Annotated in this window: 350 protein-coding genes, 3 tRNA genes and 1 pseudogene (1 of these 354 only partly in view); 194 read left to right on the top strand and 160 right to left on the bottom strand. The window is 35.0% G+C overall.

The window, feature by feature from the left end; genetic code table 11:
* From ABW637_RS01770 to ABW637_RS01745, 6 genes are all read left to right on the top strand, one after another.
* Positions 1 to 4,931, top strand: partial view of an alpha-2-macroglobulin family protein gene (locus tag ABW637_RS01770; protein WP_367582910.1) — the 3' portion only. Its footprint begins 595 nt before the window's first position; the window shows 4,931 of its 5,526 coding nt (coding positions 596-5,526); the start codon falls outside the window, past its left edge; it ends in the stop codon at positions 4,929 to 4,931.
* 154 nt (positions 4,932 to 5,085) lie between these two features.
* On the top strand, positions 5,086 to 5,472 hold the full coding sequence (locus tag ABW637_RS01765) for a GNAT family N-acetyltransferase (protein ID WP_367582909.1): 387 nt from the start codon (positions 5,086 to 5,088) through the stop codon (positions 5,470 to 5,472).
* 11 nt (positions 5,473 to 5,483) lie between these two features.
* A complete protein-coding gene (locus tag ABW637_RS01760; protein WP_367582908.1) occupies positions 5,484 to 5,771 on the top strand; it encodes an antibiotic biosynthesis monooxygenase family protein in 288 nt (95 codons plus the stop codon).
* A gap of 82 nt (positions 5,772 to 5,853) precedes the next feature.
* Entirely contained in the window at positions 5,854 to 6,342 is a 489-nt protein-coding gene (locus ABW637_RS01755) for a DUF3291 domain-containing protein (protein WP_367582907.1), read from the top strand.
* A gap of 49 nt (positions 6,343 to 6,391) precedes the next feature.
* A complete protein-coding gene (locus ABW637_RS01750) occupies positions 6,392 to 7,279 on the top strand; it encodes an AraC family transcriptional regulator (RefSeq protein ID WP_367582906.1) in 888 nt (295 codons plus the stop codon).
* A 202-nt stretch (positions 7,280 to 7,481) separates the two neighbouring features.
* Positions 7,482 to 8,873 (top strand): cytochrome P450, encoded by a 1,392-nt coding sequence (locus tag ABW637_RS01745; RefSeq protein WP_367582905.1) that lies wholly within the window; start codon positions 7,482 to 7,484, stop codon positions 8,871 to 8,873.
* A 37-nt stretch (positions 8,874 to 8,910) separates the two neighbouring features.
* Here ABW637_RS01745 and ABW637_RS01740 read toward each other — a convergent pair whose 3' ends face one another.
* Complete coding sequence (locus ABW637_RS01740) at positions 8,911 to 11,118, bottom strand: ATP-binding protein (protein ID WP_367582904.1); 2,208 nt, start codon at positions 11,116 to 11,118, stop codon at positions 8,911 to 8,913.
* 275 nt (positions 11,119 to 11,393) lie between these two features.
* On the opposite strand from ABW637_RS01740, the gene pbpC reads away from it, so the two are divergent.
* The 12 genes from pbpC to ABW637_RS01680 all read left to right on the top strand — a co-directional run bounded on the left by pbpC (position 11,394) and on the right by ABW637_RS01680 (position 27,950).
* On the top strand, positions 11,394 to 13,745 hold the full coding sequence (gene pbpC / locus ABW637_RS01735) for a penicillin-binding protein 1C (RefSeq protein WP_367582903.1): 2,352 nt from the start codon (positions 11,394 to 11,396) through the stop codon (positions 13,743 to 13,745).
* Between the two features lie 180 nt (positions 13,746 to 13,925).
* Entirely contained in the window at positions 13,926 to 14,579 is a 654-nt protein-coding gene (locus ABW637_RS01730) for a TetR/AcrR family transcriptional regulator (RefSeq protein WP_367582902.1), read from the top strand.
* A gap of 9 nt (positions 14,580 to 14,588) precedes the next feature.
* On the top strand, positions 14,589 to 16,274 hold the full coding sequence (locus ABW637_RS01725; protein WP_367582901.1) for an AMP-binding protein: 1,686 nt from the start codon (positions 14,589 to 14,591) through the stop codon (positions 16,272 to 16,274).
* Positions 16,265 to 17,062: an SDR family NAD(P)-dependent oxidoreductase gene (locus ABW637_RS01720; protein WP_367582900.1), complete on the top strand. Its 798-nt coding sequence runs from the start codon at positions 16,265 to 16,267 to the stop codon at positions 17,060 to 17,062. Before ABW637_RS01725 ends, ABW637_RS01720 begins: the two co-directional genes overlap by 10 nt.
* A 3-nt stretch (positions 17,063 to 17,065) precedes the next feature.
* Positions 17,066 to 18,667 (top strand): acyl-CoA carboxylase subunit beta, encoded by a 1,602-nt coding sequence (locus ABW637_RS01715; RefSeq protein ID WP_367582899.1) that lies wholly within the window; start codon positions 17,066 to 17,068, stop codon positions 18,665 to 18,667.
* 10 nt (positions 18,668 to 18,677) lie between these two features.
* Positions 18,678 to 20,663 carry an acetyl/propionyl/methylcrotonyl-CoA carboxylase subunit alpha gene (locus ABW637_RS01710; RefSeq protein WP_367582898.1) on the top strand — a complete coding sequence of 662 codons (1,986 nt, stop codon included), beginning with the start codon at positions 18,678 to 18,680 and terminating at the stop codon, positions 20,661 to 20,663.
* Between the two features lies 1 nt (position 20,664).
* The gene (locus ABW637_RS01705; protein WP_367582897.1) at positions 20,665 to 21,483 is read left to right on the top strand and encodes an enoyl-CoA hydratase-related protein; all 819 of its coding nucleotides are present in this window, start codon (positions 20,665 to 20,667) and stop codon (positions 21,481 to 21,483) included.
* A 29-nt stretch (positions 21,484 to 21,512) separates the two neighbouring features.
* The gene (locus ABW637_RS01700; protein ID WP_367582896.1) at positions 21,513 to 22,382 is read left to right on the top strand and encodes a beta-keto acid cleavage family enzyme; all 870 of its coding nucleotides are present in this window, start codon (positions 21,513 to 21,515) and stop codon (positions 22,380 to 22,382) included.
* A 2-nt stretch (positions 22,383 to 22,384) separates the two neighbouring features.
* Positions 22,385 to 23,188, top strand: coding sequence for an SDR family oxidoreductase (locus ABW637_RS01695; protein ID WP_367582895.1), 804 nt, complete (start codon positions 22,385 to 22,387; stop codon positions 23,186 to 23,188).
* A gap of 6 nt (positions 23,189 to 23,194) precedes the next feature.
* On the top strand, positions 23,195 to 24,973 hold the full coding sequence (locus ABW637_RS01690; RefSeq protein ID WP_367582894.1) for an acyl-CoA dehydrogenase FadE: 1,779 nt from the start codon (positions 23,195 to 23,197) through the stop codon (positions 24,971 to 24,973).
* Between the two features lie 11 nt (positions 24,974 to 24,984).
* The gene (locus tag ABW637_RS01685; RefSeq protein ID WP_367582893.1) at positions 24,985 to 26,496 is read left to right on the top strand and encodes an acyl-CoA dehydrogenase family protein; all 1,512 of its coding nucleotides are present in this window, start codon (positions 24,985 to 24,987) and stop codon (positions 26,494 to 26,496) included.
* 32 nt (positions 26,497 to 26,528) lie between these two features.
* Positions 26,529 to 27,950 (top strand): aldehyde dehydrogenase family protein, encoded by a 1,422-nt coding sequence (locus ABW637_RS01680; protein ID WP_367582892.1) that lies wholly within the window; start codon positions 26,529 to 26,531, stop codon positions 27,948 to 27,950.
* Positions 27,951 to 27,963: 13 nt separating this feature from the next.
* Here ABW637_RS01680 and ABW637_RS01675 read toward each other — a convergent pair whose 3' ends face one another.
* From ABW637_RS01675 to ABW637_RS01655, 5 genes are all read right to left on the bottom strand, one after another.
* Positions 27,964 to 28,488, bottom strand: a complete 525-nt coding sequence (locus ABW637_RS01675; RefSeq protein WP_367582891.1) for a YciI family protein — start codon at positions 28,486 to 28,488, stop codon at positions 27,964 to 27,966.
* Positions 28,489 to 28,567: 79 nt separating this feature from the next.
* Positions 28,568 to 29,467, bottom strand: a complete 900-nt coding sequence (locus ABW637_RS01670; protein ID WP_367582890.1) for a hypothetical protein — start codon at positions 29,465 to 29,467, stop codon at positions 28,568 to 28,570.
* A 133-nt stretch (positions 29,468 to 29,600) separates the two neighbouring features.
* A complete protein-coding gene (locus ABW637_RS01665; protein WP_367582889.1) occupies positions 29,601 to 30,065 on the bottom strand; it encodes a CYTH domain-containing protein in 465 nt (154 codons plus the stop codon).
* A 51-nt stretch (positions 30,066 to 30,116) separates the two neighbouring features.
* The gene (locus ABW637_RS01660) at positions 30,117 to 30,644 is read right to left on the bottom strand and encodes a hypothetical protein (protein ID WP_367582888.1); all 528 of its coding nucleotides are present in this window, start codon (positions 30,642 to 30,644) and stop codon (positions 30,117 to 30,119) included.
* A gap of 4 nt (positions 30,645 to 30,648) precedes the next feature.
* Positions 30,649 to 31,308: an NAD-dependent epimerase/dehydratase family protein gene (locus ABW637_RS01655; RefSeq protein ID WP_367582887.1), complete on the bottom strand. Its 660-nt coding sequence runs from the start codon at positions 31,306 to 31,308 to the stop codon at positions 30,649 to 30,651.
* A gap of 87 nt (positions 31,309 to 31,395) precedes the next feature.
* Here ABW637_RS01655 and dinB point away from each other — a divergent pair, with 87 nt between their 5' ends.
* Positions 31,396 to 32,538 carry a DNA polymerase IV gene (gene dinB / locus ABW637_RS01650; protein ID WP_367582886.1) on the top strand — a complete coding sequence of 381 codons (1,143 nt, stop codon included), beginning with the start codon at positions 31,396 to 31,398 and terminating at the stop codon, positions 32,536 to 32,538.
* 71 nt (positions 32,539 to 32,609) lie between these two features.
* Here dinB and ABW637_RS01645 read toward each other — a convergent pair whose 3' ends face one another.
* The gene (locus tag ABW637_RS01645; RefSeq protein WP_367582885.1) at positions 32,610 to 33,755 is read right to left on the bottom strand and encodes a methionine aminotransferase; all 1,146 of its coding nucleotides are present in this window, start codon (positions 33,753 to 33,755) and stop codon (positions 32,610 to 32,612) included.
* 207 nt (positions 33,756 to 33,962) lie between these two features.
* Here ABW637_RS01645 and ABW637_RS01640 point away from each other — a divergent pair, with 207 nt between their 5' ends.
* The 4 genes from ABW637_RS01640 to ABW637_RS01625 all read left to right on the top strand — a co-directional run bounded on the left by ABW637_RS01640 (position 33,963) and on the right by ABW637_RS01625 (position 38,416).
* The gene (locus ABW637_RS01640; protein WP_367582884.1) at positions 33,963 to 34,628 is read left to right on the top strand and encodes a succinate dehydrogenase cytochrome b subunit; all 666 of its coding nucleotides are present in this window, start codon (positions 33,963 to 33,965) and stop codon (positions 34,626 to 34,628) included.
* Positions 34,629 to 34,641: 13 nt separating this feature from the next.
* On the top strand, positions 34,642 to 36,657 hold the full coding sequence (locus ABW637_RS01635) for a fumarate reductase/succinate dehydrogenase flavoprotein subunit (protein ID WP_367582883.1): 2,016 nt from the start codon (positions 34,642 to 34,644) through the stop codon (positions 36,655 to 36,657).
* An 86-nt stretch (positions 36,658 to 36,743) separates the two neighbouring features.
* Positions 36,744 to 37,490 carry a succinate dehydrogenase/fumarate reductase iron-sulfur subunit gene (locus ABW637_RS01630; protein ID WP_367582882.1) on the top strand — a complete coding sequence of 249 codons (747 nt, stop codon included), beginning with the start codon at positions 36,744 to 36,746 and terminating at the stop codon, positions 37,488 to 37,490.
* A 98-nt stretch (positions 37,491 to 37,588) separates the two neighbouring features.
* The gene (locus tag ABW637_RS01625) at positions 37,589 to 38,416 is read left to right on the top strand and encodes a cyclase family protein (RefSeq protein WP_367582881.1); all 828 of its coding nucleotides are present in this window, start codon (positions 37,589 to 37,591) and stop codon (positions 38,414 to 38,416) included.
* Here ABW637_RS01625 and ABW637_RS01620 read toward each other — a convergent pair.
* From ABW637_RS01620 to ABW637_RS01610, 3 genes are read right to left on the bottom strand one after another with little or no spacing between them, the layout of a single operon-like run.
* Positions 38,405 to 39,214, bottom strand: a complete 810-nt coding sequence (locus tag ABW637_RS01620; RefSeq protein WP_367582880.1) for an NAD-dependent epimerase/dehydratase family protein — start codon at positions 39,212 to 39,214, stop codon at positions 38,405 to 38,407. The genes ABW637_RS01625 and ABW637_RS01620 overlap by 12 nt on opposite strands.
* A gap of 9 nt (positions 39,215 to 39,223) precedes the next feature.
* Positions 39,224 to 39,589 (bottom strand): hypothetical protein, encoded by a 366-nt coding sequence (locus ABW637_RS01615; RefSeq protein WP_367582879.1) that lies wholly within the window; start codon positions 39,587 to 39,589, stop codon positions 39,224 to 39,226.
* Complete coding sequence (locus tag ABW637_RS01610) at positions 39,582 to 41,957, bottom strand: M28 family peptidase (protein WP_367582878.1); 2,376 nt, start codon at positions 41,955 to 41,957, stop codon at positions 39,582 to 39,584. The genes ABW637_RS01615 and ABW637_RS01610 overlap by 8 nt, the downstream gene beginning before the upstream one ends.
* 224 nt (positions 41,958 to 42,181) lie before the next feature.
* Between ABW637_RS01610 and ABW637_RS01605 the strand changes: the two genes are divergently transcribed.
* Positions 42,182 to 42,652, top strand: a complete 471-nt coding sequence (locus ABW637_RS01605; RefSeq protein ID WP_367582877.1) for a CBS domain-containing protein — start codon at positions 42,182 to 42,184, stop codon at positions 42,650 to 42,652.
* Between the two features lie 9 nt (positions 42,653 to 42,661).
* On the opposite strand, the gene ABW637_RS01600 is transcribed toward ABW637_RS01605, so the two are convergent.
* The 8 genes from ABW637_RS01600 to ABW637_RS01565 form a co-directional block, all read right to left on the bottom strand.
* Positions 42,662 to 43,243: a hypothetical protein gene (locus ABW637_RS01600; RefSeq protein ID WP_367582876.1), complete on the bottom strand. Its 582-nt coding sequence runs from the start codon at positions 43,241 to 43,243 to the stop codon at positions 42,662 to 42,664.
* Positions 43,244 to 43,337: 94 nt separating this feature from the next.
* Positions 43,338 to 43,688, bottom strand: coding sequence for a DUF2116 family Zn-ribbon domain-containing protein (locus ABW637_RS01595; protein ID WP_367582875.1), 351 nt, complete (start codon positions 43,686 to 43,688; stop codon positions 43,338 to 43,340).
* A 3-nt stretch (positions 43,689 to 43,691) separates the two neighbouring features.
* Positions 43,692 to 44,201, bottom strand: a complete 510-nt coding sequence (locus tag ABW637_RS01590) for a DUF6265 family protein (RefSeq protein ID WP_367582874.1) — start codon at positions 44,199 to 44,201, stop codon at positions 43,692 to 43,694.
* A 66-nt stretch (positions 44,202 to 44,267) separates the two neighbouring features.
* Entirely contained in the window at positions 44,268 to 45,170 is a 903-nt protein-coding gene (locus ABW637_RS01585) for a histone deacetylase family protein (protein WP_367582873.1), read from the bottom strand.
* Positions 45,171 to 45,180: 10 nt separating this feature from the next.
* A complete protein-coding gene (locus ABW637_RS01580; RefSeq protein ID WP_367582872.1) occupies positions 45,181 to 46,662 on the bottom strand; it encodes a hypothetical protein in 1,482 nt (493 codons plus the stop codon).
* Positions 46,663 to 46,735: 73 nt separating this feature from the next.
* Positions 46,736 to 48,790 (bottom strand): methionine--tRNA ligase, encoded by a 2,055-nt coding sequence (gene metG, locus ABW637_RS01575; RefSeq protein ID WP_367582871.1) that lies wholly within the window; start codon positions 48,788 to 48,790, stop codon positions 46,736 to 46,738.
* Between the two features lie 102 nt (positions 48,791 to 48,892).
* On the bottom strand, positions 48,893 to 50,518 hold the full coding sequence (locus ABW637_RS01570) for a DUF1501 domain-containing protein (protein WP_367582870.1): 1,626 nt from the start codon (positions 50,516 to 50,518) through the stop codon (positions 48,893 to 48,895).
* 6 nt (positions 50,519 to 50,524) lie between these two features.
* On the bottom strand, positions 50,525 to 52,039 hold the full coding sequence (locus ABW637_RS01565; protein ID WP_367582869.1) for a DUF1800 domain-containing protein: 1,515 nt from the start codon (positions 52,037 to 52,039) through the stop codon (positions 50,525 to 50,527).
* A 211-nt stretch (positions 52,040 to 52,250) separates the two neighbouring features.
* Between ABW637_RS01565 and ABW637_RS01560 the strand changes: the two genes are divergently transcribed.
* The 7 genes from ABW637_RS01560 (at position 52,251) to ABW637_RS01530 (ending at position 58,284) form a co-directional block, all read left to right on the top strand.
* Entirely contained in the window at positions 52,251 to 53,147 is an 897-nt protein-coding gene (locus tag ABW637_RS01560) for a S66 peptidase family protein (protein WP_367582868.1), read from the top strand.
* Positions 53,148 to 53,149: 2 nt separating this feature from the next.
* Positions 53,150 to 53,509, top strand: a complete 360-nt coding sequence (locus tag ABW637_RS01555; RefSeq protein WP_367582867.1) for a YraN family protein — start codon at positions 53,150 to 53,152, stop codon at positions 53,507 to 53,509.
* Between the two features lie 94 nt (positions 53,510 to 53,603).
* Complete coding sequence (locus ABW637_RS01550) at positions 53,604 to 54,722, top strand: helix-turn-helix domain-containing protein (RefSeq protein WP_367582866.1); 1,119 nt, start codon at positions 53,604 to 53,606, stop codon at positions 54,720 to 54,722.
* A gap of 78 nt (positions 54,723 to 54,800) precedes the next feature.
* Complete coding sequence (locus ABW637_RS01545; RefSeq protein WP_367582865.1) at positions 54,801 to 55,730, top strand: virginiamycin B lyase family protein; 930 nt, start codon at positions 54,801 to 54,803, stop codon at positions 55,728 to 55,730.
* A 186-nt stretch (positions 55,731 to 55,916) separates the two neighbouring features.
* Positions 55,917 to 57,041, top strand: a complete 1,125-nt coding sequence (locus ABW637_RS01540; RefSeq protein ID WP_367582864.1) for a helix-turn-helix domain-containing protein — start codon at positions 55,917 to 55,919, stop codon at positions 57,039 to 57,041.
* An 86-nt stretch (positions 57,042 to 57,127) separates the two neighbouring features.
* Entirely contained in the window at positions 57,128 to 58,030 is a 903-nt protein-coding gene (locus tag ABW637_RS01535) for an NHL repeat-containing protein (RefSeq protein WP_367582863.1), read from the top strand.
* 56 nt (positions 58,031 to 58,086) lie between these two features.
* Positions 58,087 to 58,284: a hypothetical protein gene (locus ABW637_RS01530; RefSeq protein WP_367582862.1), complete on the top strand. Its 198-nt coding sequence runs from the start codon at positions 58,087 to 58,089 to the stop codon at positions 58,282 to 58,284.
* A 372-nt stretch (positions 58,285 to 58,656) separates the two neighbouring features.
* Here the strand turns inward: ABW637_RS01530 and ABW637_RS01525 are convergent, their stop codons facing one another.
* From ABW637_RS01525 to ABW637_RS01510, 4 genes are all read right to left on the bottom strand, one after another.
* A complete protein-coding gene (locus ABW637_RS01525) occupies positions 58,657 to 59,886 on the bottom strand; it encodes a serine hydrolase domain-containing protein (RefSeq protein ID WP_367582861.1) in 1,230 nt (409 codons plus the stop codon).
* 90 nt (positions 59,887 to 59,976) lie between these two features.
* Positions 59,977 to 60,819 (bottom strand): helix-turn-helix domain-containing protein, encoded by an 843-nt coding sequence (locus ABW637_RS01520; protein WP_367582860.1) that lies wholly within the window; start codon positions 60,817 to 60,819, stop codon positions 59,977 to 59,979.
* A 177-nt stretch (positions 60,820 to 60,996) separates the two neighbouring features.
* The gene (gene mfd / locus ABW637_RS01515; protein ID WP_367582859.1) at positions 60,997 to 64,362 is read right to left on the bottom strand and encodes a transcription-repair coupling factor; all 3,366 of its coding nucleotides are present in this window, start codon (positions 64,360 to 64,362) and stop codon (positions 60,997 to 60,999) included.
* Positions 64,363 to 64,821: 459 nt separating this feature from the next.
* Positions 64,822 to 65,964 carry an aminotransferase class V-fold PLP-dependent enzyme gene (locus tag ABW637_RS01510; protein WP_367582858.1) on the bottom strand — a complete coding sequence of 381 codons (1,143 nt, stop codon included), beginning with the start codon at positions 65,962 to 65,964 and terminating at the stop codon, positions 64,822 to 64,824.
* A gap of 151 nt (positions 65,965 to 66,115) precedes the next feature.
* Here ABW637_RS01510 and ABW637_RS01505 point away from each other — a divergent pair, with 151 nt between their 5' ends.
* The 10 genes from ABW637_RS01505 to ABW637_RS01460 all read left to right on the top strand — a co-directional run bounded on the left by ABW637_RS01505 (position 66,116) and on the right by ABW637_RS01460 (position 74,797).
* Positions 66,116 to 67,837: a tetratricopeptide repeat protein gene (locus ABW637_RS01505; protein WP_367582857.1), complete on the top strand. Its 1,722-nt coding sequence runs from the start codon at positions 66,116 to 66,118 to the stop codon at positions 67,835 to 67,837.
* A gap of 94 nt (positions 67,838 to 67,931) precedes the next feature.
* Positions 67,932 to 68,807: a YwqG family protein gene (locus tag ABW637_RS01500; protein ID WP_367582856.1), complete on the top strand. Its 876-nt coding sequence runs from the start codon at positions 67,932 to 67,934 to the stop codon at positions 68,805 to 68,807.
* Between the two features lie 187 nt (positions 68,808 to 68,994).
* Positions 68,995 to 69,690, top strand: coding sequence for a hypothetical protein (locus ABW637_RS01495; RefSeq protein WP_367582855.1), 696 nt, complete (start codon positions 68,995 to 68,997; stop codon positions 69,688 to 69,690).
* A 10-nt stretch (positions 69,691 to 69,700) separates the two neighbouring features.
* Positions 69,701 to 70,234 (top strand): hypothetical protein, encoded by a 534-nt coding sequence (locus ABW637_RS01490; protein ID WP_367582854.1) that lies wholly within the window; start codon positions 69,701 to 69,703, stop codon positions 70,232 to 70,234.
* A 147-nt stretch (positions 70,235 to 70,381) separates the two neighbouring features.
* A complete protein-coding gene (locus ABW637_RS01485; RefSeq protein WP_367582853.1) occupies positions 70,382 to 70,795 on the top strand; it encodes a hypothetical protein in 414 nt (137 codons plus the stop codon).
* A gap of 80 nt (positions 70,796 to 70,875) precedes the next feature.
* Entirely contained in the window at positions 70,876 to 71,409 is a 534-nt protein-coding gene (locus ABW637_RS01480; RefSeq protein WP_367582852.1) for an SMI1/KNR4 family protein, read from the top strand.
* 2 nt (positions 71,410 to 71,411) lie between these two features.
* Positions 71,412 to 72,476, top strand: a complete 1,065-nt coding sequence (locus tag ABW637_RS01475; RefSeq protein ID WP_367582851.1) for a hypothetical protein — start codon at positions 71,412 to 71,414, stop codon at positions 72,474 to 72,476.
* An 88-nt stretch (positions 72,477 to 72,564) separates the two neighbouring features.
* Complete coding sequence (locus tag ABW637_RS01470; protein WP_367582850.1) at positions 72,565 to 73,278, top strand: DUF5071 domain-containing protein; 714 nt, start codon at positions 72,565 to 72,567, stop codon at positions 73,276 to 73,278.
* A 9-nt stretch (positions 73,279 to 73,287) separates the two neighbouring features.
* Positions 73,288 to 74,214 carry a hypothetical protein gene (locus ABW637_RS01465; RefSeq protein ID WP_367582849.1) on the top strand — a complete coding sequence of 309 codons (927 nt, stop codon included), beginning with the start codon at positions 73,288 to 73,290 and terminating at the stop codon, positions 74,212 to 74,214.
* Between the two features lie 22 nt (positions 74,215 to 74,236).
* On the top strand, positions 74,237 to 74,797 hold the full coding sequence (locus tag ABW637_RS01460; RefSeq protein WP_367582848.1) for an ankyrin repeat domain-containing protein: 561 nt from the start codon (positions 74,237 to 74,239) through the stop codon (positions 74,795 to 74,797).
* Positions 74,798 to 74,883: 86 nt separating this feature from the next.
* Here ABW637_RS01460 and ABW637_RS01455 read toward each other — a convergent pair whose 3' ends face one another.
* The 3 genes from ABW637_RS01455 to ABW637_RS01445 form a co-directional block, all read right to left on the bottom strand.
* Positions 74,884 to 75,084, bottom strand: a complete 201-nt coding sequence (locus tag ABW637_RS01455) for a hypothetical protein (protein WP_367582847.1) — start codon at positions 75,082 to 75,084, stop codon at positions 74,884 to 74,886.
* A gap of 248 nt (positions 75,085 to 75,332) precedes the next feature.
* Positions 75,333 to 75,539: a hypothetical protein gene (locus ABW637_RS01450; RefSeq protein ID WP_367582846.1), complete on the bottom strand. Its 207-nt coding sequence runs from the start codon at positions 75,537 to 75,539 to the stop codon at positions 75,333 to 75,335.
* A 192-nt stretch (positions 75,540 to 75,731) separates the two neighbouring features.
* Complete coding sequence (locus ABW637_RS01445) at positions 75,732 to 77,459, bottom strand: helix-turn-helix domain-containing protein (protein ID WP_367582845.1); 1,728 nt, start codon at positions 77,457 to 77,459, stop codon at positions 75,732 to 75,734.
* Between the two features lie 470 nt (positions 77,460 to 77,929).
* Here ABW637_RS01445 and ABW637_RS01440 point away from each other — a divergent pair, with 470 nt between their 5' ends.
* Positions 77,930 to 78,361, top strand: a complete 432-nt coding sequence (locus ABW637_RS01440; RefSeq protein WP_367584442.1) for a TerB family tellurite resistance protein — start codon at positions 77,930 to 77,932, stop codon at positions 78,359 to 78,361.
* Positions 78,362 to 78,392: 31 nt separating this feature from the next.
* On the opposite strand, the gene ABW637_RS01435 is transcribed toward ABW637_RS01440, so the two are convergent.
* The 5 genes from ABW637_RS01435 to fbp all read right to left on the bottom strand — a co-directional run bounded on the left by ABW637_RS01435 (position 78,393) and on the right by fbp (position 82,868).
* A complete protein-coding gene (locus ABW637_RS01435; protein WP_367582844.1) occupies positions 78,393 to 79,940 on the bottom strand; it encodes an ATP-binding response regulator in 1,548 nt (515 codons plus the stop codon).
* 5 nt (positions 79,941 to 79,945) lie between these two features.
* On the bottom strand, positions 79,946 to 80,440 hold the full coding sequence (locus tag ABW637_RS01430) for a Rab family GTPase (RefSeq protein ID WP_367582843.1): 495 nt from the start codon (positions 80,438 to 80,440) through the stop codon (positions 79,946 to 79,948).
* Positions 80,427 to 81,251 carry a cell envelope biogenesis protein OmpA gene (locus tag ABW637_RS01425; RefSeq protein ID WP_367582842.1) on the bottom strand — a complete coding sequence of 275 codons (825 nt, stop codon included), beginning with the start codon at positions 81,249 to 81,251 and terminating at the stop codon, positions 80,427 to 80,429. The genes ABW637_RS01430 and ABW637_RS01425 overlap by 14 nt, the downstream gene beginning before the upstream one ends.
* Before the next feature lie 18 nt (positions 81,252 to 81,269).
* Positions 81,270 to 81,623 carry a fructose 1,6-bisphosphatase gene (locus tag ABW637_RS01420; RefSeq protein WP_367582841.1) on the bottom strand — a complete coding sequence of 118 codons (354 nt, stop codon included), beginning with the start codon at positions 81,621 to 81,623 and terminating at the stop codon, positions 81,270 to 81,272.
* Between the two features lie 246 nt (positions 81,624 to 81,869).
* Positions 81,870 to 82,868 (bottom strand): class 1 fructose-bisphosphatase, encoded by a 999-nt coding sequence (gene fbp, locus ABW637_RS01415; RefSeq protein WP_367582840.1) that lies wholly within the window; start codon positions 82,866 to 82,868, stop codon positions 81,870 to 81,872.
* Between the two features lie 165 nt (positions 82,869 to 83,033).
* On the opposite strand from fbp, the gene ABW637_RS01410 reads away from it, so the two are divergent.
* The 3 genes from ABW637_RS01410 to ABW637_RS01400 are packed head-to-tail and all read left to right on the top strand — an operon-like array spanning position 83,034 to position 86,666.
* Positions 83,034 to 83,513, top strand: coding sequence for a GNAT family N-acetyltransferase (locus ABW637_RS01410; RefSeq protein ID WP_367582839.1), 480 nt, complete (start codon positions 83,034 to 83,036; stop codon positions 83,511 to 83,513).
* A 38-nt stretch (positions 83,514 to 83,551) separates the two neighbouring features.
* The gene (locus ABW637_RS01405; RefSeq protein WP_367582838.1) at positions 83,552 to 84,805 is read left to right on the top strand and encodes an aspartate kinase; all 1,254 of its coding nucleotides are present in this window, start codon (positions 83,552 to 83,554) and stop codon (positions 84,803 to 84,805) included.
* A 52-nt stretch (positions 84,806 to 84,857) separates the two neighbouring features.
* Entirely contained in the window at positions 84,858 to 86,666 is a 1,809-nt protein-coding gene (locus tag ABW637_RS01400; protein WP_367582837.1) for a GNAT family N-acyltransferase, read from the top strand.
* A 25-nt stretch (positions 86,667 to 86,691) separates the two neighbouring features.
* On the opposite strand, the gene ABW637_RS01395 is transcribed toward ABW637_RS01400, so the two are convergent.
* Positions 86,692 to 87,654 carry a nucleoside hydrolase gene (locus ABW637_RS01395; RefSeq protein WP_367582836.1) on the bottom strand — a complete coding sequence of 321 codons (963 nt, stop codon included), beginning with the start codon at positions 87,652 to 87,654 and terminating at the stop codon, positions 86,692 to 86,694.
* A gap of 81 nt (positions 87,655 to 87,735) precedes the next feature.
* Between ABW637_RS01395 and ABW637_RS01390 the strand changes: the two genes are divergently transcribed.
* The gene (locus ABW637_RS01390; RefSeq protein ID WP_367582835.1) at positions 87,736 to 88,305 is read left to right on the top strand and encodes a Crp/Fnr family transcriptional regulator; all 570 of its coding nucleotides are present in this window, start codon (positions 87,736 to 87,738) and stop codon (positions 88,303 to 88,305) included.
* 39 nt (positions 88,306 to 88,344) lie between these two features.
* Here the strand turns inward: ABW637_RS01390 and ABW637_RS01385 are convergent, their stop codons facing one another.
* The 5 genes from ABW637_RS01385 to ABW637_RS01365 form a co-directional block, all read right to left on the bottom strand.
* The gene (locus tag ABW637_RS01385; protein ID WP_367582834.1) at positions 88,345 to 88,773 is read right to left on the bottom strand and encodes an arsenate reductase ArsC; all 429 of its coding nucleotides are present in this window, start codon (positions 88,771 to 88,773) and stop codon (positions 88,345 to 88,347) included.
* Positions 88,774 to 88,793: 20 nt separating this feature from the next.
* The gene (locus ABW637_RS01380; protein WP_367582833.1) at positions 88,794 to 89,291 is read right to left on the bottom strand and encodes a GNAT family N-acetyltransferase; all 498 of its coding nucleotides are present in this window, start codon (positions 89,289 to 89,291) and stop codon (positions 88,794 to 88,796) included.
* A 33-nt stretch (positions 89,292 to 89,324) separates the two neighbouring features.
* On the bottom strand, positions 89,325 to 89,810 hold the full coding sequence (locus ABW637_RS01375) for a DUF6428 family protein (RefSeq protein ID WP_367582832.1): 486 nt from the start codon (positions 89,808 to 89,810) through the stop codon (positions 89,325 to 89,327).
* Positions 89,811 to 89,838: 28 nt separating this feature from the next.
* Positions 89,839 to 90,162 (bottom strand): ArsR/SmtB family transcription factor, encoded by a 324-nt coding sequence (locus tag ABW637_RS01370; RefSeq protein ID WP_367582831.1) that lies wholly within the window; start codon positions 90,160 to 90,162, stop codon positions 89,839 to 89,841.
* Positions 90,163 to 90,243: 81 nt separating this feature from the next.
* The gene (locus ABW637_RS01365) at positions 90,244 to 90,615 is read right to left on the bottom strand and encodes a TM2 domain-containing protein (protein ID WP_367582830.1); all 372 of its coding nucleotides are present in this window, start codon (positions 90,613 to 90,615) and stop codon (positions 90,244 to 90,246) included.
* Positions 90,616 to 90,796: 181 nt separating this feature from the next.
* Here ABW637_RS01365 and ABW637_RS01360 point away from each other — a divergent pair, with 181 nt between their 5' ends.
* Positions 90,797 to 91,132, top strand: coding sequence for a DUF805 domain-containing protein (locus ABW637_RS01360; protein ID WP_367582829.1), 336 nt, complete (start codon positions 90,797 to 90,799; stop codon positions 91,130 to 91,132).
* Between the two features lie 57 nt (positions 91,133 to 91,189).
* Here the strand turns inward: ABW637_RS01360 and ABW637_RS01355 are convergent, their stop codons facing one another.
* The 7 genes from ABW637_RS01355 to ABW637_RS01325 all read right to left on the bottom strand — a co-directional run bounded on the left by ABW637_RS01355 (position 91,190) and on the right by ABW637_RS01325 (position 95,047).
* Positions 91,190 to 91,576, bottom strand: coding sequence for a VOC family protein (locus ABW637_RS01355; RefSeq protein WP_367582828.1), 387 nt, complete (start codon positions 91,574 to 91,576; stop codon positions 91,190 to 91,192).
* A gap of 42 nt (positions 91,577 to 91,618) precedes the next feature.
* Complete coding sequence (locus tag ABW637_RS01350; protein WP_367582827.1) at positions 91,619 to 92,077, bottom strand: DUF1801 domain-containing protein; 459 nt, start codon at positions 92,075 to 92,077, stop codon at positions 91,619 to 91,621.
* Positions 92,078 to 92,090: 13 nt separating this feature from the next.
* Positions 92,091 to 92,612 carry a DUF4199 domain-containing protein gene (locus tag ABW637_RS01345; RefSeq protein ID WP_367582826.1) on the bottom strand — a complete coding sequence of 174 codons (522 nt, stop codon included), beginning with the start codon at positions 92,610 to 92,612 and terminating at the stop codon, positions 92,091 to 92,093.
* 208 nt (positions 92,613 to 92,820) lie between these two features.
* Entirely contained in the window at positions 92,821 to 93,231 is a 411-nt protein-coding gene (locus ABW637_RS01340; protein ID WP_367582825.1) for a response regulator transcription factor, read from the bottom strand.
* Positions 93,232 to 93,256: 25 nt separating this feature from the next.
* Positions 93,257 to 93,877, bottom strand: coding sequence for an HD domain-containing protein (locus ABW637_RS01335; RefSeq protein WP_367582824.1), 621 nt, complete (start codon positions 93,875 to 93,877; stop codon positions 93,257 to 93,259).
* Positions 93,871 to 94,812 carry a 2-hydroxyacid dehydrogenase gene (locus ABW637_RS01330; RefSeq protein ID WP_367582823.1) on the bottom strand — a complete coding sequence of 314 codons (942 nt, stop codon included), beginning with the start codon at positions 94,810 to 94,812 and terminating at the stop codon, positions 93,871 to 93,873. Before ABW637_RS01330 ends, ABW637_RS01335 begins: the two co-directional genes overlap by 7 nt.
* A 103-nt stretch (positions 94,813 to 94,915) precedes the next feature.
* Entirely contained in the window at positions 94,916 to 95,047 is a 132-nt protein-coding gene (locus ABW637_RS01325) for a hypothetical protein (RefSeq protein WP_367582822.1), read from the bottom strand.
* A 73-nt stretch (positions 95,048 to 95,120) separates the two neighbouring features.
* On the opposite strand from ABW637_RS01325, the gene ABW637_RS01320 reads away from it, so the two are divergent.
* The 11 genes from ABW637_RS01320 to ABW637_RS01270 all read left to right on the top strand — a co-directional run bounded on the left by ABW637_RS01320 (position 95,121) and on the right by ABW637_RS01270 (position 116,330).
* Positions 95,121 to 96,806, top strand: a complete 1,686-nt coding sequence (locus ABW637_RS01320; RefSeq protein WP_367582821.1) for a tetratricopeptide repeat protein — start codon at positions 95,121 to 95,123, stop codon at positions 96,804 to 96,806.
* Positions 96,807 to 96,900: 94 nt separating this feature from the next.
* A complete protein-coding gene (locus tag ABW637_RS01315) occupies positions 96,901 to 97,521 on the top strand; it encodes a helix-turn-helix transcriptional regulator (RefSeq protein ID WP_367582820.1) in 621 nt (206 codons plus the stop codon).
* A 304-nt stretch (positions 97,522 to 97,825) separates the two neighbouring features.
* The gene (locus ABW637_RS01310; RefSeq protein WP_367582819.1) at positions 97,826 to 100,096 is read left to right on the top strand and encodes a phage tail-like protein; all 2,271 of its coding nucleotides are present in this window, start codon (positions 97,826 to 97,828) and stop codon (positions 100,094 to 100,096) included.
* A 260-nt stretch (positions 100,097 to 100,356) separates the two neighbouring features.
* Positions 100,357 to 105,441, top strand: a complete 5,085-nt coding sequence (locus tag ABW637_RS01305) for a T9SS type A sorting domain-containing protein (RefSeq protein WP_367582818.1) — start codon at positions 100,357 to 100,359, stop codon at positions 105,439 to 105,441.
* A 13-nt stretch (positions 105,442 to 105,454) separates the two neighbouring features.
* Positions 105,455 to 106,156 carry a glycoside hydrolase family 78 protein gene (locus ABW637_RS01300; protein WP_367582817.1) on the top strand — a complete coding sequence of 234 codons (702 nt, stop codon included), beginning with the start codon at positions 105,455 to 105,457 and terminating at the stop codon, positions 106,154 to 106,156.
* Positions 106,157 to 106,328: 172 nt separating this feature from the next.
* Entirely contained in the window at positions 106,329 to 108,047 is a 1,719-nt protein-coding gene (locus ABW637_RS01295; protein ID WP_367582816.1) for a 7TM diverse intracellular signaling domain-containing protein, read from the top strand.
* Positions 108,048 to 108,122: 75 nt separating this feature from the next.
* Entirely contained in the window at positions 108,123 to 109,805 is a 1,683-nt protein-coding gene (locus tag ABW637_RS01290; protein ID WP_367582815.1) for a tetratricopeptide repeat protein, read from the top strand.
* Positions 109,806 to 110,112: 307 nt separating this feature from the next.
* On the top strand, positions 110,113 to 110,523 hold the full coding sequence (locus tag ABW637_RS01285) for a SpoIIAA family protein (protein ID WP_367582814.1): 411 nt from the start codon (positions 110,113 to 110,115) through the stop codon (positions 110,521 to 110,523).
* Positions 110,516 to 111,370 carry a helix-turn-helix transcriptional regulator gene (locus ABW637_RS01280; protein WP_367582813.1) on the top strand — a complete coding sequence of 285 codons (855 nt, stop codon included), beginning with the start codon at positions 110,516 to 110,518 and terminating at the stop codon, positions 111,368 to 111,370. The genes ABW637_RS01285 and ABW637_RS01280 overlap by 8 nt, the downstream gene beginning before the upstream one ends.
* 402 nt (positions 111,371 to 111,772) lie before the next feature.
* On the top strand, positions 111,773 to 115,630 hold the full coding sequence (locus tag ABW637_RS01275; RefSeq protein WP_367582812.1) for a T9SS type A sorting domain-containing protein: 3,858 nt from the start codon (positions 111,773 to 111,775) through the stop codon (positions 115,628 to 115,630).
* A gap of 4 nt (positions 115,631 to 115,634) precedes the next feature.
* Positions 115,635 to 116,330, top strand: a complete 696-nt coding sequence (locus tag ABW637_RS01270; protein ID WP_367582811.1) for a glycoside hydrolase family 78 protein — start codon at positions 115,635 to 115,637, stop codon at positions 116,328 to 116,330.
* A gap of 137 nt (positions 116,331 to 116,467) precedes the next feature.
* Here ABW637_RS01270 and ABW637_RS01265 read toward each other — a convergent pair whose 3' ends face one another.
* The gene (locus ABW637_RS01265) at positions 116,468 to 118,180 is read right to left on the bottom strand and encodes a 7TM diverse intracellular signaling domain-containing protein (protein ID WP_367582810.1); all 1,713 of its coding nucleotides are present in this window, start codon (positions 118,178 to 118,180) and stop codon (positions 116,468 to 116,470) included.
* A 284-nt stretch (positions 118,181 to 118,464) separates the two neighbouring features.
* On the opposite strand from ABW637_RS01265, the gene ABW637_RS01260 reads away from it, so the two are divergent.
* The 12 genes from ABW637_RS01260 (at position 118,465) to ABW637_RS01205 (ending at position 152,039) form a co-directional block, all read left to right on the top strand.
* Complete coding sequence (locus ABW637_RS01260) at positions 118,465 to 123,105, top strand: T9SS type A sorting domain-containing protein (protein ID WP_367582809.1); 4,641 nt, start codon at positions 118,465 to 118,467, stop codon at positions 123,103 to 123,105.
* A gap of 78 nt (positions 123,106 to 123,183) precedes the next feature.
* Positions 123,184 to 123,873, top strand: coding sequence for a fibronectin type III domain-containing protein (locus tag ABW637_RS01255; protein WP_367582808.1), 690 nt, complete (start codon positions 123,184 to 123,186; stop codon positions 123,871 to 123,873).
* Between the two features lie 206 nt (positions 123,874 to 124,079).
* On the top strand, positions 124,080 to 125,726 hold the full coding sequence (locus tag ABW637_RS01250; protein ID WP_367582807.1) for a tetratricopeptide repeat protein: 1,647 nt from the start codon (positions 124,080 to 124,082) through the stop codon (positions 125,724 to 125,726).
* Between the two features lie 196 nt (positions 125,727 to 125,922).
* A complete protein-coding gene (locus ABW637_RS01245) occupies positions 125,923 to 131,700 on the top strand; it encodes a BspA family leucine-rich repeat surface protein (protein WP_367582806.1) in 5,778 nt (1,925 codons plus the stop codon).
* Positions 131,701 to 131,704: 4 nt separating this feature from the next.
* Entirely contained in the window at positions 131,705 to 132,397 is a 693-nt protein-coding gene (locus ABW637_RS01240; protein ID WP_367582805.1) for a fibronectin type III domain-containing protein, read from the top strand.
* Between the two features lie 242 nt (positions 132,398 to 132,639).
* The gene (locus tag ABW637_RS01235; protein WP_367582804.1) at positions 132,640 to 134,280 is read left to right on the top strand and encodes a tetratricopeptide repeat protein; all 1,641 of its coding nucleotides are present in this window, start codon (positions 132,640 to 132,642) and stop codon (positions 134,278 to 134,280) included.
* Between the two features lie 151 nt (positions 134,281 to 134,431).
* Positions 134,432 to 137,647 (top strand): phage tail-like protein, encoded by a 3,216-nt coding sequence (locus ABW637_RS01230; RefSeq protein ID WP_367582803.1) that lies wholly within the window; start codon positions 134,432 to 134,434, stop codon positions 137,645 to 137,647.
* A gap of 136 nt (positions 137,648 to 137,783) precedes the next feature.
* On the top strand, positions 137,784 to 143,957 hold the full coding sequence (locus ABW637_RS01225) for an immunoglobulin-like domain-containing protein (protein ID WP_367582802.1): 6,174 nt from the start codon (positions 137,784 to 137,786) through the stop codon (positions 143,955 to 143,957).
* A gap of 237 nt (positions 143,958 to 144,194) precedes the next feature.
* Positions 144,195 to 145,664, top strand: a complete 1,470-nt coding sequence (locus ABW637_RS01220; protein WP_367582801.1) for a T9SS type A sorting domain-containing protein — start codon at positions 144,195 to 144,197, stop codon at positions 145,662 to 145,664.
* A gap of 100 nt (positions 145,665 to 145,764) precedes the next feature.
* Entirely contained in the window at positions 145,765 to 147,495 is a 1,731-nt protein-coding gene (locus tag ABW637_RS01215) for a 7TM diverse intracellular signaling domain-containing protein (RefSeq protein WP_367582800.1), read from the top strand.
* A gap of 279 nt (positions 147,496 to 147,774) precedes the next feature.
* Positions 147,775 to 151,347, top strand: coding sequence for a T9SS type A sorting domain-containing protein (locus ABW637_RS01210; protein ID WP_367582799.1), 3,573 nt, complete (start codon positions 147,775 to 147,777; stop codon positions 151,345 to 151,347).
* Complete coding sequence (locus ABW637_RS01205) at positions 151,344 to 152,039, top strand: fibronectin type III domain-containing protein (RefSeq protein ID WP_367582798.1); 696 nt, start codon at positions 151,344 to 151,346, stop codon at positions 152,037 to 152,039. The genes ABW637_RS01210 and ABW637_RS01205 overlap by 4 nt, the downstream gene beginning before the upstream one ends.
* Before the next feature lie 234 nt (positions 152,040 to 152,273).
* Here ABW637_RS01205 and ABW637_RS01200 read toward each other — a convergent pair whose 3' ends face one another.
* From ABW637_RS01200 to ABW637_RS01150, 11 genes are all read right to left on the bottom strand, one after another.
* Positions 152,274 to 152,420: a sigma factor-like helix-turn-helix DNA-binding protein gene (locus ABW637_RS01200; protein WP_367582797.1), complete on the bottom strand. Its 147-nt coding sequence runs from the start codon at positions 152,418 to 152,420 to the stop codon at positions 152,274 to 152,276.
* 19 nt (positions 152,421 to 152,439) lie between these two features.
* The gene (gene preA, locus ABW637_RS01195) at positions 152,440 to 153,780 is read right to left on the bottom strand and encodes an NAD-dependent dihydropyrimidine dehydrogenase subunit PreA (protein ID WP_367582796.1); all 1,341 of its coding nucleotides are present in this window, start codon (positions 153,778 to 153,780) and stop codon (positions 152,440 to 152,442) included.
* Between the two features lie 16 nt (positions 153,781 to 153,796).
* Complete coding sequence (locus ABW637_RS01190) at positions 153,797 to 155,122, bottom strand: NAD(P)-dependent oxidoreductase (protein ID WP_367582795.1); 1,326 nt, start codon at positions 155,120 to 155,122, stop codon at positions 153,797 to 153,799.
* Positions 155,123 to 155,162: 40 nt separating this feature from the next.
* On the bottom strand, positions 155,163 to 155,516 hold the full coding sequence (locus tag ABW637_RS01185) for a four helix bundle protein (protein WP_367582794.1): 354 nt from the start codon (positions 155,514 to 155,516) through the stop codon (positions 155,163 to 155,165).
* Positions 155,517 to 155,544: 28 nt separating this feature from the next.
* A complete protein-coding gene (locus ABW637_RS01180) occupies positions 155,545 to 156,411 on the bottom strand; it encodes a nitrilase-related carbon-nitrogen hydrolase (protein ID WP_367582793.1) in 867 nt (288 codons plus the stop codon).
* A 32-nt stretch (positions 156,412 to 156,443) separates the two neighbouring features.
* Positions 156,444 to 156,836 (bottom strand): four helix bundle protein, encoded by a 393-nt coding sequence (locus tag ABW637_RS01175; RefSeq protein ID WP_367582792.1) that lies wholly within the window; start codon positions 156,834 to 156,836, stop codon positions 156,444 to 156,446.
* A 13-nt stretch (positions 156,837 to 156,849) separates the two neighbouring features.
* Positions 156,850 to 158,232 (bottom strand): dihydropyrimidinase, encoded by a 1,383-nt coding sequence (gene hydA, locus ABW637_RS01170; RefSeq protein ID WP_367582791.1) that lies wholly within the window; start codon positions 158,230 to 158,232, stop codon positions 156,850 to 156,852.
* Positions 158,233 to 158,342: 110 nt separating this feature from the next.
* Entirely contained in the window at positions 158,343 to 159,857 is a 1,515-nt protein-coding gene (locus tag ABW637_RS01165) for a sodium/proline symporter (RefSeq protein ID WP_367582790.1), read from the bottom strand.
* A 3-nt stretch (positions 159,858 to 159,860) separates the two neighbouring features.
* Entirely contained in the window at positions 159,861 to 161,573 is a 1,713-nt protein-coding gene (locus ABW637_RS01160) for an NCS1 family nucleobase:cation symporter-1 (RefSeq protein ID WP_367582789.1), read from the bottom strand.
* A gap of 3 nt (positions 161,574 to 161,576) precedes the next feature.
* Complete coding sequence (locus tag ABW637_RS01155) at positions 161,577 to 162,911, bottom strand: aminotransferase class III-fold pyridoxal phosphate-dependent enzyme (protein ID WP_367582788.1); 1,335 nt, start codon at positions 162,909 to 162,911, stop codon at positions 161,577 to 161,579.
* A 68-nt stretch (positions 162,912 to 162,979) separates the two neighbouring features.
* The gene (locus ABW637_RS01150; protein WP_367582787.1) at positions 162,980 to 164,446 is read right to left on the bottom strand and encodes a CoA-acylating methylmalonate-semialdehyde dehydrogenase; all 1,467 of its coding nucleotides are present in this window, start codon (positions 164,444 to 164,446) and stop codon (positions 162,980 to 162,982) included.
* Between the two features lie 330 nt (positions 164,447 to 164,776).
* Here ABW637_RS01150 and ABW637_RS01145 point away from each other — a divergent pair, with 330 nt between their 5' ends.
* Positions 164,777 to 165,454, top strand: a complete 678-nt coding sequence (locus ABW637_RS01145) for a carboxylesterase family protein (RefSeq protein WP_367582786.1) — start codon at positions 164,777 to 164,779, stop codon at positions 165,452 to 165,454.
* Between the two features lie 31 nt (positions 165,455 to 165,485).
* On the opposite strand, the gene ABW637_RS01140 is transcribed toward ABW637_RS01145, so the two are convergent.
* From ABW637_RS01140 to serS, 11 genes are all read right to left on the bottom strand, one after another.
* Complete coding sequence (locus ABW637_RS01140) at positions 165,486 to 165,971, bottom strand: hypothetical protein (RefSeq protein ID WP_367582785.1); 486 nt, start codon at positions 165,969 to 165,971, stop codon at positions 165,486 to 165,488.
* Between the two features lie 14 nt (positions 165,972 to 165,985).
* The gene (locus ABW637_RS01135) at positions 165,986 to 167,074 is read right to left on the bottom strand and encodes a Gfo/Idh/MocA family protein (protein WP_367582784.1); all 1,089 of its coding nucleotides are present in this window, start codon (positions 167,072 to 167,074) and stop codon (positions 165,986 to 165,988) included.
* Between the two features lie 11 nt (positions 167,075 to 167,085).
* Positions 167,086 to 167,568, bottom strand: coding sequence for a GNAT family N-acetyltransferase (locus tag ABW637_RS01130; protein ID WP_367582783.1), 483 nt, complete (start codon positions 167,566 to 167,568; stop codon positions 167,086 to 167,088).
* A 23-nt stretch (positions 167,569 to 167,591) separates the two neighbouring features.
* On the bottom strand, positions 167,592 to 167,957 hold the full coding sequence (locus ABW637_RS01125) for a cupin domain-containing protein (RefSeq protein ID WP_367582782.1): 366 nt from the start codon (positions 167,955 to 167,957) through the stop codon (positions 167,592 to 167,594).
* An 11-nt stretch (positions 167,958 to 167,968) separates the two neighbouring features.
* Positions 167,969 to 168,364 (bottom strand): acyl-CoA thioesterase, encoded by a 396-nt coding sequence (locus ABW637_RS01120; protein WP_367582781.1) that lies wholly within the window; start codon positions 168,362 to 168,364, stop codon positions 167,969 to 167,971.
* Positions 168,365 to 168,493: 129 nt separating this feature from the next.
* Positions 168,494 to 169,843: a magnesium transporter gene (gene mgtE / locus ABW637_RS01115; protein ID WP_367582780.1), complete on the bottom strand. Its 1,350-nt coding sequence runs from the start codon at positions 169,841 to 169,843 to the stop codon at positions 168,494 to 168,496.
* Between the two features lie 77 nt (positions 169,844 to 169,920).
* Positions 169,921 to 170,796, bottom strand: a complete 876-nt coding sequence (gene rsmA / locus ABW637_RS01110) for a 16S rRNA (adenine(1518)-N(6)/adenine(1519)-N(6))-dimethyltransferase RsmA (protein WP_367582779.1) — start codon at positions 170,794 to 170,796, stop codon at positions 169,921 to 169,923.
* On the bottom strand, positions 170,797 to 171,195 hold the full coding sequence (locus ABW637_RS01105) for a hypothetical protein (protein WP_367582778.1): 399 nt from the start codon (positions 171,193 to 171,195) through the stop codon (positions 170,797 to 170,799).
* Complete coding sequence (locus tag ABW637_RS01100; RefSeq protein ID WP_367582777.1) at positions 171,195 to 171,503, bottom strand: DUF4286 family protein; 309 nt, start codon at positions 171,501 to 171,503, stop codon at positions 171,195 to 171,197. The genes ABW637_RS01105 and ABW637_RS01100 overlap by 1 nt, the downstream gene beginning before the upstream one ends.
* 88 nt (positions 171,504 to 171,591) lie before the next feature.
* Positions 171,592 to 173,379 carry a tetratricopeptide repeat protein gene (locus ABW637_RS01095; protein WP_367582776.1) on the bottom strand — a complete coding sequence of 596 codons (1,788 nt, stop codon included), beginning with the start codon at positions 173,377 to 173,379 and terminating at the stop codon, positions 171,592 to 171,594.
* Between the two features lie 112 nt (positions 173,380 to 173,491).
* Entirely contained in the window at positions 173,492 to 174,763 is a 1,272-nt protein-coding gene (gene serS / locus ABW637_RS01090) for a serine--tRNA ligase (RefSeq protein WP_367582775.1), read from the bottom strand.
* Positions 174,764 to 175,172: 409 nt separating this feature from the next.
* On the opposite strand from serS, the gene ABW637_RS01085 reads away from it, so the two are divergent.
* From ABW637_RS01085 to ABW637_RS01060, 6 genes are all read left to right on the top strand, one after another.
* A complete protein-coding gene (locus tag ABW637_RS01085; protein WP_367582774.1) occupies positions 175,173 to 176,279 on the top strand; it encodes a helix-turn-helix domain-containing protein in 1,107 nt (368 codons plus the stop codon).
* Between the two features lie 184 nt (positions 176,280 to 176,463).
* The gene (locus ABW637_RS01080; protein WP_367582773.1) at positions 176,464 to 177,366 is read left to right on the top strand and encodes a hypothetical protein; all 903 of its coding nucleotides are present in this window, start codon (positions 176,464 to 176,466) and stop codon (positions 177,364 to 177,366) included.
* 1 nt (position 177,367) lies between these two features.
* Positions 177,368 to 178,615, top strand: coding sequence for a hypothetical protein (locus ABW637_RS01075; protein ID WP_367582772.1), 1,248 nt, complete (start codon positions 177,368 to 177,370; stop codon positions 178,613 to 178,615).
* A 31-nt stretch (positions 178,616 to 178,646) separates the two neighbouring features.
* Positions 178,647 to 182,036, top strand: coding sequence for an RHS repeat domain-containing protein (locus ABW637_RS01070; protein WP_367582771.1), 3,390 nt, complete (start codon positions 178,647 to 178,649; stop codon positions 182,034 to 182,036).
* Between the two features lie 10 nt (positions 182,037 to 182,046).
* A complete protein-coding gene (locus ABW637_RS01065; RefSeq protein WP_367582770.1) occupies positions 182,047 to 186,252 on the top strand; it encodes a DUF6443 domain-containing protein in 4,206 nt (1,401 codons plus the stop codon).
* A gap of 725 nt (positions 186,253 to 186,977) precedes the next feature.
* Positions 186,978 to 187,559: a M23 family metallopeptidase gene (locus ABW637_RS01060; RefSeq protein WP_367582769.1), complete on the top strand. Its 582-nt coding sequence runs from the start codon at positions 186,978 to 186,980 to the stop codon at positions 187,557 to 187,559.
* 200 nt (positions 187,560 to 187,759) lie between these two features.
* On the opposite strand, the gene ABW637_RS01055 is transcribed toward ABW637_RS01060, so the two are convergent.
* The 5 genes from ABW637_RS01055 to ABW637_RS01035 all read right to left on the bottom strand — a co-directional run bounded on the left by ABW637_RS01055 (position 187,760) and on the right by ABW637_RS01035 (position 192,616).
* Positions 187,760 to 189,085 carry an HTTM domain-containing protein gene (locus tag ABW637_RS01055; protein WP_367582768.1) on the bottom strand — a complete coding sequence of 442 codons (1,326 nt, stop codon included), beginning with the start codon at positions 189,083 to 189,085 and terminating at the stop codon, positions 187,760 to 187,762.
* Complete coding sequence (locus ABW637_RS01050) at positions 189,082 to 190,014, bottom strand: bifunctional riboflavin kinase/FAD synthetase (protein ID WP_367582767.1); 933 nt, start codon at positions 190,012 to 190,014, stop codon at positions 189,082 to 189,084. Before ABW637_RS01050 ends, ABW637_RS01055 begins: the two co-directional genes overlap by 4 nt.
* Before the next feature lie 146 nt (positions 190,015 to 190,160).
* Positions 190,161 to 190,793, bottom strand: coding sequence for an aminoacyl-tRNA hydrolase (gene pth, locus ABW637_RS01045; RefSeq protein WP_367582766.1), 633 nt, complete (start codon positions 190,791 to 190,793; stop codon positions 190,161 to 190,163).
* Between the two features lie 222 nt (positions 190,794 to 191,015).
* Entirely contained in the window at positions 191,016 to 191,651 is a 636-nt protein-coding gene (locus tag ABW637_RS01040; protein ID WP_367582765.1) for a 50S ribosomal protein L25/general stress protein Ctc, read from the bottom strand.
* A 23-nt stretch (positions 191,652 to 191,674) separates the two neighbouring features.
* Entirely contained in the window at positions 191,675 to 192,616 is a 942-nt protein-coding gene (locus tag ABW637_RS01035; protein WP_367582764.1) for a ribose-phosphate pyrophosphokinase, read from the bottom strand.
* 148 nt (positions 192,617 to 192,764) lie between these two features.
* Here ABW637_RS01035 and ABW637_RS01030 point away from each other — a divergent pair.
* The 23 genes from ABW637_RS01030 (at position 192,765) to ABW637_RS00920 (ending at position 223,971) form a co-directional block, all read left to right on the top strand.
* A tRNA-Leu gene (locus ABW637_RS01030) sits at positions 192,765 to 192,846 on the top strand.
* A 402-nt stretch (positions 192,847 to 193,248) separates the two neighbouring features.
* Positions 193,249 to 193,887, top strand: a complete 639-nt coding sequence (locus tag ABW637_RS01025) for a Pvc16 family protein (protein ID WP_367582763.1) — start codon at positions 193,249 to 193,251, stop codon at positions 193,885 to 193,887.
* A 42-nt stretch (positions 193,888 to 193,929) separates the two neighbouring features.
* On the top strand, positions 193,930 to 194,706 hold the full coding sequence (locus tag ABW637_RS01020) for a hypothetical protein (RefSeq protein ID WP_367582762.1): 777 nt from the start codon (positions 193,930 to 193,932) through the stop codon (positions 194,704 to 194,706).
* Positions 194,707 to 194,776: 70 nt separating this feature from the next.
* A complete protein-coding gene (locus ABW637_RS01015; RefSeq protein WP_367582761.1) occupies positions 194,777 to 196,408 on the top strand; it encodes a phage tail sheath family protein in 1,632 nt (543 codons plus the stop codon).
* A 42-nt stretch (positions 196,409 to 196,450) separates the two neighbouring features.
* A complete protein-coding gene (locus ABW637_RS01010) occupies positions 196,451 to 196,924 on the top strand; it encodes a phage tail protein (RefSeq protein WP_367582760.1) in 474 nt (157 codons plus the stop codon).
* 108 nt (positions 196,925 to 197,032) lie between these two features.
* Positions 197,033 to 197,476, top strand: coding sequence for a phage tail protein (locus tag ABW637_RS01005; protein ID WP_367582759.1), 444 nt, complete (start codon positions 197,033 to 197,035; stop codon positions 197,474 to 197,476).
* Positions 197,477 to 197,486: 10 nt separating this feature from the next.
* Positions 197,487 to 197,975 carry a phage tail protein gene (locus ABW637_RS01000; protein WP_367582758.1) on the top strand — a complete coding sequence of 163 codons (489 nt, stop codon included), beginning with the start codon at positions 197,487 to 197,489 and terminating at the stop codon, positions 197,973 to 197,975.
* Between the two features lie 2 nt (positions 197,976 to 197,977).
* The gene (locus ABW637_RS00995) at positions 197,978 to 198,139 is read left to right on the top strand and encodes a DUF5908 family protein (protein WP_367582757.1); all 162 of its coding nucleotides are present in this window, start codon (positions 197,978 to 197,980) and stop codon (positions 198,137 to 198,139) included.
* 2 nt (positions 198,140 to 198,141) lie between these two features.
* Positions 198,142 to 198,861, top strand: coding sequence for a CIS tube protein (locus ABW637_RS00990; RefSeq protein WP_367582756.1), 720 nt, complete (start codon positions 198,142 to 198,144; stop codon positions 198,859 to 198,861).
* A gap of 3 nt (positions 198,862 to 198,864) precedes the next feature.
* Positions 198,865 to 200,547, top strand: a complete 1,683-nt coding sequence (locus ABW637_RS00985) for a phage baseplate assembly protein V (RefSeq protein WP_367582755.1) — start codon at positions 198,865 to 198,867, stop codon at positions 200,545 to 200,547.
* Between the two features lie 8 nt (positions 200,548 to 200,555).
* Positions 200,556 to 200,759, top strand: a complete 204-nt coding sequence (locus ABW637_RS00980) for a hypothetical protein (protein ID WP_367582754.1) — start codon at positions 200,556 to 200,558, stop codon at positions 200,757 to 200,759.
* Positions 200,752 to 201,168 carry a GPW/gp25 family protein gene (locus ABW637_RS00975; protein WP_367582753.1) on the top strand — a complete coding sequence of 139 codons (417 nt, stop codon included), beginning with the start codon at positions 200,752 to 200,754 and terminating at the stop codon, positions 201,166 to 201,168. The genes ABW637_RS00980 and ABW637_RS00975 overlap by 8 nt, the downstream gene beginning before the upstream one ends.
* 18 nt (positions 201,169 to 201,186) lie before the next feature.
* Positions 201,187 to 201,609: a contractile injection system spike tip protein gene (locus tag ABW637_RS00970; protein ID WP_367582752.1), complete on the top strand. Its 423-nt coding sequence runs from the start codon at positions 201,187 to 201,189 to the stop codon at positions 201,607 to 201,609.
* Positions 201,610 to 201,631: 22 nt separating this feature from the next.
* On the top strand, positions 201,632 to 205,831 hold the full coding sequence (locus ABW637_RS00965; RefSeq protein WP_367582751.1) for a baseplate J/gp47 family protein: 4,200 nt from the start codon (positions 201,632 to 201,634) through the stop codon (positions 205,829 to 205,831).
* Positions 205,832 to 206,010: 179 nt separating this feature from the next.
* Positions 206,011 to 207,096: a phage baseplate protein gene (locus ABW637_RS00960; protein WP_367582750.1), complete on the top strand. Its 1,086-nt coding sequence runs from the start codon at positions 206,011 to 206,013 to the stop codon at positions 207,094 to 207,096.
* Positions 207,097 to 207,162: 66 nt separating this feature from the next.
* Positions 207,163 to 208,830: a C1q-like domain-containing protein gene (locus ABW637_RS00955; protein WP_367582749.1), complete on the top strand. Its 1,668-nt coding sequence runs from the start codon at positions 207,163 to 207,165 to the stop codon at positions 208,828 to 208,830.
* A gap of 23 nt (positions 208,831 to 208,853) precedes the next feature.
* Positions 208,854 to 211,316: a baseplate wedge protein gene (locus ABW637_RS00950; RefSeq protein WP_367582748.1), complete on the top strand. Its 2,463-nt coding sequence runs from the start codon at positions 208,854 to 208,856 to the stop codon at positions 211,314 to 211,316.
* Positions 211,317 to 211,321: 5 nt separating this feature from the next.
* Positions 211,322 to 212,935: a contractile injection system tape measure protein gene (locus ABW637_RS00945; RefSeq protein WP_367582747.1), complete on the top strand. Its 1,614-nt coding sequence runs from the start codon at positions 211,322 to 211,324 to the stop codon at positions 212,933 to 212,935.
* Between the two features lie 234 nt (positions 212,936 to 213,169).
* On the top strand, positions 213,170 to 214,573 hold the full coding sequence (locus tag ABW637_RS00940; protein ID WP_367582746.1) for an ATP-binding protein: 1,404 nt from the start codon (positions 213,170 to 213,172) through the stop codon (positions 214,571 to 214,573).
* A 286-nt stretch (positions 214,574 to 214,859) separates the two neighbouring features.
* Positions 214,860 to 216,104 carry an eCIS core domain-containing protein gene (locus ABW637_RS00935; RefSeq protein ID WP_367582745.1) on the top strand — a complete coding sequence of 415 codons (1,245 nt, stop codon included), beginning with the start codon at positions 214,860 to 214,862 and terminating at the stop codon, positions 216,102 to 216,104.
* Positions 216,105 to 216,176: 72 nt separating this feature from the next.
* Complete coding sequence (locus ABW637_RS00930; protein WP_367582744.1) at positions 216,177 to 219,446, top strand: eCIS core domain-containing protein; 3,270 nt, start codon at positions 216,177 to 216,179, stop codon at positions 219,444 to 219,446.
* 289 nt (positions 219,447 to 219,735) lie between these two features.
* Positions 219,736 to 221,964: an eCIS core domain-containing protein gene (locus tag ABW637_RS00925; protein WP_367582743.1), complete on the top strand. Its 2,229-nt coding sequence runs from the start codon at positions 219,736 to 219,738 to the stop codon at positions 221,962 to 221,964.
* 141 nt (positions 221,965 to 222,105) lie between these two features.
* A complete protein-coding gene (locus tag ABW637_RS00920; RefSeq protein ID WP_367582742.1) occupies positions 222,106 to 223,971 on the top strand; it encodes an eCIS core domain-containing protein in 1,866 nt (621 codons plus the stop codon).
* Positions 223,972 to 224,065: 94 nt separating this feature from the next.
* Here the strand turns inward: ABW637_RS00920 and ABW637_RS00915 are convergent, their stop codons facing one another.
* The gene (locus ABW637_RS00915; protein ID WP_367582741.1) at positions 224,066 to 224,629 is read right to left on the bottom strand and encodes a hypothetical protein; all 564 of its coding nucleotides are present in this window, start codon (positions 224,627 to 224,629) and stop codon (positions 224,066 to 224,068) included.
* Between the two features lie 543 nt (positions 224,630 to 225,172).
* On the opposite strand from ABW637_RS00915, the gene ABW637_RS00910 reads away from it, so the two are divergent.
* From ABW637_RS00910 to ABW637_RS00880, 7 genes are all read left to right on the top strand, one after another.
* The gene (locus ABW637_RS00910) at positions 225,173 to 225,943 is read left to right on the top strand and encodes an N-acetylmuramoyl-L-alanine amidase (RefSeq protein WP_367582740.1); all 771 of its coding nucleotides are present in this window, start codon (positions 225,173 to 225,175) and stop codon (positions 225,941 to 225,943) included.
* A gap of 138 nt (positions 225,944 to 226,081) precedes the next feature.
* Positions 226,082 to 226,753: a hypothetical protein gene (locus tag ABW637_RS00905; RefSeq protein ID WP_367582739.1), complete on the top strand. Its 672-nt coding sequence runs from the start codon at positions 226,082 to 226,084 to the stop codon at positions 226,751 to 226,753.
* A 7-nt stretch (positions 226,754 to 226,760) separates the two neighbouring features.
* The gene (locus ABW637_RS00900; RefSeq protein ID WP_367582738.1) at positions 226,761 to 227,345 is read left to right on the top strand and encodes a hypothetical protein; all 585 of its coding nucleotides are present in this window, start codon (positions 226,761 to 226,763) and stop codon (positions 227,343 to 227,345) included.
* A 117-nt stretch (positions 227,346 to 227,462) separates the two neighbouring features.
* Complete coding sequence (locus ABW637_RS00895) at positions 227,463 to 227,849, top strand: hypothetical protein (protein WP_367582737.1); 387 nt, start codon at positions 227,463 to 227,465, stop codon at positions 227,847 to 227,849.
* A gap of 35 nt (positions 227,850 to 227,884) precedes the next feature.
* The gene (locus ABW637_RS00890; RefSeq protein WP_367582736.1) at positions 227,885 to 228,430 is read left to right on the top strand and encodes a hypothetical protein; all 546 of its coding nucleotides are present in this window, start codon (positions 227,885 to 227,887) and stop codon (positions 228,428 to 228,430) included.
* A 344-nt stretch (positions 228,431 to 228,774) separates the two neighbouring features.
* Complete coding sequence (locus ABW637_RS00885) at positions 228,775 to 230,445, top strand: tetratricopeptide repeat protein (protein ID WP_367582735.1); 1,671 nt, start codon at positions 228,775 to 228,777, stop codon at positions 230,443 to 230,445.
* Between the two features lie 319 nt (positions 230,446 to 230,764).
* On the top strand, positions 230,765 to 232,420 hold the full coding sequence (locus tag ABW637_RS00880; protein WP_367582734.1) for an alpha/beta fold hydrolase: 1,656 nt from the start codon (positions 230,765 to 230,767) through the stop codon (positions 232,418 to 232,420).
* A gap of 118 nt (positions 232,421 to 232,538) precedes the next feature.
* Here ABW637_RS00880 and ABW637_RS00875 read toward each other — a convergent pair whose 3' ends face one another.
* Together ABW637_RS00875 and ABW637_RS00870 are read right to left on the bottom strand one after the other, a co-directional pair.
* Positions 232,539 to 233,183 (bottom strand): response regulator transcription factor, encoded by a 645-nt coding sequence (locus ABW637_RS00875; RefSeq protein WP_367582733.1) that lies wholly within the window; start codon positions 233,181 to 233,183, stop codon positions 232,539 to 232,541.
* Positions 233,173 to 235,353 carry a tetratricopeptide repeat-containing sensor histidine kinase gene (locus ABW637_RS00870; RefSeq protein WP_367582732.1) on the bottom strand — a complete coding sequence of 727 codons (2,181 nt, stop codon included), beginning with the start codon at positions 235,351 to 235,353 and terminating at the stop codon, positions 233,173 to 233,175. Before ABW637_RS00870 ends, ABW637_RS00875 begins: the two co-directional genes overlap by 11 nt.
* Positions 235,354 to 236,037: 684 nt before the next feature.
* On the opposite strand from ABW637_RS00870, the gene ABW637_RS00865 reads away from it, so the two are divergent.
* The 27 genes from ABW637_RS00865 to ABW637_RS00735 all read left to right on the top strand — a co-directional run bounded on the left by ABW637_RS00865 (position 236,038) and on the right by ABW637_RS00735 (position 277,811).
* On the top strand, positions 236,038 to 236,727 hold the full coding sequence (locus ABW637_RS00865) for a response regulator transcription factor (RefSeq protein ID WP_367582731.1): 690 nt from the start codon (positions 236,038 to 236,040) through the stop codon (positions 236,725 to 236,727).
* Positions 236,728 to 236,953: 226 nt separating this feature from the next.
* Complete coding sequence (locus tag ABW637_RS00860; protein WP_367582730.1) at positions 236,954 to 237,589, top strand: Pvc16 family protein; 636 nt, start codon at positions 236,954 to 236,956, stop codon at positions 237,587 to 237,589.
* Between the two features lies 1 nt (position 237,590).
* Positions 237,591 to 238,925 (top strand): hypothetical protein, encoded by a 1,335-nt coding sequence (locus ABW637_RS00855; RefSeq protein ID WP_367582729.1) that lies wholly within the window; start codon positions 237,591 to 237,593, stop codon positions 238,923 to 238,925.
* 26 nt (positions 238,926 to 238,951) lie between these two features.
* Positions 238,952 to 240,361 carry a phage tail sheath family protein gene (locus tag ABW637_RS00850; RefSeq protein ID WP_367582728.1) on the top strand — a complete coding sequence of 470 codons (1,410 nt, stop codon included), beginning with the start codon at positions 238,952 to 238,954 and terminating at the stop codon, positions 240,359 to 240,361.
* 38 nt (positions 240,362 to 240,399) lie between these two features.
* Complete coding sequence (locus ABW637_RS00845) at positions 240,400 to 241,314, top strand: hypothetical protein (RefSeq protein ID WP_367582727.1); 915 nt, start codon at positions 240,400 to 240,402, stop codon at positions 241,312 to 241,314.
* Between the two features lie 38 nt (positions 241,315 to 241,352).
* Positions 241,353 to 242,273 (top strand): hypothetical protein, encoded by a 921-nt coding sequence (locus ABW637_RS00840; protein ID WP_367582726.1) that lies wholly within the window; start codon positions 241,353 to 241,355, stop codon positions 242,271 to 242,273.
* Positions 242,274 to 242,301: 28 nt separating this feature from the next.
* On the top strand, positions 242,302 to 242,769 hold the full coding sequence (locus tag ABW637_RS00835; protein ID WP_367582725.1) for a phage tail protein: 468 nt from the start codon (positions 242,302 to 242,304) through the stop codon (positions 242,767 to 242,769).
* 11 nt (positions 242,770 to 242,780) lie between these two features.
* On the top strand, positions 242,781 to 243,239 hold the full coding sequence (locus ABW637_RS00830; RefSeq protein WP_367582724.1) for a phage tail protein: 459 nt from the start codon (positions 242,781 to 242,783) through the stop codon (positions 243,237 to 243,239).
* An 11-nt stretch (positions 243,240 to 243,250) separates the two neighbouring features.
* Positions 243,251 to 243,415 carry a DUF5908 family protein gene (locus ABW637_RS00825; RefSeq protein ID WP_367582723.1) on the top strand — a complete coding sequence of 55 codons (165 nt, stop codon included), beginning with the start codon at positions 243,251 to 243,253 and terminating at the stop codon, positions 243,413 to 243,415.
* Entirely contained in the window at positions 243,415 to 244,158 is a 744-nt protein-coding gene (locus tag ABW637_RS00820; protein ID WP_367582722.1) for a CIS tube protein, read from the top strand. The genes ABW637_RS00825 and ABW637_RS00820 overlap by 1 nt, the downstream gene beginning before the upstream one ends.
* A 29-nt stretch (positions 244,159 to 244,187) precedes the next feature.
* Positions 244,188 to 245,975, top strand: a complete 1,788-nt coding sequence (gene vgrG, locus ABW637_RS00815) for a type VI secretion system tip protein VgrG (RefSeq protein ID WP_367582721.1) — start codon at positions 244,188 to 244,190, stop codon at positions 245,973 to 245,975.
* Positions 245,976 to 245,989: 14 nt separating this feature from the next.
* Positions 245,990 to 246,280, top strand: coding sequence for a PAAR domain-containing protein (locus ABW637_RS00810; RefSeq protein WP_367582720.1), 291 nt, complete (start codon positions 245,990 to 245,992; stop codon positions 246,278 to 246,280).
* A 10-nt stretch (positions 246,281 to 246,290) separates the two neighbouring features.
* A complete protein-coding gene (locus ABW637_RS00805) occupies positions 246,291 to 246,713 on the top strand; it encodes a GPW/gp25 family protein (protein WP_367582719.1) in 423 nt (140 codons plus the stop codon).
* Positions 246,714 to 246,731: 18 nt separating this feature from the next.
* The gene (locus tag ABW637_RS00800; RefSeq protein WP_367582718.1) at positions 246,732 to 251,303 is read left to right on the top strand and encodes a baseplate J/gp47 family protein; all 4,572 of its coding nucleotides are present in this window, start codon (positions 246,732 to 246,734) and stop codon (positions 251,301 to 251,303) included.
* 2 nt (positions 251,304 to 251,305) lie between these two features.
* Positions 251,306 to 258,499: a baseplate wedge protein gene (locus ABW637_RS00795; protein WP_367582717.1), complete on the top strand. Its 7,194-nt coding sequence runs from the start codon at positions 251,306 to 251,308 to the stop codon at positions 258,497 to 258,499.
* 3 nt (positions 258,500 to 258,502) lie between these two features.
* Positions 258,503 to 260,119, top strand: coding sequence for a contractile injection system tape measure protein (locus ABW637_RS00790; RefSeq protein ID WP_367582716.1), 1,617 nt, complete (start codon positions 258,503 to 258,505; stop codon positions 260,117 to 260,119).
* A gap of 19 nt (positions 260,120 to 260,138) precedes the next feature.
* A complete protein-coding gene (locus tag ABW637_RS00785; RefSeq protein ID WP_367582715.1) occupies positions 260,139 to 260,816 on the top strand; it encodes a hypothetical protein in 678 nt (225 codons plus the stop codon).
* Between the two features lie 16 nt (positions 260,817 to 260,832).
* On the top strand, positions 260,833 to 263,700 hold the full coding sequence (locus tag ABW637_RS00780; protein ID WP_367582714.1) for an eCIS core domain-containing protein: 2,868 nt from the start codon (positions 260,833 to 260,835) through the stop codon (positions 263,698 to 263,700).
* 34 nt (positions 263,701 to 263,734) lie between these two features.
* A complete protein-coding gene (locus tag ABW637_RS00775; protein WP_367582713.1) occupies positions 263,735 to 264,469 on the top strand; it encodes a hypothetical protein in 735 nt (244 codons plus the stop codon).
* 43 nt (positions 264,470 to 264,512) lie between these two features.
* Complete coding sequence (locus ABW637_RS00770; RefSeq protein ID WP_367582712.1) at positions 264,513 to 270,125, top strand: eCIS core domain-containing protein; 5,613 nt, start codon at positions 264,513 to 264,515, stop codon at positions 270,123 to 270,125.
* A gap of 41 nt (positions 270,126 to 270,166) precedes the next feature.
* Entirely contained in the window at positions 270,167 to 270,859 is a 693-nt protein-coding gene (locus ABW637_RS00765; protein WP_367582711.1) for a hypothetical protein, read from the top strand.
* Between the two features lie 16 nt (positions 270,860 to 270,875).
* Positions 270,876 to 272,045, top strand: coding sequence for a prolipoprotein diacylglyceryl transferase family protein (locus ABW637_RS00760; protein WP_367582710.1), 1,170 nt, complete (start codon positions 270,876 to 270,878; stop codon positions 272,043 to 272,045).
* Positions 272,046 to 272,089: 44 nt separating this feature from the next.
* A complete protein-coding gene (locus ABW637_RS00755; protein ID WP_367582709.1) occupies positions 272,090 to 273,502 on the top strand; it encodes a vanadium-dependent haloperoxidase in 1,413 nt (470 codons plus the stop codon).
* A gap of 116 nt (positions 273,503 to 273,618) precedes the next feature.
* Positions 273,619 to 274,380 carry a ParA family protein gene (locus tag ABW637_RS00750; protein WP_367582708.1) on the top strand — a complete coding sequence of 254 codons (762 nt, stop codon included), beginning with the start codon at positions 273,619 to 273,621 and terminating at the stop codon, positions 274,378 to 274,380.
* A gap of 20 nt (positions 274,381 to 274,400) precedes the next feature.
* Positions 274,401 to 275,222 (top strand): eCIS core domain-containing protein, encoded by an 822-nt coding sequence (locus tag ABW637_RS00745; protein ID WP_367582707.1) that lies wholly within the window; start codon positions 274,401 to 274,403, stop codon positions 275,220 to 275,222.
* Between the two features lie 260 nt (positions 275,223 to 275,482).
* Entirely contained in the window at positions 275,483 to 276,475 is a 993-nt protein-coding gene (locus ABW637_RS00740) for a hypothetical protein (protein WP_367582706.1), read from the top strand.
* A gap of 19 nt (positions 276,476 to 276,494) precedes the next feature.
* A complete protein-coding gene (locus ABW637_RS00735; protein ID WP_367582705.1) occupies positions 276,495 to 277,811 on the top strand; it encodes an ATP-binding protein in 1,317 nt (438 codons plus the stop codon).
* A 24-nt stretch (positions 277,812 to 277,835) separates the two neighbouring features.
* Here ABW637_RS00735 and ABW637_RS00730 read toward each other — a convergent pair whose 3' ends face one another.
* Genes ABW637_RS00730 through ABW637_RS00720 form a run of 3 tightly spaced genes read right to left on the bottom strand, consistent with a single transcriptional unit; the run spans position 277,836 to position 279,276 of the window.
* Positions 277,836 to 278,399 carry a hypothetical protein gene (locus ABW637_RS00730; RefSeq protein WP_367582704.1) on the bottom strand — a complete coding sequence of 188 codons (564 nt, stop codon included), beginning with the start codon at positions 278,397 to 278,399 and terminating at the stop codon, positions 277,836 to 277,838.
* A 44-nt stretch (positions 278,400 to 278,443) separates the two neighbouring features.
* Positions 278,444 to 278,824, bottom strand: coding sequence for a hypothetical protein (locus ABW637_RS00725; RefSeq protein WP_367582703.1), 381 nt, complete (start codon positions 278,822 to 278,824; stop codon positions 278,444 to 278,446).
* 26 nt (positions 278,825 to 278,850) lie between these two features.
* Positions 278,851 to 279,276 (bottom strand): DUF5675 family protein, encoded by a 426-nt coding sequence (locus tag ABW637_RS00720; RefSeq protein WP_367582702.1) that lies wholly within the window; start codon positions 279,274 to 279,276, stop codon positions 278,851 to 278,853.
* A gap of 302 nt (positions 279,277 to 279,578) precedes the next feature.
* On the opposite strand from ABW637_RS00720, the gene ABW637_RS00715 reads away from it, so the two are divergent.
* The 4 genes from ABW637_RS00715 (at position 279,579) to ABW637_RS00700 (ending at position 282,592) form a co-directional block, all read left to right on the top strand.
* Positions 279,579 to 280,163, top strand: coding sequence for a HupE/UreJ family protein (locus tag ABW637_RS00715; protein WP_367582701.1), 585 nt, complete (start codon positions 279,579 to 279,581; stop codon positions 280,161 to 280,163).
* Between the two features lie 87 nt (positions 280,164 to 280,250).
* Positions 280,251 to 280,682, top strand: coding sequence for a deoxycytidylate deaminase (locus ABW637_RS00710; RefSeq protein ID WP_367582700.1), 432 nt, complete (start codon positions 280,251 to 280,253; stop codon positions 280,680 to 280,682).
* On the top strand, positions 280,682 to 282,271 hold the full coding sequence (locus tag ABW637_RS00705) for a S41 family peptidase (RefSeq protein WP_367582699.1): 1,590 nt from the start codon (positions 280,682 to 280,684) through the stop codon (positions 282,269 to 282,271). The genes ABW637_RS00710 and ABW637_RS00705 overlap by 1 nt, the downstream gene beginning before the upstream one ends.
* 15 nt (positions 282,272 to 282,286) lie before the next feature.
* Positions 282,287 to 282,592, top strand: coding sequence for a hypothetical protein (locus tag ABW637_RS00700; RefSeq protein ID WP_367582698.1), 306 nt, complete (start codon positions 282,287 to 282,289; stop codon positions 282,590 to 282,592).
* A 232-nt stretch (positions 282,593 to 282,824) separates the two neighbouring features.
* On the opposite strand, the gene ABW637_RS00695 is transcribed toward ABW637_RS00700, so the two are convergent.
* A complete protein-coding gene (locus ABW637_RS00695) occupies positions 282,825 to 283,397 on the bottom strand; it encodes a MarC family protein (RefSeq protein WP_367582697.1) in 573 nt (190 codons plus the stop codon).
* Between the two features lie 113 nt (positions 283,398 to 283,510).
* Here ABW637_RS00695 and ABW637_RS00690 point away from each other — a divergent pair, with 113 nt between their 5' ends.
* The 4 genes from ABW637_RS00690 (at position 283,511) to ABW637_RS00675 (ending at position 289,667) form a co-directional block, all read left to right on the top strand.
* Complete coding sequence (locus tag ABW637_RS00690; protein WP_367582696.1) at positions 283,511 to 284,080, top strand: DUF3109 family protein; 570 nt, start codon at positions 283,511 to 283,513, stop codon at positions 284,078 to 284,080.
* A 391-nt stretch (positions 284,081 to 284,471) separates the two neighbouring features.
* Positions 284,472 to 285,449: a ribonucleotide-diphosphate reductase subunit beta gene (locus ABW637_RS00685; protein ID WP_367582695.1), complete on the top strand. Its 978-nt coding sequence runs from the start codon at positions 284,472 to 284,474 to the stop codon at positions 285,447 to 285,449.
* Between the two features lie 327 nt (positions 285,450 to 285,776).
* Complete coding sequence (locus tag ABW637_RS00680) at positions 285,777 to 288,239, top strand: ribonucleoside-diphosphate reductase subunit alpha (protein ID WP_367582694.1); 2,463 nt, start codon at positions 285,777 to 285,779, stop codon at positions 288,237 to 288,239.
* An 84-nt stretch (positions 288,240 to 288,323) separates the two neighbouring features.
* Positions 288,324 to 289,667, top strand: coding sequence for a deoxyguanosinetriphosphate triphosphohydrolase (locus ABW637_RS00675; RefSeq protein ID WP_367584441.1), 1,344 nt, complete (start codon positions 288,324 to 288,326; stop codon positions 289,665 to 289,667).
* Between the two features lie 46 nt (positions 289,668 to 289,713).
* On the opposite strand, the gene ABW637_RS00670 is transcribed toward ABW637_RS00675, so the two are convergent.
* The 6 genes from ABW637_RS00670 to ABW637_RS00645 form a co-directional block, all read right to left on the bottom strand.
* Positions 289,714 to 290,304, bottom strand: coding sequence for a hypothetical protein (locus tag ABW637_RS00670; protein WP_367582693.1), 591 nt, complete (start codon positions 290,302 to 290,304; stop codon positions 289,714 to 289,716).
* The gene (locus tag ABW637_RS00665) at positions 290,297 to 290,728 is read right to left on the bottom strand and encodes a hypothetical protein (RefSeq protein WP_367582692.1); all 432 of its coding nucleotides are present in this window, start codon (positions 290,726 to 290,728) and stop codon (positions 290,297 to 290,299) included. Before ABW637_RS00665 ends, ABW637_RS00670 begins: the two co-directional genes overlap by 8 nt.
* 85 nt (positions 290,729 to 290,813) lie before the next feature.
* On the bottom strand, positions 290,814 to 291,641 hold the full coding sequence (locus tag ABW637_RS00660; RefSeq protein ID WP_367582691.1) for a lipocalin-like domain-containing protein: 828 nt from the start codon (positions 291,639 to 291,641) through the stop codon (positions 290,814 to 290,816).
* 267 nt (positions 291,642 to 291,908) lie between these two features.
* Entirely contained in the window at positions 291,909 to 292,328 is a 420-nt protein-coding gene (locus tag ABW637_RS00655; RefSeq protein WP_367582690.1) for a lipocalin-like domain-containing protein, read from the bottom strand.
* Between the two features lie 198 nt (positions 292,329 to 292,526).
* The gene (locus ABW637_RS00650) at positions 292,527 to 292,958 is read right to left on the bottom strand and encodes a lipocalin-like domain-containing protein (RefSeq protein WP_367582689.1); all 432 of its coding nucleotides are present in this window, start codon (positions 292,956 to 292,958) and stop codon (positions 292,527 to 292,529) included.
* Positions 292,959 to 293,225: 267 nt separating this feature from the next.
* Positions 293,226 to 294,992 (bottom strand): 1-deoxy-D-xylulose-5-phosphate synthase, encoded by a 1,767-nt coding sequence (locus ABW637_RS00645; RefSeq protein ID WP_367582688.1) that lies wholly within the window; start codon positions 294,990 to 294,992, stop codon positions 293,226 to 293,228.
* Positions 294,993 to 295,090: 98 nt separating this feature from the next.
* Here ABW637_RS00645 and ABW637_RS00640 point away from each other — a divergent pair, with 98 nt between their 5' ends.
* From ABW637_RS00640 to ABW637_RS00625, 4 genes are read left to right on the top strand one after another with little or no spacing between them, the layout of a single operon-like run.
* A complete protein-coding gene (locus tag ABW637_RS00640; protein ID WP_367582687.1) occupies positions 295,091 to 295,540 on the top strand; it encodes a nucleoside deaminase in 450 nt (149 codons plus the stop codon).
* A gap of 18 nt (positions 295,541 to 295,558) precedes the next feature.
* On the top strand, positions 295,559 to 297,478 hold the full coding sequence (locus ABW637_RS00635) for a DUF294 nucleotidyltransferase-like domain-containing protein (protein ID WP_367582686.1): 1,920 nt from the start codon (positions 295,559 to 295,561) through the stop codon (positions 297,476 to 297,478).
* 12 nt (positions 297,479 to 297,490) lie between these two features.
* Positions 297,491 to 298,156: a 3'-5' exonuclease gene (locus ABW637_RS00630; protein ID WP_367582685.1), complete on the top strand. Its 666-nt coding sequence runs from the start codon at positions 297,491 to 297,493 to the stop codon at positions 298,154 to 298,156.
* A gap of 52 nt (positions 298,157 to 298,208) precedes the next feature.
* Positions 298,209 to 298,979, top strand: a complete 771-nt coding sequence (locus ABW637_RS00625) for a BamP family beta-assembly machinery protein (protein WP_367582684.1) — start codon at positions 298,209 to 298,211, stop codon at positions 298,977 to 298,979.
* 54 nt (positions 298,980 to 299,033) lie between these two features.
* Here ABW637_RS00625 and ABW637_RS00620 read toward each other — a convergent pair whose 3' ends face one another.
* From ABW637_RS00620 to aspS, 4 genes are all read right to left on the bottom strand, one after another.
* Entirely contained in the window at positions 299,034 to 299,231 is a 198-nt protein-coding gene (locus ABW637_RS00620) for a cold-shock protein (protein WP_091408123.1), read from the bottom strand.
* Positions 299,232 to 299,319: 88 nt separating this feature from the next.
* The gene (locus tag ABW637_RS00615; protein ID WP_367582683.1) at positions 299,320 to 299,577 is read right to left on the bottom strand and encodes a hypothetical protein; all 258 of its coding nucleotides are present in this window, start codon (positions 299,575 to 299,577) and stop codon (positions 299,320 to 299,322) included.
* Between the two features lie 11 nt (positions 299,578 to 299,588).
* Positions 299,589 to 301,376 (bottom strand): chloride channel protein, encoded by a 1,788-nt coding sequence (locus ABW637_RS00610; protein ID WP_367582682.1) that lies wholly within the window; start codon positions 301,374 to 301,376, stop codon positions 299,589 to 299,591.
* A gap of 99 nt (positions 301,377 to 301,475) precedes the next feature.
* A complete protein-coding gene (gene aspS, locus ABW637_RS00605) occupies positions 301,476 to 303,224 on the bottom strand; it encodes an aspartate--tRNA ligase (protein ID WP_367582681.1) in 1,749 nt (582 codons plus the stop codon).
* A 253-nt stretch (positions 303,225 to 303,477) separates the two neighbouring features.
* On the opposite strand from aspS, the gene ABW637_RS00600 reads away from it, so the two are divergent.
* The 3 genes from ABW637_RS00600 (at position 303,478) to ABW637_RS00590 (ending at position 308,088) form a co-directional block, all read left to right on the top strand.
* On the top strand, positions 303,478 to 306,465 hold the full coding sequence (locus ABW637_RS00600) for a SusC/RagA family TonB-linked outer membrane protein (protein WP_367582680.1): 2,988 nt from the start codon (positions 303,478 to 303,480) through the stop codon (positions 306,463 to 306,465).
* 18 nt (positions 306,466 to 306,483) lie between these two features.
* The gene (locus tag ABW637_RS00595; protein ID WP_367582679.1) at positions 306,484 to 307,818 is read left to right on the top strand and encodes a RagB/SusD family nutrient uptake outer membrane protein; all 1,335 of its coding nucleotides are present in this window, start codon (positions 306,484 to 306,486) and stop codon (positions 307,816 to 307,818) included.
* A 78-nt stretch (positions 307,819 to 307,896) separates the two neighbouring features.
* Positions 307,897 to 308,088 (top strand): hypothetical protein, encoded by a 192-nt coding sequence (locus ABW637_RS00590; RefSeq protein ID WP_367582678.1) that lies wholly within the window; start codon positions 307,897 to 307,899, stop codon positions 308,086 to 308,088.
* A 115-nt stretch (positions 308,089 to 308,203) separates the two neighbouring features.
* Here ABW637_RS00590 and ABW637_RS00585 read toward each other — a convergent pair whose 3' ends face one another.
* The 9 genes from ABW637_RS00585 to ABW637_RS00545 all read right to left on the bottom strand — a co-directional run bounded on the left by ABW637_RS00585 (position 308,204) and on the right by ABW637_RS00545 (position 336,583).
* Positions 308,204 to 308,701: a hypothetical protein gene (locus ABW637_RS00585; RefSeq protein WP_367582677.1), complete on the bottom strand. Its 498-nt coding sequence runs from the start codon at positions 308,699 to 308,701 to the stop codon at positions 308,204 to 308,206.
* Positions 308,702 to 308,703: 2 nt separating this feature from the next.
* Positions 308,704 to 314,709, bottom strand: coding sequence for a DUF6443 domain-containing protein (locus ABW637_RS00580; protein ID WP_367582676.1), 6,006 nt, complete (start codon positions 314,707 to 314,709; stop codon positions 308,704 to 308,706).
* Positions 314,710 to 314,718: 9 nt separating this feature from the next.
* A complete protein-coding gene (locus ABW637_RS00575) occupies positions 314,719 to 318,453 on the bottom strand; it encodes an RHS repeat protein (protein WP_367582675.1) in 3,735 nt (1,244 codons plus the stop codon).
* 1,314 nt (positions 318,454 to 319,767) lie between these two features.
* On the bottom strand, positions 319,768 to 326,355 hold the full coding sequence (locus tag ABW637_RS00570; RefSeq protein WP_367582674.1) for a DUF6443 domain-containing protein: 6,588 nt from the start codon (positions 326,353 to 326,355) through the stop codon (positions 319,768 to 319,770).
* A gap of 12 nt (positions 326,356 to 326,367) precedes the next feature.
* Complete coding sequence (locus tag ABW637_RS00565) at positions 326,368 to 329,571, bottom strand: RHS repeat domain-containing protein (RefSeq protein ID WP_367582673.1); 3,204 nt, start codon at positions 329,569 to 329,571, stop codon at positions 326,368 to 326,370.
* Positions 329,572 to 329,953: 382 nt separating this feature from the next.
* On the bottom strand, positions 329,954 to 333,451 hold the full coding sequence (locus ABW637_RS00560) for an efflux RND transporter permease subunit (protein WP_367582672.1): 3,498 nt from the start codon (positions 333,449 to 333,451) through the stop codon (positions 329,954 to 329,956).
* A 6-nt stretch (positions 333,452 to 333,457) separates the two neighbouring features.
* Positions 333,458 to 334,624, bottom strand: a complete 1,167-nt coding sequence (locus tag ABW637_RS00555) for an efflux RND transporter periplasmic adaptor subunit (protein ID WP_367582671.1) — start codon at positions 334,622 to 334,624, stop codon at positions 333,458 to 333,460.
* 7 nt (positions 334,625 to 334,631) lie between these two features.
* The gene (locus tag ABW637_RS00550) at positions 334,632 to 335,981 is read right to left on the bottom strand and encodes a TolC family protein (protein WP_367582670.1); all 1,350 of its coding nucleotides are present in this window, start codon (positions 335,979 to 335,981) and stop codon (positions 334,632 to 334,634) included.
* A complete protein-coding gene (locus ABW637_RS00545) occupies positions 335,978 to 336,583 on the bottom strand; it encodes a TetR/AcrR family transcriptional regulator (protein ID WP_367582669.1) in 606 nt (201 codons plus the stop codon). The genes ABW637_RS00550 and ABW637_RS00545 overlap by 4 nt, the downstream gene beginning before the upstream one ends.
* A 206-nt stretch (positions 336,584 to 336,789) precedes the next feature.
* On the opposite strand from ABW637_RS00545, the gene ABW637_RS00540 reads away from it, so the two are divergent.
* Positions 336,790 to 337,764 (top strand): polyprenyl synthetase family protein, encoded by a 975-nt coding sequence (locus ABW637_RS00540; protein ID WP_367582668.1) that lies wholly within the window; start codon positions 336,790 to 336,792, stop codon positions 337,762 to 337,764.
* Entirely contained in the window at positions 337,757 to 338,122 is a 366-nt protein-coding gene (locus ABW637_RS00535) for a hypothetical protein (protein ID WP_367582667.1), read from the top strand. Before ABW637_RS00540 ends, ABW637_RS00535 begins: the two co-directional genes overlap by 8 nt.
* Before the next feature lie 135 nt (positions 338,123 to 338,257).
* Here the strand turns inward: ABW637_RS00535 and ABW637_RS00530 are convergent, their stop codons facing one another.
* Entirely contained in the window at positions 338,258 to 338,776 is a 519-nt protein-coding gene (locus ABW637_RS00530; protein WP_367582666.1) for an alpha-ketoglutarate decarboxylase, read from the bottom strand.
* A gap of 114 nt (positions 338,777 to 338,890) precedes the next feature.
* Between ABW637_RS00530 and ABW637_RS00525 the strand changes: the two genes are divergently transcribed.
* Both ABW637_RS00525 and odhB read left to right on the top strand, forming a co-directional pair.
* On the top strand, positions 338,891 to 341,665 hold the full coding sequence (locus ABW637_RS00525) for a 2-oxoglutarate dehydrogenase E1 component (protein WP_367582665.1): 2,775 nt from the start codon (positions 338,891 to 338,893) through the stop codon (positions 341,663 to 341,665).
* Positions 341,666 to 341,730: 65 nt separating this feature from the next.
* A complete protein-coding gene (gene odhB / locus ABW637_RS00520) occupies positions 341,731 to 342,960 on the top strand; it encodes a 2-oxoglutarate dehydrogenase complex dihydrolipoyllysine-residue succinyltransferase (RefSeq protein ID WP_367582664.1) in 1,230 nt (409 codons plus the stop codon).
* An 86-nt stretch (positions 342,961 to 343,046) separates the two neighbouring features.
* Here odhB and ABW637_RS00515 read toward each other — a convergent pair whose 3' ends face one another.
* From ABW637_RS00515 to ABW637_RS00445, 15 genes are read right to left on the bottom strand one after another with little or no spacing between them, the layout of a single operon-like run.
* On the bottom strand, positions 343,047 to 343,370 hold the full coding sequence (locus ABW637_RS00515) for a hypothetical protein (RefSeq protein WP_367582663.1): 324 nt from the start codon (positions 343,368 to 343,370) through the stop codon (positions 343,047 to 343,049).
* A 6-nt stretch (positions 343,371 to 343,376) separates the two neighbouring features.
* Complete coding sequence (locus tag ABW637_RS00510) at positions 343,377 to 344,804, bottom strand: NADH-quinone oxidoreductase subunit N (RefSeq protein WP_367582662.1); 1,428 nt, start codon at positions 344,802 to 344,804, stop codon at positions 343,377 to 343,379.
* 48 nt (positions 344,805 to 344,852) lie between these two features.
* Positions 344,853 to 346,340, bottom strand: coding sequence for a complex I subunit 4 family protein (locus ABW637_RS00505; protein ID WP_367582661.1), 1,488 nt, complete (start codon positions 346,338 to 346,340; stop codon positions 344,853 to 344,855).
* Positions 346,341 to 346,349: 9 nt separating this feature from the next.
* Positions 346,350 to 348,269 (bottom strand): NADH-quinone oxidoreductase subunit L, encoded by a 1,920-nt coding sequence (gene nuoL, locus ABW637_RS00500; RefSeq protein ID WP_367582660.1) that lies wholly within the window; start codon positions 348,267 to 348,269, stop codon positions 346,350 to 346,352.
* A gap of 33 nt (positions 348,270 to 348,302) precedes the next feature.
* On the bottom strand, positions 348,303 to 348,671 hold the full coding sequence (locus tag ABW637_RS00495; protein ID WP_367582659.1) for a four helix bundle protein: 369 nt from the start codon (positions 348,669 to 348,671) through the stop codon (positions 348,303 to 348,305).
* A gap of 46 nt (positions 348,672 to 348,717) precedes the next feature.
* On the bottom strand, positions 348,718 to 349,035 hold the full coding sequence (gene nuoK, locus ABW637_RS00490; protein ID WP_367582658.1) for an NADH-quinone oxidoreductase subunit NuoK: 318 nt from the start codon (positions 349,033 to 349,035) through the stop codon (positions 348,718 to 348,720).
* Positions 349,032 to 349,556, bottom strand: a complete 525-nt coding sequence (locus tag ABW637_RS00485; RefSeq protein WP_367582657.1) for an NADH-quinone oxidoreductase subunit J family protein — start codon at positions 349,554 to 349,556, stop codon at positions 349,032 to 349,034. Before ABW637_RS00485 ends, nuoK begins: the two co-directional genes overlap by 4 nt.
* Positions 349,557 to 349,560: 4 nt before the next feature.
* Positions 349,561 to 350,037, bottom strand: coding sequence for a 4Fe-4S binding protein (locus ABW637_RS00480; RefSeq protein WP_367582656.1), 477 nt, complete (start codon positions 350,035 to 350,037; stop codon positions 349,561 to 349,563).
* A gap of 5 nt (positions 350,038 to 350,042) precedes the next feature.
* Positions 350,043 to 351,101, bottom strand: coding sequence for an NADH-quinone oxidoreductase subunit NuoH (gene nuoH, locus ABW637_RS00475; protein ID WP_367582655.1), 1,059 nt, complete (start codon positions 351,099 to 351,101; stop codon positions 350,043 to 350,045).
* A gap of 48 nt (positions 351,102 to 351,149) precedes the next feature.
* Positions 351,150 to 352,271: an NADH-quinone oxidoreductase subunit D gene (locus ABW637_RS00470; protein ID WP_367582654.1), complete on the bottom strand. Its 1,122-nt coding sequence runs from the start codon at positions 352,269 to 352,271 to the stop codon at positions 351,150 to 351,152.
* 6 nt (positions 352,272 to 352,277) lie between these two features.
* Positions 352,278 to 352,739 (bottom strand): NADH-quinone oxidoreductase subunit C, encoded by a 462-nt coding sequence (locus tag ABW637_RS00465; protein WP_367582653.1) that lies wholly within the window; start codon positions 352,737 to 352,739, stop codon positions 352,278 to 352,280.
* Positions 352,740 to 352,750: 11 nt separating this feature from the next.
* Complete coding sequence (locus ABW637_RS00460; RefSeq protein WP_367582652.1) at positions 352,751 to 353,344, bottom strand: NADH-quinone oxidoreductase subunit B; 594 nt, start codon at positions 353,342 to 353,344, stop codon at positions 352,751 to 352,753.
* Positions 353,314 to 353,664: an NADH-quinone oxidoreductase subunit A gene (locus ABW637_RS00455; RefSeq protein ID WP_367582651.1), complete on the bottom strand. Its 351-nt coding sequence runs from the start codon at positions 353,662 to 353,664 to the stop codon at positions 353,314 to 353,316. Before ABW637_RS00455 ends, ABW637_RS00460 begins: the two co-directional genes overlap by 31 nt.
* A gap of 10 nt (positions 353,665 to 353,674) precedes the next feature.
* Positions 353,675 to 354,688, bottom strand: a complete 1,014-nt coding sequence (locus tag ABW637_RS00450; protein WP_367582650.1) for a 2-oxoacid:ferredoxin oxidoreductase subunit beta — start codon at positions 354,686 to 354,688, stop codon at positions 353,675 to 353,677.
* 2 nt (positions 354,689 to 354,690) lie between these two features.
* Positions 354,691 to 356,547, bottom strand: coding sequence for a 2-oxoacid:acceptor oxidoreductase subunit alpha (locus tag ABW637_RS00445; protein ID WP_367582649.1), 1,857 nt, complete (start codon positions 356,545 to 356,547; stop codon positions 354,691 to 354,693).
* A 174-nt stretch (positions 356,548 to 356,721) separates the two neighbouring features.
* On the opposite strand from ABW637_RS00445, the gene ABW637_RS00440 reads away from it, so the two are divergent.
* Entirely contained in the window at positions 356,722 to 357,072 is a 351-nt protein-coding gene (locus tag ABW637_RS00440; protein ID WP_367582648.1) for a 4Fe-4S binding protein, read from the top strand.
* A gap of 60 nt (positions 357,073 to 357,132) precedes the next feature.
* Here the strand turns inward: ABW637_RS00440 and ABW637_RS00435 are convergent, their stop codons facing one another.
* Both ABW637_RS00435 and ABW637_RS00430 read right to left on the bottom strand, forming a co-directional pair.
* Entirely contained in the window at positions 357,133 to 358,080 is a 948-nt protein-coding gene (locus ABW637_RS00435) for a GYDIA family GHMP kinase (protein WP_367582647.1), read from the bottom strand.
* Between the two features lie 204 nt (positions 358,081 to 358,284).
* The gene (locus ABW637_RS00430) at positions 358,285 to 359,649 is read right to left on the bottom strand and encodes a hydroxymethylglutaryl-CoA reductase, degradative (RefSeq protein ID WP_367582646.1); all 1,365 of its coding nucleotides are present in this window, start codon (positions 359,647 to 359,649) and stop codon (positions 358,285 to 358,287) included.
* 178 nt (positions 359,650 to 359,827) lie between these two features.
* Between ABW637_RS00430 and ABW637_RS00425 the strand changes: the two genes are divergently transcribed.
* From ABW637_RS00425 to ABW637_RS00405, 5 genes are all read left to right on the top strand, one after another.
* Entirely contained in the window at positions 359,828 to 361,999 is a 2,172-nt protein-coding gene (locus ABW637_RS00425) for a S9 family peptidase (protein WP_367582645.1), read from the top strand.
* 17 nt (positions 362,000 to 362,016) lie between these two features.
* On the top strand, positions 362,017 to 363,411 hold the full coding sequence (locus ABW637_RS00420) for a peptide MFS transporter (RefSeq protein WP_367582644.1): 1,395 nt from the start codon (positions 362,017 to 362,019) through the stop codon (positions 363,409 to 363,411).
* 9 nt (positions 363,412 to 363,420) lie between these two features.
* The gene (locus tag ABW637_RS00415) at positions 363,421 to 364,989 is read left to right on the top strand and encodes a peptide MFS transporter (RefSeq protein WP_367582643.1); all 1,569 of its coding nucleotides are present in this window, start codon (positions 363,421 to 363,423) and stop codon (positions 364,987 to 364,989) included.
* A gap of 96 nt (positions 364,990 to 365,085) precedes the next feature.
* Entirely contained in the window at positions 365,086 to 365,625 is a 540-nt protein-coding gene (locus ABW637_RS00410) for a thioredoxin family protein (protein ID WP_367582642.1), read from the top strand.
* A 272-nt stretch (positions 365,626 to 365,897) separates the two neighbouring features.
* Positions 365,898 to 367,184 (top strand): serine hydrolase domain-containing protein, encoded by a 1,287-nt coding sequence (locus ABW637_RS00405; RefSeq protein WP_367582641.1) that lies wholly within the window; start codon positions 365,898 to 365,900, stop codon positions 367,182 to 367,184.
* Between the two features lie 14 nt (positions 367,185 to 367,198).
* Here the strand turns inward: ABW637_RS00405 and ABW637_RS00400 are convergent, their stop codons facing one another.
* The 5 genes from ABW637_RS00400 to surE all read right to left on the bottom strand — a co-directional run bounded on the left by ABW637_RS00400 (position 367,199) and on the right by surE (position 372,131).
* Positions 367,199 to 369,250, bottom strand: coding sequence for a ComEC/Rec2 family competence protein (locus ABW637_RS00400; RefSeq protein WP_367582640.1), 2,052 nt, complete (start codon positions 369,248 to 369,250; stop codon positions 367,199 to 367,201).
* A gap of 134 nt (positions 369,251 to 369,384) precedes the next feature.
* Positions 369,385 to 369,888: a C40 family peptidase gene (locus ABW637_RS00395; RefSeq protein WP_367582639.1), complete on the bottom strand. Its 504-nt coding sequence runs from the start codon at positions 369,886 to 369,888 to the stop codon at positions 369,385 to 369,387.
* 16 nt (positions 369,889 to 369,904) lie between these two features.
* Complete coding sequence (gene lpxB, locus ABW637_RS00390; protein ID WP_367582638.1) at positions 369,905 to 371,017, bottom strand: lipid-A-disaccharide synthase; 1,113 nt, start codon at positions 371,015 to 371,017, stop codon at positions 369,905 to 369,907.
* 42 nt (positions 371,018 to 371,059) lie between these two features.
* Entirely contained in the window at positions 371,060 to 371,356 is a 297-nt protein-coding gene (locus ABW637_RS00385) for a hypothetical protein (protein WP_367582637.1), read from the bottom strand.
* Entirely contained in the window at positions 371,349 to 372,131 is a 783-nt protein-coding gene (surE, locus tag ABW637_RS00380) for a 5'/3'-nucleotidase SurE (protein ID WP_367582636.1), read from the bottom strand. The genes ABW637_RS00385 and surE overlap by 8 nt, the downstream gene beginning before the upstream one ends.
* A 173-nt stretch (positions 372,132 to 372,304) precedes the next feature.
* Between surE and ABW637_RS00375 the strand changes: the two genes are divergently transcribed.
* Both ABW637_RS00375 and ABW637_RS00370 read left to right on the top strand, forming a co-directional pair.
* Positions 372,305 to 374,440 carry a carboxy terminal-processing peptidase gene (locus tag ABW637_RS00375; protein WP_367582635.1) on the top strand — a complete coding sequence of 712 codons (2,136 nt, stop codon included), beginning with the start codon at positions 372,305 to 372,307 and terminating at the stop codon, positions 374,438 to 374,440.
* Between the two features lie 7 nt (positions 374,441 to 374,447).
* Entirely contained in the window at positions 374,448 to 375,560 is a 1,113-nt protein-coding gene (locus ABW637_RS00370) for an ABC transporter permease (RefSeq protein ID WP_367582634.1), read from the top strand.
* A 117-nt stretch (positions 375,561 to 375,677) separates the two neighbouring features.
* Here the strand turns inward: ABW637_RS00370 and ABW637_RS00365 are convergent, their stop codons facing one another.
* The 3 genes from ABW637_RS00365 to ABW637_RS00355 form a co-directional block, all read right to left on the bottom strand.
* Positions 375,678 to 378,467 carry a CHAT domain-containing protein gene (locus tag ABW637_RS00365; protein WP_367582633.1) on the bottom strand — a complete coding sequence of 930 codons (2,790 nt, stop codon included), beginning with the start codon at positions 378,465 to 378,467 and terminating at the stop codon, positions 375,678 to 375,680.
* Between the two features lie 148 nt (positions 378,468 to 378,615).
* The gene (locus tag ABW637_RS00360) at positions 378,616 to 379,230 is read right to left on the bottom strand and encodes a hypothetical protein (RefSeq protein ID WP_367582632.1); all 615 of its coding nucleotides are present in this window, start codon (positions 379,228 to 379,230) and stop codon (positions 378,616 to 378,618) included.
* A gap of 150 nt (positions 379,231 to 379,380) precedes the next feature.
* Positions 379,381 to 379,893 carry a hypothetical protein gene (locus tag ABW637_RS00355; RefSeq protein WP_367582631.1) on the bottom strand — a complete coding sequence of 171 codons (513 nt, stop codon included), beginning with the start codon at positions 379,891 to 379,893 and terminating at the stop codon, positions 379,381 to 379,383.
* A 314-nt stretch (positions 379,894 to 380,207) separates the two neighbouring features.
* Between ABW637_RS00355 and ABW637_RS00350 the strand changes: the two genes are divergently transcribed.
* From ABW637_RS00350 to ABW637_RS00340, 3 genes are read left to right on the top strand one after another with little or no spacing between them, the layout of a single operon-like run.
* Entirely contained in the window at positions 380,208 to 380,771 is a 564-nt protein-coding gene (locus tag ABW637_RS00350; protein ID WP_367582630.1) for an RNA polymerase sigma factor, read from the top strand.
* A gap of 2 nt (positions 380,772 to 380,773) precedes the next feature.
* Positions 380,774 to 381,574: a tetratricopeptide repeat protein gene (locus ABW637_RS00345; protein WP_367582629.1), complete on the top strand. Its 801-nt coding sequence runs from the start codon at positions 380,774 to 380,776 to the stop codon at positions 381,572 to 381,574.
* 60 nt (positions 381,575 to 381,634) lie between these two features.
* The gene (locus tag ABW637_RS00340; protein WP_367582628.1) at positions 381,635 to 382,438 is read left to right on the top strand and encodes a DNA/RNA non-specific endonuclease; all 804 of its coding nucleotides are present in this window, start codon (positions 381,635 to 381,637) and stop codon (positions 382,436 to 382,438) included.
* An 11-nt stretch (positions 382,439 to 382,449) separates the two neighbouring features.
* Here the strand turns inward: ABW637_RS00340 and rodA are convergent, their stop codons facing one another.
* The 7 genes from rodA to ABW637_RS00305 form a co-directional block, all read right to left on the bottom strand.
* On the bottom strand, positions 382,450 to 383,703 hold the full coding sequence (gene rodA, locus ABW637_RS00335; RefSeq protein ID WP_367582627.1) for a rod shape-determining protein RodA: 1,254 nt from the start codon (positions 383,701 to 383,703) through the stop codon (positions 382,450 to 382,452).
* Positions 383,703 to 385,574, bottom strand: a complete 1,872-nt coding sequence (gene mrdA / locus ABW637_RS00330; RefSeq protein WP_367582626.1) for a penicillin-binding protein 2 — start codon at positions 385,572 to 385,574, stop codon at positions 383,703 to 383,705. The genes rodA and mrdA overlap by 1 nt, the downstream gene beginning before the upstream one ends.
* Entirely contained in the window at positions 385,571 to 386,077 is a 507-nt protein-coding gene (gene mreD / locus ABW637_RS00325; RefSeq protein ID WP_367582625.1) for a rod shape-determining protein MreD, read from the bottom strand. The genes mrdA and mreD overlap by 4 nt, the downstream gene beginning before the upstream one ends.
* Complete coding sequence (gene mreC / locus ABW637_RS00320) at positions 386,070 to 386,894, bottom strand: rod shape-determining protein MreC (protein WP_367582624.1); 825 nt, start codon at positions 386,892 to 386,894, stop codon at positions 386,070 to 386,072. The genes mreD and mreC overlap by 8 nt, the downstream gene beginning before the upstream one ends.
* 134 nt (positions 386,895 to 387,028) lie before the next feature.
* Positions 387,029 to 388,057, bottom strand: coding sequence for a rod shape-determining protein (locus ABW637_RS00315; RefSeq protein ID WP_367582623.1), 1,029 nt, complete (start codon positions 388,055 to 388,057; stop codon positions 387,029 to 387,031).
* 44 nt (positions 388,058 to 388,101) lie between these two features.
* Positions 388,102 to 389,634, bottom strand: coding sequence for a bifunctional phosphoribosylaminoimidazolecarboxamide formyltransferase/IMP cyclohydrolase (purH, locus tag ABW637_RS00310; RefSeq protein WP_367582622.1), 1,533 nt, complete (start codon positions 389,632 to 389,634; stop codon positions 388,102 to 388,104).
* Between the two features lie 213 nt (positions 389,635 to 389,847).
* Positions 389,848 to 390,297 (bottom strand): retropepsin-like aspartic protease family protein, encoded by a 450-nt coding sequence (locus ABW637_RS00305; RefSeq protein ID WP_367582621.1) that lies wholly within the window; start codon positions 390,295 to 390,297, stop codon positions 389,848 to 389,850.
* Between the two features lie 196 nt (positions 390,298 to 390,493).
* On the opposite strand from ABW637_RS00305, the gene ABW637_RS00300 reads away from it, so the two are divergent.
* The 10 genes from ABW637_RS00300 (at position 390,494) to ABW637_RS00255 (ending at position 397,221) form a co-directional block, all read left to right on the top strand.
* On the top strand, positions 390,494 to 390,781 hold the full coding sequence (locus ABW637_RS00300; RefSeq protein WP_367582620.1) for a hypothetical protein: 288 nt from the start codon (positions 390,494 to 390,496) through the stop codon (positions 390,779 to 390,781).
* 74 nt (positions 390,782 to 390,855) lie between these two features.
* Complete coding sequence (locus ABW637_RS00295) at positions 390,856 to 391,644, top strand: TatD family hydrolase (RefSeq protein ID WP_367582619.1); 789 nt, start codon at positions 390,856 to 390,858, stop codon at positions 391,642 to 391,644.
* A 39-nt stretch (positions 391,645 to 391,683) separates the two neighbouring features.
* The gene (locus ABW637_RS00290; protein WP_367582618.1) at positions 391,684 to 392,718 is read left to right on the top strand and encodes an asparaginase; all 1,035 of its coding nucleotides are present in this window, start codon (positions 391,684 to 391,686) and stop codon (positions 392,716 to 392,718) included.
* A 68-nt stretch (positions 392,719 to 392,786) separates the two neighbouring features.
* A tRNA-Ser gene (locus ABW637_RS00285) sits at positions 392,787 to 392,874 on the top strand.
* 82 nt (positions 392,875 to 392,956) lie between these two features.
* Positions 392,957 to 393,757, top strand: a complete 801-nt coding sequence (locus tag ABW637_RS00280) for a MotA/TolQ/ExbB proton channel family protein (RefSeq protein WP_367582617.1) — start codon at positions 392,957 to 392,959, stop codon at positions 393,755 to 393,757.
* A 106-nt stretch (positions 393,758 to 393,863) separates the two neighbouring features.
* Entirely contained in the window at positions 393,864 to 394,337 is a 474-nt protein-coding gene (locus ABW637_RS00275; RefSeq protein ID WP_367582616.1) for a hypothetical protein, read from the top strand.
* Positions 394,338 to 394,339: 2 nt separating this feature from the next.
* Positions 394,340 to 394,948, top strand: a complete 609-nt coding sequence (locus tag ABW637_RS00270) for an ExbD/TolR family protein (RefSeq protein WP_367582615.1) — start codon at positions 394,340 to 394,342, stop codon at positions 394,946 to 394,948.
* A 23-nt stretch (positions 394,949 to 394,971) separates the two neighbouring features.
* The gene (locus tag ABW637_RS00265) at positions 394,972 to 395,454 is read left to right on the top strand and encodes an ExbD/TolR family protein (protein ID WP_367582614.1); all 483 of its coding nucleotides are present in this window, start codon (positions 394,972 to 394,974) and stop codon (positions 395,452 to 395,454) included.
* Between the two features lie 321 nt (positions 395,455 to 395,775).
* Positions 395,776 to 396,393 carry an ExbD/TolR family protein gene (locus ABW637_RS00260; protein ID WP_367582613.1) on the top strand — a complete coding sequence of 206 codons (618 nt, stop codon included), beginning with the start codon at positions 395,776 to 395,778 and terminating at the stop codon, positions 396,391 to 396,393.
* A gap of 120 nt (positions 396,394 to 396,513) precedes the next feature.
* Positions 396,514 to 397,221 (top strand): porin family protein, encoded by a 708-nt coding sequence (locus tag ABW637_RS00255; RefSeq protein ID WP_367582612.1) that lies wholly within the window; start codon positions 396,514 to 396,516, stop codon positions 397,219 to 397,221.
* Here ABW637_RS00255 and ABW637_RS00250 read toward each other — a convergent pair.
* From ABW637_RS00250 to ABW637_RS00220, 7 genes are all read right to left on the bottom strand, one after another.
* Positions 397,216 to 397,773, bottom strand: coding sequence for a hypothetical protein (locus ABW637_RS00250; protein ID WP_367582611.1), 558 nt, complete (start codon positions 397,771 to 397,773; stop codon positions 397,216 to 397,218). The two genes, ABW637_RS00255 and ABW637_RS00250, sit on opposite strands and share 6 nt — an antisense overlap.
* A 47-nt stretch (positions 397,774 to 397,820) precedes the next feature.
* Positions 397,821 to 399,281: an RNA polymerase factor sigma-54 gene (gene rpoN, locus ABW637_RS00245; RefSeq protein WP_367582610.1), complete on the bottom strand. Its 1,461-nt coding sequence runs from the start codon at positions 399,279 to 399,281 to the stop codon at positions 397,821 to 397,823.
* A gap of 177 nt (positions 399,282 to 399,458) precedes the next feature.
* On the bottom strand, positions 399,459 to 400,097 hold the full coding sequence (locus ABW637_RS00240) for a response regulator (protein ID WP_367582609.1): 639 nt from the start codon (positions 400,095 to 400,097) through the stop codon (positions 399,459 to 399,461).
* Between the two features lie 67 nt (positions 400,098 to 400,164).
* The gene (locus ABW637_RS00235) at positions 400,165 to 400,959 is read right to left on the bottom strand and encodes a sensor histidine kinase (RefSeq protein WP_367582608.1); all 795 of its coding nucleotides are present in this window, start codon (positions 400,957 to 400,959) and stop codon (positions 400,165 to 400,167) included.
* Between the two features lie 650 nt (positions 400,960 to 401,609).
* Entirely contained in the window at positions 401,610 to 402,338 is a 729-nt protein-coding gene (locus tag ABW637_RS00230; RefSeq protein WP_367582607.1) for a hypothetical protein, read from the bottom strand.
* Between the two features lie 329 nt (positions 402,339 to 402,667).
* Positions 402,668 to 403,366 (bottom strand): hypothetical protein, encoded by a 699-nt coding sequence (locus ABW637_RS00225; protein ID WP_367582606.1) that lies wholly within the window; start codon positions 403,364 to 403,366, stop codon positions 402,668 to 402,670.
* Entirely contained in the window at positions 403,356 to 404,081 is a 726-nt protein-coding gene (locus tag ABW637_RS00220; RefSeq protein ID WP_367582605.1) for a hypothetical protein, read from the bottom strand. Before ABW637_RS00220 ends, ABW637_RS00225 begins: the two co-directional genes overlap by 11 nt.
* Before the next feature lie 599 nt (positions 404,082 to 404,680).
* Between ABW637_RS00220 and ABW637_RS00215 the strand changes: the two genes are divergently transcribed.
* The 3 genes from ABW637_RS00215 to ABW637_RS00205 all read left to right on the top strand — a co-directional run bounded on the left by ABW637_RS00215 (position 404,681) and on the right by ABW637_RS00205 (position 407,491).
* Positions 404,681 to 405,487, top strand: coding sequence for a hypothetical protein (locus ABW637_RS00215; RefSeq protein ID WP_367582604.1), 807 nt, complete (start codon positions 404,681 to 404,683; stop codon positions 405,485 to 405,487).
* Between the two features lie 281 nt (positions 405,488 to 405,768).
* Positions 405,769 to 406,623: a hypothetical protein gene (locus tag ABW637_RS00210; RefSeq protein WP_367582603.1), complete on the top strand. Its 855-nt coding sequence runs from the start codon at positions 405,769 to 405,771 to the stop codon at positions 406,621 to 406,623.
* A gap of 25 nt (positions 406,624 to 406,648) precedes the next feature.
* Positions 406,649 to 407,491 (top strand): hypothetical protein, encoded by an 843-nt coding sequence (locus tag ABW637_RS00205; protein ID WP_367582602.1) that lies wholly within the window; start codon positions 406,649 to 406,651, stop codon positions 407,489 to 407,491.
* Positions 407,492 to 407,562: 71 nt separating this feature from the next.
* Here ABW637_RS00205 and ABW637_RS00200 read toward each other — a convergent pair whose 3' ends face one another.
* The 9 genes from ABW637_RS00200 to ABW637_RS00160 all read right to left on the bottom strand — a co-directional run bounded on the left by ABW637_RS00200 (position 407,563) and on the right by ABW637_RS00160 (position 418,438).
* Positions 407,563 to 408,036 carry a GNAT family N-acetyltransferase gene (locus ABW637_RS00200; protein ID WP_367582601.1) on the bottom strand — a complete coding sequence of 158 codons (474 nt, stop codon included), beginning with the start codon at positions 408,034 to 408,036 and terminating at the stop codon, positions 407,563 to 407,565.
* Positions 408,033 to 408,515 carry a MarR family winged helix-turn-helix transcriptional regulator gene (locus tag ABW637_RS00195; protein WP_367582600.1) on the bottom strand — a complete coding sequence of 161 codons (483 nt, stop codon included), beginning with the start codon at positions 408,513 to 408,515 and terminating at the stop codon, positions 408,033 to 408,035. Before ABW637_RS00195 ends, ABW637_RS00200 begins: the two co-directional genes overlap by 4 nt.
* 121 nt (positions 408,516 to 408,636) lie before the next feature.
* A complete protein-coding gene (locus ABW637_RS00190; RefSeq protein ID WP_367582599.1) occupies positions 408,637 to 413,586 on the bottom strand; it encodes a DNA repair ATPase in 4,950 nt (1,649 codons plus the stop codon).
* Positions 413,587 to 413,633: 47 nt separating this feature from the next.
* Complete coding sequence (locus tag ABW637_RS00185) at positions 413,634 to 413,996, bottom strand: DUF3592 domain-containing protein (RefSeq protein WP_367582598.1); 363 nt, start codon at positions 413,994 to 413,996, stop codon at positions 413,634 to 413,636.
* Between the two features lie 17 nt (positions 413,997 to 414,013).
* Positions 414,014 to 414,274, bottom strand: coding sequence for a hypothetical protein (locus ABW637_RS00180; RefSeq protein WP_367582597.1), 261 nt, complete (start codon positions 414,272 to 414,274; stop codon positions 414,014 to 414,016).
* Between the two features lie 218 nt (positions 414,275 to 414,492).
* On the bottom strand, positions 414,493 to 416,550 hold the full coding sequence (locus ABW637_RS00175) for a flotillin family protein (protein ID WP_367582596.1): 2,058 nt from the start codon (positions 416,548 to 416,550) through the stop codon (positions 414,493 to 414,495).
* Between the two features lie 26 nt (positions 416,551 to 416,576).
* Positions 416,577 to 417,275: a hypothetical protein gene (locus ABW637_RS00170; RefSeq protein ID WP_367582595.1), complete on the bottom strand. Its 699-nt coding sequence runs from the start codon at positions 417,273 to 417,275 to the stop codon at positions 416,577 to 416,579.
* A 49-nt stretch (positions 417,276 to 417,324) separates the two neighbouring features.
* Positions 417,325 to 418,038, bottom strand: coding sequence for a PspA/IM30 family protein (locus ABW637_RS00165; RefSeq protein WP_367582594.1), 714 nt, complete (start codon positions 418,036 to 418,038; stop codon positions 417,325 to 417,327).
* 4 nt (positions 418,039 to 418,042) lie between these two features.
* Positions 418,043 to 418,438 (bottom strand): type III secretion system chaperone family protein, encoded by a 396-nt coding sequence (locus ABW637_RS00160; RefSeq protein WP_367582593.1) that lies wholly within the window; start codon positions 418,436 to 418,438, stop codon positions 418,043 to 418,045.
* 333 nt (positions 418,439 to 418,771) lie between these two features.
* Here ABW637_RS00160 and ABW637_RS00155 point away from each other — a divergent pair, with 333 nt between their 5' ends.
* The 8 genes from ABW637_RS00155 to ABW637_RS00120 all read left to right on the top strand — a co-directional run bounded on the left by ABW637_RS00155 (position 418,772) and on the right by ABW637_RS00120 (position 428,842).
* A complete protein-coding gene (locus tag ABW637_RS00155) occupies positions 418,772 to 419,530 on the top strand; it encodes a helix-turn-helix domain-containing protein (RefSeq protein ID WP_367582592.1) in 759 nt (252 codons plus the stop codon).
* A gap of 182 nt (positions 419,531 to 419,712) precedes the next feature.
* On the top strand, positions 419,713 to 422,079 hold the full coding sequence (locus ABW637_RS00150) for an outer membrane beta-barrel protein (RefSeq protein ID WP_367582591.1): 2,367 nt from the start codon (positions 419,713 to 419,715) through the stop codon (positions 422,077 to 422,079).
* Between the two features lie 12 nt (positions 422,080 to 422,091).
* Positions 422,092 to 423,309 (top strand): serine hydrolase domain-containing protein, encoded by a 1,218-nt coding sequence (locus tag ABW637_RS00145; RefSeq protein WP_367582590.1) that lies wholly within the window; start codon positions 422,092 to 422,094, stop codon positions 423,307 to 423,309.
* A complete protein-coding gene (locus ABW637_RS00140) occupies positions 423,306 to 424,319 on the top strand; it encodes a sensor histidine kinase (protein ID WP_367582589.1) in 1,014 nt (337 codons plus the stop codon). The genes ABW637_RS00145 and ABW637_RS00140 overlap by 4 nt, the downstream gene beginning before the upstream one ends.
* 4 nt (positions 424,320 to 424,323) lie before the next feature.
* Positions 424,324 to 425,088, top strand: coding sequence for a LytR/AlgR family response regulator transcription factor (locus ABW637_RS00135; protein WP_367582588.1), 765 nt, complete (start codon positions 424,324 to 424,326; stop codon positions 425,086 to 425,088).
* A gap of 268 nt (positions 425,089 to 425,356) precedes the next feature.
* A complete protein-coding gene (katG, locus tag ABW637_RS00130) occupies positions 425,357 to 427,606 on the top strand; it encodes a catalase/peroxidase HPI (protein ID WP_367582587.1) in 2,250 nt (749 codons plus the stop codon).
* 190 nt (positions 427,607 to 427,796) lie between these two features.
* Positions 427,797 to 428,264 (top strand): ankyrin repeat domain-containing protein, encoded by a 468-nt coding sequence (locus ABW637_RS00125; protein ID WP_367582586.1) that lies wholly within the window; start codon positions 427,797 to 427,799, stop codon positions 428,262 to 428,264.
* On the top strand, positions 428,261 to 428,842 hold the full coding sequence (locus ABW637_RS00120; RefSeq protein ID WP_367582585.1) for a hypothetical protein: 582 nt from the start codon (positions 428,261 to 428,263) through the stop codon (positions 428,840 to 428,842). Before ABW637_RS00125 ends, ABW637_RS00120 begins: the two co-directional genes overlap by 4 nt.
* 84 nt (positions 428,843 to 428,926) lie before the next feature.
* On the opposite strand, the gene asnS is transcribed toward ABW637_RS00120, so the two are convergent.
* From asnS to rplM, 9 genes are all read right to left on the bottom strand, one after another.
* Positions 428,927 to 430,369: an asparagine--tRNA ligase gene (gene asnS, locus ABW637_RS00115; RefSeq protein WP_367582584.1), complete on the bottom strand. Its 1,443-nt coding sequence runs from the start codon at positions 430,367 to 430,369 to the stop codon at positions 428,927 to 428,929.
* 578 nt (positions 430,370 to 430,947) lie between these two features.
* Positions 430,948 to 433,341, bottom strand: coding sequence for an efflux RND transporter permease subunit (locus ABW637_RS00110; protein WP_367582583.1), 2,394 nt, complete (start codon positions 433,339 to 433,341; stop codon positions 430,948 to 430,950).
* 87 nt (positions 433,342 to 433,428) lie between these two features.
* Positions 433,429 to 435,870: a DUF5686 family protein gene (locus tag ABW637_RS00105; protein ID WP_367582582.1), complete on the bottom strand. Its 2,442-nt coding sequence runs from the start codon at positions 435,868 to 435,870 to the stop codon at positions 433,429 to 433,431.
* An 89-nt stretch (positions 435,871 to 435,959) separates the two neighbouring features.
* Complete coding sequence (frr, locus tag ABW637_RS00100; protein WP_367582581.1) at positions 435,960 to 436,523, bottom strand: ribosome recycling factor; 564 nt, start codon at positions 436,521 to 436,523, stop codon at positions 435,960 to 435,962.
* A gap of 71 nt (positions 436,524 to 436,594) precedes the next feature.
* Positions 436,595 to 437,302 carry a UMP kinase gene (gene pyrH, locus ABW637_RS00095; RefSeq protein WP_367582580.1) on the bottom strand — a complete coding sequence of 236 codons (708 nt, stop codon included), beginning with the start codon at positions 437,300 to 437,302 and terminating at the stop codon, positions 436,595 to 436,597.
* 420 nt (positions 437,303 to 437,722) lie between these two features.
* Entirely contained in the window at positions 437,723 to 438,688 is a 966-nt protein-coding gene (gene tsf, locus ABW637_RS00090; protein ID WP_367582579.1) for a translation elongation factor Ts, read from the bottom strand.
* A gap of 174 nt (positions 438,689 to 438,862) precedes the next feature.
* On the bottom strand, positions 438,863 to 439,708 hold the full coding sequence (gene rpsB, locus ABW637_RS00085; RefSeq protein ID WP_367582578.1) for a 30S ribosomal protein S2: 846 nt from the start codon (positions 439,706 to 439,708) through the stop codon (positions 438,863 to 438,865).
* A gap of 130 nt (positions 439,709 to 439,838) precedes the next feature.
* A complete protein-coding gene (gene rpsI, locus ABW637_RS00080; protein ID WP_367582577.1) occupies positions 439,839 to 440,225 on the bottom strand; it encodes a 30S ribosomal protein S9 in 387 nt (128 codons plus the stop codon).
* A complete protein-coding gene (rplM, locus tag ABW637_RS00075) occupies positions 440,225 to 440,680 on the bottom strand; it encodes a 50S ribosomal protein L13 (protein ID WP_367582576.1) in 456 nt (151 codons plus the stop codon). The genes rpsI and rplM overlap by 1 nt, the downstream gene beginning before the upstream one ends.
* A 279-nt stretch (positions 440,681 to 440,959) precedes the next feature.
* Here rplM and ABW637_RS00070 point away from each other — a divergent pair, with 279 nt between their 5' ends.
* Positions 440,960 to 443,653 (top strand): DUF5916 domain-containing protein, encoded by a 2,694-nt coding sequence (locus tag ABW637_RS00070; protein ID WP_367582575.1) that lies wholly within the window; start codon positions 440,960 to 440,962, stop codon positions 443,651 to 443,653.
* Positions 443,654 to 443,758: 105 nt separating this feature from the next.
* Entirely contained in the window at positions 443,759 to 444,949 is a 1,191-nt protein-coding gene (locus ABW637_RS00065) for a serine hydrolase domain-containing protein (RefSeq protein WP_367582574.1), read from the top strand.
* A gap of 60 nt (positions 444,950 to 445,009) precedes the next feature.
* Here ABW637_RS00065 and ABW637_RS00060 read toward each other — a convergent pair whose 3' ends face one another.
* Positions 445,010 to 445,711: a hypothetical protein gene (locus tag ABW637_RS00060; protein WP_367582573.1), complete on the bottom strand. Its 702-nt coding sequence runs from the start codon at positions 445,709 to 445,711 to the stop codon at positions 445,010 to 445,012.
* A 298-nt stretch (positions 445,712 to 446,009) separates the two neighbouring features.
* Positions 446,010 to 448,835 (bottom strand): DNA polymerase I, encoded by a 2,826-nt coding sequence (polA, locus tag ABW637_RS00055; RefSeq protein WP_367582572.1) that lies wholly within the window; start codon positions 448,833 to 448,835, stop codon positions 446,010 to 446,012.
* Between the two features lie 394 nt (positions 448,836 to 449,229).
* Between polA and ABW637_RS00050 the strand changes: the two genes are divergently transcribed.
* Positions 449,230 to 450,468 carry a metallophosphoesterase gene (locus ABW637_RS00050; protein WP_367582571.1) on the top strand — a complete coding sequence of 413 codons (1,239 nt, stop codon included), beginning with the start codon at positions 449,230 to 449,232 and terminating at the stop codon, positions 450,466 to 450,468.
* 80 nt (positions 450,469 to 450,548) lie between these two features.
* The gene (locus tag ABW637_RS00045) at positions 450,549 to 450,845 is read left to right on the top strand and encodes a thioredoxin family protein (protein ID WP_367582570.1); all 297 of its coding nucleotides are present in this window, start codon (positions 450,549 to 450,551) and stop codon (positions 450,843 to 450,845) included.
* On the opposite strand, the gene ABW637_RS00040 is transcribed toward ABW637_RS00045, so the two are convergent.
* Together ABW637_RS00040 and ABW637_RS00035 are read right to left on the bottom strand one after the other, a co-directional pair.
* On the bottom strand, positions 450,842 to 451,492 hold the full coding sequence (locus tag ABW637_RS00040; protein WP_367582569.1) for a polysaccharide deacetylase family protein: 651 nt from the start codon (positions 451,490 to 451,492) through the stop codon (positions 450,842 to 450,844). The two genes, ABW637_RS00045 and ABW637_RS00040, sit on opposite strands and share 4 nt — an antisense overlap.
* Positions 451,493 to 451,540: 48 nt before the next feature.
* Entirely contained in the window at positions 451,541 to 454,843 is a 3,303-nt protein-coding gene (locus ABW637_RS00035; protein WP_367582568.1) for a glycosyltransferase family 117 protein, read from the bottom strand.
* 209 nt (positions 454,844 to 455,052) lie between these two features.
* Here ABW637_RS00035 and ABW637_RS00030 point away from each other — a divergent pair.
* Positions 455,053 to 455,125, top strand: a tRNA-Gln gene (locus ABW637_RS00030).
* Positions 455,126 to 455,467: 342 nt separating this feature from the next.
* On the opposite strand, the gene ABW637_RS00025 is transcribed toward ABW637_RS00030, so the two are convergent.
* Positions 455,468 to 456,304, bottom strand: a complete 837-nt coding sequence (locus ABW637_RS00025; RefSeq protein WP_367582567.1) for a universal stress protein — start codon at positions 456,302 to 456,304, stop codon at positions 455,468 to 455,470.
* A 224-nt stretch (positions 456,305 to 456,528) separates the two neighbouring features.
* Here ABW637_RS00025 and rimP point away from each other — a divergent pair, with 224 nt between their 5' ends.
* From rimP to ABW637_RS00005, 4 genes and pseudogenes are all read left to right on the top strand, one after another.
* The gene (gene rimP, locus ABW637_RS00020) at positions 456,529 to 457,029 is read left to right on the top strand and encodes a ribosome assembly cofactor RimP (protein ID WP_367582566.1); all 501 of its coding nucleotides are present in this window, start codon (positions 456,529 to 456,531) and stop codon (positions 457,027 to 457,029) included.
* A 13-nt stretch (positions 457,030 to 457,042) separates the two neighbouring features.
* Positions 457,043 to 458,275 carry a transcription termination factor NusA gene (nusA, locus tag ABW637_RS00015; RefSeq protein ID WP_367582565.1) on the top strand — a complete coding sequence of 411 codons (1,233 nt, stop codon included), beginning with the start codon at positions 457,043 to 457,045 and terminating at the stop codon, positions 458,273 to 458,275.
* A gap of 44 nt (positions 458,276 to 458,319) precedes the next feature.
* A complete protein-coding gene (gene infB, locus ABW637_RS00010; RefSeq protein WP_367582564.1) occupies positions 458,320 to 461,127 on the top strand; it encodes a translation initiation factor IF-2 in 2,808 nt (935 codons plus the stop codon).
* A 109-nt stretch (positions 461,128 to 461,236) separates the two neighbouring features.
* Positions 461,237 to 461,373 (top strand): annotated as a pseudogene (locus tag ABW637_RS00005) (IS3 family transposase); the annotation flags it as partial.

The following is a 461,373-nucleotide window of genomic DNA, read 5'->3' as shown; positions in this document are numbered from 1 at the left end:
GTCAGTTTAGTTTTAGAATCGATAGTATTCAGCGTTTCGAAGATGATTCTGAAGTAGAAATCAAGTGGTCAGGCAAAAAATTTGATATCGATACCCAAGGAGAGGATGTTTTATCTATTCCGGGGAAGAATAACTTTTCTGTGATTAGTGTGTCTGTAGCCAATGTTGACAATCAATATGTAGAGATTAATTTTTCTGATCCACTTAAGAAAAACCAGAATTTTAATGGTCTGGTTACCATTTCTGGAGCCAATAATCTAAAATATACGGTAAATGGAAATGTTTTAAAAGTATACCCAAAAACAGAACTTAAAGGAAATTTAGAAGTAACAGTATTTGAAGGAATACGAAGTACAGATAATTATAAATTAAAAAACACCTATTCTGAAACCATATCATTTCAGCAACCAAAACCAGAAATCAGGTTATTACAAAGTGGTGTTATTTTACCAACATCAGATAATCTGAAATTCAATTTTGAATCCATAAACCTGCGTGCCGTAGAAGTACAAGTGGTAAAAGTGTTCGAAAACAATGTGCTTCAGTTTTTGCAGAATAATAATCTAAATGGCTCGAGTAACCTAAGAACAGTAGCTAGGCCAGTAGCCAAAAAGCTGATTAATCTTCAGGAAAACGCTTCATTAAACTTAAGCAAATGGAATGCCTTTTCCATCGACTTAAAAGAGTTGATCAAGCCAGATCCAGGAGCAATTTATCGCATTGAACTCAATTATCGAAAAGCATATTCACTATACAAATGTGAAGGAGAAAAAGGAGATGATACAAAGATTGATGAGCTTGCAGAAAATTATGAGGACGAGGAAGAGGCTAGTTTTTGGGATACTTCGCAATACTATTATGAGGATTACTACGGCTATAATTGGCAAGAAAGAGACAATCCTTGCAGTACTTCTTATTTTAGAGAACGAAAAGTAGCAGCAAATGTACTTGCTTCTAATCTAGGGGTTGTGGTCAAAAAAGGACTTAATCATTCGTATATGATAGCGGTGAACGATATTGTTACTACGAGCCCCGTCTCGAGCGCTAGAATTACTTTTTATAATTATCAACAACAAGAAATGGGGGTGGCCACCACCGATGCAGAAGGAATGACCACTTTTGATGCTGATCGCCCGGCATACTTTGCCATTGTGGCCTCAGGAAAGCAACATACTTATGTAAGGCTTAATGATGGTAATTCGCTTTCTGTAAGCAAGTTTGATGTTTCTGGTGTAAGCCTCCAAAAAGGAATCAAAGGATTTATATATGGAGAACGTGGGGTGTGGCGACCTGGCGATACGTTGTTTTTATCTTTTATGCTTAATGATAATGCCAATAAACTTCCGAAGGGACATCCTGTGAAGTTCGAATTAAGAGATCCTTATGGAAAGGTAATCCACCAGGAAACTAAAACCGAGGGGACTAATAATTTCTACAAATTTGAAGTCAATACTTCAAACGAATCACCTACCGGAAACTGGCAGGCAAAGGTAATTGTTGGGGGAGCTAGTTTTACTAAAACTCTCAAAATAGAAACTATAAAACCAAATCGCCTAAAAATCAAAACTACGTTCGAAGATGGGGTGCTTGGCTCCAATAAGAACATTAAAGGGAATTTAGAAGTATTATGGCTGCATGGTGCAATAGCAAAAAACCTTCAGGCCGATATTAATGTTAGATTTAGTCCAACACAAACTAGTTTTAAAACCTTTCCTGGGTATATTTTTGATGACCCTACTCGCCGTTTTGGTACCGAAGAACAAGAAATATTTACTGGACAAATCTCTGGCGAAGGAAAAGCAAGCTTCAGCTCAACACCAAAGCTGCAAAGTAAAGCTGCAGGGATGCTTAAAGCTTCTTTTATCACCAAAGTGTATGAAAATGGAGGTGATTTTAGTACCGATGTTATCTCAAAAGACTATTCGCCCTATGCAACCTATATTGGGCTCAACGTCCCAAAAGGAGATAAAGCCAGAGGAATGTTGCTTACCGATACAAAACACAATTTTGATATCGTTTCTGTAGACGAAAAAGGAAACCCAAAAGCGGTTAAAGATTTAGAAGTATATGTGTATAAAGTCGATTGGAGATGGTGGTGGGATACTTCAGAAGATAATCTATCATCATACAATCGCGGATCGTATCATAATGAAGTGTATAAAACGAAGGTAACAACGAATAACAATGGTAAGGCTAATTTCAATTTTGAATTAAAATATCCCGAATGGGGAAGATATTTGGTAAGAGTTGTGGATCCTAATGGAGGCCATGCTACCGGAAAAACAATGTATATAGATTGGCCGGGTTGGGCAGGAAAATCACGTAAAAATGATCCATCAGCCGCAACGATGTTGTTATTTTCTACCGATAAAAAAACGTATGATGTTGGCGAAAAAGCAATTGTTACGTTTCCTTCTAGTGAAGGAGGGAGAGCTTTAGTAACCGTAGAGAATGGTACCGAAGTATTATTTTCTCGTTGGGTTACGCCACAAAAAGGAGAAACCAAATTCGAATTGCCGATAGAGGAGTTGTATACGCCTAATATCTATATTCATATTACGCTATTGCAGCCACATAGCTCTACGGCTAATGATTTGCCAATACGGTTATATGGTGTGGTGCCAATTCTGGTAGAGGATTCAAATACGAAGGTGCAACCCAAGCTCACGATGCCCGATGTATTAAGACCAGAAGAGACGATTACCCTAAAAGTTGGAGAAACTAAAGGAAAAGCAATGACCTATTCCATTGCTATTGTAGATGAGGGATTATTGGATCTTACACGGTTCAAAACTCCAAACCCATGGACTAGTTTCTATGCACGTGAGGCTTTGGGGGTAAAAACCTGGGATGTATATGATGAGGTGATTGGCGCCTATGGCGGAAGAATTAATCAGGTATTTAGTATCGGTGGAGATGCCGAAGCAGGAGGTAGCAAATCTAAAAAAGCCAATCGTTTTAAACCCATGGTAGTGTTCAAGGGTCCCTTTGAATTGAAACAAGGAGAAACGCGTTCACATCAAATCAAAATCCCTAAATATGTAGGGTCGGTGCGAACGATGATTGTAGCTTCAGATGCTGATAATGCTGCATACGGTAGTACAGATAAAACCACTCCGGTACGTAAGCCGCTTATGGTGTTAACTTCGATTCCTAGAAAAATTACTCCGGGCGAGAAAGTTACCATTCCGGTTACCATTTTTGCCATGGAAAAAAAGGTGAAAAATGTAAATGTTACTCTAAAACCAAACAAAGGGTTTAGGGTAGTTGGAGAAACTCAAAAAAACCTTTCCTTTTCTCAGCCCGATGAAAAGATGGTTTATTTTGATATTGAGGTGCTTGAAGGTGCGACTATTACCGATATTGAAGTCGTTGCAAGTGGTGGGGGCGAAAAAGCTTCATACAGAGTGCCTATCGATATTATGAACCCAAATCCAATGACTACAGAGGTAACTTCTATTATTATAGAGCCCAATGGTCAGCAAGAAATAGCTTTTTCAAGCTTTGGGATAGAAGGAAGCAATAGTGCAACGATCGAAATGTCATCGCTACCACCCATGAATTTTGAAAGTAGACTGAGTTATTTGATCCGATATCCACATGGATGTGTAGAGCAGACAACTTCAGCTGCGTTCCCACAATTGTATTTAGGAGATATATTCAATTTATCTTCAGAACAACAACATAAAATTCAAAAAAATATTGAAGCCGCTATCTATAAATTAAAACGATATATTCAACCTAATGGCGGATTGTCGTACTGGCCCGGATATAGTAATCCTAATGACTGGGGGACTACCTATGCAGGTCATTTCTTACTCGAAGCAAACAAAAAAGGATATGTATTACCCATTGGTTTTAAAAGCAGTTGGATTAACTACCAGCAGCAGCAAGCAAAAAGATGGCGTAGCGGGGGCAATGATCTTGCTCAGGCGTATCGTTTATATACTTTGGCATTAGCGGGTAGTCCTGATATGGCCTCTATGAATCGTTTACGCGAAACTTCGAATTTATCCAATGATGCCAAATTAAGATTAGCAGTTACTTATGGTTTGATCGGTCAAACTTCTGCTGCTCAAAAATCACTAAATTCTGCTACTATTAATTTTCAACCCAGAAGAAACCATTATTATACCTATGGCTCTGTCAATCGTAATCGGGCTATGGCATTAGAAGCCTTGGTTACATTAGGTCAAAAAGCCAAGGCGCAACAAGTTGCTGTAGATTTAGCCAAAGAATTATCTTCTAGAAGTTGGATGAGTACACAGACTGCTTCGTATGCCTTGATGGCTATGGCAAAATATGCTGTCTATGTAGGTGGAAAAGGAGTGGATGTAAAGTATACCTTAAATGATAGATCTACGAGTACCAAAACCAACAAAACGTTGGCTACTTCGGGAGAATTGGTAATCCTAAAAGACAACAAACTTATTCTTAAAAACAATAAGGATAATACCATTTTTATACAATTGGTCACTAGTGGTATCCTTCCGGTAGGGCAAGAAAAAGTAATTCAAAGCAAATTTAAAGCCATTGTAGATTACAAAAGTCGCGAAGGAAAGGTTATTAATACAGTTCAGTTATCCCAGGGAACCGACTTTGTAGCCGAAGTAACCATTACCAATACGACAAGCAACAAAGTAAAAGATATTGCTCTGACTGAGATTTTTCCATCAGGATGGGAGGTTGTTAATACCCGATTTACCGATTTTGGATCGTTTAAAGCCAATAAAACTAATCATACAGATATTAGAGATGACCGAGTAAATTTCTACTTTGATTTAGAACCTAAAGAAAGTAAAACCATGACCATTTTACTCAATGCATCCTATTTAGGGAAGTATTATCTGCCAGGTATCCAATGTGAAGCCATGTATGATAATGAATATTTGGTGAGAACCAAGGGGAAATGGGTTGAAGTGGTGAAGTAGATTTGAAGTAGTTAGTGGTGAGAGGGTAGTTTTTAGTGAGTAAGTCTTTGAGTAATGGAGAAAATTCCCTCCTTGAGGAGGGTTAGGGAGGTGTTTTTAGAACTATTTGTACTGGATCCATTAGGTAGCGAATAAAAAAGATTAATCAATTTTAATGAAGTATACTGTTATAACCAAACAACTTCCGAATGCTTTAGAACTTCAGAGGCTGTTTCGACAAACCAGTTGGGCCAACGCTAGATCAATTGAAGAAATAGAGCTTCTGTTGCAGAATACAACAACCTATGTTGTAATTAGAGATAATGATCAACTTATTGGTTTTGGTCGTGCCATTTCTGACGGAGTATATCGTGCAATGCTAGATGATATTGTTGTTGATGAAGACTATAGAAAGAAAGGTGTGGGCAAGTTTATTGTTAAGAAATTACTAGACGTACTTGATGGTGTTGAGCAGGTTTTTTTGAATACAAAACCTGATTTAGAATCGTATTACGAGGCTTTAGGTTTCTCAAAAACTAAAGGAGTAACAATGCATTTATAATTTTGAATTTAATGATACTTGAACAAGCAATTTTATATATAAAACCAAGACAGTCAGCTGCTTTTGAAAAAGCATTCGAAAAGGCTCAAAACATAATCTCTTCTATGAACGGATATATCCGTCATGATGTTTTGAAGTGCATAGAAGAAGAAAATAAATATTTACTTCTTGTTGAATGGAAAACGCTTGAAGATCATGAAATTGGTTTTAGAAAGTCTGAGGAATATCAAGAGTGGAAAAAGTTACTGCACCATTTTTACGATCCTTTTCCGGTTGTGCAGCATTATCAAGGCTTATGATACAGTAAAAAGTACAGAAAAGGATGTGATTATGGTGTAAATCTATACCTGTGTTATCTTTAGTTTTGATATCAAAATTTTTATGATGGTATTAAAAAATCAAGACATGAATAAAAAATATATTGCTGAAATCAATCTAGCAAAAATGAAAGCCCCTCTAGACTCCCCAATATTAAAAGAATTTGTTGACTTTCTTGAGCCAATTAATAAACTGGCAGATGAAAGTCTTGGATTTGTTTGGAGATTAAAAGATGATGAAGGCAATTCTTTTGCAAGTACGGCATCTCAATTAGAAGATGACATGATACTTGTGAACATGTCTGTTTGGAAAGATCTCGAAGCACTCAAGAGCTATACTTACGATACAGCCCATAGTTATTTTGTGCGAGCTGGTAGAAAATGGTTTAAAAGAATGAAAAGTCCTCATGTGGCTTTGTGGTGGGTGGATCACGATCAGATACCAACGGTTGAAGAAGCATTGTCGAAAATAAAGTTAATCGAAAAACATGGGCCAACTTCTGAGGCTTTCAATTTCAAGCAAGTATATAATAGCATGGGAGAAGAAATATAAGTTTACTATATTTATGTATAAGTGAACGAACTAATATATCGCCAGGAATATGATATTTAAAAAAGCTGAAGAAAAAATACCAACGTATCATCTATATGGAGATAAGATCGGAAAGAATGTGGCTTCATTTTATAATATCGGGCGGCTTGAAGAACGATCAGAAAAATCAAATGTGCATCACCCACATAGACATCTTAACTTATTTCAAATTATATGGGTAACAGATGGGGTTGGTAATATCATGGTAGATGAAAAAAAATATGAAATGCGAAAGGGGACGCTTTTCTGTATCAGCCCGGGAGTAGTGCATGCATGTGAAAATTCTACTGATTTTAAAGGATTTGTGATTCATTTTTCTCCAGATGTTTTATTGTCACAAAAAGAAACGTTTTCAGGTTTTAAAACTATAGATGGCATAATCCATGACAAATTAGTAGTAGTCAAGGCTAATAAAACTGAACAGAAGAAAATCAATACTATTATCTTAGATATCTGGAGTGAAAGCGATCAAGAGTACATCAAGAAAGACCGTATGATCAGTTCTTATTTGAATATTTTAATGATACAGGTACAACGTCAGCTTCATAGTATACAAGATGTTGGTTTAGATAGATCAAGTACTATTATTGTAAACTCATTTAGAGAGAAAATAGAATTACATTATAAACAAGAAAGAAGTGTGGCATACTATGCTTCTCTGTTGCACATAACTCCAACCTATCTGAATGATACGGTTAAAAAAATAACAGGAAAAACAGCAGGAGAACTGATTAGAGAACGAATTATTCTCGAAGCTAAACGACTTCTTATCTTTAGTACTCTTAGTACTTCTGAGATTGCCTTTGAATTAAGTTTTGAAGATAATGCATATTTCTGGAAATTTTTTAAAAAATACGTTTCCATTTCTCCAAAAAAATTTAGAGATAAAAACATATAATAAGTCAATTATTTTATAAATATAACTCCTACAAACCAAAACTTTTCTTACATTTATAGGGCACACAAAGACCAACTTACTATGAAAACACCCTTCTCTAAAAGGGCGTTTTTTGTCTTCATGTTTTTTACTCATGAATGGCTAAAAACCCTCTCCTCAATTTGGCAATCCAACTATTGTATACCATTAAAAAGAGTAGATTATGACAACATCTAAGGATATTCCGATAGTACGTGGCGGACTTCCTTTTTTAGGTCATGCACTACCTTTTATGAAAGCTCCTATTCCTTTTTTAAAAAAAGGGTATAAAGAGCATGGAAATATATTTTCTATGAAGCTTCCTGGTCAAAATGTTGTTGTGATGCTTGGTCCTGAGCATAATAGCTTTTTTTTTGGTGAAACAGATAAGCTGCTTTCAGTTCGAGGGGCATATCCATTTTTTCAAAGAATGTTTAACAAAGAATTTTTTGCCAATGCAAAATTTGAGGATTATAAGATGCAGCGAGATATTATTTTACCTTGTTTTAAGGCAACAGTAATGCCCAATTATATTGACATCATGGTGCTCGAAACGTTTGCTTTTATGGATAAGTTAGGAGAAAATGGAACATTTGATCTTACTAAAGAGTTTGGCCATTTGGTAATGAATATTGCATCGCATTCCTTTTTTGGAAAGGATTTTAAAGAAAAATTAGGAGATTCTGTTTTTGATGATTTTAGGGACTTTGCAAAAGCAATTGATCCTGTTTTACCTGGATGGTTGCCAATTCCCAAATTTAAAAAAAGTAAAAAAGCAAAACAAAAGCTAGCAAAAAATGTAATTTCATTGATTCAAGATCGAAGAAAAAACCCAATAAGCCCACCAGATTTCTTACAGACATTACTAGAGTCAAAAAATAAAGATGGTAGTCCAGTTTCAGATATACTTCTGAAAGATTTGATTGTATTGCTGGTTTGGGCTGGGCATGAGACGACCAATGGTCATATCAGTTGGGCGCTAATACATTTGCTTCAAAACCAGGAGTATTTACAATCGGTGATCAAAGAACAACAAGAAGTTTTTGGGTCTGCTCCAAAATTCACAATGAATGAAGCAAAAAAATTAAAAAGAATCGAATGGGCTATCAAAGAAACTGAGCGAATGCATCCTGTGATTCTAGCTATTATTAGAAAAGCAAAAGATTCTTTTGAACATGATGGATTTATTATACCAAAAGGGAGTATGGTTTATTTGTCACCGTCAGTATCACATAAATTACCAGATGTTTTTTCAAATCCCGAGCAATACGATCCTTTACGATTTTCTAAAGGAAAACAAATAAAGAATAGTCTTATTGGTTTCGGGGGAGGTATGCATAGATGTACGGGAATTAACTTTGCGTATCTTGAAATGAAAGTAGTTTTAACATTGCTATTGCAACACTATGATTTTGAATTGCTTAATTCAAAACCTAAACCCGTAAAAGGAATTCAGATGAAATGGCCAGAAAGCCCTTGTATGATTCGATATTCTAAAAAGAAAAATGCACCTAAACTTAGTAAAGCAGAATTTATGAAAACCGAATTAGAACAGGTATGCCCGTATCAGCGATAAAGGAGTTGATCTCTTTTATAGTGTTCAATTTTGATCCTTAATGGGCATGATTACCTAGTTTTTTAAGGATGGCAGCCCTAAGGTCAATTTTATTCAGTGGTTTATTAATAAGATCATTCATTCCTGCATGCCTACATTCATCTTCGACTTCACTTAGTTCTGCAGCTGTTAAGGCTATAATTGGAATTTCGATATCAAATTCTCTAATTTTTTTGGTAGCCTTTAAGCCATCCAAAACAGGCATATTTATATCCATAAGTACTAAATCAAATACTTTTTCTTTTAGAATTTCTACTGCTTCCAATCCATTTTCTACTATGGTACAATCACAGCCAATAGTTTTTAGTAAATTTTTGGTAACCAACTGGTTGATTTTATTGTCTTCAGCAACGAGTATAGTGTAATTTAGTAAGTTGTTACTTTCCTGGTTCATAGAAGTATCGCTTTCGTTGTTTAATTGAGCCGAAATCTTTAGTTCTAAATCGAAATAAAAGGTAGTACCAATGTTTTTATTACTTTCGAAGTGAATGGTACCATTCATCATTTGGACTAAGCTTCTCACAATAGACAACCCTAAACCTGTACCTTGCTTATTATCATATACACTGCCTACTTGAGAAAATTCTTCGAATATATATTCTTTTTGATCATCGGGGATACCAATACCAGTATCTTCAACTTCAAACCTGAGACGGACTTTTTTAGAATCGATTGATCGCAATTGAATACGGAGCCAAATTTTTCCGTTTTTGGTAAATTTTATAGCGTTTCCTATTAGATTAATTAAAATCTCTGATATTCGTAATGGATCTATGTCAATTGCCTTAGGAATATTGTGATTATACTCTAATATCAACTCGTTTTCCTTTTCTGCCGATTGATAATCAAAAGATTGCAATATGTTTTTTGATAAAGAAAACAGGTTTGTTGGTGTTATGGTTAGATCGGTTTCTTCAGAGTCTATTTTGCTTATTTTTAATACTTTATTTACCAAATTGAGCAAATAGTCCGCAGAAATTTTTAAAGAGCTTAAGAGTTTTTTATCATTTTCTGAGTGATTACTGTTTTCTAATAAAAGTGCCGAGATTCCTATAACTCCATATAAAGGGGTTCTAAGCTCATGACTAATAGTAGATATAAACTGAGATTTAATTTTACTCAACTTTTCTGCTGCAGACTTCGCTTCGCCTAATTCTATGTTTTTGAGTTGCAAAATTCTACTTGATTTCTTTTTAGATTTATATCCGCGGTAGTAAAAAAAGACAACTCCAATTAATAAAAGAAGTCCCGCCATAGAAATATATATAATCGTTTTATTGTTTTTATCGATATCAAGTAGTAGCTTTTTCTCTCTTTTGGCGGCTTCTAACTCTTTCTCATATTCGTCAACCTTGAATCTTATTTTTGTAATCTCTTGATTTTTTACTCTAGCATTCTCAAATACTTTACGCTCGTTTTTTTGTAATTCTTTAAGATCATTTATGGCATTAGGATAGTCTTTGATATCTTGATACATTTCTGATCTATATTGATAAAAATAGCTTTTGCCTTTTAACCAATATTGTTCTTCTTCTAGTAGTTTAAGTGTTTTTTCAAAATTTTCCTTAGCATCTGCAATCTCACCTTTATGCGCAAAATATCGAGCTCTCAAAAGATATAGAGAACTTCTGCCAAATTGTATGCTATCGGGAATAAGCTTGTCAATACTGTCAGCTTCTTTAAGATAAGGAGCCGCCTCATCAAATTTACCTAAATCCATATAAGTCCAAATCAAATTATTCAGAGGAATTAGATAATTGTTAATATGAACCTTATGTTTTGCTAGTTCTACTCCTTTTTTATAATAAATCAATGCATTTCGATAATCTCCATTATCGTCATAGTATATATTGGCGAGACCCTGTAAAATATAGGGTAATAATTTTTTGGACTCAGTTTTTTCGGAGTATTCCAATGCTTTTAGCATTTGTGCTTTAGCATTTTTATAGTCAATAATTTCATATTGAATGGTTCCCATTGCAAAATAAGCATGAGATAAATAATGATTATGATTAAGTTCTTGAGCATAAGTAACAGCTTTAAACGCGAGTTCTAAAGCTTCGTACATGTTATTTTCTGTTCTTAATTTTTGAGAATTTCTTAATAACATATCCAGGCTATCTATTTTTACATAACCAGGATCATTTTGAGAATAAATGAACGGGCATAAGACAAAGATTGATATGAAAAGAACGATTTTTTTCAACACCCAACAATTTTTAGATAAAAATGCAAATAAAGTCTCTATCATTTAATAATAATAGCCCCAAATTGATAACATTTTTTGTGTTTAGATTCCTTACTTTTTTCAACAGAATAGAGAAAAAAAATTAATCCATTGTTTTTAAGAGTCATATAATTTAACAAAATTTTTAGAATTAATGGTAAAACATTGAAAAAATTATGTTTTACTTCTCCTAAAATGATGTGCTTTTATGATTTACCTTTATCCAGGTATCATCTTATTAATTATAGTTTGTATTGTTTCAAGAATTTAAGAATTATATAAAAAAACATCCAAAGCGTTTCGTTGTTATTGGTATACTAGTGATTTGGTATTTTTTTTCGTTACCCAAACCATTATTTAATGACCCTACGGCAACAATAATAGAAACTAGAAAAGGAGAATTATTGGGAGCTAAAATTGCTAAAGATGGGCAATGGCGTTTTCCCGAAACCGATAGTGTGCCCCATAAATTTAAGCAATGTATTATAGCTTTTGAAGACCAACAGTTTTATCGCCATCCGGGGTTTAATCCAAAGGCAATGATAGAAGCTATTGCACAAAATATTGAAGCAGGCAAGGTTGTACGTGGCGGAAGCACTATCACTCAACAAGTAATCAGACTGGCACGAAAAGGGAAAAAAAGGACATATATTGAGAAGCTAAAAGAATTAATTTTAGCCACACGATTAGAGCTAGGATTTTCAAAAGAGAATATTCTAAAACTATATGCTTCTCATGCACCTTTTGGCGGAAATGTTGTGGGGATCGATATGGCCGCTTGGCGTTACTTTGGTTTGCCGGCATATCAACTCTCCTGGGCAGAAAGTGCTACATTGGCTGTCTTACCGAATGCACCTTCATTAATTTATCCCGGAAAGAATCAAAGTAGATTACTGGAGAAAAGAAATAGAGTACTTCAAATACTTTTAGAACAGCAAACTATCGATTCGTTAACCTATGAATTATCGGTTAGTGAGCGTTTACCACAAAAACCATACTTTTTACCACAAATTTCACCTCATTTTTTAGATAATTTGGCAAGAAAGTACAATGGACAACGAGTACAAACAACTATAGATATAATACTACAGAAGCAAGTTAATCAAATAGTAAAGCAACATTACGAAGTTTTGAAACAAAACGAAGTACATAACATGGCAGTGTTGGTTATTGATGTAGATTCTAGAGAAGTCCTAAGCTATGTCGGTAATACACCAACCGATAAGAATCATCAAAAAGATGTTGATATTGTTTTAGCCAATAGAAGTACGGGTAGCACTCTTAAACCATTGTTGTATGCTGCCATGATGGATAAGGGTGAATTGTTACCAGAGCAATTAGTATCTGATATCCCTACCGTTATTGCCGGATATAATCCAAAGAATTTTGATGAACGTTACAGTGGAGCAGTTCCTGCAAATCGAGCGTTGGCGAGATCTTTAAATGTTCCTGCTGTGCGATTATTACAACAATACGGTTTACAACGATTTAGAGATAAACTCAATGCATTTAACATTAAGGGATTAAAATATAATGCCGATCATTATGGTTTATCATTGATTGTAGGTGGCGCAGAAGGTAGTCTTTGGGATTTGTGTAAGACATATGCTGCATTTGCCGGAACATTAAATCATTATCAAAGCTCATCAAGCGAATATTTTACCAAAGAGTTTGTAGAGCCTATTGTATTGGCAAAAAACCAGGTTGATTTCGGTAAAAAAAGGCCACAAAAACAGGTGTATGGTGCAGGAAGTATCTGGTTAACCTTTGAAGCAATGAAAAAAGTAAACCGCCCAGAGGGTGATGAAGCATGGGAATTTTATGACTCCTCTCGAGAAATAGCCTGGAAAACCGGAACCAGTTTTGGTAATCGGGATGCCTGGGCAATAGGAGTTAGTCAAAAACACGTTGTAGGCGTCTGGATTGGTAACGCCGATGGAGAAGGGCGCCCAGAACTTACAGGATTAAATGCGGCAGCTCCCGTGTTGTTTGATGTATTTAATCTGTTGCCACATGTTACATGGTTTCCTGCTCCCTATGATGATTTGGTAGAAGTGACCACTTGTACTAAAAGTGGTTTTCTTGCAAGCAGTAATTGTCCTTCTAAGCAGATGTATGTTCCCGATTCCGGAAACAGAACAAAACCTTGTATATTTCATCAATTGGTGCATTTGGATTTGGCTCAACAATATCGTGTTAACTCTTCTTGCGAACCAGTGATGGATATTATTCATAAACCATGGTTTGTATTGCCCCCGTTACAGGAGTATTTTTTTAAAACCAATAATGCAGCGTATAGGTCACTACCACCATATCGATCGGATTGTATAATAGAAAACCAAGAAAGGATGGATTTCATATTTCCAAAAGCCAATAGCAGCATGTATTTGCCAAAAGGATTTGATGGTAAGATTAATGAAGTAATCCTAAAAATAGCCCACACTAACCCCGAGACACAGGTATTTTGGTATCTAGATGATGAGTTTATTGGTACCACTAAACAATTTCATGAAATGCCTGTGTTGCCTAAACCCGGTCTACATTTTATTACAGTTCTAGATGAAAAAGGCAATGAATTGAAGCGAAGAATTGAAATAAAGCAATAATTTATGGCACCGGTGGATTATTGTTTGTAAATTAATAAATCAAAAATAATAGTGTAAATAATTGAATAACAATTGGTAAACTCAATTGTACCAATGTCTGCAAATGTTAAATAGTCATAAATGACTAAAAATATTTATATTTATATAAAAAAATAGCTACTTTTATACGAAAAAAGGAAAATGGCTACGAAACAAAGGATACTAGATCAGGCTCTTAAAACCTTTAATAAATCAGGATATGGTGCTGTCAATCTTTTTGAATTGGCAAAATCTCTTGATATGAGTAGGGGTAATATGACCTATCATTTTAAGGATAAAGAAGCGCTTTTAAAAGAGATAACAGATCAATTATGGGATAAGTTGGCAAATGTAAGAGAGGCAAAGAGCATACCTTCTTTTCAGAACTTACATAACGACGCTCAGCTTTACTACGGATTACAAAAAGAATATTCTTTCATTTTTCATGATAACCAAGTATTAAAGCATCCATTGATTGCTTCCAAAATGAAACAACTTTGCGAAAAAATGATTAAAGACATAGAAATCGCAATAGCGTTTTCAATTCAATTAGGAAACATGAAACCTGAACCGGTTCAAGGAGTTTATAAAAATTTAGTACTCACTTCCTGGATGTTAATGTTCTTTTGGCCTTCGCAACAAGCAATTAGAGGAGACAAAACCAAAGATGATGGAGAAAAAGTTATTTGGAGTTTGTTATTACCTCATCTAACAGAAAAAGGCCTCGCGTCCTTTAAAAAATTCTTTGGCGAAGATTATCATGCAAGTATGGGTGAGAAGTTTGATCATAATATGGATTCGTATTTAACTTTTTAATTTTTTAGTATGAGCAACCCGGGTATTCCAAATTATGATTCGCTTCCAGAGTATTTTTATCATTGGGTAAAGAAGAAACCCGACTTTCCTTTTCTAAAACAACCTAAAGGGAATCAATGGAAAATACTAACCTTTTTAGAGGCATACAAAGAGGCTTCTAAAATGACCAGTGCATTACAAAAACTAGGGTTACAACAAGGAGATCATGTTGCCATATATTCTAAAAATTGTTACCATTGGATACTTACAGACTTAGCCATTATGATGGGAGGTTTTGTATCGGTACCTCTATACTATAACCTTTCTGCAACTCAATTAGGCCATGTACTTACTCAATCAGATTCTAAAGTAGTTTTTGTCGGAAAATTAGATAGTTGGTCTGGACACGCTGAAGAAATTGCTGATGACACCCAAATTATACGTTTTTCTCATTATCAAGGAAATGCACAAGTCACCGAAGGGGTACTTTGGGACGACTTAGTTTCAGAAAATGAACCTTTAACTCAGGGTTATATTCCTGATCCTAAAGAAGTATGGACGATTATGTTTACTTCTGGAACCACCGGAACGCCAAAAGGAGTGATGCATACACATCAAACTCCGGTGAGAATTATTAAAGATGATAATGAAAATGATTGGATAGGCATTGCAAATTATCCAGAACCCCAATTGTTGTCATATTTGCCATTAAATCATGTGGCCGAAAAGATAGGTGTATATGCTGTTGCCTTAATGATGGGGGGTACTATTTCTTTTGGAGAGAGTATTGAAACATTTGCTAAAAATTTACAAGACACCCAACCTACAATATTTTTTGCAGTCCCCAGAATATGGACAAAATTCTATTTGGCTGTAGTTCATAAACTATCTCTAAAAAAGCAACAACTATTATTTCGGATCCCCATACTTTCGGGAATAATAAAAAAGAAAATTCGATATGGTTTGGGCATGGCCAATGCAAAAGTGGTGGCTACGGGATCTGCAATTACACCTGCTTATTTGAAAAAATGGTATGCAAGTCTTGGTATTCATCTTATCGAGGCTTATGGTATGACAGAAGTTTGTGGTTCGATAACAAATTCTCCTATGCGAGATGCTCCTAAGGATTCGGTAGGCAAACCAGTCCCGGGTTGTGAAGTAAAAATCGATCCAAAGACAAAAGAAGTACTTATGAAATCCCCCTATATGATGAAGGGGTACTATAAAGATCCGGATTTAACTGCTAAAGTTTTGAAAAATGGCTGGTTGCATAGTGGAGATAAAGGGAGTTTTGATGAAAATGGTTTCCTAAAAATCATTGGGCGTGTCTCTGATGCTTTTAAGACCAGTAAAGGTAAATATATAACTCCTAATCCTTTAGAAGAAAAAATAGAAAAGAATGAGTTGATTGAACAGGTTTGTATTGCAGGACTCGGGATACCCCAGCCCATTGCAATAGTTAACCTTTCAGAAGTAGCACAATCCGTTCCTAAAGAAGAAATAGAGTCATCATTAGACAATACATTGGTTTCTCTTAACGAAGATTTGGCTAATTATACACGTGTGTCTACCATCATTGTAGATTCTAAAATTTGGAATACCGAAAATGCATTACTGACTCCAACACTTAAAATAAGAAGAGGAGAAATAGACAATCAGTTTGGTGAAAATTTTCTGGATTGGCATAATGACAAAAAAAATGTAATATGGATATAGGTAAAACAGCTCTTATAACTGGTGGCTCTAGCGGGATTGGTTTTACTATCTCCAGATATTTTTTGAAAGCGGGATATCGATTATTATGGGTTTCTCTTTCACAAAAAGAAATAGATGCAGCGCAATCCCAATTAAATACAGAAGTTTCTGATAGTGAAATACATTCACTAGAAATTGATCTCTCGTTGTCTGATGCTGCACAAAAAGTATATGAATGGGTAAAAGAAAACAATTGGACTATTGATGTATTGATTAATAATGCAGGTTTTGGCACCTATGGCTTTAGTAATGAGATAGATCTTGATAGAGAGTTAAATATGATTGACCTTAACGTGATCAACGTTTACAAAATGACACGATTTTTCTTAAAAAATATGATAGAAGACAATAAGGGAACCATCATCAATATTAGTTCTAATACTTCTTTTCAGCCCACCCCAAAACTTAGTGCCTATGGAGCAACTAAATCTTTCGTTAAACATTTTAGCAGGAGTATTAATGAAGAATTGAAAATGCTTAATTCGAATGTTAAAGTAATGTGCGTTTGTCCATCGGCTATAAAGGATACTAATTTTAGGAAAGCTGGTAAAATGGATAACTTAAAAACCTTTAGTGGGTTAGCCACAACCACTTCAGAAGAGGTAGCCAAAGATGTATGGAATGGTTTTGTAAAGCAGAAAGACATCGTAATAAGTGGGTGGAAAATGAGGATTCTGCATCGAATATCGGGGATAGTACCTTATGGAATTCAACAGTTTTTGGTCAGAAAAGAAATTAAAGAAATATAGTACATGAGAGCATTAACATCTAATATTAATACAGCAAGCGCTTCTTTTAAAGAAAATAAAGAAGCTATGCTCGAATTGGTAGAAAAACTGAATAAGCATCTCGAAGAAAGTCGCTTTCAAGGAAAAGAAAAATCTATAGATCGTGCGAGAAGTAGAAACAAGTTTTTGGCTCGTGAGCGTATAGAGTTGCTTTTAGATAAAGACAGTCCATTTCTTGAGCTTTTGCCGCTGGCCGGGATGCAAAATAAAGGAGGGTTTGGAGCAGGAGGTACCAGTGTAGCTGGAATAGGATTGGTTGAAGGCAAACTATGCATGATCAATTCTAATGTAGGAACCCGTAAGGGAGGATCGGTAGATTATGCAACCGTTTTTAAGGGCTTTCGAATTGGTCAAATTATCAGAGAGTGTAAACTACCTTCTATAAACTTGGTAGAGAGTGGTGGTGCTAATCTTCCGGATCAAGCTAAAATATTTAATTATGGAGGTGAAGGGTTTAGAGAAATTACCAGAAGATCTGAGATGGGGATTCCTACGATATCGGTTGTTTTTGGGAATGCCACAGCCGGAGGAGCTTATGTGCCTGGGATGTCTGATTACGCCATCTTTCAAAAACAAGCTGCAAAAGTATTTTTGGCTGGCCCTCCGTTGGTAAAAATGGCAACGAATGAAGAATCTACCGATGAAGAGTTGGGCGGAGCAGAAATGCATAGCCGTGTTTCTGGGGTTACAGATTATCTAGCCCAAGATGAGCTCGATGCTATAAGAATTGCAAGAGAGATTATGGAGTTTATCCCCGCATCTACCCCGCATCTTGTACCAGAATTGCCTATAAAAGAACCTCTTTTTTCGAATGATGAAATTCTTGGTGTTGTGCCGGTAGATATCAAAACACCTTTTGATGTGCGAGAATTAATTATGCGCATTACTGATGGTTCAGAGTTTTCAGAGTTTAAATCAGAATACGGAAGCACTATGGTTTGCGGATGGGCTAAAATACATGGGTACCCAGTTGGGATTCTTGGTAATAATGGTGTTATTTTCTCAGAATCAGCTAACAAAGGAGCTCAATTTATACAATTATCCAATCAAAAAAACATTCCGTTATTGTTCTTGCAAAATACTACCGGATATATGGTCGGGAAAGAATACGAAGAAGGTGGTATTATAAAAAATGGAGCAAAGCTTATTAATGCGGTTTCTAATAGTAAGGTACCTTCTATTACATTGATGATAGGTTCCTCTTTTGGCGCAGGTAATTATGGTATGAATGGTAGATCGTATGAACCCAATTTCCTTTTTGCATACCCCAACTCCAAAATTGGAGTGATGGGATCGCAGCAATTGGCTGGGGTGATGAAAATTATACAACAAACTTCGGCTAAGGCAAAAGGGGTTCCGTATGATGAAGAACAAGCCAAAATGATCGAGGGGATGCTTATCGCAGAGGCAGAATCAAAATCCTCGGCTTGGCATTCTACATCAGAGCTTTGGGATGATGGGGTAATCAATCCTAAAGAAACGAGAAACTATTTAGGTTTTTCTTTGGCCGTGTTATACAATCAAAAAATTAAAGGAACTAGTAGTTACGGTGTTTGGAGACACTAGAATTTATGGAATGAATATGCAAAATATAAATACAATACTAATTGCTAATAGGGGAGAGATAGCCTCCAGAATTATACGCACCTGTAAGAAAATGGGGATTACATGTGTAGCAGTATATTCTGAAGCTGATAAAAATGCGCCTTTTGTTAAACAAGCGGATGTAGCGATTCATATTGGTGATCCAGAACCTATAAAATCATATTTGGATCAGGATAAAATTATCGCTGCTGCATTACAATCAGGAGCAGATGCCATACATCCTGGTTATGGGTTTTTATCAGAAAACGCCTCTTTTGCGCAACATTGTGCAGATAAAGGGATCATTTTTATAGGTCCTAAACCACAGGCGATAGCTGCTATGGGTTCTAAATCGCAGGCCAAAGCCATCATGGAAAAATCAGGAGTTCCTGTGATTCCGGGATATAAAGGAAAGGATCAATCTGATGCTACCTTAAAAGCAGAAGCCCTAAAAATTGGATTTCCGCTATTGCTTAAGGCTACCGCCGGCGGTGGAGGAAAAGGAATGAGAATCGTCTATGAAGAAAAGGAGATCCAAAATGCCATTGCTTCAGCAAAACGTGAAGCACAGAGCGCTTTTGGAGATGATGAACTGTTGATCGAAAAATATATAGAATCCGGGAGGCATATTGAGTTTCAGATTTTTGGAGATCAACAAGGTAATGTGATCCACTTGTTAGAAAGAGAATGCTCGATTCAGCGCCGTTATCAAAAGGTGGTCGAAGAAAGTCCTTCTCCAATTATGACCGATGAATTAAGAATAAAAATGGGCGAAGCAGCAGTTTTGGCTGCCAAAGCACTGGATTATGATAATGCCGGGACAGTAGAGTTTATTTTTGACGATACCACAGGAAATTTTTATTTCCTTGAAGTCAATACAAGATTACAGGTCGAGCATCCCGTTACCGAAGCCGTTACCGGACTTGATTTAGTACAAATGCAAATAGAATCGGCTCAGGGCCTTGCGTTACAAATTAAACAAGAAGAGGTGCAAGCAGATGGGTATGCGATCGAAGTAAGGTTGTATGCTGAAGATGCTTCAAATAATTTTGCCCCCGTTACCGGAACCGTGCATAAATTTGATTTCCCAAAGGTTGAAGGGCTTCGGGTAGAATCAGCTATAGCGTCTGGTTCAGAGATTTCTATGTTCTATGATCCTATGATTGCTAAGATCATAGTAAAGGATAAAGACAGGCATACAGCGCATGGAAAACTTAGATACGTGCTTCAGCATTTGATCTGCCAGGGAACTGTAACTAACCAACCTTTATTGCAAACGATTCTTGATCATCAAGAGTTCAATGCAGGAAAATATGACACCCATTTTATTGATAAACAAATCAACCTTTCCAATATAAATGGTCTAACAGAAGAACATGCTGCAGAGATCGCTATTGCGGCTACACTTTTTGGTTGGGATAAAAGAGAGAAATCCAGAAAAATTTTGGGTAGTCTTCCTTCTGGTTGGAGAAACAGCTTTTATGAATACCAAAAAGAAACATTCTTGATCAATGAACAAAAGCTAACCGTTCAATACAAATATGCGGATAAAAATTTCACTTTCCTTATTAATGAAGAAGAGTTTGATGCGGCTATAATTGAAGTAAATGATGAAACAATCCGCCTGAGTATTGATAATGTACAAAAAGACTATTCAATACGTAATGTAACCAACGATTATTTTGTTCATACGGCAACTATCGGAAATGTTCATATGACCAAACAAGATCGTTTTCCGATTAAGGAAAAAGAAAAAATAAACGGAGGATATGAATGCCCGATACCTTCGCAGATTGTTAAAATTCATGTTTCTCCAGGAGATCAAATCAAAGAAGGAGATCCACTTGTTGTTATTTCTTCCATGAAAATGGAAACTCATATAACGGCAGATCAAGAAGGAACAATTGAAGAAATATATGTAGAAGAAGGTAACAATGTAGAGGCCGGATTCTTACTACTTAAAATTAATGAACACTGATATGAATTTTTTTGACGACATACTCATTAAAGATGCTCTTAGCCAAAAATTTGCCTTCATAAAAGTAAGGGTAGAAGATCATGTAATGCATCTCACTTTGAACAGAGCCGAAAAGAAGAATGCCATACACCCACATATGGTGCAGGAAATCGCATTTGCCATGCAATTTGCTAAACAGACTAGTGATATTAGAGCGATTGTTATCGATGCCGCGGGGGATGTCTTTTGTGCAGGAGCGGATTTAAAAGCTTTTATGGGAATGGTAGGAGAATTTGAATCATCGATTCCTGTTGCCAAAGGAGAAGTATTACTCGCAGAGCTTTTTAATAAAGTTCATAAACCTATTATCACAAAAGTAGAAGGCAATGTGTTCGCAGGAGGCTTTTTTTTCCTGGCAGGTGCCAATTATGTGGTATGTACTGAAGGGGTTAAATTAGGATTGCCTGAGGTAAAACGGGGGTTGTTTCCATTTCAGGTAATGGCAGCGCTGCTCGAAATTATGCCAAAACGTATTGTGGTAGACTGGTGTATACGAGGGTATGATTTAGATGTAAAAGATGCCAAAAATTATGGACTTGTTACGCACACGACTACCCAAGAAACCACAGATAAAACCATTGCAAGCTTACTAGGTGAAATCAAGGCAAATTCTCCAACGGCAATTAGGTTAGGTTTAGAAGCACTGGATACTATTAATGAGCAATCGTCTAAACACCAATACCTCATGGAGATGCTACAAAAAACGGTAGGTTCAAAAGATGGGCAAGAAGGTTTACTTGCCTTTAGGCAAAAGAGACAACCTGTTTGGACAGGAGAATGAAGATAACATTATATGAAAATTAAAGAATTATGGCTTTTAAGAAAATGATCCTTTCTGCAGCCCTTACAGGAGCTGCTACTAATAGATCGCATTGTCCGGATATACCTTATACCCCCGAAGAGTTGGGGCTGGAAGCAAAGCGAGCTGTTGATGCCGGCGCATCGATTGTTCATATCCACGCCAGAGAAGATAATGGGATGCCTAGCTGGAGAACCGAGGTATTCGAGCAAATTACAGCAGAAGTACGAAAACACTGTCCCGATGTAATTATTAATTACTCAACAGGAGCCATTGGCCTTTCTATCGAAGATCGATTGAAACATTTACCGGCAACCAAACCCGATATGGCAGCATTCAATATGGGGAGTATGAACTATGCTATTTTTTCTAAAAGCGCGAAACAGTTTATATGGAATGGTGTTTTCGAAAACTCTTTTGATGATATGATTAAGGTGGTAAAAACTATGAACGAAAATAGTATTTGCCCCGAAATGGAATGTTTCGACACAGGTCATATCAGAAATGCAGAACCTTTAAGAGCAATGGGGTTACTGCCAGATAATGCATGTTATAGTTTAGTCATGGGAGTAATGGGTGGGATTCCTGCAACTCCCGAAAATTTAATCCATCAGATAAAACAAGTGCCCGAGGGTGCTTTTTGGCAATCTATAGTGATTAGTCGTAAGCAATGGCAACTCTCTGCAATCGCTGCGGCAATGGGAGGTAACTTTAGAGTAGGATTAGAGGATAACTTCTATCTCCCTAACGGAGAAATGGCAAAATCTAATGGAGAATTGGTTGAAGCAGGGGCATCTCTTGCCAGAATGATCGGCCGGGAAATAGCGACCATAGAAGAAGCCAGAGAAATGCTTAACATACCCACAAAAACAAACGCATAACTATGTTTAAAACAGACACATTTAAGGATCAGGTAGTTCTAGTAACAGGAGGACGATCGGGGATTGGGTTTCAGATCGCTAAAGACTTCTTGCTGTTGGGAGCTAAGGTTATTATTTGTTCTCGTAAAGAAGATCAATTAAAAATTGCTGCTGAGGAATTAGCTGTACATGGAGAACTGTCCTATCAGGCTTGTGATATTCGAAAAGTAGAAGATATTCAGTCGCTAGTCAAAATGATACAAGAAAAATACAAGCGATTAGATATTCTGGTGAATAATGCCGGAGGTCAGTTTCCTGCTTTAGCAGAATATATTAGTGATAAAGGTTGGAACGCAGTTATTAATAATAACCTTAACGGTACTTTCTTAATGATACGCGAGATGGCAAATGCATTTTTTATCCCTCAAAAACATGGAGTCATTGTGAATATTATCGCAGATGTATACCGAGGGTTTCCAGGAATGGCTCATACCGGAGCAGCAAGAGCCGGAGTAGAAAATTTAACCAAAACACTAGCTCAGGAATGGAGTGACTTTAATATTAGAATTAATTGTGTGGCACCAGGAATTATCGAATCCAGCGGACTGGATCAATATCCACAACAAATACAGGATATGTTCGAAGAAGCCGAAAAAGCGATCCCTCTAAAACGATTTGGTAAAGTTGAAGATGTATCAAACGCAGTAACCTTTTTGTCAAGTTCAATGGCAGAATATATCACAGGAATTTCTCTTTATGTAGACGGTGCCCAACATCTGAGTTTTGATAAGATGGGATTAGCTAGAGTACTTAAATCATTTATGTAAGAACTTATGGAATCAAAATTAAAAACAATGAAGGGTGGTGAGTTTTTGATTAAAACCAGTGACCCTAATACTATTTTTACGCCCGAAGATTATACCGAGGAACATCATATGCTTAGAGAAGCTATACGTGATTTCATAAATAAAGAAATCGAACCTCTTAAAGAAGTTTTTGATAGTAAAGAAGGAATTGAAGTAACCCCTAAAATATTAGAAAAACTAGGGGCATTAGGTTTTTTGGCCATCTCTGCTCCCGAAAGTATAGGAGGGATGGGTTGTGATATCAAAACCGATTTGGCTGCTTCCGAAATCATGTCTGAAAGTTTTTCTTTTTCGCAGACTTTAGGTGTTCAAAGAGGGTTGGGAGTCAATACGATACTGTTTTATGGTACCGAAGCGCAAAAAGCAAAATATCTGGATAATATCCTTACCGGAAAATTAAAGTGTTCCTACTGTTTGACAGAACCAGGAGCTGGATCAGATGCAAATTCTGGGAAAACCAAAGCTGTTTTAAGCGAAGATGGGAAACACTACATTTTGAATGGACAAAAAATGTGGATTACCAATGCTGGTTTTGCCGATATATTTTCTGTGTTCTGTAAAATCGAAGGTGATGAAAATTTATCTTGCCTCATTGTAGAAAAAGAATGGGGTGTAAAACTAGGGGTAGAAGAAAATAAATTAGGTATTCATGGATCTTCTACGCGACAAGTGTTTTTTGAAAATGTAAAGGTACCCGTAGAAAATCTATTGGGTGAAAGAAATAAGGGTTTTAAGATTGCAATGAACGCCCTTAATATGGGTCGATTAATGATCGGTATTGCGGGATCGGCCATTGGCAAGAGAACCTTTCGATTGGGAGTACAATATGCCAATCAGAGGATCCAGTTTAAAAAGCCGATTTCATCTTTTGGAGCAATACAGGAAAAGATTGCCAAAATGGCAACCTATATCTACGCTATAGAGTCGGGCTGGAACCGATTGGCAGGAGATATGGATGTTCTTTTTGATGAATTTATTGCAGACGGTTTAGAACCACTTAAAGCCAAGCAACAAGTAGCTCAAGAATTTGCTGCAGAATGCTCTATGATCAAAGTTTTTGGGTCCGAAATAGAACAATTTGTAGTGGATGAAGCCTTACAAATGCATGGAGGAATGGGCTTTTCTGGAGAAAGCGAAATTTCTATTCACTACAGAAACATTAGAGGTAACAGGATTTATGAAGGAACCAATGAAATCAATAGGTTAGTGATACCTGGTACCATCATGAAATATGCGCTTAAAGGAAAATTACCATTAATGCAATCGGCCATGCAGGCCTTTCAAGATTTACAATCCGGAAATTTAAATCCTGCAGACAAGAATAAACCATTTGGTGAATTTGCTTTTGATTTTTTGAATAATTGTAAAAAAGCAGCCCTACTGATTAGTGGACAGGCGATGCAAAAGTTTCAGCAGGATATACAGGAGGAGCAGGAAGTATTATCTCGACTAGCCGATATTATCACACAGCTATATGTATTAGAAGGGGTTATACTAAGAACGTTAAAAAATAAAGAAAAGAATAAAGCCATTCGCGAAGCCATAAGCTCAACCTTTATGCATGAGTCTTCCGACCTTATAAAAGTTGCAGCTAAAGAAATAATTTCTGCGGTTGCTGATGGTGATATGGCGCTAATGACTATTAAGGCTATCAATAAATTAGTACAACTACCAGTTAGTAATATCATTGCTGACCGAAGAACTATTGCGGCCCATTTTATTCAAGAAAATCAATATAAAATTTAAAAAGTAATACAATGAACAGCTATTATTTTGATGAAGGGCATGAATTATTTAGAGAAAGCCTAAGAGCTTTTTTACAAAAAGAAGTAACCCCTAATATAGACCAATGGGAAGAGGATCAGCGTATCCCTAGAGATGTATGGGAAAAGATGGGTAAGATGGGTTTCCTAGGACTTTCGTATCCTGAAGAATTTGGAGGGTCAAACCTTGACTTCTTTTATGACGTTATCTTTTGCGAAGAAATTGCCAAAGTATTTTCTGGTGGATTTGCCATAACGCAAGCTGTAGTTCAATACATGTCTGGACCTTATATTTTAAAATATGGATCGCAACGGCTTAAAGAAAAATACCTGCCAGGAATTATTTCTGGCGAGGCGATTAGTTGTATCGGTATATCAGAACCCACAGCCGGATCTGATGTGGCTAATATAAGAACTACCGCCGTTTTAGAAGGGGATCATTATATTGTTAATGGTTCTAAAACATTTATTACCAATGCGATTTATGGGGATTTTGTAGTATGTGTGGTGAAGACAGATCCAAAAGCAGGTCCTGATGGAGTAAGTTTACTAATCGTAGATCTGGACAAAGAAGGAGTTAGCAAAACAAAATTAAAGAAACTAGGGTGGCATTCATCAGACACGGCTGAGTTGGCTTTTGATAATGTAAAGATCCCCAAAGAGAATCTTATTGGCGAAGAAGGAAAAGGGTTCTATTACCTTATGGGAGGCTTGCAGGTAGAAAGATTAGCCGGAGCTATTATGGGGTATTCGGCTTGTGAGGTTGCAATGGAGTATACATTACAATACATGTCTGAAAGATCGGCTTTTGGAAGACCTATTAATAAGTTTCAGGTATTGAGACACCGAATGGCACAACTGGCTTCCGAAATAGAATCTTGCAAACAATTTGTATTGCATTGCTCTAGGTTAAATGCAGATGGTAAGTATGCCGTTAAAGAATGCTCTATGGCTAAACTATTGGCAACAGAATTGTCGGATAAAACGATGACACAATGTTTACAATCTTTTGGAGGATATGGCTATATTGAAGATTTCAAAATTGCAAGAATGTTTAGAGATAGCAGGATCGGTACGATAGGCGGAGGTACTTCAGAAATAATGAGAGAAATTATAGCCAAAATGGTGATCGATGATGTATCCTATAAACAAGCGAATAATAACAATAATTCAAAAAGTAATAAGAATAATAAAAACGGAAACATTATGAGTAATTTAGAAAGTGTACTAGAAGCGATACAAACAAAAGCCGAACAAGCAGATAGTCTAAACAACACCCTAAAGTTTAACTTTGGTGAAGAACAATTGTATATCGACGGAACAGGAGACAAAAACCAGGTTTCTATAGAGGATAAAGCAGCAGATTGCCAGGTAGATGTGTCTTTTGATGATTTTTTAGCATTAACAAAGGGAGAGCTTAACCCAATGTCAGCTGTAATGGGCGGCAAAATAAAAATCAAAGGTGATATGGGGGTTGCTATGAAATTACAATCCTTATTTTCTTAAACCTGATTTTTAATAACTCTCAAGGATGACTTATGGCTACTGCATTTAATGAAACAGCAATTTCTGTACTAGAGGAAGTGTATGCACTGCAAAATTCGCATTATACTAGTGTAGGAAAGACAAAGGCTTCAGAACGTATTAAGAAGCTGAAGAAATTTCAAAAGGTAATCTTGAAATTCAGAAAAGAACTACAGGAAGCCATGTGGAAGGATTATAGAAAACCGGCAGCCGAAGTTGATCTTACAGAAATTTACCCTGTGCTTCAGGAAATCAGATTTGCTATAAAACATCTAAAGAGTTGGATGAGACCAAAACGTGTTGCAAGACCACTAACCATGATTGGATCAACCTCTTGGGTAACTTATGAACCCAAGGGGATGTGTCTGATTATTGCACCATGGAATTATCCCATGCAACTCCTTTTTGCGCCTCTGGTTTCGGCAATTGCGGCAGGAAATACAGTTATCCTTAAACCTTCAGAGTTTACTACACATACAGTAGAGGTGCTAAAGCGTATTGTTTCCGAAGCATTTGAAGAAAAGGAGATTGCTCTGGTTGAAGGAGGAGTAGACGTTTCTACCTCCTTGCTTAACATGAAATTTAGCCACATATTTTTTACCGGAGCTCCAGAAATTGGGAAAGTGGTCATGTCGGCTGCTTCTAAACATTTGTCTAGTGTAACACTCGAATTAGGAGGAAAGTCACCTACGATTATAGATGAAACCACAAATATTAGCACTGTTGTTCCCAGGATAGCATGGGCCAAATTTGTCAATGCCGGCCAGATATGTATTGCCCCGGATTATGTAATCGTTCATGAAAGCAAAATGGAAGAGTTTGTACAAAAGATGACACAGCAAATAAGGAAGCACTATGGAGAAGATGCTATGAATTCTCCTGACTACCTTAGGGTCATTAGTTCGAAACATTTTTTGCGCTTAAAAGGATATCTGGATAATACAGTGAAGGATGGTGGAAAAGTAATCTACGGCGGGGCAATGAATGAAGCCCAAAATTATATCGAACCCACTTTGGTGATAAACCCTCCAGAGACTTCGGATTTGATGAAACATGAGGTTTTTGGGCCTATTCTACCCATAATTTCTTTTAAGAATAAAGAAGAAGTCATCGAGCTCATTAACTCCAAAGAAAAACCACTGGCGATATACATATATAGTCGTAGTAGAAAAAATATCAAGTATTTCATTGAAAACACGAGTGCCGGGGGTACTTGTATCAATATGTCTGCTGTGCATGTTGGAAACCCTAATTTACCTTTCGGTGGTATAAACAATAGTGGTATCGGTAAATCCAGAGGACATTATGGTTTTATCGAATTTACAAACGAAAGAGCGGTTTTGCATCAAAAACTACCTAGTGCAGTAGAGTTTATGTCCCCACCTTATACCAAATTAAAACAACGATTGATTGATTTAACTCTTAAGTATTTATAGTACCTCTGTTCTTTTATCGTAACGGAAACCCTTTTGCAGCCCACCAAGGATGTATTTCGATGATCAAACGTCCTGCTTTGACCATAGGATCCATATGGGCAAGATTATCTGCCATTTTTTGAGTAGGAGTGTTATAAATAGTGATACCTCTAATATCACCATCATCCCCAAAAGGACCCGAAATATCGGCATATCCTTCTTTATACATTCTTCCTAAATGCTGAAGGTGTAATTTTTGTAAACTATCAGTTTCTTCTTTGTTTTGGGAACGATTGGGTCCACTTTTTAAGAAAGCAATAAAATACTGTTGCATGATCACAGTATCGCCACTTTCTTCATCTATATAATCAAAAGTTTTAAAACCATCTTTTTGTAATTGCTCTTTAATTGCTTTTACTGAAGGGTTTTTGGGCTCTTCGATGATGTCTTTAGTTTCTTTTAATGTATTTTCTTTTGTTAGTTTTTGACAAGAAATAGAGAATAGTATGCTAGAGGTAATACATATTTTAAGCAAGATGGATAAGCGAATGGTATACATGATCTGATGCTTTATAAAATTGAACGCCATCAAATATACCGATTTGATGGCGTTTTTAAGTTGGTTAATGTGTTATGTTCTAATTGGCTTTGTATACTAATCCCACAGAAAAAGAGGATGCTTTATCATAATTTCGGCCTTCCATATTCACAGCGTACCCTGTTGATATTCCAAAGTTGTTTTTGTAAACAGGGACATATAGGTCTAAATTAAGATTGGTATAGTCCACTTCGGTTTCTGGTAATGCGGCAGCACCACCGGCATCTATAAATTCTTGAGAACCAATATCAAATCCACTCAATGAATTTTGTACACCTATTTTTGCATGAGCATAGAACCACTTGTTGTAATATCCAAATTTAGCACTATACATCATCGCGTTAGGAACTTCAAAATCTGAACTGTTTTTTAGGCTGTATACGGCTTGTAGTTCTAAAAACAGGTTTGATGGAGTAGTAAATTGTACAAATCCACAACCATCAAATACAGTGGCACCACTACCTAAAGATAGAATACCAGCGGCTTCATATCCTCCTACAGGTACCGTAACGCCTGTTGCACCTCCTAAAGCTATTTTAGAATCATTTTCGAATTTTTTGTTAAGCACTTTGGCTTTCAGAAAAACATTTAAATCTTGCACGCCTTCTACCTGACTTACCTTTTGTACAGGATCTAAAGCCCCTGTTTCATTCTCGATAGAAATATAGGGTACAGTAGCAGAGGTTGATAGCCAATCTAAAATTCCGTATTCTCCATAAAGACTATAAATAGTTGATGATATTTCTCCCATATTGGCAGGGTTACCAGGAGTGGCCACTTCTCCTCTAAAAAAGTTATTGTAACTTTTTGAAGAATACGATGTAGCAACCGTTAACTCATTTTTTTTTGGAAAAAAACCATTCACTATGGTTTGAGCACTAATTGATGAAATTGATAGCAGACATAGTATCACTATTAATTTCCTTGGGGTAGTTTGCATAGATATAATTTTAAGTTAGTGATATGAAATTATGAATTTCTTATCATTTTAACTAAAATTAACGTTAATTTACTGTTAAAAATAACAAATTAACAGTAATTATTCAATTTTATACGGGAAAACTGTTGTTTCGTTAAGGTGTGCGAGTATTCTTACTTAATTGAGAATTATAATATCTAGAATCACCGGTAACTTCTTTTCCTAACCACCCAGGTTTTAAAAAACTTTCGTTTTCATGACATAATTCAATTTCGGCAATGATTAGTCCTTTATGTTGTCCAGAAAATTCATCTACTTCGATAATATGGCTGCCAGAAGGGATTTCATACCTCATTTTTTCAATAATTCCTTTCTCGCATAAAAGCATTAGTTTTTCGGCATCGGCTAATTCAATTTCTTTTTCCCATTCAAATCGTGAAGTACCCGTTGCATTACCTATTCCTTTTACAGTTAAGAAAGCTTGATCTCCTTTAATTCGTATGCGTACTGTGCGCTCAGGATCGGTGTTTAAAAACCCTTGTACAATACGATAGTTTTTTTGTGCCTCTTTTTTAAAAGCATCAGAAGTTACCAGGAATTTACGTTCTATTTCGATCATGACAATGTGTTGTCATTCCCAATTTCTCGGGAATCTATTTTGGTTCAATTTCTATTTCTGCTCTAACATTACAGATTCATATGGAGAACAATCATCAGTATATTCTCCAATAAATATACCTGCTGTAGCCTTGTTTTTTTCTACAGCATCAATTTTAATGATGATTGTAAAATCGTCTTTTTTATCTTCGTATTTAATGGTTGCATAAGTAACCCCATTGTATTCATCAACTTCAGAACCTGAATTAGAGTTTTTATTAATAGCAGTACCTTTGCATTCTCCAGAGCATAACTGATTTTCATAAAACAACTTATATTCTATTTTGTCTTCGGAGATCCAGTTTACAAATAAAGCCTGGTAGAAACCATCATTGTCATCATCCTGTTGAGCAACGAACATTTTTTTAAATAACTTTTCGTAGATATGTAAACTGTCAGTCTTAAAATAGTATTTTTTTTCAGGTTTTTTCGTTCCTTCAGCCTTTGAGATTTCTGTTTCCTTATCTAAATCAACTTGAGTTTTTTTCTTTTCAAAATTACAAGATGTAAGTAGTATTAATAGTAGTATTAGCTTCTTCATGATATTATATTTTATGAGAAATATCCTTTATCTCATCAGAAAGAACCCTTTTCTTGCCAAAATCATGATTCGCCAACCAAATCATGGCCGAAACGATCGTTTCAGGATCAATTGTTCGGTATTTTTTTAACGAACCGATTAATAAAGGATTAACAACCTTCATGAGCACTTTAAAAAAATACTCGCCTGGTCTTTTTTCGTCTCGTTGCCCACCAATGAGCGAAGGTTGTAAAATATGTGTTTTTGGAATATCAAATTCTAGCACTGCTTCTTCCATTTCACCTTTGGTGCGATTATAGAAAACTCTGCTTTTTGCATCGGCACCCAAGGCGGATATTATGATAAAAGTATCAATGGTATTCGTTTTGCAAAGACGAGCAGCACTTACCGGGATGCCGTAATCAATTTTATGGTACAAATCTTTATCAGAGGTTTTTGAAGCTGTGGTACCAATACAACAAAACACTTCATCTGCAGTAAAATCTTCGGCATAATCTCTTAACTGAAGCATATTGATAAGATGCTCTTCAATTTTTGGATGAGATATACCTGTACTTTTTCTAGAAAAGAGTTTGATTTTGTCATATCGAGCATCATTGATTAGTTGGTGTAACAACATTCCTCCTGTAAGCCCGGTGGCACCCAATATGATTACTGTTTTCATAGAAAAAGAAGCTTTTTCATTCCCGTGAAGACGGGAATCTTATTCATTATTCTGTTTTAACTAAATACAGGATAAAGATATTACAATTTGAATGAGCATATCTATTATTTTTGTAAAGTGGAAGAATTGCAGGCACATAGAAAAATCATACATGTGGATATGGATGCATTCTATGCTTCGGTAGAACAAATGGATAATCCCGAACTTAGAGGAAAACCATTGGCTGTAGGCGGAGGAGGAAAACGTGGCGTAGTAAGTGCGGCTAGTTACGAGGCTCGTGTATTTGGAGTGCGCTCTGCAATGCCTGGTTTTACCGCTAGAAAACTATGTCCTGATCTGATCTTTGTACGTCCTCGATATGATCGATACCAGGAAATTTCGTCTCAAATCCGAAAGATTTTCATTGACTATACCGATTTGGTAGAACCTTTGTCTCTTGATGAAGCCTACCTCGATGTTACCGAAAACAAGAAAGGAAATCCAAGTGCCACTTTAATCGCACAAGAAATAAGGCAACGAATTTTTGATGAAGTGGGATTAACCGCTTCTGCTGGAATATCGGTAAACAAGTTTGTAGCCAAAATCGCTAGTGACTATAACAAACCCAACGGACAAAAAACGGTAAATCCAGAAGACGTGATTGCATTTCTTGAAGATTTAGATGTCAAAAAGTTTTATGGAGTTGGCAAAGTGACCCAGGCCAAGATGTACCAAATGGGGATTTATACTGGGAAAGATTTAAAATCAAAACCCGAAGAGTTTCTTACGCAACATTTCGGAAAATCTGGCGGCCATTATTATCGTATTGTGCGGGGGATACATCGAAGTGAAGTAAAACCAAACCGTGAGCGTAAATCTTTGGCTGCAGAACGTACATTTAGCGAAAACATCTCATCTGAAATCTACATGCTGGAGCGATTAGAAAATATTGCTGAAGAATTACAAAAACGATTAAAACGAAGCAAAGTATCTGGCAGAACAGTAACCCTGAAGATTAAATACAGTGATTTCACACTACAGACCCGAAGTAAAACCTTGCCTTATTTTGTAAATGATGCTACTATTTTGCTGGAGACCTCAAGAGAGTTGTTGTATCAAGAAAAAATGAAGAATTCTGTTCGATTATTAGGAATTTCGCTGTCTAATTTAAATACTGGAAAGAAAAATGACCAGAAAAAGGAGAAAGAGAAAGAAGAAGTAGAAATTATCCAATTACGATTTGATTTTTAGGAAAAAAGCATCAATTTGAGTGTTTTTTGCATTAAAATGAAGAAAAATGTGTTGAAAACAACTTTTTTAGATTAAATATTACACAAAATCTCTGCAGCGCGTTTCAAGGTGTCCTCGGTTTTAGCAAAACAAAATCGCAATACGTGATCATCTTGTTGATGTAGATTAAATACCGAAACCGGAATCGAAGCTAGTTTATGTTCCTTGGTCAGTCTTTCCGCGAAGGCGACATCTCCTTCATCGGTAATGGCAGAATAGTCCAATACCTGAAAATACGTTCCGGCAGCAGGGGAGAAGGTGAATCGAGAATCTTTGATCAATGATAAAAATAGATCCCGTTTCTTCTGATAAAAATCTGGAAGGGATAGATAATTCTCTGGAGTCTTTAAATATTCTGCCAACCCATATTGCATAGGGTGATTACTGCAAAAGACATTAAACTGATGCACTTTTCTGAATTCTATCATTAGCGCTTTGGGAGCAATGCAATATCCCATTTTCCAACCGGTGGTGTGAAATGTTTTCCCAAAAGAAGCGGTAATAAATGCCCGTTCTGCTAATCCCGGAAATAAAGCTGCACTTTGATGTTGTTGACCATCAAAAATAATGTGTTCATACACTTCGTCACTCAGCAAAATGATATCAGTATCTTTTAGTAATTTTTCTAATTGAAGCATATCTTCTTTGGATAAAACACTACCACTTGGATTATGTGGCGAATTGATGATGACCATTTTTGTTTTTGAAGTAATTTTTGAAGCTACTTCTTGCCAATTAACTTTAAAATCAGGCGCTGATAGCTGCACGGGAACGATCGTTCCGCCAAATAATCGAACAGAAGGTTCATAGGAATCATAGGCAGGTTTAAAAATAATCACCTCGTCACCGGGATTTATGAATGCCGAAATAATGGTGAAAATGGCCTGTGTAGCACCCGAGGTTATGGTGACTTCGGTATCGGGGTGATACGTACCACTATATAAGGTATTTGTTTTGTTTGCGATTACTTCTCGTAAAGACATCAAACCGGGCATTGGAGCATATTGATTATATCCTTTTTGCATGCCTTGATGTACCAAATCAATAAGTTTTGGACTAGCGTCAAAGTTGGGAAAGCCCTGAGAGAGGTTAATTGCATCATACTTTGATGCAAGTTGACTCATAACAGTGAAAATTGTGGTATTAACTTCTGGAAGTTTGGAATGTATATGTCGCATGAAGTAAAATTAACATAAATATGAGAGAATACAATTATCAATTGTTTAATGGATGCACTATATTTCAATCGATTTCGTAAATATTATTAGACAAAACATATGGTGTATTTTAAATTCATTATAAATACCATATAAACCAATCAAAATGTTGGTAAAAAGATACGTGAATCCTATTTTTGCTCCACAACTAATTAAACATTTTAAATAATGGGTGGATTGATAAAATCTTCAATAGCTAGAAAAGTTGCCATGGCACTTTCGGGACTTTTCTTAGTTTTTTTCTTATTACAGCACTTTACCATCAATTTTACTTCAATTTTTAGCGCAGATACGTTTAACGAACTTTCTCATTTTATGGGGACCAATCCTTTGGTTCAGTTCGCTTTGCAACCTGTTCTTATTTTTGGAGTAGTTTTTCATTTTGTGATGGGGTTTGTACTAGAGATCAAAAACAGAAACGCGAGAGCGGTTAAATATGCAAAATATGATGGAGGAGCGAATGCTTCATGGATGTCTAGAAATATGATTTATTCTGGAGTTGTGATTCTTGCATTTTTGGGATTACATTTTTATGATTTTTGGGTACCAGAAATGGTACATAAATATGTAGAATTTGCACCAGAAGATCCTACGCGTTACTACCCTGAGTTGCTTCATAAATTTGTTAGTCCGGTACGTACAGGATTATATGCGCTTTCTTTTGTGTTTTTAGCATTACACTTATGGCATGGATTTGCATCTTCGTTTCAATCTGTTGGATTTAATAATAAGTATTCGGTGGCGGCAACCAAGTTTGCTAAAGTTTTTGCTATTGTAATTCCGTTAGGTTTTATCATTATCGCGTTGGTGCTTCACCTTAATCATAATCATTAAAAACACCACTATTATGTCAATTTTAGATTCTAAAATACCTGAAGGTCCACTGGCAGATAAGTGGACAAAACATAAAAATACAATCAATCTTGTAAATCCGGCTAATAAACGTAATATCGATGTTATCGTTGTTGGTACAGGGTTAGCAGGAGGAAGTGCTGCCGCTACACTGGCAGAACTTGGATATAATGTAAAAACATTTTGCTATTCAGATTCACCTCGTAGAGCACACTCAATTGCTGCACAAGGTGGAATTAATGCAGCAAAAAATTATCAAGGCGACGGTGATTCTAACTACCGTTTATTCTATGATACCATAAAAGGAGGAGATTATCGTTCTCGCGAGGCCAATGTATATCGTCTGGCTGAGGTTTCGGGAAATATCATTGACCAATGTGTCGCTCAAGGAGTTCCTTTTGCACGCGAATATGGTGGATTACTTGATAACCGTTCTTTTGGAGGAGTTTTGGTTTCCAGAACATTTTATGCCAAAGGACAAACAGGTCAGCAATTATTGCTAGGAGCATATTCTGCAATGAATCGCCAGATCAATAGAGGAAAAATACAAGCTTTTAACCGTCATGAGATGCTAGATTTGGTAAAGATCGATGGTAAAGCAAGAGGAATTATAGCACGTAACCTGGTTACAGGAGAGATAGAAAGACATTCTGCACATGCGGTAGTATTGGCAACAGGAGGATACGGAAATGTATTCTTTTTAAGTACTAATGCCATGGGAAGTAATGTAATGGCAGCATGGAGAGCGCATCGTAGAGGAGCATTCTTTGCTAACCCATGCTATACTCAGATTCACCCCACATGTATTCCGGTTTCGGGAGATCATCAGTCTAAATTAACGTTAATGTCTGAGTCATTGCGTAATGATGGACGTATATGGGTGCCGAAAAGAATTGAAGATTCTGAAGCGATACGTGCAGGTAAATTAAAGCCTACACAATTAGCCGAAGAAGAAAGAGATTATTACTTAGAGCGTCGTTATCCTGCATTTGGTAACCTGGTACCACGAGATGTGGCGTCCAGAGCTGCAAAAGAACGTTGTGATGCCGGTTTTGGTGTAAATAAAACAGGAGAAGCTGTATACCTTGATTTTGCTTCAGCAATCCAACGATACGGAAAAGAAAAAGCCTTAACCTCTGGAATGCATAATCCTACTGCCGATGAAATTCGCGAATTAGGAGAAAAAGTAATCGAAGACAAGTATGGTAACCTTTTTCAGATGTATGAAAAGATTGTAGATGAGAATCCATATAAAACACCAATGATGATTTACCCGGCGGTACATTATACAATGGGAGGTCTATGGGTAGATTATAACTTACAAACTACAATTCCTGGGTGTTATGCTGCAGGAGAAGCAAATTTCTCTGATCACGGAGCAAACAGGCTGGGAGCATCGGCTTTAATGCAAGGTTTGGCAGACGGATATTTCGTATTACCATATACTATTGGGGATTATTTATCGAATGATATTCGTACCGGAAAAATCCCAACAGATACACCAGAGTTTGATGAAGCAGAAAAGCATGTAAAAGATCGTATCGAGAAATTGATGGGAGGATCAGGACAGCATTCTGTAGATTATTACCATAAAAAATTAGGTAAAATCATGTGGAACAAATGTGGAATGTCTCGTAATGAAAAGGATTTAAAATCTGCGATCGATGAAATTGCTGAATTAAGAGAAGATTTCTGGAAAAATGTAAAAGTGCCTGGAAATGCTAACAGTATGAATCCTGAATTAGAAAAGGCAGGAAGAGTAGCTGATTTCTTAGAATTAGGAGAGGTATTTGCAAAAGATGCATTAGATCGTAATGAATCTTGTGGAGGACACTTTAGAGAAGAATCTGTAGAACAATCAGGAGAGCAAAAAGGGGAAGCACTACGAGACGATAAAAACTTTAAATATGTTTCTGCATGGGAATATAAAGGTGAGCCTAAAGATGCTAAACTACATAAGGAAGATTTGGTCTTCGAAAATATTGAATTAAAAACACGAAGTTATAAATAGTTGATGGTTGATAGTTGTTAGTTTATAGAGACTAAAAATTGGTTTTGAACTAACAACCGACAACTGACAACCAAAAACTAAAATATATGAATCTTACACTAAAAATATGGCGTCAAAAAGACGCTGCCTCAAAAGGAGCGATAGTTGATTATCAAGTGAAAGGAATTGAAGGAGACATGTCTTTTTTAGAAATGTTAGACGTGTTAAATGAACAATTAATCGACAAAGGAGAAGAGCCCGTAGTATTTGATCATGATTGTAGAGAGGGAATCTGTGGTGCGTGTTCATTACAAATCAATGGAGAGCCTCATGGGCCTGATCGCTTGGTTACTACTTGCCAATTGCATATGCGTAAATTTAATGACGGTGATACCATTTATATTGAGCCGTTTAGAGCTAAAGCATTTCCTGTAGTTAAGGATTTAATGGTAGATCGTAGCTCATTTGATAGAATCCAACATGCAGGAGGATATATTTCTGTAAATACTTCGGGTAATACTATTGATGCCAATGCGATTCCTGTGAACAAAGATGATGCAGATGATGCATTTGCAGCGGCTACATGTATTGGTTGTGGGGCATGCGTTGCAGCCTGTAAAAATGCTTCGGCCATGTTATTTACATCTGCCAAAGTTTCGCAATTTGCATTATTACCGCAAGGACAAGTAGAAGCTACCGATCGTGTAATGGCCATGGTAAATCAAATGGACGAAGAAGGATTTGGTAACTGTACCAATACTGGTGCTTGTGAGATTGAATGCCCTAAAGGGATTTCACTAGAAAATATTGCTCGTATGAATCGTGAGTATCTAAAAGCGAGTTTGAAAGGATAATAAATTCTAAACTTAATATTGAAAAACCGAAGTATAATGCTTCGGTTTTTTTATTTTTAATAGAAGATTAAATAGTCGAATGGCTTAAATATAAAATCATGAAATCCATTATCTATATCATTTTAATTAGCCTTACGGTACTTGCAGGATGTAATGGCACTTCCAAATCAGAAGAATTAGGTCCTTCAACTCAAAATAAGTTATCACAACGCCAAATAATTGATTTAACTCATTCATTTTCTAAAGAAACAGTGTATTGGGTTACCTCAAAAGAATTTGAATTGGATACGGTTTATGTTGGTGAAACTGATAAAGGATACTATTACGCTGCATATAATTTTACAACTGCAGAACACGGAGGAACCCATATGGACGCGCCGATTCATTTTTCAAAAAATGGACAAACTGTAGATGAAGTGCCACTTGAAAATTTAATAGGAGATGCCATAAAAATAGATGTTTCTGCAAAGGCGTCCAATAACCCCGATTATCAAATACGTGTTGAAGATCTTACTAATTGGGAAAAAAAAGAAAATACAGAGATTTCTGATGGAAGTATTGTGCTATTGTACACAGGTTTTACAAAATATTACCCGGATAAAATGAAATACCTCGGGACAGACAAACGCGGAGAAGAAGCTATAAAAGATCTTCACTTTCCTGGACTTTCTCCAGAAGCTGCTAAATGGCTGGTTAAGAATCGAAATATACATGCTATAGGAATCGATACGCCAAGTATTGACTATGGTCAATCACAATATTTTGGAAGTCATGTCATACTTTTCAATGAAAATATTCCAGCTTTTGAGAATCTGGCAAATCTGGATAAATTACCAGAAAATGGATTTGAAATTATTGCTTTGCCTATGAAAATTAAAGGAGGCAGCGGTGGACCATTACGAATTATTGCGATTTTAGATAAGTGATTTCTTAAACCTATATCCGAATTTCTTAATAACGCTTTCCGAGTCTATAATCTTCCCCTTAGAGGGTGTCTCCATATCATAATCAGGTTTTGGTAATCCCATTTGTTCACAAACCGTACCGTAATACTCAGCTTTTTCAGGATGATCTGGATACGATGCATTAAATGTTTGACCCCAACTTTCAGTTTCAATAATTCTTTTAATCACCCCAATGCAATCATCAAGATGAATCAGATTTACAGGAGCTTCAGGGTTTTTAATATTGTTTCTGCGAGATAACATATTTGCAGGATGTCTATCTGGACCAAACAAACCAGCAAAACGAAGAATGGTAATTTCGAATTCTTTATGGTTTTGCAGTAGTTGTTCTACTTCAATAAGCTGTTTTCCTGCATTAGAAGATGCGTTAGGCGCTGTTTCTTCAGAAATCAAAGGAAAACCTTCTAAATCTGCAAAAACCGACGTAGAGCTCACAAAAAGCACGTTTTGAATATCTGATTTTTCGATATGTGGAATCAAGTTTCGAATTTTGGCCACAAAATTCATTTCAGGATTTCGTCTTAATCCAGGGGGGATGTTAATAATCAGTATTTCGGTTTCTTTCAGAAAAGAATCTATATCTCCTAAGGGACCTTCTTCATGAAGCGCAATTTGATATACACCAATACCAAAATTTTCTAAAGTTTTAATCTTACTTTCTGAAGTTGTAGAACCTTTTATTGTATACCCCTGTTCGAGTAGAGATTTTGCTAAGGGTAACCCTAGCCAACCTGTACCAAGAATGCTAATTTTTTTCATTTTCTCTTTTTAACCAAAATAATTTTTGAGCATAAATTCAGCCGAAGCGTATTTATTCCTAATTTCTCTAATAATTTCTTTGGCACTATCAACTTTTTGTTTTTCATTATAGTAAGAACCTCCGATTCCTCCAAAAATAATAACTAAAAAACCAAGAATTCCTGATGGTTTTATTTCTTCATACAGATCTAAATCGGGTATTTCAGTAATATAATTAAGTATAAAATTGTCATTTATATTAGCTAGTAGAAAAGCTTTTATCTCGTCTGAATATTGCCCAAACTGCTCTATTTGTTCCAAATCTACTTTTTCTTGTATTAACCGGTCGGCTTGAACTTGTATATCAGTCACCTGTCTTAAAATGTTGTTATTCATTTTTTGGGATTTCAACAGCAGTGATAGTATCTAACTTTTTCTCCTGATATTCTTGCAAAGCAAAACTTTTTTTGATCACTACTGCATCATTGACCAGAAAAGGTTTTGGCATCATTGCTGCACTTCTTGAAGGAATTGAAAAATGCTCATTAGTTAATAGATCATATGAAGATTCGTAGAACACAAACTTTGGTAATGAGTCTTTGTGAAACTGCATTTTAAGCTCTAAGGGTTCATTTTTACTCACATAGTAGGTAAGTAAATGTTGTTTCCATCTTTTAGTGTATGCATTATACTTAGCACCATCTGAGTACTCAAAATCTATAGCCGTTTCTCCGTTTACCAGCAGTGTATCAAAATTGAATACTGTTTCTGTAAATATATCAATTCTATTAATATCACGTTGCGGAGCAATACATAGGTCATAGTATCTCTTTCCTTCTATAATTGTATCCCTGCCGACATCTAGTTTTGGATGGCGTATATTTTTAGTTGTAGCTTGATTCGCATAAACAAATGATCGTCCGTATTTGCTTTGTAATGCATTTTTATTATACGTTTCGGCTATATTTTCGTCTGGATTGATATAATTCTTAGTCCAGGAATCCAACATCCTATCATAAGAAGCCCAAACGGCCTTGTTTTGATCTGCATCTAAAATATAAACCAAGCTATTGGGTTTTTGTCGTTCTTCGGTGAAATCTGATTTTATATGAGCTGCAATAAGAAATATGAGGGCAAATATCAATGCAAAGTTTCCGAATACATGTTTTCTTTTATAAAATCCAACTACAGGAAGCAATACGCCAAATAGCAATGTAGATAATATTGCCGAAACAAAGAGAATTTTAAGACCTAAGGCAACCGGGAATGATACTATAAATGGAAATAAGATAAAGATAGTGGGCAGTGATAACAGAACCATTAGATATGGGTTGGGTTTTTTTTGCCGTATCAAAACGAATAACGAAATCAACCCAAAGAATACAATAATGATAAAATAACTGGCCCCTTTTAGATACAACGCAGCCATTGTTGAGATCACTAACCACATAAACAAGGGGGCAATCATCAAATTTGGTAAATTTTGCGGCTTACCAAATCGTGCATATACCTTAAAACAAATGGCGATGGATAACAGTATGAATACAGTAATATATAAATGCCCATTATACGTAAATCCATGTTGAATTTCTTGATATTGAGGATAGACTAATTTGAACAACTCCCATAATCCAAACGTTAGGAATCCAGCTAAGTTCATAGCGATTAGAAAAACTCCAAAACCTTTTAAAATTTCTTTGAAATCAATTCTGTAAGCAAATTTCCCGTATATAATAAGACCAATGAATAGAATGATTGCAATAATGAGTAGAGCATAAATCCAACTGAAAGGATATTTAATAAGGCTAAAAATTGGGGTGTTGAAATAGATATAATCTTGATCAGATTTTAGAGTATTGATATCAACTTCAGAAAAATAGGAGAGCAGGGGCATTATATAATTCCCTTGATGCTGCAAGGTGGTTAAGTCAAGGTTTTGCCAGGTATCATTTGCGGTATGATAATCAAAATGGTCATCTATAAAAGCAAAGTTAAACCCATCGATATCTCCTTGTTCTCTTAGTACGGTGAGATCGGTGTCATTAGGAAGCATCTTATAGATACTATACGCTAAAGAGTTTGTTGTGGGGTATTGTACACCGGCTTTAGAGAACTCTTCAATCATTTTTCCATTCTTGCTATTGGTTTCCATAAGCATATACGAATCTCCGCCGCTTCCTCTGGCTTCAAAATTGAGAACCAGCCCAACATTTTTAGCCCAGGGATGTTTTTTTACAAAAAGATCAGCTCCATTGAGCCCAAGTTCTTCCCCATCGGTAATACAAATGATGATATCGTTTTTAGGAATTCTATTTGTGGTGATGTACGCCCTTACGGCTTCTAGAATAGTTGCAACGCCACTACCTGCATCACTGGCGCCAAAAGAGGAATGTTGCGAACTATCGTAGTGAGACATTAACAATAGGGATTTTCCGTTAGCGCTACCTTTAATTTTGGCAAGAATGTTTTTTGGTTGGCTACAGTCTCCAGATTTGCCTACAGAAAAACCTTCTTGAATTTCTGGTTGTAAGCCTAGCTTTTTTAATTCATCTACAATATAGTTTTTTACTTCCTCATGTGCATTACTACCAAGATAATGAGGTCTCTTAGCCATGTTTTTAACATGCTCTAAGGCACGAAGGGTAGAAAATTCTTGTGTGGGTGTTTGCAGATCACTAATTCGATGTGATTTGGTACTGTAAGAGGTGTAAAATAAAGAAAAGAGTAAAAGAAGAAACGTAAGCAATGAAGGAAACTTTCGCATGTGGTTGTATTGATTTAGGTTAAAGGTAAGAAATTAGCCACAAATAGTAAACTGATCTCAATTGAAAAGGCAATTATCAACTAAAGCTTTTATAAATCATATAAATAAAAAGAAATAATTATGAGTATGATAAAAATGAAGTTTTGGGCTCTTAAAGTTGTAGGCCTCTTTGAATAAGTTATTGAAAATCACTATATTTAAGATTCACTAAATCACTAAATATTATGGGAATAATCAGTTTTCAAGGAGCGCGCTCTAAGACGAAGAAGCAAGATGAGACTCCAATTAAAGTTTCAGATTATATGACAAGAGATCTGATTACATTCACTCCAAATCAATCGGTAATGGAGGTTATTGAAACATTAGTAAAGCACAAAATTTCTGGAGGGCCGGTTGTAGACGAAAGCAATACGTTATTAGGAATTATTTCTGAAGGAGATTGTATCAAGCAGTTAAATGAGAGTCGTTATTACAACATGCCTATCGATGATGCCAAGGTAGAAAAATTTATGGTAAAAGATGTAGAGACTATCGATGGTAATCTAAATATTTTTGATGCAGCCAATAAGTTTTTACAAACAAAAAGGAGACGTTTTCCAATAATTGAAGACGGTAAATTGATAGGGCAGATCAGCCAGAAAGATGTAATGAAAGCCGCATTGAAATTAAATAGTCAACATTGGAGAGATATGTAAAAATGTTGGTTATTTAGACAGTAAAGCTTTAGGATCGTCAGTAATTAAAAGTTTATTTACATTATCACCTGAAATAAATAGATTATTGGAAGAGTATCGGTCAAATCCATGATCGGACTCCTTCCAATTACCTATACCCATAACCGAGATTTCTTCGCCTATTTCTATACAAGCCTCATCATAGTAAATCGAGTTCATGGTGTTTTTACTAGTTTTTCCATGAGTATTTAAATAGGCTTCTAGATGTTTAGAGGCTTCCATTTTAAAGTTTGATTGGTGCGTTACATCTTCAATTAAATGAACGCATCTATGATTAGAAGTTATAGTGGTTTTAATCATTGCTTTTTCTCTATGAGATTCAATAATAAAATCAACACACTTTTCTTCTTTTACAAGCGTCTCTAATGAGTTTTTCCCCGTCTTTTTTGTTACGTGAACTTGATAGTATACACACTTCTTTTTACCTAAGGGAGAGGTTAAAATGTGATTGTCAATTGCAGATGCTTTACCAATAATTTTGGCATATTCATTTTCTTTAATTAACTGAATTCTTTTTGATGCTAATTTTTTTGATGCCTTACGTATTTTCATTTTAGGGCTCGTATAATGAAGATAAGCGATAAACATGATAAAAAGACCCACCAATACAATGAATATCAAAGGGATGTAAAAATTGAAGTCCATGCTAGCTATTTCTTTTTACCAGTGCATAAAATTCGTTTTCTAGTGGAAGATAGCCTTGGTCATATACAAAATAATACGTGTTTCCGGTTTTGGTAACATAAATACTGGTAAAATGATTAAAATCGAAACCTTTAGCGATTAACTTTGTTTTGGTGGTTTTGGTCTTGTCTTTTGGGTTTAATTCACTCAAAATGCGATAGTTTTTACGCAATAGGTTGTTAATATTACGTACCAAGTTCTTGCTGTCTTTATTAAGTTGATTATTATATGCATTACGACAATAATCACTACAGAATTTTTTATCGGCTCGACCTATAATTTTATCACCACATACGGGACATTCTTTTTGCATTGTTTACTTTCTTTTGTAATTAAATTTAACTTCATCATTCGATCCGTCTTTTTTTCCAATAACGACATAAACATTCATTTCGTTATCACTAATTTTTTCGAAGGTCATTTGATCAAAGAAGACTCTGTTTTTTTCGATTTTTACAAGTTTAAAATCAACAGTTTCTTCTTTTTCTTCCCATCCTTTAAAGTCTCCATGAAAATGTTTTAGTTGTAATAATAAGGTGTTGTTGTTTTCGGTAATTCCTCCAACTTCATAGAATTTAACCGTATTATCAACAACAAGTTTAAACGAAAACATCATAGAATTGCCTAAGGGATCACTCCAGATTTCTTCGGTTATTCCTCCAAACGCTTCACCTCGCCAATACCCACTAATCCATGAAACATCCTGAAGTGTCGCTTTGGGAGTGGTCATATCATCACTAAACTTTATAGTATTTGATGTTTGTTCCTGTGCAATTGTTACCTGAACAGAAATTAAAATTAAAAATAATACCAATCGTTGTCCCATAATTAAACAATTTTGTAATGAGAAAGATACAATAAATATCCGTGTACAAACGATTAAGAAATACTGTTAGAAGAAAATATCCTGAGCTAACCTAAACGTATTGGCATGGGCCTCGACGATGGTTTTGATGTCGGGAGAATATCCACCACCCATAGAACACATGATTGGGATTTCAAGATCTTTGCAGGTTTGTAATACATATCGATCCCGCTCTGCGCAACCAGCAACAGTACATCCTAATTTTCCCAATTTATCGGTTGATAGGATATCTACACCACATAAATAGTACATAAAATCTGGTTTTTGATCTTTTATGAGCTTAGGAAGAGCCTCTTTCAAGGTTTTTAAGTATTCTTCATCATTGATTTGATCGGGAAGTTCGATATCTAAATCAGAGTTCTCCTTTTTAAATGGGTAATTGTTCGCCCCATGCATCGAGAACGTAAATACAGTATCATCATTCTCGAATATTTCTGCGGTGCCATTACCTTGGTGTACATCGAGATCAACGATCAATATCTTTTTTGCCAATCCTTTTTGTAACAAATATCGGGCTCCTATAGCCTGATCGTTGAGTAAACAAAAAGCTTCGCCATGATTGGTATACGCATGATGGGTGCCACCAGCGATATTCATGGCAATACCATGTTCTAAAGCATATTCTGATGCCTTAATCGTACCATCTGCAATGATTACTTCGCGATCTACTAATTCTTTTGATAATGGAAAACCAATTTTTCTGGCAGACTTCGAGTCTAAAGAAAGCTCAATAAGACTATTGTGGTATTCTTTGTTATGAACAGCTAAAATTGGTTCTGAATTCGGAACCTCTGGTTCAAAGAAGTTATCCTCTATACAAGTACCTTCATGTAGTAGTTGTTCGGGAAGCAACTCATACTTGATCATCGGAAATCGATGCCCTTGGGGCAACGGATGTGTATAGATGGGATGATATGCTATTTTGAGCATGAAAGAGGTGCTAATTATCAAACTTTTTCAAGAAATATTTGCGTTGTTTAGGATAATAATACCCATAAATTAGGTGGTTGCCAAATTTGAAAATTGTTTCTGTATTTTCATCCAAAATTTGCTTTTTGGTTTCTTTGATATCATCAAAGCCGTTGGTTGGCATTTCACCGGGGATATGTGTCCAATTTTCATCAAATAAACATTTGATATGGGTAGATTTTGATCCTGCATAACTATAATAAGAGTAAAAAACGGGAGGAGCAAATGTATAAGGAACGCTTGTTGATCCCGGAACAGAGGTAAAACCTACTTGGGTAAAATTATCATAGACTCTAACAGGTGGGTAATCTTTTATGCTTCCTAGCGTTACTTGCACATTACCATTACTATGATAAATTGATACTCCTACAGATCCGAGCGCTAATTTTCTTAAAAATTTTGCTGTTTTTTCCATCTCTCTATAATTATCATAGGTACCTCCTTCTTGTATAATGGGTGTATTTTTAAAAGTAATAGAGTCTTTTTGAGTTATATGTATTTCCTTAATCGATTCCTTTGTTGAAATGTCGGTAACCATAAATTGCATATTTTCCTTAGAGGCTACAAGTTGATATAATTGATTTTTGGATATAAAAGAATTAGTTTTAGTTACACCATAATCAGATAAAATGGCTTTTTTTATGTTATCAATTTTAAAATTAGACGAATTTAGATCTAGAGTTATAATTTGTGAATATAAATTACTTTGATCCAGTAATAGCATAATTTTATCATCCTCAACGAATAATTTACTCTTTTTGGAGGCTTTCTCAATAGAGTTTGGGATGTTCGATTCAATATATTCAAGTTCTAAGTGTTTAGAGCCTATTATATCTGAGAGTCCGGGGTTGATGACATTATTTTCTTTTTGGTAAAGTAAAGCCTCATATAATGAGACTTTTTTACTTTTCTTATCAAAAAACTCTTCGTTGGACAAGTTGTATTTTATTTTTTCTAAAGAGCCGTTAGTGTTAATTTTATGAATATTTAAATTGGACTTATTCTTACCAATGGTCATTACATAAATTTGATTCTTATTCTTGAAAGCCAACAAATATTCATCGTCGTTAAAATTTAAATAATCCTGTATTGATTTGACGTTTTTTTCTTGAGCGTCTATTTTTAATAATTCAAACCTCTTGTTTGAACTATTAGAAAGAAGAAAAATATATTGGTTTTCTGCGCTCCACGCTGCTTCAATAATTTTTTTTAGGTTCGATTTAGGTCTATTAAATGATTGTTCTTCAAGTATTTTAAATTCTTGATCGTATTTTTTTAAAAATATTTTTTTCCTATCTGCAATAAATAAGGATAACTCATTAGATTGATTATTGACAAGAGGTACCGATTCTCTTTTACTTTTTAGCTCAAGATCACTATAAGCTACGGTTTTTTGAGAAATAATAGGTGTTGTATACAGGATAACCAACATCATAAAAAATACATGCTTCATTTCAATTTTTTTAGAATTGTTTAAAAACATTAATGTCTTGTTTACGAAAAATGTTACTATTGGATGTAATCTTTTAACTAACAACCGCTCCTGGATTCACGCCATCCTCATCTGGATTTAGGAATACGATTTTACCTTCAGGGTTTTCGGTCATTAAAATCATGCCTTCGCTCTCTACGCCGCGTAGTTTTCTAGGCGCTAGATTAACTAACACAGTTACTTTTTTACCCACAACTTCTTCTGGTGTAAAATGTTCTGCAATTCCCGAAACGATTGTTCGGGTATTAATGCCAGTATCTACTTTGAGTACCAAAAGTTTCTTTGCTTTTGGCATTTTTTCGGCTTCAATGATAGTACCTACTCTGATATCAAGTTTTGTAAAATCCTCAAAAGTAGCGGTGTCTTTTTGCGGTTCTACAGTTTTGTTTTCGGCCTCGTTGGCTTTTTTAGTGGCTTCCAATTTGTCTAATTGTTTTTGTATCTCGGTATCTTCAATTTTTGAGAATAATAACTCTGCTTTTCCTATTTGATGGTTCGCAGGAAGTAGTATTTCTTCAGAAGATATTTCGGACCAGTTTAATCCAGAATGCTTAAGAATACCTTTTAATTTAGCACTTGTGAATGGTAAAAACGGTTCTGCAAGTGTAGCTAAAGCCGAAGCAATTTGTAAGGCCACATACATCACTGTTTTGGTACGTTCTTCGTCGGTCTTAATCGTTTTCCATGGTTCTTCGTCTGCCAGATACTTGTTTCCTAATCGTGCCACATTCATCAATTCCTGGCTGGCTTCTCTAAATCGATAGCGCTCGATAGAACTTGCGATCACAGCAGGATACGCCTTAAGTTCTGCTAAGGTTTGTTGGTCTATTTCAGAGAATTCTCCCGGCGCAGGGATAACACCATCATAATATTTGTTGGTGAGTACTACAACCCGATTGATAAAGTTTCCGAAAATGGCAACTAATTCATTATTATTTCGTGCCTGATAGTCTTTCCAGGTAAAATCATTGTCTTTAGTCTCTGGAGCATTGGCCGTAAGTGCATATCGAAGTACATCCTGCTTATCAGGAAATTCTTCGAGATACTCATGTAACCATACCGCCCAGTTTTTTGATGTAGAAAGTTTATTTCCCTCTAGATTTAAAAACTCATTAGCAGGTACGTTTTCTGGTAAAATGTAACTTCCTTCTGCCTTAAGCATACTAGGGAAAATAATACAGTGAAAAACGATATTATCTTTTCCTATAAAATGCACTAGTTTCGTGTCTTTGTCTTTCCAATACGGTTCCCAGTCTTTTCCTTCTCGTGCTGCCCATTCTTTGGTAGAGGAAATGTAGCCAATAGGCGCATCAAACCAAACATACAACACTTTTCCTTCTGCACCTTCTACCGGCACCGGAATCCCCCAATCTAAATCTCTGGTTACAGCACGTGGTCGTAACCCATCATCGACCCACGATTTTATTTGGCCATATACATTGGTTTTCCAATCTTTTTTATGCCCTTTGAGTACCCATTCTCTTAAAAAATCTTCATATTGATCCAGTGGTAAAAACCAGTGTTTGGTTTGCTTCAGGACGGGTTCTGCACCCGAAATTGTAGATTTGGGATTAATTAGTTCGGTAGCACTAAGAGTACTACCACAATTTTCGCATTGATCTCCATACGCTTCTTCATTTCCACATTTAGGACAGGTGCCTGTTACAAAACGATCTGCAAGAAATTGTTCGGCTTCTGGGTCATATAATTGTTCAGATGTTTCTTCAATAAATTGACCATTTTCATACATTTTTTTAAAAAACTCTGAAGCTGTTTCATGATGAATAGGAGCAGAGGTTCTGGAGTAGTTATCAAATGAAATTCCGAAGTCAATAAATGACTTTTTGATGATCGAATGGTACTTATCGATAATCACTTGTGGAGAAACTCCTTCCTTTTTTGCACGCATAGGGATGGCAGCGCCATGCTCATCACTACCACAAATAAAAGCAACATCGTTGCCTGTAATTCTAAGGTAGCGTGAATAGATATCTGCAGGTACGTAAACCCCTGCCAAATGACCTATATGGATGGGACCATTAGTGTATGGTAATGCTGCTGTAATCGTATATCTTCCCTCTGTGCTCATAATGCTTAAAAATAAGGGACAAAGGTAATAAAAACAGCTACAAAACATAACCGCCGAGCATCCAATTATTTTGGATGATTACGACGGTTATGTGTATTGGTTTTATGAGATTACAATAGACTTGCTATAATTACCATTATTAGTCTGAATCTGATATACATAGGGTCCCGTACTTAATCGGGTTTTTGCAGATTCTTTTACGTTAATGACAAGGTCAACACCTTCCATTAGCATTTCATTAGCTAAGGTGGCTACTTTTTGACCAATCACATTATACAATGAGACCTCTACGTGAGTAGTTTGCGGAGTAACAATATTTAGAAAAGTTTGATTATCACTATATGAAGGGATATGGGTTATCCCTGCTCCATCGGTAGGGTTAATGCTACTGGATCCACTACAGTTAAATCCTAGATCTAGAGATTCGAAATCGGCACCTAGCAGAGCTCTTCCTACCAAACCTTGATCAATACATAACCAATCTTTCATCACGGTAGCATATACTTGCCTAAAATCTGTAGTGTTCGTTACATTTCCTCCTCTGGTTAAATCGTTTAGATCGGGATGTTCTCCAACAAATCCATTACCATTTAGGGCAGACCCAAAAAACATAGTAGGGGCTGCAGTACCATGATCGGTACCCAGGGAACCATTCTCTCTAAAACGTCTACCAAATTCTGACATCGTCATCGTAAGTACCTTATCATCCCATCCTGCGGCAGTAAGGTCTTTATAGAATGTGCTTACAGCCTCAGAAAAAGAGTTTAAAAGCTGCTGATGTCTTTGGGGTTGATTATTGTGAGTATCAAAACCACCTAAGGTTACTAAATATACTTTGGTACCTAAGTTTCCTTTAATCAATCTGGAAATGATACTAAACTGTCTTCCCAGGCTATCATCAAGGTAGCCTGCAAAATCATTGGGCCCAGATCGCTCATAAGCTGCACTGATCACATCAGCATAATTAAAAGTGGTATTTGTGGCTTCCCTTAGATATCTTACTTTATCATCGTATGTACAATTCTCTAATCCATTAAGATCGTAGAAGGTTTCATTTTCTATAATCTGAAGTAATCTTCTAGGATCAGAAACGGCAAACGAAAAATCGTTTTGAGGTCCTTTAAAAATTAGATTTCCTATACTTCCGATTTGAATAGAAGGTGGACTCGCTGGTGGATTAAAGAAATAATCAGGATAAATTTCCTGAAAATATCGTCCCATATAACCAGTACGGTCATCCTCTACTAAATTGGTATTGGCATAAATATCTGATCCTTTAAAATGAGATAACGAAGAATCTTCGTACCCTACACCATGTACTACACGCATTTGACCATCACCCCAAACACTTTCGAGCTTGTTCATAGGTTTTGGCATTGCAAAATTACCATCGAGATCAATAAATTCACTAGGAGGAATTCTAATCAATGGTCGTGCATTAGCATAAACATCGTAATCGTATACTGGGATGATGGTATTAAATCCATCATTACCTCCACTAAGACGACACAGAATAAGGATATTGTCATTTTCAGATTGACTAAGCGCTATAGATAAAGGAGAAGGTCTGGATGCCGAAATTGGAGTATTGGCAAGCATCATAGAACCACCTCCAGCAATCCCAAGGGCTTGCAAAAAAGATCTTCTATTCCATTTTTTATGATCGTCGGTATTACAAGAACTGTCCTTGTCTACTTTTATATTTTTATTGTGATTTGTTTCGCACATAGCATTTTATTTAAGTTGAAATTCGGGGATATCTACAATGTAATCTAAGAGCGCAGCAAATTGATCTGCTACCTCGTTAAAGCCGAGGTCCCAGGTTGGGCTTCCGCCAATTTCATAGTAGGTAGGAGGGAAAAGATCCTTAAAAACACCTAAAATTTCATTAAAAATAATATCATCTTCAATACCTCTTGGAAAGAAATAATTTACAATAGCTCTCACTACAATTTCAACATCTGGACCGCTAAGAGTAGGCTGTAGATTTCCGTCGGCAGCGGTACCGATGGGTAATCCTACCACAAAATCTCTAAATTGCTGCTGATTGCTTTGCCAGGCTTGGTTTATGATAAATCGGGCACTTTCCCAGCGGCCAATTAAAAAATCGGGACTCACCCAATCTTCATCGCCTTGCCAGCCTTCAACATCTATTGGATTTAAGACATCTTGTCCTAATACTCGAACAGTACCTCGAATAAAATCGTTAACATTTGTAGCACCAAGTGTAAACCCTAATTCGTTATAAAAACAAATCATTAAATCACAAGGGCTTTTGATAATAGCACCAATGGCTTCAATATTAAAAAAGTGTTGACTTTTAAATAATTGACGCAGTACCGGTGCGATTTCAAAATTATTAGAGATAAGAGTTTGAGCCATTTGTGCAACAATGGTTTCGCTGCAGGTAGGGCTTACATAATATGCATAAAGCTTTGTGCAAATAAACGTGGCAACTTGTAATTCCCTTTGTTGAAATAATATGTTTATTACATCATCATAGGTCCAGTTGCCCGTTTGACCAAAAATAGTTTTGGTTTCATTACTAAACTCGCTTGGGTCAAAAAGAATATCTCCCCATGTTATACCATTGGTATCCACATAACCAGTAATACCCTTTGCGGTTTCTTGTATGTCGTCTTCGGTATAGTCATTATCTATACCTAGTGTAAAAAGTTCGTATAATTCTCGGGCATAGTTTTCATTAGGTCTATCTCTTACATTTTCGTCACCATTAAGATATACCAACATGGCATTAGAGATACCAATGTCATATACAAAATCTCTAAAGTTACCTATCGCATGCATTTGCAACAGACTATAATATTGTAATTGATATGCAGGGCTTCTATAGGTGTCGTCTTCGGTCACAAAATGATTACTCCAGAACAAAGTGAGTCGTTCTCTTACTTTATTCTGAATCAAATCACCGATCATTTGATTTTTTCCTTCTTGTCTATAGAAACCTAGATCATTGTCGGGATTAGCATCCTCTGCAGCATCGAATTGATCTCTATTCCACAGGCTCCACGGTAGTGGTGGCGTAGTATTTAAGGCAATAGCTTCATCGATCAATGTATCCACCAATGTACTGGGATTTTGGGATAAAGCAGCTAAAACTTCAGCTTTTGAAGCTCCAAAACCAATTCTGCGATAGAGGTGGTTTACTCGAGTAACATTCCAAGGATTTTCTGCGGAAGGCACATATACATCGAGAGAATCCAGATTACATGACGTATCAGAAATCATAGGCATTAAGATTTAAAAGTAGTATTTGAGGGACAAATTTCATCACAATATAATAGTTTATAACGAAACTCTTTGTTAATTAGTACTTCAAATTTGAAATTTTAAGAAATAAGACTGTTCAAAGAATATTCATATAAATCCAAAAAAATGAATATTCTTTGAAAAAGACGAATTCCATCTGACCGATGTATAAAATAAAAAAACAGATAATATGTTGACCCCTGATTTTATTAGAGAAGGAGATAAAATCGCAATTGTTTCTACCGCGAGAAAGATTGATATAAAAGAGATTGAAGATGCAATGTATATCTTGAAACAGTGGAATTTAGTTCCTGTAGTAGGTTCAACAATCGGTATCGAAAGCAATCAATTTGCAGGTACAGATGAGGATCGAAGGTCTGATTTTCAAAAAATGTTAGACGATAAAGAGATTAAGGCCATATGGTGTGCCAGAGGGGGGTATGGAACGGTTAGAATTATTGATGATATTGATTTTTCTAATTTTCGCACGCATCCAAAATGGATTATAGGATACTCAGATATCACCGTATTACACTCTCATCTTCATAATTTGGGGATCTGTTCGTTACATGCTCCTATGCCCATCGATATTCATAAAGGAACCAAGGAATCTATTGATATCGTTAGAGATATTACTTTTGGAAAAAATATAGAATATAAGATACCTTCTTCTAAGAAAAATATCTTGGGAGATTGTAGAGGGCAGCTAGTAGGTGGAAATTTATCTATGCTCTACTCCTTATGTGGCTCTTCATCTTCTTTGGATACCACTGGTAAAATTTTATGTATTGAAGATTTAGATGAATATTTGTATCATATAGACAGAATGCTTCAAAACCTGAAACGAAATGGGTATTTTGATAACCTATCCGGATTGATTGTTGGCGGGATGACCAAAATGCATGATAATAATATTCCTTTTGGGAAAAAACCTAAACAGATTATTTTGGATATTGTACAAGAGTATGGATTTCCTGTAGCATTTAAATTCCCTATGGGGCATATTGAAGATAATCGTGCTTTGATTTTTGGGGCAAAGGCTTCATTGAAAGTAACTAAAGACGAAGTTAAACTAGTATACGTATAACTATGGCACAACATAATACTTTGGGGGAAAAAGGAGAGCGGTTGGCCGTTGATTTTCTATTAAAGAAAGGATATGATATTTTAGAAAAAAATTATAGGTATTTAAAATCTGAAATTGATATCATTGCAAGGATCAAAGATGTTATTGTGGTTGTAGAGGTCAAAACACGAAGTACCCCAGAGTTTGGTAATCCGCAGGAGTTCGTAAAACCAAAACAAATACAATCGCTGGTCAAAGCAATTGATCATTATATAACCGATCATGACCTCGATGTAGAGGTGCGTTTTGATATTGTTGCGATTATAAAAAATAAACAAGGAACTGCTATAGAACATCTCGAAGATGCTTTTTATCATTTTTAATTAAAAAAATGCGCTTTTAAGAGTAACTTAGTATTTCTTGAGCTAAGAATCATGATCATATAGATCGTTTCACATAAAAAATAATCTTTTCTTAATGCAGTCTTTAGAGTTAATAGATTTCATACTTTTTTTAGGAATAAGTCAGGGTATATTCTTGGCAATCACTATTCAATTTATTAGAAACAAAAATAAGCCTGCTAATCAACTACTTTCTGTTATTTTAGTTTTATCGGTTTTGATGTTGTTCGGAAGGATCATTTTTTTTAGGTTTTTAACCCTACGAATGTTTCAATGGAGTATTCTCATTGATGCCATAATATTTCTATTTGGCCCCTTGTGTTATGTGTATTTTAGGCGGTTGGCATTTTCTGAAAACAATACTTTTAAGCTTTCATGGATTCATTATATTCCCGTTATAATCCATATTTTATTTTCCTTTTATGTGCTATCTCTTGGGGCAGAAGAATTCTCTGAAAAATTGTCAGCGAGATTTTTTAGCATACCTTTTTTAGTTGTTGAAGGAGCAGGAATTATTTCAAATTTTTATTATTGGATATTAAATGTGCGACTTTTAAAAATGTACACCAAAGAAGAGAAAAATACAATCTCGTATAAACAAAGCCTGGTGTCATTTTTAAAGTTTTTTCAAATATCTGTGGGTGTTTTTTTGGCCTTATGGATTACCAGCTTCACCATTTCGCGTTTATTTAGCTACTCTATTGGATTTATCGATTACAATTCGGTATGGGGTGCTATATCCCTATTTATATTTGTTGTGGGTTATTATAGTCTTAAAGAACCAGAACTTTTTAGAGTTTCTTTAAAAAGAGAAAAGACAGAAACGCAACAACGTCTTCCGCAAAGTCAAATAACTTTTTTTGAAAAAGAAATGAAACGCCTTATAGAAGAAGAAAAAATATTCTTGAAACCCGACTTAACACTAAGGGACCTTTCTGAAAAATTAGAAACTTCGACACACAATATATCCTGGTATTTAAACACCATCTCAAAAAGTAATTTTTATGATTACATCAATCATTATAGGATTAAAGAATTCTTAACAAAGATTGAAAATGGTGAGCATCATCGTCATACCATTCTCGCTCTTGCCATGGAGGTAGGCTTTAACTCAAAATCTACATTTAATAAAGCTTTTAAATTAGAGATGAAGGATACTCCTAGTAATTACATCAAAAGGTTAAAAGTTGCCTGAAAGAGGTACGAGTACATCCAAACGGTCGATTTTTAAGTACTCTAGAGATACTTTAGAGGAAACTTAAAAATCATACAAATGAAAAAACGTACAAAAAACACTAAGATTAAAAGACTTACTTTTTTTACCTTATTAATGATATCTGGATTATTAACCTCTTGTCATGGAGATGGTGTTGATCGAGATCCCGTGGTAGAGACAGTGGTCTCAGATTTTGCAGGAAACGATGCTGTTTCTGTGGATCGTAGAGGTAATGTTTATGTATCTGAATTTGGGCGATTTGTTGGCTCTAACGGAAACGGAACCCGAGTTTTTAAGGTGTCTAAAAATGGAGATGTAACCGAGTTTGTTACTGGTTTAACCGGCCCGCTGGGTAATGCAATCGATGCACATGGTAATCTTTATGTTGTTAATGGCAGTGGTAATGGATCAGGAGATATATTAAAAATCACTGCAGATGGTACTCGAACCACATTGGCAACAATTGATGGCTTTCCATCTGGGTTAACATTAGATTCTTATAATAATGTCTATGTTTCAAATTTTGGAACCCCAACGGTACACAGAATTACTCAAGAAGGAGAGGTAACTGTTTATGCATCAGATTCTAGATTAGCAGGTGGTGTAGGAATCGATTTTGACTATAAAGGCAACCTTGTTGTAGGTAATTTTGCCACCGCAGATATTGTATCTATCGACCCAGAAGGAAATGTTTCTCTTATTGCTACAATTCCTAATGCTGTGGTTAATGGTTTTGGTATTGGATATATAACAGTTGCAGGTAATTCGGTTTTTGCCACTGGGATTGGAGTGAACAAAATTTTTAGAGTTACTCTTGATGGCAGGGTAGAAGAATTTGCTGGTACAGGAACTCCTGCCGTTGTCGACGGTCCGGTCGGAGAAGCCTCATTCAATGGCCCTAACGGAATTACGGTTGACAAGTATGCAAAAGCTATTTATATTTCAGAATTTGGAGGTGCAGGAGCGCTAAGAAAAATAAAACTATAGCCACAATTCTATACGTTTTGCAAAATCAAAAGATCATTATGAAGTAGCATAATGATCTTTTGTTATTATTAATGATAAAAGGTCTTCTTAAACTAATCAATCTCATAAAAGAAGTGCAGCTGTATACATTTGGTCGAATTTCATACAATTAGAGCGTAGATTTACGTAAAAAATAAGTAACTGATTATGGAATCTTTTACAATAATTCATTTCATCCTTTTTCTAGGGATAAGTCAAGGGATTTTTTTGGCAATAGCGATTCAGTGTATTCACAATAGAAACCGATTAGCAAACAGGATGTTGTCATTGATTCTTATTATAGCCGCTATTATGCTTACCGGAAGATTTTTCTTCACCATAGAAACCAATACTATTGTTTTTTTTAGGCTAGCTTTATTCGTAGACATCCTGGTATTTGTTTTTGGGCCATTACTATATCTATATTATAGAAGATTAGTGTTTCATGAAAAAGTAAAGTATACCCTTCATTACGTTAACTTCATACCCGCTATGGGCATGCTGGCATATCATATCTGGACCTATCAATATTCGTATGAAGAATTTGTACTTATGGTTCGTAACGGAAGGCTAATGATTCCTTTTTTCATCATAGAAACCGTTGGGATTGTGTTTAATCTTTATTTCTGTTATCGCTGCTTCCTGCTGATCAAAGTATATCAAAAAGAAGAAAAGAAATATTTATCCTATGCTCAAGATCTTGTACCCTATCTAATAGTTATTTTAATGATAGTTCTATTGTTTTTAATACTATGGGTGGTAAGCTATGTCTTATTTTATTTTTTGGGCATATATTCCTCATTCATTAGTTATAATGTCATATGGGTAGCGATTCCTCTATTTGTCTATATTGTTGGGTTTTATAGTCTAAAACAACCTGATATTTTTAGAATGCCTAGGGGCAAAAAGAATGACGCCCAAAATAGAGAGAGAGTAGAGGGGAAAGCACTACAGGATTTGCAAAAAAATCTTGAACACCTTATGGTACATGAAAAAATTTATCTGGATCATAAACTTACCTTAACCAACCTTGCAAAACAATTAAATACCTCTACCAATAATCTTTCTTGGTTGCTTAATAATATTCATGAGAGTAGTTTCTACGATTTTATTAATAAATACCGGGTAGAAGCATTTATAGAAAAAATTGAAAAGGGGGAACACCAAAAACATACCATACTGGCACTTTCATTAGATTCTGGATTTAACTCTAAGTCTACTTTTAATAAAGCGTTTAAAGCGGTGCTAAAGGACACACCTAGCAATTATGTCAAAAAATTGAAAGCTGTGTAAGCAGTAGAAATGGTTCGGCTGTATACAAACGGTCGATTTGTAATGATCGTAGTGATAGTTTTGAGTCGAATTTAAAAATTATCACAATGAAAACACTTTCACTTTTTGTCTTATTAAGCACGCCTTTATTATTGTCGTCTTGCTATGGAGAAGGGGTTGATCCCGATCCAGAAGTAGAAACTTTAATTAGTGATTTTGCAGCAAATGGAGCCGTATCTGTAGATAGAAACGGCAATATCTATGTTTCTGAGTATGGACGCTTTGTTGATACTGGAGGTAGCGGAACCAGAATCTTTAAACTTTCACCAAGAGGAAAAATTTTAGATACTATTCAAGGGTTGTCTGGTCCTATGGGTACTGCCAAAGACACTAATGGAAATCTTTATGTTAACAATGCAAATAATACAGTTAATGGCCAAGTACTAAAAATAGCACCTGATGGTGATAGGACTGTTATTGCAACTATCGATGGATGGCCTAGCAGTATGGCCATAGATCATGAGGATAATTTATATATATCTAATTATACCGCTCCAACGGTTCATAAAATTTCTTCTAATGGAGAAGTAACTGTATATGCAAATGATCCTAGATTATTTGGAGGAGTTGGCATTGATTTGGATAGTAAGGGGAATGTAATAGTTGCCAATTTTTATACAGCCGATATTTATTCTATAGATCAAAATGGTCAGATCTCACTGATTGCTAATATCCCTGATATTGTAGTTCAAAATTTTGGTATTGGATATATTACCGTTATCAATGATGTTATTTATGCTACCGGAATAGCAGTCAATTATATTTTCAAGGTTTCACTAGACGGTACGGTAGAAACAATTGCAGGTAATGGCGAAGCGGCACAAGTTGATGGACCATTACTTGAAGCTTCTTTTAGTAATCCTAACGGAATTGCATTCAATAAATATTTAAGAACTATATACATATCAGAGTATACGGGAGTAGGTGGATTACGAATAATAAAGCTTTAGAAGTGTCAATACGTTATAAAAAGTCGGTATAAACAGTAATCTTAAAAACAATCATTATGGTACAATCAATTTTAAAATTAAACGGAATAAAAGAGTTGAAAAAAGAAATTCAGAAAAGTATTAATGGAGGGGTGCCTACAAATGGTATCTGCCCTAGTGCAGGAGAAAGTTGTTGTTCCAGGTTTATAATTACACCCTGTTTTGGAGGTGTAACACAATTAGCTTGTGTTAATGGTATTTGGGTCGAAGTATAATTGCGTTATAACAAAGAAGCAAAAAAGAGGTTGTATAAAAAAGTAAAAACTAGATTGAATATCGGGAAGTCACTTTTTGGTACAACCTCTTTCTTACTTTTAGACGTATATATCGATTCTTAACCCATTTAGATTCTAAGATAAACCTAAAAGACTCAATTTTGAGTGTTTTATACTCGATTTCGAGTCTTTTTCATTCAATTTTGAGTGTTTTATACTCGATTTCGAGTCTTTTATACTTGATTTTGAATCTTTTTCATTCAATTTCGAATCTTTTATACTCGATTTCGAATCTTTTATACTTGATTTTGAGTCTTTTTCATTCAATTTCGAGTGTTTTATACTCGATTTTGAATCTTTTTCACTCAACGTTTAGTGTTTTTCATTCAAGAATAAATTATTTTCTTTCTTCATTTCAGAGAGAAACAATTTAGCAATATCATACGCATGCTCAAATAATTCTGATGATGACCCGCTTCGATTCATTATGATAGATACCGACAGATGATGTTCTGGGAATAAGATTAATAACGACGTTGATCCCATAGCGGTACCACCATGATGTAAAATTTGTGTTTGTATATTCGTCCCTAGTTTATCATTTACCGTATCATTGCGCCACCCTATAGCATAGTTTTGTTCATTTACTTGCCCGTTTTTTAGCGGTACCGGTTGTAGTAAAGATAACATGGTTTGTTTTGTGAAAAGTTCGTTGCTAAGAAATGCTTTGCCCAGGGTAACAAGACTCGATGGAGTTGCCAGTAGACCACCTCCGGCCCATTTATTACTGTTGTTTACTCTATAAGCTTCTTTAGTTTTAACGCCTTCTACATCATAAAACTTTGAAATAGTCGGCGATGCGATGCTCTCTTTTTCAAATATAATATCAGTTATTTTCAAAGGTTCGAATACTTTTTTAGTCATAAAACTCTCGAAATCGGTTTTTGAAGCTCCTTCTATCATAGCACTTAATACCGTATAATTATAAGAACTATAACTAAAGTCTGTTCCGGGATCGAACAGTAAATCGTCTCCATTAAAAATACCGATACTCTCCTCAACAGTATCATACTCGTCGTTGTTATAATATTCCCATACGGGGAAACAAAAACAAGTACCATAATTACGAATCCCAGAAGTATGCGATGCTAATTCTTTTAAAGTGATGGGTTTTAGAGTATTGCTGGCATAAGGCACAAAATCTTTAACTGTTGAATGTAAACTCAACTTTTCATTTTCGAGTAAAACCCCAACTCCCAAAGAAGTAAGGGCTTTAGAGGTACTCCCAATTCTAAATTTTGTATCTGTTGTTACTGCAATCTTATGTTCTGCATCTTTATACCCAATAGCATTTGACCAAACGATTCCTTTATTAGAGCTTACCGCTACAGATATTGCTGGAGCTTTAAGATTGGTGTATATAGTTTTTAGAAGATGATCTGCTTTTTTTGAAACTGAATCCGTATGTGTTATAACTGGATGTAGTTGCTCTGCTTTAGGAAGATCAAACCAACCTGAGGTGTAGTTAAAAATGGGTTCGAATAAAAAATAGCTTATAAGAAATACAATACTTACAGAACTAATGATATAGATTTTTTTCATAATAATGTGTGTTTAAAATTGGGGTGTATTTTGCCTGTTCACCCAATAGTATTAAGTGATTTTTACGTTTTTTGAAAAGTAAATAAGGAGTTAAGAAACGCTAAATTCTTTTTGTTTAGCTTTTAGCATTTGAGAAACTTTGTATAGTAAAATAATTTCTAAAATGATGGTTGGTGTAAGTAAAACCATACCTACTACCGATAAAAATATAGTGACTAAGCATGCATATGTAATAATTTCAAAAATACCGGTTAGGGTAGCGATGGTTCCCAGGGCATTTTTTAAACGTAATACAGAGATTCCAAACAATATTCCGATCACTCCAAAAGTTACGGCTTCTGCACCTAATATAAATTCTGGATCAATTGTGCCAATATAAAGTGATAAGATATCATATGCGTAAAAAATGCAACTTATAAATACTAAAATGAATGCTGTGATACGTAATAGGTAGTTTTTGAAAATCTTTCCGCTAAGAATAAATCCACGATAAAATAGAATAATCGAGACAAGAATTATAAGTTTAATTGCTGTATAAACGATATTGTTTGTAATCATTTCACCTTGAAAATGCCTGAAAAAATCCATAGCAAATTCTCCAAATCCAAGGACAAAATATACAATACCACTAATCCAGGAGATTGAAAGTTGGCGTGTTAAAAAATCAGCTTCTTTATTGTCATCAACATCAAGTAAAAGTAGTTTTTTAAATTCTTGGGTAACCGAAAAATTTGTTGTTTGAATAGTACTTATATCATACTCTAAAGCCGATAATATCGTCTTAATAGTATAACTTCTGGGAGTAACTTCTCCCGCTTCTATTCTTTGAATAGTTCTAACACTTATATTGCATTGTTCTACTAATTCTTCTTGTGTAAGTCCCTTCGACTTTCTGAGTTCAGATATTTTTAAACCTAAAGCTGGCTGTTTCATAATACGTAAGTTTTTAGTTTGATTCTTGTGATCACTAGAACTTGTTTTCATTTGTTGCAGCAATATTAAATTATAGCATTAGGTTCTCAAATATTTTGCCTTGTCTTTTACCCGTCATTAACCCGTCAATCGATTGACAGCAATGTCTTTTTAGGTTTTTAAGGTTTAAAAGTTTACTTACTTTATAATTTCAGTTTCGGTCCTAACCTTTAATGGTAGCAATACTTTTAAAGCCTTATCGACAGATTTTATATTCTCAAAAGTTAATAATAACCTCAATCCGTTTCTGGTTTGTTTTTCTTTCATTTTACAAACTCTAGGGTTTTGTTGCACAAACTGAAGCACTTTAGAAAATGCAGGACTTTGATAAAACTTGGATTGTTGATCGCTTATGAAATACCCAATTAATTTATCTTGTTTCATGATAATCTTCTCTAGGCCAATAGAAGTAGCGATCCACTTGATTCGAACAGAGTTTAACAAATCTATAGCTTGATCTGGTAGTTCGCCAAAACGATCAATTAAACGATTTTCATACCCTTGTAGACTTTCTTCGTCTTTAATTGCATTAAGTTCGGTATACAAGTTTAATCGCTCGGTAATGTTATTGATATAATCATCAGGAAACAATAACTCGAAATCGGTATCTATTTGGGTGTCTTTAAGGAATACTTTCTCTTTTGATGCATCTTCGTAAAGGTCTGCGAATTCATTTTCCTTGAGTTCTTCGATAGCCTCGTTAAGGATTTTTTGGTAGGTATCAAATCCGATTTCATTTATAAAACCACTTTGTTCGCCGCCTAACAGATCTCCGGCTCCGCGAATCTCTAAATCTTTCATGGCGATGTTAAATCCGCTACCCAGGTCAGAGAATTGCTCAAGTGCAGTAATACGTTTTCGTGCATCATCGGTCATTGCAGAATAGGGCGGAGTAATAAAATAACAAAAAGCTTTTTTATTGCTTCGACCCACACGACCACGCATTTGATGCAAGTCTGAAACACCAAAATTATTCGCATTATTAATAAAAATAGTATTCGCATTGGGGACATCTAATCCACTTTCAACAATGGTAGTAGAAACCAATACATCAAATTCGCCATTCATAAAAGAAAGCATTAGGCCTTCTAGCTTTTTACCTTCCATCTGGCCATGACCTACACCCACTTTGGCATCGGGTACCAGGCGTTGTATCATGCCAGCAACTTCTTTTATATTTTCGATTCGGTTATGAATAAAAAACACCTGTCCGCCGCGTTGTATTTCGTAACTCACAGCATCCCGTATCGTTTCTTCGGCAAATCGTATCACATTGGTCTCGATAGGATATCGATTTGGGGGCGGAGTAGTAATTGTAGATAAATCACGAGCTGCCATTAAACTAAACTGCAACGTTCTTGGGATGGGTGTAGCCGTTAGTGTTAAGGTATCTACATTTTCTTTAATGGTCTTGAGCTTATCTTTTACCGATACTCCAAATTTTTGTTCTTCATCGATAACAAGTAATCCGAGGTCTTTAAATTTTACATTTTTATTGACCAATTGATGTGTACCAATAATAATATCCACTTTACCTGCTGCAAGATCCTCGAGAGTTTCTCTTTTTTGTTTCGCTGTGCGGAAACGGTTTATATAATCTACCACAACGGGAAAATCTTTTAATCGTTCTCTAAATGTTTTGGCATGCTGAAAGGCAAGGATGGTTGTTGGTACCAAAATCGCGACTTGTTTACCATTATCTACTGCCTTAAATGCTGCGCGAATGGCAACTTCGGTTTTACCGAAACCAACGTCACCACATATTAGACGATCCATTGGGCGCTCGCTTTCCATGTCTGCTTTTACAGCTTCGGTGGCCGTACTTTGATCTGGAGTATCTTCGTAGATAAAAGAGGCTTCTAACTCGTGCTGAAGATAACTATCCGGATTGTATTGAAACCCCTTTTGCAACTTTCGCTTTGCGTATAGCTGTATAAGATTAAAAGCAATATGTTTTACTCTGGCTTTGGTTTTTTGCTTTAATGTTTTCCAGGCTTTTGATCCTAGTTTATAGATCTGCGGAGCTTTACCATCTTTGCCATTAAATTTTGAAATTTTATGAAGCGAATGTATGCTTAAATACAGTACATCCCTCTCTCCATAAATTAGCTTGATGGCCTCTTGTTTTTTGCCATCTACATCAATCTTTTGTAATCCACCAAATTTTCCGATCCCATGGTCAATGTGGGTTACATAATCTCCTACTTCGAGATTGGTCAATTCTTTTAGGGTTATGGCCTGTTTTTTAGCATACCCATTCTTGAGATTAAATTTATGGTAGCGCTCAAAGATTTGATGGTCTGTATAGCAGGCAATTTTTTGATCGTGATCAATAAAGCCTTGAAATGCAGAAAAAACAATAGTTTCATATTGTTTTACATCGAGATCGGCATCATCAAAAATATCATGAAAACGCTTAGCTTGCTGTTCGCTTACGCAAAAGATATAATTCTTGTATCCATTTTCATGATTCTCGTTCAGGTTTTGGATTAATAGATCAAATTGTTTGTTGAATGAAGGTTGAGGCTTGGTGTCAAATTTTATAGCATAATCTGCCTTGGTTAAGGGTCGGTTTCCGATTTCGACTAAGGTAAAATCCAAAAGTTGTTTTTTGATTAACTCAGAATCGGCAAAAAGTTCTTCGGGTGTACTGTGTTTAATTTCTTCAGAAAGGGTGCTGAACGCTTCTTTGGCCTTTTCAAAATTTTTATCAATTCGTGCAGAAAGCAGATCGATATCTTTAGCAAAAACTACGGTCTTTGAAGCAATATATTTTAAGAAACTCTCTCGAGTTTCTTGCATAGCTTTGTTTTCTACATTAGGAATGATAGTGATTTTTTTGATTTTTTCGGTAGAGAGTTGCGTTTCTACATCAAAGCATCGAATACTATCTACTTCATCCCCAAAAAACTCGATACGATACGGTTCGTCGTTACTAAATGAAAACACATCTACGATCCCACCACGTACCGAAAACTCACCAGGTTCGGTAACAAAATCTACTCTCTGAAAATGATATTCGAATAATACCTCGTTTACAAAATCAAGAGATAAGGTGTCACCAGTTGCTATTTTTAAGGTGTTTTTCTCCAGTTCTTTTCGGGTAACTACTTTCTCGAATAACGCATCGGGATAGGTAATAATCAATGCGGGTTTTTTTCTAGAGTTTATTCGATTAAGGACCTCGGCTCTTAGCAATACATTGGCATTATCGGTTTCTTCAATTTGGTAGGGCCTGCGATAACTACCGGGATAGAATAGTACATTCTTATCACCCAATAATTGTTCTAGATCATTAAGGTAATACGCAGCTTCTTCTTTATCATTAAAAATGCATAGAAAGGGGGTGTCTGCGGTTTCAAATACATGCTCTATAGCAAATGATAATGACGATCCGATAAGACCCTGAAGGTGTGTTTTTGCTTCAGACTGGGCAATAGCTTTCCCCAGTTTCTGCAATGGCAAAGACTGTAAAAAAGTTTGCGTGATTAGGGTTGTACTCACGTAAGAAGGATTTTAGCGCAAATATAAGTATTGAATTGATGTGGTTAAAATTGTTGAATAAAATGTTTTTAAATTGATGATGGTATTATAAATCCGATAATCACCAACAATAGCGCAAAAATCGTTGTCCACTAGTAAATTTTTAAACCCCTAACCTTAAAAAAGATACTTTGTATACCAGTATTCGGGAGTCAAACTTCAAAAATCATGAGTCCGACCGCAAATCTACCGCATCAACTTACAAACGAAGTGGGTAAACTGACAAAGCTACCGGGCCGACTCGCAAATCTACGGCGACAACTGACGAAGTTACAGGAAACTTTAACAAATGAAGTCCCCCAACGCACAAAATTACCGGGCTCTTTAACAAATGTAGTGGGCAGACCTGGTAACAAAGACCCCCGGGGTACTTCTGAAGTACCCCTATACCTTTCTTTTGATGGTTGAGGGATATGCTTCCTAACCAAATTGAGCGACCAATTTATCAAAATCAGCTTCAGCATTATATAGGTGCGGCGAAACACGCATTGCAATACCGCGAAACGATACTATAATATTTTCTTGTTTCAATTTTGCTTTTAATTTCTCTACATCCATATGTTTTGGCAAATAGATCCCAAAAAGATGATGTGCTCTGTAATCATCTTCCTCGATAAAACACCCTAAATCCCGAAGCTGGTGTACCGTATTCTGAGTGATATTTTTACAATATTCTTGTATTGCAGCTGGAGTCCATTCTATAAGCTGTTCTATGGATCTAATTAGCATGGGCGTGAGTGCAAAATTACTGGATTCTCCTACAGAATATCGCGCGGCTTTTTCCTGGTATCGATCCTCGTACTGGGTGAGGTTGGTAAAATCTTCACTATGATAACGATTCATCCAGCTATGTTCAATAGGTGTTCCTTCATTAAAGGCATCACTGTAATACGCCATCCCTGTAGAATAAGGGCCAAGCATCCATTTATATCCCCCACAAACTAGGGCGTCGGGCTCAATCTCTTTTACAGAAAAAGGTAAAGCACCAATGCTTTGTGTACCATCTATAATGAGCATGGCATTTACCGATTTGGTTTTTTCTCTTATGGCTTTAAGGTCAAACAGCGTTCCGTCGGCCCAATGCACATTGGCCATTGCAATTACTGCAGTTTTTGTAGATATAGCTTCGAGAATACTTTGATTCCAAAGAGCCCCGCGGTTTTCAAAACTATGTGGAGGTTTAATGATTTTTACAACCGCTCCCTTTTTCTTAGCCACTTCTTTCCAGATATACACATTGCTGGGAAACTGTTCGTCTACCAAAAGAATCTCATCACCTTTATTGATCGACGTATTATTAGCGGCATTTGCCAGGCCATAGGATACCGAAGGGATAATGGCCGTATTTTTATAATCCGGAGCTTCTATCAAGGCAGCAAAACGTTGTTTCAGAATTTCGCGTTGGTTGAAGAAATCTTCGGGTAAAATTTCATTAGGTTTGGCTTTTCGGGCAATGGCTTTCAATCCGACCTGCGTTACCGATTTTAATTGGGGAGACATATACGCACAATTTAAATATGTGGTATCATCAGAAAGGTCAAAAAGATGTTTTTGGTGTTGCATGCATTTTAATTTGAAACTAAAATTACTTTTTCCTTGGTGTATCAAAAAGTGTTTAGGAAAATATTAGGAGTTATTTGCCCATGTAAAGTCATATTCGTTCCTATACATTTAGGGGTACTCATCTCATTTATATTTTCACTAATATTGTAGTATGACCCTTTGTATCCTAAAAAAGAATAGCGTTACAAGACCCCTGCAAAGAGGTCTAGTTGTTTTTTTGTGTTTTTTGGTGTGTACCGTATCCTTGTATTCGCAGTCTTTTCAATCTCATGCAGATAGTCTGCAAAAGCTACTTCAGAAACCCATAAGCGATTCATTAAAACTTCAGTATAATATGGATCTGGCTCATATCTACATGGATTTGGATCCTTCAAAAATGATGGGATATGCCGATAACGCTTTGGTTTTGGCAGAAAAATTAAATTCTGAACAGGACAAAGCATTTATTTACAATTATAAAGGAGTTTATCATTGTAAAAAAGGAGAATTTCAATTAGGATTGCAACATTTTCTTTCTGGATTAAAGATTATGGAGAAAACTAATCACACGAGAGGACAAGCAGAGGGCCTGATGAATATCGGAAACCTGTATCTTACTATCGAGAACTATAAAGAATCCGAAAAATACCTGTTTCGAGCACTAGAGATGTCTAAGCTGATCAAAAGTGAAAACAGTATTATGATGATCAATAATAACCTCGGGATCCTTTTTTCGAGACGAGGTGATCTTGATAAGGCACTACAGCATTATGACCGAGCACTAGAAAAAGCAAAAGAACTATCTCACAAAAACCAAATGATCAGCTTATATATTAATACGGCTGATATTTACTTGCAGAAGAAAGACTATAAAAATGGGGAGTCTTATTATGGCGAGGCCATGAAATTAAGTACTGAAGTAGGAAATTTTGTAGCCGAAACTCAAATTAAAATCGCCTTGGGGCAGGTGTATACATTTAGAGGTGATTTCTCACAAGCCACCAAATACCTTGAAGAAGGCCTAAAACAAGCCATTACTATTGAAGCTAATGATCTTGCGTCCAAGGCCTACTATAATTTGTCTGAGATCTATGAACAACAAGGAAATTTTGAAAAGGCACTTAAAATTAAAGAAAAATATAGCCTTACCAAGGATACATTAGGTAGAAATATTATTAAGATGACCAATGTTCTTTCGGCTTACGAAGTGGATAAAAAGGAGGAAGAGATCATCGCAAAAGAGAGTGAGTTGAAAAAGACGACTACTCAAAAGAAAATGATAACCATCATTGGAGTAATTGTGTCTTTAGGCTTGTTATTTTTAGGTGGATTTATGTATTTCAGAAAACAAAGATTGGCCAGGGAGAAGAAGCAAGTCGAATGGGAGAATAACATTTTAGGACAGACTAATGTAGATCTTAAGAAAAGGCTTGAAATGCTATCTGACCAAATTAAAAACAAACCAGAAAAAGTAGACGATCCCGAACAGAAAAATAAAAAATATCGTACCTCTACATTATCAGAAGAAGAAAGAGAAAAATACATGCAACAAATTCTGGATTTTATGGAGACCGAAAAACCATATCTGGATAGCGAATTGACATTAGGAAAATTAGCCGAAGAATTAACGATGGTACCTTATCATCTTTCTGAAGTTCTCAACGAGGCATTAAGAAAGAGTTTTTATGACTTTATTAATATTTATAGAGTAGAGGCTGTAAAACAATTTATGGCAGACCCAAAAACATCGAACCTTACCCTATTAGGGATTGCCTTTGATGCAGGTTTTAATAGTAAAACCGCTTTTAATCGCGCTTTTAAGAAAGCCACAGGTTTATCTCCTTCTAAGTATCGTCAAAAACACATACAAGAAAAACTCTCAAAGGAAGTATAAAAAAAACAGGAAATCCTTTCAATAGGTGCCGCTTAATCGAACGGCACGAAAAAGGGAAATTTAACCTTTAATTTTGAGACATACTTAAAATAGGATGTTTTTACAAGATCAATTGCAAATTGTAGGATTAGAGGGAATATGGAAGAAAATAGAGCCAAATCTGAAGCGTTCTATCAAGTTAAAACCCAAAATTTGTAGTATCAAAAACAGCCTTTCTATTATAGGAGGAACTCCCGTTGCGACTAATGGGTTTAAATGGCCACTCAATCTAGATGGAGAACATTTATCTTTTATTGCACAAATAAACTTAGAGGATATTACACCATTAGACCGACGAGGAGTATTACCTGGCCACGGAATGCTGTATTTCTTTTATGATGCTTTTTACCAGCCTTCAGGATACAAAAATGAGCATCAAAACAGTTGGAAAGTTATTTATGAGGAAATAAAACCGTTAAAAATGGTAAAAACTCCTTATCCACAAGATTTGCTGATACGCAATAATCAGATTACAAGCGTATTCGAAAAATTAATATTTCATGAGTTTGAAATTGACTTTCATTCAGAATATACTGTGCCGCCATATGAATCAGAATTCGTAAAATCTTTGCATCTGGATTTTGATGACCTTTGGAAATATGAACAATTTTATTTTAAACAGGTCAACCAGAAACCACGGTATAGAATGCTGGGATTTCCCGATAGAAAAATGGTGAACACTGATATGATAGCCATTTGTAGACTCACAGGCAATGACATGGATCATTATCCATTGGGGAATAGTGGGTATAATCTTCCAGAACCTATAGACAAAAATGAAGAATGGATATTGCTGCTGCAAATGGACTCGGATCTAGAGGTAGGTATGGCTTGGGGAGGCGAAGAAATGGGAAGAATCTATTTCTGGATTAGAAAACTAGACCTATTGCAGAAGAATTTTGATCGATGTTGGGTTATCTTAGAGGTATAATTATTAAAAATTGTTATGTGCCAAAAAGCGTCAATTCTAGTATTTTGCCGTAATGAAATGAAGACAAAATGTATCGAGAATAGCTTTTTTGGATCCAAAATTTTATTCTCGATAGCCCTGCTAAGCATGTCGAAGTAGTAGAATTTAAAACATAAAAAATATCCAAACACATTGCAGATTTGTTAAAATGAAAAATATCAAAAAGATTTTTATAGCATTAATAGCGATTGGATTTTTCAATCCTTGTTGTGCACAACAAAATAATACTATGCAACAAAAAAAAATAATTAAAGAAGATATTCAGTTTGCTATCGGAGGGCAAAAGTGTTTTCGAGAATCCTTGGATATTCCTCTTACTTGTTCAGAAGAAAAACTGCTGCGATTATTAGATAAAAAAGGGATAGCTCTAAGAGGGGTTATTGGGCGTAACTTAGGTGGAGTTACCAGAATGGATTGCTCTGAAATAAAAACATGGAAATCAATACCCGAGTATTTAGCGACCAGAATATATAAGCTAAGTAAAGAACTTATAGTGGTTTTTAAAGAAGTTGAAGATAGCGAATTGATCCTGGTTACTTTTATGGGGAATAATGATAAAGAAATTGAACGGCTGTTAGAAGAATTAGAACTAAACGTATTAGAGAATTCTGAAGCCGAAAATTTAGAATTATTTGAAGATGAATCTAGAATAACCGAAAGGATACGGCTTATGTTGGGGACTAATATTTTGACTTTCACTCCAAAATACCCCTATCATCATTTTTTTATTGATAATTCTAATGAAAACAATTCCAAAACTGAAGCAACCAAAAGAGCTTTCTTTTTAGACCATAGAAAATATGATTTAGCACTTATATTTGATTTCAAATCATCTTCAAATTAAAACTAAACCTATGAGCATAACCAATTATAAATATCAAAGAAACTTCAATACCGAAGAATATGATAGAGCGCATAATCTTTTCTATCTGTCTATTCACCCAAAGGCCAAAAAACTGATAGGAAATAAAAAGGATGCAGACGATGATTTGACCAAAGTATCCAATATTGTAATCTATGATGTAACCCATAAACGCTCTAAAGTATTATTTGACAATGTAACAGACAAAGAAGTGATTACACATCTGCTTTTCGAGACTGGATATGATGAGAAAATGCAGGAAATTATATTTAATAGACAGAGTAGTAAAATCCAAAATAATCACGCTATTGCACATAGACAAACGTACAATCAGCTACTGATCTGTCAGGAAAACATAGATACGCACGATAAAAAACTATGGATTAGTAAAAAAGATGGAAGCTCCTTAACCTTGTTGGCAGAACTTGATCCTACCACCGAATGGCGACTTGATGTATACAATCGTAAGATTAGAACATTTAGGAGAAGCACAGAAAATCCTTCTATTCAGGATTACGATTGGTGATTCTTTGTTCTCTTGATAAGCCGATTATAATTGGTGTATTCATTGCAATGTATAAAGAGGTTCCGCTTTATTAAGAGGGTCGAAATCCCTGAAATTACGTTTTACTTTCACATCATAATTAATCTTTAATCTTAAAAAACAAAAATTATGAGTTTAGCAGAAAAACGAGCAATGAAAAGTTTCAAAGAAAATATATATCCCGATTTAGAAAAAAAGATTTTGGATGCTGCAGGCTACGATCTAGAGTTAGAAGTTAACTTTGACACATTAGGAAAATATAGTGCCGATGATACTACAGATTATACAAGATTTTATGATAATGATCTCCCTAAGATCTATTTCGAGCCAGTAGCGTTAGCACTAGCAGAAATAACACATGATGAGATAGGCAAGGAAGCATTACAAGAAGCAGTAAAGAAATTGATAATCACTAATACGTACAAAGTGACAGGGGCTACACTTGAGGACGGCGTATTGACTTTTGATTATCGTTTCACCAACGCCAATGAGGTAGATAATCGTAAGCAAATGATTGTCCAGGCGTTGGAAAAAGCTCTTTAATACTATTGGGCTTTGTAATTGACCACCGAACTCAATGGGGAGAGTTCGGTGGTTTTTTTTATATTCGATAAAAAGGAGAAATGAAAAAGAAATGGGATGAAATTATAAAGTACTGGAAAGGCTTTGATACAGTTTCGCTAGATAGTCTAAATTCTGGTGCAAGCCTCGATGAGTTATTACTATTGGAAAGCTATATTGGTCAAACCCTCCCAAAAAAATTTAAAGATTTCTATCAAATACATAATGGATGGAAAGAATCTGTTATTTTACCACACCCCAGTCAGCTTCTTTCGACCGAGGAGATTCTGGATCAATGGAATTTATTAAATAGACTATACAATAATGAAGTATATGAAGAAGACGAATATTACCAAAGTTCTTCGGGTACTAAAGAAGTAAAAAAAGTAAAATGGAATAAAAACTGGATTCCTTATACAAGATGCTCTAGAGGCCGAGATTTTTATTGCCTTGATTTCGACCCTTCAGACCATGGAGTTAAAGGACAAATATTATTTTTTTCTATTGACCTTGGAGATAGAGAGTTTGTTTCTACATCTTTTGAGCAGTGGATTGAAAATTATGTGCATAATCTATTAAAAGAAAGAAAGTCATAAGGATGAACAACAAAGAAAACAATACCATCATTAATGAAGAGCATTACCGTTTAGCTCCATTTTCATATGGTGAGGATTTTAAGCAGGATGATGTCAATGTAACTATGGTCTCTCCTTTGCTTTTGGCCACGGGCGTTGTTCATTTTTTACACACCTGTACTGATTCTCGAAAAAAAGAAGAAATATGTAAACAACTTAAGATTTCTGTAGATGGTTATGTGTCAGACAGGTTTTGTATTTATGTAGAAGATCAAACCGGCCTTTTACCATTGGCCGAATATCTTGAAAAGAAAAAAAGTAAGCTCAATGCACCATTTTATCTCTCAGAATACTTTGATTATGTTTCTGTAAATACTGCCGAAGCTTTTAAATTTAATCCAGCAGAATGTTATAAAAATGTAATCTCCTACTATCACGGAATACCCGGCTGGCCTAATCATAAGTACATTAAAAAAGAATATATGAATTTGCCATCCTGGGAACAAAAAGACCTATGTCATACCTTTATTGACTATTTTTCGACGCACAGGATCGAACCCGATGTGCAAAAGAAACAAAGAGCATATGATTGGTTACTATCTACTAGAAAATACAAGCGACTTCTAGTATTAGGAAAAGTGTTTCCTACTACCCCTAATTCTATGATGTTATATGATAAAAGCGCTAAATCAAGTAAAACGCAGTATGATACTCCCGAGAAAGTAGAAGAAAAGTTAAATTCTCTTCTAGAAGGAATGATAAAATTAATAGAGTCTATTACTTTATTTACTGGCAATGCACCTTATTTTGGGAACTATAATCTTCAATCATTAAAGGATATTTACAACCATCACAAAGGGTTTACATACAATATATATAACCCGATTTTTAAGAAATTATCTTTCAAAGGGACACAGCTTAATCATTTTATGTTTTTAGAAGAATGCCGGCGCTTGGCAGATGTTCATTTGTATCATGAGACTTCGAAGGAAGAGTACACAATTCTTGATAATTTTTCGAGAATGGTTAATACAATATTCAAACAGATACAAGAGATTACCGATCAGGCGATGAGAAGAATGTGGTAAGCCTATATTTCTTAAAACAAAGACCTCTCAATCAAGCGGTACGATATGTTATAAACTTGTACTTATCTTAGTTAAAATTATTAAATATATGAATACAAGTGACCATGTTTATATTCTACAAGCCATGCGTTTTTGGTTGGATGATATGCACAGAAAAAATTATGAGCGAATCGGCATAGATCCAGATGACGAAGAGTTTATGATGCAAGTATCTATGAATTTTGACAAATTGTTTGAGGAGTACCAACAGGCATATGATCCCAATACTAATATGGTGAACCCAGAATTATTAAAATGGGAAGCATGGAAAGTATTACCTCAATGGCCAGAAGATCTTGCTTCGTATTTTCCTGAAGACAAAAGTGCTGTAGAAAAAGCCAGAGCTTTAATGCAACTTCCATTCGAGACTATCGAACCTTGTTTGCCGATTTTACTCACTTGGTTGCAAGACGTAAATTGGCCCATTGCGGCAGCTATTGTAAAACCGCTTAGAATGCTAAAAGAAAAACTGGTTCCTGCATTAAAAGAAGTTGTATTAATGGCGATACAAACCGAAGATCATTTTTGGGCATACAATCTTGTACAGCAATTAATTAATGAGCTTTCTACAGAGGATATTCGCCCTTTAGAAAATGAGTTATGTCGTTTGGTTAATAGTGAAGATGAAGAACTGGGAGTCATGGCATTAATGTTGCTTTCTAGACATAATCTTTGGAATACAGAAATGATACAAAAATGGGCAAAAATAAAGAGAGGAGCGTATGCCGAATGGGTAAAAGAACTAGATCAAATAATTGATTAAATAAAAACAATGAACCTAAGAAATACATCAGACCTAATATCATCAAGAGAAATTAATCCAAGATGGAGTGTGTCTGTCGAAGTCCCTCATAAAACGACAACAACATGTATTGGATTAATTACTCCAAATGTTAGCGAAAGCCGATGTTTTAAACTTAAGGGATTGATTGTTTTGTTAGAAGAAGCATTACAAAAGGATTTGTCTGAAGAATCAGCCTCCTTGCTTACTCGAGTATTTAAGGTACTCACCAATGAACTCTATAAAAAGAATGATTTAAATACCAATAGCGTTAGCACCAAGAAGAAACAATGGATCGTTGCCTTAACAGAAGCAATACATCTTATTTCGGATACAGAGCTTTCTTATGAAATTGAGGATGGTCGTAAGTTATTATGGTTTCTTGATCAACACAAACAATGTTCTGAAAATGTAGCTTTTGAATTAGTATGGGGTAATGTTGAGGACATGTTTCGAATGGGGGGACTACCTTGTACCAACTTTCTTTCAATAAACTCAAAAAGAGAAATTAAAGAAGTATTATGGTTAGAGCATGATTTTACTCATAGTTACGGTATCGACAGACTATGGCTTACCAATGAATGGTTAGAAGATCCTATATTGTTATACATCTGTAAGCAATCGGGTGGCGATGTTACTACCTTCGAACGTTTTTTTTATAGCGCATTAGATCCTTACAAATACCAGAATCTATTGCTAACCGTAGAAGAAGTATTACCCGTTTTTATCAAAATAAGAGATTGGATACAATCACAATCGTATATACATCTTGTAGATCTTTTAGAACAAAAAGGTATGCTTCCTGTATATTTGAGATATTTCAAAAAAAAGGAGTTAGAACAAGACCTGGATACGTTGATAGAAAAATTAAATAGTGTTTCCTTAAAGGACAAAATATTCAAAGAAATCTCTTTTTGAGAATGTTAACATAATTTACTAGATGATGAATATAAGAGAAAAAATAAAAGCATTATTTAAAAATATCGATAGTATAGATATTCATGCAAAAGATGCAATGGGCGAAACCGCGTTAATGCATGCATGTCGCCAAAATCTGGATGCAACTGTAGAATTACTCATAAAAAAAGGTGCTGATGTAAATTATTATAACGAGAAAAGTATTGGTGGGCCAACCACCGCTTTAATGCATGCGGCAGAGACCAATGCCTTAGAAACGGTAAAACTTCTAATAGATAACAATGCAGAGATAGAGGCTCATCATAAAGTAAATGGTATGACCGCCCTTATGTTTTCTGCAAAAAATGACTCAAAGGAGGCAGCAGAATTGTTGCTGCAATCTGGTGCTAAGCTCGAGGCAAAGACTTTTGGGCCAATAGGCGCAGGTAAAACGGCTCTTGTTTTTGCGGCGACAGAGAATCATAGAGAAATTGTAGATCTTCTAATTCAAAAAGGCGCCAAAATTAAGCCATTAAGAGCGATTGATAGGAAAAAAATTCCTGTGGCAATGGTGAAATGGTTAAAAATGAAAGGAGTGCTTTGATTGTTAGAAACCATGAAATATAAAAAGGCCAAAAATCATTGATTTTTGGCCTTTTCAATACATTTTTTAATCAGTATTAAGTAGTCTTATTGTTGACAAATATCTGTTATATCTTCATTATCAGGGTTCGTTTTGGTTTCAGTGGGACATGTCCAATTATCACAAGTATCACCAGTATTAACTGGTAAGACATCAATAAGGCCAGGTATATGACCACCTTTAATATGATGTAAATTGTTGAGTTTGGTAATGGTAATTTTTCTCAGATTTAATTTTTTGTTTTTCATTTTTTTTACTTTTAATGTGAGATTGAATCAGAAATAATAAATTATTATAAAAATCATTTTCAATTCTTTAAAAACAGCAAGAGAATTGCGCTACAGACATTGCGTTTCCCCGATTAAATATCTATGGAAAATTAGTTTATCATTATTACTTCAAATAGGGTTGATAATACAACAACTGCATTATTTTTAATTGCTTCTTACTTTTTACTATGCAGGAAATACAATTTTTTAAACAGTATTGAGTATTCTTAGTCTGGACAAATTTCTGTTAAATCTTCATTGTCAGGGTTTGTTTTGGTGTCATCTGGACATCCAGCTTGGATACAAGTCTGAATGCTAAGGCCGTTGTCAAGAGTAGGTACACCTGTAAAACCAATTTGCCCTCCTCTAATATGATCTAAATTATTGAGTTTAGTAATGGTGATTTTTCCCAGGTTTAATTTTTTGTTTTTCATTTTGTTTACTTTTAATGTGAGTTTGAATTAGAAATAATAAACCCGTCTAAATTATTCTACAGATATTGTATTCCCCAATCGAATATCTTCATAGAATAGGTTTATTAATTTGACTTCAAAGATAGTTGATAATATAACAACTATTTTATTTTTTTATTGCGGCTTGTTATTTTTCTGATAACACTTGCTATTTCAACTTTGACTAATTTCTAGTTGTTTTTCTAATTCTTTTATAAAGTATGAAGGATGAATTCCATTCAGTTTATAAAAAGCTTTCGAAAAAGCATCGGTGGTATTAAAACCAATTTCTTGTGCAATTGCTTTTATCGTATACTTTCTAAATTTAGTATCTGTTTTTAGTTTTACTATAGATTGATCTATTCTTAAATCATTGATATATTGATTAAATGATTTCTTTTTATAGGTGTTGATAATTTTAGAGAGATATTTAGAATTGGTCCCAAATTTCTTTGATAATACATGTATTGATAAATTAGATTCAATAAACCCCAATTCGCTTTCAAAAATGGTTAATTGGTTAAGAATCTCTTTTATACTCTCTTCGGGGATAGCAAGTTTTGTTTTCTCTTTAGGCAGTACTCGCTGTTTTTGATTAGTGTCTTTGTAGTAGAGTTCCTCAAAACGTTGTTTGTATTGCTTTTGTCTTCGTCTATTAATCAACCACAAAGCGAACAATATTAAAGTAGCAGCTGCTAATATACCAATCACCATATAGGATGTTCGTTTTCCGGTTTCTAAGCTATCTATAATTTCTTGTTTTTCTGAAAGTAACCTGGGAGTGTCATAATCCTGTACAACCGTTTTTATGAGATATCGATAATTGGTATGTAGTACGCTATCTACAGTGATTAACCGTTCAATGTATTTTAACTGATTATCCTGATCACCCAGCTTTTTATAGTAATTGATTAAGATTTCATAGTTTTCCCGATTATTAGGCATAATCTCGGATATTTCCTGAAATATATCATCTACCTTAATATGCGCGGTAATGGCTTCTTTTTCTTTTCCTAAGGCTGCTAGTGTTTTACCATAATAAAAATAGGCCATAGAAAGATTAGCTTCATCTCCATTGGTTTTTAATTTTTCAATGGCAATTGATAAACTATCCTTGGCGTTTGTGAAGTTCTTTTTATCAAATAGATTAATGCCTTCGTTTAGGGTGAAATAATACTTAAAATCTTCTTTATTGAATGTTATTGATTCTTTATACCCAAGAGTATTAATAATGGTTGCAGAATCTAGTTTTTTGTTTAAGTTATACGTATCAGATAGTGCAAATAATGTACTTAAATATATACTGGGTTTACTTTTCTTCAGCTTTAAATAATACTTATAACATTCTCGAAGCTCTTCTAATGCCGTTTTATGTTCTCCAATTCTACTTTTTAATACACCAATACTTTTTTTACTAACATAAAAGAGGTTAACGTTGTTAGCTTCTTTTGCTTTTTCATTGGTTTTAAGATGCAGATCAAGGGCTTTTTTAAAGTTTCCTTTATTGTATTCGAGTTTTCCTTTAATAAAATAGGATAGGGCTGGGTAGAATTTGGTATTCAAATTCTTAGAAAATAGAATCATACTATCCACATATTTCTCGGTAAGTACATTATCTTTAATAATACCCGAGTAATAATGAAAACCATTTACTATTTTAATAGTATCGACATCTTTTTTTGCTTTATAAAGATAGGTTTGAGCATACTTAAATGCTTTTGCCGAGTCTCTTGCATTTTGAGACACCATTTTTTTTAGATAGGCATATTCTTTGGTGAGTAAGCTATCAGTAGGAGTTTGAAAGGCAAAAAGATTGACACTGCTACAGGATAGGAATAGTATAAAAAACAGAGGTGTAAAATACATACTTTTTATACGTGATAGCGTAATAGTACACGGCATCTATAGATATTTTGGTTACACAAATTTAAATATTTACGTATAAAAAATGCAATGTTTAGTTTTTATGTTTTTTGATAGTACTAAGCGAATACTTCTTATCGTAAAAATAGATTGCTCTTGATTACTATTTATTAATTTGATTTTCATTGTTTTGTGATTTTTTTAATACCTGCTGATTCCCAGAAAACACAAGATATTTTCCTTGAAAAGAGGTCTACTTCGTTTGTTTAAATAAAACGAGCTTTTCTTAATAAACGTAAAGTATGTATTGAAGTTGCGATTATAATTTACTTATTACAAAAGCAAAGACATATTCTCTCATTCGAAGTAATTTAAAAAATCAACCACCGAGGTCTAAATTTTTACGGTTACCTCTAATTGCATGAGAATATACTGAAAAAAGGATCATTAGAAATTTTAAAAGGAGTAGAGTTTAGTTATATTTGCGGCAAATTAAACAAAAGTACATGATGTCAATATCTGATTTATTTGATAGCGGGTTTCAGAAGCGAAATAAAGATCATTTTGCAGCAATCGTTAAAGTAGCGATGAGTGATGGTGTAATCACAGATGAGGAGAAAGCCTTTTTAGACAGGCTGGCTCGCAGACTGGATATTTCTGAGACTGATTACAAAGAAATTTTAAAAGATTATCAATCTCATCCCATTAACCCTCCGGTAAGTTATGATGTGCGTTTAGAACGTCTGTTTGATTTGTCAAGAATGGTATATGCAGATAGTATTAAAGGCGATGAGCAGGTTGTTTTGTTAGAAAAACTTAGTATAGGATTAGGGTTTAGTTCTGAAAACGCAAAATATGTGGTGGATAAAGCGCTAAACCTTGTAGGTAAAGGTATTGATGTAGATGCCTTTGCCGAAGAAATTAAGAATATGAATAGATAGTCTACCTATTCTACAGATATACAAAGGCTGCCTAATCGGCGGCCTTTTTTGCTATTTGTTTTGTGATTTTATACAATAGATCTTTTTGCTCAAATGGCTTATGAATAAAGTCGTCCATTCCCGATCGAATACATTTATCTTTTGTTGATTCATCGGCCTTTCCCGAAAAACCAATGATGGGAATTTCGGAGATAAATTTATCTCCATAGTTATTTCTAATCATACCGGTGGTTTGAAAACCATCTATTTTAGAAACAGTAAGATCCATCAAAATCAAGTCATATTTACGCCGCTCTATATATTGAATGGCTTCTTGGCCATTTATAGCAATATCAACAAAAAAATTGCCTTGAGAAATCAATATTTTCATGATCAGATATTGTGTGATTTCTTCATCCTCTACAAGAAGTATCCTAAATTTTCCCTTGTTTTCGGGTAGTTTATATTTTTTCTTCTTCCTTTGTTGGAGCGATGCAGCGGTTTTAGTCACCTCAAACTTAAACGGAAGTTTAAGATTAAATGTAGTTCCTTTTTCTGGTTGACTATCTACTTTTATTTCGCCATTAAAAAGGTCGACCAGGTTTTTTACAATGGCAAGCCCTAAACCAGTTCCAGAAATTTGCCTATCCAGATTAAAACGGGTAAAGCGTTCAAAAAGATGAGGTATATTTTCTTCAAGTATACCTATTCCGGTATCCTCAATTTTAAAATTAAGACTTAATTTATTGGTGCGTTGGTAGTTTTTGCTTATCGATAAGGTAACGCTCCCTTCTTCCGTGAATTTGAATGCATTATTCAATAAATTATTTAAAATTTGATAAAGCCGTGTTCTATCTCCGATTATATATTCTTGTATGTTGGGATCGATATTAATATCAAAAGCTAGTTCCTTTTCTTCGGCTATTTTAGAATATGATTCCCTAAATCCATTAATTAGACTTTCGAATGAGAAACGCTCTTCGACAATTTTTAATGTTCCGGATTCGATTTTAGAAATATCAATCATATCATCAACAAGGGCATTAAGGTGATGACTTTCTCTTTTTATGATTCTTGTGAGTTCTTCTTGCTCAAAACTTAAGTTGGTTTTCTCTAAAACCTCTACAAACCCCAAAATACTAGTCAATGGGGTTCTTATTTCATGATTAATGTTGGCAATAAAGCTATTTTTGAACTCTTCTTTTTCTAATAAATATTTATTTTTAAGCTCTAATTCTTTAGAAATTAGAATGGATTCATTTCTTTGTTGTGCGCTCTCGTTAAGTTCTTTATATCTGCGTGTATAATCAAAAAAGGTAAGCACTATTTCTTTTAAATCTAGCCTAATAGATACATCACATATTTTTTCTGATCCATTATTTTCTAAATGAATACATGGAAAACTAAATTCTGTACTAGACGGATCGTAATCTTCAACGAAACTTCTTAGTATTTCAAAGAAAGGATGCGCATCATAGATAGAAGTGCCTTTTTTCCAATCAAATAAAGCACCGTCGGTTTCTATAATAACGCCATCAGAGGAAACCGTGGTAAGTTGAACTTTTTGATCGAACTTCGATTGAGAGTGCTTGCTTTTCATGATCCTTAGGTTGTTATTTCTTCTGCCAGATCTAAAAAGAACTTTTGTACATTTTTATTGGTTTTAGCACTAGTCAAACAATCGAAAGGAACATCAAGTTCTTTGAGTTGTTTAACAATAACCCGTTCACTAACCAAATCTAATTTGTTACCTATTACCTTAGTGGTAACTTTGTTGTAAGTTTTTTTGAGATATTCTAAATCTTGATTCAGATTTTTATAGGTGTCTTCTCTTGTTAGGTCAAAAACATAAATAAAGGCATGTGATCCCAGGAGATATGATTTTCGGGTATCTTCTACACTATCCGAATGCCCTTCGGTATCCCAGATAATCATAGACAACTCTCTGCCATTGGGTAGTTGAACTACCTTCTTTTTTATCTGAACTCCTAAAGTAACTTTATATTCTTCAGAAAATTCGTTATCTATAAAACGCCTGAATAATGACGTTTTTCCAACACCAAAGTATCCTAAAAGCACTACTTTTTTAGACAATTTCATCTGCAAAATGTTTTTTTAATTTTTGTGTAAAAAGTGAACTGTTTTCTAAATCTTTACGTGAAATATGATTTTGGGCAAAATCCAAAATCTGATCTTCTAAAACTTCTTTGAACATCATATTATATGCTCCTGATATTACAGCCGCAATATAATAAGAATAAAAATTTTGAATATGTATGGTGTATAGTTCATATTCTATGGTTTCTAAATTTTGATCTCCGCCTTCAAAGGCATCTTCAACAAAACTTTTAATTGCAGTTAACATTCCGGCAACCATTTCTTTATCTATGGTGCTCTCTGATAATGGACTGTAATCGGCAATTAAGATCCCAGAGTTTTTTTCGATAACAAACATTTGAATAAGCCTGGGCTTTGAGTACTCTGTTAACGCCAAATCTCCTTCAGTAATTCCTTGTGCCTTAGCTCTTGTTTTTCTGAACCAGTTCTTAAAAGAAAACGCTTTTTTAGTCTGCTTGCTTATATTTTCGCTAAGCAGTTTCATTTCATGAGCGATATATTTCTTAATCATCTTACCTATGATGGGGAACAGTGCTTCTACTACAGCGTCTTGGGAGTTTTTAATTTCTTCTTTTAAAGCTTCTGTAATAGTGGGACCCAGGGTTTGGGGGATTTCTTCAACAAATTTATCTAATTTGTCATCGATAATGGGATCGACTTTATGAGAAAGTTCTTGTTTTTGATGAACGATCTTACTTAATTCTTCTACCTTTTCGGCAATGGAGTCGGTATACTCTTTTTCTTCGGTGAGAAGGAGTTCTTTGAGAATTTTAAGTTTATCCTGATCTTCCATAACTCGTGGATAGAAGGATTACTTTTGATTTATTTTTTCACCCATAGCGATAAGCAGATCACCTAATATTTTCTTATCTACTTTTTTAGAATCCAACATGTCCGCTTTATCTGCCAGGTTATCTTCTAATTCTGTAATTCTAATATTGATATCAGTACTTAGGTTATCAATGGCTTGGTGTAATTCTTTGCGAGTATCATCAATAAAATCTTCTAGCTCTTTCTTTTTTGAAGAAATATCCCTTTTTACTTTTTCAAACTCTGAGTTGTATGCGGCGATATTTTCCCCAAATATCAGGTTTTTAATTGCTTCTATTTTTGAAGAAGGATCATCAGATGTTTTTTCTTCAACAGCCTTAGTTTCTTTAGCCATTTTTGGTCGATTTATTAGATTCTTACTTTGAACTTACTTGTAAAATTAACATAAAATATGTTAAAATATAATGATAAATAACCTATAATGTTAATTTTATTATAGTAATGTTCGTTTTTAGTTAAAGATTGTAAACGTTGTTTAAATTTAAAATTGCGGGGTAAGTATCATGAGATGATATAAATATATCAATTATTATTCTTTAAAAAAAGAATAGTGAAATAAAGAGAATATCCAGGATAATAATTACTTCATAAAAGACTCTACTTTATCTACCATGTTTTTACTTCCACATACAAAGGGAGTACGCTCATGTAGTTGAGTAGGTTTTATATCAAGAATTCGTCTATATCCATCACTTGCTTTACCACCAGCCTGCTCTGCAATAAAGGCCATAGGGTTACATTCATATAATAAGCGTAGTTTTCCGTTAGGAGATTTTGAAGTATTTGGATACAAGTACACGCCTCCTTTTATCATATTACGATGGATGTCACTTACTAAAGAACCAATATATCGTGAGGTGTATGGGCGATCTTCTTTTTCTTCTTGACAATATTTTATATAATCTTTAATTCCTTGCGGAAAATGTACGTAGTTACCTTCATTTACCGAATATATATTTCCGTCTTCAGGGAATTTCATGTTAGGGTGTGATAAATAATAGGTTCCTAATGCTGGATTAAGTGTAAATCCATTAACACCATGACCTGTGGTATACACAAGCATGGTAGAGGTCCCATAGATGATGTAACCTGCCGCAACCTGCAAGTTACCAGGCTGTAAAAAATCATCTAAAGTAACCGGGGTTCCTGTTGGCGTAACTCTACGATAGATAGAAAAGATAGTCCCTACAGAAACATTTACATCTATATTAGAACTACCATCCAATGGATCCATGAGTACTATATAATTATTGCGATGATCGTTTTTTTGACCTTTTATAGTAATAAATTCATCATTTTCTTCAGAAGCAATTCCACATACAATTTCTCGATTAGTCAAGGTATTGATAAAAGTTTCATTGGCTAATACATCCAGTTTTTGTTGATCCTCGCCTTGTATATTTGTTTCTCCAGCAGCTCCTGTGATATCTACTAATCCGGCTTTATTCACTTCATGATTCACCATTTTTGCAGCCAGCCTAATAGAATTAATCAAACGGGAGAGTTCCCCACTTGCATACGGAAAGTCTTTTTGGTTTTCAATAATAAATTCTCCTAAGGTTTGATTCTTTCGTGCCATTTATGATGGATTTTATTTGGTGCAAAAGTATTATTTTTTAGATAACTATAACGTTTTCGGAAGTTTAAATTTAAGAATTATAAAAACAGAAATAACCGAAGTATAACATTAGAAAATCTTCTGGTTTCTGAGACATATTTTATAGTTTTGATAAATTTTTCTATCATGAACTACATAATTAGAGACGCCATACCTCAGGATATGGATCAAGTACTGGATTTAATTCGGGAATTAGCTACTTTTGAGAAAGAACCAGATGCTGTAGAGGTTACAGTACAGGAACTTGTGAATGAAGGTTTTGGAGAACATCCGCTTTTTCATTGTTTTGTTGCCGAGGTAGACAATAAAATTGTAGGGATAGCATTAGTCTATTATAGATTTTCTACCTGGAAAGGACGCTCGATCCATTTAGAAGATTTAATTGTTAAAGAATCAATGAGAGGAACCGGGTTAGGGAGTGCTCTGTATGCAGAGGTAATAAAGTACGCCAAATCCAAGGGAGTACGAAGAGTAGAGTGGGTGGTTCTGGATTGGAATAAAAATGCCATTGATTTTTATGAAAAAAGCGGAGCCAAACTTCTTAAAGATTGGTATCTGGTACAAATGGATGAAAATGGTGTAGATAAGTTTATTGCAGAATTATAATTTTTTAACGATACTATATATAATAAACAGTTGATTTAATGAGGGTTTTTAAATTTGGGGGAGCATCGGTAAAAGATGCCAAAGCGGTAAAGAATGTTACAAAAGTACTTCAGAAAACTGGGTTTTCTAATCTTGTTGTTATCGCATCTGCAATGGGAAAAACTACAAATGCTTTAGAGAAAGTAGTTGAATTATATGTTGAGAAAAACCCAAAACTTAAGAATTCGATCGAAGATATATATACCTATCACCGAGAAATTTTAAACGAATTATTTGAAAACAAAGAGCATCCGATTTTTAAAAAAATCATAGGATTATTTCTCGATTTAGAAACCACATTGGATAGAAATAAATCAAAGCAATATGATTTTATTTATGATCAGGTGGTTAGCTATGGAGAGATCATTTCGACGACCATAATAAGTGAGTATCTAAATCATCAAGGATATGAAAATGAGTGGTTAGACGCACGTGATTTTATAAAAACAGATAATGCATATAGAGATGCCGAAGTACATTGGGAAATCACACTACAAAGGATCAAAAATAAGGTAAACAAGAATACACTTAGTGTAACACAGGGGTTTATCGGATCGGATCAAAATAATTTTACAACTACACTAGGTAGAGAAGGAAGTGATTATACCGCAGGGATTTTTGCCTATTGTTTAGGAGCAGATAGTGTAAGTATTTGGAAAGATGTACCAGGCGTACTTAACGGTGATCCCCGAGTATTTAAAAACACACAATTATTATCTCATGTTTCGTATGAAGAAGCTATAGAATTGGCTTTTTACGGAGCGTCGGTTATTCATCCTAAAACTATCCAGCCATTACAACGTAAAGAAATTCCGTTATATGTAAAATCATTTGTCAATCCTTCTGGAAAAGGTACATCTGTAAAAAAAGGCCAACCTCTAGATCCATACTTGCCGTGTTATATTGTAAAGAAAAATCAGATTTTATTATCGCTTTCGTCTCTCGATTTCTCGTTTATTGTCGAAGATAATATTAGCGAAATTTTTAACCTATTTCATCAGTATCACATCAAGGTAGATTTGATTCAAAATTCTGCTATTAGTTTTTCGGTATGCCTTGATGATAGATTTGATCATTTTGATGAGCTTCTCACCAAATTAAAATCAAGATTTAGAGTAACATACAATAAAGAAGTGTCCTTGTACACGGTTAGGCACTTTACAAATGAAGCGATAGCATCATTAGAAAAAAACAGAGATATTTTACTCAAACAGATTACTCGGGAGACCTACCAAATGGTTGTAAAGGACTAGTACATAAAATTCAAGGATTTTGCTATATTTGCAGTTAGCGCAAATTGTATTTATGCCTATAGTCACAGCAAGAGAAGTAGCCACGGGGCTCAAATTAGATAAACTTGGTTTTATAGGCACCTTTATAGGTTGGTTGATCCTGAAAATTACTAGGGTTTCAAAAATAAATCGTCAATACGATAAACTTAATCATTTAGAAGGATTAGAATACATAAGCAATACCCTGGATTTGTATGGGGTGACTTTTGAAATTCCGGATGAAGACTTAAGACGATTACCTAAAGAAGGTGCATTTATTACCTTATCAAATCATCCACTGGGTGGCATTGATGGCGGATTGTTGCTTAAATTAATGTTAGAACATCGTTCTGATTATAAAATTATAGGTAATTTTTTATTACACAGCTTTAAACCTTTAGAGCCTTTTGTAATGCCTGTAAATCCTTTTGAGGATAGAAAAGAAGCTAAATCCAGTCTTAAAGGTCTTAAAAATGCCATTTTACACCTTAAAGAAGGTTATCCGCTTGGTATTTTCCCGGCAGGAGAAGTGTCTACTATAAAAGAAGGAAAGAGCTATATTGACAAGCCTTGGGAACCTAGCATAATGAGATTAGTACAAAAAGCAAAAGTTCCTGTAATCCCAATATATTTTCATGCTCGTAATAGTGCACTTTTTTACCGTCTTGCTTCGATTAGCGATACATTGCGAACCGCTAAATTACCTAGTGAACTTTTCTCTCAGGAAAATAGAGTGATTAAAATACGAATCGGTAACCCTGTTTCAATAAAAGATCAAGAAGAGTATACTAATCTAGAAGATTTTACCAATTTCTTACGTAAGAAAACGTATATGTTGGCGAATCCTTTTGAGAAAAAAACATTAAGAGAATCTATTCCTATAAATTTAAAATTACCAAAGTCACCTAAAGAAATTGCAGGAGAAGGTAATGCGCAGATAATTGAGTCAGAGCTACAATTTTGTCGCGATAACGATAAGAGACTTTTAACGAGTAAGAATTATGAGGTGTTCTTGGCTCAGAAAAAATTTATACCCAATATTCTAAACGAGATAGGAAGATTGCGTGAGATCACCTTTAGAGAAATTGGAGAAGGAACCAATAATTCTATTGATCTTGATGAGTTTGATGATTATTATCATCATATGTTTTTATGGGATATTGGAGCTAAAAAAATTGCAGGAGCTTATCGCATGGGGATGGGGTCTAAAATATACTCAGATTTTGGTATTGATGGTTTTTATCTCCAGGACCTGTTTAGGTTTGAGCCAGAGTTGCACAAGATGATGAGCCAATCTATAGAAATGGGAAGGGCTTTTATCATCAAAGAATACCAACAGCGACCTATGCCATTGTTTTTATTATGGAAAGGCATCGTACATTGTACACTGCGATTCCCAGAACATAAATATCTCATAGGAGGGGTAAGTATAAGTAATAAGTTTAGCAATTTTACCAAGTCTTTGATGATTGAGTTTATGAAATCTCATTATTATGATCCTTATGTCGCCCAATATGTTAGACCTAAGAAAGAGTTTAAGGTAAAACTAAAAGATGCCGACAAAGATTTTGTGTTTGATGAGAGTAAAAGTGATTTAAATAAGTTTGATAAAATTATTGATGAGGTAGAACCAGGAAGTCTTCGCATCCCTGTGTTGATTAAGAAATATATCAAGCAAAATGCTAAAGTAGTTGCGTTTAATGTGGATCCATTATTTAATAATGCGGTAGATGGATTGATGTATATTCGTATTGCCGACTTACCAGATAGTACAGTAAAACCTGTTATGGAAGAATTTCAGGCTGAATTAGAGCAGAAATATTTCAAAAACGGAGATAAATAAATTTTTGAATTTTTTTCATCCTGTATTACGGATTTGTTAACCTGATCTTCAAAAGCTCTATTGCTTTTTGATGATCCACATCAATACAGATAGTTACTTTTGGTCTGTTTTTCCAGGGTTTTAAAGCTATCCTTTCCTCATGATCAGATTCTCCTAAGGAAGGCCAAGTTTTTCCTTTACTCAAACATTCTTGAGTTTCGACCCGAACTGGATAACTAACAGTTTGGTATATATTTTTATTAATTAAATACACAAAAACTGAAGAATCATGCACATAGGTGCCATCAATTTTATTGACTTTGATGAAAAAATCTTGGTAAAATTGATATGCTTCGGCAATATGATTATTTAGGGGAGAGTCAAATTCTGAAATCTCTTCAATAGTTTCTTTTGATAGTATTGTTTTATGAGTCACATCCAATCCAATCATTGTTATTGGCCATTTTGCACCCAGTACAATATCAGCTGCATTGGGATCAGAATACATATTTGCTTCGGCTGCGGGAGTTGCATTTCCGGCACAAAACGCATTGCCTCCCATAAATATAACTTCTTTAACCATCTTCTGTATTTCTGGTTTTTTTGATAATGCCAAAGCTAGGTTAGTTAGGGGACCAAGAGCAGCAATGGTGACTTGTTTCGGAAACTTAAGAACCTGCTCGATGATAAATTCATCTGCAGGTGTATTTATAGGAGATAAGATACTGGGTCGTCGCCATGTATTTCCTTGTCCATCATCTCCATGTACAAAAGGAACACCTCCCATGAATTTACCTTTTAATGGTTTTGAGGCTCCTTTGGCGACTGGAATTTCAGTTCGATTGGCTAATTGCAATAGACGTAAAGTGTTTGTTGTTGCTAGGTCAATATTTACATTTCCAAAAACTGTTGTTAATCCTAGTATTTTGAACTCTTTGGAAGCGAGAGCTAATTGTATTGCCATACTATCATCTACTCCTGGATCGGTATCAATAATTAATTTGTGCATAGGTTGTAATTTTTTTATATTCTAAAACAAACGCAATTTTCTTGTATTACAAAGGACATTTGTCCCAAACAATGATAAAAAATGATAAGAACGAATAATGAGTTACTTGATTATTTTTCGAAGAGTTTCCGGAAGTTTGAATTTGTAAAGCGAAAACAATTTGATCCGGGAGAAAAAATTATTACACAAGGAAGTAGAGGTCAATTTATATATATTCTCGAAGGCGGAATTGCAAAATGTTATATTGAAGAAGAAAATGGTAAAACATTTATTCAGGAGTTTTTTGGTCTAGGAGAAATTGTTGGAGAAATAGAAGTTTTTGGCGGTACACTAAGTTTCAGTAATGTTGAGGCAATGACCAGGGTACCCGCGTATCAAATAGCAAAAGATGATTTCTATAAGGTGTTAAAAAAAGAAAACGAGTTGAATATTGTTTTAATAAAGGCACTTGCAAAAAAATTACGAGATACTGCAGTACGCGCTTCTCGCCAACAATCTTACCCTTTAGAATATAATTTAGAAAAACTCTTACAACTTTCATCAAATGAAATTGAGCATATTTCTAAGAATGATTTGGCAAGTTATTTAGGGATATCACTAAGAAGTTTTAATAGGAAAATGAAAGAAATAGAAAAAAGAAATGATCTGTAGATTCGAAAAATACTACAGATCATTTATAATTCATGTTTTTTATTCGGAAACGGTCTTCAATACTTTTTCTTCAACAAAATCTTTGCAATACTCTTTAATCTGATTTCTTGTTTTTTCAAAAGCGGCATGAATTTCTTCTTCGGTTCCATCAATTTTTGAAGGATCAAAGAAATTGTAATGTAATCGTTCTGCTTTACCAGGAAAAAATGGGCATCTTTCTTTAGCATTATCACATACCGTAAGGATATAATCAAAGTTTATATCTAGATACTCATCCAAATTATTAGAGGTGTGATTAGAGATATCAATTTCATCTTCTTTCATGATCGAAATTGCTCTGGGGTTTACGCCATGAGTTTCTACCCCTGCGCTAAATATGGTTGCATTTTCTTTTGCAAAATGCTTCAAATACCCCTCTGCCATTTGACTACGGCATGAGTTTCCTGTACACAGTACTAAAATATTCATATATGTGGTGTTTTTTGTGGTTATAGTATTGTTTTACTTCTTCGTTCGAGAATCGTATTATTATACCAAATATCGTTTAATTTTCCAACTTTTTCGCGATATCCGATTTCTCTAAATCCTAAAGATTTATGCATGGCAATGCTAGCTATATTATTACTAAAAATACCTGCCTGGAGTGTCCAGAAACCTTCTGCTTCACTTTTTTCAATTAATTTAGACAAAAGTAACTTTCCGATACCTAAATTTCTATATTTTGATGTTATATAAATGCTAACTTCGGCCACACCTTTATACACTTCTCTTTTTGATGTAGGAGATAAGGCAGCCCAGCCCGCAATTTCATCTTTGATTATCGCTTTTAATCTACAAGATTTGATATGTGAGGCATGCCATACTTCCCAGGTAGGTACCTGGGTTTCAAAAGTTGCCATTTGGGTATCCATACCTTCTTTATAAATTGTAGAAATTACTGGCCAATCGGTTTTGGTAAAGGCTGCTATTTGGATGTTGGGTTTCATAATAAAAGATCCTGAAACAAGTTTAGGACAAATTTAGCAACAACCACTACCAGGCGCACAAGATCCGGCTTCTGCGGTAGCTGTTTCAGGAACACCACATGTTTCTTTTGCCTTACAATCGGTTGGTTGTACAGCTAGTTTAAGAATTAATTGTCCTTCTTTGATTTCAAAATCATTGACATGCAACTGTGCTGTATGAAACATTGCATTGCCATATTCGATTCTAACGGGGGCGTCCATTTCATACTCTTTCATGGTGCCTACTTTTCTTAGTATTCCTAAGGCTTTATACACTCCCATATAATCGGGCTTTCCTAATTCACTTGGACTTTCCCATAGCTGGATCACTGTTTCTTTCCAGGAATCTGTATTGCCTCCGCAATCTACAGCATCAATCGAGGTGTGTTTTACCTCGGTAATATGATAGTTTGTTCCTACTAACATACCAGGAGCGTATTCGAACAACAATGATTTTCCTTGATGTTCTGCTAATAATGTAATGAATTCTGATGTAGTCATAATGTATGATTTTTAGATTGCTTTTTGTTTAGCAACAATTTTGTTTGGTGGTATTAAAAAAAGAATTTAGTCGTTGTTGTAGATCATTCCATCGATCAATATCGATACAGTAGCACATGCTTTTACCTTCGATTTCACCTTTCAGTAATCCTATACTTTTTAATTCTTTAAGATGTTGTGAAATAGTAGCCTGTGCTAGGCCAATTTCTTCTACAAGATCGTTACAAATACAAGAATCTTGCGTACTAATATATTGCAAGATCGCAATACGTGCCGGATGCCCTAGTATTTTAAAGAATTGAGCAAGTTCATTTTGCTTTTTATCGAATATTTGAGTCTTGGTAATTCCCATTTCGTATTTATATATCGCAATATTACGATAATAAAATGAAACAAAAAAGCCAGAGATACATTTTCTGACTTTTTCAATATATTAAAACCAAGGTTTGCTACCTTCTTGATAGGTCTGGTAAAATTCTTCGTCAGATTTAGTTAGATACATAATACCTTCAATTATTCCCACTACAGATGAGAGCATAGAGGTAATACCGCAAGTAAAAAATCCAAGAAGTCCGCAAGCAAGTAATATAAATCCTTCTTTCTGGTATCCTAAGATAAATTTATGTACGCCTAGCCAACCTAAAAATATGGCTAAAATACCGGCAAGAACCTTTTTATTGTCTTGAGAACCAATTATTTCTTTGGCTTCTTCGGCAAATTCTTTAGCGCTTTCTTTTACATTTTCTGCAGCTTCTTCTGCACCTTTTTTAATGTCATCCCCTAAGTTGTTGTTTTCTTCACTCATGTTGTTTAAAATGATTTATTAATTTGCAGAAAATTACAAAAATATTACTTAAAAATCTGAAGATCATTAAGAATGTTTAGGGGTCTTAATTTTGGTTATACGCGTTGATTATAGTATCCAATATTTTGATAACTCAAATTTATTGCTATATTTGGTAACACTAACTAATTAAATAAAAATTATGAATTGGTACTTAAAAGCATTAAAAAATTACGTAGGATTTTCAGGAAGAGCAAGACGTAAAGAATATTGGATGTTCTTTTTGTTTAACATTATTATAATGTATGGATTGATTATTCTTGCGGGTGTTTTAGAAATTGGTTTCTTGGCAACGCTTGGAAGTATATATGCATTAGCAACTCTTATACCTAGTATTGCTGTTGCCGTGCGTAGAATGCATGATGTTGATAAAGATTGGTGGTATATGCTGATTCCTATTTATAATCTTATTCTGGCCTTTACCGAAGGTACAAAAGGAGATAATCAATACGGACCTGATCCAAAAGCTGGAGAATAAAAATAGTCTACTATTTGATATATAAAAGAAAAGCCGGCAAATTTGCCGGCTTTTCTTTTATAAAAAAGCTTTGTCTATGGGTTCCCAAAGCTCTATTTTGTTTCCTTCGGGATCTACAATCCAGCCAAATTTTCCGTATTCATATTCTTCGATTTCACCAACCACGGTTACGCCTTCTTCTTTTAAGACTTTAAGTAATTCGACCAGGTTTTCTACCCTAAAATTCATCATAAACTCCTTTTTGCTAGGAGCAAAATAAGTGGTGTCATCTTTAAAAGGACTCCATTGGGTAGAGCAATCATTGCCTTGTTTGTCTTTCCACCAGAATGTACAGCCATAATCATCTACCGGTAATCCCAGATGTTTTCCGTACCATTCTTTTGTTGTTTTTGGATCTTTAGTTTTAAAAAAGAACCCGCCTAATCCTGTTACTCTGTTTTTCATTGATGCTTATTTTTTTATTTCCTTGAAAAAGGAAACGTGTTATTATTTCTTTTTCACATTGGCTTCGTACATATCAATCCATTCTTGTACCGTTATTTTGGATGCTAACTCACCAATCAATTCCATTGGGATTTGATCTATTTTTTTAAATCGAATACAACTTTTACCCATATCTAGTTTGGTAGACAAATATTTAGGATATTCGCTAACAAACCAATCCATGGTTTCTTTATTGGCATAAATCCCACTGTGATATACGGCTATAAAGTTTTTTTGTGATGCAATATTCATAAATGGTAACGGCAATTTAGGATCACAATGATATCCATTGGGATAGATTGAGTGTGGTACAACATACCCAATCATTCCGTAATTAATTTCTTCAGAAAAGCCTTTGGGAAGATTCTTCTTGATTACGTTTCTTAATGCTGTCATTGCTGCTTGCCGTTCTTTGGGAATCGCACTTATATAATCGTCTGGTGTATTTGCTTCATATTTCATGTATATAGTTGTTTTAATTGTTCATTATGGGCTTACGCTGAAGCAGTAATGCCGATAGTAACGAAATGATAAATCCAATGATTAATACCGTAGCAAACATGATAAAGAAGCTCATAAATATGTTCGCAAACAATTCTTTTTGGGCTTCTAATTTCTCAAATTCGATCTTAAATTCTGCTTCAGATAGCGTACTTCTCATTTGTTCAAGATAATGAGTGTAATATTCGGCCATAAAATCAGGATTGATGTATTTGACATAAATAACATCTAAGATGCCGAATGCCAGTGCTGCAATTAAAGAAATCAACACTCCTATGAGCAAAGCTTTTCCGAAGGAAACCATACCATCATTCTCTTTATCCCGATAATGCTTTATTCCAAAATACACAAAGAGTAAGGATACCACCATGCCAGTGTATCCAATGACTTCCTGGATAGAATAATCAAGATTTTTTCCTAGAAACCAACCGGCAAGAGCTAAAACACAAATGGTAATGGCGCTATACACTCCGTAACGTAAAACGGTATTTTTCATTTTGATAGATGTTTAATGATTCGTTTCAAAAGTAGGTTTAGTTGGGTATGTTGTACTCATACTAAAGTATGAATTGTATGGGACTTTAGTAGTATATCCTAAAATAACATCTCCCTTGTCCTCCTCATATAGAGAATATAAATACACAAGCAATTCCCCCTTTGAAGGGGGTTGGGGGGATGTTTTTATACGTTAACATTCTTTCAAATTATATGATCTGTAACTCCTTGGCAATTTGTATGGCTTGTGTGCGACGTTTGGCATCTAGTTTTACAAGAAGATTAGAAACATGGGTTTTTATAGTGCTTTCTGAAACAAAAAGTTTTTCGGCAATCTCTTTATTAGACAGTCCTGAAGCTATTTCACAAAGTACTTCGTACTCCCGTTTACTCAGCCCTAATTGTTGAACCTTTTTGTGATTTATATCTTGAGTAAGGTTTTTTTGTTTATGAAGTACTCTTTTGTTGATAATAACCCCGATTACAAAGAAGATGATTGCAATTATGGCTATTATAATTTCTATAGAAGTGCTTCCCATGAGCACGCTATATTTACTTAGCTGAAAAAGCGTAAGCAATGCTACAACCAGTGCCGCAAAAATGAAAATAGTTTTCCTCACTTTATAAATTTAACAAAACTCTTGGTTACTTAGAAAGTAAATCAATCTCTTGCTGAAGATTTTCTTTTGCCTTAGCTTCATATCTAATTTTGAAATGATGAGTTTTGAAGATTTGCGGCATCTTAACAAAATGCTGAAGCACTTTAGCTCTACCCTTGTTATATACAAAATCGGGATAGTACTTATATTCTTTTCTTACCTTCTTAAAATAGGTCTTATACCCTTCCCAATCACTGCCTAAAATTGAAAGATCGGCATCGGTAAAATAGTTTACATCATTATTTTTTGATGTATTATGCCCTTTTGTCGCTAATATAATTTCATTGCAAAGCTCAATTCTATTTTTGTCTATAGATAATAAATTTAATACTTCTATGGCTTTCTTTGCGCTTTCTTCTTCATTCTCTTGTTTGAGGGTGTTATAGATGTAATCATGATAAAATAAAGCAAACAATACCATATCCCAATCCCTGATCTTGTCTTTCACTTCGTTAAGTTGAGTATAAAGATGTTCGAGATGAGAGAGATTATGATAATATCGGTTTTTTTTAGTATGCTTTTTTTCAATCTCACTCCATAAGGATTCAATATGGTTTGAGTCATCAGAATAGTTTGAAAGTAAGGATGTATAGATTTCTTTTAACAAAACTCTGCTTTGATTTTATCAACTATGGTTTGGGCTAATTTTTCTTTAGATTCAGCAGTCCAACCTGCTACGTGTGGACTTAGGATCACATTATCTATGCTAAGTAGTTCTTTTAGGGCTTCAGGGATCTCGCTTTTTGACGTAAATAAATTCTCGAAAGATGATTTTTCATATTCCAGAACATCTAATCCCGCGCCCAATATCTTACCTTTTTGTAACGCTTCAACCAAATCTGCAGTTACAACACTTTTACCCCGAGCGGTATTGATCAGCCAAAATGGTTTCTTGAACTTATTAATAAATTTGGTATTGATCATACCAATAGTTTTAGGTGTCTGGGGGGTATGAAGGCTTAATACGTCTGTTTTCTCGAAAAGCTCATCAAGCTCTACTTGCATTGCATTGCTGTCCTCAATATCTTCAAGAATATCATAACAGATGACTTCGACATTAAAGCCTCTTAGTTTACGGGCAAAAGCTCTACCCATGTTTCCGTAGCCAATAATACCTACTGTTTTTCCATCCAATTCTATACCTCTATGCTGTTCGCGAAGCCAGTTGCCCTCTCGCACACTTTGATCCCCTTGATTTAGTTTATTAAATAACGATAAAATCATCCCTAGTGCATGTTCTCCCACCGCATTGCGATTACCTTCTGGGGCATTAAACAGTTTGATCCCTAGCTTCTTGGCATAATCGATATCAATGTTCTCTAATCCTGCCCCTACACGACCTATAAATTTTAGATTTTTGGCTTTATCCAGGAATGTTTTGTCTATAGGAAATCTGCTACGAACGATGATCCCATCATATAGTGCAATTTTAGCTTCGATTTCTGCTTTGGTTGAGGTGTAGTCTTCCTCATTTTTAAAACCGGCGACTGTAAGTTGAGTAAGGAGTAGGGGATGATTAGTATCTAGGTGAAGGATTTTCATTTGGTATACTGGTTAATATATCAAAAGTAAGTATTAAAAAAGAGAAAACCACAACCTTTTTAAGTTGTGGTTTTATAATTAATTTTGCTTGTTTGTATTCACTCTAATACTCGTCATCGTCGCCTCCAACTTCGTCTGCGGTTTGTTCTTGTAAAACATTAAGACAATCAGAATTCCCACCATAGATTGTTTTTATATCTATTTCTGAACTTTTAAAATCTTTTAATTTTTTCATGAAATTTGTTTTTGCAATTTTTGGCAAGATAGGAATTAATTTATATTGTATTTTTGAATACTACACGAATAATATGAAGTTGCTATCATCTGTTTTTCTATTGCCCTCAGGAAATAAAGTAATTGTTTTGGCAATATTTATATCATGTATAGTTTTTTGCACCAAAAGCTATTCTCAGATACATAAAGTAGAAGATGATAGTATTCGGGTAGAAGAATTATATGCAAAGGCAATAGAAATAAAGGATTCTGATCTTGTAGAAGCAAAGAAGAATTTTGAAAGCGCCATAGAGATCATTGATAAGAGCTTATTATCCAAAAACGAATTTTTATTAAAAAAAGCGTCTATCTTAGAACAACTTGCCTACTTTTTGAGAAGAGAGAACAAGTTTGGTGCCGCTCTAAAGAACCTTCAGGAAAGCATTGAACTAAAAAGAAAAGTAGGAGAAACATATACTTTGGGATATACCTATTCTCAAACCGCTTGGTTATGGCTCTATCAATCTGAGTTTAAAAAAACCAAAATCAATTTAGATTCGGCCTATGCGCTTAGTAAAAAATACAATAATATACATGAAACGATAAGGACATTGAGTCGATATGGAATTCTTTATCAAAATATAAAAGATAGTATTCGAGCAGAACAACATCATCTTCGAGCGATTAAACTTGCAGATTCTATTAATGAGATAAAATCTATCGCAGCGACCAATGCGAATTATGCGTTCTTTTTAAGACGGCAAAAAAGACATAAAGAAAACGTCCCTTATCTAGAGAGAGCAGTAGAAATGCATCGAAAAGGAAATAATCAAATAGGATTAGAATCGGGATATTTCGCTTTGGGAGTTACCTATAGAGTCTTAGGGATGCCTAACAAAGCAATCCAGTTCTTTAATAAGGCTCTTGCAATGTCTGAAGAACAAAAAAACGAAGCTGTATTGCACTCGAGATATCGAGGGCTTAGTAATAGCTATTCAGATCTTAAGGATTATAAGAATGCATATTTGAATTTCAAAGAATTTCACAAATGGCATGCAAAAGTCAAAAATGAGAAGAACTATCAAAAGATGGTGGATCTGGAGACCAAATATAAGTACGAACAGCAACTGGCAATAGATAGTCTTCGATTTGCACAAGAGAAGAAGGAAGTAGAGCTAGTAGCACAAGCAGAGTCATCAAAAAAAAGCCTATATCTAATATTATTTATAATTTCTCTTGTTGGAGCAGGAGTTATTGGTGTATTACTCAGGCGTAATTATGTACAGAAATCGAAAATGGCCAGATTAGAATTTGAAAATCAAAAAGTAGTATTGGATCAGCAAATTAAGGCTAAAGAAGAAAATATCAGGTATCTTATTGCAGATAATAGCATGCGTTTGGCGTTTAAAGAAGAATTACTTAATAAATTAAAGAATGAATTAATTACAAGTGATCCCGATCAGATAAAACAGTCACTAAATTCATTAACCACGCAATTACAATTACAAATTACTACAGAAGGGAAGCTCTCGGGCTTACAAGAAAAAATAGACGATGTTAATCAAATTTTTGATAGTACGTTAAAAGAATTATATCCAGATTTAACTAAAGGTGAGAGAGAAGTATGTGCTTTGCTTAGACTCAATCTTTCTATCAAAGAGATTATGACCATTCGTAACGTAACTTCAGATTCGGTTAAATCAATGCGACGTCGTATTAGAAAAAAGATGGATATTCCTCAGGATGTCGAATTGGAAAAATTTATTCAGGAATTGGCTTAAAAAAAATCATGACACCTTTTGACACCACCAATTCTTTGGCGGGTCTCATTGTTGTAGGTAATATTGTGTAAACAGAACAATATATCCTTTTACCATGATGAACATGTGGAGCAACGACCTATTGTGGTCTATACTATTTTTAAATGCTTCGGCAATACTGTATGCACTGGTCAGCATTGGCATTATAGTTATTGTGTTTTTCTCATGGAAGAATTTTCAGAATCGCATGCAACTGAATCAAATGGCCCAAGAGAAAAAAACACTAATTGAAAAGTTGAAGGCCAAAGAAGAAGAGGTAAAAAGTTTAATGGCCGATAATAGTATGCGTTTGGCATTCAAAGAAGAATGGTTGGCCAAACTAAAAAATGAAGTTTTGGCCTCGGCCGATACTGCAGAACTAAGACAATCACTTAATTCATTAACTGCTCAATTACGTTTGCAGATCGATACCGAAAATAAATTGGCCGGATTACAAGAAAGAATTGATCATAATGATATTCATTTCGATAGCAAACTTCAGGAATTGTATCCTGATTTAACCAAAGGAGAGCGCGAAGTATGTGCATTACTTCGATTAAATCTAACGATAAAGGAAATCATGATTGTTCGCAATGTCTCTTCAGACTCTGTAAAATCAATGCGTCGTCGTATCCGTAAAAAAATGAATATCCCTTCTGAAATCGAACTCGAAAAGTTTATCCAGGAGTTGGCATAAAAAACCTATCGTCGCATCGAGTGCGGTGAAGTAGGAGCGTGTATCGAAATGTTTTTGAAGTTTGTATTTCATTTCAAGAAGTTCTCGATAGCTCTGCTGAGCTTGCCGAAGTACAATTTTTCTCGACTGCGTTATGAAAAACTACTCGAACCGACGAATCAATATACTTCCATACAAACGAATAGGCAACCTTACTTAGTATTAGTCAAATTACGGCTTTGACACCTTTTGACACCCTTACAATTATCTTTAAATCGGGTATTTAACCTATTTTTGACGATACTATTTTACTAAACCCCAGAATATGAAAAAACTATTACTCTTAATTTTAGTAGTCTTTTTAGTGCCTTTCAATGGCGTTATTGCACAGACAGGAAATCAAACTACTGGATCGGCTATAACTCCAAACCAATCTAATGCAAGCCATACTCCTTTTCCTTATGATGGCTTAGTTACTTTTACACCGGGTGATTTATTGACCACGGGAGATTGGAATCTTTCTATTGGTCCAGGTGCTGGCGCTTCCTTAACCTCTGCTTATACTAATGTACTTGTAGGAGGTATGGCTGGAGCATTATTTGGAGATACAGGTGTTAATGAAAATGTTGTTATAGGAAATTTTGCAGCAGATCAGACATTAATTGCTTCAGATAATGTGTATATTGGGAACTATGTAGCAAGAAATGCTACAAACTCTGATAACGTGATTATAGGTCATCGTGCAGGATTAAATCTAACAAGTGGGAGGGATAATACCATTGTTGGAGAAGAAGCTGGGCGTAACCTCATGGCTGGAGAAGATAATGTACTCATCGGAGAAGATGCTGGTTATGAATTAACTACGGGTGATGATAATTGTTTTGTAGGAAGTAGAGCTGGAGCGAATTCTACTACAGCTAGTGGTAATACTTTTGTTGGTGGAGAAGCTAGAAGTTTCACACCATCAACGCTGGGTAATGGGGTTGATTATGATTTTTCTACAATCGGTGGAGCAGTAGGTGGATCAAATACAGTAGGCGAAGCTAATACTTTTGTAGGTTCTGGTTCCGGTCTGGATAATGTTGATGGTTTTGCAAATACGTTTTTGGGATATGCTACAGGTGCAAATAGCCAACATGCAGATGGTAATACGTTTATAGGATATGGTGCAGGTTGGGATAACAACAGAACTAATAATAGAAATGATGCCAATAGAAACACCTACATGGGCGTACTTACTGGAGGTACCAATAGAGAAGGGTCTGATAATATAGGGATAGGTTGGAAAGCTGATTTTACAGGAAATGGTGTCAATGGACCTTCGGATAATCGAAATCAACGAAATATCTTTTTTGGGAATTCTGTATCGGTTTTTGGAGATGATCAGGTGATTATTGGTCATGCTGCCAGATCTTCAGGAAATCGAGGGTCAATAACCATAGGTTCACAAAGTAGTACAGCCAGTTCATATGCCGCGGCTATTGGATATGATGTAGATGTTGCCCAAGCAAATACAATGGCTTTGGGAGGAAATACGACTACCAACCGAATGAGTGTTGGGATTGGTACGGTAGCGGCAAATCAAAATGCATCATTAGAGCTAGCAGATATCGATAAAGGATTCTTGATCAATAGGGTAACCACAGCGCAGCGTACTGCTATGGAAACCGCGGCAGCGAGTGGTAACCCATTGGCAGCAAATGAAGCTGGGATGATGGTATTTGATACTGATTTGTCGGCTATTTTTCTTTGGAATGGTACGCAATGGGTCAATTCTACAATAGATACGGATACAGACACCGATGATCAAACCATAGATGAGTTTCAGTTAAATGGCGATGATCTCGAACTATCATTATTAGATGATGCTGAAGCCACCAAAACAGTAGATCTTTCAAAATATTTAGACAATACCGATAGTCAGGAACTTTCACTAACGACTAATACGTTAAGTATTTCTGGAGGAACAGCCACGGTTGATCTTTCAGGGTACATGGATAATACAGATGCACAAACCTTAAATTTCAATAATGGAAGTTTAAGCATATCGAACGGTAATACTGTCGATCTTTCTGGATTTACAAATACCGATAGTCAAAACCTTACTTCGGCTACCTTAGCTAATACCGTAGTAACGATCGCTATCGAAAATGGAAGTTCGGTTTCTGTAGATCTTTCGGGGATACTTACACCGTTACAAGATGAAAATACGGCCCAACAGACCGAAATTGATGAACAACAAGCTCAAATCACAGCTCAACAAGTGATCATTGATGATTTGATTGATCGCATTGAAGCGCTCGAAACTAACATTTCAGGTAGTCTTAATAAAAGTAATACACCTATTTTATATCAAAATATTCCTAATCCATTTAATGGAACATCCACCATCAAATATTATTTGCCTTCAGGAATCAATAATGCATCAATTGTATTTAGTAATTCTCTCGGACAAGTAGTGTCTACAATTGCTATCACGCAAAGTGGAGATGGAGAATTGAATATTAATAGCGATGGATTAGCCAGTGGAACGTATTTCTATACTTTATATATAGGTAGCAAAGGTTTCGATTCTAAAAAGATGGTGATTAAATAGGCAACGTATCGTCACATCGAGTGCGTGAGGTACGAGCGTGTATCGAGATGTATTTGTTTAGGAAAAATTCTCGATACAATCCCGATTGACATCGGAATCACTCGAACTGACGAGCAGCCATAAAAATTCACACAACCCCATACGTAACCCTACGTATTTAAAGGAGAAACCGTAAAATGACACCTTTTGACACTGTTAAAAAACTCTTAAAATCAGATATTTATGGTAGTATTGCAACAATTTCTAATAAACCCCTTAATATGAAAATAAGATTACTTCTTTTAAGCATAACGATATTTTCTTTTATTGGTACTACAAACGCTCAGGTCACAATTTCTCAATGTGCGACACCAGGGAGTCTACAGGCGGGTGCAAATTGCCAGGTAGTCTTGCCGGATTTTACTAGCCAGATAATTGCAGATGATCCTACCAATCTAGATCCTATCTCAGTAAATCAGGTGCCGGCACCAGGTACGATGGTAGTTCCAGGTGATATTACCCTAACCTTTAGTGCATTTAGCAATTTTGGTGCTGATACCTGTATAGCTGTATTAATAGTAACGGGTAATCCAACTGCGTGTGGTACCTATGTACCCGACGATAATTTTGAGCAGGCATTGATTGATTTAGGATACGATTCTGGGCCACTTAATAATTATGTACCCACAGAAAATATTATTGGCCTTACCACATTGGATGTGTCTAATAAGAATATTGTAGACCTAACCGGTATTGAAGCTTTTGTAGCATTAACCCAGTTGGATGTTAATGACAATCAATTAAACTGGTTGGATGTTAGTAACAATATCGCTTTACAAACATTGAATTGCCATAATAATACTGCAATCGAGTATTTGGATTTAAAAAACAATACGGTTTTAACCAGTTTACGATGTGATAATGTTGGTTTAAGATCCTTAGATTTTAGAAATGGAAATAATACCAATGTGGTTTCTTTTCAGGCAGATAATAATAATATGAGATGTATAGCGATAGATGACCAATTTGGTGCTTATACAGCGAGTTGGATCAAAGATGGTTCAACGCGTTATTATCGTACGGTTTGTGAGATTTATATACCTGATGATAATTTTGAGCAGGCATTTATAGACTTGAGATTCGATTTTGGGACTCCTGATAATTTTGTAAGTGTATTTCCATTGGATACGCTGAGAAAGTTGAATATGAGTAATAGAAACATAAATGATCTTACAGGTGCTGCTGATTTTGCAAGTATGGAGGATTTCAATATTAGCAATAATAATATTACCGAGTTTGATTTTCGTTATAATACAAAATTAAAGAAGCTTGACGCAAGCTCTAATGCGCTTACTTCGATAAACATTACGGAATCGCCATTGTTGGAAGAGTTATCGGTTGATGATAATCAATTAACAAGCTTAGATATAAGTGCCAATACTGCTTTAACCCAACTATCGGTTAATGATAACCAATTAACAAGTCTGGATGTAAGTAATAATGTGGCTTTGCTTATTATAAACGCTAATAACAACGATATATCCAATATAGATGTAAGCTCAAATAGCAGTCTTGAGATTTTAAACCTCGCACAAAATAATTTAACCAATGCTTCAGATCTTGTTTTGGGAACGAATACCAATTTTAGTGACCTTGATGTAAGCGGCAATAATTTAGAAACCCTAGATGTAAGCGGTGTTCCTAATATGAATGAATTGATCTGTAGCAATAATAATTTAACCGAAATTGATGTAAACGGCTTTCCTCTCTTAGAACTTATATATGCAGAAAATAACAATTTAACAGAGCTTGATGTTTCAACCAATCCGGTTTTAGACCTTTTAAGGGTTCAGAATAACGATTTAACTTATTTAAATACTAAAAATGGATCTATCGACTTTAGAGTTTTTAACGCAACTGGAAATCCAAATTTAATTTGTATTGAAGTTGACGATGCTACCGCAGCAAATGCGGGTACAGGAAGATATACGAATTGGCAAAAAGATGCCATAGCTACATATTCAGCATCATGTCGAACCTACGTACCCGATGATAATTTCGAGCAAGCATTAATCGATTTAGGATATGATTCGGGGGTTTTAGATGATTATGTACCCACGGCTAATATTGACGGATTAACAGAATTAAGTGTACGCTACAACAATATAGTAGATCTTACCGGGATAGAAGATTTTGTGTCATTAATCACATTACGCTGCGATAATAATGATATTACAAGTCTGGATGTAAGTAATAATACTGCGTTAACAGATTTAAGATGCCATGATAACCCATTAGGAACTTTAGATCTGAGTGCTAATACGTTGTTAACTAGAGTAGATGCGTTCCGTACTGAATTGACCAACATTAACCTTACAGGGCTTACACAATTAGCTGTTTTAAAAGTGAGTGAAAATTTATTTTCGAGTATAGATTTAAGTACAAATACTGGCTTGATAGAATTAACAATTTCTGAAAATAGTGCACTTACTAGTTTAGATGTAAGTACCCATACAGAGTTAGTAAAGTTATATGCATACGAGTGTCAATTAGGAAGTTTAGATCTTAGTACCAATACAAAAATAGAAGTAGTTAATGTTCAGGATAATCTATTAATTACCTTGGATGTAAGTGCAAATACAGTGCTAGAAAGTTTGAACGCAGAGGACAATCAGTTAACAAGTATTAATCTTAGTGCCAATACGGGTTTAAGACTTCTATACCTTGATGATAACCAATTGACCAGTTTAGATCTGAGTAACAATACCAATCTTACCAGATTAGAATGCGAAAACAACAAATTGGTTTCGCTTAACGTAAAAAATGGAAGCAGTGCAAGTATAAGTACACTTCGTTCAACATCAAATTTCGATCTCAATTGTATCGAAGTAGATAATCCTACGGCAGCTACCGCTGGCACAGGAAATTATGGAAATTGGTTAAAAGATGATAGTACTGCCTTTGCAGACGGATGCGTACCATTTACTCATGTGCCCGATGATAATTTTGAGCAGGTATTGATCGATTTAGCTCTCGATGATGTATTGGATAATTTTGTGGTGACGTCCAACATTGTTGGAGTTACTTCATTAGACCTTAACAATAAAACAATTGCAGATCTTACAGGTATAGAAGATTTTGCTGCGTTAACTACTCTTAATGTAAACGACAATCAAATCACCAGATTAGATTTGAAGCAGAATACAGCTTTAACATCTATTCAGGCCAATAATAATCAGCTGCAGTTCTTTTCAGTAAAAAATGGGAATAATGCAAATGTCACTACCTTCTCAGTAACTGGAAATGCAGATTTGTTATGTATTGAGGTCGATGACGAAACTGCAAGTTATTTAAGCGCCTGGCAAAAGGATGCAACGGCTTCATTTGGTACAATTTGTACAGCTTGTACAGTCGATGGAACTGAAATTGCTACTCAAGCAGAATTAGATCTTTTTGTAGCTTATTTAGGTTCGTGTAATACAGTTAATGGAAATCTAACCATTCGACGTTCAAAGGATATTACAGATTTATCAGGGTTGTCTAGTATCGAAGTCATTAACGGAAAATTGTTTATCGGAGATAATGAGTTAATTACAACTTTAGATGGATTAGAAAACCTAACTACAGTGACTGACGGAATCAATTTATCTCGTAATGATATTCTAAGTGATATTTCTGCACTTTCAGGAATTGTGAATCCTACTGTAAGCATTACTATATCCGATAATACAGTTTTAACAGATATCACAGCGGTGCTTGATTTGACGATTACAGAATTAATATTTATAAATGGACAAACATTGAGTCATGCACTAACATTTTCTAATGTGACCACCTTAACAGGAACCAATACTTTCAATAGTTCAGGTCCGGGATCTTTAAATTTAAGAAATGTTGAAACACCTTCAGTAAGTTTTCCTAATCTTACTACAATTGAGAATTTTTTCAACCTAAGAGATATAGCTATTAATACGGTATCTTTTCCTTTATTAACAAGTGTTGGAAGATCATTTACAATTGATGGCGCCGAAAATACTACTACGTTTGATTTTAATGTATTACAAACAGTAAATGGCTTTACGTTTGAAGAAACTAATGTAAGTGATCTTTCTTCGTTTGCTAGTTTAACTTCAGCAGGAACTTTTATATCTATTGGTGATCATCCAAACCTAATGAGTCTGGATGCTCTTGGTAATATCTCATCAACGACTAATACATATCTTTATGTTAGAAATAATAATGCTTTAACTAGTTTAGATGGATTAGAGTTTATTAGCGGTTCTAATGAGATAATTTGGATAGAAAATAATCCAATGCTGACTCAGATTGATGCACTGCAGAATGTTACTTCGGTTGGATATTTTCAAATACTCGATAATACTCAACTTGCTAATGTAAATGGGTTAAATAATCTTACAGAAACTACCGAAACCGGAACAGCTTCCTATCAACAATCTACCATATCCGGTAATGCAATTTCTACATTGAACCTCACTAGTTTAAGAACAGTAGGAAACCAATTGAATATTGTAGAAACCAGAGTAACTAACTTCTGTGGATTATATCCCTATGTTACCGATGGTGATGGGCGAACCAAACTAAATCTTACCGGAAGCACATTTACCGTTGCCGATATTCTAACTTGTGAGGATGTTTTTAGCTGTCCTTTTTACGATTTACCGACGGATAATTTCAATATTGAAACATTTAGCGAGACCTGTATAGGCAAAAATAACGGTATGATCTCGATTGCAGCTACCGAGGCTTTATCCTATATTGCTACAGTAGATGGAAATACCTATGATTTTACATCGACACAGGAAATTACTGATATGCCACCAGGTAAGTATACCATGTGTATTGCTATCGATGGTATTACAGATTGCGAACAATGTTTTGAAGTAAACATTGAAGGCGCAGAGAAATTAACCGGAAAAACAACAATCTCTTCAAGAGAGCTATTTGTAGACGTTGAAACGGGTACCGCACCCTATACCGTAATGATCAATGGCGAAGAAGCTGGAAACTATACGAGCAGTAGTTTTGCTATAGATGTACAGCATGGAGATGCGGTTGAGGTATTCTCAAGCTTGGATTGCGAAGGGAAACTTTCTACCAAAGTAGATTTATTTGATGAGATCACCATATCTCCCAATCCAACTCAAGGCGATGTGACTCTTATGATTCCCAATACATTATTGAAGACCATCAATGTCGATATTCATAACACTTTAGGGGTTATGGTTTCATCAAGGGAGTATAGTATCACTTCAGAACAAGTGCTATTGTCAATGGTAGAATTACCCCGAGGGATATATTTTATATCGATTGATCAAGGGGCCACATTTAAAATTGTGAAACAGTAAAAAGAAAGTAGAAATGAAAAGAGTAACGATATATACGATCTTATTAGGTACAGTTTTGTTAGTATTATCCTGTGGAGGTAGTGATGATGCTCCTGGTCCAGCTCCCATATTACAAAACGAAGCGCCCGCAATCCCTAAGTTAGTATTTCCGAGTGATAATGTAACCTGTACTAGTGTTGATTTAGAATTTGCATGGAATACAGCAACAGATCCCGATGGCGATACGGTGAGTTATGTGATTGAGGTGGCAGCAGAAAATAGTTTTGCCACGGTATTATTTACGGCAGTTACCTCAGAGGCAAAAAGAGTGTTTGATCTAGAAAAAGGAATTACTTACTATTGGCGAGTAAAGTCAAGAGATGATAAGGGTAATGATAGTGGATATTCTGAAGTGCAGAGTTTTTTTACTGAACCTGAAGCTGCTATAAATACGATTCCTACAGTTCCAGAAGTAGTAAGTCCCGGATTAGGAGAGCGGGTATCCCCAACCAATATCACCTTAGATTGGGAGGCTAATGATCCTGATAACGACAATGTAACCTATGATATTTATTTTGGAACCAGTGACTCCCCTGTTTTAGTAGAAGAAAACATGACAGCTTCTCAGTTAGAGGTAACGGTATCATCAAGTACGATTTATTATTGGCGAGTGGTAGTTAAAGACAGCAATCAAAATGCAGCTATGGGTCAGGTATGGAATTTTAGAACAGAATAGTTTAATATCAAAATATAACGGAAGGTAAGGGGATCCGTTGGACTTTTAAAAAGACTGCCTTTCTATACAACCTCTTTTGCTTGGCGATACGTAATTGCAAAATGTACTTTCAAAAATAAAAGGCTTCCTATTATTTTGGATTATATTTGATAGTGCATATCCCAATATATCCATGAAGCGATCAAAAAACTCAAAAGTATCATCGAATAAAAAAATTCGATGGATATTTCTTATGGGTGTTTTTTTGATCTTTCAAATGGGTTGTACCTCAAAACCTCAGAGTACCCCTATCATAGAAAATGGGATAATAGATCTTTCGGGTTGGGATTTTAGTCAATATCCTGAGATTTCTCTGCAAGGCCAAAGTTTGTTTTATTGGAAACAATGGCCCATTGATGAAAACGGGAGTTTTGATCTTTCCAATTTAGTTCAATCCGATACCATTGCATTGCCTCCGGCATTATGGTCATCAGCAGGTTATGAATCTAAAGGATATGGTACGTTCCGGTTTTCTATTCATAAAGGGACATCAGATGAAACTCTAATCCTAAATATGGACCGGGTATTAGGTGCATTAGAAATTTGGATAAATGGTAAAAAACTTAAAAAATTTGGGAGCCTGTCCAAAAATGGAGATTCAGAAGTACTTAATGGTAGACCATTGCGCTTTGAATTACCAAAAGAAAAAACATTGGATGTAATGTTATTGGTCTCTAATCACAACAATAGACTGGGAGGTGGTTTTCCATTGCAAAACAGAATACAGATAGCATCGTATTTTGAGAGACAGTATCCTTCAAAACCAATTATTGAAGGTTTTATTACTTTAATCATTGTTCTTTTTGGAGTTCACGAGATATATAAATTCTACTCTTTTAACAAATATGATTACTTTCTTTATTTCGGTTTGTACTGTTTGATAGGAGCATCTAGACAATTTTTTGTTGGTGAAACCATAATCTATTATTTTTTTCCTGACCTCTCATTTGATATTGTTCAGAAGATGAGATATATAGGTTATTTTGGAGGCTTATCCGTAATTGTTTTATATCATTATGCGTTGTTCCCTTATTATGTTTCTAAACTCTTTGTAAAGTGGATGTACATTATACCATTAATTGGGGTGATTTACATTTTATTGGCACCTATATATTACGGGACATTAGCGGCACCATTTTTTCAACTATATGGATTGTTTCTTGTCATCATAGGTGTGTACCTGCTTCTAAAAGCTATAAAAGACAAAAAACCTTATGCTGCTTGGGTTTTATTAATTTTAGTGATTACAGCCTCAACATTCATTAATGATATACTAAATGCCATGTTAATTATACAAACAGCATATATAGTAAATTATGGCGTATTGTTTTATGTTATTTTTCAGGCATACCTTAACCATAAGGTGCAAATCAATAAAGAGCAGTTACTTAGAACACTATCCATTGATATTGAACAATTACAATTGGATGTTGATGATAAACAAGAAGAAATTAAAAAGCTAAGAACCGAAACTTTTCAACATTTTAAATCCAAAGAGCGGCTAGTAGACAATTTAAAAAAAGTAGCTTCCAACGATACGACCATATCACTACAAAATCTCATCGCCAATTTAAGGTCTGAGCTAATTGAGGATTCACAACTTTCTCTTATTAAGAACGACATTGAAACCCTGAATTACGAATTTATTCAACGTATAAAAAGAATTCATCCCAGGTTAACCAAAACCGACTTAGAGATTTGTACCTATTTAAGAATGTCTCTTGGTAGAAAAGAAATTGCTCGATTGCGTTTTACGTCTTTAGATGCAGTAAAGAAATCGAGAAACCGTTTGCGAAAAAAAATGGAACTTCCTCCCGAAGAAAATCTGGGGGAGTATATTAGATCTATTTAGGATCGTCCAGAGTAATCCGGGTCAAACTTTATCTGTATTTTTATAGTAGTCTTTTTTAATTTTTTAGATCGGTTAATGTATAAGTCATTTTTTTCATTAGTAATCTTTTTTATAGGTACGCTGACAGGGTTTTCTCAGGAAAGTGATCCTATAGTAATTAGATGGGAACAACAATTAGAAGAGGCAACAAGTGATTCTTTGAAGGTAAAGATATTATTGTCATTAGGGCGATACCATTTTAAAAGAGATTTCAATCGTATTGAAGAATTTACTTCTAAAGCTCAGGAAATAATAGATGCATCTAATTATAATTCAGCATTTCATCAAGCAAAAATTTCTGTTCAAAATGGAGTATTTAATGTAAGAAAATCAAACTATGGAAAAGCTTTAAAACATTATTATGAAGCTAAAACATTTTTCGAAAAACAGAATGATTCATTTCAACTAGCCCCTTTATATTTTCACATTGCCAATTTATACAGATTTCAAAAAAATTATCAAGACGCTTTAACTAACTTCAAAAAAGCGATTGCCATTAGCGATAGACTTGGTTTAGACAGGAATATGGCTATAAATTATAGATTTACATCTATTTTGTTTTCCGAAATGAAACAAAAAGATTCTGCTTTGTTTTATCTCGAAAAAGCGGAAGAAAAGTATGAAGTAATGAATCACAAAGCTGATCTTTTTGAAGTTTTATCTTTAAAGTCTGGGATACTAATAAGTGAAGAAAAATATGATGAAGCATTAGCTATTGAGGAAAAAAACCTTGCCTTTTTTAAAGAAGATAACAAATGGATATTGACAATGACCACCCATACTAATTTAGCGAAAGTTTATTTAGGCTTGGGTGATTTTAGTAAAGCCATTGCGAATGTTAATGAGACAATATCGCTATCAAAAAAACACCAATTACTGCAACCCAGAATAGAAGCTTATGAGATAAGAAGTATGATTTATCATAAAATAGGCAATTACAAAAAGTCCTTAGAAGATTATAAAGAATATAAAGATTTGTCTGATAAAGAATATAACATTTCAAAATCTAATGATATTAAAGAGCTGGAGTTATCCTACAAATTTGCTAATGAAAAGGCAAAAGACAGCATACTATTTAAAGAAGAACAAAGAAGGCTTATTACCATTAATGAAAATGAAGCATTTAAAAACAAACTCTATATAATTATAGTGATTTTAACTATTCTTTTAAGTTTCATCGGAATTAGGGTATTAATTAAAGAACTTAAAAAGGTTAAAGCTAGAAGTATAAAGACAGAAAGCCTCTTGGAAGTAAAAAGAAGGGAAGCAGACAACCTGGCTCAGGATGTCATCACTAAAAAAGAAACCATTTCGGATTTAATGAAAGAGTCTCTCCGGCAAATAAAAGTAAAAGAAAGACTCTTAGATGATTTAAATAAATTAGACCCTAACAGTAATGGCAGCAATAAATTAAATTTAAATGATATTATTTCGTATTTAAAATCTGATGTGGTAGATGACTCTCGTGTTCATTTAATTAAAGAACATTTGGAAGTAATGAATTATGAGTTGTTTCAAAAATTAAAAGATAAACACCCCAATCTTACGAATGTAGATTTGGAAATATGTTCCTATTTACGTCTTTCTTTGGGGCGTAAAGAAATTGCAAAACTTCGCTTTACCTCGGTCGATGCGGTAAAAAAATCAAGAAGTCGTTTACGCAAAAAAATGGAGCTTTCTACGGAAATAGACTTGGAAGAATACATCAAATCTATTTAGTTTTTTGTTAGGTGGCTTGTTTTTAGAAAAGATGGAACCCTTTGTTTTTTAAGCAGGTTTCGGACCTGTACCCCCTGTTGTACCCCCTGTTTTTTTTAGAAGAACGAATTTTGTTAGTTACTTAGCAAAGTATTTAACAATTAGCTATGATACTTTTTTTTAAAAAGATATTTACATCTCAAAAATCCGGTAATAAGTTTAAAGAGATTCAAAAGATGAAAGCAAAGAAAAAAGAACTGGAAGCTATCTTAAATCATTTACGAGAAGTAGAAGCGGAGCTAAGGCAAACACAAAAAAGTAACTAGATATGGACCCCTTAAATATGTATATCATGGAAGATCATGCAGCTTCGGGGTACACCCCTCCAACCTGGAAACATTACATGAATGTAGAATATATTGAAATTGATTTTACAGGACTATATAAAGATGAAGATATTATTCAATGTGTAGCAGATGCAGTTGAAATGGGGTTACAAAGAACTGATAAATCAGTACGAGCGTTGGTATATCTCAAAAACTCTAAAACTAGCCCAAATGCCATAAGAATTATCAAGAAATTAGGGAAACAAGTACAACCTAAACTCAAAAAATCGGCATTGGTTGGATCCGTAGGGATCGTATCCTTATTAATGAAGATCTATATCAGCTATACCGGTAGCAAGATCAAGTTTTTTACCGATAAAGAAGCAGCTATTAAATATTTGGTGAATGATTAATGTCGATACTCCATATAATTATAGTTATGAAGATGCTATTATATCGGTAATTACTACCGATAAGCAATTGGAGTTCATAGAGTTGTTAGCTGCACAGAATATTAAAACCCATTTGATGGATACGATCCCAAACAATATAGAATCCTGGGGAGTGAGTCCTGATACTATTATTTTGGATAGTATGACGAATGTTGAATGGGAAAAGCAAGTAGACGTGTTGAGACAAATTAACACTTATAAAGATATTCCGGTGATTGTATTAAGTAAAGAGGAAGTGCAAATCGAAGACATTTTTTCGACGTATAATAAAGAGTATCTATATGTTCACCGAGAAAATCCAAAATCTGTAATACGAGCAACTTTAGCAACAATTGCATATTGGAAAAAATTGAATAATGCCTTGGTAAAAACCAATCAGCTGAATAGAATTTTATCCACGAATTATTTAGTGTTGGATGCTAAAAATGAGTGTTTAGAAAAAGTGCAATTACAAATAAATCAAGTTAGTGATCTAGTTACATCAGACATTAAAAAAGAATTTATAAAGATAAATGATATAATAACTGATAATTTAAAAAAAGGAGATCATTATCAATTGTTTAAAGCGCATTTTGAAGAAGTACATCCTTTGTTTTATAAAAAGTTATTGGTGATGAACAAAGATTTATCTAATAATGATCTCAAACTTGCTGCTTTCCTTAAGATGAATTTTAATAATACAGAAATTTCTTTTTTTATGGGAATATCCATAGCGGGTGTAAAAAAAGCAATACAACGATTACGTAAAAAGTTAGGATTACAACCAAAGGAATCATTAAGACAGTTCATATTTACAATAGAAGTCTAAATTAAAGTAGTAAAGATGAGAATTAAAATTAATGTCTCCCACAAGTCTCCCATTTTAATTTTATATGTAATGATCTGGTAGTAAGTTTGAACCAGGAAAAATAAAAGTACAGAAGTAATCCAATAGTTGAAATACAATAACCCAAATTGAACATGAGCTATTCTTTTTGAATAGATAGAAGCAAAACCTAAAACCTTTTATGTTATGAAAACAATCAATTATCATTAGAAAGAAAGTATAGAAAGCGTTACAATGAACCTCTTTCTATCACTATCCTAAAAAGGAAATCTCCCTTAAAAAATAGAGCGTTTATTAAAATTATCACTTTGTAACAATATAAGTGGTACAGGATGCTTCATGCCAAAAGTGAAGCTGAAAAAAAAACCAATTAACCCCTTAATTATGAAAAGAAAAATTACTCCTTATACCTTTACCTGGTTGTTTATGTCTCTTGGTATAAAGCGAAACACCAGGAATACGCGCAAGCTAATAGCAATCATTGCTTTTATGTTTAGCTTTATACAAATGAATGCGCAATACACCTCGATCCCAGATGCTAATTTTGAAGCTGCATTGGCAAGATATGATAATATCCCGGGAGATGGTCAAGTACCAACAGGTTCAATTCAAATAGTAAGTTCTTTGGAGGTAAAACTTGAAAATATAGCAGATTTAACAGGGATAGAAGATTTTACGGCTCTTAGAACATTAGATTGTAGCAATAATAATTTAACCAGTCTAGATCTAAGTAATAATACCAATTTAGAAGAGGTATATGTAGAGCATAATCAACTTACTCATATAAATATTCAAAATGGTTCTAATGCTAGAATACAAAAATTTGTTGCTAAAGACAATAGCTCTTTAAGTTGTATTCTGGTTGATGATGCTACATTTAGTGCAAATGGGTGGGACATTGATACTGCTATTACTAGCTTTAGTGATACCTTTTGTAGGTATACAACTATCCCAGATGCTAATTTTGAAAGTGCCCTTGAAAATTTAGGTTATGATGATATCTCGGGAGATGGGCAGGTACCAACGGCTAACATTGAGGTGATAACTTCTTTATTTGTAGTTAATAAAGGTATATCAGATTTAACAGGAATAGAAGATTTTACTGCGCTTACAACTTTGCATGGTGGTTTCAACAATTTGACCAGTTTAGATCTAAGCAACAATATCAATTTAGAAGGTATGTATTTACAGAATAATGAACTTACATACTTAAATCTTCAAAATGCTGCGAATACCAACATAAGTAATTGTAATGCTACAAATAATAGTTCTTTAACTTGTATTAACGTCGATGATGCTTCTCCTGGCGCCGACAATATCTGGCTTAGTATTGACGTACAAACCCAGCTTACAGATACCGGTTATTGTCGTTATACCTCTATTCCAGATGCTAATTTTGAAAGTGCTCTTGGAGATTTAGGTTATGATAATATCTCGGGAGATGGACGAGTACCTACGGCTAATATTGAAGTGATAACAGGTTTAGATGTAAATGGTAAGGGTATATCAGATTTAACGGGAATAGAAGATTTTACGGCTCTTGAATATTTATCTTGCGCCTACAGTAATTTAACTAGTTTAGATGTAAGTAACAATACAAATTTAGAAAATATACGTTTAGAGGATAATCAACTTACTTACTTAAATATTCAAAATGGAGCTAATGCCAATATAGGAATATTTGATACTAGAAATAATAGCGATTTAACTTGTATTTTTGTTGATGATGCTGCGTATAGTACCGATAGGTGGACTGATATTGACGATCAAACCCAGTTTACAAATACCGATTATTGTGACTATACCCTAATTCCAGATTTTGACTTTGAAGGTTTTCTTGAAGTACGTGGTTATGATGATATCTCAGGAGATGGTCGGGTACCGACAGAGTTAATTGAAACAATAACAGCTTTAAATGTATCTAATATTGGTATAGGAGATTTAACGGGAATAGAAGATTTTAGAGACCTTACATCTTTATCTTGTACAAATAATGGCTTAGACAATTTAGATTTAAGTAATAATACCAATTTAGAATCTATAGATTTAGGCAATAATTCACTTACCCACCTAAACCTTCGAAATGGAACGAATACCAATATAACATTATTTGATACTAGAGGCAATCGCTCTTTAACTTGTATTCTGGTTGATGATGCTACATATAGCACAGGAAATTGGACTAATATTGACAGTCAAACCCAGTTTACAGCTACCAATTTTTGTGATTATACAGTTATCCCAGATGCCAATTTTGAAAGGGCTCTCGAAGGTTTAGGGTATGATGATATTTCGGGAGATGGGCAAGTACCTACCGCTAATATTGAAGTGATTACCTCTTTAAACGTATATCAACAAAATATAGCCAATTTAACAGGGATAGAAGATTTTACGGCGCTTAACACTTTAGCTTGTACCCAGAATAATTTAACCAGTTTAGATTTAAGTAACAATACCAATTTAGAAGAGATATATTTAGAAGTTAATCAACTTACAGAGTTAAATATTCGAAATGGAGCGAATACCAAAATAAGAGAATTTGTTACTTTAGTAAATAGCTCTTTAACCTGTATTCTGGTTGATGATGAAAGCTATAGTACTACAAACTGGACATCTATAGATTCCCAAACTAATTTTACAGATACCGATTATTGTGATTACACAACAATACCAGATGCTAATTTTGAAAGTGCTTTGGAAGATTTAGGGTATGATGATATTTCTGGAGATGGCCAAGTGCCGACTGCGTTAATTGAAACAGTAAGCTCTTTAAACCTATTTCAACAAAATATAGCCGATTTAACAGGGATAGAAGATTTTACAGCGCTTACAACTTTAAGTTGTTTCAAAAATAATTTAACCAGTTTAGATCTAAGTAACAATGCCAATTTAGAAACTGTACTGGCACATGAAAATGAATTAACAAGTATAGATGTTTCTAATGTACAGTATCTAACTACATTGTCACTTGCAGATAATGATCTAATTGGTTTATCACTTACAGATAATATAGCTTTAGAATTTTTAGGAATAGAAAACAATAGTATTTCTAATATAGATTTGTCTAATAATAAGGTATTAGAATATTTAAACGTCTATAATAACGGCTTAACAAGTATAGATGTAAGTGCTAATACCGAATTAGTAACGTTATTCCTCGCCAAAAATTCATTCACTACCGTAGATATAACAGTTAATACCAAATTGAAATCTCTAGATGTCTCAAATAATGTATTAACAACCATTGATCTTTCTAATAATATGGCATTAGAGCTTTTAAATATAGATTTTAATGCTATTGAAGATGTAGACTTAACTAAACATGTGAATCTAAAATATTTTTATGCAAATGGATGTGCCTTGAAAAGTTTAAATGTTCGAAATGGTATGAATACTTCTATTTTGGAGTTTGAAATTACTAGTAACCCCGATTTAGCTTGCGTCGAAGTAGATGATACTGAGGCTACTAATGCAGGAACCGGGAACTACTCGGGTTGGTATAAAGATGCCACTACTTTATATTCTGAGAATTGCCAATCTTGTGAGATTTATGATAATTTCCAGATTCAGGTGATAAGTGAAACTTGTATAGATAAGAATAATGGTAGTATCATTATTAGCACAAACGAGGACCTTGCATATAGTACCGAGATAAATGGAGAAGCCTATACATTTACATCAACAGTATCAGCCGATAACTTGGCGCCAGGAACATATCCATTTTGTATTACAGTCGAAGGAGATACCAACTGCGAACAATGTTTTGAAGTAAACATTGAAGGCGCCGAGAAATTAGCCGGAAAAACAACGGTATCTGCCAATGAGCTATTTGTTCAGGTTGAAACTGGTACGGCACCATTTTCTGTACTGATTAATGGTAAAGAAACTGCATCATACACCACCAATAGTTTTTCTTTGGCTGTTGAGCATGGTGATACGGTAGAAGTTTTTTCTAGTTTGGACTGCGAAGGGAAACTAATAGCTAAACAGATAAATTTGTTTGATGAAATTACCATAGCACCTAATCCAACACAAGGCAATGTAACAGTAACGATACCAAGTGTAGGATTAGAAACTATGCAAGTTGATATATATAATGCTTTGGGACTTAGGGTGTCATCGAAAGTGCATACTATTACATCGGGTAGCGTTGTGTTACCTACTCAAAACTTATCAGCAGGCATTTATTTTGTAAGCATCAATGAAGGAGGATCAAAAATCTTTAAAATTGTAAAACAGTAAAAAGATGAAAAGAGTATACTTATATATTACAATAGTAAGCGCAGCATTACTATTCTCTTGTAGTGGTGGTGATGATGCTGGAGTTGCTGTCGGTTCATTTAATGACGCTCCGACAATACCTAAACTGGTATTTCCTGCAGATAATCTAACGTGTACAAGCTTCAATTTAGAGTTTGCCTGGGAAACGGCTAGCGATGCTAATGGGGATACAGTGAGTTATGTGATAGAGGTGGCTTCAGAAAGTAGCTTTGCTTCGATATTGTTTACAGCAATTACTTCAGATCCTCTAAGAGTATTTACTTTAGAAAAAGGAATTACCTATTACTGGCGTGTAAAGGCCAGAGATAGTCAGGGTAGTGATAGCGAATATTCAGAAGTACAAAGTTTCTTTACCGAGCCCGATGCTTCAGTTAATAGCCTTCCTTCGGTTCCTGAATTGATAAGCCCCGAACTTGGAGACAGAGTGTCAGGCACCAATATCACTTTAGATTGGGATGCGAGTGATGCCGATGGAGATGACTTGTTGTATGATGTTTATTTTGGTACTACGAATTCTCCTTCTTTAATAGAAGAAAATATCACAACCTCGCAATTAGAAGTGACAGTAACTTCGAACACGATTTATTACTGGCGAGTGGTGGTAAAAGATAGTAACCAAAATGCAACCATGGGTCAAGTATGGAATTTTAGAACAGAATAGTTTAGTATCAAAATATAACGGAAGGTAAGGGATCCGTAGCATGTATAATTACAATTACCCACTCATGAGATTGAGTGGGTTTTTTTATAACACCACACCAATTTTTTTTAACCTTCAATAGGGCTCAATCCAATTTATTACAACTCCTTACTTTTTTGTTCTTCATGTAAAGAAATGATAAATTTCTCCAGAGACTCTTCAGGGGTTATGTCAATTTTTTTACGCAAACGATACATGCTCTTTTTGACTGCGTCAAAGGAGGTATTTCTAAGTACCGCTATTTCTTTTCTTGTGAGCCCTAATAATACGAAAGAAGCTAGTTCAATATCTCCTTTTGTAAGAGTAGGATAGGTCACTTTTAACGTATTTGTGTATTCTATATTAAGCGCATCGATATCTTGCTTTAATATCTCTAATTTTTTGTCTTCAATCTTATCAGCTTGTAAGCTTGTAATGACCTCTTTAATCGTTATACCCTCTTGTTCTCGATTAACTTTTTTAAGTTCCTCTGTAAGGTGTTGCTTAGACTTTATATATTTTAAAGTTTCTACGGTCAATGATGAGATTTTATCATTTTTATGAACTATTTCTTGTTCTTTTAAGACTATCTCTTTTCCTAATTGAATTCTTTGCGTTTTTAATTGTTTGTAGCGATCAGCCAAAGCAGAAGAGAGCATAAAAACCTCAAATACAGACCCAATTAAATAAGCATTAAGTGTAAATGTATTTCCGGGAATAAAATTTAGTGTGCCTAATGAATATAAAGTGATTCCTAAAAAATAAATTGACCATCCAAAAATTAAAAATCGTGCATATTTATTTCCTTTATAGTAAACAACTATTCCCGAAAAAATTGCAACAACAGAAAAATAGACACCAGAGTAACTAGAAAAGCGTACATCGGTATATGTATTAAAAAACTCGTAATTAATTAAAGGATAAAGAATAGCAATAATAATAAATACAATAATGCTTTTTAGCGCCCAGTCAGCATACTTACTATAAGTTTTTGCATCCAGAAAACGAATACAAAAATAGCTAGAGCATATGGTAGCAAAACAATAAGTAAACGAAAGCCCCCATTCTTGTAAAAAGGGATTATTATCAATAACATAAAGTTTTGTAAAACCTCTTATATGTAACTGAACAGCCAATGTACCCAAAACAGTTATACAGTATATAAAGTAAACCGGATCTTTTAAAGCTCTTGCCAAAAAAAAGTTATATGTAGTAACAGTTAATAATACACCTATGAGAAGGCAACAAATAATAAGTGCTATTTGTTCATTTTTATAATAATTGGGTTGATCAAATAATTTTATGGCGAATGTTTTTCCAAATTTACTAATGGTTCTAATATAAAAAGTACTCGTATGTTTTTCTTTAATTTCTAAAGGAAAGGATATTGAATAACCCGGTAGTTTTTTATCTTTTTCAGCAATCATTTGTCCAGATTGAAGCATTTTCCAAGTGTTATTTTCCTTATAAAAAAATTGTATAGAATCCTGTAATGATTTTCGAATGCTTAAAATTCTTTTGATAGATGTATCCGCAGAGTTTTTAATTCTAAACCTTAACCATACTGCTTTATTACTATAGCCAAAATTTAAAATATCTTTTTTAGATTCAGTAAAATTCTTTTTTGAAATACTTTCAATAGAAAGGGAACGACCATCTTCTTGAAAAGATTCAATATGTTTACCCAAAAAATTTGAACCTCCAGTAGTATTGCCATCAATTGGTACAATATCAGTTTCGTCCTGTGCGCTACAGACAGACATAAAAAACAAAAAGAACACATATATAGGAATAGGCACTTTTACAAAGGGTGAAAAAACAGAACTATTCATATATGATCTCTTTCCTTGAGAATTAGAACCATAAATATACTTTAAATCTGGACATGTGTCCAAACAACATGAGTTAATAAAGATGCTGATATTAAGCAGCTTACAAAAATGTCCCCCCCTTTGTCTCCCCTTTAAATGATAGCTTGTATCAATTAATAAAATATTTTTGCTTCAGAATAAAAAGACGAACCCGTACACGATTGCTGTAATGTTATTTTAAACCTACTATTATAGTCTTAATTTATTCTGAATAACTAAGAACAATTTCTTTAAAAACCCCAAATATGAATAAAAAACTACTTTCACTTTGTATTATATTATGTGCCTTTTTATCCTACAGCCAGGAAACCAATGTCCCCGATGATGTTTTTGAAAATTATCTAGAAACCCACGATGCTGATGGTAATATTGTAGATATCGGAAATGCCGCCAGTATGGGTAATGGTATTGCTAATGATGGTAAGGTTACCACTGCAAAGATAGAAAATGTGACTGTTTTATCAATAGATGGTCCTCGTCTTCTCCCTGGACAAGTGGCTGATCCATCAGAAATAGTATCTGATGCTACAGGTATTCAAGACTTTATCGCATTAGAAGAATTGAGTTTTGAAAGAAATGAACTAACAAGTATTGATCTAACTCAGAATACAGCATTGGTTGCTTTATCGCTCGATGATAATAAACTAACAAGTATTGATCTAACTCAGAATACAGCATTAACCCAATTAACTTGTGATGATAATCAATTAACAAGTTTAGACGTTACTCTAAATACGCAATTGACCAATTTAGATTGTAGTGATAATAACGTAACAAGTTTGGATGTTTCTCAAAATACTCTTCTAACACGCTTAATCTGCTATCGAAATGAATTAACAAGCGTAGACGTTACCCAAAATACACAATTGACTGATTTATCTTGTTATGATAATCCAATAGGTAGTCTAGATGTAACTAAAAATCTGCTTTTAGAAGATCTAAGTTGTTCAGATAATCAATTAACAAGTTTAGATGTTACACAAAACAGTGCATTAGTATATTTACTATGCGATGATAACCTACTCACCAGTTTAGATGTTTCTCAAAACACAGCATTAATAGAATTGTACTGCGCTGATAATCAAATTGCAAGTTTAGACCTAACATCAAATACACTCTTGGTAGAAATTGAGTTGCAGGACAATGTATTAACCAGTTTAGATCTTAGGAATGGAAACAACACAAATCTAGATGTTGAGGTACATAATAATCCAGATCTCTATTGCATTCTTGTGGACGATGCTTCTGCAGCATATCTTAATAGTCGTTCTTGGAATAAAGATACACATTCTTTTTACAGTACAGATTGCAGGCTAACTACTGTGTCCGATGATGCTTTTGAAAACTATTTAGAAACCCATAATGCAGATGGTAATACTGTAGATGTTGGAGATCCAAGCAGTATGGGTAATGGAGTTGCTAATGATAACGCTGTAACTACTGAAAAAATAGAAACTGTAACAAGTTTAAGTATTGCTAGGAAAAATATCTCTGATCTTACAGGTATTGCAGATTTTACAGCATTAAAGAATTTGAGTTGCGGCTCTAATTCATTAACATTTATAGATATAACTCTAAATACGCAATTGACTCATTTATATTGTGGTTCAAATCAATTAACAAGTTTAAATGTTTCACAAAACACAGCATTAATTGAGATATCCTGTTTTAATAATCCAATAAATAACCTTGATGTAACTAAAAATATACTTTTAGAAGAGTTAAATTGTGTTGGAAATCAGTTAACCAGTTTAGATGTTTCGCAAAATAAGGCATTATTTGAATTAGAATGTTATGAAAACCTACTTACAAGTTTAGATGTTTCTCAAAATACAGCATTAACATATCTAGATTGTAGTGATAACCAAATTTCAAGTTTAAATCTCACACAAAATATACTTTTAGATGAATTGTATTGTCATGAAAATGTATTGACCTATCTCAATATTAGAAACGGAAATAATACGAATTTAGGTGATCGTAGTTTTGATATAACTAATAACCCAGGCCTTACGTGTGTTGCAGTAGATGATCCAACATATGCAGCTGCAAACTTAACAGATAAAGATGTACAAACCGTTTATAGTACATTTTGTAGTGAAACCAATGTGCCAGATGATAATTTTGAAGCGTATCTGGAAACACATAATGCAATAGGAGAGCTGGTAGCTGTAGGTGATCTTACCAGTATGGGTAACGGTATTGCCAATGATGATTATGTAGGAACAGAGCGAATTAAAAATGTAACTAATCTAGATATTTCTTCTCAAAGCATAGCCGATCTTACTGGTATTACAGGTTTTATAGCTTTAGAAGAATTGAATGTTAGGAATAACTCATTAACCGATATAGATGTTACGAAGAATGTAGCGCTCACAAACTTAGATTTGTATAAAAATTCTCTAACAAGCATAGATATCTCTCAAAATGTAGTATTGCGTGAACTAATATGTGCTCAAAATTCTCTAACCAGTATAGATCTATCAAAAAATATACTATTGACCTCTTTAAACTGTGGTGAAAATGAATTAACAAGTTTGGATGTTTCGCATAACACAACATTAATTACGCTAACCTGTTCTGAAGGCCAATTAGATAGTCTAGATGTTACTCAAAACATACTTCTTGAACAGCTATATTGTTCATTTAATCCGTTAGGTAGTTTGGATGTTACTCAAAATCCACTTCTTGAAACCTTAGGTTGTTCAGAAAACGAATTAACAACTCTGGATGTAACACAAAATCCTAATTTGGTTACTTTGTTTAGCACAGGTAATCAATTCGCCAGTATAGATGTTACCCAAAATACACTATTACAAGAATTAGATTGTTATGGTAATCAGATGTCTAGCATAGATGTTACTCAAAATCTGGACTTGGTGTATTTATATGTTAGCGATAATCAATTAACCACGCTTGATCTTTCACAAAATATAGCTTTAGAAGAATTAGAGGCTGATGATAATCAATTAACCTATCTTAATCTTAAAAACGGAAACAATGTAAGTACATTTTCCTATGTAAATGTAACTAATAATCCTAACCTGAGTTGTATTGAAGTAGATGATGTTACCTATTCAAATACCAATTGGACAGATAAAGATGCACACTCTTTTTATAGTATAGATTGTCGACAAACCTATGTGCCCGATGATAATTTTGAAAACTATCTCGAAACTCATGATGCCGATGGTAATACAGTGAGTGTAGGTGATGTTACCAGTATGGGTAATGGTATTGCCGATGATGATAATGTAAATACTATTGCTATCGAAAATGTAACTTCATTAATACTGGATTACTTAATACCAGCACCAGGTCAGGTAATTGATCCTGCAACTCTTGTGTCTGACTTGACAGGTCTTGAAGATTTTATCGCCTTGGTAGAACTTGATATTCGTTTTCAAAATATCAGCACCCTTGACGTTACCGGCAATATAAACTTAGAAACGTTAACGTGTTATAATAGTGAGGTGTCAACGCTAGATGTTAGTACAAATACCAAATTAGAAGCATTGACTCTTGCGTCCAATAAAGTAACTACAATAGATATAAGTAATAATACACTATTAAGAAACTTTCTTGCCTTTGACAATGCTATATCAGATATAGACCTTAGTACTAATACGCTATTAGAAGAGATATATCTTAACCAAAATCAATTAAGTAGTATAGATGTTAGTAATAATCCTTTAGTAAAAAGGGTAACAATCAACGATAATATGTTGACCAATATGGATCTAAGTACCAATACAAATCTTGAAATTGTACAAATTCAAAATAATCAACTTACTACTGTAAATATTAAAAATGGAAACAATGGTAGCATAACTTATTTTCAAGCCACCAATAATCCGGATCTCACTTGTATTGAGGTAGATGATGCAACGTACTCAACCACCAATTGGACAAATAAAGATATACAAACTGGTTTTTCTGAAGATTGCTACCCTCCAGTAATTACATTAACAGGAGATACCCCTCAAACCATAATTTTTGGTGTAGGGTATACCGAATTAGGTGCCACTACCGATGATGGGACCGATGTGGTAATTGATGCTAGTGATTTTGTAGATGCAATAGGAAGTTATACGATTCGATATAATGCTACTGCTCTCTCTGGCCTTGTAGCTCTAGAAGTAATTCGAGTGGTAAACGTAATTGGATGCCCGATCTATGATCTGCCGGCAGATAATTTCAAAGTGGAAGCAGTAAGTGAAACTTGTATCGATAAAAATAATGGAATGATCACGATCAATGCTACAACTACACTTGATTACGAAACTACAATTAATGGAGAGAACTACAACTTTACTTCTACAGTAACAGTAGATAATCTTGAGCCGGGTACTTATCCTGTGTGTATTGCTATAGATGGAAATACCGATTGCAAACAATGTTTTGAGATAGTGATCGAAGATGCAGAGAGCTTAACAGGAAAAACAACACTTAACACCAAAGAAGGAAGTACAACAGTAAATGTTGAACTAACCACAGGCACATCACCCTATACTGCCATGATTAATGATGAAGTTGTTGGAGTGTATACTACAAATAGTTTTTCAATAGATATTCAACAATCAGGAGTACTCGAAATTCATTCTAGCCTTGCATGCGAAGGAAAACTATCCAAAACGATTGATCCGTTTGATGAGATCACAGTAGCTCCTAACCCTACACGAGGCGATGTGATTCTTACGGTTCCAAATGCAGAAGAGACTCTAGCGATCGAGATCCATAATGCTTTAGGCGTTTTAGTTTCCTCAAAAGTATATAATACCAATGATGGAAAAGTAAGCTTACCTATGGAAAGCCTATCTGCAGGAATCTACTTCGTACGTATTAATGCAACTACCCCAAAAACATTTAAAATCGTAAAACAGTAAAAAATTGATTCTATCACATTGAGTCTTAAGTGAAGCCGAAAGGCCCAATGTGATAGAAAAACAAATAAAAATATACAGATGAAAAAGATATATATTATACTATTAAGTTCGTTATTCCTGCTTTCTTGTGGAGGTAGCGATGATAGTGGGGTTCCACCAACAGTATCTAATGTAGCACCAAGTGTTCCTAAATTAGTATTTCCGACCAATAATGCCACATGTACAAATTTCAATTTAGAATTTGATTGGGATGCAGCAACCGATAGTGATGGAGATTCGGTAAATTATACAATCGATATTGCCGAAAGTGATAGTTTCGCTACGATAGTATTTACTCAAAACACCTCACAAACCACTAACATTCTTACTCTCGAAAAAGGCACGACGTATTTCTGGAGAGTAAAAGCCAAGGATAATGTAGGTAATGAAAGTGCTTATACGGCAACACAGACCTTTTTTACCGAACCAGATGCAGGGGTAAATACAGTTCCAAATGCTCCTTCAGTAGTAAGTCCAACATTAGGAGAAAGAGTATCAGGAACGACCATCACCTTAGATTGGGATGCTACAGACAGAGATAATGATCCATTAACATTTGATCTCTACTTTGGAGATACCAATCCACCAGTTTTATTTGCAGAGAGTGTTGATGCCACAGCGCTTGATGTTACGGTAACTGCAGATATGATATACTATTGGAGGGTTGTAGTAAAAGACGACAAAGCGGGTGTAACCATTGGCCAGGTATGGAATTTTAGAACAGAATAGTTTATAATATCAAAATATAACGGAAGGTAAAGGATCCGCTGGGTTAAAAAAACCACTCAAGTAATGGAGTGGTTTTTTCTTTTTTAAAACTAAATCTTAAGAATATATGTGGCCTATTTTTTTCTCATTGCGGTTGCAAAGATATTATGATGTATTTTTGAGTAGTAACTAGCTTATGATCTGTAATTATTAAAACCTGTGCTACTTTGAAAGCAACTTTCGTATACATAAGTATCCTCTTACTATCCTGGTCAGCTTTTTCCCAATCCCATGATAGTATTGCAAACCAATTGAAGTACAAGCTCGAAAAAGCAACAACTGATTCGGCTCGAATTGGTTACAAAGTTGAACTGGTTGAACAAATGCATCAGTTTGATTTGGATACATCCAGAGTTATTATCAATGATGTTTTAAAACAAATTGAAGGAATTCAGAATACCAATCTGTACTATCAAAAAAGTAAAGCAAAAGCACTCAATTATCTTGGTATCATTGACAACAAGCAGGGTAATGCCGAAAAAGCCTTAACTACGTATTTAAAAGCATTGGATCTAAGTGAAGCCATTAACGATTCTGTTACGATCGGATTAACATTACATAATCTGGGAATGTTTTACAGGCGACAAAAAGACTATAAAAAAGCCAAACCATATTTTAAAAATGCCATTGCGATTAAAGAAAAATTAACTGATGTCGAAAGTTTGGCCGTATCACATCATATGTTAGCTATAACCTACTATGCTAATAAACAAAATGATTCTTCTTTGATTCATATTTCAAAAGTGAAAGCATTGCCGTGTTCTAAAACCAGAATAGCTAAAGCCAATGGGAGTTTGGCTGCAATTCATTATAGCAATAAAGAATTTGATAAGGCTATTGCGATTTATAAAGAAAATATAGGGATTTCGAAGGGGATACAGGATCAAGGCGAACTAAGTATTAGTTATCTAAATGTAGCGGTCTTATACAATGCACTAAAGGAGTATGATGAAGCCGTCCCCTATCTGGATAGCGCAATTATTGTTGCCGAAGAACTAAAAAATAAAGGGTTATTGCTTAAGCAATATTATAGCAGAAGTAATCTTAATGAAACTAGAAAAGAGTATCAAAAAGCCTTACAAGATTATAAAATTTACAAAGTATATAATGATTCTATTAATGATACCGAAAAAGTGAAACGAATCACTGCGTTGGAACTCAATTATAAGTTTGAAAAAGAAAAGCAAGCAGATCAATTACGATTAGAAAGTGAGGCTGCGAAAAAACGATTATACCTCATATTGTTTGCAATTGCTGTGATTTTGGGAAGCGTTATTTTTTGGTTAACTCGTAAGAATGCAAAGCATCGTTTGGAGTTATCCCGGACTAGGTTGCAAAAAGAACAATTGGATAAGGTAAGAGCAGAACTCGCTTTAGTTACCAAAGAAAAAGAGTTAAAGAGAGTTGTTGTAGAAGGGTCTTTGCGTCACGAGATTTTAAATAAAACTCTAGGAGAGATAAAAGATATTATTCGAATAGACAATGAAAGAGAACGTAAAATCGCTTTACAATCACTTTCAGCTTCTTTGCTTTCCGAAGAAGTCACTAAAAAGGCGACCTCAGAAATACAATCCTACCTGGATAAAGTAAGTTTGGATTTTAAAGTAATTCTGGACAATCAGTTTCCAAAATTGAGTGAAAAAGAAAAAGAATTACTATGCCTTATGACTTTAGATTTGAATGCAACACAAATCAGTAAACTACAAAACTCTACGATTTCTGCCATTAAATCTTCACGATCACGGATTCGTAAAAAGATTGGAGTAGATTCTAAAGTAGATATCATTGAATTTATTCAAAAATTAAGAACGTAGATTAAAGTCAGTTAGAAATTGTTTCTGCTAATCGAGATTGTCACCCTGAGCCTGTCGAAGGGCTTTTTTAACTGTTTGCAACCCCTTTGCAACCCCCTAATTCTTTGGAAATCTTAAAACTATCTTAATTTTGCACTCGACTTTGAGATGAGCTGATTTTTGATTTTCAACCCTTTTTTACCCAAAATAGCCCCTTATGAAACACCTTTACATTACACTAGTATTTATTATTAGTTTTTTTACTGCTGGATTTGCCCAAACCGAATTTATAACCACATGGCAAACTACATCAGCTAATGAAAGTATTACCATTCCCACAACCGGATCTGGATACAACTATTCAGTAGATTGGGGAGATGGAACTATTGAAGCTGGATTTACCGGGAGTGCTACTCACGAATATGTTGTAGCGAATACCTATACCGTAGAAATATCAGGAGATTTTCCAAGGTTTTATAATCCTGGTTTAGGAGGTTACATTTCCAATGCAGCTAAAATTCAATCTATAGAGCAATGGGGTACGCAACAATGGACAAGTATGGAGGGTGCCTTTGATAGTGCCACCAGCCTTGTTATTAATGCTACCGATACCCCAGACTTAAGTGCTGTTACTAGTATGCAAGGAATGTTCTTTTTAAGTTCAAGCCTGGTTGATAATGGCGGTGCCTTAGGTACCTGGGATGTGAGCAATATTCAGGATATGGGATTCTTATTCAGAAATACTCCATTTAATGAGGATATCAGTAGTTGGAATACTCAGAATGTTACAAATATGAGAGATATGCTTGCAAACTGCCCTAATTTTAATCAAAACCTAGGTGATTGGGATATAAGCAACGTAACTAACATGTCTGATATGTTTGCGACTTCAGGGCTTTCTTTAGCGAATTATGATGCGACGTTAATTGGATGGGCTACAGACTCAAGTGGTAATACAACCGATGGTGTTGACGATGTTCCTTCTAATATCACTTTTCATGCAGGTTCAAGTATGTATTGTTTAGGAGTGGAAGCTCATAATACATTAACAAGTTTACCATATGATTGGTCTATAACAGATAACGGAACTACCTGTACAGCCACAGACTTTTTTATTACCACATGGCAAACTACTACCTCAAATGAATCCATAACGATACCAACAACTGGATCTGGATACAACTATTCGATAGATTGGGGTGATGGTACTATTGAAACTGGATTTACAGGAAATGCTACCCATGAATATGCAGTAACAGGAACCTATACCGCAAAAATAACTGGAGATTTCCCAAGGATTTATTTTAACAATACTGGCGATAAAGACAAAATTAGAACCATAGAACAATGGGGTGCGATTTCGTGGTCTAGTATGGCTTCTGCTTTTTATGGCTGTGATAGTTTGGTGCTCAATGCAACAGACATACCGGATTTATCCTCAGTAACCGATCTTTCTCAAATGTTTAGAAGAGTAGGTTCTTTTCAGGATAATCAAAATAGGATAGGATCTTGGGATGTATCTACCATTACCAATATGTCAGCAATGTTTAGAGAAGCTTCCGATTTTAATGAAAATATTGGATTATGGAATGTGGGAAATGTCACCAATTTCTCATTCATGCTCAGTACTACCAATTTCTTCAACCAAAACCTAAATACTTGGAATATTGGAGAAAATGTCACAGGTACTATCAATATGAGCGGAATGTTTGATTCCACATCAGCTTTCAATCAACCATTAAATGATTGGGATGTGAGTAAAGTAACGAACATGTCTGGAATGTTTGGTGTAACTCCACAATTTAATCAACCATTAAATGACTGGGATACTAGTGCTGTATCCAATATGGGAGGAATGTTTTTTGGAGCAAGCAGATTTGACCAAAACGTAGGTGACTGGAACCTTTCCAGTATTTCTAATATGTCCTCAATGTTTCAACAATCTGGTCTTTCTCAAGAAAACTATGATGCCATTTTGATTGGCTGGGCTACTCAAGATATAGGAGAAACGATACCTTCTAATATCAGCATCAGTTTTGAGGGAAGCCAATACTGTTTTGGAGCTGACGCTAGAAATACATTAACTAATGATGCCGGATTAAATTGGAATATTGATGATGATGGAGCTGCTTGTAGCACTACAGATTTTTTTATAACGACCTGGCAAACCGCTATGGATAATGAAAGTATTACGATCCCAACAACAGGAAGCGGATATAACTATGCTGTTGATTGGGGAGATGATACCATTGAAAGAGGATTTACAGGAGATGCTACGCATGAATACGCAACTGCAGGTACTTATACAATAAAGATTATAGGGGATTTCCCGAGAATTTATTTTAACAACTTAGGTGATAAAGACAAGATCATTAGCGTTAATCAATGGGGTGTTATTGAGTGGGCTAGTATGGAATCTGCATTTTATGGGTGTACAAATTTAACTGTTGATGCTAGTGATACTCCCGATTTAACAAACAGTAGTACGTTAAGAGCTATGTTTAAGGGCACTACGAATTTGATAGATGTACAGGGAACCCTTCCATTTTGGAATGTAAGTACCATAGTAGATTTTGGTCAGATGTTTATGAATACTGACAAGTTTAATACTTCTTTAATTTCCTGGAATTTTAGTGTAGCAGAAGATTTTTCAGAAATGTTTAGAGGTGCAAAGGTGTTCAATCAATTACTAGGTAACCCTTTTAAAGCAAAAACCTTTGAAGGTATGTTTAGAGATGCTGTTGCTTTTAACCAACCTTTATTTTGGGATACACCAGATGTGATTTCTTTGAAAAATATGTTCAATGGTGCTACAAGTTTCGATCAGAATTTAGGGTTTTTTACTATAAATTCTGTTACCGATATGACGGGAATGTTTAGTAATGCAGGATTATCTATACAGAATTATGATCAAACACTTGCAGGCTGGTTTTTAGAACGAAATGTGAATGATACGCGTCCAAATAATATCACCTTTGATGCGGGTAGCAGTCAATATTGTCTGGCAGGAGATATTATAGAAAAATTAACCAATGATCATGGATGGCAAATAACGGATAGCGGTCCTGGCTGCGATGAAAGTGATGTATTTGTGATGACCTGGGATCTTACTAGCGAAAATAGATTCACTATGCCAACTTCTGGAAATGGATATGAGTATACGCTTAGCTTATCAAATGGGGAGATTTTTTACGTAACCAGTGATATAGTTCAAGTGTCCTATAGTGAAAATATCGGAATGTTAACGGTTCGTATTTATGGAGATTTTCCAAGATTTGACTTTGATGCTCCATCGGTAGACAAAGAAAAATTAGCTACTATAGAACAATGGGGAAGCCTACAACTTTTAGAAGCTAATGGAGCTTTTGAAGGGTGTACTAATTTGGTTTTGAATGCAACAGATACTCCTGATTTGAGCCAGATTCAGTTTATGGATAGGATGTTTGAAAATACGTCATCATTTGTAGATAATGGTGGCGAAATGAATAACTGGGATGTTAGCACTGTAACTAGTATGACTGGTCTTTTTGAAGGATCGGCTTTCAATGAAAATATCAATGACTGGGATGTAAGTAAGGTGGAGGATTTTTCTAGTATGTTTAAAAATAATACTTCATTTAATCAACCATTAAATAATTGGAATACTGAGAAAGCCAATGATCTAACTAATATGTTTGATGGGGCAACAGCTTTTAATCAACCTATCGAAATGTGGAATACAGCGTTGGCTCAATATTTTGATTTTATGTTTCTAAATGCATCCACTTTTGATCAAAACCTTGGAAACTGGGATATTAGTAATACAGATAGAGATTCCATGGATGGGATGCTTACAGGTTCAGCAATGTCTCAAACAAATTATGATGCTACGTTAATTGGTTGGGCAACTTTAGAAACCGGAGAAACCCAGATTCCGACTGATGTCAAGTTGGATGCGGATACTTTTTATTGTTTATCAGAAACGGCTAGAAATACGTTAACTAGTGCTCCTTATAACTGGACTATTAACGATGCTGGGATAGGTTGCCCTGAGGATTTCTTTATCACCACTTGGCAAACCACTACTACTAATGAAACTATTACCATCCCTACAACCGGTTCGGGATACAATTATAGTGTAGATTGGGGAGATGGAACTGTTGAAGCTGGATTTACTGGAAACACTACACATAGCTATACAACCGCAGGTGTTTATACTGTGAAAATTAGTGGTGATTTTCCTCGTCTTTGGTTTACTGCTTTAACTGATGATGACAAAAGTAAATTGTTAACCGTTGAGCAATGGGGGTCACAACAATGGACAACGATGCGAAGTGCTTTTCAAGGTTGTTATAATCTAAAACTGAATGCCAATGATACCCCGGATTTATCTCAGGTTACCAGAACAAGTTCGATGTTTAGGGATTGTACAAATCTTGAAGATTTAAAAGACACGATGAACTCCTGGGATATGACTAACCTGGAATCGATTTCTTTTATGTTTAAAGGGTGTACAATATTCGATGAGAATATAGGAGGATGGGCTTTTAATAATCTTACTGATGCTTTTAACGCGTTTGAGGCAGCTGCTGCTTTTAATCAGGATATATCAAATTGGGACGTAAGTAAAGTAGATGAGTTTGATGCTATGTTTAAAGATGCTACTTCTTTTAATCAACCTATTGGAAACTGGACATTAGGTACAGTAGATTATATCGACAGGATGTTCCAGGGAGCAACAGCGTTTAATCAGGATTTAAGTAATTGGGATTTTAGCAATGTGTATGAAGCTGGAAACATGTTTGATGGAGCAGCCTCTTTTAATCAAGATCTTTCTGCTTGGGATATAAGTAAAGTAGAAGCCTTAAATAACTTTTTTACAGGTTCTGGAATGTCTCAGGAGAACTATGATAACACATTGATCGGATGGGCAACGCTAGATGTAAGTGAAACGCAAATTCCAGCTGATTTAACGTTGAATGCTGATGCCACGTATTGTTTGGCTGAAGCAGCAAGAAATATCTTAACCAGTACTCCGTATAATTGGACGATTAATGATGGAGGACAAGGTTGTCTTACACCGGTAATTACATTACTAGGAGATAACCCGCAAATCATAGAGCAAGGAGGCACTTATACAGAGTTGGGAGCTACCGTAACCTATGGTGCTACGTTAATCATTGATGCATCGGTAGTTAATATAAATCAGCTGGGTATGTATACGGTTACCTATAATGCTACAAGCGCCTCTGGTGAAACCGCCACTCAAGTTACCCGAACGGTTAACGTAGTAGAACCTTGTCCTATCCTTAGTGTACCTGCCAACAATTTTATGGTGACCACAGCTAGTGAAACTTGTGTAGATAAAAATAATGGGATGATTACAATTAGCGCTGTTACGGCACTAAATTATACTACGACTATCAATGGTGCCGATTATAACTTTACTTCTTCTTTAGAAGTAGCAGACTTACCACCAGGGACATACCCGGTTTGTATCGCAGTAGATGGCTTTGCCAATTGCGAACAGTGTTTTGAAGCGGTGATTGATGATGCAGAGAGCTTAGTAGGAAAAACAGAGCTAATTACCGAAACGGGAAGTGCAAAAATAAACATTGAGGTCACCACAGGTACCGCACCGTATATAGCACGAATTAATGATGAGGTAGTAGGAGAGTATACAACGAAAACGTTTACCGTAGATGTCCAACATGGTAATGAACTTGTTATATCATCGAGCTTAGAGTGTGAAGGAAAACTATCCACCAAAGTGAATTTGATTGATAAGCTTAGCATTGCACCTAACCCAACTCAAGGAGATGTAACACTCTTTATTCCTAATGATGTGATCACCCAGATACAAGTATCGATGTATAATGCTTTAGGAGTTCAGGTTTCTTCTGGGGAGTATACCATAACATCAGGACAGTTGATATTACCTATGCAGAGATTGCCACATGGTGTCTATTTTATTACAGTTAATAAAGGGAAAGCGTTTAAAGTTGTAAAACAGTAAAGAGATGAAAAGAGTATATCTATATATCGCAATACTAAGTACAGTATTTTTAGTATCCTGTGAAGCAGATGATGATGCAATAGTAGTTCCAATATTTAATCAGGCTCCTACTACACCTAAATTGGTTTTTCTAGCAAATAATTTAACGTGTACAAGTATCGATTTAGAATTTTCGTGGAACGCAGCAACAGATGCCGATGGAGATATAGTAAGCTATGTTATTGATATTTCGACCAATAGCAATTTTACAACAGTAGCTTTTACGGCTACTACGAGTCAACGTACCAGTACATTTAATCTAGAAAAGGGAGTTACGTATTATTGGCGTGTAAAGGCAAAGGATAGTAATGGTAATGAGAGTGCTTATACTACCACACAATCATTTTTTACCGAACCTGATGCATCGGTCAATAAACTACCCAGTGTTCCAGAGCTCATTAGCCCCGGTTTAGGAGATAGGGTTTCAGGTAGCAGTATTACTCTGGATTGGGATGCCAATGACGCCGATGGAGACACCTTGGTATATGATGTCTATTTCGGAACTAGCGATTCTCCCACTTTAGTAGAAGAAAATATCACAGCCTCTCAATTAGAAATGTCGGTATCGCCAGGTACAACATATTACTGGCGAGTGGTAGTAAAAGACAGTAACCAAAATGCAACCATGGGACAAGTATGGAATTTTAGAACAGAATAGTTTAGTATCAAAATATAACGGAAAGTAAGGGATCCGTTGGGTTAGAAAAACCACTCAAGAAATGGAGTGGTTTTTTCTTTTTAAGAATGTACTGCCAGAAGTCAAAATGTTGTATTTCTGAATTTATTGGTAAGTTTGTGAGTAGTAAACTTATGAAATCCCCTACTTTTAATATAATGAAGTGTAGACCTTCAGTTTTTCTTTATCTCAATAGATGTAAGAGTATAGCCCTGATATTGCTTATGTTCGGAGTGCTATTTTGTGCCAAAATTCAAGCTCAAACCAAGAATATAACAAAAGATAGCCTTAAGGTAGAAGAATTATATTTAAAGGCTATAGAAATTGTAAATGCAAATCCTGTTGAGTCTAGAAAAATATTTAAAGAAGCCCTGAAAACTATCGACAAAAACCTATCTACTTCAAACAGCGAGAGTAGTTTCTTTTTGTTAAAGAAAGCTTTTATTCTAGAACGACTTGCCTATTTTTTAAGAAGAGAAAATAAGTATGGAATAGCGTTCGAATATCTTCAGGAAAGTCTCGAGTTAAAAAGAAAAGTAGGAGAAACCTATACATTGGGATATACCTATTCTCAAATCGCCTGGCTTTGGATCTATCAGTCAGAATTCGAAAAGACCAAAATTAATTTAGATTCGGCATACGCATTAAGTAAAAGATATGGCAACATAAAAGAAGCGATAAGAAGCTTAAGTCGATATGGTACCTTGTATCTAAATCTAAAAGAGTATACAAAAGCAGAAGACTATCATCTACAGGCGGTCAAACTTGCAGATTCTATTAATAATCCCAAAGCAATAGCAACGACAAATGCCAACTATGCAGATTTTTTAAGGCGCCAAAAGAGGTATGAAGAAAACATACCTTATCTTAAGAGATCTATGATAATGCATGAAAAGAATGATAATCAAATAGGATTAGAATCAGGGTATTATGCTTTAGGACTTACGTATAGAAACTTAAAAAAACCTCATGAGGCCATAAAGGCATTTAAGCAATCTATTGAGATGTCTAAAAAACAAAAAAATGAAGCCATTATACATATGCGTTACTTAGGGCTTAGTAAAACTTATAAGGATATCCAAGATTATGAAAATGCCTATTTATCCTATCAAAAGTTCGCTAGACTTCGTGAAAAAGGTAAAAACGAAATCAACTATAGAAAAATGGCTGATCTCGAATCTGAATATAAATATGAACAACAGCTTGCTATTGATAGTCTTAGATTTGCCCAAGAAAAAAGAGAAGTTGCCTTACTAACTAAAGCCGAAACTTCAAAAAAGTGGTTATATCTGGCGTTGCTTTTAATAACTGTGGTAGCCGCTTTGGTAATAGGGTTTTTGGTAAGAAGAAACTACCAAAACAAAGCCCGGATTTTAACCGAAAAAATAGAAAAAGAACGAGCACAAAAAGAATTACTAGGGGCAGAAGTGAAAGCCAATGAAGAAGAAACCAAACGATTGATTGCCGATAACAGTATGCGTTTAGAGTTTAAGCAAGAGGTATTAGACCGATTAAAAAATGAAATAGCACCTGAAGCTTCAGATAAGGTGAAAAAAGCGATCAATTCGTTAACTTCAGAAATGGAGGTGCAAATCAAAACCGAAGGGAAATTATCGGGACTACAATCCAAAATCGATGAGGTTAATAAAGGATTTGATGCGCGACTTCGCGAATTATATCCATCACTTACCAAAGTCGATCGCGAGATGTGTGCATTGTTGCGCCTCAATTTATCAATCAAAGAGATCATGACGGTTCGCAATACATCATTAGATTCAGTAAAATCTACCCGATATAGGATACGTAAAAAACTAGGGCTTTCCTCTGGAGAAGAATTAGAGAAGTTTATTCAGAATATAGCCTAAATATTTCCTCCAAAAACTGTAAAACTTATATACGTAACCCTACGTAATTTGTCCTTAAAATAAAGGTTTGCCACTTTTTGCCACCGTTAAAATTGTCTTAAAATCAGGTAATTGTAGTATTCTTGCACAGATTATCTAATAAGCCCCTTATATGAAAACAAAATTACTATGGAGTATTGCTATCTTGTTCTTTTTTGGTAGCATTTTTGTACAGGCACAAACCTTAAATGAAACCAGAGGAACCGGATCTGGTGTAAGCATTACAACAGGAGATTACAATACCATGTACGGAGATAGTACAGGAACTGCTCTAACCAGTAATAGCCAAACTACCTTTATTGGTTTTGGAGCAGGAAAAAATAATACGGCTAGAGAAAGTACTTTTATCGGATATTATGCAGGACATAATAATGTAAATGGAGATGATAATGTTTTTATTGGTTCAGAAGCAGGTGCTCTAACAAACAGAAGTGCTGGTAGTAACTTTAATGGTAGTGATAATACCTTTATTGGGACAGAATCTGGAGAGGACAATACTACAGGATACGATAATACTTTTGTAGGTGAAGAATCAGGACAACAGAATACTACAGGATATGAAAATGTATTTATAGGCGAAGATGCCGGGTTTGACTTTACAACAGGTTATGAAAATACCTTTGTTGGACATCGAGCAGGTGCCGGGGACTCATTTCGAGGAGGTACCGGATATAAAAATACAGGAGTAGGGAATGTATCTCTTGAAGATATCAGAGAAGGACATCATAACACTGCAATTGGGGATTCATCAGGAGTTGATATAGGTAACGGGATTTATAATACGATGATTGGAGCTGCGGCTGGAGTGGCTACAGAATATGCCAATTTCAATACGTTTGTGGGGGCTATGGCAGGTTGGGATAATAATAGGACCAATAATACCACAGATGCAAATAGAAATACATATCTGGGGTATTTGTCTGGAGCTTCTAATCGAGAAGGAGAAGATAATGCTGGTTTTGGAGCTTTTTCAGGCTATGGAAGAGCTCAAAGAACTACTACTGGAGGTGAAGGATATACGTATTTTGGTGGAAATACGAGGAGATACAGAACTACATTTTTTGGATCCCAAGCCATTGCTGCCCAAAATGATGTGATTACCATGGGATATTATTCCTATAACGAAGGGCAGTATGCTATTGGAATTGGTAATCAAGGAGATATGCAAAATGCAGTGGGAGCGATAGGAATGGGACATCAATTTGGTACTACCGATAGTTCTGATTATTCCATAGGGATCGGATATCAAGTTAATATTGCACAATCCAATGCGATTGGTATTGGTCGATCTGTAGATGTTGATAATACAGAAGCCATTGCGATTGGTGCCAACGCAGTAGCCCAAAACAATGGTGCTATTGTAATAGGAACCGGTGCAGCCTCTAATGATCTGATTGATAATACCGATGGAGACCCTGATGCTTCAAAAAATATTGCCATAGGATATAATGCTGTAGTAAGTGGTAACAATGCTATTGCAATCGGTAATGGAGCTACCGCAGCAAATGATAACACCATGATTTTGGGAGGAGCAGTCAACCCGGTTAGTGTGGGAATAGGTACCGTTACTCCTAATGAATATGCATCCTTAGACCTAACAGGAACCAATAAAGGGTTATTCGTAAATAGAATGACAACGGCGCAACGTACTGCGTTAGAACCGAGATTCCCAACACAACCAAGATCTAGAGGTATTAGAGAATCAGAAGAGGGATTAATGGTATATGATACCGATGAAAAAGCATTGTACTTTTGGAATGGAACCGAGTGGAGTAGCGCTATTAAAGATAATCTGGGGGATCATGCGGCGACAACCATGCTTAACATGGGTGATAATGTAATTCGTTTTGATAATGGAGAAGATAACGGGATTGAATTTAATGGTCGTGACCGATACAAAATTTCCTATGGAGGAAGTACAAACTATGATTACGGGCCTGTTACAGGAGTAAGTATCAAAACTTCTATGAGTACTTCTGCCGATAATGGGTGGACCTGGGGGCCTTATAACGCTGCCCCCGTAGCAGCAATAAGTACAGAAGGAAAAATGCAAATCGCCAACAGCCTTAATATTGCAGGAGCATATGAATTTCCGATTGTAGATGGTACAGCAAATCAGGTATTGACCACAGATGGGTCGGGCGCATTAACCTGGTCTACACAAATTGATAATCAAGAACTTTCATTAAACACCAATACCCTGAGTATTTCTGGAGGGACTGATACTGTAGACTTATCTGGATATTTGGATAATACCGATGCGCAAGCCATATCGTTAGCAACAAATACATTAAGTATTACAGGAAATGCTGTTACGGTTGATCTTTCTGGATACTTAGACAATACCGATAATCAAGATTTAAGTTTGTCTTCAAACACGCTTAGCTTAACCAATGATTCATCTACAGTAGATTTATCGGGGTATTTGGATAATACAGACGCTCAGTCTATTTCGCTGGCAACAAATACCTTAAGTATTTCGGGTAATGCTGCTACAGTAGATCTTTCGGGATATCTAGATAATACCGATAATCAAGATTTAAGTTTGTCTTCAAACACGCTTAGTTTAACCAATGATGCATCTTCAGTAGACTTATCTGGATACTTGGATAATACTGATGCACAGGACTTAGATTTGTCAGGAAACGTATTAAGTCTAACGAATGATGATACCACCGTAGACCTTTCATCCTATTTAGATAATACCGATAGTCAAACCTTAACACTTACTAATAATAACCTAAGTATTTCTGGCGGTAATATCGTTGATCTTTCAGAATATACTAATACTGATCATCAGGATTTAACATTGGCTACCCTAAACGATACAAATCTTACGATCGAAATAGAAAACGGAGCCTCTGTTACTGTAGATTTGGCACCAATAGTTTCTTCTTTGGAAAGCGATCTTATCGATGCTCAAAGTAAGATTTCGAATTTAGAAGATGAAAATGCAGCGCAGCAAACAGAAATTGATGAGCAAAGAGCTCAGATTAACAATTTGATTAGTAGAATTGAAGTTCTAGAGGGTTGCGCATGTGATACAAGCGGTAGTATTAATAAGGGGAATGGACCCATATTATATCAAAACATTCCAAATCCGTTTAATGGGACTTCGTCGATCAAGTATTACTTGCCTACTGGCATTACTAATGCTTCGATTGTATTTAGTAACTCTATAGGGCAGTTGGTCTCTACAGTTGCCATTAAACAAAGTGGAGATGGGGAACTTAACATAAATAGCGACGGCTTGGCTTCGGGAACCTATTTTTATACACTATATGTTGGGAGTCAAAAAATAGATTCCAAAAAAATGGTGATAGAGTAATTTAAGTATTTGTTATACGTAACCCTACGTAATTTGCCTTTAAAACAGAGGGTTGCCACTTTTTGCCACTGTTAAAATTGTCTTAAAATCAGATATTTATACTATCATTGCACCGATTTATAATAAACCCCGAAATATGACAAGAAAATTACCTTTCGTTTTTTTACTGTTTTTAAATTACGCAATATTTGCCCAGGAAACCTATGTGCCGGATGATAATTTTGAAAACTATCTAGAAACGCATGATGCAAGTGGAGGTGTGGTTTCTGTTGGTGCTCTTACTAGTATGGGTAATGGTGTCATCAATGATAATTTTGTAACTACCTCAAGAATAGCGAGTGTTGTAGAATTGGATATTTCGGGATTAACTATCAGTGATGCCACGGGTATTGAAGATTTTGTAGCATTACAAACGTTCAACTGTTTTAATAATTCATTATCTAGTATTGATCTTTCACAGAATGTAGCATTACAAACCATAGCTATAGGAAGAAATAATCTTACAAGTTTAGATTTATCACAAAATACATTATTAACTTTTGTAAGTTGTATACGAAACCAAATTACAAACTTAAATGTTTCCCAGAATACAATGTTGGAAACTTTAGGATGTAGTAATAACCAGCTTAATAACCTTGATGTTACAAATAATATTGCATTAAAAAAACTATGGTGTTATAGTAATCCTTTAGGAAGTTTAGATGTAACACAAAATTTGTTATTAGAAGATTTGGATTGTGTTGATAATCAGCTTACCGTTTTGGATGTTTCTCAAAACTTGGAATTACTAGAATTACAAGCCTATGAGAACTCGCTTACAAGCTTGGATGTAAGCAAGAATGTAAAGTTAATTGAACTATTTATAGAAGATAACCAAATTACCAGTTTAGATGTTTCAAAAAACACGGTTCTAGAGGATTTGTCTTGTGCCTACAATTCTTTGACATATCTTAATATGAGAAATGGAAATAATACGAATTTTAATACTAGTGATTTTGATATTCGTAATAATCCAGGTCTTACATGTGTTTCAGTAGATGATACTACTTATGCAACTGCTAATTTTGATAATAAAGATGTACAAACCGTTTACAATACATTTTGTAGGCAAACACAAGTGCCCGATGATAATTTTGAAGCATATCTTGAAACACATAATTCAATTGGGGCAGTAGTTCCTGTTGGTGACCCTACCAGTTTGGGTAATGGTATTGCCAATGATGATTATGTAGGGACTGAGCAAATTCAAAATATAACCTATTTAAATATTTCTGATCAGGGGATTACAGATTTTACAGGTTTAGAGGGTTTTGAAAGTCTAGAAACACTATTTGTATACAGAAATACGGTTTCAAGTTTAGATGTAACAGCAAATAGTAATCTAATTGAAATCAATTGTTTAGAGATGGGACTTAACAGTATTAATATTTCAGGATTAACTTCTCTGGAAATAGTAAGAGCTAGAGAAAATAATTTAACGGCTATAGATTTAAGCTCTAATACAGCATTAAAAACATTAAATTTAGATAAAAATAATTTCAGTAGTGTTGATATAAGTGCAAACACAGCACTTGTCGATTTTAGAATAAGAGAAAACTCATTAACAACACTAGATATAACTACAAATACGAGCTTAACAAGATTGTTTTGTAAAGATAACTCTTTATCTAGCTTAGATGTTACTAACAATACACTCTTAGAAAACTTAAATTGTGGTAAAAATCAATTTACTACAATTGATGTTAGTACCCTTACTAATCTTACCGATTTATTTATCGAAGATACACCAACGCTTACTTCGTTGGATGTTTCTAATAATGGTAATCTTGAAGACATAGGGTTGGATAATAATACGTTGCTCACTTCTTTAGATGTAACAAATAACACAAAACTTGTAGAAGTATATACCAATAACACTTCAATAGCTGTATTAGATTTTAGTAATAGCCCTGATATTGAATACGTAGAATGTCAAAATGGAGAATTAACTTCTTTAAATTTTAAAAACGGGACTAATAATAGTGGTATGGAAGTATATGCTACTGGAAATCCGAACCTTGTTTGTATTCAGGTAGATGATCCTACAGCTAGCTATTTGAGTAGTAGTAGCTGGGAAAAAGATGTTACGGCTAGTTATAGCGATGACTGTAATTGGACGTATGTACCCGATGATAATTTCGAAAATTACTTAGAAACGCATGATGCAGACGGGAATAATGTTGCAGTAGGAGATGCAATGAGTATGGGTAATGGAATTGCAAATGATAATTATGTTAAAACAGTCAATATTGAAAACGTCTTAAATCTATTTGTGGCATTCCAGGGGATAACAGATTTTACAGGTATCGAGGATTTTACTGCCTTAGAAACATTCTTTTGTTTTAATAATGTGATCAATACAAGTTTAGACTTGACCAGTAACACAAACTTAAAAAGAATAGATGGGGGAGATATGGGATTAACCACTATCAATGTTACCGGATTAACAGCTTTGGAAAGATTAGATATACCTCGTAATAATTTTACAACGATTGATATTTCCACAAATACGGCGCTAAAAGAATTAATAATTTCTTCAAACGATTTAACAGGATTAGATGTAAGCAACAATATTTTGCTAGAAGATTTACAAATTCATGAAACTACATTAAGTAGTATCGATCTAAGTGCTAATGTCTACCTTACTAGAATCATTGCATCTTTGAATCAATTTACAACCTTGAATATTGAAAATAATACATTGTTAGAGCGCTTAAACTTAAGTAGAAACCCATTTTCATCTTTTGATGTGAGTCACTTAACAAACTTAGAAGAATTAAATTTAGATGAGACAAATATTGCTTCAATAGATATTAGTAAGAATAGTAATTTGTTAGAATTCAAGGCAAGAAAAATAGATGAATTAGTCGAGCTAAACGCAAGAAATGGAAACAACAGTAGTTTTACAGAGTTTGAAGTGGACGATTGCCCTAATTTAATGTGTATCGAAGTAGACGATCCAACCGCTGGGTACTTAAGTACTTGGGTAAAAGATGTAACCGCTAGTTTTGCTGAGTATTGCAGATTTACAAATATTCCAGATGCTAATTTTGAAGCCTATTTAGAAACACATAACGAATTTGGGGGAACAGTTGCTTTAGGAAGTGCCAATAGTTTAGGAAATGGAATTATTGATGACAATTTAGTACCAACAGGAAAAATCGAGAACATACAACTCTTAACTCCAAGAAATGAAGGGATTCAGGATTTTACAGGAATTGAAGATTTTGTAAGCCTGATTCGTTTGTGGATAGATGATAATACAGTAACTAATACAACTTTAGACCTGAAAAATAATACGTTACTAGAAAATATAACGGTTACCAATATGGGACTCACAAGTATTGATTTAACAGGGTTAATTGTTTTAGAAAATATAGAAGCTGAAGGTAACAACCTTACAAGTATAGATATATCTACCAATGCTGCGTTGGAGTTTTTGAATGTAGCAGATAATGATTTAACCAATATAGACGTAAGTAATAATGATTTAACAAGTTTAACAGTTACTAATAGTAGATTAGGGTCTATTGATGTAAGCACTCAGACGAATCTAGTGTCGTTATACTGTGAAAACACGAATATCACTTCATTAAATATTGAAAACAATCCTTTGTTGGTTAATCTAGAATGTGGTTTAAACCCATTAACAAGTTTAGATGTAACTCACCTTACGGATCTGTTTTATTTATCGTTTAGTAATACCAGTATTGCAACCATCGATTTAAGTAACAATACGAATCTAAGTAGATTAGCTTGTGATGTTACACCACTTTCTTCTTTGGATTTATCTAATCAAAGCACTCTCGATGACCTATCCTGTAAAAACGCACAACTTACAGGTTTGAATTTAAAAAGTGGAAATAATAATGATCTTGATGATGTAAATGTTACTGGTAATCCAGATTTGACTTGTATTGAGGTAGATGATACATCTGCTCCTGTGTTAGCGGGTTGGTTAAAGGATGCTACTGCTAATTATGCAGAGTTTTGTAGATTAACATACGTACCGGATGATGTTTTTGAAGAATTTCTGGAAAATGCAGGGTATGGTAACGGAGTAATTGATGATTATGTATATACCGCATTAGTTGAAGTTTCGGAAGGAATCGTCTTCCAAAACAAAACAGCATCTGACTTAACTGGTATCGAAGATTTTAGAGATGCATGGTACTTTGTGATTCGTAACAACCCTAACATTACCAGTGTTGATTTAAGTAAGAATACCAAGTTGACAACACTTTCTTTACAGAATAATGATTTAACAAGTGTAGATTTAAGTAATAATATCCTAATGGATAAATTATATATTGGAGATAATGTGAGATTAGGTAATGTTGATATTTCTAATCTTTCAGTTTTAACTACATTAAGTTTAAACAATACGGGTATTAATTCAGTGGATATCTCTAATAATCCAATATTAAGAGTATTAAATTTAAATGATAATAACTTTACGGAATTAGATATATCAGCATCACCAAGTATCATACAATTGCGTATAGCAAATAATCAATTAACGTCTTTAAACGTAGCCAATGGAAATAACGATAATTTCACTTGGTTTGATGCACAAGGAAATCCTGATGTAACATGTATTCAAGCTGATAAAGTAATTCCTTTGTTTCCAGATATTTGGGAAAAAGATGCTACGGCGAATTTTGCAATTTATTGTGACTTGACTTATGTGCCTGATGATAATTTTGAAAATTATTTGGAAACTCACGATGCCGATGGAAATGTAGTTGTTGTTGGAGATGCTACAAGTATGGGGAACGGTATTGCAAATGATGATCAAGTAGCAACATCAAAAATAGAAATTGTTACTACATTAAATATTGAAAGTCAAAATATAGCTGATCTTACAGGGATAGAAGACTTTGCGGCACTAGAATCATTAAACTGTGATTATAACGATTTGACTACATTAGACTTAAGCGGTAACACCAACTTGAAAATTTTAAATGCAGCAGAAAATGATCTTACTTCCTTAGATTTAACAGGATATACAGCATTAGAAGAAGTGTATTTGCGGTCAAATGGCTTAATAAGTTTATTAGTGGACAATAATCCTAATTTAAAAAAGCTTAGTACAGGCAAAAACCTATTAACAACATTAGACCTAACAGCATGTGTACAATTAGAAGAACTTGCTGCTCACCAGAATTTATTAGAATCTTTAGATGTTAGAAACGGGAACAATAATCTAATCACCGATTTCTTTGTACTATATAACGATAATCTTACATGTATTCAAGTAGATGATCCTACCGCAGCGTATTTAAGTAGTTGGGAAAAAGATGATATCGCCAGTTTTAGCGAAGATTGCGTAGCGCCTGTAATTACTTTACTTGGTGCTAACCCTCAAGTTATTGAATTAGGTTCGGGTTATACCGAATTGGGAGCAACTGTTGATGATGGAGTGACCAATGTTATAATCGATAGTTCAGATTTTGTAGATGCTATAGGAAGTTATACCATTCGTTATAACGCTACCGATACCGCAGGTAATGCTGCTGTTGAAGTGACCAGAACAGTTGATGTCATTAATAACTGTCCTCTTTTAAGCTTGCCAGATGATAATTTTACAATTATAACGGCTAGCGAAACTTGTGTTGATCAGAATAATGGAAAAATCAATATCAATGTAATCACAGAATTAAACTATAGTACTACGATTAATGGTATCCAGTATAGTTTTACATCTTCTTTAGAAGTAGGTGATTTGCCATCAGGAACCTATCCGTTTTGTATTCAGGTAGAAAGTGCTACCGATTGTGAGCAGTGTTATGAAATGGTTATTGAAGATGCTGAGAGCTTAGTCGGAAAAACAGAACTAATTACAGAGGCAGGAAGTACAAAACTTAGCGTTGCCTTAAATGCGGGTACTTCACCCTATATAGCTCGAATTAATAATAAAGTGGTAGGAGAGTTTACCACCAACATTTTTACGATAGATGTACAACATGGTGATGAGGTAGAGATTGCATCAAGTGTAGATTGCGAAGGAAAATTATCAACCAAAGTAAATTTAATCGATAGGCTAAGCATTGCACCCAACCCAACCCAGGGAGATGTTACACTTTTTATTCCAAATGTTGGGGGAGATCGTATACAGGTGTCTCTGTATAATGCCCTTGGAGCTCAGCTTTCTTCTAAAGAATATACGATCACTGCAGGTCAGGTTGTAGTCCCTATGGAAGAATTACAACAAGGAATCTATTTGATGATGATTAATGAAAAAGAAGCATTTAAAATTGTAAAACAATAAATAAAAATAAGAATATAACGGAAGGTAAGGGATCCGTTGGGTTAAGAAAGCCACTCAAGAAATTGAGTGGTTTTTTACTTTCATAAATACGTAGGGCTACGCATATCATAATGTATAAGCAAGGGGTATTTTTGTAGTTATAATTCTAAATATCAAGCAACGACATTTAACAGATTAAATTTTCTTTAAGAAAAGTTAAGGGTTAATTTCGCGTTTTTAAAATTTAAAACTCTAGATATGGTAAGAAAATTACTATCAGCACTATTTTTTATACTTTTTTATACTTCAACATTTGCACAGCTTTTTACTACCGATGTTATTGTACAAGGTTCTATGCAAGTTGGACTTGATGCTCAAAACGGCTATAATTTTGGGTCAGATACTTTTGTGATGTCAGAGAATAACCTTAGAATGTATTTTGATGATACTTCGGCATCGGCATCTTTCCCAAATAATGACTGGCGTTTTACGTTTAATGATCAAACAAATGGTGGCGGTAATTATTTTTCAATAGATGATGCTACGGGGGGTACAAAACCTTTTAGAGTAGATGCCGGTGCTCCTAATAATGCGTTTCGTATTTCTAGTGACGGAAATATTGGTATAGGAACCGATAACCCAGGAAGTATAGAGCTTAATATTTTTGATAATGATACTCCTACTATACGTTTGGCACAGAATGGAGGTTTTGGAGTTCAATCATGGGATGTAGCCGCAAACGAAGCCAATTTTTTTGTTAGAGATGTAACAAATGGCAGTAAGCTTCCTTTTAGAATTCAACCCAATACTCCTAAAAATACACTTACTCTTCGCTCAAGCGGTACTGTAGGTGTTGGTACATGGGGGCCAAACTCAAATGCCTCAGTACATATGAGTTCTACCAGTAAAGGTCTTTTGATCAATAGACTCAATACAGATCAACGTACAACTTTTGCTGCAAGTTTAGGAACAGGAGAAAACGGAATGATGGTATATGATAACGAAGAAAATAAGTTATATCTCTGGAATGGTACAGCATGGATCACCGATACCGATGCACAGGATTTAGAACTTACCGATAATACACTTAGTCTTGCCAATGATGCCACAACGGTAGATCTTGCAAAATATCTAGATAATACCGATGACCAAACTATAGATGTATTTCAATTAAATGGGAATAATCTTGAGCTGTCATTAGAAAGCGATGGTGTTGCCACTCAAACTGTTGATCTTTCGGCATATGTAAACACAGACACCCAGGATTTAACATTGGCGAGTTTAAGTGGTACTGAACTTACTATAGAAATTGAAAATGGTAATGGTGTTACTGTAGATCTTTCTTCAATATTAGATCCGCTACAACAAGAAAATGAGGCGCAACAAGTACAAATAGATGATTTATTGAGTCGTTTAGAAGCATTAGAGCAAAATATTGTGAGTCAGATCCCTATAAATAAATCGAATGTTCCGATATTATATCAAAACATTCCAAATCCATTCAATGGTACTTCAACAATTAAATATTATTTACCCGAAGGGATTACTAGTGCTTCAATTGTATTTAGTGATATGTTAGGAAAAGTGTTTTCTACCGTTTCCTTAAAAGAAACAGGCGATAGTGACCTAAATGTAAATAGTGATGGTTTGGCAAACGGTACATATTTCTATACCCTATATATAGGAAGTCGAAGAATAGACACCAAGAAAATGGTAGTGAAAAATTAAAAAATAGATTTACGATTTTTTTGTAACAATTTGTGATAAACGCAAAAACCACTCAAGTAATTGGGTGGTTTTTTTATGATTATCCATTACCTTTGTATAGGTGACAAAAAAGAAATTAGTGCTTCTAACTCAAAACAAATGCCTTCTACTTTTAACTTTTATAAGTATAATTATATGTTCATCATGTAATAATCTTGCCAAGACCTACGAAGTTAAAGATGGGCTAATAGACCTTTCTGAGATTGATTTCAATACCGCTGAAAAAATTAATTTAGAAGGGGACTGGCATTTCTACTGGAAGCAGCTTCCTTTTAATGAAGATGGATTTTCTTTACAAAATATCCAGAATCCAAAAATAATAAGTGTACCCGGAGGGTGGATTGGGGATTATTTTACAGGAAGGAATTATAAGGCACAAGGATATGCAACCTATAGACTGAAATTAAAATTAGGTAAGCAACAAAATCCACTTTCCTTAAAGGTGCCTAGAGTACATACCGCTTTGGAAGTATGGGTAAATGGACAAAATGTAGGGCGGTTAGGTAAAGTTGGTACTCATAAAAAGGAAGCAACCGCAGAACTTAGATCTATACTAGTTGATATACCGAATGCTGCAGAAATAGATCTTGTAATACCAGTTTCTAGTTACGAATATCGCGCAGGTGGAGGGTTGCTAAATGGTGTTGTTATCGGAAATAGAGAAGTTCTTAGAGCTTCTCGAGAGCAGCAACTGTTAATAGAATCTTTAAGTGCAGCAATTGTATTAGTAGTTGGTCTTTTTTCGATTTTATTCTATTATATCGAGGAGAGTAATAGAAAAGTGTTTCTCTATTTTGGAGTATTTGTAATCTGTGGAGTGTTACGGCAAATTGCGGTGGGAGAATCAGTACTAATGAGTTTGTTTCCCGAGACACCTTTTTGGATTATACATTGGCTTCGATTCATACCTTTCTATTTTGGAATGGGGATTGCCGGGCTGTATTTCTACAAATTATTTCCGCAGGAATTATCTGAAATTATAGTAAAATGGTATTTAAGGATTTCAATGCTATTTGCTGTATTTATTTTGATTACTCCTCTATATCTTTCCAGTTATGCTTTTGTTCCATATCAATTTATCGCTTTATTTGGAATAGTATATGCAGTTTTTGCAGTTGTGAAAGCGAACTTTAAAAAACGGCTTCAGGCAAAACTTGTTTTATTTGCTATGGGAGTACAAGCTGTGGTTATGATTAATGATCTATTACTGGTACAGCAACTAATCGACGGTATTTTTTTGATGAATTATGGTTTTTTAGCTTTTGTTGTTATGCAGGTAGTCGTACTGTTTAGAACCTATAAGTCGTATACCCAACAAATTGTTCAGCTTTCTGAGGATTTGACTACTGCGGGAGAACAATTACAATACAAAGAGGATGATATTACTACCCTGGTTACAGATAATGCTATGCGATTGCAATACAAAAAACAGGTGCTAGAGCAACTTAAAGGTATTCAAAGACTAGATAACACCAACATTGGGAATTCATTAAAAAAACTTTCACAAGAAATTCGTGCACAAATACAGGTAGAAGAAAAACTTTCTTTTCAGCAAGAACATATTGATTTACTCAATACTGAATTTAACAAAAGACTCTTAGAACGATACCCTAATCTGTCTAAAACCGAACAAGAGATTTGTGGTTTGATTCGATTAAAAATGAATACCAAAGAAATTGCAACTTATCGTAATACTTCCGATGGAGCTATTCGCGTAGCCAAAAATCGTATTCGTAAAAAGATCGATATGTCTAACGAAGAAGATATTGAGCGTCTAATGCTTAAAATTTGAGTGTCAATTATGTTTTTTTTACATATTCCAGATATCATTTTATAAATAATAATGAGATTTGGTAATGCGTATGTAACATATGTAAACCTTCTTAATTTCTAACTCTTTTCCTGCCAAACATCAACAAAATAAGGGTGTAACAAAGTTGTATGGTGTTGGTGTATACACTTGTGTAACTCCATATGTAACGTTTTGTAACGCTGTATTTTTTGATTCTTTTGACAACGGTTATACTATTGCATCAACCGAATTGGAAACAAAACTTTAACCCCTTATACTATGAAAGGAAAACTACTTAGCTGGGTGGCCTTGGCCACCATATTATTTACATCAAATATCATTCTAGGACAATGCCCAGACCCTAATCTTGATGATATTTTACCTACTCCGGTATGTAAAAGTATTTCTATACAGTTGGATGCTTCCGGGCAAGCAACTATAACCACTGCAGATATAGATAATGGCTCTACAGATAATTGCGGGATAGCAGATATGGAGTTATCTATCACCCAATTTGATTGCTCCAACATTGGTGACAATAACGTTACCCTAACCATAGAAGATACTAATGGAAACCGTGCAAGTTGTGATGCAATAGTAACTGTAGCACCAGCTGCACCTATAGTTGTCTGTGATAGTATCACTATTGAACTCGATGCATCCGGCAATGCCACTATTTCTGCAACGGATCTTGATGGAGGAAGTTACGATCCCTGCGGTGGGAGCTTACATATTGAAATTGATCAATCTTCCTTTGATTGCACCAATCTTTATGACAATATGGTAATGGTTACTGTAACTAATGATTACGGATTGCAAGATTCTTGCATGACAATTGTTGAGGTAGAAGATGTTACTATACCCAATGCAGTATGCCAGAATATTACTATTCAATTAGATGCTGCCGGAAATACAGTAAACATTACAGCAGACGATATCGATGGAGGCTCCTCTGATAATTGTGATTCTTTAAGTCTTCTTATAGACACTGGAGACGCAACGTTTACAAGTGCCGATATCGGTACTACGAGAACCGTAGAATTAATCGTTGATGATGACTTTGGAAATATGGATAGTTGTTTTGCGCAAGTAACCGTAGTGACTTATGAGCCTCCGGTGATTACTTGCCCGATAGATATCACAATTAATAATGAGACAGGTACCTGTAGTGCAGATGTTACCATACCTATGCCAACCATTACAGGAACAGTAGATCAAAGCCTGGTGCCAATGACAGAAAGAACTTCTTTAGGACCTGATTTAGAATTTCTACTGGATGTACATACCATCATGTACAATGCTGTTCGATCAACAAGTGATGTGACCATAGAACTAGAGGTTAGAACAAGAACTGCGTTTAATAATGCAGATGAATGTTTTGTACTTGAAGGACCCGATGGCTCTACCGTATTCTCTGACTGCAACTTAGTTGGTTTTAATCAGAATGGATTTAGTGCCACATTTACAGTTGATCAGTCCACCTGGAATACCTGGGTAGATACTTATGGATCTGAGCTTATATTTACTTTACAAGAAGATACAGATGTATTTGTCGTTGCATTCAATAGTTCGAATACCTTTTGGCTTATAGCTCCGGATCTTGGGAATATCATGGTAACTAATAATGTTACTAACTTTAACGATGCCTCTGGCAGCTATTCAGGCGGAGTGAGAGAAGTCATCTGGACCGTAACCGATCAGGAAGGAAACTCAGATACTTGTACACAGACCATTACCGTAAGTGATAGTGATGACCCGGTAGCGGTATGTCAGGATATTACAGTTTCATTAGATGAAACAGGTCAGGGAACTATTGATGCCTCTCAAATAGATAATGGTAGTAGCGATAATTGTGATATTGATACTTACAGTTTAGATGTTGATACTTTTGACTGCACGAATTTAGGGAGCAATACTGTAACACTTACCGTTACCGATACCAGTGGAAATACAACCACTTGTACGGCTACCGTAACCGTTGAAGATAACGTTGCTCCTGAGATTACCTATGATGGAATATACGGAACAGGGACACAAGAAAATCCTTTTACCAGTTTGAATGCACCCGAATTAGAGACATTACCAAATGGGGTGTATTACTTTACTTTTAATGGGAATACCTTCCAGGGACAAACTGATAGTGATATCGATGGTAAAAAATGGTTAATAGTACTAAACTATGTACATCAGGGAGGTACTAATCCAGATTTAGTTGTCAGAAATACAGACTTACCATTATTAAGTTCTACTACATTAGGGGATGACGAATCTGGAACTGAGTATTGGGGACACTTTGGGAATACGCTGGCAGCTGATATTGATTTTGAGGAAATGCGCTTCTATGGCGAATCGGCATCGCATAGTCGTATCCTTAGTTTTACTACAACACTAGAATCTGCACTGGACTACGTAAAGACAGGATTAGGGGATTTTGATCGTATAGAGATTAATTTTACTGCACTATCAGATCATACAGCCGAGCTTCCAGCGGAAGCAGATGAATTTGAAACCGATTCTGGCGATGAAGCCTTTACAGACTATGCCTTTTATTATGATGGAGATTTTGAATGGAATATTAAAGGCGATGGGGATCGCTGGGCAATGGATGATGTGCCAACAAATTTTGAAAATAATACGATACATAGAGTATGGGTTCGAGGAGATTTGTCACCAACACTATCCCCAGTATTACTTGAGATCAATGTACAATTAGATGATACAGGGAATATTACTCTCGTACCATCAGACTTTCCAATTACAGTTTCAGATAATTGCGTATCAACCACTTTAAGTTTAAGTCAAACTGATTTTGATTGTTCTAATGTTGGAGCAAATATCATTCAGTATATCGTGACCGATGGTTCGGGCAATCAAACTAGTGTAGATGTGGTTGTTAATATTGAAGATATTACAGCACCAGTGGTCGCTTGTAAAGATATTACAATAGCCTTAGGTATTAATGGATCAGTAAGTATTACTGCTGCCGATATTGATAGAGGTTCTTCTGATACATGTGGTATTGATAGGATAACCTTAGATAAAACCGAATTCATATCAACAGATCTGGGTGAGAACATTGTTACATTAACGGTAGCCGATTTAGAAGGTAATGAGTCTACATGTACGGCTATTGTAACCGTATTATGTCCTATCTATGATCTACCAGCCAATAATTTTACTATTGCGACTTCAAGTGAGACTTGTACCGATAAAAATAACGGAACGATCACTATCAATGCTGGTGAGGAATTAAACTACATCGCTACAATTAATAATCAGACCTACACTTTTACATCAAACTTAGTAGTTCCGGATTTGGCTCCTGACACGTATAAGTTCTGTATTGCTATCGATGGCATCACAAATTGTGAGCAATGTTTTGAATTGACTATAGAAGAAGCAGATGTTGTAGCGGGTAAGACTACCTTAAATACGAATACTATGAATGTAGAAATGGTATCGGGTACAGCGCCCTATACCGCTATGATTAATGATAAAGTAGTAGGAGTGTATAGCGACAATGATTTTACAGTCGAGATACAACATGGTGATGTATTAAACGTATTCTCAAGCCTGTCTTGTGAAGGAAAACTATCGACTAAAGTGGATTTGTTGGATAGCATCACCATCGCTCCAAACCCAACACGAGGAGATGTTGTTTTAACAGTTCCAAATACAGGAGATACTATTGGTGTAACAATTCATAATGCATTAGGCACTAAAGTTTCCTCCAAAGCATATAGCATTACTAACGGCAAAGTTATGTTGCCAATGCAGAGTCTATCGGCAGGTATTTATTTTGTACGTATTCATGGAACAACCCCAAAAACATTTAAAATCATAAAACAATGAAGTATCTAAATCTATATATCATTCTATTAAGTTCACTGTTTCTGTTTTCTTGTGGAGGAAGTGATGATAGCGGTGTTCAACAAACGGTATCTAATGAAGCGCCAAGTGTTCCTAAATTAGTATTCCCAATCAATAATGCAACATGTACAAATTTCAATTTAGAATTTGATTGGGATGCTGCAAGTGATAGTGATGGGGATTCGGTAAGTTACACGATCGAGATTGCCGAGAGCGATAGTTTTTCTACGATAGTATTTACTCAAAATACATCACAGACAACCAATGTTTTTAGTCTGGAAAAAGGCACGACGTATTTCTGGAGAGTAAAGTCCATGGATAGTGAGGGTAATGAGAGTGCGTATTCAACGATCCAATCGTTTTTTACCGAGCCTGAGGCTGGGTTAAACACCATCCCAACTGCTCCATCTGTGGTAAGCCCAACATTAGGAGAACATATTTCAGGAACCAATATCACTTTAGATTGGGATGCTAGTGACACCGATGGAGATGATCTGTCGTATGATGTTTATTTTGGAACAAGCAATACTCCTTCTTTAGTAGAACAAAATATAACGGCTTCACAGTTAGAAGTTACGATATCTCCGGATACGGTATACTATTGGAGGGTGGTGGTAAAAGATGACCAAGAAGGCGTTACCATCGGCCAAGTATGGAACTTTAGAACCGAATAATTAAAATAAAATGTAACGGAAGGTAAGGGGTCCGTTGGGTTAAAAAAACCACTCAATTTCTTGAGTGGTTTTTGTATTTATCCAGTAGTCTCGTTTTGAAAAATCATATTCATTACTTTTTGTGTCAATCGATTACACTTCGGGGCATAAAACTCAAAGAGTTCATGCCTTTTTATATGTTTACTTATTTTTTGTTTTAGCATTGCTTTAGCTCGAAATAATCTAATCTTTACATTAAAGGTAGATACCGAATAATAATGCCGCAGTTTCTTTAGTAGAAAGTTCTTTTATCTCCCTAAAAATATAAACAGACCTATACTTTTTAGGAAGCTGAATAATTGCATTTTCTAATATTGTTTTTACTTCTTTATGAAGAATCAACTTTGCGATTCTTAATAAATTAAGAACGGGATTTGGCTTTTAAAGCATCTGTTGGTTTAGGAACAAAATGACCTTTACCGCCAGCTCTGTCATCATCAAATGTAACAGGGATATCATCGTTAAGGGTTCGTTCCTCCCAGGTAAGATGTTGGCTCCCATCATCTCTTTTAACCATAGTAATACAATCTTCAACCGGACAGACCAAAGAACACAGATTACAACCTACACAATTCTCTTCTATAATGTTGGGTATTCTGTTCCCAGGGTCGCCAGATAAGGATATGGCCTGGTGTGCACCATCCTCACAAGAAATATAGCATAATTCACACCCAATACATTTGTTGGCATCAATTTCGGCTATGACCTTATGTTTTAGATTTAGATGTTTCCATTCGGTCACGTTTGGTAATGCTTTACCCGCAAAGTCATAGATTGTTTTATAATTTTTCTTTTCCATAAATTGTCGTAATCCAGCTTCCATTTCACGCACAATCCCAAAGCCATAATGCATTACCGCCGTACATACTTGTACTGATGTTGCACCAAGTAGAATAAACTCTACGACATCTCGCCAGGTTTCAATCCCTCCAATACCAGAAATAGGTACTTTACCAATTTCGGGATGTTGGGCTAAATCCTTAACCATATGCATAGCGATTGGTTTTACCGCCGGTCCGCAATACCCACCATTGGTTCCTTTACCATCAACTTCAGGAAGTGGAGCATAAGTATCCAAATCGATACCCACGATACTTTTTACCGTGTTTATTAATGAAATAGAATCGGTTCCCCCTCGTACTGCTGCTAATCCTGGATCTGTGATATGAGAGATGTTAGGTGAAAGTTTAGTGATCACGGGTGTTTTTGCAACATCTTTAACCCATTCTACTATTGTTTTTAAAACTTCGGGTTCCTGACCAACTGCCGAACCCATTCCGCGTTCACACATTCCGTGCGGGCATCCAAAATTAAGCTCAATACCATCGGAACCGGCGTTTTCAACATCTTTTATAATTTGTTTCCACTCGGCTCGGCTTTCTACCATTAATGAAGCAATCACGGCATGATCAGGAAAGTATTTTTTAACCTCTTCAATTTCCCGAAGATTATCGGCCAATGGTCGATCTGTAATTAATTCTATATTATTAAAACCCATCATCCGGGTGTTTCTATAATTTACAGAACCGTAGCGACTTGATACATTTACAACCGGGACACCAAGTGTTTTCCATACGGCGCCTCCCCAACCTGCTTCAAAGGCTTTCATGATCTGATACCCAGAATTAGTGGGTGGGGCAGAGGCTAACCAAAAAGGATTTGGAGCTTTAATTCCTGCAAAATCTATTGATAAATCTATCATGTCGTTTATATCTTAATTACTTAGTTAACCATTGGTGCATTCCTTGTGCAGCCATTTTTCCATCATAAGCAGCATGTACAACTTCGGCCCCACCATTTATGGCATCGCCACCAGCAAAATATTTTGGATTTGAAGTTTGAAACGTTACCTCATTTACTTTTATTCTTGTTTTCTGATCTATTTCGAGCTTATCAATAAGTTTATATAAGCTACCTTGTTTTGCTTGTCCTGTAGCTTTGATGACCATATCGCACTGTATTATAAATTCACTATCCTCTATAGTCTCAATTTGGTCATTAACAGATTGAGTCTTTACAAATTTTACGCCCTCAACTTTTTCATTTCCCATAATTTCAATAGGAGCGGCATTAAACAGGCTTTTTACGCCAGCACTTATTGCCAGATCATACTCAAATCCATAGGCTCCCATATCTTCTTTTGATCTCCTATATGCCAAAACAGTTTTTGAAGCCCCCATTCTAGCAGATTCTGAGGCAGCATCCATTGCCGTATTTCCTCCGCCTATAACCACCACTTTATTAGGTATTTTTATTTGGTGGTGTTTCAAGCGCAGTTCTTCAATAAATTCAACGGCACCAATCACATTTTCTTTGTCTTCACCTTCCATATTAAGCGTTGCTGTTTTTCCTAAACCAACACCTAGAAAAATGGCATCATAATTAGATTCTAGATCTTTCAACTGTTTTTTTGAAGTAATAGGGCTATCATATTTTATGTTGAATCCAAGTTGTTTCTGTAAATACTCAATCTCTTCTAAAACCTCTTCATTGGTAATCTTGTATGGTGCAACACCATGAAGCACCAAACCTGTTGGTTGATCTTTGGCTTCAAATATATCCACTTCATATCCCAATGTTCTTAATTCACAGGCACAAGCAATTCCTGCAGGACCAGATCCTATAATAGCAATTCGTCTACCGGTTGAAGCACCAACCTTAAAAATACCTGTATTAGAATTTATAATTTTATGGGTTGCATAATTTTGTAATCTCCCAATCTGAATAGGAGGTACATCTTGATGATTATATACACAAGCACCTTCGCATAAAACACCGGTAGGGCAGACCACTCCACACGCATTTCCTAACCAATTGGCATCAAAAATGGTTTTTGCAGAACCTGTGACATTATCGGTATGAATCTGCTTAATAAATAGCGGAATATCGATATGAGTAGGACAAGCTTGTATACAAGGTGCATCATAACAAAACAAACATCTGGAGCTTTCGTAAAATGCTTCAGTATCGTTCATCAAGGCTTTCTTTTGCTTGAAATTTTTCTTGAATTCTGCCTCTGATTCTGGTCTTTTATATTCTGCCATATTTTTGGTGTATCTGATAAATTGTATCTGGTAACAGGTATTATACTTTTAGAGATTTAATCAAACTATGAATTTTTCTCTGAATTATATTTAAAACTTCAATGGTACTCTCTTTTTTATCATTAGATATATATTTCAAATTATTAGCAATTATTAATTGAGTTTCTAGTTCAAAACTTGAAGCTATGGCATAGCTAAGAAATAATGAAAATTCTTTTTTTGATGATCTTCCAGCGCCTTCAGCTATATTTGATGGAATAGAAACAGCACATCTATTAATTTGACTTATCAAACCAAATTTTTCACTATCAGGCATATCTTTAGTTAAAAGATAAATGTCAGTAACCAAATCGACCGATTCATTCCAAATTTCTAATTTTTTATAATTATGCATAATCTATATACCAATTACAAGCTACTTCTTACAGCTCTGTTAGTTTACCGTAGGTTTCAGGTCGTCTATCTCGATAAAATTGCCATGTAGAACGTACTTCATCAATCAAATCCAGATCAAATTCTGCGACTAATAATTCATCATCATCACGAGACGCTTCTGCGAATATTTGACCTCGCGGATCTACAAAATAGGATTGGCCGTAAAACTTACCAAGATTCCATGGCTTTTCTTCTCCAACTCTGTTAATACATCCCATGAAATACCCGTTGGCTGCAGCGTGAGCAGGTTGTTCTAATTTCCATAGGTATTCACTTAATCCAGCAACCGTTGCAGAAGGGTTATACACGATTTCTGCACCGTTTAGGCCCAATACTCTCGCGCCATCAGGAAAATGTCTATCGTAACAAATGTAAACACCAATTTTTGCATATTTTGTTTCAAAAACGGGATATCCCAAGTTCCCGGGTTTAAAAAAGAATTTTTCCCAAAAGCCTGTCGTATGCGGAATATGATTTTTTCTATACTTCCCTAAATAGGTTCCATCTGCATCAATTACTGCTGCTGTATTGTAAAATATTCCGGCTTCCTTTTTTTCATAAATGGGAACAATAATAACCATGTTATATTTTTTGGCGAACACTTGCATTTTTTCTGTTGTGGGACCAGGAACAGATTCTGCCGAAGCATACCATTTCTTATCTTGTCCCGGACAGAAATAAGGGGTGTTAAATATCTCCTGAAGACATAAAATTTGCACCCCTTGTTTTCCAGCATCTTCAATATAGGGGATATGCTTATCATACATGGCTTGCATGATTTCTTGTATACTGCCTTCTCCTTCAGTCATTGGAAGACTCATTTGTATCAATCCTGATTTTACGATTCTTGGCATAGTTTAAAAAGTTATGAGTTTCTAATTAAGAATTATGAGTTGCTTAAGTAGCGTTGCTTGGTTGTTAGAATAATGCTACTTAAAATTTTTATCAACTCTTCACAATCTTTATTTGATTTATTAAATGTTTTTTGATTAATATAACCAGTATCTCTTAGTAGGTGTAGCCAATATTTTGTTTCTCGAGCTTCTTTTAAGGATATACTTAATTTGTGAACAAAATCCTTCTTGGATACTGCAGAAATTGCTTCATTCACATTAGCTCCAATTGACGTTCCTGAACGAAGAATTTGTTTGGAGAGCTCAAATTCATTTTCTTTTTTTAATTCTTTATAGACGGAAATAATTTGTAAAGCAAAATCATATGCTTTATCAGCAATGATGCTTTTGTTTTCAGTTTTATTACTTTTCAATTCTAAACTCATAATTTTACATTCTTCAAATTATTTTTGAAGTTTTACCTCTTTTAATAAATTTCCCAAATCCTGGTTTTAATGCACATGTTTCATTTTCGATAGCTATTTGGCCACGTAGTATAACAGTCTCTGTTTTTCCGGTTACTTTCTGACCTTCATAGGCAGAATAGTCACAATTCATATGATGTGTTTTTACCGAAATAATATGTTCTTTTTTAGGATCAAATACTACAATATCTGCGTCGCTGCCAATGGCTATTGTTCCTTTTTGAGGATACATCCCAAAAATCTTTGCTGCATTGGTCGAGCTTACTTCTACAAATTTTGTAAGCGATATTTTACCAGTATGAACCCCTTCAGAATATAATAATTCTATACGGTGTTCTATGGCTGGATGTCCATTTGGGATTTTGGAAAAGTCGTCCTTTCCCATCTTCTTTTGTTCCCACATAAACGGACAATGATCGGTACCTACAACCTGTACTAATCCTTGATTAATTCCCGACCATAAGGCTTTCTGATCCTTTTTTTCTCGCAGTGGTGGACTCATGACCCATTTAGCACCCTCAAAACCTTTTTCATATAGAGAAGCATCCAACATTAAATATTGTGTACACGTTTCTACAAATACTTTTTGATTACGTTTGGTAGCATTGCGCACAGCGTTTAGGGCTCCTTCGCAGGTCATATGTACAATATAACCTGGACAACCCGTATAATGCAGCATATCTGTAAATCTTGCAGAGGCTTCGGCTTCGGTTACTTCGGGTTGAGATAAATAATGATATAAAGGTGATAAATTTCCCTGGGCGCGATTTTTTGCAATCAATGAATCAATCATATCACCGTTAGTTGCATGAACAGTAACCAAGCCACCATGTTTTTTAACCACTTTCATAAGTTGCACCATTTGTCCGTCATCAATCATCAAAGCTCCTTTATATGCCATAAATGTTTTAAAAGATGTAATTCCTTCATCTTCTATCATTTGTACAACTTCTTTGGCAGTAGTATCATTAAAATCAGTTACTGCCATGTGGTATGAATAATCACCAATTGCTTTTCCTTGTGACTTTTTTTGCCAGGTCTTTAAGGCGTTATGCAATGTATCTCCCTGTGTTTGTAAAATGAAGTCTATTACCATGGTAGTCCCTCCATATAATGCAGCTCTGGTACCGGTTTCATAATCATCACTAGAATAGGTTCCCATAAAAGGCATATCAAGGTGTACATGAGGATCTATTCCTCCCGGAAAAACTAATTTACCTCTGGCATCAATAATTCTATCTGCTTCGTATGTCAAGTTTTTACCTATTGCAATGATTTTTTCTCCTTCAATATAGAGATCAGCCAGATAGGTTTCTGAAGCAGTTACAATACGACCATTTTGTATTAGAATTGACATGTCTTTGTTTGTGTGAATTTAAACGTATTTGACTTTGAACTAAAAACATCTTGTTAATCGCTAAGAACAACAAGTTTAGAAGGGTCTATTCTCTAAATTTACAATTTTTTTTAATCACTATTACTTGTATTTAACTCATTTTCTGGTTTTTGCTCGGAAGTAACTATACTTACAAGTATACCCACAATGATTGATAAGAGGAACGAAGGACCAAGCTCACCAAGCTTTTCGAAATATATTCCGATCGTATCTAACGAGGCTGCTCCAAATTTAAAAAGAGGTACACATAAAAAGCCAGTTATCATTGAAGCAATGGCTCCTTTTTCTGAAAACCTGTTCCAAAAAATTGACAAAATGATAGTAGGACAAAATGTAGCCGCTATTCCTGACCAGCCAAAGATGACGAACCAAAAAATTGTTCTTTCGGGTGTTGTTATTGCAACAGCCATGGCTATAATCAATGCAAATACTGCTAACACTACCGTAATAATTCTCGAAATTTTGGCAAGCTCTTTTTCTGATTTGTTGGGCTTAAAAATTTGTTGGTAGAAGTCTCTTGATATGGCACTGGATGCTACGACCAAAAGAGAATCGATAGTAGACATAATTGCTGATAATACCGCGGCTATGTAAATACCTATTAATGTGAGTGGCATTATTCTTTCTACCAACATAGGTAATACATTTTGTGCTCCATTTCCTAGAATTTCTTCAGGGTCAACATTGATCGATGTTAAAAGATATCTTCCAAATATTCCGATGAGTACTGCACATGAATCTGTGAGTATCGTAAATGTGATGGCAACCCAGCGCCCCTTTTTAATCTCAGAGGTATCCTTAATCGACATAAATCGAACAAATAATTGAGGTGAGCCCATAAAACCTAATCCGATACATGCAAATCCTAAGATGGTAAAAAGGTTAACCATGTTAAATCCATCCGGTCCCCAAATATTTAAGAAATGAGGATCCAGTTTTGTTAATTCATTTGAAATTGAAACATCTGAACTAATAGAAAAATATGCAACAAGGGGTAAAAATACCAATCCCAATAACATAATTAACCCTTGAAACAAATCAGACCAGGCTACGGCAACAAAACCTCCAGAAAATATATAGGCCAAAACAATAAAAAAACCCACAATGGCGCCTGTAAAATAATTCCACCCAAGAAATGATTCAAATGCAGAACCTGTTGCATCAATTTGCGCACTTACATAAATAACAACAAATAACGAAAGTGCTGTTGCTGCTACAATTCGTAATGTATGTGTGGTCGATTTGAATCGGCTTACCAGATAATCAGGAATTGTAATAGAATTGTATTTATCAGATAATATTTTGAATTTTTTGGCCATTAAAAACCAGGAAAACGCTACTCCTAATACTTCGCCTAAAACAACCCAAAAAGCAGAAACACCAACCATGGCTCCTAGTCCGGTAAGTCCCAATAGTAGCCATGCAGATTCTCCTGTAGCTCTGGCAGAAAATGCAACTACCCAAAATCCTAGTTTTTTCCCTCCAACATAATAATCCTTTGTGTCTTTTATGCGTTTAGAGGCAAAATATCCTATTAAAAATAGGATTGAGAAATAGAGAAATAATATGACGTATTTCGTAACCAAAGATTAAATAGTTTTTTTCTTCATTAGGAAATAATACAATACAAACGAGATTATAAATCCTGTAAACCAGGATAATGAGTACAAGAATTCAAGTTGTGGCACCCAATATCCGATAAGAGCTAAAAACACACCAACAGACAGGGCAATCATAGCGGCTTTATTAAAACCTGATTTTCCGTAAGAATAGATACCTTCTTCTTTATACAGTTCGGCTAACTCCATTTTCTTTTTTCGTACCAGATAATAATCGGCGATCAGAATTCCTAAAACCGGTCCAAGCAAACCACTAACAAAAATTAAAAACCCCGAAATCTCATTGAGTAACCACCAGGGTGCAATTAGAATACCTATAACTCCGGTGATTATACCTCCCATCCGAAAACTTATCTTTTTTGGCCACAGGTTAGAAAAGGCATTAGAAGGAGCAATAACATTGGCTGCAATATTTGTACTTAAGGTTGCAATAAGCATAAAAATTTGCGAAATAATCACAACCGTTGGATTCTTAAATTTTGAAATTAGCGTAACAGGATCCCAGGGGGCATCGTCGGCAATTAGTACGTCTTTGAAATTAATAATCGCTGCACAGGTTACAAATATCCCCACAAAAGAATAGAGCATCATGGTTGCAGGAAGACCAACAAACTGACCGACAACCTGATCTTTTTGGGTTGAGGCAAAACGGGTTATATCTGCTATGCTTATAGACATGGTTGCCCAAAATCCCACCATAGCGGTAAGCCAAAGGAGATAGCTCCATAATTTGTTTCCTGTTTTGTTAGCCGTTGGAGTAATAATATTTGCCGTTACCACACTGGATAATACGGGAGCATCACTTTCAGTATTTCTAAATTGAAGTTGCACTTTTTCTTGACCGGAGGTAATATTTTCAATCCTTTGTTTCTCTACAATAGCAATAGGTTGTTCTGTAAAAGATATCCAACCACTTTTTTCATCAGAAATGATATTGTATTCATTTACTTTTAGATGTCCTTCTTTATCTTTTAGGGATTTTAAATTGAGATATAAAGTGTTATCTTTTTTAGTAATGGTCGCAGCTGTATGTTCTAACTGTTGACTTTGGTCTAATACAATAGAAACTCCACCTGCCTCGGCATAGCTCCAATAAATTAAAGCCAATCCGATGAGTACAAGAATAGGTGCAGAGTAGGTTTCTAACCATTTAATACTCTCTGTTCCTTTCCAAATAAAATAGATGTTAATGAACCAGAAAATCCCGAATCCAACAAATTTCCCAATAGATAAACCAAGTTCACCTTGCGTCCCCATAATGGCATGAAAAATAGCATATATGGCCAGTCCGCCAATCCATGTTTGGACGCCGAACCATCCGCATGCAATAACACCCCTTGCCACCGAAGCCAGATGCACACCTTTGGTGCCGAAAGCTGCACGACCTATAACAGGAAAAGGGATGCCATATTTTACTCCGGCATGGCCATTAAGCACCATTGGAATAGTTATAATTAAATTTGCTAATCCTATAATTATAAGGGCTTCATACCAGTTTAACCCCGTCTTGATCATATACGAGGCCAATAAATAGGTTGGGATACAAACTGCCATACCTACCCAGATGGCTGCAAGATGCCACTTACTCCAGGTTCGATTTTTGGGAGGAACGGGGGCTAAATCTTCGCTGTATAATGATGAATGAGAAACATCTTCTTGTAATTCGACTATATCCTTGCTCATATATTAATTACAATATTGATCAGCAATCGCAATTGCTTGTGAAACAATTTCTAACCCTTCATCAACTTCCTCTTTACTAATATTTAGTGGAGGTGCTATAAAAATCCAATTCCATCTTACGAAAGTGAACATGCCTAGTTCTCGGATTTTTGTTGCCATCTTGTTGGTTATTTCCATTTCGTTGGGTTTCGCATTCCAGGGTGTTATAGGTTCTTTAGTTTTTCTGTTTTTAACTAGTTCTATACAACCTAACAAACCAGTATTTCTAAAATCTCCGATAGATGGATGTTTCTTTTTTAGTTTCTCGATTTCGGTTTCAATATAAGTACCCATTTTGGCAGCTTTATCTACTAATTGTTCTTCTTCAATGATTCTTATGTTTTCTAATGCCGCAGCACATAAAGTTGGATGTGCCGAATAGGTTAATCCTATAACCATTGGATGATCATTGAAGTGATTAGCTATAGTATCTGTAACCACAGTACCCCCTAATGGTAAGTAACCAGATGTTAGTCCCTTTGCTAAACACATGATATCGGGAGTTACATCATGATGGTCGATTCCAAACATTTTTCCTGTTCTTCCAAAACCACTCATCACTTCATCAACAATAAACAATATTCCATATCGATCGCATATGTCTCGTATTTTTTTTAGGTACATCGGAGGATATTTTATGCATCCAGAGGAACCTGACTCTCCTTCAAAAAGGATAGCAGCAATACTTTCTGGATTTTGGAATTTAATGACTCGTTCTAAATGGGCCAGCGCCAACTCACCGCATTCTTCAATCGATGAAGAATTCCAGGGGCATCGATAGGCATACGGATTTTCTACATGAACTACATTAGGCATTGCCTGACTATCAACAGGGAACCGTCTGGGGTCTCCTCCAGCGGATATGGCACCATAGGTTGCCCCATGGTAAGCTCTATAGTGTGTAATAATTTTATGACGCCCGGTATACATTCTGGCTAATTTTATACCGTTTTCTATGGCTTCGGCTCCCCCAAGTGTAAAGAATGTTTTGGTAAGGTTGCCGGGGGTTATTTCGGCTATTTTTTTACCCAATTTTCCACGCACATCAGTTGCCATTCCCGGATATACATAACTTACCTCTTTCATTTGCTTAGCAACGGCATCAGTTATGCGTTGATCTCCGTGACCAATATTTACATTCATTAATTGAGAAGAGAAATCCAGGTATTTTTTACCATCTCTATCATAGAAATAGGAACCTTTGGCATGGGATGCGTTTATGGGATTTAGATTTCCTTGCTTGGCCCAGGAAAATAATGTGTACTCAAGATTGTTTTTTACAATTTGTTGGTCGCTCATGCAGATAGTTTAAATTTTAGAGAAAAGGATTTGTGTGTTTTTGCTTAGATACAAACTTCAACATGAAGTCAACTCATCCAATTGGTTTTGGCCTCTGGGTTCCATTTGATCGTAGTTTTTTTGTTTTGAGTCCAGAATTCAATAGAACTTCGACCCGTGATATCACCTACGCCAAATTTTGACTCATTCCACCCACCAAAAGAAAAGGGTTCACGAGGTACAGGCACACCAATATTGACGCCTATCATCCCGGCACTAGCACGTTCCATTACTTGCTTAGCTAATCCACCGCTTTGGGTAAATACGGCAGCAGCATTACCATAATTCGATCCATTTTCAATTTCGATAGCTTCATCCAAATCTTTGGCTCTTATGATTGAAATCACAGGTCCAAAAATCTCTTCTCGAGCAACAGACATATCGGTAGTTACATGATCAATAATTGTAGGACCAACATAGTAGCCTCCTTCTTTGCCTTCAACAGTAGCGTTTCTGCCATCTACTAAAATCGTGGCACCATCAGCTTCTGCTTCGGCAATATATCCTTCAATACGTTTTTTAGCTTCGGCACTGATTACCGATCCCAAACTCTTACCCGGAGTAATGTTTTTGGCCTCTACCACCATTTTATCAATAATATGTTGCACTTTGTCTACACCAACCATTACAGAAGCTGCCATACAGCGCTGACCTGCACAACCTGCCATGGATGCCACCACGTTGGAAGCTGTCATTTCTGGATTGGCATCCGGAAAAACCAACAAGTGATTTTTTGCCCCTCCTAATGCAACACATCTCTTTAGATTAGATGTAGCTCTTTTATATACTATTTTTGCTACTTTGGTAGACCCTACAAATGATACTGCTTCAATGTTGGGGTGATCACAAATAGCTTCTACAACTTCTTTTCCACCGTTTACAATATTGAACACACCATCAGGTAGACCGGCTTCTTTTAGTAATTCTGCCATACGCACTGTACTTAACGGCACTAACTCAGATGGTTTCATAACCATGGTGTTTCCAAGGACTAAAGCATTGGGAAGTGTCCAATGTGGTACCATATTTGGAAAATTAAAAGGTGTAATGGAAGCAACAACACCGAGGGGTTTACGCTCTGTTCTGCATTCTACGCCTTTACTTACTTCTTGTACTTCGTTGACTATAATTTGAGGTATAGATACTGCAAATTCACAAAGTTCCATACTTTTTTCAACTTCGGCTTTGGCCTCGCCATAAGTTTTACCATTTTCAAGACGAACTAAATTGGTCAATTCATCCATGTTTTTCTCTAATAATGTTCTGTATCGAAAAAATATCTGAACACGCTCTTTAAAAGTCATAGTTGACCAGGTGGGAAATGCTTTTTTTGCAGCTTGCACAGCTTTATCAACATCCTGACTTGTCGATAATGGTAGTGTAGAGATTACACTCCCATCTAACGGACTTATAATATCCATCGAATCCTGACCATTTCTATCAAACTGGCCATCTATATAGTTTTTTACTTTGGGTTGTTTGGCAATTGTTTCCATAAGACAAATGGTATAATGCGTTGATCTATGTTTTAGAAAGTACTGTCTGGGTAATGTATATTGGATTTAAAAAATCCTTTAGAACATAAATTTAATCTTTATTTGTATAATTATCATACAATTAGAGTTAAAATGAATCTCTTTGGAAGAAATATATAGATGATTCTGAAGATATAAATTCACTTTTCTTTTTATCATTAAGAAGTTAGCAAGCCTCTACTTTTTTGAATACTATTGGGATATAAACAGAGTTACGTTAATTATTTCAAAAATGGGAATAAATTTTTGATTCAAAAGCATATTTTTAAGTGTATAGAAATTTACAGAGTGATGAAAATTAAACACGTAACCCTTGTTTTCTTTTTGATGTTTGCATTGATAACTCAGGGGCAAGGTCTAAAAAATGCATTACAAAGAAACTACAAAAGCATTCCTTTTATCATTACCACACCAGACGGTTATTCTAAAGAGAAGACCTATCCTACTATTATTTTTCTTCATGGAGGAGATCGATCAAATACCAAACACCACCCAACAAAATATGCTTCCAAAGCGGGATTAGAATTTCCGTTTATAGTAATTGCTCCTTCCTGTACTTCGGGATGTTCATGGTCTAGTGTAGATTTAAAAGGAATATTAAATCAAGTCAAAGATGAAGTATCTATAGATCAAAATAGAATCTATTTAGTTGGGTATAGTATGGGAGGTGCAGGAACATGGGCAAATCTCAAAAAAATGAATACATTACTCGCAGCGGCTACTCCTTTGGCACCGGCAGGAGGTTCAACTTCGGGATTATGTGATGTAAAGGACTTGTCAATACGTGTATATCACGGTACAGCAGATTATGGATATGATAATAGCAAGAGAATGATCAAAACACTTAAAGAATGTGGTGCTAATACTGCCGAATTAATATCCCTTGAAGGTAAAGGTCATGGAATATGGCCCGGTATCCTCTCAGATGCATCGTTTTATGAATGGCTATTAAAACAATCCAGAAATTAAGGATATGGATTGATGAGGTGATTAGAAGTTTTCAGAATAGTCTAAGCTCTAATTGCTCATCATCACCGAGTGCACCCCACTTAAATAATAATTCTGAGTACAATTGCCTAATTTGATTTAACTTATTATTGTCTAAATCCTCTGGAAAAGGAATGCTATCATCTTCGAGAATACTTCTCAAAGAAGCTATAAAATTTGAATCTTCTCCAGAATTTAAAAACTCAACCTGTAATAAGTTTACGATATGTTCGGTTTGAAGAGCAGAGGGATGAAGGTTTTTGGGTTGAAGTGGCTCTGGGCGTTTATTTTTAGGGAGTTCAAAATCTGCTATATCATAACCTTCGTTAAGAATTCCGTAGAAAGCATTGGTGTAACCCATTATTTTTTCAACCGCATAATGTGCCAAGTCATGAGTTTCGGTACCTTTATGTAATTTTGACCAGGTACTACTTTGGTCTTTCCTTATACATGTTAAGGTACTTGGTTTTTCTATTCCTTTTTTTAACCGAATAATCATACCGAGGTAACTAACTATTGCAATACAACCTTTTTTTTGCTTTTTGCGGCTTTATAAATCGCCTCTACAATCCTGATATCTTTCATACCTTCTTCACCAGGGACTAAAACGGGCGTGTTATTCATAATAGCCAGGGCATCATCATCCATTTGTTGGGCCTGTTGGTTGGGGATTCTTTGGTTTAAAAGCTTGCCATCACTTGCCTTGCCTCGTATTCCTCCATACGCCTGAAAAGGACTCAGGCCATACGATCCGTTTTCACAATCCACTCTTAAATCATTCATACCCCCGCCAAAACTGGTCTTACAATTTGCTATGGCACCAGATGGAAATTCGAGAGTAAACTGAGTGGTTTCATCGACTTCGGTATATATTTTTGGCCTTTTGGTAGTATGGTTAGCTTCAAGCACGGCTATGGGTTCTTCACCGGTTACATATCGGGTAGCATTTAAGGGATATACCCCCATATCATACATAGCTCCACCTCCCAAGGCTTTATTTTGTTTCCAATGATCAGAACGAGAATCATAGTATCCCGCCTCGGCAGTAATGTTTTTTATTTTTCCGTAAGGTTTAGTATCGGCCCATGTAATAATCCGTTGGGTATTAGGTTCATGTTGCATGCGATACCCTATAGAAAGTTTTACATTGTTTTTTGTACATGCATCGATAATAGCCTGGCACTCTGCAGCAGTTCTAGCCATTGGTTTTTCGCACCATACATGTTTTCCCGTATGAGCAGCTTTAATAGCATATTTGGCATGTAATCCCGTAGGAAGCACAATATAAATCACATCGATATCTGGGTTATCTGCAATACGACCCATGTTTTGGTAGTTGTATACATTCTTGTCGGGAATACCATACCGTTTCTGCCATTTAGGAATTTTCCAGGGACTTCCGGTTACAATTCCAGTTAAACGACAGTGTTTTGTGAGTTGCAATGCCGGAGCCAAAAGATCGGTGCTGTAGTATCCTAATCCTACCAGGCAAACTCCAAGTTGTTTTTGACCAGCGTTAGCATATATGTTAGGATAGGGGAGTAGACTGTATCCTAATAATAGGCCAGTATTTTTTATAAAGGTTCTACGATTTAAACTCATGATTATTCGTTTTAAATTTCTCTAAACATGACATAAGCATCTACATATCCTAGTGAGGAATGTTTGTACCCTTTAGGGATCGTTCCAATAATTTCAAAGTTATATTTTTCCCAAAGTTTAATAGCGGGAATATTTGTACTTACAACACTATTAAATTGCATTGCGTTATATCCTATTTCTTTTGCATTTTTTAAAGAATGCTCGCAAAGGATTTTTCCAATTCCTTTTCCATGAGAATCGGGATCTACCATATAACTACAATTACAGATATGAGATCCCAAATCTATTTGATTGGGTTTAATGATATATGTTCCTAAAATTGTATTGTTTTCTTCTACAACATATGTTTTCATGTATGATGCGAACCAATGTCTTGTTAGGTCCTTTTTTGGGGTTCTAGGATCAAACACATAGGTATCTCCAGTTTTTATTACCTTTTTAAAGATTTCCCAAATAGCATCATAATCTTTTTGTGTTGCTTCTCTTATTTTCATTTAAACCATTAAGCAATTGTATTTTAAATTTCGATATACTGAGAAACCGTTCGTTCACTTTGTATCTCGCCAGTATGTTTAGTTCCTTGTTTTTCAAAAAGCAATACATGTACTTCCTCATTATCTTTGGTAGAAGGGCAGTGTTCTACACCTTTGGGCACCACAATAATTTCTCCGGGATGTACAGTTACTGTTTTATCCCTAAATTTCATATACAAAGTGCCTTTTATAACTTGAAATAGCTCATCTTCATCATCGTGTTTATGCCATACAAAGTCACCAATAAGTTTTGCTAAATATACTTGGTTGTCATCGACCGTAGCGATACGGTGTGGATGCCATTGTTTATCAAATTTTGATAATTTTTCTTTGATATTGATTGCTTCCATAAACGTTGTTTTTAAAGAAACAAGGTACTTATTTTGTCTGTAATTCTGGCAGGTCTTAACGTTTCTTTAGAGAGTAGACACCACATGGTTTTTGCAGAAACTAACACTTTTTGGGTATCTGTATTGATGATTTTGGTATGTCGCTCACTTTTTACACCACGATGATGATCAATCCAGGTTTGTATGGTAAGATTATCATTTTCGAAAGCCGGTTGATGATATTCAATATAATGATTGAGTACTACCCATACAAAGGTGTTTCTAATGGTGTCATCGGTTTTGGATTCCCAATGTTTCTTGGCAACATCCTGCACCCATTGCAGATATACTACGTTGTTTACATGATCCATGTCATCGATAGCAGATTTAGGAACAGTAAAATGATATTCGAAGACTTTGGATTTCATGTGTTGAAGAGTTGATCGATTAAAAATACAATAATTTTGATCTCAGGCAGTGATTGTAACGGCAGCTTTTACAAACTTTGATAAGTGGTTTGTAAAACTATAGTGAAAAGCACGGTGCTTGCAGCCTGCCTAAAACCCTAAAATAACCTTAGCTAGATAAAAGAATAAAAAGATACCAAAGATATCGTTACTCGTAGTAATAAAGGGGCCTGTGGCAATGGCTGGATCAATACCCTGTTTATCTAAAATAATAGGAACAAAGGTGCCGATCAAAGCAGCTACGATAATTACACATAACAGCGATATGGCGATAGTAAAGCTAAATAATAGATCCATCCCGTCTACAAAACCGAACAGAATTACAAGAATTCCCAGGGTTACTCCACTAATAAGACTTAAGCCAATTTCTTTAAGCAGTCGGTTAAAAAGACTTCCTTTTACGTTATCATTAGCTAATCCCTGAACAATAATTGCCGAAGATTGAACCCCTACATTTCCTGCCATTGCAGCAATAAGTGGAGTGAAAAAGAATAGTTCTTTGTATTTAGAAAGTGCCTCTTCAAAGCCTTCCATAATAAATACACTTCCTAAGCCTCCGAATAGACCTAGAATAAGCCATGGTAAACGTGCCCTGGTAAGCTCCCAAACACTATCATCTGCTTCTACGTCTTGCGAAATACCGGCTGCCATTTGATAATCCTTTTCGGCTTCTTCTTTAATAAAATCTACCATATCATCAATGGTAACACGCCCAACCAACACCCCTTCATGATCCACTACAGGAATCGCTTCGAGGTCATATTTTTGCATAACACGAGCTACTTCTTCGCCTTCGGTATCCACTGAAACATAGTCTACTTTTGGAATATACACTTCGGAGATACTTGTTTTTGCAGATGCGGTGAGTAAATCTTTAAGGGATAATCTTCCCTTTAGTTTTCCTTCTTTGTCTGTTACATAAATAGAATGTACACGAGTTACATTTTCGGCCTGTCGGCGCATTTCACGAACGCATCCTGCTACTGTCCAGGTTTCTTTTACCTTTACCAATTCTTTAGCCATAAGTCCACCGGCGGTATCCTCATCATATGCAAGAAGTTCTTTAATATCCTCAGCATGCTTTTCATCTTCTATTTTGGCAATTACCTCTTCTACAATCTCATCGGGAAGTTCTGCAACGACATCGGCCGCATCATCGGTATCCATTTCCTCTAACTCTTCTGCAATCTCTTTTACAGAGAGATTCTCGAGAATACGTTCACGAAAATCCTCTTCTAACTCCATTAAGGCTTCAGAAGTTTTCTCGCTATCTAATAATTTAACCAGGTAGGTCGCTTTCGAAAGGCTAAGTTCGCTAAGGATCTCTGCAAAATCAGCAAAATGTATTTCACTAAGCATATCGTGCAATTGATCATCCCCTTCGATCTCGATGAGGTGCTTTATTTGCTCCATAAGCTCTGCGGAAATCTGAAATTGCATATGCTAATAATTTAGTGGTCCTTTGTGCAAACGCTCACAAAGATAACCAAACAATTTAATTGAGCTTTATGCTTATATTAAATACCTGAAGCTATTAATTTTTCTAGTAATAAAGTCAATTCTATAAATTGATCCACATTTAATTGCTCGGGTCGCTTGGTAAAGATTTCTAATTCTTTTATTTCATCGGTGAGCTGGAAAGTTTTAAGACTGTTTCTTAGTGTTTTACGACGTTGGCCAAAGGCCGTTTTTACCACTCTGAAGAATAATTTTTCGTCACAAGGTAGGGTATCCTCTTTTTTTCGAATTAATCGCAGCACACCACTATCTACTTTGGGAGGAGGGTTAAAAACACTTGGAGGTACCGTAAACAAGTACTCGGCATCATAAAAAGCTTGTGTTAGCACCGAAAGAATTCCGTAGGCTTTGCTTCCTTCTTTTTCGCAAATACGCTGTGCCACTTCTTTTTGGAACATCCCTGTAAACTCTGGAATACGATCTCGGTTTTCTAAGGTTTTAAAAACGATTTGTGTTGAAATGTTATATGGAAAGTTGCCCGTGATGGCGAATTGCTCTTCGGGAAAGAGTGTACTAAGATTAAATTTTAGAAAATCGGCCTCCAAAACTGTAAATGATGCATTATCTCTAATGGTGTCATTATGTTCTAATTGAAAACTGGTATTTAGATATTCAATCGACTCGCTATCCAGATCCATAGCCACGACATCAAGCTCTTTTTGAAGAATGTATTTGGTAAGCACTCCCATTCCTGGGCCAATTTCGATCACGTTTTTATATCCATTGAGCGTAAGGGTATCTCCTATCTTTTTGGCAACATTTTCATCTTTTAAAAAATGTTGTCCCAGATGTTTTTTGGCTCTAACGGCAGTTTTTTCAAGCGAATCGTTGTGATTCGTATTGTATTTTTTATTTTTTTTGTGCTTGGAAGACATCTAAACTTCTTTATTTAATGATTTGATTTTTTCCAAAATCATACTTTCGATTTCGGCCTGATCTTTTTTCTTAAACCATGAGAGTTCTAGATCAATCTTTTCTCCACTTTTGGAAATAATATAAGGTTCTGAAGCTCCTTTTGAAGAATGAAAACTTTCTATTTGGTCGTATTCGATATTGACTTCATTTATATTTATGTTAGTATTACTTAATTGAATGGCAGGTTTATTAGATTTTAATATTGTATAGATAAAAATCAAAACAATTAATAGAATTAATAAAGAAGCCATTATCGAAATACCAATAAAAAAAGTAATTCCAAAAATTGAGATTGATGTACCTATTATGAGACCTAAAATCTTAATGATATAGAGTGATGTTGGCTTAAAAGTTTTCATTAGTGCTCACTCACAATTTCTAATTCGGTTCTAAAGGCAACAAACTTACCCGCAAAACGATTGGCTTCATTACGAAGGCGATCGGCATCTTCTGTATAATATTTTTGCAAGGTTTCTTTACTATCCGTGGTATATTGTACAGAGTAGGTGATCCCACCCATTTCTTCTTCAACAAGTACTTTGGTCATTAAAGCCTTACTGAATTTACCTGTAGAGAGCATGTCGGGAATATGCTCATTTTTCATCCAATCCAACCATTTGTCATGAATGGTCTCTTCTATATTTATGGTAACGTTGTATATGTACATTTATAAGTGTTAAGTTTCAAAGGAGCAAAGTTACAAAGAAGCAAAGTAAAATGTGCCAGATGGCTTAAGTAGTTATTGTCTTTTAAATTTAATTTATAGCGTCTCCACGTAGGGCACGGTATTTTTTTCGGGCATTTACAAAGTAAATACTATCGGCATGATTAAAAATTATCTTTTCGTATAATTCTTTGGCTTTTTCGGGTTCTCCTAATTCATTCACATATAGCTCTGCTAACCAATAATAGGCATCATCTATCAAAATATCGTCGCTATAAAACTCAATAATTTTTAGATAATTAACTTTTGCTTTTTCGAATTGTTTTTCTATCTCGAATAGCTTAGCCTGACGAAGGAAGGCTTCATCTTCTATTTTTTCTCCTTTATGTTGGGTTAGGATTTTTTCATACATCCCTATAGCTTCTTCATTTTTATTCTGAAAAGCAAGAAGATCGGCTTTAGCATAAATTTTAAGGGCTGTTTGCGTAGAGTCTTCCTGAGAATTATCACTAATTATTAAGCTTAACTCCATGGCATCATTAGCGATGAGTTGTGACGTAGAAGATTTTAGTACATCAAGTTGTGTTTGTGCCCATTTAAAATCACCTTTATAATAGCTGGTTTTTGCAACTTTGAATCGAGCATCCTGAGCTAAAAAATTATTCTTTAATGCATTCTGGACCTGGGTATAATAAATCAAAGCTTGATTAAATTTTTGATCTAAAACCAGAATGTCGGCAATTTTCATTTTAATTCTAGAAGACTGAAACCTGGATAAGCGTTCTCTTTTAATTATGTCTTTTAAAAAAGCGATAGCTTCTTGTTTTTTATCTAGATTAAAAGCTAGAAAATGAGCATAATCAATTTGCAACCCTATGGTCTCTCTGGATTTACCGTATTCTGCAAATACGGTATTATACTGCTCAACGATGGTTTTATATTCTTTTTTATTTGCACTGTCTACCTTAGCCTTAAGAATAATCTTATGCGCTGTAAGTTTCATGTCTTTTGATACCGGAGTTTCGAGAATATAATTAAGGATTTCTGTAGCAGATTTAATGTCTTTCTCAGAGATAGCAATTCTGGCTAAGTCTATAATACCCTGCGGACTTTCATCTTTACGTTTATAAATTGCTTTTTCTTGTACAAATGCTTTTTTAAACTCTTTTTGCTGCACAAACAGCCAACTTAGCATTTCGTTATATAAAATATCGGGATTTTGCTGAAGCCTTTTAATCAAAAGTTTCCTGAAAATAATATTGGCCTCGTTAGAAGGGTTATCTGATATATAATCACTAAAGTTTCGTTGTACAATATTGATGTAATTAGATTGTAATTGTAATAAAGACAAATAGCTGTCGAACATTTTTTCTAGCTTACCTTGCTCGCCGTAAATTTTGGCCAGTTGAACATTAAAGTTAGCCCTGGGATTATCTTCCATCCCTTTTTCATAGATTAAAGCAGCTTCATCTAATAAACTATATTTTTCGAAAGTCTGGGCAAGAGAATAGGCATGGTTTACATCACTATTGGTATAGGTTTCTATAGCTTTATTATAATATATACGAGCTTGCTCAGGTTTTTCTTGTAGGTCATAATGATGGCCAAGCTCTACTAAAATCTGAGCATTATTAGTTTTTTTTTCTACCCTTCTTAGTAGGATTTTTTCTGCCTCGTTAAATTGCTCTAGTTGTTGAAAAGATTCTACTAATCCTAATAAATAACTATTTCGGTTAGGGTTTTTGTTATAGAGTTTTTGGTAGATAGAAAGTGCTTTTTCATACTGCCCCTGTTGCATATAATTTTTTGCCAACTGCTCTGATTGAGAGAATGCAGAGAGTGTTAGAAACAGGCTTATATATAAAAAGGCAAAGCGCATTTTTGCAAGTTTTTTTGTAAAGATAAAGAATAGTAAGCAGTAATTAGTTTGCAGTAAGCAGTTTTGATAATTATTCACTCTGCAAATTGCTTACTTAAACCTGCAAACTCATCTAATCTATATACTCGAATCCGCAATAAGGCACTAAAACTTCTGGGATTTTGATACCTTTTGGAGTTTGGTAATTTTCTAAAATACCAGCAAGCACTCTTGGTAATGCTAATGAACTTCCGTTAAGGGTGTGCGCAAGTTGATTTTTACCATTGGTGTCTTTAAAACGTAATTTTAAGCGATTGGCCTGAAAGGATTCAAAATTTGACACAGAACTTATTTCTAACCAACGATCCTGAGCGGTAGAGAACACTTCAAAATCAAAAGTAAGAGCAGAAGTAAACCCTATATCACCTCCGCAAAGGCGTAAAATACGATAGGGTAATTTTAATTCTCTAAGAATGTCTTTAACATGTTCTACCATCCCATCAAGGGCTTGATATGAGTTTTCTGGTTTTTCGATACGCACGATTTCTACCTTGTCAAACTGATGTAAACGATTTAATCCACGAACATGAGCCCCATAAGAACCTGCTTCTCTTCTAAAACAGGGAGTATAACCGGTACAGCAAATAGGCAATTCATTTTCGGTAACTAACTCATCTCTAAACATATTTGTTACAGGGACTTCTGCCGTAGGGATAAGATATAAGTCATCTCCCGTAACATGATACATTTGTCCTTCTTTATCGGGTAATTGCCCGGTGCCATACCCCGAGGCTTCATTTACTAAATGAGGAACTTGATACTCTTTATATCCGGCTTCGGCATTTTTATCTAGAAAATAACTAATTAAAGCCCGTTGTAATCTCGCTCCTTTACCTTTATATACAGGAAAACCGGCTCCGGTTATTTTTACACCCAGTTCAAAGTCTATGATGTCATATTTTTTGGCAAGTTCCCAATGTGGGAGTGCACCATCCTCTAATTTTGGGATCTCACCTTCTTTAAAAACTTCTTCATTATCCTCTTCACTTTGTCCATCGGGTACAGAATCATGCGGGATATTTGGGATGGTATATAAAAGTTCTATAAGCTCTTCCTGAATTTCAGTCAATTGGGTTGATAATTCTTTCGAAGCTTCTTTTAATTGTGCCGTCTTCTCTTTTAACAAATTTGCTTTTTGCTGTTCTCCATTTTTGAACAACATCCCAATTTCTTTTGAGAATTTGTTAGAATCTGCTAGGGTATTATCAAGTTTTGCCTGGGTTGCTCTACGACCTTCGTCTAATGCAATCACTTTGTCCAAAACTGGCGCAGCATCAAAATTACGTTTTGCCAATGCTTTTATATATTCCTCTTTATTTGCAATGATTTGCTGTACTACTAACATGATGTTTTTTTTGGGCGATTGCCGGGCTATTCGTTATATCTTTTTTTATTGTACTCTTCGAGAACACTTCGACAAGCTCAGTGTGATACCTCAGGGTACAATAAAAAAAGGATGTCACTGTTATCCCTATCGCAATGAAGGAGCAAATTTAAAGAAAAGCTTGGTTTTTGAAAGCGTAATAAGAAAATTAATAATTACAAAATCATTTACTTAATTTCACCTATGCTATTGTTGACTGTACAAAGAAGATCTGTCATATGTTCTTATATTGTATTGGTGTAATGAGGATATATAAAAAAGAGCAATAATATTTAAAAAAAGTATATTTTTGAAAATTATTCGTATTTGTGTAAGCAAAACAAAAATATAAACACTAATCCAACTAATAATAACCTAACCGCCATACCTATTGGAAACTATTCATTTCAATTTTTTTCAATTACTAATTTTATTTGGCTCTATACAAGGAGTAATTTTTAGTTTGATCGTTTTCTTTGTTAAAAAGTATCGATCCAAAAGTGGTTTTTTTCTAGGGTTAACAGTTCTTTTTTTATCAATAAGCAATATTCAACACATGTTGATTGATGTGGGCTATTTTACCGAAGCATCAATTATAAAGAAAGCATATATTCCATGGCAATGGCTTGTGGCACCCATGTTTTATCTTTTCGCTTATTATTTTTTAAACACCAAATCTGTAGATAAGAAGAAACTATTTTATTTAATTGCTCCTTTTTTTATTGTTGCAGTGGTTCATGGTATTCAGTTACTATATCATTTATATTTTAATCAAGGATATCACATCTCTAATTACTATGAGCGCGGATTGTTTTTGTATACCAATATGCTTTCTTTTATACACATTCCGGGAGTGATTTTTTTTATGTATCGAATGATTACTTCTTATGAAAAAAAACATTTTGGAGCCATAGAAAAAGTAAAAGGAGAAACTACATGGTTAAAAAATCTAATTCATATTGGAGTTAGTATTGTTTCTTTAGGAACATTATCTGCAGTATTAGGTATTGTTTTAGATATGAAACAATCGTATTACGCCTACCCGTTTTTTATTTCCCTTTCGTTATGGATTTATTGGGTGGGGTATGTAGGAATCAATCGATCATCTTCCTCTGAAAAACTTAAAAGACTACAGAATACACAATCTTCTAAAAAGATGGGGTATGATACTTTTACAAGAATCAACGAGTATATCATAACCGAAAAAAAGTATTTATCGGTAGATATTAATCTTAATACGATTGCAGATCAATTCGAAATTAGTAATGGGTATCTTTCTCAATTGATGAATGCAAATACACAAAAAAGTTTTAACGATCATATCAACGAGTTACGTGTTGAGGCTTCAAAAAAAATGCTAACCGATGTGCGTTATGATAACTACACTATAGAATCGATTGGCTTAGAATGTGGGTTTAAATCTAAATCCAATTTTTATAGCACTTTTAAAAAATTTAGCGGGCAAACTCCGAATCAATTTAAAAAATCAAAAAAATAAGTTCTGGATCTTCAACTTTCTACAGATACAGAACTTTAATTTTCTTTTTTGAAGCTATAATTGCTATCCCTAATCGAAAAAACTTTCCTGCATATTTAAATGGTTGAGTAAAATTTTTAATCACTTTTTTTATTCTTTTTAAGATTTCAAAAGAAGTTTAATCTAAAATGATCAACATTTAAAAATGAAAAAAACACTCTTTCTTTTCTGTTTTTTAATACACAGTATTGTTGTTTTTGGACAGATGTCTAATAATGCATTTCGTTTAAATAATGATTATGGTGATCTTAATATGCGCAGATATATTTCTGGAGATCTTATCTGGAAACGTGCTTTAGTTAGCGGTGCTACCAAGCTACATATTAACTATGGAGGAGACTTTGCAGAAGGCACAAGAATTATGGGGTCTAAATTAATTGTAGATGGTAATGTTGGTATTGGAACCACCAATACATCTAATGGTATTTTAACAATTAATGGCGATAATTATAATGGGTTACGAATAGAAAATGACACTCCGGGAAAAGAGGCTTCAATGAGATTTAGAGTAAAGAATTCTTCTGGATCCACGTTTCACGCAGATATTTCAACATTTTATAGAAATAATAAAGGGTTTTTAGGTTTTAAAGTTCCTCATAATAATACTCCGGGTAGTGGTTATAAATTTATCATTGATAATTTAGGAAATGTAGGTATAGGTACAACAATACCAGATTCCAGATTAACTGTAAAAGGAAAAATACATGCCGAAGAAGTACGAATAGATTTAAATGTTCCTGCACCAGATTATGTATTCACTAAAGACTATGATCTACCCACCATAGAGCAAATACAACAATATATTATAGAACAAGGTCATTTGCCAAACATTCCATCGGCTAAAGAAATGGAAACTAATGGTATAGAACTAGGTTTGATGAATATGAAACTGCTAGAAAAAATTGAAGAGTTAACCTTATATACAATAGAGCAGGAGAACAAAATTAAATCAATACATCTTAAAGTAGAATCTTTGGAGAAACAAGATTCAAGAATTAGAATCCTAGAAGAAAAACTAAATACTTTATTAGAAAAAACCAATAAATAAAATGAAAAGAATAATCACACTATCCGTCCTTGCATTAATGAGTGCTGGCATGTATGCACAAGAATTTGTTCAAACAACTACAAATAGTACTTATGAAAATAAAAGCTTCAGGACTTCGGGTAAGTTCTCAATTGGTGCTTCAGATACAGAATCAGTGGGAGGGTCTCCTTTAAATATTCAAAGAACTTGGGGTAATTGGATGGCCCTTGTAGATGGGTATAAAAAAGATGTATACGCTTTTCATAATCCCAATAATGGAGGGCGCATGGAATTGTTTATCCATGATGGAGTAACAAATACCAACAATTTTGGGGTATTTACGATTAGACGTGATGGTAATATTGGTGTTGGCACCGCTACACCAGAAGAAAAACTACACATTAATGGTAGTATACGTGGTAATGCCAGTGGTGGAGCTTTAAAAATAAAAAGTGCACATGGCTATATCGATGTTGGTGCACAAAATACATCATGGGCGCATATCTATACCGATAGACCTAAAATTATTTTCAATAAAGACATTCATACAGTTACGAATGCATTCTCTTCATACAATAATGATTTAATACTAAAAACTAAAGGAACTGAACGTTTAAGAATTCTTGACGAAAATGGAAATGTTGGGATAGGAACCAATGGCCCAAAAGCAAAATTACATATCAATGGAGATATGCACATGAGTATAGGAGAAGGATTTAGAGTGTTCGGAGATATAAATTATTTTGGGCAGTATAAAGACGGAATCGTTTTTGAGATGCAGGACAGTAATGCAACTAACGGTAATACAGATGGAGGATTCGTTTTTAGAGGATATACTCCTACAGATGATATTTCTAAAGATTGGATGGTTATAAAAACTGGTGGAAATGTAGGTATTGGTACAACAACACCAGACTCCAAGCTAACCGTTAAAGGAAAGATTCACACAGAAGAGGTGAGAGTAGATTTAAGTGTTCCTGCACCCGATTATGTATTTACAAAAGATTACGATCTACTTACCATAGAAGAGGTACAAGAGCATATCGTAGAACAAGGCCATCTTCCAAATATTCCTTCAGCTAAAGAAATGGAAACTAATGGAGTAGAGTTAGGATTGATGAATATGAAACTGCTAGAAAAAATTGAAGAATTAACCTTATACACGATTGAGCAGGAGAGAGAAATAGAAGAGCTCAAAAGGGCAAAAGCAGATACTGAAGAATTAAAAACTCGCTTAGCAAAGCTAGAAGCAGTTTTGATGAAAAAATAACATTTCTAAACATTAGAATATATAAGAAAACATGAAGAAAATAATCTTTTTACTATCGTTTTTTATAACATATATGGGGCATGCTCAATTTTATGATATAAATACCATAATCCCTAATTCTCCTTCAACCGCAAAATTTGAAGAGGTTTTTTCTCCCAAAGTAAGTGAGTTTAATGGGACACTAGATGTAACGATACCCATTTACGAAATAAAAGTAGATGAAGTTACGATACCTATTTACCTAAGATATGATTCTAGCGGGGTCAAAGTTGAAGAAGAAGCAAGCTGGGTAGGACAATCCTGGTCATTAATGGCAGGAGGATTAGTTTCAAGAAATCAAGTTGGTATTCCCGATGACATGAATAAAAATGTTGGTTTTGTACCTACTTTTATAAGCTATTTGCACCCGATGGATCCATTAGGAAGCAGCAGCAGTTCTCTTTGTAATACACCTCAGGTATATCATAACTCCGGATGGTTTTATGCAAGAGATAAGATTCAATCTATTGCGAATGCTGTCGAAAATGGAAGCAGTATAAGTGATACAGGTCATTTAGGTTATTATAAGGCTATTGGCTACGGTGCCAACGATAGCGCTCCTGATATTTTTAATGCGTTCTTGCCTAATGGACAATCTGAAAACTTTTTCTTTAATAAGCGTGATGAAGTACATTTCTTTGATAAAAATTCTATCGCTGTAAATTATGATATAGCAGATATTAATAAAGGGATTGATTATTTCAGTATTAAAGATAATAACGGTACAACATATAAGTATAATCAAAAAGAATATTTGCGTTATCAGCGGGATAATTTTACTGGTAACACTAATCCCGAATATGTGAGTAGCGCATATACAAAGCCAGTAAGACGAAGCTCTTCCGCATTATCTCCTCATAATTTTTATACATTTTGGACTGCATATGGAGAAGGAAGATGTGTTTCTTATAGTGATCCCGAGGCCATAAAAATTAGTGAACGCTTATGGCCAAAAGCATGGCACACAAGCGAAATAGAAACTGTTAAAGGCAATAAAATTCATTTTGATCATCAAACCGATACGATTTTTAAATTGTCTAATACTTTTCTTAAAAGAGATCTTTATGCCAGTAGAAATGTAGCAGGCCGTTCTCTTCATATTACATGGGCATATTCCTCCGGAAATTCATTTCAAAAAATTGCATATCCAAGATTAAGTGAGATCACTTGGGATCAGGGGAGAATAGAATTTATATCTGGTGATGTAAGAGAAGATGTCTATAAAGACACCAGTGTAAATGCAGTATCGAGGACTAAGTCGTTAGATAAGGTAATCATTTATGATAAATTTGATAATGTTATAAAAGAATTTGAGTTGAGATATTCTTACAGAAATGCCGAAGGATATTCAAGTTCTCTTCCGGCGCATGAAAAATCATTATATAAAAGACTGTTCTTAGATGAGGTAATTTCTAAAGATAAAATAGGAAAAATTACCGGGAGTTATAAAATGACATATAATGCAACTAAGTTGCCTAATAAATTTTCTTTCGAGCAAGATTATTGGGGATATTACAATAATAACAATGCCAATACTTTTTTACCCAATTTATGGTGGTATCCCAGTGAGCAAAGAGATTATATAGATAAATCAAAAATGTCACTGTATCCAAGAACAACGTATAATGGTCAGCAAAAACGATTGAACAATTATATGGATGACTTTTTTCCTCCTAGATTGCCAGTAAATGTGTTTTTTGCAGATCGAAGACCAAATGAGACATACTCGAAAGCGGGAGTGCTGGAGAAAATAGAATATCCAGCAGGTGGCGAACTTGCAATTGCATATGAGCAGAATCAATTTTTATACAGAGGAAAATCAGAGTATGGTCCTGGATTGCGAGTGAGTAAAACTACGTTAAAAGAAAGTAGCACTGATACAAACGCGATTGTTACCGATTATATTTATAATCAAAATGGGAAAACTACCGGTAGGGTAAGAACACTACCCATGTTTACCGGGTTAGGAAGGTATCATAGTGCAGATGATCCTCAAGAATTTTATTACATTTCTTCTCACCCTATAAATGAGTTTAACAATGCTTTTAATGGTGAGTTTGGATATTTAAGAGTAGAAAAAAAATATAGCGGAGGAGAAAATGGTAAAGAAGTAAAAACATTCTCTTTTCCAATTCCTTTAGGCAAAACCAATGTTACAGAGAATGGACTTAATTTATATAATACCTCTTTAAATAATCTGTATTCTAGAGCTACATATGTGCGCTCATTCTCTTCTAATCCAGGTTTTACTACAAATTCTAGTGATTATTTTCCATATCCTTCAGAAACAAATTTTTCGTTTGCTTTTGGTAAACCGCTATCTGTTAAGACATATGATAATCAAAATAGAATACTCCTAGATAAAACATACGCATACGAGTATAGCAATAATTATAATACGACTAAAGCGCTTTTTGATACAGGAGGAGAAGGACGTGCAGCCATAAATTACCTAAGTGCAAAATACCAACTAATAGAAGATAGTTCTGACTATCATGATTCTGGAAATAGATTAAATACGTCTACATCTTATGTTTACAATGATGACTTTTTACTGTCTGAAAAAAACTTCATTAATTCTGATGGTAAATTGTATACAGAAAATTATAAGTACACTAGAGACTTCGTTTACCAGACAAGCATTTTTGAACAAGACCCTTTTGGTAATTGGTATGAAATTATCCAGAAAAACCTTTATGGTAAAATGATCGATAAAAATATGATTCATTACCCTATTGAAACCATAAAAAGAGTAGATAATAAGGTAGTATCATCAGAGTTAAACAAGTTTAAAAGAGTTTCTTTAAGTAATAATAGAGTTACCTATGTGCCACAAGATTATTTAAAGCTTGAAACCAAAGTTCCGTTAACTGATTATGTTGAAACCTCTCCATCAAATACAATATCTGGTGAGCAGTTATCTATAGACTCACGTCTTAAGAGTAGTATTTTATATGAAAAATATAATGATGGTGCTAACATAACTCAATACCGTGAAAGTAATGGTATACCTGTAACAATTATTTGGGGTTATCATGAGAACTACCCTATTGCAAAACTAGAAAACATAACCTACGATCAGGTAAAATCGTACGTAAATAACCTAATAGCAAAGTCTAATCAAGATAATGACCGAACTATTAAATATATTGGAAAAGAAGGAGCGCTAAGAAAAGATTTAGATGAGTTAAGAACTGCTTTTCCTCTTGCTATGATAACGACATATACCTATGATCCATTAATTGGTATGACAAGCGAGACCGATCCAAAAGGGGATACAACATATTATGAGTATGATGAGTATAATCGTCTTAAAGCGGTTAAAAATTCAGATGGAAATATTCTAACCAAGAACGATTATAACTATGCTTCACAAAACTAATCTTAAAGACATGAAAAAACATATTTATATACTATCCATGGTTTTCTTTTGTGTAGTTTTTGTTCATGGGCAAACACAAACAGAAAATTATATAAGAACGACTACATTCCAAGAAGAAATTTCTGTTTTACCAGTTGATTATTCTGATTTTTCAATGAATACTGGCATTTCTGATTTTCTTCATACCAACGCCGGTGGAGGAGGTTTTGATGCGAGTATGGCCAGTAATGTCTTAAACATAAATTTTAATGGTGGATGGGGTACCGGAGTTTTAAAACTGGGAGTAGTAAAAACATTACCGCTATTCCCAGGATTTGATACTGATGTTGAGCTAGGAGAAATGCTTACAAATGATCAACCTTCAGGAATCAAAATGAAGATAAGAGGTAAGGATCTCATCTTGTATTCTAACTACTTTGTAAACGGAATTGCCACTCATAATACAAGGCAAATTCCAGGAAATCAGTCGTATCTTCAAAAGTTCATATCGCTAAGTTATGTGGGAGCATGTCCAGACGGAAACAGAATTGGAGAAGGGTATATTTTAATAAATGATGATACAATTACACTACATGTTGGTTTTAACCATAATAATAGTAGTAGAAGCGACTGCAAACCTTACCTGGGATTTATAAAAACTATAGAAGATGTTACTTTACCTGATATGGAATTAGGGACGCTTAGAAGCACAGAAGGTGAAGATACAGTATATAAAGCCAAAATCTGGAATAATATTTTGGTGTTCTACACAGATGAAACCATTCCTGCATATCCTACCAGTGGAGCATTTAGTAAGACCTTAGATTTTAATATCGAAGAACCTAAAAGTATTAAAGCCATTACGTATTTTGATGGTTTAGGAAGATCTAAGCAAACCATTGATATTAAAGCCGGGGGACAGAGCCAGGATATTGTTACACCTTCCGAATACGATAAACACGGTAGACAGATCAAAGAATATTTACCGTATGCAAAAAGTTCTCTTGGAGGTAATATTCATGCTAATGTTGTGACAGATCAACGGTCATTCTATAATACGCCAAAATATGAAAACACTACCAATCCATACAATCAACAAGACTTTGAAAAATCTCCTTTAGATAGGGTATTGATGCAAGCAGCTCCCGGTGAGGATTGGAAACTTGGTAATAACCATGAAATTGAATCCGAATATACTATTAATACTGTACCAGAGGTACGAAAATTTGATGTGCAATATGCTAATGGAAGTCAATTGCCTCAATTACTAGCAAATACAGGTAGTTATTACAATCCCGGCGAATTATATAAAACTATAACTCGAAATGAAAATCATGTGGGAACAGGTAAAAATAATACAACAGAAGAATTTAAAGACAAACTAGATAGAGTCATTTTAAAGCGCACCTATGCCGATGTCGACACCAATAATGATGGGGTTTTAGAAACCGAAGTACCCCATGATACTTACCATGTCTATGATGATTTTGGAAATTTAACTTTTGTAATTCCTCCGGGAGTACATATAGCCGATGGGATATCAAATGAAGAATTGAATGAGCTATGTTATCAATATAGATATGATGAGAGAAACCGTTTGATCGAAAAGAAAATCCCTGGTAAAGGTGATGCTAATACTTGGGAGTATATCGTTTATAACAAATTAGATCAACCAATTATGACCCAGGATCCCAATCAAAAAGCAAATAATCAATGGTTGTTTGCGGTTTACGATGCCTTTGGGAGAGTTGCATATACAGGTATCGACGAAAATAGCACATCAAACAGAGATGTGTTACAAACAGCGGCATATGCTGCAAGTAAGCAATTTGTTACTAAATTGGACGAAGGGCAATCGTATGCTGGTACAACAGTGTTTTATTCTAAAAATGCTTACCCTACAAGCTTTGACAAAGTGTTCACTATTAATTATTATGATAATTATAAGTTTGATATTGTAGGGTTAGAAGATCCGGGGATGGTATTTGGAACAGTGACAACTGATCGTACGCAATTGCTACCTACCGGAACCAAAGTAAGAGTGTTGGGAACTAATGATTGGATTACTACAGTTACCTATTATGATGATAAAAGTAGAGCAATATATGTGGCTACAAAAAATGAGTATTTGAATACTACTACTATTGTAGAAACCCAGTATGATTTTGTAGGCAATATTTTAAAGACCAGATCGAGGCATCAAAAGGGGAGTAATACCGAGATTGTAACGGTAGATACCTTTACTTATGACCATATGAATCGCTTGTTGGATCATAAACAATGTATTGGTGACAGCACTCTTTCTAATGATTGCGGAGCCGCTAATTCAGGAGTGACAGATAATATAGAATTATCAGAAAGTATTACCACAACTACAAATAAGATTGCGAGCCAAAGTATTACACTATTGCCAGGTTTCTATATAGCGGCCTCATCTAATGTTAGTTTTTCTGCTACGATACAAAATGTGCAAGGTGAATTGATAGCTGCTAATACTTACGATGAGTTAGGTCAATTAATTAGCAAAAAAGTTGGGAATAAAGAGAGTAGCCCTCTTCAAAAAGTAGACTATACTTATAATGTGCGAGGTTGGTTAAAAGGAATTAATGATGTCAATAATTTAGGTTCAGATCTTTTTGCTTTTGGAGTCAATTATAATGTGGTAACCGAAAGCTCAAGCCAGGCCAATGCTTTGTATAATGGTAACATAAGCGAAACAGTATGGAAAACAGCTAATGATAACACTAAGAGATCCTACAGTTATCAATACGATGCTTTAGACCGAATTACCAATGCCGTTAGTAATGATAACAAGTATGATTTGCATGAAGTACGGTATGACCAGATGGGTAATATTACCAAACTTGCAAGAAATGGTTGGCAAAATACAACAACATATACCGACATGGATGTGTTGAACTATGACTATAGACAAGGAAATAGACTAGTAAAAGTTACCGACACAGGAAATACTAATTATGGATTCAAAAATGGCACTAATACTAATGATGATTTTAGTTATGATGCCAATGGTAATTTGACATTGGATCAAAATAAAGGTATTACAGAGATTACATATAATCATTTAAACTTACCCAAAGTTGTTTCTGTAAACAGTACTGGGCAAAATGGAGATATTACTTATGTTTATGATGCTAATGGAATTAAAATAAAAAAGCTCGCAAAAGAAGGAAGTGTAGTCACTACCACCGATTACGATGGTAATTACATTTACGAAAATGAAGAAGTGCAATTCATAAACACTCCAGAAGGTTATCTTATGCCAGATGAATCTGGAAATTATCAATATGTGTATAGACAAACCGATATCTGGAGAAATTCACGAATTAGTTATACCGATTACGATCAAAATGGCGTAATCACGAACTCTGAAATTATAAGAGAACAGAACTATTATCCTTTTGGACTTGAGCATAAAGGCTATAATTCTTCTTCTTCAGAGGTAAAGAATAATTATAAAACGTATCAGGGACAAGAATTTACTGAGAATTTAAATATAGATGTTCATGAATGGAAATATCGTATCAGTGATCCTTCTACAGGTAGATTTTGGCAAATTGATCCTTTAGCAGAGGAATACACTTATAATAGTACCTATGCTTTTCAGGAAAATAAACTTGGAATAGGAATCGAATTAGAAGGATTAGAAGTTTCAGAGTTTGAGGATTTAAATCAAACAGGACAATTGCTATTAGGAACTGCTAATGAATTAATCAATAATAGTGCAAGCTTACAAGGAACTAATCAGGCTATTTTTACCTTTGGATTAGGTTTCGATAAAGGAGCTTTTTCATCTTCATTCGGGACTCCTGGGTTATTTGGGACTGAGGTAAATGCTTCTTTGGGAGAGTTGAATGCCGAGTTACAAGTAACATCTAGAGGAGAAGCCATATTGCAAGCCAACGGTTCTCTTTTAAATGCGGGAGGAAGTGCAGATCTATTCGGAGATAATATTAGCGGTAATTATACCGTGATAGATGGAAAAGTAAGCTATAATCTAAATACCAACATTAGCGATAGTAGTCTTGATGTTCTGGAAGGAAGTATTACTAATAATAATGATAATATATTAACTATTGGTGGAGCAGGAGCATATATTAAAACCAATCTTAACGAATTACAAAGAAGTTTTAATGATTTTGGAGTAGCCATAAAATCTTTTTTCAAAGCTGCTGCTGATAATTATTTTGGTGGAGAAAGAACTAACCCTTTTTAAATAATAATATGTATGGATTTACTCATTGTTTTAAAGTACGGTAAATCCTAATAAAGAAGAGAATTCAAGAAAATGGCCGCATATAATATGTGGCCGTTTTTGATTATGAATAACTATACTAAACTAAGTGCTACCGCTAGAGTGCCTCTAGTACCGTCAAAGATTGGCGAGTAAGTAGAGACATATGATAGAAGCCCTGTCTTGGGTATCCCCTAGGGGGGTGGGGGGGTTCTGAACCACCCCTAACCTGGTTCCGAACCGCTTCTTACCCATGCCAAAGTGCTTCGAAGGGGTTCTACACCCCTTCGAATAGGTTGCATAGGTACTTAGAACCGGTTATTTACCGTTTATAATGGGTTCTTCACCTTTTCGAATAGGTTAAATACCCATTCGAACCACTACAGCAACCTATTATAATAGATACAAGACACCTTTGAGAGGGTATTCTACCCCTTCGAACATGTAATGAACTACCCAGCCCTAAGTAGTAAACCTACTAAAGAGAGTAATGCACCGCCTCGAATCAATAGATAACTACCTGGAATAAGTAAACAACTACCTAAACATAAGCTACAAACCTGTTAAAAAGGATAATTAACCCTTTATAAGCTATAAAATATTTTAGTACCTCTTCTGCACATCTCAAGATGTGTAGTGCACAAGGTAGATTAGATACAAGATAATGTTGAGATAACCAATTTTTTCATTATTTGTATATTGAGGTGATGATCACCAGTACCACAAAACGTTTTTTAGTTGCTCTTTTTACATTAATAGCAAGTCTATATAGGGATAGGCAAACCAGAAAATTTGCGGGAATTCCTCTTTTGGTTATTGTTATTGGTTTTGTACTACCGCAAAAAATGATTGTACCAGTGCAAGGCGCCACTATTGCCGATTGGGATGATAATTCATTTTGGGCATATCCCTGGGGGACTTCGATTACCCATAAAGGAATTGATATCTTCAAACCCAAAGGTACCCCTGTGATTTCATCTACCTACGGCATTGTAGTATACACTTATGAAGGGGGTAAGGGAGGTAAAACTGTTATGGTATTAGGCCCAAAATGGCGATTTCATTATTATGCCCACCTGGATCAGATTGATGCTTTCCCGTTTCAGCCGGTACAACCTGGTACTATATTAGGTACGGTAGGTAATACGGGTAATGCCATAAACACACCATCTCACCTACATTATGCCATTACTACTCCGTTTCCTTATTGGTGGTTGCGTGATCCCGAAGCTATGCAAGGTAATCGCAAAATGTTTCATTTAGATCCAGATACATGGTTGCGGGATTAACTTAAACCAAAGACTAATTCTTAATACACTATTGGAGTTCCTTCTCATTAGGGGAGAAGGCTAGGATGAGGGGGTATTCATATCAAAAACCCTAACCTTAATCCTGTACCAGAGGGAGAGGAGACATAATGATGATGAATAGAAAATAACTCTCAGCTTAGATTAATTCATCGGTTTTAATTTAAAAGAGTTTCCTAGTGTTATTCTTCTTCAGGATATTGAATTATCCATGGATTGGTAGTGAAATAATTCCAGGGTACATTTGCAAGATCTACTTTAGGATCAATAAAGAGCTTACTTTTTTTACCGTTTATAGAAATATTGCTACGTACGTAGACCGCTATATCTTGTCCTTCGGCGGCATAGCGTTGTTTGAGGCGTTGTGCAAATTGCCACATAGCATCGGGTTTTGTAGACACCAGGCGTACTTGTTTTTTAGAGACATATTGCTGTTTGTTGATGTAGCTTCGCTTTGCTTTAGGGTCATTTTTATCGACCACATAAAAATTTGTATTTCCCGATCGACCTCTAAGCATCATGCGCCAGCTCAGCCGATGACCCTCTTCGGTCCACAATACATCACCTGGGATTAACCAGTGACGTAGAGGTAATGCAATTTGAATCACAAACCAAATAATGGATAAGGTGATCAGTACTTTTTTGTATGAAGGAACTTGTATTTCGTTAGCAGCATAGAACTCTTTCTTTCTCATAAAAATGTGATGTATTCTTTCTTTTGAAAAGAAAAACACGGTAAATGCTAATGACATATATGGGAATATCCCAATCTGAAATATGATAGAGTTAAACAAATGAAAAAAGATACTAATACAAAAAGCTACCAACCGTGTCCTTTTCCATAACAAAAGCGGAACAATTAATAAGTCAAATAATATCCCAAAATAGGTAACGCTCACGTGAGCCCAATGTCCTTGTATAATATCACCAATAATTGGGTAATAAGCACGACCTGCCATTAGGTTTTTGGCTACCGTATAATCTAACCAATCCGGGTAGAATTTTGCAACAGATGCATAGGTATAAACAATCCAGAGTTGCGCGATGATGACTAAAACAACCCATCGCGGCATTGATATTTGTTTTAATGCGGGATTTCGTTTTACGTCTAAAGAAAAGTAATTACCAGCGGGCAGTATACTCATTAGGATACAAAGTAATAGCAAGAGGTAGTAATGGTTGTTATAGGATGCTTTTTGCATAAAATAGACTCCGGCCCACATTACGGTATAGGCAATCATACTCCAACGGTACTTAAAACCAATCATTACTAGAAGTCCAAAAACTCCCATGATGGCAAAATAGAAATACATACCATTGCCGGGTAAAGGTTGCAAGAAATCAAAACCTATAAAATTAAAAGTAAATTCGGGATCTACGAGTGTTCTTTTAACCCACCCTGTAAATATGGCACCAATGGCTTCGGCGGCAATAAGAAAACCAAAAAAAACTCTAAAGATAATAAGAGCACTATTATCGATTTGAGTAAATAACCAGCGATTGATCATACAAGTGAGTTTATATAATCACGAGAAAAATCTTCATCTTGTTGCATGGCTTCTTGCAGGTCTTCAAGAGAATTAAATTTTTTCTCATCTCTAATACGTTTTAGCATCTGGATCTGGATTTTCTTGTCATATAAATTAAACCTGGTATCAAAAAAATGTGTTTCTATAGTTTGGTGAGTTCCATTAACTGTTGGGTTGGTGCCAATATTCATCATCCCAAAATAGGTTCTTCCATCAATATTTGATTGTACAATATATACTCCATTTTTAGGGACCAACTTATACGATTCTTCGATATGTAAATTAGCAGTAGGATAGTTAAGTTTACGACCGAGTTCTTTTCCTTTTACCACTTTGCCAGTAAGCATAAAATTATATCCCAGATATGTGTTGGCCTTAACGATATTGCCATCTAATAGGGCTTCGCGTATTTTTGTTGAGCTTATGGCGACGTCATCAATATCCTGTTTGGAGATTTCTTCTACTGTAAAATCATTTTGGATACCGTATGAAGCAAGGTCAGTAATGTTAGAATTACGATTTCTACCAAATCGGTGGTCGTACCCTATAATTACGTGTCTCACATTTAGGTAACCAATAAGCATTTGCTGCACGTACTCTCCTGCGGTGAGACGAGAGAAATCTTTGGTAAACGGGTGAATAACAAGACTATCTAGACCAGTTTTTTTAAGGATCTGGGTACGCTCATCAATGGTATTAATAAGCTTTATGTTTGAATCTTGTTGAAGAACCATTCTAGGATGCGGAAAGAAGGTGAGGACTACAGATTCTATGTTCATTCTTCTTGCGCTTTCTACTAAGCGTTCGATTATTTTTTTATGCCCAATATGTACTCCATCAAAAGTACCTATGGTGACCACAGATGGTGTTTGATTATCGTATGTTTTGGCATCAGTATAGCATTTCATCTGCATTACTTTTTTTGTTTTTCAATAGTCAGATGTAATTTGCTAATGAACATTGTGGTTAACATTGGTTTTAATTATTATGGATCATTTCAAAAATCGAAATGCAAAGCAATTGTAAAAATAAAAAATTGTTCTGACACATTTCTTTATTTTCCGTTAAAGGTATTCATCGTATTGGCAAGTCCTGCAGTGGCAAAAGATTTGATTAGAGTAATTGCTTTCTCTAATCGTTCTGGCATAGCAGATTCTTCGTCCTCGCCCCATTCTCCTAACACATAATCTACTTGTCGACCTTTACCAAACTCTGCACCAACCCCAAATCTAAATCTACAATATTTAGAGGTGTTGAGTTGTGCTTCTATGTCCTTAAGCCCATTATGGCCGCCTGCACTTCCTTTGGCTTTTAGGCGAATGGTTCCGAAGGGTAGATTAATATCATCGGTAACTACCAAAAGATTTTCTAGTGGTATTTTTTCTTTTTCTAACCAGTACCGTACAGCTTTCCCACTTAGATTCATGTAGGTGCTTGGTTTTAAAAGAATAATGGTTCTTCCTTTGAATTTATAGGTGGTAAGGTCGCCTAATTTCATAGTTTCAAAAGTAAGGTCTTCTGCTTTAGCCAGAGCATCTAGTACCTTGAACCCTATATTGTGACGAGTATTGTGATACTTAGGCCCAATATTACCCAGGCCAGCAACAAGAAATTTTTTCATAAGATCTTCTTGGGTTTCTTCTTTCTCTTCTGTTTTTGAAAATAATTTCCTGAAGATAGAAAACATATAATTTTGTTTTTTGCGTGAGGGATAGTAGCGGCATCCTTTTTATCGTCACTTCGAGTACCGTGCTTTTTTGCACGGTGTATCGAGAAGCGATGATGAAAAGATACAGCGTATAGCCCGACCGAAGTAAAACGGAGGACACGCCCATAAATTTAATCAAAAATAAAAAAAGCACTTTGATTAAAACTCAAAGTGCTTTTATAATATTCTCTAGTCAAGAAACTATGCTTCTGCAGCAGGAGCTTCTGCAGCTGGAGCTTCTCCTCCTTCTGCAGCTGTTTCTTCTTCATCTTCATCGTCTTCCTCAACAGCAGTACGAGAAGTTTTAACCATACAAATTACAGTGTTATCCGGGTGTAGGATCGTGAAATCGTCACTTGCTACACTAGTAACCAATAATTTGTTTCCTATTTTAAGTTTTGTAATATCTCCTTCGATTAAATCTGGTAATTTAGAAGCAAAACCTTTTACTTTGATTCGTCTTAAGTTATAACGTAATACACCACCATTAAGAACTCCTCTTGCGTTTCCTACTGCTCTAAAAGGAAGTTCTACAGTGATTGGTTTATCGTCAAAAATTTCAACAAAATCGATGTGTAAAATTCTATCTGTTACAGGGTGAAATTGAATATCCTGTAGGATAGCATTCACCTTTGTACCATTATCCAACGCGATTACCACGGTATGAACGTCTGGAGTGTACACTAAGTTTTTGAAAGCAATTTCTGGTGCTGCAAAGTGTACAATAGTGTCTCCACCGTAAATTACACAAGGTACCTGTCCAGCATTACGTAAGGCTTTTGTTGCTTTCTTGCCTACGCTTTCTCTTTGAGATGCATTGATTGTTAATGATTTCATTTTAAAATTTATTAATTATTAATTTACATTATAAATTTAGAGCTAATAGACTCATTGTTATGAACTCGGTTCATCACATCTGCAAATAAATCTGCACAGCTTACTACTCTAATTTTATTACTTTCTTGTCGTAACGGAATAGAATCAGTTACGATCAATTCTTCTAATTTTGAATTCTCAATTCTTTCATAAGCAGTACCCGAAAGGATTGGATGTGTACAGATCGCTCTAACACTTAATGCTCCTCTTTCCATCATCAGGTCGGCAGCTTTTGTTAATGTCCCGGCTGTATCTACCATGTCATCCACTAATACTACATTCTTACCAGTAACATTACCAATTAACTCCATGTGAGAAATAACATTTGCTTTGGCACGTTGCTTATAACATATTACTACATCACTTTTTAATGCTTTAGAATAGGCATACGCTCTTTTAGAACCACCCATATCTGGTGAAGCAATAGTGAGATCACTTAAATTTAGCGATTGTAAGTAGGGCAAAAATATAGTAGATGCAAATAAATGGTCTACTGGTTTCTCAAAGAATCCCTGGATCTGATCTGCATGTAGATCCATGGTGATGATTCTTGTTGCTCCTGCAGTTTCTAGCATTTTAGCAATTAATTTTGCCGCTATAGGTACTCTTGGCTTGTCTTTTCTGTCTTGCCGTGCCCAACCATAATAAGGTAACACTGCTGTAATATGCCTTGCAGATGCTCTTTTTGCGGCATCTAGCATTAGTAACATTTCCATTAAGTGATCAGAACTTGGGTGTGTAGAACCAATGATAAATACCCTTGATCCTCTCACAGATTCTTCAAAAGAAGGTTGAAACTCACCATCACTATAGGTTGATGTGATCACTTTACCTAATTTAGCGCCATAGGCAGCTACTATTTTTTCTGCAAGTTCTGTACTTTGATTGCACGCAAAAAACTTTGCTTCTGTAACTCCGGTAGGCATAGGATAAAATGTTGTTTTGTAATGAGTTAAAACTTATTTTCTGAAAACAAGGTGCAAATTTATAAATTTATTTCAACTCTTGCTCTTATTTTATTACTTATTTAATGGTGAAAAACGATTATTTTGCTAATTTTGCCATCCGATTGAAGCTCAAGTGGCGGAATTGGTAGACGCGCTGGATTCAAAATCCAGTGACTTCGGTCGTGTGGGTTCGATTCCCACCTTGAGTACAGGTAAAACCTCAATTCCCTTATTTAGTGGATTGAGGTTTTTTTATTTAATTTCCTTGCGGTCGTAAGCCAGATTAGATACTACATAGTGTTTGTATTTATAAATAAAACACAAAACCTTCAAAGTAATCAAATATCCAAACTCAGTTTAGGCCGATTTTCAATGTATAAATAGCAGTATCGCATTCCTTTACTTTTAGGCCGAACAGCTATTTAGTATCACTACTCATAAACACAACAACTTCTACGAATAAATCATCGATGTCGTAAATGGTATAGTACGTCGGATTTGTACTACTGTCTTGTCGGAAATCTTAACAGATTTGCCGGACTTGTTCTAGCCCTAACATAGCATTGCCCGTTACCTTTGATACAACAAAATTAATAAACCTAGAGTATATTATGGTTGATGTTGTATTAAGCGTTTTGAAAGATAAACTCAATGAATATTTTAAAAATGTAGTTGGTACTACAGAGTCTAATTTAATAGAGTTTATTAGTACCACTAGTAATGACCCCGTTTCCTTTACGAATGATAAAATCACACCATTTTTAATTAATATTTCTGAGGATAGAAAATTCAGAAATGCTGATCAATTTTCGGGTATTGTAAGAAACGGAATCAGAACGCAAACCAATCCCGAAATAAGAATAGAGCTTTTGATTCTTTTTGTGTCCAAGTTTAGTAAATATGATCAGGCACTTAAATTTTTATCCCACGTAATCAAGTTTTTTCAGGTCAATAGGATTTTTAATCCGCTTAACTCCCCACAATTGTCTGATGAACGTATAGAAAAACTAGTTGTAGAATTAATTTCCCTCCCCTTGGAAGAACAGAATCAAGTATGGCATTCTTTAAATACTTCTTACTTGCCATCAGTACTGTATAGGGTGCGATTGCTATCCTTTATCGATGAGCAAAGTGTAGAGTTTGTTGGAACTCCCCTGCAAGAGATCAATCTGGCAGTTGGAGAAAAATATCCTCTTCCAGAAATCACGGATCCTGAGGAGGAGGAAAATAATGTAATTAACCAAGCATAAGACATAAGAAATAGCTGATAAAGCTGAGATAAAAACAAGATCATGAAGTATCAAGAATTCTTTTCTATTACGATAGAACACTCCTATTTTTCAGGAGGAGCAGCCGATTTGGTACTCACTCCGGTATTAGAAACAGAGGAGCTTTTAAAAAAACGAGGATTGCTTCTTAAAAAAACGACCAGAGGAATACGTTGCCTTGTTGGAATTGATGAAGAAAACAAGGGTTTTTCCGAAAAGATCCAGAATGATGTATTTGCTTTTTATGTTTTTCCTACTTCGGATACGGTTCGGGAATTCACGGATATGTCTGAAGCAAAAGAAGGTGAAATGATGTTTTTTACCAATGAAAAATTACGTAAAAATCAACTTGAGTTAGTTGCTAGCGAAATTGAACAGGAAGGAGCTTATCAGAGATTTCCTGCTCTAGCAAAAGTAGAAATTAAAGGAAGTGAAATGAATTCAGAGGACGATGGTACGTTATTTACATACCAGATTCAGTTTACTGCTACGGCTATAAAATGGAAGTATTATTTTATTTCTAATTCTGAAGATCCAATTATAACATTAGAATCTAGAGACGAGCAAATCAGTTTTAATGCAATGATCATTGACGAAAATAGCACAGATCAGATTGTAACTTCTATACGATTAAATTTCCCCAATACCCAAATAAAGGCTTTTGAGTCTAAAGATTTGGTTCCCCATAGTAATAGACCTATAAAAAATATCAAACTGATCAAAAATGGTGATGTACTTATTAACCATTTACCTAATCCCAAAAAAGAACAAAACGGGGTTCAAATAATTAAAATTAAGTAAGAAAAGCATACCGAAAGAATTACATCGATTTTCGGGAGTGCTAATTATAAATATTTAAAACTTTAAACAAATGTCTAGATTTTTAACACCAGATGTGTATACGGAGGAAGTACCTCTATTACCACAGTCTGTAGCAGAAGTTTCCACAGCAGTACCTGCTTTTATTGGATATACTGAGAAAACCGAAAAAAACGGTGAAAGTATCAAAAACGCGGCCTATAGAATATCCACATTGTTGGAATTCAAAGAGGCTTTTGGAGGTGCTCAGCCCGCATCTTTTAAGGTCAATGTAAATGAAGAAGTTATAGAAAATGTTGAGGTCACAGCTCCACAGCATACATTATATCATGCAATAGATTTATATTTTAAAAATGGAGGAGGAGATTGTTATGTAATATCTGTAGGAAGTTATCAAGATGATTATAACAAAGAATCTTTTTTAGAAGGCTTAGATGTATTGAGTAAAGAAGATGAACCTACCTTAATTATGTTGGGTGAAGCCACTCAATTAGATCCGGTTGATTATCATGAGGTATGTCAAACTGCTCTAAGTCAGTGCCAGGAATTAAAAGACAGGTTTTGCATTTTTGATATCCAAAAAGGGGATGAAGGAGTTGCATCTTTTAGAAATGGAATTGGAACTAATCATCTAAAATATGGAGCGGCATATACACCGTATTTGCAAACGTCACTTACGTACAAATATCAAGAAGAGAGTGTTATCATTTCTGGTTCTTCAGGACAAGAAACCATTGAGTTAAAGGTTGAAGAAGCTATCAAAATAATATACAATGGATCTGCGCAGGATGAACCAAAAGCTACGATTAACAAAGGATCAGCTGGGACACCTTCTTTTAATAATACTGGAACCACTTTAACGATTACTAATGTAGGAGAGGGTATATCAGCCAACGAGGTGGTAGATGCCTGGAATGCATTCGATGATAAAGGTGATTTTGACATTATTGTATTAGATGGAACAGCCACTGTAGAGTCCTTTACAGGAAGTCGTAATCTGACAACAACTGGTGGAGATGGAGCGTCTTTAAGATTATCTGATATTAAAGGGTCTCAATCCGAATTATACAATAGAGTAGTAAGCGAAGTATCAAAACAACGGATCATCTTACCTCCTAGTGCGGCAGTAGCAGGTGCCTATGCAACTACGGATAGAGAAAGAGGCGTATGGAAAGCACCAGCAAATGTTAGTCTAAATGCAGTAATAGGACCCGTAAAGAAAATAACGTCCAAAGATCAGGAACGATTGAATGTAGATTCCGATAATGGTAAATCCATCAATGCCATACGCGGTTTTGTAGGTAAAGGAACCTTGGTATGGGGAGCTCGTACGCTGGACGGCAATGATAACGAATGGCGATATGTACCGGTTAGAAGATTGTTCAACATGATAGAGGAATCTACCAAAAAAGCATCTCAGTTTGCTGTTTTCGAATCCAATGATGCGGTAACTTGGTTAAAAGTAAAAGCAATGATCGAAAGTTTCCTATACGGAATCTGGCAGCAAGGTGGTCTGGCAGGAGCTACAGAAGAGCAAGCTTATTTTGTAAATATCGGATTAGGCAAAACCATGACACAAGAAGATATTCTCAATGGAAGAATGATCGCAGAAATAGGACTTGCCGCAGTACGTCCTGCTGAGTTTATCATTTTAAAATTCTCCCACAAACTACAGGAGGCCTAATCTATAGAGAAGAGATATATAATCATATAAAAAATAAGAAAAATGGCGTTAACAAAAGCACAAATAAAAACAGATTATCCATTACCTATTTATAATTATAGGGTAGATATTAATGGAGAGTCAATTAGTTTCTCTGAGGTATCAGGGCTAGAATTATCTTTCGAAACACATACCTATAAAGAAAGCTTTGCCACAGGAGGTAAAGTAGGACCTAATATTATGTATATGCCAGGGCAAATACAGCCAGTAAATATTTCTATGAAAAAGGGATTGGTAAAAGGAAAAAGTATTCCTATTTTTTATGATTGGATCAATGATATTCAGCTTAATCAAGTAGATAAAAGAGATATTGTAGTACATCTATTAGACGAAACTGGTAGTACAGTGGTAAGCTGGAAGGTCATCGATGCTTTTCCTACCAAACTTACAGCACCTTCTTTCGACGCTAATTCTAACGATGTCGCTATAGAATCTATGGATCTAATGGCATCTAGAGTCACAATGGAAGAAGCATAGTCGCTAAAGTAATTCGTAGCAAAATAGTAAAACAAGTAGTATTCTAATTTCATACTAGACCAACTCAGAAAGGTGTAGAGTTGATGTATATCTAAAAGATAGCAAATTGTGGCAGTTGACAAACAAAGAATTATAGAAAAGTATCCCCTACCTGTTTATAATTATCAGGTAACAATCAATGGGATTGAAATCATGTCTTTTGCAGAGATTTCAGGATTAGAAATTGATCATGAGCACGTATTGTACAGACACGGTTTTAGCTGGGCTGTAGGGGATCATTTGATTCGAGGTCAACGAAAACCGATTAATATCACGCTAAAAAGAGGGATCGTCAAGCGTCGCAGTGATCTGTATGACTGGATCAAGTCTGGAGAAAAAAAAGATATCAGAATAGAACTATGTGATGAAACTGGGATGGGCATCGTAATTTGGGAGGTTTCCCGAGCATTACCTTTCAAATTAGATGCACCATCATTCAGTGCAAGTGCGAGTGAAATCGCCTTCGAAAGCCTGAATTTGATCGCACATGATTTAAGAATAAAACACACTTAAGAATTCGTATATGTTAGATGTTTTAAAAGCAATCAATTTCGCAGACAGAGAACCCACATTATCCCACAGATTTGGAGTATTTTTTTTGACAGGTGGGATAGTTCCCAATCCTATTGATCTTAGGTTTCAAAAGGTCAGTGGTATCAGCACAGATGTACAGTTAGAAACTCTAAATGAAGGAGGAGAAAATTTGCATGCACATCGGATGCCAAAAATGATGAGTTACAATAATTTGGTATTAGAAAGAGGCTATGTAGCGAGTGCAATCCCTTCTCCGTTAAACTTAGAATTCAATGCTTCATTTTCGCTATTTAAGTTTAACCCTTCTGACGTATTAGTCACATTATTTAATGAAGAAGGAATCCCGATCGGAGGATGGTTATTTGTAAAAGCCTATCCTGTAAAATGGTCTGTGTCGGATCTGGATGCGCAATCCAATTCGGTAGCTATTGATACTATGGAGTTGGCCTATACGCGATTTCAAATTTTAAGAATATAAAAATGGCTGTTGAGATCAAAGAAATTGTGATTAGAGCTGTCGTATCAGATACGCAGCAATCCGAAATTGCTTCCAAGGAGGATTCTGGAATGGAGCAAAACATTTTGGTACAGGAATGTGTACATCAGGTATTAAAGATATTAAAAAAGAAAAATCTTAGATAGATATGTCGGTATTAGATAGCTTAAATCCATTTAAACTCCAAAAACTCAAGATTACTTCTTATGATAAGAAGGAAAGAAAAGATTCAGGTAAGGAGTTCGAGGTGATGTTTAACCCAGAATCTGTACGACGAAGTTTTACGAATAAGTATACTAAACAGCCAAGTAATCCTCAAAACGAGGATACAGTTAAGTTTACCAATAGTGCACGATCTACGGTAAGAATGAAGTTGATTTTTGATGGAACCAATGTACATCAATACGGAGCAGAAACAGCATTTAGAGTATTATCAGGTTCTCAAACCAATGTAACAGAGCGGATCGATGGTTTTTTAACAAACATTGTAAAAATTAAAGGTAAAATCCATGAGCCTCCTTTTCTGAAACTTAGTTGGGGACAAACACTTGATTTTAATTGTAGGCTCAATGATTTGGATATTAATTACACCATGTTTGCTAGAAGCGGTGATCCATTGCGAGCAGAGTTAAATGTTTCCTTTATAGAAGATGATGCGCTTGATGAACAATTAGCAAAATTAGATTTACAATCTCCTGATTTAACACATTATCGAATAGTAAAAGCAGGTGATCAATTACCATTAATGTGTCAGGATATATATGGATCACCTATGCATTATCCATTAGTAGCGCGTGTTAATAAGCTTAAGAGTTTTAGGAATCTTACACCAGGACAAGAAATTTATTTTCCTCCAATTGAAAAATAAAATATGACATCAACAGTAGTAACAAATACCATCAAAAGCAATGGCAAAACCCTTCAGTTGGGAACGTATCAATTGATGTCTTTAGATACCAATAAAGAGTTCAATAAAATACCAATGGCCGAGCTCAAACTATATGATGGTTGCATAGCGAAACAAAAGTTCGAAACACTGGATGGAGATGCTTTTTTACCGGGATCCCTGATAGAAATCTTTATGCGATATGAAGGGAAAAACACCACTGAAGAAAAGATTTTTGAAGGTATTGTCATTAATCAAGAAATAGAAAGATCTCATTATCAATCAGAGCTAACCATAGAGCTTTGTGATCCTTGTATTAAAATGACCAGCTTACGAAAAAGCAAAGTGTATAAAAATCTTACCGATAATGAGATCATAAAAGATCTTGTTGGAAAATACAAAGATTTAAAAGTAAAAGAAAATAATGACACCACACTTGTGCATTCGCAGATGGTACAATATTATGTATCGGATTGGGATTTTATGATATCAAGAGCAGAAGCTAATGGGCAGTTGGTAGCAATTGACAATGGAGAACTATCTGTTCAAACACCCAATATCAAAAATCCGGATCTTACCTTAACCTTTGGTATCGATTTAGCACATTTTGATTTAAAATTGAGTAGTCAGGGGCAATATGAGAAGATTCATACTTTTGGTTTAGACACCAAGAAAAAACAATTAGCATTAAGTCTTCCTAAAAAAGCCGAAGAACAAACGTTAGGAAGTATAGGGTATGATGTACCGAGGCTATCGAATGTAGTGGGGGCTAAAGAAGCACAATTAATTCATCCGGTACCCACAGATCCTTTGGAACTTCAATCCTGGTCCGATGCACAGCTTATAAAATCCAGACTTTCTGCGGTACAAGGAACCATTAGAATTGATGGAAATGGGAAGCTCAAGGTAGGACAGACGATAAAAATTGAAAATGTAAGTCGATTTAACGGAAATCATATCATCACAGGTGTTCGTAATACATTCGTTATAGGTTCGGGATGGTATACTCATCTACAAATTGGTATGGATGCAAACTGGTTTAGCGCTCAATCGGATATTATAGATACGCAAGCTGCCGGATTGCTTCCAGGTGTAAATGGTTTGCAGGTTGGTACTGTTTTAGGTCATATCGAAGATGCAGATCATGGCTTCAGGCTTCAGGTACATATACCGGCATTTCATCAAGAAGGAAAACCGACAGAGGTATTGGCGATGTTTACTTCGTTGGATGCAGGAGCAGATCACGGAATCTTTTTCCCGCCAGAAAAAGGAGATCGGGTGGTCGTAGGTTTTTTGAATGACGATCCCAGGCAAGCCATTGTATTGGGTGCAATGCATAGTAATAAAGTGCCTAATACAGTAAAGAAAAAAAACACGTATAAAGGGATTTTTACCAAGTCTAATTTTCAACTTCTGTTTGATGAAGAAAAAGAGACAGTAACCTTATCTACAGAAGACGCAGACCACGCAAATGAACAGACCATTTGTATCAATCAGAAAGAAAAGAAGATTAATCTAGAAGATGCTCACGGAAATATAATAGAGCTAGGCAAAGATGGTATCAAGCTGATGAGTGCTAAAGATTTTATGATAGATGCTAAGGGAGATCTCATTATTAATGCTAAAGGGAAAATTAAAGTCAAAGGGAAAAAAGTGGATTTAATATAAGCATACATATGGATAAAAATAATATACAACTGGAATTAACAGTGTCAGAAGCTAATGTAATACTAGCGGGACTAGGTGAACAACCCTATATCAAAGTAGCAGGGTTAATCAAAAAAATACAACAACAAGGAGCTTCGCAATTAAAATCGTACCAGTCTAATAATCTGGTTGCGCACAACGAAACATCCGAAATACTCTCAGAAGATGGATAATAAATTTTTAGGAAGTGGCTGGGCGTTCCCTCCTTCTTTTTCAGGAGGTGGTGCAGATGTTGGATTTACAGCAGGAGAAGAGGATATCAAGCAAAGTCTTCAGATTTTGTTATCTACTTCTTTAAATGAGCGGATGATGCATCCGGACTTTGGATGCGACCTTACGCAGTTTTTGTTCGAAGAATTAGATCAGCGATTTGCTAGTGAGTTGAGTAATATGGTATCCAGGGCTTTACTATTGTATGAACCAAGAATCCTAGTAGAAACAGTTACGATAACAGATATAGATCTAGAGAAAGGGATTGTGCATATATCGATCAATTATATAGTTAGAAGCACCAATAATCGCTTTAATCTGGTATATCCCTTCTATGTTAATGAAGCTGCTACTGTGGCATTTGATCTTTAAAAAGAAATTACAAAAAAAATGGATGCAATAATTATAGATGGTGATCAGGTCAATTTCCTTCCGGTATTTGGGAGTGCCTTGGTAAGTGTACAACCCGGAAAAATGATAGCTTCTGGAAAGACAACCATTAAAGGAAAAAAGGTTTGTGTAGCAGGTGATGAATCCAAAGTAGAGGTGACCAATTGTTCCTATGTGGCCCCTCCTTTTGTGATTCCGGGAACAGGAACCTTAACCATTAAAAAGTTAGCACCTGATCAGTTAACACAAAAAAATAAAAGTGGTAATAAAAGCATCGTGATCAAGGGAAACATGTTTATTGCAGAATTCAAAGTTACAGCTCAGGCAAAACAGCCACCTCCCACTAATGCACCGGATCCCGTACCTATGTATCCGGGACAAGGACAATTAATACCAGCAAATACAAAAATAATGGCCACTTAAACCTAGTAAAGTAGTAGAAACAATGACTCACATTCAAAATTCAGATAATATACTTCTTAGAGATGGAACCAGTCAGCAAGATCGCAATACAGATGCGATTCGTCCTGATTATGTAGCGATAGAAGATCGTAGTATTGAAGAACTGATTACCGAAGCACAACGTATAGCCAAAGAGCTTCAGTTTTTTGATACACAAAACAGGCCTACTACTACTTGGGAGTCTTTTTTAATTGACGATCCGCAAACATTTAACCAAAATTCTCCGGAAGGAAGAAGGATTCAGCAAAAACGGTGGGCTGATCTATTAGCTGCATATGTAGAAAATCCTGAACGTTTTTATAATGATTCAGAAAAGAAAGCCAAACTATCCAAACCTCACGTATCACTATTTATGACTTTCTTAAAGTTATTAAATCACGTGAAATCCAAAATGAATGGACTTACAGAAAGACATCTTGATTTTTATTTTAGAGAACGTCTTGGATTGAGTACAAAAGAGGCGGTGCCGGATGTGGTCAATGTATTATTAGAGTTAGAAGAGAATACCGAATACCTAGAAGTAAACAAGGGAACTGTATTAGAGGCCGGAGAAGACGCTTCGGGTAATCAATTGCAGTACATTACTAATGAAGATACAGTAATTAGCAAGGCTCAAATCACACAACTTAAAAATGTTTTTGTAACAAAGGAGTTTCTTACCATCCAAAATACACATCAAGAACGTGGTAAAACCAAGGATGCGGCCTTTATCGATATGATAGAAATGGCCTTGGGACACCCGAATCCTGGAGATGCCCTTCCGGACTTTCCAGGGAATCAGATTGGGGATATTTTTGAGCTGAATGAAGCAGTAAAAAAAGAGGATGCAGCTGCGATTTCCTATGTAACACAAGAGCTATTTTTAAAAAGAAATGATTTTGATCTTATTTTTCTAAAACATCAAGAAGAAAAAGAGGGTATTCCTACAGATTGGCAGTCTGTGTATGAGGACTTGGAAAAGGCTCATGAGAAAAAAATCATACATCAAAGACAACAAAACCTTAGAGAATTACACGCTGTTGAAGGATTTGATGTAATGATGAGAAAAGTATATGGAAATCCAAATCCCGGAGATGTATTGCCCTTATATAATGGAGAAAAAGCTTTGTTAGAGCAGGTATTCGAAGATATACAGACTGCAGACGAAAAAGCAGAAAAAGCGTTAGAATATGTAATAGTAGACCTGCAATTAACGGAACTTGATTTTATACATATCATGCAAACTCAAGCGAATCCTAAGGCTTCTGAAGAAGATAAGGATAAAGTATATCGTATTCTAGAATTCGCTGAGCGCCAGATACGATCGATCTCTATTTTTCCACCTAGCATAGAAAAGTTATCAGATATTTATGCAACAGCGGATGCCAAAGAATTTGTTTTTAGTAAATATGATGAAGAAGAAGAAAGTAAGCGATTTAAGACGTTTGGTAATAGACAATCTTCCATATCCGATCATTCCCTAAAACCATCTGAGGTTGGTTTTGCTATAAGTTCTCCCACCTTACTACTCCAAGATGGTAAACGTACTATTGAGATACTACTAGATCTGGGACAAGAAGATACAACTATAGAAAGCTTACAGTCGATTTTTGATAAAAACGATCCCTTTCAGACCTACCTTAGTAGTAATGAACAGTGGTTTACACCCAATAAAGTAACCTATTCTTTAGGGGATTATGTAGGAGTAACTTCAGAAATTCCTTTAGATATTATAGTAAATGACACTACAATTACTAGTATCGATAATCAAAGCTTTGATATCACAGATGTTGGTAAATACATTGTAGATACCACCCAAAAAATATATAAAATCATAGGGATTAAGGATACTTCGATACTAGAGGTTCAAGAAGTAGGATTGATTGATGAGAATGTCGAGAAAGCACAAAAATATGCACCGGATCAGGTATATCTAAATGCCTTAAAAATAGCAATACAACTTCAGGATAATGATCCGCCAGTCACACCTTTTGGATCAAGATCTTCTTCTTTTGTAGCATCAGAGCATCCAACACTGGTATGTACACTACATCATTTTTTAGAAGAAGAAAAAGGAGAAGAACGCTATCGAAGTAATTATCAACATTTAATAAACCTTGGATTACAAAAAGCACATATTCGGGTAGATGTGCAAGGAATGCAACAAAGTATCTTACAAAACGATCAAAATACTATTGACACCAAAAAACCTTTTGAGCCCTTTGGGTTCCAGCCCGAAATAGGAAGCAGTTTCTATATTGCAAATGAAGAAATAGCTCAGAAAAGAATAAAAGACTTATATCTGGAGATGGAATGGGTACAACAACCTAAATCCCTTACAGAATATTATAAGAATTACTGGTTAATACAGGCTAATCATACAGAAGAAGAACTTGCTGCACTTAGCGAAGAAGAGCTTTCTGAACTCATAGAACAACGACTTGCAACAAATGCTGCCATCATTGAAGATGATGGTGATTTTAAAGCGGATGTATTTTTTCATGATCGCAATGCAGAAGTCTTACTATCTACTATGATAGAAAACCCTGAAGGAGATAAAGTATCAGAAGGTTTCTCATTGTTTACAAAAGAAGGCACTATTTCGATTGCGAATGTACCTTTTAGAATGCAAGAAACAAGTCCGGATTATAAATACAAAGAGCGTTTAGACATCGAGATGGATGAAGAGGAGGTAGTATCCTGGGATCGATATTTTAGAATAGAACTAACACCCGTAAACTTTCAGCATACGGCATATAATACCTTATTTACAAAGCAAGCATTATCCGGAAAAGAAGAAATAAAAAACCTACGAATTAATTTGCCATATCAACCTAAGCTAAAAAAACTAGGGGTTTCGTATACCGCATGTGCGAATATAACAGCAGATGTACAGCCTGAAAAAAGTACAAATAAGATCTTTCATATACATCCATTTGGATATGATCTTTTGACACCGGGAATCGAGACAAGCCTGATCCCAGTATATAATGACGAAGGTTCGTTGTACTTAGGGATCGATCAATTAAAAACGCCACAGATACTATCTGTTTTATTTCAGATGGCAGAAGGGAGTGCCGATCCGGATATTCAAAAACCCGAATTGCAATGGAATTATATTAGGGATAATGAGTGGGTGCCTCTAACACCTTCGGGGATCTTAGAAGATACAACTAATGGATTGGTAAATACAGGCATTGTAAAAATAAAAATACCAGCAGATGTAACTACTGGTGGCACCTTAATGCCTAACGATTTACATTGGATTAAAATATGTGCTTTTAAAGATATAAATGGTATATCGGATACTATTGATATTAGAAGTCAGGTAGTAAGTGCTACACTTTCTAGTGTAGAAGTAGATCCTACACATTTCGAAAATCCATTACCCATCGATACCATTACAGAAGTGCTCAATCCGATTCAGGAGGTCGCCAAGATTACACAACCCTTTACCTCTAGCAAAGGAAAACCAGCCGAAAAAGGGAATGGGCTATACAAACGTGTTAGCGAAAGGCTACGACATAAAAACAGGACGCTTACAATGTGGGATTACGAACATGTAATATTGAATCAGTTTCCTCAGATATATAAGACTAAGTGTCTTCCGGCAAAAGATAGAACAGGAGGAGTAGATGTGATTGTAGTACCCGATATTAAAGGAAAGTTACCTTTTGATCCGTTTGCACCAAAGGTAGCAGCAGATACCCTATTTCAGATTGAAAAATATGCACAAATGCATGCACCTACCTATGCGGATATATCGGTAACCAATCCTTTTTATTTGCAAGTATCTACCGAGTGCATTGTAAAATTTCATGAAGGATATAATGAAGGTTTTTATAAAAATAAGCTCATAGAAGAAATCAAGCGTTTTATGTCTCCATGGGCATATGGTGAGGATAGAGATATACAGATCGGAGGATCACTTCATGCCAGTGTAATTATCAATTTTATTGCAGAAAGACCGTATATCGATTATGTAGCTAATCTTAAATTGTTTCAGAGTGAGGATGGAGAGACCTTTAACGATGTACGAAGCCTAAATGACGGAAAAACTATTGTTATCCCCTCCAAACCTAATATGATCATGGTTGCTGCGCAAATACACGAGGTATACGTAGTGAATGAAGGTGGATTTGAAGAAGACAGCTTCGAGGGAATTAACTATATGGAAATCAATAAAGATTTTATAGTTCGATAAAATTATTAAGTAGGTAAAAATAGAAAATGCTCGTCTTAGTCTGAGTTGTCACACTAAGCTTGTCGAAGTGCTGCCGAAGATATTTTGAAGAAAAGTCAAAAATTAAATTAGACTTGTTTTATCAACTTTAAAACAATGGATAATTGATAAAAAAATAGAAAGAATAAAAAAATAACCTGATGGAAATCAATAAGAAAAACCGAACAGAACTCAAAGAATATTTTAAGATCAATGACAAACCTACGCAAGAGGAGTTTGCCGATTTTATAGAAGCCGGATTAAATCAGGTAGAGGACGGTATAGCGAAAGTGCAGGGAAATCCCATATCCATACAGGCCGAAGGAGAGCGGGTAGGTACGCAAGAGGTACTAGATCTATATGAAAGTTTTGCAGATGACAATCCGCAATGGTCTATTAACCTCAATCCCAGAGTAAATTCTGATGAACCGACAAGCAATCAACCCGGATTCAATATTAAAGATGCAACCGGGCAAAGTAGGTTATTTATCAAATCAGGAGAAGGCAATGTAGGTGTTGGAACCTTGGAACCAACTTCTAAACTTACTATAGAAGGTAAGAATGTACCCTCATTATTATCGGTAACTGATACTACAAACAATCCTACTACTATTTTTGAGGTTTCAAAAAAAGAAGGGGTTACTATAAAGGGAGCTTTATTGGTAGAAGGTGATATTACTATAAAAAACTTAAAGGCAGATAATATTTCTTCGAGTGTAGACCTGGATAAAGAAGAAGCAAGTCACGAAAAAATTCCTACGCAAATGGCCGTAAAGAACTATGTAGATACTCGGATGCCAAAAGGTGTCATCGTCATGTGGTCAGGAAATATAGGAAACATCCCCACAGGATGGGCTTTATGTAATGGAATCCAGGGAACCCCTGATTTATCAGGTAGATTTATTGTTGGATTCGATAAAGAAAATCCAGAATACCAAGTTGGTGAAATAGGAGGAAAGGATGAAGTAACACTTAACACAAGTCAAATGCCTGCCCACAATCATACAGGAAACACTTCAGAAATTGGAGATCACGTACATAACATATCGCACCCAGCTTCGGGGAATGATAGTGGTAATGGTCTTAAAACAATTACTATGGACGGGGAAACACATGGAACACTAAATACTAAAACCAAATCTGCTGGTAAACACAAACATTCCTTTACTACTAATAAAACCGGAGGAAATCAACCTCACGAAAACCGCCCTCCTTACTTTGTTTTGGCTTACATCATGAAATTGTAAGCACCTATACGAAAAAACAATTGCAAACTATTTGTAAAAAAGAAATCATCGTAAAAAATAGAAGACGTGGAAATCAACAAGAAAAACCGAACAGAGCTCAAATCATATTTTAAGATCAATGACAAACCTACGCAAGAAGAGTTTGCCGATTTTATAGAAGCAGGGCTTAACCAGACAGAGGATGGTATTGCCAAAGTACAGGGCAATCCGCTATCTGTACAAGCAGAAGGAGAGGCTGTAGGTACACAAGAGGTGTTGGATATATATGAAAATTTAAGCGATGATAATCCGCAATGGTCTATTAATTTAAATCCCCGGGTAAATCCGGCAGAACCAACGAGTAACCAATCGGGATTGAACATCAAAGATGCTACCGGTCAAAGCCGCTTGTTTATCAAATCAGGAGATGGCAATGTTGGTATAGGAACCTTAGAACCTGGATCTAAGCTTACTATAGAAAGTAAAAATATACCTTCATTACTATCAGTTGTTGATATTACTAATGAACGAGCTACTATTTTTGATGTTTCTCAGCAAAAAGGTGATGGAGTACTGTCACTGCGAAATAGTAGTAGTTCAACTAATATTCAGCTTAGTGGATCGATAGAAAAACCTAGCTTCTTTCTGGGTAAATTAGGGATAGGAACCAAAGATCCAAAGACAAACATACAGGTTAGTGGCGAAAACACAGAACTAAGAATCACCAACACCGGGCAGGGCGATGCTACTTCAGCACGTCTATCACTAGAAAATACAGCGAATTCAGAACACTGGGAAATAGGTTTACAACAAGGGCAGGATAGTCTGATGTTTTTTTCGCCCAAAAATGCATCCAAAAAAATAGTCATGAAAAAAGAGGGTAGATTAGAATTGCCCAGCGGAATTATTTTTGGCCGATCAGATACAGCGCATATCAATGAAGATGGAGCACTTTATCGCCATGCTGGTGATGCATTTCTTTCGACAAAGGACAACTTTTTTATAAAAAATGTAGGTGCAACGGAGGAGGAGGTTGCTTTTCACTTTAATACCGATCAGGGTAAAATAGGCATCGGGAGTAAAAATCCAGAAGCGCCATTATCCATTACAGGAACAGGAAAATCATCAAATCCTGATGAGGCGATGCATATTACCTCCAGAAGTATTTTGTTTGGAGGGCCCAATGCAGGTAAATCAGAGTTTTCCGGAAAGATTACTGCACATGATACCAATGCGCTACGAATTATAGGAATGTCCTCGGATCAAGATTCATCATCAAGAAAAGTTGAGATTTTTGCAGAAGGGGGACTTACCATTAAAGGCCATATGCAAACTACAAAGGACTATATCGTTGCATTTTCTGCTTCGTTAAAAGATAGTAATATTGGAGGAGATAAAAGTGTACTTGAATTTAAACAAATAAACTACAACATTGGAGATCATTTTAAAAATTTTACTCATTTTGTTGCACCAGTAAGGGGAATGTACATGTTTATTATGAACGTGAGGAGGAATACGGATACAGGAGGAAGATGGCATCTTCGTTTAAATGGTACAGGCTATGTGAATGGATCTTCAGGGGAAGAAAAAAAAGAACGTTCTGAGTTGACTGTTGGGAGTAAAAATCATAGTAATTCAAGGACGGTGATCACAATGCTTGAAGCAAATGATAAGGTACATGTAGAGCAATTAGATACTAGGGGAGATAATCATAGTTCGGGTTTCAGTGGAATGCTATTAAAAGCACTCATTTAAATATACACTCTAAAAAAATGAAAATGGAAACATCTATAACAATACCCAGAGAAGTACCACAGGATTCCGCATTAAGCTATGAATTTCTACGTGCAGAAGGAATGCAACTAATACAAAAAATGGCAGGAGATACCTGGACCGATCATAATATCCACGATCCCGGGATTACCATCTTAGAACAAGTTTGTTATGCTATTACCGATCTGGCGTATCGGATGGACTATGATATCCAGGATATCATAGGTAGTGATACCACCAGCACTTATGAAAACCTGTATAGTCCCGCGACCATTTTAACCACAAATCCAGTAACGGTATTGGATATTCGTAAAGTAGCTATTGATGTGGATGGGGTTAAAAATGCCTGGATCGAAAAAGTAACCCAAAAAAGAGCTGGTGAGATCTCAGAAGCTAATAGTACACCAATAGGATTGTACCGAGTTTTTATAGAAAAAGATGGGTTGTTTGATATTCCTGGGAGTACAATAATTAAAGATGTAAAAGAAAGGCTCTACGGATGTCGTACGATTTGTGAGGATTTTGAAGAAATAAAATTACTAGATACACAAGGTGTCCGATTACATGGTGTTATCGAAATTGCAGATACGGTAGATGATGTCAATGAGATGGTAGCTAATATTTTGTATCGTGTAGGAACTCATTTTTCACCTCGTATTCCCTTCTACACATTACAACAACAGTTAGAAAAAGGAAAAAGTACTGATGAAATTTTTGACGGGCCAAGACTGCTAAACGGTTTTATCGATGATCAGGACTTATTACAAAACTATCGAAAAGAAGAGCTCCAGACTTCTGATGTAATTAAAGAAATCATGGATCAAACCGAAGTATTAGCGATTGACAAAATCGCACTGGCTACGGGGACCAATACAGTAAAAAATTGGTTGTTACCATTGGATACTTCCAAAACTCCAATTTTGGATATCGAAGGCACCTTAGCACAACTATCATTTACCTCTAAAGGACTTGCCGTAGGCATCGATACAGAAAGAATAAAAACACTATACAATCAAAAAAGAGTTGAAAGTGTTTCCAGAGCTGTATCAGGTAAAGAACTGGATATGATCATGCCAGAAACTCAAGCACAGCAACTAGAAAACTATGATTCGATACAAAATCAGTTCCCTGCTAATTATGGGATTGGCGAAATGGGACTCCCGGATTCAGCTACTCCCGAAAGAAAAGCACAAGCAAAGCAGTTAAGCGCATATTTGCTGTTTTTTGAGCAAATCTTAGCCAATTACTTTTCGCAGTTAGCCCATTTTAAAAAACTCATGAGTTTTGATGGAGCTGATACCAGCACCTATTTTAATCAGTCCTTGTTAGATTGTGTTCCCGGAGTATCTGAAGTGATCGGAAGCAAAGAAAGTTATGAAGGATATTTAAGCGAAATGACAGCTGATGCTAATGTCGGATTATTACGAAAAAATAAATTTCTGAATCATTTGTTGGCACGATTTGCAGAGAAATTTACAGGCTATGGTATGGTCTTAAAAGACCTGAACAACGATACCGCTGCTATGGATAAAAAATTGATCCGGGATAAAGCCCGATTTCTTAAAGAATATCCTGTGGTGAGTGGCTGTAGAGCAAAAGCGTATGATACCACAAAAGACTTTTGGGATACTCTAAACATCTCGGGATTAGAAAAGCGAATTGCATTAAAAATAGGGATCGAGGACTATAGCAGTAGAAACTTAGGTGATGCTAATACTGCTGGAATGCATATGGTAGAACATATCTTGTTACGACCTAGAAAAAAATATCCTTATTCGTTTACCGCAACGTATATTCCATTACAAATCGAAAGATTCGAAGTCGCCATCACAGAAGAATTTACACGATGCATCGCCAAAGATCATACCTTAGAACCTGGAGAAGAAATACGCATCACAGGCAATGCGGAATTCGAAGGGACGTATATAGTACTAGCAATCGGAGAGGATTTTTTTGAAATTGAAGCGCCTTTTCGAGAATCAGAAACCGGAGGTTTATTTCAGCGTACACCCGATATTCGATATTACCTACAATCCACTAGTATAGATAGTATTGAAACGTCTTCTACAGCATCAGATCATATATTTTGCAAAACAGGAATACATACGTTACGAGCAGGAGATAAGATAGAAATTACCGGAACCAAAAATTATAATGGGGAACATAGCGTAGTTTCAATATCTGAAGAAGGGTTCGAAATTGCAGTGCCTTTTATAGAAGAAGAAACCACCGGAAGATGGATGTCGACTGCGGATCCAAAAGATCCGTATTCATTACAACTAACTTTCGCACTGCCAGCATGGATAGCGCAATATCAGGATGAAGATTTTAAGAAATTCATTGCATTAACGATACGCGAGGAGACCCCAGCACATATCAAGACCAATATCCAATGGTTGGAGCAAGAAGAAATGCAACGATTTGACTATGCCTATCATCGTTTTCTAGAAGAAATCAACAATGGATAAGTAGCATGATGACACAGCAAAAACATATCATCAATAAACAGATTTTAGAAGTTCACCTGCCTTCGACTGTAGATGCTTTTGCCGTGCAGCAAGAACTGAGTGCGCTGTGTCGGCATCAGTTAAGAACGGTTATGGACCGCATATTTGATAATACTGCTCATAATGCGGGAGATCAACCGTTGCAGATTGATCGACTTACATTAGATTTAGGGCAGGTATCTTTGGATAATTTTGAAACTGTTTTTGAGGAAGAATTACAAGAAAAACTTCAAGAAGTACTTACTGTATATCAGCAATCTGATGCCGTAGTACAAAAAAACACAGTCAATCAAACCGAAGAAAAAACACCACTTAGAGCCGTAGCACATTATCTGAAAACCGGGATATTACCATGGTGGGCAAAGGACAGAACCAAAGCATATGTTCTGGAGCAATTAGAAGAATTGTTGCAAAAACCGAACACCACTTTCATCACCTTGCTAAAACAATTGAGATGGAATACCCAGCAGCTAGAACGTTTTGTTCATACAAGTACAGAAGCGCAACTGCTTCAATCCCTTCAACTGGTTTCGGATATTCCTGTACAAGAAATAGTACCTACTTTAGAAAAGTTTCAGCAGAGAATTCATAAGAAATACGGCATTGCATTGCAGAAGATACAGGCTGCATTTTGGAAAACAGCGTTTCAGAAGTTTGATACGTATAAAGATGTCAAGTTCTTCGAACAAGAATGTTTCCAAGGTACGTTGGCAGTACTCGGAATAGATCAAAAAGGAAATAGCAAAAAACATCAAGCACAGGATGTCTATGAAATCAAATCTTTAGTAGCTAGCTATAAAACGGCGCAAGCTAAAAATACTGTATGGCAAGAATTCTTTAGACAACTATCCACTATCATAAACAACCCTTTTTTGGATCAGTTGCCTGCCAAAATGTTAAAGCAATGGGTGCAATTACTAAAAGATATAGGTAACATACAAGAGCAAACGGTAGATGCCAATAGTGTATTAAGACCCTTGGCAATCTATCTCCAGGGAGTACATAAAGAACTGCAGGAGATAGCATCAAAACCCGCAATAATGGAGATAGAAAAGGTGTCCTCTCCTTTTGAGGATACGGATTTTATACCCATACAAAATGCAGGATTGGTACTCTTTTGGCCATTTTTAGAACGCTTTTTTGAGAATTTGGAGTTGATCAAAGATAAAAACTTTATCAATGAAACCGCTCGTCATACTGCCATATGTGCATTGCAGTATCTGTGTGAAGGAGATGACCAGGAACTGTTTGAAGGAGCACTACCATTAAACAAATTGTTATGTGGTGTCGCTATAGAAGAAGTCATATCGCCAATCACACTATCGGATCAAGAAACAGCAATTGCTGAAGGACTGCTAACCGCTGCAATAGGACAAGGCCCACATTGGAAAAACTTATCCATAGAAGGATTTAGAATCTCCTATCTATGTCGTCCCGGATCCTTACGCACCCGAGATGGTCATTGGTTATTACAGGTGCAACGAGAAACTCATGATGTTACGTTAGAAAAATTGCCTTGGGGTTTTCATACCGTGAAGCTCCCCTGGATGCAAGACATTATTGTAGTGGAGTGGTTGTAAATGGAATTGATCAAAAACAATTAAGATCGTCAGTTCGAGTGATTTTTCGTAATGAAATGGAGAAAAATTGTATCGAGAACACTTTTAAAAATTGATAGATAGATTACATCTCGATACATTTTTTGTTCCGCTATCGCCACACAAAAAACACTCGATGTGACGTATTAGATGATTGATTTTTCAGGTCTAGTCAAGTGATTATTATGAAATAGAATAAAAAAAAGAAATAGCAATATGGAAAAACCAACATTTGCAGAAACAACAAATCATACAAATAATAATACTATTAAAGACATAAATAGTAGTAACGCGGCAGTCCTACAAACTGAACTTGCTTGGCTAAGCGCCGTATTGCAAACACGTTTAGAACTGTATTTCGAACAAGAAACACCGTATGAGTCTATTAAGGAATTAACACCACCGAATATAGTAGATAAAGAAGGTAGCTATGCTAACTTTATCCAAGAACACAAACTCAACTTTGAAGAGCGATTACTATTAATTCTGGCACTGGTTCCTCATATCAAACCCGAAGTTTTGGACATACTATTGACCAAAAACAAGGACTATGATCGTCGCTATAGCGAGTTTGGTGGGTTGTTATTAGAAGGACATTTGGGATTAGTCCCTACTGCAGAAACAGCCATGTTTTTACTGGTTGGAGAAGATCTTAACAAGCGTTTACAATACCACACGTTGCTTACCGAAAACTTTGTAGCCATCCGAAAAGGGATGATCAACGTATCTCAAACCAAAGGAAATAGTCCTCTATTAAGCAGTATATGGATGATTGCCAATGAATATGTATCGTCTATCCTTACCGGCATACCCTATCAAGCAGTGTACAGCCCTGATTTTCCTGCGCAGCAGTTGCATACCAAGCTATCGTGGGAGGATCTCATCGTCTCTAGATCCACAACACATAGCTTGCAGGAAATCAGGGATTGGGTGACTCACGGGCAAATGGTATTAGAAGCTTTGGAGTTGGGCAAACGACTAAAACCGGGATACAAAAGCCTGTTTTTTGGACCACCGGGAACCGGTAAGAGTATGGCAGCAGCCATCTTAGGAAAAAGTACAGACAGGCAAGTCTACAGGATCGACCTAAGTATGACGGTCTCTAAATACATTGGTGAAACCGAAAAAAACCTGGCTAAGGTTTTTGATCAGGCACAACAACACGATTGGATCTTATTTTTTGATGAGGCAGATTCTTTGTTTGGGCAACGTACCCAAGTAAGTAGTGCCAATGATCGATATGGAAACCAGGAGATTGGATATTTATTACAGCGCATCGAAGATTTCCCAGGAGTGGTGATTTTGGCAAGTAATCTAAAAGACAATATAGACGATGCCTTTACCCGACGATTTCAATCGATGATCGAATTTACCATGCCGGGAGTAGAAGAACGCTATCAATTATGGAAACAATCCTTTGCTAAGAAATTACCACTAGATGAAAACTCAGATCTATGGCATATCGCCGAAAACTATGAAATCTCTGGCGGATTGATGATGAATGTAGTACGTAAATGTACGCTACAAGCCGTAACGAACAAAGAAAAAACAATCATCCAACAAAGTCTGGAAACTGCAATACGACAGGAGTTACAGAAAGAAGGGATTATTTTAAACTAAACGATACAATAATATATAAAAAACATAAATATTTTAATAGATGGTGGGGAAATAAGGGGGAATTATCCCGGTATTGATTATGAAATATGCAGAGGAATACCTGCAGAAAAGGTACCGGGATCCACCATCGTAAAACGCTGTTCTAAGAAAAGTGAGACTCTGCTAAGTTTGCAACTTTGTAGCGATAACAGTAAGAGTATAATAGCTTATTTACAGCTTAATAAATATGAAAAGAAATGCTGCGAAGTCACAGACGTTCGCAGAGCGGCATAAAAACATCATGCACATGAAAACACAAGGAGATAAAACCCAAGAATCTAAAAACTCGATTACCCCGAGGGTTACTAGTGAACCTAGTGATGGAGGTGCGGCTCAACTCATCGATAACCGTACCTCTACTATCGATCAGCGTAAGCTAAGATCAGGAATAGATAGTTCTGAAAATACAAAAGCACCTATCCAACGAAAGACTCGCCCTGAGCCCGGTCGAAGGGATAACACCGGCCTACCCGATACCCTAAAATCTGGTATCGAAAACCTCTCTGGCTACAGTATGGATGATGTAAAAGTACATTATAACTCTAGTAAACCAGCACAGCTACAAGCCCACGCTTATGCACAAGGAACGAATATCCACCTGGCACCAGGGCAAGAAAAACATTTACCCCACGAAGCCTGGCATGTAGTGCAGCAAAAACAAGGTCGGGTTAAGCCCACGATGCAGTTTAAGGGGAAAGTCAATATTAATGATGATGAAGGGTTAGAGAAAGAGGCAGATTTGATGGGAACTCGAGCTATTAAAAATAGTTTTTTTAATAATACATTTTTAAAATATAAAGAACCCAAGCAATCATTAGCGCAACGGGTAATTGACTATGGGAATTTGAACTCCAATGCCAAAATAGAAAACGCGGTACGAAATTATGAACAATTGGAACAGCCAGGACTTAAAAAGAGGTTTTTTTTAAACCCCTTTCAATTAGGGTATGGAAGATACAAAAGAAATTCAGCTTTATTTTCTAGGTTTCGAAATGCACGCGGGACTACTTTGAAATTTGTTGTTAGAAGAGAAAGCGGAGTGTCCTTGGCAATAACAAGACTTTATGGTAGACCAATGAATAGTAATTCAGAATTAGAGTATGATAATCCTGTAGAACGTCAACATTTCGATAGGAATTTGCAAAATAGAAATATGCAATCATTTAAGGTAGTTGTTTTAGTAAATCCAAGATTTATCCGAAGTTTTACCGATGGAAACCTTTTACAAACAATAACTCATGAGATGACCGTGCATGCCGAAAACTTGTTGGATTTTATTGAGAAATATTGGAAGTATCATGACGATGCCAATTTAGCCAATTTTACGGCAATATTACCATCAGCTACTCAAGAACATCAAAACTTTAAAAATGGAAATGTAGTAAGTTATAATAGATTAAAAAGCAGACTTGAAAATAGTAGTGATTTAAATCTTAGAAGTATGTATAACGATTTCTCTGCTAGAGAAACGCTTGATTTTACAACTTGCTAGTGAAGCTAAATAAAATGGATTGGAATCTTTACTTTAAAAGTCTATAGATTAAACATAAATGAGTTAACAACGATGAAAGCACCACTAGAAAACACCAAAGAATTACAACAAGAGACTGTACAACGAGTAGAACAGGAATCTAGTACTGGTGGTGAAGGTACCATTGCAGATAATCGACCGGCTATTGCAGTACAACGCAAGCTGAGGTCTGTCATGGGTGGTGCTGATGATACCGATAATCCTATTCAACGAAAAAATAATACTGGTTTGCCAGATAACCTAAAATCAGGTATCGAAAACCTATCCGGTTACAATATGGGCGATGTAAAAGTGCATTATAATTCCAGTAAACCAGCACAACTTCAGGCTCATGCCTATGCACAAGGTACAGATATCCATTTAGCACCTGGCCAAGAAAAACATTTACCTCACGAAGCCTGGCATGTAGTGCAGCAAAAGCAAGGGCGAGTACAACCTACCAGACAGTTAAAAAGTAAAGTGAATATCAATGATAGTATCGGTTTAGAAAAAGAAGCGGATGTAATGGGAGCATGTGCCTTGAAGCGAGGACAGCAAATAGATACTAAAGGAAATCATACATATCAGTTATCTAATGGAAATACAGCCGCTGTCAATAACGTCACGGTTGTGCAGAGATTTAAAGTCGGAGAAGAACCCATTAAAAATCCGTTCCAGGATATACTTACCCATTATGGGTGGTTTCCAAAAGCCAAAGCATACGAACAACGCCTAGGAGCATATTGTGCAACACATCCAAAATCAAATTATGCCTTGAATTTGGCCATACAAAAGCTAATGTATATCGTGAATAGCTATTATGCTCAGGAAATAAAGGACAAAGATATTTCAGAAGAAGATATGTTTAGGGAAGTCTTTTTTAGGGATGATGAGACAAGCAGTGGACAAGTTGGGATCAATTTAGATATTGACAAAATTTTTGAAGTATTACAAAAAGGAAACCTAAGAGAACGAATGACAGCTTTTTATAACGCATCTTATTACGGCAGTGGGTATGGAAAAGATATAAAGAGAGGCTTTAAACAGATTCTTCATGAAATTATTTTTAACAATAAGAATGAATTAATCAAAGATTTGAACCTGAATGAAGAAAAAATTAAGGAACAACATACTTTTTACAATAATCCCTCTTTTAAAGACAGCGCAGTTAGGCGTCTTGCAAAATGGAAAGCCCCCGAGGAATGGCAGTACCTTTTTTATGATGATGTATTTGCGCTTGGTAATTTGTCTATTCAGGGCAGGGATACATCTGTGAAAGACAGTCAACAAGCTAAGAAAACTAGAAAACAGCCTATAGACCCGAATGTTCATCCTGAACTGATCAAAACACCAGCAGATTTTGAAGAACTGGGAGTACCGCTTTCTGATAATGAATTGGCTTTCTTATATGAGGACGAAGGCTTAAATTTAAATCGCATACAAAAAAAGAAAAAAAGAAATGAGGCTCGGAGAAAAGGTACGAGAGATAAACAACTACCTTGGATTTCAGGGAATGCTATGTTTGAGTTATCTCCTGATGATAGTTGGTATCAAAAAATACACGACCAATTAAGAATGCCGGTGGTAGCAGGGGTTTCGGGAACTACAACCAGAATGTTAAAGTCGTACCAATTTCTTAATATTAAAAACAGTGAACTCAATTTTCGCTTAGCCCTTATGGGATGGATGCTTCCTACCTGGGATCATTCGCTTTACGAAATTTTGAAAGGTTCGCATATTGCGGGTGTCAATCCTCCGGGAGAGAAAGAAAGAATAACCGATGTCATAAAGATGTATATGAATATTGCTCCTTTACAAACCGATGAACTAAGAAATCATGTGGGGAATGAAGGTATGTTCCCACACGAAGAACAGTATACAGAGATTGCGTTAAGAAGACAACCGGTTGTATTACCTGCATTACCAAATTTTCGGACTACAGAAAGGCATGCCGATCAAATAAATTCAGCTCATGACAGGGTTAGACAAGACGATGGTAAAGAAGAGCGAACAGGATTTAATAAAGCACATACTATAGCCACAGGAGTATATTCAGGCGGGATGCATAAATTGTTTAATACAGTACTGGAAATGTGGCAAATAAATACACCACATATAGCCATCAAATATGCACTAAAAAGCAAGTTGCTAAAACTTGCAGATCGTGTGGGAAGAGGAGAGGCTGTGGAGTTCCCGGCAGAAATGAATGCGCTTAATATGATCGTTAATTACCTGAATAGAGAAGATTTTAATAGGGCAAAAAGGAATACAGAACGCGCTAAAATTAAAAGTTGGATTGATGGGTTCGTTGAAGATATTTATCCAGAGATACAAATGCATATCAATATAATGACTCAAGGATTAACTAATTTACCTTCTAGCAATAAATTAGCATATCGCGGTACTACTGAAGAAAAACTGAAAAAGGATTCTTGGAGGCTTACGGCCTTAAAAGTGGGAAGTATTATTAACTATAATAGTTTTCAAAGTTTTTCTACACAAAGAAATGTAGCACAGCAATTCGCAGACAATTCTGTTGATCAGGGAGAAGGAACTACCAGGGTACTGCTCAGAGTCCAACTTAGTGGGCATGCAGGCAAAGATATTAAGGTAGCGTCTTGGCAGCAAGCAGAAGACGAAGTATTACTAATGCCAGGAGCAAGAATTGAAATTACTGGGATTTCAAAACAAAAGATGTTGTTTACCGATCGTAGAAATCAACGAGCACTTAAGGAATTTAAAGTATATGAAGCCAAAGAAATCAAAAACACATCAAATGATTTAGAAATCACAGAAGAATCATTAGAGCAAGACCAACCCAATAAATTGAAACCGTCTAAAAAAATGCCCAAAATAAAGTGGGCGAAAAAAATGCCCAAAATAGAGTTGCGGAAAAAAAGACCAAAAGCAAAAAAGAAATTAGCTGTTGATCAATCCAAATATGTAACAATAGAGAATCAAAAGTTTAAGCTCGGTACTGCATCTGGTTGGGGTAATAATTGTCTTATCTTTTCAATTGCCAAGGCATTAAATGTGCAATGTACCAGTAAGAAAACTAAAGAAATACGTAAAAATATGATAGCTATTGGAATACTGGGTGTCGGAGAGAATAATTTTCTTGCAAATGATCAGGAAATATTGACTGCGATACTTCAATCCTTAGGAAAAAATCCAAATACTGTTAGTATTGTTTTCAATCATAGAAATAATGCTAATCAATGGATCGAGCCAGATACATTAACCTATGATAATCCTGGTGCACCAACTACTATGTACATTGCAAATTATGGTCAGTATCATTTTGTACCTATGTTTCCTGTTTAGGTAATTAAAAAGTAATTGATATGCCTTTATTCTGAAGCTCACACCATGCTCTGAGAAGGTTGTAACTTCATAGATATAGCGGTAAGAACGTAAGAATGGAAATATAAAAGTATTTACAAAATGCTGAGAAGTAACAGACATGCTCTAAGTTGCGAGTTTACAATTAATGTCTAGAAAAATGTTTACCTAAAAGAGTAGATAATATACTATGAAGGCTAAAAATGATAGAACCCTGTTCTGCTTGCTGGATATGCGTGACTGTTAGCTGAATAAAAATACGAGAAGAAGAATGAAAGCACCACAAGTAAATACCACAGAATCCCAAAAAGAAGCCCTGCAACGTATACAACAAGAACCCGGTATAGGTGGTGAAGCAACGATTGCAGATAATCGCCCTGCTATTGCTATACAACGTAAGTTGAGGTCAGCTATCGATGACACTAAATATAGTGTCAACCCCATACCTGTACAAAGAAAGGCTAGCAATACAGGCCTACCCGACAACCTCAAATCAGGTGTCGAAAACCTCTCTGGCTATAGTATGGATGATGTTAAGGTACATTATAACTCTAATAAACCAGCACAACTACAAGCGCATGCCTATGCACAAGGAACCGATATCCATCTGGGACCAGGGCAAGAAAAACATTTACCCCACGAAGCCTGGCACGTAGTACAGCAAAAGCAGGGTAGGGTAGAGCCTACTAGGCAGCTAAAAAGTAAAGTAAATATCAATGATGATGCAGGGTTGGAAAAGGAGGCAGATGTGATGGGAGAAAAAGCACTTCAGATCAATTCACCTGTAGGTAATCGACTGGTTTCCGATGGCGATTCGCTTGGGTCTCCTCTTTATAAAAGATCCTCAAATAAAGGGACAATACAGAGATTTATATTTTGGCAAAAAAAAAACACATCTAATCCTAAGCGCCCAGTAGTTAGATTTGATAAGGAAAGACCACAACCAAGACCACTACCAAGACCACTACCGCCAAAACAGGATCGCGTTAAAAAGCCTATTAAAGTTAGCGATGTTTTTGGGACTGATATAACCCCACTAACATGGATACTGCCTCCGAGACCACAACCAAGACCACAACGGCTAAAACAGGATCACAGTAAACATGTTATTAACGTTAGTGATGTTTTTGAGACTGACGTAACCCCACTAACATCGAAACTGCCTCCATTAATCCCCGAATTCGGTAAGAATAAAAAATCCTGGGGAAAGCCCATTTCTGTTATATCCAATCTCTTCAATTCTGAGGTGGAGGATAAATTGTGGCGAAAGGGTGGTCAAATGAATATGGGAATAGAAAAGGTGATGATAAACTTAAGAGGAGATGAAGGGATATTTAAACCCGAAATGGATAAAATTGAGGATTATAAAACAAGTCGAGCAAAACTTGCAGGTATCCCAGAAACAAAACCCAATATGACCGGACGCAGTATCGCTTCCTATAGAATAGACCAACTTCTGGGAGCGGGAATTATTCCAAAGACTTCCTTGGCAACGAAAGGGACAGCATTTGGATCGGTAATGAATTTTATTAAAGATGCAAAGCCAGGTTCTGAATCTCATGGAACGAAAACTATTTTGAATTTTAAAGAACACCACCAAAAAGAGAGAGATAAATTGTATTTAATGGATATAATTACCGGTCAGATCGATCGGAACCACACGAACGTACTTCTTCAAGGTAAGAAAGTATGGGGTATTGATAACGATCTTGCTTTCGGGAGTAAAATCAGTTTTGATGCGGGTTCAGGCGTAGTTGAACTTGCTGATGGTCAAGTTTGGCCTGGATTTCAACTTAGGGATTTGAAAGACATTGATAATGAACTTTCCAACAAAATAATCGAACTTTCTAAAAAGCCTGATCCGTTAAAAGAAGCATTAGAAGACCTAATTACTCCTGTCGAAATTGAAAAAACGATTGAACGACTTACAGGGCTTGCGGAGTATCTGATAAATGATATTGAAAATAAAAAGGCAGAAGAATTAAGAAAAGAATATATAAATGAAAAAAATTGGCAAATAGTCCATTATAGAGATGCAGGAGATAGCTTTTTTAAAGCAATTGTAAATCATGATGACAAAAAGACAATCAAAGGTAAAACCCCAGAACATTTGAAATTACGTCTAGAGATTGCAAATTCTCGCGAAGAAAAAAAAGATATGATTGCTTATCATGCTGAGCAGTTTCTTGAAAAATTATTAAGTCCCGATGAATATGAGGGGATAAATATACATGATGATAATGAAATCCTAAACACATATTTTGGAATTATGAGGAAACAAGGTATACGGGTAGACATGGAAACAGTTAGTGCATATAGCCGTTTAAAGAAAAAAGATGTGTATATATTGGATGCAGAAGTTGGTTCTATCATTAGTGTGATCAAAGGGGAGATAGAAGAAACATTGAATGAACTTCCGAATGATGTTTTTAATAATAATGATAACGTTGTATTATATAAAAAGGGAAATCATTGGGGTAGCGTTGTAGGGAAAAAATAAATGGATCGTCCTCTGCTCTCGCTAGCATTTTCTTCTAGTGGCTGCAGGAGTAAGAAGATTATGAATACGGTAAAGTAAAAAATGGTAACTAAAAATGAAAACAGGCTGTCACTAATGGAGTTAGTATAAGTTTAACAAATCATGAAAACACAAGCAGATAAAACCCAGGAACCGCAAAAAGAAACCGTACAGCGGGTACAACAAGAACACAGTACGGGTGGTGAAGCTACCATTACTGACAACCGCCCAACATCTGCAGTACAAAGTAAGTTAAGATCAGTTATGGTTAGTTCAGGCGGTACAATTAAACCCATCCAACGAAAAAATAATACCGGATTGCCCGATAACCTAAAATCAGGTATCGAAAACCTATCCGGTTATAGTATGGACGATGTAAAAGTACATTACAACTCCAGCAAACCGGCACAACTACAAGCCCATGCCTATGCACAAGGGACTGATATCCACCTGGCACCTGGCCAGCAAAAGCACTTACCTCATGAAGCCTGGCATGTGGTACAACAGAAGCAAGGTAGAGTAAAATCTACGAGGCAGTTTAAAGGAAATGTAAATATTAATGATGATGCAGCATTAGAGAAAGAAGCGGATATAATGGGGGCGAAAGCCTTGCAATTTTGCAAAGATGTATCAGATAGGCCGATACAGTTAAAAACAAGTAGGCCTGCAAATTCTAACCCCATTCAAAGATATAAAACCAAAAAGGAAGGTCTCACCGTAGCTGGAGAATTTCATTCGAAATCTGAAGAACAACGAGGGCTCGAAGAAGAATTTGCAAAATATATAAAGTCAAGGGAACAAGATTCGACCGATCAATTTTTATGGAAGGAGGATAAAACGCCTGGGATACAACCTGCAGAAGCAGAGTATTTAGACGATCATGAGATAGCAAGTGAAAAACCAGAACACCTTGCTATTAGTAATGTTGATCGTATTAAGTATTATCAGCCTATTCTTATAGAAGAACTTTCCAAATCAATTAATTCATTAGATGAGAATATATCGAAACCTAAAGACAATACGAGTAGTGCTACAATACGGGTTTGTGCTAATGCACTTATGACTGCAATTGAAAGCATGTTGCAAAATCTAAAAGATGCCGGAATAGATGTTAAATATGGATCTGAAATAGATACGCTTATTTACGATTGGAAACAAAAAGAAAAACGGAGTCTACTTAGCATTGTACAAGAAATAGAGGAAAAAGGTTATTTTTCTGATGAGGATAAAAAAACGATTTTAGATAGTAACGGATTTTTAGGAGGTCTTGAGAAGATTAATACTCTTGTTTCTTTAGTACTTAATATCCCAAAAGGGAGAGAAATTTCTCACAATTTCATTCGCTCCAGAGCAATGCATGAGCTAGCTAATGAAAAGAAAGATGTACAAGGCATATGGCTCATCGGTCAGTACCATGTGCAGGAAATTCAGGAACATCTTAGAAACGAAGTAGAATATGATCTGGTTTCGATGATCGACTTCAATAATGATATTAAGAATTTTGTCGGATTAAAAGAAAATGCTTTTTCACTTGATAATATAAATGACCGTACAGGCGATATTAGTGTAGCTGCTCGACAAATAAAGTCTAGTTTTAAGTATTTTATAGATATTAAGAGAAAAGAAGCACAAGATCGATTTCCTAATAAGAGTGAAGAAGAAATAGCATCGGAGATAAAGTTTCATGTTAATAGGCTTGTTATAAATACTGCTATCTTAGTAGATATAAAGGAAAATGATCTTCAAAAAATTGATTTTACAAATAAATTCCCAGGTATGTCAAATAACATTGTTAAAGAAATTGAAGAGAAAATTGACCATATAAAAAATCGTATCGGTGTATTGTTTTTGATTAGTGATATATATAGGTCCTTAGAGGAGAAAGGAAAGAAAATGGATTCTCCTCCTGAAATGCTCACTTATTTGAGTGCTGAGAATATTTACAAAGTAGCAGCTGATCTTGAAAGATTAACAAGTATAGCCAAGTAAAAAGCTCTTGTCTTTTTATTTCACGCATAAATATCCACTCCTCACTTGATTATACATCAAATAAGGGTCTTACAAAGTATACCAATAAGCTATCCTAATTATGAGAAATCATAGTAGCATAAGTATCTTTGGCTTTACCCGTGGTCACCGTGATAGAAGCATCCCCATTGTCACTAATTCTCAATGTAGCTATATCGGTTAAAAACCGTACCGTAGCAAGGTGGTCTTTGCTCTGTGAGCCTTGGGTAAACTCAAGATCGTCGGTCCAATAATTCATAAAAAAGTCAACGATAAGATCTTTATTACCCTCAAAAACGACTTTAGTACTAATCCGTTTTCCTGTAGGCAGCTGGTCATAATATAACTTGTACGAGATTTTTCTCTTTTTTAGTTTACTAGGAACGTTACTTTGGTGCACCCATTGTAAACAATTCGTTCGGCAAGTTACAGATTTAGCTTCCCACTTTGTTTTATCCTGAATAAAAGATTGTACCATCTTTGAGACACCATAGGCATAGTCTATTTGGCCACTGGTAGTGTTGGTGAGTAACCACTGTTTGTCATGTGTGGCCGCTGCGGCAATATCCTCTTGCGAGTAATTTGTCTGTGCAAAAAAAGTAAGAGGAAATAAAAATGTAAGGAGTAAAAGTTTTTTCATAAGCTATTGATTTATAATTTCTTGTATTTAAATTTACGAATTTTTTTAAAATCTTTGTGCCAATAAACACCAAAATATTCTCGTTTTTAGAATAACTATAGGTACCGCACTAGTAAAGACTAGTAATTTAGGCACTACCTAACCACTCGCACTGGGATCCGGTATGTATCTCTGCCTAATGGCCGATCACAAAAAAGTAGACGTAAAACGAATGGTTATTAAATAAGCATTATTCATAACAAAATTGTCTAACTAGGGCGATTTTGTAGTTTTTATGGCTTAGCAATCTTCTTTATTTTTTGAGGAGTTTTGTTTTGCCTGTTTTATATCTTGCCGATCTTTGATGGTAGCAGAAATATTCTGACGCTATCGGAGGCGCCACAACGGCTAGACTATGAGTAGTTGTGTGGGGAAGACCCTATCCTTGCTCCTAGAATATCCTGCATACTATGTCGCAAAACTGCTTTGATTTGCCGGGTTTGTGATAGCTTTCTTATCTGTATCCCACTACTTTTGGATCACTATACGTAAACCCATTTAAGCATGAAAGCAACTAGTATCGCCAATCACGAGAACACCTTTTTCGAAACCGGAAAAGACTCAGACGGAAAAGAATTTATTTTATCAGAAATGACAGTGCCCATTAAAGGTGCTAATCAAGTAATGCCTTATATACATTGCAGGCCAAAAAATGGAGATACTTCGTTTTATTATCAGGAGAAAAACACAAAAACGCAAATTGTACTCCATTATACAGTGGGGTATATAAAAGGTGATGTGGCTGCTTTGTCCAGACCCAACAACCATGTATCTACCCCGTTTATTATTGCCAGAAACGGTACCATACTTAATTTATGGTCGTCTGCCTATTGGTCATACCACTTAGGATCGGGAGCTATTGGTGGTAATACCAATGGTAGCAAACGAACTATTGGTATCGAAATGTCTAACATTGGTGTTTTAAAAAGAATAGACAACAAATTAGTTACCGTGTATAGCGATACCGATGTGTATTGTGATATAAAGCAAAAACAGTTTTATACAAAGCTTGAGTCACCTTACCGGGGAGAAATATACTATGCCACATTTACAAGACGACAATACCAAAGTCTACTGCTGTTACTTCGTTACCTCACCGCAGAATACAATATACCAAGAGTCTTTTTACCAGAAGATAAACGATATAGTACAGCGGCAGAAGATGAGTTAGTTAATTTTAAAGGTATTGTGTCTCATGTAAATTACAGATCGTCTGGCAAGTGGGATATAGGTCCGGCTTTTGATTGGAACAAAATAATAGGTGGCCTTGTATAGAACCATTAGACAACGATAAGGTCGGGAAATTACTCGAATTTGTCGTATTTGTGATAGTATGATGGTGCCCTATACATGTAACTTTGATGATAGGGTTGGTATACCAAACTATCGACAAAAAAATTAAACCCTCTGGATATGAAAAATTTCTTCAAGTTTATATGGGCTCTTTGTATTTCAGTTATTGTATATAGCTGTGCACAGTATGCTTCAAAAGATAATGACCTTTCTATAGTCTTGTCAACAACAGAAAAAGCGATAACAAGTTTATCAGAAAAAATACCAGCAACAAAAGATGATGATCTTATAGTATCATATAACAAACTAGAAGCAAAGAGTAAAGAATTATTTCCTGTTCTGGTAAAATGCAATGAAAAATATAAACTCACCGTAAATTATTTAGAAACATTACGAGAGGCACAAAAAACAGTACAGCGTTTGGATAAAGATTTTGATGCCATAGATGATAAAACTTTTATTTTAAATGCTATATATCTGGATTTTGATGCCAAATTAAAATCAATTAACAGCAGTGCTAAAAACGATGCCAATACCAAGATCAAGGTGACTGTTGATTCTAGCGAGGATGAAGGTTTTTTTGTTTTCGGAAAACTATCCTATGAAAAAGAATTAAATATTAAGCGCTTTCGATTTAATAAACCCACACAAAAGGCATCTCAGGATTTTGTGCCGGGGTATTATTTATTTTGGTTAGAAAAAGAAGACCGCGTAGGAGAGGCAGAATTACACCTTATCATGAGCAGCGGGGTAGAAGAAGTGAAACAATTGGTTTTAAAAACACCTAAATAATATGACAATGCTGGTTACTAAAATAAAAGAAGTTTGGAAAGAGATTACGCTGCTTAGTACCTGGATTGCTTCGGTAACCGGAGCGTTTATTATACCCTTGCCATCTTGGCATGCATCAGACGAAAACACGGCCTTTTTAATGAAATTTGGAGTGTTTATAGCCACGGTACTCGCGGGGTTCTTAATATTATATTCACTAAAAAATAAATCAATTATAAAGTGGACCCGTTTGTCTATTGAGTTTATCATTTTTTTTATAACAGTTTATGCTACCTATCATTTTGCTCGAGAAGCTAAAACATTACCCTATCTCGAAATGGATATTGTGATAGGTAATGAAATGGTGGATAATGATCCATTTGAGTCATTTAAAACATCACATGGGTTTTTACCAGCCCGAAACGAAAAGATGATGATCTTGCTAGGTGACCCCGAAAAAGCCTGGACCAAACAAAGTATCCTATTCAATAGAGTACAGCTAATGGTGCTTTTATTTTTGTGTTATTTGTTTTCTGCAGGGTTTATGATCTCTTTTTGTAACCTGATCATTTTGTACAAAGAAAAATATACCATCAAAATTGAAAAAAAATAGTACAATTTTAAAATAACGACTGTTCTATAGTATACGGCATACACTACTTTGAGAAGATTCTTTCTTAGACCATATATATAGATCAAAGCAAGCTTTTAAAGATCAAATCATTAATTGATGAAAAACACAAATATTGGTATTATTCTTCAGGTCATTGCGCTACTATTTTTAATCGCGATTGGTTATTTGATCTTTAACTCTAATGCGAATTGGAAAACCATAACAGTAGAACTAAACAAGGCAAAAGAAGAACTAAACATATCGAAAGATGTTATAACCGCGACGAAGTTTCAATTAGAAAACTCTAAGAAAGAATTTGTGCAGATGAAGGCTCAAAAAGATTTGATCATTCATAGGCGAGACTCTTTGATACTTTCATTTAAAAGAAAAAATGCTAAAGATTGGACAGATTTACAACGTATTAAGGATTCTATACAACGCACTAATGATAGATTGGCTAAAGACCGTGTAGTATTAGAGGGCCTTTTTGGCTTAGATCCATAAGCTTTGGTGTTATCATTATCATAAATTAAAAACACATGAAAATAGTAATGCTCATTCTCTTTATCGCAACAGTTTCTGCAACTTTTGGTCAGGAAATAGATTCTTTAAACATCATCGAAATCCCCGAGTCGTATGCCAATCGTTTAGGAGAACCTCTTACGGTAAAAAAAGATAGCCTCTACGTATTTAGAACGCCCGATATTTATTTGGTAAATAAAAAATCCTTTTTGGCAATCAAAAATGTGTATCAAAGTACGATTAACCAAGATAAGATGACCCAAGAACTTGTAGAAAAGTACACACAAACACTTCGTAGAAACATAGATCTAGAGGGTAGATTACAAACCAATTTTGCCAAAAGTGATAGTTTGGATCAAATCGTGTATAAAAAAACTCAGGTAACCTTAAACCATACACAAAAAGCTCTTGATTATACCGTAAATAGTCTTGAGAAAGCAACGAACAGCCTAGAGCTTGTTGAAAAAGCTACGAGACGACAAAAAGGAAAAACTGTTTTCGAAAAAATACTCATAGGCGTTGCCGGAGTTGGGGCAGGGGTTTTAGTTGGGGTTTCTTTATAACTTTAGGCAAATAGCAAAAGTATAAAAACTATGAAGCTTTGCTGGAGATACAATAAAAGTAGACCTTCTTAATACTATTGATTTTGAATATTGGATTGTAGATGCTAAGGATGATAGCATTGCTTTTATTACTATTAGAATCTTTCTAGTAAGTTCAATAAGGGGGAATAAAAACGTTTTCTATAGGCTTTGGGGAAACCGAGTTTCGTAAAAGCACCAAAAGATTAATTATTTAATGATATTTAATTTAGAAAATACAAATGTGTTATATCAATTATAGCATGAAGTTGTATTTTAGCTAAAGTTAAAGTGTCAATAATAATTGTATTTAAAATCCCTCTATTTTGAAAACTAGAATTTTATTCCCACTGCTATTTTTCATCTCTCTTTTTTCCTATTCTCAAGTAAAAGATAATATTACAGATGCACGTACTCGAAAGATAGAAGCAACTAAACTACAAATAGAAAAGGCAGATTCAGATTCTTTACGGTTAGCACTTAGATTAAAACTGGCAGGTCAATTAGCCTATTTTGACGGCAATATTGCCAAAGAAATCTTTCTAGATGTTCATAAAATCATTAAGGATAAAGGATATAATGGTTATCATTATCAAAAGCAAGAAGCAGAATTGTTGTATAGTCTGTCAAGCGTATCCTTAAACCTTCAAGATACTGCAGCAGCCTTGCAATATGCAAATGAGGCCTTAGATATTGCAACAGAGATCGAGTATGATATGATTGTAGGAAGAGCTTTAAGTAATCTAGGGAATATTTACTCAAGACAAATGGATTTTGAGAAAGCAAAACGATTTCATAGACGTGCATTAATATTTCATGAAAAGGCAAAGTCAGCTCGTGGGCAAGCGCTTACTCTAAATCGAATAGGAAGAATTTTTGGTAAACAGGAAAAGACGGATTCTGCCAGGTATTATTACAAAAAAGCTATAGAAGCTGACACCTCTAAGGCGCTTAGACTACAAATAAAGGGAAATTTAGCTAGTTCCTATGCCAATACTGGAAAATACGATCTAGCCGGCAACATTTATAGAGAAAACTTAAAACAGTTAGACCCGACTTCATATAATATAAGAGCACATAACCATTCTAGTCTGGCAAAAGTATATGACAAACAAAAAGAGTATAGCAAAGCAAATGCGCATATAGATAGTGCTATTTTCTTTTCAAAAAAGGTGAACGCTTTATTTTTAATACAGTCGGCATATCGTGCTAAAGTTGGAATTGCATATAATGATAAAAAATATTCAGAGTCTTATCAGGCTTTTTTAATTCAAGATAAGTACAAAGATTCTTTAGTAAAGGAAAGTACAACAAAACGTTTTGCCGATTTAGAGTTTGCATATCAATATAAGAGAGAAAAGGAGCTAGTCGCCATAAACCTCAAGAATGAATCTACTAAAAAGAAATTGTATTTAGGGTTACTCGTTATTACGGTTCTGGCAGCTTTGTTTTTAATCTATTTTATTAGAAAAAATAATAAACAAAAACTAGAGCTTGCTGTAAATAAAGTTGAGCTAGCAGAGGTTGAAAAATTAAAAACGGACTTGGCACTCGCACATCGAGAACGAGAACTTAAAAAAGTGGTGGTAGAAAGCTCTGTTAGAGAAGAAGTCTTTAATAGTACAATAGATGATATTAAGCAAGTTACTGCTTTAGAGGATGAGAGAGAACGCAAGTCTGCATTACGCTCCATATCTGCTTCATTATTATCAGAGAAAGGTTCTAAAAAATCATCTTTAAGTCTACAGACTTACCTCGATCAGGTAAATATTGATTTTAAAATACTACTTGATCAACATTTTTCCGAATTAAAACCAAAGGAAAAGGAGCTCCTTTGTCTTATGAAAATGGAGCTCAGTACCACAGAAATTAGTAAACTTCAAAACAATACAGTAGCGGCTATAAAATCTTCAAGATATCGTATTCGTAAAAAACTTGGTTTAGGCTCTAAACAAGATATTATTGCTTTTATTGAAAATAAAAATATTACGTTATAAGGTATTAAAAGTATTCCTTGTACACAGTTTTTTGATTAAACTCATATCTTCTTTAATTTATAAGAGCCCTATTTTGTAAGGAATATCTTATTGTCATTTTAAAATGCTAAAATTGAGCAAATTACGTTGTTTGATACTCATTTGCTACCCTCTTTTTTTTGCAATGTAGGTTCCTTATACATTTCTTTGTTTAAGATCACTTTTTGTTAAATACGTGAAAGTAATGTCCAACTTTAGATAAGGTTATTTACTATTTATAATTTTCACTCAAAAAAACCATGATACTGTTTTATCAAATTAAAAAAATAGGATATATTTTATGAAACCGGATACTAAATATACTAAAAATGGCCACCTCAATATTGCATATCAGGTTTTTGGCTCAGGTTCTATAGACTTGGTTTATATTCCGGGATGGGTTTCTAATATTGATTGGATGTGGACTTGTCCAGAACTGGTTAATTTTTTACAGGAATTAGGAAAAGTAGCCAGAGTTATTCTATTTGATAAGCGTGGAACAGGGCTTTCTGATCGTGTTGTAGGGTTTCCTACCTTAGAAGAAAGAATGGAGGATATTAGAGCCGTGATGGATGCAGTAGGCTCTCAAAAAGCAGTTTTGTTCGGACATTCTGAAGGGGGGTCGGTCTCTGCCTTATTTGCCGCGACATATCCAAACCGAACTATTTCGCTGATTGCTTTTGGGATATTTGCCAAACGTATATATGCTCCTGAATATCCTTGGGCACCAACAAACCAAGAGCGTCAGGTTGTTTATGATATGATTGAAAATAGTTGGGGAAGCGGAGAGATGAACCTAGAATCGCTAGCTCCTTCTAAAGCAAACGATAGTGTATTTATGGATTGGTTGGCTAATTATTTTCGTTCGGGAGCCAGCCCGAGTGCAGCCCTGATGTTAACAAAAATGAATACAGAAGTAGATATCATTAACATTTTAGACTCTATAAAAGTTCCCACCTTAATCCTGCAACGTACTCATGACATTGATGTAAAAATTGAAGAAGGACGTTTTGTAGCCGAACGTATACCGGGAGCAAAATTTGTTGAATTTGAAGGTAGTGATCATCTGTTTTGGACGGGCAATACTGATGAGATTTTAGAAGAGATGAAGGCTTTTATCTTAAATGTAAAGCCAGAGTTATTTTATGAAAAACAACTCTTTACTATAATGGTTGGGCGCATTATATCTTCAGAAATAAATAACCCAGAACATCAGGAGTTGATTAGACAATATGTAAAACAATATAGAGGGAATATAGTTGAATATAATACAGAAACATTTACTGCTACTTTTGAAGGCCCCAGTAAGGCTGTTCATTGCAGTATTGATTTGGTTGATGCTATTCGGGATATGAATGCACAATTGACTATTGGTATTCATATTAAAGAATGTCTGGTAAGGAATTGTATATGTGAAGAAACAGAAGATTTTGCTGCATCAATACATAAGGAACCTATACCTAACCAAATACAATTAACCCAAACTGTAAAAAATTTACTGGTAGGAGCGGGTGTGAGTTTTACACCAAGCAAAACAATTTTTAAAACCGAATCGGGAGAACCTCTTTTACTATTTACCGTAGCCAATAAGCCCAGGGACATAAATACCAATAGAATTGATCAAAATAAGCAGCTTCCGCAAAATGATTCATTTCTAAAAAAAGTGCTGCAAAACATCAATAATCATTTGAGCAATGACTATTTTGGTGTAGAAATGCTCTGTAAAGAAATAGGAGTTAGTGAGCGACAATTACAGCGCAAACTTAAAGCTATCACGAATAAATCTCCTAATCAATTGATTTCGTCTGTACGTTTACATCACGCCAAAGAACTAATATTGAGTCAGCAAGATACTATTGCCGAAATTGCCTTTCAAACAGGTTTTTCTAGCCCTTCTTACTTTTCTAAGTGTTTCAAAAAAGAATTCGCCATAAGTCCATCTGATCTAATGAACTAACTACGAAAATCTCTTTATTTTGTAGGATGTGTTCAAACATAGAATAAGAAAAATTCGCAACAATTATCTTAAGCGATTGTTTTAGAGTAGATTTTTAGATGGAGTATCGAAATGTAGTTTAGTGTTCTATATACTTCATTTTCAAGGCGTATTTTGTTAATCCTGCCAGATTTCTCACATTAAGTTTTGCAATTAGGTTTTTTCTATAGCTTTCTATCGTATGTTTACTTAAGAATAATGTATCTGCAATTTCCTGAGTAGTGAATTCTTTTGCAATTAGAGTAACTACATCTATTTCTCGTTGCGTTAATTTAATCTCTTCTTCTTTCTTTTTAGAGAATTTGTTTTTCATATAAATATCAGTGATCTCTCTAGAAAAATATTTCTCTCCTTTTATTATGGTTTGAATGGCTTTAAGAAGTTCTTCTTTTTCGGCATTTTTTGGCACATACCCATCTACATCATGCTTGATAAGGTTATCAATCATTTCTGGATCATTATGCATGCTCACTATTAAGGTTTTGATGGTACTATTTTTTTCTTTTACAATTTTATTCAGCGTTATTCCATCCATTTCTGGCATGGTGATATCTGTAATAATGAGATCGATTTTTTCGTCGGGATTTATGTCCAGATATTTGGTAACGTGCTTTCCGTTTTTTGCCGTAAGTATAATCGTATACTTGTCTTCAGAATTAAGAATGCTTAGTAATCCATCTAAAAACATCTTATGATCATCAGCTATGATTAAATTATATTTCATGTATAGTCGTCAAGTTGGGAATTTCTATGTTGATAATGGTGCCTCTTTTGATCCTGGAATCAATATGTAAAGTTCCTGATATTTTTTTTAACCTGCTTTTTATATTCCTGAATCCTATTCCATCTGTATTTTCTTTCATTTCGAACCCTATCCCGTTATCTTCAAATAAAATGCTCAATACATTTTCTACCAAATTGAGCTGTAGTTCTATTGATGTTGCTTTAGAATGTTTAATTGTGTTGGTGATAAGTTCTTGAATGATTTTAAAAGTTTCGACTAGCATATTTTCTTCAAGAAGATCAATCTTTTTTCTCGGATATCCAACAAAAGAAGTATTAAGATTGCTAACTCCTCCTATGTTATTAATATGTTCTTCGAGTACATCACAAAAATTATTTTTAATAAATTTTTTTGGGATTAAATTATGCGAGAGGCTACGAACTTGTTCATAGGTGTCATCAATCTGATTATTGATTGCTTTTAACCCATCTTGTTTTTTATTCGTTATCGTATTATTTAACTGTAATTTTATTGCAGCCAGATTCCCTCCAATACTATCATGTAACTCCTGTGCGATACGTTTTCTTTCTTTATCTTGGCCCTCTACAGAGGCTTTAATAACTTTTAACTCTTGATCCTTCATTAAAGAGGAAATCTTTTCTTGATTTATTTCTTCTTGTTTTTTGTTTAATTCACTCTGCGTCTGAAGTTTTTGATAATAAATAATCAATAAGCCAATTATAGGAATAAGAATGATCAAAAAGGAATATAGAATGGTGTTTTTAATACTCTTTTCTCGTGTTAGTTTGGCTTCGTTAATTTTTAGTTCGGCTTGTTTGAGTTCCCGATCCTTTTTTAATAGAATATTTTCAGTTTGCGTTTTTTCTGTAGTATTCTTGAAGGATAAAATTTTGTTTTCACTTTCTTTTTTTCGGATTTCACCCTCCTTTTTCTCAATTTCTTGTTCAAATTTTAGATTTCTAAAGGCTTTTTCCTGATTGGCTAGTTCTAATGTTCTGTTCCTATTTTCTATTTGCAAGAATTTTATTTCTTTTTCTTTTTGTAGTGTATTAAATTTTACCTCCAGCTCATTAATTTCTTTATCCTTTTGTAGCTTACCTATCGAATCTTTGACTTTAAAATATTGAGAAACATAATGAAATGCGCTTTTGTAATCTGATTGATTTATTGCAATTTGTTTAAGGTTCTCATAAACAAATAATTGCTGATTTAAATAACCCAATTCAATTGCGTTTTCTAGGGCATTGATGTAAATACCCTGTGCTTCCTGATATTTTTTTTGATCAATTAATACACTGCCGATGTCCATCTGGGCCATAAGCTTGATTTGATGAAGCTCATATTCTTCGGCTATTTTGATAGTTTCGTTATAAAGAGAAATAGCCTCATCTAGTTTACCTTGATATTGTGCGTTTGAAGCCAGATTGAATTTAATTGATGCCAATGCCCGTATTGCATTATCTTTTTCAGCTAATTTAAGTCCTCTTTTATAATATTCATCAGAAGATTCAAAATCCTGCATTTTGGTATAAATAGCTCCTATATTAATGTAACTGCCATAAATTATTTCTTTTTCCTTTTTGTACTGAAGACATTTTTTAAAAAGCTCTAAAGCTTTTTTTAAATCATCAATCTCAAAATACACTCTGGCTAAACCATGAGTATGTAAGTAATAGTAGTATTTTTCATTGAATTTTTCTGCGGTTTCAATTCCTTTTAGACGCCATTTTTTACTTTCCTCAAATAAGCCTTTATTTATATAGTTAACCGCTAATATATTATATGCCGAAGTATGCAAACGAGCTTGAACAGAGTCATTAACTATAGTATATTTTAAAGATCTATTAACATAAAAAATGGATGAATCTATAAGGGCTTTATTTTTGAAATAGTGGGCCAATATTAAATTAGTATTTATTAAGGATCTTTTTGATTTTAAAGTCTTAAGAAACTCATGTGCAATTGTATACACTCTTTTATCGTTTGCGTTAAGAAGCGTATAGGCTTTGTCAATCTGTTCCTCTTCCTCATTGAAGATAATTACCTCGTTAGAAGCGTATGGAATGTTATTATCATTAACCTGTGCACTAATGGCTAATGGTATAATCAAGAGTATATATAGAAAAGCGTGTTGTATTAATTTAAACATAGGCAAATGTATTAATTCTTATGTGTAATGCTCTCCCTGAAAACTGGGATTTTACCTCGCTATTAGTTGTATGTATAGCATTTGTTTTATAGTGTGGTGCACTGTATTTTGTTTTCATAATAAGGAAACCATAAACGCTAAGGCCTGCAGCAGAGAAAAAAGGGATAATACACTTTGAACGGCTATTGTTTAAAGGGGTAATCACCCCTTTTTTTACAGGGGTTTTTTCTAATTTTTGGTGGCTGTTTTATTAAAATTTAATTTTTTTATATTTCTTTTTGACTCGATTTTAAAACAAGAATTTAGTTGACTGAAAACCATATATTTAATTGCCAAAGGTAAGGTAATCAATTAATTTGCTTAAAATGATTTAGAGAAAAAACCCTTTACCGATGTATCACACTAGATTCTAAACCCTTTTCTCGATAGGGGTTTTGAGAGAGGGGACTAGTTTTTGAGCTATAATGTTTGTTGTAAACGGATTTCTACTGTATCGAATTTCTTAAAAAAAATGTATGATTTTATGAGCTTATCTTTTTGCAATACAGGGTGTTAATAACAGAAATGTTTTTAATTAAAAGTAGGGGAATATGTACATAAGTTATTTGTGTTTAAAAAAATAAATCTCCAACTTTATGTGAAATTAAAGCCACTTAATTTTTTCACACAAAACAAAATACTCTTATGAATCCTGACCACAATTATTATGTAGCTCACTGCATAGATGAGCCGATCTTCACGACCGAAATTTCTAAAATACTCAATACTTGTAATGATTCGAAAAATCTAATCATTGGTTTATACCTTATCGAAGAAGACAGGTTCTTATATTGCAATAAAATATTTAAGAAAGTTATAGGTTTTGATCCCTATAGTCTTATTAAAGAAGGTTGGCAATTTTGGTTTTCTTTAATTGTTCCTCACGAAGTTTCACAGGTAAGGAGTAAAATTTTTAATTTCTTTACTACTCCACTTGTAAGAGATATAATAACACTTCAATATCATATTAATAATGATAAAGGAGATGAGATTTGTATTAAGCACGAAATCTTGATTTATAAATTGAAAAACAAAATGTTTGCACTTAATTATTTTTTTGATATTTCAGAAAAAGAAGAGATAGAACGTTGTGTTAAAATTAATGGAGGACATCGCGGAAGAAGTTTTTTAAAAAACCAACTTACATGTATATCCTCTAGAGAGGAAGAAGTGCTCAAACTTATTGCCGATGGATTTTCATCTAAGGAAATCGCCGAGAAACTTTTTATCAGTAATCATACTGCGATTTCGCACCGTAAACATCTTATACAAAAGTTTAGAGTAAAGAATACTGCACAGTTGATAAAGAAAGCATCAAAAGTATTAGAACTATAGTTTTAACACCGTGTTAACTAATTGTTAATTAATGTTTTACATATAAAATCCCCATTTTTAGGGATTGATTTCCTCTTTTTTTTTTTGAACCTTAGACTTTCGTAAACGTAAACATCCTAAAGAGTTACTAATTAGCATTAATAGCTTCAGAATTTCTTTTGCTCTGAAGTTAATTTGATTTGCTACCCCACAAATCAATCATAAGTTTTGAATTTAATATTTATCTATGATTGGGTTAGCGCTAAAATTGATAAGAGACGAGTTAAGCAATTATGTTTTTCAGAATAGAACACCTGGAGACTCTATTACCCAGGATGATATAATTTTGCATAACATATCTTTAATGGAAAGTGATAGTCAGGCAGATTTAAATAACAAAATTGTTATTACCCTGGTTAATACAGAAGAGGAGAGTACTCTAAAAAACAGCAGTAATGTTTTTAGAAGCGCAAATACTATAAAGTATGTTGAGCCTCCCGTTTTTTTAAACCTCTATATTCTTATATCGTCAACTCTTGGACAGGATTTACAAGACGCCTATGAGTTTGCTTTGAGCAGATTGTCCTTGGTAATTCAATTCTTTCAGGCAAAAAAAAGCTTCACAGTCAAAAACTCCCCTTTTACTACAATTTCTATGGATAACAATATTCCTCAAGAAAACAAAGATGAATTAAAACTTAATGTAGAACTATATACGCTAACCTTTGAGCAAATCAATCATTTATGGGGATCATTGGGTGGGAAACAGGTGCCATTTGCAATGTACAAGATCAGGCTGGTTAGTATTAAAGAGAATTCAGGTCAGGTAGCTCCTGTGATAGAAGAAATAGTTAATAATCAACAGGTAACAAACGAATGCTAGGATGAGAGATGTCATAATATTTAAAAGGTTATTTGAGGTACAAATACTACACGATTATTTTCTTACTACGGTAGATGCTACTCCCTCTATTGTTTCCTTTTTTGATAAAAGTAAAATTGATAAAGAAAACCTAATAGCAAGAAAGTTGGAAAACGGTCTATACGATATAAGAAGTCTATTCGAAATTGAGCCTGTTGGAGCAACAAAATCAATATTAAATAACTATAAATTGATACTGGCAAAAACGGCTTTGGGTTTTATCGTAGGTACCGAAGTGATTGTTGAAAATCAAGCAGGAGAAACAGTATACAAACCTCGTTTGGAGTTTGATAGTGATATTAATCTTACTTTTTCAATCAAACCTTCTGTTTCTTTTTTTAATAGTATTAGTAACATAAGTTTAAGACCCCCTTTTCCTTCAATTTATTATTTCACTAATAAAGATAAAGAAGAATTTGATGAAACACCATTTCCGTATACATCACTTCCGATTTCAAACAAAGTAAATCCTCATCAAGACGGAGTGCAATATGAAATGGGTGCATTAGCAGATTTTGGAGGAACAATCAGAGAGGCGTTGCAATATACAGATGGTAATGATCCAAGTCATTGGGAAGATATAACAGATAAACGCTTTATTAGTAATGCAGATAGAGTACTGTTACCTCACAATTTTAATTATACATTCAAAAAAGAGCAAAATATTACACAAGTCGATTTTGTATTAGAAGACGAAAGTAATACAGAGTTAAAAACAATAAGTATAACTGGTCTTGAGGTTCTTGAAGGTGTTTTTTTAAATTTTACTAGGGTTGATGAAAATAATGAAAACTCTGATTTGATTCCGGAGGGTTTCTATACTCTTAAAGTAAAAGCAGGTGGAGTGCCAGAAGTAGCACATTCAATCAATTTAAATAGTACCATTTACGATAAAAATTATTTTGCGATAGTAGATATTCGATTTGATGAACAAGACTCTCCGCACAGTCTTTTGGATGCAGACAATTTTCTGAAAACCAGAATTAACGCATTAGATGAAAAAATTACACACCCTGTTTTCGAAGTACGATTTAAAAATAGAAGAACCTATTGGAGGTATAATAGAGAAGGAGATTTTAGTGCTCCAGAAATTGCAGCCACTGCCACTTTTTTAGAACATCAACCCGAAAAATTAATTTCCCTTAAACCCAAAGGTTTAACAGAGACTTTAGTGCCTTTTATAAACGGAACAACATTGATGCTGCCACCACCCCGAATGTCATCCATCAAAATAGAGAAAGAAAGAATTTTCTCAGAGATCTTTATTAATCAATCGAATAGATTATTGAATAATTAAATGGAACTTTTTATAAAAATGATATTATGAATTACAAAACACCAGGAGTTTATATAGAAGAAATTCCAAAACTTCCGCCGTCGATTGCTCAAGTAGAAACTGCAATTCCTGCTTTTATCGGTTATACAGAAAAAGCTGTGGATGATAGAGGGATTGCATTGCTAAACGAGCCTAAAAGAATTAGCTCTATGTTAGAGTATGAACGTTTTTTTGGAAAACCTATTCCTGAAGAAAACCTTTCGGTACTTATCACCGAAACATTAGGAGTTCCTATTAATGTGCAAGCATCGATAGGAGAAAAGGCAAAATATATAATGCAATATTCTTTAGAAATGTTTTTTGCCAATGGAGGAGGTCCTTGTTGGATTGTTTCTGTTGGAGATTATACAACAGGCATCGTTAATTTTGCTGACCTTAAAACAGGATTAGACGCTACAGAAAAAGTAGATGAAATTACATTATATGTATATCCAGATGCCCAGGGGCTTGATAATTTTTCAGACTTCTACAATCTTTTTGGCGAATCTATGGATATGTGTCAAGAATTAAAAGATCGTTTTACGGTAATGGATATTTGGTTAGATCCTACGCAGCCAGATTTATTGGCAAATATTGATACCATGCGAAATAATACTTCGCCAGAAGAAGATACTATAAAATACGGCGCAACATATTTTCCAAACGTAGAGACTATACTAGATTACTATTATGGTGGTGAAGGAGAAGGTGATGCAAGAGTTACTATTGTGCATGCAGGGGGCGATGGGTCACTAGCAGGTACATTAGAAGAGCTAAAGACCAAAAACAATGCCTTGTATTTCCAGGCTCAGAATGCGTTAAGAACATTACCCATGGAGATGCCTCCGTCTCCCGGAGTTGTGGGTCAATATGCAAGTGTAGATAACTCAAGAGGAGTATGGAAAGCACCAGCAAATGTAAACATGGATTACGTGATTAGGCCAGTCATAAAAATAACAGATAAGCAGCAAGAAAGCTTAAATGTGGATGTAAATGCAGGTAAATCAGTAAATGTAATACGCTCATTCGTGGGTAGAGGGAATGCCATTATTTGGGGAGCCAGAACCATGGCAGGAAATAGTAACGAATGGAGATATATTTCGGTTCGAAGGTTTTTCAATATGGTAGAAGAATCTGTAAAAAAATCATCCATACAATTTGTTTTCGAACCTAATGATCTAAACACCTGGGTAAGAGTTAAGTCTATGATTGATAATTTTTTAGTACAACAATGGAAAGCAGGTGCGCTAATGGGAACTACGCCCGAGCAAGCGTTTTTTGTAAAAGTTGGACTAAATGAAACCATGGATGAGGTTGATATTTGGGAAGGTAGAATGATAGTAGAGATCGGAATGGCTGTAGTAAGACCTGCAGAATTTATCATCCTGAGATTTAGCCATAAAATGCTATCAGAATAGTATTAAGAAACGATAAATAACTTTAAAATAGTAGAAAAATGGCAAACATGAATGGGAATGATAGTACTATACCAAATCCCGAAAAAAATATATGTGACATACAAAAGGTCATTGAAAACGAAAGAAAAACAGCAGAGAGTTCATACACTGCTTATACGACAAAAAGAGATTCTAAAGAAATAGCCCGAGGGTACAAAATATGTTGCCTCGATAAGGCCGAGGAATCTTATGATGTCTACCAAGATTTAATGAGCTGTATAGTATTAAAAAACTATAAGAAAACCGAGATCATTCAAAAAAATGTAGACGATTTCTGCAAGAAAGATGACGACCTAGAAAAACTTATTAATGAATCGTCTAAATTGATTAATGAACTACGGGTGAAGATAAAAGAAGCTAATGATGCCGCATGTGCAATGGCTAATTGTATCAAAGACTGTATCCCTGAGCCTAAAAATGGAGCAGAGAGAAAAGGGAATAAAGCAGAGTGGCAAAGAATCAAGGAGGTTTACAAAATTTTAAAAAATATAACTGATAAAACTTCAATACTAGCGGCCAAAGGCCAAAATGCATTTAATTCTACAGTTAATGTAGCTGGTATACAAACCTTTATTAATACCTGTGGTCTTAAGAGTTTTGCATCAAAACTTATTGAGACAATGAAAACATTTAAAGACTTTATTTCAGAAAACATCAAAACAACCGAGAAAGATGTGGCCACCTATAGAGATGAATTGAATGTTATCGTAGAAGAGCTCGCAGAAGTTACTTGTAACCTATACCTTGAAGGAACTAAAGAAAAAGGATTATATGCCACAAGAAAATTTATTTGTGAAGGAGAATGCAAGGACGAACCTTTAGACCTTTCCTGTGATTGTGAAGAAGATGATAACTGTGATGATGATGATCATGATGAGAGAAAAAAGAAGCAGCAAACAGAAGATAAGGATTGATAGATACTTCATATAAATAATGATATAAAAATAGAATTATGGATAATATAAAATTTTTGATAGATGATCGTTGTTGCACAGATGATGGAGGTAATGGAGATAACGGAGGTAAAAATTGCTTAACAAAATGGGAGGATCAATTTGCCGAAGCATGTCGCACATATAACGAGAAATCTGCCGAAGCCGATAAACGAAAAGAAAAGTATACCAATTCTTATAATTGGAAGGATAAGTTGGATAAATGGTTTGACCTTATTGAGAAATCAGACGAAAAAGCCAGTGATATTGTTGTTGATCTTGATTTTTTTTATCAGCAAGTATTAAAGGTTTGTAAAAATGCAAAGTGTACTAGTGGTTCATTAAGAAAACTTTTGTGCCTGGTAAAATCAATGTTTGATTGTTTATACACCTATGAGCAAGGTAAAGAAGGTCTTCTGGATCTTACTACAGAACTAATTAAAGCCGTAGAATGTCTTAAGAGTCTTAAGGATGAAGACAAAGACGAAGTGATTAAATGTATCAAAGTATACGAAGAAAAAATCAAGATGATTGCCGAATTACAAGATGCCATCATAACGAAGCTTTTAGAATCACTTAAATGTGCCAATTTACTCTATGCATATATCTGCGAAGAACATGGGTTAGAATATAAAATAAAGAAGCTTCTAGATGAATTTAAGGGAGATATCGTAGAGGAAATGCACTGCTCTCCTGATCAGGACCATGACAAAAACATGTATCCGTGTGATGATAAAGCAGCAAAACCACAACCAGAATTCCCAATTAAGTATACCGAATACTATAAAGAAATAGAAAAAGCATTAGGTATTGCGGTTACAAAAACCGAGGAGTTTAAAGAGGAGTGGACCATAAAGAAAAAAGAAAGCGATGAAGCTTTATCTCGTAAAAATAGTCTGACGGAAGCAATAAAAGCGGCAAAAGCAGCCGAAGGTAAATAAAATTTAAAATGAATCTAAAATTAATATTATGGCAGCAATAGGAGATTATCCATTACCAAAGTTTCACTTTCAAGTAGAATGGGGTGATGATTTTCGTATAGGATTTACAGAAGTCAGTGGATTAGATTTTGAGACAGAAGTTATCGAATATAGAGAAGGAAATAATAAAAAGTATAACAAAACGAAACAACCCGGACTTACTAAATATAGTAATGTTACCTTAAAAAGAGGTACGTTTCAAGGGGATTTTGCTTTCTTTTTAGAGTGGCAAAAAACGTATCAATTTCAAGAAGGAAATACCACTGGTTCTGTATATAGACGTCCAGTGACTATTAAATTATTAGGAGAAGATCATGAGCCTATTATTACTTGGATTTTGGAAAACGCATGGCCAAGTAAGGTTCAGTCAACAGACCTAAAAGCAGATGCTAATGAAGTGGCCATTGAAACCATGGAGCTGGTTCATGAAGGATTAACCATTCTTGAAGCGAAATAAAGAGGTAATCTATGGCTAATGCATATCAAATAGTTGGTTTTCATTTTAGGGTCCGTTTTACAGATCTCCCAAAATCAAAAGGGACAGATGTAAGTTTTCAATCTGTGTCTGGTTTAGATGTTCAAATAGAGAAAGAAGCCATGAAAGAAGGTGGCGAGAACAGGTTTGAACATCAACTTCCGGGACGCACAAAATATACAACACTCACCCTTAAAAGAGGAATACTAAAACCAGAAGATTCTGGATTGATTAAATGGTGTCATAATGCTTTTAGGGACATGATAATCAAACCGTTAGACACTGTCGGTGTAGAGTTGTTAAATGAAAACCATACACCTTTAATGCGGTGGCAACTATCTCATGTATGGCCGGTAAGTTGGAAAGTAGGAGAACTCAACGCCGAAAAAGGCGAAGTACTTATAGAAACCCTCGAGTTAAACTATAATTATTATGCAGTAACTGCTCCCTAAAAAATATAAAAATGCCTTTAGAAATTAGAGAATTGGTTATAAAAGCTTCGGTAGGAGGAGAAGGTTCGGCTACGGCCGGTTCTAATGCCTCTCCTGAGAACAAGGGAGACGAATCTACAATTAATGAAATTGTAGATAAGGTACTCAGAATAATTAAAGAGAAAAATGAAAGATAATGAATGAAAGCGGGAAATTAATAAAAGTTTCGATTGAATCTTATGAAAACGAAGAGTTTACCAAAAGATCTAAGGTTAAACCTAATCGAATTTCGCTACCTGTAAATCCCGAAAGTTTTACGAAAAATTATAAGGTCAAATTAAACATTCAACAAGGGCAAGGAAATCAAGGAACCAATGCAAATTATGAAGGAACCGCTCCCGAAGAATTAAAGTTGGACTTTATATTAGACGGAACAGGGACCATTCAGGGATATAATTCTAGTTTAAAATTTAAACCGGATGTGGCAACACTTTCTAATGAAAATACTGTACCTGTAAAAGATCAGTTAAATATTTTTATGAATACAGTATATAATATGAATGGCGAAATTCATAGACCTCACTTTTTAAAGGTGCATTGGGGAGATGGCTTTAAGTTCCCTTGTATTCTATCAAATCTTGATCTCAATTATACCTTGTTCAAACCTAATGGAGACCCATTACGAATCAAAGTAAGTGCCACTTTTTTGAATTATGTAGCTCAGAAAGAACGAGTGGCACGCGAACGTAAAAAATCTCCCGATCTAACCCATGTCCGATTGGTAAAAGCAGGGGATAGGCTTGACTGGATGACAGAACAGATTTATAACGACCCCAAGTATGTTACCCAAATCGCCAGGGCTAATGGTTTAACCACGTTCAGAAAAATAAAACCAGGCGAAGAGTTGGTTTTTCCTCCTCTAGAGAAAACAACCGAATAGAACTAACCTAACATAAACCGATAAGTAAAATGAAGGATAGAGAAATACCAGTAAAAGTATCACACAATGTATCAACATTTGATATTTTGATTGACGGAAAATTAGTTGATCCGGGCTATCAGGTACTCTCAATTTCAATTGTAAAAGAAATAAACAAAGTACCAACAGGCAAAATTGTTTTGCAAGATGGTAATTCATCTGAAGAAACTTTCAGAATAAGTGAAGAAGAAGAATTTCTGCCAGGCAAGTCAATAACGATAAAAACAGGTCGTGACGGAGAAAATAAACAACTATTCAAAGGCATAATTGTTAAACACGGTATTAAAGTTAAAGAAAGCGGTAAAACAGAATTAATCTTAGACTGTAGAGATGAAGCCGTAAAAATGACAATAGGTAGACATAATTTTTATTATGAAGAAATAAAAGATAGTGAAATTATGGAGGAAGTCATAGGCAGATATTCCTCTCTAAGTCATGATGTAGAAGCTACCAATGTTACTCATCTCGAAATGGTACAACATCATTGTACAGATTGGGATTTTGTGTTGATGAGAGCCGAAGCCAATGGCAAATTAGTGGTGGTTGATGATGGTAAAATCAATATTAAAGCCCCGGTAACCAATACAAGTCCTGCAGTATCTGTATTGTTTGGTTCAACATTGATTGATTTTGAAGCCGAAATGGACTCCAGAAGTCAATGGACTTCGGTAGAGGCTAAATCATGGGATTATGCCGGACAAGATATGTTTGAACATGTAACTGAAAGTGTACCCATAAATGAACCAGGTAATGTAAGCGGTAAAAAATTGGCAGAACTAATAAGTCCCGAAAAATTTGAGCTTAGACATACGGGGCAAGCTATAGAAGAAGAGCTGCAGGAATGGACAAATTCTATAATGCAAAACAGTAGGCTTTCAAAAATACAAGGTCGTGCTAAGTTTATAGGTTTTGGGGATATTAAACCGGGTCAATTAATTGAATTGCAAGGTGTGGGAGCAAGATTTACTGGTAATGCCTTTGTTTCTGCCGTTAGACATGATGTGTATAATGGCTCTTGGTATACTCAAGCACAATTTGGATTAAAACCTGATTGTTTTTCACATATTCATAAAAATATTACCGATGTACCTGCATCGGGTTTAGTTCCCGCTATTAATGGATTACAAATAGGAAAAGTAGTGCAATTACAGGACGATCCCGAAGGAGAGAATAGAATATTAGTGAGATTACCCATTATTGATAATTCTGCCAGAGGCGTATGGGCAAGAGTAGCCACCTTAGATGCCGGTACCGGAAGTGTTAATGGAGGTAGAGGATCGTTTTTTTTACCAGAAATTGAAGACGAAGTAATTGTAGGGTTTTTAAATGATGATCCTAGAGAAGCGGTAATACTTGGGATGTTAAATAGTAGTGCAAAGCCAGCACCTATAACTGCTCAGGATGATAACCACGAAAAAGGTTTTGTGACCCGATCAGAATTAAGAGTGTATTTTAATGATGATACCAAAACCATAGTAATTGATACACCAGCGGGCAATAGTATTAAGTTAGACGAGGATAGCACCTCGATAACTATAGAAGACCAAAATGGAAATGTAACCAAAATGAATTCATCGGGGATAGAAACGAAAAGCCCAGGTGATATTAAAATAGAAGCTACAGGAAGTTTAAATATTAAAGCCGGGACCACCATGACACTAGAAGCAACACAAATATCGGTAAATGCCACAGCAAGCATGGAGGTCAAAGGAGCAACAACCAATGTTTCTGCAGATGGCCCAACTACCATTAAAGGCTCTATAGTTAACATTAATTAAAAAAGAACAACATTATGCCAGCAGCAGCAAGAATAGTAGACATGCATACATGCCCATTGTTTAATGGACCAGTACCACATGTTGGCGGTCCGATAATAGGGCCACCAAAGTCTCTGGTATTGATCGGTGGTATGCCAGCAGCAGTAGTGGGTGATATGTGTGTCTGTGTAGGGCCTCCAGATACTATCAATAGAGGGTCGGGAACAGTTTTTATTGGGGGTAGTCCTGCGGCAAGAATGGGAGATATGACCACGCACGGAGGAACAATTGTCCAGGGGTTTCCAACAGTAATGATAGGAGGATAAAATAAAAAGAATGAATACGAATAAAGCATATTTAGGAACAGGGTGGTCATTTCCACCAACATTTGATACCGATAGTAAAACGGTAACTATGGTTAGTGCCGAAAAAGATATAGAACAAAGTCTTGAAATCTTACTGTCTACAAGTTTGGGAGAACGCGTAATGCAACCCGATTATGGATGTAATTTAAAGGATTATCAGTTCGAAAGTACAGATAGCGCATTAATTGGTTTTATAAAGGATTTGGTTGAAAGGGCAATACTTTTTTTTGAACCCAGAATTAAATTAGAACGAGTGGATATTACCGAAGAGGATTCTTTTGATTTGATAGAGGGTCTTTTAAAAATTATTGTTCACTACGAAATTGAAGGAACTAACACCCGTAATAATTTTGTGTACGATTTCTATCTAAGAGAAGCAAATCAAGGGATATAAATACAAAGGTATAAGTAAATGAAAAACCCATCAAACATAGCACATCCCTTAAAAAACAGAACTGGGACAAGTCAACGAAACCGAGTTTTGCAAGCTTTGGGAACAGACTCTGCACTCATTGATGGAAAAACAATGGCGGATAGATTGTATTTAATTAGTGAGTATGCCAGACAAATTAATTTCTATCAATATAAAAAAACCGAAATCAAAGGAGAGTATCAGGAATTAGATGATTGGTCGTTATTTTTTAAAGATAGTTTGCCTTTTCAATTAGCAATGTTAAGCAAAACATCAATTGAAGAATTAGATGCTCAGTTTCTATTTTTATACGAAGAACTAAAAGCGAATCCATCAAAACAATCCCTCGAATCACTTTTCAATTTTATTCTTAATAAAATCATAGCACCTACCACACAACTTTTTAATACGGTAGCAAATGAAGAAAATAGTTTTACAGATTCGTTATTAGCAATCATTAAAACCTCGTTTTCAGATGCCATAAAATCATTAATCTGTTTATATAATTCTAGTACTAATTTTTTATGCATTACTAAAAAGAATTTTAACGATTTTATGAGTCCTCCTTGGCAATTAAAAGTTGAAGAGATATACGCTTTAGATTTATGTATTAAGCAAGTTAGAACAGGAAAAAAAGAAGCTTTTTTAAAGGCAGGAGAAGTATTAAACACCATATTTCAGCAAGTATTAAGTGGTATGCAAGATATTGTAAATGCAGCACCAGATTATATTGATGAAAGCCTAATACCTTTAAAAGAATCATTACAAAAAAAACACCAGCCACATATAGCACTCGTATTTACTTTTTTAGAAGTGTTTAAGCACTTTAAAGGTAATATAAACGAACTAGGCAAGAAGCATTTAGATTTCTTTTATGAACAAGTATTACGATTAATTCCTAAAGATGCTGTCCCCGATGAAGCGCATATTGTTTTCGAACTTGCAAATCATAAAGAACAGTATGCTATAAAAAAAGACTTGTTATTAAAAGATGGAAAAGACGGTAATAACCAGGATATACAGTTTGGCCTTGATCATGAAATTATTATAGATAAAGCACAAATAAAGGAGTTAAAAACGCTTTCTCTTTATCCAATAAAAGTAAATGATGTAAAACGTATTGAAGGAATATATATAGCTCCAAAGGCTAACTTGGCCGATGGCGTAGATAAAGAATTTAAAGAAGGTCAACCTGCCAATTGGCCAACACTTGGAGATAAGTATAGTAAGTATATTAAAGAAGGAGAAGAAGAAGCCGAAGAGTATCCAAAAGCTAGATTAGGGTTTGTGTTATCATCACCAGTATTATTATTGGAAGAAGGTAAACGAATGATCGAAATAAGACTTAATTGTAATTTACCAAAAGATGGATATACAGCACTGCAAATAAAAAATAACCTGGATCAAATTGCACTACAAAAAGTGTTTTCATTTACTAAAGAAGCTGTAAATAGATGTGCTACAATAGCTGAAGAAACAAAAAAATACTTGTTAGATATACTTGGTAAAGAAGATAAATATATAATCGAAGGTAGCTTAAAAGAGTTTTTAGGAGAAAAGGACCCAATTAGCTGTGTGCCATTTTTAGATGATGACCAGAAATCTCGTTTATGTGATTGCGGAGTATTCGTCGAAGAAACTTTTCCCGATGTCAGTCAGCTTTTTATGATTTCTTTTAGCGGTGAAGAAGAGTGGATCATCCCAAAACCAGATAACATTGAAAATGTCGAAATAAACCTTCCCGCATTTCTAGAATTAAATACCGATGGGGATATACAATTTATGTTTAAAATAACATTAGATGATGATGATCCTAAGGTGGTCTTTTTTGATGAAGAAAAACTAAAAGAAAAAATTGAACTTAAAACACCATTTCCATTAGTAAAAATAGAACTTAATCCTAAAGTAAAAAAGAAGCTAAATGTTTTTACATGTGATGAAATTACAGGAGGACCTGTTATACTTAATGGAAATAATCGTAATACATGTTGCTTAAAAAAAGATGGAAATCCACTTGAAGAAAAAGAAATATCACCTTATAACTTTTTAAAAGGCTTAGCACTTATCGATGCCAAAATCGATGTTAAGGTCTGCGGAGTTAAAAATATAATAGTCCAAAATGATGAAAATTTACAGGATGTAAACAAACCCATGTTTCCGTTTGGACCACGACCCAAGGTCGATGCTTCCTTTTTTATTGGATCAAAAGAAGTCTTTTGCAAAAACTGGGAATCTTTTAGAGTTGGTGTTGAGTGGAAAGACAGGCCTCAAGATTTTACCGATTACTATGAAGCCTATAATCAAGATGGAGGGGCTCCGATCACGAACAATAGCTTTCAAATGGAAGGCAGTATTTTGGATAATGCCTTATGGAAGAAAGACAATGATTTAAAGACGATTTTTATTGATAAGGATCCTTTCTCACTTTGTATACCAGTTGATCCACAGTTTTGCCCACCAATTGATCCACTGTTTAATTTTAATGGATATGTCTGGGATCGGTCAGATTTTCCAATGGATATGTATACAGAAAAATCAATGCCGATTGATCCATTATCTCCACTCACCGTAAATTCTAGAAAAGCTTTTTTTAGAATGCGACTCAAAGGAGAAGATTTTCAGCATGATCAATATGCATTTGTACTTGCAAAACAAGTAATGGCACTTGCCAATATTATTGATGCAAAAACAGCAGAAACTGTTCGAGAAGACCTAAGATTATTAAAATTATTAGGTGATCGAGCGATAATAGTATTGGGTACTATATTAGGAAATGTTGATTTCATGGTTACGGAGATAAACGCTTTGAATGATACTGAAATACCAAATCTATTAAATCTCGCTAATCTTATCCAACAAGATTTGGTTTTTGTGAATAATAACTATAATAATCCAGGTTCTCCTGCCCTAGTTCTAAATGCCCTGGGCAATGTTAATGTGATGCTTGTTGAATTAGATCCTAATCTTAATGCATCATCGATATTAGATCAATTAGATCATACCAAGACTCATCTAGATACAATCAAAAGTCTGATAGAGAATAACCCTGGACTTCCCTTTAATACGACAAGTATTCCAGATAATGAGGTTGATAATAATCTAAACGCTTATGGTTTACTGATTATCTTAATTGATATAAGCAGGAGAGTTACCAGAGTAACTGATCTCTTAGATGTACAAGAAGACGCCAAATTACCTAACGAACCGTATACCCCACAGATCAAATCCATATTTGTAGACTATAAGGCTAAAGCCGAAATAGAGGATATGGATATAGTTCATCTCTATCCATTTAAGGATACATCTAAGCAAGAGAATATCGTAAATGAACCGACACTTTTCCCATATTTTGATGATGAAGGGACTTTGTTTATCGGAATAGAAAAAATAACAGTAGGAGGTAGCTTGTCTATGCTTTTTCAATTAGCTGAAGCTACTGCCAATTCAGAATTAGACAGAGCAGAAATTAACTGGCAGTATTTAAGTAATAACGAATGGAAACCACTTGAGTATGATTTTAAAGTGATTTCTGATACCACAGATGGTTTTACGGTATCTGGTATTACTACCATAATCATCCCAGAAGATATCAATAATGATGGGAATACTGTTATGCAAGGTCCTTTTTATTGGCTCAAAGTTGCAGCACCCGAAAATGTAAAAGCAGTTGCCGAAACGATAGGCATTCATACTCAGGCTGCAAAAACATCGGCAAGAATTACAGAATTAAACGATAAAACCAGATTAGAAGAAGCTTTAGAAGCTGGTGGTATTGCCAAATTAGTTGAAGCAGATTTTAATATTAAAAAAGTAGAGCAGTTGTACCCCTCATTTGGCGGTAGAGTTCCAGAAGCCAATGGGCACTTTTATACAAGAGTTAGCGAGCATTTAAAGCACAAAGGAAGAGCACTAATGCTTACTGATTATGAAAAAATTGTTTTAGAAGGCTTCCCCGAAATTTATAAGGCAAAGTGCATTACGCATACCATGGGGCTTTCTGCTATTGATTATAAACGTGATCTGGAAATAGCACCAGGTTATGTTGTGGTTACCGTAATTCCTGATTTAACAAAGCTTAAATCTGGAAATTTACAAGAACCCAAAGTACCCGTAAGTCTGCTAGAAAAAATAGGAGATCACATTAGAAAAAGAACGTCTCCTTTTGCTCGACTTAAAGTCATGAATCCAAGGTTTGAATATGTTGATGTATCAATTAAGATTCGACTATATCGCGGTAAATCACCCGATTTTTATAAGAAAAAACTCAAAGAGGACATTACGCTATTTTTAGCGCCTTGGTCGCTTGGCGATTCAGAAAAACTTGCTTTTGGCCAAGTCGTACTCTTTTCTGATATCGTTGGATTTGTTGAACAATTAGAGTATGTAGATTTTATCGTAAGTCTGCATCTAATGGGTGAATGTGAACAAACAGGATCTATTATAAAACCACTTACAGCAAGATCGGTTTTAACCGCAGGAGAAATTTGTGTAGAAGATGATAAGGAGGAATGTCCAGACAATGAAACCACTACTCCCGACCTCGAGATTAATAAATTATATCAATCAACGTAAGAATGGCAGGATTATCAGAAAATACTATATCTGTTATTAAGCAAAATGATCCAAATTTACCAGAATATCTGGATTTTGAAAAGCTTAGAAAAGAGGGACTTGAGCATATCGGTAATCTTTCAGGAAAAATATGGACCGACCATAATGTACATGATCCAGGCATTACAATTCTTGAAGTTTTAGTCTATGCTTTAATGGATTTGGGTTACAAAACAAATCTTCCTTTCGAAGATTTAATTGCTCGGGAAAACAATCAAGACAAAGACGATAATTTTTTAACTCCTTTAGAAATACTAACAGTAAATCCGGTTACAATAACCGATTATAGAAAATTACTTCTAGAGATCGAAGGTGTTCGAAATGCCTGGTTAGAACCTGTAAATCAAGAAGTGAATCTATTTGTAAATCAAAATATAGATAGTTTAAGCTGTTCTCCATCTGTGCGCCCAAATGATGAGGTAGGTATTGAAACCTATGACAATAGTGCTATTGTTGCTTATGATGATTGTATAATTGATGCCAAATTTGAAGAACTTTTTCTAAACGGATTATATAAAGTTTATATAGAAAAAGAAGAAGGTATCGATGATGATCAAATCAAGAAAGAAGTAATAGAATTACTTTCTAAGTATAGAAATTTATGTGAAGATTTTATTGATATAAAGGTTTTAAAGCCAATTAAATTTGGGGTTTGTGTAGATGTCGAAATACGCTTGGGATACGATCCTCAAGTAATTTACCCAAAAATTATTAAGGAGCTTAAAAACTTTATTCAACCCGAAATTAGGTACTATACACTCAATGAACTTCTGGATAAAGGAAAAGCTATCGACGATATTTTTGCCGGAAGACCTTACAGAAAAGAAAGCTTTGGATTTGTTGATACCGATGAGTTTGAACAATTAAAAAAACGAGAAGAAATTCATCTATCAGACCTGTATAACATTATTCTTAGTATAGAAGGTGTTCGGAAAATAAAAAAAATACACATAACCAAAGAGCAACAAGGAGGTAACATGGTTTCATCTATGTCTTGGATACAAGCTATAGAAGAGTACCAGGTTCCTATATTTTCGATCGATGATACTTGTGTAGATTTATACAACGAACAAGGGTTACTTAAGATTGATAAAATTAAGATTCTAAAGTCAATTTCTTTTGGTAAAAAATTTAGATTATCAATAGGTAGCCTGGATAATGAAATTCCTTTCGGGATTTATCATGAAGATATCAATGATTACTACGCTATTCAGAACGATTTTCCGACGGTATATGGAATCGGAGAAGAAGGTTTGCCTGATAGTGCATCATTATTGAGAAAAACTCAAGCACTACAACTCAAGGGGTATCTATTGTTTTATGATCAAATATTGGCCAATTATACTTCTCAACTAGCTAATATACGCTCATTGTTTTCACTAAAATTCGAAAAAGAAAGAAGTGAAGAAGAAAAGAAAACATATTTCACCCAGATTCCGGAAAGCATTCCCGGACTAGAAGACTTATTAAGATTTTATGATAAGAATACCACCCAAACTGAAGGCACTATACTTGCGTATCCTGTAGCAGACGATGAACAATGGAGAGATGCATTAAAAAAACTTGAAGAAAACCCCAGAACCGAATTATCCATTGGCAACTATTGTGAAGATGGAACGGCATTAGTTGATTCTTATGCTTTTCCTTCAGTAAACATACGTTCTATACATGTAAACCAATTAATTGATTCCTTTTTTGCCAAAAACTATACAATACAGATTTTAAAAGATCGTTTTGGTTGCTTTTTTGTATTATATCCTAGCCTACCATGCGGAATAGTACTAGTAGGAACAAAAAGATATGCAACCGACGACATAGCAAAAAGTGAAGCCAAAAATGCTGCTTTCTTTGCTGCAACAAGTAATAACTATAGTTTATCTACTCGAAAATCACAAGACGAAACTCCCGATCAACATTATTTTAGTATTACATATCACCCAATATCATATATAAATCTTATTCAGGAATTAACCGAGGATAAAGAAGAATATATTTCGAGACGTAAGCAGTTTTTAGATCATTTATTGGCTCGGTTTGGTGAGGAATTTACCGAGTATTCATTACTTCAATATAAAGGTAAATTAAGCCAATCTGAGTTGGATGAAGAAATGATCAATGATCAATCTTCATATATCAATGAATTCGCAGAATTAAGTAGAAACCGAGGAAAAGCATTTAACTACCTACAACCTTCCTGGAATACCGATAACGTTTCGGGGTTTGAAAAAAGAGTTTCCCGATTATCGGGAATTGAAAATTATCACAGGAGAAATCTATGCAATTTTGAAGTAACCGAATGCAATAGAGTAATACTTAAGGACCCAAAAGGAAATCTTCTTTTTAGAGGTAATATTAGCTATGAAACAGAAAAGGAACTGAATCTCGCTGCAAAAGATATCTTACTAAAGCTACGTGACTCTAAATCCTATACAGCATTAGAAAAAAAACTAAACGGTTTTGATTCTACTGTAATAGCCAGGGTATTTTGTGAAGAACCAACAGATGAGAATATTAAAATCACAAAGTATCACTACGATCAAAGATTATTAAATCATGATAATATAGAAGTTGTTCGCAGTAAGAACACTAAAATGACTTCTGAAGAAACGGCAATCAATAAAAGAGAAGAATTCGTTAAGAATATAAATAAGCAAACTTCTTCTGATGGATCTAAAGAAAGCAAAGAATATCGTTTGCTTCCGGTTGATAAAGAAAATTACTACCTGGATGTTAGTACTCTAAAACCTAAGATTGATCCTATTATTAGCTGGAAATGGCATATTAAAGATGCAGTATCAAATGAGAAAATATCAAGCGAAATTGGTTTCGAAAATGAAGAAGAAGCATGGGAGCAAATGATGAAACAAGCAGAGTTAAATCATTATTTGACCGAGCATGATACTGGATATAAATGGACTCTCGATATACCAGACGAAAAAATTTCTTTTCATGGATTGGGGTGCTATCCAGATAAAGATAAAGCAATCGCAGCATGGCGAAAAGCAAAAGTTTTAGGAAATTCTTCAAAAAATTACACCACCGAAAAAGGAGAAAACACCTATAAAATACTATTACAGAATGAAAAGAAAAAAATCATTGCCGTATCAGACGGTTATGAAAATCATAGAGAAGAAATTATAGATGGTTGCATAAAAGTTTTTGGTAATAGAAGAACTAAACCTAGTTACAAGGAAGAGAAAACTAAAATTGGATTTAAAATTCCTGTACAGGATACGATAACGCCACTAGTTAGTTATTGTGTTTATGATTCTAAAAAAGAAGCATTACAGGAAATACGTAAAGTTTTTGAGCTGGGAGGTAACAAAAAAAATTATCTTCAATCAGGAGATGAAGGAAATCCAGAGTATAATTTCTTACTTAGAGATGCCAATGATTCATTCCTGACCTTACCGCCTAATGATTTTGAAATTGCATCAGAACGTAACAAGGTGTTAAATTCAATGCTTCGTTTTTTTAAAGACAGCGAACTACCCGTTTTAGTTAAAGAAGAACCACGAAGATACGTTTGGTCACTTTCAGAAACAGAAGATATACTATTAAAATCAGAATCCGAATTCTCATCTAAAGCGAGAGCACAATCCAATTTTGATAAGGTGATTGCAATCGAAGCATTGAAAAGCTTTACTAAACTATGCAGTGAACATCTTTATAAGTTTGAGGTTACTGGTACTCCTGCCGAATATCGATATGTGTATGGAAACAGTAATTCACTTCACGAATTACAACCAATTTTTATGAGTAGTGACATTTATAAAACTGAAAAAGAAACTCGGGAGGCCTACACAGAATTTGTTGAAAAATTACCTAAACTATCACTAAAAGTATCCAGAAAAAAAGATAACGCATCTGAATTTTCTTTAAACGACAAAAACACTCCCATTGCAATACAATATAATGACAAAGAGATTAACAAATTTTCAAAAGAACCTATTAAAGGGTCGCTAGAAGATGCAAAAGAAATAACTAATTATATAAGTACGGTATACACAAACAACACAACTCCCAATGAAGAGTTTGTGGCGTCAGAAATGATAGAGGATAAAAGAACATCTTATGAGTGGAGGTTCTATAAAAAAAATGCTCCTATAGCCAAGAATCCTTATTTGTGTGACCAAAAAGAACAATCAGAAACAATCAAAAGAATTATTTGTGATAAAACACCACCAATTGACTTAAGAATTTGTCCTCCTAAACAAATTGTTGTTTGCCCTCGAGAGGATAAAAATATATATCACTATCAAGTTTGTTATAAAGATAAAGATGGTAACGAGTTTGTTTTGATAAGTTATGCCGGTTATCAAACTAGTGCAGAAGCTGAAGCTGCCTGGGGAGAAGAATGGTTAGAGGTAATTAGACTGGCTAAAGATAAAGATGAATATACAGAAGAAGGAAAAATAAATGTTAAAGAGGAATATAAAAACCCCGAATCCGAAGATTGTAATGAAGCTTCTTTTATTGCAGTAATCCCTAAAGAGAAAAGCGATGAAATAGGAGGTAATGAGGAAACTTTGGTCAATTATTATGTGCAATTAGCAGAATTATTTCCCGTATATAAAGTCGAAATTGAAGAAGATGAATTGGATGATGAACAAGATCATGAAATTATAAAATGCAAGGATAAATACAAATACAGAGTCATCGTTCCCGAGAAAGGATTGATAGATAATAGAGTATGCACTAACCCTGATAAAAATGAATATCAGGGAACCCTATTATGGGATAGTGTAGATTGTTTTGATAGTATTGAAGAAGCAATAAAAGAGTACCAACATTTTTATGCACTAGCCAACACTCCCAATAATTGTAGAGTTCTCTGCGAAAAAGGTAAGTTTTATGTGGGTATGGTCGAGGTATTAGCAGAGAGTTCATGTGATTTTGAATCATATGTAGATGCTTGGGATAGCAAATATCCAACTAAAGTAGATTCTTGTAATAATTGCATTCCAGGAGGAGTACGAGAATTCGTGTATGCTGCAGAAGATGATAGAAATTATATCCCGATGTGCGATCAACAATACTGGAAATTTAAAATAGTTTCTTCAAGTTATTTTGTAGTAGATCATACATGCTGGTATAACTCTGAAGCTGAAAGAGATGCCCAAATTATAGTGTGGGAAGAAATCATTGGAAACCTGGATTGGAGCAAATATATTATTCAAGATCAAGCTGCAGATTCACAAAAAAAGACTTTAAAAGCCAGAACTGAAAACCTCGATACAATAAATGATTACATTAACGAGAACCCAGATAGAATTCAAAAACTTTGTGAATATGTAGAAATTGCCAGAGAATGTATCAAGATATGTTCTAAAGATAACCCCACAGAGGATAAAAACGATGCTTTTCTAAAATGTTTTTTAGAGAAAATACCTGTTGATGGTGATGTAGATGCTCAAAATGTTGATTTAGAAAACATATATTATTTAATCAACTATTTCCCGGTTTATAAAACAGATAAGGGATATTGCTACAGATTATATTGGTCTCCTGATGGTGATGAGACAATTCCTAATAACGAATTACAACCTTGTGGTTGTGACGAAGAAACCGATGAAGATGAAAGAGCTTGTACCGAAGAGTATCCTTTTATAAGTAGCAATTGCTATTCGTGTTGCTCTGAAGCATTACTAGAATTTGTTCGATTCTGCGAGTTAGTTACAGATAAAAGATACAGTATAGAGTGCATCTCAAAAACAAAGTATGGCCCGTATTCTTTTCAACTCATTGATACAAGCAAAGAGATTGCATACCACCCCCAACAATATACTTGTCTGCAAGAAGTAGAAGACGCAATTAAAATGACCAAACAATGCATCGATGATCCAGGAATGCATCTTGTAGAACACATCTTACTAAGACCAAGAGATAGGAGTCAATGTCAAGAACCCATAGTGGTCGAAAGAGCCTTAGCAAACCAAAAAGTCGAAAATTGTCTATTACCCATTTGTCCTGATTATTGCTGCGAAATAGATTGGCAACCAGACCTAGATAAGGATGATCCTTGTGCAGAAGATCCTGAAACTAACATGATTCATTATTTGCCAGGAACAGACCCTTACTCTTTTTGGGCTACGGTTGCATTGCCATCATGGATAAAATGTTTTAGAACAAAAGATTCTCGCCAAATTTTTGAAAGATTATTATATAAAGAAGTACCGGCATTGGTAGGGTTAAATATTTTATGGCTAAGCCCACAAGATATGTGTACGTTCGAAGATAAATATAGAAGGTGGTTAGAATGGATAGAAGTTTCGCAAACATATAAATATGCTCTCGAAAAAGAGCAATATGACCCAATGCAAAAAATATGTGAGCCCGAAAATGGATTACCTCATTGTTCGTTAGTCGATTGTATAAAAACCTTAAAATCTGAACCAGCATGTGCTTCCTCACCAGAAGAACAAGGGGATTGCAGTTGTGAGGATAATGAATGGGTAAATGATAATGAATGTTGCTTGCCTAAAGAAACCGAAGGAACCATTTTTTGGTCCTGTTGTGATGAAGATAATGAAGACGAAATACCTGGCTATGACGTGGCAGTTCGTAATCAAAGTTTAGATATAAAGACCACCAATGCGGTAATAGAAAAGCCAGCAACTCCATCTAAAGACATTAAAAAGAAGGCGATATCAAAAACTAAAAAGGGTACAACCAAAAAAGCGAAGAACGTAGTAAAAAAAGAAGCAACTAAGGATAAATCTGAACAAGATTTATTGATATTGGTAAGACAAAGGAAACCTAAATATCTATCCAATATAAAAGCATTAGCAGATGATGATATGGTGAAAACCAAAAGCTATGAGCGAACGGTGTTCTTTTTACAAAATACTCCAACAATACCTGGTTATGTACAACTGGTAAACTTCTTTAAAAGGTATAGCCTACAAAAAGATAATAATATAGAGGGTTTTTTAGGCTTGTTAAAAAATGCAACATGGCATTTACTAGATAAACTAACCCTTGATCAGAAGGGCGAGATTACAAAAGATGATATTAATGATCTTAAATCCAACTTTAAAATATTAAGTGAAAAGGGACTTTCTCTCAAAGAAATAGCAAAAGAATGGAAAATAGAAGATGTAAAATCATTGGCGAATACAAAATCTCTTGGTCAGATAAAAAGTGTATTAAAATAGGAAATGGCAAACAAGCACCTCATAGGAAAACAAATATTAGAAGTAGAAGTCAATTCTTCTGATAGAATATATACCATACAGCAAACTGTGAGTGAATTGGTGCGCAAAGATTTACTGCCTAAACTAACTATAATGTTTGACGAAATTGTTGGAGAGGATGAGGTGATTAGCTTAGATAGAATCGAGTTAGATATAGGGCATATTAATTTAAATAGTAGGCGCCATATTGATGAAATAGTTACTAAAATTATCAAGCTTCTAGAAGAAAAGATACAAGAGATATTAAAGAATTCTAATTTAGAAAGTGAGACTTTAAAAATCAAAAATAAAAACGACAATTCATTTGGTTTAAATGGGGATTCCCATTATAGAAAACAAAAAGAGAGCTCAAAAAGGTATTTTAAAGATAAATCTAACATTAAAAATAAGAATATTGAAAAAGATCAGAAACTAAGGAATAATAATCGACAATCACTTCGAAGATATTATTTTGATTTATGGTTGTACTGGTTAGAAAAGGGTAGGTTGCCTCCTTATACTATCCAACCCGAAGAGGATTGGATGCCTTTAATTCTTGAAACTTTAGGATTAGATATAGATGCAGTTACCATATTAGAAAACAAACTCAGAAAACATCCCATAGCGTTAAAAAGATTGGTTCTACAGCATACCGCTAAAGATTTAAAATCAGTAGTTGAATTATATACAGGGTTTTCGCAAAATAAACTATTGGATTTATGTAAAGAAGTAGAGCTCCTTTTTGAAGATATATCACCTAAAATGTCTATACACCAGAGAACGCTAGAAATTGATATTTGGGAGCACATTTTTAAAATGGTAATTCTGGATAGAAAGAAGTTAGAAAGCCTTTTGTTAGGTATAGAAGTTATTAAACTACCATCTGTCTCCTTAATTATTAAGGAAAGTGATATCAGAAAAATAATAAAAACAGAATCAGGGAATAGGTTTTCTTTTCTACATGAAATACTGCAACAAGAGACTCAAAAATATCAAGAAGAAAAAGAAACATCCCTGTTAAAAGATGATGAAGAGATCGACAATTTTATAGATGAGGATACCGAAAATGAAGATATATTATACAATGAAGAGCAATTAGAATCGCCTCAGTTTTTTAGCAATACAGGGATAGTGTTACTTCACCCTTTTTTGAATTCTTTTTTTAGAAATCTTGAGTTATTGGAAGGCAAAGATTTTATAGATTTTAATGCCAGAAGTAAAGCAGTGATGTTACTACATTTTTTAGCAACTGCAGAAGAAACCCCAAAAGAGTATGAGATGGTATTGCCAAAATTTCTTTGTGAAATGCCAGTAAATATGCCTCTGGATCATACGGTTGAGTTGACCAAACAAGAAAAAGAAGAAGCTAACAATTTACTACAAGCAGTTATAGAACATTGGGGTGTATTAGGAGGTACCTCACCAGATGGTTTGCGAGAGGGATTTCTTATGCGAGAAGGAAAATTAGAAAAAGAACAAACCGGTTGGAAACTATTTGTAGAACAAAAAACCTTGGATATTTTATTAGATAGACTCCCATGGAATCTGAGCTTAATAAAACTTCCTTGGATGAAAGAAATACTTAGGGTAGAATGGAGGTAAAGTAAATGTATAATTAAGAATGATGAAATCAATATTTGATAATCTTTATCTATATGAAATTGTACTTCTATTTTTAGGAGTATTCTTATTTATGTTACTATGCGCCGGGTTAGTATATTTTATTATTAAAAAAGATGATTTGAAAAAATTATTACTTTTTTTTCCTATACCTATTATAATGATCGCATATCCCAGTATTCAGGAAATACAGATAGAAAAGGATAAGATCGCCTTAAAAAAGTTTTCAAATGAGGTTATAGAAAACCCTCAGGATACGATTGCTCAAAAAGAATTAACTAAGGTTACCAATAAGTTAGAAAAACGAGCTACAGATATAGAAGATATAAAAGCAGTTGCAGAAGCTAATTTATTGCTGGGAAATTCTGAAAAAGTGATCGATCTTACTAACAAAATTATTGAAGAAGAATCACAAAAAACACAAGAAGAAGTACTAAAAGATAGTATCGCGCATACAGAAATTAACCATAGAGTTGATGATAAACTAATAACACTAAAAGGTATTAATGAAGTTGCCAGGATACAAAAAAATAGTAAAAATCATCCAATAGCTCCCAAGGATACCTCTCAATTAAAAGAACAAATCAATAGAATACCCTGGAGTGATCCCAAAACAAAAGAATATTTAAATAAGAAAATCATACGGCAAAACATAAAAACAGATACCGTAAAATCTTAAACAAGAATAAAATAGGTTGAAAGTAGACGAAGCACAAAAAAGTACAGCTTCACATAATGAGATTCAGATGAAGCGAGAACCGTTCTTTAATAAAGAAGGGAATGGAGGCTTTTTTTCTAAATCTAACGAAGCGAGAACTTCTTTCTTTAATCCGACTACTGTACAGCCTAAACTTACTATAGGTCAACCCAATGATAAATATGAAGTTGAAGCGGACACCATGGCAGATAAAGTGGTACAGCGTTTAAGTAATACTTCAGTAAATAATACCAATCAAATCCAAGCTAAGTGTAGTGATTGCGAACAAGAGGAACAAGTACAGGAAAAAGAGAATGATGAATTATCACAAAGTGATATAGAAATACAGCAGAAACCTATTTTTGAAAGTAATGCCGAACAACCAGAAGCGAACATACAAACTAAGTGTGCTACCTGTGATGATGAAGAAAAGCTACAGAAAAAAGAAGATGAACTTTCTGAAACAGAGGATGATATCCAGGAGAAATCAGGAACTACCCAAAATAAATCAACTCCAGATCTACAAAGTCGCTTAAATTCTTCTAAAGGAGGAGGCAGACCATTATCTGGAAATGTTGAAAAGTCTATGGGCTCAGCTTTTGGGGCAGATTTCAGTAATGTTCGAGTGCATACGGGTAGCAAAGCTGTTCAAATGAATAAAGACCTAAGCGCACAGGCATTTACTCACGGTAGTGATATTTATTTTAATCAAGGAAAATACGATACCAATTCGAGCTCCGGAAAACATTTATTAGCACACGAGCTAACACATACTGTACAACAGGGAAAAAGTAAGCTAATCCAAAAACAAGATGAGTTAGGAGATTATGAAGAGCCTGTGTTCGAACCTACAGAGAAGCAGTTAACCGACATGGAAGAAGGAACTCCGGTTGAAACTCATGGAGTAGTACAGCATGATGAAGGAACTACGCTTTGGCCACAAACAAATCGTGTAAATACAAGTTTGGGAATATTACCCCTTAATACGCGTGTATTTGTGGATAGAAAAGATAAACATGGTTGGTATTCTGTATATGTAATGGGGCATCAAGAAGGAACTACATTGCCAGTAAAAAAAGGAACTCATGGCTATATCCCTGCCAGTAGGATCAATGTAGATATGCCAGATCCTGGTGCTCGGTTGTATAGAATTACAAAGGAAGGGCAAGGGGCTTTGTCTTTAGCTATAGAATTATTTCCAGGACATGTATCAGACTGCCTTATTAAGAATAGTTTATTTACCCTTGCGTGCAAAAATGATTTCCGGTTTTTAGTCAATGTACTTACAGCCGTAAACCAATCAAAAGGGCGAAGATATATTTATAAGGATAATCCAAACGATTCTTGGGTAAAGACAAAAACGAAGAAAGGACAAATTTGGGTTCCGGGTAAACAATTAGTGGAAGCCATGCGCGGCCAAGTTTCTTCGGGTTCAATTTCTTATGAAATGCTCTCAACACTTGCCGATATCGCAATAGGTATTGGGGCTTTTGTTGTTGGATTACTACATGGTGCAGTGATGTCGGTTGCAGATGTCTTTATAGGACTTTATGACCTAATAGTATTAATAAAAGATATCATTGTAAAACTATTTAAAGGAACATTAATTTCTGATGCAAAAGCCTTTTTTAGTGACATCTCTAAAATAAAAATGAGTGACATTATAAAGATGGTCGGAGAGAAATGGAACCATCCTAATGTTTGGGATAGATGGAAATTTAGAGGGTATGTAATAGGATATGCTATAGTAGAAATATTAATGCTTGTTTTTTCTGGAGGAATAGTTACAGCGATTAAATGGGCCGGAAAAGCAGGAAAGTTTGGGAAATTAGCCAAGTATTTAGGAAAGCTAAATAGTGTGCAAAAAATAATGAATAAAGCCAATACCTTAAAAGGAAAGGGTATAGAGAAAGTACGCAAAGCGCTTAAAGCTGCTAATGCTTTATCTGAAGCTCATGGTTGGGCTGCCAGAGTTCTTAGAATTCCTTTGAGTATTTTAAAGAGATTAAGCAAAGCAGATATAGGCAAGCTAAAAAAACTCCCTCAATGGGCAAAAGAACGTTTTGCACGCATGGCCGCAAATGCAAAACTTCGTTTGCTGGGATGCGCCTCACCATGTAAGGTAGATGTTGATGAAATTCAAAAAGCCCTTAAGCTGGTTTCAAAAGGTGGAAAAGTACTTAGTACGGTTGATGATGTTATCCAGGCATTGCCAAAAGGCCTCAATAAATTAAAAATCTCTAGAAAACTTAGAAAAAAAGGATCTGCTTTGATGACTGCAATTAAAGAAGCAGGGTTAACAGATAAAGATTTTCTTAAACTTGCTGATTTTCTGACTCCCGGAGATGCAAACCTCGCTCAAGGATATAGAACCTTTACACGATATCTAACCAGTGTTATCCCAGCAAAAACAGGGAAAGACATTAAAAAGCTTAATAAAATTCTTGCAGAAATGATTAAGGCAGAACCTCGTAGAGGAGCAGCTTTAAAAGGCGCAATGTTCGAACAATGGATAGCACTTCATGTTCCTAAACTTGCATCTAAAACATTCGGAAGAATAAGTTTTGATCTAAAAAAACTAATTGGTAAGGCTACACCGCCATACAAACGTACAGTAGACAAATGGTTGCCAAGTGCAGGTGAGATTTGGGATATGAAACATCAATTGAGTAAAGTTCCTACGGGTCAAGCAGACGATTACCTTGCTTTGATAGGGAAAGTAGCTCCAGATGGAAAAACAGTAAAAGCTGTAAATTACTTATTCCCCACCAAAGAAGCAGCCGAACTTAATAAGGCACTCTCAACAGTTTATGGGTTTGGAGTACATTATATTGATAATGTAACCAATAAATTAGTGAAATTGTGAGGTGTTTAACTGAATTAAAGAAAAAGTAGTTGATATGAAATTATATTGGAACGGAACAACTAGATATCATGACTGGTATAAGAATAAAAATGAAATTCCGAGACAAATGTTTGAAAGTATGAAAGATCTTCAGGTATTTGAAGAGGTCGAGTGGATATACGAAGGGATGTTTGAAGATGAAAAAAAATCGGTTAAAGAGGATTTTGATGTACTCACATACCTAATGAAAATAAAAGAGAAAAAAAACGGATCTTTTTGTGTTAATATGGGAAGTTCTATACCATTTACTTGGGAAGTAAATCTATTACTTTTTCCTTTTGTGTCTTCTATGAATCAGATTAGAGGCATGAATAGAGTTAATTTTTATTTTCAAAATGATCATTTTCTCACCGATGATGGATCAGATTTGTTAGCAGAAACATTTAAGAGAGCGCATACCATAGATACTACAGAATTTGCATGTATTCACCCTAATGACAGGTACAGTGAACTTACAGATTCTTTAGAGGGTAAATATCAAAATCCATTAACTTTTGGCCCCATGTTTAACGGGATTTTTTGGGTCACTTTTTTAGGAAAAGAACACCTTGATTTCTTTGATAGAGAAAAATTACAAAATATTGAATGTTATCAGCATGAATGGATAAATAATAATGAAGGTTTATTTATAAGAATGACCAAAAATATTTCGGATTCGATTACACCAGAAATAGAAAAAGAGATGTTTCGATTAACCGAACAGTTTAGAGAAGCCCTTCTAGTTGATTAATAAGAAAAATATAATGTTTTATGTATTAAAAATGCACTAGATATTGAAAACAGCCGAAGTAAAAACCGCCAATTCCGCTAATAACCATGTGCAGGCAAAGCGGCAACCTTTCTTTAAAAAAGAAGGGGAAGGAGGCTTTTTTTCAAAATCTAACGAAGTAGAAACACCTTTTTTTACTTCAGCTGTACAGACTAAGCTTACTGTTGGTCGACCTAATGATAAATATGAAGTAGAGGCCGATGCCATGGCGGATCAGGTAGTACAAAAATTAAGTCAACCATCTGTAGACAATCTTTCAGAAAATATACAGCAAAATTCGATTCAGTCAAAATCAGCATCTAATTCTGCAGTCCAAGCAAAGTGTAACACTTGTGAAGAAGAAAAACTGCAAAAGAAAGAAGAAGAAACTCAAGAAATAATTGAGGATACTACTAAGGAGATTCAAACGAAACCTATTTTTGAAAGTGAGACTGCCGATGAGGTAGTACAAACAAAAACCGACGTAGCCGATACAACCAATACATCAGTTTCAGAGGTTGTAAGTAATACAGTAACTTCTACAGCTACTCCTATCCAGACAAAATGTGATGAATGTGAAAAAGAAGAAGTAGAAGAAAGCACAGAAGATCAAGAGTTACAAAAAAAAGAAGTTGTTAATGCCTCTGCTGACCCTTCAGACGAGGAAGATCCTAATCTGCAATTAAGGTCTAAAGAAATGGAAATGACAGAATATCCTATTCTGTTTAAAAAGATGCCTAATCTGCAATTAAGTAGTGGAGGTACCGCTACAACTGGATCAAGAGAACGCATTGTCGAAGAAGCGCAAAAGATGGTGGGCAAGATCGAAGCCAAAAAAGATGACGGCTCTGGTCGACGAGTTGGTGCAGAGCATCTATTAGAAATTTTTCACCTGGCGGCCAAAGATGAATGGCCAGATGAGGTTATAGAAAATGTAAGATATACTAAAGAGTTTCCACATTGGTGTGGTATTTTCTCTGTATATGCGATTAAAAAAGCGGGTATAGATTTGGGATACTGGCAAATGGGAAAAGGAGTATCAGCCTTTGGTACACTTCAACCAACAGATAATCCACAACCTGGAGATGTTGGCTATTTTACCAAGCAACAGCATCATTGTATCATAAAAGCTGTCAACGGGGATATGATCGATTCTATTGATGGAAATAGTGGAAACTTTAGTGAAGTTAAAGAAAGAACACGCCCAAGGTCTCAGTTTCATGCTTTTTTTACGGCCTTCACGGGTTCTGAAACAATAATACAGAAAAAAGAGCAAGATTCGGTTACCTCCGGTTCTAGTACAAATAGTTTACAAGATAAACTGAGTGCTAGTGCAGGTAAAGGTGCTCAAATGGATGTAAAGACTCGCGACCAAATGGAATCCGGATTCGGAATAGATTTTAGTGGAGTCAATATTCATACCGATAGCAGCGCCGTGCAAATGAATAAGGATTTGAATGCTCAGGCGTTTACACATGGTAATGATATTTATTTTAATAAAGGGAAGTATGACACCAATAGTGCTAGTGGTAAACATCTACTGGCACATGAATTAACACATACAGTACAGCAAGGAGCTTCAATACAGAAAAAAGAAACTCCACAAATACAAAAAACAGAGACTACCACTGCCTCATCTGATGAAGGTACCCCTAGATTTATTGTAGAGGATTTTGAGATAGCAACACATGGGCAGATGAAAAAATCACCTTTTCTAAGGTCTGCCAAGGATCAAATTAAAAAATCTGTTGAAGAAGAGCTCGTAGGATCTCCATATTCATTAGATCAATTTCCATATTTGACTAGTCATTTTCAAACCTTAAATAGGTCATCTGCAGAAGAGGTTGAGAATAAAATAAAAGAATACACGGTCAATACAGAGTCTGTAACATCCGCAAATCAGTATATAGTATTGTTAAGCGGAAAACTTCGAGAAGTAACCTCGCATTGGCTTACTACGGGAGAGTTGCCAAGCGAACCTCAAGAGCTTATAGAAAGAATTCCAGAGCAATATAGAACATTGGGTAGGGTAAACCCATATTTGATGCCAATTTGGCGTACAGGACAAGATATCACCCAGGCCATTTCTACTGCATCAGAACAAGTAATCGATACCGTTGTTGATGTAGGACGAGAAGTGGGTAGCTTTTTCGGAAACGTAGGTCGGGGAGTTATGGGATTATTTACCAAATCAGGAGATCCCTCTGGACATGATCCGGTTAGTGTCTCACAGCGATTAGGTAGAGGTGCAAAATTTTCAGGTGGATCAAAATCACAAATGGAATCTGTTTTTGGACGAAATTTCTCTGATGTAGAAATTCATACGGGATCAAAAGCAAACAATCTTGCAGGCGAGTTGGGAGCAAGAGCCTTTACAGTGGGTAATCAAATAGGTTTTGCATCGAATCAATTTAAACCGGGAACTCCTTTTGGAGATGCCTTATTAGCTCATGAATTAGCCCACGTACAACAGCAGCAACAGGGAAGAAAATCTACCAACCTTAAATCCCCTAACCAGTTATCAGATAACCAGCTTATGGAAACTGAAGCAGACCAATCAGCAGTTTCAGTAGTTGGAAAACTTTGGGGAAGAACCAATGAGGTTATCGGCGAAATAGGAGATTTTATAAATCCGAATGCAAAAAGTGGTTTTGGAATTCAATCTTGTGATACCGAAATGATAACCGATGAACGGGCTATGGAAGTACGGTATGGAGATGAACGAGCAGAAGAGCTAACAGAATCTTATACTGTAGAAGAACTAGTTTTTATGCTGGATCAGCTCAATATGTATGGTGAAAATTATGATTCACGCAACACCGCTGTAACAACTTCAAGCTGCGCCGCTGCTTCCGGGACCCCTGATTTTCATTCTCCAAATCAAATAATTCGAGAGGCAAATACTTTGGATGAAGCGGTATCAAACGATCCCGAAACTTTTCAGAATGCATTGAACTTTGAGGAGTTGGAAATTCTCTTTTTGGTTAAATTTAAGGAGAGAGCTAAAGAAGAAACGTTACAACTACTTACATTAAACGAAAGCATTGTCCAGGGAGAAAAGGATCGTTATCTAGTGCCAAGTAATCAAGGAGGAATGCAATCCTTATATGATGCATTAGCACCTCTAAGAGCAATCGGCCAACGAATCGAGACTCAAAATGAGATTATTGATAGAGAAGCTGATTACGATCCTAAATTTGGCTTTAGAGATAGTCATCCTTCTGATGCGATCATTGAAGAATTGATTGAAGAAGTAAAACAAGAGCTTATTAGTCTGGGAGGAGAGTATCCAATCCTTCTGGACAAAGATTTACTAGAAGGGACACATGATACAATGCAAGGGTATCCAGCAGTTGGTCCTGGATATAAAATACTTTCAACATTTAGTAAATTAATATATGGTGATCAGGATGATCTAAGAGAAATTGTCACCGAAGTATCTGATGCCAGATTAGAGGATATCCAGGAAACAAGAGATGGATTGAATGATGACCCTTCTCGGGTTTACAATTTACCAGAAATTATCCAAGGAACTAAAATAAGATTGGGTATCCAGGAAAACTCTCTTGCAGATAAAATAGTTGAAAAGAAGAGATCCGATATAAGGCTAGAAACCATCTTTAGAAATCTTGCAGTGGCCGGATTAGGAATTACTCTTGGGTTGTTTACCGGAGGAACAGGAACAGTTGCCGTACTGGCAACAATGGGTTCGATTACTCTATCCGGGCTTCAATTGATGGAGAGTATAGATAACTATATTTTCGAGTCTGCAGCATCAGGAACAGCTTTTGATCGTGCTCAGGCAATATCACAAAATACGCCATCGCCATTATGGTTAGCCTTAGATATTATTGGTCTGGTTGGAGATTTAGCCGCTGGACTTAGAATAGCTAGGGCATTAGGAGAATCTGCTCAGGCCGCAAGAACTGCTGAAGATACGGCAGAGGCTATGGCTCAACTTTCTAACGATGCAGGTAGAGTTGGTAGAGAACTTGCAGGAGAAGGATTGGTAAGAAGTGCAGATGAGGTACAGGAAATGGCAGAAGCTTCTGTAAGAAGACAGCTTGCCCAAGATCAGGCACTTGGTGATGCTGCTAATGTTGATGCGTTAAGAGCCATAGATGCCGTAGTAGATAATCTTACCGAAGCAGAACGATTTGGCCTATTACAATTACCCGAGGTTTTACGTACCAGAGTATTAAGTAATTTAAGTTCTGATGTAATTAGAAGTATAGCAGGTGCATCGAGTAGGTCTCAGTCATTCAGAGGTGCAATGCAAGTCTTGCAAGATGGACTTAGCAATAATCAGGCATTTACCTCAATTCTTGAGAGTTTTATGAGATCGGGTAGTGGAGAAGGCTTCTTAAGAACCATGCGAGAAGTAGGGATTTCGGCTGATGATTTAAGAAGAATAGATTTTTCTAGAGTAACTACTTCTCAAGGGTATTATAATAAATTCAGAAACCAGGTATATGATTTATTAGGAAATAGAGTTACCTCAGACCTTGATAATATTTCTGATGTAACAAATCTGATTGGAGGCTTGCACTCTTCTCAACAAAGAGCAATAATAACGAGACTACTTAATCGTCTTCAAGAATCCGGAGAACTTCCTGCAGGGCTTGTAAGCCAGATTACGGCCTCTGCAGATCTAAGACGAATTTTAGCTTCGCATTCTTTTGACACAAGGCAAATGCTTACTTGGTGGAACGATTTTAACCGAACTAATCCTGGAGGTGCCTTTGCCGATTATGTTGAGCCTTTATCAGGGATTAGATTTAGAGGAAGACCTAACCCTAGATTGTCAGATTTCTTTAGCAGTTTAGGCTCTAATGCTACTGATCTGGAAAAGAATTTGTCATTATTGAATGTAACCGAACCCAGATTGGCAGAAGCCATTCGTACGGGAACAGGTTTACCTCAGCATTTGGCTCAAAGGTTACAAAGTATTCTGAACAACCCGGGTGTACGAGGTGCTGCTACCACTTTAAATGGTGGAGCTTCAAAAGTAAGGCAAGCTATGCGGGCAGAATTAGCACAACATATTGCCGGTCCTAGCGAACTTCAACAAGTAATGCAATTAATTAACGAACCAGGATTAAGAGGAAGTTTAGGAGAAGCTTACTTTGCGGCTAAACTTGCAGGTAGTGGTACCCGAGCCAGCGATCTTGCTCATGTGCCATTTTCACCAAGCGATATCCCCGGACTAACTCGTAATCCTTTTAGGCCAGACAGATTTAGACCAGGTGCCAGACGAAGTTTAGATATCAAAACGGGGTACGAAGGAACTCCAATTGATGTAGACCAGATGGCTAATTATAATAGGTTGTTTGAACAAAGCCAGGTTGCTGGAAGTACCGTGCAACAGCGCCTTAATGCCTTGTTTGGAACTCCTACAGGTGGAGGGTTAAGAGGACATGACTACCTGTTTTTACCGGGACCAGGAGGTAATGCAAGAAGAGCTGCAGAAGAGGCCTTAGATTTGATCCGTAGTACTATGGGGCAAGCTAGATCTAGATTTGCGGTGTATTTCCAGGATGCAGATGGTATCATTTATCAATTGTCTAGACGAATAGATGCTTCAACTGGGGATGAAGTTTTTGCGACACGTAGAATTGGAGGTAGATTACCAGATTAATATATAAATTTGAATGATATGAACAACAAAATAAAATTTTAATGAATATTATCGAACCTTTTGATGATCAATTGTATTTAGCCCTTTCTGTAATTCAGGAAAACAGAAAAGATATTCCTGCAGAAGAGGTTGAAAAAGTGATTAGTGTATTGAATAAAAATCCATTTTTACCACCTTCAGAAATGAGTATGGATATGAGGAAGAACTGGAGGCCTTTTAATCTTGATGAATTAGCCAAAAATTTAGGAGATAAGTTAGAATCTATAGTTTGGTTAAGAGCAAATGGTAGTCCGGGATGGAGCGGTTCTTTTTCTAAGAACCCAGTACAGAATACACTTAATTTAAATTTGCTTCCTGTTTTCTTTCAAAATGATTGGTTGCCTAAGTTTCGAGAATACATAAGAGAATTAACATTTGGGTTTAATGAATTTACGATTACCGTAGCTTCTGCAGATCAAGATACAATTTCAGATTTTTACCTCGAAAATGATTTGAATCCATTACCCTTACAAATTGGAATGTATCTTTCATGGTATAGTCTTGTGCCAGAAAAACAATACTCAAAATATTATAGTAAAGAAGTATTATTAAATGCTCCTTTCTATCATGTTGAAGCATTTGAAGACGGAACCATAGAAATGATTATACACCCCGACCCTTTTAAAGCATATGAAGAAAGTTATGCAAAAACAGTAATAGAAGTATCAAAATATTTAGATAAAAATAGAATGTAATACTAATAGTAAAACAATGAGTGTTTCAATTTCAAAATCATTTACTTTAACTCCTCCTTTACAATTAAATATAGGGAATAGGCGTTGGACAAGCTTTGTCCTGTATTTTTCAATAGGTTTTGTTTTTGCTCTAGTTTATGCTTGCGTTTTGGTAGTGATGCTTGAGTCCTTATCATTATGGATCAACGTTATTTTATTAGGCATTTCTTTGATTGGAACCCTATTGTTTTATTATGTTCATTACATCATTGTTGGAAATAGAATTCTTACATTTTTCCGTTATCAATTATTCTTGATCTTTTTTAATACAATTATTCTTTACTCTATTAATGAAAACATCCTATCACATTTAGATATTATAATTTTATCTATTGCAGTTATACAAGCATGGGGTCGTATAGGTTGTTTACATGCAGGATGTTGCTACGGTATTCCATGCGATTGTCGTTTTAAAATTCAATATGCCAAAGAACATATCAAATCTGGTTTCCCTGATTATCTAATTGGTGTTCCTCTTTTTCCTATACAGTTAGTAGAATCGATTGGTGTTTTTTTGATTATTTCATTTCTAACAATTGAAATGCTTTATTCTTATATCCCTGGGGAAGCTGGAATGACTTATCTGGTGATGTATGCTATGCTTAGGTTTTTTCTTGAATTGCGAAGGGCAGATACCCAAAGATCTTATTGGATGTCTCTTTCTGAAGCACAATGGGTATCAATTTTCACCTGTACCACCGTTTGTATTCTTTCGGTATTAAACCTTGTTCAGATACCTAACTATGTATTTTGGCTTACAGCCATACTTTTAGTAGTGAGTACAATATTGATTATTTCTAGATATGTAAGAAACCCTAAGTCATTTTTGCTGCATCCATTTCATATTAAAGAAATAGATAGACTAATAAAAAACACGTATGATAAATGTTTAAACGAAAAAGAGTTCCCCACTTGTTGCAAAATAGAGAGTACTTCTCAAGGTATCAACTATTCTTACGAGAAACTTGAAAAAGATTCCTCTGTCTATTTCATTTTTTCTTTTTCTTCTAACACCCATAAAATGCCTGATATTTTTATAAAAACATTGATGAAAATGATTCAAAATATATTTCGGGAATACGGTTTTTTTAGTTGTAAAACACCTAAAAAGGATGTTTTCCAATTTGTTTTTTTGAAATATAACTGAGAAGGCATTAGATAATTTAATTTTTAAACATAAAAAATAAAATCATGGCAACAAAAAAAACATACACACCGAGTAAAGCCCACCAATGGAATCGATTAACCTGCGATGCATTACACTATACAGGAGCGCCTCCTACAGTTGCTTCGAGGGCATTAGCGATGGTGCATACTGCGATGTATGATGCCTGGACTAATTATAACGATGGTGGTTGCGAGGTAAGCACTACTACTGGGAGTCGTTTAAAGCAACCCGATAGTCAATGCACTTCAGAAAACCGATCAAAGTCATATAGTCATGCTGCATATACTGTATTACAAGAGCTTTTTTGGTTACGATTACCACCAGAAAAGAAAAATATTTTTCGTGATTTCATGTGTGATTGTGGGTATGATCCAGATGATAAAAATTTAAAACCTTACAATGCCGTTGGGATTGGAAATTTATCAGCCAGATTAATATTAGAATGCCGCATGGGAGATGGTTCGAATCCACATGCAACACTACATTCCGGTAGTTTTTCTGATTTCACAGGATATCATCCTATTAACCCGCCAGAGCCTCAATCATTAAAGCATATAGATCGTTGGCAGCCAGAATTGCGAGATCACAAACCACAAAAATTTCTTACTCCACAATGGGGAGTAGTAAAACCTTTTTCATTATCCTGGGGAGGCCAGTTTAGACCACCTTCCCCTATAGAGTGCGATGAAAAAGGATTTGAAAAACAAGCTAAGACACTAATCGAATATAGTGCTAACCTTACAGATGAACAAAAAGTGATTGCAGAGTTTTGGGGAGGAATGCATGAAGATAAATTTGCCGACACATCAAACAGCGAAAAAGGTCCTTGGGCAACACCACCCGAGCAATGTTGTAGACAAGCTCGATATTTATCAAGAAAGTATAAATATAAAAATGCATATGATATCAAGATGTTTTTTGTACTATCTAATGCTTTGCTTGATGCTGGGATTGCTGCGTGGGATTGCAAAGTGTATTATGATTATGTACGGCCCAAATCACTTATTAATTCATTGTATAGAGGTAAAAAAATAGAGGCCTGGGGTGGACCTTGCGAAGGGACTAAAGAAATCGAAGGTGAAGATTGGATACCCTATGTACCAACACCGCCTTTTGCAGAGTATGTATCGGGACATAGTACATTTAGTGCAGCAGCCGATGAAGTGCTATACAGTTTTTGTGCCGATAGAGATTATGGAGAGTCGGTAATTATACCTAAAGGAGGCTCTAAAATTGAGCCTGGTTGTACACCTTGCGAGGATATTAAATTAACTTGGGTAACGTTAAAGGACGCAGCAAATCAAGCTGGGATTTCAAGACTGTACGGAGGGATCCACTTTATTGATGGTGACTTAGAAGGTAGAAAATTAGGTAGTAAAGTAGGATGCGAGGTATGGGACAAAGCATGTCAATATTTCAATGCAGAGTTGGGTTAAGACAACTTCTTGAAAAAGAGATGTATAACCAACGATAAGAGGTGTTTTTTAGAATAGGTTTATGTATATTTATATAGATGTATTCTTTGATAGAAAAAATAGAATACAATACTATAATGAAAGTAATCTCAGTAGCAAATTTTAAAGGAGGAGTAGGTAAAACCACAAGCGCAATTAATCTGGCAGCAGGATTAAAGAAGAAAGGTAAAAAAGTATTGTTGATTGATGTAGATCCACAAGCTAATCTTACGCAATCGTTAGGCATAATTGATACGATCGAGGATTCAATTTATACCGTCTTGCATAAAGAAGCTTTTGGTGAAAAAACAAAAATCACCGATGTTATGATTACCGCTTCAGGATTAGATGTAATACCCTCTTCTCTTGATTTAGCGGGGGCAGAGTTGGAATTAGCTAGTGTATATGGGCGAGAACAAATACTTTCGCAACTAATTAAGCCTCTTAAAGAGTATGATTTTGTATTTATAGACTGTCCTCCTTCGATGGGCATGTTAACCGTTAATGCATTAGTAAGTAGTGATTACGTATTAATACCGCTACAAGCAGAATTTTTACCTTTAAAAGGAGTCAAGAGCTTTTTAAATCACTTCGAATTAGTGAAGAAACTAAACAAAAAAATTGAACTGTTAGGATTTGTACTTACTAAATATGATTATCGAAAAAGAATGAATCAACAAGTAAAACAGGATCTGGAAAAAGAGTTTTCTGAGAAAATGATCTTTAAAACACATATTCGAAGCAATATAGCCTTAGCAAATGCCCAGGAAAAGGGAATGGATATTTTTAAATATGATAAAAACTCAAACGGAGCTGAAGATTATAAAAAGCTTACTGTAGAGTTTCTGTCAAAATTTTAGTTAAACAAAAATGGAGAAAGATGAAAAATGTATTTTCTAATAGTTGGAAAAAAAATCCACACAGTAATGAGGGAAAAGAAAATAAAGAAACCCCTTTCTTTTCTAAGGACAGTAAGAAACCATTTTTTAATATAGTAAATGGGGGAGCAGTACAAACTAAACTTACCGTAGGTCAGCCAGGGGATAAGTATGAAAAAGAGGCAGATACTATGGCCGATGCCGTGGTAAATAATACTTCAAAACCGGATATACAAAACAAAGAAATAAGCAGTATACAACGAGAATCATTAGCTACGCCACAAGAAGATGAAAAATTAGGTACCGCAGAGCAACGAATGGAAGAAGATAAACTGGTACAAGAAAAACCCGAAATCCAGAAAATGGGCGGTGAAGAGGAAGAAGAATTGCAAGCAAAACCCGAAATCCAGAAAATGGGTGGTGAAGAGGAAGAAGAATTGCAAACAAAACCCGAAATCCAAAGAATGGGTGGTGAAGAGGAAGAAGAATTACAAACAAAGAGTACCTCTAAAACTAATAGTCAAACTGCAAGCGCAAAGGTGTCTCAGCAAATTAAAAGTAAATCTGGCAAAGGCAGGAGCTTACCAACAATCACAAAAGCAGAAATGGAATCTTCCTTTGGGCAAGATTTTAGTGGCGTAAATATCCATACAGATCAAGAGGCTGTTGCAATGAACAAAGAGTTAGGTGCCCAAGCGTTTACCCATGGTAATGATGTATATTTTAATTCAGGAAAGTACAATCCCGATTCTAGTACGGGTAAGCATTTATTGGCGCACGAGTTAACTCATGTGGTACAGCAAAATGGTAAAAAAAAATCCTGAAAAAAGGAGAGCAGGATAAAAAATCAGGACGTTTTACTGATAATTATATTTTCAAAACGAAAAGTAAATTCTACAGAAAAGTTAGGAAAGCGGTTAAAGATGGACCTCTAACAGATGATGAAATAAAAAAGTTAAAGAAATTTGCTCTAAAAAAGAATGAAACAGTTAAGCATGTTGAACTTTTATTAATGGCCGCAATGCGTCAACAAAGTAATGTAGATGCTTTATTGGCGAATAAAAAAAAACGACTAATAATCTCTATGAAGACTATACCTGTTGCTGATCAAAACCATGTAATGAATATTGATAGAGGGAGGTTATCTAATAGAATCGAAAAACTGATTAATAAGCGATATTCTTTGATGAAAGATTTAATGTTTGAACCCGATAAACGCAAAAAAGAAATCGTTTCAGTAAATAAACAAATAAATTATTTGGCTTTAAATAAAATAAGAGAAATAGATAAAAAGTCAAAATCACCCCAAGGGAAAGATTTAATTTTAGAAATGTCAAAATCGGGTATTCAACCTGGGAATGTGCTAATGGCTATGTATAATGCGGCATCAGATAATACTCCTGCAGATCAAGTAATGGCAGGAATTACGTACATAGTTGCTGCCGGTGCTAATCACCCAATGGCTAGAAAATTACTGAATGGCGCAATACATGTTGATGCCTTATCACCCAAAAAATATAAAAAAATACAAGGTGGTGAAAGAGCCTCATACCAGATTTTAACATCTGGAGATAAGAACAAAGCGAACACTATATATATCCCTACAAATGTTCAATTGTCTTCTATAAGGGATAGGGCAACTATCATTCATGAGTTAACACATGCCGATGATGATTTTAATACAACTTCTAATAAAGAGGTGAACGAACTTGATTTTGAGGCAAAGGCATACAAAGAAGAAGTCAAATATTTTATGGGCGAGTATATAAAAGAGCAAAACAAAGACATTAATGAGTTAAAGATAGGCGGTACCGGATTGGATTTTTTTGATAAAAATTTAAATCCCATACGCTATTGGGCTCTTATAGATGTAATGAAGAATAGCACAGTTTTGAGAAATAGATATTTAAAACATTTTGTAGGAGAAAGCTTTTATCAGAATATCGAAACCGATTTGGCTTCAAAATTTAGCGCAAATACAAATTTGAGAATAGCACTAACAGCAGCCGGATATAGCTCACAAAGAAATATCGAACTTATTACCAAACAAGGGCATTTTTATCATGGTAAATTATAAACATATTAATTAATAGAAAATGGCAGAAGTATTAGAGTTTAAATACCTTAAAGAATTAATCCAATATCGTTTGGATTCTTATTTTAATACAGAAAATAATACTCTTGCTCCAGAATTGCCGCACATAAGTACATGGGATCTAGCGGTTCCGCAAATGTTTGAAAATGCTGATCTAACTGATCCTGAAAAAATCACTTTATTACTAGCTTTATGTCCTCATGTTCATAGCAATTTATTAGATAGTATTATACAAAATAAATTATCTTCTACGGGAGACTTTCCGCAATTAGGAGGAATACGAGGTAAAAATTTCAGAGGTTTTTTACCTACAGGAGAAACTGCCTTATTTTTATTGGCAGGAGATGATTTAGAAAAGAGAAAAGAAATCCAGGGATTTTTTGACCCAGATCATTTCTTTGCAGCACATCGTATTCTTTGGTTAGAAGAACCTCCAGAAGGTGAGCCTAGGATGAGTGGAAAAATCGTATTCTCACAAGAATATGTTGAGCTTTTAGCATTAGGAAAAGTGAGTAGGCCTGCTTTTAGTATGAAGTTTCCGGCACAAATCATAGAAACTGAAATGCAGTGGGATGATTTAGTACTAAGCGAAGAGACCCATTTACAAATCCAGGAACTACAAACCTGGATTACCCATGGTAATACCTTACTTAATGATTGGGGGATGTATAAAAAACTGAAACCTGGATATAGAGCATTGTTTCATGGTCCTCCGGGAACTGGTAAAACATTAACTGCAAGTTTGCTAGGTAAGTATACTGGTAAAGATGTATATAAGATAGATCTATCTATGGTCGTCTCTAAATTTATAGGCGAAACAGAGAAAAATTTGGCTAACTTATTGGCTAAAGCAGAGAAAACGGAAAACATTCTATTCTTTGATGAAGCTGATGCTTTATTCGGTAAACGAACGAATGTAAGAGATGCACATGATAAATATGCCAATCAGGAAGTGTCATATTTATTACAAAGAATAGAAACATATAAAGGATTGGTTATTCTGGCTTCAAACTTAAAAAGCAATATAGATGATGCTTTTGTAAGACGATTTCAGTCTATTATCCATTTTCCACTACCAAAAATGTCTGAACGATTAATAATATGGAAAAAAGCTTTTCCGTCAATTATCAGATTTCATTCAGATGTTGATCTTGTGCAGATTGCGCAACGGTATGAATTGTCTGGTGCCGAGATAATGAATATCGTACAATATGCTTGCTTATGTTCTTTAAATATGAATAAAAAAACAATATACCAGTCTGATATCGTGACTGGGGTCCAAAGAGAATTCCAAAAAGGAGGTAGGGTAATGAGATAATACTACACCAAGTCCCGATTTATGCTATAGTGATACACCAACGATAACACCAATTCCCACGCCACCAATAGCAAAAAGTATTTTTTCGAATGCACTTTTTCTACGTTGTCTTTTAGTGCTTTTTTCAACAATATCAAGACTACTAGTTGCTTTTTCGAGGCTATTTATGGTATAGTCTAATGCCTTTTGTGTATGGATTAGAGTAGCTTGAGTTTTTTGGTAGATTATTTGATCCAAACTGTCGGTTTTCGAAAAATTGGATTTTAACTGGGTTTCTAATCTTTCATTACGTTGTAACGTTGCAGTATAATTTTTGTCAATTTCGTTGTATATAGAGTCTTTGCGTTTCATAATTTTAAACCTGTCCTTCATTCTATTATAAGAGGTAGAATTCAGAAGATAAACAGCTGATGTTCGAAAAATATAAGGAGCATTTTTCTTTACCAAATAGGGTACACCTTCTCTATTAGCGTAAGATTCAGGAATTTCATAGGCCTTTAAAGAATCTAATTCAACGATCTGTAAGTCTTGCCCGTAAGAAATTGAAATGAAGCATATCGAAAAAATAAAAGAATATGAGTTTTTCATGATGTTAGATGTTGTGTGATTGATCAACTTTATTGTATATAATTCTACAGGCCAAATAGACTGTCTAATAATTTTGTTTCTACTGTTATTTTATCCTGGATTGCTTTTAAAGAATCCTTCAGTTCCATTTTCTGTTTCCAATCGATTGCATTTTTCTGTCCAAAATCAACTAATAATGAATCACGTTTATGGGTGACCAGATCTTTCTGAAGTTTTAATTTATTTATTTCCTTCAAAGAACTTTTTAACTTAGACTTGGTTGCGGCTAATGTATCCTTAGAAATTTCTAATTCTTTCCTGGCCCTGTCCAATTCGGATTTAATAATTTTCCAATTGGATCCAGAGCTAAATGTCATATAACCAATAATAACCAAAAATAAGAGTGCTACAATCTGAAGAATAGTGTTTGTATTAATGTTTTTCATGAGGTATATTATGTTAATAGATGTTTTTAATGAACTCCAACAATATCCAGTACAGCTTTAGTATCGTTTCCCATGGTCTGATGAAATATATTAAGTGTATTTCTGCTATTAGTAACATCGAGCTCATTATCATTATTGATATCAGATAAATTACTGCCGATGGCTATGCATCCATTAAGCTGAGTATGAAAGTTGGCTACATGAATTTTAGTTTCATTTCGGTTAGGAACCCCCTTTAATTCCCACAGATCTTTTTCAAAACGAGGTGAGAATTCTTTAACAATTTGATAGGTTCCAGCCGGAACACAAGAAATATTTTTTTGATTATCACGCCAGGCCAATTCTAACGAGAAGCACTCAAAAACAGGAATCCCGCTCTCATCAAAAATATACAGCTTACCTAAAACCTCATTTTCGGTATAGGTTTGTCGCTGAATTATAATTTGCTTCATGACTTTTATAAGTTGGTTGTTCAATTCAAGAAGTGAATTGATAAGTAAATTTAAGTATTTTTTTTGTTATAAACGAGGGGGATAAACCCCTAAAGAATAGAGTGTAAATTATTGATTTTTAGTATCTTCTAGTAAATTGGTTTGATGATTTATTGTTTGGTTAAAAGAGATGCGTATTCTGCGAAAATTATCTGCCAATTTTAAAAGGTTTAGCATATTGAGTTTTTTGATAAGAATTAGCATGTAATTTCTTCGTTATTTTATTTAATTGTACATTAGCCCAACCTCAAAACTTTTAAAATATGTCAGAATTTTGGCTCTATATTAAGCTAGGCTTTGGTCACGTATTAGATTGGAATGCCTATGACCACATCTTGTTTTTAGTTGTGCTTACCATTGGGTATTCTCTTGATAATTGGAAACGAATATTACTCTTAATCACTCTTTTCACAGTAGGACATACGATTTCTTTATTTTTGGCTACTTATAATGTGGTATCAGTAAATTCGAGATTAGTAGAATTTCTAATTCCTTTGACTATACTGGCCACAGCAATATTTAATGTGTTAACTGGTAAAAGCGGTTCAAAAAGCAGTAAGATTGGAATTTTGTACGGAGCAACGATCTTTTTTGGATTAATACACGGATTAGGTTTTTCTAGTTATTTTAAGGCAGTAAGTAGTAATGTGAGTTCTAAAATCTTACCCTTAATAGAGTTTGCTCTTGGTATAGAAATCTCGCAAATCATCGTCGTTTTGATTGTCGTTTTGATTAGCTTTATTGCACAAACCTTTTTAAGGTTTTCTAAACGAGATTGGATTCTTATTGTATCTTCAATTGTAATAGGAATGGTTATTCCAATGCTCATCGCTAATAAAATTTGGTAATTAAGTAAGAGTTTGAGTTGTATTTGCCACATGGTAATAATATATTCGTACTTTATACTGTTAAGAATATACTAGTCATTCTGCCCTATGTCTAAAAAAAAACAACTTAAATATGATAAAGCTTATCTACGGATCGCAAGAGAATGGGGTAAATTATCGCATTGCGAACGAAAAAAAGTTGGAGCGGTTATTGTAAAGGATAGAATGATTATCTCAGATGGATTTAATGGTACACCAACCGGTTTTGAAAATCCATGTGAGAACGAAGAAGGATATACAAAGTGGTACGTATTGCATGCCGAAGCAAATGCAATCTCAAAGGTTGCATCATCAACACAGTCGTGTAGAGATGCTACGTTATACATTACGTTATCACCATGTAAGGAATGTAGTAAACTGATTCACCAAGCGGGTATAAAACGCATAGTGTATCAGATCGATTATAAAGATAATTCCGGGTTAACGTTTCTTGCAAAAGCCGGAGTAGAAATAGAACAGATTACGGATTTAGAAGAATAATGGGATATTCAAAAAAATACTTGCCTTTATTTTTAGGTTTGGCAGTTGGAGCGGGAGTGTTTTTAGGTAGTAAACTTGATTTCAGCAGTAACCCTTCGGCTAAGCTTTTTTCCTCTAATGCAAAAAAAGAAAAGTTAAATAGGTTAATCGATTATATCGATTACGAGTATGTAGATGAGATCAATACAGATAGTATTGTTGAAGTTACGGTAAATAGAATTTTAGAAAATTTAGATCCTCATTCTGTATACATTCCACCAGAAGAACTCGAAGGAATTACCGAGAGTATGCAAGGAGATTTTATAGGTATTGGAGTTACTTATTACCCTTATAAAGATACGATATCGATAATCAATACTATAAAAGGAGGGCCTAGCGAAAAATCTGGAATTCAAGCCGGAGACAGAATTTTGATGGCAGATAATGACACTCTTTATGGCGAAGGCCTGATACGAGATGGGTTAGCCAATAAATTAAAAGGAGAATTAAATAGTCAAGTACAGCTTAAGGTATATAGAAGAGGTAAAGGAACTTTTGATGTGTTATTAAAAAGAGGTAAAGTACCTCTTCAAAGTGTCGATGCAGCATATATGCTAGATGATATGTTGGGATATGTTAAGGTAAATCGATTTGCAGAAACCACATATAAAGAGTTCAAAAAGGCAATGGCAACATTACTTGATGAAGGTGCAAAAAGTATAGTCATTGACCTTAGAGATAATGGAGGAGGGTTTATTGCACCGGCTTTGAAAATGGCAGATGAATTTCTTAAAGATGATGTCCTTATTATGTTTACTAAAAATAAAAAAGGAGCCATCGAAAATAACTATGCAACGAATAAAGGGAGCTTTGAAAAAGGAAAAATTTATGTGCTAATTAATGAGAATTCGGCATCTGCCAGCGAAATTTTTGCAGGGGCAATTCAAGACAATGATCGAGGGGTTATTGTAGGGAGGCGTTCTTATGGTAAAGGACTTGTTCAAAGAGAGATGGCCTTGGGTGACGGAAGCGCAGTGAGACTAACAATTTCTAGATACTATACTCCAACGGGGCGTTCTATACAAAAACCGTACATTAACGGAAATAAAGAATATTTTAATGAGTACCTGGAGCGCTATAAAAATGGCGAACTGCAAAGTGCAGACAGTATTCAGGTGGCGGATTCTTTAAAATTTAAAACACCAGGAGGTAAGACAGTCTATGGTGGGGGAGGTATTATACCAGATATCTTTGTTGGTAAGGATACAACCCGAGTAGGAGAAACACTTAATTATTTGTTGAGGTCAGGTTTCATGGGGCGTTATGTGTTTGAAGAAGAATTAGATGTAAAACGAACTTTTTATAATAACTTGTCTGAACTAGAGTTTAGAGAACAAATTAATATCGATGATGCTTTTGCCGAAGGGTTTTTAATATACGCAAGAAAAAGAGGAGTCGAAATAGAGTTGAGAAATTATAAAAATCAATTAAAAAAGTATCTTAAGGCTATTATGGCACAACAGCTATTTGGCACTGGTGAATTTGAAAAAATTATAAATAATGATGATGCGATGATAAATAAAGTAGTATCACTCTCTAAGCGAAAGTAATTATACCCCCTAAATATGTCAGAACTAGAAGAATATTTAATTGCTATTGCAATTTGCTCTCCACTTTTTTTCTTTATTATTGCGGTCGCTTTTAGGCTATTGGATAATAGTGCTGCGATTTTTTTAAAGCATGATATCTTAGTCGATACTTCTTATGTTTCTGGCGATATTATAAGAGAACATATAAACAGTTCGGGAGATGTTAAACTTACAAAATCCTTAAAGAGAGCTTTGTTATTTAGGAAACTGCATAACTTCTTTATGATTTTAATGGTGGTGTCTATCCCACCAGTAATTATTGCCTGCTTTTTTGTATTTTGACAACTTATTTTCTCTTTTTTTTCTGTTGAATCTTTCTGGAAATCAATAAAATTAACATTAAAAGAATAACACAAGCAGGTGCAATAACACCAATAAGAGCAGTTTTACTATCACCAGAAAATAAGTTGTCAAAATCTAAATGTGTAGCATTATAGATCATCAAACCCGCAGCTATTGTTATTAATATATATATGAAATATTTCAATCTGTAGTATTTTGTAGTTATCTTTCTTTAAAATAGTCCTTTGATATTGGTAGCAAATAATTTAACTGCGATTGCAAGCAAAATCACTCCAAATATCTTTCTTACCACATTAATCCCTTGTTTGCCCAAAACCTTTTCGATTTTACCCGAAGATTTTAATACCAGGTATACAAAGATGATATTGATTATTATAGCAATTACAATATTAATAGGTTGATATTCTGCCCTTAATGAAAGTATAGAGGTCATTGTACCTGCACCAGCAATTAAAGGGAATGCAAGAGGAACAACAGCAGCTGTCTCTGGGGCATCATCCCTATATAATTGAATGCCTAAGATCATTTCTATAGCTAGAAAGAAAATAATAAAAGACCCGGCAACGGCAAAAGAATTAACATCGATTCCAATTAGACTTAGAATTTCTTTACCAACAAATAAGAAAAGAATCATCAATATAGCAGCTACTATCGATGCTTTCTCGCTTTGAATATGGCCTACTTTTTTTCGTAAATCTATAATAATTGGGATACTTCCTACAATATCTATAACCGCAAATAATATCATACTTGCAGTTAATATTTCTTTTAGGTTAAAGTTCATAAATGGATGGTTTCAAAATTTATGCAAATGTAAATAGACTTTATTTGATAAAGGTATTATAAAAAGCTTAATAAATTGTAAAAAATATATCACATAAGAATTATATTAGCGCCATGTTTCAACTAGGAAAAACTATAGTTTCAGAAGATATTATCGGAAAGGATTTTGTGTGTAATCTCTCTGCATGCAAGGGGGCATGTTGTATTGATGGGGAGGCAGGAGCACCACTCGAAGAATCCGAAACTCAGAAATTGAAAGAGATATATCACATAGTTAAGCCTTACTTACGTAAAGAAGGTATTGAGGCAATCGAGCATCAAGGGGTTTATGTTAAAACTCAAAACGGAGAGTTAGAAACACCATTAATTAACGGTGCTGATTGTGCTTATGTAATCTTTGATGAAAAAGGGACAGCTATGTGTGCTATCGAAGAAGCATATAATCAAGGAGAAATTGATTGGAAAAAACCAGTTTCATGTCATCTTTACCCGGTTCGTGTGCAAGATTATACCGAGTTTTCGGCGGTAAATTACCATCAATGGGAGATTTGCGATGATGCGTGTACACTAGGAAAAGAATTACAAGTACCAATCTACAAATTTGTAAAAGAAGCATTGATCCGAAAATTTGGTGAAGACTGGTATATCGAACTTGAAAAAGTTGCCACAGATTTTAAAAAATAATAACACTTTTTCTACGCAAAATTCATAAAATTTAAAATTTTCGTAACCTTTTTGTTAAAAAAAAGGGGATTTTTCCCGTTACGGGTTTACCGTAAATTCATTCATTTTTATCTTTTTATTTTTTTGCTCAAAAAACACTGTCAGCAATTGAAAAACTTGAACTTTTTAAAAATATCATCAACATTTTTTTTATCTTTTTAAAAATTAATATACTGATAATCAGTATATTGTGTATTTTTTTGTAAAAGGGGATTTTTCCCGTAAATATACTCCGTGTTGAAAACTTGTTGAAAACGTTTACTAACTTTTGGTAGAACTTTTGACCTATTTCTTGATCTTTGTAAGACCCTTGAAAGAGAAAAAAACACCAAGAAAAGTTAAAAAAACTGAGATGAGCGCCGTAGAACCTATTTTGCAAGAAAACAAAGATCGATTCGTAATTTTTCCAATTCAACATCATGATATTTGGGAATGGTATAAAAAATCGGAAGCTAGTTTTTGGACTGCAGAAGAAATAGACTTGCATCAAGATATAACAGATTGGTCTACTAAGCTTACCGATGACGAAAAATATTTTATCAAACATATTTTGGCATTTTTTGCAGCTTCAGATGGAATTGTAAATGAAAATCTGGCAGAAAATTTTGTAAACGAAGTACAATACAGCGAAGCAAAATTCTTCTATGGTTTTCAGATCATGATGGAAAACATTCATTCTGAAACGTATTCATTACTTATCGATACCTATGTTAAGGATGAAAAAGAAAAAGATATTCTATTTAATGCAATTGAAAATTTTCCTGCAATTAAGAAAAAAGCAGATTGGGCATTACAATGGATCGAATCTGATTCTTTTGCAGAACGATTAATTGCGTTCGCCGCAGTAGAAGGAATTTTCTTCTCTGGAGCATTCTGTTCTATTTTTTGGTTAAAGAAACGTGGTTTAATGCCAGGACTTACATTTTCAAATGAATTAATTTCTAGAGACGAAGGAGTACACTGTGATTTTGCCGTTCACCTTCATAATAAACATTTAGTAAATAAAGTACCAAAAGAAAGAATTAGAAGTATCATCGTAGATGCTCTTAATATCGAGAGAGAATTTATTACAGAATCACTTCCCGTAAGTTTGATTGGAATGAACTCTAAATTGATGACGCAATATCTAGAATTTGTTACCGATAGATTGTTGGTAGAATTAGAATGCGAAAAAGAATATGGTACTGCAAATCCATTTGACTTTATGGATATGATCTCATTACAAGGAAAAACAAATTTCTTTGAAAAAAGAGTTTCAGAATACCAGAAAGCAGGAGTACTTAATAACGATACCGGAGATAATAAAATAAGTTTTGATGCCGATTTTTAGATAATTGTCATTCCGGCGAAAGCTGAAGGAATCCAAAATCCTATCAAAACAACAATATATTCATTCTGAGCTAGTCAAAAACGTTTCTTCTGTTTATTTCAGATTAGCTCAGTTTGATACAGCTTTATAACAAAAAGAAAGGGACGAAAGTCAAAAAATTATATTTTACGTGTAGAATCACTCTAGCTTTAAGATTTAGAGACTTCTTCTTAGTAACATGTTTCTAGCAGGTGAAATATAATTTTTTGGTATTCAAATAGTAGAATTAGTAACACGAATTAACATCAACTTCTTCGCAAGAAGAAAATTTAAAAACCAAAAAGTAGTATGTATGTAGTAAAAAGAGATGGGCATAAAGAACCAATTATGTTCGACAAGATTACCGCAAGGGTAAGAAAATTATGTTATGGGCTTAATTCATTAGTTGACCCTGTAAAGGTGGCGATGAGAGTGATAGAAGGACTGTATGATGGTGTTACAACTAGCGAATTAGATAATCTGGCTGCAGAAATTGCTGCAACCATGACGATAACGCACCCTGATTATGCAAAACTTGCGGCTCGTATCTCTGTTTCTAATCTGCATAAAAATACAAAGAAGACCTTTTCTGAAGTAGTTACAGATCTCTATGAGTATGTAAATCCAAGAACAGGTAAAAAAGCACCTTTGATTTCTGATGAAGTATATGATGTAATTGCAGCTAATAAAGAAAAGCTTGACTCTACTATCATCTATAATCGCGATTTTGGTTATGATTATTTTGGTTTTAAAACATTAGAGCGTTCATACTTGCTTAAGATTAACGGTAAAATAGCAGAGCGTCCACAACATATGTTAATGAGGGTTTCTATAGGGATTCATCTTAATGATTTAGATGCAGCTATCGAGACATATGAGTTAATGTCTAAAAAATATTTTACACACGCTACGCCTACATTATTTAATTCGGGGACACCAAAACCACAGATGTCATCTTGTTTCTTGTTAACAATGCAAGACGATAGTATTGATGGGATATACGATACATTAAAACAAACGGCTAAGATTTCACAATCTGCTGGTGGTATCGGATTATCTATTCATAATGTACGTGCTACAGGATCATACATTGCAGGAACCAATGGTACATCAAATGGTATTGTACCAATGCTTAGAGTTTATAACGATACTGCACGTTATGTTGATCAAGGAGGAGGAAAGCGTAAAGGTTCTTTTGCGATCTACGTAGAGCCATGGCATGCAGATATTTTTGATTTTCTGGATCTGAAGAAAAATCATGGTAAAGAAGAAATGCGTGCACGTGATTTGTTCTATGCTATGTGGATCCCTGATTTATTCATGAAACGAGTACAGGATGATGCAGAATGGACACTAATGTGCCCAAATGAATGCCCGGGATTATTTGATATCCATAGTGATGCGTTTGAAAAAGAATATTTACGTTTTGAAGCCGAAGGAAAAGGACGTAGAACCATAAAAGCCAGAGAGCTTTGGGAAAAGATCTTAGAATCTCAGATCGAAACCGGTACACCGTACATGTTGTACAAAGATGCTGCAAACCGTAAATCTAATCAGCAGAACCTGGGTACGATCCGTTCATCAAATCTATGTACAGAGATTTTAGAATATACTAGTCCAGATGAGGTTGCAGTATGTAATCTAGCTTCTATTGCATTGCCCATGTTTGTGAAAAATGGAGAGTTTGATCACAAAGAACTGTTTAGAATAACAAAGCGGGTGACTAAAAACCTAAATAAGGTAATTGATCGTAACTATTATCCGGTAAAAGAAGCAGAAAACTCTAATATGCGCCATCGTCCTGTTGGATTAGGAGTGCAAGGGTTAGCAGATACGTTTATCCAGTTGCGTATGCCTTTTACAAGTGATGAGGCTAAGAAATTAAACCAGGAGATTTTCGAAACCTTATATTTTGCTGCGGTAACAGCATCTATGGAAGAAGCCAAAGCAGATGGCCCGTACCAGAGTTATAAAGGTTCTCCGATCTCTAAAGGAGAGTTTCAATATAACCTGTGGGGTATAAAAGATGAAGAATTAAGTGGTCGCTGGGATTGGGCAAAATTGCGTAAGCAGGTGGTTAAAACCGGAGTGCGTAACTCGTTATTAGTAGCACCAATGCCTACAGCATCTACCTCTCAGATTTTAGGAAATAATGAAGCATTTGAGCCATATACAAGTAATATATATACCAGACGTGTACTATCTGGAGAGTTTATTGTAGTAAATAAGCATTTACTTGAAGATCTAGTGAAGTTAGGGTTATGGACAGATGAGCTTAAAGATGCTATTATGCGCGCAAATGGATCAATACAAAACATTGATGTCATTCCGCAAGATCTTAAAGAGCTTTATAAGACCGTTTGGGAATTAAGTATGAAAGATATTATCGATATGTCTCGTCATAGAGGATATTTTATCGATCAGTCTCAGTCTCTAAATCTGTTTATGGAAGGCGCAACAATGGCAAAATTAACCTCAATGCATTTCTATGCATGGAAAAGCGGATTGAAAACAGGAATGTATTACTTAAGAACAAAATCTGCCGTTGATGCGATTAAGTTTACGGTTAAAAAAGAGAATAAAGAAGAACCAAAACCAGAGCAAGTAGCAGTAGCAGCAGCTCAGGTAATGGAAGCTCAAGCTGCAAAGGCAGAGCCAAAAGAAGAGCCGGTTGCTGCAGAAGGAACGGCGCTTACTCCAGAAGAACTTCGTGCAATCATTGCACAATCTAAAGAAGGCGAAGGAGACGATTGTTTAATGTGTGGGTCTTAGACCTAGATTTATATAGGGTAAAAAGGGAAGTCATCTTAGGGGATGCTTCCCTTTTTTGTATATTCGAATTTTCTTAAAAATATGATGAATTGGGAACAACTTCTGTCCTTAAAACGACAAGGAGATAAAAATAAAAGATTACGTAAAGAACAAGACGAAACTCGACTAGGTTTTGAAGTAGATTATGACCGCATTATCTTTTCTTCTGCGTTTAGAAGCTTGCAGGATAAGACACAGGTAATTCCACTGTCTAAAACCAGTTTTGTACATACGCGATTAACTCATAGTTTAGAAGTATCGGTAGTAGGTCGATCTTTGGGTAGAGTAGTGGGTAAGAAGATTCTAGAAAAACACCCACACCTTGCAACCATTCATGGGTATCAGTTTAATGATTTTGGTGCCATTGTAGCAGCAGCAGCATTAGCACATGATATTGGGAATCCGCCTTTTGGTCATTCTGGAGAAAAAGCTATCGGAGAATACTTTAAAACGGGAAGCGGTAATCGTTACAAAAATCAATTGACTCCAAAACAATATCAGGATCTGATCGATTTTGAAGGCAATGCTAATGGATTTAAGATTCTTACCGAATCCCGAGAAGGAATAGAAGGAGGACTTAGATTGTCTTATGCCACATTGGGAGCTTTTATGAAATACCCTAAGGAGTCATTACCCAAAAAACCAACCCCACATATTGCACATAAAAAATTTGGGTATTTTCAGAATGAAAAACTTTTTTTTAATGAAGTGGCAGAAGAAATAGGGTTGCTAAAACACAGCGTAGGGGATGAGATTACATATAGCCGACACCCGTTAACCTTTTTGGTTGAAGCCGCAGATGATATTTGTTATACCATTATCGATTTTGAAGATGGTATTAATCTAGGGTTGATTGATGAAGAATATGCCTTAGAGTATCTTATTAAATTGGTTAAGGATTCGATTAATACTTCAAAATATAATAAACTGGCTACTACGGCAGATCGTTTGAGTTACTTGCGCGCATTAGCTATTAATACATTAATACAAGAAGCCGCAAGTGTTTTTATAGAAAACGAAGAACAGATCCTATCTAGTAATTTTGATATAGCATTGATTGATAAAAGTAAGTACGAAGCTCAGATCAATGATATTATCAAAATTAGTGTCGAAAAAATATATCAAAGTCAAGAGGTAATCGAAAAAGAGATTGCAGGATACGAGATTTTGGCAACGTTACTTGATAGATATTGTGTAGCTACCGATAATTATAATGAAGAGCAAAGCTCAAATTATGATAAGCTTATTTTAAGAGCCGAAGGAGATAATTTTGATTACAAAAATGAAGATTTATATACTAGACTAATAAGTATCAGTAATTATGTAGCTAGTCTTACAGATGGCAACGCATTGTTGAAATTTCAGAAAATAAGAGGTTTACAGTTATAGTAAAAAGAGCTGCCTGATTGTTACAGACAGCTCTTTTATGAACCTATTAATTGTAAAGACCATGGGCCACACAATATTCTATAATCTCCTTGTCTGATTTTGAAACGTACTCTTCTGGGATATAAAACAACTTATAGATAGAAAGATCTCCATACCCGAATAAATTATTGGGAAGTTTTTGCCACCCCATTCGAAAATATTCGTAAGTAATATAGTCAAGTTTTATGATTGCCTGATCTATATATTTTTCTTTAATTGTATACTCTGTCCCTTCAGTATACGCTGCGCTACAATCTACTAATACATAATCATTTTTCTGATTAGAGTTTATTAAGGTAACATGCTCGCTGTCATGAGTGGATCTATCGGCTTCATCAGAATCTATTTCTAATGTTACTTTATTCTCTTCTTTACCATTTTGGATAATAGATACATCATACTCATTTTGTTCTAAGTATATATGACCTACTTTAGCGGTAACAGATCTTACTAATTCGTTATTTACATGAATATTCAGACTATCCTTAGCAGGATTTAATAGTAAAACTTTAGCAGCGATATCAACTGGAAAATTTTTGGAACATGATAAGAATGTAAAACTTATCATTAGGACAAATACAAGTGTAATTCTAGTCATTTTTTGAAGTTTTAGTAAATACTGTTATTATTTTTACATTATCCCTGCTTATATAGGTTAAAGTCAATTCATCATTATTAATAGCCATATATGTAAATGTAATTTTGTCTCTGTATTGTTCTTTTAATCGAAGCATATTCTCAGATACCACAGCGTAATCGCCTTGATATTGTCCTTTCCCTCTAAAGGGTATTGATTCAAAATAATAGTCATTGGCTATTTTGTTAAGCTCACTATCTACAGAATAGGTTAAGTCTTTATCAAAATTGATGACGAATTTGGTTTTTTCCATAGTGTATTTTTTTTCTTTAATAACTATAGATTTAGCGGTCCATTCTCCAACAATATCCTCTGTGTATTGGTAACTGTCATACCCACAAGAAAGTATTGTTGCAGAAATAAGAAGTAGAATTAAGTATCTCATTGATTAGTTGTTTTTATTAAAGATATAGCTTTATATATCTATAATGTCCATAGAATCCCTTGTTTAATCAAGTTCATGGAGTGCATTACTTTTTTGTATATGTATTTACAATAACGAACTGTTCATTTCCTTCAATTATAGTGTATTGTAGTTTTAAAGTAGTAGATGTTAACTCGATAATGGTTTCAGGTTCATCGTCTACGTCGTAGTTTATAACATTTTCAGATAAAGACCATGGTGATGCAAATGAACTATCAATTGAACACTGTCCTGCATTATCTTCGGCATATAAAACAAAATCTACAGTTCCGTTTTCTTTAAAATCCACAGTAGTCCTTTGGGTACACGCGTTTGTATATTCCTCGCCATTCTCGGTAGCAGAGGTTAATTGCCATGTTCCTATAAGATCAGATTCATTAATAGAGGAGTTGTCCTCGGGAATTTCTGGTTCACCCAAATAGGTATAGGTATCGGTATAAATAATAGTAACAACTTGTCCGTTGACCATTTCTGTATCTTGAGACTGTAGTATTAAGGTTGTATCTGTTAGTTCGATGATGGTCTGAATTTCAGTGTCTGCAGACCCAAATGAAGTAGTTAGTACATTTCCTGTGCCAAGTGTCCAACTATAAATATTACTGATGAATTCGGAGCATGTATTATTGTCTTCAATATTTTCTGTAAAAGACGCAATTTTTTCTCCATTTTCTGAAATAGAAAAATTACTAAGGTCCTTTTTTTCACAATCACTTAATTCTAAAACTACGCCGTTTTCTTCGATTACTGTGATTTGCCATTTTCCTACCAAATCAACTTCATTAAATACTACCGGGCTTGGTGTTGCATCATCATCGTCACTGCATGATATAAAAACGCATGTAATTAGAAGTACTAGTAAACTTAACTTTTTCATGGTCATAACTTTTTTTGTTTTTGTTTATTGGTTTTTAATGTAATAACATCATAAAATGTTACCCTTATAAATTCATTAAATGAATTACTTCTTAAGCATGTTATTTTAAAACCAAAATTCTTACCCTAATTTTTTCATTTTTTATTGCCTATAGGGTTGGACCATGAATTAAAGAATGTTTTCTATTGTTTTTTTGGATCTTTATAGGTATAAAAAAAGAGTCTCTGATTTTTTCAGAGACTCTTTGGGTAAACAATGTAATGATTCTTATTTCTTTTTATAAGTGTCTTCTAATTCATCAAAAGTTAAAGTAAGCTCGTCGTTTGCTATATTAAACTTTGGAGTGTCTGTCGCAGGTGTGCCAAAATCGTTATACACTAAGGTTAAAGTTTCTCCTGATATCGCCCAGGTACCTATAAACTCACCATCGCTAACACATTCATTAGAGATGTTTACAAAAGTTTTTTCTGTATATGTTTTGTTGGCATTAAATTGTATTGTAGAGGTTAACTCGCAATTATCCAATGTTCTGTCTACTCCTAATTCTTTTCTTGCTGTTAATTCCCATATGCCCGTAATAAGAGTTTCGTTAGGTAGAGTTAGTTGTTGCGGAGCTGCGTCATCATCACTTCCACATGAAGTTAAGGTTACCGCAATAAGTAAGATAAATAAGCTAAGTTTTTTCATTTTCGATTATGTTTTGAAATTATTTCAGTTTTAAATAACGTATATGTGATTAAGAAATTTGATTCTAAGCCTAAAATGTTAAATTTTATAGTCTTTTTTTGAATTTCATCCTACGTATATACCGATTAGAAATATGCGAAAAGATATTTTATTTTTCTAAAAATAATAATAGGCTTAGGTGATAAATAGAGATATTAACTACAATTTTTTATACCCATATTCTGTTATAAACCCTTGATCATCGTATCGTATTGTGAATACATCATCGGCGATAGTAAAAGTAGTTGCCTCTATGATAGTTTCTCCTTCTTCTATATAGGTTAGGGTTAAAGTAGTACCTTCTTCTTTCCATGTCCCCATATCTTGGTAATCGATTTGGCAATCGGTATTGACTGGTGCATAGCCGATATCAGTATAAGATTCAGAAGTAAATTCAATAGTAGATTTTTTTTCACAATCGGTAATCGTCATTGCTTCACCTTGTTGTGTAAACGAGATCTGTCCCCATTTTCCTATTAATTTTGAGGTAGATTGCGGGTTCTCATTTTGCGGGACTACGTTGTCATCGTCACCACTGCAAGAAGTAAAGGTTGCTGCAATAAACAGGATAATAAAACCAAATTTTTTCATGAATATAAAATTTTGTGTTATACAGTATTTCGAATGTATTATTCATCTAAGTGTATCTTAAAACTTAGAAACGGCGAACTTACTGATTGTATATAGAACTAAAGTTCTGTATTTGTAGAAAGTTGAAGATACAGAACTCATTTTTTATCATGGATTGTAATTAAATAATAACTTGTTTTTTATTTATGTTACTTCACATTGCAAAATGTTACTATCACATTTTAATGTTCAAGTCAAAATTTTATAAAAAGAGGTATGGCTATCTTTTTATAGGTTTTTTAGTATGGTTTTTTGAATTTTTCCTGATGAAATCCCACAAATATCATGAAGCTCTTCTACAGTACCATGATGAATAAAATGGTCAGGAACACCCAGAGTAATGATTTTATTTTTGAAACCATGTTGATTAGCAAAAGTAATTACATTGCTTCCAAAACCACCCTTAATCACTCCATCTTCGATCGTGATAATGGTGTTGTATTTTTCTAATATTTGCTCAAGAAGGCTAGTGTCTAATGGCTTAATAAAACCAAAATGGTAGTGACCTATGTTTTCTTCGATACTATCTATTGCAATGCTAACATTATGTGCCATTATTCCTGTTGAAATAATAGCAATATTGATTCCTTCACTTATTTCGGTAGCTTTTCTAATTTCAATTTCTTGAAATGGTTTTTGCCAATCTAAGATATGACCTCTGCCACGAGGATATCTCATGGCAATAGGATGATTTAATCCTAAGGAAGCTGTATAAAGAAGGTTTCGTAATTCGATTTCATCTTTAGGAGCAGCGATAATTATATTTGGGATACAGTTAAGGTAAGCAATATCAAAAACACCGTGATGTGTTGCACCGTCTGCTCCAACGATACCAGCTCGATCAATACAAAATATTACTGGCAAATTTTGCAGTGCAACATCATGAATAATTTGATCATAGGCGCGTTGTAGAAATGTAGAATAAATAGTACAGAAAGGAATCATTCCTTGTGTTGCCATTCCTGCAGCAAGGGTAACAGCATGTTGTTCTGCAATACCTACGTCAAAGGCGCGATCCGGGATTTCTTCCATCATATATTTTAGAGAACTTCCGGTGGGCATGGCGGGGGTAATCCCCACAATTTTATCATTATCTCTGGCGAGTTCAAGGATGGTGTGTCCAAAAACATCCTGAAATTTTGGAGGTAATCCAACGTTATCTTTTGATATCAAATCACCGGTAGAGGCATCAAATTTACCGGGAGCATGATATTTTACCTGGTTTTCTTCGGCTTGCTTTAATCCTTTTCCTTTGGTAGTAATGATATGCAAAAGCTTTGGACCTTTTGTAGTTTTTAGTTTTTCTAAGGTGGTAATCAACGAAGGTAAATCGTGCCCATCGATGGGACCAAAATAATCGAAGTTTAACGCTTCAATAATATTATTTTTTCTAGGTTTAATACCTACTTTGGCTTTGGTAAGATATTCTTTCAGAGCTCCTACACTAGGATCAATTCCGATAGCATTATCATTAAGGATAACCAACATATTCGTATCAGTTACTCCGGCATGATTAAGTCCTTCAAAAGCCATTCCGCTAGCGATAGAAGCATCGCCTATTACGGCAATATGTTGTTTGTTAGTGTCACCTTTTAGTTTTGAAGCAATAGCCATACCTAAAGTAGCCGAGATAGAAGTAGAAGAATGTCCTACACCAAAAGTATCATAATCACTTTCACTTCGTTTAGGGAAACCACTAATACCATCTAATTGTCGGTTGGTATGAAAAATATCTTTTCTTCCTGTTAAGATTTTATGAGGATATGCCTGATGCCCCACATCCCAAACCAAGAGATCATTTGGGGTGTCAAATACATAATGTAATGCAATCGTAAGTTCTATTACTCCCAAGCTCGCGCCTAAATGCCCTTCTTTGGTAGCGATAATATTAATCACAAAACCCCTAAGTTCCTTTGCCAATTTTGGTAATTGATCTAGGGAAAGTTTTTTAAGGTCTGAAGGATCTTGAATATTTGAAAGTAATGATGTTAACATAGAGCAAAAATACTATTTTGTACTGGTTCTTTGTAAACTTTTATTGGATAGAGAAAATGAATGATTTTATTTATTAGCTTTACTTAAAATTCGATGTTATGCTTGAGCCATTAGATGATGCGCATTATATGAAAAAAGCGCTTCAAGAAGCCGAAGTGGCTTATGAAAAAAATGAAGTGCCCGTTGGTGCTGTTATTGTTGTGGCTGGTAGAATTATTGCTAGAGCACATAATTTGACAGAATTATTAAATGACGTTACAGCACATGCAGAAATGCAAGCCATAACAGCCGCTTCTAATTTTTTAGGAGGCAAATATCTTAATGAATGCACCTTGTATGTTACTTTAGAACCTTGTCAAATGTGTGCAGGAGCTTTATATTGGAGTCAGATAAAAAGAATCGTCTATGGTGCTGTAGATGGACAAAGAGGGTGTACCGTGATGGGAACTAAGCTGCATCCCAAAACCGAAATGATTGGAGGAGTATTAGAAGAAGAGTGTGGTGCATTACTAAAGCGATTTTTTATTGAAAAACGAAACTTGAATTGAATCCCGATATCTTAGGGTATGAAAAACACCATTGCAGAACGTATACAGGATTTTTTGAAGCAATTTCCTCCTTTTGATATTCTCAAAAAAGAGGAATTATTATCGATTTCCAAGCAAATTAGGGTGCTTTATGTCGAAAAAGGAGACTATATTTTTCGACAGGATAAACCATGTCATGATGAGTTTTATATTGTAAGAGAAGGAGCCGTTGGGCTCTACCGAAATTTTGATAATGATCAGAGTTTAGTCGATGTATGCGATGCAGGAGACCTCTTCGGACTTCGTATTATGATCATTAAAAAAAACTACCGTATGTCTGCTGTTGCAGATGAAGAATCGATCGTTTATGCTATTTCTGCAAAGGTTTTTGAACCATTTATTGAAGAGAATAAAGAAGTAAACAGATTTTTGTTAAGCACCTTTGCTGCTCATGCAAGAAATTATTTTACTGAAACAGAAAAAGGAAATAGAATAGATAACACAATTTCTATTGAAGCGGCAAAAGATCTATCTGCCTTACGTAGTATCACATATCGCAAAAAACCTATAACGTGTTCTCTGGAGAATTCTGTACAGGATATCGCTAAAAAAATGACCAAAAAAAAGGGGAGTTATAGTGTTGTCATCAATGAAGATAAACAACCCGTTGGTATTATTACCGATAGTGATTTAAGAGCAAAGGTGGCTACTGGGATGTTTTCGTTAACATCATTGGTTACCGAAATTATGACTTCACCCGTGGTGACATATTCTAAAAAACTCACTGTTGCCGAAGCACAAATAGCATTGATAAAGCATGATATTAGTCATCTCTGCATTACCAAAGATGGCACTCGCAATTCAAAACTAATTGGGATTTTATCTGATCATGATCTTTTAGTTTCTTTTGGAAATAATCCTTCGGTACTTATTAAAGAAACCAAACGTATTAAGAAGCTACAAAAATTAAGATATATTAGAAAACAGGTAGAAAAACTGCTTAAAACTTACTTAGAACAAGATATTCCCACTGCTCATATCCTAAACATCATCTCAGAGATTAATGATGCACTTGTAGTGCGGATAATAGAATTGTCGTTAAAAGAGATGTCAACTCCACCACCCGTAGCGTTTAGTTTTTTAGTCCTTGGAAGCCAGGGAAGAAGAGAACAGGTATTGCTTACAGATCAGGATAATGCCATTGTTTTTGAAGATGTTGCAGAAGAGGATTATAAGGCTACGCAATTCTATTTTTTAGAATTGGCAAACAGAATCACGAAAGGGCTTCATACCATCGGATTCGAATATTGCCCTGCCGAAATGATGGCAAGCAACCCAAAATGGTGCATGTCGATAACAAAATGGGAATCGCAGTTTAAAGATTGGATGACTATTCCTACCGAAGAAGGAACACTGTTATCGTCAATATTTTTTGATTTTCAGCATATTTATGGAAATTCTATCATGACCGATAGGCTATCTGAAGTGGTTTTCGAAGGCGTTAATAAAAGTAATAGGTTTTTGAGTTTACTTGGTGTTAGCGCTTTACAGAAACCTTCCCCATTAGGGTTTTTTAAACAATTTTTGGTAGAGCAGAACGGAGAGCATAAAGATACATTTGATATAAAATCCAGAGCGATGATGGTATTGATTGATGCAGCCAGAATACTAACGTTATATCATAATTTAAAAGGAGTAAACAATACATTGCAACGGTATAAAAAACTTGCAGAACTGGAACCAAAAAACGCCGCAATTTTTGAAAGTTGCGCCAAAGCGTTTAGGGTATTAATCAAGTTTAGAACTCGCCAGGGATTGCTTCATAAAGACTCGGGAAGGTTTATTAAATTGAATACACTTAGTAAAAAGGATAAGTTAAGACTTAAGCGCTGTTTTCGACCCGTAAGAGACATTCAAGAATTACTTAGGATACGTTTTCAGCTTAAAACATTGATGTAATTAATAGTATAAATGCAATTTTGGCCTAAAAAAAACGACAAGAATTACCCTGATTTTTGGAAAGAGTACCTGGATCTCTTTAACAAGAAAGATCAAAATGGACCTCTAGAAGATCTTCGATTTATTGCTTTTGATACAGAAACTACAGGTTTTGATTATACTCATGATAGGGTATTGTCTATAGGCGCGGTTGGAGTCAAAAATAATAGGATTAATGTATCTGATCAATTAGAAGTGTATCTTGAGCAGGATATTTTTAATGAAGCTACTGTAGAGATTCATGGGATTCGTAAACATGGAGCTTTAGATAAAATTTTTGAAGAAGAAGCGCTACAACAATTTATAGAATATATTGGTAATGCTATTCTAATTGCACATCATGCCAGTTTTGATAGGACAATGATCAATAAGGCACTACAAAGGCAAGGATTAGGTGATTTAAAAAATAAAATAGTAGACACAGGAGTACTTTTCAGAAATTCTAAACATCAAATATATCGTAATGATCGTATGAACTATACTTTGGATGAGCTTTGCAATGATTTAAAAATATCAAAAAGTGATAGACATACAGCCTCGGGAGATGCTTTTATTACTGCAATGGCTTTCTTAAAAATTCTTTCAAAACTTAAGAAAAGTAAAGGTTTTGGTTTAGAAGATATGCTTAGGCTACGGTAAAGCATGCAACGCTTCTACATATAGTGCGTCTTTTTAATGTTAAAATTATTGGATGCGATACATTACCCTCGTTTTTACTTTATTGATTACTTTTTATGGATATACCCAGGAGGGTACGATGCTAAAAGGTAAAGTACTAGTAGATTCTCAACAAGCAGAGGCTATACATATACTAAATCAAACACAGCATATTGGAGTAATAAGTGATGACAATGGTTTTTTCGAGATTAAAGTCAATGTAGGAGATGTTATCGTTTTTTCGTCTATTCAGTATGCTTTAAAACAATATGTTGTACTTAAGGAAGATGTAGATATCGATACTTTTGAAATTAGATTAGAAGTAGCTGTCAATGAATTAGATGAAGTAAGGATCTCCCAGTATTCTTTAACTGGTGATTTGAAAGCAGATATTGTAAATATTCCTACGCATACTAAAAATCTTCCCTTTTGGAATGCAGCCGAACTTAAGCAAATGGGTGTCGGTGGATTTAATGATGCTCAATCACCTGTTAAAAACCAGGTTGTACCTGATGAGATGGATGCCACTCCTATAAATCTTATGGGCTTAGCAGAATTAGCAGGAGATCTTTTTAAAAGTAGGAAAAAAACGAAGGAAGTTGTTTTAGAAATAACTGATTTTTATACCGAAGAATTTTTCGTTCAGGGCCTAAAAATTCCGGAAACCGAATATTATAATTTTCTTGATTATTTAAAAGAACAACCGGGTACTCAACTGGCGTTACGATCACCAGATAAGCTAAAAACATTAGAGTTTATTATAGAACAGAGTCAGGTTTTTAAGTCAAAGTATATTCTTGATTAAAATAACAAAGCACTACTGGTAGTAGTGCTCTTGAATCATAGAAATCATATCTCTTTAGTCGTGAATTACTCGAACTTGAGCCGCAATAATTCCTTTTCGACCTTCTTCCTCTTCATACTCTACTTTGTCACCTTCGTTTAGAGCTTCTCCGTTTAATCCAGATGCGTGTACAAAGATGTCTTTTCCGGTTTCATCGTTGGTGATAAATCCGTAACCTTTTGATTCATTAAAAAATTTAACTGTTCCTTCCATTGTAATAAAATTGTAATAAATATTCGAGATCTAAAGTTAATCTTAAATATTTTATGAAGCGTTATCAAAATGTGAATATTTTAAAAAATCACTTCCTTTTGTCTTCCTTACTCTTTTCATAATTCCTCATTTTATTGAGGTTTTCTTCGGTAAGCATGTAGTCTTTTACCTTTTTGTTTTTCCATCGGTGATAGATAAAAATTGGCATTAGAATAAAAGAAGCAGCTAATATCCCTATACCAACCAGTTTGTCTCCTGTGATATGATCTCCAGAGTTTTTGAAGTAATACCCTACGCAAACAAGTATAATTACTGCTATAAAAAGTATTTTGATGACGTATTTCATTTCACGTTAGATTATCGTGTAAAATTAATCAACTTTCTTCGATAAGAGGTAAGGAGTTTTGATTTAGAAATAAATCCTAAATATTTACCGTCTTTAATTACAGGAAGATTCCATACTCCAGTATCCTGAAATTTTTGCATTACTGTTTTTACGTCATCATTTTCGTAGACAATTACTGTTGATATTTGCGACATGAGTGTTTCAACTTTTATTTTATGATACATGGTAATATCAAACATAATATCTCTAATGTCGTCTAAAGAAACCATACCTATTAAATGATCAAATTCATCTGTGACCGGAAATAGGTTTCTGTTTGATTTAGCGACAGCTTCACTTAATAATTGCTTTAATGTGTAATTTGGTTTTACCGAAATAAAATTAGTTTCTATACAATCTTCTATATTCATCAAGGTTAAGACCGTTTGGTCTTTGTCATGAGTTAATAAATTCCCTTGTTCTGCAAGTTCTCGGGTATAAATATTATGTTCGATTTTATTTTTAGAAATAATAAATGATATGGCTGTGGTAATCATAAGAGGAACAAATAGTTCATAACTCGAAGTAATCTCGGCGATAAGAAATATAGAGGTAAGTGGAGCATGCAATACCCCTGCTATCAAACCGGCCATACCCAATAGAGTAAAATTAGCTTCCGAAACCTGAAAACCAATCCCCAGGTTATTAATTACCTTTGATACTACATTTCCCAGGGCACTACCCATCACCATTGTGGGGATAAATATTCCACCAGAGCCACCTGCCGCAAATGTTGCGGTCATCGCAACGGCCTTAAAAATGGTGATCCCGGTTAATAGCGCAATAACGATCCATATATTGCCTGTCATATCATCAAAAGGAGAGTTTCCGATTGCTTTTAAATGATCGCCATGCAAAAGGTCATTTATAAAACCAAGTCCTTCACCATAAAGTGGGGGTATAAAATATAGCATGATTCCTATGGCAAGTCCGCCAATAAGAAGTCTATGAATTTTTTTTGAAAAGCGGTCAAAGAAATGCAGAATTCCGAAATACATTTTAGTAAAATAGATAGAGGCAACTGCAGTGCCTACACCTAAAATAATGTAAAATGGAGTATCATAAATATCAAATTTTTCTACAACATCGAATCTAAATAATACTTCATCTCCTAAAAAGAAATAGGAGGTAAGTATAGAGGATACCGAAGCAAAAAGTAATGGTAATAACGAGGTAAGAGTAAGATCCAGACTAAAGACTTCTACTGCAAATACCAAACCTGCGAGTGGAGACTTAAAAACGGCAGAAATAGCACCAGCAGCGGCACAACCGATTAATAAAAATCGAGTCTTATCCTTTATTTTAAATAGGTTACTAATATCTGAGCTCAACGTAGATGCTGATCCTATAGCTGGCCCCAGAAGTCCTACAGAACCACCAAAACCTACGGTAATGGGTGCTAAAATAAGAGGTAAATACCCATGAATGGGTTTTATAATCCCGTCTTTTTTGGATAAAGAATGCAAAATCAAGGGTATAGCAGATCGTACATTTTTTTTAATAATATATTTTGTAAAAACATAAACAATTAATAGGCCTATAACCGGTATTATAAAATAAAAAGAAGTTTGCCAGGAGATGATATCGCTTTCTAGAACCACCTGGATCAAGTGGGTAATATTTTTTAATAATAGAGATATAAGACCGGCAGTAAATCCTACAAGAATACTCAGTATTAGAATAAAATTCTTATCAGAAATATTGCGATAGCGCCATTTTAAAAGCTTGTATAGTAAAGTTTTTTTTGAGGGGCTAGACATCTTTTATAAACTCTTGATTAAGTTAAAGGTAATAAAAATCCCGCCATAAGCGGGATTTAATATTTACTGAAATTCTAAAACTCAATAGATTTGATAATATTATAAATCAAGTTTAATATTTAGTTCTTTTAATTGTGCTGTATCAATATTTGCCGGAGCATCGATCATCACATCTCGGCCACTATTATTTTTTGGGAAAGCAATAAAATCCCGTATAGTTTCCTGACCACCAAGAATAGCAACTAATCTGTCAAATCCAAAGGCCAGGCCTCCATGAGGTGGTGCGCCGTATTGAAAAGCATCCATTAAAAATCCAAATTGTGCTTTGGCTTCTTCGGGAGTAAACCCTAGATGATCAAACATCAAAGCTTGTGTTTCTTTATCATGAATACGAATAGACCCTCCTCCAATTTCATTTCCGTTTAATACTAGGTCGTAGGCGTTAGCACGCACATCACCTGGTTTAGAATCTAATAAAGGAATATCTTCTGGTTTTGGAGAAGTAAATGGGTGGTGCATAGCATGATAACGTTCTGTTTCTTCATCCCATTCTAATAACGGAAAATCAACTACCCATAATGGAGCAAACTCTTCTGGGTTTCTAAGACCAAGACGCTCTGCTAATTCCATACGCAAGGCACTTAATTGTGCTCTTACTTTATGTGTTGGACCAGAAAGAACACAAATCAGATCTCCTGTTTTTGCACCTGTTGTTGCAGCCCATTTAGCTAAATCTTCCTGATCATAAAACTTATCTACAGATGATTTATAAGTTCCATCTTCATTACATTTTACATATACCATTCCCAGAGCACCTACTTGTGGGCGTTTTACCCAATCGATAAGCTTGTCAATTTCTTTTCGTGTATACGAAGCTCTACCAGGAACGGCAATACCCACTACAAGTTCTGCATCATTAAAAACTTTAAAATCTTTGTGCTGGGCAACGGTATTAAGTTCACCAAACTTCATCCCAAAACGAATATCGGGTTTATCGTTACCATAGATTCTCATAGCCTCGTCATAGGTCATTCTCGGAAAATCACCAATTTCAATTCCTTTAATCTCTTTAATTAGATTGCGGGTAAGGCCTTCAAATATGTTTAAAATATCTTCTTGTTCTACAAATGCCATTTCACAGTCTATCTGTGTAAATTCTGGCTGTCTGTCGGCACGTAGATCTTCATCTCTAAAGCACTTTACAATCTGAAAGTATTTATCCATACCACCCACCATCAACAATTGTTTAAAGGTCTGTGGCGATTGCGGTAGTGCATAGAATTGTCCTTCATTCATTCTTGAAGGGACCACAAAATCACGCGCTCCTTCTGGAGTGGATTTAATTAAATAAGGAGTTTCAACTTCAATAAAACCTTCCTGAGATAGATAATTACGTACTTGCATAGCTACCTGATGACGAAACATCAAGCTATTTTTTACTGGATTACGACGAATATCCAGATATCGGTATTTCATTCGTATATCTTCACCACCATCGGTGTTGTCTTCTATAGTAAAAGGAGGGACTAAGGCTTCATTAAGTATATTCAATTCGCTTACCAGAATTTCTATTTCACCAGTAGGAATGTTCGCATTCTTAGATTCGCGCTCTATCACAGTACCTTTGATCTGGATTACAAATTCGCGACCCAAAGTTTTGGCTTTCTCTACTACATCCTTAGGAGTACGTTCTTCATCAAAGATCAACTGGGTGATACCATAGCGATCTCTAAGATCCACCCAAATCATAAACCCTTTATCGCGAGTTTTTTGCACCCATCCTGCCAGGGTAACTTCTTTATTGATATCTGAGGCGCGTAATTGGCCACAAGAATGACTTCTGTACATAGTAGCTTGTATTAAGGCAGCAAAAATAAGAAAGTTTTAAGGTATACAAGTATGGATCATAAGAAAATAAGGCGATTGGCAAATTGTTAAATAATACACAGTAGCTTCGAAAATTGTTAATAATGTATTTTTTTAATAATTATGCTAGGTATTTTAGGCAGGTGTGACTTATTTTACACGAACAATTGTTAGTTTTAACATTTTTTTATCAATATCTTTTAATAGATTTAACCGAACATTTAAACAAATCATTATGAAAAAACAAACTCATTTTAGCAGAATGAAGATTCTGCTATTATTAATTTTTGCTCCGGCTATTCTTTTAGCTCAGGAGACCATTACGGGGAAAGTGATGGTAGAGGGTACCGGAGAAGGGGCGCCTTTTGTTAATGTTATTGAAAATGGAACCGATAATGGTACAGCCACAGATATAGACGGTAACTTTTCGATTAATGTTAATGCTTTGCCAGTTCGATTAAGGGTATTTGCTCTTGGATTTGCAACACAAATGGTAGATGTTGCTACAGCAGGAGCGATTACCGTGCAGATTAGCGAATCTTCTGAAGCTTTAGAAGAAGTGGTAGTTACTGGTTTAGCAACTTCTGTAAAAAGAAGTAATGCGGCCAATGCTGTTGCCTCTGTTTCTGCAGAAGATCTTGCAGGGCTAACGCCTCCACAAACCTTAGACGGAGCTTTGGCAGGTAAATTTGCTGGAGCATTAATTACGAAGAGTTCTGGTGCACCAGGTGGTGGGATCTCCGTAAAATTAAGAGGGATAACTTCTATTAATGGTAATTCTCAACCGCTATATATAGTAGATGGGGTATATGTTAATAATGAAAGTATCTCTGCGGCTGGTCTAAATTCAGTATCTGGAGCTGCAAGTGGTGGAAACCCATCTAGCCAGGATAATCCTTCAAACAGGATCGCGGATATTAACCCAGATGATATAGAAAGTGTTGAAGTGCTTAAAGGAGCATCGGCAGCAGCAATTTATGGAGCCAGGGCTGCAGCTGGGGTAATCATTATTACCACGAAAAAAGGAAAAGCAGGAAAGACTAAAATTTCTTTTAGTCAGGATGTTGGGTTTAATAAAATTATTAGATTTAGAGGCCAAAGAAACTTTACTGAAGCAACAGCCGAATCAACAGGTGCTGGTAATGGAGCCTTGTTTACAGCTGCTCGTAATAGTGGTACGCTTGTAGACTACGAAGAAGAAATTTATGGTGAAGAAGGGTTTATTAATAACACTAGCGTTAATGTATCTGGAGGATCAGAAAACACGCAGTTTTATGCCGCTTTTTCAAATAACGATGAAGATGGGATTGTTAAAAATACAGGATATAACAGAAAATCTATACGTTTAAATATTGATCATGGTTTTCTTGAAGATCGGGCTAAACTTTCTTTATCTAGTAATTATATAAATTCTAAATCTGATCGTGGGTATTTTAATAATGATAATACCACTACTACAATAGGTCAATCAGCTACTTTTACATTGCCATGGACACAGTTGTTTCCTAATGCATTGGGAGTTTATCCTGATAATCCTGATGCAGCTTCAAACCCATTACAGACTAGAGATTTGATTACCAATAGAGAAGATGTCAATCGATTTATTGTGGGGAGTACATTAGATGTTAAGTTGTATGAATCCGAAAAATCGAACTTAAAAGCTGTTTTAGGAGCAGGAGTTGATTATTATGAGTTAATAACAACTACTATTTTCCCAAAAACATTACAATTTCAAAAACCTAGTAATGGAGGTGTTAATGGTGTATCTGCATTAGGAACTACAGAAAATAAAGATGCCAATTATTCGGCTTTTTTAGTACATAATTATACCACTAGTAATGATCTTAATTTTAGAACACAAGCAGGGGTTACTAAGCAAACATTTTCTAGAAATACTGTAGGTAATATCGCGACAGACTTAATAGCTTTTGAAACAAATTTAGACCAAGGGGCTAACATAAGCGTGGATCAATTTAGACAAGAACAGGAAGATCAAGGATTTTTTGTACAGGAAGAATTAAATTATCAGGACAAAATCATTGGTACGATTGGGGTAAGAGGTGATAAATCCTCTAATAATGGAGATGCTAATGAATTATTTTATTATCCTAAAGCATCTGTAGCTGTAAACCTTCATAATTTTGATTTTTGGAAAGTTCCTGTAATGAATCAATTCAAGATTAGAGCTGCTTATGGTGAAGCAGGAAATTTTGCGCCTAACGGAGCTTTATTCACAACCTATACAAATACCTTAATTGATGGTATTGCCGGTATTACTGTTCCGGTAGCACCCTTAGCACTTGGAAATCCAGATATTTCTCCAGAACGTCAAAAAGAATTCGAAGTAGGTTTTGATGCAAGTTTCTTAGATAGTAGAATTAACTTAGAATTTTCATATTATAATAAAACCGTTGATGATTTGATCTTGAGATCAAACATTGAGCCTTCATCAGGATTTACTTTAGAATTTTCAAATGCGGGTAATTTAGAAAACAGAGGGGTTGAAATTGGTATAGATGCTGATGTAGTTCAAGGAGATGATTTTAATTGGAATTCTAATTTGATATTTTTTACTAATGAATCGGAAATTACCAAGTTAGATGTAGATGCATTTAATCTTGGAGGATTTGGGCAAGGTTTAGGTACTTTTAGAATAGAAGAAGGAAAAAGTGCTACACAAATTGTAGGTAATGACGCAAATGGTAATTTAGTAGTTTTAGGAGACGCAGCTCCTGACTTCCAAATGACCTGGAGTAACAATTTGAGTTATAAAGATTTTACATTATCATTTTTATGGCACTGGAAACAAGGAGGAGACAATATCAATCTAACTAATTTATTGAGTGATTTTGGTGGTACCAGTCCAGATTTTGATGATATTGATTTGGATCCTGCTGGAGCAACACCCAATGGGCCTTTTAGAATAGGAGCCTTTAGTTCAGGAAATGCAACTCCATTTGTTGAGGATGCCTCGTATCTTAGATTAAGAGAAGTTGGTTTATACTATAACTTGTCAAGTAATATTCGTGAGAAGGTTTTTGGAAAATATGTTTCTAACCTTAAAATTGGATTTTCAGGAAACAATCTAATCAATGTATTTGATTATAATAGTTATGATCCTGAGGTGTCAAATTTTGGATCTAACGGATTGTCGACTGGAGTAGAAGTTACACCATTTCCTACTTCAAAACGTTACTTATTTCACTTAGCTGTTGACTTTTAAACAAAAAATTATAAGAAAATGAAAATAATCAAAATATTTTTAATGGGGATTTTATCCTCAATGATATTCGTATCATGTGAGATTGAAGATGGAAAAGATCTAAATGGGCCTAGTACAGAGTCTATATCCAGTGATTTATCTCGTGGAGAGTTAAGAGATGTAGTATTTGGTATTTTGTCTAGTATGCGTTTTCAGTTAGGTACGCAGGTAGATGGTCAGGCAGTAGCCGGACGAGAATATTGGCGTGTTGCAAGTTCTGATCCGAGATGGACAGCAGATTTATTAACGGGAACGTTGGATAATAATACGTTTTATACGACTAACCCTTACGCTGCTCGTTATGCAACAATCAAAAATGTTAACTTATTACTAGAAGGATTAGCGAATACAACCGAAACGTTTTCTGCAGAGGAAGTCGCAGGAATACGAGGTTTTGCTAATACGATAAAGGCTCATGAATTGTTAATGGTATTAAATCAACAATTTGAAAATGGGATACGAGTAGATGTTGCTGACCCTCAAAATTTAGGGCCTTTCTTAAGTTATGATGATTCTTTAACCGCTATTTTTAATTTGCTAACCGAGGGAGCAACCGATTTATCTAATGCTGGTAGTGGGTTTGCTTTTTCTCTTCCTTCAGGTTTCAGTCAAGTTAGTTTTCTAGAATTCAATAATGCATTGGCAGCTAGAGTAGAAGCCTATCGCGGTAATTATGCTTCGGTACTTACCCTTCTTGGAAATTCTTTTATGAATATGAGTGGAGATCTTTCAACAGGTGCCTATTTTACATTTTCATTAGATGGAGCTGATATTGCTAATCCTTTATTTTTTGCATTAAATAGTTCGTTATCTAATGTAAGGTTAACTCATCCAACATTTATTACTGATGCAGAAGCGGGAGATAACCGATTAAATAAAGTAGTCCTTAGAGATGATCCAATTACTGTAGCTGGGCCAGATGGAGTTGCTAATTCTCCTGATGATTTAAATGCAACTCACGATGTGTTTGTTTATACGAGTAACATTACTTCTGTACCTATTATTAGAAATGAAGAATTGATTCTGTTAGCTGCAGAGGCAAATCATATTACAGATCCTGTTGCTGCTGTAGCCGCTATAGATGTGATTAGAACTGCTGCCGGATTACCTGCATATTCAGGAGGTACTACTCCTGCAGAATTGGTAAATGAAATTTTAAACCAAAGAAGATATTCTCTTTACGCAGAAGGAGGTCATCGATGGATTGATTTAAGACGATTTGGTAGATTAGAAAGTGATTTAGCCGGTTCTATTGATAGGCCAGGTGATGGACTTTTTGATCGATTCCCTACACCAGATAATGAGAATCGATAATAGTATTCAAATTAATATAACAAAAAACGCCGCAATGATTGCGGCGTTTTTTTTTGTGTCGTAGATTTCAAAAATTAAGTGTACATTTTATGGATTAAAGAAGCGTATAGAACCTTTGTTGTTCATATAGACGCACATGCCACATTGGCCACTGCAAAAGGACACACCATTATCTTAGACCAGATTGATGTCCTGGCCAGGCAATACAATCAGGTTGTAGAAAATCGCAGCAGTAACGGCACTAACGACGATACCTCGACTGAGGAATAACATATGTGTAGTACCTCATAAAGTAAAAAGCTATGATTGTATAATCATAGCTTTTGTTTTATTTGCTTACTCATGTGCAGCACGGATTACAAATCCGTGCCATCGGGTTTTTCTTTTAATTGTAGTCTAATTTGATTTGATGTTTTTCTAAGATTTGATTATCCTTAAAATAAATCAGGTATACATCTGAACTTCCGAATAAAGTAAGTTTATCATAACTTAAATCTTTTTCAACTTTAAAAGCTTCTACCATTATATAATCCTTCTGCGGTATAGAAAAGAATAATTTCATACTACCATCTTTACTAGATTTTTTTAAAAGCTTTTTGATAGGATATTTCTTCTTTTCGTACTTGTATTGCTCTTTAGCATTAATTAATGAATCTAATACTTTAGACATTTCTCTTTTCTGTTTTTTTGATATTTCTTCTGCAAAATTTACAATATCAATATCAACTAGAGTATTTGACACTAAAATATCGCCATCATACTTTTGAGACACATAATCATAAGCTAATAAGATTTTTTCATCATCACCACTTTTTTGGTCTTCTAAATTACTAGAGCCACAAGATATAAGCGATATAAAAAATAACAATATTAATTTTTCCATATTTAAAATTCTATAAATTTTTGTGATGCTGTAGTCGGTTTTCTGTTTCCATTTAATCTCTTAAATGAACCTTGACCCATAGGAAGATAAGCTTTTCCACTACTAAATCCACGAGCTTTATAAGAAGTTCTTGTCCCATAGCTTTGCGTAAATGATTGGTTCGACAATTCGCCTCTGATAAGATTCATCCTATCTACAACCCCTCCAGTAGCACCAAATTTACTTTTATCGTCTCCAACTCCTAAACCTAATGCTGAATGATGCATTTCGTGTAAAAACGTCATCCCATAACCAAGAGTATTTTTGTTAACGTTGTTAGAGCCATTTACAAACTTATCTATTTGATTTGGTCCCATATTAATTAATAGTCCTCCTCTGATTGCTGCTGATTTATTATTAATCCTTGCAAACCCAGTCTTTTTGTTATCGACAGCAGATATTAAATCATTTCTAGCTGATTGACTACCTCCATCTACAGTTTCATCTGTTATAACACCATTTTCATCCTCGGAAGCAACCTGTGTTACTATAGCGTTTCCGTCTCCATCTTTTGCATAACCAAGCATTCCTGTCTTACTATCCGCTGAAAGTTGTAAACCTGTTATTTCTGATAAATTATCAACTATAGTTTGAGTATAGTTAGTGTTATTCTTTTTGTCGTATTGTTGTATCGCTCTAAGGTTTATACTATCACCTTTGATTTCTGTATATCGCATTGGACTATTTAGAGCAAATTGGTAAGGTGTTACATTTTTATATTTCTCCGCAAACCTATCTATTTTATTAAATCGTGCAATTGCTGGGTCGTAGTCCCTCCATTGGTAAGCCAAAGTATTTTTCCCTAGTTCCTCTTCAAGTTCTTGACCTTGGAATGTCTGATGGTTATTTTTAGCACCATTTATCACATTATTGTATCCTTTATGTTGTAGTCCAAAAGGATAATAATTCTTCTCTTGGATGATTTCACTTTGAGAGATTGATCCATTCTTATCAGCATCCTTATAGCTCAATCTAATATTATCAAGATGATCCTTAAATTGATAGACATACTTATATCCATCCGCCTCTTTTTCTACATACCCTTCAGGCTGGTTAAAAAATTCAAGATTACCATTCTTATATACATAATTACCAGCATACTCAGTAGTTGTTAAAGAACTTCCTTCTGTCACTACTTTTTTAAGCTTCGTTCCAGCGGCATCATAAATATAGCTAATATTTCCTGTTCCTTCAGTATTTGAGATTGCAAGGGTTTCGGGTAAATTAAGATGGTTATATGTAATGCTACTAATCCCTTTGTTTTGATCGATCGTCATATTACCATTAGCATCGTATACATAGTCGTCATTAGTGTTGGTGCCATCTTTAAAGCCATAGGCTTTATTACCACCATCTATTACGCCTAGTAGTTTATTACCGTTATCATACGTATAGGATAGTGCATCCATGCTGCCAAAACTCGATCCACCTTGATAACCGTTTCTGTTTAGAGACATGATGTTCCCCATTTTATCATAGGTCACTCCCAGCAGGTTATAACTTCCGTTACTGCAAAATCCATCTGTGATTCGGTTAAGATGATCATAACTATACGAATAAGATCGTTTTGTGTTATCGTTGGCTGTTTTCCAGATGGTTTCACTTATATTACCATTATATAAAGAATCAACTCTGTGGGTGTTTTCGGTAACGTTATTATAGTTAATCCCAAAGGCAAAGAGATCGTTACCAAGGGTATTGGCATCGTTGATTCCTCTAAGCCAACCGCGCACGTTATAGGTGTAATCTACCGTTTGTAACCCCTCGGCTACGCTCGGGGCTCCTTGGGCACTGAGCGTAGTCGAAGTGCCTCCTACTTTTTTAGAGACTAATTGCCCTAGTTCGTCATAGGTATTAGCAGCAATCAGTTCTTCATCCTGAGTATTGATCTTTTGGGTTTGTTTCAATACTCTACCCATATGGTCATATTCAAATTTGTCTATGGTTACGATCGCAGCATTACTGCCTTTGGTATGGGTAGTTTTGGTTTCTAATACTTTACCCACAAAATCCAATTTACTTTCTACAACATCAGTAGTATTAAGATATTCATTCTTGCTAGCTACATAAATAGGCCTTCCTTTTGTATCATAATACGTTACCGTGGTAATCCAATCATTAGTACCTAGCACCCTTACTTTGCTCCCGGTAGCTAAGGATCGAGTACGATCTGTGGTGCCTACCCCGTAGACCGTACTCGGTTTTGTGATCCCAGCTGTATCAAACTCATAATTGTCGTAATAATTGATGGTATAAATATTTTGCATACTGGTAGGATAGGCGTCCTTACTATAATGCACATCGGTACCCGCAATACTATTTGGAGTCGCCTCTTTATGCTCGTATTGTTCATACGTAGATGAATACGTTCTGCTTTGCAATATTTTTCGGCTACTGTTATTGATTATTTTACCAGTATAGACTATTCTACCCAGCGCATCGTATTTAGTAAACAGCCAATAATCATATGATTTCCCTGAATTTTCTTTCCTAAGATTCGCATCTTGGGTTAGTACGGGTTGATCTAGTCTATTATAGACAATATATTCCCATCCTTTGCCCGGGATCTTTTTCTCGATCAATCGATTTCTGTAATCGTATCGATACTGGTAACATAGTTCGTTAAGCTCACTATCCGATACTCCGTCTGTAGGACTTAAGGTTACTTTAGGTGGAATTACATACGACAAACGACCAAGATCATCATACACGTAATATGTGTCATGAGGCACACTTGCATTAAATGTTCGTTTAAGCACCACTTGGCCTAGTCTGTTTTTGTATTCTTTGGTAGTGTGGTTATCTACATCTGCCACTGTCCAGTTTTCATCTTTGGTGATGGTAACATAGAGTTCATTAGCTGCATAAAAACCATCTTTTATTAAACTAGGCAGTGCTGTATTGCTAGGATTTGTAAACTGTACTTTAAACCATACAATTTCATCTGCAGTATTGGTACTCCAATCAAATTTTATCGTATGATCAGCATTACTAGTTGGGTCAGCTTTCCAGGCTGCACCTGGTGCTCCTTGTTCTAGTACTCTACCTAATGGTGAGGCTTCATAGATAGATTCACTATAGGCATTTATCTCTGCAACTGGTATTCCTGTAAAATCATCTGCATACTTACTTTGATAGTAGCTATTGATATCATTGATCGGGTTTACAGTTGTAAAACTTCCTTTAGCACCATTTTGACGCTCAAATGGTAAATACTCTTTGGTTTGTCTTCCCAGGTCATCATATTCGATATGAGTGATGATGTCTTTGGCAGTAGGGGAAGCTTTAATAGCAACTTGTTGTTTCGGTCTCCCTAGACCATCATAATACCCAATACTTTCGATTACGTCTCTATTGTGCGTTACCTGATCTGCAGTAGGCATCGCTTTTTGATATACCTTGGTAAACATATAATTTTCATTACTAGGTGTAATCGCCTCGTAAGTTCCGTCTTCGCAACCATTAAAAGCTCCTGCAGTATCAGGACATTGATCATCTGCATTGATAACATATCCTGTGGGTTGCTCGCATTGTTGCACTACACTATTAGGATCTCCAAACCCATCTGCATCTGTATCTGCGTACCATTGGGTATTAGGATGTAGTGAAGCATCACTATCATTACAATCGGTAACAGGTAATACCGTTTGTGTATATCCTGCTCCCGGATTGGTGCATTGCGCGATACTACTACCGGCAAAACCATCTCCGTCACTATCCTTATACCACGTGGGAGCGGGTTGTATAGTGTAGGATACACTTCTGGCTGTTCCCCAACATGCTGTACTATTGTTTCTAGCCCTTAAGTAATAGGTATTACCCGTTGTTCTGGTAATCGACACCCCCGAGCTTGAAGTACTTGTTCCTGAAGCACTGCTCTGCCAATACCAGGTAATCCCGCTAGGTGGTGTACTTCTTGTAAGTCCACTTTTTCCACATTCATTAGATACCGATGGAGCCGAAGGTACTCCTGGTATTGCTTTGATACTATAGCTCACAGTTCTGGCATCGCTCCAACATCCTGAACTGTTATGTTTTGCTCTTAAATAATAGGTGTTTCCGCTAGTGTGCGTAACCGATGTGCTGGTTACCGAAGTACTAGTACCGTTTTCACTACCCTGCCAATACCAGGTGACTCCACTAGGAGGATTACCTCTGGTAAGTATACTCTCACCACATTGATTAGATACCGAAGGTGCTGAAGGTACTGCAGGAACTGTTTTGATACTATAATTTACTGTTCTGGTAGGTCCCCAACATCCTGTTGTATTGTTCCTGGTTCTTAGGTAATAGTTGCTACCACTGGTTCGGGTGATCGATGCATTCGCATTTGAAGTACTCGTGCCGTTTTCACTACTTTGCCAATATACGGTAACTCCACTAGGAACAAAGGTGCTCTTGGTTAGCACACTGTTTCCACAGTTATTTGTTACTGAAGCTTCTGCAGGGATAGGAGGTAGGGCTTTGATACTATAGGATACACTTCTAGACGTTCCCCAACATGCTGTACTATTATTTCTAGCTCTAAGGTAATAGGTACTTCCGCTAGTTCGGGTAATCGATGAACTTGAACTTAAAGTGCTCGTACCGTTTTCACTGCTCTGCCAATACCAAGTAACTCCACTCGGCGGATTAGTTCTTGTAAGTATGCTCTTTCCACATTGATTTGATACACTTGGAGCTGAAGGAGTAGGTGGTGGTGACTTAATGCTATAGTCTACCGCTCTGGCGGTACCCCAGCATCCTGTAGTATTGTTTCTCGCACGCAGATAATATCGACTACCACTGGTCGCCGTAAATGATGCGTTTATTGCGGTTGAATTCCTAGCGGTACCCAAAGCGCTACTTTGCCAATACCAGGTAACACCACTTGGCGGATTACTTCTTGTTAATACACTTTTACCACATTGATTCGATACTGTTGGAGCTGATGGTACTCCGGGTACTGATTTGATACTATAATTAACTGTGATAGCAGTACTCCAGCACCCTGAACTTGTATTTCTTGCTCTAAGATAATATCGGCTCCCACTGGTTCGGGTTAATACTGATATCGTACTTGGAAATGAAGTATCTGTTCCCGAACTACTACTTTGCCAATGCCAGGTTACTCCACTAGGTGGGTTGCTTCTGGTTAATACAGACTTTCCACATTGATTTGATACTGAAGGAGCTGATGGTACATCTGGTACCGCTTTGATGCTATAATTTACAGTTCTGGCTGTGCTCCAGCATCCCGAACTATTATGCCTCGCTCTAAGGTAATATGTGCTACCACTAGTTCTGGTAACCGAAGTGCCGGTTACTCCTGTACTTGTACCACTGGCGCTACTCTGCCAATACCAGGTAATTCCACTGGGAGGGTTACCACGCGTTAATACCGATTTCCCACATTGATTAGAGACAGAAGGAGCAGAGGGAGTTGCAGGAACTGCCTTAACACTATAGTTTACCGTTTTGGCAGAACTCCAACAATAGGTGCTGGTACTATAAGCTCTCAAATAATAAACACTGCCACCAGTCCTAGTAATGGTTTTTGCAGAATTGACCTTGTCCTGACCCGAAGCATTGTTCTGCCAATACCAGATGATTCCACTTGGTGGGTTACCACGCGTTAATACCGATTTTCCGCATTGATTGGATACCGAAGGAGAACTTGGTGTTCCCGGCTTAGGTATTTCGTCAACTTGAGTGTTACAATCATTATCTTTTCCATCACATCTTTCGGTAGCTCCCGGATATACATCGGCATCATTATCGTTACAATCTCCACCTCTGGTCACATAACCAGCGGGGCGAGTGTTACGGCATACCGCCGAACTGTTACTACCATATCCATCTCCATCGAGGTCTCGATAATAAGCTGTTCCACCATCATCTCCAAAACATGGGTCTAGAACTAATTGACTGTAACTTAAGAATGGGCTACATAAAACCCATATCAATATATAGATATATTTATTTTTCATCGTTGATCCTTAGTTTTTGTAGTGATATTTGTGTTCAGAAATTAGATTACCTTCATTATCCTTAACCGCTTCTAATCGGTTGAAGCCGTCGTAATAGTACTGGATTCGTTCTCCCCTGGGGTCTGTGATACTGGTCACTCCAATCTGTGGGTCATAGGTATACGTAGTTACTTCTGAATCTTTAAAATAATCATGTGTGCGTAAGGTTTCCATTAGCGTTTGCATATTGGTTTCCTTTACAGTAGAATTCTCGGTATTGGATGTTGTTTTAATCTCATTGATCAGGTTGGTTAGATCGGTAGGCATACCTGCATAGGTAGCATTACTGATTTTGGCAATTGGATAACGATTATTATATCCCCAGATAAAAACGCTTGGAGCTCCATGGGTTTGTGTTACCTCTAATGGGTGCCCTTGATCATCATAGTTTATATAGCGCATACGTTCATCCCAATTGCTAGCCATAGGATCCTTGGTAGATATTATTTCGGGATAGATTTTTTCGCCTCCCCAGTCTTTGAATTCTGTACGTGTCTTAGAAAGTAAAGCACTATCTACTCCTGTTTTTAGGTAGGTTTCTACCTGTATTGGGGTGGCAATACGATGCTGACTACTTAGTTTATTGATCGCATCCAAATTGGTTGTGCTAAGATCAGTAAGTGATCCTGCATCCTGCGGATAATACGTTTTTGAGAGTATAGTTTCCTCGGTATTTTTAGTAGTTTCTGTACGCGTTACTTGTTTATGAATAGTGTTATCATAAAAGTGCTTAGTAATAGTTGTTACAGAGTCATTACTAAAATATTGCTTTTCTGTCTGTTTTTCTAATCGAGTCCATACGGGTGTTAAGCGATATCTATTAGCTAAAAAAGTACTGGTCCCACCAGGTGTTCCATTACATTGAAATAAATTACAAGTGGATTCTCCTGGGATAGCGGTAACGGTTACCGTATGAGTATTCCCGCTGGACACTTTCTCGGTGCATGAATGATGAAACACTGCATCGGGAATCATAAATATACCGTTATAGGGTACAGAAGCATCCAAGGTTATCTGTTGGTATTCTTGCTCACTTTCTTGTAACTTGTTTTTAGCATTATCATAATGACTGGTTTTTTTAGGCTTTCCGTTTAGATGTTTGCTTACAAAATAAGGTTGATGATTATTGATTAACCCATCATCGTCATTATAATATTCATATAGTGTACTCCCTTGGAAGGTATCATTGTTAAATAATAATTCTGTTACCTTAGAATAGGCAATATTATGCCTTGTTTTTGGTGCTAGATTATAGCTGTAAAATTTAAAAACAGTTGCATTTATATATTCATTAATACTACCAGTACCACCTGGAGAGGATCCACCACCCAAAACACTACAATGTGTTGATGTTGATCGCGTAAGCTTTCCGTAGTGAAATTCCTCTTCAGAAAACCTGATTTTTTGATGAATGATCCCCGACGAAGTAAATTGATTTTCTACAAGACTAGGAGTAATTGTTGTGTTTTCGGGTAATTCATTATAATAGTAATATTTAGTAAGCTTCTCGTCGGATTCATTAGATGGAGTACTTTCAATTTTATTTACTCGTAAACCACCTACGGTATTGATACGATTTATGGTGGTAATCAATTTATAGTTTACAGATAGAGAAGTATCCTGATATCCATTTACAAGTAACATGCGATAATCTCCTTCTTCCAGGTTTAAGGTAAAATCTGGTCCCGGATTTGTGTTAATATATACAATGTTGGGATTATTGTAAGGATCGCTGGTCATAATATCACAATAGGTTAGGGGAGGATCGTCCCTGTCACATATCGTATAGGTATTACTAGTGGCACATTCATTAGGGATTAACCCTCCTTGACCTGGATCTGGGCAAGGATACGTCTGACATTCATTAGTACCAAATCGAGATTTGTAAATACATATAAACTTGATGTTATTGGTTGCCACTGGATTGCCCTGGACATTATTGATAAAATCAACATCAAAAGTAATGGCTTTGTTAGCATTGTCTGCATCGATGATGAGTTTTGCGTTACTTACATTTTGTATAGTATTTTCGTATGCAATATCATCTAAATTAGGGCAATCGTTGAGGTCATTTGTTGCAATGGGATGATTGTTATTCCCTCCATAAACAATGCTTGACCTATTAGAATACGCATTGTCCTGCTCGATAGAACCTCTATGTGCATCGTAATAAAAAGTAGTAGACCCGCCTGTTGGATACGTAATCTTTTTTAATGTACCATTTTTGGCGTAGGACAGGTTTGGTCTTCGATCTGCTCCTGTAATCTGTTCACCTATTGATGCTTCAAACTGCTGATTAAAGCTATGATTATTACCCGGTACAAAAACAGTACTATGATTATTTCCATTAGAATATCCCCATAGATCCATTGCATTAGAATCCCTTGGTGGTAAACTGGTAGGGTTAAAATATTCGAAACTATGAACTTTCTCTTCTAGAGATGGACCTCCAGGAACCGGACCTCCATCAGGATTGCCTAAGGTTTCTATAAAACGTATACGGTCTAACTTAAGACGTTTACCTTTTTCTAATTGCTGAGTAGATGGATTACCTGTTGTGAAATATGAATAATCAAGGGCAATGTTTTTTACTGTTTGCCCAACTGTATTATGCACGGTAATATTAGAAATAGCAGATTGCCCTAATAAATCTTCCCTGGGAATTACGCTTGTCGTTAGTACCGGGGTATTATTAAGTAAAATTGCAGTAGGATAGAACTGCTTGATTTTATAGATCGTTTGTTTGTGCTGTGTTATAACACTTTTCTCAAGCCTGTTGTTGTTTATGCTGTCATAATAGTACTCCCAAACTATATTGTTAGGTAGATATTGCCCTTCTTGATAATACACACCGTTACTATATTGATAGTCTATAGTATCTTCCCCATTGGCGGTTTGAATACGGGTTACATACCATGATGAAATGTATTCGGCATCGTATTCGTTTTGTTCGGTGCTATATGAGGTAAACGTGTATTCTGCTTTGGCAAACTGGTAGGTAGTGCCATCGGTATCGGTAATGATCCAGCTATTGATTTTATCTCCCAGCAGTGTGTAATCGATTTGTACATGGGGGTTTTCGATACAAAAAACCCTGTATTTGCCATTTTGAAGTACATCATAATTAATCCCTATGGTTCCCGAGAGCCCATTGACACTAAAACTGAAGGTGTCTGCTTGGGTGTCGATATTGTTCAATCTATAATTCTCTAACACTCTATTACCATAATACATTTCATCTGCTGTATCATAGCTAGTCATTTGTCGGTCTTTATATATAGCCTCAAGTCCATCACGTGTTTGCGTATCTGTAATCTTTGCATACCCCCCTGTAGCTTGATCAGGTAGTCCATGTACTTGTCGTGAAACCACGCCTCCGTAATTTAAGTTCCAACCCAAACCTACATTGGTGGCTAATTGCCCTACTTTAATTCCTGTGGCATCATATGTCATGCTTATCGGTATACTGTAACTATTTCCCTGGATCTCACAAATAGGGACCGAAATATTGGTAGTACCCGTATAATGGTTAAAAGGAATAGTACCATATTTTACAAAGGCCTGTGCCTCTGGTGAATTTGGAATGGCAACTGCACGAGATAGCTCTGCGGTATAATCAAAGCTTGGAGTAACACCGCCCTCACCCTGAGCATATCCAGAATAAAAACAGCATAAAAATGCTAGAGAACAAATAAATTTATTCATAATTAATGATGATAAGTATATTAGTGATTCAATTTTTCCAATGGCAAACCTAACATTATAATCCTAGGTGAGCAATACGATCAATGCGGGTAAATCTACTTTCTTTTAACTTTTCGTTGTATGGCAAAAAAACATGATCAACAACCCTAAAACGTGATTAGTCACAATGTTTCGATGCTAAAATTTCGCGAAGTATAAAAACAATTTATTTCCCCTTAATGATGTCAAATGTAATAGGAATACTGGGGTTAAAACAAGAAGTAGTGCCCTCGATTCCGCGAAAACGTGGAAGTAATTTCTTGTATAAGTGTTTGAGAATTAGTCTTTTTTAGGAAAGATACAAACCACTTGGTTGTGGCTGTTTTGAATTTATATTTGTTGGTTGTGCGGATTGTAAATCCGCGTCATCCAGATTATAGTAAATGGCAGCAATACCGGCACTAACGACAATACTTCGGCTGAGGAATAACGTATGTGTAGTACTCCATAAAGTAAAAAGCTATGATTGTATAATCATAGCTTTTGTTTTATTTACTTACTCATGTGCAGCACGGATTTAAGGTATAAATCCTCGCCATCTGGCCTTTCTACTTAATTAGTTCTATTGCAAATTATACTTTTTACTGGTTCTGCGAAGTTTGCAACTTCGCAGTGACCCCTTGCCAATGAAAAACAGCCATATTTTCAATTAACATGACTGTTTTGTGCTTATGTTTAGCAGTTACAAACTGCTGTTATGTTTTTGCTCTTCTTTATAATAGTGTGTTGCTGCGAAGTCACAGACATTCGCAGAGCACATACTTCGAAGAGCGGATTATCAAAAATAAGTTAGCATAAAATCGACTTATTTTAAACTAGGTAATATAATCTGGTTATAGAAAACTGCACTAGTAACTGTGCAAATTACGATCCCTCAACAGAGGCCTAATTGGTATTGTAGTATCCATAAAGCAAAAAGCTATGATTATATAATCATAGCTTTTGTTTTATTTGTTTACTTATATGCAGCCCGGAAAACATTTCCGCGCGATCTGGTTAGCGCATACTACACCCGAGTTCGAATATCATTGCACTTTTCAATGATTTAATAGACAAAATATGTAAACTATATCATAAACTAATAATGATGCAATAAGTATTTTTAAAACCTTTTTCCCAAAAACTATAGGCATAACTATATATGCTATTATGTAGAGTATATACCATTTTTCTGTTAAATAACTCATTAATTCTATTTTACACTTTAAATTACTGACTTTGAAATAGAATAAATTCACTAACAGGATTAATAAAAAAACTAAGAAGTCCCATTTTTCACCTAATAGTTTCAATAGATCCGAGGGGCTTTTTTGAACTTTTGTCATAAACATGTAATATTTGATGAGTAATTGTAGGTATAAACATTCTAGGATTACCTGGTGTTACTTTTACTTGATTAACAATGTAAATTCCTTGTGCATTTTTGTAGTCTGTAACAGAATGATGGAATGAATATTTAGCCAAAACCTCTGTCCAACCTTGAGCAATTATATCAGCATTTGTACCTATAATCTCTTTGAAATAGGTTCCGATTATGGCCATTCCAGATGCCTTTTTTAGCTTTTTAAGATTTTTACCTTTAAGTAAATTTCTATAAGTACTTTTATGTTTTAGTTTCTTAAGCGATTTAACAAAACTCTTCCAATCTTTGAATGCTTCTATATCCCTTAAGGATTCTGCTGAATAAGCTCCTGTAATCCAAGTAATGGAGGTTACGGCGGTATTAACATGTTCTTGAAGACCTATCATTTCGTTCAGAACTTCTTCAACTTCATCATTCCCAATTTCACTCAATGAGAGGCCTGACTGATCTTCATTAAAATCAACTTCCTTCCCATTTACTATAAGCTTTGGTTTTTGGCAACAACCACTATTTGAATCGTTATTGTCATTTGAATCGGAAGAAGATGAATTACTAGTATCTAAGGAGTTTCCATTGTTTGCGCCAAATATATCAGACCAAAGCCCTCCATTTTGGTTTAGAAACTTACTTTTAAAAAAGGTGTTGCTTTCTCCATCCGCACCACTAGGATCGGCCCAATAAACAGGATTATTATCAAATGCTACGTATGGGGACATTGAATGATGTGTAACAGGATCGATAGAAGTCCAACGAGCAATTGCAGGATCATACTTTCTTAGATCCATCTCGTACCAATCTACTCCTAGAGCTTCTTCATGTTCAATGCCATTAAATTTAAATTTCTGTGCCGTGCCATTTGTATGAGGACTTATAATTTCATTATATCCTTTTTGCTTCAAACCAAAGGGATAATAGTTATTCTCCTCTATAATTTCATCCTGGGTTATGGTTCCATTGCCATTCGCATCTTTATATGACAATCTGATATTTCCTAAGTGATCTTTGTAATGGTAGATATAATCAAACGATGAGATTGCCGAGCTACCACTCGCAATGACAGGTTCTATATATCCCTCAGCGTGATTAAAGAACTCAAGATTTCCATTTTTATAGACGTAATTACCAGCATACTCGGTTATTAAAGAACTTCCCTCGGTGACGATCTTCTTCAATTTCGCTCCAGTGGCATCATAAATATAAGAAATAGTTCCTGTATCTTCTGTATTTGAGATCGAAACTGTCTCTGGTAAGTTTAGATGATTATAGGTAATCTCGCTAATACCCTTGTTACGATCTATAATCATATTACCATTTTCATCATACTCAAAATCATCGTTGGTATTGGTACCATCTCTAAACCCATAGGTTTTATTTCCTGTATCCAATACTTTTACAAGTTTATTGCCTAAATCATAATGGTAATCTAAGATATCCATATTAGCATAACTTGATGCGCTCTGGAAACCATTTCGGCTTAAAGACATAATGTTCCCCATTTTGTCATAAGATATCTCGCTCAGGTCGTACCTGCCATCATTGCTAATACCACTGGTAATTCTATTTAATGCATCATAGGTATACTCATAACTTCTGGTTACGTTATCATTGGCTGTTCTCCATGAGGTTTTTGATATATTACCATTATAGAGTGGAGTAGTACCACTGTTATAATCAATGGCAAAGCCAAAAAGATCTCCACCAACAGTAGAGCCGTTATTGATTGATTTTAACCATCCTCGAACATTGTAGGTGTAATCTACAGTCTGTAAGCTTGCACTGAGCGCAGTCGAAGTGCCTCCTACTTTTTTAGACGTCAATTGCCCTAAAGCATCATAAGAGTTTGCCGCAATGAGTTCTTCATCCTGATCATTGATCTTTTGTGTTTGAGTTAGTGCCCTACCCATATGATCATATTCAAATTTGTCTATGGTTACAATAGCAGCATTACTATCTTTGGTATGTGTGGTTTTGGTTTCTAATACCTTACCTGCGAAATCCAGTTTATTTTCTACAATATCTGTAATATTTAAGTACTCATTTTTACTGGCCACATAGATCGGTCGTGCTTTTGCATCATAGTACGTAACCGTTGTAATCCAGTCATTAGTCCCTAAAACACGTACTTTACTTCCAGTAGCTAAGGATCGAGTACGATCTGTGGTGCCTACCCCGTAGACCGTACCCGGTTTTATGATCCCTGCTGTATCAAACTCATAATCGTCATAATAATTGATCGTTAGTATTCTATAACTACTCACCGGGTAGGCCTCTTTAGTATAATACACTTCTGTACCTGCAATAGTTATCGGAGTTGTCGTTTTAGTCTCATAGGTCTCATAACCATATGTAGACGAACCCGCTTTAATACGTAACAAAGCTACTGTACTGCCATTTTCTGTCAACCCGGTATAGGCCACTCTACCAAAAGCATCATACTTGGTATAGAGCCATTGGTTTTTTGCTCTGAGATTGGCATCTTGTGTAAGTACCGGTTGATCCAGGATATTGTAAATGATATATTCCCAATCTTTTCCTGGGATTTTCTTTTCGATCAATCGGTTTCTGTGATCGTAACGATATTGGTAACATAGTTCGGTAAGCTCGGTATCAGAGATACTGTTGGTAGTATTTTCTTTAGGAGGCAATACGAATGTTAGATTCCCAAAATCATCATATACGTAATAGGTATCATGAGCGTCACCTGCATTGTAGGTCCTTTTTAAGATGACCTGTCCTTGCTTATTGGTATATTCTTTGGTAGTATGATTGTCTCCATCTGCATCTGTCCAGTTTTCATCTTTGGTGATGGTCACATAGAGCTGTTTAGTTACATAGTATCCATCTTTTACTAAGATAGGAGTTTCGGTATTCCCATTAGTAAAATCAACCTTAAAATACACTACCTCATTAGTGCTATTCGCATCCCAATCAAACTTAATGGTATGATCTGCATTACTATTATGGTTGGCTTTCCAAGCAGCACCCGGTGCGCCTTGTTCTTGTACTCTGTTAAGTGGTGAAGCCTCATACACACTTTCAGAATAAGCATTCACCAAAGCAGGGTCTGTGATCCCAGGGAAATCATCATTATACGTGTTTAAATAATAACTATTAATGTTGGTATTAACGTCAACAGCTGCATAGCTTCCTAATGCTCCATTTTGTCGCTCAAAAGGTAAGTATTGTTTGGCTTGCCTGCCATATTGGTCATATTCGAGATGAGTCACAATGTCTTTGACATCTGGTGAAGCTTTTATCCCAACTTGTTGTTTGGGTCTTCCTAATCCATCAAAATAGGTAATACTTTCTATTACATCTTTGTTAGCAGTAATCGCATCTGGAGTTTCCATCCCCTCTTGATATACTCGGGTAAAGACATAATTTTCATCACTGATCGTGACTTGATCATATGGTGTATCGTTACAACCACCATTGGCTCCAAATACTCCCGGGCATTGATCGGTATTATCAGCTACGTATCCTACAGGTTGTGCACAAGCATTTTGGCTAGTATTGGGATCTCCAAATCCGTCACCATCACTATCGGCATACCAAAGAGTAGGTTGTTGGATACTATAATTTACTGGGGTAATAGTGCTCCAGCATCCGTTATCATGTTTAGCTCTTAAATAATATACAGTACCACTAGTTCGTGTGATCGAAGCTGAAGAATTAGCAGTGCTGGTTCCTGATGAACTACTCTGCCAATACCAAGTAACATTGGTCTGTGGGTTCTTTCGGATCAAGACACTATTTCCACAATTATTAGTTATCCTATCAAGTACTGGTTTTGTAGGAACAGATTTAATACTATATCCAACACTTACTGCTGGTCCCCAACATAAAGAAGTATTGTTTCTTGATCTTAAATAATAAGTAGTACCACTAGTTAACGTTTTTGAAACAGAAGAGTTAGTTGTACTAATGCCTGATGAACTACTCTGCCAATACCACGTGATTCCACTAGGTGGATTATCTCGAGTCAAGACACTATTTCCACAATTATTTGTAACACTTGGTCTAGTTGGCACGATTGGAGTAGTTTTAAGGGTATAAGGCACATATCTGGCACTACTCCAACAACCTGTGCTATTATTTCTAGCTCTTAGATAATAATTGCTACCATAGTATCTGGTAATTGATACATTAGCGTTAGAAAGACTGGTGCCCGATCCACTACTTTGCCAATACCAGGTGATTCCACTAGGTGGATTACCTCGAGTCAAGACACTACTACCGCAGTTATTAACAACACTTGGAAGAGTAGGTTGAGTAGGAATGTATTTAATACTATAATTTACCGTCCTAGAAGATCCCCAACATCCCGTACTATTGTTTCTACCACGTAGATAATAAACACTACCCCCTGTACGAGTAAGAGTTGCTGATGAATCCGACGTACTGGTCCCAGAGGCACTGCTTTGCCAGTACCAGGTGATCCCACTAGGTGGATTGGCTCTTGTTAATTTTGTGTTTCCGCAATTAGTCGCTATCGATGGCGCTGAAGGTACTGCCGGAATATATTTGATACTGTAATTTACCGTTCTGGATGATCCCCAACATCCGGTACTGTTATTCCTTCCACGAAGGTAATAAACACTACCGCCTTCACGAGTAAGGGTTACACCTGAATTTGAAGTACTCGTCCCCGATGCACTCCCTTGCCAGTACCAGGTGATCCCACTAGGTGGATTGCTTCGTGTTAATTTTGTGTTTCCACAATTCATCACTACTGATGGTGTGGTTGGGACACCTGGAGGATAATTGATACTGTAATTTACCGTTCTGGATGATCCCCAACATCCGGTACTGTTATTCCTTCCACGAAGGTAATAAACACTACCGCCTTCACGAGTAAGGGTTGCACCTGAATTCGAAGTACTCGTCCCCGAAGCACTGCTTTGCCAGTACCAGGTGATCCCACTAGGTGGATTGCTTCGTGTTAATTTTGTGTTTCCACAATTCATCACTACTGATGGTGTGGTTGGGACACCTGGAGGATAATTGATACTGTAATTTATGGTTCTAGAGGAACCCCAACATCCGGTACTGTTATTCCTTCCACGAAGGTAATAAACACTACCGCCTTCACGAGTAAGGGTTGCACCTGAATTCGAAGTACTCGTCCCCGAAGCACTGCTTTGCCAGTACCAGGTGATCCCACTTGGGGGATTGGCTCGTGTTAATTTTGTATTCCCACAATTATTTACAACATTTGGCGCAGTAGGTTGAACCGGAATAGTTTTAAGAGTGTAGGGCACATATCTAGCACTACCCCAACACCCTGTGCTATTATTTCTAGCTCTTAGATAATAATTGCTACCATAATATCTAGTAATTGATACACTAGAGTTAGATGTACTGGTACCCGACCCACTACCTTGCCAGTACCAGGTGATTCCGCTAGGTGGGTTACCTCGGGTTAAGACACTACTACCACAGTTATTCGTAACGTTTGGAAGAGTAGGCATAGCAGGGATAGTTTTAATACTATACCCTACTGCTAAGCTTGGCCCCCAACATCCATTCTTATGTTTAGCTCTTAAATAATAAGAAGTACCACTAGTTCGTGTAATCGAAGCAGAAGAATTAGTGGTACTAGTTCCTGATGCATTACTTTGCCAATACCAAATAACATTAGCCGGTGGGTTCTTTCGGGTTAAGACACTATTCCCGCAGTTGTTAACTACTTTATCTATTACTGGTTTTGATGGCACAGTTTTAATACTGTAATTTACTATTCTAGTATCTCCCCAACATCCCGAACTATTGTTTCTTCCTCTTAAGTAATACACACTACCACTAGTTCGCGTTATGCTAACAGAAGAACTTGCTGTACTGGTACCCGAAGGACTGCTTTGCCAGTACCAGGTAATCCCACTTGGAGGATTGTATCGCGTTAATCTTGTACTACCACAATAAGTAGCAATAGATGGTGTTGCAGGCATACTGGGCTTTGCTTTAATAGTATAGCTCACGCTTCTGGCTGAACCCCAACATCTAGTACTATTGTTCCTTCCACGTAAATAAAACACACTACCCGAAGTACGTGTATACGTTTTTGCACTATTTCCCATACTTGTACCTGAAGCACTGCTTTGCCAGTACCAGGTAATACCACCTGGAGGATTGCCACGAGTAAGAATACTACGTCCACAATTATTGGCTACCGAAACGGATGACGGCATACCAGGTTTAGGAACCTCATCTATACTACCATCACAATCATTATCTTTTCCATCACATATCTCAGGAGCAAACGGATATACATGCGGATCCAAATCATTACAATCCCCTGATACATTTACGTATCCCGGATGGTGGTTTCCATCATTAAAAATGAAATCAGTATTTTTTCCGTACCCATCGCCATCGCCATCAAAGTATAATAATCCATCATCCCCTATTGGTAAATCACCAAATTGGGCATGTGCTGTATTGCTTATTAAAAGTAATAGGATTCCTATATAGAATAATTTATTTCTATTAATTTGTATCATCTTTCCTAAAAATTAGTTTTTATACCCGTATTTGTTTTCTGAAATCAGTTTCCCTGCATCGTCTTTTACATACTCCAGACGATTAGAATTATCGTACTCATAGTACATCGTATAGCCACGTGGATCGGTCATACTTGTTACCCCAATCAAAGGGTCATAGGTGTAGGTGGTAACAAGGGCATCTGGCAGAGCATTTCTTAAATCATCTAACGATTGTCTTAAAGCTCCTTCTTTGCCTGTATTTCCTATTGTCCTGTCTGTATCTGCATTGGATTTGGTTTGTATGCCGGCAACATGAGCAGATACTTCAGTATAGGTGGTATTCTCTATCTTGGCAATTGGGTATTGTTGTTGATACCCCCAGATATAAACAATATGCGTTCCATCGGCTTTAGAAACCTCTAGTGGATTGCCAAAATTGTCATAGTCGTAATAGGTTAGTCTAGGTTCTGGAGTATCATTTTTCTTGGCCGTTTTGACGATTTCAGGGAGAAATATGTTACTCCCCCAATTTTTATAGTCATAGTTTTGGGTATTTAGCAATTGTTGATCCTCAAATACTTTTGTTTCAATTGGAGAAGAAATCCTATTCAGGCTTGATAAACTATTTGCTATAGTGGTATTAAAATTATAAGGATAGAAATATTTGCTGATCTTTTTCTCATTATTGCTACTGATAATTTCCTGTTCTTTTATATGACCTTGAGGATTATTGTATCTGTAAAAATTTTGAGTGTACACATTAGTACTATTAAAATGATCTGTGACCGCAGTTTGGATTAACCTATCGACATTACTACTCGCATTAAAGGTTGTAATATTAGTAACATAGTTTCCAGGGCCTTGATAATTAAATCCACTTTGACCAACTTTTACACTATATACTCTTCGGTTAAAGTTTAGATGTTCATTAAAATCATAATGATTCACAGTTTCTTTTACCAGAGTGCCATCTGATTTGGCAATTTCTTCTTTAAGGAGTTTTCCATTTTTATAGGCATTATCATCTTTAATTGGAAATGGAAAAGAAATTGGTGCAGGAATATTATGATTGAAAATTAATTTTCGGGTTCCATTGTTGCCATTGGTCGAAGTAAATTTTTCTATGACTTGTTTATAAATTATATGGCTACCCATATAATAGCCCAGAGGCAAATTACTGGAGCTTGAATAACTTCTGTAGACACAAGTTAGTACGCCTCCACCATCTAAGGATGACGAGCCATAATCATAGGTAGTTAAATTTCTTCGTCTAAATAAGAGTCCTTCACTTATACCCTCAGCATTTTCATAAGCATATTCCTTAGTAATGCAGTTTGCCGGATCATTATCAGGACAACTTTTAATTGTTTTGATTCGTATCCCACCTGTAGGTCTCGACCTCGCTTGTGGGGGTGATATATTTCCTCTATTAATTTTTACGTTTATTGATCCCTCTACATAGGATCCTATATCATGAGTACCTGCATTACTTACCGAAGCAGAAACCCTATAAGTTCCAGGTTTTAGATATACCTTTCTGTTAAAGCTTTTTGTAAGTACTTGCCCTGGTTGCAGAAATCCTCCGCCATAGGATAAGGTAGCCACATAACAGGGAGTTGTTGGATCACAGTCATATACATTGCTAGAATCAGCACAAGCAAGCCCCGTAGTTGTATTTACTTCAACAATTTTAGCAGTAACATTACCTCCTACAGCTGCTTTGGTAACTGTAATAGATATATCCGCCGCTGTAGCCTCAGTAATGGTGAATGTTTTTGTTTCAGAATCATTTCCTCCGTTTGGATACGAGGCATTGGCAAATGCTTTATAAGATTCGTCGTGAATAGTACATGGAGAATTTAGAGGATCATAAAAATCATCATATTCGTCACCATTTATCCCTGGATCATAGGTGTTCTGTTCATAAACAAATTCTGTGCTGCCTTTGGTGGGATACATAATTTTTTGAAGTGCGCCACTTGAACCTCGTTCAAAACTTGGTTTTCTAGGACCATATAAATCATCTATGTTTATTAGTTTTCCTGTGTTGTTTGCATTGGCATAGCCCCAAAAATCTTGGCTGGTAAAGGCTATATTATCCGATGGACTTCCTTTATACTGAAATTGGTATTTGTTTGTAATATCATTATTGATCGTTACACTTGTTAATAATTTTCTTGTTTTATTATTGTTGTCATAAGCAAGATCATGACTAAATATTTCTTTACTAAAAGAATCTTTAACTTGTATTTTATCTAATCTTGCTAAGTATTGATTTAATGTTGTAGTATTTGGCCTTGTAGAAATGAAATTAACCGTACCTAATGTGAAAGATATACTTTCGATTATTTTTGAGGACACACCATACCTGGCCTCAGACTTTCTTAGGTTGTTCGCGCATCCTCCAGATCCTATTGATTTTGTGTATGACTGTGAAAATACTCTCTGGGTATGATAATAATCAGTATAGCCAAAGGTAATCACTCTGTTGTTGGTTACTTGTATTTTTGTTAATTTCCAACCAGAGATATATCCATAAGCAGGCGTCGAAACGAGATCATTTATTCCTATAGGAGGAATTCTCTTTGTAGTTTCTGTAGATTGAAAGAAATATTGTATTCCGCTATCATCGGTAACCTTAAAGCCTTGTGCAAAATCCCCATTGATAACTTCAATTTTATAAGGCTTATAAGGTTTTATTACTACATTTTTATTTTCATCAAAATAAAAGCTTGCCTGAACGTTACCCACACTAATCATAAACTTATCAGGCTGTGTGTCCCAGGTTCCTCTGGCAGAGTTCTCTTCAAACCTATTTTTGTCTACCGATAGCAATTGATCATTTACATACGGGAGTACCCAATTTGATCCGATTCTATTATCTCCAATATATCCATTAGGTTCTTCGTCTGGCCTACCTCTTAACTGCCTGGTGATAATGCCACCTGCACTTAATGACCACCCTAAACCTGTGATTCCGGGGATATCATCCACAAGCAAACCGGTATAGTTATAATTTAAAGAAATGGGTAATTCATAACCCCCTTCTTTAATGGTATAGATAGGAATCGTTTGATTGGCAACCCCCATAGCCATGTTAACTGGGATTTCACCAAATTTTCCTAGTGTAGTAGCTTCTGGCGAACCTGGAAATATTTGTGGAATATCAATTGGACCCTGGGCAAAAGTTACAGCATATACTATGCTCATAACCCATAACAATTGTTTTTTCATTAGAGTAATTATTTATTATTTGACTGATTATTTACAATTTTTTGAAACCAAACTTCGTTGGAGTGCAAAGACAATTTGTGTTCTCTTAAATTGTGTCAAATGTAATAGCAATAGGTAGGGTTAGGCAAGAAGTAGTGCCCTCGATTCCGTGAAAACGTGTAAGTAACTTGTGATTTAAGTGCTTGAAAATTAGCTAGATATTGTGCTTTTTGTTTGTGATTATGGATTACTTAAAAGGAAATAACAACCGGAATCATACTGGGAGAGGAGATTTGAAACACATTGATAATTACATTAGGAAATAGAATTATTAAAAATCTATTCTACACTAAACCAAAAAACGCCGCAATTTGCGGCGTTTTTTCATCAATTTTACATATCCCTATGCGGTTGCAGGCGTAACAGGTACTTCTACAACTTTCTTTTTATAAAATCTTACTTTGAATCTGTTTACAATAAAGAACAGACATGGTACAATAATCAATGTTAAGAACGTGGCTATAATCAATCCATAAATTACGGTCCATGCTAAGGGTCCCCAAAAGATTACATTATCTCCTCCTAAGTAGATCTTAGGATCTCCAGTGCTAAACAACGAGAAGAAATCCAGGTTAAACCCAATGGCTAGCGGGATTAATCCTAATACTGTGGTGATTGCAGTTAACAATACAGGTCGTAAACGCGCTCTACCACCTTTAATAATGATCTTCATCACTTCATCATTGGGCAATAAATCGCTTTCTGGTACATTAAGCTCTACTTTTTTACGATCTATAAGTAGTTGGGTGTAATCCAAGAGGACCACCCCATTATTTACTACGATACCGGCAAGTGAAATAATACCCATCATGGTCATCATAATTACAAAAGATGCTCCGGTAACAAGAATACCGCCAAACACACCAATAAAACTTAAAAAGATGGCAATCATAATGATCGTAGGTTTAGAAATAGAACTAAACTGAAATACAAGAATTAGCATGATAAGCCCTAATCCCGTAAAAAATGCTCCCATTAAGAACGCCATTTGCTTGCCTTGCTCTTCTATCTGACCAGTATAATCTATCTTAACACCTCTAGGTAATTTCTTGAAACTTGCCATCTCGGTTTGTATCTGCGATACAATAGCTCCTGCATCGGTAAATCCGGGTTGTAAACCAGAATATACAGTTACCACTCTTTTGGTGTCTCTATGTTTAATAGCACTAAATGATGAAGTGTTTTTTTGCGAAGCAACTGCCGACACAGGAATCTCCTTTAGCCTTCCTGAAGCCTGATCTCTAAAGGTAATATTTTGGTTAAAGAGGGCACTGGTATTATATCGGTTCTCTTCATTAAAACGAACATAAATATCATAATCTTCACCATCTTTTTTATACACCCCAGCTTTTTCACCAAAGATAGAACGACGCAATTGGTTACCAACCTGGCCGGCGGCAACACCTAGTTCACCAGCTTTTTCGCGATCTACAACCACTTGCATCGCTGGTTTTCCTTTGTTTACATCTATTTTCAGTTCTTCGATACCAGGAATATTCTTTTCATTGATAAAGTTTCGCATTTGTTCTGCGATGTTGATCAATTCGTTATAATCCGGACCTTCGATTTCAATATTAATAGGATAACCAGCAGGAGGGCCTACAGGATCTTTTTCTACAGAAATGGCTACACCAGGGTAAATTCCTTTAAGGTCTTCTTGTACTTTTTGACGTAAGATTTCAGAATCTTTTCCTTTTCGATATTTAAACTCTCGCATAGTGGCAGTAATCTTAGCACGATGAGGCATCTCGGCATTGCTACCTCCATCGGTTTGCGGATTACCGGCACCTTCACCTACTTGTGATACTGCAGATTCTACCAAAAAGTTATAGTTTTCACCCTCTACATATTCACGATCATTTACAACCGCATAGACACGTTGTTCTATTTCTTTGGTAATTGCATTGGTTTTATCAATATCTGTTCCCTGAGGATATTCGATATACACCACAATCTGATTGGGTTTGTTGTCTGGGAAAAACTCTACACTTGTACGCTGACTTCCGATAGATGCGCCAAACATGGCAAATACAATAAAAAGCAATAGAAAAGTTCCAAAAGTAAACATATACGCTCTCCAGCCTTTTAGTGCAAAAGACAAGAAGCGCTGGTATCTGTTTTCTAACCATGCCAGTATTCTTCTTTGAAAGAAATTAGCAGCACCTTTTAGTACGTATCGATATAACCAAAACATAGCTGCTGTTACAATCATTAAACTTCCTAAAGCACGTACTTGTCCACCCACTATTAAAATAAAGATCCCCATTCCTCCCAGAATAATACTTAATCGTATTAATTGTTTACGAGTAAGTACTTTTTCTCCGGTTTCCATAAACTGAGAAACCAGCATAGAATTAATAAAAATGGCTACAAAAAGTGATGATCCCAGTACTACCGACAGTGTAATCGGGAAATAAATCATAAACTGCCCCATAACGCCTGGCCACAGCCCTAATGGTATAAATGCAGCTACTGTGGTTAGGGTGGAGATGATAATCGGAAATGCAATCTCGCCAATACCTTTTTTGGCAGCTTCGATACGAGACATGCCTTCTTCTTCCATTAATCGGTATACGTTTTCTACGACCACAATACCATTATCTACCAGCATTCCTAACCCCATAATCAGGGCAAAAAGGATCATAGTATTCATGGTATATCCCAGTAACGATAGAATCATAAACGACATAAACATTGACATAGGGATTGCAAATCCCACAAATAGTGCATTTCTAAATCCTAAAAAGAACATTAATACACCAACCACCAGGATAATCCCGAAGATAATATTGTTGACTAAATCACTTACTTGATTTTCAGTTTTTTCTGATTGATCATTGGCGACACTTATTGTTACATCTTGTGGGAACACATTCTCTTTGGCGTCGTCTAGAATAAGATTTATTTTCTCGACGGCTTCGATCATGTTTTTACCAGAACGTTTCTTTACATCCAACATCACTACGCTTTTTCCATATTCTCTGGCATACGTAGTTTTGTCTTCTTCCTTAAAAGTTACTTTTGCAATATCCCTAAGGTATACTGCACCATCCTGAGATTTTACCACAAATTCATCAAGTTGGGACGGGTTGTCAATTTCTCCTAGAATTCTTATCGTACGACGTTGTCCGCTGGCAATCATATTCCCTGCAGACATGGTCATATTACCATTACGAATCGAATTAATAACATCATCAAAACTTACTTGGGCAGCCATCATTTTGTAGATATCTACTGCTACAGCCACTTCTTTTTCTTGTGCACCTCGAATATCTGCCTTTTTGATTTCTGGTAAATCTCCTATCTCATCTTCTAAGTATTCCGCATATTCTTTCAATTTATCTACAGGGTAGTCTCCGGTGATATTAATATTCATTATCGGAGTTTCTTCAGAAATACTAAGATCAAAAACATTAGGCTCTACTTTAGCGCCATTAAATGTTGGCCAATCTTCGTTTGCTTTTTCTGAGTCTACCTCGTCTTTTACCTTTTGTTTGGCTTCGGGGACTGTAAGTTCTTCTTCAAACTCAACGGTAATAATGGCATAATCCTCTTGCGATGTCGAAAGAACTTCTACCACATTACTTACATTCTTTAGCTTGTCTTCCAGAGGGTCAACAATTAATCGTTCTATATCTTCTGCGGTATTTCCCGGATAGGGTACACTTATATAAATTTTAGTTTCGTTGATTTCAGGAAAATTTTCTCTTGGCATCGAAAAGTAGGCCGATAAACCCAAGACTAAAAAGATCCCGATCATGACGTAGATAGTCGTTGGGTTATTGATTGCCCATGAGGATAATCTAAATTCCTTATCTACTTTTTTCTTATTGACTTGCATAGAATCTTAGTTTAGAATTTTCACTTTTTGACCATCTTTTACACTTCTCGCACCTTCACTAATCACAGCATCACCATTATTAATACCATCTAAAACTTCGATAAAATCTCCTTGTGTTTTTCCGGTTTTTACAATTACCCTTTTGGCCTCTGCTATATTTTGTGCGTCTTTTGCTGAAGTTACATAGGTGTATTGATCACCTTCTGCATTTTCTGAAAGTATACTTTGTGGAATCAATATTGCTTTTTCATTCGTATAATCGTTAATTTTTACTTTGGCAGTAAGATTAGGTTTTACAGTTCCCCCATTAGATGGGATCCCTACTTCTACAGTAAATGAACGATTATTAGGGTTGATATAATTTCCTACCTGACGAATTTTTGTATTGATTGTTTTTCCTAGAACCGGAAAATAAACCTCTACACTTTTACCTACGGTAACATTGGGGATATAGCGCTCTGGTACTTCGGTTTCGATATACATATTGTCTAGGTTTACAATACGAATAATTGCATTTTGCCCAGGAGAGACCACACTTCCTTGTTCTGTAATAACATCATCAATAACTCCAGAAAAAGGAGCATTTACCGTAGTTTTGGCTAACTGGCGTTTGATTTGATTTACAGCATTTTGTTGTGCCTCAAAATTTGTTTTAGCTTCTAGATACTGGATCTCTGAACCAATTTTTTGCTCCCAAAGTCTTTTTTGGCGATCAAAAGTAGTTTTTGCCAATTGAGCCTGAACTTCTACTTGGGATAATTGTTGACTCAATCCACCATCATCAATTCTGGCAAGCAACTGACCTCTAGATACTTTTTGTCCTTTTTGCACATATACCTTTGTCAAAATCCCACCCATCTCTGGATACAATACTATGTTTTGTTTGGTTTCTACATTTCCTTGTAGTTCTAAATAATGATTAAACAGTGTGTCCTTAGCCATAATTGTAGTAACTAAAGGAAGCTTTTTAACAGAATCTAAGGTTGCAATAGCTTCATCTAATTGCTTCAATTGATCTGCAATGGTTTGTTGTTCTTTAACAATCTCGGTTCTTTTGGTTCGTATTGCTTCAAGATTACCTTCTTGTACAATATCATCTATCGATTTTGTCTTGTTCTGTCCACAAGAAATGATAAGAAGTAATGCAGGCAATATGGTAAATATCTTTTTCATAAGATGACTAATTATTATTAGGTGTATTTAAAATCGTTTCTAGTTCGGCTTTCTTGTTGATAATGTTAAGCATAGCGTTTAACACTTCATTCTGTGATGAATATAATTGTAATTGTGCTTGTCTTAGATCAAAGCTTGTGGCAAGACCTTCAGAATATTTGATTTGGTTCTTTTTTTCAATACGTTCTGCCAATGCCAAATTTTGTTTTGTAGTGTCAAAGTTTTCCAACGAGAGTTTATAATCACTTAACGTAGAATTATACTGAAGTTGAATCTCCTGTTGCGCTTGAATAAAATCAGTATTCGATTGCTCAAAAGCTATTTTAGCTTGTTGACTTCGGGCACCACGTCTTAAAGAACTAAAAATAGGGATCTTTAGACTTGCTCCTAATACAGAGGATTGAAACCATCGGGTCTCGCTATCAAAAAACACAAAATCATCATCGAATGCAGCAGTACCATAATTAATAAAGGCTTCAAGTTTGGGTAATGCACGGCTTTTTTCTAATTTGAGCTCTAATCTTCTTTGTTCGGTAAGAAGAAAGGCCAATCTGTAATCAACATTGTTTTCTATAATAAATGGCTTGGTAGTTACCGATTGATCACTATTTTTCATAGCCAGGCTATCTAAATCATCAGAAAGAGCTGTGTTTGAGTCCACATCTACTCCTATGGTTAGGTTAAACATTTGTAACGCAATTTTTTCTAAACGTTCTGCATTACTTAGTTGATTTGTGATTTGCAGCAATGTAATTTGTAGTTGCTCTACATCTTCTTCTTCGGCCAAACCATTTTCAAAAATCTTTTTGGTTTCCTGGTAGTTTTTCTCAAGAGTGGCAACGTTGTTTTTAAGAATAGCTACACTCTCTTGAGCTACCAAAACGCTTCCGTAGGCATTAATAACACTTTTGCGAACTTCGAGCTGTGCTTTTTCTTCAGAGTCATTATTAAACTGTAAAAAACTCTTCGCAGCTTCAAGGCCAACTATATATGATCCATCAAAAATCAATTGACGCAACGTTGCAGTAGCCGAAGCCTGTTGTTGCGGAGTAAAAAATTCATCAAAACCACCACTACCATCAAAAGAGGGAAGTAATAGAGGTTGTTGTTTTAATTGATTTTGATAGTCAATACTACCTTCAATTTGAGGAAGACCATCTGCGGTCGTTTCCCATTTTCTTTTTAATGCTTTTGCAACATCACGTCTGGCGTTTATAGATTGATAACTGTTTTCTAATGCAAACTCTACGGCTTCATCTAATGTAAATGAATAAATAGAATCGGTTGGCGGTTGTTGCCCTTGTATTGTGGCGGTAAATACCAAACCGATACAAAATAACCAAAGGTTGTTTTTCATATTTGATGTTCTTTGATAAGATTGTTTAAAATTGTACGTCCTTTTTCGGTGGTAATCCCCAGAATGTGATATTCTAGGTAATCATCCATAAGTTTTGTTACCGGAAATATTTGTTCTGGAAACATGTTTTTATCCTTTATACCATTAGTTCCTATAAAATAGATTCTTGAAATAAATTGGATATCTATGTTTTTTCTAAAAACCCCCTTTTCTATTCCTCTTCTAAGATTGTCAACCACACATTGCTGAAACACCTCAAACTGTTTAGCTTTTAATCCCTGATGTATTTTGGGATAGTATTTTTCGAGCTGATGAATCGGCGCTACTTTTTCATTCTTAAGATGATGCATTACAAAAGTTTTAATAGCATACAATTCTTCAATAGGGTCCAGATTCTCTTTTAAAATAGCATTAATACCATCATTTATTTTGCAAAAAAGATGATGTGTTGTGGCTTCTACAAGTTTGGTTTTATTCTGAAAATGAGTATAAATGGTCTTTTTAGAAATTCCCATTTCTGAAGCAAGATCATCCATAGTGATACTCTTAAAACCGAGATTCAGAAACATATCGTTTGCTTTTTCTACTATTTTCTCTTTCATTATGGGGTACTTGTATTAATTTTCAGGGGCAAATGTACATATGGAAACTTTAAAAACAATAAAAGTTTCCTAGGTTTCACAATTATTTAACATTGCGTGTTATTTTTTTAGTATTCTTTAAGTACTAAATACAGTGCGCTTGAGTTAAGTGAAATTTGCTTCATTTTTTCAGAAAATTTTATTTTACTTTAGCATAAAAAATTACTGTGCACACAATTTCAGAGTATCAAGGGTATTTTTTAGAATACCTTACCAAGAAAACAACGACAAAAGAGCCTAAGAATCTTTACGAACCCATCACCTATATATTAAGTCTTGGAGGTAAAAGATTACGGCCAACATTAGCGTTAATGACATCAGAAATTTTTGGCTCCTCTTACAAGAAAGCGTTGGATGCTGCCTTAGCTATTGAGGTTTTTCATAATTTTTCATTGATTCATGACGATATTATGGATGATGCTCCGCTTAGAAGAGGAAAAGAAACCGTGCACGAAAAATGGGATGTAAATACAGGGATTCTTTCTGGAGATGCAATGCTTATTAATGCCTATCAACTTTTTGAAAATTATGATGGGAAAATTTTTAAAGAATTAGCAAAACTATTTACAAAAACGGCCATTGAAGTATGCGAAGGGCAGCAATATGATATTGATTTTGAAACCAGGGATGATGTAACTATTCCCGAGTATATTAAGATGATTGAGTATAAGACTGCTGTTTTGGTTGGTGCTGCCATGAAAATGGGAGCTATAGTTGCCGATGCTTCAGAAGAAAGCCAATCGTCTATATATGATTTTGGAAGGCTATTAGGATTGGCATTTCAACTTCAGGATGATTACTTAGATGCATTTGGAGATCCCAAAACTTTTGGGAAACAGGTTGGAGGTGATATTATTGAGAATAAAAAGACTTTTCTATATTTAAAAGCATTAGAATTTTCTTCAAAAGATGAGCAAAAACAACTAAGAGGTCTGTTTTCATTAAACCCCGAAGATCCTTCAGAAAAAATAAGTACTGTAAAATCTTTTTTCGAAACGACAGGAGCTAAGGATGCAACACGAGCCGAAATAAAAATGTATACTCAAAAAGCTTTTTCTGCTCTTGATAATGTGACTATTTCTGAAGAGAAAAAGAAACTATTAAAGTATTTTGGAGAGAATTTAATGAATAGAAGTGTCTGATGAGTATAACATAACGTTGGTGGATGACCTTATTCTAGAGGTTACTCAATCCAGTTTATATCCACAATTACTTACACAACTTCAGAAGGATATTGACCGGGCAGGGATAGACTATAAGATTGATCCAGAAATACAACCAAAAGATCTCATTACAACGATAAATAAATTACTCTTGAGCGTGTTACAACATACTTTTAACGAGTATTTAAATTTATTATACGCTGTAGATGTTTCTGAGGCAGAAATTAGAAATTTTAAATCAGAAAAAGCCGAAGATATAGCAGGGTATGCTACGTATTTAATCCTAAAAAGAGAATGGAAAAAAGTATGGTATAGAAACCAGCTTAGAAAATTATAAAAACTATGTGGTTATCCTAGAGTAATTTGTAGAACTAATTGTTACATTAAGTCAAGGTGAAACATATTGGTAATCAAAAGCGATTGTCTTTCAACTTAGTTTTGGATCGCAGAAGAGTTACCTTTTCGGATAATATTAATAGAAAACCGAAAAGAAAGGAACGTAAGCACTACCATAAATACTCTTATCCTCATCATATAGAACATCATATCGAATGCCAACACTTATATTGCCTAAACGATAACCTGCACCAACAAATAATGCGGGATACCAATAATCTTGTTTTATATCTTCTAGACCGATTCGCTCAAAAGTTCTAGAAACTCCCATCTCTTGAAATTCGGCAGACAAACGTATTTCTGGGATAGGACTATAAAAACTAATTAGACTCCCACCATAGTTAAAAGCAGTAAAATTATTTGACTCTGTATACCCAAAACTTACCCCAACGCCAGCGGCGAACTCTTCACTAAAATTATAAACAGCATAGGGTTCAATTACCCCACTAAAGGTATCATTACCAAAACCTATTCCTAAATTACCTCCAAAACTTATATCAGAATCACCACTTTGAGAATATCCATGTTGTAAGGAAAATATAATAATGAAAACTAAGACTAAAACATTACTTTTTTGAAGAGTATATACTTTCATAGTTAAATTTTAAAAAAAATGTAACATAAATATAGATATTTCAATGGTCAATAAATTGTAATTATTGTATTTTTGTAGCGTTTTGTCATAAAAAAGACAATTGAATACTTACATATGGATAAATATTCATTTTTGAATGCGGCTAATACCGCATTTTTTGCAGATTTATACGATCAATTCTTACAGAATCCTGATAGCGTTGAACCAAGCTGGAGAGCGTTTTTTCAGGGCTTTGACTTTGGATTAGAAAGTGTTAATGGTTCTGGAGAAACCATAGATGCCGAAAAGGCACTGGGAGAAACTGTTGCTGTACCCGAAAGTGTTCAGAAAGAGTTTCAGGTAGTTCAATTAATAGACGCATATAGAACTCGAGGCCATTTATTTACCAAAACCAATCCGGTAAGAGATCGAAGAAAATACACTCCTACACTAGCATTAGAGAATTTTGGATTAAGTCAAGGTGATCTAAATACCGTTTTTAATGCAGGAGAGATTATAGATATTGGGCCCAATACATTAAGTAATATTATTGTTCATTTAGAGCAGATATATTGTGATTCTATTGGTATAGAATATATGTATATTCGTAACCCTGAAGAACGTGAATGGATCCAGGCCAGAGTAAATTTTAATACGAATAGAACTAAATTTTCTGCCGATCAAAAGAAACATATTCTTAAAAAACTAAATCAAGCGGTATCTTTTGAAAGCTTCTTACATACAAAGTATGTAGGGCAAAAACGTTTTTCTATTGAAGGAGGGGAATCTCTAATTCCTGCTCTAGATGCACTGGTAGAAAAAGCTGCTGATCTTGGTGTAAAAGAATTCGTAATGGGTATGGCTCATCGTGGACGACTAAGTACACTTACCAATATTTTTGGTAAAAGCCCTAAAGATATTTTTAGCGAATTTGATGGTAAAGATTATGAAGAGACAGTTTTTGATGGAGATGTAAAATATCATCTGGGATGGACTTCTAAGCGAAAAACAGATTCTGGTAAGAATATAAATATGAATATTGCTCCAAATCCTTCACATTTGGAGACAGTAGGGGCGGTGGTCGAAGGTATCACAAGAGCTAAACAAGACAGACATTATCAGGAAAATACTTCAGAGGTACTTCCTATTGTAGTGCATGGAGATGCAGCTATTGCTGGTCAGGGATTGGTGTATGAAATTGTTCAGATGGCTAAGCTAGATGGATATAGAACAGGGGGGACTATCCATATTGTGGTGAATAACCAGATTGGTTTTACTACAAATTACCTGGATGCCAGATCTTCTACCTATTGTACTGATGTAGGTAAGGTTACATTGTCTCCGGTCTTACATGTAAATTCAGATGATGCAGAAGCAGTGGTGCATGCAGCTAACTTTGCACTGGATTTTAGAATGACATTTAAGCGAGACGTATTTATTGATTTATTAGGATATCGTAAGTATGGTCATAATGAAGGAGATGAACCACGTTTTACGCAGCCTAAATTATATAAGGCCATTGCCAAACATAAAAATCCAAGAGATATTTATGCTACAAAATTAATTTCTGAAGGTATTATAGATACGGATTATGTGTCTAAACTTGAAAAAGAATACAAAGCATCGCTCGAAGAAGAACTAGAAGATTCTCGTAAAGTAGAAAAGACCATCATCACCCCATTTATGCATGATGAGTGGGCCGGTTATGAAAGAGTTCAAGAAGATGAGATGATGGAAGTGGTGGATACCACATACGCTAAAGATAAATTAACAGCGATAGCAGAAATAATAACAAAATTACCCTCAGACAAGAAATTCTTGCGAAAAATAGAACGATTGATCGAACAAAGACGTAAAATGTTCTTTGAAAACGATCAATTAGACTGGGCCATGGGAGAATTATTGGCTTATGGTTCTTTATTGAAAGAAGGTTATGATGTGAGAATGAGTGGGCAGGATGTAGAAAGAGGAACATTCTCTCATAGGCACGCAGTAATTAAGGTTGAAGATAGCGAAGAAGAAGTACTTTTATTAAACAACCTTAAAGGTGATCAAGGAGATTTCTATATCTATAATTCATTACTTTCTGAATATGGAGTAGTAGGTTTTGATTATGGATATGCCATGGCCAGTCCTGATACTCTTACGATTTGGGAGGCTCAGTTTGGAGATTTCAGTAATGGGGCCCAGATCATGGTCGATCAATATATTTCGTCTGCAGAGGATAAATGGAAATTGCAAAACGGTTTGGTGATGTTGTTACCCCATGGTTATGAAGGACAGGGAGCTGAGCATTCTTCGGGTCGTATGGAACGATACCTTCAGCTTTGTGCTAAGGATAATATGTTTGTGGCCGATGTAACCACACCTGCTAATATGTTCCATTTGTTACGCAGACAAATGAAAGCAAAATACCGGAAACCTTTAATTGTATTTACACCTAAGAGTTTGTTACGTCATCCTAAAGCAGTTTCATCGGTTGATGAATTTGCTAACGGAAAATTTCAAACGGTAATAGATGATACTGATGTGAAGACGAAAGATGTAAAATCATTGGTGTTCTGCACGGGTAAATTCTATTATGATTTATTAGAAGAGAAGGAGAAATTAGGTAGAAAAGATGTAGCTTTAGTTAGAATAGAGCAGTTATTTCCTTTACCCGCTGCAGAAATGGATACCCTGATTAAGAAATATAAGCCTGATGAAGTTGTTTGGGCTCAAGAAGAACCACGTAATATGGGTGCATTGACTCATGTTCTAACACATTATGATGGGGCAATAAAATTTAGATTTGCAAGTAGAAGATCTTATGGTGCACCCGCTGCAGGAAGTGCCATACGATCTAAGCGAAGACATCAGCAAGTAATCGATTATGTTTTTGATAAAACAAAAGACAATCAAAGTAGATAAAATTTTGTAAGTAATTATAGACTAAAATTTCCATTGGAAATTATATAAAGAATAAATTCAGAATTATGGCTTTAGAAATGAAAGTCCCATCACCGGGAGAATCTATTACAGAAGTAGAAATAGCTCAATGGCTTGTTGAGACTGGTGATTATGTAGAAAAAGATCAGGCAATTGCCGAGGTCGATAGTGATAAGGCAACCTTAGAATTACCAGCTGAAGCAAGTGGTGTTATTACACTTATGGCAGAAGAAGGTGATGCTGTAGCGGTAGGGCAGGTAGTGTGTCTTATTGATACCGATGCTAAAAAACCAGAAGGGGGAGACTCAAAACCAGCTTCAGCAGTCGAAACACCTAAAGTAGAAGAGAAGAAAACAGCAACCCCAGTGGCACCAGCACAACCTGCTAAAACAGAAACCTATGCAACAGGAACTGCTTCTCCGGCAGCAAAAAAAGTACTTGCCGAAAAAGGGATTGATGCTTCTCAGGTAAAAGGTACTGGTCGTGACGGACGTATTACTAAAGCTGATGCCATAGATGCGAAACCATCAATGGGAACTCCTGGACTAGGAGGTAGAGGAGAGACACGTAAGAAGTTATCGATGCTTCGTCGCAAAGTAGCAGAGCGTTTGGTCTCAGTGAAAAATGAGACGGCTATGCTAACCACATTTAACGAAGTGGATATGCAGCCTATTTTTAATCTGCGTAGTCAATATAAAGAAGAATTTAAAAGTAAACACGGTGTAGGTTTAGGGTTTATGTCTTTCTTTACATTGGCATGTGTAAGAGCATTACAGCTATATCCTGCTGTAAACTCTATGATTGACGGGAAAGAGATGATTTCTTATGATTTTCAAGATATTAGTATTGCAGTTTCTGGTCCTAAAGGACTAATGGTACCCGTAATTCGTAATGCAGAAAATCTTAGCTTTAGAGGAGTAGAATCAGAAGTGAAACGATTAGCAATAAGAGCACGTGAAGGTCAAATCACTGTTGATGAAATGACTGGGGGTACGTTTACCATTACTAATGGTGGAGTGTTTGGTAGTATGTTATCAACACCAATAATCAACCCACCACAAAGCGCGATTTTAGGAATGCACAATATTGTAGAACGTCCAATCGTAAGAGATGGCCAGATTGTAGTGGCGCCTATTATGTTTGTAGCCTTATCTTATGATCATAGAATTATCGATGGGAAGGAATCTGTTGGGTTCTTAGTAGCGGTAAAAGAGGCATTAGAAAATCCTGAGGAATTACTAATGAATAATAATGTAACCAGAGCGTTAGAATTATAGCATTTTTATAGAAAGAATAAAAATTTAAAATTCGTTCTAATTTAATACTACAGACCAGGCAGGTTTTTAAAATCGGCCTGGTTTTTTTATAGGTTTTTCCAATATTGAGGATGAGTATCCTCGGTTTCCTGATTCCAATATCCAGGAGTCACCTTACGGCCTTCGAAGGTCTTCAACTTACGTTGATAAACCCATATGGTGGGATTAAAAACCATGTCAGTGACTGCAACAGTATATAACTGTGGGTCTTCTTCAGATTTGCGTTTATCTTCTGCGATAATGACTTCAAAACCATTGTGCTCTAACAATTTTTTTAAAAACTCAGCACGGTTCTTTTCTACGCCTTTTTCAGCAAAAGTGACACGTTGCCCTTCTATATCACCAAACAAATGTTTTCCTCCTAATGCCATATTTTCTTAATTAAAAACACTACTCAATTCATATATATAATCATATAACGGGCTATATAAACCAAGAAATAAAATACCTATTACCGTAAGTATTAACCCTAATCGCATATATATATTGTTCTTAAAAAATGGAATAGAATGATCACTTTTTCTCAGAAACATTGCCCGAACAACTAATAGGTAGTAATATAATGAAATGATCATATTTATAACCGCTAAAAAAACAAGCAAATAATATCCTTTACTGGCCGCTGCAGTAAACAAGAAAAACTTACCAAAAAATCCTGCGACTGGTGGGATTCCGGCCAACGAGAATAAAGCAAGCATCATGACCAGGCTTAAATTAGGATTTGTTCTGTACAACCCTTCATAATCGTTGATGTTTTCTTTTCCTGTTTGCAATGAAATGGATTGTACTACTCCAAAAGCAGCAAGATTAGAGCATATATAGATCAATACAAAATACACAATGGTTGCAGTTCCTAGTTGCGTTCCGGTAATTAAACCCAATAAAACAAATCCCGCCTGAGCAATCGATGAGAAGGCTAAAAAGCGTTTCATGTTTTGTTGTCGTAAAGCAAATAAATTACCAATAAACATGGTTGCCACAGCAATAGTGTATACTATATTTTCCCAAGCATGTATCAACGGTTTTAAAACAGTAAATAATAGAATCATCAATATAAAGATTGCCGCACCTTTTGAAATTACTGATAAATAAGAAGCAATACTGATGGGTGCGCCTTCATAAACGTCAGCAGTCCAAAAATGAAATGGCACTAGTGAAATTTTAAAAGCCAAACCGGTAAAAAATAAAATAGCACCCAAAAGAGTTAAGTTGCTGGGTGCAATCACTTCAATGATATGATTAAAATATATGGACCCCGATGTTGCATATAACATCGACATACCAAATAATGAAATACCAGAAGCCAACGCTGAAGAAAGAATTAATTTGATTCCGGATTCGCTAGATATCCTCTTGGTGATATCGTATGCAGCTAAAGCGGCTACAGGTAATGTTGATAGTTCTAATCCTAAATAAAACATTAAAAAATCCCCCGCCGAAATCATGAAATACATACCCAAAAGTGATGAAAACATCAATACAAAGAACTCGGTTCCTCTATTTTGGGATACTATTTTTTCCTGAAGCCAATCGGCAGATATGAGTAATAAAATCAATACTCCAACAGTAAGCACGTTTTTAAAAAAATGAATCAGATCATTAGTGCGAAACATACCACCAAATAAACTGTCTTCTTCAATAGGTAAAAAACCAACTACTGTGTGCAAACCGAATAAAAATATGGCTAAATGTACGATACTGTTTTTTTTGTTTTCAGGTATAAAAATTTCACCTACAATGAGCAATAGTAGTATTGCCAACAGTAAAATTTCATGCCTCATTATTAAAAAACTGTCAATAGTCATTATTCTTAATTTTTGTTACTCAGACCTGTCTTCTGTCTTATTGCTCATCTATAAAACTCCTTCAATAAATGGTTTTACGCTCTTCAATATCATGTCACTTAACCATAAAGGAGCAACACCTATACCCACAATCGGAATGAGTAGTAATAATATTCCTGTTTTTTCATACCAGGTTGCCCCGGATAAACTTAAAAATTCATTGTTTTTTATTGACCCCATCAACATAATGCCAACAACACGTAAAATATAAACTGCGGTTACTACAATTGCAGAAACCGAAATAATTGTGGCAACTCTATAAAACATATCTTCATGTTGAAATGCTCCTACAAAAATGTTCATCTCTGCTACAAAACCGCTTAGCCCTGGTAACCCCAATGAAGCTAAACCGGTGATAACATATGTGACCGAAATGAACGGAATGGTTTTTAATAACCCTCCTAATTTGGTTACGTCTCTAGTTTGGGTACGTTCATAGATCATTCCTATCAGGGCAAAGAACAATGCCGTCATAAATCCATGGGAGAGTGATTGCAAAATTGCACCATTCCAGGATGTTTTATTTAGCATTAACAGGGCAAATAGTACCAACCCTAGATGACTTACCGAAGAATACGCATTAATATATTTTAAATCGGTTTGCTTAATGGCCGCAAAAGCACCGTAAATCACTCCGACTACCGATAATATAATGAAGACCCAGGACCAATGCAAAGTGCCTTCGGGGAGTAAGTACATAGCGACTCTAAATACTCCATATCCACCTAATTTCATTAAAACACCAGCGTGGAGCATAGATACCGCCGTTGGCGCAGAGGCGTGCCCATCTGGCGACCATGTATGGAAGGGAAACAATGCCCCGATAACTGCAAAACCAATAAAAGTTAATGGGAAAAATAGTTTTTGTGCTTCAATCGGAATATTCACTAGAGCTATTTCTAGTATATTAAAAGTCAAAAGGCCTCCGTCGGTGTTTGAATTGAAATAAATTCCTAAGATGCCAACCAGTAAAACCGCCGAAGCTCCCATAAGCATCAAGGTGAGTTTCATGGCTGAATATTCCTTGGGCCCAGAACCCCAAATACCTATTAATAAATACATCGGAATCACAGCAATTTCGAAGAAAACAAACATGGTGAATAGATCCAAAGAAATGAAAAATCCATAAACACCTATCGAAAGTACAATTAGTGAAACAAAAAATTCTTTAGGGAGATCTTGTATCTTCCATGAAATAAATACACCGGCAAGAACTACAATTGCAGTCAATAATAACAATGCTACCGAAATGCCATCGACACCTATCGCGTAGTGGATATTAAAATGCTTAAACCAAATGATATCTTTGGTAAAAACCATGATATCATCATTGATAACTTTTTCATTAAAATAGGCAAAAACCAAATGTATTGCCATTCCGAGCTGTATTATACTACCCATCATTGAAATGAGTCTAGCCTGTTTCAAGCTTTTTGTAAAAACTAAAGTCAAAACAGTTATTATTGGTACAACTAGAAAAAGCGATAAAATATCCATATTATTCTTTTAGTTTGTCCATGCGTAAATAAACACTAATGCTATAATTACAACCCCCATAATAAATGCAAAGGCGTAGTCCTGTATCCTTCCGGACTGCATTCCTTTAATTTTTTCAGAAGTTACTACTGTTTTACTTCCAATACCTCGCATGGTTCCATCTACATACTTCTTGTCGAATTTGGCTATGGGTGATGCTACTCGTTTAAATAGTATCTTTTTTGTGATAAATAAATAAAGTTCATCAACATAAAACTTATTGGTGGTCCATTTGTATAGTACTCCAAACCCTTTTGCAAATCGATCTGCTAAGTCATTTTCCTTTTTGTAGAAAACCCAGGCAAGGATAATTCCGATCAGGGCTACACCTACAGCGATAGCAGCCAGAGGATAATTCAGATGTGCTTCAAATCCAGCTTTATCAGCAGTAACAAATTCACTAAACGGAATAAACCCACCCACAATACTAAGTAAGGCTAATACGATTAATGGAAAAGTCATTGATAAAGGAGATTCATGGGGAGTATGTTCATATGTGGTTTCTTTACCCCAGAAAATTCCGAAGTAAATTCTAAACATATAAAAAGCGGTAAGTCCGGCTACAAATACCCCAACAACATAGATCAAAGTGTTGTACTCAAATGCTGCTACCAAAATTTCGTCTTTACTCCAAAACCCTGCCAACGGAGGTACTCCTGCAATAGCCAAAGTAGCGATTAAAAAAGTAATGTGCGTGATGGGCATATACTTGCGCAAACTGCCCATGTCTTTTAAATAATTGCTGTGTATAGCATGTATGATCGATCCCGCACCTAAAAACAATAGCGCTTTGAACATGGCATGCGTAAATAAATGAAACATCGAAGCCATATAGCCAACTCCCTCATGCCCTTCATATCCTGAAACCCCCAAAGCAAACATCATATAACCCAGTTGAGACATTGTTGAAAAGGCTAATACACGTTTGATATCTGTTTGTGTAATTGCAATAATAGCTGCAAATAATGAAGTGAATGCCCCCGCGTAGGTTACAATATGAAGTGCAAAACTATCCTCAACAAAATAATACATAGGAAACAATCGGGCAACCAAATACACCCCAGCTACCACCATGGTCGCAGCATGGATTAAGGCAGAGACAGGAGTAGGGCCTTCCATAGCATCTGGTAGCCAGATATGTAATGGAAACATAGCTGATTTACCAGCGCCCCCTACAAAAATTAAGATCAACGCCCAGGTAATAACAGATAACCCCATAAATGAATTTGATGCCCAATTCAATATAGCACTTCCTTCGGGATTGTTGAGTGTTTGAAAATCATATGTTCCGGTATAATATCCGATGATTAAAATTCCGATAAGGAATCCTAAATCAGCGAAGCGAGTAACAATAAATGCCTTTTTTGCGGCAGCTACTGCCGAGTCTTTGGTATAATAATATCCAATTAACAGGTAGGACGAAACACCAACCAATTCCCAGAAAATATAGATCTGAAACAAATTTGTTGCTAGAACCAACCCATACATAGAAAAAGAGAATAGGGATAAAAAAGAGAAAAACTTGGTGTAACCTTCATCACCTTTCATATATCCTCTGCTATAGATGTGTACCATTAAGGATACCACAGAAACTACAACGAGCATCATTACAGCTATAGGGTCGATCAACACCCCCATATCGATACGCAATGTTTCAGTAAAGTTCATCCACACCGTCTTTTCTACGAAGGTTTGGTACACACCATTCACTTTGCCATTCACAAAAAAGTATTGATAAGCAGTGTAGAATGATAATACTGTAGAAATCAATAACCCTAATACACCAATGTATCCTGAAACCGAAGGCTTAATTTTTTGATTAAATATTCCTAAAAGCAAAAAGATTACAAGTGGAATCAGAGGAATTAATATGGTATATGTTAGGTTCATTATCGTTTGAATAGTTTTAAGTGTCTAAAATGACTAGATTGCCTTAAGGTTTAATTTTTTACCAATTGAGGTGAAAATTGCCAGTATTTCACTGGCTTCTTTAATTATTGATTCAATTTTAAGAGGCTCAACCCAATTTAGTTCTTCAATAATTTCTAACCAATACACAGTTTCGCTAGCTTCACTTTCACATATTTTTATTTTGTTTTTGAAATCTGCCCTACTTCTAGATCGGTTCGCTTCTCTATAGTTTGCACCTATACTTGTTCCTGATTTGGTTATTTGATTCTTAATTACTTTCCCTTCAGATGAAGAAGGTAGGGTGCCTGAAAGTTTAACTATGTTAATAGCAAAATTTTTAGTTCTTTTTTCTAATTGTTTACTGAACTGTTTGTTATCCATTTTTAATTTAGGCACTTTTAATTTTAGATCATTTTAAATACTTCATTTAGTACTTCATTGTTTCAATGTCTTTAACTTCTACAGAACTAATTTGTCTGTATAAGTTGATTATAATAGAAACCGCCAAAGCAGTTTCGGCAGCAGCTACAGCAATTATAAAAATTGAAAAAATTACGCCTTGCAACATATCTGGATATAGATATTTGTTGATCACTACAAAATTGATTACCGAAGCATTTAAAATAAGCTCTACTGAAATCAATATTGAAATCAGGTTTTTTCTTGTGATGAATCCATAGACTCCAATAAAAAACAGGATGGATGTTACGGTTAGTATTTCATAAATGCTAACTCCTGGGATCATAGTTTTTCATCTTTTTTATTAGTTAGTTTTTTTCCTTTTGCAATAACAATAGCTCCTATCATTGCGGCTAGCAAAAGCACACTTACTACTTCAAATGGTAAAATAAATCCTCCTGCTTCATAGCTCAGTAATAAAGTCCCGATTTCGGCTGTCGTGATTGTATTGTTATTTTCTACTACATTAAACTCATGTCCGTAAATAGAAACTAAGAAGACTCCTAGACCAATTAAGCAGCCTAAAATTGTAATTATTTGTTTTGATACCTTAGCCATTTCTAACTCCAATTCTATATGATGCACCAATAACACAGAAAAAATGATCAGTACAATAATCCCTCCTGCATAAATGGTGAGTTGAATTGCGGCTAAGAAATTATAATCGATTAAGAAGTAAAATCCCGCTATTCCTGCCAAAACAAATAATAAGTAAATAACAGATCTGAGCATTTTACGGCTAGTCACTGAAGCAATCGCAAAAACGATCATGATCAATGCTAAAATGTAGAATATAACTTTTTCCATAGGCTTAATCTTCCACTCCTGGTTTTAGTTTAGATCCTGGTTTGTTGAGAACTCTGGTCAGCTGAGTTCTGTCATATGTTGAATTTTCAAAATTCTGTCCCCATTTAATGGCATCTGTGGGGCAAACATCAATACATAAGCCGCACATAGTACACATGCTAAGGTGATATACGAATTTGTCGATTTTCTTTTTCTTTTTGCCTGTCTCCTCGTCAAGGCTTCTATCCCAGATAATCTCAATGGTTCCATTTGGGCAAGCTATTTCACATTTTTGGCAACCGGTACATGTATGTTCGTTATTTTCATCGTGCGGCATGATGACTTCTCCGCGAAAGCGATCAAACATTTTTAAGGTATCCCTGTTGTCTGGATATTGCTGTGTAATGGCTCCTTTTCGGGAAGTTAAGAAGTACTTTCCTGTAACGCTCATACCTGTAAGCAGTGTTTTTATTCCTTTATATATTTCTGAAAAGTAACTCATAATTTCTAAAACCTAATTAGTAAACCTCCCCAAACTATTAATGCCATTAAAACGATATTCATTAGGTTTAACGGCAATAAATATTTCCATTCCAGGGTTAGTAACTGATCAACCCGTAAACGAGGAAATGTCCATCTAAACCACATCATTAAGAATACGAGCCCGAGTGTTTTTAATAAAAACCAAAATAGACCCAACCAGGGGATGGATTCTGTAATTCCGAACGGTGACAGCCAACCACCAAAAAATATAGTAGTGGCAATGGCAGCTATGATGAACATATTTATAAATTCGGCCAGAAAGAAGTAAGCAAATTTCATCCCTGAGTACTCTGTATGAAAACCTGCTCCTAATTCTGATTCGGCTTCAACCATATCAAAAGGTGCCCTGTTGGTTTCTGCAGTACCGGAGATCATAAATATCATAAAAGCAATAATTGCAGGAACGTGTCCCTGCACGATTAGCCATCCGTTTTTTTGAACTTCAATGATTTCTGAAAGTTGTAATGTCCCTGTAATTAAGATCATGGTAAGCAAGGACAATCCGACCGATAATTCATAACTAATTGTTTGCACACCGCTACGCATGGCTCCAATAAGAGCAAACTTGTTATTACTACTCCAACCACCAAGTAAAACTCCGATAACACCTATGGATGAAACTGCGATCAAGAAGAATACACCAATATTGATATCAAAAGCATGAAAATCTTTGGTGAACGGAATAACGGCCAATGCCATTAAAGCAGTGACAATTACGAAGTAAGGCGCCAGATTATATAAAAACTTATCTGATTTTACGGTGCCTGTTAGCTCTTTGGATACTAATTTTAAAGCATCAGCCATGGTTTGTAATAATCCCTGAAAACCAACTCTGTTAGGACCGATTCGTAACTGAAACCAGGCGGCAACCCTTCTTTCCATTAAAACCAAAAACAAGCCTGCAACAGAAAAAATTCCTAAATAGATTAGTGCAATTACTACCATTTCTAAAATACTTAGAGAGTCTTTAAGCATTATGCTTAAAAACAATGGTTGATTATATGTGATGCCAACTATGTTCATCTATTTCAGAACTTTTATTAAAAAACACCTCAAAAAACGGTATAGTTTTTATCGGTCAATATCCGGAATTACTAAATCTAAGGTTGCCATAGTGGCCACCAAATCCCCAATTTTACCACCCACCGCTATACGGTTTAATAATGATAAATTTGAAAATCCGGGTGATCTAAATTTAAGTCGATATGGACTTTTGGCTCCTGTGCTAATGATATACATGCCTAACTCGCCTCTTGCGGTTTCAACCTTTTGATAAAACTCTCCTTTCGGAAGTTTGATCACTGCATTGGTCTTTACTCTATGTTCTCCTTCAGGGATATTGTCTATTAACTGCTCGACTATAGACAATGATTCCCATAGTTCTCTAATTCTTACACGATACCTTGCAAAGGTGTCTCCTTCGGTTTCTAGACATTCATTAAAAGTAACTTTATCCAAAGCACTATAGGGATGATATTTTCTTACATCACAAGAATACCCTGAGCCACGTGCTACAGGACCCGAGGCACCGAATGAAATCGCATCTTCTTTGCTCAAAACACCAACTCCCTTTGTTCTTTTCTGAAATATTACATTCCCAGTTAGCAGCCTGTCATATTCAGGAATTTTTGTTTTAAAATGAGCCACAAATTTCTTTACTCTATTTACAAAGTTTGGATGTATATCAAACATTAATCCTCCTGGTACATTATAATTCATGGTTAATCGTGCACCACAAGTTTCTTCAAAAATATCATTGAGCATTTCTCGGTCTCTGAAACCATAAAAATAGGTGGTAATGGCACCAACGTCCATTCCCATTACGCCCCACCATAGGCAATGTGAAGAGATTCTGGTAAGTTCACCAATAATAGTTCTAATCACCTTTACACGTTCTGGAATTTCTAATTGTAACCCATTTTCAACTCCCAGGCAAACGGCTTCGTTATTAATATTAGCCGATAAATAGTCCATTCTATCGGTTAGATGAACGATTTGTTGATAGCTATCGCGCTCACACATTTTTTCGATGGATCGATGTATGTAGCCTAGGTCTGGCTCGACTTTTTTGATAATTTCACCATCGATAGTTAAAACGAGTCGTAGAACACCATGCGTAGCGGGGTGTTGAGGCCCCATGTTAATGAAGTACTCTTCAGATTTAAAATTACTATGCACGGTGGGTGCTTCCATGGGTGTTTATTTAATGATCATATTAATATCATCTACGTAATCTTTTCTTAGTGGAAATCCATCCCATTCATCAGTCAAAAAAAGCCTCTGTAAATTGGGGTGGTTATTAAATTTTATTCCGAAGAAGTCAAATACCTCTCGTTCATGAAACTCTGCTGTTGACCAAATATTAGAAACTGTATCCAATGTGGGATTTTCTCTATCTTCGGTTTTTACTTTTACCACAATAATATGCCTATGCGTTGTGGATTCTAAGTGATATACTACACCTAACTCTTCTCCCCAGTCCACACCACTTAAACAAAACAAATAATCAAAATAGGTTTCTGCATTATTTCTAAGTTGTGACATCAACTCATGAAGTCTTTCTGAAGGCACCGTAATATTTAAAAACTGAGAACCCTCTTCCGTGCATTCTACTTCGGGAATCCAACTGGTTATTAGCTCTTGTAATGCTTCATTAGTCATAACTTTTGGTATTAAAGTCCTTCATCAAATCCTTCGATAGGATTCTTCTTGTTTTTCATGCTTTCTGTACGTATTTTGTCTTGTAGCATCAGCATACCTTCTAATAATGCCTCGGGGCGAGGAGGACATCCCGGGACATAAACATCAACCGGAATCACATGATCTGCGCCTTTTACTACAGAATAGGTATTATAAAAAAATGGACCTCCCGAAATGGCACAAGCTCCCATGGCAATTACATATTTGGGTTCGGCCATTTGATCATACAAACGTCTTAAAACAGGTGCCATTTTATTAACTATAGTGCCTGCGATAATAATGAGATCTGCTTGTCTGGGTGAGGGACGTGCTACTTCAAAACCGAATCTAGAATAATCATGGCGAGCTGCACCCGTTTGCATCATTTCGATGGCGCAACAACTTGTGCCAAAATACAGTGACCAAAGCGAATTTGACCGACCCCAATTTATGATTTTGTCTAATGAGGTAACAATAACATTGGCACCATTTCCCGCAGGAATTACTTTCCCGGGAAAATCTTTTGGTATGTTACCCGTAGAGGGGTTTGTGTGATCTACTCCCATTGTAATGCTCCTTTCTTCCATGCATATGCTAATCCTAATCCTAATATGAAAAGAAATATGATAATTTCGATAAAAGCAACTGCTCCAATTTCCTGAAAAACAACGGCCCAGGGTACTAAAAATGCTACTTCTACATCAAACACCAAAAATAATATCGCAAATAAATAATAACCTACTTTAAATTGCACCCAAGTAGGTCCAATTGTTGTCATACCACTCTCATAGGGTTCACGTTTTTGCGGATTGTCGGATTTATGCGAAATTAAACTCGATAAAAAGTTTGCCCCGGCAACCATTACAATTCCTGCTATTAAGAATACTATTATTGCTTCTGAACCCATAGGCTTAGTGTTATTTTATCTCATACGTTTCACCTGAAAAAAACAAATCATCAGTTTTGGTAAAAGACGAATTGGCTTTTACTTCTTCTGTTTGTGCATTTTTTCGTTCCTCTAAGGTAACATCATCATAACTTCTAATGATTCCTGTAACCAAAGGATATTTTAACCTTACCAACATTTGGTGTAATGTTGGATCCTGTTCTTTGGCATCGTGCACCAGGAGATCTTCTTGAGTCATTCCGTTTTCACCAATAGTAACGACTTCTAATTTTAGACCGTTTAATAGTAGCCCCTTATCGCGTTCTTTTCCAAACACCATTGGTTTTCCGTGTTCTACGAATAACTGTTTGTCTTCACGAACTGCTTTATCAGTATATTGTGAGTAACATCCATCATTAAAGATCGGACAATTTTGTAATACTTCAATCAAGGAAGTGCCTTTAAATTTTTCGGCCTCGATAAACATCTTGGTCATTTCTTTGGGTGTATTTCCGCCAATTCTTGCCAAAAATCGGGCTTGAGCCCCTATGGCTAATTCGCCAGCCGAAAAAGGAGGCTGCGTATTTCCGTAAGGAGATGACTTTGTTTTTTGACCTACCAATGATGTGGGGGAGAACTGTCCTTTGGTCAATCCATAAATTTCATTATTAAACAATACTACATTTAAATCAACATTTCGTCGAAGCACATGAATAAAATGATTTCCTCCAATAGCCATAGAGTCGCCATCTCCTGTAATAACCCAAACGCTGAGGTTAGAATTTGCTAACTTAGCACCTGTTGCAATCGCAGGAGCCCTGCCGTGAATACTATGCATTCCGTAGGTGTCCATATAATATGGGAAACGAGACGAACAACCGATCCCCGAAATAAAGACAACATCTTCTTTTTTTACTCCCATTTCTGGAAGCGCTTTTTGCATAGCTCTCAAAATCACATAATCATCACAACCTGGACACCATCGTACTTCCTGATCACTTGCAAAATCCTTGAATGTATATTCTTTTACTGCTGTTGTGTCCATAATTAGAGGAGTTGTTTAAATTTTTGAATGAGCTCGTTATTTCCAAAGGGTAATCCTTGAATTTTGTTGTATTGTAAAATATTAAAACCACTGAAGTTGGCTTTCAAGATTTTGACAAACTGCCCACTATTTAATTCGCAAACAATTATTTTTTTGAATTTAGAGAGTATATCTTCTGTATTTTTGGGCATTGGATTGATATAATTAAAATGAGCGAACCCAATGTTACTATATCCATCATCATCATGCATTTGTTTAACCGCAGAGTGAAGTGAACCATAGGTTCCTCCCCAACCTACAACCAATATATCGCCTGTATCGGCAAATTCGGTAGTTAAATTCGGGATATAATTCTGAACTCGTTTAATTTTCTCTGCTCTTATTTTAGTCATGTATTCATGATTCTCGGGTATATAAGAAACATTACCGGTTACACGGTCTTTTTCAAGACCCCCAACTCTATGTTCTAATCCAGGAGTTCCTGGGATAGCCCAGTTTCGCGCCAGTGTATCTTCATCACGGTCATAGGGATGCCAATTTTCGGTTGCTTGTTTAATGATATTAGGTTTAATGTCTGGCATTTGATCAACTGTACGTATTTTCCATGGGGCCGATCCATTAGCAATATAACCATCACTTAATAATATTACAGGGGTCATATGCTCCAGAGTAAGTTTTGCAGCTTCATATGCAAAATCGAAACAATTACCAGGGGTACTTGCCGCAATAACAATAACAGGGCTTTCTCCATTTCTACCATACATTGCCTGCAACAAATCGGATTGTTCTGTTTTGGTAGGTAGACCTGTTGAAGGCCCTCCTCGTTGTACGTTAACCAAGACCAGAGGTAACTCAATTATCATAGCCAACCCCAATGCCTCTCCTTTTAATGCCAAACCAGGTCCGGATGTGGTGGTAATTGCTAAATCTCCAGCAAACGAAGCACCAATGGCAGATGTTATACCTGCGATTTCATCTTCGGCTTGAAGCGTTTTTACTCCAAAATGCTTGTGTTTTGCTAGTTCGTGTAAAATATCTGATGCTGGAGTGATAGGGTATGAACCTAAAAATAATTCTAAACCTGTTTTTTCAGCGGCAGCCAAAAATCCCCAGGCTGTAGCCGTATTACCCATAATAATTCTGTACGTACCAGGACTCATCTTAGCGGGAGCAATGGTATACGCATTAGGAATTAATTCTATGGTTTCAGCAAAATAATATCCTGCATTCAGTACTTTGGTGTTTGCTTCAATGATCTGGGGTTTGGATTTAAACTTTTTATTGAAAAAATCAATTGTATAATCTGTTGAACGGTCATACATCCAATATACCATTCCCAGGGCGAACATATTTTTACTTCGCGTAATACTTTTATTATCTAATCCTTCGACATCTTTTAATGTTTCTTTTGTTAGAGAAGTCATCGTTACCTCAATAATACGGTAATTTTCAAGGCTCCCATCTTCAAGCGGATTAGATTCGTATTGTGCTTTTTCTAAATTCTTTTTATTAAAAGCATCGGTATCAACAATAATAGTATGTCCTGGCTTTACAGCATGTAAGTTGGTTTTTAAACCAGCAGGGTTCATAGCGACCAATAGATCTACATTGTCTCCTGGTGTGCTAATTTCAATACTGCCTATGTGAACCTGAAACCCGGATACTCCATATAAACTACCTTGTGGAGCTCTAATTTCTGCAGGGTAATTAGGAAATGTGGCAACATCGTTACCAAACATTGCTGAGGTGTCTGAGAATTGAGTTCCGGTTAATTGCATCCCATCACCAGAATCACCTGCAAATCTTATGACTACAGCTTCCAAAACTTCTTGTTTATTATCGGTTTTATCTATAATCATAATGTATATGAATTTTAAAAAATCACTTAAATTTATCAAAATTTGGTTAGATTTTGATAAAATAGGGGGCATATTTAACCTTACTTTTAACAATGTAGTGTGGTTTTTGCCATTTTAAAGAAAGTTTAAAATAATTTTAAGTTGTATATTTAAGTGTTTTAAAAACAGATAAATATGGCAATTATAATAACCGATGAATGCATTAACTGTGATGCTTGTGTTTCTGAATGTCCTAATAATGCAATTTATGAACCCGATCAGGAATGGTCTTATTCTGATGAAACATCTTTAAGTGGTATCGTTACTTCTCTTGATGGAAAAGAAATAGATGCCGATGCTGAAAATGCGCCAGTTTCAGATGAATTTTATTTTATAGTATCTGATAAATGTACAGAATGTAAAGGTTTTCATGACGAACCACAATGCGCTTCTGTTTGTCCTGTGGATTGTTGTGTTCCTGATGAGAATAATATAGAAACAGAGGAGGTGCTATTAGAGAAAAAAGCCTGGATGCATGGTGAATAGTTTATATGAACCTTGTTTTTATGTGTAAAAGTTGTTTTTCTACCAAGAGACCAGAATAACTTACTGCAAAACCATTTCAGAATAAGGAATAATTGTAGTATATCCTTTTTCTATAAAATATGATGTCTCATTTTTGGATCCAGTGACCAAAACAAAATCTCCACCCCAGCCTCCAAGACTCTTAACACTTCCTGGGTAATCAGAGAATAATACTGATTTAACAGTAGGAGTCTTTATGATTTTAGAAATGATTTCTTCGTGAGAAGCTAACAACGTTTCGAATTCATGTAACGAAGAGCAATCTAGCATTTTATGAGTTATTTCGGTTATGGTGGCAGCAGCTTTATCAAAATCTTTTAAGGGTAAAGATTGGTAATGCTTAATAGATGCTTTACTATCTTGCTTTTGATTTAAATAGATGAAAAATAGGTTTTCTTTAAATGAAGGGTCAAAAGATACTTCTTTAATGGTTGGTCTGCCCTCATTACGATTGTATAGTATTGGTACATCGTGTTGAGCACATGCAATATCGTATCCGCTACCTCTAAAACTGTTGTCTAATAATGCAAAGGCATCTACTTTTGCCCATTGTGCGATATTGTTAATTAATGTAGAAGAAGACCCAAGCCCCCATTCGCGATGAAATTCTAGTCGGGTTTCTACGATGTATCCTTTATCTGAAGAAAGGAAATTTGGATTAAGTTCTTTTGCTGCAATTAATATTTCTAACAAAGTTTCTGTTATTCCAAGACCTTCTTCATCACTAAGAGTGGGATCAGTCGAAGGTTCATCTTTTGTTACAGATTCAAGCGGGAGATTGATTTCGGTTTCAAACCAGCAATTACCTTCTTCATCAATACTTTTCCAATGGATTTGGTTAGTATCATTTTCTTCTACAAATAACCATTGCCCTTTTCTGCAGGGTAATGCTAAAGCTTCGATACTATCGAGAACTAAATATTCCGCAGTGAGCAATAACTTACCGTGGCTGTAGAAGGATTTTTTCATTTCTTAATTGAAATTGGTTTTATTTCAAATTATGACTATTGGCATATGTGAAACCCAATGCTAATAAAGTTCCTGATAGTATTGATGCAATTATTTCTTGCAAAAAATTGGATTTATCAAAGATAAAATAACTCAAAATGATATTCAATACCAAAAGAGTTATTGTGATTATGAGGAATTTTTTTAGAAAGAATTTAATTTTCATCAGGCTCTTAATTTTTCGATTTGTGCAACTACTTCACTGTGAGTAACGGTATTTGTTTTAAAATATTCAACAAGTTGTTCTTTTTCTTGATCAGTCGCTTTAAACTGATTAAGAATATTCATCAAATGCATTTTCATATGCCCTTGCTGAATTCCGGTAGTGATTAGTGAATTTATTGCAGCAAAGTTTTGTGCTAATCCTGCCACGGCAGTAATTTTCATTAACTCTTTTGCATTAGGTTTTCCTAGAAGCTGCAATGCTAATTTCACTAATGGGTGTAATGTAGTTAAACCACCAACAGTACCGAGTGCTAAGGGTATTTCAATTGAGAAAGTGAATTGATCATTCTTAATTTCGGCATGAGTAAGACTTTTATATTTTCCGTCTTTTGCAGCATAGGCGTGAGCTCCTGCCTCGATGGCTCTAAAATCATTTCCGGTAGCTAAAACTACGGCATCAATACCATTCATAATCCCCTTATTATGGGTAACGGCACGGTAAGGCTCAACTTCTGCAATACGAACTGCCCTTATAAATTTTTCGGCATACTGTTGTGATGATAACTGATCGGTATTGGGTAATTCATTTACAGGACAAGACACTAAAGCTTTAACTATACATTGAGGCACATAGTTAGAGAGAATGCTCATAATAATCTCAATGTCTTTTTCTGTTTCAGAAAAGCCACTATATTGTTTAGCTTCGACAATCAGCGTTTTTGCAAACTGTTCTAGACAAGAGTTGATGAAATTTGCCCCCATTGCATCTGCGGTTTCAAAAGTGCAATGCAATTGATAGTAATTCTCTATTTCTGAGGTTTTGTCTCTAAGTTCAATTTCTTGTACACCACCACCTCGTTTTTCCATGTTTTTGGTAATCTGAGATACCGATTGTAATACATCAGTTTTTATAGTAGTAAAGAATTTTTTAAGTTTTTCGGGAGTACCAGTATATGTAAAATGTACCTGCCCTACCTTTACTGTTGATAGTACTTCTGCTTTAAAACCGCCTCGATTTTGCCAAAACTTAGCCGCTTTACTGGCTGCTGCTACCACCGAACTTTCTTCGATAGTCATAGGTAATGTATATCGGGTGTCGTTAATCAAAAAATTGGGAGCAACCGAAAAAGGAAGGTAATAGTTAGAAATTGTATTTTCTGTAAATTCATCATGAAGTTGCTGTAAATTATCATCAGAATTCCAGTAGGTGGTTAGTGTATCGGTAGCATTATTGTCATTACTAAAATGATGTTCTGCCAACCATTTGATTTTATCTGCTTTAGAGAGTTTAGAAAACCCAGAAACTACTGGTGCCATTATGTTTTTTATTATTGATGCTCCAAAGATACTATTCTGTTTTATCATTTACATACTCAAAAAGTCGATTCAGATCATTTTGTGTTGTAGTAATTTTAAACTTTGATTGATGATTTGATAAAAAATATTGCTTTCCTACTCCTGTTTTTATTGTATTTAACATCAATTGTTGTATTTTTCACGGATTTTTTAGTATTCTTGGCGTTAACAATTTTTAAAATATGATATGAAGATTACAAAATTGTTTTTTGGATTTACACTTTTTATTGGGCTCGTAACTACAGCCCAAAACAAAGCTTTTACCTTAGATGAAATATGGGGAGGAGCATTTAGAACTGAAACCTTAGAATCATTGCATTCTATGAAAAACGGAACACAATATTCTGTTTTAGAAAAAGACAAAGCCTCTGGCGCAACCAATATAGAGGTCTATGATTATGAGACAGGAGAAAAAGCTAAAACCTTGATAAGTTCTGCCTCTATAGAGGGCTTAGATTCGTTTCAGGGATATTCTTTTAGTAAAGACGAGAATAGAATTTTACTCTCTAGTGAGATGGAACAAATATATCGACGCTCTTCAAGAGGGATTTACCATATTTATGATGTTCCATCTAATGGAGTGTTTAAAGTTAGTGAAAAGAAAATCCAATCTCCAATGTTATCGCCCGATGGTAATAAGATTGCCTATATAGAGGATAATAATATTTTTATGCTGAATTTCGTTACTGGACAAGAAATTCAGTTAACAGATGATGGTAAGAAAAATGAAATCATAAACGGGATTACCGATTGGGTATATGAAGAAGAATTTTCTTTTGTTAGAGCTTTTGATTGGAGTGCGGATAGTAACAAAATAGCATTTTTGAGATTTGACGAAAAAGAAGTGCCAGAGTTCTCTATGGATGTGTATGGAAAAGCATTGTATCAAAAACAAGATGTTTTTAAATATCCTAAGGCAGGAGAGAAAAATGCTAAAGTTTCTCTATTTATAGCAGATATTACTGCCATGTCATCAGATAAAGTCAAGTTAGGAGAGTATAAAGATTTTTATATCCCTAGAATAAAATGGACAGCCAATCCAGATATTTTGAGTGTACAAGTAATGAATAGACACCAAAATAATCTGGATTTAGTTTTTGTAGACGCTAAAACAAAGGCTCCAAAAGTGGTACTTAATGAGAAAGATGAGGCTTATATTGATATTACCGATAATTTAACATTTTTAGAAGATAATAGCTTTATCTGGACTAGTGAAAAAGATGGATACAATCATATCTATCACTATAAGGAAACTGGTGAATTGATTAACCAGATTACTAAAGGTGATTGGGAGGTAACTCAATATTATGGGTACGATAAAAAGAACAAAAGGATATTGTATCAAAGTGTAGAAAACGGAAATATTAATCGCGATATTTATGCTATAACCCTGGACGGAAAAGATAAAAAACAATTAAGTACCAAAGATGGATTTAATGATGCAGAGTTTAGCGCTGATTTTAGTTCTTACATTAATTATTTTTCAAACGCTACGACTCCATACGAGTATACATTAAATGATGGATCTACAGGAAAAGTAGTACGAGAGATCAAAAACAATAAAACGTTACTGGAGAATTTGGCACAATATGACGTGCGACCAAAAGAGTTTTCTACGATCGAGGTTAATGGAGAAACATTGAATATGTGGACGATCAAACCTAAAGATTTTGATCCTAAAAAGAAGTACCCTTTATTAATGTATCAATATTCAGGCCCGGGTTCTCAAATGGTGAAAAACTCATGGCACAGAGCCAATGATTATTGGTATATGATGTTGGCGCAACAAGGATATATTGTAGCATGCATTGATGGTAAAGGAACGGGGCTAAAAGGTGCTAAATTTAAGAAAGCAACACAAAACGATTTGGGTAATCTAGAAGTGCAGGATCAGATTGCAGCTGCAAAACAACTTGGCGCGCTACCTTATATTGATGCTTCCCGAATAGGAATTTGGGGATGGAGCTACGGTGGTTTTATGTCTAGTAATTGCCTGTTTAAAGCACCAGACACCTTTAAAATGGCCATTGCTGTTGCTCCCGTTACTAGTTGGAGATTTTATGATACTATCTATACAGAACGATATTTGATGACTCCACAAGAAAATGCAAAAGGATATGATAGTAATTCGCCTATTAATTTTGTAGATGGATTAAAAGGAAAATTTTTATTAGTACATGGTAGTGCAGATGATAATGTGCATGTGCAAAATACGATGCAATTGGTCGAAGCCTTGATACAGGCCAATAAGGATTTTGATTGGGCAATCTATCCCGACAAGAATCATGGTATCTATGGGGGTAATACCCGATTACACTTATATAATAAAATGACAAACTTCATTAAAGAGAACTTATAATTAATTAAACAAACATAATGGCAAATACAGTTAAAGCAGCTCATCAAAAAGAGCTTTTTGGGCATCCGGTAGGATTATACATATTATTTTTTACAGAAATGTGGGAGCGTTTTTCCTACTATGGAATGAGAGCACTTTTTGTATTATACCTTACAACTAAGACTGTAGATGAGAATGCAGGATTAGGATGGTCATCTGGAGAAGCATTGGCATTATATGGATGGTATACGATGTTAGTATATGTAGCATCCATACCAGGAGGATGGATAGCAGATAAATTATTGGGACAAAAGAAATCAGTATTAGTCGGAGGAATTTTATTGGTTGCTGGGCATAGTATTTTGGCAATAGAAGAGATGTGGGCATGGTATTCTGGGCTTGGATTAATCATAGCAGGAGTGGGAATGCTAAAACCAAATATATCTACAATGGTAGGTGGTTTGTATAAGCAAGGAGATATACGTAGAGATAAAGGATTTACGATTTTCTATATAGGGATTAACCTTGGAGCTTTTCTATCTAGTTTAATTGTTGGATATGTAGGAGAAGTACACGGATGGCACTATGGGTTTGGTCTTGCGGGTATTGGTATGGCTCTAGGGTTGTTACAATATCTTCTCGGTCAAAAATATCTAGCTAATGTGGGTAATTTTTTAGGGGCTTCAGAAAAAGTTGAGGATAAAGAAGCCATGAAAAAACCATTAACTAAAATTGAAAAAGATAGAGTCATAGTTTTATTAATTTCATTTTTATTAGTAATAGTCTTCTGGGGAGCTTTTGAACAAGCAGGGGGACTAATGAATTTGTATGCAAGTGGAAAAACTAACAGAATGTTGATGGGTTGGGAAGTTCCTGCTTCTTGGTTTCAATCATTAAATGCAATGTTTATTATTTTCTTGGGTACTTCAGTAGCTATATATTGGGCTAATAGAAAATTAAAAGGTAAAGTATCGAGTTCATTGTTTAAAATGATTATTGGGCTCATTATTATGGGTACAGGGTTCTTCTTTATGACCGCAGCTTCTATGGAGTATAGTGCTGATGGGTCATCTGCAATGTATTGGTTAGTATTAGCATATTTGTTCCATACAATAGGTGAGCTTTGTATATCTCCGGTTGCGCTCTCTTTTATTACTAAATTGGCTCCTGTTAAATATGGAGCGCTAATGATGGGAGTATATTTTGCGATGACAGGTTTTGGAAATAAACTTGCAGGCTTATTGGGAGAATGGGCAGAGAGTCAAGGAGAATTTGCAATTTTTACAGGAATCGCAGTCTTTTGTGTAGCATTTGGATCAATTGTGATGCTATTCAGAAAGAAACTAGAAGTTCTTACTCACGGTGTTGAAGATAAAGAAGGAACAATTCACGAAGAAGCTGAAGGGTTCGAATTAGCTGATGCCGCAGAATAAGATATTTTTATGAGTACTACAACAAACGATTCAAAAGTATTTAGTTTACTAGGGCATAAACCATCATTATTTGTTCTTTTTTTTACAGAAATGTGGGAGCGTTTTTCCTACTATGGAATGCGTGCTCTTTTTGTGTTATTTTTAACTAGTCAGATTATTGATGGGGGCTGGGCATGGAGTAACGAAGACGCCCTGAAGCTTTATGGTTGGTACACGGGTCTGGTGTATCTTACACCTATTTTCGGTGGGTTTATAGCCGACAAATTTCTGGGGTATAGAAAAGCGGTAGCGCTTGGAGCGTTGTTTATGACGTTAGGTCATATTTCAATGGCATTAGAAACCCCTATGTTTCTTTACATAGGATTGGCATGCCTAATTATAGGTAATGGTTTATTTAAACCAAACTTAACATCTATCGTTAGTGGATTGTATGATAAGAATGAAGAAAAGAAAGATGGTGCATATACTATTTACTATATGGGGGTTAATGCAGGAGCATTTTTGGGTATAATGTTATGCGGATATATTGGAGAAAAAGTAAGCTGGAGTTTTGGTTTTGGTTTAGCTGGAATATTTATGCTTTTAGGAATGCTTCAATTCTGGTTTGGTAGAAGTATTTTTGAAAAAGTAGGACTATCTCCTAAAGAGAAATTGGAACTCGATGAAGTTGATGATGTAATTGAAGACACCGTAGAAGAAGTTGTTGAAGAGGTAAAGGTGAGTTCTAAAGTTCAAAAAGACAGGTATATAGTAGTCGCTATTTTGGCGTTCTTTACCATATTCTTTTGGGCAGCATTCGAACAAGCAGGCGGTTCAATGACCATTTTTGCCAGTAAGTATACGAATCGAATTTTGGTCGGTGATAGCGCAACAATTTTTAAAATAGTTGATGCAATAATAACGTTAGTGCCTTTGGTAATTATTACCTGGGTGCTCTATAAATTATTTGTTCAGACCTTTAAGAAAATATCATTATCCAATAGTATTTTAGGATTTAGTTTTGCGATAATTTGGACCATAGTTGTATGGAAATTATACCGCGAGTTTAATGCCGATACAACAGAAGTTCCTGCTTCTTGGTTTGGAATTTTAAATTCGTTGTTTATTATATCTTTTGCGCCGATGTTCTCTAGACTATGGGAAAGTAAGTATAATCCCTCTGCAGCAGTAAAATTTGGGCTAGGGCTTATTCTTTTAGGCTTTGGTTTTGCACTGTTAGCGTTTGGAGCCATTACTATTCCGCAAGGTGCAGAAACCGCAAAAGTAAGTATGCTTTGGTTAATTCTTGCATATTTATTTCATACTATAGGAGAATTGTTCTTATCTCCGGTTGGATTATCTTATGTAAGTAAATTAGTTTCTCCTAAATTAATTGGTTTAATGTTTGGAGTGTGGTATTTAGCAATTTTTATTGGAAATTGGTCTGCCGGACAACTTGGCGGAATGATTGATAAAATTACAAGTGAGTATTCATTGTCGACCTTCTTTTTAATATTTACGGTAGTGCCTGTAGCGGCAGGAGGTATTATGATACTGTTAAATCCATTACTTAAGAAATTAATGCACGGAGTACGATAAAATAATATTATGTAACTTTACTCGTTTCCCAAAGGCGAGTAAAGTTTTTAAATAAGGAACGGTTTTTGTTTCCGACATACTATAAAAACTATTAAAATGAAGAACCTACTTATTATTCTAGCATTTCTAATGTGCTTATCTACCCAGGCACAAGAAATCAAATGGATGTCTATAAATGATGCTTTAGCGGCTCAAAAAAAAGAACCTAAAAAGATCTTTATGGATGTTTATACCGATTGGTGTGGCCCATGTAAACTTCTGGATAAAAGAACTTTTCAAAATAAAGATGTAGTAAATTATGTAAATAAAAATTACTATGCCGTAAAGTTTAATGCAGAAGGAACTGAAGAAGTGAACTATAACAATTTCACGTATACTAATCCTAATTATAATCCGGATAGAAAAGGTAGAAATAGCCAGCACTTTTTTGCAAATGCTTTAAAGATATCAGGCTACCCTAGTATGGTGTTTTTTGATGAGAATGGAAATCTCATTGCCCCTGTAGTGGGTTTTAAAACTCCTCAACAATTAGAGCTGTACTTAAAAATGATCTATAAAAATGACTATAAAAAATTAACGACTGCCGAAGCATGGCAAAAATATGAGAAATCGTTTGTAGGTACATTTACAAATTAGCCCCTCGGTTTTGGTCTTCTAAGAATAGAAATCCTTTTTATCAAATTCGATAAAAAGGATTTTTTTTAGTTAATTAGCACAAATGTTAGAGAATAAGAAGAAACGGCATCAGCATTTTCTTATTAATTTTTTGATTTCACACAATTAATTGAAATTGTATGCGTTACCTATATCATAAACCGAAAAAATAATACCCAAATCCGGTTTGAAAAAGATAATAAAGCCAAATTATTAAGTTTTATTATGTTAGTTTTTCGAATCGAAACCTATTTATGAAAAAAATATTGATCATAGCCACCCCCACTATGTTGTTAATTGCAGTGCTTTTTTCTTTCGCATTTGTAAAACATCCCGAACCAGTTAAGTATAATCAACCTCAGGCACTTATATATCCACAACCCCAACCGCCAGAGATTTACTTGCAAGATTTGCAAAAACAAAAATTAGAAGAATCGATACAGGCATATTTTAATCAGGCATTAGAAAAGCACCAAATTGTAGGAGCAGCCGTTGCGATTGTTAAATGCGATTCGATGATCTACGCCGGCGGTTTTGGAAATAGAAATGCTACTTTAAAAGATACAATCAATGCAGAAACCATATTTAGAATTGGTTCTGTATCCAAAGGATTTGCAGGTATATTAACTGGAATTCATGTTGAAGAAGGTTTGATTAATTGGGAGGACAAAATAATAGATCATATTCCTAATTTTAGACTTGCTAATAAAACCGCCACTAATAAAGTTACTTTATCCAATGTATTATCTCATACTGCAGGATTGCCTTATCATAGTTTTACAAATTTGGTAGAGGATGGTCTTGATTTAACTACCATAGCAGGACGTTTTAATGAGGTTTTACCAATCCAGGAGCCTGGAAGCATATATAACTATCAAAATGCTGTTTTTGCTTTGAGTGGTGAAATTATAGAGAGGATTACAGGCCAGCCTTTAAAAGAGGTTATTCAAAAAAGGATTTTTGATCCGCTGCATATGTCAACGGCTTCTGCAAGTTATGAAGCGTTACAAGAATCTGATAATGTGGCTATGCCTCACCAGCGTATACGAAGAGGATGGAGAGCTCTTCCTATTAATAAAAAATACTATAATGCAGTTGCCGCAGGAGGTGTTAATGCAAGTGCTACCGACATGGGGAAATGGATGAAATTCTTATTAGGTAATAATCCCGATGTTTTAATGCCTGGTACAATGGAGGATGTTTTTAATCCAATGATTCAGGTAGGAGGAAGAAGAAACTACTATCAAAGATGGCCTGGATATGAAGCGTCTTATTATGGATTAGGATGGCGCGTGCATAAATTTAATGATGCAGATACCGGTAAATTAAATACCGTGATTCATCATGGTGGAGGTGTGAACAACTATCGAAGCGAAATCGCAATATACCCCAATGAAGATATAGGAATTTGTGTGCTGTTTAATAGTCCAAATAAAATGGCTAAAGATGTTATTCCTAAACTACATAAAATAGTACAAGAGATTTTAAATTCACCTGATGAAATTAAAGTATATGTAAAAGAGTCTTTAGTAGCATTGTAAGCAGTATTACAAATTCATTTCAATATAAAAGCTCCCTTTTTATCTGTACGATGAAAAGGGATTTCTTGTTTTCTGCAACTAGCTTCCCATTTATCGATATAACTTTTATAATTGCTTCCATCAACTACAATTTGTTTTGGGTGTAAGCTATCTATAACTCGATTTAAATGAATTTTTGGGGAGTTCGATAGGATAATGATGTCTGGTTTTACTCCCATAATAGTATAAATACTAGTGCTATCGATAATTAGTATAGTATGCTCTTTGTAGCGATATGCATTTTTTAATGGTGTAAACGAAATATCTAAGCTCGCTTGATTTTGAGTGAGGTAATTTTCGAATAAAAAATGTTGAGTCTTGTTAGAGATACTATCCTTGCTATAGATATATAATCGTTGATCTTCTAGAATCCCTAATATAGTGTTACGCTGATTTTGAAATAGTATTAACTCTTGCAGCTGTGTTGCGGTATGTTTTTCATAAATCATAACAAATATCATAGCAGTAATGGATGCTCCCAGCCAGTATAGTCTTTGTTGCTTGTATTTTTGAAATAGTATTACAAGAAGAATAATAATGAGGTAAAGAATGATGAGCATTCTCCAGGAAAATGGAATATCGGTGATCAAAAAATCTTCTTGTTGGGCAATCCAGCCTATTATAGTATTCATAAGATCGATACAATGACCAAAAAGAGAAGCGATGGTCTGAGGAAGAACACCGATAGATGCTAATATAATTACCAAAATACCGTATCCTAGTATTCCTCCTAAAAAAGGAATGATAAGTACGTTGGAAACAAAAAATAAAAGGGGGAACTGATGAAAATAAAATAATGTAAGAGGTAATAATCCTAGCTGTGCTGCGATGGTAACGGTAAAGGTCTCCCAAACTTTTTTGGTGAGATAAAACCTGGGGCTGTATCGTTTAGCCAATATGGGTTGTACCCAAACAATAGCAAAAACAGCAAGATAACTTAGTTGAAATCCCACCGAAAATAGCAATAAGGGATTGAAACAAAGTAATATAAATATAGAAATGAATAATGAATTGTAAATACTAGTTTTAGATCTAATTTGTATGCCTATCGCTAGAAAAGAGAACATAGTAACAGCTCGAAGTACAGACGGTGATAATCCTGCTATTATGGCAAAGCACCAGAGTAAAAGAATAGTTAGAATTAATTTAAATGTTTTGCCTTGTTGTTTGCCTCTATCCAATGGTTTTAGAATAAAATTTAAAATCAATAAAATGATACCAACGTGCAATCCAGATACAGCTAAAATATGGATAGCTCCAGCATCCCTGTACTCACTAAATGTCTCTTGATCTATATCCTGTCTTTGTCCTAAAAGCAAGGCGTTTATAATAGATAGTTGTTTAGTGGTAAAAGAATATTCTACAAGCTGTAAGTTGATATATTGCCTAAATTGATCCGCCAAACGAAAGATTGACCATTGAGTTTTATGAGTAATAATCAGCTGATCATTTAGAATACTTATTTGGTGATAAATGTATTGCTTGCTTAGGTGCTTTGCATAATCAAATTGATTTGGGTTTAACGGTTTAGAGATAGGTTTTATTTTTGCAAAAGCAGTATAGGTATCTCCGATATCCATTATTTTGCTTGCACTATCCTTAGGGATTTGAAGTAGAATTTTTCCTTGTACAACCTTGTTTTCTATTCGCTTAAGAGAAACAACATATTTGTTGTAGTACAACGTTGGTTTTACTCTTTCTTTAATATGAAATTGAATTCCGAATGAGTTTTGCTGAAGATCTTTTTTAGAAAAGTGATTGATATAATGATTCGGATTATTTTTTGGATTATAGATGTTAACTAACGTAGTTCCAAAAACGATAAACACAATAATTGTAGCAGGTACAAAATCTATGGCTCTACTAAACATCTTTTTTGATCGATGCCATGAGATACCTAGTACTATAATTGAAACAAAAAAACTGAGTAAAACTGTAGTTATCTTAATGGAAAGATAATACCCTAAGATGATCCCTGAAATGGTTGAAAAAGTAATAATAACAAAGGGGATATTGAGTAGTCTCACATCAAATGTTTAGAAAAACTATGATAAGTGAGAATAATAAGATTACTACTCTAGTAAGCACTCATCATGCAATGATACGAGATACTAGTTTCATTTTTCGGGACTGGAATTATTTTTTAAGTATGAAATACGACTTATAAAACTCTTCTTGCAAGAGTAAATGCTTTATTCCAGTATTTTTCATCTAGGCTAGATATAATAACCCCTCTAGAGGTAGAAGCATGGATAAATTTAATTGTTCCCTTTACTTCAACAACCAATCCTACATGAGAAATAACATTTTTCCTCTTATTGGTTTTAAAAAACAGTAAATCACCAACACCAACTTTTTTTAGTGAAATAGGTTTACCTTGAGTCGCCATTGTTCTTGAAGTCCTTGGCAAGATGATATTTTCTTTTTTAAAAGAGGTGTACATAAGACCAGAGCAATCCATACCCTTTTTAGTAGTCCCGCCGTATTTGTATTTGGTGCCACTAAATGTTTTGGCATAGCTAATAATACTTTTAATCTTTTTGTTACCTGAGTTGCTCGTAGTTTTCGTTTTACCAGAAACGATAACCTTATCTTTAGGAGAACTTCCGCATGAAGAGGCCGTTAAGCATAATATGGCTAGCAAATAATAAAGTGTTTTTTTCATTTTGGGGCTGTTTTTATTATTGTATGGATTCAACAATTAGCTTAGCTGTTTTATCACTGGCACCTTTACCACCAAGTTTTTTTTCTAGATCATAATAATCCAAAAACATTACGGCTCGATTATAGCTATCGGTTATTTTGGTAAGCTCCTCTTTAAGTTTTTTAGTGTTAAAATCACCTTGTATAAGTTCTGTAACCACTTGTTTGTCCATAATAAGATTCACAAGTGATATATAATCCAGGTTAATCACACGTTTTGCAATTTGATATGAAATATAACTCCCTTTGTAGCATACAACTTCGGGGATTTTAAAAAGAGCAGTTTCTAATGTAGCGGTCCCAGAGGTAACTAAAGCAGCATTACTAAGGCTTAAAAGATCATAGGTGCGATTCATGACTAAATGCACTCCTTGTTTTTTGATAAAGGGTGTATAGAAAGCAGCATCTTGACTTGGCGCACCGGCGATAACAAATTGATACTCCGGGAATTCATCAACAACGGTAAGCATCACTTCTAGCATTTTACGAATTTCTTGCTTTCTGCTTCCCGGAAGTATAGCAATAATAGGGCGGTCATCAAGATTATGCTGATTTTTAAAAGTTTCTGGCATAATCTGTTTATGATCAGCTATTGCATCAATTAATGGATGACCTACAAACTGAACAGGAAATTCATGCTTGTCTTCATAAAAAGACTTTTCAAAAGGAAGTATTACATACATTGTATCGACACATCTTTTGATGCTTTTGATTCTCCCTTCTTTCCATGCCCATATCTGTGGAGAAATATAATAATGTATTCTAAACCCTTTTTCTTTTGCCCATTCGGCAATACGTAAATTAAACCCTGGATAATCAATAAAAATAATTACGTCGGGATGGTATTCTGTAATATCTTGTTTGCAAAGTTTTATGTTTTTCAGGATTGTAAATAGGTTCAAAAGTACTTCTATAAACCCCATAAAAGCTAAATCTCTATAATGCTTAACCACTGATCCCCCAACAGCTTGCATAAGATCCCCACCCCAAAACCGAAATTCGGCTTGCGGGTCTTCTTTGAGAATAGATTTCATAAGGTTGGCACCGTGTAAATCACCAGATGCTTCTCCTGCGATTAAGTAATATTTCATGCATTTATTTCATTTAAAAATACAGCTTCAGATTCTAAAATGTTATCCAAATTTACTAATTGCAATACAAATAGCTGCAATAAGTGTAGCAAGAAGCACGCCACGAGCTCGATACGGTTTATTTTTCTTTAAAAACCAAAAGAAAACTATTAAGTTGGGTATAGCTCCTAATACAATAAGGCTACCAAAAGAATCATTTTTTATAGAAGCCTTAATGGTTTCTGTAAATGTAATATCTAGCTGGTTTAATGCTGAAAAGATAAACACACAAATAATAAACCCTATACTATTAACAACTAAACCTGATAAAAAACCAATACTTATTTCCTTTTTAATCATGTAGAGACCAATTATTTAATTCTTGAATATAATGATGAGCTGTTAGATCAAACTGTGTAGGTACTACAGAAACATACCCTTGTCGAAGAGCCCATTCATCAGTGTCTTCACCTTTATCTTCATTAATAAATTTACCCGAAAGCCAGTAATATTCGCGCCCCATTGGATTCACTCTTTTGTCAAATTCTTCTACCCAATGTGCATTGGCTTGGCGACATATTTTGATGCCCTTTATTTCTTCTGCGGGTAATCTGGGAATATTTACATTGAGAACAACACCTTTGGGTAAACCATTGGCAAGTACATTCTCTACAATTGTTCTAACATATTTTTTAGAAGGCTCGAAATTGGCATCCATAGAATAATCAAGTAATGAAAATCCTATTGCAGGAATCCCTTCGATGCCTGCTTCAACAGCTGCACTCATGGTCCCAGAATAAATTACATTGATTGCAGCATTGGATCCATGATTGATACCACTGACACATAAGTCAGGTTGTCTGTCAAGAATCTGACGAGATGCCATTTTAACACAATCAGCCGGAGTCCCAGAACAACTATACTCTTTTTGAGGAGCATTTTTATCAACGGTAATAGCATCGCAATATAATGTACTATTAACGGTTATTGCATGCCCCATTCCGCTCTGCGGACTGTCTGGTGCAACTACAAAAACATCCCCGATTTCATTCATTACGCTAATTAATGCGCGTATTCCGGGAGCGGTAATTCCATCATCATTGGTAACTAAAATGAGAGGTCTTTTTGGAGCCATAGCTTGTCGTTTTTTACGAAGGTAAAAATACACTTTTTTTGTACGAATTGACAGATATGTAAAGAGTAAGAAATAATATTAGTTCATTTAAGAAAAATTTAGTATTATTACTTCATATTGGCATGATTTTTAATGTATTTTGCCTTTAAAACCCCTAAATTTTAATTGAGCGTATGAAAAAGAGTTTTTTGATTTTGATGCTTGCCGTGATTGTTTCTGCTGCCTCTTGCAGTTTTACTACTAAGGTTGAAAATGACCCGGATAAAGATAAGCTGTTGATTGATTTAATAAGTTATGTCCTCGGGAAAGGACATTATGATGCAAAAGATATAAATGATGACTTCTCAAGAGAGGTTTTCTCTGATTATATAGATGCTTTAGATCCTCTTAAACGTTATTTCTATGAAAGTGATATCGAAGAGTTTAAGAAGTATGAGAAACTTATCGATGATGAAATTAGAAATAAGGATATCACTTTTTTTAATCTTACTTATGGTCGTTTACAACAAAGAATGACCGAAGCCAGAGTGTTGTATAAAGAGATTCTAAAAGAACCTTTTGACTTCGAAAAAGATGAAGCTATTGATACGGATTACGAAAAATTGCCGTACACAAAGAATAAAAAAGAGATGACCAATCGCTGGAGGCTTCAGCTTAAATTCAATGCACTTTCTAGTTATTTTGACAAGTTTGAAGAACAAGCAGATTCTTTGGCAAAGAATAGTGAATATGAGCTTAAGACCCCAGTTGCTTTAGAAACAGAAGCGCGCGAAAATACCATGACTTCTCTAAAGGAGTATTTTGAATTTGCTGATGATTTAGAACGAAAAGATTGGTTTTCGATTTATATTAATTCTATCGTAGAGGAGTTTGATCCTCATACGTACTACTTTGCTCCACAAGACAAAGATCGATTTGATATCGCTATGTCTGGTAAACTTGAAGGTATTGGAGCCAGGTTACAGAAGAAAAATGATAATGTAAAGATTATCGAAATTATTTCTGGTGGTCCGGCATGGAGAGGAAATAAAGTAGAAGTTGGAGATTTTATCATGAAGGTAAAACAAGAAGACGAAAAAGAACCTGTAAGTGTTGTAGGAATGCGTCTTGATGATGCTGTGAGTTTAATCAAAGGCCCAAAAGGGACTAAGGTATCACTCACCGTAAAAAAAGTTGACGGTACTACCGAAGTTGTGGATATTGTTAGAGATGTGGTTGAGTTAGAAGAAACCTATGCAAAATCCTCTGTAGTAAAGAAGAATGATAAAGCTTTTGGGGTAATTAACTTACCTAAGTTTTATTTCAATATGCAAGATTATAACCAACGTAATGCTGCCAAAGATGTAAAACAAGAAATTATACGTCTTAAAGAGCAAAACATGGATGGTTTGGTTATTGATTTAAGAGATAATGGTGGAGGATCACTACAAACCGTTGTTGATATTGCCGGATTGTTTATTGAAAAAGGCCCGGTAGTTCAGGTTAGAACCAAAGGAGAATCTCCAGAAGTACTAAGCGATAAAGATAGAAATATCCTATGGGATGGTCCATTAGTAATCTTAGTTAATGAGTTATCTGCTTCAGCTTCAGAAATTTTAGCAGCAGCAATGCAAGATTATAAAAGAGCAATTATTATCGGAAGCAAGCAAACGTATGGTAAAGGTACTGTGCAAAATGTAATGGACCTTAATCGCTGGATGCGTAGTAATGATTTCGGAGACCTTGGAGCGTTAAAACTTACCACTCAAAAATTTTATAGAGTTAATGGAGGATCTACACAATTAGAAGGAGTTAAAAGTGATGTAGTAGTACCAGATCGTTATAGTTATATTGATATAGGAGAAAAAGATCAAGAAAACCCATTACCTTGGGATAAAATACCAGCGGCCGATTATAAAAGTTGGGATGGCTATATTGATTTTGACCAGACCATAAGCAATAGTAAATCAAGAATGTCTACAAATGAACAATTAAAGCTAATTGAAGAAAATGCTAAATGGGTTAGACAGAAAAGAGATGTAGACATATATTCATTAAAGTATGCAAAATATAAAGCAAATATTGAGCTTAATGAAAAACAGGCAGAGCGTTTTGACGCGATAAATGATTACAAAACTGATCTGACTTTTGAGTCTTTGCCTTATGAGCAGAACTTGATTAAAAAAGATTCGATTTTAGCAGAGAAAAGAAAAAGATGGCATAAAGACCTTAGCAAAGATGTTTATGTAGAAGAAGCGATAAGTGTTCTTGAGGATATGAAGATCAATAATATAAGAAGATCTAAAAACCCTCTTACACTTAAGAATTAATACATTAATGCCCGAAACAAAGTCAAACTCTTTAAGTACACTAGCGCTCCATAAATTCAAAAAGAATTTTTGGGGCGTTTTGAGTTTTTGTTTCATTGCGGTATGCGCAATTGTTGCAATATTTGCGTACGTTTTGGCTCCAGATAATTCTCAGAACGCTAATCAGATGCATTTGTCTATTCATTCTAAACCTCCTGGGTTTAGTGTTGAGATGTTAACTATTCCTTCTCAAGAAGTTGCGAATCAGCCATTTTTAGATAGGTTGTTTTTTGGAGAAAAAAATACAGATACAGAGATTCCTATAGAACAGTATTCTATAGAGAATGGTGCATTAAAAATTGCTCCATATAGCGAAGGTGAAATCAAAGGAGTTTCAAAAGAAATTAAGTTAGCCGTTTTTCCTGGTACTATGACTCCAGAAGAGATTATAGATCAGTTTATTCAAACCCAAACATTTATATTAGGAACAGATAAATATGGTAGAGATTTATTGAGTAGAATGCTGGTTGGAATTAGGATTTCATTTTCTATAGGGTTTATTGCAGTATTGATTTCCTTACTACTAGGAATATCACTAGGAGCAGTAGCGGGTTATTTTGGAGGCAAAATTGACGCTTTGATTATGTGGTTGATTAATGTTACCTGGTCTATACCTACATTATTGTTGGTAATCGCCATTACTTTGGCTTTAGGAAAAGGGTTTTGGCAGGTTTTTATAGCTGTAGGTTTAACAATGTGGGTCGAAGTAGCCAGAGTAGTGAGAGGGCAGGTGTTAAGCGTGAAGCAAATGCAATATGTAACCGCAGCACGTGCATTAGGATTTACTAATCTTAGAATAATAATCAAACACATACTACCCAATAGTTTGGCGCCAGTCATTGTAATTTCGGCTGCAAATTTTGCCGGTGCTATACTTATTGAAAGTGGTTTGAGCTTTCTTGGTATAGGTGCACAACCTCCCATGCCAAGTTGGGGAGCAATGATCAAGGATCATTATTCGTACATCATTTTAGGAAAAGCATACCTTGCAGTGATACCAGGATTAGCGATTATGAGCCTTGTAATGGCTTTTATGCTGATTGGTAATGCATTACGAGATGCTTTAGATGTGAAAGGATAGAGAATACTTTAGAAATCTATATAGGACAGGTTTTTCTGCTGATTAATGCACTTTTCAAAATAATCCGATATGTTTATTGAAGTGCTAGTCTCGCTTAAAAATTGTATTTCTTATCCTTTATATTTTTTTATATAAAAAAACAGAAAGCAGTACTGCTAGAAATGCTAAAACTAACCAAAACTTCGGTATGCTATATTGTGTTTGAAGAGGGCTGGCATCTCCCGATAAAACAAAAGTGGCCCAGAAATGCGGAGAGGTTTCAGATAGGCTATGGTTTTGTAAATAATTAAGTTTTGCTGTTCTCAAAGCCTTGGATTTTGAATGCCCCTTTTTTAAATATTTGTAAAAATCATTCATAATATAGGTTGTAGAGCGATCATCAACACTCCATAATGAAGAGATCACGCTTTTTGCCCCAGAATGAAAAAAACCTCGCGCTAAACTCATAACACCTTCTCCTGTTTCTTGTTTACCCTTTAGGGTATTACAACCGCTTAATACAACCAGATCTGCACTGTTTTGGGTAAAATATAGCTCCTCAAGATTTAGTTTATGGTCGTTAAAAGCAATCCATGGCGAAATAGAATCCAAGGCATCAGCATGAGTGGCTAGATGAATGATGTTATGATCTTGCAGAGTGCTTAAAAACTCTTTTTTTGTGGCTCGATTGTCAACATATATCTCACCATCAAAATAATCTTTGATATTCAGTAACTCCGTTGCACTATTTTCTAAAGAGGGCATATTATAAACATCAAAATTACGAGGTGCAATGCCAAGAAATGAATTATACTCTATGTTTCTGGTACCTTTTGTGTTTTCTAAGAACGAATAGGAGTACCCATAGCTTATCTCAGAATCCTCTATCAAATAATTGAGCTTTTTGTGTACAATAGGCGAGGTGACCAATGCTTCAAAAGGAAGATAGTTAAGATAGCTGTCTGGGATAATTTTTACTTTTTTGTTTTTTATTCTTTCTTTGAGTTCTTGAGTAGGAAATAACTTAGAATATACTTTATACGCAATATTGGCATATGAAATAAGCGCTTCTTTAGTTTTAAATGGTGTAGAGGCTTGTTCTACCAACGATGAAATTTCTTGTTTTAGCCCAGAAACATCTTCTATTTCTATACATTGGATATTGTGTTTTGAAATATATAAAATGTATGCATTAGTGGTAGTTTTTACACCATAATTACTACCATTATGAATAGGAGTATATCCTTTATTTTCAGAAATTAATCCATAATTTTCGTGTTCAGAAATATTATACTCTAAGATAATAGTATTCTTTTCTATGGCCTGTTGTACCTCTTTTAAAGAAATTACATTAGGTTGTAGGTCGAAGGGGTTATATTCTGGAAAAGATTTCTGTATACTATCCTGCAAATTTTTTAATTGATTTTTTTGATCCAATAATTCGATTGTGATTGAATCTTTTAAAGTTTCAGGGTCGTTTTTAATACTTTCAAGAAAAAAGATCTTTTTTTTGATCATTGTTTCTTGGTTGGTAATATCGTCTGGGAGTGCTAAAGACTGCCTTATTTTACCATTATTAATATCTTCAGTCAACAACAAAGCTTTATTTTTTTCCATGAAGTAAAAGGCATTTTCTATATCTTTTGCCAAAAAACAAGCTTCAATTGCTTTTCCATATAGATCCGAACTTTGTTTGCGCCAGTATAATTTGGATTGAAACTCCCTACTTTCAATTCTAATAAGGTCAATTAATTCGTCTGCCAATAGAAATAATGATATACTATTAAGTAGTGATTCCTTGTTTTTTAAAGTCTTGTGTTTTTTAAGATATGTGTCTGCCAATTCTGTTAGAGCCGTTAAAAGTTTAGATTTATTAAATGTGTCATACAGATCTTTAGTAGTAATTTGGCTCGAGTTTTTATTAGTAACGGTAAGTAGTTTTATAGCATCTTGATAGTATGCAACTCCTTCATCAAATTCTTTTTTTCTAGTATGACAAAACCCTAAATTTATGAAGCTGGCGATTCGTTGTAAAGTATCAATTTGACCCGAAAACGTAAGAGCATGGTTTTGAAATTTAATTCCTTGATCGGGGTCAATACCATTATATAAATTTCCAATAAGACCTTTTACCAAAGCTATTTTTAGAGAATCTTGGCTTGTTTTTGCAATATCTAAAGCTTGGTCATAATAATAGCGTGCTTTTTCAACGTTTAAAATTTTATCTTGATTGTATAGATTTCCAATAGCTATTTTTATGTTATATCTTCTGTAGTTTCTGGATTGAATTACTTCGGATAATGAATCTGCAATCATGAGGTTTTTTATCCCCCTATTATAAAGATTTTTATTGCCTAACTTAGCATAACATTCACTAGCATTACCAGCATTAATAATGATTTGTTTAAAATTGCTATGCTCCAATAATAACGAATGAGCTAATTCGAAATAAGTAACTGATTTATAGTAATCACCCAAAGCTTTATAACATCTTCCCAGTTCTGAGTAGGCTTCGGCAGCGGCGTTGTTTTTGGAATGTAGGGCGAGTAATTCTTGATAATAACCAATACTTTTAACGTACTTCTTTTTTTTATAATAAAAGAAAGCGAGGTTGTTTAAACCAAGTTGCACCAGTGTGGTGTCTTTTGCAAAGTATTTCTTTTTAATAGTTAAAGAGTACTTAGCAAGATTAATGGCTTTGTCAATTTCTTTATTGCGATATAACCAAATGGCATATTTATGCGTGAGTCGTTCTAAAATAGAATCGTTATCAACACTATGCAAGTCAATAATTGAATCAATTTGTTTTGTTTTGTTTTCTGAAGGAATATCTGCTTTCAGCAATGATTGCCAATCTATTGAGTATTGACCAATACAATAGTTAAAGAAAAACAGTAAGAATATAGTTGTAGTTTTTTTTAAGGTCATAGATAACAAGGTGTACAAAATCCTTTTAAGGATTTTAAAAATACTCTTTTTCAATTGATCTTAAAATTCTTACGGGTAGTTTACACAAAAAAAGGTTGACAATCTTGCCAACCTTATACATAATTCTATTTAAATGTTTGATTCCTCTTTATTGATATCTGTCCTGCATACCTCCGAGATTATCAGTTCGATCTGTTGGATTAAAAGGATTGCCAATTGGGTTTATAGGGTTATCAGTAGGATCAAAAGGGTTATCAAATGGATCGCCATTATCTTCAATAAATAAATCAATCATTAGATGAGTACTAATTTCAACTAATAATGCATCATAATATGTTAAAGGAGCTTTTGTGCCCTCAAGGTCTTTGTCATCATCAGGATGACGTAGTGTTCCTCCCGCAGTAGGGGGAAGTATATCTGAGTAATTGTGTAGGTACCAATATTCTGTAGTTGTATTAGAAGTTGCAGGTTGTACTAATACAAGCCTTAGCCTAGATGATGCTTGGGTTTCTGTGTACTTTTCTGCGAATTCCTGTCGTATGCTACGACGAGTAAATGGGTTATTTGTATGATATGTTATCTTAATTATCTTTTCGGTAGAAAGTGGCATATTTTCTATGGGCATGCCATATGATAATGCAGATGCTTTTTGTGTTAGTAAATTATTTTGCATTTCTAATTCTGATGAATCATAATCATCAGTCGAGCAACCTATCAATACTACAATTAGTAATAAGTTCCAAAGTCCTTTTTTTATTATCATTGTTGTTTAAATTTTAAATTTGGGTTTTAATAATTAAGCGATGTGGTTGTTAATGCCTTAAACATCGCTTATTTTTTTAAGTTTTTATGGTTGCGTAGCAACTATTCTTGAGATAAATATCAATATTGTAAATGTATTTATGTGGTCTTTTTATCTTCTTGGCGAGCCAAGAGTTGTATCAAGACCCAAAGGAGGGTATGTTTCTCCCAAAAGGTTAACCAGTTCGTGAGCTCTAATGTCTCTTATAAGAGTCGTATACTGGTCTTCTTGATTAAGGTCCCTATCATCATCAGGAAAAGATTGAGTGCCTCCACCAGAATTAATAACATTTTTTAAAACCCAATGTTCTACATTAGAGTCAAATGATAATGGTTTTACTAAACGTAATGTTGAGTATTTTTCCGAAAATTCTTGTCTTACAGCAATAATAGTACTGGGATTTTCGGTGTTATATGTGACTTTGATAAGGTTGTTTTCATTGATATATGAGTGTGGTGGTAAAAGTGGCATGCCATAAGCAAGACCTTCTTGGTCCGATAGAAAATTTTTTTGTTCAAAAAGTGTTTGATTATTTTGCAGTTCCTCGATTTTTATATCATCTGTTGAACAGCTAATAACAGTGAACAGAAGGATTAGGCTCCAAATTACTTTAATTGTTTTCATGTGTTTCATTAAGGTTTAATAGATTTATTTCTTGTATTCCACCTATTAGTTTCTAAAAATTTAAAATCTTACCCATGAAGAGTACAATTTTTAACGGCGAAAAAAAACAAAAATGGGGATATAAAAAAATAATAACTACAATTTTAGTTAAAATGCTAATAATCTGGATTAAAGTGTCTTGGTTATTTTAGTTATGGTAAAGCAATAAAAATAATAAGGTTTTATTTGTTTGTGATTTACAATTAATTTAAAATATAGTAGTTTAGTGAAATATGTAAGAGCACTAACCGTCTTTAGTAAAAAGTAACCAAAAAATGCAAGAACCGCAGAGTAATATCTATTTAGAAGGCCTATTATCGGGGGATGAAAATATTATTGATACGATTTACAAAAAAAACTTTCCTGCTGTTGTAGCATTTGTGAAAAAAAATAATGGAACCTACCAAGATGCAGAAGAAATTTTTCAGGACGCCTTATTTCAGTTAACAGTGAGATTAAAGGTCAGAAGTTTTGAAATTAAATCTACTTTTGATGGCTATTTATTTACGGTTTGTAGGAATTTATGGAGAAAAGAATTAAATAATCGAAAAAAGGTGGTAAGAAATGATAAGGTTGTAGAACTAGTAAGTGAAGAGCATAAGCATAGTTCTTTTATTTTAGAACAAGAACGTTGGGAGCTTTTTGAAGAAAAGATTGCCCAATTATCAGAAAATTGCATGAGGTTACTAAAGGAGTATTTTAATAAAGTTTCTTATAGTCTGATTGTAGAAAAGTTCAATTATTCATCAGAAAATGTAGCTTTTCAGCGAGTATTTAAATGCAAAAAACGTTTAACAGAATTGATTAAAAAAGATAGCAGATATCAAGAACTACAGTAGTTATGGACGAAAAGATATACCAAAAGATTGAAGCATATCTTGGCGGGGATATGACGGCAGAAGCGCGTAATGAGTTCGAGGGGATGATGGCTAAGGATGAAGAATTGCAAAAAGCAGTAAAACTCTCTAACGAGATCAATCACCATCTAAATGAAGAAAGTTGGCTTGTAACTAATACTATAGAAAAGAGTAAGGCCAGACAAGAATTAGAGGACTATATCAAAAGTGATGATGCTGCTACACTAAAAGAACAAATACAACAAGGAGGAAAAAGATTTAAGAAAAAAAGTAACCCTGTCAATATTAGATATATTATAGGCTCAATTGCGGCTGTTTTCGTTGCTGGGATATTGCTTACTAATGTGTTTTTTAATCAAAAGAGTTCTGATGATCTCTACCAATTGTATTATTCAGCTAATGATTTACCTTCTTTGGTTAAAAGGGGAGCGGATGATGATGTGCTTAATACTGCAATAATAGAATATAAAAATAAACGGTTTGAAAAAGCAATTACTTCCTTTCAAGAATATCAAAACAAGTCTGTAGAAGATGCACCGTTGTTACATGCGTATGTTGGGTTTTCATACCTTGAATTAAACAAAACCAATGAGGCTCTAAAGAGTTTTGATGCTCTTGTGAATTCTGATTCTATTGATAATTCAAGGGGGCTTTGGTACAAGAGTTTGGTGTATTTAAAGATGGGAGATACGGAAAATGTAAAGAAGGTTTTATCCGAAATTATAGCGGATCCAGAAAATTTTAATTATAATAAGGCAATTCTGTTATTAGAAGAGTTAGATTAAATTAGGTTTTGTAAACGCAATATTTTGATATTTTTGCATTTCGCTATTAAATAAAAAAAATTGAAGAGAAAATATATTTACCCATTATTAATTATCATCGTCACGATAGGTTTTTATTATTTCGAAGAATATGAAGATAATAACACATATACCCATGATGAGGCCACCGAAGAACAAAAACCTGAACTAAGCTTTTTTTACCTTCCAACATCAACTACAGGAACAATTGTAACTCATAATCATTATTCATTATCGTATTCTGAAAAGCACGAACAAGCAGAATGGGTAGCGTATCATTTAAAGAAAGAACATTTATCCTCTAATGACTTTAAACGCCCGTATTTTGAAGTAGATAAAAAAGTAAGAACATCTTCTGCAGATTGGCGTAATTATAAAAAATCAGGGTATGACCGGGGACATTTATGCCCAGCAGGTGATAGGAGATTTAACTACGGAGCTTTCGAAGAAACATTTCTTACATCGAATATTACACCTCAAAATCATGAATTTAATAGTGGTATCTGGAATGAATTAGAGCAAAAAGTAAGATACTGGGCAAAGAGTTATGATGGGTTATATGTGGTTACCGGAGGTGTTTTATCTGATAATCTTAAAACAATAGGGTATGAGGCCGTATCGGTACCTAAGTATTTCTATAAAGTACTATTGAGTAAAAGCACTAAAAAACCTAAAATGATCGCTTTTTTGATGGAAGGTAAAAACTCAAATACTCCTCTTAAACAGTATGTAGTTTCAGTTGATCGTATTGAAGAACTTACCGGAATCGATTTTTTTCCAAAATTAGAAGATGCTGTTGAAGCAAAGTTAGAGGCTTCGACCAATACGACAGGGTGGAAGTTTTAATTTATTACTAATTACCATTCATTAACGCGATTGGCATCTAGCTTAATAAAGATAAATAATAAAATAGTGAAACCCCACAATCCCGATCCACCATAGCTAAAAAACGGAAGAGGAATACCAATAGTGGGCATTAAACCGGTTACCATACCAATATTTATAGCGAAGTGAATAAATAATATACCCACAACGCTATAGCCATATACTCTGCTAAATTGTGATTTTTGTCTTTCTGCCAGATTAATTAGTCTAATCAACAATAAAATAAATAAAATGATGACCATAGTAGCTCCTAAAAATCCCCACTCTTCGCCTACAGTACTAAATATGTAATCTGTATGTTGTTCTGGAACAAAACCTCCTTTGGTTTGTGTCCCTTCTTTCCATCCTTTTCCTGTCCAGCTACCACTTCCAATTGCAATCTGACTTTGATTCGTGTTGTAGCCTATCCCTTTAGCATCAACTTCTTTTCCTAAAACAATATTAAATCGGTCTCTATGTCGTTGTTCAAATACATTATTAAAAATGTAGTTAACAGAAAAACAGAATCCTGTAATAACAATAATAGTTAAAAGGTATCTTGAGTACTTAGGCTTTTGTTTTCTATTTTTGATTAGAATAAAAATCATGACTGCGGCAATTGCAAGTACTACCCACAGCGGGTTAAAAAGTAGGGTGAGTACAAATAATCCAGCTGCCGAAGCTCCCACAATGAGATATATAGCTGCTAACCCCTCTCTATACAGAGGAAAGAAAAAAGCGGCGTAAACTAAAGCACTTCCCGGATCTGGCTGAGGGATAATAATTACTGCTGGTATGGCAATAATTAAAAACGCTCTTACCTGATGGCCAAGAAGCTTAATATTGGTTTGCATATCACTTAAGTATTTGGCCAAGGCCAATGCAGTACATGCTTTTGCAAATTCTGAAGGTTGTAAGCTTATAGGACCAATCGCATACCATGAAGTTGCGCCAGAAATGGTTTTTCCGAAAATAAATAACCCTACAAGTGATAATATGGATATCACATAGATTAAACCGGCAAATCGTTCATAAAACTTCGCCTCTATAGCTTGTATAATAATAATGAGTATGATACTTAATAGTATCCAATAGGCTTGTTTTACATAAGCTTGAGAAAAATCTGACAAAGAGAAAGTTTCTCCCTCATATGACGCCGAATAAATGTTTCCCCACCCAAAACCTACTAATAATAAAAATAATAAAACCGTTATCCAATCAATAGCGGCTACGCTAGATCTTGCCATTATTGATTAATTTTAAAAGGTTCGCCACTATAAGGTTTTGCATACTCTTCTTCAAGGCTATGGGTAAGAATCCAATCTTCTAGATCTGTTCTTGAAATTGTACCAGATAGATGTTTTTCAATCATTAAAGAAGCAATTCTACCTGCATATCGAGCTCCCCAATATCCATTTTCAACAAAAACGGCAAGCGCTATCTTAGGGTTGTCCTTAGGGGCAAATGCTATAAAAACAGAATGATCTGTAAGTTGTGTTTTAACACCATTAATCTTAGTGAAATTTTCTGCTGTTCCTGTTTTTCCGCAGATATCTATCCCCTTAACCTGTAAAAAACTCGCAGTTCCGTTAGTGTATACCTGATGCATTCCTTCGATTACGGGCTCAAAATATTCTTTGTCAATTGTAGTAACCTTGGGCGTAGTGTAGTTTTCATTGTCTATGGGCTTACTGTCAATTGCTTTTATAATATGCGGAGTGTGATAATAGCCTCTATTTGCAATAGCGGCTGTCATATTAGCTAATTGTATTGGTGTTGCTAGTACTTCTCCTTGACCGATAGCATTAGACAAAGTAGCAGAAGCATACCATTTATAAGTGGGGTACTGGTATATTTTGTTGTAATACGCCGCAGTTGGTACTTTGCCTCGTTTTCCTGTCGGTAAATCATTACCCAGATATTTTCCTAATCCAAAGCTTTGTACGTGTTTTCTCCAGTTATCCATTCCTTCTTGAGGAGTATCGTATTTTTCTATAATTCTTTTATACACAGTTGCAAAATATGCATTGCAAGAATTGGCAATTCCTGGTATCATATTAAGGGGGCCCCTATGAGCATGACAACCTAGTTTTTGCCCTCTTTTTCCATAATAATACCCCATTCTACAAGAAACTCTTTCATTAAGATCTATGACATCTTCCTGTAGCCCTATTAAGGCATTAATAGTTTTAAAAGGTGACCCCGGAGGGTATTCACCTGTAACACCTCTATCGAACAAAGGATTTGCAATGGTGTCGTATACAAGTTTTGTGAAGTTAGGAGATCTTTTTCGTCCTACTAATAAATCAGGTCTGTATGTTGGTGCGGTTATTAATGCAAGTATCTCTCCTGTAGAGGGTTCGAGTGCTACAATTCCTCCACGTTTATTGCGCATAAGCCTTTGCCCATATCCCTGTAAGCCAGCATCAATAGTAATGGTAAGATCTTTTCCGTTTACAGGTAAAGTATCGAATTTTCCATTTTTATAAGGCCCGATATCTCGGTTAAATCTGTCTTTTTGTATTCGCTTTACGCCTTTAATCCCTCTAAGTTCATTTTCGTATTGTTTTTCTACACCATCAATGCCTATAAGATCACCCGAGAGATAATAAGGGTCTTTCTTAATCAAAGCATCGTTAACCTCGCCAATATAACCTAAAACATTAGCTGCGTGTATAGTTTGATAATCTCTAAGTGATCGTTTCTGAATGTAAAAGCCATCAAATTTCCGCATTTTTTCCTGTAGATAGGCATATTCATCTTTGGTCAATTGTGGGATTACTATTGAAGGAACTCTGGGAGAATACACTCTGGCTTTGTGTAATCTTTTTACCAATTTATCTTTACTGATTTTTAAAATAGAACAAAACTCTAAAGTATCAAAAGCTTTTAATTCTCTAGGAATTACCATGACATCATAAGAAGGTTGATTAGTAACCAATAATCTGCCATTTCTATCATAGATTGCCCCTCTCTGCGGATAATCATAGATTACCTTTACAGCATTATCTTCTGATAAAGATGCAAAGGATGTATTGTAAATTTGCAAGTAAAAGAGTCTTGCAACAAAAACAAAACCCGTAGTAACAATGATAAGATACAGTAATAACTTTCTCATGAATCTTTTCTTCTAAACACTACTAAAACCAGCATAGTAATCACTATAGTAAATAAACTGGTAAATAACGTCTTTTTTGCGGTTAATAGTATATGTGAGAAGTTAAAAATTTCTAATGAAAATAGAACAATATGATGTGTTAAAACCATAAGGGTTACATAGGCGAATCTTTCGCCAAAACCTAAATTACTTAATTTTACGGTTTGGAATTCATAACTAAGTCCAAATACACTGCGCAGTGCTACTGGTCGAAAAAATGCTATAATAGTGCAAGCAGCTGCATGTATACCACCAGAATCCCCAAAAATATCCATGATTAATCCCAAGAAAAAACTAATCAAAAGAAAGAGGCTTTTGTTTATGTTTATAGGAGCTAAGAGGATAAAAATGATGTAAATATATGGGTTTAAAAAACCTAAGAAGTTAACATGATTAAGAACCATTACTTGAACCAAAATCAGAATTATAAACCTTCCTATTTGTAATGCCACATCCTTATTCATAATCTGGTTTTTCTAAGCTTTTAATTTCACTGGCATTACTATTCTTAATTGAATATACAAATCCAATATTAGTCATATCATTAAATAATTTGACATCAATAAGGTAATAACTTTTATTTTGATTTAAACTGTAGTTAACTATGGTTCCGATTCCGATTCCTTTGGGGAAAATAGTAGATCGCCCATGAGTAATAATGGTATCTCCCTCTTTTAGAATAGCTTGTCTAGGTATAGTTTCTAGCTGAACAATATTAGGATCTTCTCCATTCCAAACCAATGAACCGTAATGATTAGATTTTTTTAACCCTGCATTGATGCGTGAGTTACTATTAAGGATTGAAATTATTCTACCATAGTTTTTTGTTGTATTCTCAATAATTCCGATAATGCCTTGGTCGGTAATCACTCCCATATCGGGTAATATGCTATCTTTTTCACCTTTATTAATTAGAATATAGTTGTCAACTTTACTGTAATCATTTTTGATGACTCTTGCTTTTATAAAAGTGTAGGGTTTGTCAAAGGATGAGGTGTCTATACGTTTTAAGGCTACAGAATCTAATCCATAAGCACTTAATTGATTATGAAGTCGTTCATTTTCTTCCAGAAGCCGTTCGTTTTCCTTTTTTAATTTAAAATAATCACTTACAGAATGTTGCCAGCCATATATACCCCCGCTAATAAAATTGGTTGAGCTCACAAACTTACTCCTATGATAAGAATGGGATTGTATAGTAAAGATCAAGGATAATAATAATAGTAATAGAAACAGCAGCGAATGTTTATTTCGTATTAAAAAATTAATGATCTGCTGCATGATTTAGGGTATGATTATCTCTTTAGTTAAACGTACAATTACATAGGTTTTAAGCCCGAGCTATAACGTATTAAAGGAGGATAACGTAAAATCAGAAATTTAGGTATATTCTTAAATACTATTTTTTTAAAATGTTATTTAATCAATACACTTTTATATCTATTTATGTTTTTAAGTGTAATCCCAGTTCCTCTTACTACTGCTCTTAATGGATCTTCGGCAATATAAACAGGTAAATCGGTTTTTTGCGATAGACGTTTGTCTAATCCACGAAGCATAGAACCTCCACCAGCAAGATATATCCCTGTGTTGTATATGTCTGCTGCAAGTTCTGGAGGAGTCTGCGATAAGGTTTCCATCACAGCATCTTCAATACGTAGAATAGATTTATCAAGAGCTTTTGCCATTTCTCTATATGAAATCTGAACTTGTTTTGGTTTTCCCGTTAATAAGTCACGACCCTGAACATTCATCTCTTCTGGCGGTAATTCGAGATCCTCGGTAGCAGCACCTATTTGTATTTTTATTTTCTCTGCGGTGCGTTCTCCAACATATAAATTATGTTGTGTACGCATATAATATATAATATCATTAGTGAATACATCACCTGCAATTTTTACAGATTTATCACATACAATTCCGCCAAGAGCAATAACAGCAATCTCGGTAGTACCACCCCCTATATCTACTATCATGTTTCCTTTTGGCTGCATAATATCTACACCGATACCAATAGCAGCAGCCATTGGTTCATGAATAAGATACACTTCTTTTCCATTAACACGCTCAGCACTTTCTCTAACAGCTCGCATCTCTACCTCGGTAATTCCTGAAGGGATGCAAATCACCATACGTAACGCCGGTGCAAAGATTTTTTTCTTTAATGCAGGGATATCCTTAATAAAAAGACTTATCATCTTCTCACTAGCATCAAAATCAGCAATTACACCATCTTTGAGCGGACGAATAGTTTTTATATTCTCATGGGTTTTTCCTTGCATCATGGCAGCTTCTTTTCCTGCTGCAATAATTTTACCAGTCATAATATCTCTGGCAACAATAGATGGACTATCGACAACTACTTTGTCATTATGAATAACTAATGTGTTGGCGGTACCTAAATCTATTGCGATCTCTTCGGTAAAGAAGTCAAAAAATCCCATAAAAAGTTCAAAAAAGGGGTTAAAATTCAGTAAATGTAATAAAATTAATGTTTAAAATGACGAGTTCCGGTCATAACCATTGCAATTCCGTTTTGATCACAGTAATCGATACTTAACTGATCCTTGATAGAACCGCCGGGTTGAATGACTGCTTTAATCCCTGCTTTGTCGGCTATTTCTACACAATCCGGAAACGGAAAAAATGCATCACTTGCCATTACTGCACCGTCTAAATTAAAGTCAAATGATTTTGCTTTTTCAATGGATTGCTTTAAAGCATCTACTCTAGAGGTTTGTCCGGTACCACTTGCATGCAACTGTTTTCCTTTAACAAAAACTATGGTGTTGGATTTAGTATGCTTACAAATTTTTGATGCAAATAATAGATCTTCGATTTGTTCTGAAGTAGGGGCAACTTTGGTGGCCGTATTTAGATCTTCTCTGGCATCAGTTTTAAGATCTTTGTCTTGTACTAAAGCTCCATTAAGACATGAACGAACTTGTGTTTTAGGTAAAGTAATTTCTTTCTGTACTAAAAGAATTCTGTTTTTCTTTCCTTTTAAAATTTCTAAAGCTTCATTGCTAAATGAAGGAGCTATAACCACTTCGCAAAATAATTTATGAATTTCTTCGGCGGTTGCCTTATCTAATTCGCTATTGCTAATTAATATTCCTCCAAATGCTGAAACCGGGTCACCGGCAAGAGCATCTACATAAGATTGAAGCACGGTTTCTCGTTGAGCCAGCCCACATGCATTGTTATGTTTTAATATAGCAAAAGTAGGAGCTTCACCTTTAAATTCGCCCATCAAATTAACAGCAGCATCTACATCTAATAGGTTGTTGTAAGATAATTCTTTACCGTGTAACTTATCAAACATAGCATCAAAATCTCCAAAGAAAAAACCTTTTTGATGCGGGTTTTCCCCGTAGCGTAATACTTTGCCTTTGGTTTCACTTATTTTAAGTGAAGCAATCTCATGATCGCTATTAAAATAATTAAAAATTGCAGAGTCGTAGTGCGATGATACATTGAAAGCTTTGGCAGCAAATCGCTTTCGATCTTCGAGAGAAATATCTCCTTTTCCTTCAGAAATAACATTTAAAAACTCTGCGTAATCGTCTACCGATGCTACACAAGTAACATCTGCAAAGTTTTTGGCTGCGGCTCTTATTAATGAAATACCACCTATATCTATTTTTTCAATAATATCTTGTTCGGGTGCTCCCGAAGCTACTGTTTTTTCAAATGGATAAAGATCTACAATAACAATATCAATTTGTGGTATCTCGTATTGCTCAAGTTCTGCAACATCACTATCGTTGTTTTGGCGGTTTAGAATCCCTCCAAATACTTTAGGGTGTAATGTTTTTACTCTTCCGCCTAAAATAGAAGGGTATGAGGTAATATCTTCTACAGGAATTACATCAACGCCCAAATCTCTAATGAATTTTTCGGTTCCTCCGGTAGAATAAATGGTGATATTAAGTTCGTCTAATTTTTTTACGATAGGTGCTAGTCCGTCTTTACTAAATACAGAAATTAATGCGGATTTTGCCGATTTTGTGTTGCTCATGAGAAATTTTAGTTAGTAAAATGCAAAAATAGCAATTTAGTTACCAATTAGACAATCAATTATATGTAATTGTTTATGGTGAATTGTAACAAAAATGTAAGTAAAACATCCTACCCTTAAATTATTCAAAATGCATTGTAAAGAACAGCTTCAAGTTTAGGTGCTATAGAAGCGATTAACACAAGAGAATGATCTTTTTAACAAGTTGTAGGTTTAATGCTTTGTAGTTTGTTTCAGGTACAAGCATTTTCTTTCGTAATCAATAATTGCTTTTCCTTTTTTTAGAATATCGGCACCAATTATTCCGTCAACTGGCTCGGCTTGGTGTGCTATCAGAGCAGCATTTACATGTTTTAGGTCAAATAAAATAAGAGAAATTCTCTTGCTTGACCAATTACCGACTTGAATACTGTTTTTTTCTGAAAGTTGCGTTAGCATATCGGTTGCTCCGGCACCGGCCGCTTTTACATCACTATCCTGGGTAAAAAGGTTAAATTTTTCTACAGCTTCAAAACCAACACAAGAATTTGAGGCGCCCGTATCTACAATAAAATTACCTTCTACATCATTCAAGATAGTTCTAACCTCAAAATGATTTGTTTTCGTAAGGATTAGCTTGATTCGATGATATCCTTTTTGTGTTAAGAGTTTTCGAAGAGTCATTATTCATTTGTTAATAGCACACAAAAGTAATACAATTAATTAGGAGAAAGTTTGATGAACTTATTTGATAAACCATGCGGAGACTGTTTTTGAACTTTAAAGTGTTAATTAACAGTGTTTTTGCAGAAAATGTAATGTTAAAAATGTAAATTTTATAGAACTACTAGTAGTCAAAAATTAAAAATCTGAAATTGTTATGGAAACACGAGATAAAGTTCAGGATATAGAAAAAGAGGAAATACAGTTTTTGCATTTTCCGAAAGATGAGGTACTTGACAATAAAAGAGATAAGAAAATGCGAAACCTCACATTAAAAAGAGCATTAAGCCTAGGAAATCTAGAGCACGTAAAGGTTAAGATTATTTTTGCAGATGAAGAAGGGGTTAAAAAAGTTGAAACCACAATTTGGGGGATAACAGATAAGGTGGTAATTCTTAAAAGATCTGTTGTTATTCCATTAGAAAGAATAATCAGTATTTCTTAATACGATACAAGGGTAAAAAATCCATACCATAAAAAGTATCGTGACTGCCTGTAAAATTTAATTACTTTTGCGGCATGATAATAACCGATACACACACTCATATTTATAGTGAATCTTTTGCAGAAGATCAGGATCAAATGATGGAGCGCGCCATAGAAAATGGGGTAACACGATTTTTTGTGCCAGCAATTGATTCTTCGTATACAGATGCTATGTATGATATCGAGTCTAGATATCCAGAATATGTTTTTTTAATGATGGGGTTGCATCCCACACATGTAAAAGAAAATTTTAAGCAAGAGTTAAGCCATGTAGAAGAAGAGCTGGCAAAGCGTTTTGCAAAAGATTCTGATAAAAAGTTTTATGCGGTAGGTGAGATAGGAATTGACTTATATTGGGATAAAACTCTTTTAAAGCAACAGCAAGAAGCGTTTAGATATCAAATTCGATTGGCAAAAAAATATAAATTACCAATTGTTATACACTGTAGAGATGCTTTTGAAGAAATTTTTGAAGTGCTAGAATCAGAGAAAGATGATAGCCTGTTTGGGATTTTTCACTGTTTTACAGGAACTATTGAAGATGCTCATCGTGCTATCGGGTACAATATGAAATTAGGAATAGGTGGTGTGGTGACCTTTAAAAATGGGAAAATTAATACTTTTTTAGATCAAATTCCACTCGATAATATAGTGCTCGAAACCGATTCTCCTTATTTGGCACCAACTCCTTATAGAGGTAAACGTAATGAAAGTTCTTATGTGATCAATGTGCTTGATAAACTTTCTGAAGTGTATCAAAAACCTATAGAAGAAATCGCAGCGATAACTACAAAAAATTCTAAAGATGTATTTGGGGTTTAAATACATTGAATATAGTTTAAAATTTTGTTCATTTGTTATATGAATACTGCGCCATACATACTGCTTATATATACTGGTGGTACTATAGGAATGATTAAAGATTTCGAAACAGGAGCATTAGCAGCTTTTGATTTTGATGAGCTATTATTGAATATCCCAGAACTTAAGCAATTGGATTGCACAATAGATACTGTTAGCTTTTCAACACCTATTGATTCTTCAGATATGAATGTTGATAGATGGAAGGAGCTGGGGGATATTATAAATAAAAATTATGAAAGCTATGACGGCTTTGTAGTACTCCACGGAAGTGATACTATGTCTTACACAGCGTCGGCTATTAGTTTTATGTTTGAGAATCTGTCCAAGCCAATAATTTTTACAGGATCTCAATTGCCTATAGGAGACTTAAGGACAGACGCAAAAGAGAATTTGATTACTGCCGTGCAGATAGCAGCATTACAAGAAAAAGGAAAGTCGGTAATTAATGAGGTAGGTCTTTATTTTGAATATAAATTGCTTAGAGCGAATAGAACCACTAAGATTAATGCAGAACACTTTGAAGCATTTCAATCGCTTAATTACCCTTCTTTAGTAGAGTCAGGAGTACACCTTAAAATCAATAAATCATTTTTAAAACCAGTTAACAGGCGCAAAAAGATGGTGTACCACACACATTTTGATAATGATATTATTATTATCAAAATGTTTCCTGGTATCAATGAAAGTATTTTGAGAAGTATTCTTTCTGTACCAACGATAAAAGGGATTATATTAGAAACCTATGGTGCTGGTAATACCACCAAAGAAAAGTGGTTCATAAGTATAGTTTCTGATCTTATTAAGAAAAGAATACCTATTATAAATGTTACACAATGTGCAGGAGGAAGTGTTGAGATGGGTAAGTATGATACTAGTGTAGCATTAAAAAAAGCAGGAGTGATTTCGGGAAGAGACATTACCACAGAAGCTGCTGTGGCTAAGTTAATGTACTTATTGGGAGAAAATTTGCCGCTTAAAGTGCTCAAAACCATATACGAAACTTCGCTTCGAGGTGAAATGTCAGAAAATTAACGCCCTAAATTTTATCAGTTAACATTTTTTTTTGTTATTTGCCTATCCCATTTTTTGGGAAAAAATCGAGAGAGGTGGCCGAGTGGTCGAAGGCGCACGCCTGGAAAGTGTGTATACGTCAAAAGCGTATCGAGGGTTCGAATCCCTTCCTCTCTGCAATATATTTAATTTTATGATAATTTTTATATTATTTTTATATCTTTAACCCTTTAACTAATTAAAATTAAGAATCAGCGCAATGAAAAGATTATTTTCTATTCTGGCAATCGTAGCGGTAATGGCTTTTGGAAACTTACAAGCGGCTACTGCACCTGCCCAGTTATTAACGGCAAATGTGCAATTATTAATTGCTCCTATAACTACGACAACAACACAAGATGATGTAGCAGATGCTACAGAAGAGTTATCCTTCCATCAAAACCTTAAAAAACGTTTTATTGAAGGAGGACCTGAATTCATGGGAATCGTACTTTTATGTTTGATCCTTGGTCTAGCGATTGCAATTGAAAGAATTATCTTTTTAAATCTTTCTACGACAAACACTAAGAAATTACAACAAAATGTAGAAGATGCACTTAATAGTGGTGGTGTTGAAGCAGCAAAAGAAGTTTGTAGAAATACAAAAGGACCTGTTGCATCAATATACTATCAAGGACTTGATAGAGCTGATGAGAGCATAGACGCTGCAGAAAAAGCAGTTGTAGCATATGGTGGTGTGCAAATGGGACAATTAGAGAAAAACGTATCATGGGTTTCTTTATTTATCGCTCTTGCTCCAATGCTTGGTTTCATGGGTACTGTAATCGGTATGATTCAGGCATTTGATAAGATTGAAGCGGCTGGGGATATGCAACCTTCTCTTGTAGCAGGTGGTATTAAAGTAGCACTTCTTACTACAGTATTTGGACTTATTGTAGCGATTATTCTTCAGATCTTTTATAACTACATCGTAGCTAAGATCGATAGAATCGTTAATGATATGGAAGATGCTTCGATTACTTTAATCGATATGTTAGTAGCTTATAAAAACAAGAAATAAGAAGTAAATACTTCTTTTTAAACCTTTCTACAATAAAAGAAAGTGTTTATTTTCTTGTTACTTTAATCGGATTGCAGATAAGCACTCCAAATTAAAAAATATACACATGAAAATTTCTAAAATATTATCATATATTGTTCTAGGCGTAGGTGTCTTAGGTGCTATCCTTTGGTATGTTATGAGTAGTTCAATTGGTAACTTAATGGCCGAAAATGGTGTGTCTGAAGCTAGAGAACTTCCGTTGGAATTAGCAGAGTCTTCAGTAACTCCATTATATAGCCTTACATTGGTTATTTTTGTTATAACCATAATAGCAACTTTAATTGCAGTGTTTTCAACACTTGCAAAGAATCCGGCAGGTCTTAAAAATGCAGCAATAGGAATTGTAGTTTTTATTGTGATTTTAGGTATTGGTTTTGTCTTAGCTGATGGAGTAGAAACTCCATTAAAAGATGGTAAAATACTTTCAGCAAGTGGATCTAAATGGGTAGGAACAGGATTGTATGCATTTTATGTTCTGGCTGCAGCAGCAGTTGGATTAATGTTTCTTTCTGGAATTAAAAAATTAATAGGTAAATAATTATGGCAAGAAGATCAGCACCAGAAGTAAATGCGGGGTCTATGGCCGATATTGCATTCTTACTTCTTATATTCTTCCTGGTTACCACGACTATCGAAACCGATAGTGGTATTAGCCGTAAGCTTCCTCCTCCTCAAGAGGATAATGTAGAACCGCCAATTCTTAAGCAAAAAAATATTTTTGTAGTAGAATTGAATAAGAACAATGACTTGTTAGTAGAAGAAACTCCTATGGAGTTGAAAGATCTTCGTGAAGCTGCAATCAAGTTCTTAGATAATGGTGGTGGAAAAGGAGAAGAGGCTTGTAATTACTGCCAGGGAGAGAGAAGCCCTTCTTCATCAGATAATCCTACTAAAGCGGTGATTTCTTTACGTAATAATAGAGAGACTAATTATGCAACTTATATATCAGTTCAAAATGAGTTGGTAGCTGCATATACTTCATTGCGTAACAGAGAAGCTCAACGTCTTTTTGGTAAAACATTCGAGCAAATGGAAAAAGACCTTAAGGATGTTAACTATGCAGGAAACAAGGATAGACTGAAAGAAGATATTAAGAAGATACAATTTCTGTATCCAGAGAAACTATCTGAAGCAGAACCAAAAAAATAGTAATAACATAAAACAGAAATCTTATGTCTAAGTTTAATAAGAAAAAAAGCGGTGAATTACCTGCTATTTCTACGGCTTCGTTACCGGATATCGTATTTATGTTATTGTTTTTCTTTATGGTAGCAACGGTAATGCGTCAAAACACGCTAATGATTGAAAATAAATTACCATTTGCAGATCAAATAGAAAAACTTGATAAGAAAGATTTGGTAATGTATATCTATGCAGGAAAACCTAGTTCTAGATACCGAGCAAGTGCTGGTAATCAGGCTAGAATCCAGCTTAATGATAAGTTTGCAGAGGTAGGGGATATAAAGGCCTTTATTCTTGCAGAAAGAGCGTCAAAACGAGAGGAAGTAATTCCTTTCTTAACCACAGCTTTAAAAGTTGATGGCGAAACCAACATGGGACTTGTTGGTGATATTAAAAGTGAACTTCGAGATGTTCAAGCGTTGAAGATTAATTATACTACTAGAACTGGTAATGCAGTCGATAATTTAAGATAAATATCGAGTAGAAAATAATCCAATATACAATATTAAAATCCTGCCTATGGCGGGATTTTTTTATGGATTCAACTTTTTGGATAAAAAGCTGGCACGTCTACTTAAAATAATTTTGACCAGTATAATTGGCATAACTATTGCTTATTTTAAGTTAACTGTATTCCAATATACAATCAATATCTAACCTTCCAGAACAGTGATATTGAATATATAGATCAATCAGTCATGATTTTATTATGTTTTTCTTCTAAATAATTCTTATCACCAAGTGGTTGCAGTTTTCTAATTGTGTAAGTAATTATTAACTAAATATGAATTATTATGAATAGAAGATTAGCACCATCAGTTAATGCAGGATCTATGGCCGATATTGCATTTTTATTACTCATCTTTTTTTTGGTTACGACTACAATTCAAAGTGAAAGTGGTATTAGTAGAAAACTACCTTCAACAGAGAACATTCATAGGGATGTTTCTATTAAGAAGAGAAACCTTTTTGAAATAGAGCTTAATCGCGAGAATGAGTTGTTGGTAGAAGGTGTTCCAATGGAACTTTTGTCTTTAAAGATGGCCACGATAGCTTTTTTAGACAATGGAGGAGGTAAAAATATTGAATACTGTACATACTGTAAGGGGGCCAAAGATCCATATTCCTCTGATCATCCAAACAAAGCCGTGATATCTTTAGGAAATAGTAGAAATGCAAATTATGCAGCATATATAGCCGTTCAAAACGAACTTAAAAGTGCTTATACTACCTTAAGAAATAGAGAAGCAAAACGTCTTTTTGATAGAACATATACAGAGATGAAAAGTGATCTCAATAATGTAAATTTTTCAGGAAATAAAACCACGCTAAAAAAGCGTATTAAGAAAATACAATCCATGTATCCAGAGAAAATTTATGAAGCCGAACATATTGATGACTTTAATAAGTAGTTCAAAATGTTATTTTTGTTATACTAAGCCCCACTATAAATGGGGTTTTTAGTATAGCTTCAATTTTGTTTTAAGAAGTTTGGCTGATTTCTAAAGAAATAAATTTATTTTAGTAATCTTATGAAGAAGTTGCTGTTATTTGTTTTATGCTACTCATCTATATTCTTTTCTATGGGGCAAGAAGTAGTATTAGATTCTGATCCGGAGAAAGCTGTAGACTCTTTGTATCGAGAAGATCAGTTTTATGTCGGGGTTACCTTTAATTTACTTTTTGATAGACCTAAGGATATAAGTCAATCTGGTTTTTCGGGAGGATTGCATTTGGGTTTTATTAGAGATATGCCTATTAATAAAAAGCGTAATGTTGCTATTGGTTTAGGGATTGGTTATTCGCTTAATGTATATAATCATAATTTGTTTATTGGTGAAGATGAAGATACAAGACAACCCGTTTTTAGAAGTTTAAAGGAAGTAGATTTTAGTGCTAATCGATTTACTACTCATATAATAGAGGCTCCCTTAGAATTTAGATGGCGAACCTCTGTCCCAGAAACTCATAAGTTCTACAGAATATACTCAGGTTTTAAATTGGGTTATTTGTATTCTTTTAACTCAAATTTTAAACAATCAGATAATCAAATAAAGCTAACAAAGGTTGATGCATTAGATCGATGGAGAATGGGAGTTACTTTTACCTTTGGATGGAACACATTTAATTTTAATTTTTATTATAGCTTAAATACTTTATTCAATAATGATGCTTTAATAGATGGTGATACTGTTGGAATTACTCCCGCTAAAATTGGGCTGATATTTTATATTTTATAGCCAGAAATTAATCAAAGTCAATTGGGGGATAACACCAATTAAAAATCCAAGAATTAGTTCTAAATTAGTATGTGCTTTGCAATGTAATCGGGATGTAGCCACAAGACCATTTGCAATCATTAGTGCGGTGATTAGTAACGTTAAATTCATCCCGAAATGTATACTTAATGCAACGGTAAACATCGTAATTCCACTAATACCTATCATATGTAGGCTAGCTTTGATATTGAATAGTACCATAAAAATGGCACTTAATGATGAAAATAAAATCCCTAAGAAGAAGTAATAAAGTTCGGGATAGTGATATATATCTATAATCATTTTAATCGCTACAATAAGTAAAATTGACTGAAGTAGTAATGGGATTTTACGTTGTTGTACTTCTTCTAAATGTATTGAGGTAATAGTGCCAAAGCTTTTTAAGAAAAAGAATAATACTATCGGGATTAAAACGGTAAGTATGATTAATCCAAAAACCTTTATTCTAATGATATCATCAGGAATATACCTTGGAGCACAGGTAAAGTAAATAACCGCACCTACAAGGGGCATTAATAAAGGGTGTAAAATATAAGAAATGCTTTTAAGAAAAAAATTCATCAAATTTTCTTTCGTAACCTCGCCACAGGAATATCTAATTGTTCTCTGTATTTAGCTACAGTTCTTCTGGCTATAGGGTATCCTTTTTCTTTTAAGATCTTAGCAAGTTTCTCGTCTGTAAGAGGCTTTTTCTTGTCTTCTTCTCCTATAGTTATTTCCAGTATTTTTTTTATTTCTCTTGTGGATACCTCTTCTCCTTCAACATTAGTCATGGATTCAGAGAAAAACTCTTTAATCAGTTTTGTTCCATATGGAGTATCTGCATATTTGCTATTAGCTACTCTAGAAACAGTACTTACATCCATCTCGATCTCATCGGCAATGTCTTTTAAGATCATCGGCCTTAGATTTCGTTCGTCTCCACTAAGGAAATAACTTTTTTGGTAGTGCATTATTGCACTCATGGTAATAAAAAGTGTTTGTTGTCTTTGTTTTACAGCTTCGATAAACCATTTTGCGGCATCTAATTTTTGTTTTATAAACAAAACAGCATCCTTCTGCGATTTAGATTTTTCTTTACTGGCTTTATATCCTTGAAGCATGTTATTGTACTCTCTAGAAACATGTAGTTCTGGGGCATTACGCCCATTTAATGTTAGCTCTAGTTCACCGTCTACAATTCTGATTGTAAAATCGGGGACTACATGTTCAATCATTCGGTTGTTTCCAGAATATGCACCACCTGGTTTAGGGTTTAGATGCTCGATTTCTTCTATTGCATCTTTTAAATCTTCCTCGGTAATATCAAACTTTAGTAGAAGTTTTTCATAATGTTTTTTACTAAAGTGATCAAATGCGTTTCTTAATATTTCTGAAGCCAGTTTGATTGGGATTGTATTCTCTTTTCTGTCGAGTTGTATTAATAGGCATTCTTGTAAGTTACGAGCACCAACACCAGCTGGATCAAGTTGGTGAACTATTTTTAAGATATTTTCTATTTTTTCTTCAGTAGTATATACATTTTGGGTAAAGGCCAGATCATCTAATACATCAGGTAAAGATCTTCTAATGTACCCACTTTCATCAACGCTGCCAACAAGAAACTCTGCGATTTCTCGTTCTTCATCATCAAACCTATATGTGTTTAACTGATTAATTAAGTGTTGATGAAACGTGGTCCCAGAAGCATAAGGAACACTCTTATCTTCATCATCAGCACTATAATTATTTGAGCTCAATCTATAGCTGGGAATTTCATCGTCACTAAGATATTCATCAACATTGATATCGGCCTCTATTTTTTCAGTTCCATACTCTTCATCCGCATTACTTTCATTACTAAAAGCATCGTCATATTCATCCGCTTTTTCTTTGCCACTATCTAGAGCAGGGTTTTCTTCCATTTCTTGTTTAAGACGCTGCTCAAAAGCTTGCGTAGGAAGTTGAATCAACTTCATGAGTTGAATCTGCTGCGGAGATAGTTTTTGAGAAAGTTTAAAATTTAATTGTTGCTTTAGCATAAAAAATCATCAATGTTCTTGTACTCACAAAAATAAACAAAAAACACTGTTTTTAGTCAAGTATAAGATGGTTAGTTTATTTAAAAAGAACTTCAAAACCACAATGGATATAAAATGGTTGCAATTTTACTTTTACAATAAACGAGCCAAAAGTAATTATAATATGCAGAATAGATATTATGGAACAAATATTTTGTTCTTAATGGCATAAATAACCAAACCTGTTCTGTTTTTTAGGTCTAGTTTTTCAAAAATTGAATCCCTGTAACCTTCAATAGTTTTTGGACTTAAACACATATCTCCTGCAATCTCTTTATACGTTTTTTCTGTACAGGCATGTTTAATGAACTCCAGCTCCCGATCTTTAAGCACAACATTGTCTTCGCTTTTAGGGTTTAAAGACCCTAATAAGAGATTGGTAACATTCTTGGTGTGATAAAAACCTGTTTCTTGTATTTCGACTAGAGCATTTTCTAAGATGCTTTTTTCTGTGTCCTTTAAAAGATATCCCTTTGCACCGGCTCTTAGCATTTTGAGAATAGTTTTTTCATCTTCTTCAACAGACAGCGCCAATACTTTAACTTCTGGGTATTCTTCTTTTAAAACCGCTGTGGTCTCAATGCCATTCATGATAGGCATATTGATATCCATAAGGACAATATCAGGAATGTTTTTTGGATCTTTAAATCGAGTTAGAAGTTCTTTTCCGTTTTTACAGATATACAATATTTTGAACTTAGCAAACCCATCTACTAGTCCTGATAGGGCCTGGGAGAGCAAGATATGATCTTCTACGATTACGACCGAATATTTCATCTGTGTGCGTTTTTAATAAGCCGATTATACGACTAGGTATTTGTGTGATTTGTTCTTTACTACAAAGTTAATCAACTTCATTTTCTAATGAGGTTAAACTTTTCTTATTATAATAGTAGGTTAGCATCAAAGCTGTTCCTTTTCCTTCTTCGGATTCTAATAGTACATCAGCTTCGATTAGTTTGCCCCTATTTTGTATGTTGCATAAACCAATACCTTGCTTTGTGTTAGAACCATTCATTTTAAACCCTATACCATCGTCTTTTGCATGTATTACCAATTTTTCTTCATCATAATGTACATTAACATCTAGGTTTGAGGCTTTAGAATGTTTGATTGTATTGGTAAAAAATTCTTGAAGTATCCTAAAGATGATAATCTCTACTTTATCATCTAATACTTGGATCTCTTCATTACTGGTTATGGTTGCTTTTATAAATTGTAAACGGTTAAACCTTTCTATCTCCATCGTTATGGCTTCAGTTAGGTTTAAACTCTTAATTGCGTCGGGGTTGATTAATTTTGACAATGATCTAAGCTCTACCAAACTTTTTGTGATCGTATCGGTAACCTCTTGTAATTTGTTGGGGTCATTTTGGGCTACACTTACTTGTATTTTAGCTAGTGTGAGTAGCTGGCCTATATTATCATGTAACTCCCAACTAATATTGCGCAATGTCTCTTCTCTAATTTCGATCTGGGTTTCTGCTATAGATTTTTCAAATCTTTGTTGATCTTCTTTTTGTTGCAGCAATAAACTATTCTTCCTTTTTTGAAAAATTAAAAAAAGGGAGATCATAATTACGATAATCACCACTAATACTATAGTGGCTATTAATATTGCTGTTTCTTGTCGCTCCATATAAAGCCTATCATATAGCAAATATGAGTTAAAATAATCAACACATGTAAAAGTGAAAACAATAATGTCGTTGATTCTTTTTCAAGATAATACTTTATCGCAATTCGAAAAGGAATATTGCCGACATAATAAACAAGAATACCTATGCTAATCCAAAAAAAAAGATTCTTTTTTATATATAAAATGCGTTTACTGTTTAATATTTCAATGAAATATAAGGCTGCTTGCAAAACAAATAGAAAAGAAGCTGTTATAAATGGGATGGATTGAAAATCGGTCATGTAGTTTTCATAAAACCCACCAATAATAAATGCTATTAGGTAAATAATAATAAAAACGAAAACGGCTTTCTTGTTTCTAGGGTCTCTTAGAATTCTATAGTAAAGTGATGATAAGTATAGAAAGCTAAAAAAGAAAAATAGATTGTATACAATTCCATTGTTCCCGATATCAAAATATTCTCTAGCAATGTAGGCTCCATAATCTAAGATAACAGATATCCATAAATAGGCTAGAAAATATTTTAATACCGAGTCTTTGTATTTATAAAAATAGATAGACCCAACTATAGGGCTTAAAAGCCCTATAAAAAGAGTTGAAAAGTCTCTAAGGAATATGTAAACCTCTATATCCATTGCTGCTTTTTAATGTTACTCAATATCATAAGGAGGAGGGCTTTGCTGACCGCCACCATTTTTAGCCTGAGGTTGAATGGTATAGCTTGTAGAAAAGTTAAAAAACGAAAGCGCAGAGGCTTCATTTATGATGTATGATTTTTCCAATGAACCGACAGTGTTACTATTCTTGAGACTATCAGGAGTGTGTGTTTTTTGAGGTTTTTCCACAATATCTCTTAGGTATACAATGCCTGTTTTGCCTCCTACTCTTTCAATAGCATAGGCAAGCTCTTTTTGTTCTTTTGTGTCAAATACTGTTGGATTAAAAAATAACATTTGCCTTCCTTTTTGTTTATTGGGACTGTCATTTTTGTATTTACCGTAGTAAAATCTTAATCCGGAGATTGTTACCTTAGCTTCAATAGAATTCTTTTCAATAAATTCTATATAATTTTTTAAATCCTGATATTCGAAAGTTACTGATCTTACCGCTTCGAAATTATCTATATGATTTCTTTCTGCTTTATCAATAACTGGTGTACGCTCCCATGCATAACGATAATATAGATCTCCGATTTGTTCTAAGGTAAGAAGATCTTGGATTTCATCATCATTTGGAGGATATGCACCAAAGTCCGGTTCTGGTTGTAGCAGTACTTGTGCAAGAAAAAATGCGGCTCCTCCGGTAATAAGCACTATGGCAATATATTCCAAAGGATACTTTTTTAATCGAGTAAGGAAACTGTTAGTCTTGTCGTTCATTGTTTAGGTGTTTAAGATGTTAGTGATTACTAAAAATACTATTATTCTATAGTTATAAAAAGTGAATCCCCTTTTTTGTTAAAATTGACACATGTTAACCCTTTGAAAATAAGGTTGTTTAGAAAAATTACTGTCTTAGTAATGTATAATAGAATTCTCTAAAAAGGGGGAAAAGCCCCTATATAAAAAAGGGGATTGACTGTTGTCGATTTATTTTAGATTACAAAATATTTTTAAATGAACTCTTCCTGATCTATTATATATTCTTTGTATTTAAACTTTGTTTTTAAAACATCAAACAAACCTGTAAAAGATTTTGACTAGTAATACTATGTATGCATGTCTTCATTTTTAATAAGTGGGAGTTGTTTTTTGTTCATTATAAATCCAATGATAAAACAGCTATTCATAATAATCGTAAGAATACTATTTAATATAAAAAGAATGGAATGATCACTCATACTTAGATTTGCATAATAATCTCTTACCACACGAAAAGGTGTTTTTCCTATATAATAAATTAATAACCCTGCACTTATCCAGAATAACAGATCTCTGGTTATCTCTTGAGTTTGTTCAGTCTTTAGAAGTTCTATGTAATAAAAAATGATAGAAGTCATGAGTAGAAGTGAACCTAAGAGAAAAGGTATACTCTGAAGTTGATGCAAGTAATTCTCAATCCATCCAGCTATAAAAAGAGTGCTTATGTAGAGTGAAAGAAAAAGTAATATCAGCCTTTTGTTAGTTTGTTTTCTACAATATTGATAATATATATAGAATATAAATATAAAAGTAATTGTAGTAGATATGTTATACAATATCAGATTGTTTGCATTTGGGAAAAGAGGTTTGGTTTTTAGTCCAATAAGGTCATTCAGAAATATATAGGTAAGAAAAACAGGGAACCATCTTAAAGCTCCTTTAATCCTGTGGTTAAAAAGAAAAAATAATCCTGTTACTGCAGCAATGCATTCGGTACCGAAAGCTATTCTTCTTAATAAAATGAGAAGTTCTATGTTATTGGACATAGTCTGGTGGAGATGCGCCTAATTCATTACCAATAAGGCTATTGTTACTTCCTTTGGTTTGCGTTAAAAAATCAAAAGCGTTGTTTTTTTTAGCCTTATTTCTATTTCTTCTTAAATGGCTAAATCCATTGTCTTTGTCGAGAAAAACTATTTTATTTTGATTATCAAGAGTATATCCTATATGTACAATTTGCTCATTATATTTCTTTTCTAATGTAGGGGCTATAAAAATAGTTTGATGTCTTGCATTTCTGGTACTGCCGTCTGAAGATTGATAGTTTTCTGGATAGAGCGCAAAGTAGAATCTAAGCCCTGTTGGTTTTACCCCAGCTTTTTGTGATAGCTCATCTATATATGATAAATAATTGCGCAATTCAGAAATTTCATAAAATAACGATCTCGTAGGTTGAAACGCACCACTACTCGTCTCTGAACTCACAGTCTCACTAATAAGATCTGCTCGATCATCATAGGCATTATATATGCTTTGTGCCTGTCTCAGACTTATAATGTTATTGGGTCTCCTGCTACTTGATTTTTCCAGATCTAGTTTTTCTTCTAGGTCTTTAATCTTTGCTTCGTAAACTTCAATTTTTTTTAAATATTCTTCCTCTCCAAAGACTTCTATAGATTCGTCTTGTTGACAGGAGTTGAAGAAGAATAGGCTTGTTGAGATAATTACAAAGGAGTAAATGAGATACGTTGATCTTTTCATGACGATTACTTTTGGTTTGAATAATTATTATTTTCCAATGTAAGAGTCCTTATTTTAGGTTTTAAGAATACTCGGGATATTGGATGGTTGTATATGTATCTTAAATTTACAATTTATTATTGTTTTTTTTAGTTTGAAATCACTCTTTGTTTTAACTGAGAAGTATCCTATGCTGAGAGTGTCTGATAAATCTATATGTAAGAAGTTAAAGATTCAGGACTTATTTTTTACGAAAAATCTATATCGAATTTTCATAAAAAACACTGAAAAGGTTTTCGTATAGACTTTGTGCATAAAAAAACGACTCTAATTTTCGGTTCAAAAACACTATAAATTTTCGTTGTCAAAATTGTTTCAATAAAAATAATCTCATTCTATTGAAAACTTAATATTTCCAATTTTTTAGGTTTAATATTCAGTTAAAACTACTAGAGTACGAAATCGTTTTTCGTAAAATAATTGTTAATTCTACACTGGCTAATTGCAGGGTAATCGACCCTGATATATCTTAATGTTAAAGCTTTTAATAACCACTAAACTTTTCGAAAAGTAAAACCAACTATCAATAAAAATCACAACCAGTTTAACAAACAATAATTATGAAAAAAATTGTAACTCTATTAGTAGTTGCTTTGGGAATGTATTCATGTACTAAGGATGCAGACCATCTTGATTTAGGGGCTAAATCAATTGAAATAGCAGCAAAAAACAGTTCGGATAATGTTAAGCTCCTTAAAGCTTGGACATCTAACAGTAGTAGCCCTGTAAGGCAACGATACGTAAGACGTTTTGTTGTTAAAGTAAAGAATCTAGCCTTTCAGAAAGAAGTAACAATTCATCACGCAACATATAACGGGAATTGGGTTGATATTCCATTAACATATCAACAAAGTATTGGTGAAAATGAAGAAATCTGGGTGGGTGAAGTAGAACCGGATACAGAAATCTACAGCGATGAATTTGTTGTAAAGTATTCTGTAAATGGAGAAACCTATTGGGATAATAACAAAGGTTCTAACTATAGTATGCTTGTTAATATTGGAGCAAACTTGGCACCAGAAGTGGAAGTGATGGTTGACTCTTATTATACTCGACTTTCTGGAAACTACTTTGCAATTAATGTAGATGCCAGAAGAAATTATGGAGCTTCAGGAACTATTGAAGTAGTATATAGTACAGATGGTTGGAATACTTCTCAAATGGCTTCGTTAAGCTACCAACGATATTTTAGAGTAGGATACGCACATTATATTCAAAGCCCTAATCAATTTGATATCGACAAATGGGAAACGTCTGTTCACGTAGACCCCAATGTTACTTCAATAGAATATGCAGTAGTTTATAAAACTGATGGAGAAGAGTATTGGGATAATAACTACGGAAAGAATTATACAATCAATAAGTAACATAACCCGTTCCGCATTTAAGAAAATTACTGTGAAAAAAGCGTCAATTCGAGTGTTTTGTTGTAATGACCTCTCGACTTCGCTCGAGATGACAGAAGACAAAATGTATCGAGAATAGCTTTTTTTAACCAATAATCCTATTCTCGATAGCTCTGCTGAGCCAGTCGAAGTACACTTCTCCTAAAGTCAAAGTACTCGAATTGACGGAATTTGGTTAAAAAAAATCTAAATGCACAACGAGTTAACATACTAAAAACCAATAATCACAAATCACTTTTAAAATGAAAAAATATTTATATCTATTATTAAGCCTGGTTATTATTTCGTGTTCAACAGACAATGATCTTCTATTGGATCAAAGTATTGAAAATAATCAGGCTCTTGAACTTAAAACTACCCAAGGTTCTGCCAATGTAAACTTAGTTAAGGCTTGGAATTCATACAGCTATTATAGAGGTTATAATACATGGACCAGAAAATTTACAGTCAGAGTTACCAATCTAGCTTACGATAAGCAGGTAAGTATTTATCATGAAAAAATTGATGGTACTTGGGAAGAAATTCCATTGTCATTTACTTACAATCTTGATAGCCAAAATGAAATCTGGGCAGGAGAATATCGATATACAGCAGGTACTAGAGGCAAGATTTATGATGATGAATTTGTTGTTAAGTATGATGTAGATGGAACTACCTACTGGGATAATAATAATGGCAATAATTATAGTATTCAAGAAAAAGAAGTAGGCTCATTTTTTGCTGAGTCTGACCTGAACATAAGTGTTGATCCAGATTATGATAGTTTATATCCTATTTACGGAAGCACAGGTAACCAATTTTCGGTAATTGTGGATGTTAGAAACATTGCTCCAGGAAAAGAGGTAGAGGTAGTATATACCACCGATGGATGGCAAACAACGCAATACCTTTCTCTATCATTTACACCTAGGTGGTATAGCGGTTATCAATATGTTTTAATAAGTCCTAATCAGTTTAATGTAGAGCGATGGACTGGATCTGTAGTGTTGGATGCTTCTGTAAACAGTGTTGAATATGCTGTAGTGTATAAGGTAAATGGACAAGAATATTGGGATAACAATTATGGGAGAAATTATATCGTAAATACATCAAACTAAATACTAACTTTTAAAACCAACAACAATGAAAAAGTACATTTATTTATTAATGAGTTTAGTCGTCTTTTCTTGTACAACCGACGATCTTGCAGAAAATCCAGAGAGTCTAATTTCAAAGAAGGAAGTTTCGACTAAAAATTCAAACCCCGTAAGTTTAGTGAAGTCCTGGACATCATACGGTTCATATAGGGGATACACAACCTATACAAAGAAGTTTACCGTAAAAGTAGCTGATCTTGCTTTCGATAAGCAAGTAAGTATTTATCATGAAAAAGTGGATGGAACTTGGGAAGAAATTCCATTAAGTTATAGTATGGGTATAGATGATCAAAATGAATTATGGACAACAGAATATAACCTTGGCGGCTATGGTGTTTCTCCTGTATATGATGATGAATTCGTGGTTAAGTACGAGGTGAACGGAAACACCTATTGGGATAATAATAATGGTGCTAATTATAAGATGTCAAGAAGCGATGGGTATCTTCTTGCAGATGCTAATGCTAATGCTAATGTTAGTGTAGATACTGATTATGATGGCATGTCCTATGTGCCATATTATGATCAAAATTCGATGAGAGTTACAGTTGATGTTAGAAATCTAGCGCCAAACAAGGAAGTAGGCGTAGTGTATACAACAGATGGATGGCAAACACAAAACTATTTTACGCTTAATTTTCAAAGGTATTGGACAAGTGGTCCATTTTTCTTTATCCAGAGTCCAAACCAGTTTGATATTGAGAGATGGTCGGGTAACGTACGTTTTGATAAATCTTTAAATACTGTAGAGTATGTAGTAGTATATAAAGTAAATGGTCAAGAATATTGGGATAATAATTATGGAAAAAACCATAAACTATCCATATAGTTTTATAATTAGTTAAAAAGGGGAAATTAACTACTGTGTCCGCTTTGCTTTTTATTGCAAAGCGGACTTTTTTATAAAACCAATTCCATTTTAATATTGCTACGTTTATAAAGAGGGTTTTCTTCTATAGGTATTTCAACAAAACCAAGTTTACTATAGATGTAAATGGCATTTTCCAAGATTCGATTTGAATATAAGATGACTTTTTTCCAGCCTTGTTTTTTAGCAAAATCAATGCAAAATTTTAATAATTGTTGCCCTATTTTTTGACCCTGAAACCTTGGCGAAACTGCCATTTTTCCTAATTCATAAACAGCATCTTCTATTTGAATTAAAGAGAACGTTCCTGCGATTTCATCACCTACTTTAGCAAAGAAAATGTACCCCCCTTTATTAATGATTGTTTCTTCACATTGTTCTAGTAACTCTTTGTCAAGAGGTTCTACAACAAAGTATTTCTCTAACCATTCTACATTAAGACGAGCAAAATCCTTTGCATACCTTGGGTCGAATGGTATTATAGTTGCTTTTTGTATAGTATTCATAACTTTAATTTTTCTAGTATCCTCTTACTCAGTGATTTATCTTTTAGTTGATTTTCTAAATGTGTTAAATGGCTTGTTAAACTTATCGAGGTTCCCTCTGTGAGCCATTTAACCTGCTCGTCAATGACTTTCCACAGGGGTAGCATCGTTTGGTGTATTTCTTTTCCTTTTGTAGTAAGTCGAAATATCTTTTTTCGTTTATCGGTTTGATCAGTTTTATAGGTAACTAGTTGCTTATCCATTAACTTTTTTAGAGCTTGCGTGATAGCGGGTTGCGTGTATTGCAGTGCTTCTTGTATGTCAGTTGTTGTTGTCAACTCTTTGTCTATAATTACTTTGAAAATTGGGAAGAGGTAGGGGTCAAAATCGATATGATTAGCATTGTATACTAGCTGAATCTCTTTCATCATGTATTCGCTTAAACGCTTAAATCGAGACCCTAAACCCAATTCTCCATACTGTTGCAAGCTATCTTTCATAAGTATTTATATAAGTGCTTATGTAAAAATAAGAAATATTTTTAAGATTTTAAAATTTCAGACAACAATGATAGAGGAAATCTCAACCACACAAGCTATGAAGACCCGTGAGATCTGGTTTTTACTTCTCTAAGCCCTTCTTTAAAACCTCTTGTATCCCAGCAAGATGATCACTAAACTGCATCATTTGTGCCAGTACTTGTGCCATTTCGTTTTTGTCTCCAAAACCTTTGAGCTTATTGTTCTTTACAAAAGTCTCCTTTATGGTTCCCCACCGTATGGTTTCGTCGCTAGAAATGGTTTGTGTCATTTCTTTATACTTCAATAGGTTAGCTTCTGCTGCACTTGTTAGGGTTTGTGACTCATTTTCATAATGGGAGAGGAGTAAGGTTTGTAGCTCTTTTTTATTCATAATGGGGACTACCTTGGCTACTAATTTACTCATATCTCGATACGACCCTTGCAATTTGAATGAAGGTTCAATACGATAGGTATCTTCCATCGCGGCAGATTTGATATAGGTTTCATTTACTTTCAAGACCGTATTACGAATAGTAACTACTTTCTCTAACACAGCCAAGTAATCTTGTATTTCCTGCTTGGTGTGATTTCCTTTCAATTCGACACCTTCTTGTGAACCGGTTTCTACAATTTCGATTAGTCGATAAATGTCTTCAAAGTATTTACTGCTTAATTGATGTAATACAGGGTTTGATGTCATAGAGTTTTCAATTAAACTTAACTTAAACAAATCTGCAGTATCGCCTATAATATCCCCAAGGTTATAGATATCGGCCCGGTTGGCTAACATATCTGGGATCTGAAATTTTTCTCCGCTTTCGGTATATGGATTCCCTGCCATAATTACACAAAAACGCTTGCTGCGCAAATCATAAGTTTTAGGATTACCATTGTAGACTCCTTCTATTTTTCGAGTTCCATCAGACAGTGAAATAAATTTTTGCAAAAACTCTGGATTACAATGCTGGATATCATCAAGGTATAACATCACATTATTACCCATCTCTAATGCGAGATTTAGTTTCTTTAGTTCTTCTCTAGCTGCAGAATTGTTTGCCGCCATAGGATCTACCGAAGTTACTTCATGACCAATCGCAGGACCGTTTATTTTCATAAATACCAACCCTAATCGGTTGGCCATATATTCCATCAAAGTGGTTTTACCATATCCAGGAGGGGAGATGAGTAACAACATTCCCATACGGTCGGTACGTTTGTTCTCGCCAACACTACCTAATTGTTTGGATAAGTTATCACCAAACAAGGGTAAATATACTTGATCAATAAGTTTGTTTCTTACAAAAGACGAAAGTACTTTAGGTTTGAACTCGTTTAGTTTTAGGGCATCTTTTAATTCCTCTGTTACTTTATGCTTTGCTTCGCGATATGCTTTAAACGCAGGAACTTCTACTTGAGTGAATTGATCTAATTTTGAAATAAAGTCATGATATCGAAACTCAAAAATTCCTTCAGTTATAGTTCTATGACTTCCTTTTAACCCATTAATAGTTTGAGAAGGATTGACATGAATTATTTCTGAAGTTGATTCATCTTTAAATAACAAAGTACTAACGATTTCGTTGGCATACTCTATTTGTGCGGGGCGATTTGTTTTTAGATATGAAGTAACCCATTGTAAAGCAAGATTGATCTTATCGTTCCAATTAACAGTTCCATTTGAACGTGGTTTGATATCTAATTGAAGTGATTTCTTGAGCTTGGTGTATACTTTTTTCTTTTTAAGTTCAGCAACAAAAGCTTCATATAGTTCATTAGCAGTTTGGCTAATACAGAAGGTATGATCATTTTGCAATTCGGTAAACAGATACGCAGCGATTTCATTTGTGCCGTTGTCCGAATAGCCTTCGACTCCGGTTAGTGTCTTAGAAAATGAATTTGTAACTTCTTTGGCTAGATTCGAAATTACTTTATGATATTCGCTGGTATCTGGAAATACATCCAATACTTCTCCTGAAGCTTTGATGGTATTATTCCAGTAGCTTTGTTTTTCTGTATCTAAACTAAACCAAAAATATTGAGCAAAGGCTCGTGTATTTGGCGTAAAGCGTAGTAAACCTAGATCATGATCTTTGGTCGCTAATATTTTTAAAATTTTGGCAGCATCTACATCATGAACACCTTTTATATAGCCTTCAGCATAGTTTTTGCTACTTTCTGATTTTACAAGTTCCAGTAGTTGTTCCTCAGACCTCATGGTAAGACTACGTTTATCGAAGTCTTTTTTATTCGATAAGTCTGTTTGCGCTTCGACAGGCTCACCGTGATATTGCCTAAAAATTTTATAAGCAAGATAGGCTGAACGATAGATTTCCTGGTTTTCAGAAATCAATTCCTGATCCCAGTATTTTTGAGATTGAAGTAATACTTCGTTATTAATTTCCTGATAAAAATCGGTTCCGGTTAGGTGATACGCCAATGTATCATCTTTGTATACAATAGTTAAATCTAGCGGTTGTTTGTTGACTCCAAATTTATGTTTCCCTAATTTGATAATATTTTCTCCATCTTCATAAAGGTCTTGCTTATCTTTTAGTTTACGAGTAGCATCTTCTTTGGCAACTTTTAGTGCGGTTTCTATGGATTCGGCTTTACCGGCATCATCCAACGCTGCAAGTTGAGAAATGATATCCCTCAATTTGTTGATCATCAAATCAGAAGCGAAATATCCATTAATATCAATAACTGAGTCAAAGCTTAGTGCTTTTTTAGAAACACCTTTCAAAATTCGATTGGCAGCATTTTCTAATGCGACAGCCTTTTTATTTCTGGCTTCGATAAGACTATTCTTACGAGCTTCGAAGGCATTGTAAACTTCTTCTCGTTTCTCAATAATCTGAGAAATAAATTCTTCGAAATCTGCAAAACGTCCTTCTAGATCTTCTAATTGAACCGAAACTTTGTTTAATAACTCGTCTGTTTTTTCGGGAGTGTTGGCAATATCCAGGTAATTGATAATGCTCTGATCAACTAACTTGAGCTGGGCAGCAAATTCGGCGGTAGCTTCTTTGCTTCCTAACGACTTGATTTTGTTTTTGATTCCGGCTTTAAGTTGATTGATCGTTGCAAAGATTAACGATATATTATCAATAATTTTGGTAGAATGCGAAGTATCTTCAATCTGAAGGTTAGATACAATATCAATTAACATCTCAAGATCTACTGCAATTTGGTTTACTTCTTCTTCGAGTTTTTTAGCATCAATTACCTTTTTTATCTTTTCTAAGTCGGCATGTCTTTCTTCTACACGAGTATGATAGGGTAGGAGTGCCTTATCGTCTAGTAAGAACTGAACACATCGTTGGGAAATCTTCTCGGTTTGTGCTGCGATTTCGGTCTCAAGTTGCTCAATAAAAGTCGTATCAACGTATCGAATATCTTTAAGTCCAATAACCTCGCCTCTTAATGTTCTTAATTGAGACAATACGTGCACAAAATCATCAATCGATTTAAAAGAGCTGCTTTTGATCTTACCAAAGATAGCTTCGGCTTTCTCTTGAGTCGCTTTGGTAACGTTAGTAGCTGTTTTACGAAGCTGAACTACTTTTTCGAATTCATCAATGGCGGCATTTGCGGCTCCATTAATTTCTTCTAACGGCGCATCTAATCTAAAGGTATCTTCTTCGCGAATCCAATAATAACTATCGATGACATCATTAGAGAATTTAGCAATGTCGTCATACAATCCATCATAGCTATCTTCTTTGTTTAGCAACGTGATCAACGCATGGCACTCGGCCATGGCTTTAACGATATCTTTGTTGCCGATTTTGTAGAGTAAAGTATCTGTATGTTCTGAAGGCAAAACATCTCCTTTCATAAAAGGTGTTTGCCAGATTTGAATGACATGATGTTTGGTTTGTTCATCTTCAGTTTTAAAATAACATAATTCTCCATTTTGAAGAATGGTAAAACCGTTACAAACGATCGGTGTCTTTACTTCTTGTTCAATAACATTGTACGACATTAAGGTGTATAACCCTTTCTCACTTTCGTAGAAGACATATAGAAAATCTTCACCGTTAGGAGATACTATTTTATCCTGAAACTTAACATCAGAAACTTCGTTCGTAAATAATTTATACTCTCCCGATTGTAGATAATATCCGTTTGGATAGATAATTCCTTGATCGTCTGGAAGCAATACACAGGCATCTTTGATGCATTCGATCTTTTTGACTTCCTGCATTTTGTGATTATACACAAAATAACGAGGAGACTCCTGGAAAGGTTTGATTTCTAATGTAATCAGGTTTCCTATATCGGCAAATCGATATTGCCCATCATCTAGGGTCTGATCTACATGTTCTACAGGTTCATCCAGGATTCCTTTTCCTTGGTCGGTGTTATCTTCAATCTTAATGGTTAAGTCACCACCAATAGTTTCTACAAATACTTTATCCAGAATAGAAATATGAGGATGTGTTCCATAGCGATGCATATCCCGAGTTACTTCGATCCAATTAAATTCATGTTGTTTTGGGAATTTAAATTCGTGTTCACTACGATTATCTACATAGGTCAATGAACCTTCATTAATTAGCCATTTAAAGGTCTTAATATCCGAAATGCTTTCGCTTAACTGGAAAACCATATGCAAGTAGTTACCCACAACAGCAAACTTTGAAAATATCGTATTACGATAATACTTATAGAGATTAGTAAAATCATCAATAAATAGGGGGTCATTAATAAGATCTAATGGCTTGGCCGAAAAATGATCATTGGTATAGGTGTAGATACTAAATACATCTGCTAAGGTGATCTCTGTTCGAAGCCCGAAATGTACATTATATCCAAACAAACAATATTCACCAATAGTCACAATATCACGGGCAATACAGTTATTCTCTGTATTGATTCTATTATTAGCGATAAGTTTGGTCTCTATGCTACCAAAAACCTCTTTTCGCGCATCGTTAAGCTGTGTAAGACGGTTTTGAAGTTCACCTTTATGTTTTTGCAAACGGTTCTGGATAATTTCATAAGTTCCTCCGTCTAATTGTATGTTGTTTGTGTTTTCTTCTTGCATGTTTTAAATCGAATTTTTCATTCGTTTTGATAATGACTTCGACAAGCTCAGTCTGACATTAGCGTTAGTTTTTCAATCCTTGAGTTTTTGGGTCTATTAGGTTCATATTTTATTAGGATTGAGTCTCCTTTTTTACCCGTTTTATTAAAATAGAAGTCATGCTCATGCCTTAGGATTTCTTGGGTTTTTTGATACTCTCTTCCATCTACTACATATCCATATGTTACATGAAAATTGTCTACATCCATTCCTATGTCACTTTCATGTTTATTAGATGAGATTTTTTCTATAACTGCTCTTGCAGTAACTCCATCCATAGTCAATGCTTCTTTCTTGGCATAGTTATTAAATGTTAAGAAACCAATACTTATCAATAATACTGCAAATACTCCTAAAAACTTCTTATTCATGATTAAATGGTTTAAGGTTATAATCCAGATGCTACTTTATAAATTGTCCATATCGTAATGATGACACTTAAGGATATTACAATTTTATTCTTGATAGCTTGTGTTCGATTTTGTTTTCTCATCTTTTCACGAATCTGCTCTAAAGCTTCCTCAGAAACAGGTTCTATTTTGATGCCTTGGCTTTTGACATCTGTAATTCCATTTATATGGCTAAAAGCGTCTCTTTTATTTCTTCTATCATTAAACTTAATAGAAGCCACCATTGCTGCTATGCTCATAATTAAACCGTATTTAAAAGTTAAACAAATCCCATCTAGTCAATTCCTCGCTACCCCACAGAGAGTTCTTGACTTTCAGGGATTGACTTTTATGGGTCTAAAAATGTTGTTGTGATGGTGTACATATATGTGTTGTGGGGTGTTTTAACCACCTCTTTCTTCCGCAAGGCGGAATTCATTCTCCTCCTTGAAATAAGGAGGAGAGCTCCTTTTGAGTTTTATTTCAGTTTTTTATCAGATAATCCTAATCCACTAGCTAGATTAAACAAATTGGTAAACAGATTGTTTTCGTCTGGGTCTGTTGTTTTTTGTTTTAGCTCCATGAGTAGGTTAGCGATAGTAAGGTTTTTGATATCTTCAGATGAAATTCCGTATTTGGTAGCGAATTCTTTTATTTTTTCTAAAAGATTACCTTTTACATCTTCGCTTCCTAATATAGCATCTTTAACCTCCTGAATGTTATCTGAATGTTGCACCAATCTATCGATCCCCTTGGCTCTGGTAATCTGACCAACAATTTGATCAAAGAACATGGTTTCTCCACCTACGATATCAATATTAGCAGCTTTTAAGGCCTCTCCAATCACTTCTGCTTGCGCATCGGCAATTTCTTTCTGAATATTGACATGTGCCAGATCAACTTGTAATTCCTTATCCAGGCGTAGTTTAAACTCTTCATGATCTTTACCTACACCATCCAGTTTTTTCATTGCTTCGGCTTTTTCTTCGATTCCGGCAGCATCGGCAAGTGCTTTCTCTTTGATTACATCTGCTTCGGCCATACCTTCTTTACGTATTGCTTCGGCTTTAGCTTCAATTCCTGCGGCTTCAGCTTTGGCTTTCTTTTCAATGATTGTAGCCTCAACAAGACCTTCACGTTCATGCGCATCTGCTTTAGCATGCATTACTTGCGCTTCAGACATTCCTAATGTGGCTTCTTCTTTGGCTTGCGCTTCGGCTAATGTTTTACGAGCTTCAGCTTCTTTTTCACTAGCTTCTTTCTGTGCCTGCGCTTCGATATTGATCTCTTCAGCTTTTTGTTTGGCAGCTTCTTTCTGCGCTTCTGCGGCTTTAATCGTTGTGATTAATGATTCCTGAGCATTAGCTTCTGCAATTGTAATTTTTACTTGTTTATCACGATCGGCAGTTTTAAAAGCTTGAATATCTTTCATATTTTCCTGTTCTTCTACCACACCTTTTTCTAAAGTTACTCGATCACGGATCACATCCTGGATATTCTTTTTCTCTACTTCGACTACTTTTTCTTTCTCGATCTGAGCCAGCGTCACTATGCGTTCACGCTCTGTAGCTTCTAACATTCTGTCTTTTTCTACTCTTTCAGTTTCTACGGCATCGGTACGTTGTTTGTTTTTGGCAGCAACGATGATTTGTCGCTCCATGTTTTCTTCTGCAACTTTTACTTTCTCCTGTGTAGCAATTCGTGCTGTTTCAGATTTTAAGCGTTCTTCTTCAGCAACTTTTAATATTTCAGCTTCTTCTCTGGATTTAATATTAGAGATTTCACGTCTTTGTTGTTCTTCTTTTTCTGCTAATTGCTTATCCAGTTCCAGAATTGCTTCGCGAGCTTCTACATCTTGTTTACGAATCACTTTTTCTTCATCACGTTTGATGAGGTTAGATTTGATGTTTTGTGCTGCGGTAAGCTCGGTAATTTTTTTAATACCTTCAGAATCAAGAATATTATCTGGTTTTAAAACACTTAACGAAGTCTGTTCAAGGTCATCTATTGCACAATCATCCAATATATAACCGTTTAGGTCTGTACCTATAATATTTATAATTTCATCACGAAATTCTCGACGAGCTTCATATAATTCTATAAATTCGAATTTCTTACCAACGGTTTTCAATGCTTCAGAAAACTTAGCATCAAATAAATTACGTAAAACATCAATCTCAGAGGCTCTTTCACAACCAATTGTTTGAGCAACATTAATAATGTCAGCAGTAGATTTATTTACTCTAACAAAGAAAGCTACTTTGATATCTGCTCGAATATTGTCTTTACAGATTAATCCATTAACTCCCGTTCTTTCTATTTCAAGTTTCTTTACTGAAATATCCATAATTTCCATTTTATGGAGCACAGGTACTACTAATCCAGCATTGAAGAAAACTTTGGTCCCTCCTGCTCCAGTTCTTACAAGAACTTTTCCTTGGATAATTTTTTTGTACATGGATATGATCCATACAAGTAACCCAATGGCTACTATTATAATACCGATTATGACTACTATTGATGATGTTCCTAACATATTAATTGAGATTTTTTGCTGGTTGTTTATGATTGAAATTTTTCTATTAAATAATATTTTTTGTCTTTGGATTCGTTCACTATTAGTGCTTCCTCACCCGAAGAAATAGTAACTCCTTTAAACCCTTTGGCTTGAACTCGAATAGGGTCTCCTTTTACAATGACTTCAATTTGTCCTAGTTTTTCACCAGAAACAGGAGATTTAACGATGCATCTCCTTCCTAAGAAATCGATTTCTTCTTCTCCTTTATGATTTATCATTTGATATAATTTTGCAATAGGTCTAGTCAATATTTTTGAAACGAACAAGCTTACAACTAGGTTTGGAATTAGTAAAACAAAACCAATCCAGTTTGATTTCCATCCAAAAAAATGAGTAACATTGACAGAAATAAACCACATTGAGAAGAACAATATTGTTAGTAAAAACATCAGAGGTAATTCATCAAAATTGAAATATCTAAGAAACTGCACTCCTAAGCTATCGGTATGACCTTCAACTTGTATGTTTTTTTGTGGTAAATCTACGTCTGGATTATAATTGTCTAAATCTCCATCTAGATCAACATCTATATCAAAGTCTGCAGAAGCGTCAAAATCTACATCAAAAAGATCTAAATCAAATCCTGTAAATATTGTTAGTATCCAATATAATATTAAGAATAAACACATTATTGTAAAGAAGGCATTTACAGGAGAAAATGCTATTTCGAATAATTCTTTCAACGTTATAGTTATTTAGTTATACAATACTGGTTAAGCATAAAATTCCGTATTAGGCATCTTTATCTTTCATACCTAATTGTTCTTTTAGCTTTGCTAAATCATCTTCGGCACTAGCTTCGGTGATGTCTATGGCTTTATCAATTTCTTCATCAATGGTTTTAGATGCATTGGCAATATCACCATAGGCTTCGGCAAGTGCTTCTTCTTGAGTTACTTTTTCTTTCATGCGTTCTAGCATAGAAACTGTGCTCGAACTATCGATCTCTGCCATTTGCTTATTAAGGTTCTTTGTCGCCTTAGAAACTTTTACACGCGCCTTTAGCGTCTTAAGCTCGTTTTCCCACTTACTGATGTTTTGTTTGATCTCCTGCACATTTTTTTCTAGTTGATCTACAGATGTATCAAACTTTTCTGATTCACCTTTGCTACGAGTAACATGGTGCATCGATTCTTCTTTTTTGATTAAAGCTTCTTTGGCTAATCGATCAGCCTCTGTAGTATCTAGATCACCACTTTGTGCTTTTTTGAGAATTAGCATTGCCTTTTGTTGATAATCTTCGGCTTTTGCAGCAAACTCTTCGGTGTCATTTTTAGCTCGTATTGCCAAAGCTTTAACCTGTGCTAAAGCTTCAAGACTTTTTTCGAGATCACTTTTCATATCACGGATGCCTTGTTCGGTCATCTTGATAGGATCCTCCATTTTATCAATTGCAGAATGTGCCTCAGCTTCTCCTATTCTAAATAATCGTTTAAAAAAGTTCATAGTATTAGTATTTTGAAAAATTTATAATATGTTCTGAATATTCACTTAATAATAAGCCCAGGGAATTCAGAGAACCCTCTAGTTCGTTTAAATCTAAATGTTCTACCTGTAAGGTGTCTCTAAAGATTACTTTTTCACCGGTTTCATCGAGTACAAAAGCTCCATGTACTATATCCCGATTTTTTTGAAGTAAGCTTCTATATACAACTTCATTTTTGTTTTTGATGTTAAAAATGTGTTGTTCCATTATTAATATAGGTGGTGCGACTCCAAGAATCATATTTTTGATTCCTTCATTTTCTTTACTGATCATTATAATACCTTCGCCTTTGTTTTCATGAATGATATTATAATTAAGTTTCAGTAAATAGTCTTTCACCAGTTGAAAATGATCTTGCATGTGATGGTTTTTTTTGTTTTTTGATTGATAATTAGTGATTTATTCTGGTTATTTGAAAGTATTTCAATATTACAAAAAGTCACTTAACTTTTCGATAATATTTACTACTAAATTGGCGATATAAAATACAAAGACTAACATGGGTATGTGGATTAAAAGGTTATTAATTTAGTTAAGTTGCTAAAAATTTTAGTAAACCCTTTGTCTTTATTGTATAAAGTGATAAAATTGAAAAGTAATTCTACTAAAATTAGCATTATTCAAAAGTATTAGCTAATATTGTTAGTGTAAATGTACAATTATTTTTGATAATTGCAAATAAAATTAGCAAAAATGTCTTTTTTTGGAAAAAATATAAAGAAAATACGAAGCGTAAAAGGATTAAGTCAGCAAGCATTTGCAGAGCTTTTTGACCTGAAACGTGGTACTTTAGGGGCTTATGAGGAAGGAAGGAGCGAACCTAAGATTGAAACGATTATTAAAATAGCTAATTATTTTAGCATAGCAATTGATGATTTGCTAACTAGTGAACTTACCGTAAATCAACTTTTAAAGTTTAAAGGTGATCTTACTACATATGCCGAGGATGTAAAACGTGAGCAATTTGCATTGATTCCTTGTATTACTGATAGTACTTCGAGCGAGTATATAACGTTATACGACAAAGAAAACTTTATTAAAGAACTACCCACTATTCAATTACCGGTCAATCCGGCAAAAGAGTTTAGAGGATTTACGGTTTCTAACTTAGAAATGACCTCGCATGATAAAGGGTTTTATCCTAAGGATATAGTGATAGGAGAGAAGGTTCCTTCTACGGTTATTAAGAAATTAAATAATGGCACCTTAGTTTTTGTGGTGGTAGATGGCAAATTAATTTTTAGAAGACTATATATCACCAAAGATAATATAGTACTACGAGCAGATCATAAAAATATTGAAGACGAAAAATATCCGTTATCAGAAATCAAAGAATTATGGAGAGTTCGATATGTTTTTTGTAAACGCATACCAGAATTTGGAGATCAAGTCGAAGATAAATTGTTGCTTATCGAACAACAGCTTCAGAAAATGAAAGAGAGATTGGGTTAGAATATCTAGTATGTATTGTCCTGAAAATTAGGAGCACTTCAATGTAAGATTTAGGTATACTATTCTTAAAAGGTTATTATGACCGATTCAACTTTTTTTTAACCGACTTCATCAGAATCAACTTCATATAGAAAGAAGGCACCTCTACATTTGTTTCAGTAAATGAAACAAAAAAGGGAAACATGGAATTCAGAAAAGTAATTTTCTTTCTATTATGTATAGGAATAAATGTCATTAATGCTCAGCATACTATTACTGGTCGTATAACTAATCAAGATAATTCACCGCTGTCTTTTGCTAATGTTATTTTGTATCAGGATAAAACAGAAACCGCTGTCTTTGCAGTTGCAACAGAAGAAGATGGTACATATGTTTTAAAGAATATTAAAAACGGGGCCTATCGTATTGAGGTTTCTATGTTGGGTTATGAAACAAAAAAATCAGAACCGTTTAGTTGTACAGATGAAACAAAGGAGTTAAACATAAACTTCTCTTTAAAATCAGAACAATTAGATGAGGTTATCGTTACCTATAAAAGACCTATTATAAAGCAAACTGCCGAAAAGTTAATTGTTGATATCGAAAAATCCGAAATGGTGAATACCAATTTGCAGGATGTTATGAAAAAAATTCCTGGGGTGATCGTAACTAATGGCAATCTGAATTATGGCGGACAAGGTAATATTAGGATACTTATTAATGGTAAAACAACAGATTATATGGACGTATCTGCACTATTACGTGAAATGCCTGCAGATAATATTGCCAGAGTAGAACTTATACAACAACCCGGAGCCGAATATGATGCCGAAGGTTCTGGCCCGATCATTAATATTATTTTAAAGAAAAATGTAAGATTAGGTACCCATGGTAACTTAAAAAGTACAGTAGGATATGTAGAAGACTTTCTATATGGAACAAGTGCATCGATTGCTAGTTATAAAAATAAATTAAACTGGCAGGCTAGTGCAGGCTATAATAGATCGTCATGGCGAGAAGATTTAATAATATCCCGTAAAGTTTTAGATGAAACCTATGAGCAGACTTCAATTTCTCCATTTGATCCAGAAACTTTTAGAGTAAGTGGGGGACTTGATTATTACATTAATGATAAAAATACTTTAGGAATTAGCGCCAATAGAATTCAATCTCAATCAGATCGAATTACATCAAATAGTACAACTATCATTAATGAAACATCTACCTCAAATTTATTAACCGATAATAGTTTTGATAGAGATCGAATTACCTTCACAGTGAATCCATATTATGAGTTTGATGATCAAAAAAACAAAGTGACTTTAGATTTTAATTATATTGATTACAAGTATGAGAACGAAAATAATTTATTCAAAGTAGAAGATAGTCCGGTAGACTATAATAATCAACGGTATTTTCAAGATGCAGCTTATGAAATCTTTACCTATAAGGGAGACTATAAGCGAACCGCTAGTGATAATTTTAGTTGGGGCGCAGGAGCAAAATATTCAAAAATAGACTCAGATAGTGATCTGCAATCTTTTACTCAAAATGAAGACGGTGTTTTTGTAAATAATGATAATCAGACCAATCGGTTTTTGATAGATGAGCGTATTTTAGCGCTCTATTCAAAATTTAATGCAAAATTAGATAAATGGTCATTTTCTGGAGGTCTACGCTGGGAAGAAAGTGATACCCAAGGGACTTCTGTAACTCAAAATGAAACAAGATCCAGAACTATTTCAAAAGTATTCCCAAGTCTAAGTCTTGGTAGAGAAATCACCAATGAAGTAAGTGCAAATATAGCTTATAGCTATCGTATACAACGACCATCTTATAGTTCCTTAAATTCATTTGTATACTATTATGATCCTTTCACTTTCGAAGAAGGAAATCCAAATTTGAAACCTGCATTTACTAATAGTTTTCGATTTAATCTAACCTATGAAGATCAACCCTTTTTTAGTGTAAGTTATAGGAAAACGACTGATGCTTTGTTTGAAATCATCACCCAAAATGATACATCAGCAGAAACCTCTAGGTCTGTTATTAATCTTGCCGAAAATAATAATTTAAGTGCAAGCTTATTTGGGCCATTAGATTTTATTGAAGGCTTAGATGGTTTTACCGGAGTGATTGTAAATTATAATGAATATCAATCAGAAAGGTTGACTCCGGCTCTAGACCTTTCTCAATGGAGTTTAACCTGGTACACCAGTGCAGAATACAAATTGCCCTGGGGAATAAATTCAGAAATTTCTGGATATTATACGACAGGAGGACTCGAAGGACAAATAGAATACAAATGGATTGCGGGACTTGATATTGCGTTGAGTAAGAAATTTTTAAATGATCGCTTAAAAGTTAGTGTAGAGTTTGAAGAGGTGTTGAATAGAAAATTCTTGGGTACTATTAATTACGATAATGTAAATGCAAGCATAGAGAACGATTGGCCAAGACAAAACTTATATTTACAATTAAATTATAGTTTTGGTTCTAAATTTAATAAAAACAAAAAGAGAACTAACGTATCAAAAGAAGAACAAGATAGGATCAATAATGATAATTAAAAAAATCACCTTATGAAGAACATTATAACCAAAATAGGCTTAATTATAGTGCTTGGTGTCTTAATCACAAGTTGTACTTCTAGAAACGATCAAATAATCGATAGTTATTTAGGTTTTGATATCCCCAAAGATTCTATAGATGCTTTTATGAGCTCAAAAATGAAGGAATACAATATTCCAGGGATATCGCTTGCCATTATTAATGATGGGAAAGTAGTATATCATAAAACAAAGGGATATGCTAATGTGGCAGAAAAACTACCTATAACCCACCAAACCATTTTTGAAGGAGCTTCTTTGTCGAAACCTGTTTTTGGCTTTTTTGTAATGACATTTGTTGAAGATGGATTACTTGATTTGGATAAGCCATTGTATCAATATCTAGAATACCCAGATATTGCCTATGATGAGCGCTATAAGAAAATTACCGCCAGAATGGTATTAAGTCATCGATCAGGTTTTCAAAACTGGAGAGAAGATGATGAGGACAATACACTAAAAATTAAATTCGAACCAGGTACAGATTATTTTTATTCAGGAGAAGGATATCAATATTTGACTCAGGTATTAAAACATATTTTAAAAACGGATGATGCTGGATTAGAGGCAGAGTTTCAAAAAAGAATTGCAAAACCTATAGGATTAGAACACACAGTTTATATCCAAAATGAGTATACTAGGGAACATAAGGCAGAACCCTATGACGAAGATAACAACTGGGTTGATTGGAAAAATGAATACTGGGTTCAAAAAGAAGAGGGTAAGTTTTACGCACCTTCTTCTATACATTCTGAACCTATTGATTTTTCTAAATGGATGATTGCCGTAATGAATGAAGAAATATTGACTCAAGAAAGTTATTCAGAATTATTCAAACCACACTCAAAAGTACCTTATGATGGAGTAGACGTTTCGTACACTTTAGGGTTCTTAACGATTCATTTCCCATTCACAGATATTTATCTTCATAGTGGCAATAACCAGGGTTTTACCAGCTGGTTTACTTTAGATACCAAAAAAGATTGGGGATTTATATTATTTACTAATTCTGAATATGGAGAACAATTAGGACAAGATCTGTTTTTTCATATTATCGCAGATCCTGGGAATACAAAGCTGTATACCACTATTGGTCTGATCATAATATTTCTTATTCTTGTAATAACCTTTTGTATACGATGGGCCATCGGCAGAATTAAAAAATCAAAAACAAGGTTGTTTAGACGATGAATACCAAACTCAATAAATCTGATTATACGGTAATTTTTATAGTGTATATAGTTACTACAATATTAAATTGTATTAACTATTATAGACAAGATAGTAAACTTATAGAGTACCTTATAGATATTCCTGCGGCTATTATCACTTCTTTTATAGTAAGTTTACTTTTCATTTATTGGATTATTCCTCATTTTCTTGTCAAAGAGAAAAAGTATTTTCAACTTACATTTTGGGGATTAATTTCGTTAGGCATAGGAGGGTTAATTACCTATGTGGCCGGTTTTTTAACAGGAGGGCATGATTGGAGTAACTTTCCTAAGTGGTATAATCTAATTGCTATGAGTGTTTTTGAAATTACAGAAGAAGTAGGTTTTACGCTAGGTATTTTATTAGCTAAAAAATTTTATGAGGGTCAAGTACAGTTTTTTAAAGTACAGAAACAACAAAAAGAAAATGAATTAAAACTATTACGCTCGCAAATCGATCCGCATTTTTTATTTAATAATCTCAACACGCTTGATGCCTTAATAGATCAGGATACCGTTAAAGCTAAAGAGTATATTAATCGATTATCATTGATCTATCGCTACTTAATTCAGACCAAAGATGCAGAGGTTATGGAGCTTTCTGAAGAAATTGCTCTTGCAGAAAACTATATCTTTTTAATACAAACTCGTTTTGATAAAGATTATAATTTTCAGATTCAAAAAAATGTATCCTGTGCTGATAAATTTATACCTACAGGAGCAATACAGGCGTTGCTCGAAAATGTGGTGAAGCATAATAAAACGAAACAACAAAACAACATTAAAGCAACCATTATAATTAATGAAGATTGGTTAACAATAATTAATACAAAATCTAAAATTCAATCTATTCGAGAATCATTCGGAACGGGCTTAGAGAATTTAAAAGCGCGTTATAAACTATTATCAGATCAAGAGGTGCAGATTATCAATACCGAATCAGAATTTAGAGTTTCCATCCCAATTATTAAATTAATCAATGAAGCTTAACGTTATGAATGTTTTAATTTTAGAAGACGAAATTCCTGCATATCAAAAACTCATAACTCATCTAAATCAATATTTTAGCGAAGATATAAGTCATGATTGGTCGCGATCGGTTGCCGATGGGAAACTATTGTTAGAAAACAACACATATGATTTTATCTTATCAGATATCCAATTATTAGATGGTGTTTCATTTAATTTATTTGATGAAGTGTCTGTAGATTGCCCAATAATTTTTTGTTCTGCCCATGATGAATATTTATTTCAAGCCTTTAATACCAACGGAATTGCCTACATACTAAAACCATACTCTAATAAAGATTTTGTAAAAGCCTTAGAAAAATATCAATCATTATTTAAACAAGGGGATTATAACGCCCTAAACTCTTCAACATTACAAGTATTAAGATTTGCATTACAAGAAGAGCAAACACAATACAAAAAGCGTTTTGTTATCAAACGCACCAAAGGTATACAGCTATTAAATGTTTCAGATATTAGCATAATTGAAGCGTCAGGAGATTTCTGTGTGGCCATTGATTCTAATGGAAAAAAACATCCAATATCTCAAAGCATAGGAGTCTTGAAAGAACAATTACCACCCAAAAAGTTTTTTCGAATTAATAGAAGTGAAATCATTCATATAGATTTCATAAATAATATCGAGAGTCATTTTAAAAACAGACTTCTAATTACGATGACCGGAAATAAAGATAAAGTGATGACGAGTTCATCTACAACTTCTGAATTCAGAAAATGGTTAGAGCAATGACTCTATTTACAGTTCTCGACAAAGTATAAGTTTTACTAATTATAATTTTTTGTTAAATAGATTATAGTTATTTCTAAATTATTACAATCGATTTAAGTTATTGATTTTGTGTTAAATATCGAGTATCTTTAAGTGTATTTAATCCTCATAAAATACATAGACCAATGTTATCCGGAAGCTTGGTTATAAAGGGGGGTTAAATATATTTCTTGTTTTAAAAAAAATAAAAAGTAACAATAAATAATCATTTAATCTTAATCGATCAGCAATGGAAAATAACAATCTTAAAACCGTGAACCCTCACGGTTCAAATCATAATGCTAATGGTGAGAGCATGTGCCCCTTTTTAAACGGTACCCACAAACAAGGCGCAGGAGGAGGGACCTCTAATCGCGATTGGTGGCCAAATCAGTTAAAGTTGAATATCCTTCGCCAGAATTCTTCGTTGTCGAATCCAATGGATTCAGCATTCAATTATGCTGAAGAATTCAAGACCCTTGATCTCGAAGTTATTAAGAAGGATCTTTTTGAGCTTATGACAGATTCTCAAGATTGGTGGCCGGCTGATTATGGTCACTACGGGCCATTTTTTATCCGCATGGCATGGCATAGTGCCGGGACTTATCGAATTGCTGATGGTCGTGGCGGTGCTGGATCGGGGACTCAGCGCTTTGCTCCATTAAACAGTTGGCCAGATAATGGGAACCTAGATAAGGCACGCCTACTACTGTGGCCCATAAAACAAAAATATGGTAAGAAAATTTCTTGGGCAGATCTCATGATTCTCGCGGGTAATTGTGCACTAGAATCTATGGGTTTTAAGACTTTTGGTTTCGGCGGTGGCCGCGAGGACGTATGGGAGCCCGAAGAAGATATTTACTGGGGGGCAGAAACAGAATGGTTAGGTGATAAACGTTATGAAGGTGATCGAGAACTTGAGAACCCACTAGGCGCCGTACAAATGGGGTTGATCTATGTGAATCCCGAAGGACCAAATGGTAACCCTGATCCTGTAGCATCTGCTGTAGATATTCGTGAGACTTTTGGTCGTATGGCCATGAATGATGAAGAAACGGTGGCACTTGTCGCTGGGGGCCATACTTTTGGTAAGGCACATGGTGCGGCAGATCCAGACAAGTACGTCGGTAGAGAGCCTGCTGGCGCCAGTATAGAAGAACAAGGTTTAGGTTGGAGAAATACTTTTGGTAGTGGTCATGGTGATCATACAATCACTAGTGGTATAGAAGGAGCATGGACACCACATCCAACACGATGGGACAATGAATATTTTGATGTACTGTTCGGTTATGAGTGGGAGTTAACGAAGAGTCCGGCGGGAGCCCATCAATGGAAACCTACCGCCGCATCGAATCCAAAAAGTGCTCCTATGGCGCATGATACATCCCAGATACAAGATCTTATGATGACCACAGCAGATATGGGATTAAAGATGGATCCTATTTATGAAAAAATTGCTAGACGTTTCCATAAAAATCCAGATGAGTTTGCTGAGGCTTTTGCTCGTGCATGGTTTAAGTTAACACATCGTGATATGGGACCTGTTGTTCGCTATCTTGGTCCCGAAGTGCCTAAGGAAGAATTGATTTGGCAAGATCCTATCCCTACTGTTACCCATACGTTAATTGATGATCAGGATATTGATATGCTAAAAAGTAAGATACTCTCTTCGGGGATATCTGTTTCTCAACTAGTATCTACTGCTTGGGCATCAGCATCTACATTCCGAAACTCAGATAAACGTGGTGGTGCAAACGGAGCCCGTATTCGCCTTGCGCCACAAAAGGATTGGGAGGTTAATAATCCTTCTCAACTCTCAAAGGTATTAGAAGTATTAGATGGTATCCAACAAGAATTTAATAGTACTCAGGCAGGTAATAAAAAAGTTTCACTTGCAGACTTAATTGTTCTAGGGGGATGCGCCGGTATCGAAAGGGCAGCAAAAAATGCCGGTCATGAAATAACTGTCCCGTTTTCACCGGGACGATCCGATGCATCACAAGAGCAAACAGACGTAGAATCTTTCTCTATTCTTGAGCCTACTGCCGATGGATTTCGAAATTATGTTAAAGGTAAATACGAGATTTCCACAGAAGAAATGCTAGTGGATAGAGCACAACTACTAACTCTTACTGCACCAGAGATGACCGTTTTGATAGGAGGTATGCGTGTTCTTGATACTAATGCAGATCAATCCAAACATGGAGTGTTTACCAAACGTAAAGAAACATTAACTAATGACTTTTTTATAAATCTACTTGATTTAAGCACTACCTGGAAAGCAACTTCACAGGCTGATGATATTTTTGAAGGACGTGATCGTAGAACAGGCGAACTTAAATGGACCGGTACTCGTGCAGACCTCATATTTGGGTCTAATTCAGAATTACGGGCACTCGCAGAAGTGTATGGTTATAAAGATGCTCAAGAGAGTTTTGTGAACCATTTTGTTACCGCATGGAGCAAAGTTATGGATCTTGATCGCTTTGATCTGGTATAATAATGCTGATCATAGATAGTACAAATACCTTTTAGGGGTGGTTTGTTTACCGACCACCCTTTTAGGTAAGTATTTGATAATGAAAATTATAAAGTTTTGATAATTCTAGTGTATTTAAGATTTTTTTAATAATTTAAGAAGAAGTTTAGAATGCATGCGTACTCATAATTAATAAAATATACCTTGTTCAGTGGATACTATTTTTAATGCTATACGATCAGAAAATTACGAATCGGTAAAGAGTTTTATAGAATCTAATCCAAATAGTATTCATGCTAAGGATCATCGGGGATCAACTCCCTTACTTTTGGCTTCATATTATGGTCTTGAAAAGATTACCAAGCTAATATTAGGCTATAGCCCAGATATTGATGAACAAGATAGTGCTGGTAATACTGCTTTGATGGGAGTTTGTTTTAAAGGATATCATACTATAGCAAAATTGCTTATTGAATCCGGAGCTGATGTAAATCAGAAAAATTGTAATGATGCTACTGCACTTATTTATGCAGCGACTTTTGGTCAAATAGAAATTATTAAATTATTATTAGAAAGTGGAGCAGATATGCATGCAAAAGATAATCAAGGGTATACAGCAGAAATGCATGCTAATCATCAAGGATTGAAGCTCTCAGAATTGTTTAACCTTACTAAGTGAATAATAATCATAACATAGAAGATGTAAAATCTGTAAATATCAGATCTATGGATATCAAAAGAAGATTGTTGATGTCCCCATCGATGGTTGCTACTTTTGAATCTTTTTTAAAAAAGAACATTAGTGATGAGGTGTTAGTAGTGAATACAAATATTGGAATGGAAGTGTACTACTACTCTAAAAATGATTATAGCACTTTTATTAGAGAAAGTGTATTATTATATACTCTTAAACAGATAGATCAATCAAAGTTAAAATTTAGAAATAACCTAAATAAAGAAGAGGTATATCAGAGTTTTCGCGAAGCATTAATGACTTTTGCTCAATACCCACAAATCTTTCTTGCCTATACTAAGAAATTTATTCATCTCAAGAGACAAAATGAATCAAGCCAATATGTAATCCCAATTCTTAGTCTTTTTTTTGAAGAAGTACTCAAAGTACTTACCAAAACGAATAAGATTCCTCATTATGAAAAGGTAAATAGAGCAAATAACAAACCTCAGAAACCCGACCCGGATAAATTGGTTATTCAGGATCTGATTTCTGAGATTTTATTAAAAAAACACTATAATTAAGTAAAACCCGATTCTGAAAAGTCTGTGAGACGCATTCAAAATAATACGTTGAATTGACCCCGCTGCAGAGCAGGATCGTTCATATTAAAACTCTGCATTAAGAGGCGTTCTGGGGTAAGGGATCACATCTCTAATATTACCCATTCCGGTAACGAAAAGGACTAAACGCTCAAACCCAAGTCCGAAACCACTGTGTGTACAGGTTCCAAAACGACGAGTATCCAGATACCACCACAAGTCTTCTTCTGGGATATCAAGAGCTGCCATTTTTTCTTTTAATACATCTAAGCGCTCTTCACGTTGAGAACCTCCAACAATTTCACCAATTCCAGGGAAAAGAATGTCCATTGCTCTAACGGTTTTACCATCTTCGTTTAAACGCATGTAGAATGATTTGATATCGGCAGGATAATCAAATAAGATTACCGGGCATTTAAAGTGCTTTTCTACCAAAAATCGTTCATGCTCACTTTGCAGATCAGCTCCCCATCCATCAATTGGAAATTTGAATTTCTTCTTTTTATTGGGTTTAGAGTTTTTAAGAATATCAATAGCTTCAGTATAACTAACTCTCTTAAAGTTATTTTCTAGAATAAATTTAAGTTTATGACGAAGTAACATTTCTGCACGCTCTGCCTGTGGTTTTTGTTTGTCTTCCTGTACCAGGCGATTTTCTAAAAACTCTAAATCGTCTGCACAGTTATCTAAGGCATATTGTATTACATACTTTATAAAATCTTCAGCCAGATCCATATTACCATCAAGATCGCAGAACGCTACCTCTGGTTCTACCATCCAGAATTCGGCAAGATGTCGAGATGTATTTGAGTTTTCTGCTCTAAAAGTGGGCCCAAAAGTATATACTTGACCCAATCCCATCGCATACGTTTCGGCTTCGAGCTGGCCAGAAACTGTAAGGTTGGTTTCGCCTCCAAAAAAATCTTCTTTGTAATCTACTTGCCCGTTCTCATCTTTTGGGATATTGTTAAGGTCAAGATTAGTCACTTTAAATGCCTCACCTGCACCTTCTGCATCACTTTTAGTAATTACTGGTGTATGCACGTAATAGAAATCGTTTTTTTGAAAATACTCATGAATAGCGAAAGAAAGCTTAGATCGTACACGCATAATAGCTCCAAATGTATTAGTACGAACTCTAAGATGCGCTTGCTCTCTTAATTTTTCTAAACTATGACGCTTAGGCGAGAGGATGGTCAATTTCAGTTCTTCAGAATCTGAATCGCCTTCAATGTCGATATCTGTTACCTTAATCTCAACACGCTGTCCCTTTCCTTGACTTTCAATTAAAGTACCGGTAATAGCTACTGCTGCACCAACAGTTATTCTACCTTGAATGGTTGCATCTACAGTATTATCTTCTAAAACACACTGTATATTATTAATAGTTGACCCATCATTCACTGCAATAAATCTGTCGTTACGAAAAGAACGAACCCATCCTTTAACAATTACAGGTTGTAATAGCTTATCACTCTTTAATACTTCTACTATTTTAGTATGCTTCATTTTATATTTTATTTTCTTATATCATCTACTCCCTCAATCATATCATCCAAATTAAAAGGAATTCAAAAATTGAGGTAGCAAAGATAATTTTTTAATCTGATTGGAGCATAAACTTATGAATTCAAAAAAGGGTTTAAATATTTTTGATGGTTTCTGCAACATTTAGTTGCTGTTAAACTAAAAATCTGACGCTTTTTGAAAACCCAATTCTATGAGGAAAACCGTAAAACCCTTAATTTTTGATGAAAATGGTCGTTTTTTTATGATAATTTATTGGTATAAAACTGGAAAGATAGAATTTATTTGAGTATATATCAATCTGAAAATCAATATAATACATTTTTTTTATTGAAATATACTAGTGTAAATAATGTTAAAGTTTAAAAAAAAATACGAAAAAGGGGATTTTCCCCCCCCACTGGGTATTTCAAAATATAAAAAGGGGTCGTATCTTGTTTATGCAATTATGACGATTGTGTTTACGTTAAGTTTAGTTCGATAGGTTTTGGGGTAATCTATCTAACACAAGTCCTGTTAGTTTTCTAACAGGGCTTTTTATTTACGATAGTTTTTTGGATTTATTCTTCTTCAATTTCATCGTCGCTCGGTATAATTTTTAGAGTAGGCTCTTTTAATGTTTTTTTATTTGCAATGCTTCGCTCTAATGAGAGTAATAAAGAGGGGAGTAGTAAGAGATTGGCTAGCATGGCAAACAATAATGTGGTAGAAACTAATCCACCAAGAGCTTTTGTCCCTCCAAAACTTGATATCATGAACACAGAGAATCCGAAAAATAAAACGGTCGATGTATAAAACATGCTTACCCCGGTCTCTCTGAGTGATGCAAGAACAGACTTTCTGATTCTCCAATGATTAGATTTTAATTCTTGCCTGTATTTTGCAAGAAAATGTATAGTGTCATCAACAGAAATACCAAATGCAATACTAAACACCAATATCGTTGAGGGCTTTATAGGGACTCCTAAATACCCCATTAGACCAGCAGTCATTAGTAGTGGTAAAAGGTTGGGAATCAATGATACAACAATCATTTTAAAAGATCGAAACATCCAGGCCATAAATAAAGCAATCAATATTACGGCTAATCCTAACGAAAAAATAAGGTTCCACACGAGATATTTGGTTCCTTTTTGAAAAATAAGGGCTTTGCCTGTAAAGGAAACATTATAACGATCTTTTGGGAATATTTTTTCTAGTTTAGGTGCTAAATTGGCTTCAATACGATCCATTTCTTCGGTTCCTACATCTTTCATAAAGGTAGTGATCCTGGCATATTGACCTGTAGAATCTACATAACTTTTCATTACACCAGATTCTGATTCAAAGCTTTTTAAATAGGGTAAAATAAAATTCCGTTCCTGACTACTTGGGATCTGATAATATTTAGGATTCCCGTTGTAAAAGGCCTGTTTAGAATATTTTACCAAGCTAACTATCGAAATAGGTTTTGATAATTCGGGAGTTTCTTCAAGAAGCTCCTGAAGCTGTTCCATACGTCTTAGCGTAGGTAACTTTAATACTCCTTGTTTTCGTTTAGTATCTATAAATATTTCTAAGGGCATAACACCATCAAACTCTTCTTCAAAAAACTCTATATCCTGATAAAACCCTGCAGATTTGGGCATGTCTTCTAACAAGCTTCCAGAAACTTTTATGGTATAAATACCGATAATGCTCGCGATTAGAATAAAAACTGAAGAGAAATAAATAGTCACCCGTCTGTTTTTTACCATATTTTCCATCCAATCTACCAATCCCTCAATCCAACTTTTTCCTAAATGTTTTAGATGTCTTTCTTTGGGTTGAGGCATATAACTGTAGATGATAGTTATCACCAGCAGACATAGTATAAATAAAGCTATAATGTTTAATGAAGCTACAATACCAAACTCTTTAAGTAATTTACTTTCTGTAAGAGCAAAGGTGGCAAACCCAGCAGCTGTAGTAATGTTGGTCATTAAAGTTGCATTTCCAACTTTGGTGATAACACGTTGTAATGATTTTGCCTTATTACCATGTTTTTTTATTTCTTGCTGATACTTATTGATTAGAAAAATACAATTAGGAATTCCTATGACAATAACTAATGGTGGGATAATAGCAGTAAGCACTGTGATTTCATATTCTAAAAGCCCTAAAATCCCAAAAGCCCACATCACACCAATTATTACTGCTGTCATGGATATAAAAGTTGCTCTAACCGACCTAAAAAAGAAAAAGAATATAAGAGAGGTAGTTACTAATGCTGCCAGGATGAAAATCTGAATTTCATCCATTATATTTTGCGAATTTAATGTTCTGATATAGGGCATACCAGATACTTTTATATCAATATTATATTCTTTTTCGAATGCTATCACCGAAGGATTTAAAACTTCTGTAATGAATTTTTTTCTGAGAGGAGTATTTACAATATCTTTCTTTATATAAAGAGCGCTTTGTATAGTTTTTGATTTTTTACTATATACAAGTCCTTCGTAAAAAGGAAGTTTATTAAATAGCTCAAATTCGTATTTATCAACTTGCTTTTTGGTAAAACTTGAGTCTTTTAGAAAAGGCACCAACTCAAATCTGGCCGGATTCTCTTTTTTTTGAAGTTTTTTAAGATCTCCAATAGAAACGACTAATTCAATCTCTTCATATTGCTTAAAAGAGTCATTAAAGTCGTTCCAGGCTTTTAGTTTTTTTGGTGTAAATAGAGTGCTGTCTTTAACAGCCATAACAATTAGATTTCCTTCTTCTCCAAACTTTTCGAGAAAATCTTGATATTTTAGGTTTACTTCATGATCGTCAGGAAGAAGGTTGGCTTCAGAATAAGAAAACCTCATATTTTTCCATTGAAAACCTAAGAAAACTGTAATTCCTATGATTGCTAAAAATATAATAGCTCTATTGCGTAATATAATTCCAGCGAGCGCATTCCAAAACCCGAAACTTAATAATTTTGCCATTCTTTATTTTCCTGATGCAAATGTAAGAATTTGAAGGATTATTATTTATGAATTTTACTAAAGAAAATTATTTATGTTCAATAGGGTTTATAGTTTCAGATAGAAAGTAAATTTGAATGAAATATTATCTTCAAATCGAGGTAAATGATAAGCTCCGTAGCGATATGCAAAACTAAGTCCAAAACCTGCGAATAATTTATTGATTTCAAATCCCGATTCTTGATAAAGTTGCTGTAATGAGTTAAAATTAACTCCTTGGTGATTTTGGATATTCTCAATATCACCTATTGCGTATCTGGTTAAGAAAACAAATTCTGGATTGAGCCAGTTGGTTACCCTAAAAGGCTTTATACTATGCTTCATTTGTAATGTGGCTAATTTGTCACTAAAAAACTCACCAAAAAACATGGTTTCAAAAGTTCTTCGACCCGCAACAGAGAATCGCTGTAAAACAGTTTCTTTTGTAGGAGCGTTAGGGTAGGCGTGATATAAATGTGTAAGCGGGGTATCTCCGGTAGCAACATTTGCTTCTAATAAAATACTTGTACGAGATAGGTTAATACGATTTATTACATATTCTGCTTTGAGGCCTACCTTACTATAGTCAAAGTTGCTATCAAATACCCCTTTAAATCCTTGAGTATATTGTGCTGTAATTTTTGGGTACCCTTCATGTATTTCTTTAATTCCTTTAGGGGTTTTAAGAAATTTACTAAATGGACTCCAGCGTAAAGCTATAGTTGATTCAGTAATTTTATACCCCGAAAATAGATTATCGTTATTGAGGTATTGGTATCCTTTGGTTTGATTTATATTACTTACCGAAAATTGTACTTCAGAAAGAAGTTTAGGGAAAATCTGATGTTGTAAGCTGGTACTCCAGGTTCTATGTTTATAATAAAAATCAATATTAACCAAACGAGGCTCGAAGAGAGAATAAACTCTTCTGTCGGTGAGATAGAGAAAGCTTCCAACTTCTCTAATATCATCTGTATAATTAACATTAAACCATGAACTTGAGTTTTTATTAAGTAATACACCCCCACCAACTCCATATTTGGATTTAGAATCTCTAAAACCATATACCACATATCCTTCTGCCCTAAATCGTTTAGAAAATTTTGAGTTTGTAAGCCCCCCTATACCCAAGCGTAATCCTTCAAAATTATTATATTTTATGGGGTAGGTGAGGTCGAAGTTGAAGAACCCTACAGGGTAATATCCAATATTGAAACTTTGAATAACATCAATTTTACGTTCTATATTTTGAGCCTTAACAATGCTGTCTACAATCGGAAATGAATTTAAATCTTTTTCTGTAATAGTACTTGTACGATATTGAGTCCAATAACTTTCGGGGCGGCTATTGGCTTCTGGGTCAATTTTTATTGATGCATCACTTTGTTTTATATCTATTTTGGTATTTAATTTAATATCCCGCAAATCGGTTTTAGATACTAAAAAGTCATTGTTGTTAGCATCTTTTCTTTTACCATTCCCTAGTCGACCTATAGATATTTGTCCCCCAAAAAGACTAACTTTTTGTCTGCCTTCACCAGGGCGAATAGTAATTTCTTGACTTATCGGAAACCATCTTTTTTGCTCAGAAAAATATTCAAAATCATGCGAAGCCATTACATTAAGCTCTCCACGTAACTCAATAATAGCCTTTTGAATTTCTAAAGTTTTAATGTCTAAATATAGTATTCCCTCTAGGCTTGCAAACCTTTTAGATTTTCGTGGTTGGAAAAGAATAATAAAAGCAGGTTTCTTGTCTTGAGTTGTGCCTAAAATTTTATAGTAATAATTGTTAAGAGCTCTATTGGATAATGGTCCTATGTATTTATTATTAAAAATGGTATAATCTTCTTCGTAAAGAGAATTAGACTGTATTTTGATACCTAGTACATTATAAATGGGTTCTTTAAAGCCTGTCATTCTTGTCGCTAAAACCGTTTCTTTTTCGCCTAAACCACTACCAAATTGATGTAAACTTATTTTTTCAGACAAAAAAGAGTGTGATTCATTAAATATGCGTTGCATAGCTACTTTTGCAGTATCCCGTATGTCTAATTTAGCCTGATTGTCTTTTGTAATTTTTAATTTATTGTAGCTTTTATAGCTGAAACTTTGAAGTGCTTTTTTAGGATTATTTTGTTTTTTTCTTCGTATTGATTCTTTAATTATTTTAGGAGCTACATTCTCGGTTACATCAAGGTTTACTGTGGCTAGATTCTCATCTTTAGGAGTAAGTTTTATTTCAATTTTTCCCGGAACCTTTGAAGGAACCAGGATAGTTTTTGTTTTATATCCTAGAAAACTCACAGTGATATTTACGGGGTAATTTTTACTGCGTATAACAAATTCACCATTAACAGAAGTCATTGCATATGATGATGTACCCGTTTTTACAGTAGCAAAGGGCATGGGTTGATTTGAATTTGCATCAACCACAATACCATTAATGCTTACTTGTGATATTAAGATGTAGTGGGTAAAAAATAATAAACAAAATAATTTGTTTCGCATTATACTGACAGGGTTCAAAAAACGAAGATACAAAAAAGCGTTTCCAATAAGAAAACGCTATTATATATAATTAATGTACATATAAAAAGTTAAACTGTCATAATTTCTTTTTCCTTGCTGGCTAGCATTTCATCAATCTTCTTTATATAACCATCTGTTAGCTCTTGAATATCTACTTCAGTATTTTTTGCTAGATCTTCAGACAGCCCATCCTTTTCGAGTTTTTTTATCTCATTATTAGCATTTTTGCGATCATTTCGTACACCCACTTTAGAATCTTCAGCTTCAGATTTAGCTTGTTTGGCAAGGTCTATACGGCGTTCTTCGGTAAGTGGTGGGACATTGATAATAACACTTTCTCCATTATTCATAGGATTGAAACCTAGATTTGCAACCTGAATTCCTTTCTCAATTTCTGGAATAAGAGATTTTTCAAAAGGTTGTATCGTTATTGTTCTAGCATCTGGTGTAGTAACATTTCCGACCTGATTTAACGGTGTTTGAGTGCCATAATACTCTACTGTTACACTGCCCAGCATTGCTGGAGATGCTTTACCCGCCCTAATATTGAGTAATTTTTTTTCTAAATGCACAATGGCAGCTTGCATAGATTCTTTAGCTGAATCTAATATAAAATCTATTTCTTCATTCATTGTTTACTTCTTTTTCTTTTGACTAATGAAAAATTTGTGCCAGATTTTACTCTAGCACAGAATAAATATAATTAAAGATTTACTTGTGTACCAATAGATTCACCAGAAATCACTTTTAGTAGGTTTCCGGCTTTATTCATATCAAAAACTATTATCGGTAATTCGTTTTCCTGACTAAGGGTAAATGCTGTAGTGTCCATTACTTTTAATCCTTTACGTAATACATCATCAAACGATATAAAATCAAATTTTGTTGCATCTGCATTTTTTTCTGGATCCGAAGTGTAAATTCCATCAACTCTGGTTCCTTTTAGAATGACATCTGCATTGATTTCAATTGCTCTAAGTACAGCAGCCGAATCTGTAGTGAAATATGGATTCCCAGTACCTCCGCCAAAAATTACAACTCTGCCTTTCTCTAGATGACGCATTGCTCTACGACGTATAAAAGGCTCGGCGACCTCATTAATTTTCACAGCAGATTGTAGTCTGGTAGGGATTTCTGCATCTTCAAGAGCACTTTGTAGGGCTAGACCATTAATAACGGTAGCTAGCATCCCCATATGGTCGGCTTGCACGCGATCCATTCCTTTACTTGCTCCGGCGACACCTCTAAAAATATTACCTCCACCAATTACAATGGCAACTTGTACGCCTTTATCAGTTATTTGTTTGATTTCATATGCATATTCGGCTAATCTTTTAGGATCGATACCGTACTGGCGCTCACCCATTAAGGCTTCTCCTGATAATTTTAGTAATATTCTTTTGTATTTCATTATATGGTGTTACTGTGGTGCAAATATAACGATATTCTTAATTTAGAAAATACTTTAGAATATAAAGGTGTAAGTTTTTTGTGTTGGATAGTGTTTCTTGAAAATGAAATACCCCTATAAAAAAGGGTCCTTTTCCCCTGGCCAAGGTGTTGATTGGCTTTAAAATATGTCATAGGTTTGCCACGAGGAAAACAAAAAAATGAGGGGGATGATAAATATTTTTTAAATAAAGGTTTAAACGTTTTGTGTTGACTAATTGGGGAGTTAGTCTTTATTGGGGGTAAAGCCTTGAAGAGATTTGAGGTTTTATAACGTTGTAAGCTTATTAGAGAGTATTTTGATAAATGAAGAAGAAAAAACCGCTTCTGGATATCCAGAAGCGGTTTTTGATTTTTCGCTAATAGCGTTATCTTTATTAGATTAACCTAATGTTACTCTTTCAAAAGAAGTTACATGAACATCACCATATGATTCTACATACTTGGCAACATTGATTTTTTCATCTTTGATGAAATTCTGATCTAATAAACATTGCTCTTTATCAAGAGTTGTATTGTCAGAAATAAAACGTTCCATTTTTCCTGGAAGAATTCTATCCCAGATTTGTTCTGGCTTACCTTCAGCTTTTAATTCTGCTTTTGCATCTTCTTCGGCTTTAGCTAAAACTTCAGGAGTTAATTGAGACATAGAGATGTATTGAGGTACATTTTTAAGGGTTTTACCTAAGCGACCTAATTCTTCATTGTCTTTTTCAATTACAGCTATTCTTGCTTCAGTTTCTGAAGCAACGTATGCAGGATCAAAATCTTTATAAGAAAGTGTTGTTGCTCCCATAGAAGCAATTTGCATTGCTAAATCTTTTGCCAACACATCAGTCTTATCAACTTTACTAGATAATCCAACAAGAGCTGCAATTTTGTTTATATGTACGTATGAACCAACATAAGGAGCTTTTAGCGTAGAAAATGCATTGATTTCTAGTTTCTCACCGATAACACCAGTTTGTTCAACTAATTTTTCTGCCACAGTCATCCCTCCAAAATCTGCAGATAAAAACTCTTCCTTAGAAGAATAATTTAATGCTAGTTCTGCTAATTCATTTGCTAAAGCGATAAAACTTTCGTTTTTACCCACAAAATCAGTTTCACAACCTAGAACGATAGATACACCAACAGTATTATCAGCATTTATTTTAGCAATAGCAGCTCCTTCAGAAGACTCACGGTCTGCTCTTTTTGCTGCAACTTTTTGTCCTTTTTTACGCAATACATCAATTGCTTTGTCGAAATCTCCTTCGGCTTCAACAAGTGCTTTTTTGCAATCCATCATTCCGGCACCTGTAGCTTTTCTTAATTTATTTACTTCTGCGGCTGTAATCTTTGCCATATCATTTAAATATTTAATGTGTGTAATGTGTTTGTTTAAAAAAACAAGTCGTTTAGTTATTACTGCAAAAGTAAAGAACTAAACGACTCATCAATTTTATGTTAAGGTTAAGCCTTGATTGATCAAATAAGACTTAACGAATAACTTTTAAAGATTGTTAAACGATTAATTCGTTTATTCTTCTTCTTGCTTTGCAGCTTCTGCTACTTCTGGTGCTGCAGGAGCTTCTACCTTAGCTTCTACTTTCGCAGGAGCTTCTTTTTTAGAAGTTTCTTTTGCAGGAGCGTCATCTTTTTTAGGTGCGTCCTTTTTAGGCGCATCTTTTGCGGCTTTTCTTTCACCTAAACCATCGATAATTGCATCACTTACAAATGTCATTACTTTGTCGATTGATTTAGAAGCATCATCATTCGCAGGAATTACATAATCTACCTGACGTGGGTCAGAATTAGTATCTACCATTGCGAAAATAGGAATGTTTAATTTCTGAGCTTCTTTTACTGCGATATGCTCGCGAGTAATATCTACAACAAATAATGCACCAGGTAGACGAGTCATATCAGAGATAGAACCAAGGTTCTTTTCTAATTTAGCTCTTAAACGGTCTACTTGTAAGCGTTCTTTTTTGGATAGAGTATTAAAGGTACCGTCTTTTTTCATTCTATCGATAGCAGCCATTTTTTTAACTGCTTTACGAATAGTAACAAAGTTAGTAAGCATTCCACCAGGCCATCTTTCTGTGATGTATGGTTGGTTAGCTTTACCTGCTTTTTCAGCAACGATTTCTTTAGCTTGTTTTTTAGTCGCAACAAAAAGAATTTTTCTGCCGGACGCTGCGATTTTTCTTAAAGCTTCACTAGCTTCATCGATTTTTGCAGCAGTTTTATATAAGTTAATGATGTGAATACCATTACGCTCCATATAGATATATGGTGCCATATTTGGATCCCATCTTCTTGTAAGGTGACCAAAGTGTACACCTGCATCAAGTAATTCTTTTACTTCGATATTGTTTGCCATTTTTGTAATAGTTTACGTTCTGTTGAATTAGCAATGCTCAAGTGGCTACTATTTAGTATGGCCTTGTGCATTTAGATGCTAAACTAACTCCCGAGTATTCGGGGATAACAACAAATACTGTTTTAATAAATTAACGTTTAGAGAACTGGAATTTCTTACGAGCCTTCTTCTGACCGAATTTCTTACGCTCTACCATTCTCGGGTCTCTGGTCAATAAACCTTCTGGCTTAAGAACTAGTCTGTTTTCTTCGTCTAATTCGCATACCGCTCTAGATATTGCTAAACGAATAGCTTCTGCTTGTCCAGTGATTCCTCCACCATATACATTTACTTTTACATCGTATTTTTCCTCGTTACTTGTTAAAGTTAAAGGTTGATTTACTTTGTATTGTAAAGTAGCAGTAGTGAAGTAGTCATTAAGGTCTTTTTTATTAACCGTAATTTTTCCAGAACCATCTGTAAGATAAACTCTAGCTACAGCCGTTTTTCTACGACCAATTTTGTGAATAACTTCCATTACTTAACTTCGTTTAAGTTAACAGTTTTAGGTTTTTGAGCATCCTGATTGTGTTCTGCTCCAGCATAAACCTTTAGATTACGGAATAAAGCTGCTCCTAATTTGTTTTTAGGTAACATTCCTTTTACCGCTTTTTCGATTAAACGCTCTGGGTTCTTTTCGAACAATTCCTGAGCAGTAAGACTTCTTTGCCCTCCAGGATAACCTGTGTGACGGATATACGATTTATCTGTCCACTTTTTTCCTGTTAAGTTGATTTTTTCGGCGTTTGTAATGATAACATTATCACCGCAATCAACGTGTGGGGTAAAGCTAGGTTTGTGTTTACCTCGTAGTAGTACTGCTACTACAGAAGCAAGACGACCTAAAGTCTGTCCTTCAGCATCTACATGTAACCATTCTTTTGTAACGGTCCCTTTGTTTGCAGATACTGTCTTGTAACTTAATGTGTCCACACTAATTAATTTTACTTATTAAACATTCCTTTTCCTATATAAAATAGGGGTGCAAATGTACAATTATATATTTATATAGCAAATGCCAAGTTAATATTATTTTTAATCTATGATGCATTGGTTTTCAGGTAGGTTAATATTACTGTGGCTTATTTGTTTATTTTATGCGCTTTAACCCTCATTTCTTGTTAATTTTTTACTAAAAAACAGGTTAAAGTGTGACAAAACATAATAATTTCTATCATCTTAGATATGTCAATCATCAAACATCAAATCGCAATGAAGTATTTGCACCATTTCTTGGTACTTTGCCTATTTCCTATTGTTATAATTGCTCAAGATTCTACTAAAGTTGTCGAAAAAAGGATTTATACGACAAACCCCCTTAACGGTAACGAAGCTCCCAATATAGATGGAATTATTGATGAATCCAGTTGGGATTTGGTAGAATGGACCGGAGATTTCATAGAGAATCAACCCGATGAAAATACACCACCTAGTCAACAAACTAAATTTAAAATAGTATACGATCAGAAATATCTATACGTAGCATATCGATGTTTTGATACAGAACCTGATAAGATCGAAAAAAGACTGTCTAGAAGAGATGGATTTGCAGGTGATAGAGTGACCATTATATTAGATACATATCATGATAAACGAACTGCTTTTTCATTTACCATTACTGCGGCAGGAGTTAAAGGAGATGAATTCGTAAGTCAGAATGGAGATAACTGGGATGAAAGCTGGAACCCAATTTGGTATACTGCTGCCAACATAGATTCTGAAGGGTGGACTGCCGAAGTAAAAATTCCTTTAAGCCAATTAAAATTTGGTAATAATAAAGAACAAATTTGGGGTTTTCAAGTGACCAGGCTTATTTTTAGAAAAGATGAGCGGTCGGGATGGCAGCGTATTCCTGCCGATGCACCCGGTTTTGTAAGTGAATTTGGTGAGTTGCATGGCCTAATTAATATAGAGCCACAAAAACAATTAGAAATTCAACCCTTTGCAGTAACTCAATTTGATACTTTTCCTGAAGAAGAAGGTAATCCCTTTAGAGATGGAGAAGAATTTAAACTCAATGGGGGATTAGATGCTAAAATTGGAATTACAAATGATTTAACTTTGGATTTGACAGTTAATCCTGATTTTGGACAAGTAGAAGCTGATCCTGCAGCTATAGCTTTAGATGGATTTCAGATATTTTTTAGAGAGCAACGGCCTTTTTTTGTTGAAAACAAGAACATTTTTGATTACCAGTTTGCTAATGGATTTGATAATGTCTTTTATTCTCGTAGAATAGGAAGAAATCCGCAAGGCTCTATAACCGAATTGGATGGAGATTTTGTAGATAGTCCTACTAATACTACTATGCTGGGTGCAGCAAAGTTTAGCGGGAAAACCAAAAATGGTTGGTCGATAGGTGTGCTAGAAAGTGTTACAGAACGCGAGGTTGCTAAAATTGAAGATGAAAACGGAAATCGAAGAGAGGCTGTCGTAGAACCACTTACAAACTATTTTGTGGGTAGGATCCAAAAAGATTTTAACGAACGTAACACCTATATCGGTGGGATTTTTACAGCCACTAATCGTAATTTGGGTGATGCTTTTGAGATTGATGAAGAGAATCCAGATACAGATGAAACATCAGAACTTGTAGGGACAATTGAAAATAATCTGAATTTACTTCGTAAGTCTGCATATACTGGTGGACTGGATTTCAGGCATAATTGGAAGGATAGAAAATATTATATAGAAGGAAATATAATTACAAGCCACGTTGAAGGTTCTAAAGAGGCTATAGAAGAAACTCAAAATGAACTTACACATCTTTTTCAGCGAGTAGATGCTGATCATGTCGCTGTAGACCCTAATCGAACTTCACTTACAGGAACCGGTGGTAAACTGGTCGGAGGAAAATCTGGTGGAGGACGGCTGCGATATAATACGGGGATCTTTTGGCGTTCTCCAGAACTTGAATTGAATGATGTTGGTTTTTTACGTCAGGCAGATGAGATCAGGCAATTTATTAACGCACGCTATTTGTTTTTAAAACCAACTAAATTGTATAGAAGAGCTAATATTTTTGTAGAACAGTTCTCTACATTTGACTTTGAAGGAAATTATAATCGCATTCAATACGAATTTAATGGGTTTATCAATTATACAAATAATTGGTGGACCGAAGTAGGGTTTGGGCACAAGCCACGTATTTTTACTAATACTTTTTTACGGGGTGGACCTCGTTGGAGGTTTTCTGATGAAAACTTTGCGTTTTTATTCTTTGGTTCGGATCAAAGAAAAAAATTCAATTTTACATTGGGACATGTTAATTCATCAGCACAACAAAATAATTTTTCGTTTCAAAGATATGTTGTGAGACTTAGATATCAGCCCTTTGATGCCTTTAGTATGTCTATCAACCCAGAATTTGAACGTAATCCTAATAAAACACAATATGTAACTGAAGCTGATTTTGGAGACACGACACGATATATTACAGCGCGTATTGATCAACAAACCTTAAGTGCAAGTATTCGATTAAATTATAATATTAACCCTAACCTTACCATACAATATTATGGTCAGCCATTTATATCCAGAGGTAGATATACAAATTTTAACTACGTTAATAATGCAATAGCCAAGGATCTGGGAGAACGGGTGACATTGTATGACGCAGATCAAATTTCTTTTGCCGACGAAGAGTATTCTATTGATGAGGATAGAGATGGAACGGTAGATTATACCTTTGAGGATCCGGATTTTGCATTTGTGCAATTTCGTTCTAATTTAGTATTGCGTTGGGAGTATATTCCTGGATCCGAAATATTCTTGGTTTGGTCACAAGGTGTAACAGGAGATGGGGCTCCTTCTGATCATTTATTTAGGAGCCTGAATAATCAAATCTTAGATCAGCAACCAGAGAACACATTTTTAATCAAAGCGACATATCGATTTGTGCTATAGGTAGATCGCGTGTTGTTTATAGCTAATTGATTCGAAACTGTTTTAAAAAAACTTTTTACTCTTATTATTTTAAATGTATTTTGCAGCGGTTTAGAATATTGCTGTATGAAATTTTTTTATGTATTACTTATTGCTGTTTTTTTAGTCGCTTGTAATTCTTCAAAACCTAACGAGGAAGTAAGCCTAGTAGAAGAAAACCTAAAAATTTCAAAAAAAGATTCTTTATCCTTTTTTTTGGAGCATTATGAGAAGTTTTTTGCGACCAATTTTAATGTTTCAGAATGTCCCGGTGCTGCTATTGTAATTGTTAAGGATTCAACGATTATTTACAAGAAGGGATTTGGGGTAAAAGAGATTCATACACAGGATTCTGTAGATGTAAATACGGTATTTCGAATCGCCAGCTTATCAAAAGGAGTTACCGCTGTATTAGCAGGGAATTTGGTTGATCGAGCAGAGCTGCAATGGAATCAAAGAGTTAAAGAATCCGTGCATACATTCGATTTAAGAGATAAAGAACAGGCAGACCGGCTTCGGGTTCATCATTTGCTATCGCATACCACAGGTTTATATCAATACACCTATACCAAACTTATACAAAAAGGATTGTCGATTGATCGTATTATTAATAGTTTTAAAAGAAAAGGGGTTATTGCTAAGGAAGGAGTGGACTATGAGTATCAAAATGCTATGTTTTCAGTGATAGAAAAAGTAATGGAGAACCAAGCTCAAAAGCCTTTTGAAACTCTGCTTAAAGAAAGGGTCTTTGATCCGGCAGGTATGTTTACTGCATCTAGTACTTTTTCTGAAATAAAAAGTAATAATAACGTAGCATTACCTCATTCTTATAATCACTATTCAAAAAAATATAAGCTAGATAAACTTCATAAAAATTATTACAATGTTGCTGCAGCTGGTGGTATTAACGCTTCTATTTCTGATATGGGAGAATACCTAAAAGTATTGTTAGGATATCGGTCAGATATTATTTCAAAAGAAAGCCTTGCCGATATTTTTAATCCTATTGTCTGTACCAGTAATAAAGATACGTATGTTAATTTATGGGACGGAGTTACAGATTCATATTATGCCATGGGATGGAGGATTTTAGACTACAGAGGACGAAGAATTGTGTATCATGGGGGTAATGTAAATCAATATAAAACACAATTGCTTATCGATCCAGATAATAAAATTGGGATTTGCGTTTTGTTTAATGCCCCCAATCCATTTAATGGCCCTGTAATGCCTACTTTTTTAAATTATTATGACTTTTATCTTGATATGAAGAAGTAAACAAAAAAATCCTACCGGTAATCACTGGTAGGATTTTATGTGTGAAATATATGCTAACTATTATCTGGGGGGATTTATACTTTTAAGAACGATAACATTTACTTCACCAGATATTGAGAGGTCATTTCCGGTATTGTTATTGGCTGCAGCGACATCAAAAGAGAATGAAAATGCGAGAGTATTGGTCTCTTCGTTAAAGTTGTAGTTACTCATACTAAAGTTGAGCACCTCTCCTTTGCCATCACCATTAGAATATGATCCATCTATTGTAAAGTAGGTTAAATCCTCTGATATGATATTATAATCATTGAGGTAAATATTAAAATCAATTTCCTCGGATTCTTCTCCCGGATTTGATACTTCTAGATAAAGATTAACCGAAGGAGTATCATCATTATCCTGGCTAGGAATACTTATAAATCTATTTGCATCAAACTCGATGTAGTTATCTTCTGTATAGAAAGTATTTGACCCTGCATTTGTAGAAGTGAATTTAAATTCTGCAATATCGGTAAACGCTACATCGTCTGGTCGTGTTCCTTCAAAAGTAAGTGTAATGCCGCCAAATTTAGTCAATTCATCAAAACCAACCCCATTTTCTCCATCACTACCATCAGAACCATTTGTTCCGTCTGTTCCGGTAATACCATTTTCTCCTGCCGGGCCAATGGCTCCATCTTCTCCTTCACAATTTACCAGGAATATTCCCAGACTAAAGATTAAGACTACTTTGTAGATGCTACTTACGTTAAAATTTCTCATTTTTTTGTTTTTATTAATTAAAGGTTAGGATCTGATCTTTGATAAAACAAATTGGCGTTGTTATCTCATTTTTTGATCAAAAAATATAAGACAAAGATGAGGGGTAGTTCTTAGGAGAGAAACACCCTTTTCAGTAAAAAGTATATCCCTGAAAACAGGGGTAAAGGATTGTGTAGGAAACTTCAGCTACACTATTAAAAATTAAAACCTTAATTGTATCACAGAAAAAAACCTCGAACATTTTTTTTGAATGCTCGAGGCTTATACTAAATACTGTTTGTTTTGTGTGCTGTACTTTCTAATGTGCTTCTAGCCAATTATTACCCAAACCAAGATCCACGTCTAATGGAACAGCTAATTTATATGCATTTTCCATTTCGGTTTTGATCAATGTTTGAATTGCATCCAGTTCTGGCTTATAGACATCAAATACCAATTCATCATGTACCTGCAATAACATCTTGGTTTTGTAGTTTCCTTCTTTTAATTTTTTATGAATATTAATCATCGCCATTTTGATGATATCAGCTGCGCTTCCTTGTATAGGAGCATTTACGGCATTTCGCTCTGCGGCACCTCGAACTACGGCGTTGGCAGAATTAATATCTTTCAAATACCTTCGTCTTCCCAGAACGGTTTGTACATATCCATTTTCTCTTGCAAAATCTACTTGCTCACTCATATAATTACGTAGCTTAGGGTAGGTTTTGTAGTAGGTTTCGATTAATTCTTTGGCTTCGCTACGCGAAAGGCTGGTCTGATTACTTAGCCCGAATGCAGATACTCCATAAATAATCCCAAAATTTACTGTTTTGGCATTACCACGTTGCTCTCGGGTTACTTCATCTAACGGAACATCAAAAACCTTTGCTGCGGTTGAAGCATGAATATCCTCTCCATTTTTAAAAGCCTCTATCATGGTTTCTTCTTCACTGAGGGCTGCAATGATTCGTAATTCTATCTGCGAATAATCTGCTGCCAACAATGTATACTCCTCACTTCTTGGAATAAATGCTTTTCTTACTTGTCTTCCTCGTTCGGTACGTATCGGGATATTCTGTAAGTTAGGGTTGTTAGAGCTTAATCGACCGGTAGCAGCAACAGTTTGCATATAGTCGGTATGCACCCTTCCTGTATTTTCATTAACTTGGGTGGGTAAGGCATCAACATAGGTGCTTTTTAATTTAGATAATCCTCTAAAATCTAATATATTTTGAATTATCCCGTGGTCTTTAGCTAAATATGAAAGGACATCCTCTGCAGTAGAATATTGGCCAGTTTTAGTTTTCTTGGGCTTGTCGACCAGCTTCATTTTTTCGAATAAAATAATCCCCAGTTGTTTTGGCGAAGCAATGTTAAATTCTTCTCCGGCTTCAGTATAAATTTTAGTTTCTAAATTTTTAATATCCTCATCTAATTCGTTAGAAAGAGAATTCAAAAACTCTTTATCCAGGTTAATTCCTTCAACTTCCATATCTGCTAAAACTCGTAGCAATGGGATTTCAATATCCTCGAATAAGGATACATTGTTTGCTTCTTTAAGCTCTGGTGCAAAATGTTCTTTTAGTTGAAAGGTAATATCAGCATCTTCCACTGCATATTCGGTTTGTTGCTCTATAGGCACTTGTCTAAAGGATAATTGATTTTTACCTTTTTTGCCGATGAGTTCTGTGATCGAAACAGGAGTATAGTTAAGATAGGTTTCAGAAAGCACATCCATATTATGTCTCATATCTGGATTAATAAGGTAATGTGCCAACATGGTGTCGAATAAATTTCCTTTAACAGCTACATCGTATTTTGCCAGTACTTTAATATCGTATTTTAAGTTTTGGCCAATTTTTGAAATAGTTGAGGCTTCAAAGAAAGGTCGTAATTGTTCAATCAATTCCTGAGCTTCATTACGATCTTCGGGGAAGGGGATGTAAAACCCTTTAGTTGCTTCCCAAGAAAACGCAATCCCTACTAATTCTGCGGTTAGTGGGTTAAGTCCTGTAGTTTCGGTATCAAAACAAACACTTTCCTGTTTTAATAAGTTTTGAAGGAAGAGTTTCATAGCCATTCCCGGAGCAATACTTTGATAAAAATGTTCGGTATTGGTTATGGTTTTTCTACTCGAGTATGATTCAACCTCTACAGTGTCATTAGGATCACCAAATAAAGAAAACTGACCAGCACCTGCTTGTGTCTTTTGTTTTTTCGCAGTTGGAGTGCTGCTCGTTTTTGTCGTTGTTGTTTCTTCGCCAGAAAAAATCTTTATAAACTGGTCTTTTAATCTTCTAAATTCGAGTTCTTCGAAGATTTCTTGCACTTTTTTAGCATCTGGTTTAGAGAGTTCATAATCATCGGCATTAAAAGTTACATCACAATCCAGAATGATAGTGGCTAATTTTTTTGAAAGAAGTCCTAGCTCTGCATTAGCTTCTACCTTTTCTTTCATTTTTCCTTTTAGTTTATCGGTATTAGCTAATAGGCCTTCCATAGAGCCATATTCGCCAATAAATTTTTTAGCAGTTTTATCGCCAACCCCAGGGAGTCCAGGTATATTATCAACGGCATCTCCCATCATTCCAAGGTAGTCGATAACCTGTTCTGGCCTTTCTACCTCGAACCTCTTTTGTACTTCAGGAATACCCCAAATCTCGATACCATTTCCCATTCGAGCAGGGCGATACATAAAAATATTTTCAGAAACTAATTGCGCATAATCTTTATCAGGAGTAACCATATACGTTTGGTATCCTTCTTTTTCGGCTTGTTTGGCTAGCGTACCGATTAAATCATCTGCCTCAACTCCTGCACGTTCAATAATAGGAATATGCATCGCTTTTAATATCTCCTGAATAATAGGCACAGCAATTTTTATAGCCTCGGGTGTCTCGTCTCTATTGGCTTTATATTCCGGAAAAATCTCTAACCGATCCTTACTTCCCTGTTTATCAAAAGCAACAGCTAAGTGGTCTGGTTTTTCTCTTTTAATAACATCAAATAAAGAGTTTACAAAACCTAATACAGCCGATGTGTCCTGGCCTTTAGAGTTAATTCGGGGATTCTTAATAAGAGCATAATATCCTCGAAAAATCAAAGCGAAAGCATCCAGAAGAAAAAGACGTTTTTGTGACATGGTGAATTAATTTTTTAGAAATGCAATATAAAAAGAAGATTAATCAAAATGTATAATTAAAACAAAAAGAAATGCCGTCATAAACTGACGGCATTTCGCCCCAAAATAAAATTGATAACAATGTATCAACTACTGTAAATACGGTACTATTTTATATATATAAAATTGATTCTTCTTATATCACCTAAATACCCTATATCGGATATATTTAGACGAAGTTACAAATAATAATCTTACTTCTGAAAGAAATTATTAAGATTTATGATTTTATAAAGATACACTTTTTAGCATATTTTGGTGTTTTAAATGTGGATATCGTTAATTTTTACTTAAAGATCGGTTAGAAATTAAAAAGGAGAGATAGTTTTGTTTCGTTAATAAATAGGAATAAGTTATGCGTTGGTTGATACCGATTTTTTTATATGTACTCCTTGAGGTCTATGCTTTTCAGGCAGTAAAAACGATTGTCAAAAATCAATGGCTTCAAATAGGGTATTTTGTGCTGTCTATACTAATATTGGGGTATGTTATTTACATTTTTGCAAATTACGATAGGAGTGTAGGACCTACTAAGTATACATTACGGGCTAGCGGGTTGTTGTTGCTAACGATTGTTCCAAAATTGATCGTGGTGTTGTTTATGTTTGGAGAAGATATTATTAGAGTGTGTGTTGCCGGATACACATATCTTACTAATAGGTTTTTTGAAGGAACTGCTACCGAATATCTGCCAGATCGCAGAAAATTTATAAGTCAAATTGCTTTAGGGGTCGCTGCTATTCCTTTTACTGGGCTACTACATGGTATTTTTAGGGGGAAATATAATTTTAAGGTCATACGACATGTATTGCATTTTGAAGACCTTCCTGCTGCATTTGATGGATTTAGAATTACTCAAATTTCGGATATCCATTCTGGGAGTTTTGATGATGCGGCTAAGATTGAATATGCGGTAGATTTAATTAATGAGCAAGAAACGGATCTTCTTTTGTTTACCGGGGATATTGTTAATACCGTTGCAGAAGAAATGGATGATTGGATCGATACTTTTAAGCGAATTAAAAATCCTACATACGGGAAATACTCTGTTTTGGGGAATCATGATTATGGAGAGTATGTTACTTGGGATAACCAGGAGGATAAAGAAGCAAATTTTCAGGCAATAAAGGATGTTCATAATAAAATCGATTTTAATCTGTTACTTAATGATAGTGCTTTTGTCGAAAAAGATGGAGAGCGTATTGCAGTGATAGGAGTAGAAAATTGGGGGCATAATTTTAAGAAGGCAGGAGATTTGGTGAAAGCATCAGAAAAAGTGGCTCGAGAAGATTTTAAAGTTTTATTAAGTCATGACCCTTCTCATTGGGAGTATGAGGTAAAGGAACATGCCGATCATTACCATCTTACGTTAAGTGGTCATACTCATGGATTTCAATTCGGGATTGAGATTCCTGGATTTTTAAGATGGAGCCCCGTGCAATATGTGTATAAACAATGGGCCGGAATGTATAATGAAATGGGACGTTATCTAAATGTAAACCGAGGATTTGGGTTTCATGCTTTTCCTGGAAGAGTTGGTATTTGGCCAGAGATTACAGTAATTGAATTGAGAAAAGGGGCGCCACTTTCTTAATTCTCAGAAAGTAGTATATTTACAATTGTTTAATGGTTGATTGATTAGTAGAAATGACCTAAACATAAAAGTTTTTGAACATGTCAAAGTTTGGAGATATAATAGGTATAGAGATTCCCGTTTTGTTGGATTTTTATACCGAATGGAATGAACCTTCTTTAGCGATGCATCCTGTATTGAAAGATGTGGCTGCGGCTCTAGGAGATAAAGGTAAAGTAATAAAGATAGATGTTGATAAAAATGAAGAGTTAGCGACTGCACTTCGTATCAAAGGGCTTCCGACTTTAATGATTTATAAGCAAGGTGAGATGGTATGGCGACAAAGTGGAGAGCAAGACGCAAACACTTTGATTGGCCTCATGAAGGAGTATGTTTAGTTCTCTATCTTCTCAAAGACAAATCCTCTTTTTGAAAAATAATCTAATACTTTGGGTAATGCGGATTTAAGATTTTTTTCAGCTTTTATGCTGTCATGAAAAACAATGATGCTCCCTGGTGATGTGTTTTGGATTACATTCTGAAAACATTGTTCTTCATGTACGGTTTTATCCCAATCTTTTGATAAAATATCCCAAAGAATAATTTTATAACCTTGTTTTTCTAGTGTTTTGAATTTCGAATAACTTATCTGTCCATAAGGAGGTCTAAACAATTTTGCAGCATACCCAATTTCTGAGGATTCCTGAATCATCTTTTGACAAGCGGTTACATTTTTGAGATAGGTTTCAGGATCACTTTTCCATGCTTTTAAATGATTCATGGTGTGGTTTCCGATGGTGTGATTATCTGATAGGATTTTATTAAAAATATGAGGATGCTTTTTAATGTTTTCACCTATACAAAAAAAGGTAGCTTTGGCATCAAACTTTTGTAATTGTTCTAAGACAAACTCTGTGACACCTGGTATGGGTCCATCATCAAAGGTGAGGTATAATTTCTTTTCTTTTTTGTCATAAAAATCCCAGACATATGTAGAAAAAAATTGTTTTAGAACCTTAGGAGTTTTGTTAGGAATCAAGTCCACCTTTGAAAATAAATAAAAAGGCGAGGTAAAAAAGCCTCGCCCATATGATTAGTTAGGAATACTGTCTAAAGAATCTACGCTTTTTTCTTGATTTTGAATTTCTTTGATTAAATCCTCTTCTTGTTTTCTAATCGCCTCATCATCATCATATTGCTCGTCTGCAGAATACAACCTAGAGAATAAGCCCAGGTATTTATTAAATTCATCTGCTTTCTCTTCTACCATTTCTCTATCTTGATTAATCAATAATAAATCAACAACACTACGATATCGTTCTACATTGGTTACGATATCTTCTGCATAATGATATTGATCTTTAAGTTCTAAGCTTCCAAAATAAGTTAGTCGTTCTTGATATTTTTTAGCAATTTTCACCCATAGGTCTCGTGCTTTTTGTTTTTCGCCTACTTGATAGTAACCAGTTACATAAGGCTCTAGTAAGGTGTAATACTCATAATATTCAATGGGCATTTTATCCATTGCTAAATCTATAATTTCTTTAGCTTTATCCTTTTTGTCTTCCTGGATTAGGGTTTCGACTAATCTGGCAAGATTGCTTCTATACGTGATTGCATTTCTCCTTGTTTCGGGATCGTGATAGATGTTTGGGTCATTACTATTTCCCCAATCCCAACTTGTTACATTTTTGTACATTAAATCGGAGTCAATCCTACCCATTTCAAATGGATTACGAGGATTTTGTTTTGTGCGTATAGGTACCAGTTTGTAGGTTACGCCATCCAACTGTAAATAATCTTTCATCCATAGAAAGTCATCATCACCATAGCTTCCGCCTGTAAAATAAATAGGTCTTTCCCAGTCATTATTGGCGATCATATCAAGCATTAATAATCGATTCTTAAATAAAAGATCTCCTTTTAGATGAATATCAATATAAGGTACGATAAGATCAGCATCTTCTTGTGATACAATACCATTTCTAAGTACGGCTTCTTTATTTACTGGTATTCTAATATGTTTTGTAGGGAATGTGTTTACTTTTTTTCCACTACTTAAATCTCCTTTTGTTCTTGGGTCATCGGTTTCTATCCATCTCATCCAGTTTTTAATCAACATGGTGTCGTTAGTCACTGGCTTATAATAAATAGCATCATTATTCCCCCATCTATAAAACTCATGCGTTAATTGAGAGGGTATGGGTTTGCTGTTATATGCGGCTTTTTTCATTTGGTCGATATACCAATCAGTAGCAAAAAGACTAGTGTTTACTGTTCGCACATCGGTACGATACCCTTCGATATCTTGTGCATACCATAATGCAAACGTATCATTATCTCCAATAGTAAAAAGAATAGCATCTTTTTGACAGGATTGTAAATACATTTTTGCCATAGATTGTGCTGTGTATCGATTAGATCGATCATGATCATCCCAATTTTCTGCTGCTAATAATACAGGTACAGCTAATAGGCATACTCCTGTAACGATAGGAGCAAGAAGTTTTGGTTTCAAATAATCTTTCAATACATCAAATAGTGCATAAACTCCAAAGCCTATCCAGATTGCGAACACATAAAATGATCCTACTAATGCATAATCACGTTCTCTTGGTTCAAAAGGTCTCTCGTTTAGGTAAATTTTCAGCGCTAGACCGGTAAACAAGAAAAAGACAAGCAATATCCAAAAGTATTTCTTATCGCGCTGAAACATAAATACAAATCCAATAAGTCCTAAAAGGAGCGGTAAGAAATAATATGTATTTCGCGCTTTGTTTTTTAGCGCATCACTAGGTAGATTGTCTTGAGAGCCTAAGCGCGCTTCATCTATAAATTTAATACCACTAAGCCAGTTTCCTTCTAGATTAGTAAGTTTACCTTGATTGTCGTCTTGTCGACCTGCAAAATTCCACATAAAATAGCGCCAATACATATATCCCATTTGATAATCGAAAAGATACGTGACATTATCCCATAGGGAAGGTTTTTTTACATTAAGGTAATTACCAAATGACTGAAGGAACTTATGATAATCCTCGTTATCTAGTTTACCACTAGCATATTCTCTTCTAAACTGTGTAACGGCATTTAAGAGTTCATCTTCGTCTTGATACTCTGGTTTTATTGTGAATTTTATGGGTCCGGTGAACTCCATATAGTTTGCAATGTGTTCTGTGCTCCACATTCTTGGTAATAATGCTTTGTGGGTATTATCAAGATTTTGTTTTGCGTTTTTCCAATCATTTACTATGATATACTTTCCGGTTTTTAAATCTTTTTCATATTTAGGTTTGTCGTCTTCATATGGATTATTTTCATCAAGTCCTGCATAGATTTCTGTAAACTGCGGACCGTAAAAAAGATGAGTTTCTGGATACTGTTCTAGGTTGTAATATGCTAAAAGTTCCCTTGCATTATTAGGGTTGTTTTCATTGATTACTGTGCCAGCATTAGCTCTTACCGGTAACATAATCCAGCTGGAAAATCCTATAAGGATAAACATAACACATAGTAATAATGTGTTTAATTGTGGATAATGTTGTTTTCGAGTGTGTTTTATTCCAAAATAGAATGCAGCTATCATTATGAGTCCTGCTATAATAGTCCCAGAATTAAAAGGAAGGCCAATAGAGTTAACGAAGAATACTTCGGCAGCACCAAAGAATTTAAGGGTAGAAGGCAATAACAATTTAAAGATGAATAAAAGTATAGCTACCACCACTACATTGGCTATAATGAAGTTTTTTACGGTAATTTCTTTATAATTCTTAAAATAATAAAGTAAACCTATCGCCGGGATCGATAGTAACCCCATAAAGTGAACCCCAAAAGATAAGCCTACTATAAAAGAGATTAAAATCAACCATTTATTACCTCTTGGAGTATGCATATCACGTTCCCATAATAGTCCTAAATAAAAAAGAACCGATAAGATACAGGTTGCCATTGCGTACACTTCGGCCTCAACAGCATTAAACCAGAAGCTATCTGTAAATGTGAACGCTAAAGAACCTACCAATGCACTGCCTAATACCGCCATTGCTTTACCTTGGGTGAATTCTTCGTCTTTTACAATTAATTTTTTTACCAAAATCGTAATCGACCAAAACATAAATAATATGGCAAATGCACTTGCAAAAGCAGAAGTTAAATTTACCATGAGTGCAATCTGGGTTGGATCTGAGGCAAATGCAGAAGCAAATGCTCCTATCATCTGAAATATCGGCGCCCCGGGAGGGTGGCCAACCTGCAATTTTGATGAGGTTGCTATGTATTCTCCAGCATCCCAAAAACTAGCTGTAGGCTCTACAGTCATTGAGTAAACGCATAAAGCTATAGCAAAAACAGCCCAGCCTAATATTTTATTCCACTTAGTAAAGTTGAATGTGCTCATAAGATTTAATCGGTTATATAACGTGTGGCGAATTTAGTAATAAAAATACTTTCCCTAGAGTTTTTTTAGCAAACGCTTAACAGAAGTTTATATTATATGGCATACAATAATGGGTAAATTTGTGTGTGATACGATTTTTGGTAAATAATTTTAAAAAAATGTTTGCAGAGCCAAAAGAATGTATTAAATTTGCACCCGCAATGACGCATTGGTCTATGGTGTAACTGGCAACACGTCTGGTTTTGGTCCAGAAGAGTCTAGGTTCGAGCCCTAGTAGACCAACATAAAAAGGAGCAGCAAATTTAAAGCTGTTCCTTTTTTTTATTTTGAAAAGAAACGTTTATGGGCGAGAAGTTTATGCTGAGCGAGGAACGAGTCGAAGTAAGCCCTAGTAGACCAACATAAAAAGGAGCAGCAAATTTAAAGCTGTTCCTTTTTTTTTATTTTGAAAAGAAACGTTTATGGACGAGAAGTTCATGCTGAGCGAGGAACGAGTCGAAGTAAGTCCTAGTAGACCAACATAAAAAGGAGCAACGTTTAACGTTGCTCCTTTTCTTTGTTTTAGAACGAATATGGGGTCTGATTAAAGGAGTTTTTCCTCTATTAGGGTAATATGTAAGATGGTTATTGTATTTTAAAAGTTAATACAGGTCTCTTAGCATGGTTTACTACATCCTCACCTAGACTACCATTAATAAAATGTGATATTCCCTTTCTTCCATGGGTGCTTATTCCTATCATTCCAGCTTTAACCGAGTCGGCAAAATTTAGAATTCCTTTTTCTACGGTGATATCATTATAAATATTTAATGTATAATTATTAACACCTAACCCTGAAATCATATTATTCATTTTTTCTTCGGTCTCGTAGGTTGTTTTAAAGCCATTTGCAGTGTTGATCCACACCAGGTGAAGTTTTGCGCTTATTGTGTTTGCAAACTCATTTGCAGCTAATAAACAAGGTTTATCCTCATCATCAAAATTGGTGGCGTATACAAAATCTGTTACTTCAAAAATTTGACAATCTTCTTTGATAACTAATACTGGTTTTTTTGAAGTACGAACAACCTTTTCTGCATTAGAGCCAATAAATAATTCTTCAAAACCTGTAGATCCATGAGATCCCATTATGATAACATCTACTTCATTTTTTTCGCTAGAATCTATAACCCCATGCATTACATCTTCAAAACTTACAGTCTCTATAACTTCAATACCTTTTAGATACTCTTGATCAAGAATTTCTTCAAATTTTTTATGGGTTTGCTTCATGAAAAAAACGGCTTCGGGAGCAGGAGCAGGAGCACCAGACGACATAAGGTCAGTTAAGTGCATAGGAAGCTCTAAGATATGAAGCAAGTAGATTTTTGCGTCATTCTTTTTTGCGATTTGAGCCGCTACTTTCAAAGCACTTTCGGCTTGTTTAGAGAAGTCTGTTGGCACTAATATACTTTTAATCATAATGTTGCTTTTTTGATAAGTTAGTTAATAATGCTTTGTGGTTTTAGAATTTGTAAGCTATGTAAAGGGCCAGAAACTGGTATTTTAAGAAGTGTAAACTTCTAGATATCAGAAGAAACTACCCTATTGGATATTTTAAATTTACAAAATAAATTCATTCATCACGGTATTTTGTATCTAAGATATTATTACTATCTTTGCACCGTTGAAATTAAAAAACCAGGATGAGGGGACGAGAAGTCCCCTCTTTTTATCTATTTATGTCATTGAAAGATAATGTTGAAAGATTGTTGGAAGAAGCGCTAAATGAGCGACCTTCTTTATTTCTAATTAATTACAAAATTCATCAGGATAATAGTATCGAAGTTATTATAGATGGAGATGATGGAGTTAAGGTTGAAGATTGTATTGCAATTAGTAGGGCAATCGAACATAATTTAGATAGAGAAGAAGAAGATTTTTCTCTTCAGGTGATGTCTGCCGGGGTTTCTGAAGGGTTAACGCATATACGACAATATAACAAGAATATTGGAAGAAAGTTAGCGGTAAAAACTCAGGAGGAAAAGTTGGAAGGAGAGTTGATTTCAACAACCGAAGAAGGCATTACGCTTACCTGGAAAACAAGAGAACCCAAACCAGTAGGAAAAGGTAAAGTAACCGTTACTAAAGAAGCTTATGTAGCTTACGAACATATTGTAGAAGCAAAAGTTATGATAACATTTTAATTATAATATTGATATGGAAAATATCGCATTAATAGAATCATTTTCAGAATTCAAAGATGATAAGTTTATAGATCGTGTGACGTTAATGTCGATCTTAGAAGATGTATTTAGAAATGCTCTAAAGAAGAAATTTGGTAGTGATGATAATTTCGATATCATTATAAATCCCGATAAAGGGGATTTAGAAATTTGGAGAAATCGTATTGTAGTTGCCGATGGTGAGGTAGAAGATGATAACCAAGAGATATCATTAACAGCAGCTCAAAGAATCGAACCTGATTTTGAAGTGGGAGAAGATGTGTCTGAGGAAGTAAAGCTTATTGATTTAGGAAGACGCTCTATTTTAGCACTACGCCAGAATTTGATATCTAAGATTCATGAACACGATAATACAAATATTTATAAGCAATTTAAAGAATTAGAAGGAGAGATATATACAGCAGAAGTTCATCATATACGTCATAGAGCAATTATTATGTTGGATGATGAAGGTAATGAAATCATTTTGCCTAAAGACAGGCAGATTCCTTCAGATTTTTTCCGTAAAGGAGAAAATGTAAGAGGGGTGATAGAATCTGTAGAGTTAAAAGGTAATAAACCTTCTATAATTATGTCTAGAACTTCTCCTTTGTTCCTTGAAAAGCTGTTCGAATCTGAGATACCAGAAGTTTTTGATGGGCTAATTACAGTTAAGAAAGTGGTTAGAATCCCTGGTGAAAAAGCTAAAGTTGCTGTAGATTCGTATGATGATAGAATTGATCCTGTTGGAGCTTGTGTGGGGATGAAAGGATCTAGAATTCACGGTATTGTAAGAGAGTTGGGTAATGAGAATATAGATGTTATTAATTACACAAACAATTTACAATTATACATTACAAGAGCACTTAGCCCAGCAAAAGTGACTTCTATCAAAATTAATGAAGAAACTACTCGAGCCGAAGTAATGCTTAGGCCAGAGGAAGTTTCAAAAGCTATAGGTAGAGGAGGGCATAATATTCGATTAGCAGGACAGTTAACCGGTTTTGAAATTGACGTATTTAGAGAAGGTGTTGAAGAAGATGTAGAACTTACTGAGTTTACTGATGAAATTGACTCTTGGATTATCGAGGAGTTTGCTAAAATAGGATTGGATACAGCCAAGAGTATTTTAGAGCAAGATTTAGCAGATCTTGTAAAGCGAACTGATCTTGAAGAAGAAACGGTAAGCGAAGTAATTAAAATATTAAAATCTGAATTTGAAGATTAATAAATTCAATTAATTTATATTTGAGCATTAAATAATAGGCGTTTATGGCTGAAGCAAAAACAATGAGATTAAATAAGGTATTACGCGAATTCAATATCTCGCTAGATCGGGCTGTTGACTTTTTGAGTGCAAAAGGTCATGAGATAGACGCGCGTCCTACCACGAAAATTTCTGAAGAAGTGTACCAGCTCCTGTTTGATGAATTTCAAACAGATAAGAGTAAAAAGGTTGCTTCAAAAGAGGTTGGAGAAGAAAAAAGGAAGGAGAAAGAGGCGTTACGTGTGCAGATTGAGCATGAGCAAGAAGAAAAGCGTAAAATTGCTGAAGCGAGAGAAGTTGTAAAAGCTAAAGCTCAATTAAGCGGACCAAAGCAGGTTGGTAAAATTGAATTAGATAAAAAGGAAGAAAAAGTACAAGAGTCCGAAGAAAAAGTACAAGATCCTCCTAAAAAAGAAGAAGTAAAAAAGAAGGAGCCAGAAGTAGTTTCTAATAGACCCGAAAAGAAAACTATTAAAATAACCAAAGAAGCTCCAAAAGTTGTAGAGGAGAAAAAGGAGGTTGAGAAACCTGCTGCCGAGACTCCTAAAAAAGAAGCTGAAACGCCAAAAGCAGAAGCTCCAGAGACTACTCCAGAAGCTTCAGTAGAATCAGATAAGGTTAAAACTCAGTATAAAAAGTTAGATGGTCCTAATTTTACAGGTCAAAAAATTGATTTAGCTCAATTTAAAAAGCCTGCCAAAAAGAAAGAGGAAAAATCTGATAAAAAGACTGGTGGTGGTGATCCTAAAAAGCGCAGAAAGAGAATTAGCAAAGAAGGTGCTGGTCAAGGTGCAGGAGGTAATAGAGGTCCGGGAAACAGAGGTCCAGGTAATAGAGGTCCAGGAAACAGAGGCCCAGGTAATAGAGGTCCAGGAAAAGGGAAGAGAGCTCCTATAGTAAAAGAAGAGCCTAGCGAAGAAGAAGTACAAAAACAAGTTAGAGAGACCCTTGAGAAATTACAAGGTAAATCTAATAAGTCAAAAGCGGCTAAATACCGTAGGGATAAGAGAGATCAACACCGTCAAAAAGCCGAAGATGATGTTGCGCAGCAAGAACAAGAAAGTAAAGTACTTAAAGTAACAGAATTTGTTACCGCTGCAGAAGTTGCGACTATGATGGGTGTACCCACAACTGATATAATTTCTGCATGTATGTCTCTTGGGATCATGGTAACCATGAATCAACGTTTAGATGCAGAAACTCTTTCTATTGTGGCTGATGAGTTTGGTTATGAAGTGAATTTTGTAACTGCAGATATTGAAGAATCAATAGAAGAAATTGTTGATGCTCCTGAAGATTTAATCAATAGAGCACCTATCGTTACAGTAATGGGGCATGTAGATCATGGTAAAACATCATTGCTGGATTATATACGACATGAGAATGTAATTGCTGGAGAAAGTGGTGGGATTACCCAACATATTGGAGCCTACGGAGTGCAATTGGATAATGGTCAAAAGATAGCATTCTTAGATACACCAGGTCACGAAGCGTTTACAGCTATGCGTGCTCGTGGTGCGCAGGTGACAGATTTAGCAATTATTGTAATTGCGGCAGATGATGATGTGATGCCTCAAACAAAAGAAGCTATTAGTCATGCTCAGGCAGCTGGCGTTCCTATTATATTTGCAATTAATAAAGTAGATAGACAAGAAGCAAATCCTGAAAAGATAAAAGAGAAATTAGCTTCTATGAATTTATTAGTAGAAGATTGGGGAGGAAAAATTCAATCCCATGATATTTCTGCTAAAACAGGTTTGGGAGTTAAAGAATTACTGGAGAAAGTGCTGCTTGAAGCAGAAATTCTTGAACTTAAAGCAAATCCTGATCGATTAGCTTCGGGTACAGTTGTAGAAGCCTTTTTAGATAAAGGTCGTGGGTATGTGTCGACTATATTGGTACAAACAGGAACACTTCGTGTAGGAGATTATGTTCTTGCTGGTAAGAATAGTGGTAAAGTAAAAGCGATGCATGATGAACGTGGTAATAACGTTACAGAAGCAGGTCCTTCTACCCCGGTTTCTATTTTGGGATTAGATGGAGCACCTCAGGCAGGTGATAAGTTTAATGTACTAGAAGATGAGAGAGAAGCTAAAGATATTGCTTCAAAACGTGCTCAGTTGCATAGAGAGCAATCTGTACGTACACAACGACATATTACTCTAGATGAAATTGGACGTCGAATTGCTCTTGGAGACTTTAAAGAGTTAAATATAATCCTTAAAGGAGATGTGGATGGTTCTGTTGAAGCATTAACAGACTCATTCCAGAAATTATCTACCGAAGAGATTCATGTAAATATAATTCATAAGGCAGTTGGAGCTATTACAGAAAGTGATGTATTACTTGCATCAGCATCTGATGCTATAATCATTGGATTTAATGTTAGACCAGCAGGTAATGCCAGACAAGTTGCTGATAAAGAAGAAATCGATATCAGAACATATTCGATTATCTATGATGCTATAAATGATCTTAAGGATGCAATGGAAGGAATGCTTTCTCCAGTTATGAAGGAAGAAATTACCGGTACTGCAGAGATAAGAGAAACATTTAAGATTTCTAAAATAGGTACTATCGCCGGATGTATGGTTCAGAATGGTAAGATTTTCAGAAATTCTGGAATTCGATTGATAAGAGAAGGTGTTGTGGTGTATACTGGTGAACTGGCTTCATTAAAACGTTTTAAAGATGATGTTAAAGAAGTGAGTAAAGGGTATGACTGTGGTATGCAGGTTAAGAACTATAATGACATCAAAGAAGGAGATGTAATTGAAGCGTATCAAGAAGTTGCAGTGAAGAAAAAATTGTAACTGAGAGATAGGTTTATAAGAATTAAAAAAGCCTCTATGTTATGACATAGAGGCTTTTTTATTAGCACTGTCTCGTCCTGAAATAAGTTGACACAAAATCGACTTATTTATGAAAGATTCAGGGAATTCTAAGAAGAAGCGTACTCAGTGCGATTACAATTTAGGCTTTAAATTAGCAGTAGTATCTCAGGTAGAAAAAGGCGAGATGACCTATAAGCAAGCTCAAAAGGCTTACGGTATTCAAGG

This window comes from Aquimarina penaris (assembly GCF_040786285.1).
Lineage (GTDB): Bacteria > Bacteroidota > Bacteroidia > Flavobacteriales > Flavobacteriaceae > Aquimarina.
Note: the sequence above shows the minus strand (reverse complement) of the source record. Positions and strands in the feature narration are given on the sequence as shown.

Bases quoted from the DNA above. Each gene is read 5' to 3' on its own strand.
- ABW637_RS00385 (WP_367582637.1), bottom strand. From the start codon at position 371,356: ATGATTAAAAAGGAAATAAGTATTGGTTTTTTATCAGGTTTAGTTGTT.
- ABW637_RS00675 (WP_367584441.1), top strand. From the start codon at position 288,324: ATGAATTGGGAACAACTTCTGTCCTTAAAACGACAAGGAGATAAAAAT.
- ABW637_RS01540 (WP_367582864.1), top strand. From the start codon at position 55,917: ATGGAATCTTTTACAATAATTCATTTCATCCTTTTTCTAGGGATAAGT.
- ABW637_RS00715 (WP_367582701.1), top strand. From the start codon at position 279,579: ATGTCAGAATTTTGGCTCTATATTAAGCTAGGCTTTGGTCACGTATTA.
- ABW637_RS01590 (WP_367582874.1), bottom strand. From the start codon at position 44,201: ATGGGACAACGATTGGTATTATTTTTAATTTTAATTTCTGTTCAGGTA.
- ABW637_RS01710 (WP_367582898.1), top strand. From the start codon at position 18,678: ATGAATATGCAAAATATAAATACAATACTAATTGCTAATAGGGGAGAG.
- ABW637_RS01135 (WP_367582784.1), bottom strand. From the start codon at position 167,074: ATGAGTTTAAATCGTAGAACCTTTATAAAAAATACTGGCCTATTATTA.
- ABW637_RS00690 (WP_367582696.1), top strand. From the start codon at position 283,511: ATGTTTCAACTAGGAAAAACTATAGTTTCAGAAGATATTATCGGAAAG.
- ABW637_RS01730 (WP_367582902.1), top strand. From the start codon at position 13,926: ATGGCTACGAAACAAAGGATACTAGATCAGGCTCTTAAAACCTTTAAT.
- ABW637_RS00900 (WP_367582738.1), top strand. From the start codon at position 226,761: ATGCTGGTTACTAAAATAAAAGAAGTTTGGAAAGAGATTACGCTGCTT.
- ABW637_RS00700 (WP_367582698.1), top strand. From the start codon at position 282,287: ATGTCAGAACTAGAAGAATATTTAATTGCTATTGCAATTTGCTCTCCA.
- ABW637_RS01395 (WP_367582836.1), bottom strand. From the start codon at position 87,654: ATGCACAAATTAATTATTGATACCGATCCAGGAGTAGATGATAGTATG.
- ABW637_RS00185 (WP_367582598.1), bottom strand. From the start codon at position 413,996: ATGAATAAGAAGTTTTTAGGAGTATTTGCAGTATTATTGATAAGTATT.
- ABW637_RS00990 (WP_367582756.1), top strand. From the start codon at position 198,142: ATGTCGGTATTAGATAGCTTAAATCCATTTAAACTCCAAAAACTCAAG.
- nuoK (WP_367582658.1), bottom strand. From the start codon at position 349,035: ATGATCCCAGGAGTTAGCATTTATGAAATACTAACCGTAACATCCATC.
- ABW637_RS01720 (WP_367582900.1), top strand. From the start codon at position 16,265: ATGGATATAGGTAAAACAGCTCTTATAACTGGTGGCTCTAGCGGGATT.
- ABW637_RS00825 (WP_367582723.1), top strand. From the start codon at position 243,251: ATGCCTTTAGAAATTAGAGAATTGGTTATAAAAGCTTCGGTAGGAGGA.
- ABW637_RS01640 (WP_367582884.1), top strand. From the start codon at position 33,963: ATGGGTGGATTGATAAAATCTTCAATAGCTAGAAAAGTTGCCATGGCA.
- ABW637_RS00915 (WP_367582741.1), bottom strand. From the start codon at position 224,629: ATGAAAAAACTTTTACTCCTTACATTTTTATTTCCTCTTACTTTTTTT.
- ABW637_RS01350 (WP_367582827.1), bottom strand. From the start codon at position 92,077: ATGAAATATGAAGCAAATACACCAGACGATTATATAAGTGCGATTCCC.
- ABW637_RS01150 (WP_367582787.1), bottom strand. From the start codon at position 164,446: ATGGAAACAATTGCCAAACAACCCAAAGTAAAAAACTATATAGATGGC.
- ABW637_RS00945 (WP_367582747.1), top strand. From the start codon at position 211,322: ATGATGACACAGCAAAAACATATCATCAATAAACAGATTTTAGAAGTT.
- ABW637_RS00025 (WP_367582567.1), bottom strand. From the start codon at position 456,304: ATGATTAAAAGTATATTAGTGCCAACAGACTTCTCTAAACAAGCCGAA.
- lpxB (WP_367582638.1), bottom strand. From the start codon at position 371,017: ATGAAATATTACTTAATCGCAGGAGAAGCATCTGGTGATTTACACGGT.
- ABW637_RS00495 (WP_367582659.1), bottom strand. From the start codon at position 348,671: ATGGATAACAAACAGTTCAGTAAACAATTAGAAAAAAGAACTAAAAAT.
- frr (WP_367582581.1), bottom strand. From the start codon at position 436,523: ATGAATGAAGAAATAGATTTTATATTAGATTCAGCTAAAGAATCTATG.
- ABW637_RS00765 (WP_367582711.1), top strand. From the start codon at position 270,167: ATGAATATTATCGAACCTTTTGATGATCAATTGTATTTAGCCCTTTCT.
- polA (WP_367582572.1), bottom strand. From the start codon at position 448,835: ATGTCACAAAAACGTCTTTTTCTTCTGGATGCTTTCGCTTTGATTTTT.
- ABW637_RS01095 (WP_367582776.1), bottom strand. From the start codon at position 173,379: ATGCGCTTTGCCTTTTTATATATAAGCCTGTTTCTAACACTCTCTGCA.
- rpsI (WP_367582577.1), bottom strand. From the start codon at position 440,225: ATGGAAGTTATTCACAAAATTGGTCGTAGAAAAACGGCTGTAGCTAGA.
- ABW637_RS00215 (WP_367582604.1), top strand. From the start codon at position 404,681: ATGAAAAAAATTGTAACTCTATTAGTAGTTGCTTTGGGAATGTATTCA.
- ABW637_RS01060 (WP_367582769.1), top strand. From the start codon at position 186,978: ATGATCACCAGTACCACAAAACGTTTTTTAGTTGCTCTTTTTACATTA.
- ABW637_RS01385 (WP_367582834.1), bottom strand. From the start codon at position 88,773: ATGAATATTTTAGTACTGTGTACAGGAAACTCATGCCGTAGTCAAATG.
- ABW637_RS00865 (WP_367582731.1), top strand. From the start codon at position 236,038: ATGAATCCTGACCACAATTATTATGTAGCTCACTGCATAGATGAGCCG.
- serS (WP_367582775.1), bottom strand. From the start codon at position 174,763: ATGTTAGTAGTACAGCAAATCATTGCAAATAAAGAGGAATATATAAAA.
- ABW637_RS00220 (WP_367582605.1), bottom strand. From the start codon at position 404,081: ATGAAAAGATCAACGTATCTCATTTACTCCTTTGTAATTATCTCAACA.
- ABW637_RS00910 (WP_367582740.1), top strand. From the start codon at position 225,173: ATGAAAGCAACTAGTATCGCCAATCACGAGAACACCTTTTTCGAAACC.
- rpsB (WP_367582578.1), bottom strand. From the start codon at position 439,708: ATGGCAAACAATATCGAAGTAAAAGAATTACTTGATGCAGGTGTACAC.
- ABW637_RS00550 (WP_367582670.1), bottom strand. From the start codon at position 335,981: ATGAAAAACAACCTTTGGTTATTTTGTATCGGTTTGGTATTTACCGCC.
- pth (WP_367582766.1), bottom strand. From the start codon at position 190,793: ATGTTTTCTATCTTCAGGAAATTATTTTCAAAAACAGAAGAGAAAGAA.
- ABW637_RS01175 (WP_367582792.1), bottom strand. From the start codon at position 156,836: ATGAGTTTAGAATTGAAAAGTAATAAAACTGAAAACAAAAGCATCATT.
- ABW637_RS00920 (WP_367582742.1), top strand. From the start codon at position 222,106: ATGAAAACACAAGCAGATAAAACCCAGGAACCGCAAAAAGAAACCGTA.
- ABW637_RS01080 (WP_367582773.1), top strand. From the start codon at position 176,464: ATGAAAAAAACACTCTTTCTTTTCTGTTTTTTAATACACAGTATTGTT.
- ABW637_RS00180 (WP_367582597.1), bottom strand. From the start codon at position 414,274: ATGAGCATAGCAGCAATGGTGGCTTCTATTAAGTTTAATGATAGAAGA.
- ABW637_RS00480 (WP_367582656.1), bottom strand. From the start codon at position 350,037: ATGAGTTACTTTTCAGAAATATATAAAGGAATAAAAACACTGCTTACA.
- ABW637_RS00415 (WP_367582643.1), top strand. From the start codon at position 363,421: ATGAGTACTACAACAAACGATTCAAAAGTATTTAGTTTACTAGGGCAT.
- asnS (WP_367582584.1), bottom strand. From the start codon at position 430,369: ATGAAGCATACTAAAATAGTAGAAGTATTAAAGAGTGATAAGCTATTA.
- ABW637_RS01530 (WP_367582862.1), top strand. From the start codon at position 58,087: ATGGTACAATCAATTTTAAAATTAAACGGAATAAAAGAGTTGAAAAAA.
- ABW637_RS00855 (WP_367582729.1), top strand. From the start codon at position 237,591: ATGAGAGATGTCATAATATTTAAAAGGTTATTTGAGGTACAAATACTA.
- pyrH (WP_367582580.1), bottom strand. From the start codon at position 437,302: ATGAAATACAAAAGAATATTACTAAAATTATCAGGAGAAGCCTTAATG.
- ABW637_RS01400 (WP_367582837.1), top strand. From the start codon at position 84,858: ATGCCTATAGTCACAGCAAGAGAAGTAGCCACGGGGCTCAAATTAGAT.
- ABW637_RS00635 (WP_367582686.1), top strand. From the start codon at position 295,559: ATGAAAAACACCATTGCAGAACGTATACAGGATTTTTTGAAGCAATTT.
- ABW637_RS00840 (WP_367582726.1), top strand. From the start codon at position 241,353: ATGGATAATATAAAATTTTTGATAGATGATCGTTGTTGCACAGATGAT.
- ABW637_RS00685 (WP_367582695.1), top strand. From the start codon at position 284,472: ATGAGCGCCGTAGAACCTATTTTGCAAGAAAACAAAGATCGATTCGTA.
- ABW637_RS01145 (WP_367582786.1), top strand. From the start codon at position 164,777: ATGAAAATTAAACACGTAACCCTTGTTTTCTTTTTGATGTTTGCATTG.
- ABW637_RS01445 (WP_367582845.1), bottom strand. From the start codon at position 77,459: ATGCCGTGTACTATTACGCTATCACGTATAAAAAGTATGTATTTTACA.
- ABW637_RS01675 (WP_367582891.1), bottom strand. From the start codon at position 28,488: ATGTATACCATTCGCTTATCCATCTTGCTTAAAATATGTATTACCTCT.
- ABW637_RS01470 (WP_367582850.1), top strand. From the start codon at position 72,565: ATGAATACAAGTGACCATGTTTATATTCTACAAGCCATGCGTTTTTGG.
- ABW637_RS01580 (WP_367582872.1), bottom strand. From the start codon at position 46,662: ATGAAGCATGTATTTTTTATGATGTTGGTTATCCTGTATACAACACCT.
- ABW637_RS00625 (WP_367582684.1), top strand. From the start codon at position 298,209: ATGCGATACATTACCCTCGTTTTTACTTTATTGATTACTTTTTATGGA.
- ABW637_RS01210 (WP_367582799.1), top strand. From the start codon at position 147,775: ATGAAAGGAAAACTACTTAGCTGGGTGGCCTTGGCCACCATATTATTT.
- rimP (WP_367582566.1), top strand. From the start codon at position 456,529: ATGAGGGGACGAGAAGTCCCCTCTTTTTATCTATTTATGTCATTGAAA.
- ABW637_RS00420 (WP_367582644.1), top strand. From the start codon at position 362,017: ATGGCAAATACAGTTAAAGCAGCTCATCAAAAAGAGCTTTTTGGGCAT.
- aspS (WP_367582681.1), bottom strand. From the start codon at position 303,224: ATGTACAGAAGTCATTCTTGTGGCCAATTACGCGCCTCAGATATCAAT.
- ABW637_RS00410 (WP_367582642.1), top strand. From the start codon at position 365,086: ATGAAGAACCTACTTATTATTCTAGCATTTCTAATGTGCTTATCTACC.
- ABW637_RS00405 (WP_367582641.1), top strand. From the start codon at position 365,898: ATGAAAAAAATATTGATCATAGCCACCCCCACTATGTTGTTAATTGCA.
- fbp (WP_367582840.1), bottom strand. From the start codon at position 82,868: ATGGCACGAAAGAATCAAACCTTAGGAGAATTTATTATTGAAAACCAA.
- mrdA (WP_367582626.1), bottom strand. From the start codon at position 385,574: ATGAGAAAGTTATTACTGTATCTTATCATTGTTACTACGGGTTTTGTT.
- ABW637_RS00975 (WP_367582753.1), top strand. From the start codon at position 200,752: ATGGATAATAAATTTTTAGGAAGTGGCTGGGCGTTCCCTCCTTCTTTT.
- ABW637_RS01475 (WP_367582851.1), top strand. From the start codon at position 71,412: ATGAACAACAAAGAAAACAATACCATCATTAATGAAGAGCATTACCGT.
- ABW637_RS00785 (WP_367582715.1), top strand. From the start codon at position 260,139: ATGATGAAATCAATATTTGATAATCTTTATCTATATGAAATTGTACTT.
- ABW637_RS00280 (WP_367582617.1), top strand. From the start codon at position 392,957: ATGAAAAGATTATTTTCTATTCTGGCAATCGTAGCGGTAATGGCTTTT.
- ABW637_RS00155 (WP_367582592.1), top strand. From the start codon at position 418,772: ATGTCTTTTTTTGGAAAAAATATAAAGAAAATACGAAGCGTAAAAGGA.
- ABW637_RS00305 (WP_367582621.1), bottom strand. From the start codon at position 390,297: ATGACTCTTCGAAAACTCTTAACACAAAAAGGATATCATCGAATCAAG.
- ABW637_RS01240 (WP_367582805.1), top strand. From the start codon at position 131,705: ATGAAAAGAGTATATCTATATATCGCAATACTAAGTACAGTATTTTTA.
- ABW637_RS01310 (WP_367582819.1), top strand. From the start codon at position 97,826: ATGAAAAAACTATTACTCTTAATTTTAGTAGTCTTTTTAGTGCCTTTC.
- ABW637_RS01100 (WP_367582777.1), bottom strand. From the start codon at position 171,503: ATGTACATATACAACGTTACCATAAATATAGAAGAGACCATTCATGAC.
- ABW637_RS00145 (WP_367582590.1), top strand. From the start codon at position 422,092: ATGAAGAACATTATAACCAAAATAGGCTTAATTATAGTGCTTGGTGTC.
- odhB (WP_367582664.1), top strand. From the start codon at position 341,731: ATGGCTTTAGAAATGAAAGTCCCATCACCGGGAGAATCTATTACAGAA.
- ABW637_RS01620 (WP_367582880.1), bottom strand. From the start codon at position 39,214: ATGAAAAAAATTAGCATTCTTGGTACAGGTTGGCTAGGGTTACCCTTA.
- ABW637_RS01505 (WP_367582857.1), top strand. From the start codon at position 66,116: ATGACCCTTTGTATCCTAAAAAAGAATAGCGTTACAAGACCCCTGCAA.
- ABW637_RS01375 (WP_367582832.1), bottom strand. From the start codon at position 89,810: ATGACTACATCAGAATTCATTACATTATTAGCAGAACATCAAGGAAAA.
- ABW637_RS01600 (WP_367582876.1), bottom strand. From the start codon at position 43,243: ATGAAAATACGTAAGGCATCAAAAAAATTAGCATCAAAAAGAATTCAG.
- ABW637_RS01035 (WP_367582764.1), bottom strand. From the start codon at position 192,616: ATGCCTACCGGAGTTACAGAAGCAAAGTTTTTTGCGTGCAATCAAAGT.
- ABW637_RS00515 (WP_367582663.1), bottom strand. From the start codon at position 343,370: ATGGCATTAGGAGGAAAACATTTGTTTGGTGATATAGAAGGGCAACGT.
- ABW637_RS00850 (WP_367582728.1), top strand. From the start codon at position 238,952: ATGAATTACAAAACACCAGGAGTTTATATAGAAGAAATTCCAAAACTT.
- ABW637_RS00230 (WP_367582607.1), bottom strand. From the start codon at position 402,338: ATGAACGACAAGACTAACAGTTTCCTTACTCGATTAAAAAAGTATCCT.
- ABW637_RS01595 (WP_367582875.1), bottom strand. From the start codon at position 43,688: ATGCAAAAAGAATGTCCCGTATGTGGTGATAAAATTATAGGTCGAGCC.
- ABW637_RS01670 (WP_367582890.1), bottom strand. From the start codon at position 29,467: ATGCAAACTACCCCAAGGAAATTAATAGTGATACTATGTCTGCTATCA.
- ABW637_RS00745 (WP_367582707.1), top strand. From the start codon at position 274,401: ATGAAAAATGTATTTTCTAATAGTTGGAAAAAAAATCCACACAGTAAT.
- ABW637_RS01715 (WP_367582899.1), top strand. From the start codon at position 17,066: ATGAGAGCATTAACATCTAATATTAATACAGCAAGCGCTTCTTTTAAA.
- ABW637_RS00595 (WP_367582679.1), top strand. From the start codon at position 306,484: ATGAAAATAATCAAAATATTTTTAATGGGGATTTTATCCTCAATGATA.
- ABW637_RS00395 (WP_367582639.1), bottom strand. From the start codon at position 369,888: ATGAAAAAAACACTTTATTATTTGCTAGCCATATTATGCTTAACGGCC.
- ABW637_RS00365 (WP_367582633.1), bottom strand. From the start codon at position 378,467: ATGACCTTAAAAAAAACTACAACTATATTCTTACTGTTTTTCTTTAAC.
- ABW637_RS01725 (WP_367582901.1), top strand. From the start codon at position 14,589: ATGAGCAACCCGGGTATTCCAAATTATGATTCGCTTCCAGAGTATTTT.
- ABW637_RS00805 (WP_367582719.1), top strand. From the start codon at position 246,291: ATGAATACGAATAAAGCATATTTAGGAACAGGGTGGTCATTTCCACCA.
- ABW637_RS00445 (WP_367582649.1), bottom strand. From the start codon at position 356,547: ATGATTATAGATAAAACCGATAATAAACAAGAAGTTTTGGAAGCTGTA.
- ABW637_RS01585 (WP_367582873.1), bottom strand. From the start codon at position 45,170: ATGCTCAAAATAGCATATCATCCCATCTATACACATCCGTTGCCCCAA.
- ABW637_RS01010 (WP_367582760.1), top strand. From the start codon at position 196,451: ATGGCGTTAACAAAAGCACAAATAAAAACAGATTATCCATTACCTATT.
- ABW637_RS01450 (WP_367582846.1), bottom strand. From the start codon at position 75,539: ATGAAAAACAAAAAATTAAACCTGGGAAAAATCACCATTACTAAACTC.
- ABW637_RS00435 (WP_367582647.1), bottom strand. From the start codon at position 358,080: ATGAAAAAATCCTTCTACAGCCACGGTAAGTTATTGCTCACTGCGGAA.
- purH (WP_367582622.1), bottom strand. From the start codon at position 389,634: ATGAGCAACACAAAATCGGCAAAATCCGCATTAATTTCTGTATTTAGT.
- ABW637_RS01000 (WP_367582758.1), top strand. From the start codon at position 197,487: ATGTTAGATGTTTTAAAAGCAATCAATTTCGCAGACAGAGAACCCACA.
- nusA (WP_367582565.1), top strand. From the start codon at position 457,043: ATGGAAAATATCGCATTAATAGAATCATTTTCAGAATTCAAAGATGAT.
- ABW637_RS00525 (WP_367582665.1), top strand. From the start codon at position 338,891: ATGGATAAATATTCATTTTTGAATGCGGCTAATACCGCATTTTTTGCA.
- ABW637_RS00450 (WP_367582650.1), bottom strand. From the start codon at position 354,688: ATGGACACAACAGCAGTAAAAGAATATACATTCAAGGATTTTGCAAGT.
- ABW637_RS01120 (WP_367582781.1), bottom strand. From the start codon at position 168,364: ATGAAATCCAAAGTCTTCGAATATCATTTTACTGTTCCTAAATCTGCT.
- ABW637_RS01180 (WP_367582793.1), bottom strand. From the start codon at position 156,411: ATGCCAAGAATCGTAAAATCAGGATTGATACAAATGAGTCTTCCAATG.
- ABW637_RS01015 (WP_367582761.1), top strand. From the start codon at position 194,777: ATGTCTAGATTTTTAACACCAGATGTGTATACGGAGGAAGTACCTCTA.
- ABW637_RS01275 (WP_367582812.1), top strand. From the start codon at position 111,773: ATGAAAAGAAAAATTACTCCTTATACCTTTACCTGGTTGTTTATGTCT.
- ABW637_RS00695 (WP_367582697.1), bottom strand. From the start codon at position 283,397: ATGAACTTTAACCTAAAAGAAATATTAACTGCAAGTATGATATTATTT.
- ABW637_RS01420 (WP_367582841.1), bottom strand. From the start codon at position 81,623: ATGGCTAAAGAAACTAAGGCTGTTGAAGAAAAAACATCTGATGATCCT.
- ABW637_RS00510 (WP_367582662.1), bottom strand. From the start codon at position 344,804: ATGACTATTGACAGTTTTTTAATAATGAGGCATGAAATTTTACTGTTG.
- ABW637_RS01405 (WP_367582838.1), top strand. From the start codon at position 83,552: ATGAGGGTTTTTAAATTTGGGGGAGCATCGGTAAAAGATGCCAAAGCG.
- ABW637_RS01105 (WP_367582778.1), bottom strand. From the start codon at position 171,195: ATGAAAACTTTTAAGCCAACATCACTCTATATCATTAAGATTTTAGGT.
- ABW637_RS01280 (WP_367582813.1), top strand. From the start codon at position 110,516: ATGATTAATGTCGATACTCCATATAATTATAGTTATGAAGATGCTATT.
- ABW637_RS01435 (WP_367582844.1), bottom strand. From the start codon at position 79,940: ATGAAAAGCAAGCACTCTCAATCGAAGTTCGATCAAAAAGTTCAACTT.
- ABW637_RS00740 (WP_367582706.1), top strand. From the start codon at position 275,483: ATGAAGACTATACCTGTTGCTGATCAAAACCATGTAATGAATATTGAT.
- ABW637_RS01465 (WP_367582849.1), top strand. From the start codon at position 73,288: ATGAACCTAAGAAATACATCAGACCTAATATCATCAAGAGAAATTAAT.
- ABW637_RS00140 (WP_367582589.1), top strand. From the start codon at position 423,306: ATGAATACCAAACTCAATAAATCTGATTATACGGTAATTTTTATAGTG.
- ABW637_RS00650 (WP_367582689.1), bottom strand. From the start codon at position 292,958: ATGAAAAAATTTGGTTTTATTATCCTGTTTATTGCAGCAACCTTTACT.
- ABW637_RS00270 (WP_367582615.1), top strand. From the start codon at position 394,340: ATGGCAAGAAGATCAGCACCAGAAGTAAATGCGGGGTCTATGGCCGAT.
- ABW637_RS01020 (WP_367582762.1), top strand. From the start codon at position 193,930: ATGAAGTATCAAGAATTCTTTTCTATTACGATAGAACACTCCTATTTT.
- ABW637_RS00830 (WP_367582724.1), top strand. From the start codon at position 242,781: ATGGCTAATGCATATCAAATAGTTGGTTTTCATTTTAGGGTCCGTTTT.
- ABW637_RS00530 (WP_367582666.1), bottom strand. From the start codon at position 338,776: ATGAAAGTATATACTCTTCAAAAAAGTAATGTTTTAGTCTTAGTTTTC.
- ABW637_RS00225 (WP_367582606.1), bottom strand. From the start codon at position 403,366: ATGTCCAATAACATAGAACTTCTCATTTTATTAAGAAGAATAGCTTTC.
- ABW637_RS00240 (WP_367582609.1), bottom strand. From the start codon at position 400,097: ATGAAATATTCGGTCGTAATCGTAGAAGATCATATCTTGCTCTCCCAG.
- ABW637_RS00195 (WP_367582600.1), bottom strand. From the start codon at position 408,515: ATGAAAGATAGCTTGCAACAGTATGGAGAATTGGGTTTAGGGTCTCGA.
- ABW637_RS01320 (WP_367582821.1), top strand. From the start codon at position 95,121: ATGAAGTTGCTATCATCTGTTTTTCTATTGCCCTCAGGAAATAAAGTA.
- ABW637_RS01560 (WP_367582868.1), top strand. From the start codon at position 52,251: ATGTTGACCCCTGATTTTATTAGAGAAGGAGATAAAATCGCAATTGTT.
- nuoH (WP_367582655.1), bottom strand. From the start codon at position 351,101: ATGAACATAGTTGGCATCACATATAATCAACCATTGTTTTTAAGCATA.
- tsf (WP_367582579.1), bottom strand. From the start codon at position 438,688: ATGGCAAAGATTACAGCCGCAGAAGTAAATAAATTAAGAAAAGCTACA.
- ABW637_RS01070 (WP_367582771.1), top strand. From the start codon at position 178,647: ATGAAGAAAATAATCTTTTTACTATCGTTTTTTATAACATATATGGGG.
- ABW637_RS00735 (WP_367582705.1), top strand. From the start codon at position 276,495: ATGGCAGAAGTATTAGAGTTTAAATACCTTAAAGAATTAATCCAATAT.
- ABW637_RS01455 (WP_367582847.1), bottom strand. From the start codon at position 75,084: ATGAAAAACAAAAAATTAAATCTGAGAAAAATTACCATTACCAAACTC.
- ABW637_RS01260 (WP_367582809.1), top strand. From the start codon at position 118,465: ATGAATAAAAAACTACTTTCACTTTGTATTATATTATGTGCCTTTTTA.
- ABW637_RS01480 (WP_367582852.1), top strand. From the start codon at position 70,876: ATGAAAAAGAAATGGGATGAAATTATAAAGTACTGGAAAGGCTTTGAT.
- metG (WP_367582871.1), bottom strand. From the start codon at position 48,790: ATGAGCACAGAGGGAAGATATACGATTACAGCAGCATTACCATACACT.
- ABW637_RS00555 (WP_367582671.1), bottom strand. From the start codon at position 334,624: ATGAAAAAGATATTTACCATATTGCCTGCATTACTTCTTATCATTTCT.
- ABW637_RS00730 (WP_367582704.1), bottom strand. From the start codon at position 278,399: ATGAAAAACTCATATTCTTTTATTTTTTCGATATGCTTCATTTCAATT.
- ABW637_RS00425 (WP_367582645.1), top strand. From the start codon at position 359,828: ATGAAGATTACAAAATTGTTTTTTGGATTTACACTTTTTATTGGGCTC.
- ABW637_RS01235 (WP_367582804.1), top strand. From the start codon at position 132,640: ATGTTCGGAGTGCTATTTTGTGCCAAAATTCAAGCTCAAACCAAGAAT.
- ABW637_RS01230 (WP_367582803.1), top strand. From the start codon at position 134,432: ATGAAAACAAAATTACTATGGAGTATTGCTATCTTGTTCTTTTTTGGT.
- ABW637_RS00470 (WP_367582654.1), bottom strand. From the start codon at position 352,271: ATGGAAGCACCCACCGTGCATAGTAATTTTAAATCTGAAGAGTACTTC.
- ABW637_RS00925 (WP_367582743.1), top strand. From the start codon at position 219,736: ATGAAAGCACCACAAGTAAATACCACAGAATCCCAAAAAGAAGCCCTG.
- ABW637_RS01635 (WP_367582883.1), top strand. From the start codon at position 34,642: ATGTCAATTTTAGATTCTAAAATACCTGAAGGTCCACTGGCAGATAAG.
- ABW637_RS00930 (WP_367582744.1), top strand. From the start codon at position 216,177: ATGAAAGCACCACTAGAAAACACCAAAGAATTACAACAAGAGACTGTA.
- rpoN (WP_367582610.1), bottom strand. From the start codon at position 399,281: ATGCTAAAGCAACAATTAAATTTTAAACTTTCTCAAAAACTATCTCCG.
- ABW637_RS00670 (WP_367582693.1), bottom strand. From the start codon at position 290,304: ATGACTAGAATTACACTTGTATTTGTCCTAATGATAAGTTTTACATTC.
- mreD (WP_367582625.1), bottom strand. From the start codon at position 386,077: ATGAATAAGGATGTGGCATTACAAATAGGAAGGTTTATAATTCTGATT.
- ABW637_RS00065 (WP_367582574.1), top strand. From the start codon at position 443,759: ATGAAATTTTTTTATGTATTACTTATTGCTGTTTTTTTAGTCGCTTGT.
- ABW637_RS00960 (WP_367582750.1), top strand. From the start codon at position 206,011: ATGGAAATCAATAAGAAAAACCGAACAGAACTCAAAGAATATTTTAAG.
- ABW637_RS00455 (WP_367582651.1), bottom strand. From the start codon at position 353,664: ATGGGTTCAGAAGCAATAATAGTATTCTTAATAGCAGGAATTGTAATG.
- ABW637_RS01745 (WP_367582905.1), top strand. From the start codon at position 7,482: ATGACAACATCTAAGGATATTCCGATAGTACGTGGCGGACTTCCTTTT.
- ABW637_RS00315 (WP_367582623.1), bottom strand. From the start codon at position 388,057: ATGGGATTTTTTGACTTCTTTACCGAAGAGATCGCAATAGATTTAGGT.
- ABW637_RS01490 (WP_367582854.1), top strand. From the start codon at position 69,701: ATGAGCATAACCAATTATAAATATCAAAGAAACTTCAATACCGAAGAA.
- ABW637_RS01545 (WP_367582865.1), top strand. From the start codon at position 54,801: ATGAAAAAACGTACAAAAAACACTAAGATTAAAAGACTTACTTTTTTT.
- ABW637_RS00985 (WP_367582755.1), top strand. From the start codon at position 198,865: ATGACATCAACAGTAGTAACAAATACCATCAAAAGCAATGGCAAAACC.
- ABW637_RS00680 (WP_367582694.1), top strand. From the start codon at position 285,777: ATGTATGTAGTAAAAAGAGATGGGCATAAAGAACCAATTATGTTCGAC.
- ABW637_RS00860 (WP_367582730.1), top strand. From the start codon at position 236,954: ATGATTGGGTTAGCGCTAAAATTGATAAGAGACGAGTTAAGCAATTAT.
- ABW637_RS00250 (WP_367582611.1), bottom strand. From the start codon at position 397,773: ATGCCCCTTGTAGGTGCGGTTATTTACTTTACCTGTGCTCCAAGGTAT.
- ABW637_RS01225 (WP_367582802.1), top strand. From the start codon at position 137,784: ATGACAAGAAAATTACCTTTCGTTTTTTTACTGTTTTTAAATTACGCA.
- ABW637_RS00565 (WP_367582673.1), bottom strand. From the start codon at position 329,571: ATGAAAAAACAATTGTTATGGGTTATGAGCATAGTATATGCTGTAACT.
- ABW637_RS01265 (WP_367582810.1), bottom strand. From the start codon at position 118,180: ATGAATAGTTCTGTTTTTTCACCCTTTGTAAAAGTGCCTATTCCTATA.
- ABW637_RS01355 (WP_367582828.1), bottom strand. From the start codon at position 91,576: ATGAAAAACAGAGTAACAGGATTAGGCGGGTTCTTTTTTAAAACTAAA.
- ABW637_RS01185 (WP_367582794.1), bottom strand. From the start codon at position 155,516: ATGCATAATTATAAAAAATTAGAAATTTGGAATGAATCGGTCGATTTG.
- mgtE (WP_367582780.1), bottom strand. From the start codon at position 169,843: ATGCAATTTCAGATTTCCGCAGAGCTTATGGAGCAAATAAAGCACCTC.
- ABW637_RS00135 (WP_367582588.1), top strand. From the start codon at position 424,324: ATGAATGTTTTAATTTTAGAAGACGAAATTCCTGCATATCAAAAACTC.
- ABW637_RS00630 (WP_367582685.1), top strand. From the start codon at position 297,491: ATGCAATTTTGGCCTAAAAAAAACGACAAGAATTACCCTGATTTTTGG.
- ABW637_RS00485 (WP_367582657.1), bottom strand. From the start codon at position 349,556: ATGGAAAAAGTTATATTCTACATTTTAGCATTGATCATGATCGTTTTT.
- ABW637_RS00640 (WP_367582687.1), top strand. From the start codon at position 295,091: ATGCTTGAGCCATTAGATGATGCGCATTATATGAAAAAAGCGCTTCAA.
- ABW637_RS01390 (WP_367582835.1), top strand. From the start codon at position 87,736: ATGATAAGAACGAATAATGAGTTACTTGATTATTTTTCGAAGAGTTTC.
- infB (WP_367582564.1), top strand. From the start codon at position 458,320: ATGGCTGAAGCAAAAACAATGAGATTAAATAAGGTATTACGCGAATTC.
- ABW637_RS01485 (WP_367582853.1), top strand. From the start codon at position 70,382: ATGAGTTTAGCAGAAAAACGAGCAATGAAAAGTTTCAAAGAAAATATA.
- ABW637_RS01125 (WP_367582782.1), bottom strand. From the start codon at position 167,957: ATGGAAGCAATCAATATCAAAGAAAAATTATCAAAATTTGATAAACAA.
- ABW637_RS00800 (WP_367582718.1), top strand. From the start codon at position 246,732: ATGAAAAACCCATCAAACATAGCACATCCCTTAAAAAACAGAACTGGG.
- ABW637_RS00105 (WP_367582582.1), bottom strand. From the start codon at position 435,870: ATGCGAAACAAATTATTTTGTTTATTATTTTTTACCCACTACATCTTA.
- ABW637_RS00720 (WP_367582702.1), bottom strand. From the start codon at position 279,276: ATGAAGCAAATTATAATTCAGCGACAAACCTATACCGAAAATGAGGTT.
- ABW637_RS01430 (WP_367582843.1), bottom strand. From the start codon at position 80,440: ATGAAATTGTCTAAAAAAGTAGTGCTTTTAGGATACTTTGGTGTTGGA.
- ABW637_RS00235 (WP_367582608.1), bottom strand. From the start codon at position 400,959: ATGGAGCGACAAGAAACAGCAATATTAATAGCCACTATAGTATTAGTG.
- ABW637_RS00265 (WP_367582614.1), top strand. From the start codon at position 394,972: ATGTCTAAGTTTAATAAGAAAAAAAGCGGTGAATTACCTGCTATTTCT.
- ABW637_RS01660 (WP_367582888.1), bottom strand. From the start codon at position 30,644: ATGAAGAAGCTAATACTACTATTAATACTACTTACATCTTGTAATTTT.
- ABW637_RS01765 (WP_367582909.1), top strand. From the start codon at position 5,086: ATGAAGTATACTGTTATAACCAAACAACTTCCGAATGCTTTAGAACTT.
- ABW637_RS00845 (WP_367582727.1), top strand. From the start codon at position 240,400: ATGGCAAACATGAATGGGAATGATAGTACTATACCAAATCCCGAAAAA.
- surE (WP_367582636.1), bottom strand. From the start codon at position 372,131: ATGGCTCCAAAAAGACCTCTCATTTTAGTTACCAATGATGATGGAATT.
- ABW637_RS01645 (WP_367582885.1), bottom strand. From the start codon at position 33,755: ATGCGACATATACATTCCAAACTTCCAGAAGTTAATACCACAATTTTC.
- ABW637_RS01055 (WP_367582768.1), bottom strand. From the start codon at position 189,085: ATGATCAATCGCTGGTTATTTACTCAAATCGATAATAGTGCTCTTATT.
- ABW637_RS00620 (WP_091408123.1), bottom strand. From the start codon at position 299,231: ATGGAAGGAACAGTTAAATTTTTTAATGAATCAAAAGGTTACGGATTT.
- ABW637_RS01665 (WP_367582889.1), bottom strand. From the start codon at position 30,065: ATGATCGAAATAGAACGTAAATTCCTGGTAACTTCTGATGCTTTTAAA.
- preA (WP_367582796.1), bottom strand. From the start codon at position 153,780: ATGATAGATTTATCAATAGATTTTGCAGGAATTAAAGCTCCAAATCCT.
- ABW637_RS01755 (WP_367582907.1), top strand. From the start codon at position 5,854: ATGATGGTATTAAAAAATCAAGACATGAATAAAAAATATATTGCTGAA.
- ABW637_RS01255 (WP_367582808.1), top strand. From the start codon at position 123,184: ATGAAAAAGATATATATTATACTATTAAGTTCGTTATTCCTGCTTTCT.
- ABW637_RS00260 (WP_367582613.1), top strand. From the start codon at position 395,776: ATGAATAGAAGATTAGCACCATCAGTTAATGCAGGATCTATGGCCGAT.
- ABW637_RS01520 (WP_367582860.1), bottom strand. From the start codon at position 60,819: ATGAAACAGCCAGCTTTAGGTTTAAAAATATCTGAACTCAGAAAGTCG.
- ABW637_RS01290 (WP_367582815.1), top strand. From the start codon at position 108,123: ATGTATAAGTCATTTTTTTCATTAGTAATCTTTTTTATAGGTACGCTG.
- ABW637_RS00665 (WP_367582692.1), bottom strand. From the start codon at position 290,728: ATGAGATACTTAATTCTACTTCTTATTTCTGCAACAATACTTTCTTGT.
- ABW637_RS00965 (WP_367582751.1), top strand. From the start codon at position 201,632: ATGACTCACATTCAAAATTCAGATAATATACTTCTTAGAGATGGAACC.
- ABW637_RS01300 (WP_367582817.1), top strand. From the start codon at position 105,455: ATGAAAAGAGTAACGATATATACGATCTTATTAGGTACAGTTTTGTTA.
- ABW637_RS01630 (WP_367582882.1), top strand. From the start codon at position 36,744: ATGAATCTTACACTAAAAATATGGCGTCAAAAAGACGCTGCCTCAAAA.
- ABW637_RS01360 (WP_367582829.1), top strand. From the start codon at position 90,797: ATGAATTGGTACTTAAAAGCATTAAAAAATTACGTAGGATTTTCAGGA.
- nuoL (WP_367582660.1), bottom strand. From the start codon at position 348,269: ATGAACCTAACATATACCATATTAATTCCTCTGATTCCACTTGTAATC.
- ABW637_RS00460 (WP_367582652.1), bottom strand. From the start codon at position 353,344: ATGGAAGAAAGGAGCATTACAATGGGAGTAGATCACACAAACCCCTCT.
- ABW637_RS01380 (WP_367582833.1), bottom strand. From the start codon at position 89,291: ATGAAACCCAACATCCAAATAGCAGCCTTTACCAAAACCGATTGGCCA.
- ABW637_RS00545 (WP_367582669.1), bottom strand. From the start codon at position 336,583: ATGAAAGAGAAAATAGTAGAAAAAGCAAACGATATGTTTCTGAATCTC.
- ABW637_RS00175 (WP_367582596.1), bottom strand. From the start codon at position 416,550: ATGTTAGGAACATCATCAATAGTAGTCATAATCGGTATTATAATAGTA.
- ABW637_RS01270 (WP_367582811.1), top strand. From the start codon at position 115,635: ATGAAAAGAGTATACTTATATATTACAATAGTAAGCGCAGCATTACTA.
- ABW637_RS00575 (WP_367582675.1), bottom strand. From the start codon at position 318,453: ATGAATAAATTTATTTGTTCTCTAGCATTTTTATGCTGTTTTTATTCT.
- ABW637_RS01425 (WP_367582842.1), bottom strand. From the start codon at position 81,251: ATGGAAGATCAGGATAAACTTAAAATTCTCAAAGAACTCCTTCTCACC.
- ABW637_RS01625 (WP_367582881.1), top strand. From the start codon at position 37,589: ATGAAATCCATTATCTATATCATTTTAATTAGCCTTACGGTACTTGCA.
- ABW637_RS00980 (WP_367582754.1), top strand. From the start codon at position 200,556: ATGGATAAAAATAATATACAACTGGAATTAACAGTGTCAGAAGCTAAT.
- ABW637_RS01075 (WP_367582772.1), top strand. From the start codon at position 177,368: ATGAAAAGAATAATCACACTATCCGTCCTTGCATTAATGAGTGCTGGC.
- ABW637_RS00580 (WP_367582676.1), bottom strand. From the start codon at position 314,709: ATGAAAAATAAATATATCTATATATTGATATGGGTTTTATGTAGCCCA.
- ABW637_RS00430 (WP_367582646.1), bottom strand. From the start codon at position 359,649: ATGATAAAACAGAATAGTATCTTTGGAGCATCAATAATAAAAAACATA.
- ABW637_RS01495 (WP_367582855.1), top strand. From the start codon at position 68,995: ATGAAAAATATCAAAAAGATTTTTATAGCATTAATAGCGATTGGATTT.
- ABW637_RS00160 (WP_367582593.1), bottom strand. From the start codon at position 418,438: ATGCAAGATCATTTTCAACTGGTGAAAGACTATTTACTGAAACTTAAT.
- ABW637_RS01345 (WP_367582826.1), bottom strand. From the start codon at position 92,612: ATGAAAAATACCGTTTTACGTTACGGAGTGTATAGCGCCATTACCATT.
- ABW637_RS00660 (WP_367582691.1), bottom strand. From the start codon at position 291,641: ATGAAAAAGTTAAGTTTACTAGTACTTCTAATTACATGCGTTTTTATA.
- ABW637_RS01245 (WP_367582806.1), top strand. From the start codon at position 125,923: ATGAAACACCTTTACATTACACTAGTATTTATTATTAGTTTTTTTACT.
- ABW637_RS00060 (WP_367582573.1), bottom strand. From the start codon at position 445,711: ATGAGAAATTTTAACGTAAGTAGCATCTACAAAGTAGTCTTAATCTTT.
- ABW637_RS01750 (WP_367582906.1), top strand. From the start codon at position 6,392: ATGATATTTAAAAAAGCTGAAGAAAAAATACCAACGTATCATCTATAT.
- ABW637_RS00355 (WP_367582631.1), bottom strand. From the start codon at position 379,893: ATGAAAACAATTAAAGTAATTTGGAGCCTAATCCTTCTGTTCACTGTT.
- ABW637_RS01565 (WP_367582869.1), bottom strand. From the start codon at position 52,039: ATGATTTCTGATACGTCATGTAATCTGGATTCTCTCGATGTATATGTG.
- ABW637_RS00295 (WP_367582619.1), top strand. From the start codon at position 390,856: ATGATAATAACCGATACACACACTCATATTTATAGTGAATCTTTTGCA.
- ABW637_RS00760 (WP_367582710.1), top strand. From the start codon at position 270,876: ATGAGTGTTTCAATTTCAAAATCATTTACTTTAACTCCTCCTTTACAA.
- ABW637_RS01510 (WP_367582858.1), bottom strand. From the start codon at position 65,964: ATGCAACACCAAAAACATCTTTTTGACCTTTCTGATGATACCACATAT.
- ABW637_RS00370 (WP_367582634.1), top strand. From the start codon at position 374,448: ATGCCCGAAACAAAGTCAAACTCTTTAAGTACACTAGCGCTCCATAAA.
- ABW637_RS01440 (WP_367584442.1), top strand. From the start codon at position 77,930: ATGTCAATATCTGATTTATTTGATAGCGGGTTTCAGAAGCGAAATAAA.
- ABW637_RS00710 (WP_367582700.1), top strand. From the start codon at position 280,251: ATGTCTAAAAAAAAACAACTTAAATATGATAAAGCTTATCTACGGATC.
- ABW637_RS01050 (WP_367582767.1), bottom strand. From the start codon at position 190,014: ATGAAATGCTATACTGATGCCAAAACATACGATAATCAAACACCATCT.
- ABW637_RS01410 (WP_367582839.1), top strand. From the start codon at position 83,034: ATGAACTACATAATTAGAGACGCCATACCTCAGGATATGGATCAAGTA.
- ABW637_RS01040 (WP_367582765.1), bottom strand. From the start codon at position 191,651: ATGAAATCATTAACAATCAATGCATCTCAAAGAGAAAGCGTAGGCAAG.
- ABW637_RS01025 (WP_367582763.1), top strand. From the start codon at position 193,249: ATGGTTGATGTTGTATTAAGCGTTTTGAAAGATAAACTCAATGAATAT.
- ABW637_RS00615 (WP_367582683.1), bottom strand. From the start codon at position 299,577: ATGAAATACGTCATCAAAATACTTTTTATAGCAGTAATTATACTTGTT.
- ABW637_RS00950 (WP_367582748.1), top strand. From the start codon at position 208,854: ATGGAAACATCTATAACAATACCCAGAGAAGTACCACAGGATTCCGCA.
- ABW637_RS01605 (WP_367582877.1), top strand. From the start codon at position 42,182: ATGGGAATAATCAGTTTTCAAGGAGCGCGCTCTAAGACGAAGAAGCAA.
- ABW637_RS00570 (WP_367582674.1), bottom strand. From the start codon at position 326,355: ATGATACAAATTAATAGAAATAAATTATTCTATATAGGAATCCTATTA.
- ABW637_RS00880 (WP_367582734.1), top strand. From the start codon at position 230,765: ATGAAACCGGATACTAAATATACTAAAAATGGCCACCTCAATATTGCA.
- ABW637_RS01330 (WP_367582823.1), bottom strand. From the start codon at position 94,812: ATGAAAATCCTTCACCTAGATACTAATCATCCCCTACTCCTTACTCAA.
- ABW637_RS01325 (WP_367582822.1), bottom strand. From the start codon at position 95,047: ATGAAAAAATTAAAAGATTTTAAAAGTTCAGAAATAGATATAAAAACA.
- ABW637_RS01065 (WP_367582770.1), top strand. From the start codon at position 182,047: ATGAAAAAACATATTTATATACTATCCATGGTTTTCTTTTGTGTAGTT.
- ABW637_RS00505 (WP_367582661.1), bottom strand. From the start codon at position 346,340: ATGGATATTTTATCGCTTTTTCTAGTTGTACCAATAATAACTGTTTTG.
- ABW637_RS01140 (WP_367582785.1), bottom strand. From the start codon at position 165,971: ATGATTATTCGGTTAAAAAAAGGAATAGAAAAACCAAGTACCTTAACA.
- ABW637_RS00890 (WP_367582736.1), top strand. From the start codon at position 227,885: ATGAAAATAGTAATGCTCATTCTCTTTATCGCAACAGTTTCTGCAACT.
- ABW637_RS00790 (WP_367582716.1), top strand. From the start codon at position 258,503: ATGGCAAACAAGCACCTCATAGGAAAACAAATATTAGAAGTAGAAGTC.
- ABW637_RS01695 (WP_367582895.1), top strand. From the start codon at position 22,385: ATGTTTAAAACAGACACATTTAAGGATCAGGTAGTTCTAGTAACAGGA.
- ABW637_RS00190 (WP_367582599.1), bottom strand. From the start codon at position 413,586: ATGCAAGAAGAAAACACAAACAACATACAATTAGACGGAGGAACTTAT.
- ABW637_RS00255 (WP_367582612.1), top strand. From the start codon at position 396,514: ATGAAGAAGTTGCTGTTATTTGTTTTATGCTACTCATCTATATTCTTT.
- ABW637_RS01690 (WP_367582894.1), top strand. From the start codon at position 23,195: ATGGAATCAAAATTAAAAACAATGAAGGGTGGTGAGTTTTTGATTAAA.
- mreC (WP_367582624.1), bottom strand. From the start codon at position 386,894: ATGCAGCAGATCATTAATTTTTTAATACGAAATAAACATTCGCTGCTG.
- ABW637_RS01610 (WP_367582878.1), bottom strand. From the start codon at position 41,957: ATGCGAAAGTTTCCTTCATTGCTTACGTTTCTTCTTTTACTCTTTTCT.
- ABW637_RS00465 (WP_367582653.1), bottom strand. From the start codon at position 352,739: ATGACTAATGAAGCATTACAAGAGCTAATAACCAGTTGGATTCCCGAA.
- ABW637_RS01615 (WP_367582879.1), bottom strand. From the start codon at position 39,589: ATGAATAACAACATTTTAAGACAGGTGACTGATATACAAGTTCAAGCC.
- ABW637_RS00150 (WP_367582591.1), top strand. From the start codon at position 419,713: ATGGAATTCAGAAAAGTAATTTTCTTTCTATTATGTATAGGAATAAAT.
- ABW637_RS00905 (WP_367582739.1), top strand. From the start codon at position 226,082: ATGAAAAATTTCTTCAAGTTTATATGGGCTCTTTGTATTTCAGTTATT.
- ABW637_RS01655 (WP_367582887.1), bottom strand. From the start codon at position 31,308: ATGAAAACAGTAATCATATTGGGTGCCACCGGGCTTACAGGAGGAATG.
- ABW637_RS00165 (WP_367582594.1), bottom strand. From the start codon at position 418,038: ATGAACTTTTTTAAACGATTATTTAGAATAGGAGAAGCTGAGGCACAT.
- ABW637_RS00995 (WP_367582757.1), top strand. From the start codon at position 197,978: ATGGCTGTTGAGATCAAAGAAATTGTGATTAGAGCTGTCGTATCAGAT.
- ABW637_RS00345 (WP_367582629.1), top strand. From the start codon at position 380,774: ATGGACGAAAAGATATACCAAAAGATTGAAGCATATCTTGGCGGGGAT.
- ABW637_RS01155 (WP_367582788.1), bottom strand. From the start codon at position 162,911: ATGAGCGACCAACAAATTGTAAAAAACAATCTTGAGTACACATTATTT.
- ABW637_RS01315 (WP_367582820.1), top strand. From the start codon at position 96,901: ATGATGAACATGTGGAGCAACGACCTATTGTGGTCTATACTATTTTTA.
- ABW637_RS00750 (WP_367582708.1), top strand. From the start codon at position 273,619: ATGAAAGTAATCTCAGTAGCAAATTTTAAAGGAGGAGTAGGTAAAACC.
- ABW637_RS00600 (WP_367582680.1), top strand. From the start codon at position 303,478: ATGAAAAAACAAACTCATTTTAGCAGAATGAAGATTCTGCTATTATTA.
- ABW637_RS01555 (WP_367582867.1), top strand. From the start codon at position 53,150: ATGGCACAACATAATACTTTGGGGGAAAAAGGAGAGCGGTTGGCCGTT.
- ABW637_RS01285 (WP_367582814.1), top strand. From the start codon at position 110,113: ATGGACCCCTTAAATATGTATATCATGGAAGATCATGCAGCTTCGGGG.
- ABW637_RS01130 (WP_367582783.1), bottom strand. From the start codon at position 167,568: ATGAAAATAAGAGAAGCAACACAAAAAGATTATGATGCTATTTGGGAA.
- ABW637_RS00290 (WP_367582618.1), top strand. From the start codon at position 391,684: ATGAATACTGCGCCATACATACTGCTTATATATACTGGTGGTACTATA.
- ABW637_RS00935 (WP_367582745.1), top strand. From the start codon at position 214,860: ATGAAAACACAAGGAGATAAAACCCAAGAATCTAAAAACTCGATTACC.
- ABW637_RS01370 (WP_367582831.1), bottom strand. From the start codon at position 90,162: ATGGGAATTACCAAGACTCAAATATTCGATAAAAAGCAAAATGAACTT.
- ABW637_RS00835 (WP_367582725.1), top strand. From the start codon at position 242,302: ATGGCAGCAATAGGAGATTATCCATTACCAAAGTTTCACTTTCAAGTA.
- ABW637_RS00820 (WP_367582722.1), top strand. From the start codon at position 243,415: ATGAATGAAAGCGGGAAATTAATAAAAGTTTCGATTGAATCTTATGAA.
- ABW637_RS00940 (WP_367582746.1), top strand. From the start codon at position 213,170: ATGGAAAAACCAACATTTGCAGAAACAACAAATCATACAAATAATAAT.
- ABW637_RS01295 (WP_367582816.1), top strand. From the start codon at position 106,329: ATGAAGCGATCAAAAAACTCAAAAGTATCATCGAATAAAAAAATTCGA.
- ABW637_RS01160 (WP_367582789.1), bottom strand. From the start codon at position 161,573: ATGAGCAAGGATATAGTCGAATTACAAGAAGATGTTTCTCATTCATCA.
- rsmA (WP_367582779.1), bottom strand. From the start codon at position 170,796: ATGTCTTCCAAGCACAAAAAAAATAAAAAATACAATACGAATCACAAC.
- ABW637_RS01500 (WP_367582856.1), top strand. From the start codon at position 67,932: ATGTTTTTACAAGATCAATTGCAAATTGTAGGATTAGAGGGAATATGG.
- ABW637_RS01205 (WP_367582798.1), top strand. From the start codon at position 151,344: ATGAAGTATCTAAATCTATATATCATTCTATTAAGTTCACTGTTTCTG.
- rodA (WP_367582627.1), bottom strand. From the start codon at position 383,703: ATGGCAAGATCTAGCGTAGCCGCTATTGATTGGATAACGGTTTTATTA.
- ABW637_RS01535 (WP_367582863.1), top strand. From the start codon at position 57,128: ATGAAAACACTTTCACTTTTTGTCTTATTAAGCACGCCTTTATTATTG.
- ABW637_RS00610 (WP_367582682.1), bottom strand. From the start codon at position 301,376: ATGTCTAGCCCCTCAAAAAAAACTTTACTATACAAGCTTTTAAAATGG.
- katG (WP_367582587.1), top strand. From the start codon at position 425,357: ATGGAAAATAACAATCTTAAAACCGTGAACCCTCACGGTTCAAATCAT.
- ABW637_RS00110 (WP_367582583.1), bottom strand. From the start codon at position 433,341: ATGGCAAAATTATTAAGTTTCGGGTTTTGGAATGCGCTCGCTGGAATT.
- ABW637_RS00775 (WP_367582713.1), top strand. From the start codon at position 263,735: ATGAAATTATATTGGAACGGAACAACTAGATATCATGACTGGTATAAG.
- ABW637_RS00645 (WP_367582688.1), bottom strand. From the start codon at position 294,992: ATGTTAACATCATTACTTTCAAATATTCAAGATCCTTCAGACCTTAAA.
- ABW637_RS00045 (WP_367582570.1), top strand. From the start codon at position 450,549: ATGTCAAAGTTTGGAGATATAATAGGTATAGAGATTCCCGTTTTGTTG.
- ABW637_RS00875 (WP_367582733.1), bottom strand. From the start codon at position 233,183: ATGAAATATAATTTAATCATAGCTGATGATCATAAGATGTTTTTAGAT.
- ABW637_RS00895 (WP_367582737.1), top strand. From the start codon at position 227,463: ATGAAAAACACAAATATTGGTATTATTCTTCAGGTCATTGCGCTACTA.
- ABW637_RS00375 (WP_367582635.1), top strand. From the start codon at position 372,305: ATGAAAAAGAGTTTTTTGATTTTGATGCTTGCCGTGATTGTTTCTGCT.
- ABW637_RS00035 (WP_367582568.1), bottom strand. From the start codon at position 454,843: ATGAGCACATTCAACTTTACTAAGTGGAATAAAATATTAGGCTGGGCT.
- ABW637_RS01525 (WP_367582861.1), bottom strand. From the start codon at position 59,886: ATGAAAAAAATCTATATCATTAGTTCTGTAAGTATTGTATTTCTTATA.
- vgrG (WP_367582721.1), top strand. From the start codon at position 244,188: ATGAAGGATAGAGAAATACCAGTAAAAGTATCACACAATGTATCAACA.
- ABW637_RS00205 (WP_367582602.1), top strand. From the start codon at position 406,649: ATGAAAAAGTACATTTATTTATTAATGAGTTTAGTCGTCTTTTCTTGT.
- ABW637_RS01190 (WP_367582795.1), bottom strand. From the start codon at position 155,122: ATGGCAGAATATAAAAGACCAGAATCAGAGGCAGAATTCAAGAAAAAT.
- ABW637_RS01760 (WP_367582908.1), top strand. From the start codon at position 5,484: ATGATACTTGAACAAGCAATTTTATATATAAAACCAAGACAGTCAGCT.
- ABW637_RS00210 (WP_367582603.1), top strand. From the start codon at position 405,769: ATGAAAAAATATTTATATCTATTATTAAGCCTGGTTATTATTTCGTGT.
- ABW637_RS01685 (WP_367582893.1), top strand. From the start codon at position 24,985: ATGAACAGCTATTATTTTGATGAAGGGCATGAATTATTTAGAGAAAGC.
- ABW637_RS00440 (WP_367582648.1), top strand. From the start codon at position 356,722: ATGGCAATTATAATAACCGATGAATGCATTAACTGTGATGCTTGTGTT.
- ABW637_RS01460 (WP_367582848.1), top strand. From the start codon at position 74,237: ATGATGAATATAAGAGAAAAAATAAAAGCATTATTTAAAAATATCGAT.
- ABW637_RS00360 (WP_367582632.1), bottom strand. From the start codon at position 379,230: ATGATAATAAAAAAAGGACTTTGGAACTTATTACTAATTGTAGTATTG.
- ABW637_RS01700 (WP_367582896.1), top strand. From the start codon at position 21,513: ATGGCTTTTAAGAAAATGATCCTTTCTGCAGCCCTTACAGGAGCTGCT.
- ABW637_RS01305 (WP_367582818.1), top strand. From the start codon at position 100,357: ATGAAAATAAGATTACTTCTTTTAAGCATAACGATATTTTCTTTTATT.
- ABW637_RS01365 (WP_367582830.1), bottom strand. From the start codon at position 90,615: ATGAGTGAAGAAAACAACAACTTAGGGGATGACATTAAAAAAGGTGCA.
- ABW637_RS01705 (WP_367582897.1), top strand. From the start codon at position 20,665: ATGAATTTTTTTGACGACATACTCATTAAAGATGCTCTTAGCCAAAAA.
- ABW637_RS00755 (WP_367582709.1), top strand. From the start codon at position 272,090: ATGGCAACAAAAAAAACATACACACCGAGTAAAGCCCACCAATGGAAT.
- ABW637_RS00585 (WP_367582677.1), bottom strand. From the start codon at position 308,701: ATGGAAAAATTAATATTGTTATTTTTTATATCGCTTATATCTTGTGGC.
- ABW637_RS01680 (WP_367582892.1), top strand. From the start codon at position 26,529: ATGGCTACTGCATTTAATGAAACAGCAATTTCTGTACTAGAGGAAGTG.
- ABW637_RS00810 (WP_367582720.1), top strand. From the start codon at position 245,990: ATGCCAGCAGCAGCAAGAATAGTAGACATGCATACATGCCCATTGTTT.
- ABW637_RS00725 (WP_367582703.1), bottom strand. From the start codon at position 278,824: ATGAAAAACATTAATACAAACACTATTCTTCAGATTGTAGCACTCTTA.
- ABW637_RS01220 (WP_367582801.1), top strand. From the start codon at position 144,195: ATGGTAAGAAAATTACTATCAGCACTATTTTTTATACTTTTTTATACT.
- ABW637_RS00705 (WP_367582699.1), top strand. From the start codon at position 280,682: ATGGGATATTCAAAAAAATACTTGCCTTTATTTTTAGGTTTGGCAGTT.
- ABW637_RS00300 (WP_367582620.1), top strand. From the start codon at position 390,494: ATGGAAACACGAGATAAAGTTCAGGATATAGAAAAAGAGGAAATACAG.
- ABW637_RS00070 (WP_367582575.1), top strand. From the start codon at position 440,960: ATGAAGTATTTGCACCATTTCTTGGTACTTTGCCTATTTCCTATTGTT.
- hydA (WP_367582791.1), bottom strand. From the start codon at position 158,232: ATGTCAATTCTAATACAAAATGGTCGTATTGTAACTGCTTCAGAAACC.
- ABW637_RS01570 (WP_367582870.1), bottom strand. From the start codon at position 50,518: ATGTGCGAAACAAATCACAATAAAAATATAAAAGTAGACAAGGACAGT.
- ABW637_RS00050 (WP_367582571.1), top strand. From the start codon at position 449,230: ATGCGTTGGTTGATACCGATTTTTTTATATGTACTCCTTGAGGTCTAT.
- ABW637_RS00350 (WP_367582630.1), top strand. From the start codon at position 380,208: ATGCAAGAACCGCAGAGTAATATCTATTTAGAAGGCCTATTATCGGGG.
- ABW637_RS00655 (WP_367582690.1), bottom strand. From the start codon at position 292,328: ATGAAAAAACTTAGCTTATTTATCTTACTTATTGCGGTAACCTTAACT.
- ABW637_RS00870 (WP_367582732.1), bottom strand. From the start codon at position 235,353: ATGTTTAAATTAATACAACACGCTTTTCTATATATACTCTTGATTATA.
- ABW637_RS00200 (WP_367582601.1), bottom strand. From the start codon at position 408,036: ATGAATACTATACAAAAAGCAACTATAATACCATTCGACCCAAGGTAT.
- ABW637_RS00795 (WP_367582717.1), top strand. From the start codon at position 251,306: ATGGCAGGATTATCAGAAAATACTATATCTGTTATTAAGCAAAATGAT.
- ABW637_RS01550 (WP_367582866.1), top strand. From the start codon at position 53,604: ATGCAGTCTTTAGAGTTAATAGATTTCATACTTTTTTTAGGAATAAGT.
- ABW637_RS00275 (WP_367582616.1), top strand. From the start codon at position 393,864: ATGAAAATTTCTAAAATATTATCATATATTGTTCTAGGCGTAGGTGTC.
- ABW637_RS00970 (WP_367582752.1), top strand. From the start codon at position 201,187: ATGGATGCAATAATTATAGATGGTGATCAGGTCAATTTCCTTCCGGTA.
- ABW637_RS00560 (WP_367582672.1), bottom strand. From the start codon at position 333,451: ATGCAAGTCAATAAGAAAAAAGTAGATAAGGAATTTAGATTATCCTCA.